This is a genomic window from Amycolatopsis sp. FDAARGOS 1241, assembly GCF_016889705.1.
Lineage (GTDB): Bacteria > Actinomycetota > Actinomycetes > Mycobacteriales > Pseudonocardiaceae > Amycolatopsis.
Map to the genome: position 1 here is coordinate 9,318,314 of NZ_CP069526.1, position 461,373 is coordinate 9,779,686.

A 461,373-nucleotide genomic window follows, 5' to 3' on the forward strand; every position below is an offset into this window, starting at 1 on the left:
GCAGGATTCGGCGCTGTTCGGCGAAGCCGACCTCGAGGCGGCGCGCGACGCGGGGCTGACCGAGGACGAGATCTGGGACGTCGGCGCGATCACGGCGCTCTTCGCGATGTCCAACCGGCTCGCGCACCTCACGGCGCTGAAGCCGAACCCGGAGTTCTTCCTGATGGGTCGTCAGAAGCGGTAGAACGGGCTGGGCAGGTCGCGGCTCAGTTCGAAGTGCCTGCGCAGCCACGCGCGCAGCTTGGTGATCGGCTTCGTCCACACCCGCGGCGCCGGGCCGAAGTAACGCGGATCCTCGTGCGGGGTGAACGCGTCGCCGGTAAGGATCACCACGTCGTGGCCGTGCGGGCAGTGGCCGGACACGGAGATCACGCCGCGCGTGAGGTTTTCGACCCACTCGACCTCGTCGACCCCCAGCAGCGTGCGGCGGTCGCAGACGGCGCAGTAGACGGCGAACACCTACAACTCCATCCGCCAGGTCTCGCCGGTCACGAGCGGGCCGAACGCGTCGGTCGGTTCGGTGCTGACGAGCTCGAAGCCGGCGCGCCGGTAGATGCCGCGCGCCGCGTCGAGCATCGCGAGTGTCCACAGCTCCATCTGCCGGTACCCGCGGTGGCGGGCGAACTCGACGCATTCGTGCACCAGCCGCTTGCCGACGCCGTGGCCACGTGCGGCGGGTTCGAGCAGCAGGAGCCGCAGCTTGGCCGTGTGCTCGTCGTGGCCGGGGGTGCAGAAGATGCTGCCGACGCGTTCGCCGCCGAGTTCGGCGATCCAGGCGGCCTGGCGCGGGTCGTCGCGGTGGTCGGCGAAGTCGGCGACCACGCGGGCGACCAGCGCTTCAAAGCGTTCGTCGAGGCCGTACTCGCGGGCGTACAGCGTGCCGTGCCGGTGCACCACCCAGCCGAGGTCCCCCGGCCGCGGGGCGCGCAAGACGAGCGTGCGGTCCGGCTCCCGTTCACCGACGAGCGCCGTGATGGTCCCCATCGCGCCGAGCAGCCGGCGCTGGTCCTCGTCGGGGAACCGTTCGAGCAGGCCGCCGATCTGGCGGACCGAACGGCTGTCGAGATCGGCGAACGCGACGCGGCCGGCGTCGGTCAGGCGCACGATCTGGCGACGGGCATCCTCGCCGCTGCGTTCCCGCAGGAGCAGGCCCCGGCTTTCGAGCCGGCTGAGCAGCCTACTGGCGTAGCCGGCGTCGAGATCAAGCCGTTTCCGCAGGTCACCCACGTGAAGCTCGGGTTGTTGGGCGACTTCGAACAGCACCCGCGCTTCGCTCAGCGAGTACTCCGCGTCGGCCGGTCCTTCGTCGAGGACGCCGATCACCCCGGTGTACAGGCGGTTGAAGGCGCGGACGGTCGCGACGCGTTCGGCCAAGTGCAAGTCGTTCATTGACCACCTCAACAAACTCATTGACGCAGTCAAGCATCGCGCGACAAGCCGCTCGAAGCAAGGGTTTTGTGGAAACAGACAAAAGGTCCAGACATATGGAAACCCCGTGATGCTGCCAGGTCGGGGGTCCGCCAGCATCACGGGGTCGTAGTGGGTATCGATGCCGCGTCGAGCGGCGTTACACCCACGCCTTGGTGTGTTCTAGATCACCTTGGTGAGTGACACACTAACCAGTTGCGGCTGAGTCAGCGCATGAACGGCTGACGCGCCTGCGCGAGGGCGATGAGCTCCTGGCGGACCGTCGAGGTGGCCGCGGTGTCGATCGCCCGGTTCAGTGCCCGGCGAGTGCGAGCCTCGGCGCGACGAGCACGGAGCTTTGCGGCGATGTTGCTCATGGTGTTCTGCATCCCCTTTGAGATCTTCGGTGGCTGTGTCTCTAGTATGCGCCTTTTTCGCGGAGGTCGCCAACGATTCTCCGGTGATGTGGCTTACTGGCCGATGAATCATCGGCGTAGGCCGGGGCCATGCCGGACGGATTGCGTGTTGCCGGTCACTAACCAGTAACGCCCTAGCGTCGTCTACTGATCTCTAGTTCTGGTGCTAGACAGTGCTAGGCAGCCGCATAGAGCCGTAGCGATCGGAAGAAGCCGGCTCAGTCGCGGCCGAGCAGGTAGTGCCCGAAGTGGGGCACCGTGAAGGCGATCAGCCCGCGTTCGGCGGAGTAGACCAGGCCCTTCTTCATCAGGCTGTCGCGCGCCGGCGACAGCGACGAGGGTTTGCGCCCCAGGTAGACGGCCACGTCGGCGGTGCCGGCGGCTTCGTCGCGGCCCTGGGTCAGCTCGGCCATCGCGAGCAGGTACTCGCGCTCGGCGGGCGTCGCGCGCTCGTAGCGCGAGCCGAAGAACCCCACGGCCAGCTCCGACTCCGCCTCGGGCGCCGCAACCTGCACGTCCTTGACCGTGATCGGGTCCGCGGGCGCGGCGTCCCACGCGGCTTTGCCGTAGGCCTGGATGAAGTAGGGGTAACCGCCGGACGCGTCGAACAGCGCGTCGAGCGCCTCGGGTTCGATGCCGGCTTCTTCGCGTTCGATCGGCGCCATCACGGCGAAGTCGGCGTCCTCGCGGCTGAGCCGGTCGATGCGCGCGTAGCGGAACAGCCGTTCCGAGTACGACTTCGACGCGGACAAGACAGCCGGCACGTGCGGCAGGCCCGCCCCGACCACCACGAGCGGCGCCCCGGACTGCGACAGCTCATGACACGCGGCGCACAACGCGGACACGTCGTCGGCCTGCAGATCCTGGATCTCGTCGATGAACAGCGCCACCCCGGTCCCCACGTCCGCCGCCAGCTCCGCGACGTCCGTCAACAGTTCCACCAGGTCGATCTCGATGTCCCCGGAATCGGCCCGCCCCTGCGCGGCGGGCGCGTCGATCCCCGGCTGCCACCGGTCTCGCATCTTGGCGTCCGCCTTGTTCGCCTTCAACGCGAACGCCTTGAGCACCCCCAGCACCTCTTCGACCCGGTCCGGCGCCCTGTGCCGCACCGCCAGGTCCCGGATCGCCCGGTGCAACGCCGCGGACAGCGGGCGCCGCAGCTCGGCATCCGGCCGCGCCTCGATCTTTCCCGCGCCCCACCCGTGCCGCACCGCCATGGACCGCAGTTCGCCGAGCAGCACGGTCTTCCCCACGCCCCGCAGCCCGGTCAACACCAGACTCCGCTCCGGCCGCCCCCTCGCGACGCGCTCCAAGACCACCTCGAACGCCCTCAGCTCACGCTCCCGCCCCGCCAACTCGGGCGGCCGCTGCCCAGCCCCGGGCGCGAACGGGTTGCGGATGGGGTCCACTCTGCCACCGTATCGGGCTGTCTAGCGCGTGGCCGATATTCCGCCATACGCCGCTAGCGCGTGTCGCCCCCCACCCGGCGCGACTGATCCCTCCGCCCCACCCCGGCGCTCGCCCGCGACGGGACCATTCGCACCGATTGGCTGTCACGAAAATCCCCCGCGCACCGCGCGGGTCGCGCGAGGGGACGTTCGCTCCGGCTGGCGCAACTGGCCCACTCGCGCAGCGACTCCACGACGGGACCGTTCGCGCCGGTCAGCCGGGACGACTGGCCCGCTCACTCGCAACCGGTCGCGCGAAGGGACCGTTCGCGCCGGCGGGGCGGCACGACCGGACCGCTCGCGCGCGGCCGGGCGCACGATGGGACCGTTGGCGCCGGCGGGCCGACGACGACTGGACCGCTCGCGCATGACGGGTCGTGCGATGGGACCGTTCGCTCCGGCTGGCCGGCCATGACTAGACCGCTCGCGCATGCCGGGCCGTGCGATGGGACCGTTCGCTCCGGCTGGCCGGCCATGACTAGACCGCTCGCGCATGCCGGGCCGTGCGATGGGACCCGTTCGCTCCGGCCGGCCGGTCACGACTGGCCCGCTCACTCGCAACCGGTCGCGCGAAGGGACCATTCGCTCCGGTGGGGCGGCACGATCGGACTGGTCGCGCATGGTTGGGCGCGCGATGGGACCCGTTCGCGCCGGCGGGCCGACGACGACCGGGCTGGTCGCGCATGGCGGGTTGCGCGATGGGACCATTCGCTCCGGTGGGGCGGCACGATCGGACTGGTCGCGCATGGTTGGGCGCGCGATGGGACCGTTCGCTCCGGCCGCGCGACTGCGCTGCTCGCGCGGCGATTTCCACGGCGGGACCGTTCGGGCCGGGCAGCATTGATGACTGGCCCGTTCGCGCACGGCGGATCGCATGAAGGGAACGGTCGCAGCGGTCACCCGGCGCTACTGGCCACTCGCACACAGCCAGCCGCACGAAAGGACCGTTCGCTGAGCGACAGGACCGTTCGCTCCGGCCGGCAGTCGCGATCGGGCCGCAGCAAGGGACCGTTCACAACGCGCACTGGCACGACTGGCGGCACGACTGGCCCGCTCACGCCCGACCATCCGGTACGACTGGCCCGCTCACGCTCGACCATCCGGCACGACTGGCCCGCTCACGCTCGACCATCCTGCACGAAAGGACCACTCACGCACGGCCGCGTAACCGGACCACTCACCAAACCTGCCGAGGGATGGGCGGGTCTGCAGCCCCGACCATCCCACTCCCAGTGTTCACTCCGACGAAGCACTACACCGCGAGATTCCCCTCCGCGTAGCTCTTCATCGCGTCCCGGATGAACTCCGCGGTGCCGTCGCCATGGGCCGAGTCGTAACCCCCATACCGGGGATCGTCGACGTACAACCGCCCCAGCCCCACGAAGTACCCCCGCGACACCGTTTTCACGGCCGGCCGCAGCCAGGCGTGCAGCCGGGCCACGATGGCCTGCACCAGGGCCGAATCCGCGGCCAGCCCGGCAGCCCGCGCAGCACCGAAAGCCGCCGCGATCGAGGCTTGCTCAGACTGGTGCGCCTGCTTCTCCGAAGCCGACAACGAACGCCACCACCGGTCCCCGTGCTGGTACGCCGACGCGCCCCAGCGCGAAGTGACCTCCTCCGCATACGCGGTGTGGTCGAAGCCGTCGAACACTTCTTCCGCCACGAGTGGTTCACCTCCTTCCAGTTTCTTCAGCGTGGTCCGGACGGAGTCGATCTGCCGTCCGATGCGGTCGCGCTCCTGTTCCAGCAGCGCGAGGTGCTCGGACAACGCGGCGACGTTGTCGCGCGAGCCGTCGAGCACCGAGGCGATCGCGGGCAGCGCGAGGCCCAGCGAGCGCAGCAGCAGGATCAGCTGCAGCCGGACGAGGGCGTCCGAGTCGTAGTAGCGGTAGCCGTTGCTGCCGACGCGGCTGGGCGGGAGCAGCCCGATCGCGTCGTAGTGGCGCAGCGTCCGGCTGGTCGTGCCCGCCGCCCGGGCGATGTCCTGGATCGACCACACCCGGAAACGCTAAAGGTTGACGCAGCGTCAAGGTCAAGCTAGAGCCGACTACCTGAATCTAGGAAAAACACAAGATTGCGCTAGCGGCTCCTAGCGCGGTTCGGCGCCGCGTTGAGGGGGAATCCCGGTTGTAGGTTTGACCAGCACCTAAGACTCGCAAGAAAGGCGATGACCGTGATACTGCGCCGGGTGGCCCGTCCACTGCTCGCGTCGATCTTCATCTACGGCGGCATCGGCATGCTCCGCGACACCCCGGGGCACGCGAAGGCGGTCGAGCCGTTCCTCACCGAGACGTTCGGCAAGCTCGAGGGCGTCGTCCCCAAGCAGGTGCCGCGCGATCCCGCCACGCTCGTGCGCCTCGACGCCGCCGTGAAGATCGGCGCCGGCCTCGCGCTCGCGTCGGGCAAGGCGCCGCGGCTCGCGTCGCTGGCGCTGCTCGGCACGCTCTTGCCGACGACCGCCGCCGCGCACCGGTACTGGGACATCAAGGACCCCGCCGAACGGCAGGCCCAGCAGGTGAACTTCCTGAAGAACGCCAGCGTCGCCGGCGGCCTGCTGCTCGCCGCAAGCGACACGGCGGGCAAGCCGTCACTGGGCTGGCGCGCGCGCCGCGCCGCGAACAAGGCCGGCAAGCGCGCGGAGAAGCTGAGCAAGAAGGCCGAAAAGCAGCTGAGCTGAAATGCGGAGGGCCCGAACCGAAGGCCCTCCGCCCCAGCTCACTTCTCCAGGATCGCGGTCACGCCCTGGCCACCGGCCGCGCAGATCGAGATCAGCCCGCGCCCGGAACCCTTCTCGTGCAACAGCTTCGCCAGCGTCGCCACGATCCGCCCGCCCGTCGCGGCGAACGGGTGCCCTGCGGCGAGCGACGAGCCGTTCACGTTCAGCTTCGCCCGGTCGATCGAGCCCAGCGGCGCGTCGAGCCCCAGCTTCTCTTTGGCGAACACGGGGTCCTCCCACGCCTTCAACGTCGCCAGCACCTGCGACGCGAACGCCTCGTGGATCTCGTAGAAGTCGAAGTCCTGCAGGGAAAGTCCGGCGCGCTCGAGCATCCTCGGCACCGCGTACGCGGGCGCCATAAGCAGGCCTTCGGCACCGTGCACGTAGTCGACGGCCGCCGTCTGCGAGAACGTCAGGTACGCCTGCACCGGCAGTCTGTGCGCCTTGGCCCACTCGTCCGTCGCGAGCAGCACGGTCGACGCGCCATCGGTGAGCGGTGTCGAGTTACCGGCGGTCATGGTGCCGTCCGGGCCGCCGTACACGGGCTTGAGCTTCGCCAGCTTCTCCACGCTGGAGTCGGGCCGCAGGTTCTGGTCCTTCGTCAGCTTGAGGAACGGCGTCACCAGGTCGTCGAAGAAGCCGCTCTCGTACGCGGCGGCGAGGCGCTGATGGCTGGTCGCGGCGAGTTCGTCCTGAGCTTCACGCGTGACGTCCCAGACCTTCGCCGTCAACGCCGCGTGCTCGCCCATCGACAGGCCCGTGCGCGGCTCGGCATTGCGCGGGATCTCCGGCACGATGTGGCCAGGCCGAAGTTTCGCGACGAGTTTCAGCCGGTCGCCCAGCGTCTTCGCCGCGTTGAGCCGCACGAGGATCTGCCGCAGGTCGGCGTTCACGGCCAGCGGCGCGTCGCTCGTCGTGTCGACGCCGCCGGCGATGGCGGAGTCGATCTCGCCGAGCGCGATCTTGTGGGCGACGGTGATCACGGCTTGCACGCCCGTGCCGCACGCCATTTGCACGTCGGACGCGGGCGTCGCCGGCGAGAGTCGGCTGCCGAGCACGCTCTCCCGCGCGAGGTTGAAGTCCTTGGAGTGTTTGAGCACGGCACCCGCGGCGACCTCGCCGATCAGCTCGTCCTGCAGCGAGAACCGGCTGACGAGCCCGTCGAGTGCGGCGGTGAACATGTCTTGGTTCGACGCCTTCGCGTAGGGGCCGTTCGACCGCGCGAAGGGGATGCGGTTGCCGCCGATGATCGCGACCTTGCGCACCGCGGGTTTCCTGGTCGCCATGACGTCCACCTCTCTGAGTCGTCCCTTCCACACTGTAACCTACTAGCGAGTAGGTTAGACTGCGACGTGACGCGAACGGCACGGGAGGCGCTCGATGGCTGACAGGTACCAGCAGTTCACGAAGACCCCGGTCGGGAAGTTCGTGGTGCCCAAGCTCGGCCTGCCCAACCCCGCCACCTTGCGCCGGTACCGCCCCGGACAGCCTGCACTCGAGGGTCCCGCACTCGTCGGCGCGGCGCCCGGTGGACGACTCGAGAAGACCCTCAAGAGTCAGCTCGACAGCGCCGGCATCGAAGTCCTCACGGCGCCGGCGGAACGCCACGCGGCACTCGTCTTCGACGCCACCGGCATCAAGGACCCGGCCGGCCTGCGCGAGGTCTACCGCTTCTTCCACCCGGTGATCCGCAAGGTCGGGTCGTCGGGCCGCGTCGTCGTGTTCGGCACGCCGCCGGAGCTCGCCGACGGCCGCGAACGGATCGCGCAGCGCGCGCTCGAAGGCTTCGTCCGTTCGGTCGGCAAGGAGCTCAAGCACGGCGCGACGGCGCAGCTCGTCTACGTGGCCGAAGGCGCCGAAGACGCGGCGGAATCCACGGCGCGGTTCCTGCTGTCGGCGAAGTCGGCGTTCGTCGACGCGCAGGTGATCCGCGTCGGCACGCACGGCACGACGGCCGAGGCGCCGGCGAACTGGGAGAAGCCGTTGGCGGGCAAGGTCGCGCTGGTCACGGGCGCGTCGCGCGGCATCGGCGAGGCCATCGCGGAGACGCTGGCGCGCGACGGCGCCCACGTCGTCGCCCTGGACATCCCGGCGCAGGGCGCGGATCTGTCCACAGTGGCCAACCGCGTCGGCGGATCGGCGCTGCAGCTGGACATCACGGCGGCCGACGCGCCCGCGAAGCTCGCCGAGTACCTGACGACGCGCCACGGCGGCGTCGACGTCGTCGTGCACAACGCCGGCATCACTCGCGACAAGACGCTCGGCAACCTCACCGAGAGCGGCTGGGACGCCGTGCTGACGGTGAACCTCGCCGCGCAGCTCGCGGTGAACGACAAGCTGCTCGCCGACAAGGTGCTGCGCGAAAACGGCCGCATCATCGGCGTTTCCTCCATCGCGGGCATCGCCGGCAACGTGGGTCAGACGAACTACGCGACGTCGAAGGCCGGCGTGATCGGCATGGTCAACGTCGGCGCGGCGCAGCTCGCGGAGTACGGCGGCACGATCAACGCCGTCGCGCCGGGCTTCATCGAGACCAAGATGACGGCCGCCGTGCCGCTGTTCATCCGCGAGGCCGGGCGGCGCCTGTCGAGCCTCGGCCAGGGTGGGCTGCCGGTCGACGTCGCCGAGACGATCGCCTGGTACGCCAGCCCCGCGTCGGCCGCGGTGAACGGCAACGTGGTCCGCGTGTGCGGCCAGGCTCTGTTGGGGGCGTGACATGTCCGTTCGCGAACTCTCCAGCCCGCCCAGTCTGGCCGCGCTCTACCCGAAAGCGCTGCTCCGCCGCGGCGGCGGTTCGACGTTGCCGGACACGGAACTGGTGCGTCCGTCCGTTGTGGTCGATCCGGCGCACGTCGCCGCGTATGCACAGGTCTGCGGCTTCCGGTTCGGCGACGTCCTGCCGGCCACCTACCCGCACCTGCTCGTGTTCGGGCTGCAGATGACGCTGATGACCGAGCCCGGCTTCCCGTTCCCGCTGCTCGGCCTGGTGCACGTCGCGAACTCGATCACGCAACGGCGTCCGCTGTCGCTGGCCGAGACGTACACCGCGCGCGTGCGGGCGGAAAACCTGCGCCCGCACGAGAAAGGCCACCAGTTCGACATGGTGAGCGAGCTGTGGGCCGGCACGGAGCTGGTGTGGTCGGAAGTGTCGAGCTACCTGCGCCGCGGTGGTTCTTCTTCGTCCGCGCGGCCTCGTGCGGCCTTGGTCCCCCCGACACCCACCGCCGTGTGGCGCGTCCCGGGCGACATCGGCCGCCGCTACGCCGAGGTGTCGGGTGACCGCAACCCCATCCACCTGCACCCGCTGACGGCCCGCCTGTTCGGCTTCCCGCGCGCGATCGCCCACGGCATGTGGACCAAGGCGCACGCTCTGGCGTCGTTCGAAGGCCGGCTGCCTGACGCGTTCACCATCGAGGTGCGCTTCAAGCAACCCGTTCTGCTGCCGGCGAAGGCCGCCTTCACGACGTGGCGCACCGACGACGGCTGGGCGTTCGAGCTCTGGCACGCCCACAAGCCGAAACCCCACCTGGACGGCGTCGTCTCAGCTCTCTGAAGGTCGCCAGACCTCACCTTCGACGAGGTCGTTGAACCCGAGCCACACGAGGTTCATCAGCCACGACGCGAGCACGCCGTCGGAGATCTCGGGGTGGTCCAGGGCCCAGTCGGCGAGGGATTCGGCGGCGCCGACCAGGGCGGCGGACAGGCCGGCGCCCGAGAACTCGGCTTGTTCGCCAAGGCCCTTGCGCGAGCCCGCCGACACCACGAGCGCGGCGACGAGTTCGATCGCGCGCCCGCGCATGGCGGTGATCTCGGCGGCAAACGCGCCGCCGACCGTCAGCGCTTGGCGGTGCAGCACCGTCCACGACTCGCGGTACTCGGCGACGAAGCGGTAGAACGACCGCAACCCGTGCCAGAGCTGCATGTCCGGCGGCAGGTCGGGCTGCACGCCGGCCTGGATGGCCTCGAGCAGGCGCGTCGCCTCGCGCTGGATGCTCTTGCCGAACAGGTCTTCTTTGGAGCCGAGGTAGGTGTAGATCATCGGCTTGGAGACGCCGGCGACGTCGGAGATCTCGTCCATCGACGCCGAGTGGTAGCCGTGGCGGGAGAACACCTGCACCGCGGCGTCCAGGATCTGCCGCTCGCGAACCGCGCGCGGCAACCGCCGGGCCCGTTCGGGCGGGCGCTGATCTTCGTCGGGCACTCCGACCTCCCTCTCGCCAGCAGGAAACGGTACCTGTCGCCGTGGTCGGCGCGTGCTTGCCCGCTTACCTACTCATGGGTAGCCTTTGCTGGAAGATCACGGAAGGGGCTCGAGAATGGCCGACGGTTCCGCTCTGGACGGCTTGCGCGGCACCGCGTTGCTCGACGCCCTCGAGCGAGTCGAGGGGGCCGGTCTCGACGTCAACGCGGTCGCCGACGCCGTCGACCCCCGCGACCTCGGCCGCGACGACTTCCGCCGCCTGCTCGAAACCCTGATCCGGCTGTCGTCAGAAGACTTCTCCCTGGGCAACGTCGACCCGACGCGCTTTGCCACGCTGGTCTCGCGAGCGTCCCGGGCGCAGCTGGAGGCAGTGGTCGCTTCGGTGCCGCTGCGCGAACGGGTCCTCGACGAGATCTTCTCCCGTATGGGCTCGCACCTGCGCGTCGACCGGGCCCAATCCTTGCACGCGGTCGTGCACTGGCGCCTCACCGGCGGCACCGGCGAGGGCGGCTACGACCGCTACTCGACGGAGATCTCCGGCGGCTCGTGCACGGTGTCTCGCGTTGTCGGCGGCGCCCACCCGCGCGTCACGATCACCCTGTCCCCGGTCGACTTCTTCCGCCTCATCACCCACCAGGCCACCCCGGCCGTGCTGTTCGTGACCGGCAAGATCAAGGTCAGCGGAGACCTCGCGTTCGCGGCACGGTTGATCGGCTACTTCGACCTCCCGAAGCCCGGTTAGGCTCCGGTCCCGTGTCGCACGACTCCGACGGGCACGTCGTCAACGGCTTCGCCCGAGAACTGCGCGTCGGCAAGCTGTCGCCCGCGCAGTTCGTGCAGGTGCTCGAAACCCTCCACATGCTGGGCACCGCCGGCGCCGGCATCGACCTGACCTCCCTCACGACGCAAGCCCTGGTCGACGTCGTCCACCGCGCGTCCCGCGACCAGCTCAAAGCCCTCGCCGACCACCCCGACCTGCGCGCGGTGTTCCTGGACGAGATCTTCCGCCGCATGTCCGAGCACTTCCGCCCGGACCGCGCCCGCCACCTCGACTTCGTCGTCGCCTGGCGCTTCCCCGGCGGCTCCGGCCACGACGGCTACGACCGCTTCCAAACCGTCATCGAAGACGGCGTCTGCGTCTCCAGCACCACCCTGTCCCGCACCCCGGACACCACCCTCACCCTCTCCGTCGACGACTTCATCCGCCTCGCCACGGGCGCCTCGGCCCCCGCAGCGCTGTTCGTGACGGGCCGGGTGAAGGTGAAGGGCGAATACGCGCCGGTGGTGAGGTTCTCGAGCTACTTCGACATCCCGAAACCCCGGGACGATTAAAAGGGCAACTCCTTTCCCCGGGGCTGGCAACGTTCAAGACGGGATAACCCATATTTCACCTCGAGTTCATCTTCCTGCCGTTCGTCGCACCTCCTCAAGCAAGTGATCAAACAGGCCGGGCACGGTCCCGCCGCCGAGCACCAATTGTCGATCCAGGAGGCGATTTCCCGTCTCGCAGGAGGTCTCGCTGACCAGTGCGCAGCCGTGACAGGCGGACAGGTTGAGGTTGGACGAGCCTTGGCGATCGCTCTCGATGCACACCGGGTCGTTCGAGCAGACGTCCGCGTCACCCAGGGCGGCGAGCAGTAGCGGGACGAGCTTGTCCGGGTGGCCGAGGCGGACGAGCCCGCCGAGTGTTCCCTGTGCATCCCCCCTGCCGTGTAAATCAGGATCCCTGCAGTGCGGTCGGGACGGTCGGAGTGGGCGTAGATGCGTTCCCGCAAGGACGCCGACGAGTAGCCGCTCGCGAAGGCCAGCCGCCGGATGAGTAGGTGAGCGATGGTGTGCAACGCGACGAAGCGTGGCTCCGGTACGACCCAGCGATGAGCCCAGGGTGCCGTGGACCGGCGCCCCATCAAGATCTCTGCCCGAGCGCGGACTTCGGGTACGCTTTCCCACTCGGACATGTGGTTCTCGTCGAAGCGGAGGAAAATCCCTTCGCCGAACATTTCGATGGCCGGGTAGACCGGCTTCCGCTTGCGATCGGGACCGAGGTCGGCTTCGATGAGCTCTGCATCGCCGTCGTGGCGCCGGAAACCCTTGAGCGCTCGGACTTCACGGACGCGACGTACTTGGCCGATATTGGTGAGTTTGGTCTTCAGCGCCGAGGGCCAAGCGGACTCGGCTGGCACCCGCCAACCGTCGACGACGAAGTCGCTCTCGCTGTGGTCTCGGCCGCTGTCGAGCTTCTTGAGGAAGGCTGCCCACTCCCCGTCTTTCAAGTCGAGAAGCGGAGTTTCCTCGGCTTCTTCGCCAGCTGCCGCGAGAGCGAGCACCCTTGCCGCCGTCGTGCCGAGTTCGTCCGCGATCCACCCGGCCACCATTTCGGCCTGGGGGCCGCCATTGTCGGCGACCACCTTCTCGAAGTAGACATGGTTGCGGATCTTGTCTGCTTTCTCGGCGGATGGAGGGGCTTCTTCGGGGATGTCGAGGGCAGTGAGGTGCTCGGAGATGTAGTTGCCGGTGGCGCCTCGTTGGACCGCGGTGAGCTTGTATTCGCATACGGTTCCGCTCCGCGGGTCCTGCCATGGCTGAGTGCCCCCGCAGTGGATGCCGTCGCGGTGGAGTGATTCCTTGCTCACCAGCTCGGTAAGCGGCCGCGACCGGTTGCACCCCGTGCAGTGGACGCTGAGCGCGGCCAGGCCCTCACCACGTCGAGAAGATCGGACGAACTTCAGTTCCTTGTGGGCCCGGCAGAAACGTATGGAATCGGTGGCATCGGCGCTGTTCCCCCGATGGGCCCACTTGAACCAGGGAATGTCCTGTATGTGGCTGCCCTTCTCGCATACGGCGACGTATCGCATCGGAACCAGCTTGCCGCCGCACTCGCACTTGTTGGTCCAGCGCCCCTTGTTCCTGCCCGAGAGCTTCGAGAGTTTCGAGCATCGTTCACAGAACCGCCAGGTTGGAAAGCGCCAATAGAGGAGGTGGGCGGTCTCTTTGGCTGCGTGGCCGGCATGCGTGGGCGGCTGTCGGAGAACGCCGGGGCCGAGCCGCGCGAGAAGCCGATCACAGCTGATTTCGGGGGCATGCTTGCGGTCCCACCAAGAGGTGTCGGCCGCGATAAGTGACTCGCCCAGAACGTCAACGATGGCGCCAACTCCGAAGGGCGTGATCGTCTCCGAGAGACGGAGATCATGAACAATCGGTTCCACCGGCGCTCCCTTCCTGCGGTTCACGCACATGGACAGCGACGTTCGGTTCGACCGTCCTCATCGAGTCGGCGACGAGCCAACCCTCCCCACCCTGACCGAACCGTTTGAGCAACGCTTCGTCGTCCTTCTTTCGGCGGTCGTACACCAGCGCTGTTCCTTCTTCGCGGGCGATCTTCGCGCGGTAGTCCCAATTGCGGAGGAGCCACCACACCTCATCCTTGGTTTCCTCGGCTTCGACGTCGTCCGAACGGTACACCAGATTCAGAAAACGTGAGACCAGTTCCTCGATCGCGTTTCGCAATCGCTGGTCATCGAGGTCCATGCGCACTGCCGCGTCGTTCGCCGCCAGCGTTGGCAACGAGTGGCGCAGCAATGCGACGAGCGCGCCAGCCAAGGAGCGTTTGCGGGACGACAGTGACCATGGAGTCACACTCGTCGGCTCGACATTGCGGTAGAGGGTCTCGTGGTACGAACGAAAGCTTTCGAAGTGCGAGCGATCGCGTGCCCGATTGGACCGGAACAAGGTGATCACGATTCCGTTGTTCCGACCGCGGCCGACGCGGCTGGTGGCCTGGATGTACTCGGCGGTCGTCTTCGGCTGACCCACCATCAGCATCAGGGCAAGACGAGGGATGTCGATCCCGAAAGACAGCATGTTCGAGGACAGGACCACATCTATGGCCTCGTTCGAATTGTCGACGCTGCGTCCCAGCTCGCGGAGGTCGTTGGGTAGCTCGTCCGGACCACGGCGACTGGTGAGTTCCAGGATCCGATCGGCGCGGACTCGCCGCAACGGCAGTTCCAGCCGATCCGAGCGCGGTTCGAGACGCCCGTTGACGTCGTCGACCACAAGTGTGCCCGTGCGGCCGAGTTCGCGGAGGCTGTTGTGGTACATCACCAGAGTCCAGTACGAATCTTTGGTCGTGTCCGGGACTGAGTGTTCGGCGAGTACCTCGGGTACCTCGACTAGAGGCGCAGTTGCTGCGACCACCGCGGATACCTGTGATACGGACTGCGGCATCAGGCCGACGTAGAGCCGGCCTTCGCCGTTCTCTACCGGACGTGAGAAGAAGGTCCGATCGCCGTCGAGACCCGCCGGCGGGTAAAGCGCTACGCTACGTCCGTACAAGCCCTGGACTTGTTCGTGCGAGGCGCGGATCGTGGCGGTCGATGCGACGATTTTGGGAGGGCTTCCGCCGCGACCCAGGAGCAGCTGGATGACCGCGTCGAAGACGGCGACCGTCGTGCCGAGAGGCCCGGACAGTAGGTGCAGCTCATCCTGGATGACTAGGGACGGTTGACGGAACGGAGTGCCGAGCCCAAGGAGCTTGCCTGCATCAGGCAGGAACTGCAACCGGGCGAACTTGTCGACGGTTGCCAACACGATCGACGGTGGCTCTTCGTACAGAATGTCGTCGACTACCGCGACCGGGAGCTCCTGATGGAATGCGCAGTTCTCCCGGGTGCAGTGGATGACGACGTCGTTGCCGACATCGCGGAACCCGTAGCGTTCCGGATCGATGGACTTGGCCTCCGGCAGTAGCGCCGCACCACACCACGGACAGCTTTCGATCTGGAACTGGTTCGCTTCCTCCGGGCGTGCGGCCCGGTGCAGGCGCTCGAGCGCCGCCTTCGCATCGGCCCGCTTACCGGGAGTGACTTCGTTGCCGACCCACATGCCCACGGAGAACGGCGCCATGTCCTTCGCCCGCGGATCTTCGTTCCGGAGCAGCTCCATCGCACAGATGAGCGAGGCTGCTCGCTGGAACTGCTGCGAGGTCAGCAGGCGGAGCGTGTATCGCGTGATCACCGCGGTCCCTGCGCCCGAGATGCCGTGGACGATGCGGCGGCGGAAGATCTCCACCGCGGACAAACCGAGGTACGCCTCAGTCTTCCCGCCGCCGGTCGGGAACCAGATCAGGTCGACCAGTTCCCGGTCGGCATGCCCTTCGACGACCGTTGACGCTAGAGCCACCAGCAGGAAGCCGAGCTGGAACGGACGCCATCGGGGTTCCTCGATGTCGTCCGGATTCTTGCCGTGCTTGATCGCAGTCTGGCGGATCTGAAGCCGCATCGCGGTCATGCCCAGAGCGAAGGCGGTCCTGAGCGCGGCTTGTTCGGGGTCGCGGAGCAGCCCGACGCCGGCTTCCATCCGACGCAGAGCCTGCTCTGCCCGCGTCGTGATGGATCGTGCGATCTCTGCATCGACGCCAAATCCGTTGACGCTCTCGACCTGTTCCGAAACCCAACGGCCGAAGGCGGCGACGAAGGCGTCCAACATCGACGTCACTTCGACCGGTTCCGTGTCGATTCGAGACAGGTTCTCGAGCACGAGAGCCTGTGCCTCGGTGGTTTCGGACTCGAAGGCCGTCGTCTCGATGGCGGGAACGACAAATGCGGGCACCGGATCGAGAAAGACTCGCGTGCAGGTGCCGTCGGTGAGTTCCCAGTCGGCCGCCATGCCGTGGCCGACCCCGTAGACCCTCTTGTTCCGATAGCGGAGCCGTAGTTCGGCGGCTTCAGGATCGGAGTCGAAGACGTTGCTCCTACTGTAATCCAGGATCCGGCCCGCAGCCGCAGGGCTTACGCTGAGACCCACTTGGAAGAGCATCAGACCAATGTCCCGGCGGTCGTCGCCGGTTGACTCGGCCGAGACACGTGCGTGCACCGTCACGAGACGAGCAGGCCCGTAGGCGCGCCACCTCGATCCGATCTCGATCGGTACCTCGCCCGCGGTGAGTCTCTCCAAAGGATGGTCTTTGGTGAGTTCGACACCCTCGAACCTGAACGGCACACGCTGCCAACGTGGGGGGCCGTCACCTGTGACGGGCCGGTAGGTTGCGCCCGAGAATTCACACGAGACGTTCGGCTTGTCCGTAACGAAGGAGATAGCAACCGACGACGGGCGCCAGTCCTCGGCGAGTGGGACGCCTGCGCCCGCCTCCTCCACCTCACCCTGGAGCACGTCCGAAAAGATTGTGGGATCCCCCTCGACCGCCTCGGTATCCGGCGCCGTAGGCGAGGATGCCGCAGGGAACAACATTCCCACTGCGTACTGCCGGTCCGGCAGGTTGAAAATCAACTCTTCGTTACCGTGATCTGGTCCGACGTAAGCAGCCTTGAGGTGCTCGAGGGCAACCTCCTGGGCCTCTGTTCGAGTCACTTCTTCTCCAGTTGCCTGCGGACGAGGCGTTGCAAGCGTCGTTTGTCGTCACGAGTGACGACAATGTCCAATGAGACACGTGCACGTGTCACGGCGACGTAGAAAGCGGCGATGCCCGCGTCATCGAGGGAATCGGGTAGCTCGCAGACGACCACGTGCTCCGCCTCGAGGCCCTTGGCGTACCGAGGGCTCGTCACGACGAATCCGCGGTCCGTTTTTTCCGGTGGTGAACTGGATCCGGTACGGATGATCCAGATGTCTTCGGCGCGGGCCCGTCGGCCACCAACTCCAGCGCCACGGATTCGGCTCCGGACAGGTCTGAATCGCCCTCCACGGTCCGCCAGCGCACCTTCTCGCCGTGAACGATGCCCGGATCGCCGACGTCCGCTCCGAGGTACTCCTGCACCATGTGCACGATCGCCCGGGTGTTCCGGACGTTGAGGTCCAGGTCGACCGAAAGAGCCTCGGAGGCAACGATCTCCAGTACGTCTCGATCGAAATGGCCGTCCACGTGCGCCTGGTTATTCATGTCGAGGAACATCCGCCAGCGGCCCGCGCCTCTGCCGCCGACGACCACTCCACCGATCTTGTCCATGCCTTCAGCTGTCATCAGGTCCTGTGCCTCGTCGACGAAGGCGACGTCGTAAGTCTTGGCCGCTTCCAATAGGCCGAAGGGCAGGAGGTCGATGTCGCGACCGCCGATGTGAGGAGCGAAGAAGTCCCGCAGCGCCGGTGAACGGAACGTGATCAGGACGGATTTGCCCTGATCCGCCTCCTGCTTGGCCGCCTCCGCCAGAACAAGCGACTTGCCCGTGCCTGCCCCACCGAAGACCAGCACCCGGGGATTCCGCGCCAGCGAAGCGAGAACCCGGGCCTGCCCCGCTGTGGCGCGGTTCTGTTCCTCGATCACCGCACCGCGCTGCGCGTCGATCACCGGCATGCGGGTGAAGTGGCCGAACAACCGAGTCCGGAGGTCTTCGGTTCTCGCGAGCTTCCGGTCTGCAGGTGGCTTCTGCGCGCTACCTGCGATCGTGTCGAGAGCGCGGCTCAACTCCGCGATACTCATGTCGCTCCGCGACAACCAGTGGGTCGGTTGCCACTCGACCGAGTGCGGTGGGGTATCGATGTCCGGTGTGATGACGGCGGCCTCGTGCGCGAACCAACCGACCCCCTCTCCGCGGAGGATCTTCTGCAGCGCGTACATCGCCGACTGCGCCTGTTCCATCGGTGAGGTGGCCAGCTTGTGCCAGTCACCTCGTCGGTCGATGCTGTACCAGACGCCGTCATGTTTCCTGATGCCGCTGCCTTTGGCCTCGATGACGATCACGACCTTCTTCCACAGCAAAACAAAATCGGCCTCGGCTTGCTGTTTGTACGCGTGAGACCGCAGTTTCACCGAGTGGAAAGCGACTGCGTCGGGGTCACCTCCGGCCTCTCGGAGTAGACGGGCGATCCTGCGCTCCGCGTCGCTGGTCGCGTTCTTCTCGATGTCAGTCAGATCCGGTACGAGGATCATGCGCGTTACTCCTGCCAGAGGTCTTCGTATTCGTGATACCCAAGCCAGTCACTGAAGGCCCCGAAATTGTCGGCGACGTCTACGATCAGGCACTCTTCCTTGCCACCGTTCTTCGGACCGCGCAGACCACGCCCGGCCATCTGGATGTAGGCGTTCGGGCTGAAGGTGGGGCGGGCGATGTAGAGCGCGCGGACACCCGGGGCGTCGAACCCTTGGACCAGCAGGTCGCAGTTCGCGAGAACGCGGATCTCGTTTTTCTTGAACTTCTCGATGATGTCGCGACGCTCTTGCCTGCCGGTCTGGCCGCTCACCGCCGCGGCTTCGATGTCGCGGTACCGCAGCGTCGCGGCGAGTACTTGGGCCGATAGGACGTTGGGCGTGAAGACCAGCACCGGCCAGCTATGGTCCAGGGCCATGATGTGGTCGACGAGGATCGACATGCGCGCCTGATCGGCGCCTACGCGGTCCATCACCCGGGCCGGGACCCTGCGTTGCTGCTCGGCCTCGGCTATCTCATCAGGCTCCAGCACCACTTCGACGCCTGGCAGCACCTCGTGCTCGACTCGGGCGAGCACACCCAACTCCGCGAGCGGTCGGTAGGCGTTGGCCGTGTCGAAGACGTCCAGCTTCCGATTACCGAACCGACTTGCCAACGCGGCCGTTGCGGACTCGGAAGTGCCCTTGAAAGGCGTCGCGGTCAAACCGACGAGTGGGCGTTGCCAGCCTCGGCCCGCCACGCCCAGCCAGTTGAGAATCCGCGTGTATCGTTCCGAACCGCCGGCGCGGTGCCCTTCGTCGACGACCACCGCGGAAGACTCCTTGAGCCACGCGTACTCGGGATTGTGGAGGATGACGTCGAGCTTGGCGTCGGTCGCGACGACGACGGAGAACTCCGTGTCCGGTTCGTGGACGATATTGTTCTCCCACAGGCGCCCGATCGTCAGCGGCCGCTCGTCCCCGAGTCCTCGCCACACGGTGCTCCAGGTCTGCACAGCCTGCTCGCAGAGTTCCTGCGACTGTGCGATCCAAAGGACGGGTCCTTGAAGGCTTCCGTCGACGAAGAGCCTGAGAACGGTCTCGGCGGCCACTCGTGTCTTACCCGCGCCAGTCGGTAGCTCCACCATTGCCTTGAGGTGACGACCGTTCGCCTCGCGGAGGGTCAGTACGTCCTTGAGCTGCCTGCTGATCTTCTGCTGGAACGAGTGGAGGGGGTTGAGCTTGACGGCGCCGGGCACGACGAACTCGTCGTCCCGGTGCTGGGTGCGGCGGCCGGCGTACTCACTTCCGAAGCCCATCTTCCGAAGCCACGAGATGGTCGCTGCTCCGCCTGCCCAAGCCTTCGGAATGTCGACAAATCCTTCGTTGCGGAACTGCTCGGCGAGCAACTTGATCGAATCGGAGCCGTAGACTGTGAGGAAGAGCTCGGCGACTGAGGTAGTGTCATCGACGAGGCGCTGCGCTTCGAGTGCTTGCCATAGTCCCTTGGGCAGTGCGTCTCGCAGATCGTCGGGACCGAAATAGACGTCCAGCCGCTCGGCGTCAGTGGACGCGGCTTTCGCCTCTTGCCGAAGTGCCTGGAGACGATGGTCGAGACCTTCCTTGAGCACGTTTTCCAGATCCGCGTTCGTGAAGCCCAGGTCGAACGCATCGTTGACGACGCTGATGAGGCGGCGCTCATCGGCGTCACTGCTCACGATCAGGTCCAGCCCGTCCAGGTACCACTCGAGCGTTTGGTCTTCGACACCGTCCTCCGTGGTTACGCGCTTGACCACCTGGATCGCTCGTGTGACCGTCGCGCGTATCACTTTGTCGGCGACGGGCGTGGTGCGAAGCCCACTGAAGATGTCGATGACGCGCTCGCTGTCCTGTTTCCCTTCGATCACCATGGAGAAGGCGAAGCTGTCTTCGAAGCGGCGGCAGCCGACGGAATGCCTGAGCTCGACTGCCTGGTCTTCGGTGACCTTCAGGTAGGGCCGCTGACGTGACGACAGGTACTCTTCCTGCTCGTCCGTGGTGGCGAGGTACACCGAGTCGGGAGAACGTGCTTCGACCACACGTCCTACTCGAGCGGGAATGGTCGGGGGGCGGCCGTTGGGATAGGCGATGCGGCTTGCGGTGCTGATGAACTCAACGAGCACGGTGTTGCCGAGCGCCGGTGGAAATAGATCCGCGGAGAGTGCCTCTTTTAGTACCGGGGCCGGTACTTCGTGCAGTTCGTCGGGTAGACCCAGCACTTCGGCGACCTGGCGGGACCCGCGGAACAGCGGTAGGAGGTTCTTGTACTTGAGCATGGACGGAGCGACCACTGCACAGGGCGCGCGGTATCCGCGGTCGGATTCCAGCAGGCCAGCGCGCTCCGCTGCCCATCGCACGGGTGACTGCACGCGGTAGGACGCGCCCGTGTCCAGGTCTTCACAAGTCCAATCCGAGTCTCCCGCCTGAAGCAACCCGGCGGTCCAGCTCGCGCGCGTCCGTTCGGTGGCTCCGGCGTCCCTCAACAAAAAGAGCACAGAGAACGGCCCCGGGCCCTCACCGGGGTAGAGTTCCACGCGCTCGATCGGACGGTCACCGGATCCTCGTTGCGAGTTCAGGGTGGTCAAGACCCACGAGCGGTAATGTTCCAGACAGGGCTCGTCTTCAGCGGGGTATTTGCCGACGGGGCCGTTTACGACACCAAGCCGGTGTGCCACCGCGGGCGAGCAACGTCTATGATCCAACATCTTGGCCGACAGTTCCTCACCCAGGAATTCGGTGAGGTCGAAAACTTGCGTGGGCCACGCCCAGCCGCCGTCCTGAGTCGGGACCTGAACCGTGGCGGGGTGGGCGGTCAAGGCTTTCACCGCGAGCTGAACTGGGACGTCGAGGACGGCGTCCCAAACTTTGGACAGTTGCTCGTCGTTCGGTGTTGTCGTCGAGAGCCTCGCCAGGCGGGCGTTGAGAACCGCGACCGGATCCAGGTCGCGGAAGCCAAGGTCCCGAAGACTCTTTTCGACGCCGGACTGGGCGAGGAAGTCAGGGTCGACGAAGATTGCTTGCTCGAACCCAATGTCATCATCCTGATGCAGGAAGATGACGTTTCTCTCTCGCAACGCCCGCATACCGTCGGTGGTCGGGATGACCTTGGCTTGATCGACATCGGGTAGGTTGCGGTGGGTCCGGACGAACTCCAGCGCGCCTGCAGACGACGCGACGTCGATTCCTTCCGCCCACTCGCGTAGCCAGGACAGGAGCCCGCGCTTGGGCACGTTGTCCAAAGCGTGCTTGCTGTCCTTGTCGTTGTCGAGGAGGCCTTTCGAGGCTGCGAACAGCTGGCGAAGTCGTGTCGTTCGTTGCGTCGACGTGTAGCACCGCCAGTGCGGAACGTCGTTGCCGGTGTTCGGAGAGCTGTTCCACGCAAGGTGGTCGTTGGCGTCGACGTTCGCGATGGCGAAGTCCAGTGGACGGAGTTCTGTGGCGCGTGTCAGTCCTTCCTCCCCGCAGGTCGCGATGGTGGACCTCTTCGCCGGTCCGGGCGGCCTTGACGTCGCCGCTCACTGGCTCAAGGTGCCAGTTGCCGGAATCGAATGGGATGCAGACGCCTGCGCCACCCGTAAGGCCGCAGCCCTGCACACAAAGCAAGGTGACGTCCGTCATTCCAAGCCTCTCGACTACCCCGAAGCTCGGATTTTGACCGGTGGACCGCCGTGTCAGACCTACACGGTCGCCGGAAAGGGAGACGGTCGACGGGTGTTGGACCTGGTGGTCTCGTTCGTCGACGACATGGTCAAGATGGTCCGAGGCAGGGTCCCCCTGCCGGACTTGTCAATTCTCGAGGACGAGCGCACCGGTCTGGTCCTTGAGCCTTTGCGCTGGGCGGTCGATGCTGCTGAGCGCGGCGCTCCCTACGATGCGATCGTCCTCGAGCAGGTGCCAGCGGTGTTGCCCGTGTGGAAGGAATTTGCTCGCGTGTTCAAGGAGTACCACTACAGCGTTGATTGCGGGGTCCTTCACACGGAGGACTTCGGAGTACCGCAGACTCGTCGCCGAGCGATTCTGATCGCTCGGCGCAACGGCGAAGCGAAGCTGCCGGAACCGACCCACCGTCGTTACTACAAGGGCAAGCCTCGCGGAGATGGTGACGCGCGCTTGCGGCCCTGGAAGACGATGGGCGAAGCGCTCGGCTGGTCGGAAGAGTTCACTGTCGTATCGAACTATGGCACTGGAGGCGATCCGAAGGCACGGGGACAGCGTCGTTGGAACGAACCCGCCTTCACTGTCACGGGCAAGGTTTCACGCAACCGACTCGTCGATCGGCCGAAGGGGCAGCCCGACCGCTTCACCAATGACGAGGCCGGCAGACTGCAGACTTTCCCACCGGACTATCCCTGGTCCGGGCGGGGCATCGCCCAGCAGATCGGGAACGCGATCCCCCCTCGGTTGGCCGCTCACGTACTTGCGGCGGCGCTGGGCAAGAAGCTCGATGCGAGGGCCCTGGACAGGTGCGTCAAGCAACGCTGGAAGGACACGCGGAATGGGGTTGACGGATTACTGAAAGATACCGACGAAAGGTGAGTGTCAGCGCCGTTCATTAACCGCTTTGATGACTCGGGCCGCGGCGTCTGCCACGGTTTCGTGTTCCCAAATCCGCACGCTGAGCCAGCCTTCGTCGGCCAGGCGGGTGTCGGTGTCGGCGTCGCGGCGGCGGTTGGTTTCGATCTTGGTGCGCCAGAAGTCGGCGTTGTTCTTGGGCCAGGAAGCGTGGTCGGGGCAGCCGTGCCAGAAGCAGCCGTCGACGAAGACGGCAACGCGGGCGGGGCCGAATACGAGGTCGGCTTCGCGGCGTACGCCCTTCACCGGCCGGCGGTGCACGCGGTAGCGGAAGCCGGCCGCGTGCAGGATCTTGCGCAAGGCGATCTCGATCCCGGTGTCGCGGGACTTCTGCCTGCTCATTCGGGCGCGCACAGCGGACGTGGTGTTCAGACGCTCCACGGCGGCCATTGTGGCACTGGTGGCTGCCGAGCCCGTCAGCCCTCGACGATGCGCCCCTCGATCACCTGGTGCTGGGTCGGCCGGGGATCCTCCGCCACGACCTCGCTGTCGACCACCATCACGGGCCCGCGGCGCGCATTCGCGTAGCGGATGGCGCGCTTCTCAGCGCGGTGGAGCCAGAAGCGGCGGGCCAGGGCGCGCGTGGGTGGGAGCAGGACGAACAACCCCAGCAGGTCGCTGACGAAGCCGGGCAGCATGATGAGGATGCCGCCGACGGCGATGAGCATGCCGTCGGTCAGTTCCTTGTCCGCGGGGCGGCCGGATTGGGCCTTGGAGACGAACGCGCGCATCGCCTTGCCGCCCTCGCGGCGGGCGAGCCAGGAGCCCACGAACGCGCCCGCCAGGAGCAGGGCGATTGTGCCGAGGACGCCGACCAGCGAGCCCACGGCCCAGATCGCGGCGAGCTCGGCGATGACGTACAGCAGGAACGCGACAGCCATACCCGGTGAACGAACGAGGTGTCCGAAATTCTCCCGGCAGTGAACGAGCGCACCCCGCGCGTCCGTGAACGCCCTGGTCGGGACACCGAGCGCAAGAAGGCCTCGATCTCGGGACGGGTGCTGAGCAGGTACCGGCGTGCCGTCGGGGCCTCCGCACCCAGGCGGGACGGCAGCGCGGCTCGGTGGGTGCGCGGCCAGTTCCAGATCCAGCCACGACGGGAGGGGAACCACAAGCGACGAGGCGGACGAGGAGCAGGTCCGGGGCGTTCACCAGAGCAGCGGGAGGAAACCGCAGAGAAACAGGCCGACGAGGAGCAGGTCGAACCCGTGGGCGAGTTGGCGCAGCAGGCCCGTGGGGTGAGGAGGCCTTCGTAGAGGACCAGGTTCATGGCGGAGAAGTCGACGGGGCCGCGCGTGACGGTGCGGACCACGGCGTAGCCGGCGACCAGCACGGCGACGACAGAGCCGAACGTCACCGGGACGCCCAGCAGCCACACCACTGACGTCCAGATAGCCGCGAGCACCGTGAGCACCAGCGCCGCGGTCTGACGAAGGCGGGGTTCGGACGCGTCGAGCCAGCGACGCAGGCCCGGGACCCGATGGAGCTGGGCGATGGGCGCGGCGAAGGGCAGCAGCCCCAGGTAGGCACCGAGGCCGAGGAGCCAGACGGATGTGACGGCCGGGAACGTCGCGTGCGCGGCGGTGACGGCGAGGCCCAGGAACACCGGCAATCCCAAGGCGTGGCGGCGGGCCGGAACCCCGGCCAAGACGCACCGCAGCACGACGAACCGCCCGGCGAACGCCCGCCGCCACGGCACGCGACGGCCGGCGGGGAGCAGGGCCCAGACATCGAGGAACGCCGTGGACGTGCGGCGCACCATCCGCTCGCCGAAGTGGTGGACGAGCGTCGCGCGGCCGGCCGTGCCGGCCGGCGGTGGTGCCCACGCCAACACTACGGCGGCGACGAAGGCCGCCACCGCGAAGATCCACAGTGGAGCCTCCGAGAAGACACCGAGGACGGCCGGGATGAGGGGCAGCAGCGATTCGCCGGGGACGGGGCGGCGGCGCGCCATGACCAGCGCCAGCACAGCAACCCCGACATACAGCGCGAGCGGTCCCACCGCACCCGGCGGAAACCCGATGAGTACCCCGGCGACGACGTAGAAGTACCCCGCCACCGCGAACCGCGCGAGCCACCCGAAAACCAGCCGGCGCAACAGCACCGCCGGGCGTCGGCCGTCGAAGTCGGACCAGGTCAGGATGGCGGGGTCGGCCCAGAGGTGTCCGCGCCACGCGAGCGCCAGCCCGGCACACAGGACGGCGACGCTGCCGAGCGGCCCCACCGGCGCGTCGCCGATCAGCTGCGACCGGACCAACTCCGTGTTGTACAGGGGCGAACCCAGCACGCCGGCCACGACGAACAGGCACAGCCACAGATCGGGGTGTTTCACAGGTCGACCACGTAATCGGCGACGGTGGCAGCGAGCGGCCGGCGGTGACTGTCCACCACGACCGAAAGGCTTTGCCCAACCAGCGTCGTCAGCCAGGAGAGGCCCTCGGCGTCCAGCGCGCGTTCCGGTTCGTCCAGCAACAGCACCGAATGCGGGCGGGCGACCGCGGCGTGGAGCAAGAGCCGGCGGCGCCGGCCGGCGGACGGGTCACCAGCCGGAACGTCCGCCCGCGAGGCCAACGCGGCAGGCACCGGACGGGCGACTCCGAACGAGCGCCCCAGCAGGTCCAGGTGCTGCCGCGCGGTGAGCTCCTCGAACAACGCCGAATCGTCCAGCACCACCGAGACCCGTCGCCGGAACGCGGCCGAGCGTTCGTCCGGCGCGGCGCCGCACACCGACACCGTGCCGGACGACGGTCGTTGCAAGAGGTACAGGCACCGCAGCAGCGTCGACTTCCCGGCGCCGTTCGCGCCCGTGACGACGAGACACTCGCCGGTGTCCACGGCCAGGTCCAGACCGGAGAACAACGAAGCAGCACCGACCTCGACGGTGAGGTCCCGGGTGGATACCAGCATCGCGACACAGCCCCCTGACGACAGTGCCCAAGGTAGCGAATCGCCAGGCGGCTGCGAGCGGTGAAGCAGGGCGCACCTCGCCGCCGAGGACGTCAGTCCAAGTACGCCCGAGCCTGCAGCGTGAACAGCTCCGCGTACCCGCCCCCGGCGGCCATGAGCTCCTCGTGCGTGCCGTATTCGGCGACCTTGCCGTGGTCGAGCAGGAGGATGCGCTCGGCCTGGCGGACGGTCGAGAAGCGGTGCGAGATGTACAGCGTGGTGCGCCCGGAAGCGAGCGACCGCAGCCGCGCGAACAGGTCGTGTTCGGCCTGCGCGTCCAACGCCGAGGTCGGCTCGTCGAGGATCAGGATTGGTGCCTCCCGCTGGAACGCGCGCGCGAGTGCGATCTTCTGCCACTCACCACCTGAGAGCGACACGCCCTGGTCGAACCACCGGCCCAGCGGCGAGTCGTACCCCGACGGCAGGCGCTGGATGCGTTCGTCGGCGCCGGCGCGGCGGGCCGAGTCGACGATGTGCGGCCGGTCCTCCAACCGCAGCAGATCACCCAGGCCGATGTTCTCGGCCGCCGTGCCCTGGTAGGTCACGTAGTCCTGGAACATCGCGCTGATCTGCGTCCGCAGCTCGTCCGGGTCGTAGGAGCGGATGTCCACGCCGTCGAGCAGGATCCGCCCGCCGGTCGGGTCGTACAGGCGGCACAGCAGCTTGAAGAGGGTCGACTTGCCGGCCCCGTTGCGCCCGACCACCGCGACCGTCTCACCCGGCCGGATCTCGAAGCTCACGCCGTCCAGCGCCGGTTCGTCGGCGCCCGGGTACGTGAAGCTCACCGACTCGAACCGGATGTGTCCCTCCACAGTGGACGGAAAAGGCCGCGGAGCCGCGGGGGCCACGATCTCCGGCTGCGTGTCGAGGAACCGGTACAGCGTGTCCAGGTACAGGTTGTTCTCGTACATCCCCGAAAACGCCGTGAACAGCCCCGACACCGACGTCTGCACCGACGTCGCCGCAGCCGTGTACAGCGCGAGGTCGCCCAGTGTCAGATGCCCGCCAACGGCCTGCAACGCGATGTACAGCGCGATCGCCGAGCCCGCCAGCGTCGACAGGAGTCCCCACGACGTCGAGCTCACGTTGCGCTTCACCGTCAGCCGCCGCTGCCGTTCGTACGACACCACGCCGAGCTTCCGGAACCGGTCGACGAAGTACGGCCCGAGCCCGAAGAGCTTGGTCTCCTTCGCGTACGTGTCGGTGGTGACCAGCGAAGACAGGTAGTCCATCCGCCGCTTGATCGGCGACATCAGGAACGTCAGCCAGAACGCCCGCGACCCGTACTTCGACTGCGAGATGAACGCCGGGATCGGCGCGAGCAGCGCCACCAGCGCCAGCAGCGGGCTGATCGACACCAGCAGCGCGATCATGCTGCCGAACGTGATCGCCGTGCGCACCAGCCCGAGTGCCGAGTTCATCATCGACAACGGCCGCGTCGGCGCTTCCTGCGCCGCCTGGCGCAGCATGTCGTACGACGTCGAGCCCTCGAAGTAGGCCAGCTGCAGCTTGCTCGCATGGTCCATCACGCGGTGCCGGATGGTCAGCGACATCCGTTCCTGCAGCAGCGTCTGCGCGACCGACGTGATCGCGCTGCTGATCGCCGTCGCCGCCAGCACGCCGAACTGCAACAGCGTGATCCGCACGATGTCGCCCGTCGAGCCGCGGTGCTGGATCGCCGCGACCACGGAGTCGAGCAGGATCTTCGCGAGGTACGCCGTCGCCGTCGGCAGCAAGCCGGACAGCAGCGTGACCAGCGCGAGCAGGATCGTCAGCGTCGGGCTGGCCTCCCACGTCAGCCGTGCCACCTTCGGCAGACCGCGCACGGTGCCGGCCACCGAGGTCTTCATCCGGCCCAACCGCGACTTCAGGTCCTTGGGCTGCTCCGGCTGCGGCGCCTCCGGGATGTCGACGGCACCGGTGAGCCCACTGTCCGGCACGGTCTGCGGCGGGCGGCCCCGCCCCCGTCTGCCGAACATCCGCACGGCACCGTCCACACCGCCTGGAATCACCGGCGCACCGCGCCGTGCAGGAAGACGTCGATCATTTCGGCGGGCTCCGGTGAACCGGGCATCGCCCGGCTCTGCGCGAACAGCATGGTCAGGAACAACGAAGCGGCCTTGTCCACGGGCAACCGCAGCCGGTCGGCGTCCGGGACGAACAGCTCCCGGATGGCGCGCTGCATCGCGTCGAACGACTCGCGCCGGCTGTCGCCGCTCGGCGCCTTGCGATTGCGCGCCTCCTCCGCGCGCAGCCGTCCTTTCAGCGTCGCGGCCATCACCGCACCCATCCGCTGCAGGTGTGCGGTCAACGCTTCGACGGCTTCGAGCAGGCGCTTCTCCAACGGCAGTTCAGCCGGGATCTCCCCGATCATCTCCAACGCCTCCCCCGGGTCGAGTGCGGCTTCCACGCACGCGTCGAACAGCTCGTCCTTGTCCTGGAACACGCGGAAGATGGTGCCCTCGCCGATGCCGGCCGCGCGGGCGATCTGCGCGGTGGTGACTCCCCGGCCGTGTTCGACGACCAGCGGGAGCACCGCGCGCACGATCATCCGGCGCCGGTCGTCGGGCGCCATCCCCGGCGCTCGTTTCCTCGTCTCCACGCGCGCCACGCTACGGAGTGAGCACTCACTCCGTCAACTCGGTAACGCAATGCGATCCGGCGTCGACTCAGGGAACGCACGTCCGCCGACCCGAGGAGCGCTGGTGCGCGGCTTCACGTTCGACGAGCGCACGACGCGATTGCTGCGCGAGGCGCGCGAAAGCCTGACCGCGCAGGCCGGCAAGGGGCACCACGCGCTGTACGACCGGCTGCGCGAGGTCGTCGCCAGCGTGTTGCGGCTCGACGCGTTCTTCGTCGCCCTGTTCCGCGACGCCGGCCACGTGCTCTACGCCCACCAGTACGACGGTGTCGAGTACGCGCTGCCGGGCATCCGGCCTTTCAACCCCGACGGCCCGACGGGCTGGGTCTTCGCGCACAACCGCTCCTACGCCTACCGCGAAGACGGCGGCGCCGTGCTCAACCGCGGAATCCCCTGGGGCGACCGGGATCGCCGCTTCGCCGACGCCCTCGTGGTCCCGATGCGCCGCACCCACACCGCCGAGGTGATCGGCGTCGTCTCGGCCCAGACCTACACTCCCGAGAGCTACGGCGACACCGAACTCGCCGCGCTCGAGTGGCTCGCCGAGGTCGTCGCCCGGGTGCTTTCGGCCGAAGAAGCGGATCGCGAGTTCCTGTCCAGGCTCGACGACGGCCACCGCCCGGCCGCCGAACGCGTGCTGTCGCGTTCGGTGTCGGCGTTCGTCGTGGAGCGCGTGGCCGTCGTGCGCGAGTCCGCCGCCGAGCTCGCCGCGGCGCTCGAAGCGGAGGGGCACCAGCTCGGTGCGCGGGCCCGTGACCTGGTGCGCGAGTGCGAACGGCTGCAGATCGAGTCGGCGGAGATCGAGTTCGCAGGCTACCGCGAAGCCGCCGCGCGCTTCGCCTCGCTCAGCCCGCGCGAGCGCGACGTCGCCGACCTCGTGGGCCAGGGCCTGCGCAACGACGAGATCGCCGCGCGGCTGCACATCGGGCTGTCGACGGTGAAGACACACGTGGGCAACATCCTGCGCAAGTACGGCGCCGAGCAGCGCTCGACCGTCGCCGAGGAGATTTCCGCGTACCTGCGCAACACGCGCGTGCGCAGCGACTCATACCGAGGATGAATCGGGGCTCAGCCTTTTTTCGTCCTCGAGCCGAAAGAATCGGCGGGTTCGCGCGAATAAACTGGTGCCCGTGTTGGCCGTGGTGGGTGAGTGCCTGCTCGCGCTCTGGTGGTTGTTGGTCGGGTTGGGAATCGCGAAGTTCCTCGTCGTCCCTCTGCTGAAATGGTTGCTCGTCGGTGCGTTCGATTCGCTGAAGGGTGCGTCCGGCGCAGGTCGGACGGTGCGCCGACTGCTCGCCGTGCCGATCACGGGTTTGCTGAGCAGGCAACGCAAAGCTCGTCGCGGTGACTTCGACAGCAAGATGGATCTGTTCCTCGTCGACGTGGTCTTCGGATTCGTGGTGAGCGGTTTTCTCCAGGGCTTCGCGATCACGTTGGTTGCGCTGGGTTCGACGTTCGTGCTCCTGGCGATCGGTTACGCGCTCTTCTGAAACGGACGGGTGAGTTGTGGCGGATTACGAGTTGGTGCCGGGCGGCCGGAAAGTGCCGTTCGAGATTCAGAGCGCGCACGGCGATCTTCCGTCGGGCAGCGCGGACCTGGCCGAGGTGGTGGTCACCGCGGTGAGCCACGCCCTCGGCTTCCCGACGCTCACCTTGGTGCGCTCCGTCGTGCTCGTGCTGGGCCGGGCCTGGTCCGAGCTGCGGGTGCAACTGCAGGGCGAGCGGACGGAGACGCGCATTCGGCTGTTCGAGGTCACGGCCACGCGGTTCAGCGCCCACCTCACGCGGCTGCAGGCGGACCCGCACTGGGATCCGCAGGTGAAGGCGCTCCTCGACGCGACGTTGCGCGCGGAGCTGGAGCGCGAGCTGGCCCGGATCTTCCGGAACTAGGGAGGGAACCGATGTCGGAGCTCGTCAGACGGTCCGAGTCAGCGGCCGAGGGGCCGCTCGGGAAAGCGGTGGAGCTCGCCGCCGCCGCGCACCGGAAGGCCGTGGCTGCGCGGCAGGACCTGCGCGTGGCGCTCAGCGTCGCCGAATTGCGCGCGGAGGCGGAGATCGAGCAGGACCGACGCGATCGGCGGCGGTGACGTGGCGCAGGACTTGGAGGCACTCGTGCAGACGATGATCGAACGGCCGGCGGCGCTGCGCCTGCGGCAACTGCTCGCCGAAGGACTCATCACGCCCTCGGACCGGGACCTGTTCTTCGTCTCGGCGCAGCGGTACAAGGAAGCCGCGTTCACGCAGTACGCGGACTTCGACCCCGCCGTGCGCGACGAGCTCGTGAAGGCCCTGCTGTCGGACTACCAGCGGGAACTCGACCGGCTCCTCGGCGAGATCACCGCCCGCCGCCGCACCCCGCCGCCTCTCGAAGGCCCACGGCGGCCCGGAATCCTCAGGCGCCTGTTCCGCCGCTGGATCCAAACCTGACTGAGGTTGTCGACAGTCTTGGGCTCCTGATCTTGGGAGGCCTATGGCTGAGCGAGTGCGGAGTGAGAAGGACCTGGTCAGGCGCGCGAACCGGCGTCTGGCCGTTCTTCGTCACGTCGAGGAGGTCAGCGGGAACGCGGCGGCGACGTGCCGGTACTTCTGGATCCGCGGCAACATCTTCTACCGGTGGAAACGCCGCTGAGACCGGTTGCGGCCCGAACGAATCGGGCCGCAACCGGGGCGGCTCAGTAGGTGATGGCGACCGCCGGGTCGCCGAGCAGCGCGCCGACGTCGGCGAGGAACTCCGAACCCTGCTGGCCGTCGATGACGCGGTGGTCGAAGCTCAGCGACAGCTGCATGACCTTGCGCACCTTGATCTCGCCGTCCACGACCCAGGGCGTGTCGCGGATGGCGCCGACCGCCAGGATCGCCGACTCGCCCGGGTTGATGATGGGCGTGCCGGTGTCGACGCCGAAGACGCCGACGTTCGTGATCGTGAACGTGCCGTTCAGCATCGCCGCGGGGCTGGTCTTGCCCTCGCGCGCGGTGTCGGTCAGCTCGGTCAGCGCGAGCGCCAGCTCCTTGAGCGACTTGGCATCGGCGTCGAAGATCTTCGGGACCACGAGCCCGCGCGGTGTCGCGGCGGCGATGCCCAGGTGCACGTAGTCCTTGTAGACGATCTCCTGCGCCGCCTCGTCCCACACGGCGTTGACGTCCGGCGTGCGCTTCGCCGCGAGGCACACGGCCTTGGCGGCGAACGCGAGCGGCGTCAGCTTCACGCCGCTGAACTCCCGCGAGGCCTTGAGCTTCTCGCGCAGCTCCATCATCGGCGTGACGTCGACGGTGAGGAACTCCGTGACGTGTGGAGCCGCGTACGCGCTCTGCACCATCGCGGCCGCGGTGGCCTTGCGGACGCCCTTGATCGGCACGCGGCGCTCACGCGTCGCGGGGTCGTAGCCGGTGTCCGGAGTGGACACAGCCGCGGCCGGTGCCGAGCCGTTGGCCGCGCGCTCGACGTCCTCGCGCGTGATGACGCCGCCGCCGGCCGTGCCGGTGAGCGCGCGCAGGTCGACGCCGAGGTCCTTGGCGAGCTTGCGCACCGGCGGTTTGGCCAGCGGCACGTACCCACCGCGCGGCTCTTCGACAACGGGCGCCGGAGCGGCGGCAACGGGAGCCACCGCCGGCTCCGGAGTGGACGGTGCCGAACCCCTGCGCGCCCGCCGTTTCGCCACCACGGACTTCGAGCCGTACCCGACGAGCGGCTTCATCTCCTCCTCGGCCGGCGCTTCCGCAGCCGGCGCGGCGGCAGGTGCAGGCGCCGCTTTCCCGTCCGGATCCACGTCCACCGTCAGCAACGGCGCCCCGACCTCGACGGTCTGCCCCGGCTCCGCGTGCAGCTCGGTGATCATCCCGGCCCACGGAATCGGCAGCTCGACGGCGGCCTTGGCCGTCTCGACCTCGACGACGATCTGGTTGACCGTGACCTGGTCACCCGGCTTCACGTGCCAGGCGATGATGTCGGCCTCGGTCAGCCCCTCCGCCGTGTCCGACAGGGGGAACTGCTTGTACTCGGGCATGTCTGCGTGCTTCCCCCTTACCAGGCGAGTGAACGGTCGACGGCGTGCAGCACCCGGTCCAGGTCGGGGAGGTAGTGCTCCTCGAGCTTGGCGGGCGGGTACGGCGTGTCGAACCCGGTCACGCGCAGGACGGGGGCCTCCAGCGAGTAGAAGCACTCCTGCTGGACCCGGGCCGCGATCTCCGACGTCAGCGACGATTCGGACGGCGCCTCGCTCACGGCGATCAGCCGGCCCGTCTTGCGCACCGACTCGAAAACAGGCCCGAGGTCGAGCGGCGAGAGCGTGCGCAGGTCGATGACCTCGAGCGAGCGGCCCTCGTCCGCGGCCGCCGCGGCGGCGTCGAGCGCCACCTTCACCGACGGACCGTAGGCGACGACGGTCGCGGTGGTCCCTTCGCGCACCACGCGCGAGCCGAACACGGGTCCCGGCGACGTGTCGGTGTCGACCTCCATCTTCAGCGCGCCCGAGTGGTACAGCTTCTTGGGCTCGAAGAAGAGGATCGGGTCGTCGGAACGGATGGCCTCCTGGATGCCCCAGTACGCGTCGGCCGCGTTGGACACCGAAACGACCTTCAGGCCGGCGATGTGCGAAAACAGCGACTCGGGCGACTCCGAGTGGTGCTCCACGGCGCCGATCCCGCCGCCGAACGGCACGCGGATCACCACGGGCATCTTGACCTTGCCCTGCGTGCGGTAGTGCAGCTTCGCCAGCTGCGACGAGATCTGGTCGAACCCGGGGAAGATGAAGCCCTCGAACTGGATCTCGCACACGGGCCGGAACCCGCGCACGGCCAGGCCCACCGCGGTGCCGATGATGCCCGACTCGGCCAGCGGCGTGTCGAGCACGCGCTGCTCACCGAAGTCCTTCTGCAGGCCGTCGGTGATGCGGAAGACGCCGCCGAGCTTGCCGACGTCCTCACCCATGATCAGGACCTTCGGGTCCTCTTCCATCGCGCGGCGCAGGCCGAGGTTGAGCGCCTTGCCGATCGTGAGCTTCTGCAAGTCGGTCATCAGTGCTCACCTGCCGTCGCGAAACCGTCCAAGTAGGACAGGAACTCTTCCCGCTCCGCGTCGAGCGCGGGAGAAGGCTCTGCATACACGTTCGCGAAGATCCGCTCGGGCGGCGGCTCCGGCATGTTGAACGTGTACTCGCGCAGCTGAGCCGCGAACTCGTCGGCTTCGGCCTGCACCCCGTCGAAGAACTGCTGGTTCGCCCCGCCGCCGCGCGCGAGGTAGGCGCGCACGCGCTCGATCGGGTCTTTGAGCTTCCACTCCTCCAGCTCGTCGGACAGCCGGTAGCGGGTGGGGTCGTCGGTGGTGGTGTGGGCGTCCATCCGGTAGGTGAACGCCTCGATCAGCACGGGACCGTTGCCGTGGCGGCACTCCTCGAGCGCCCAGCGCGTGACCGCGAGGCAGGCGAGCACGTCGTTGCCGTCGACGCGGATGCCGGGGAAGCCGTAGCCGCGGGCGCGCTGGTACAGCGGCAGGCGCGACTGGCGTTCGGTCGGCTCGGAGATGGCCCACTGGTTGTTCTGGCAGAAGAAGACGAGCGGGGCGTCGTAGACCGCCGACCACACGAAACCCTCGTGCACGTCGCCCTGCGAGGTGGCGCCGTCACCGAAGTAGACAATCGTGGCTTCGCCGTCGTCGTCACCGACCCTGCCCTCGAACTTCTGCCCCATGGCGTAGCCCGTGGCGTTGAGGACCTGGTTGCCGATGACGATCGTGTACGGGTGGAAGCGGGTTTCCTTGAAGTCCCAGCCGCCGTGGTCCGTGCACCGGAAGATGCCGAGCAGCTCACGCAGGTCCACGCCACGGGTGTACGCGACACCGTGCTCGCGGTAGCTCGGGAACGCCATGTCGGTGGGCTTCAGCGCGCGGCCGGAGCCGATCTGCGCGGCCTCCTGGCCCAGCAGCGGCACCCAGATGCCCAGCTGGCCCTGGCGCTGCATCGCGTTGGCCTCGCGGTCGGCGCGGCGCACCAGCACCATGTCGCGGTAGAGGTTGCGCAGGGCTTCGTCGTCGACGTCCTCGACGTACTTGTCGAACTGCGGCGATGGAACCCGCTGCCCTTCGGGGGTGAGCAGCTGAGTCAGCTCGGCGCCACCTTCGCTCGTTGCTCGCAAACCCGCGATCACCTGCTCGGGTGAGGGCTTGGCCGCTACGGCGGCGGGCCCGTCTCCAGGTTCGGGGTGCGTCCACTGTTCGGACGGCATGCGCTGTCTCTCCTCGGTGTCGGCGCCGCGGTGGCCGCTTGTGGCGGCCACAGCGACTGCACCGGCGGGGACTGTTGCCCCGGATGCGGGGCACCAAGCCACCGTCGGCGTTGACGGTTCTCGCCGCCATCCTGGCACGAAGGCTCGGCCGATGGTGAGCCGCGGATGCTGATTTGTTGCTGAGAAAGACCCGCCTGAACAGGCAAAACGCTTGGAAACCCGAGTATGGGACGGACGATGATCGGCATTCCGCACCGGTGCCCACCAGGCGTCACCGCGGGGCCACCGGCTGCGGCCGGGTGTCGGGTTTCACGAGCTCGACGACGGTCGTGACATCGGTCACCGTGGCAGGATGGCCTGCGTGGAACAGAAATCCGTACGTGAAACCGTGGTCTCGACGTGGATCAACGACGTCGTGCCGAGCCTGTCCGGTCTCGTCGCGATCCCGGCGTTGTCCCCGGCGTTCGACGCGGACTGGGCCGCGAGCGGCCACCTCGACGCCGCCGTCGAGCACGTGAAGACGTGGATCGCTGGGCGGGACCTGCCGGGCGTGACACTGGAGGTCGTGCGGCTCGAGGGCCGTTCGCCGCTGCTGTTCGTCGACGTGCCCGCGACCGCGGGCGCCGCGGACAAGCCGACCGTGCTGATGTACGGCCACCTCGACAAGCAGCCGCCGGTCGGCGGCTGGTCCGAGGGGCTGGGCCCCTGGACGCCCGTGATCCGCGACGGCCGCCTCTACGGCCGCGGCTCCGTCGACGACGGCTACTCCGGCTACGCGGCCGTCGCCGCGCTCGAAGCCGTGCGGGCGGGGGGCGGTGAGCACGCGCGCTCCGTGGTGCTCCTGGAGACGGGTGAGGAGTCGGGCAGCCCCGACCTGCCCGCGTACGTCGAGCACCTCAGCGAACGCCTCGGCGAGGTCGGCCTCGTCGTCTGCCTCGACGCGGGCGGCATGGACTACGAGCGCCTGTGGCTCACCACGAGCCTGCGCGGCATGCTGCACCTGACCGTCACGGTGCAGCTGCTCGCGACGGCGCAGCACTCCGGCCTGGCCAGCGGCGTGGTCGCGAGCTCGTTCCGCGTGCTGCGGCAGCTGCTGGAGCGCATCGAAAGCGGCGAGACGGGCGAGATCAAGCTCGCGGAGCTCAACGTCGGGGTGCCCGAGAGCCGGCTGGCGGAGATCAAGGCCGTCGCCGAAGTGGCGCCCGACGGTCTGCGCACAGCGTTCCCGCTGGTCAGCGGCGGTCGGACGATGTCGGAAGACGCGTTGGAGCTGCTGCTCAACAACTACTGGCGGCCCACGTTGTCGATCATCGGCGCGGACGGTTTCCCGCTGCCGGCCGACGCCGGCAACGTGCTGCGCCAGAGCACCACGCTCACGCTGAGCTTCCGCCTGCCGCCGACGGCCGAGGCCGCACCGGCGCTCGAAGCGGTCAAGCGGGCGCTGACGACCGACGTCCCGTACGGCGCCTCGGTGACCATCCACGACGACGCGCAGGCCGAGAACGGCTGGAACGCGCCGGAGGAAGCCCCGTGGCTCACCGCCGCGCTGCGCCGCGTCAGCGACGAGGTCTTCGGCCGGCCCCACCGTGCCGCCGGCATGGGCGGGTCGATCCCGTTCATGGGCCTGTTGGGCGAGAAGTACCCGCGGGCGCAGTTCCTCGTGACGGGAGCGTGCGGCGCGGACTCGAACATCCACGTGCCCGACGAGTGGCTGAACCTGGACTACGCGCAGCAGGTGACCGAAGCCGTCGCGCACGTGCTGGACGCGCACGCGCGCAGTTGACGTGAAGGGCCCCGGGGCAGTTCGGCGCCGGGGCCCTTCTCTTGAGCAAATCGGCTGAACGGCGTCGGCCCGCTGCCCGTGGCCAGTGGTGCCCGCGCGTGTATCTCCCGAGCTGGGTGGTGACGCTGCGGCGGTGCGTCGCGGCTACCTGCTGTGGCTGTTGGTGGTTTCCCGCGCCCGCCGCACGGTGTGATCTTTCCTCGTCCACTGTAGACGTGGTGTGGTATGAACCACACACTCGTAGCTTACTGGACGATACCGGGAGTCACGGCTGCTCAGTGTGAAACGGCGCCGTAACGTATGGGTGCTGTGCATACACGCTGACGAGTGGCAATATGCGTGCTCTCGACAGTTGAGAACTACGAGGAGTGACGAAGTGGCCCGAGGACACCAGATGAAGGCACTCGCCCTTCTCCCGGCTTTCGCGCTGGTCGGCCTGACCGTGGCCTGTGGCGCGGGCGGAAGTGGCGCCGGTGACGCGGGGAGCGGCAACAGCCCTTCCGCGGCGGCACCCGGAGGCTCGTCGGACATCCCGGCGGCCGCCAAGGACGACAAGCTCGCGGCGATGGTGCCGGCGTCGATCACGGCGGACGGCAAGATCCTGGTCGGTCAGGACCAGAGCTACCCGCCGAATGAGTTCCAGGACGAGGGCGGCAAGGTCACCGGGTTCGACGTCGACCTCGGCACCGCGATCGGCCAGAAGCTCGGCCTGAAGATGGAGTTCCAGAACTCCGCGTTCGACGGCATCATCCCCGGCATCCAGGCCGGCAAGTACGAGCTCGCGATGTCCTCGTTCAGCATCAACCCCGAGCGGCTCCAGACCGTCGACATGGTCAGCTACTACAAGGCCGGCACCTCGCTGGCCGTCCTCAAGGGCAACCCGGACGGGCTGAACCTCGACGACCTCTGCGGCAAGAAGATGGGCGTGCAGAAGGGCACCACGCAGGTCGACGACCTGCAGAAACGTTCCGAGGACTGCACCAAGGCCGGCAAGCCCGCCATCGACGTCACCCAGCTGCAGGCCCAGACCGACGTGAACCTGGCGCTCACCGCCAAGCGCGTGCAGGGCGAGCTGGCCGACTCCCCGGTGATCGACTACGCCGTGAAGCAGACCGGCGGGCAGCTCGAGGTCCTCGGCGCGCCCTACGACACGGCTCCCTACGGCATCGTGCTCAAGAAGGACAGCGGCGACTACACGAAGGCCGTGCAGCAGGCCGTGCAGGCGCTGATCGACGACGGCACCTACAAGAAGATCCTCGACAAGTGGGGCCTGTCCGGTGCGGGCGCGGTGACCACGTCGGAGATCAACCCGGCGTCCTGAGGCAGCAGATAGGACGTAGTTCTCGTGTCCAGTGACTTCGACGCGCCTCCGAAGGTGGAGGCGCCGGTCGACACCACGCCCATCAAGGCCGTCCCGGTGCGCCACTACGGGCGCTGGGTGGCCGGGGTGATCATCCTGTTCCTGGCGTTCCTGGTCGTTCGCAGCCTGATCACCAACCCGAACTTCCAGTGGCCCGTCGTCTGGGACTACCTGTTCAACGACCGGATCCTGCGAGGTCTGACCAACACGTTGATCCTCACCGGGATCTCGATGGTCATCGGCATCATCGGCGGCATCCTGCTCGCTGTGATGCGGCTGTCGCCGAACCCGTTGATGAAGAGCGCGGCCGGGATCTACATCTGGCTGTTCCGCGGCACGCCGCTGATCACCCAGCTGCTGGTGTGGAACTTCCTGGCGTTCGCGTACCCGCGGATCGGGCTCGGGGTGCCGTTCGGCCCCGAGTTCGTCTCGTGGGACACGAACACCCTCATCAGCCAGTTCACCGCGTCGCTGCTGGGCCTCGGGCTCAACGAGGCCGCGTACATGGCCGAAATCGTGCGCGGCGGCATCCAGTCCGTTGACAGTGGACAGTTGGAGGCCGCGTCGGCACTGGGCATGAGCCGAGGCAAGACGTTGCGCCGGATCATCCTCCCGCAGGCGATGCGCGTGATCATCCCGCCGACCGGCAACGAGACGATTTCCATGCTGAAGACCACGTCCCTGGTCGTGGCGATCGGCTACACGGAACTGACGGTGGCGGCGCAGACGATTTACGCGCAGAACTTCAAGACCGTGCCGCTGTTGCTCGTCGCCGTGATCTGGTACTTGATCATGACGTCGATCCTCACGATCATCCAGTTCTTCATCGAGCGCTACTTCTCCCGCGGCACAGGACGAACCGGCGCCCCGGCGCAGACGTGGCGAAATCGCTTGTTCAGCAGGGGCGGAGGCAACGTCACATGACCGCGGTCGTTTCCGCGCAGAAGATCTGCAAGAGCTTCGGTTCGCTGGACGTGCTCAAAGGCATCGACCTCGAGGTCCACGAACGTGAGGTGCTGTGCCTCATCGGCCCGTCCGGCTCCGGCAAGTCGACCCTGCTCCGCTGCATCAACCACCTGGAAAAGATCGACGCCGGGCGGTTGTACGTGGACGGCGTCCTCGTCGGTTACAAGCAACGGGGCGACAAACTCCACGAGCTGCGGGAGAAAGAGGTCGCGTTCCAGCGCAAGGACATCGGCATGGTGTTCCAGCGCTTCAACCTCTTCCCCCACATGACCGCGCTCGAGAACGTCATGGAAGCCCCGATCCAGGTCCGCGGCGAACGCAAATCCGACGTCCGCACGCGCGCCCTGGATCTTCTGGACCGCGTTGGCCTGGCTGACAAAGCGGCCTCCTACCCGGCGCAACTCTCCGGCGGCCAGCAACAACGCGTCGCCATCGCCCGGGCGCTGGCCATGCAGCCCAAGCTGATGCTCTTCGACGAACCCACGTCCGCCCTGGACCCCGAACTCGTCGGCGACGTCCTGGGCGTCATGCGCCAACTGGCGAAAGACGGCATGACCATGGTCGTGGTCACCCATGAAATGCAATTCGCCCGCGAGGTCGCCGACAAGGTCCTCTTCATGGACGGCGGCGTCGTCGTGGAGGCCGGCCCGCCCGACCAGGTCATCGGCAACCCACACCACGAGCGGACGAAGGCGTTCCTGGCCCGCGTCCTGAGCCCGAACGCTTGACGGTGTGGCCGCTTCCCCCGGGAAGCGGCCACACTGCTGTTCAGCTCATCTTCAACGGGCTGATCTCTGCGGCGGCGAGTTGCCCGGCCATCTTGCAGGCATCGTTCAGCACGCGGTTTCCGGTTCGCAGCCGCGTGTAGACGATGTAGGTCGGCTCATCCGTGACGCCAACTGCGTCGCCAGTCGGCTTACCACGAACCGGATGCGGCAGCTACTCTCAGCGCCCGCTGCGCAGTTCCTTCTCGATCTGCTGAACCTTGTTCACGATGTCCTGCGGCCCCGCCCCGGACAGGCTGATCCACCCCGACTTGTCCACCCCGAACAGGATCCGGCCCTGCTCGGTGTCGATCCACCCGGGCGGATTTTCGTTGCGCAAGCGCTTTCCCCGCCCGTCCCGCACCGCGACGTACAGGCGGCCGAAGTACGTCTTCGGCGCCCTGATCCACTGCAGGACCTGCTTCGCGTCGCGGATGCTCGGGCTCGTGGCACTCGGGATTTCGCCGCTCTTGATGGCGTTCAAGTCCGCGTCAGAGCAGTTCAACGACGCGATCCGCGCGGGTGGCGCCTCGGGCAGCAGCAACGCGAACTCCCGCGCCAGCGCCTCCGCGGACACCGGCGCGACGTAGAGCACCTGGTTGACCGCCACCACGCTCACCGCATCTCGCCCACTCGCCGCGGTGCGGACGGTGCGTTCGCCCTTGTCGGACTTCACCCACGAGTAGTACTCGACGCCGGGGCGTTGCAGCAGCTGCAGGACCTCGACGAAGTCGTCGTCGAGCCGCCCGCTGCGCAGCAGCCCCCGCTGGTTCAGCTCCGCGTCCGTCTCGGCCGCCAGCTGCTTCCGCTCGTCCGGCGAGTACCACAACGCGCCCCGCACGAGCGTCGGGTGGATGTCCCCGAGGTTGAGCCGCTCGAGCAACACCTCGTAGGTCTGCAGGCTCAGCTCCACCGGCTTGCGCAGCACTTACTTCTCCCCCTCTAGAGAACCTTTCGGCGCGCAGTCGGAAGCCCTTCGCGAACGCCGACTCGGCGCCGCTGTTCCGTGAGATGTCGCCACCGTGCCTCCCCGCACGGGCCGCTCCATTGCCGAGCGCGGCCTACCCTCAGTTCAGATTCCGCTTCGCCTGGTGACTTTAACAGGGTTCAAACGCGCCAAACGGCGCTTCCCACAAGATCACCCAGCTCGGTATACGGCCGTGACTGTCACTGATCCGGCCCAGTGGCGAGACGGCGCGGACCCGGTGCCGACCCACGCCGTACCGCCGCCTCGCTACGCCCCGATCACCGGCGGTGTCGGCTTGTTGCCGTCGTATCCGCCGAAGATGGAGTCCGGGTCTTCTTCTGAAAGGAGGATCTTGCGCTGGTGTTCCTCGTCCTCGGGCCCTTTGCCGCCCTTTCCACCGGCGGCACCCATGCCACCCATACCGGGCTGACCCTTGGCACCCGCCGCCCCCATCCCGCCGGGACGCGCGGCTCCCGCACCTTCTCCCATCGCACCAGCGCCGCTCCCGGCGCCCGCGCCGCGTCCAAGCCCGGCCGCACCGCCGCTCGACGCACCGCCTCCACCGGGCCCGAAGCGGCCGCTACTGCCGCTCCCGCCCGGTCCGAAGCCGCCACCGAACCTGCCGCCGCCCGACCCGAAGCCGCCACCCCCGCCGGGCCCGAACCCGCCGACGGGTCCGAACCCCGGCGTGAAGCCGCTGCCGCCCCCGCCGGGCCCGTTGACCCCGCCGCCCCCCTGCCACGACGGCGACCCCGGCCCACCGGGCGTCTGCGCCGGGCCCGCAAACGCGGCACTCGTCGTGTCATTCGCCGCCGGCACCACCGGCGCGTTCACGGCCGGCGTGTGTCCAGGCGGGGGAGGTGCTTGGTAGCCGGCTGCGCCGGGAGGTGCGGAGTATGTGGAGGGTCCAGGCGTGTATCCACCGGAGTGCCCGGACGAGTGACCACTGCTGCCGGAAACGTGGTTCCCACCAGAAGTCCCGGTAGCAGTCGAGTCGGGGGTGATGCCACCGGATGACACATTGGGGTCGTGCGCAGCAGGGTAGTCCATCGGCAGGTTCCGGGACCGCACCTGGCTGCCGCCGGAATACTGGTTGTACGCGGCGACGTTCTTCTGCGTATCGCTGTCGAACTGTGCCGCTGCTTTTTCGTCGTCGCTGGCGCCGATTGATAGCCAGTCTTCAAGTGTGCTGTCGTCTGGCCTCGAGTCGGCGACGGGCACGACGGCGTTCTTTACCGTGTTGAAAGCCGACGACTGCTGCTCGATGGACTGCCGCATCGTGTCCATCTTTTCCGCAGCTGTGCGCGAGGTTGTGATCAATGGCGCAAGGCCAGCCTTCCCCGATTCTGCCGCCTGGCCTTTCCAAAAATTGTTCAAAGCTTTCTGACTGTCAGTCAGCTTGTTGGCGACGTCTTCGTGGATGGCTTTGAGGTCTCCGCAACCGCGGCCAACGGCATCCATGCTGGAGGTATCGCCTGGGTCGTGAAGTTGCTTGTAGATATCCGAACCCGAAAGCGGCATGGTCAGCTCGCCTTCAATCGATTGATGACGAGTGCGCTCATCTGGGTGGCCATTTTGCAGGGATCAGACATTCCGGGGTTGCCGTCGAAAAGGTGAGTGATCACCGTGTAAGTCAGGTCGTCCCGCACACCCACGGCTATGGCGCAAGTGCCCGGTGCCTCGTCGCCTTGGCTGTAGATGACAGCTGGATAGCCCGCAACGGGAGGGGCGGGTTTGAATGTTGTCAGGTGTCCTGCTTTGTTCTCGAGGTAGAGGTTGTTCAGACCCTTCTTGTTGCCAGTTACAAACGTCCCGGCGATATTTCCTGTGGCGCCGGCAAAGTTCCACTGGCAGGTCTTACCGGGTACAGAGTCGTAGACATTCGTGCCCTGGACCGCTCCGCCCAGCTGCTCGATTTCAGCGGTAGTGGCGGCCGCGCAAGGATCTGTCTCGTACCGAGCGGTGTTCGTGATGGGCTGCGAAACCTTGGGCGCCAGCATCGGTTCCGTAGGCGATGGTGACTGCGAAGCTTGGGCGGCCTGCCCGCCGGTCGATCCACCGCACGCCGAGGCGGCCAGCACCGAAAGTCCGACGACTAGCAGCGCAAAAACGCTTCGGGTTCGCATTCAGTCGACCTTCCTGGTTCCGCGAAGCGCATCGATCGCGGTTTGATCATGGTTCGCGTACGCGGTCCGGACTTCTTTGAGGGCTTCGACATACGCTTTGATGTATTGGACTGTGCCTGCGAGGTATTGGTTGTAAACGGTGGTCGCGCGAACCGCAGCATCGATGTAATCCTGGCTCACTTGATCGCTGCCAGGTGGACCCACCTGGGCGAACAGGGTTCCGATGTTCTGTGCCCTGGTGTAATCGCTGTTGATGCTGTCCTCGAGCTGCTGGATCACCTTGTCCATCGCCGCGGCATCGAACTCCCATCCGCGGTTGTTGGCCGCAGCTGCGAAGTCCGCCTTGGCTTGTCCGGAGCCAAGCGCCTTGTAATCCGGCGGAGGCCCCGACGTCGTGACCGGTCCGGTGGCCGGCAGGGGCACTGGTGGTGCACCCGGAGGCGGTGGCGGCGCTTGCCCCGGTGTTGTCAGCTCGTTCTGGACCCCTTGAAGTCCACCCGTCTGTCCGTCTGGCATGTCGTGCCTCCCCGCACGGGCCGCCGGCGGCGGCCTACCCTCTGTTCAGCTCCAGTTCCAGCAAGTGACCTTAACAGGGACGACATGCCGGCAGGGCCGGTTCCCACAAGATCACCCGGCGAGGCTCGATGCTCGGCGGGCGTTGAAAAACCCCGAACGACGCACGAAGGCGCACGCCGCAACCAATACACGTTGTAATCACCAGGAAGCAATCGGTAAACCACCTGACCACAGCCATCCGGGCTACTCCGTTAGGACGATTGCGCCCCGGCCCTCCTTCCGATTCGCTGGGGGCCGAACGCAGCGGCGAATGAGGGGGCACGTGCCGACCGACACGACGTGGCCGCCGCTGGATCCGTTCGCCGGGGTGCCCGACAAGAGGTACGAAGTCAAGGCCGCGGATCTGCTCAAGCCCGGCTCGGCCGGGATCCTGCGGTGGCGCCGGCAGGCCACGAACGCGCCGATCGTGCAGGTGGAGGACGCCTACATCACCGGGACGTTCGACCTCAGGGCCGCGGACATCGGGTACCTGTTCCGGTTCGAACGCTGTCGGTTCGAGAGCCCGCCGGACGTGCGGGAGGCGAACGTCCTCGGCCTGGTCTTCCGGAAGTGCTGGCTGCCCGGGCTGAAGGCGCGCAACCTCAGGAGCCGCAACGACGTGCGGCTGATCCGCAGCGTCGTGGAGGTCGGGCCGGAGGACAGCGAGATCCCCGAGACGACCATCATGCGCGGCGACGACCGCGAGCGCGGCATGCCCAACGCCGCCGTCAACCTGACCGACGCCGTGGTGGAAGGGTCGGTCGTGCTGACGCGCACGACGATCAAGCACCCCCACGGCAAGGCGATCCAGGCCGACCGCCTCGTGATCACCGGCGCGCTGCTCGCGTACCGCATGGTGGCGCGCGGCGAGGTGCGCGTGCCGGGCATGCGCACGGGCGGCAACGTGAACTTCTCCGGCGCCACGTTCGACAACCCGGACGGCTTCGCGCTCAACGGCAACGGCCTCCACATCGGCGGGAGCCTGCTGTGCGAAGTGGACAACTACGGCCCGGCCGCCGAGCGGAAGCGGTTCTCCGCCAAGGGGATCGTGTACCTGCCGAGCGCCACTGTGGACAGTGACATCGTGCTGCGCGAGGCCCACCTGGCCGTGAACCAGAACGGTCCGGTGGCCGTGGACGCGTGGAAGTCCAACGATCCGTACCTCGACCCGCGGCCGGCGCTCGTCGCCGATCGGCTGAAGGTGGACGGCAACCTGGAGCTGTCCGACGGGCTGCGGGCGTTCGGCACGCTGCGCATGGTCAACGCTCGCATCGGCGGCTCGCTGCGCCTCGCCGGCGCGGAGATCAAGATGGTGCGCGGCCGCGCGGCGCCGTACTACGACCGCGCGCTGCACCTGGACGGGTCGACGATCGGCGGGGACGTCGAGGCCACCAGCCTGCGCGTGCCCGTGGGCCAGCTGCGCATGGCGGACGTGCAGATCGGTGGCAACTTCCTCGCGTGGAACTCGATGTTCCTGCATCCCGGCCGAGACGTCTTCTCCGCGCGGCGCGCCAAGATCGCCGGCAACTTCCAGCTCACCGACGCGACGCTGGAGGGCACGCTGCGCCTGCAGGGCGTCGAGGTGGGCGGCAGCGTGAACCTGTTCGGCACGAAGCTGACGGAGCCGGGGCAGCGCAGCACGTCCAGCTTCTCGCTCGACGTCCGGACCGCGCGCATCGGCCGCGACCTGGTGCTGACGGAGAACAAGGACCGCGCGTTCGTCGCCGAGGGCGGCGTCAACCTGGACGGCGCGCAGATCGCGCGGCGGCTCGAGTTCGGCGGCGCCCAGCTCGGTTCGCTTCCGGCGCACGGGATCGCGCTCGACGCGAGCGACGTGACCGCCGACGAGTTCCTGCTCGGCCTGCGCACGCCGCCCGCCGGGCGCGTCGTCCTGCGCCGCGCGCACTGCGGGACGCTCGGCGACACCGAGGAGTTCTGGGCGGCGCGCGACGGCATCGAGCTCGACGACTTCCGCTACGACGCACTGAAACGCGGCATCGCCCTCGACGACGACGCCGCGCTCGACCACCGCATCGCCCTGCTGCGCAAGGCGATGCGCGGCTACCGACCCGGCCCGTACGACCAGCTCGCGGCGACACTGCGCGCGGCCGGCAACGAGGAACACGCGTCGACAGTCGGGTTGCGCAAGCAGGAGTTCCGCTACGACGCGCTGGCCAAGGGCTTCAAGATCTTCGGCCCGGGCGTGCGGTTGTGGAGCTTCCTGCAACGTTCGATGGTCGGCTACGGCTACCGCCCGGTGCGCGCGCTGGGCTGGCTGCTGACGCTGCTGGTGCTCGGCAGCCTGTGGTTCGGCCTCGGCAGCGACGACTGCGTGCAGAACCCCGGCCGCTACGCCGTCAGCGGGCCGCGCTGCCTGGTGAACCAGCAGGACACGGGCCTGCAGTGGAACCCGGTGATCTACACGGCCGACCTGCTGGTGCCGATCGTGGACTTCGGCAACAAGTCCCGCTGGTACATGCACGGCGTCGACAACTGGGTCGCCGCCGGCTTCACCGTCTCCGGCTGGATCCTCGCCACGACCGTCGCGGCGGGCTTCGGCCGCATGGTCCGCCGCGACGGTTGATCGCTTGGCGTCGATTTCGTGGACGCGTGGGTTGCTGCGACGGCTGACTGGGTTGGCGTCGATTTCGTGGGCACGTTCCTCGGCCGCAGCACGGGCCGGCGCGGATTCCCGTGCGTGACCGCGAGGCCTGGTTCGGCGTCGGGCTGGCAGCTGGGCGGGTTGGAGTTCGACTTTGTGCGCCTGCCGGGAAGCCCGGGTTCGGATTCATGGCCGGAATTCGCGGCTGGCTCGCCGTTTGTGATCGGTACCAGCCCGAACACACAGCCGCTGTGGCCTGCGCTGTCGATCGAGGGCCGGTGCGCCTGTTGCCGCACCTGGACACGTCACACCCGCAACGCGCCCACAACGCTCGCCGTCCGCGGTGCCTGCCGTCCGCAACGCCAGCCGTTCACGTTCAGCCGTGCCGATGAGCGCGCTGTCCGAATGGCAGCGGCACGTGACCACCCGAAACGGCGTGTCCGCAACGCCGCCGTGCCGGGGTCCGGCAACGCTCGCAGCCCGCAACGTGAGTCGTCTTCCACTCCGCCGCGGCCGCGCAACGCCCGCCCTCCCTCAGGGGGCTCCCCCAAGATCCATTTTATCGGGGAGGGGCGACGGCAAGCAGGAAAACGGCGGGGCATGGCCGAGTTGTCCACAACTCGCGGACGGTGTGGATAACTGGTGAATCGGCGACGTCCGGACGAGGGTCTTCTGGCGCCCTGGCGTCACAGGAGGGGCGCCGACGCCACGGCGGCCGAGAACGTCGAAGGACGTGAGGTCAGCTCATTCGACCAGGTCCGACCAGAACTCCACCGCGCGGGCCTCCCCCGGCTCCTCCTCCAACGGTGACGCCCCGAACTCGTGCCGCAGGTAGCCGCGCAGGTCCCACCCGCAGACCGCCACGTCGGACCGGTACACCGACAGCACCGGGTATCCCGACGTGCCCGCGATGCCCGGCAGGTAGCGATGTCCGCAGACGGGCACCAGTTGCGGTACCGAAGCCAACGCGCGGCGAGCGCACGCCAGAGCGTTGGACAGCACCCGCGGCCGGACGCCCCACGACGGGCGCCACAGGCCGTTGTGCTCGACCTCGTACAGGAGCCCGTCCACGGGCCAGTCCAGGCGCTTGCGCAGGTGGTCCGGGTTGCCGTGGAGCCAGTCGGGCCAGCGGTCGCCCACGGGGACGCCCGCGGTGAGGAACGTGCGGTGGTCGAGGGAAAACCGGAAGCCGAACTGGGCTTCGACGTCGTCGAGGTCGGTGTCGGACAAGCCGGGGCGCAGGGGCTCCCCGAGGCTTTCCTGCAGGGTGCGGGCCTCCTCCACCGTGAGGACTTGCTGGACGTGCGACATGCGAAGGAGCGTACGTACCGCCAACCCGCCGCCGCGCGCCCTTTTCCGCCGCTTTGACGGTTGCCCGGCGCCTGACCCCTGGGCTCCCTCGCCGGGGTGAGGTTCTTCTCTCAGAGCGTGGATAACGGAACACGTCACGGCAACGTGTAGTTCACTCTTCGCGTGACTTCCCGACAAGCACGCCCACAAGCACGCGTGCGCGCCCCGGAACTCAACGGCGACATCTGGCTGAACACGGGCGGCCGCCGGCTTTCGCTGGCGGAGCTGCGCGGGCGCATCGTGCTGCTCGACTTCTGGACCAGCGGCTGCGTCAACTGCCTGCACGTGCTCGACGAACTGCGCCCGCTCGAGGAGGAGTTCGGCGACGTCCTCGTGACGATCGGCGTGCACTCGCCGAAGTTCCAGCACGAGGGCACGCGCGAGTCGGTCGAGGCGGCCGTGCGGCGCTACGAGGTGCATCACCCGGTGGTCAGCGACCCGAAGATGGAGCTGTGGTCGCAGTACGCCGTGCGCGCGTGGCCGACGCTGGCGGTCGTGGACCCCGAGGGCTACGTCGTGCACGTCGCCGCGGGTGAGGGCCACCGGGAGGCGCTGCGGCGCGTCGTCGCGGACCTCGTGGAGAAGCACGCGGCCAAGGGCACGCTGCGCCGCGGCGGCAGCCCGTACGTGGCCGTCGAGGAGCAGCAGACCGAGCTGCGCTTCCCGAGCAAGGCGGTCGCCACCGCCGAGGGCCGCATCCTGGTCGCCGACACCGGCCACCACTCCGTGGTCGAGTTCGCGTCCGACGGCGAGACCGTGATCCGCCGCTTCGGCAGCGGCGAGCGCGGCGCGCACGACGGGCCGTTCGACGTGGCGACCTTCACCGAACCGGCCGGGATCGCGCTGCTGCCCAACGCGGTCGCGCAGCGCGCCGGCTACCACGCCGTCGTCGCGGACACCTCGGGGCACCGCCTGCGCGGCCTCGACCTCAACACCGGCGAGGTCACCACGGTCGCGGGCACGGGCAACCAGTGGCGCAACGGTAACGACACCGGCAACGCCCTGGACGTCGACCTCACGAGCCCGTGGGACGTCGCGTGGTGGGACCCGGCCGGCGGCGTCGTGGTCGCCATGGCAGGCAACCACACGCTCAGCGTCTTCGACCCCGTCTCCGGCGACATCCGCCGCTTCGCGGGCACTACCGTCGAAGGCCTGAGAGACGGCGACGTGCGCGAAGCGTTCTTCGCGCAAACCTCCGGCCTCGCCCCCGACGGCGACAAGCTGTGGCTCGCCGACGCCGAAACCTCGGCGCTGCGCTGGATCGAGCCCGACGGCGAGACGTTCGCGGTGCACACCGCCATCGGCACCGACCTGTTCTCCTTCGGGCACGCCGACGGCCCGGCCGACCAGGCGCTGCTGCAGCACCCACTGGGCGTGGCCGTGCTGCCCGGCGACCGCATCGCGATCGCCGACACCTACAACGGCGCCGTGCGCCGCTACGACCCGTTCACCCGCGAAGTCACCACGCTCGCGACCGGCCTCGCCGAGCCGCAGGGCCTGCTGCTGCACGACGGTGAGCTCTTCGTCGTCGAGTCCGCGGGCAACCGCCTCGCTCCGCTGGCCACCGAGGTCACGAACGTGGCGGGCGAGAAGAACGCCGTCCGCCGCCCGCCGACGGTGCTCGCGCCCGGCGACGTCGACTTCGCCGTGGTCTTCACGCCGCCGCCGGGGGAGAAGCTCGACGAGCGCTACGGCCCGTCCACGCGGCTGGAGATCAGCGCGTCGCCCCCGGAGCTGCTCGCGGACGGCTCGGGCGTCGGCACGGACCTGACGCGCCGGATCCGGTTCGCCGAAGGCGTCACCGAGGGCGTGCTCCTGGTCGTCGCCCAAGCGGCCAGCTGCGACGACGGCGGCGAGCACCCCGCGTGCCGCATCACGAGGCAGGACTGGGGTGTTCCGGTGCGCTTCCAAAGCGGTGGTGAGCGGTTGCTCAACCTGGTCATGGCGGGTGAACCGAAGGCGGCGTCACCCGGTCAGTAGCATTGTGGGCGTGTCGCAGAAGCCCAAGCTCGAAATCCAGATGCTGCAGGACCGCGTGCTCGTGCGCCTGGCGCCCGAGGAGGGTGAGCGCCGCAGCAGCGGCGGCATCGTGATTCCGGCGACCGCGCAAGTGGCGCGCAGGCTCGCCTGGGGTGATGTACTGGGCGTCGGCAACAGTGTGCGCAACATCAAGCAGGGCGATCGCGTGCTCTTCAACCCGGAGGACCAGCTCGAGGTCGAAATCCAGGGCGAGGGGCACTTCGTGATGCGCGAGCGGGACATCCACGCCGTGGCCACCGAGCGGACCGAACACGGCACGGGGCTCTACCTGTAATTCCCCGGCCAGGGGAGGCAGCGTGCGCGAAGAGGACGACGCCTACTTCGTCGACGAGCTGCTGCCCCAACGGGCCCCGCTCCCCGAAGACGACGACCTCGCCACGGAGATCTTCTCCGTCGTCGACGGCCCGGCGCCGCGGGAACGACCGCACAAGAAGCTGCGAACGGGCGTCGCGCGCACGTTCATGATCGTCGGCTGCGCGCTCGGCCTCTTCGTGCTGCTGTACGCGATCGACCTCGTCACCAGTGCCGGGGACGTGCCGCGCGGTGTGCTCGTGGCGGGCGTCGACGTCGGCGGCCTTTCGCACGCCGACGCCGAGGCGAAGCTGCGCACGCAACTGCAGCCGCGGCTCACACGACCGGTTCCGGTACACGCGGGTGACGTCACGGCGTCGCTGGTGCCCGCGGAATCCGGCCTCGGCCTCGACTGGCCGGCCACGCTCGCGCAGGCCGGCCACCAGCCGCTCAGCCCCATCACCCGCATCCTGTCGTTCTTCACCACGCGCGAAGTGGGGGTGGTGAGGAAGACGGACCACGAGCAGGTCGAGCAGGCTGTGCGCGGGCTCGCGGCCGCCAAGCTCAACCACCCGCTGGTCGAGGGCAGCATCGGCTTCCGGCCCACGGCGGCGTCACGCCGTATGCGGTGGAACCGCGCCAAGGCCAGGAGCTCACCGACGTTCCGGGCGCTGTGCAGAACGTCGTCGACGAGTGGCTGGTCCCGAGCGGCGTCGCGCTGCGAATGGCCGTCACGCCCGCGAAGTCGACGTCGGCCGGCGTCCACGCGCTGCTGGACCGGGTCGTGACGCCCGCCGTGGCGACGCCGGTGACGTTGCACGGCCGAGGCAAAGACGTCGCGGTGAAGCCGGCCGCCCTAGCGGCCGCCTTCCAGTTTGCCCCGCGCGACGGTGGCACGCTCGAACTGCGCATCGACCAGAGCAAACTGCGGCGGGCCGTGCAGAAGGACCTGGCGACGACGGAAACCGATGGGAAGAACGCCGAAATCGTGTTCACCACGGGCGCTCCCACCGTCCAGCCGTCCGAGGACGCGCGGAAGATCAACTGGGCGAACACCTTCAAGCCGCTCACGGCCGTGCTCGCGAAGGCGGCCGGGCGCGACCTCACCGTGGCCTACGACACCACGAAACCCAGCCTGTCCACCGATGACGCCAACGCGCTGGGCCTCCAGGAGGTCATCGGCGAGTTCACCACGAGCGGCCTCACCGGCCCGGCGGTCACGAACGTGCAGACGCTGGCGGAGCATGTGTCCGGCGCGATCGTGAAGCCCGGCGAGACGTTCAGCCTCGGCGCCCGCTCGGGCGCGCGGACCGCGGCCAACGGCTACGTCAGCGCACCCGCGGACGAGGACGGCGCGGGTCCTTCCGTGGTGGGCGGCGGGGTTTCGCAGCTCGCGTCCACTTTGTACAACGCGGCGTACCTGGCGGGCCTCGGCGACGGCGGCCACCTCGCGCACGACCACTACCTCGACCGCTACCCCGCCGGCCGCGACGCGAAGGCCGTGGACGACAGCGGAAACCCGGTGGAGCTCAAGATCACCGACGAGGACGACACCGGTTTCGCCATCCAGGCCGGCGTCAACGGGGATTCCGTGACGGTGCGGATCTGGGGCACGAAGCACTACCGCGTCGAGAGTCGCACCGGCGGCCCGTCGGACGAAGTCGAGCCGATCATCCAATTCGGACCCGGCTCCGACGGCGAGTGCCACCCGTCGGCGGGTGCACCGGGGTTCAGCGTCTCCGACACGCGCGTGCTCTACGACTTGGCCACGGGCAACGAAGTCCGCGAGGAAACTCGCAACACCACCTACTCGCCGGAACCGATCGTCGTCTGCTGACCGTCCACAAAGAACGGCCCGGCCCCTCTCGCGAAGGACCGGGCCGAGCCGGGAGCACAGCTACCTCTTGATGCTTCGCCTGCCCCACAGGTTCGCCGCGAGCGTGACCCCGAGTGCGGCGAGCACGACCTGGGTGATGATCTCGAGCCAGTCGATGCCGTTCGTGTTGGCGTACCCGATGCCGCGCGCGATGGCGGTGCCGACGAACGCGGCGACGATGCCCACGATGATGGTGAGCCAGATCGGGATCGACTGCTTGCCGGGCGCGACCAGTCGGCCCAGCAGGCCGAGGATCAAGCCGATCACGATGGCGGAGATGATGCCGGAGACAGTCATCGTCACTCCTCTGCCTGATGGGATCCGCGGCCCTGCCGCGGATTCGGTCCCGGAATGCCCGCCGAACCGGCCGCCGAAACCTGCGAACACCGTGATTACACCCCTTACTCGCCCGTTCGCGGCCATTCGCAGCAGGTGAAGTCACTCGATAGAAACGCGAACGCCCCCGGCCCGAAATCGGCCGGAGGCGTCCGCAGCGGAAGGGGGAGACTCAGAAAGCCGCCTCGGCCACGTCCATCAGCGCGTTGTCGGCGTTCTCGACGATCGTGCGCCGCGAGGACAGCTCCGGCAGCACCGACTTGGCGAAGAACGACGCCACGGCCACCTTGCCCTCGTAGAACGGCACGTCCTTGGCCGGCGCGCCGGCGTCCAGCTTCGCGGTGGCGACCTCGGCCTGCTTGAGCAGCTGCCAGCCGACCAGCAGGTCGCCCATCGACATCAGCAGCCGCACCGTGTGCTGGCCGACCTTGTTGATGTTCAGCGGGTCTTCCTGCGAAGCCGTGAGATGGCCGATCATCGCGCCGAGCATGCCCTGCGCGTCCTCGAGGGCCTGCTTGAGCAGCGCGCGCTCGTTCTTGAGCCGGCCGTTGCCCGCCTCGGACTCGATGAACTTCGTGATCTCGCCGGCGAGGTACGCGAGCGCTTGGCCCTTGTCGCGGACGATCTTGCGGAAGAAGAAGTCCAGCGACTGGATGGCCGTGGTGCCTTCGTACAGCGAGTCGATCTTCGCGTCGCGGATGTACTGCTCGAGCGGGTAGTCCTGCAGGAAGCCGGAGCCGCCGAGGGTCTGCAGCGACTGCACGAGCTGCTCGGTCGCGCGCTCGGAGCCGACGCCCTTGACGACGGGCAGCAGCAGGTCGTTGACGCTGTGCGCCAGCTTGAGCGCGGCCTCGTCACCCTCCTTCGTCCACAGCTGGTCCTGGAACGACGCCGTGTACAGGTACACCGCGCGCAGGCCTTCGGCGTACGCCTTCTGCAGCATCAGCGACCGGCGCACGTCGGGGTGGTGCGTGATGGTGACGCGCGGCGCGGTCTTGTCGAGCATGTTCGGCAGGTCGGCGCCCTGCACGCGCTCCTTGGCGTAGTCCAGGGCGTTGAGGTACCCGGTGGACAGCGTCGCAATGGCCTTGGTGCCGACCATCATGCGGGCGTACTCGATGACCTGGAACATCTGCGCGATGCCGTCGTGCACCTCGCCGAGCAGCCAGCCCTTGGCCGGGGTGCCGTGCTGGCCGAACGTCAGCTCGCACGTGGTGGACACCTTGATGCCCATCTTGTGCTCGACGTTGGTCACGAAGGCGCCGTTGCGCTCGCCGAGCTCACCGGTCTCGGAGTCGAAGTGGTACTTCGGCACGAGGAACAGCGACAGGCCCTTGGTGCCCGGCCTGGTCTCGATGCCGGGACCCTCGGGGCGCGCCAGCACGAGGTGCATGATGTTCTCGGCCATGTCGTGCTCGGCCGAGGTGATGAACCGCTTCACGCCGTCGAGGTGCCAGGAGCCGTCCTCCTGCAGCACGGCCTTGGTGCGGCCGGCGCCGACGTCGGAACCCGCGTCCGGCTCGGTCAGCACCATCGTGGCGCCCCACTGGCGGTCGATCATGAACTGCGCCCAGCGCTTCTGCTCTTCGGTGCCGTTGTTGTTCACGATCATGGCGAAGTTCGGGCCGGCCATGTACATGAACAGCGGCGCGTTGGCGCCCAGGATGAGCTCCGAGGCGGCCCACTGCACCGTCGGGGGCAGGCCGAAGCCGCCGAGGTCGTTGGTGAGGCCGAGGCGCCACCATTCGCCGTCGAGGAGCTGCTTGTAGCTCTTCTTGAACGACTCGGGGATCTTCACGCTGAAGGTCTTGGGGTCGTACACCGGCGGGTTGCGGTCCGCGTCGGCGTAGGACTCGGCGAGCGGACCGGTGGCGAGCTTGTTCAGCTCCGCGAGCACGCCGCGCGCGGTTTCCTCGTCCGACTCGGCCAGCGCGCCCTTGCCAAGGCGATCCTGCACGCCGAGTACCTCGAAGAGGTTGAACTCCAGGTCTCGGACGTTGCTCTTGTAGTGGCCCATGTCGTCACTCCGTGTCGTCTTCGGCTTTCCGGCCGGGCACATGTTCCCTTACTCGCCGGTAACTTCAGGATATTACCTACGAGTAACTGGAGCAAGCGAATCCGCTCTTCCAGGGGGCGAATTCCACCGAAAAACCGACATCGACCAGGAAGCCGACGTCAACGCGTGCCGCGCGCCACGGCGCGGTCGACGGGCATCGGGGTGTGGCCGTCGTCCGCGTGGGGCACGAGGATGCCGCTGCGGAACGCGATGGTCACCGCGTGTGTGCGGTCTCGCGCCGTGAGCTTGCGCAGGATGCTCTTCACGTGGGTGCGCACCGTTTCGACGGAGAGGAACAGCAGCTTCGCGATCGCCGAGTTCTCCAGGCCCTCGGCCACGAGCTGCAGCACCTGGTACTCACGGCGCGACAGGGGCATGGCCCCCTTGGGCTGCGTCAGGTGTTCCTCCGCCGGCGCCGCGCGCGGGGCCGGCTGGCGTTTGGGTCGCGCCGTGAGCGCGGCGAGCCCCGGGTCGATGTAGCGCCGGTCGGTGTGCGCGCGCCGGACGGCCTCGGCCAGCCGCCGCGGGTCCACGGCCCGGGGCACGATGGCGTGCGCACCCGCCGCGATGGCCGTGGCCAGGAACTGCTGGGTGCGGTTCACGTCGCGGACCAGCGTCACGAGCACCACGGCCGGATCGCCCGAGTTGAGCATCTTCATGAGGTGGCAGTGCGGATCGAGTGCCGAATCGAGGATCACGACATCGGGGCGCACCTGCTCGCACAGCTGCATCGCCGCGTGGTGGCTCGCCGCCTGGCCCGCCCAGTGCAGCCCCGGCGTCCGGTGGACCATCGCCGCGAGTCCCTCGCGGAAGATCGGGAGCGGGTCGACCACAGCGACTCCCAAGCTGCGGTTCGCGGTCGGTTGTCCGGGCACAGCCGGCGTTCGGTAGGGCTCGATGCCGCGCATCTCGGGCCTCCGTCCTCTGGTCGTTCCCGGGTCGCCAGACCGCCCACGCACGCCCCCCGGCGTGCCGTCCCGGCACCACCCGATCCCCCCTGCTGGGACCGGACAGGAATGACACCTTGTCCTTGATTCGACTCCTTCGGAAGGCGCTTGTGACGCGGTTTCCCCCTCATGGCCGTATCGGCAGGTTGCAGCAAACTCTCCGTAGAAAAATAAGCTTGATCAGCGGGTTTTTGGCCCTATGCAGTCAAGGCGGTTCGGCCATCCGCTACTGAGGGTGTACCCGAAAGTTGGCCGCTAAGTGACAAGTTGTGCACGGAGCGCTGCGAACTCCGCTGCCAGGCCGGCGGGGGTCCAGTGGGCGTTGAGACCGCTCGGGTTGGGCAGGACCCAAACGCCGGTCTCGCCGATCTTGCGGGATTGGCGCCCGACCCCGGCGTGCTTTTCCCCGAACGCCGTCCGGTAGGCGGTGATGCCGAGGATCGCGAGCCAGCGGGGGTTGAATTCCAGCACCGTCTCGACGAGACGCTTGCCGCCTGCGCGCAGTTCGTCGCCGGTGAGTTCGTCGGCCCGTGCGGTGGTGCGGGCCACGACGTTGGTGATGCCGAGGCCGAGGTCGAGCAGCTCGCGCTGTTCACTCGGGTCCAGGAGCCGTGGGGTGAAGCCCCCGGCGTGCAGCGCGGGCCAGAACCGGTTGCCCGGGCGCGCGAAGTGCAGGCCCAGCGCGCCGGAGTAGAGGCCGGGATTGATGCCGCAGAACAGCACGTCCAGGCCGGGCTTGAGCACGTCGGGGATGGTCTTGTCCTGCGCGGCCGCGAGCTGGTCCTTGGTGGGTCGGATGGGCATGCGTCCAGTTTCCGGCACGCTGTCGGTCATGAGCACCACGCCCGACGGTTGTCCGGTGGACCTCTACGCGCTCCTGCCGGCCGCCGGTGAACCCGAGACCGTCCACGCCGCTGTGCCGCCCGGAGCTTCGATCCTGGAGCTCGGAAGTGGCTGCGGACGCGTCACGCACCCGTTGCTGGCTCTCGGGCACCCCGTGGTCGCCGTGGACGAGTCGGCGGAGATGCTCGCGCTCGTCCGCGGCGCCGAGACGCGCTGCGAGCGGATCGGCGACCTCTCGCTCGGGCGCGAGTTCGACGTGGTCCTGCTCGGCAGCCACCTGGTCAACGCCGCCGAGCCCACGGAGCGGCAGGCGCTGCTCGCCGCGAGCCGGCGGCACCTCGCGCCCGGCGGCCGGCTGCTCGTCGAGTGGCACCCGCCGGAGTGGTTCGACCACGTCGCCGCCGGGCCCGGTGGCCGGCTCGGCGAGGTGGCCGTGTCGCTGCACGACGTCGTCCGGGACGGCCCGCTGCTGTCCGCGCGGGTGCGCTACCGGCTCGGCGAGCGGGTGTGGCACCAGGAATTCACCTGCCGCCGCCTGACTGTTCCAGACCTGTGCGAGGCGCTGACCTCGGCCGATCTGGCGTTCGACGAGTGGGTGACCGCTGACCGGGATTGGTTCTCCGCACGCGGGGTAGCGGAGCGGGTACCGATCTAGGTAGCCTGTGTGATCTCTCGCACAACGTCGTAGGGAGGAGCCCGCGTGCAGCTTTGGGTTGTCCTCGCACTGGTGGCCCTCATCCTGGCCGCCGCAACGCTGATCGTGGTCCTGGAGGACCGGCGCGCCGCCAGGCGGGCGGCGCAGCAGCGGAGTGCTCGGCTAGCGCGTCTGGGCGAAGTCGATCCGCTCGCGCCGGGCCGGATGCGTGTGGATCGCTGAAGGGACGGCGAGCAGCGCGAGCAGCAGCGCCCCGAAGATCCAGCCGACACCGGCACCGACGGTGTTGTTGATGAGGTCGTCGACGTCGAAGATGCGGTAGGCGAACGGCGCGGTCCCGAAGTTCGCGGTGAGCTGCGTGATCTCAATGGCCAGTGACACGGTCGCGCCGACGGCCAGCGAGCCGACCAGCCCGCGGCGCCACAGGATCCGCGCGAACACACCCAGTGGCACGAACAGCAGCACGTTCATCGCGGCCTGCTGGAACGTCTGCGTGGTGAACCAGTGCGCCGCCGAGAGGCCGTGCTTCACGAGCTCCGTGTGGATGTCGGCGATCCACTGGAACGGCCGCAGCTGCACCGTCTGCTCGAGCCGCCGCCCGTCCGCGTCCGGCAGCGGCAGGAGGACGACCGCGAGGGCCAGGCACGCGTAGAACACGACGGCCGCGGTGGTCACGAGGCCGCGCAGCCGCGGGCGGCCGTAGCGCGCCAGCTGCAGCACGAGCTGCGGGACGAGGATCGTTCCCCACACCGCGAGGAACCCGATGAGGCCGTAGTGCAGGGCCGTGACCTGTGCGTTCGTCATGGCCAGAACGTTATGGATCTTGCGGGTCTCCGTGCTTCGGTCGAAGAGCCGGACGGGCCGGGGCTGGATCGGTCATCTGGCCGAGTCCGCTCAAGCCGATCGGTCGGGCTCCTCGTCGCGCTGCTCGTCCTCGGCCCGCTCCGCCCGCCACGCCGCGAACACGGTGCCCCCCACCAGCACGGCCACGACCGCCAACACGATCACGACGATCTGCACTTCCATCACGGCCCTCCGGGGTTCGCGCTGGTGATCGCTGCGCGGGCGCCCCGCGTTACGCCGGGCAACAGTAGCGCCCGAACCGGACACCGAGCAGAAAACGCCGGGTGACATTTGCTCATCACCATCCTTTTTCCTCTGGTGAGGACCCTCCTCTTTGGGCAGACTGCACCGCCGTGCGCTCGTTCCAGGGGACAACGAGTGCGAAACCGGAGGAAAAATGAGGCTCTTCACCCGGCTCGCGGTCACCGCCGCGGCCGTTTTGGCCACGGCAGCCGCCACGGGCGTGCCGGCACAGGCGGTGCACAAGGCCCAGACCACCGCCGTCCGGATCATCACGATCAACGACCTGCACGGCAACCTCGAGCCGCCGGCCGGGTCGAGCGGGCGCGTGACGCTGTCCGACGGGACCACCGTGGACGCGGGCGGCGCGGCGTACCTCGCGACGCACGTGAAGCAACTCGAGTCGCAGGTGCGCAACTCGATGGTGCTGTCGGCAGGCGACAACATCGGCGCGTCGCCGGTGATCTCGGCGCTGTTCCACGACGAGCCGACCATGGACTTCCTCAACGAGCTGGGCGTGAAGGCCTCCGTCGTCGGCAACCACGAGCTCGACGAGGGTTACCAGGAACTGCTGCGCATGCAGCTCGGCGGCTGCAACAAGACCGACGGCTGCCAGTTCCGTCCGTCCTACGGCGGCGCGGACTTCCCGATCCTCGGGTCCAATGTGTACTTCACGAACGGCCTGTCCGCGCTGCTGCCGTTCTCGATCCAGTTCTCCGGCGGCGTGCCGATCGGGGTCATCGGCGCCACGCTCAAGGACCTGCCCACCGTCGTGACGCCCGAGGCGATCAAGGGCCTCAAGTTCGGGGACGAGGTCCAGGCCATCAACCGCACCGCGAACATCCTCGACCTGCTCGGCATCAAGGCCCAGGTCGTGTTGCTGCACCAAGGCGACGAGACGCAGCCCGGCGCCGGCCCGAACGACTGCAAGGTCCAGCCGGACGGCGCCGCCGCGACGATCGCGAAGAACGTGAGCCCGAAGGTTGACGCGATCTTCACCGGCCACAGCCACCAGCAGTACAACTGCGTGATCAACGACCCGGCCGGCCAGCCGCGCCCGGTGATCCAGGGTGCGTCGTTCGGCCGGCTGCTGTCCGTCGTGGACCTGAAGGTCGACCTGCGCACGCACGACGTCGTCCGCTCGCAGACCCAGGCGCACAACGAGGTCGTGACCCGCGACGTCACGCCGGACCCGGCAGTGGCCAAGCTCGTCGACGAGGCCAGGACCAAGGCCGGTCCGATCGCCAACCGCCAGGTCGGCACCATCACCGCCGACCTCAAGGCCGCCGGCGCCGCGTCGGGCGAGTCGACGCTCGGCGACGTGATCGCCGATGCCCAGCTCGAGGCCACGAAGTCGGACAACGCGGTCGTCGCCATCACCAACCCCGGCGGCATCCGCGCGGACCTCACGTACGCGTCGTCGCCCAACGGCGAAGGCGACGGCGTGGTCACGTACGGCGAGGCGTTCAGCGTGCAGCCGTTCGCGAACATCATGCAGACGATCACGCTCACCGGCGCGAACCTGAAGAACGTGCTGGAGCAGCAGTGGGGCCAGCCGGGCGGCACCAAGATCCTGCAGATCTCGAGCAGCCTGCACTACACGTACTCGGCGTCGGCGCCGATCGGTTCGCGCGTTTCGAACATCACCGTGAACGGCGCGCCGGTCGACCCCGCGGCGACGTTCCGCGTGTCGGTGAACAACTTCCTCGCCGCGGGCGGCGACGGGTTCACCGAGTTCACGAAGGGCACCGACCTCGCGGGCGGCCCCGTGGACCTCGACGCGTTCACCGCGTACCTCGGCGCGCACCCGGGCATCGCGCCGCCGCCGGCGGACCGGATCACGGTCACCGCTTGATCGCCGGGGAGCCCCTTTGTTCGGGAGGGGCTCCCCTTTTTCCAAGCTTTCGCGGTCCTCGTGACGCACGATGGGACCCATGACTACGTGGGACGACGTGGTGGCGCTCGCCGCGGAGCTGCCCGAGACCGAAGAGTCCACCTGGTACCGCACGCCGGCACTGAAGGTCGCGGGCAAGGGCTTCGCCCGCCTCCGCACCGAAGCCGAAGGCGGCCTGGTCCTTTTCTGCGCGCTGGATGAAAAGCAGGCGCTCCTCGCTTCCGGCGATCCGGCCTTCTTCACCACCCCCCACTACGACGGCTACGGCTCCATCCTCGTCGACCTGGACCGCGTGGACCCGCTGCAGCTGAAGGAAATGCGCACGGAATCGTGGCGGCGGAAGGCGCCGAAGAAGCTGCTGTGACGCGGCCGTGCGGATTCGTTGTCCACAGCCGCCGCGAGTTGTGGACAACTCGGCGCTCCCGCGCTTGCGCCCCCTTTTTTCGTCGGACCTCGCCGGTAGACTGGGCATGGGACGCTCCCCCAAGGGAGGGTGGGGGTTTCTCGGTCGCCGCACTGCGCTGATCATCAGTATCTTGTGGCCCCTCCGGGACGGCGCTGATCCGCGCGAGCGCGGGGCAGATTGGCATGCGGCCGGTCTGTGCACCGGCGCGACCTCAGGCCATAGGCCGTCGGGGCCTGCGTGCGGAGGCTTTGGTCGATCTCACGCCGCAGGCCGTCGGGGCCTGCCTGCAGAGGGTTTGGTCAATCGGTTCGCACGTCGCGCGCCAGTGCGGGCGGAGCGATGGGTGGTCTGCTGTCGAATGCACCGGTGGTCCAGGCTCGAGCGGCAGCTGGCCGGGTTCTTGGTGCGGTGTTGATGGCGGCGCGGCCGGTCGCTCCTCTGGGGCCCTGACCCGCTTTCCGCCAGCGCACGGGGTCGAGCCGGCAGCTGCTCTGCCGTTCCGGTCATGGCTCCACCCAACGCTTTCGAAGCTCGGCTACGACCTCGGCCGGGACATGGCCATCTCGTTGGCACTGAGGAATTGCAACTACCCCGAAAACCTCCGAAAGGTGGGGCCGTCCACAGGGGAAGCGAGTTGTGGACAACTCGGCGCTCCCGCGCTTGCGCCCCCTTTTTTCGTCGGACCTCGCCGGTAGACTGGGCATGGGACACCCCCCCCAAGGGAGGGCGGGGGCTGTCCGGCCGGTGGGGAGGGCGCAGGGCCAGCCACCACAGGGCCGTGGTCGACTCACCGACTCAGCCACTCAGTCGACGAATTCGTGTTCCAGCAAGCTCATCAAGTACATGTCGTGGTACTTCCCGTCGCTGCCGCGGAAGCACTCGCGGTGGCGGCCGTCCTCGGTGAAGCCGGCTTTGCGGTAGACGTGGCGCGCGCGTTCGTTCTCGGCGACGACCCAGAGCGCGATCAGGTGCAGGCGCATCACGTTGAAGCCGTAGCGGCACATCAGCCGCAGCGCTTCGGTGCCGTAGCCGCCGTTCCAGTGATCCTTCTCGCCGATGTAGATGTCCAGCTCGGCGCGCCCCACCTCGGGTTGGGCGTCGCGCAGGTCGATGACGCCGATGAGCCGGCCCGACGACACGGATTCGATGCCGAGCACCACGTGCGAGTACGTGTTGACCTCGCGGTTCTCACACCGCTTGCGCACCTGGTCGAGCGACCGCGGGTGCGCGTTGTCCATCCACTGCCCCACCTCCGGGTCGTGGATCCAGCGGTACAGCGATTCGGCGTCCGACGGCTCCAGCGCGCGCAGCCTGACCAGCTTCCCCGTGAGCAACGGTTCACCCCCGCTTGAGCAGCAGAAAGTCCTCCACGCCGACGAGCCCGAGGAACTGGCGCACCCCGGGCGGCATCCGACGGCGCGACCCATCATGCACCAGCTGTGGATCAACGACGTCGTATTTTCGGCACCCCGTCAGGAGTTCCGCGCGGCCGGCGGCGAGCACGTTCTTGACCCAGTCGGTGTCCGGGCCGTACGTCAGAGCCACGACGAAGCCGTCGCCGGAGCGGAAGACGTTCAGCGGCGTGCGGAACTCCCGGCCGGACCGGCGGCCGCGGTGGATGATCATCCCGAATCCGGGCAGCCAGCCGACGAACGGCCGGGTGACGCGGTTCGTGACGACGCGGTTGAAGCGGGCGAGGCGTTCAGGCAGCACCATGCGGCCCAGCTTAATCCAACGGCTGTGGAATTACGCGTCGAGCGGGGCCGCGACTGCGGAAACGACCCCGTCTGGTGGGATGTCCGCGGACACCGGCACGACGCGGGGAGAAGATCATGGCGAACGACTGGCCGCTGCGACAGGACCCGGAGTCCCCGGTGATCTTCGCGCGCACGCTGCTCGACGACCCGGCGCAGCTCGCGTTCGTGGTCCTCGACGATGACGACGACTGGTTCGTCAGCGACGGCGCCGAGTTCGACGAGGACATGAACGTCAACCGCGAGCAGTTCGGCGCGGTGTCGCTGCGGGAAGCCCTCGAGCTGGTGCCGCAGCTGACGGCGCTGGCCGGGCTGCCCACCGGCATGGCCGCCGACTGGGATCCGGACCGCTCGACGTGGCTGCTGAGCTCCGTCGCGGACTCCGACGACGCCGACGAGGACCGCCGCATCCGCGAGAACCGCATCGCCGCGTGGCAGCACCCGGGCTCGCCCGTCGACGAGGTGCAGCTGTCGACCGGGCTGACCGAGATCGCGACCGGGGCTGACGCGCCCGTCCGCGCGGTCCGCCAGGTCGTGCGCGAGGGTGACGGCACATGGCTGTTCGTGGGATTCGAGGTGCCGGAAGCCGAGGACTTCGAGGTCGAGAGCCTGGAGCTGGAGCACGTCGTGCGCCTGTACCCGGACGTCGCGGGCGCGCTGCTGGCCGAGCCCGGCCAGGTCTTCGACCGCGCCGAGCCGGGCGCCGAGTGGGAACTCGTGGAGGGCTGAGAAATTTTCTCGGGCGATTGTCCTGGCGTCCGCGGGTCCGTTCGTCCTTAGAGTGTTAACCGGCGAACGGCGCCGGTTCGGACACCCTTCAGGAGCAGCCATGCCCACCTATGCCGCGCTCATCTACTCCGCCGACGTGGACCCGACGCAGCCCGAGGCCGCCGGATTGATGAAGGACTACAACGAGTTCGGCCAGGCCGCGGCCGCCGTGATCCGCGGCGGAAAGGCCCTCTACCCGACGGCGACCGCCACCACCGTCCGCGTGACCGGCGGCAAGGGCGGCGACATCGTGACCAGCGACGGCCCGTACGCCGAGACGAAGGAAGCCCTCACCGGTTTCTACCTCATCGAGTGCCCCGACCTCGACGAAGCCGTGAAGGTCGCCGCACAGATCCCGGCCGCGTGGGACGGCGCCGTCGAGGTGCGCCCGGTCGTCGAGTTCTCGTGAGCCTCGCCGGCGACGCGCTGGCGCGACTGGTCCGGGACGAGGGGACCCGGGTGCTGGCCACGCTCGTGCGCGTCACCGGGAGTGTCGACCTGGCCGAGGACGCGGTGCAGGACGCCGTCGTGCGGGCGCTCGAGACGTGGCCGCGCGACGGCGTTCCGGACCACCCGCGGGCCTGGCTACTCGTGACCGCGCGCCGGCGGGCCGTCGACGTCGTGCGCCGCGAGGCGAAGCGCGCCGGGAAGGAGGCGGACGCGATGCCGCTCTCCGAAGACGACCCGCCGCCGTCGGTGATCCGCGACGACCTACTGCGGCTCGTGTTCACCTGCTGCCACCCGTGCCTGTCCGTGGAGGCGCAGGTCGCGTTGTCGCTGCGGACGCTCGGCGGGTTGTCGACCGCGGAGGTCGCACGCGGGTTGCGCCTGCCTGAAGCAACGACCGCGAAGCGGCTGACGCGCGCGAAGCAGAAGATCGCGACGGCCGGGATCCCGTACCGCGTGCCGGCGGCGGAGGAACTGCCGCGGCGGCTCGAGGGCGTCGCCGCGACGGTGTACCTGATCTTCAACGAGGGGTACGCGGGCGTACGCGCTCCGCTCGTCGACGAGGCCGTGCGGCTGGCGCGGCTGCTGGCGTCGCTGATGCCCGACGAGCCGACGGTGCTGGGCCTGCTGGCGTTGCTGCTGCTGCACGACGCCCGCCGGTGCACGCGCCTCGCGGACGACGGCCTCCCGGTCCTGCTGGCCGACCAAGACCGTGCACGGTGGGACGCCGCGTTGATCCGCGAAGGCGTCGAACTGGTGGGACGTGCGTTGCGGCGAACGCCTTCGAAGCCCGACCCGTACGTGGTGCAGGCGGCGATCGCGGCGTGCCACACGCTGGCGCCGACGTACGCCGAAACCAACTGGGACGCCGTGATCTCTTGGTACGACGTGCTTTTCACCGTGCGGCCGAGTCCGGTGGTGTTACTGAACCGCGCAGCCGCGATCGCCGAACGTGACGGCGCTGCCGTCGCGCTGTCGCTCGTCGACGCGCTCGATGGTCTGGCCGACTACCCGTGGTGGCACGCGACGCGCGCGGAGTTGTTGCACCGCTTGGGAAACCGCGCGGACGCCGTGTCGGCATGCGCGGCGGCCGAAGCGGCAGGGCTCGGTGCGGGCCACGCGGCGCTGCTGCGGCGGCGGGTGGGTGAATAGGGAGAGCTTGACACGTCAGCGAGCGCGCGCGTTCGATGGGAGAACGCCCTGTGGCCCGGTGTCTGTGCCCGGCGCGCAGGGCGCCCACGTTTGTTCACGCAGAGGGGGCCAGAATGGCCGAACATCCCAACGCGAAACTCGTCAGGCGCGGTTACGAGGCGTTCTCCGCCGGTGACGTCGCGACGCTTTCCGAACTCCTCGCCGAGGACGCCGTGCAGCACATGCCCGGACACAACGTGTTCTCGGGCGACCACAAGGGCCGCGCCGCGATCCTCGCGCTGTACGGCGAACTCGGCTCGCGGTCGAACGGCACGCTCCGCGTGTCGCTGGAGGAGATCTACGCGAACGACGACCGGGTCATCACCGTCTACCGCTCCACGGGCAAGCGCGGCGACAATCACCTCGACACCCGGCACGCCCTCGTCTTCCGCATCCGCGACGGCAAGGCGACCGACCTCCTGGACGTCGCCGCCGACGAATCCACCGACGATGCCTTCTGGGCGTGATCCCGTGCCGACCTTGATGATCCTTCGCGTCGCCGGCAACGGTGCCCAGCTGGAGAAAACCGCAGCCGCCGACCCGCAGAAGACCCAGTCCATCATCGCCACCGCGAAGGCCCACGGCCTCATCACCCACCAGTTCTGGGCGACCGACACGGAACTCCTCGTCGTCGACACCTGGCCGGACGAACAGTCCTTCAAGGACTTCTTCGCGGAAGCCCGGGAACGCATCGGCGCCGTCATGTCGGCCGCGGGCGTCGCCACCGAACCCGAAGTGACCTTCTACCGCAAACTCGACGTGGGCGACGAGGTCTGAGTGTCTACTGTGGACTCAAGGTGTCCCGGTACTTCCCGTTGACGAGCTCCAGCCACCGCCCGCTCCAGCCACTCGAAACGGCGATCTCTTCGATCGCCCCGGTGGGGAGGCACAGGAACCTGAAACGCTCGACCGCCTCCCGCTCGCCCGCCTCGACCCGTGGTTGGAGGCGTTCGAGCTCCTCGATGGCATCGGCGGTGGAGTCGTAGCTGCTCCAGCTCGTGTCGTGCTCGCCGGCACGCAGGATGGCCAGGACGTCGGTGATCAGGTCAGAGAGCCGCGTCATGGTTGAGGATTGTCCCGTAGTCGGGGCGGGACAAGAAGAGAGTGAGGGCGTTTTCCCGATTCGGAGAACGCCCTCACTCCTTGTTCGGAGCGGATGACGGGCTACGCCGTGTGCGTTGTGACGCGCGCGCCGCCGCCGACGATGCACGGAAACGGCAGTCATGATGTGTGGTCTACGACAATCCAGGCGCTGTCGGCGCACGCATTCGTGGCGCAGTCCCTCAAGTGACGCGCGCCTGGATAGGCTTGAGCAGTCAGGGTCGGGCCACAGATGGCTGGGGCCGCCGCACTTGTCTCCGGACTGCTTCAGCGGTGCCCGGTGTCGATGACGCAGAAGCGGTTACCGTCGGTATCGGCGAGCACGACGAAGTAGGCGTCGTCCGGGTTGAGGTCCCAGCCGACGACCCGGGCGCCCAGGGATACCAGCCGCTCGACCTCGGCGGCCTGGTCGGCCGCGTCTCCGGCGTACAGGTCCAGATGGATCCGCGGATGCCGATGGAGGCCCTGGAGGGTACGTCCTGCGAAAAGAGCTGGAGGACGACTGGGCGGTGCCGGTCCCGGCGGAGGGGCCGGGGGCCAGCTGTCGCTCGGCCGCACTGAGACACCGCTCCAGGTAGAACGCCGCCGCCCGTGGCACATCCGGGACACCCAGCACAACAGAACCGACTCTCAGCATCCGTCGATTCTGTGCCACCACGGCTGAGTGATGTTGTCGGAAAGGGCCGTGAATAGCGAGTGGGGGTGCTTCCCGAACTCGGGAAGCGCCCCTACTGAGCTGAAAAACAATATGTGAGAGCGGATGACGGGAATCGAACCCGCGTATTCAGCTTGGGAAGCTGATGTTCTACCATTGAACTACATCCGCAGTGCTCCGCCAGCATACACGGCCGCGTGATCGGTGTGTCCAGTGGGCGCGGGTTGACGGCGCCGGGGGCAAGTGACAACACTTGTTGTCCGACGGTCGGTGGTGCCGGAGGTGTGTGGTGGACGACCCTGTGTTGTTCAGACGGGGCGGGTTTCGACTGGTGGCCCGGCTGCGGGGCGTCGAGGACCTGCGGGCGGACGATGGCCAGGTCACCCGGCTCCGGGAGTTCGCGCAGCGGCAGGACGGGCCGGCCGATCGGCTCGCGGAGTGGCTGGCGCGGGAGCCCGGGAACCGGGAGCGGTTCGAGCGGGCGTTGAGCGGCGAAGCCACCGAAGCCACCGAAGCCGGCAAAGCCCCCGACGCGGCGCCTGAGCTGCGGGAATTCATGGCCGTCGTCGAAGCCACGCCGTACTGGGTGGATCGGCGGAGGCTGGAGAAGGGGGCGCGGGCGATCACGCGCGCGGGGTTGCTCGGGTTGTTCCCGCTCGGCGACATGTCGTTGATGGGCGGCTACCTGGCGTCGCGGGCGACGAAGGCGTTGGTCGGGACCGGGGAGATCGAGCGCAGGGCCACGAAGCGGCTCGTGGAGACCGCGGCGTGGTGGATCGACGTGACCACGCCGGGGGCGATGGACCGCCACAACACCGGCTTCCGCGCGGCGGTGAACATCCGCGTCGTCCACGCGCACGTCCGGCGAGCGATGAACAGCCGCGAGGACTGGGACTACGAGCGGTGGGACCGGCCGATCAACCAGGTCCAGACCGCCGGCACGCTGCTGCTCTTCTCGCTGGTCTACGTGTTCGGCACGCAGCTGCTCGGCCTGCGCTACAGCGAGCAGGAACGCGCCGACATCCTCCACCTCTGGCGCTACATCGGCTGGCTCATGGGCGTCGACGAGGAGCTCCTGCCCGCGGACGAGGACGACGCGTGGCGGCTGCTCTGGCTGCTCGCCGCCACCGAGTTCATCCCCGACGACGACTCGAAGCGGCTCGCCAAAGCGCTGGTCGAGAGCCACGCGGCCATCGGCGAGGGCCGCGGTGCGGCCGGCAAGGTGCTCGCGCACGTGAACGTCCAGGTGCACTCCGCGATCAGCCGCCTGGTGCTGGGCAAGGAGAACGCCGACTTCCTGGAGCTGCCGGACGACCCCGTCGCCCAGGCGGCCGTCGTCGCGGCGGCCGGGGTGAACTTCGCCGCCGAGACGGCGCGGCGGCTCATCCCCGGTGCGACCGCGGTGCAGGAGCTGCTCGGCGGAATCGGCCGGCGCCGCTACCTCAAGCGGCTGCACGAGGTGTTCAAGCTCGACACGACGTTGCGGCAGCACGTACGCGCCGCCTGACGACATATCGCTTGAACCACGACGGTTATCGTCTGAGCCAGCCTGATCCACCCTGATCCAAAGTTGCCGTTAGGCTTCGTCCGTGCTGCTCAGTGACCGTGACCTCCGCAAAGAGCTCGACGCCGCCCGGCTCGGCATCGACCCCTTCGACCCCGCGATGGTCCAGCCGTCGAGCATCGACGTGCGCCTCGACCGGTTCTTCCGGGTGTTCGACAACAGCAAGTACACGCACATCGACCCGCAACTGCAGCAGGACGAGCTCACCTCCCTCGTCGAGAAGGAGGGTGAGGAACCGTTCGTGCTGCACCCCGGCGAGTTCGTGCTCGGCTCCACGTTCGAGCTGGTCACGCTCGCCGACGACCTCGCCGGCCGCCTCGAGGGCAAGTCCTCGCTCGGCCGGCTGGGGCTGCTCACGCACTCCACGGCGGGCTTCATCGACCCCGGCTTCTCCGGCCACATCACGCTCGAGCTGTCCAACGTCGCGAACCTGCCGATCACGCTCTGGCCGGGCATGAAGATCGGCCAGCTGTGCATCTTCCGCCTGTCCAGCTCGGCGGAGTTCCCGTACGGCTCGAAGGAGGCCGGCTCCCGCTACCAGGGCCAGCGCGGCCCGACGCCGAGCCGCGCGTACAAGAACTTCCACCGCGTCGACACCTGGCGCTGATCGTCACCCACAGGCCCCGCCGGTCGCTCTCTGGAGTGAAGCCCGGCCACGGCCGGGTGCGAAAAGGCGTTTCGTTCACCAGTTCGTGGAAAGCTCGCGGACATGGGCTCGGCCGGGAAAAGACTGCTCGCGATATTCGGCCTCCTGGCCACATTCCTGACACCGGCGGCGCACGCGGACGTCGTCAAGGGATTCCAGCAGAATTACCACAAAGTGGTGTACGGCGATTTTTTGTACGCCGGAAACAGTGTGGTGCAGTGCGCGACCGGAGACGCCGAGTGCGCGAAGGCCGCGAACCGCGAAACGAAAGAGCGCGCGAGTGACTTCGCGTTGCGCTGGTCCGATGTGGACGGCGACGCCGAAACGTTCGACTCGGCCACGGCGTCCGTCACCATCCCGCCGGGGGCGAAGGTCGCGTTCGCGCGCCTGAGCTGGGGTGGGTCGCTGGCGACGACGTGCCCGCGCCCACCCGGCGAGGCGAACACGCAAGCGGTGCGGTTCTGGGTGGGCAGCGGCGAACCGGCCGACGTCTCGCCCGGTTCCTTCGAGCAGGACGCGCAGTTCTACTCCGCCCACGCCGACGTGACGGGGCAGTTCGCGAACGCGCCGACGGGCACGCCGGTGACGCTGACCGCCGGCAACGTCTGGACCGCCGCCGGGCGCGGGTGCGGCGGGGGCTGGTCGGTGGCGGTCGTGTTCGCTTACCCGGGCAGCGATCCGCAGTACGCGCCGGCCAAGCGCGCGGTGTACGTCTACGACGGGCACGAGGCGGTCAGTGCGAACGGTCCCGCCGCGACCACGACCGTCACCGGGTTCCGCGCGGCGTCGGCCGACGCACACGTCGGAGTGACCGCCGAAGGCGGCGACTGGGGCACGACCGGTGACCGCTTCCTGATCAACGGCAAGCCCATCGCGGAACCCGGCACCGGCGCGCCCGACAACTTCTTCATCGCCAGCACGGACAACGCCGTGAAACCCGGCGCGAAGAACAGCTTCGGCGTGGACGCGAAAGCGTTGAGCAGCGACGCCGTGCCGAGCGGCGCGACGAGCGCGAAGCTCGCGTTCAGCACGACCGGCGACGACTTCGCCGCGCAGAACCTCGTGTTCTCCGTGCCGGTGCCCGACCTGCAGCTCGTGACGCACGTCGACCCGCCACGCGCGCACGCGGGTGACCAAGTGACCGTGACGGTCGGCGTCACGAACCCGAACGACACCGCGGCGCACGACGTCGAGGTGACCGACGACCGCTTTCCCGCTTGCGCCAAAAAGATCGGCACGCTCGCCGCGGGCGCGACCACCGGTTATCAATGCCCGGTGACCGCGCCCGGCGACGACGTCACGAGCGCCGCGAAGGTAACCGGCACCAGCACGCTCGGTGACGCGCTCGACGGCACCGCCGCCACTCGCGTCGACGTCGTCCACCCCGCGATTTCCCTGGCGCAGCAAGTCGACAAACCGGCTTACCGCGCCGGCGACCCGGTGACGTTCACGGTCACCGCCACCAACACCGGTGACGTGCCGCTGCACGACGTCGCCGTCACCGACGTGAAGGTCGGCGCGTGCGCGCGCACGATCGGGACGCTCGCGCCGCGGCAGCAGACCACGGCGACGTGCCAGGCGAAGGCGCCGGTGCCCGAGACCAGCGCTTCCGCGGCCGGCACCGATCCGCTGGGCAAGGTCGTGACGGCCGTGGCCGACGTGAAGGTCCCCGTCATCGCGCCGGCCATTGACATCACCAAGACGGTCGATCCCGCCGTGGTGCACGCCGGGGACCCGGTGACGTGGACGATCACCGTGCGCAACACCGGCGACAGTCCCCTGAACAGCATCGACGTGACCGACGCGAGCGAACCCGCGTGCTCCCGGACGTTCGGCGCGCTCGCGCCCGGCGCGCAGCAGAGCTGGCCGTGCGCCGAAAAGCCCGCGCTGACCACGACGAACACCGTGACGGCGACCGGCACCGACCTGTCCGGGCAACCGGTGACCGACACGGCGTCGGCGACCGCGAAGGTGATCCACCCGGCCTTGTCGCTCACGAAGACCTCCGCGCCGGCCCAGGTGCGCGAAGGGGACCGCGTGACCTTCACCGTCACGCTGAAGAACACCGGTGACGCGCCGCTCGACGACGTCGCGGTGGCCGACGACCGCACGCCCGGCTGCGTGCGGAAGTTCGGCACCCTCGCACCGCGGGCCGAGCAGACCTACCGGTGCGACCTGCTTGCACCCCAAGACGACCTCACCGATCCCGCGGTCGCGACCGGCAAGGACGAGCTGGGCCGGGAACTGAGCGGCACCGCCGACTCGACGATCGACGTCATCCACCCCGCGCTCGCCGTCACGCAGTCCGCCGCACCCGCGCAGGTGCGCGAAGGGGATCACGTGACCTTCTCCGTCACGGTCAGCAACACCGGCGACACCCCGCTTCACGACGTCGGCCTCGCCGCCACCCGGGTCCCCGGCTGCGCGAAGCCGGTCGGAAGCCTTCCTCCGCGGGGAAAGCAGACCCTCACGTGCACGACGGTCGCCGGCAAGGACGGCTTCACCAACTCCGCCACGGCCACCGGCACCGACCCGACCAACCGCCCGGTCACGGCGTCGGCCGACGCCTCGTTCGCGGTGCAGCACCCGGCCGTCACGCTCGCCGCGACTGTCCAAGGTGGACCCTTCCGCGAGCACGACAACGTGCCGGTGCGGGTCACCGTGAAGAACACCGGTGACGTGCCGCTCACGGAGGTGCACGTCACCGCCGACGCCTGCACACAGGACCACGACCCGCTGCCGGCCAGCGCCATCTGGACGTTCACCTGCACCACCAACGCGCCCGCCGATGACGTCACCGAATCGCTCACCGTCACCGCGACGCCCCCGATGGGACCGGTCGTGACGGCGAACGCCGAAGCGGTCGTCGACGTCATCCACCCGGCCGTCGCGATCACGCAGACCGTCGCGCCCGCAGTCGTGCGCCCGGGCGAGCCGGCGACGTTCACGGTCACCGCCACCAACACCGGTGACGTCGAACTGCACGACGTCAGCGTCGCCGACACCGCCGCCCCCGAATGCGCCAAGCGGCTCGGCACTCTTTCCCCGCAGGCGAAACAGACCTACACCTGCACCCACGCCACCGGCGACGACCTCGCCAGCGCCTCCGTCGTCACCAGCACCGACCCGGCGAACCGGCCGGTCACCGCGACGGCCGACGCCCACGTCGACGTCATCCACCCGGCGATCGCGATCAGCCAGACGGTCGCGCCGCAGCAGGTGCGCGAAGGGGACCCCGTGACCTTCACGATCACCGTCCGCAACAGCGGTGACGTCCCGCTGACGCGCGTGTCCGTTGCGGACGATCGAACGAACAGCTGCGCCCGTCCGGCCACCACGCTCGTTGCCGGCGCCACCGAGAACTACACCTGCAGCACCAAAGCCGGCCGCGACGGCTACACCAATTCCGTGAGGGTCACCGGTACCGACCCGCTCGGCGGCACGGTCACGGCCGCAGCCGAAGCGAGCTTCACCGTCCTGCACCCCGGGTTGTCGCTCACCCGCGCCGTGCACGGCGGTCCCTTCCGCGCCGGCGACGCCGTGACCACGACACTCACCGTCACCAACACCGGCGACACTCCCGTCACCAAGATGCGCGTCACCGACGACCAGGTGCCCGTGTGCGCGAAGACGTTCGACACCCTCGCCCCCAGTGCGAAGCAGTCGTACGACTGCACCTCACCCGCGCCCGCCGACGACGCCGTGTTCACCGCCCGCGTCACCGGCGCGCCCACGACCGGCGCGGCCCTGACCGCGACGGCCGACGCCACGATCGACGTCATCCACCCCGCGCTCACCGTGAAACCCGCAGCCGCGCCACCGCAAGCGCGGGCCGGCGACGACGTCACCGTCACCGTGGTCGTCACCAACACCGGCGACGTCCCGCTCACGAAGATCACGCTCACCGGTTGCCCGAAGGACTACGACCGGCTCGGCCCCGGCGCCGCCGAGACCTACGCCTGCCGCGTGAAGGCCGCGTCCGACGACTTCACGGCCACGGTGAACGCCACCGCGAACGACCCCACCACCCGGCCCGTCACCGCGTCCGGTGTCACGAAGGTCGACGTCATCCACCCCGAGCTCGCGATCATGACCGACGCCGAGCCGTACCAGGTCCGCCAGGGCGACACCGTCACGTTCTCCGTACTGGTCAAGAATGTCGGCGACACCCCGCTCACCGACGTGTCCGTTGTGGACGATCACACCCCTGCCTGCGGACGCCACGCCGGCCGCCTGATCCCCGACGCCGAGGAGACCTACAGCTGCACCACCACGGCGGGCGCGACCGGCTTCACCAGCACCACGAGCGTCACCGGCACCGACCCGGCCCAACGCGCGGTGACGGCGTCCGCGCAGGCGTCGTTCGCCGTGCTGAAACCGAAGCTGACGCTGGCCAAGCACGTCGACGGTGGCCCGTTCCGCCCCGGCGACTCGGTGCGGTTCGACGTTGTGCTCACCAACACCGGCGACACCGAACTGCACGACGTCCACGTCACCGATCCAGGCGCGCCCGAGTGCGCCCGCACGTTCGCGACGCTGCCGGTCAACGGCATCCGGCGCTACCCGTGCACGACGACCGCGGCCGGCACCGCCATCGACAGCACGCAGGTCACCGCCACACCGCTCCGCGGCACGCCGGTAATGACCACAGCCGACGCGAAGATCGACGTCATCCACCCGAACCTGGAGATCACGAACGACCACCTCCGCCAGCCCATCCGCCCGGGCGACCCGGTCACCTACCTGACCACCGTCCGCAACACCGGCGACGCGACCCTGACCGACGTGATCGTTCGCGCCGCCGACCCAACCTGCGCGTTCACCGTCAGCGAGCTTCCACCCGGCGAGACGACCGTTCGCGCCTGCACCCGCACCGTCCGCGTCGACCTCGTCGAAGACACCACGGCCACCGCCCACGACCCCGCAGGCCACACGCTCACGGCGACGACCACCGCCACCACCGAGGTCATCGGCTCCGAGCCCGCCGTCGTCCCCAGGAAAACACCGGCGAAGCCCGCCCTCGCTCTCACCGAAGAGGCCGACCCGACCGCGAATCCCGGCGACACCGTGACCTTCCTGGTCACCGCCACCAACACCGGCACCGCACCGCTCACGGTGCAGGGTCTCCGCCTCGACCCGGGCGACCACCGCGAATGGACTCGGACGGCCATCGCACCCCGAGCCGGCACACTCGCCGACAAGATCGCGGTCACGGCCCACCCGGACACACTGAGCGGTCAAGAATTCACCGAACACGCGCAGACCGTGGTGAAAATCGTCTCACCCGAGGCCCTCGCGAAGGCCCCGGCGGACCCCCTCCCCGGCCCCGATCCCGACCCCTGGATCTACGCCCTGAACAGCCTGTCCTTGCTCGCGGCCGGCGGCCTGTTCCTCCGCATCACCCGGCAGCCGCGGCCGGCATCGGGTGCGGCACGTCACCGGCGCCACTGACACGATCGAGCTCCGAACAGGAGTTCCCTCGAAGAGGTAAGCGATCTTCGAGAGGAGTTGGTGGGGTCGTTGGCCGACGTCGTTTCCGGCGAACGAGCGGGCCGGCAGCACCTCGCCCACGTCGTGTTCATCGCGGGCGCGGCGGCCGTGGGCGGGTTCCTGTTCGGGTATGACAGCTCCAACATCAACGGTGCCGTGCTCGGCATCCAGAAGCACTTCGACGTCGGCGCGGCCGCCACGGGCCTCACCGTCTCGAGCGCCTTGATCGGCTCGGCCGTCGGCGCATGGTTCGGTGGGCTGCTGTCCGACCGCGTCGGCCGGATCCGCACGATGCAGATCGCCGCGATTCTGTTCCTGGTGAGCGCGCTGGGTGCGATGTTCCCGTTCGGCATCTGGGACCTCGCCCTGTGGCGGGTGGTCGGCGGGATCGCGATCGGTGTCGCGTCCGTGATCGGCCCGGCCTACATCGCGGAGGTCGCGCCACCCGCGTACCGCGGTCGGCTCGCGAGCCTGCAACAGCTGGCGATCGTGCTCGGCATCGGCGTTTCGGCACTGGTCAACTGGGTCGTCAAGGACGTCGCGCCCGCGCTGGCCGACGGCTCCCACGACCTCAACGGCTCGCTCGGCGGCCTCGAAGCGTGGCAGTGGATGCTCGGCGCGGCGGCCGTGCCAGCGGTGCTCTACTTCGTGCTCGCCTCGATCATCCCCGAGTCGCCGCACTACCTGCTCTCGATCGGCAAGGACGCCAAGGCGCGCAAGGTCCTCGCCGACGTCGAAGGCGCGGCAGGCGAAGCCGATATCGATGCCAAACTCGCCGACATCCGCCGCGGCCTGCGCACCGAGCGGCGCTCGAAGGTGCGTGACGTCGTCGGCGGGAAGTTCGGCCTGCTGCCGGTGGTCTGGATCGGCATCGCGCTCGCCGCGTTCCAGCAGTTCGTGGGTATCAACGTGATCTTCTACTACTCCGACACGTTGTGGCACTCGGTCGGCCAGAACACCGATTCGCTGCTGATCTCCATGGTCAGCCCGGTCATCAACATCATCGGCACGTTCATCGCGATCGCGTTCATCGACCGCGTCGGCCGGAAACCGCTGCTGCTCATCGGCTCGGTCGGCATGGCGATCGGGCTCGGCGTCGCGGCGATCGCGTTCGGCAACGCGCAGACCGTGAACGGTGAGTTGAGTCTCCCCGGCGCTTGGGGACCGGTGGCGCTCGCGTTCGCGAACGTCTTCGTGATCTCGTTCGCGCTGTCGTGGGGCGTGATCTTGTGGGTGCTGCTCGGCGAGATGTTCCCGCTGCGCATCCGCGGTGCCGCGCTGGCCATCGGCACGGCCGCGAACTGGGTGGCGAACTGGCTGGTCACGGTGAGTTTCCCCAGCATGGCCGGCTGGAACCTGAGCACCACGTACTGGATCTACGCGGCCTTCGCCGTGCTGTCGATCCCGTTCGCGCTGAAGTTCATCCGCGAGACCAAGGGCACCGCGATCGAGGACGTTTCTTGATCATTTCCGGAGCTTGATCGAGCACCGTGCTGCGCCTTTCGGGGGTAACGGTCGTAATCGGTTCGTGATACGTTCCACGCCCGTGTCCCCCATTGGTGCGCGCGGTCGTGTGGTTTTGGTGTCCCTGAGTGTCCTTCTCGGCGGGTTCTCCGCCGCTGGGGGGACCCTCTGGCTCCACGACAGACCCAGCGCGGCCACGCTCAGTAGCGTTGCCGCAGACCGGCCCGACCCGTTGGGTGGCGTGCCGCCGGTGGATCCCTACGCAAAGCAGCCGGCGTCTTCCACTCCCGGCGCAACCCCGGCCCCTCGGCCGAGCGGCGCTCCGTCACCCGGCACCCCTGACGGCTCCACGGCGCCGGCCACCCCGCCGCCCGCCGCCCCGGATCCGGCGTCCACGACCGCACCGGACCCCGCAAGCCCCGCGCAGAACCCGCCGGCGCCACCCGCTCCCCCGAAGCCGCCCGGGCAAGGTCGCGGCAACAACCCGTCGATGACCGGGCAGGTCGTCGACCTCGTCAACAAGGAGCGCGCGAAGGCCGGCTGCGCCCCGGTCGACGAGGAGTCCCACCTTGACACGGCCGCGCAGGACCACAGCGACGACATGTCCGCGCGCAACTACTTCTCCCACGACACACCCGAAGGCAAACACTTCGACGAGCGCATCCGCGACGCCGGCTACGACAAACCGGGCGCCGAGAACATCGCGAAGGGCGCCACGAGCGCCAAGCAGGTGATGCAGCTGTGGATGAACTCCAGCGGCCACCGCGCGAACATCCTCAACTGCCAGCTGACGAAACTCGGTGTCGGGGTGAACACCAGCGGCTGGTACTGGACGCAGGACTTCGGCTACTGATGTTCCTCGATCGGGCGGGTGCTCAAATCGCCGTAGCGCGCGAGCACGGTCGCCCGCAGCTTCGGGTCGCTGCGTGGCACGGGCTCGATGAACACCTCGGTGACGTCGTGGAACTTCGCCGTCAGCTCGTCGGCCAGGCGCACGCAGGCGGACTCGACGTCGGCCGCGCCGAGTGAATCGTCGAAGTCGACGCGGCCGCACACCAGGACGTGGTCGGTGCCCATGAGCATCGTCTGCAGGTCCACCACGTCCTCGATCTCGGGCGCCGCCTTGAGGTGGTCACGCACCCCGCGCACGATCCGCGGGTCGGCCTGGCGACCGATGAGCAGGCCGCGGTTGGTCCGGCCCAGCAGATACGCCACGAAGGCGAGCAACACGCCGATGAGGATCGACGCGAGCCCGTCCCACAGCGACGAACCCGTGAGCTGATGCAACCCAAGGCCGGCGAACGCGAGCAGCAGACCGGTCAGCGCCGCGGAGTCCTCGAACAGCACGGTCTTCGGCGCGGGATCGTCGATCATGCGCAGGTAGGTGAAGAACGAGCGGCGCTCGGCCCTCGACTCCTTGCGCACCTGGCGAATCGCCTGCAGCCACGAGATTCCCTCGAGCACGAACGCCACGGCGAGCACGCCGTAACCGACGATCGGGCTGGTCTGCTCCTTCGGCTCACCGAAGACCGTCGTGAAGCCCTCGTACAGCGCGAACATCGCGCCGGAGGCGAAGATCGAGACGGCCGCGAGCAGCGACCAGAAGTAGCGCTCCTTGCCGTACCCGAACGGGTGCATCCTGTCCGCCGGGCGCTCCGATCGCTTCAGCGCCGTGAGGAGCAGGACTTCGGTGATCGTGTCGGCCACCGAGTGCGCGGCTTCCGACAACATCGCGCCCGACCCGGTGATGATGCCGGCGATCAGCTTCAGGACCGCGATCGCCAGGTTCACACCGCCGGCCAGCAGCACGGTCAGAGTGCTCTCGCCGCCCGCTCCTTCTTGCTCGCTCACGGGCAGAAGGGTAGCCCGCGAGCAGGGTTCACAACCGCTGGAGACCCGAGAGCACCCGCTCCATCAACGCGACCGCCGGCCGCCCGTCTTCCTTGGGCCGCGGCGCGTGGATCGTCACGAGGCCGAGTTCGGCCAGATCGTCGAGCAGGACCCGGGCCACGCCCAGCGGCACGCTCAGCGTCGCGGCCACCTCGGCGACCGACCGCGGGTAGAGGCACAGCGACCGCACGATCCGGAACTCGCCCTTCACGTGCGGCGCGTTCCAGCGCGGGTCCTCCGCGTTTGCCTTCACGAGCGCTTCGATCGCGAGATTGCGCCGCGCCTGCGTGCGCCCGCGCGTGAGCACGTACGGCCGCACCAGCGTCCGCGGCCCCGGAACGGGCGAGGGGTCAGCGACCCAGCCGTCCCCCGCCACGGGCTCGCCCGCGAACTCCTCCGGCGCCTCCGTGGGCCACGCCGGCTCCGCCTGGCGGCCTGGGACCACGGTGACCCGCGCGGCCTGCGGAAAGGGCGTCCCCCGGTGGCCGGTCGTGCTCGGTGCGCGATACCCGTTCACCACTGCGCGTCCCCTTTTCCGGTCGCCGAATTCCGTCCCCGCGAGCGGCGCTGGTCACGAGCATGCGAAGAGTACGCTCGTTCTCCCGCTTGTCGCCGTCAATGTGACGTACTCCAAATAGCCGGTTCGGAAAATGTCGTGGAAAACGTTTTCGGCGCGGTTCCGGCACGTGCGTACGCTTTCTGTCAAACGGTTACCGCAATTCGAGGGCAGTTACCCGCGAGTATGGCAAGAGGGTGCCCGCCTGGCGTTTTCGGTGAGTGGGCGGCGGTGTCGGGGCTCTCTTTCCGCGCATGAACGAGCACGCGCGGTGAGAGCTCTGGTCACGGCCCGAGACTGAAAGAAAACGCCTCTCCCCCGACCGGTCAAGATCGCGGAAGAGGCGTTCACCTCAGTTCGAAATGCTTATTTGTCCTCATCCGGCAGCGGCGTCCCGGTCGGCGTCTCGTCGGTCCGCACGTCGGGCTCGGCCGTCAGGTCGGTGTCCGACTCGCCCTCCAGAGAAGGGGCACCCACGGCCACCAGCGCCGGCTCCGGCTTGCGCTTCACGGCCGTCAGCAGCAGCTGGGCAACGTCGACGACCTCCACCCGCTCGCCGGCCAGCCCGTCGCTCTGGCGGGCCGTGACGCCGTCCGTGAGCATCACGCGGCAGAACGGGCAGCCCGTGGCGATCTTGGACGGGGCGGTGCCCAGCGCTTCGTCCACGCGGTCCACGTTGATGCGCTTGCCGATCTTCTCCTCCATCCACATGCGCGCGCCGCCGGCGCCGCAGCACATGGAGCGATCGCCGTGGCGGGGCATCTCGCGCAGGGTGGCACCCGAGGCGCCGACGAGCTCGCGGGGCGCGTCGTACACCTTGTTGTGGCGGCCGAGGTAGCACGGGTCGTGGTAGGTGACGTCCTCGGCGATCGGCGCGACGGGCGTCAGGTACTTCTCGCGCACCAGGCGGTTGAGCAGCTGCGTGTGGTGCACGACGTCGAACTGGCCGCCCAGCTCCGGGTACTCGTTGGCGAGCGTGTTGAAGCAGTGCGCGCACGTCACGACGACCTTGCGCGCCTTGCGCTCGCGACCCTCGAACACCGAGTTCAGGACCTCGACGTTCTGCTGCGCCAGCATCTGGAACAGGAACTCGTTGCCCGCGCGGCGCGCCGGGTCACCGGTGCAGGACTCCTCCGAGCCCAGCACGGTGTACTTCACTCCCGCGATGTGCAGCAGCTCGGCGACGGCGCGCGTGGTCTTCTTCGCGCGGTCCTCGAACGCGCCGGCGCAGCCGACCCAGAACAGGTACTCCGCGTCGCCGAGGTCGCCGTCGAACACCGGGACCTCGAAGTCGAGGTCTTCCGTCCACTGGAGACGGTCCTTGGCGTTCTGCCCCCACGGGTTGCCCTTGTTCTCCAGGTTCTTGAACATGCCGTTCAGCTCGGTGGGGAACGACGACTCGATCATCACCTGGTAGCGGCGCATGTCCACGATGTGGTCCACGTGCTCGATGTCCACCGGGCACTGCTCCACGCACGCACCGCAGCTGGTGCAGGACCAGAGCACGTCGGGGTCGATCACACCGCCGTCGTCGCCGATCAGCGGGCGCTCCGACTCGGCGATGGCGAGCACGTCGATGCCCGCGTACATGTTGTCGCCGGACAGACCCACTTCATCGCCGGCCATGTCGCGCTTGCCGCCGGCCAGCAGGTACGGAGCCTTGGCGTAGGCGTGGTCACGCAGTTGCGTGATCAGCAGCTTCGGCGACAGCGGCTTGCCCGTGTTCCACGCGGGGCACTGCGACTGGCAGCGGCCGCACTCCGTGCACGTGGAGAAGTCGAGCCAGCCCTTCCAGCTGAAGTCCTCGACCTTGCCGACACCGAACGTGTCCTCGTCGGGGTCGGCCTCCTCGAGGTCGAGCACCTTGCCGCCCGACATCATCGGCTTCAGCGCGCCGAGGGCGACGCCGCCGTCGTCCTCGCGCTTGAAGTAGATGTTGAAGAACGCGCTGAAGCGGTGCCAGGCGATGCCCATGGTCATCGTCCGGGCCACGACGATCAGCCACACCGTGGCGCTCATCAGCTTGATGAACGCGAACACCGACACCAGCGCGGGGCTCGCGGGCAGGACCCAGCTCAGCGGGTCGGACACGAAGGCAGCCCAGACCGGGGTCTCGTGCACGTTCATCGCTGCCTTCGCGGCGCGCACGCCGATGATGCCGACGCCCTCGATGATCACCACGGCCTCGACGAAGTAGGCCCACGCGAAGTTCGAGCCCGCGAAGCGCGACATGCGGTCGGCGCGGCGCGGGTGGTTGGCCTGGCGGATGAACACGAGCCCGAAGCCGCCCACGATCGTGGCGACGCCGAGCAGCTCCATGAGCAGGCTCCACACCGACCAGTCCTCGAGCACCGGCCAGCCCCACGTCGGCACGAAGACCTCGCCGTAGGCCTCGAACAGCGCGAGCGACCCGATGAGGAAGCCCCACATCACCATCCAGTGCCACGGGGCGACCTGGCGGAACTTCGCCATGCGCGTGTGCGCGGCGAACTCCTTGATCAACGTGCCGAGCCGCGGGAGGAACGGTCCGTTGCGGGTCGGGTCGGGCTGGCCGAGCCGGATCACCCGCACGAAGCGGGCGATGGTGGCGATGAACATTCCCCAGGCGACGATGCCCAGGAGGACGGAGATCCCCCCGAGCGTCAGCTGTACAGCGCCCATCGTCGGGTGCCTTTCGTCCGGTGTGGTGGTGCCGGAGTCTGTGCGCGGGTCACAGCCCCGGTGCCGAGCAGGGTAACGCTTCTTACTGATGGGTAACTGGTCGGCGAGGCCCAAGTCCCACCGATGTGGTGCACGCCTCGCTGGCTAGTGGGACGATCGTTCAGGTAGTAGTTTCGTGTCCATGGGTGCTTACTTGTACCTCGCTTTGGCGATCGCCGCAGAAGTGACCGCCACTGTCTCGCTCAAGCTCTCCGACGGGTTCTCCGAAGTGCTCCCGTCGGTGCTGGTCGCGGTGGGATACGGGGTGGCGTTCTTCGCGCTGTCGCGCGTGCTGAAGCTGGGGTTGCCGATCGGCGTCGCATACGCGGTGTGGGCGGCCGCCGGCGTCGCGCTCGTCGCGATCATCGGGGTGCTGTTCCTCAAGGAACCGATCAACCTCGTGATGGTCGGCGGTTTGGTACTCGTGATCGGCGGGGTGGTGCTCATCGAAGTCGGGAGCAGCCAGTGAAGATCCAGGTCGACGGACGCAAGGCGCGTGGCGAGAAGCGGCGCGCGGAGATCATCGAGGCCACCCTGCGGGTGATCGAGCGCGACGGCGTCGCCGGCGTCACGCACCGCACGGTGGCGGCCGAGGCCGACGTGCCCACCGCGTCGACCACCTACCACTTCGCCTCGCTCGACGACCTGCTCGTGGCCACGCTCATCTCGTGCGCGCGCGACATGGCCACCGAGGTGTACTGGATGATCGACCGCGCCCGCTCACGCGGCAGCCGCGGCGCCGAGGAGGTGGCCGGTCTGCTCGCGGAGGCGCTCGGGCCGCGCCGCGGGCGCACCATGGCGGAGTACGAGCTGTACCTGCTTGCCGCGCGCAAACCAGAGCTGCGCCCGGCCGCGCGGCGCTGGCTCGACGTGCTGACGTCCATGGTCCGCCACGACGACGAGATCGCGTTCCGCGTTTTCCTCGCCGGCATCGACGGCCTGCTGATCCAGGGGCTGATCGACGACGAACCGCCGTCGGCCGACGAGCTGCGGCCCGTGGTGGACTACCTGCTCAAGCCGCGCTGACTGTGTTGCCGGTTACCAATCCGACCACAGTCACGGCGGGCACGGCCAGCCAACCGCGGTTACGTCCGGTTGCGGGCCCGCCTGCTTTTGGCCGGATTGGTAACTCCGGTGCGGCGGTTTCGTGGGTTCGGCTAGCTTGCGGGACATGCGGATCGCAGGCGACTACGAACTCGACGACGACCCCGGCCGGCTGGACCTCGACGTGCTGTGGAAGTTCCTGTCCACCGAGGCCTACTGGGGCCGTTGGCGCACGCGCGAACAGGTCGAGGCGGCGGTCGCCGGGTCGTGGCGCGTGGTCGGTGCGTACGAACGCGTGACCGGTCGTCAGGTCGGCTTCGCCCGTGCCTTCTCCGACGGCGTGACCTCGGCCTACCTCGGTGACGTCTTCGTCGTCGAGGACGCCCGCGGCGCCGGGCTGGGCAAGGAGATCGTGCGCGAGATGATCGACAACGGCCCCGGCAAGGACTTCCGCTGGATGCTCCACACGGCGGACGCCCACGAGCTGTACCGGCAGTTCGGGTTCGAAGAGCACACGAAGGGCCGCTACCTCGAACGCGACGGCGTGGGCCGGGAAGCCCTGCGGTAGGGCGTCCACAACAGACACTCGTCCGAAAAGGCCGCGGGGCCACCGCGGGCGGACCCGCGATGGCCCCGCTCCGGTGAGAACTCAGCCCTTGTTCTCGTAGGTCGCCATGATGGTGGCGCGGGCCAGCGTGTGGCCGAACATGGTGAAGCCGAGGAACGCGGGCGTCGCGTCGCCGCTGACGTCGAGGGAGTCGACGTCCAGGGCGTGGACCACGAAGTAGTAGCGGTGCGGGCCGTGTCCGGGCGGCGGGGCCGCGCCGAGGAACTGCTTCACGCCACCGTCGCCCTTGAGGGTCACGGCGCCTTCGGGCAGGCCGGATCCGCTCGCGTCGCCGGCGTTCGCGGCGAGCTCGGTGACCGACGCGGGGATGTTGAACACGGCCCAGTGCCAGAACCCGGACGCGGTCGGGGCGTCGGGGTCGTACACCGTCACCGCGAAGCTGCGGGTGCCCTCGGGGAAGCCCTCCCACGAGAGCTGCGGCGAACGGTCCTCGCCGCCGGCGCCGAAGATGCCGGACAGGTGCGGGGTCGCCAGCGTCTCGCCTTCGGCGATGTCGTTGCTGCGAAGCGTGAACGACGGGACGGACGGCAGGAAATCGTACGGATTGGGCGCTTGGGGCATCGATCCTCCTGATCAAGCTGATCTTGGAAGTCCACTCGACGACAGGTTATGACCCTGACCCGGGGCCCGGCACCTCAGGGATGTTTCGGGGGGTTTACCGGATGCCGCCGCGGCGGGGCCGCTCATACCTTTTGGCGAGACGGATGAGCAGCACTGAGGGGACGGACACCGTGGCACGCCCGCTTCTGGCACTGGGTGGCGTAGTTCTGATCGGAGTGGGGGTCGCGGTCGCCTTCGGGTGGGGGCTGGGCTCCTCCGTGGAGCGGGACGCGACGGTCGCCCAGCAGATCCGCGGCGTGAGGCTCGACGCGGACTCCGGCGACGTCCGGATCCGCACCGGGTCCGGGCCGATCTCCGTGCACCAGAAGCTGCACTACAACTTCCGCTCCGAGCCCGGCGACGCGTGGCGCGTGGACGGTGACCAGCTCGTGCTGGGCGACTGCGGCCGCAGCTGCACGGCGGACTTCGAGGTCGTCGTGCCGGCCGGGCTGCCCGTCACGGGCAGGGCCGACTCCGGCTCACTGGACATCGCGGGCGTCGGCAGCGTCGACGTCACCGCCGACTCCGGCCCCGCGCAGGTCGCGAACGTCGCGGGCTCGGTGAACCTCCGGCTCGACAGCGGCTCGATCGACCTGCACGACGTCGGCCCGGTGCAGCTGCACACCGACTCCGGGCACGTCTCGGCCGACGGGGTGCGCGGGCCGGTCGACATCTCCGCCGACAGCGGCCGGGTGGAACTGGCGCTGGCGAGTCCCAACGACGTGCAGGTGAAAGCCGATTCCGGCAGCGTCGACGTGCGGGTGCCCGCCGGGTCGTACCGCGTGATCGGCGACAGCGACAGCGGGCACCGGTCGGTGCTCATCCCGCAGTACACGCAGGACACCGGCGGAGCCGGCACGAAGACGCTCGACCTGACCACCGAGAGCGGCAGCGTCACCGTCAAGGCAGCTTGAACCACATTCGGGAGATTCTTCTGATGCGCAAGATCGAGACGCGGGTGCTGGCGGCCGTCCTGGCCGGCGCGGTGGGAGCTTTCGTGCTGACCGCGAGTTTCGGCGGCCGCACCGACACGCCGCCGGCGACGCAGCCCGTGGCCGTGGTGCGGGTGGCGGTGCCGCCGGGTGCCGGGTGGCTGGCCGAGCCGGCGGCCGTCGGCAGCGAGGTCGACCACCGTGCCGCGCGGCCCGTCGCGCCGGCCCGTCCGGCGTGAGGCTGATCGTCGCTGTCACTCGGACCCTTACTCGAGGCGCGCCCCGGACCTCACCGGCTCCGTGGTCCTCACGTGCCTCGACAACGGCCGCACGGGGCTGCTGAACTCGGCGTGCGCACGCGCCGAGCTGACAAAACCCCTGGTGAGCGGCCTCACACCACCTCACGGGACTGTCTGCGGGTGACCGCGGGAACAAGAACCGGAACGTGGTCGTTAGGCTGATACGAAGGTTGAGTGCGAGCGACTCAAGTCTGGCTTGACGAGGCGCACGAGAGGCCGATAGAACTTGCCAGGGCTCCCCTCAAGGCGGAGCTCGAACGTGCAGGTCACGAACATAGCAGTAGAGCTGCCAACACAGGAGGAAGCACCATGGCGCGAGCGGTCGGCATCGACCTCGGCACGACCAACTCGGTCGTAGCCGTCCTTGAGGGCGGCGAGCCGACGGTCATCGCCAACTCGGAAGGCTCCCGGACGACCCCGTCCATCGTCGCGTTCGCCAAGAACGGTGAAGTGCTCACCGGTCAGTCGGCGAAGAACCAGGCCGTGACCAACGTCGACCGCACGATCCGGTCCGTGAAGCGGCACATCGGTACCGACTGGAACTCCGAGATCGACGGCAAGAAGTACACGCCGCAGGAGATCAGCGCGCGCGTGCTGATGAAGCTGAAGCGCGACGCCGAGGCGTACCTGGGTGAGGACATCACCGACGCGGTGATCACCGTGCCGGCGTACTTCGAGGACGCCCAGCGGCAGGCCACCAAGGAGGCCGGGCAGATCGCCGGCCTGAACGTGCTCCGCATCGTCAACGAGCCGACCGCCGCCGCTCTGGCGTACGGCCTGGACAAGGGCGAGAAGGAGCAGACCATCCTGGTCTTCGACCTCGGTGGCGGCACGTTCGATGTGTCGCTGCTCGAGATCGGCGAGGGTGTCGTCGAGGTGCGTGCGACGTCCGGTGACAACCACCTCGGTGGTGACGACTGGGACGAGCGCATCGTCAAGTGGCTGGTCGACAAGTTCAAGGCCGCCAACGGCATCGACCTCACCAAGGACAAGATGGCGCTCCAGCGCATCCGTGAGGCCGCCGAGAAGGCGAAGATCGAGCTGTCGAGCTCCAACTCCGCGAGCATCAACCTGCCCTACATCACCGTCGACGCGGACAAGAACCCGCTGTTCCTCGACGAGACGCTGTCGCGCGCCGAGTTCCAGAAGATCACCTCGGACCTGCTCGACCGCACCAAGGCGCCGTTCAACAACGTGATCCGCGACGCCGGCATCTCCGTCGGCGACATCGACCACGTCGTGCTCGTGGGTGGTTCCACCCGCATGCCGGCCGTGGCCGAGCTGGTCAAGGAGCTGACCGGTGGCCGCGAGCCGAACAAGGGCGTGAACCCGGACGAGGTCGTCGCGGTCGGCGCGGCGCTGCAGGCCGGTGTCCTGAAGGGCGAGGTCAAGGACGTCCTGCTGCTGGATGTCACGCCGCTGTCGCTCGGCATCGAGACCAAGGGTGGCGTGTTCACCAAGCTCATCGAGCGCAACACCACGATCCCGACCAAGCGCTCGGAGATCTTCTCCACCGCGGATGACAACCAGCCGTCGGTGCAGATCCAGGTGTTCCAGGGTGAGCGCGAGATCGCGGCCCACAACAAGAAGCTCGGCATGTTCGAGCTGACCGGTCTCCCGCCGGCCCCGCGCGGCGTGCCGCAGATCGAGGTCACCTTCGACATCGACGCCAACGGCATCGTGCACGTGACCGCGAAGGACCTGGGCACGAACAAGGAGCAGTCGATGACGATCACCGGTGGCTCCGCGCTGCCGAAGGACGACATCGACCGCATGGTCAAGGACGCCGAGGCCCACGCCGAGGAGGACAAGAAGCGCCGCGAGGAGGCGGAGACCCGCAACCAGGCGGAGACGCTGGTCTACCAGACGGAGAAGTTCGTCAAGGACAACGACGACAAGCTCCCCGAGGACCTCAAGGGCAAGGTGAAGACCGCGATCGAGGAGGCCAACGAGGCGCTCAAGGGCACCGACTCGGCCAAGATCCGCGAGTCCATCGAGAAGCTGAACACGGCTTCGCAGGAGCTGGGCAGCGCGCTGTACGCCAACCAGGGCGGCGCGGCCGCCGGTGACGGTGCTCAGGGTGCCGACGCCGGTTCCGCGGGTGCGGGCCAGGCCAAGGCCGATGACGTGGTCGACGCCGAGATCGTGGAAGAGGACGAGAAGAAGTGACCCCACGACACCAGGAAGCCGAGGGCCGGGGCCCCGAGGAACCGGTGGTCGTGCGTGACCGGCGGCGGCTCGACCCGCAGACCGGTGAGGTCCGTCCCCCTGCCCCGGAAAGCGAACTGCCCGCCGACGAGGCGCCCGCGCACCACGCGGGCCCCTCGCTCGGCGACTCGGTGGACGACTCGGTCTCGGTCGCGTCGGACGTCGAGAAGCAGCTGGCCGAGCGCACGGCCGACCTGCAGCGGCTGCAGGCGGAGTACGCCAACTACCGCAAGCGCGTGGACCGCGACCGCGAGGCCGTGGTCCTGAGCGCGAAGGCGTCGGTGGTCGGCGATCTGCTCCCCCTGCTCGACGACCTCGAGCGGGCGGAGCAGCACGGTGATCTCACCGGTGCGTTCAAGTCGGTCGGCGACAAGCTGGTGAGCGGCTTGCAGCGAGCCGGGCTCGAGTCGTTCGGCGTCGAGGGCGAGTCCTTCGACCCGAGCGTGCACGAGGCTGTGCAGCACAACACCTCGCCGGACGTGACGGGCCCGACGGTCACCGTGGTCATGCGCCGCGGTTACCGCTTCGGGGATCGGGTCCTGCGGGCGGCGCTGGTCGGGGTCACCGACCACGAGCCGGCCGCGGCGCCGGTCGACCCGCCCGTCGGCGGCGAGCTGCCGCTGGACGGGTCGATCGATGAGCCGAACCAGCAGTAACAACCGTTTCGAAGCGAAAGGAGGAGGCACCCGATGAGTGCTCGGGAGTGGATGGGCAAGGACTTCTACAAAGAGCTGGGTGTCTCCTCCGACGCCACCGCGGACGAGATCAAGAAGGCCTACCGAAAGCTCGCCAAGGAGAACCACCCGGACGCCAACGCGGGCAACGTCACGGCCGAGAACAAGTTCAAGGCCGTGTCCGAGGCCTACGGCGTGTTGTCCGACCCGGCGAAGCGCAAGGAGTACGACGAGGCCCAGCGCCTGTTCGGCGCGGGCGCGGGTGGGTTCGGCGGCTTCCCCGGCGGCGCCGGCGCGGGCGGCTTCGACATGGGCGACATCTTCGGTCAGGCCGGCGCCCAGCAGGGCGGTTTCGGCGGGCTCGGCGACATCCTGGGTGGCATCTTCGGCCGTTCGGGCCGCGGCGGCACCGCGACGGCCAACCGGCCGCAGCGCGGCGCCGACGTCGAGACCGACGTGCGGATCGACTTCGTCGAGGCGGTCAAGGGCGCGACCCTGCCGCTGCGGCTGTCGAGCCCCGCGACGTGCCAGACCTGTGGCGGCAACGGTGCGAAGCCGGGCACGTCGCCCCGCACGTGTCCCACGTGTGGCGGCTCCGGTCTGGTGAGCCGCAGCCAGGGTGCGTTCGCGTTCTCCGAGCCGTGCCGCGACTGCCGCGGCCGCGGCCAGATCATCGACGACCCGTGCCCGGAGTGCGGTGGCGAGGGCATCAGCACCCGCACCCGCACGCTGACGGTGCGCATCCCGCCGGGCGTCGACGACGACCAGCGGATCCGCCTCGCCGGCCAGGGCGAACCGGGCCGGGGTGGCGCGCAGGCCGGTGACCTGTACGTCCGCGTGCACGTGGCGCCGCACAAGCTGTTCGGCCGCAAGGGCCTGGACCTGACCCTGACGGTGCCGGTGGACTTCACCGAGCTGGCGCTCGGCACCACGATCACGGTGCCGACGCTCGAGGGCAAGGTCTCGCTCAAGGTCCCGGCGGGTACCGCGAGTGGCCGAGTGTTGCGCGTGCGCGGAAAGGGCATTCAGAAGCGGGACGGTTCGCGGGGCGATCTGTTGGTGACCCTGCAGGCCGCGGTGCCCGCGAAACTGGACGACAAGGCGCGGACGGCCCTGGAGGCCTACGCGGAGGCGATGAAGGGCAACGACCCGCGGCCCGACATCACCGAGTTGCTCGAAGGCAGGTGAGGGTGATGTTCGGCGGAATCCCGGGACTCCCGCACGGCGCGGACGAGGACACCCCCGTGTTCGTGATCTCCGTGGCGGCCCAGCTGTCCGGCCTGCACGCCCAGACCCTGCGCTCCTACGACCGCCAGGGCCTGGTCTCCCCGGGCCGCACCTCCGGCGGCGGGCGCCGCTATTCGATGCGCGACATCGCGCTCCTGCGAGAGGTCCAGCGCCTCTCGCAGGAAGCCGGCGTCAACCTGGCGGGCGTCAAGCGCATCATCGAACTGGAAAACCAGGTCGACGCGCTGCGCTCCCGGGTGCACGAACTGACCGAAGAGCTCGCGGCCGCCTACGCCGCCGCCGAACAGGCCGCCGCAGCGGTCCACGCGTCCTACCGCAAGGACCTCGTCCCGACGCGGCAGCAGACGTCTTTGGTGGTGTGGAAGCCCAAGCGCCACTGAGGTTTGGGCTTTTGGCTTTGGTTTCAAGCTTGGGTGGGCAGCCCCTTCGCTGCTGGGTCTCCGGTGGTGGAGGGGCTGTTTCGCGTTCGAGGGATGCTTCGGCCGGCAGGCTGGCAAGTCGCCTGACGACCTGCCTCGCTTGACGACCTGCCGGCCCTGACGGCCTGCCGCTTCCGCACGACTGGACCGGTGGCGCCCTTCTCCGAACGACTGGACCTTTCGTGCCCCTTTACGAGTGGGCCGTTCGTTCTCGCGGGGGTGCGCGGGCGGACCTTTCGCGCCTGTGGGTGTGTGCGCCTGGCCTTTCCTGCCCTTGCACGTGTAGGCGAGTGGACCATTGTTGCCTGTCGGTGCGCGCGACTGGACCTTTTGCGCCCCGCGCGAGTGGACGGTTCGTGCTTGGGGGTGTGCGCGAGTGGTCTTGTCGCGCCCTGCGCGACTGGACCGTTCATGCTCGCGGGTATGCGCGACTGGTTTTTTCGTGCCTCGTGCGAGCGGGCCGCTCGTGCCCGCGGATGAGCTCTACCTGTCCCTTCGTGCGCCGCACCGCATGCGATCGGGTCCTCTCGCGCCGACCGGCGGGTGGGCGTGACTGGGCTGGCCGCGCCCGTCTCTCCGCGAACGGACCGGTGGTGTCCCCGCGCGAGTCGCACTTTCGCGCTGGCCGGTGGTGCGCGGGTGGTCCGTTCGAGTTCTGCAACGAGGATGATCGGTCCCCTCGCGCCGCGCGCCGATGGTGTGCGAGGGGACCTTTCGCACACCGCGCCGCGGGTGAATGGTCTTCTCGCGCCGGCGGGTGGGCGTGACTGGGCTGGCGGCGCCCGACTTTCCGCGAACGGACCGGTGGTGTCCCCGCGCGAGTGGCACTTTCGCGCCGGCCGGTGGTGCGCGGATGGTCCGTTCGCGTTCTGCAACGTTCCGCACCGCGGCTGATCGGTCCCTTCGCGCCGCTGGGTGGGTGCGACTGGGCTGGCGGCGCCCGACTTCCCCGAACGCACCGGTGGTGCCGTCGCGCAAGTGGACCTTTCGTGCCCACGGATGAGCTTGACCTGTCCCTTCGCACGCCACGCCGCGGGTGAATGGTCCTCTCGCGCCGACCGGCGGGTGGGCGTGACTGGGCTGGCGGCAACCGACTTTCCGCGAACGGACCGGTGGTGTCCCCGCGCGAGTGGACCTTTCGTGCCGGCCGGTGGTGCGCGGATGGCCCGTTCGCGCTGGGCAACGTGGGTAACGGTCCCCGCGCGCGGCACCGTGTGTGCGATCGGTCCAGTGATGCCGGCGCGTGGCGGGTGGAGGGACCGTTCGTTCCTGCGGTCCCGCGGCGACTGGACCCCCGGTGCCGTCGGGCGGGTGCGAGTGGACCTGTCGTGCTGTGTGTAGTGCGACTGGACCGGTCGTGCCGGCGGAGTAGCGCGAGTGGCCAACTCGCGCCCGCTCCCGTTCGGCGGTTAGCTGAGGTGCTCGCCGAAGAAGGACATCACGCGCTGCCAAGCGTCCAGGTCGGAGTCTTCGTGGTAGCTGACGCCCAGGACGCGCAGGAGGGTGTTGACCGGGGCCGGGGCGATTTTGTTGGCGAAGCTGTGGCCGGCGTGGGGGTATTCCTTGACGTCGTGGGGGATGTTGCGTTCGGTGAGGGCCGCGTCGAGTTTGGTGGCGGCGCCGCGGAGGGAGGGGTCGCGGCGGCCGAAGCTGGCGACGATCGGACAGGCGTCGTCGAGGACGGAGAGGTCGCGGGGCAGCTGGCCGTAGTACGGGGCGGACGCGTCGAACGAACGGGAGGCCGCGACGAGCGCGAAGCCCCCGCCGAGGCAGTAGCCGGCGACGCCGATCTTGCCGGTGCAATCGTCGCGGGCGGCCAGGAAGGCACGCGCGGTTTCGATGTCGTCGAAGGCGCGGCCACGGCGGGCGAACATGTCCTTGAAAACCTGGCGCACGCAGCGGAAGAAGCCGCCGCGCGAATGCAGGTCCGGGCTGAGCGCGACGTAACCCGAATCAGCGAAGCGGTCCGTGATGCGCCGCGCGTCGGCGGACAGGCCGAGCGCGTCGTGGATGATCACGACGGCCGGGAACGGGCCGGGGCCCGAGGGAACCGCCAGGTAGCCGGTGATGTCGCCGTCCGGGGCGGGGATCGTGACCTCCATGCCCCGGAACTCTAGCCCGGCACTGGCCCAGACCCCAGCCGGAAATTACCCCGGAGGCGTGACGAACAGCGGTGCCGACCGCGGTCGCGACGCCGCTCGGCTGCGACCGGCCCGTCTGTCCCGGCCCAAACCTCCGCCGCACGGCGGCCTCGGTGGGGCGGGTCCGAGTGGTAGCGGCGTTCTCGGGCGGGTGTCGGCGTCGGCCGCCATCCGTGCGGCAGTCTTGGTCGGGCGAGGCCGAGGGGTAGCCGCGGTCGGGCCGGGTGTCGGCGCCGGGTGCGGATTTCCATCCGTGCGACAGTCTCGGTCGGGCGAGGGGAGCGGTTGCCGTGATCGGGCCGGGTGTCGGGGCCCAGGGGGCGTGGATTTCCGCCCGCGCGACAGTCTCGGTCGGGCGAGGCGGAGGGGTAAGCCGTGATCGGGCCGGGCGCCGGCACCAGCCGCGGCGCCGGATTTCCGCCCGCGCGACAGCCGCAGTCGGGCGAGGCGGAGGGGGTAGCCGTGATCGGGCCGGGTGTCGGCGCCCAGGGGGCGTGGATTTCCATCCGTGCGGCGGCCTCGGTCGGGCGAGGCGGAGGGGTAAGCCGTGATCGGACCGGGTGTCGGCGCCGGCCGCGGCGCGGATTTGCACTCGCGCGGCACTCTCGGTTGGGCGAGGCGGAGGGTTGCCGTGATCGGACCGGGCGTCGGCACCAGCTCAGGCGCAGACTCAACCCGCGTGGCAGCCTCAGTCGAGCGTGAACGGGTCGTACTTGATCCGCTCCAGCTCCACCCCCGTGGCCAGCAGCCTGGCGACCGTCGCGCGGATCATGTTCGGCGAGCCCGACACGAGGACGTCGTGGCCGGCCCACTTGCCGCGTTGGGTCACGGCGGTGGCCAGGGTTCCGCGGTCGCCGCCGGAGATCGCGCCTTCTTCGGTCACCGGGGTGACCGTCAGCCATCGCGAGGTGACCGCCAAGTGGCGCAGTTCGTCCAGGGCGTAGAGGTCACCGGGCTTGCGGCCGCCGAAGAACAGGTGCACCGGCGGGTTCCGCTTCCACCGCGCCAGCTCGTCGAGGATCGCCAGCAGCGGCGCGACGCCCGTCCCGCCGGCGATCATCAGCAGCGGGCGCTGGTCGGTGGTCGGCACCACCGAAAGTGCGCCCAGCGAAGGGCCCAGGCGCCAGACGTCGCCCGGGTTGGTGTGGTTCACGATCGCGCGCGAGACCCAGCCGCCGGTGACGGCGCGGACGTGGAAGGTCAGCAGACCGTCGTCGCGCGGGGACGTCGCCATCGACAGGTACCGCCACAACCGAGGCCGCTGCGGCACCTCGACGCTCACGTACGCGCCCGGCCGGTACGGCAGCAGTCCCTCGGTCCGCACGCGCACCAGCGCCACATCGGTCGAGACCTTCCGGTGCTCCACCACCGTGCCGCTCCACCACGCCGGCCCCGCTTCCTCGGCGGCCGCCTTGCGCATCATCTCCGAGATCACGCGGTAGGCCGACGTCCACGCCGTTTCCACTTCGGGCGTCCACGCCCTGCCGAGAAATCGTTTCATCGCGCTGAGCAACGCCGTTCCGACGGCGTCGTAGTGGCGCTCGAGCACATCGAACTTCCGGTGGTCACGGCCCAGCTGTGAGAGGAACGTGCTGAGTTCGTCGGGCCGATCCACCATCTGCACGACGTACACGAGTGCGCGCAACAATCTGCTGCGCTGTGTGGCCATCGTCACGGGGAACAGATCACGGGTGTCCGGCGCGATCACGAACAGCGCCCCGTAGAAGTACTGTGCGAGTTCTTCTGATTTCGCCTCAACCTGCGCAAAGCTCTCGCGGATCACCCGTGCACTCTCGGAACCGGACATCGTTCTGCGCAGGGCGGGGTTCGGAGCGAGTTCGATCTTCGCTGATTCAACACACATCGGGAACGGTTTTCTCCACTCTGGCCAAACGTATTCGTCTTCACGCGGCGATGCGTACGCGTGCCGCCCCCGAGGAATCACGACTGTAGGCGCACCCGGAGAAAAACGGGTGCAGTTAACGGCGTTCCCGCTCGAACGGAGCAATTTCAACCACTAATAGTCAACCTGTTCTGGCACACAGTCAAAGTGATCTTTCGCCGGTGGGAAAGATTCTTTGTGAGCCGATGACCTCGTCAGTCGATGGTGAACGGGTCGTACTGGATCTGGCTGAGCGCGCTGCCGGCCACCAGCATGCGCGACACCGTCGCGCGGATCATCGACGGCGAACCCGACACGAGAATGTCGTGTTCGGGCCAAGCGCCGTAGCGCGTAACCGCTTCCGCCAGCGTCCCCTGCTCGCAGCCGGGCAAGTGGTCGCCACGTTCGACGACGGGCGTGACCGTGAGCCACGGGTTCGTCGACGACAGCGCGCGCAGCTCTTCGAGGTCGTAGAGGTCGTCGCGGGTCGGGCCGCCGTAGAACAGGCGTGTTTTCGGGTTCTCGCCCCACATCGCCAGGTGGTCGAGGATCGCACGCAGCGGTGCGACGCCGGTTCCGCCCGCCACCATCACGACGCCGCGGGACCGGTCACGGTCCACCGCCATGCGCCCGAGCGGCGGGCCGAGCCGCCAGATGTCACCGGGCTGCGTGTGGCTCACGATGGCGCGCGACACCCAGCCGCCGTCCACCGCGCGCACGTGGAACTCGATCCCGCCGTCCTCCCGCGGCGCGTTGGCCGGCGAGAGGTAGCGCCACAACCGAGGGCGCTGCGGCACCTCCACGCTCATGTACTGCCCCGGCAGGTACGGCACGGGCTGCTCGGGCAGCAGCCGCACGAGGGCCAGGTCCCACGTCAGCCGCCGGTGCTCGACGACGGTGGCCGGCCACGAAGCCGGGTTCATGTCGGCGGCCGCCGCCTCCTGCATCGCGCGCGCGACGATCGTGAAGGCCTCCGCCCACGCCCGCTCCACAGGGACGGTCCACTCGGGGCCCAGGTGGTTCTTCAGCGAAGCCAGCAGCGCCGTGCCCACGGCCTCGTAGTGCTTCGGGATCACGCCGAACTTGCGGTGGTCGCGCCCCAGCTGGCGCAGGAACGGCACGAGGTCGTCGGGCCGGTCCACCATCTGCACGATGTGCACGAGCGCGCGCACGAGCCGGCCGCGCTGCACCTCCATGTTGATGGGGAAGAAGTCCCGCGTCGCCGGCGCGAGGGTGAACAGCATCCCGTAGAAGAACTGCGAGATCTCCGGGATGAAGGGCTCGGACCGCGCCCAGGTGTCACGGATCAACCGCACCATCGCGGCCACGGCGGCGGGCGCCTCGCGCGGCGCCGCCGAGCGGGGGATCGGGCTGATCGAATCGGCAGTCATCGGGGTGTCGTTCGCAGGTCGGGGGCGGTTCGGGGGAAGGGAAAGAGCGCTCACGGGCGGGTGGCGGCTGCGTCGGGTGGCTCCGGATCACGCCGGTCGCGCAGGCCCGCGTCACGGGAATTCACCACTGCCCCACCTCGTTCCCCTCGATGTTCCTCAGGACGTTGTCGCCGCGTCCCCCGACCGCGGTTCGTCCGCAGAGTAGCCGCCCCGCGGCCCTTTGCCCGCATCGTTGCTCCGGTCGGGTTACCGCTGCGTTTCGGCGCGTGGGGCACGTCACCGGATAGATAGTTGCCCTACGCAACCATCCGGAGATAAACTTGTATGGCACAACCAATTGGACGACGAGCAGCGTCCGGCCCGGGAGGAAACCGATGAGCTCTGCCGACGACGTCAGGGTCGAACTGATGCGGGAGCTCAAGACCGCCTCGCAGCTCCAGCACCTGTGGATCATGCAGGCGTGGGAGGACGAACCGGGGCTGCACCCGGCAGCCGGGATGCTGCTGTCCGACCTCGCGAAGCACGGCGAGGCGCGGCCGTCGGAGCTGGCCAAGCGCAAGCTCGTGGACCTCTCCGTGGTCAGCCGCCAGATCGCGCAGTTGCAGGCCGCCGGCCTGATCGACCGCCGCCCCGCGCCGGAGGACGGGCGCGCGTCGCTGATCAGCGTCTCCGAGAAGGGCCTCGCCGAGCTCGAGAAGTGGCGGGACCGCTACATCGCGTTCTTCGAGAAGGCGCTCGGTGGTTGGGACCAGGAGCGGATCGCCGACCTGACGACCCGGCTCGCGGAAATGAACAACGGTCTCCGCGCCGTGCTCGGGCCTCCCGGGTGCGCGGTGGGGCAAGCGGAAGTCGGGAAGTGACGAACGAAAGTGAGTACCGAAGTCGCCGGTGAGCCGATGAGCCACCGGCAGATCATGAAGGCCTTCTCGGGCCTGCTGCTCGCCCTGCTGGTGGCGATGCTGTCGTCGACGATCGTGTCCAACGCGCTGCCGACCATCCTCGCCGACCTGCACGGTTCGCAGAGCGAGTACACGTGGGTGGTCACCGCAACGCTGCTGACGTCGACCGCGACCACCCCGATCTGGGGCAAACTCTCCGACCTGTTCAGCAAGAAGCTGCTCTACCAGCTGGCCATCGTGATCTTCACGATCGGCTCGGCGCTGGGCGGCATCTCCCAGTCGATGCCCGAGCTGATCGCGTTCCGCGCGCTGCAGGGGATCGGCCTCGGTGGGCTGCAGGCGCTGATCCAGGTCGTGATCGCCGCGATGATCGCGCCGCGCGACCGCGGCCGCTACTCGGGTTACACGGGCGCGGTGTTCGCCGTCGCGACCGTCTCGGGGCCGTTGATCGGTGGCCTGATCGTCGACTCGCCGCTCGGCTGGCGCTGGTGCTTCTGGGTGTGCGTGCCGATCGCGGTGATCGCGTTCATCGTGCTCGGCCGCACACTGAAGCTGCCGGTGCTCAAGCGCAAGGTGCGCATCGACTGGCTGGGCGCGACCCTGCTCGTCGGTGGCGTGGCGCTGCTGCTGATCTGGGTTTCGCTGGCCGGCGCGAGCTTCGCGTGGGCTTCGTGGACGAGCGTCGCCTACGTGGCGGGCGCGGTCGTCGCGTTGGCGCTGGCGGTGCTCGTGGAGTCGCGGGCCGCCGAGCCGGTGGTGCCGCTGCGGCTGTTCCGCAACCGCACCTTCACGCTGGCGGTGCTGGGCTCGCTGGCCGTCGGCACCGCGATGTTCGGCGGCTCGGTTTTCCTCGGGCAGTACTACCAGATCTCGCGCGGCTTCTCGCCGACCCACGCGGGCCTGATGACGCTGCCGCTGGTGCTGGGCCTGGCGCTCGCGTCGACGAGCGCCGGGCAGGTCATCTCGCGCACGGGCCGCACGAAGCCGTTCATGGTCGCCGGCGGCACGTCACTGCTCGCGGGGCTGTTCCTGCTCAGCACCGTGGACCACGCGACGAACCTGACGCTGATGGGCTGCTACCTCGCGCTGGTCGGCATCGGGCTCGGGTTCCTGATGCAGAACCTGGTGCTGGTCGTGCAGAACACGGTGGCGATGCGGGACATGGGCTCGTCGTCGTCGGTGGTCACGTTCTTCCGGTCGCTCGGCGGCGCCGCGGGTGTCTCGGCGCTCGGCGCGGTGCTCTCGGCCCACGTGGCCACGAACATCACGTCGTCGCTGACCCGCCTCGGGCTCCCGGCCGGCGACGCGGTGCACGGCGGTGGGGGGACGTTCGACATCGACGGCCTGCCCGCCGCGCTGCAGCCGGTCGTGCGCGCCGCGTTCGGCGACGCGACCGGCACGGTGTTCCTGTTCGCCGGCTTCATCGCCGTGGTGACGCTGCTGGCGGTGCTCTTCATGAAGGAGGTCCCCTTGCGCCGGACTCTCGACGCCGACACCACCCCCGCCGTCGCGCCCGTGCTCGCGGCCGAGGTCACGACCGCCCTGCGCGGCCGGGTCCTCGACGCCGACGGCCGGCCCGTGCCGGGTGTGACCCTCACGCTGACCGACGTGTCGGGCCGCCAGGTCGACGTCGGCCGCAGCGCCCGCACCGGCGAGTTCGCGCTGTCCGCGGGCGCGGCGGGTGAGCACGTGCTGCTGGCGACGTCGGGCGCCCTGCCGCCGGCCGTGTCGACCGTGCGCCTCACCGGCATGCCCGTCTGGCACGACCTGCTCCTCGGCGGGACCGGTGGTGTCCGGGGCCGCGTTCGCACCTCCGGCCGCCACGCCGCGGTCGCCGGCGCCGCGCTGACCCTCACCGACCCGGCCGGCACGGTCGTCGCGTCCCACCTCACCGGCGGCGACGGTGCGTACGATCTGGCTGGCGTCCCGGCGGGCTCGTACACGCTGACGGTCACCGCGTACGGTCACGAGCCGCACGCCGAGGCCGTGGTGGTGAGCACCGGTTCCCCGGCTCACCTCGACGTGGTGCTGGAAGAGGAGCCGGAGTTCGCCCGGCACTCGGGCACGCTGAACCTGAGCTGAGTTTTCCCGCGGATCGCTGAGCCCCGGCCCTCGCGGCCGGGGCTCAACGGTGTCGTCAGCCGACTGCGAGCAGGACAGCGTGCGGTCGCCGGACGGCTCCGGCCGGATCGTCCCGGCTTCCCGGAATCCCTCCCCCGTCAACCGGTCGGACGCGGCCACCACACGGCCGGGCAACGGCGCTCTACCGCCAGTGGCATTCGGGCGCCCCGGAAGTCTCCGTCCGGCCCTGACCTCGGACGGGGCCGCGGCGGTAGCGTCGGGCGCGTGGCGCGGGGCCGGGTCGTTCTGCTGTGTGCGCTGGGGATCGACAACTTCGGCTCCGGGCTGTTCCTGCCGCTCGCGCTGGTGTACGTCACGCGCGTCGTCGGCATCCCGCTGGCGCTCGCGGGCACGGCGGTCACCATCGGGACGCTCGCGGGGCTCGTCGTGCCGCCGCTGGCGGGCCGGCTGGTCGACCGCACGGGGCCGCGCGCGGTCGTCGTCGGGGCGCAGCTGCTGCAGGCCGCTGGGACGGTTGCGTACCTCGTGGCCGACGGGGTCGGCGCCGTGGTCGTCGCGGCGATCCTGCTGGCGGCGGGCCAGCAGCTCTTCCACAGCTCGCTGTACGCGCTGATCGCGGAGGTCGCGGGCGACGTGCCGAAGGACCGGCCGTTCGCCGAGGTCGGCATGGTGCGCGCGGGCGGTTTCGGGCTCGGCGGGCTGACGTCGTCGGGGTTCCTCACGTGGTTCGGCGCCAGCGGCTACAGCGTGGCGCTGGCGGTGGACGTCGTGACGTTCGTGGTCGCCGCGGCCCTGATCACGAGCGTGGTGAAGCCGGTGCACCGCGCGGCACCTCGCGCGCGGAGCAGCGGCGTGCTGCACGACCGTCCCTACCTGGCGCTCATCCTGCTCAGCGGAATGTTCGGGCTGTCCCTGGACTTCTTCCTGATCGGCACCCCGGTTTTCGTCCTCGACCTGCTCCACGGGCCGACGTGGCTGCCCGGCGCGATCCTGTTCCTGCTCACGGTCGTCACGAGCGCCGGCGGCACGGCGGCGCTGCGGCTCACGCGCCGGCTCAACCGGGTCGCCGCGATGCGCGGCGGCTCGGCGCTGTTCGCCGCGTGGTGCGTCGTCAGCCTGGGTGTGCTGCTGGTGCCGCCCAGCTGGCAAGCCGGCTACCTGCTGGTCGCGACGCTCGTGTACGCGGCGGGCGATCTGGTCTTCGGGCCGCGCTCCGGCGCGCTGGCCGAGGCCGCGGCGCCGCCGGAGGCGAAGGGCCGGTACCTGGCCGCGTTCCAGTACGCGTTCACGTTCGCGCAGGTGGTGGCACCGGTGGTGGTGTCGCTGTTCTCCGTGTCGTCGTGGTTACCCTGGGTACTGGTCGGAGGCTGCGCTTGCCTCGCCGTGGTCGGCCTGGGCAGGCTGGGACCGAGGTTGCCGAGGGACGCTGTCACGCCCGTTCAGAGTTGAGCGGAACAGACTCAAGTTTTCTGACGTTGTATGTGTCGATGGTCCTTGGTCAGGGCCGTCACCTGGACTTTTCACAGAGCGCATGAGGTGAGGGATGGACGCTTTCAACCCGACCACGAAGACCCAGCAGGCGATCTCGTCGGCGGCGCAGGCGGCCACGATGGCCGGCAACCCGCACGTTTCGGCCGCCCACCTGCTGGGCGCCCTGCTGGCGCAGGGTGAGGGGCTCACCGCGCCGCTGCTGACCGCGGTCGGGGCCGACCCGGAGGTGGTGCACAAGGAGCTCGACCCGATCATCCACGCACTGCCGTCCGCGACGGGCGCCACCGTGTCGAGCCCGCAGTTCGACACGAACGCCGTGAAGTCGCTGACGCAGGCGCAGAAGCTCGCCACCGAACTCGGTGACGAGTACGTGTCGACCGAGCACCTGCTCGTCGGCCTCGCCACCGAGGGTGGCCAGGTGGCCGACCTGCTGAAGCGCCACGGCGCGACGCCCGACGCCTTGCGTGAGGCGTTCGCGAAGGTGCGCGGCTCCGCCCGCATCACGAGCCCCGACCCGGAGAGCACGTTCAAGGCGCTGGAGAAGTACGGCGTCGACCTGACCGGGCGCGCCCGTGCGGGTGAGCTCGACCCGGTGATCGGCCGCGACACGGAGATCCGCCGCGTCGTGCAGGTGCTTTCCCGCCGCACCAAGAACAACCCGGTGCTGATCGGTGAGCCGGGCGTCGGCAAGACGGCGATCGTCGAGGGCCTGGCCCAGCGCATCGTCGCCGGAGACGTGCCCGAGTCGTTGCGCGGCAAGCGCGTGGTGGCCCTGGACCTCGGTTCCATGGTGGCCGGTGCGAAGTACCGCGGTGAGTTCGAGGAGCGGCTGAAGGCCGTCCTCAAGGAGATCACCGACTCGGCCGGTGAGGTCATCACGTTCATCGACGAGCTGCACACCATCGTGGGCGCCGGCGCGACCGGCGAGGGCGCGATGGACGCGGGCAACATGATCAAGCCGATGCTCGCGCGCGGTGAGCTGCGGATGGTCGGCGCGACGACGCTCGACGAGTACCGCCAGCACATCGAGAAGGACGCGGCTCTGGAGCGGCGTTTCCAGCAGGTGCTGGTGGGCGAGCCGTCGCCGGAGGACACGATCGCGATCCTGCGCGGGCTGAAGGAGCGCTACGAGGTGCACCACGGTGTCCGCATCACGGACGCCGCGCTGGTGGCCGCCGCGACGCTGTCCGACCGCTACATCACCGCCCGGTTCCTGCCGGACAAGGCGATCGACCTGGTCGACGAGGCCGCCTCGAAGCTGCGCATGGAGATCGACTCGCGGCCGGTGGAGATCGACGAGGTCGAGCGCGCGGTGCGGCGCATGGAGATCGAGGAGATGGCACTGTCCAAGGAGGACGATCCCGCCTCGCTCGAGCGCCTGTCCGCGTTGCGGGCCGAGCTGGCCGAGAAGCGTGAGGAGCTCACGGCTCTGACCGCCCGCTGGCAGAACGAGAAGGGTTCGATCGAGCGCGTCCGCGAGCTCAAGGAACAGCTGGAGCAGCTGCGCGGCGAGTCGGAGCGCGCCGAGCGCGACGGCGACCTGGGCAAGGCCGCCGAGCTGCGGTACGGCCGGATCCCGGCGCTGGAGAAGGAGTTCGAGGCCGCGACCGCAGCCAACGAGGCGAGCCAGCAGAACGTGATGCTGAAGGAAGAGGTGAGCGCGGACGACGTCGCCGACGTGGTCAGCGCGTGGACCGGCATCCCCGCCGGCCGGCTGCTCGAGGGCGAGACGGGCAAGCTGCTCCGCATGGAGGAGGAGCTCACCCGCCGCGTGATCGGGCAGGACCAGGCCGTGCAGGTGGTGGCGGACGCCGTGCGGCGGGCGCGGGCCGGCGTGGCCGACCCCGATCGGCCGACGGGTTCGTTCCTGTTCCTCGGCCCCACCGGTGTCGGCAAGACGGAGCTGGCGAAGGCGCTGGCGGAGTTCCTGTTCGACGACGAGCGCGCGATGCAGCGCATCGACATGAGCGAGTACTCCGAGAAGCACTCGGTGGCGCGCCTGGTCGGTGCCCCTCCGGGCTACGTCGGCTACGACCAGGGTGGCCAGCTCACGGAGGCCGTGCGGCGCCGCCCGTACACGGTCGTGCTGCTCGACGAGGTCGAAAAGGCGCACCCGGACGTGTTCGACGTGCTCCTGCAGGTCCTCGACGACGGCCGCCTGACCGACGGCCAGGGCCGGACGGTGGACTTCCGCAACACCATCCTGATCCTGACCTCGAACCTCGGTTCACAGGCGATCGCCGACCCGTCGCTGGACGAGAACCAGCGCCGCGACGCGGTGCTCGAGACGGTGCAGCGGCAGTTCAAGCCGGAGTTCCTGAACCGGCTCGACGACATCGTCGTGTTCCACGCCCTCGGCACCGAGCAGCTGACGTCCATTGTGGACATCCAGATCGCCCGGCTGACCGCGCGGCTCGCCCAGCGCCGCCTCCACCTGGACGTCACCGACGGCGCCCGCGAATGGCTCGCCCTGAACGGCTTCGACCCGATCTACGGCGCCCGCCCCTTGCGGCGGCTCGTGCAGTCCGCGATCGGCGACCAGCTCGCTCGCAAGCTGCTCGCCGGCGACATCCGCGACGGCGACACCGTGCGGGTCGACATCCCGGCTCTGGAGGCCGGGGACACGCTGACGGTCGAGCGAGTCTGACGGTTGCTGCCGGTGCCGGCGGGAGTGCTGTCGGCATTGTTGGCGCTGTCGGCTTCGGTGGTGCTGTGATCGCGAACGGCCCTTCCACTTCGGTGGGAGGGCCGTTTCGCGTGTCCGGGCCTTTTCGCTCTCGCTGCCCTCACCGCGCGCGGCGAACGGTCCCTTCGCGCCGATTCGCCGGCGCGAGTGGTCGGCTGGTGCCGGGCCGGGGTAGCGAGTGGCCTTTTCGCGTCTTACCGGTGGCGCGAGTGGTCGGTTGGTGCCGGGCCATCAGCGTGAATGCTTCGCCGGTACGGAACGGCGCGCGGTCCGCCGATGCTGGGACTTGCAGGTGCGAGCGGTCCCTCGGAACGGACTTGCGCGAGCGGACCACTGTTGCCCTGGGCGAGCGAGTGGTCCCGGCGCGAGCCTTGCTCGCGCGTGTGGACCGTTGCTGATCTTGCTGGGCGATTGGGGCGCTGATGCCGGTCCTGCTGTCGCAAGTGGTTCCTCGGCGCGGGCTTGTGCGAGTGGGCCACCTTTGACCCGCTCGGGCGAGTGGTCCCGGTGCGCGCCTTGCTTGCGCGCGTGAACTGTAGGCGCCGCCGATCTCGCGGTGCGAGTGGTCCGTTGATGCCGGACTGCCGCGTGAGTGGACCGTTGGCATCGAGCCCTGCTGCTGCGAGCGGTTCCTCGGCGCGGCCTTGCGCGCGTGGACCGCTGCTGACCCGGGCGGGCGAGCGGTCCCACCGCGAATCCCGCCAGCGCGAGTGGACCGTTGGTGCCGGATCTTGCTGCGCGAGTGGAGCGTTGGTGCCGTAGCGGTGGTGCGAGTGGACCGGTCGCGGCGAGTTTGAGCGGTGTGCTGGGTGCGACGGGCGTGCGCGGCATTGAGCGGGCACGGCGCCTCCTTGAGTGCGGGCGATCGGTCGCGTTGGGCCGGCTGCCTGCGCGAATGGTCAGTCGGCGTCGGAATAGCGGTGCGAATGGACCTTCGGTGCTGAAGGGCCGGTGCGAGTGGACCGTTCGTGCAGCAGGCGCCCGCGCGAGTGGACCGCTCACGCCGAATGCGGCCCCCGTGCCGGGCGCGCGACGGCCTGTGCTGCCATCGCGTGGGCGCGGTTGGTCCGGTGATGAAGGTGTGAGTGGACCGTTGGCGTCGCGCCGGCGAGTGGACCGTTCGTGTCGGCTCTGGGTGCGAGGGGACCGTTGGTGCCGCAGATGGAGCGTGAGTGGTCCGTTCGCGCCGAGTCTCGGAGCCGGGGAAGGCGCGAGGGCCGGCGGCGCCCGGCGTGGGAGTGAGGTGGCCTGCGGTGCCGCCCGGTCGCCGCGGGCCCTGCGGAAGACGCCGGGAGGAGGGTGGAGCCGCAACCGGTCCCGGTCGCGGAAATATCCGGCGGATATGCCGATTTGTCGACTCGGGAGGGCTGGGTCGCCTCGAAAGGGGCGCGCCGACACGGTGCGGGCACTCGGGTGTGGAGGCCCGGCAGCGATACCCTGACCGCCGTGGGTATCTCGGCGTGGATCTGGTTCGTCGTCGCCGCCGTGGCGCTGGTGGCGGGGCTCGGGCTGCTCGCGGCGGACCGGGCGAAGGAAGGCTCGCGCAACCGCGAGCGCGTGCGCTGGGCCCAGCTGCGCGGCTGGCAGTTCGTGGAGGAGGACGAGCGCCTCCCCCGGCAGTGGTCGGGCGGGGCGATCGGCTACTTCGGCGCCGACGCGGCCGTGAACGTCGTCGCGGGGTCCACCTTCACGTCCGACGGCCGGCGGCCCGTGTTCATCTTCGACATCGAGTCGGAGGGGCAGATCCCGGCGACCGTCGTGGCCGTGCGCTGCAACAAGACGCACCGCGTGCCCGTCGAGATGTGGCTCTCGAGCGTGCCGTTCCAGCGCGAGAACATGCCGGAGATGCTCGGCCCGATCGGCCAGCGCTACGCGTTCGCCGACGACTCCGACGGCGCGCGCCAGGTCATCACGCAAGAGCTCGTCGACGCGGCCGACCAGCTGGGCGGCGACGTCGGCGTCGCCTGGCTCGAGAACGAGTGGGTGCTGGCGAGCGTCGCCCCGAACGCCGGGCCGTCGCGGCTCGAGCGGCTGCTGCGCGACCTCGGCGAGATCGCCGACATCGTCGACCCGTTCGACGAGGACTACGACACCGGCCGCACCTACACCCCCGCCGCCGGCACGCCGGCCCCGGCAGGCACGCGCGCGCCGTCCCCCGCGGACACCCGCGCGACGACCCCGGTCGACACCCGCGCGACCAGCCCCGCGGACACCCGCGCGACCACTCCTGTCGACTCCCGCACGGCCGGCGCCGCCGCGAACCCCGAGCGCGCCGAGAACAAGCCGCCCGAGCCGCGCACGCCGTCGAACGGCCCGAGCACCTACGGCTCCGTCCCGGCAGCGCCGAGCAAACCGGACGACCCGGAACCCAAAGAAGAGTCCTGACACGAAACGGCCGCCGCCACCGGGCGGCCGTTTTCGTCTCAGCGGATTCACGCGCAGCCCGCACTCAGCGGCGGCGTCCACGCCGACGACTGCAGCAGCCTGGGCCGCGGCGACACCGCCATGGTCACGAAAGCCTGCGCCGACACGACGTTGGCCAGGCGGCGGCCTTACACTACCGCCGGTGGTGCCAGCTCCCCTGGCGTCTCCGCCACCGTGGTGACACCGCCATGGTCACGAAAGCCTGCGCCGACACGACGTCGGTCCGGCGGCGGCCTTACACCAAGCGGCGGCGTCGCCTGCTCCACCAGTGTCCGCATCACTGGTGACCCCCTGGGCCGTAGCGACCCGACCGTGGCCGTGGAAGCCTGTGCCAACGCGAGACAGCGGTGGCCTAAACCATCGCCGGTGGCGCCAGGTCCACCGGCGTATCCCCACCGATACCCCCCGACGGCGGCCTCCTGGGCCGCGGCGACACTGCCGTGATCGTGGAATCACGCGCCGCGCGACTTCGGCACGATGGCGGCCTCAGAGCAACGGTGGCAGTCCAGCTCCGGCGGCGTTCCGACCGCCGACTGCGGCTGCCTGGGCCGCAGCGGGACCGCGGTGGTCGCGGAAGCCTGCGCCGGGCGACGTTGTCCACGCAGCCGGCCTTGCACCAACGGCGGAGCCAGCTCCGCGAGAGTCCCCGTCGCCGGTAGCCCCACCGGAGCTGAGACCGCCGTGGTCGCGGAAGCCTGTGCCGACGCATTCGAGACGGTGGCGGTTTCTCACCGGCGGCGGCGTCGCCGGCTCTGCAAGAGTTCGCATCACCGGTGGCTTTGCCGGAGCCGTGACACCGCCGTGGTTGCGAGAGCCTGAGCGGGGGCGACGTTGTCCATGCAACCGGCCTTGCGCCAACAGTGGTTGTGCCACCTCCACCGGCGCCCCCGCCGCTAGTGGCCCTGCTGGAGCCGTGGCGGGACCGTCGTCGTCGTGGAAGCCTGGGCCGACGTGACGTCGGCGCGGCGGCGGTTTCTCACCGGCGGCGGCGTCGCCGGCTTCGCGAGAGCCCCGATTACCGGTGGCTTTGCCGGAGCCGTGACATCGCCGTGGTCGCGGAGGTCTGAGCTGGGGCGACGTTGTCCACGCAGCCGGCCTTACACCAACCGTGGTGGTGCCAGCTCCACCGGCGACGCCGCCGTCGCTGGTTCTGCCTGGGCCGTGCGGGGACCGTCGTGGTTGTGGAAGCCTGTGCCGACGCGACGTCGGCGCGGCGGCGGTTTCTCACCGGCGGTGTTGCCGGCTTCGCGGGAGTTCCCACCACTGGTGGCCCTGCCCGGAGCCGGGGCCAGACCGCGGTGGTTGTGGAAGCCTGTGCCGACGCGACGTCGGGCGGCGGCGGTTTCTCACCGGCGGTGTCGCCAGCTCCGCGGGAGTTCCCATCACCGGCGGCCCTGCCGGAGCCGAGGTGACACCGCCGCAGTCGTGGCAGCCTGCGTGGAGGCGTCGGTCCGGCGCGGCGTCACACCAACGGCGGCAGTGCCAGCTCCGCCAGCGAAGCTCCCGCCGACTGCGTCGGTCCGAGCCATGGCGACAAAGCCGTGGTGGCGTGCGCCGACGCGGCGTCGTCCACGGGCAGCTCCCCGCGGAATCCGTTGCCAGGCAACGACTGCGTCGCCAGCAGGAACCCCGACACCGGCCCCACGTCCGCCGGAGCCGGGTGGCGGCGGTCGGAGTCGGGAGTCGGGGCGTCGAGGTCCGATATGTCGAGCGAGCCGACGAAGTGTCCTATCCCGCGCTGCTCGGAATTCACCACTGCGGCCGCCGAGTTGCCGGCATCCACGGCGGGGCTCGACGACTGCTGCAGCCCCGCGCCGTCGCGCAGGTCGCCGGTGAAGCGGCCGGAATCCGGAGTCTTGGCGACATCCGGGTGGGTGTCGGCGTCGTAGGGCCGCCACGTGCCCTGCTGCACAGAACCGTGGAGGTCCGAGGCGTGCCCGGTCATCGCCGACGAGCCGAAGCGCACATCGTCGTGCTGCGACGGGGAAAGACCGTTCGGCGACTTCACCGCAGTGAGTGAATGGGACAGACCGCAACCGGCGGTGTCGGACATGAGCGGAGACGTCGCTGAAACCGGAAAGTCGGCCACCCCCGCGGCGGCCGCCGCCGAGTGGTCGTGCCGCAGGTCCAGCGGCAGGCCGCCGAGGGGAAGAGTGGGGTCGGCCGGGGCCGGAGCCGGGCCGGTGGGCAGCAGTGCGACGGGTGCCGCACCGGCGGCCGCCTTCGGGAGGTGGCCGGGCTTTCGCTGGGTGTGCTTGCCCATGCGCCGGACCATACTTCGCGACTTGGACAAACGCACGTGCAGGTAGGTTCGGCACATGAGCCCCACCGCCGTGATCACCGGAGCCACCGCGGGCATCGGAGCGCAGTTCGCGCGCACGCTCGCCGCCGAGAAGTACGACCTCGTGCTCGTCGCCCGCGACCGGGAGCGCCTCGACGCGTTCGCCGGGCAGCTGCGCGAGCGCCACGGTGTGGCCGTCGAGGTCCTGCCCGCCGATCTGTCCGAAGTAGACGGACGCGCCGCCGTCGAAGAACGCCTCACCGCCGGTCCCGTCGACCTGTTGGTCAACAACGCCGGCTTCGGCCTCTCCGGCGACTTCTGGCAGATCTCACCCGACGCGTTGCAGCGCCAGCTCGACGTGAACGTCACCGCCGTCCTGCGCCTCACCCGCGCCGCCCTGCCCGGCATGGTCGAGCGCGGCCGCGGCGACATCATCAACGTCTCCAGCGTCGCCGGCTTCTTCTCCGGCCGTGGCTCCACCTACACCGCCAGCAAGAACTGGGTCACGTCCTTCACCGAGGGCATCGCGACGTCGCTCCCACCGGGCCTGCGCATGATGGCCCTGTGCCCCGGCTTCACCACCACCGAGTTCCACGACCGCGCGGGCCTCGAGAAGGAAGGCCCGAAGGCCTTCTGGCTCGGCGTGGAGCAGGTCGTGGATGAAGCGCTGACGGACTTGCGCCGCGGCAAGGTGATCTCCGTGCCGAGCCTGCAGTACAAGGCTTTGGTGGCCGTCGGCGGCCTCCTGCCGCGCGGGGTGCTGCGGCGGCTGTCGGCGGGGGTCGGGAACCGCAAGCGCACGTGAGGTAGGGCTGGCCCCACCGCGTCCCGGCGAGCTGGCACCAGGGTGCGAACCACTGTCGCTGCCTAGCGTTTTCCCCATGACGACGGATGAGGCGGTGCGGCTGCGGGCCGTGCGCAAGGTCTACGGGCGCGTGGCCGCGCTCGACGACGTCGACCTGTCGTTCCCCCGCGGCGGTTTCACCGCCGTGATGGGACAGTCCGGGTCGGGCAAGACGACGTTCCTGCACTGCGCGGCGGGCCTCGACCGGCCGACGGCGGGCACCGTGCACCTCGACGGCCAGGACCTCGCCGCCCTGTCGGAGACGCAGCTGACGAAGCTGCGCCGCGACAGGGTCGGGTTCGTGTTCCAGGCGTTCAACCTGCTGCCCGCGCTCACCGTCGAGCAGAACGTGGCTCTGCCCCTGCGGCTGGCCGGCCGCCGCGTCGACAAGTTGCTCGTGGCGCGGATGCTGGCGCACGTCGGGCTCGCCGAGCGGCGCCGGCACCGGCCCGGCGAGCTGTCCGGCGGCCAGCAGCAGCGCGTCGCGATCGCGCGGGCGCTCCTCACGCGCCCAGCCGTGCTCTTCGCCGACGAACCCACCGGCGCCCTCGACACCCGTACCGCGGCCGAAGTGCTGGCGCTGCTGGGTGCTTCCGTCCGCAGCGGGCTCACCGTGGTGATGGTGACGCACGATCCGGTCGCCGCGGCGCACGCCGATCGCGTGGTCTTCCTCGCCGACGGCCGCGTCGCCGGCGAGCTCGCGCGCCCGACCGCCGAAGCCGTGGCCGAGCGCATGACGCACCTGGGCGCGTGGGGTCGCTCCGCGGTGGGGGGTGCGTGATGTTCCGGCTCGCGCTGCGCACGCTCCGGCCGCGCAAGGGTGGTTTCCTCGCGACGTTCGTGGCCGCGTTCCTCGGCGCCGTCATCGTGTCCGCCTGCGGCGGCCTGATGGAGACGGGCATCCGGGCCGACGCGCCGCCGCAGCGGCTCGCGGCCGCGCCCATCGTCGTCGCCGGGCAGCAGGAAATCGAGCTGCCCAAACGGGATCCGGCCGACGACGACCCCAAGACGGAAAGCGTCCTGTTGCCCGAACGCGTGCGGCTCGACCCGGCGCTGGCCGATCGGATCCGCGCGACGCCCGGCGTGGCCGCGGTGGTCGGCGACGTGACCGTGCCGGTCGTGACACCCGGTGGCCCGGCGGCCGGGCACGGGTGGAACTCCGCTGTGCTGACGCCGTACTCGCTGATCGCGGGCCACGCACCGGGGCCCGGCGAGGTCGTGGTCGCCGGGCTGCCCGCCCAGCCGGGCGAGATGATCCGGCTCGCCGCTCACGGCACCACGGGCTGGTATCGCGTCGCCGGAATCGCCGGCGCAACCCAGCCCGAGGTGTTCTTCACCGAAGCCGACGCCGGCCGCCTCGCCGGTGGTCAGGTCGACGACTTCGGCGTCTTCACGACGGAAAGCCCCGAAACGGTGGTCGCCCGCCTGAACCTCGGGCCCGGCGTCGTCGCGCTCACCGGCGACGACCGCGGCCGCGCCGAGTTCCCGCAAGCCGAGGCGGCCGGTGAAGACCTCGTGGTCCTCGCCGCCGTCTCCGGTGGGCTGTCGGTGCTGGTCGCGCTCTTCGTCGTCGCGAGCACGCTCGCCCTGGCCACGCAGCAACGCCGGCGCGAACTGGCTCTGCTGCGCGCCATCGGCACGACGCCCCGCCAGCTGCGGCGGATGGTGCTCGGCGAGGCAGTGACGATCGGGTTGCTCGCGATGGCCGCGGCGGTCGCGCTCGGGCCAATGCTCGGCCGCCGGCTGTTCGGCCGGCTCACGAACGCCGGTGTGGTGCCCGAAGTCGTCCGGTTCCACCAGGGCTGGCTGCCGATGACCGTCGCGGCCGGGGTCACGGTGCTGGCCGTCCTGGTCGCCGCGCTCGTCGCGGCCCGGCGCGTGAGCCGCATCCGGCCGACGGAGGCGCTGGCCGAGGCGAGCGTCGAACGCCGATGGCTCACGCCGGTGCGGTTCGTGCTCGCAGCGCTTTGCTTCGGCGGCGGGACGGCGCTCGGGATCGTCACGCTCGCGGTGATGACCGGTCCCGTCGCGGCGAGCACGGCGGGACCGGCGGTGCTGCTGTGGGCGATCGGTGTCGCGGCGATCAGCCCCGGCGTCACGAAGCTGGTGGCGGCGCTGCTGCACGGTCCGGTGCGGGTGTTCGGGGGTGTCACCGGGTGGCTGGCGGTCGCGAACACGCGAGCCACGGCCACGCGGGTGTCGGGCGCGGTCACGCCGATCGTGCTCGCGGTGGGCATCGCGACGGGCAACATCTACCTCCAGACCACGCAGCAAGCCGTGTCGCAGCATTCGTTCACCGAAGACCTGCGCGCCGACGCAGTGGTCGCCGCTCCCGCGGGGGCCAGCCCCGAACTGCTCCGTCGCGTGCAGCAGGCACCCGGCGTGGCGGCCGCTTCGGAGTACACGACCAGCACGGTCTTCGTCACCGTGCCCTTCGACGACAGCCAGGACGACGACGGTCATCCCGCTCTCGGCCTCACCACCGAAAGCGCCGCCCGGACGACGTCCGCCACCGTCACCACGGGCAGCCTCGGCGCCCTCACCGGCGACACCGTCGCGCTGCCGGACACCGTGGCGGCCGAGCTGCGCCGCGGCGTCGGGGATCCCGTCACACTCCGGCTCGGCGACGGGCACGAGGTGACCGTTCGCGTCGTCGCACTGGTGGCTCAGCGCGCCGGCTTCGAGGCGCTGCTGTTTCCCGCCGGTCTGCTCGCCGCCCACACCACCGCCCGCCTCGCGCCGCAGGTGCTCGTGCGGGCCGCGCCCGGCGTGGACCGGGCCCGGCTCGCGGCGAGCCTCACCGCGGCCACCGCGGGCGAGCCCGTGACGGTCGGCGACCGCGAGGCGCTGCTCGCCGCGCACGCCGCGGGTGACGAGATCGGCGCGTGGGTGAACTACCTGATGCTCGGCATGATCATCGGCTACACCGTGATCTCTGTGGTGAACACGCTCGTCATGGCCACCGCTCGCCGCCGGCGCGAGTTCGGGCTCCAGCGCCTCGGCGGCTTCACGCGCACGCAGGTGCTGCGCATGGCCGGCGTCGAAGGCGGCGTGATCGCGACGATCGGCATCCTGCTCGGCACAGTCGTCTCGGCGGGCGCGATCGTGCCCTTCTGCCTGGTGGCGACGGGCTCGCCACTCCCGATCGGCCCGGCGGCGGTCTACCTCACCGTGATCGCCATCGCGGCCGTGCTCGCGCTGGGCGCGTCGGTGGTCCCCGCCTGGGTGGCGACGCGGGCGCGGCCCGTGACGGCTGTCGCGCTCGACGAGTGACGCGCTGGTGCGCGCGGGGGCGTGTGTAAGACTCTCGGCCGTGGCGTACCCCGGGTTGGATCAAACTGCGAAGCTCGAACTGGCCAGGCTGGTCACCGAACTGGCCGTGGTGCACGGCAAGGTGACCCTCGCGTCCGGCAAGGAAGCCGACTACTACGTCGACCTCCGCCGGGCGACCCTGCACCACGCGGCGGCACCGCTGATCGGCAAGCTGCTGCGGCAGCTCACCGCCGACTGGGACTACGTGGCCGCCGGCGGGCTGACGCTCGGCGCCGACCCGGTCGCGCTGGCGATGCTGCACTCCGCGGCCACCGACGGGGTCGTGCTCGACGCGTTCGTCGTCCGCAAGGCGGTCAAGGAACACGGCATGCAGCGCCGCATCGAGGGCGTCGAGGTGCGCGGGCAGCGTGTGCTGGCCGTCGAGGACACGTCGACGACCGGCGGCAGTGTGCTCACGGCCGTCGAGGCGCTGCGCGAGGCCGGGGCGATCGTCGCGGGCGTCGCGACCGTCGTCGATCGCGACACGGGCGCGCGCGAGGCCATCGAGAAGGAAGGCCTCGAGTACCGCTACCTCCTGAACAAGGACGACCTCGGGCTGGACTGAGCGCGTTCGCGCGCACGACCTGAGATTGCGTACGTCCGCGCCTGCGAGCAGCTCGTGCTGCGCTACCCGATGTTCCGGTTCGCCGCGAAGATGCTCGACCACCGCGGCGCCGCCGAGGACGTCGTGCAGGAGGTCTTCGTCGGCCCCTGGCGCAAGCTCGCGCAGCTCAACGACGCCACGCTCGTCGGCTGGCTCTACCGCGGCACTGCCGACCGCTGCGTCAACGTCATCCGCGCGCCCCAGGCCGACGTCGATCTCGACCTGCCAAGGTCACCCCGCACCGACGCGCAACCCGAGCACGCCGCGCTGATCAGCGGTCGGCTGGCGGTGCTCACCGAAGCGTTGCGGCAGCTCACGTCGCAGCAGCGCGCGTGCTGGCTCCTGCATGAGGTTCACGGCCGCTCCTACGAGGAGATCGCCGAGGTCGTCGGTGCGCACCCCGTGGCCTTCCGGGGCCGCATCGCCCGCGCACGCGTGCAGCCGGCGGAGGTGATGAAGCCGTGGCGGTGAACGAGAGCACGACCTACGAGCTGCCGTGCGGCTGCGACCTGGACGACGTCTGGGCCCGGCTCGACCGGACGACACCGGCCACTCCGGGACCTGCCCCCACTGCCGCGGCGCGCGCGAGAGGCTGCCAGCGCTGCGCGAGGCGACGCGGGAGCTCATTCGGCGAACCGATCCGACGCCGCCGGACCTCGTCGGGCGCATCATGTCGGCCGTGCGCGCGGAGGCGCGCCGCGGCCGGATGGTCGACCTGCCGACGCCGGAGCCGGGCGGCACGGCGGGCAGCGAGGCGGCCGTTGCGGTGGTGCTGCGGTACGCCGCCGACGTGCGGGCCCGCCGCTGTCGCGTCCGGATGGTCGGCGTGACGCCGGAGGGCGGCGGCGGCGTCGAAGGCGAGCTCACCCTCGCCGAGCGGCTCTGGGACGGCGCGGCCGCCGAGGCGTTGGCCCGGGTGCGGGAGCTCGTCACGGCCGCCGCCGCGGCGCGCGGCGCTCGACACGCCCGGGGTCGTGCGGCTCGAGCCGGGGGTGCGGGGCCTCGTCACGGTGTGGACGCGCGCGGCGCGCGGTCGCCGGCAGGGTCTCAACCCGGCGCCGGCCGACGGCGTGCGCGTGCGGCCGGCGGGCTTTCGGTGGAGGCCGACGTGATGACGTCGGCGGCCGACCAGGCGGCGGCGGTGGGGCGGACCGTGCAGCGTGCGGTGCCGCGCGAAGTCACCGCGCAGACGGGGCCCCGCGGTCGACGGCGTCCTGGTGTCCATTGCGGACACCCAGCTGGAGCGCCGGTGAGCCGGGCTGTCGCCGACGGGATCGTCGCGGCGCTGGGGAGGTGACGGTGTTGCGTCCGGCGGCGGCCCGGGGCGTGGCCGTGACCGTGGAGCTGAGCCCGGACACGGTGCAGGTGCGGCTGATCGCCACGCGGGTGCCGTTGCCACCGTTGCTCGCGCAGGCCGAAGCCGTGGGCCGGCCCGTGCTCGCGGACACGGAGTGGGCGGGCGCGAAGCCGCGGCTCGTCGTCACGGACCTCGACGGCGGCGCGTTCGGCTGAGCTTCATCCGATCGGGCCGTGACGATCACCCGGCAACCGGGTCGATGGGGTGCCGGGAATGGTTGGCCGATCTGAGAGAGAACTCGACGACCACTGCCGAAAAGCCCGCTGCGCTCGTCGTCGCGCCGCGGTTCGTGACGGAGCAGGGCACCACGACGATCGCCGACGCGGTAGTGCGGAAGATCGCCGGGGCGACGCGCCCGGTGTGCACGCGCTCGGCGGCGCGCTGGCGCGGGCGCTCGGCGCGCTGCGCGACCCATCCCCGGCACGTCGGCGAGCGCGGGACAGGGCGTGGCTGTGGAGGTCGGCAAAAACAGGCGGCGGTGGCCTTGGAGATCGTCGTGGAGTATGGCGTCGCCCTCGCGGAACTCGTGCGCCGGGTGCGCCGCGACGTCACCGACGCGATCGAGCGCATGACGGACCTGGAGGTCGTCGAGGTCAACGTCGCCGTCTCGGACGTACACCTCGCGGACGAAGAGCCCACCGCGAGCGATCGAGTGTGGTAGGGGACGTTCCCGGCGCGATCTTCATACCCGGAGTGATCGCTCCGCTACACCTCGGGTGAACCGGTTGCTCCCGTGGGTTGAACATCACAAAGGGTGCACGTTTTTCGCTCTCACGTGCTGGTCATCCGGAGTAACGTCGCTGGTAGGGGCACGGAAAGGGGGCGGCGGTGAATCCTTCGGTGGCGCACTTCCTCGCTGACGTGACGGTGGCGGTGCACATCATCGCGCTGTTGTTCATCGGACTCGGTGGCTTCCTCGCGTGGCGCTGGCCGAAGGTCGCGTTCGTCCACATCTTCTTCGCGCTCTGGGGCGTGCTGGTCAACATCGCGCCGATCCAGTGCCCGCTCACCGCCGCGGAGAACTACTTCCGCCACCAGCAGAACCTGGGTGATCTGCCGGGCGGCTTCAACGCGTACTACCTGTACGACACGGTCGTGCCGCGTTCGCTCTTGCCGGCCGTGGCGGTGATCGCGCTGGCGCTGATGATCTTCTCGTACATCGGCGCGTACCTGCGCTGGCGCCACCGCCACGACACACCGACTCACCGCGTCCGCCTGGGCTGAGCCAGAATCGTTTCCCGTGAGCGAAGACCCCGAAGCCGGCCCGACCGAGTGGGCCGGCCGTGAACCGGTCGGCGTGGGGCCCTGGGAGGGCCCCTGGCCTGCCGACGCCCGCTACGACCCCGAGTTGCTCGAGAACGGCGATCGCCGGAACGTCGTCGACGCCTACCGCTACTGGCGCCGCGAGGCCATCGTGTCCGATGTGGACTCCCGGCGGCACCCGTTCCACGTCGCGATCGAGAACTTCCAGCACGACCACAACATCGGCACCGTGGTCCGCACGGCCAACGCCTTCGCCGCCGCCGAGGTCCACATCGTCGGCCGCCGCCGCTGGAACCGCCGCGGCGCGATGGTCACGGACCGCTACCAGCACCTCCGCCACCACGACGACGTCTCAGGCCTGGTTTCCTTCGCCACCTCGGCGGGCCTGACCGTGGTCGCGGTGGACAACACACCGGGCTCCTCGCCGGTCGAAGTCGCCGAGCTGCCGCGAGACTGCGTGCTGCTGTTCGGCCAGGAAGGCCCGGGCCTGTCGGAGGAAGCGCAGGCTGCCGCGTCGATGGTCGTGTCGATAGCGCAGTTCGGCACCACGCGCTCCATCAACGCGGGCGTTGCGGCGGGGATCGTGATGCACAGCTGGGTCAGGCAGCATGCGGATCTGTCGAAGGCTTGGTAGGGCGAGCAGCGGAGAGTGCGGGTCGCGCGGGTGGGTTGAGGCGGGTAGCTCCGGCATGCGAAACCGGTGTCTTCGCCTGGAGACTGCTGTGTTTCGTACGGGAATCGCCCCGTGCCTACGAAACCTTCACGGACCTACGCAGCTCTCACTGCACCCAGACTCCGCCCTGCGCCTCGATCCGAAGCCTTCACGCGGTCTGGATCATCTTGTTACGGCACGGTTTCCCGCCGTGACAAGATGACCCAGACCGTCGTTACCGTCATCGGCTTCGGGGTGCAGGGCGAGTCCCCGGCGCAATGTCGCGCGCCAGCGCGATGAGGCGTCCGTTCGCCTCCGCGACTTCAAGGGGACGCCCACGGCTCGTCGCGCTGGCACGCAAGATCGCCGGGCGTAGGTCGGGTGAGCACCCCGACCCTTGATGGTCACCGCGGAGAAGGCGGGGATCGAGGTGCTGGGCGGGGGCTGGGTCCCCGGTTTGGTTTTCGTAGTGGCGTTACGGGTGTGGCCTGGGTGTGGGTTGGGGTGTCAGCGCGCGGGGGTCGGGGCGTTGTGCTGGTGGGCTGCTGCGGCGCGGCGGGCGGTGACTGTCTGGGCGATGGTGGAGTGCTTCGCTGCGCTCGGCGCGACGCGCGTGCGGAGGGTGGGCGACGCAGCTGCGTGGTGGTCGGCGGGGGAAGCGGGTGCGGCCTGCCGCGCGTGAGCCGCGGCTCGTCGTGCTGGGGCCGGAGTGGCAGTGCGGTCGGCGGGTGCGGGGGCCGCGGCTCGTCGTGCTGGGGCCGGAGTGGCAGTGCGGTCGGCGGGTGCCGGTGCAGCAGCTCGTCGCGCTGGAGCCGGAGCAGTACGCCGACTGGCAGGTGCGGGGGCCGCGGCTCGTCGTGAGGGGGCCGGAGCAGTACGCCGGCCGGCAGGCGTGGGCGCCGCAGCTTGTCGTGCGGGAGTCGGGGCGGCGGTCGGACCGGCGGGTGCCGGTGCAGCAGCTCGTCGCGCCGCAACCGGAGCAGTACACCGACCGGTAGGCGCGGGAGCTGCGGCTCGTCGCGCCGGGGCCGCAGCTGCAGTCCGGTCAGTCCGGCCGGCAGGTGCCGCAGCTGTGCCGTGCTGCCCTACACCAGGTGCCGGCGTCGGGGTCGTCGCGTCGGCGGTGGAGGTGAGCAGGGCGAACGAGCCGGCCGCGGCGGTGAGGGTCAGGAAGGCGGCGGTGGTGAGGCGCTTCAGGTTCACGAGGGGAGCTCCCTGTCAGTCGATCTTGGTCGCGGATGACCGGAGGCACGGCTTGTCAGGAACTCGTGTCGATCGGATCAGGGCGCGATGTGGTGCGCGAACAGGCACAATCCAAGGATGGATGGGGCGGAGCGGGCCGCGGTGGCCGAACGTGCGGTGCGGGTGCGGCACCTGCGGCCGGTGTGGGGTGTGCCGGGCACCGTGCTCGGGCGTAGTGGCTGGCCGCCGAGTTTCGACCAGCGGTTGCACTGGCACTGGAACTACTGGTGGCAGGCTCATCTCCTCGACTGCCTCGTCGACGCGCAGGTCCGGGATCCGCGCAAGGACCGCGCGAAGGTCATCGCCCGGTTCGTCAAGTCCGTGCGGTTCCGCAACTTCGGCAAGTGGACCAACATCTACTACGACGACGTCGCCTGGCTCGGCCTCGCGCTGCAGCGGGTCCGCGCGCTCGAACTGGCCGATGTGGACGAAGCCATCGCGGCGATCGACGAGCAGCTCCACGAAGGCTGGACCGACGACGCGGGCGGCGGCATCTGGTGGCGCCGCGGAGACCAGTTCAAGAACGCTCCCGCCAACGGACCGGCCGCGATCTTCCACGCGCGTGAAGGCGACGCAACGCGGGCCGCGGAGATGACCAACTGGCTCACCCGCACCCTGAAGGACCCGGAAACGGGCCTCGTGTGGGACGGCCTCCGCGTCGACACCGGTGAGTTGGTCAAGAACATCTTCACCTACTGCCAAGGTGTCTACCTCGGTGCCTGTCTCGAACAATCCGATGTGGACAACGCGGCGAGCACCATCGACGCCGTCGCCGAGCACCTCGCGCCCGGCGGCATCATCCGGGGTCAGAACGGCGGCGACGGTGGGCTCTTCGGAGCCATTCTCGCCCGCTACCTCGCCCTCGCCGCCAAGCAGCTCACCGGGCCGGCGGCGGAAAGGGCGAAACACCTCGTCCTCACCTCGGCCGACGCCTGCTGGGGCGGCGCGACCACCACCCTCACCGGCCCCCTGTTCAGCGCCGAATGGGCCGCCCCCGCACCGGAGGACCCGCCGGAGAGCGGAGCGCCCGAACGAGATCTTTCCGTCCAAACAGGAGCGTGGTTGCTGCTCGAAGCGGCGGCGACCCTGGGCTGAGCTCAGCAGCCGCACGAAGCGCCGTGCATGAAGCGCGGCGCCAGCCGGACCGCTTCGGGCCGGCGATCCGGCTCCTGCACCCGCGCCATCAGCAGCTGCACCGCGCGCCGGCCGATCTCCGCGATCGGCTGCGCCATCGTCGTCGCGGCGGGTGACACCGTCCGTGCCCACGCCATGTCGCCGAACCCGACCAGCGCCAGCTCGGACCCGATGCGGATGCCGCGGCGGTGGGCTTCCCACTGGACGCCGATCAGCATCGCCTCGCCGCCCACCACGATGGCCGACGGCGAAGGCCAGCCGTCGAGCAGTTTGGCGGCGGCACGCGCGGCGCCGCCCGGTGAGGACATGCCGCCGGCGACGAGTTCGGAGTTGTAGCGCAGGCCGGCGCGGTCCAGCCCGAGCCGGTAGCCGAGGGTGCGCTCCTCGCTCACCGCGGAGTCCGGCGCGCCCGTGATCATGGCGATGCGGCGGTGGCGGCGCGCCGCGAGGTGTTCGACCAGCGACGACACCGCCTGGATGTTCTCGGAACCCACCTGGTCGACGTCGTTGCGCCCGGCGATGCGGTCGACCAGCACCGTGGGCACGCCCATGCGCACCAGGCCGTTGATCACCGCGTCGTCGCCCGGAGCGGGCACGAGCAGTACGCCGTCGACGCGGTCGGCTCGCAACGCACGCACCACGGCCGCTTCTTCGCTCACGGAATCACGGGTGTCGGCGAGCATCAAGTCGCAGCCGGCGCGAGCGGCGGCGCCGCGGATCGCGCGCAGGAGGTCGCCCGTGTACGGGTTCGCGTGCATGCCCAGGGCAACACCGAACCGGTGGGTGACCGGCGTGTCCCAAACCGGGATCTCCGGCGCCAGAGCGGTCATGTCCCGTGCCCTCGTCGTCGTGCTTACCCAACGGTAACCGCTGGGTGGGTCTCGCCGAGGTGCGCGAGCGCTGATCAGCTCCAAGAATCACGCGTGTGAGTGAACGTCAGGCCGCGCCGGAGCAGCCGCACGACTCTCGGTGGCACAACGTGGGCGGCAGCCGCACGGTCTCGGCCGCGCGCGACGGGTCGGCGATCCGCGCCAGCAGCAGCCGCACGGCCTGGCGGCCGATCTCCTCGATCGGCTGCGCCATCGTCGTCAGCGGCGGGTCCACGAGATCGGCCCACTCCACTTCGTCGTACACCACCACCGGCAGGTCGCGCCCGATGCGCAACCCGCGCCGGCGCGCTTCGTGCAGGACGCCGACCATCATGCTGTCGTTGGCCACTACCAGTGCCGTCGGCGGTTCGGGCAGCGCCAGCAGCGTGCTCAACGCCAGCGCCCCACCGTCGCGCCGGGAGTTCCCGCAAGCCACGAGGTCGGGCGACCACGCGAGCCCCGAGCGGCCCAGCCCCAGCCGGTAGCCGAGCACGCGCTCCTCACTGGTCGTGAGCCCCGGCGCGCCGGAGATCATGCCGATCCGCCGGTGCCCCAGCGCCGCGAGGTGCGCGGTGAGCGCCGACGTCGCCTGGATGTTCTCCGCACCCACCTGGTCGACGTCGCCGCGGGTCGCGAGGCGGTCGATCAGCACCGTCGGCACGTCGAGCGACACCAGCTCCCCGATCACGGCCCCGTCGCCCGGGGAAGGAGTCACCAACAGACCGTCGACGCGACGGGACCGCAGGGCCCGCACCACGTCACGTTCGGACGCCACGGTGTCGTGCGTGTCGGCGAGCAGCACGGTGTACCCGTTGGCCGACGCCTCCCGTTCGATCGCCTGCATCAGCGCCGCGAAGTAGGGGTTCGCCACGAGCGAGATCGCCATGCCGATCGACCGCGTTCCGCCCGTCACCAGCGAGCGGGCGATCGCGTCGCCCGTGTAGCCGGTCTTCTCGATCGCCCGCAGCACGGCGGTCTTCGTGTCTTCCGCGACCGCGCGCGTGCCGTTGACGACGTGCGAAACCGTCGTGATCGACACCCCGGCGAGGTCGGCGATGTCGCGCTGGGTCGGGCGGGTGGAGCGGGGCCTTGGCATGTCAGTCCTTCACGGGAGCTCATTCGCAAGCGTTTGCGCAAACGCTTGCGACGTGCCGACAGTCTGTCTACCTTGCCGTCCATCGGCAACCTCGCAGGAGGAGATTCATGAGACAGCGCAGCCTCACCGCACTGGCTCTGGCGGCCGCCGTCTCGGTCGCCACCGCCGGCTGCACGGTCGAGCGCCACTGGGGCGGGAACACGAACACCGGTGGCAGCGGGAAGGCCAAGGTCGGCCTGGTCACCAAGACCGACACGAACCCGTACTTCGTCGAGCTGCGCAACGCGGCCCGCGCGGCCGCGGCCGCCAACGGCGCCGACTTCAGCGCGCTCGCCGGCCAGTTCGACGGTGACAACGACGGCCAGGTCCGCGCCATCGAGAACCTCACGCAGCAGGGCGTGAACACCATCCTGATCACCCCGAGCTCGTCCACCGGCGTGCTCAAGGCGATCAAGGACGCCCGCGACGCCGGGATCCTTGTGATCGCGCTCGACACCGCCACCGAGCCCGCCGACGCCGTCGACGCCACCTTCGCCACCGACAACTTCGCCGCCGGTCAGCAGCAGGGCGCCTACGTCAAAGCCGCGTTGCACGGCGCCGACCCCAAGTTGCTGATGGTCGACGGGACCGCCGGTTCGTCGGTCGACACGCAGCGCCACGGCGGGTTCCTCAAGGGCATCGGCCTCACGGACTCCTCGCCCGAGATCAAGGGCCACACCAACGCCAACGGCGACCAGAGCCAAGCCCAGCAGGGCATGGAGAACCTCCTGCAGCGCACTACGGACATCAACGCCGTGTACTCCATGAACGAACCCATGGGCCGGGGCGCGTACGCCGCGCTGAAGGCCCGCGGCCTCACCGGACAAATCGTGATGGGCTCGATCGACGGCGGCTGCGAAGGCGTGCAGAACGTCAAGGACGGCCTGTACGCGGCCACCGTCATGCAGTTCCCGAAGAAGATGGCCGAACAGGGCGTGCTCGCCGCCGTGCAATACGCGAAGACCGGCAAGAAGCCCACCGGTTTCGTCAACACCGGCTCCACCGTGATCACCGACAAGCCCCTGCCCGGCCTCCCGAGCCAGAACACCACGTGGGGCCTGCAGAACTGCTGGGGAGGCACCAAATGACGACGGCGACGGTGAACGGGACGCGTGAGCGCGAGTCGCTCGGCGAGTTCCTCCTGCGCGCGCCCGCGGTCGGCCCCGCGCTCGCGCTGGTCGTGGCCATCGTGGTCTTCTCGCTGGCCACGGACACCTTCTTCGACCTCGACAACCTGTCCACGGTCGTGCAGCAGTCGCTCGTCGTCGGCACGCTCGCGCTCGGCCAGACGCTGATCATCCTCATCGCCGGCATCGACCTGTCCAACGCGTCGTCGATGGTCGTGGCCACGCTGGTCATGGCGAAGCTCGCCGCGGCCGGCACCAACGGCTTCGTCGCGCTGCTGGCGGGCATCGTGCTGACCATGATCGTCGGCCTGTTCATCGGCGGGCTGGTCACGCGGGTCAAGCTGCCCGCCTTCATCATCACGCTCGGCACGTTCACCGGCCTCACGGCCGTGGCGAAGCTGATCGCCGGCGGTCAGGCCGTGCCGGTCACCGACCCGCTGCTGCAGTGGCTCGGCACCAAGCGCTACCTCTTCGGCGGCATCCCGATCACCTACGGCATGACGCTCGCGCTGATCATGTTCCTGATCGTCTGGTACTCGCTCACGAAAACCGCGTGGGGCAAGCACGTCTACGCCGTGGGCAACGCGCCGGAGTCCGCGCGCCTGTCCGGTATCAAGGTCAACCGCACGGTGATCTCCGTGTACCTGGTCGCGGGCTTCTGCTTCGGCATCGCCGCGTGGCAGGCGCTCGGCCGAACGCCCAACGCCGACCCGAACCAGTTCCAGCTCGGCAACCTCGACTCGATCACCGCCGTGGTGCTGGGCGGCACCAGCCTCTTCGGCGGCCGCGGCTCGGTGCTGGGCACGCTCTTCGGCGCGCTGGTCGTGGCGGTGCTGCGCTCGGGGCTGACGCAGATGGGCGTGGACGGCAACTACCAGGACCTCGCCACCGGCGCGCTGCTCATCGCGGCCGTGGTCGTCGACCGGATCGCACGGAGGCAGCAGCAGTCATGACTTCCGAAAACGGCAAGCAGACCACGCTCTCGGCCCGCGGCCTGGTGAAGCGCTACGGCCGCGTGACCGCGATCGACGGCGCCGACTTCGACCTCTACCCCGGTGAGGTGCTCGCCGTGGTCGGCGACAACGGCGCCGGGAAGTCGAGCCTCATCAAGGCGTTGTCCGGCGCGCTCGTGCCCGACGCGGGCGAGATCCGCGTGGACGGGCAGCTCGTGCACTTCAAGTCCCCTTTGGACGCTCGCCACCACGGGATCGAGACGGTGTACCAGGACCTGGCCGTCGCGCCCGCGCTGGACATCGCGTCGAACATGTTCCTGGGCCGGGAAAAGCGGCTGCGCGGACCGTTCGGGGGACTGGCGCGAAAGCTCGACACGGGTGAGATGCGCAAGGAGGCGCAACGGATCCTCGATGAGCTGGGCATCAAGGTCAAGTCGATCACGCAGCCCGTCGAAACGCTCTCGGGTGGGCAGCGCCAGGGCGTCGCGGTGGCGCGCGCCGCGGCGTTCGGCACCAAGGCCGTGATCATGGACGAACCGACGGCCGCCCTCGGTGTCGCGGAGTCCGCGAAGGTGCTGGAGCTGATCGGCCGCATCCGCGACCGCGGGTTGCCGGTGGTGCTGATCAGCCACAACATGCCGCACGTGTTCGACATCGCCGACCGGATCCACGTGCACCGGCTCGGCAAGCGCGTGGCCGTGGTGTCGCCGAAGACGCACACGATGAACCAGGTCGTCGGCCTGCTCACGGGCGCTCTGCGGCTCGGCGACGACGGCGAGGTCGTGGAAGTCGCGGCCACCACGCACGCCGGGCTGACCTGACGTGCGCGTGCTGCTGGCGGGGCTGTGCACGGTCGACGTCGTGCAGCGCGTGTCGGAGTTCCCGGCGCCGGGCGAAAAGGTGCAGTCGTTGCGGGTCGACGTCGCGGCCGGTGGGCCCGCGACCAACGCCGCGGTGACCGTGGCCGCGCTCGGCGCCGGCGCGACGCTCGTGACGGTCGTCGGCGCCCACCCGCTGGCAGCACTCGCGCACGGGGACCTCATCGCATGCGGGGTCGACGTCGTGGATCTCGACCCCGACCGCACCGACCCGCCGCCGGTCAGCGCCGTGGTCGTGCGCGACTCCGACGGCGAGCGCACGGTCGTTTCGCGCAACGCGGCGGCCGACGCGCCGCTCACCGTCGGCGACGTCGAGCCGCTCGTGCGGGACGCGGGTGCGGTGCTCGTCGACGGCCACCACCCGGAGCTCGCGCTCGCGGTCGCGCGTGCGGCTCGATCACTCGGGGTGCCCGTCGTGCTCGACGCCGGCAGCTGGAAACCCGTGCTGGAACGACTGTTGCCGCTGGTCGACGTCGCCGCGTGCTCCGCGCACTTCCGCGCGCCCGGCGCGAGCCTGAGGGAACGGGGAGTACCCGTCGTGATCGTGACCGCGGGGCCGGATCCCGTTCGCTGGAGCAGTGCGGAAGACTCGGGCCAGGTGCCTGTCAACGTTGTCGGAGCCCGGGACACACTGGGCGCCGGCGACGTGTGGCACGGTGCGCTGGCGCACGCGGTCGCGAGCGGCCGCGCGTCGGTGCCCGGGTGGATCCGGCACGCGAACGCGGTGGCCGCGGTTCGCGTCCGCCACGTCGGGCCGCGGTCGTGGACGGCGGCGATCTCGGAGTTGGGAGAAGGAGTGCGATGACTGCGTTCGAAGACCTCCTGGCGCGGGCCGAAGGGCTCGCCAAGCCGCGGCAGCGCAGCGTGCTGGGCATCGTCGGCGCGCCTGCTTCCGGCAAGACCACGCTGGCCTGGGCGATCGCCGACGCGCTCGGTTCCCGCGCGGCCGTCGTCGGCATGGACGGCTTCCACCTCGCCCAGGTGGAGCTGCGACGGCTCGGGCGGACCGAGCGCAAGGGCGCGCCCGACACGTTCGACGCGGCCGGCTACGTCCACCTGATCCGCCGGCTGGCCGACGGCCGGGAAACCGTTTACGCGCCGGAGTTCCGCCGCGAGATCGAGGAGCCCATCGCCGGCGCGGTGCCGGTGGCGCCGGAGGTGCAGCTCGTGATCACCGAGGGCAACTACCTCCTGCTGCCCGACGACCCGTGGAGCGGCGTGCGCCGGTACCTCACCGAAGCGTGGTACCTCGCGCCCGACGAGCCGGAGCGGATCGAACGGCTGGTTTCGCGCCACCGCCGCTACGGCCGGTCGCTGGTCGAGGCGCGCACGCGTGCGCTCGGCTCCGACCAGCGCAACGCCGACCTCATCGCGAACACCCGCGACCGAGCGGACCTCGTGCTGGAGAACCTTCCGCTCGTGAACTTCGCCCTGTGACCGGAGTTCTGGTCGTCACCGGGGGCAGCCGCGGGATCGGCGCGGCGATCTGCGAGCTCGCCGCCTTGCGGGGGTACGACGTGGTGGTCAACTACTCCGGCGACTCCGAGCCGGCGCAGCAAGTCGTCGAGCAGGTGCGCGCGCACGGGCCCAAGGCGCTCGCCGTGCGGGCCGATGTCGCTGACGAACGCCAGGTGCGCAAGCTGTTCGGCACCGCCGGCGAGATGGGTTCGCTGGCGGGCGTGGTGAACAACGCGGCGATCGTGGGCCCCACGCCGGGCCGGCTCGACGAGCAGAGCGCGGCCACCGTGCGGCGCGTGCTCGAGGTCAACGTCGGCGGCGTGTTCCTGTGCTGCCGCGAGGCCGTGCGGCGGCTGTCGACGAAATACGGCGGGACCGGTGGCGCCATCGTCAACGTCTCCTCGACGGCGGCGCGCACGGGCTCCGCAGGCGAGTGGGTGCACTACGCGGCAACGAAGGCGGCCGTGAACACGCTCACCTACGGGCTCGCACAGGAGGTGGCCGCCGAAGGCATCCGGGTGAACGCCGTGGCGCCGGGCCTGATCGCCACGGGCTTGCACGAAGCCGCGGGGCTGCCGGACCGGCTCGAGCGGCTGGCGCCGGCCATCCCGCTGGGGCGCCCGGGTCAGCCGGCGGAAATCGCGGAAGCGGTGCTGTGGCTGCTGTCCCCGGCGTCGTCGTTCACGGCCGGTGCCGTGCTGGAGGTCGGCGGCGGACGCTGACCGCTCGTCCCACACTGTGGGTGCCGGACCGGGATTGCCTGGCGGTGACGGACCGGTCTCGTCTCGGCGTCATCCCGTCACCTGGGACGCCCGGCGACGACGAGATCACGATTCGTGGCGGAAGTCGGTGAATCCGTCCGCCCGATCGGAGCTGCTGTGTCACCCTGGTGGAGCTCTCGGGGCCGTGGAATCGCCCCGCGGGCGCGGCGGCGCCGGTTCACAGGGTTGGGTGGCGAGCGCCCCGCTGCGCAACCGGGGGTCGGAAAGGACGGCCGCTCACACCATGCCCAAGCTCACGTCTGTGCACCATCTGGCGCTCACCGTGACCGATGTGGAACGAAGCGTCCCGTGGTACGCGCGGGTGCTCGACCTCGAGGAGAGTCACCGCCGCGAAGACCCCGAGACGGGAGTCCACAAGGTGGTGCTCAAATCCGCCGGCGACGGCTTCTCCGTCGTCCTGGTCCAGCACCCGGACACCGAGCGCCGCGCGTTCGACGAACGCCGCACGGGCCTCGACCACGTCGCGTTCTCCGTGTCGTCCAAGGCCGAACTCTGCGAGTGGGAAGCACGCCTGGCCGAGTACGGCGTCTCCTACCGCCCGCCGCGGACGTCGCGCACCTTCGAAGGCTCCTCGGTCATCGTCTTCCGCGACCCGGACGGCATCCAGCTCGAGATCTGGTCCGACCCGGAGCTCTGACCTCAGCTCGTGCGCGGCACGGCGAACATGTGCGTCATCGCCGCCGGGTGGGTGTCGGCGCTGCCGGTGCTGTCGGTGAGGTCCACGCCGCCGCCGACCAGGCCGACGTTGCCGGCCAAGTAGGTGCCGGTCACCTGCGCGTGCAGGTGCGTGCACCCCGGCTTCACGGCGACCCTGGTGTAGAGCGGGATCGCGGCGTGGTTGACACCCTGCTGGACGGTCTCGTCGGTCTGCACGACGGGCGCGCTCGCGCAGGTCGCGCCGCCGGACGTGGTCGCGGTCAGTGCGAAGCGGGCCTTCGAGTAGTTGTCCGGCGACTTGGCGCACACCGTGGTGCTGGCGCACCAGTGGAACTCGGTGTCCGCGATCACGTCGACGAAACTGAAGCCGAGCGGAATGTCGCGGTCGATCACCGGCGCCACCACCGTGGAGCTGAGTGTCGTGTTGCCGCTCGGCAGCGACTTCTGGATCGCCGCCCCGGTCACGTCGCCGGGAACCGGGTCCGGGGTGAACCGCACGGTACCGCTCACGGTCTCCTTCGCCACGTGGTCACCGGTCGACGACGTCCGCAGGTAGAGCGTGCAGGTGATCGTGCCCGCCTGCTTCGCGGTGACCAGGAAACGGTTGACGATCGTGATCTTCTGGTGCGCTGGGTCGCCGGTCGGTGGAAGCACATTCTCGCCCAGCACCACGTCGGATCCGCCGGCGCCCGAGCAGCGGATCTCGTTGTCGATCAGGTTCACGCCGTCGGCGTCCTGGGCCTTGAGTTCCGAGTAGACGTACGCGTTGGCCCCGGCGGGTAGCTGCTTCGACTCGATCGTCGCCATCGGGATGACGAGCTGGGTCGCGGAGTTCGGAATGCCAGTGACGATCCGCGGCCCGAAGTCCTGCGACGTCGCCGCTTGCGCCGGCCCGGGCGCCGCCATCACGGCAGCGAGCACCAACCCGGCCATGACCATGCTGCGCAACCCCAGTTTCACGACGTTCCCCCTCGGTCCCAGGTCGTGTGCCGGGTCATTGTTGGGTCGTGAGGTCTGTGCCGTCAACGGCCGAGAAGTCCGGTTGACCCGAACAGGCGGTCCATCCTGGCCGACCGGCTCACGCCCGGACGTCGTCGGGTTCCTCGACCGGGCGGCGCATCTCCTGGCGGTAGCGCAGGACGCCGTAGCCGGTGCCCAGCACGAAGAACGCCACGCTCACCCACAGCGCAGCCGTCTTCAGCCACGGCAGCACGTCGAGCAGGCCGGCGCCGTAGTAGCCAAGCAGCACGAGCGTGGGCACCCACAGCAGACCGCCCAGGCTGGTCGCGAGCAGGAAGCGGCGCGGGTCCATGCGCGCGGCCCCGGCGATGAGCGGTGCCAGCGTGCGGATCCACGGGATCCAGCGCGCGGCGACGATCGCGAAGAATCCCTTGCGGTCCAGGAACCGTTGCGCGCGATCGAGGTTGTGCCGGTTGAGCACCTTGCCGCCGCGGCGCGCGATGAAGCGCGTGCCCGTGCTGCGGCCGATGTAGTAGCCCACCTGGTTGCCGCCGACGGCGACGACGAGCGCGGCGCCCGAGAGCAGCCACGCGTTCGCGTCGGAACCGTGCTGCGCCAGCACCACACCCGCGCCGAAGAGCAGCGAATCGCCGGGCAGGAAGAGCCCGACGATGAGCGCGCATTCGACGAACACGAAGGAAAGCACGATCACCCACACGAGCAGCGGGCCGGCGGTGTCCAGCCAGCTCTCGCCCACGCCGGCGGCCTCGATGCTTGCGACGTTCACGCGGAGAGCCTACGTGGCCGTAATCGGCGTGGAATACGGAACCATCGAATCCTGCCTTCCGGTCACTTTCGGTATTCCTGCGATGAACGGCGCGTTCACCTCTCGCGGAAAACACACGCCACGTTGGAAGAAACGAACGGACCGCCCGGGACAGTTCCCGGGCGGTCCGCTGGAAAACGCGTCAGAACTTGCTCAGAACTGGGGCAGGGACTCGCCTTGCACCGCTTCGATGTCCAGCTCCACCTTCACCGTGGTGCCGATCGCGGCGACACCCGCTCGGACCATCGCGCTGTAGTTGATCGCGAAGTCGTTGCGGTGCAGCTGCGTTTCGGCGTGGAACGCGGCGCGCACGCCGCCCCACGGGTCGGGGCCGTGGCCCTGGTAGCGCAGGTCGAGCTCCACCTGGCGGCGTTCGCCGTGCAGCGTCAGCTCACCCAGCAGCACCCACGTGTCCGTGCCGCGCTGCGACAGGCCCGTGCTCTCGAACGTGATGAGCGGGTAGGCCTCCACGTCCAGGAACTCGGCCGAGCGCAGGTGGTCGTCGCGCATCTTGATGCCGGTCTCGATGCTGCCCGCCTTGATCTCGGCGCGCACCGTCGAACGCTCCACCGGGCGCGCGATCTCGATGCGCCCGCCGACGTCGGGGAACCGCACCTTGATGCTCGCGATGCCCATGTGCCGCGCGGTGGCGACCACCGACGTGTGCACCGGGTCGATCGTCCACGGCCCGGCCGGCGGCAGCTCGACGGCTTCGGCCACCGGGGCCAGGGCGATGTCGCCCAGGAGCCCGGCGCCGTCGGAGCCGATCTGCACCGTGCGCGCGGTCGGGGTGTACCCCGGCGCCGTGATCACGGCGGTGTAGACGCCCGGGGGCAGCGGGTCGGTGGCCACTGCCCCCTTCGCGTCGGTGATCTGACGGGCGACCTGGCGGCCGTTGAGGTCGGTCACCGTGAGCACGGCGTTCTCCACCGGCCAGCCGCCATTGGCTCGCAGCTGTCCTCGCAGGCCCGCGCTCATGAGCGGTCGACCAGCTCGTCGAGTGCCTGGTCGTAGCTCAGGCGCACGTCGTGCTCGGCCTCGCCGTCCGACAGCGTCACCTGGCTGGTGGCCGGCGGGTAACCGCTCGCCACCACGGTGTACGCGCCGACCGGCAGGTCGCTCACCACGTACCGGCCCTCGCTGTCGGTGCGGGCGACCGCCGCGACGTTGCCGTTCGCGTCGAGCACGGTGATCCGCGCGTCCGGCACGATCCGCTCGCCCTCGGTGCGTGCGACGCCTTGCAACAGCACGGCACCGGCCAGCTCGACGTCGTGGCGCAGCACGCCGCTGTCGGGCACGGTCAGGGTGACCGCCACCGGGCGGTAGTGCGGACCGCTGGCGACCAGCGTGTACTGGCCCGCGCCGACCCCGCTGAAGGTGTAGACACCGTCGTCGGCCGTGATGAAGGCGCCGTTGACCTCACCGCGCGAGTCGGTGAGCGTCACGGTCGCGTTGGCCAGCGGGGAACCGATCCCCACCGACCGCACGACACCGGTCAGCTCGCCCGAGCCGGTGAGCGTCACGTCGAGCTTCGCCGGCCCGCCGCCGACGACCACGCTGGAGGCCTGCGGCTGGTGGCCGGGTGCGGCCACGATCAGCACGTACGTGCCCGGGCCCTGCGTCGGCACCGAGTAGCTGCCGTCGCCGTTGCCGGTCGCTCGCGCGACCTGGCGGCCCTGCTGGTCGATCAGGGTCAGCGCGGCGGCGCTGACGTGGCTGCCGTCCTGCCGGCGCACGTGGCCGGTCACCGGGGGACCGCCCGCGCCCAGCGGCACATCGACACCCGCACCCGCGACCGAGTTCGTGATCGGCATGGGCAGCGAGCCCGAAACCGCCTCCGGGTCGCCGTGACCGTTGTTGCTCATCGCGTGCCTTCCACCCACGCCGGCGAGAACGGGTTCCCGCGGCTTTTGTTCCTCGAACAGCGAGCCCGTGGTGGCCGCGTCGTCGATGGTGGTCGCCATCGGCTCGTCGTTCGCTTCGAGCAGCGCCTCGCCGCCCTCCATCGCCGCGGCCGCCGGGGAGGTGCCCGCGAGCGGGATCTCCTTCATGAACAGCAGCACGATCGTCGCGAGCAGCGACACCGCGGCGGCGACGTAGAACACCGTGGTGATCGACTCGGTGAACCCGACGAGGATCGGCGTCCGGACCGCCGGCGGCAGCGTCTGGATGACGCTGGTGTTGCTCGAGAGACCGGCCAGCTGCCCACCGGCTCCGGCCGGCGCGTGCCCGCCGAAGGCCTTGGTGATGTTGCCCGGCAGCACGTTGAACAGGATGGTCAGGAAGACCGCGACACCCGCCGTACCACCGATCTGGCGGAAGAACGTCGCCGACGCGGTCGAGACACCGATGTCCTTGCGTGGCCCGGCGTTCTGCACCGCGATGACGAGCGTCTGCATGCACTGGCCGAGGCCGAGACCGATCACGGCGGCGGCGACCATCGGCAGCCACAGCTTCGAGTCGTACTTCACCTGGGCGAAGATGACCGCGCCACCGGCGATCAGCAGCGTGCCGATGATCGGGAAAGCCTTGTAGCGCCCGGTCTTCGACGTGATCCGGCCCGACAGGATCGAACCGGTCATGATGCCGGCCATCAGCGGCAGCATCAGCAGCCCCGACGCGGTCGGCGAGTAACCCAGCACCACCTGGTAGTACTGCGGGATCATCGTGATCGCGCCGAACATCGCGACACCGACGATGACACCACCGACGATCGCGACGGTGAACGTCGAGTTCTTGAACAGCCGCAGCGGAATCAGCGCCGCGTCCTTCATCAGCTTCTCGACGACGATGAAGAGGATCACGCCGAAGCCGCCGATGGCGTAGCAGATGATGGACTTGGTGTCGCCCCAGCCCCACTTCTGGCCCTGCTCGGCCACGATGAGGAACGGCACCACCGCGATGACCATGGCCAGCGCGCCCCACCAGTCGATCCGGTGGTTCTGGCGGCTGTGCGGCACGTTGAGGACCCGGCCCACCACGAGGAACGCGATGACCCCGATGGGCACGTTGATCAGGAAGACCCAGCGCCAGCCGGCGATGCCGGCGAGGCTGTCGAAGCCCGCGAAGAACCCGCCCAGAACCGGGCCGATCACCGTGGACAGGCCGAACACGGCCAGGAAGTAACCCTGGTACCGGGCCCGCTGGCGGGGCGGCACGATGTCGCCGATGATCGTCAGGGCCAGCGACATCAGACCGCCGGCGCCGATGCCTTGCACGGCGCGGAAAGCGGCCAGTTCGTACATCGACTGCGAGAAGGTCGAAGCCAGTGAACCGGCGACGAAGATGGCGATCGCCGCGAGGTAGAACGGCTTGCGGCCGTAGATGTCGGAGAGCTTGCCGTAGATCGGCGTCGCGATGGTCGACGTGATCAGGTACGCGGTGGTCACCCACGCCTGCAGGTCGAAGCCCTGCAGGTCGTTCGCGATCCGGACGATCGACGTGCTCACGATCGTCTGGTCGAGCGCGGCGAGGAACATGCCGCACATCAGGCCGCTGATGATCGTGAGGATCTGGCGGTGACTCAGCCCCAGTGCGTCAGCGCCGGCAGCGGGTTGTCCCACCCGCTGCTGAGGTTCTTTCTGGACGGTGGACGTCATCTTCTTCCTAGGCCCCCTTGGACTGCTGCGGCACGGTGGTGTCGCTCATGTCTGGAAAGTTGTTCTCGATATCGGTGTTGAGCCGTCCGAACAGCTCGTTGAGCGTTTCCCGGTCCTGTTCGGTCCAGTCACCGAGCACTTCGGCGAGCCAGAGGTTGCGCTGTTTGCGGTTCTCCTCGAAAACCCGCAAACCTTCGGTGGTCGGCGCGAGCAGGCACGCGCGGCCGTCCTCGGGGTCGGCCTGGCGCTCCACGAGACCGTGCTGGACGAGGGCGCTCGACTGCCTGCTGATCGTGGAGATCTCGGAGTGCAGGAACTCGGCGAGCTTGCTGGTGCGCTGCGGGCCCTCGTGGATGAGGCAGAAGAGGATCGCGTAGGCGGCCCTCTCGATGCCGTCCGGACCCTGCGCGGCGACCTGCGTCTTCGCCTTGGTGATCAAGCGCACGAACCGGACGAGCTCGTGGCCGAGCTGGTCGGCCAGGTCGAGCTCGCCCTTGGGCCTGGTGGCGGAGCTGTTCGGTGCCATTCGGTGGATCTTTCTCGCGGTGAACGAACCGGTTGGTTGGCGGCTGCAACTAGTTGCCTAAAGCAAGAGTGTTCCTGATCCGTGCTTCGCGCAAGCTCGCGGACCCCGGTTGTGTCGCATCACACTTTAGTTGTTGCATGCAAGCAGATTTTCACCGGAGGGTGTTCGTCCGTTTTCTCCCGACTTCATTCTCCCTGGTCAGACGACGGGGGAACAAAGCGGAGTGTGACGGGTTGGATGGAGGTATGACCGACGACACAGCCCTGTACTCCCTCATCGGCTCCCGCAAGACGGGGGTCCTGGCCACGCTCAAACGTGACGGACGGCCGCAGCTGTCCACCGTCAGCCACCACTTCGACCCCGAGAACCGAACGATCCAGGTGTCGATCACCGAGACGCGCGCCAAGACGAAGAACATGCGCCGTGACCCCCGCGTGAGCTTCCACGTCGGCAGCGAGAACGGCTGGTCGTACGCCGTGGCGGAGGGCGAGGCCTCGCTCACGCCGGTCGCCGCGGCCAAGGACGACGCGACCGTCGAGGCGCTGATCGAGCTGTACCGGAAGGTCGCCGGCGAGCACCCGGACTGGGACGAGTACCGCGAGGCGATGGTCGCGGACCAGCGGCTGGTGCTGACGATCAAGGTCGACCGGGTGTACGGGTTGGCGCGCTGAGCCGTTCTGGCGAAATCGGAATTTTTGTTCCGCAGTGCGGACATCTGGCTTTACGATGACCCCATGAGCAACGATGCCCTCATCCAGCGACTTCGCGACGAGCTCGGCAAGGAGGCCGTTCTCACCGACTCCGACGTGACCGGAAGCTACGCGCGTGACATGATGCCGCTCGCGCCCTCGGGAAAGCCGCTGGCAGTGGTGCTGCCCGTCGACACCGCGGGGGTGCAGGCGGTCGTCAAGGCCTGTGCCGAGGCGCGGGTGCCGGTGGTGCCGCGCGGGGCGGGCAGCGGCCTGTCCGGGGCGGCCAATGCCATCGACGGCTGCGTGGTCCTGGTGCTCACCAAGCTCGACGAGATCGTCGAGATCGACCCGGGCAACCGGCTCGCCGTGGTGCAGCCGGGTGTCGTCAACCTCGAATTCCGCAACGCCGTGGAGAAGCACGGCCTCTTCTACCCGCCCGACCCGTCGAGCTACGACTGGTGCACGATCGGTGGCAACCTCTCCACCAACGCCGGTGGCCTCTGCTGCGTGAAGTACGGCGTGACCACCGACTCCGTGCTCGGCCTCCAGGTCGTGCTCGCCGACGGATCGCTGCTCGAGACCGGCCGCCGCACCGTGAAGGGCGTGGCGGGCTACGACTTGACGAAGCTGTTCATCGGCAGCGAGGGCACGCTCGGCGTGATCACGCAGGCGACGCTGGCGCTGCGGCCGCTGCCGCAGGCGCCCGCGACGCTCGTCGCCGGCTTCTCCACGACGGAAGCCGCTGGTGAAGCTGTCGCGCGCGTCGTGCGCGAGGGGCTCGTGCCGTCGCTGCTGGAGATCATGGACGCGGCGTCGATCAAGGCGTCGGAGTCGTACCTGAACACCGATCTCGGTGCGGGCTCCGACTGCCAGGCGCTGCTGCTGGCCCAGTCGGACGTCGGCGGCGACGCCGCGCTGCGCGAACTGGCGGTGCTGGAGCAGATCTGCGCCGACTGCGGCGCCGACCTCGTCTACGCCACCGATGACCTCGAAGAGGGCAAGATGCTGCTGCAGGCCCGCCGCGTGGTCCTGACCGCGCTGGAGACCTACGGCGTCTGGCTAACCGACGACGTCTGCGTGCCGCGCACCCGCATCGCCGAGCTCATCCGCGGCTGCGAGCAGGTGAGTGAAAAGGTCGGTCTCAAGATCGCCGTGGTCGGCCACGCCGGCGACGGCAACATGCACCCGACGATCGTCTACGCACCCGATGACGAGGACCAGTTCGCCCGCGCGCAGCAGGCGTTCGACGAGATCCTCGAAGTGGGCCTCGCGCTCGGCGGCACGGTCACCGGCGAGCACGGCGTCGGCAAGATCAAGCGCGACTGGCTCGCCCGCGAGATCGGCCCGGTCGGCCTGCGCGTGCACCGGCAGCTCAAGCAGGCGCTGGACCCGGACAACCTGTTCAACCCGGGCTCGATGTTCTCGATGACCGACTGAGGTCCTGCTGAGGTCCTGCTGAGGTCCTGAAAAACGTTCCTGGCACGACGAACGGCGCCGGACCGGTCCGGGCGGCGCCGTTCGTTCGTGTCTCGGGAATCAGTCGCGCACGCGCGGGATCCGCTGCGTGACCTCGGGGTCGGTCTCGGGTGCGGTGGCGGCGTGCGCCTTCTTCTCGCGGCGGCCCTTGAGGTACTCGAACAGGATCGGGAGGACCGACACGAGCACGATCACCACGAAGATGGCGTCGACGTTGTTGCGGATGAAGCCGATGTTGCCCAGCAGCGCGCCCAGCACGGTGATGCCCGCGGCCCACAGGATCCCGCCCAGGATCGTGTAGGTGAAGTACCGCTTGGGATCCATGCGCCCGATGCCGGCGATCCACGTGATGAACGTCCGCACGAACGGCACGAACCGCGCCAGCACCACGGCCTTGGGCCCGTGGTGGTCGAGGAAGGCGTGCGTCTTGTCGACGTACTCCCTCTTGAAGAACTTCGAATCCGGCCGGTTGAACAGCTTCGGCCCCACGAAGTAGCCGATGTAGTAACCGCAGACGTTGCCCAGCAGCGCGGCCACCGTGACCAGCACGCACACCACCCACAGCGGCGCGTCGAGCGTGCCGTTGGCGATGAACAGGCCCGCGGTGAACAGCAGCGAGTCGCCCGGCAGGACCGGGAAGATGCTGCTCTCGATGAAGATGATCAGGCACAGCACCGCGATGACCGGCACGGTCAGGCCGCTCAGCAGCTGCTCCGGGTCCAGCCAGGACGGCAGGATGGACATGGTCGTCACTGTGCTCTGGGCGAGAATCACACCGAAAACGGTACAGGGGTGACGCTGAGTACCGGCACAGGGAGAACAACCGCAGGTCGTGGGGATTTCAGGAGTCCGGAAAACCCCCGGGTCAGACCAGCGTGAGCAACCCGATCACCGAACCCGCCGCCAGCCCCAGCAGGAGCGCCAGCAGCAGCACCCACAACGCCGGCAACGGCGCGGGTGCCGGAGCCGCCTGGCGGACCGTCGGCGGATCGGGCGCGGCGGGCGTGGTGCGCCGCCCGGCGGCGTCGTCGAGGGCGGCGCGTTCGCGGGCCAGCGAGTCGGCTCCGGCGCCGGAAAGAAGGCCGTAGCGGGGTGGCAGCTCGTCGGTGGTGCCCGTCGAGTCGCCAGGGGTGGACGCGGGCTGCGAGCTCGTGTGCGGCGCGAACACGGCCTGGGCGCGCAGGGCGTCGGCCAGCAGTCGCTCCGGGTCCTTCGGCTCGGTCATCCCTGTCCGTCTTCCCCCGTGTCGGTGCGGTTACGTGCTCAAGGTAGCCCGGCCGACCTCCGCGACCCACTCGCCCCGGCGCAGCACCCGGACCGGGCGCAGGTCGTCGTCGAGCACGACGAGGTCGGCGGCCAGGCCGGGCCGCAGCGACCCGGTGCGGTCCGCGATGCCCAGCAGCTCGGCGGGGCGCCCGGAGGTCGCCCGGACGGCGTCGAGGACACCGAGTTTGGCACCCTTCACCAAGTTGCGGAAGGCGTTGTCCATCGTCAACGTGCTGCCGGCCAGCGAACCGTTGTCGAGGGTGGCGACGCCGTCGTGCACGTCGACCTCCAGGCGGCCCAGCGTGTAGCGGCCGTCGGCGGCGTCGGTGGCCGACATGGCGTCGGTGATCAGCACGGTCCGGCCGCGGCCGACGTGTGACGCGGCCAGCCGCACCACGGTCGGGTGCAGGTGCACGAGGTCGACGATCAGCTCGATCGTCACCCGCGGGTCGTCCAGCAGCACGCCCACGGGCCCGGGCTCGCGGTGGTGCAGCGGGCGCATGCCGTTGAACAGGTGCGTCGCGACCGTCGCGCCCGCGTCGATGGCCGGCGTGAGCTGCTCGGCGACGCCGTCGGTGTGCCCGACCGCCGCGATCACCCCCGATTCGGCGAGCTGTCGCACGGCCTTCACCCCGCCGTTCAGCTCGGGCGCGAGCGTGACCATCCGGATCGCGCCGGCGCCCGCGCGCAGCAGCTTCTCGACCGTGCCCGTGTCCGGTTCACGCAGCGTGCCCGGATCGTGTGCGCCGCAGCGGGCGCGGGAGATGAACGGACCCTCCAGGTGGATGCCGGCCAGCTCGCCGTCCTGCACGAGCTCGCGCAGCGCGGCGATCTGCTCGGTCAGCACGTCGATCGGGTCCGAGACCAGGCTCGCAAGCGTGGTCGTGGTGCCGTGGCGCCGGTGCGCGCGCACGGCCGTGAGCATCTCGTCCGGGTCCAGCGTGGAGAACGAGCCGCCGCCCCCGCCGTGGCAGTGGCTGTCGACGAACCCGGGCACCACGAGCGCCCCGCCCACGTCGACGACCTCGGCGTCCGGGCGGCCCGGGGGCGTGCCCGTGCCCACCGCGGCGATCCGCCCGTCGGACACGGCCAGCCAGCCGTCGTCGAGTACGCGGTCCGGGGCGGCGACGCGGCCGCCCGTGATGACGAAGTCTCCGGCGTGCTTCACGCCTCCCAGCATATATTGGTCTGGACCAGACATGGCTACGCAACTCAGTGATCGAGGTTGGTCCACCCGGGTCACTGCGGTGTCTGCATCGCCTTCTGCAGGGCCTCCAGTGCCCGGCTGGCGGTTGATTTAACGGTACCCTTCGAGATCCCGGCGGCCTCGGAGATCTCGGCCTCGCTCAGGCCACCGTAGTACCGCAGGACCAGCACTTCCCGTTGCCTCGGCGGCAGCTTCGACAAGGCATTCACCACAGCCTGGTGTTCACTCGACAGCATGGCGAGGCTTTCGGCGGAGCGCGCGTTCACCGCGTGCGGCGGCACGTACTCGCGCGCGGTCTTGCGCCGGCGCAGCACGCTGCGTGATCCGTTGACCACGGCGGTGCGCAGGTAACCCACGGCGGCGGCCGCGTCGCGCAGGCGGCCCCAGTTGCGGTGCAGACCGGTGAAGGCCTCCTGCACCACGTCCTCCGCGGTCGCCGGCTCGTCGACGAGCAGGATCGCGAGCCGCACCAGCCGCATCCGGTGCTGGCGGTAGAGGTCCTCGAGGGTCAGCGGCGTGCTCTGCTGCTGCGCCGGAACTGGTCCGTCCATGGTCCGCAGGTGCCCGAGCGTCGCTTCGACACTGCGTTCGACCTCGTGCTCCGCGTTGCCCTCCAGCATGTACCCCTGCCTGTTCTCGCCTGTTCTCGACCCCGGTGGTGCCCTGCGCCGAGCGGTCTCACGCGAGCCCTAGCGTATCGGGTCGGCCTGCTCACGCCACTGCTCGGATGCTGGGACTGCCCGTTGTTGCCCGGTAGCGTTCGCGGCGTCACCGCAGCACTCACCCGGGAGATCCACATGGCCTGGTACCTCGTCGAAATCCGTTACGTGCAGGACAAGCTGGCCGAGGTGCGGCCGCGTCACCGTGAGTGGCTGAGCGGGCACTCCGAAGCGGGCCGCGTGGCCGTCGCGGGCCCGCTCGCCGACAACTCCGGTGGACTGGTCCTGTGGCAGGCCGCCGACGAAGGGGCGCTCAAGGAGCTCCTCGACGACGACCCCTACCAGCGTGAAGGTGTGGTCGCAGAACGAATCGTGCGCGAGTACCAGCCGGTGCTCGGCGCCTGGGTGCCGCAGGCCTGATCACAGGTCCGCCGAGTGCGGGGCCCGCGCCCGAGGCGGCGAGCCCGTACTCGGTGTCGGGCCGGCCCCACGCGGCCGTCCGGCAAATGCGAAAGTTCTCCCAGAAACGGCATGGACTCGCGTGAGCGTCCCGTGTAGACGGGCCGCCACCGCCGTGGACCACGGGCAGGATCGGCGTGTTCCCGATTTCGCCCGCGACGAACGGGTACGAGCCCGCCGCACGGCCGTGGTAGTGCGAGCGGTCACCCGGGTCGCCGCACAGCGAGTACTGCCGCACCCGGCTCGAAGGCAGCGCGAGACGTTGATGCTGTGCGGGGCCTGCGGTTCGCGGGTGACCCCGTGCATCGGCAGCGCGGCTCAGTCGAACCGGACGTCGCGGACGTGCCGGACGATCTGCTCGCGGTCGGTGCTCAGGACGGGCGGCCGGTGAGCTCGTAGTCGCTGGGCTCGACACGGCGCGTCTGCAGCCAGTACGTCCACGTGAAAGGCGGGCCAGATCGTGCGGTTCACGCCCCTGGCGTCGAGGTACCAGCTCGTGCAGCCGCCCTGGGTCCACCCGCCCTTGACGAGCTTGGCCTGGATCTCGCGCTGGAACTCGTCCTGCACGGCCGGGCGCACGTCGAGCGCGGCGGCACCGTGGGACTCGGCGAGCTTGATCGCGTCGACGACGTAGCGCGACTGTGCTTCGATCATGAACACCACGGAGTTGTGGCCAGTGCGGTGTTCGGGCCGAGGAGGAAGAACAGGTTCGGGAAGCCGGCCACCGTGATGCCCTTGTGCGTCCGGATCCCGTCCGTGGCCCAGGCTTTCGCCAGGCTGCGGCCTTCGACGCCGGTGATGTCCAGGTACTCCAGCGCGTCCGTGACGTGGAAGCCGGTGCCGTAGATGATCGCGTCCACCTCGTGCTCCACGCCGGCGGTGTCGACCACGCTGCGTTCGCGCACCGCGGCGACGGTGTCGGTGACCACTTCGACATCGGGTCGGTTCAGTGCCGCGTAGTAGTCGTTGGACAGCAGCACGCGCTTGCAGCCCATGGTGTAGTCCGGCGTCACCTTGGCGCGCAGCCGCGGGTCGGCAATGCCCTTGGCGATGTGCCGGCGCGCCAGCGTTTCGGCGGCGTGCAGGAGCTTCGGGTGGCCGTTGAAGCCGATCGCGCGGGATTCCAGCAGCCAGTACAGCGCGTTGCGGTAGGCGCGCTGCGCACCCGGGACGGACCGGAACGCCCGCTTCGCCCACCCCGGCATCGCGTGGTCCGGCTTCGGCATCACCCACGGTGGCGTGCGCTGGAACAGCGTCAGCTCGGCCACTTCGGGGGCGATCCGCGGCACGAACTGGACGGCGCTCGCGCCCGTGCCCACCACGGCGACGCGCTTGCCGCGCACGTCGAACTCGTGGTTCCACCGCGCCGAGTGCCAGGCCTGGCCCTCGAACTTCTCGCTGCCCGGCAGCTGCGGGATCTGCGGGATGTGCAGACCACCGATGCCCGACACGAGGAACTGCGCCGAGAACTCCGTGCCGCCCTTGGCCGTCATGGTCCACCGGCGTTCGCGCTCGTCCCAGTGCGCGCCCGTGATCTCCACACCGAACCGGATCCGCTCGCGCAGCCGGTATTTGGCCGCGACGCCCTTGAGGTACCCGAAGATCTCCGGCTGCGGCGAGAACGACCGGGACCAATCCGGGTTCTGCTCGTAGGAGAACGAGTACAGGTGGGACTGCACGTCGCAGGCGCACCCGGGGTACGAGTTGTCCCGCCAGGTGCCGCCCACTTCGCGGGCCTTCTCCAGGATCACGTAGTCCCGGATGCCGGCCTTCTCGAGCTGGATCGCCTGTCCGAGCCCGGAAAACCCGGTGCCCACGATCACGACCTCGAACCGCTCGGTCATCTGTCGGCCTCCGCTGCGCTGGGGGTCTGCCGAAGAGGGCGTTACCCCAGGTAACAGTTTGAAAGTAACAGCTACCCATCAGTACGTTCCGCCGAGCTTCGTGTGGTCCCAGGAGACGACCTTCGTCGGGTGGAAGATCAAGCCGATGCGCTTCGGGGCCTGGCGGCCGATGAACTCGCGCAGCTCGTCGGGCACCGGGTCGCCCGGCTTGGCGCCGGCGTAGCGCTGCATGAGGGTGATGCCCATGCGCGTGACCTCGTCGGTGTCCTCGATGATCTGCACGTCCGCCTCAAGGGAGACGCCGCGCAGCTTCTCGTAGGAGTCGCCGCTTTCGATCAGCACCGTGGCCTCCGCCAGGCGGCGGAGGTTCTTCGCTTTCTGGGAGCTGCCGTACGTCCACGTCGCGACGCCGTCCTCGTGCGGGAAGTACCACAGCGGCGCCAGGTGGGGCCGGCCGTTGGGGCCGATGCTGGCGACGTTGATCACCTTCTGCTCGGCGAGGTAGGCGCGGACTTCCTCCGGTGCCATGCGGATCTGGTCGCGACGGGACATGCGCGGCTCCTCTACTCCTGTTTGGTCGCAGCCCGTCCGCCGTGGCCGGTCACCGCCGACTCGTATGCGCCGCGCTGCTCGATGTCGTCCAGCGCGGCCTGGTCCGCCGCCGGCACGCGGGTCCGGCTGCCGAGTTCGACGATCGGCGGCAGGAACGCGCGCAGCAGCTTCAGGCCGCCGACCCAGCGTGGCACGTGGATCGTCCGCGCGCGCTTGAGGATGCCCGCTTCGAGGTCGTCGAGGGCCACGTCGAGCGGGTACGTCTTGCCGATCAGCCCCGGCATCGACGCGCGGAGCTTGCCGAACACCGGGTGCGCGTCGGCGCTCTCGACCAGGTTCGTCCGGATCCACGTGGGGTGCGCGACGCCCACCTTCACGCCCAGGTGCGCCACCTCGGCGCGCAGGCTGTTCGAGAACGCCTCGACGCCCGCCTTCGCCGCCGCGTAGTTCGCCATGCCGGGCGCATGCGTGATCGCGGCCAGCGACGAGATCGCCAGCAGGTACCCGCGCCGCTCGACCACGTGCGGCAGCGTCACGCGGAACGTCCGCCACACCCCGAGCAGGTCGACCTCGATCACCTTCTCGAAGGCCTTCGGGTCGACGGACCGCACGAAACCGGCCGTCGCGATGCCCGCGTTGGCGATCACGACGTCGATTCCGCCGAAGTGCTCGACCACGCCCTTCGTCGCGGTTTCGAGGTCGTCCCAGCTGGTCACGTCGGCTTCCCACGCCCGCGCGTCGGGCCCGATCCGCCCCGCGACCGCCGCTAGCTCCTCGGCCTCCAGCCCGACCAGCGCCACCTTCGCCCCGCGCGCGGCCAGCCGCTCCACCAGCCCGGCCCCGATCCCCCGGGCAGCCCCGGTGATCAACACGACCTTCCCGTCGACGTTCATGGCCACGGTGCCCTCCTGAACTCGGTTGTGGGAGGGGACGGTACCTCAACCTACCCCGAGTAAGCTACTTCTCGGTAGGTTCGGGTGGTGCCACGATTGCGGGCATGGATCATTCGCCTGTGGGGAACCTCGACCAGCCGTTTCTCGACGCCGCCGCTGTCTGCTCGACGCTGCTGCGCGCCGACGCCCTGCGCAAGCGCTGGGCCGAACCCAGCGCGTTGCCGGAGCTGTCCGTGGGCGCCCTCGCCTGCCACCTCGCCCGCCAGGTGACCCGTGCCGCCGAGTTGCTGGCGGCGCCGCCGACCCTGCCGACGCTGGCCGTCGTCGACGAGCACTACGCCCGCGCCGCGTGGGTCACCGCCGAATCCGTGCACGACCCGGCCAACGACCGCACCGCCGACGACGCCGAAGCGGCCGAGGGGGTCGACTGGATGCTGGCGCGCTTCGACGCGGACCTCGCCTCCGTCGCCGACCGCCTGCCCGAAGCTGCGGACACCGTCGACATCCCGTGGCAGGGCTGGTCGCTGCGCCGCGACGACTTCCTGCACACCCGCTTGCTGGAACTCATCGTCCACTCCGCCGACCTCGCGGCGAGCCTCGGCGTCCCGGCGCCCGAATTCCCCGACGCGGCCTTCGTGCCGGTGCTGGCGCTGCTCGCCCGGCTCGCGGTCCGCCGGCACGGTCAGGGTGCCGTCGTCAGCACTCTGACCCGCCGGGAGCGCGCGCAGAACATCAGCGCGTTCTGACGCGCGGGTGCCCTCCCCGGCCCGGGGAGGGCACCCTGGAGCGTCAAGCCGAGGCCGTGCTCAGCTCCGTGAGCTCCGCGTCGGTCAGGTTCAGCGACACCGACGCGATGAGGTCCGTCAGCTGCTCCGTCGTCCGCGCGCTCGCGATCGGCGCCCCCACCGTCGGCTGCACGCGCAGCCACGCCAGCGCCACGGCGGCAACCGACGTGCCGTGCGCGGCGGCCACGGAGTCGAGCGCCGCGAGCACCCGGGAACCGCGCTCGTCCAGGTACTTCACGGCGCGCGGGGCCCGCAGGGAGTCGCCGAGTTCGTCGTGGGAGCGGTACTTGCCGGTCAGGAAGCCCATCGCCAGCGAGAAGTACGGCAGCGTCGACAGGCCCTCGCGCGCGACGAGCGGCGCGAGGTCCTTCTCGTAGTCCCGCTCGACGAGGTTGTAGTGCGGCTGCAGCGCGACGTACCGGGCGAGGCCCTCACGGTCCGAAATGGACAGTGCCTCGGTGAGCCGTTCGGCGGAGTAGTTCGACGCGGCGATGTAGCGCACCTTGCCCGCGCGTACGAGGGAGTCGAACGCCGCGAGGGTTTCCTCGAGCGGCGTGTCCTGGTCGTCCCGGTGCGCGTAGTACAGGTCGATGTGGTCGGTTTGCAGGCGGCGCAACGAATCTTCCGCCGCCGCCGTGATGTTCGCGGCCGAGAGGCCCTTGCGCTGCTCCCACGCGCCGACCTTCGTGGCGATCACGATGTCGTCGCGGCGGCCGCGGCGGGTGAGCCAGGTGCCGATGATCGTTTCGGAACCGCCTCCGCCGCCGTACACGTCGGCAGTGTCCAGGAAGTTGCCGCCGGCTGAAGCGTAGGCGTCGAGCACCGCGTGGGAAGTCTCTTCGTCCGCGGTGAAGTTGAAGACGTTGCAGCCCAGGTTGAGGCCGTACACGTCGAGGTCCGAGTTGCCGAGCTTCGTCATGCCACGAAACTACCTTGGGAACACGGAAGAATCCGCAATCCGACGTGCGTTGGGAAGGTTCATGGCTATCGAACTGGGCAAGATCGGCATCTGGCGTGGTGCCACGCAGACGAACGGCGAGTTCGCCGCGGAGGTGGAGAAGCTCGGCTACGGCGCGGTGTGGCTCGGCGGCTCGCCCGGCGGCGACCTCGCGATCGTGGAAGAGCTGCTCGACGCGACCGAGCGCCTCGCCGTCGCGACCGGCATCGTCAACATCTGGGCCGACGCCCCGGCCGCGATCGCGAAGGCGTTCCACCGGATCGAGAAGAAGCACCCCGGCCGGTTCCTCCTCGGCATCGGCGCCGGTCACCCGGAGGCGACGCAGCAGTACACCAAGCCGTACACCGCGCTCGTCGAGTACCTCGACGCGCTCGACGCGGCGGGCGTCCCGAAGGAGTCCCGTGCGCTGGCGGCGCTGGGCCCGAAGGTCCTGAAGCTGGCGGGCGACCGCACCGCGGGCGCGCACCCGTACCTCGTCACGCCGGAGCACACCCGGACCGCGCGCGAGGTCCTGGGCGAAGGCCCCCTGCTCGCGCCGGAGCACAAGGTCGTGTTCGACACCGACGACGATAAGGCCCGTGCGCTCGGCCGCAAAACCGTGCAGTTCTACCTGCGGCTGTCCAACTACACCGCCAACCTGCGCAAGCTCGGGTTCACCGACGAGGACCTCGCCGGCGAGGGCAGCGACCGCCTCGTCGACGCGCTGGCGCTGCACGGCGATGCCCCGGCCATCGCGGCCGGTGTCCGCGCCCACCTCGAGGCCGGCGCCGACCACGTGAACCTCCAGGTCCTGGACGAGGACCCGTTCCCCGCTTACCGGGCGCTCGCGGCCGAGTTGTTCTGAATCGTTCAACTTGAGATGGGGCACATAGAAAGCCCACATGAGGTGGACCGGCCCACGAGGCCGGTCCACCTCGTACGATGCGCCTGAGAAGACAGTCAGTTCCGAGGAGGAAACGATGCCCATCGCCACCCCCGAGGTCTACGCGGAGATGCTGGACCGGGCCAAGGCGAACGAGTTCGCCTATCCGGCCATCAACGTGACCTCGTCGGAGACCGTGAACGCCGCGATCCGCGGGTTCGCCGAGGCGGAGAGCGACGGGATCATCCAGTTCTCCACCGGCGGTGCGGAGTTCGCCTCCGGGCAGAAGGTGAAGGACATGGTCACCGGCGCGACCGCGCTGGCCGAATTCGCCCACGTCGTGGCGGCGAAGTACGACGTCAACGTCGCGTTGCACACCGACCACTGCCCGAAGGACAAGCTCGACGGCTTCGTGCGCCCGCTCATCGAGATCTCGGCCGAGCGCGTGAAGAACGGGCAGCACCCGCTGTTCCAGTCGCACATGTGGGACGGCTCCGCGATCGACCTCGACGAGAACCTGGAGATCGCGCAGGAGCTGCTCGCCAAGACGTCCGCGGCGAACATCATCCTCGAGGTCGAGATCGGCGTCGTCGGCGGCGAAGAGGACGGTGTCGCCCACGACATCAACGAGAAGCTCTACACCGCCGAGGGCGACTTCCTGAAGACCATCGACGCGCTCGGCTCGGGCGACAAGGGCCGCTACCTGTTGGCGGCGACCTTCGGCAACGTGCACGGCGTCTACAAGCCGGGCAACGTCAAGCTCCGCCCCGACGTCCTCAAGGGCGGCCAGGAGGCGGCAGCCAAGAAGCTCGGCCTCGACGCCGGCGCCAAGCCCTTCGAGCTCGTCTTCCACGGCGGCTCCGGCTCGCTGGCCGAGGAGATCCGCGAGGCGGTGTCCTACGGCGTGGTGAAGATGAACGTCGACACCGACACCCAGTACGCCTTCACCCGGCCCATCGCGGACCACTTCTTCAAGAACTACGACGGCGTCCTGAAGATCGACGGCGAGGTCGGCAACAAGAAGGTCTACGACCCACGCAGCTACCTCAAGGCCGCCGAGGGTGGCATGGCCGCTCGCGTGGTCGAGGCTTGCCAGGCTCTCGGCTCGGCGGGCAACCGGGCCAAGTAGGGCCTTTCCGAATAGGGGCTGCCACTCGCGGGTGGCAGCCCCTCGTCGTCCTCAGACCTCGACGATTTCGACCAGGCTCTCCAGGCCGCGGAAGTCCCGCACGTTGCTGGTGTACAGCGGCAGACCCCGTGACGACGCGATCGCCGCAATCATCAGGTCCGTCTTGCGGGGGCGCGGATCGCGTTTCGCTGCCACGACGAGCGCTGCCAGTGAGCCGAACCGGGTCGAGGCGTCGGTGTCGAACGGGAGGGGCCGGTAGTCGACGAGTGCCGCACCGACGTCTTCAGTGCGCGCGGCTCGCGTGGCCGCGTCCTTCGCCACCGCGACGCCCTGGTGGAGCTCGGCCATCGTGATCGTCGTGATCTCGGAAACAACCGGTAGCTTCTGCGGGTCGAGGGCGACGAGCCTGAGGTACACGCAAGTGTCGAGCACACCCACTGCGTGCCGTTCAGTCACGCGCGTTCCCACGGGTTGTCGTCAGTCAGGCGTTCCTCGCCGAAGAACTCGTCGATGTCGCGACGCAGCTGGGCGTAGTCCACCCTGGGCAGTCGCCGGCGCCGGGCGATCAGCTCCTCGGTGGTGAGTGAGCGATGGGTGGAGAGTGGTCGCAGCTCGGCGATTTCCACGCCGTTGCGAGTCACGTGGAATGTCTCGCCGGCCTCGACCGCGTCCATGACCGCCGCGGAGTTGTTGCGGAACTCCCGCTGGGTGATCACCCGCATGGCGCAAGTGTAGCCCGTGGTAGCCCGCTGTGCTACGCGGTTGCCCTCGAAGTCACTTTCCGGGTGAGGGGCCCGGCACTCGTCCACAGCACGAAGACGCCGACGAGCGCCACCGCCACTGTCCAGTACGCCACCGGTGGCGCCGACTCCGTGTGCGAGTCACCGAGCAGCCACGGCCGCAGCTGCGACTGCAGCCACAGCGCGCCGTACCCGAAGGCCGACACCAGCAGGGACCCGATCGCGGCGCTCGCGACCCGGTGGCCGGCGCCGATCGTCACGGCGAGGTCCACGGCCAGGCCGACGGCCAGCAGGTAGAACGGCACCGTCGACACCGGGAAACCCAGCCCCAGCAGCAGCGGCCACATCACGCAGCGGTACGCGACGTACGCGCCCGCCACCGAAAGCGCCGCCCAGCGGAAGCCCAGCGTGCGGCGGGCCGGCACGAGGATCAGGGCCGTCACGCCGATGCCCCACAACGGGTAGACCCACTCCGGGATCGGCATCGTGAAGTGCAGGATCGCGGTGCGGTCCACCGGGTGCCCGATCTGGTTGGCCGCGAACGTCAGCAGCGAAGGCTCCGCCTCCGGCGCCCCGCGTTCCCACGCGCGCAGGCCGAGCACGCCGTACTCCTGCTGGCCGTTGGGGAAGAACGTGTTCTCCAGGAAGAACGCCCACAACGCCAGCAGCACGCCCGTCCGGAACCGGCCCGGCGGCGCGAGCCGCAGCCAGCCGAGGAGTACGCCGGCCTGCATGATGCCCGTGCCGAGGTAGAGCAGCATGTGCGACGGGCTCCACGCGGTGAGGTCGAGGCCGTTCACGCGGTGGTTGATCACGTCGAGCGGCGCCGCGACGAGGAACACCACGAGCCCCGTCTGCATCAGCCGCAGCGACGGCTTGTCGCAGCCCAGTCCCGTGTAGCTGTGGATCGCGACGAGCACGACGATGATCACCGTGCCTACGGTGTTGATCAGGTGCGGTGGCGCGAGGTCGTCGCGCAGCCACTTGAAGTGCCACGACATGTCCCACGACGAGCCCAGCAGCTTGAACGCGAACGCGGCGAGCCACATCCCGTAGCAGAACCGCAGCACCCACTCCGGCGTCGGCTGCCCCGGCGCGCCGCGGTGCCAGTGCCGCTCGAAGAAGAGCCGCGTCTTGCCCACCGGGCTCCGCGGGATCACGTCAACCTGCGTCATGGCTCGACATCATTCCCGGCACGCACGTTGCGGTGGTGCGGAACGTGGCAAAGCGCTCGAAAACCAGGGTTCACCCCTACGGGTGGCGGATTTGCCTTGGCGGCTCCGCGCGCGGCAGAGTGTCGCGCCTGAGATCCGAATGTCGCCCCTGAGGTGTCGCGCCTGAGGTCGAAAGGAGCCGCGCCATGATGCCGAAACGCGTTGTCGCCGCAGTCGTGATCGCCGCCCTCGTGCTGGCCGGCGGAGGCGTGCTGACGAGCCTGTTCCTCTGAGCTCCCGGGGACGTGGGCAGAATGTCGGCATGACGCACAACCTGCTTGGCCCCGAGCCGATGTTGCTGCCCGAGAACACCGCCGCCCAGGCCGCGCTCGACGCGGGCAGCAGCCCGACGTCCGTCGCCGCCGAACACCCCGACTTCAGCGCCGCGTGGGCCGCGCTGGCCGAACAAGCCCTCGAAGCCGGCGAAACGGTGGCCGCCTACGCCTACGCCCGCACCGGCTACCACCGCGGCCTCGACCAGCTGCGCCGCGCCGGCTGGAAGGGCTTCGGCCCGGTGCCGTGGTCGCACCGGCCCAACCAGGGCTTCCTGCGCGCGCTGGCCGCGCTCGGCACCGCCGCCGGCCGCATTGGCGAGACGGAGGAGTACGAGCGCGTGAAGACCTTCCTCGCCGAATCCGACCCGGCCGCGGCCGAGGCCACCGGCCTGAAGTGAGGTCTTCGCCGCGTTCCTTCGGGTGATCCCGGGTGCGGGTCCGCGTGTTGACAGGTGTGGACACTTACGTTCGGTGCATGAAAGGCACCGCCATGCTCACGCCGCGGATCCGCACCTTGGGCGCCTCCCTCCACGAAGCCCGCCTCGGCGCGCACTTCAGCCTGCGCGAACTGGCGCGGCGGATCGGGGTGAACCCGTCGCTGGTCTCGCACTGGGAGCGAGGTTCCCGGGTGCCGTCGGTCGAGGATGTGGCCGGGGTGCTCGGTGCACTGGGTGTGGTGGGGGAAGAGAAGCGGCGGATTCTCAACCTTGCCCGCGGCTCCGCCGAGCAGGGCTGGATCGCTTACGGCCGCCCAGGCACGCCGAACCAGCTCACCTGCGTGGTTGCGTGCGAGAAGGCGGCGAGCTCGCTGGTGGAGTGGTCACCTCTCGGCATCCCCGGGCTGCTTCAGACCTCCGACTACGCGCGAGCCCTGCTGGAGTCGACCGGGCTTGCGGCCGACGAAGTCGAGCGGCGAGTCGGGATCCGCATGGAGCGGCGGCGCGTCATCGTCGGTGCCGGGGCCCTGCCCTTCGAAGCGCTGATCGGCGAAGCCGCGCTGCGAGACACGCTCGGCACACCGAGCACCATGGCGGGTCAGCTGCGCGCCCTCGCCGCCCTGTCCGCCCGCCCGACGATCACCATTCGCGTGGTGCCCTCGGCCATCGGCTGGCACCAGGGGCTCGCCGGGCGGTTCATCCTGTACGACATCCGTGATTCGCAGCCGGTGGTCTACTTCGAGCATTTGAGCTCGGGCGCGTTCGTCGCCGATGACTACGATGTCCGGCAGTACCGTGCGGCCATCGAGGGTCTTCACCGGGTCGCCCTCAGTGCGGCCGATTCCGCCGCGCTGGTCGCCGAGCTCGCGGAGGAGATCGAAGCACGTGACCGACATCAGGTGGCGCAAGAGTAGTTACAGCGACAAAGAAGGCGCCTGCGTCGAGGTCGCGCTCGATCGCTCCGGTGTCCTCGTGCGCGACTCGAAGGTCCCGTCCCAGCCCGGCCACAGCTATCCCGCCACTGCCTGGCGAGCGTTCCTGCGCCACCTCCGCTAGCGGCCGCGACGCGGATTTCTGGTTCGGCGACGCCGGTCTCCGCTGGCGTTCGGGTCGCTGCAGAGGAACGTGGCGCTGTCGTACTGCTTGCTCCCCGGGTACACCGCCATGACCATGGGCCGGCACCCGGTGAACACGGGCGCGCTGGTGTTGTAGACGTAGAGTTTCGGCGAAAGCCGAGTTTTCCGAGTCCACATAGGACCTCACCCCGATGCTCGACGCCGGCCCGGGCGGTGCCTTCCGGCTCACGGCCAGAGCCGCACGCGGCCGCCAGGACCACCGGTGCGACCACCGGGCCGAGAAGCTCTCGTCGTACGAAGCCATCGTCACCCCCGCACGAGCCGCGAGGTGGAAGCTAGCGACGGACCCCGGGACCGGTCCCGGCGCCGAGTGGTTGGTTGTGACCCAGGCGTTGGGTCGGCTGTCCTGAAGGGGTGATCTCGGCCGGGCGCGGCGAGGAGGAGCCGCGCACGAGCCGGAGGTGGGCGCGGGACCGGTCGGCGAGGGGGAGGAAGCCGGCCGGTCCCGCTGACCGCGGCGTCAAGCGACCGCGGCGAGCGCCGCCACCGAGTCCACCGAAGGGACCGAGTCCACGGAGTCCACGGACGAGACCGCGCCGACCACGCGGTTGCGGCCGCCGTGCTTGGCCGCGTACACCGCGGCGTCCGCCGATGCCATCACTTCCTCGATGCTGGACCCGTCGAGGGGGAAGGACGCGACGCCGATCGATGCCGTGCGCTGCACGATCTCGACGGCCTCGCCTTCGTTGGTGTGCGTCGCGATCACGAGTTCGCTGATGCGCCGGCGGATGCGTTCCGCCGTGGTGATCGCATCTTCCTTCGACGTCGACGGCAGCAGGGCCACGAACTCCTCACCGCCGAAGCGACCGACGAGGTCGTGGGCCCGGGTCTCCTGCTTGACGACGGCGGCGACCGCCTTGAGCACGTCGTCGCCGGCGAGGTGGCCGTAGGTGTCGTTGATGGACTTGAAGTGGTCGAGGTCGATCATCAGCGCGCCGAAGCTGCCCCCTTCGCGCTCGGCACGGGAGATCTCACGCTGGGCGCCGTCCTGCCAGGTGGTGGCGTTGAGCAGCTGCGTCTTCTGGTCCGTGGTCGCGAGTTCTTCGAGGCGCTTGATCAGCACGGAGCGCTGCAGCACGTACAGCGGCAGGATCACGAGCACCGACAGCAGCGGCTCGTCGGTCAGCACCATCGTCAGCAGCCCGCCGACGCAGAGGATCGCGGCTTCGAGGACGTTGTCGTCCATGGTGCCGAGGCAGGAGGCGAGGGTGGCGGACTTCGGGTCGGCCAGGTACAGACCCAGGCCGGTCAGCGCGGTGTTCACGAGGAAGTAGCCGAGCGCGGCGGCGGCGATCGTGGTGACGCCCTGCTCGCCGGTGAGGTATGCGGCCAGGCCGGCGCCGAAGCCGGACAGGATCATCGTCGTCGCGTTGGCGGCCACGCGGTGCGCTTCACCCGGCCGGGTGCCGTTCCAGCTGCGCAGCGCGAGGTACACGTAGATCACCACACCCAGCGCGGCGACCAGCTGCGGCGGCACGAGCAGCCCCGCGGGCAGCAGCCACACCGAGGTCACGGTGATGTGGGGGCCGTGGCTCAGCATCCGGCGCTGGCGCTCGATGCGCCGTGTCACCTCGGTCTGTGCGACGGCCAGGCCCGCGAGCAGCGCGAACAGGCCCACCTGGCCCAGCGAGACCGCGATCAGCAGCGTGCTCGCGATGGTCAGCGCGACCGCGACGGCCATCCCCGAGAGCGTCGCGACGATCCACGGGAGTGGTCGAGACCAAAGGGCCCACCCCTTGACCGCCGTTACGGCATCTCGTCCAGACCATTCCCCCGATGTGACCATTTTTCCCCCAAGCCCTTGCGCGAATGCCCGGTGACAATCTCCTCACGCACAGTTTCGGACCGTTTGCCGCCTGTCCACAAGGGCCTTAGGTGTGTACATTTTTCCCGAACACGCCGGATGAAGGGTGACCAGCGATGCGCAGCAAGGAACAGTGACCGCGTAGCAGCACCGCAAGGTCGCGCAGGTCAGAGCCCACGCGCGGAACATGTGGAGCATGTTCGGCGCGTGTGGCTTCCTTCGCCGTACCCTCTCGCGGTCAGGCTGCTGAAGCCCGTCGTCACATGATCGTTAGATTAATCTTACTCGAGAAGCGGTCAAATCGGGCGATTTGCCCCGCTGTCTCGCACCCGCCGATCGGGTGGAATATCCCCTGATCGTGCTCACCGAGCCCGCGGAACGCGTCAGGCGTGTTCCGCGCGGGTGGCTTCCGGCGCTGTGCCCTCATCCGATCCGACGGCCAGCGTCCGCTGCCACATGATCGTCAGCGGGATCGTGATCAGGAGCCCGGCCAGCCCGAAGATCCCGACCGTGGTCTGGGCCGTCAGGTGGTCGGCCAGGACGCCGCCGATCAGGGGGACCACACCCATCGTGGTGGTCAGGCCCGTGTTGGACAGCCCCATCGTCTGAGCCCGGCTCACGTCCGGCACCGCGACGGTGAGCGAAGCCGTCGCCTGCAGCAGCGCGATCGTGCCGAACCCACCGGAGATCACGAACAGGACGATCGACACGACGGGCCCCGGCTGGAGGAAGCACAGCAGCAGCGGGATCGCCGCGAGCGCCGTCATCGGGCCGATCAGCTTCGGTCGGGCGTCGGCGGGTACCCAGCGCGTGTAGATGAACGTGAAGATCACGCTGCCCACCGGGTCGGCCGCGAGCAGCAGGCCGATCATCTCGGGACCGCCGCCCGCCGAGGCCGCGTACGGCGCCGCGATGCCCTCGTACACGGGCATCAGGCCGGCCAGCCAGGTGAACAGCATCAGGGAGCGCAGCGCGGCCGTCGCGAAGCCGACCTTGCCGCCCGCGCTCAGCGACGCGAAGAACGGCTTGCGCTTCTCGGTGCTCGCGGCCGGCGGGCGCGCCTTCACGCCGAAGCGGACGAAGAGCGCGGACAGGATGAACGTGCCGGCGTCGAGCACCAGCGCGAGCCGGGGGTCGAGCGCCAGCAGCAGCGCGCCACCGCCCGCGAAGCCGAGCAGCTGAGCCGACTGCACCGTCATGCTGCGGATGCCCATGCCGACCACGAACCGGTCGCCTTCGAGCACCTGCGGCAGCAGGGCCAGCTGCGACGCCTTGAACGGCGGGTTCAGCAGGGACACGCACCCCACGAACACACACAGCGCCCAGAACGGTAGCCCGGGGATCGCCACCAGCAGGATCAGCGCCGCGCGGATCACGTCGACGGTCACCATCACCGTCCGGCGCGCGAAGCGGTCGGCGAAGCCGGTGAGGAAGATACCGCCCAGCAGTGACGGGAAGAACGTCAACGCGTAGGTGAGGCCCGTCAGCGTGGCCGACTGGGTATTGGCGTAGACCAGCACGGAGAGGGCGACGCGGGCCAGCTGGTCACCCGCTATCGACAGCAGCTCGCCGAACCACATGGCGCGGAACTCGGCGACCCCGAACACCTCGCGGAACGTGACCCGTCCCGGTGCTGCCGTCATGCGTACTTCTCCCCGATGTTCGTGTGCAGATCGTGCCGCACGGTGATCAGGCGGTGACCTTAGGACCTGGTGGTCACGGGTCAATCACAAAACGTGAGTTGCCGAGGTCAGTGTCTCGTGACTGTTGGTGAATCTCTAGGTTCTTTCGCCGGTATCCAAGGGGTCACGGACAGTTCTCCGGGTGTCCTGACGATAGCGCCGAGCACTGGCAAGATCACGAGGATCCGGAGATGTGGTGTGCGCCACATTCTTGCGGTCGTTCGGGGACCGTAGTGCATCTGCGCCCACGTCGGGAGTGCGTCGGTACCGGGCCGCCCCGGTATCCGCACCGGCCCCGTCCGGCGTCCGCAGTGTGGGAGGGCAACCTCGTGGCCCCTTGCCCGGCGTAGCTTCGAGTTCGTGGCCGATCACGCGACGTTCACACTCGCCGTCGTGGGCGCCGGGCCTCGTGGGGTCGGGGTCCTGGAACGGCTGTCCGCCAACGCCGCCGAACTGCTGGGCGGACGGCGGTTCGTGGTGCACCTCATCGACCCGTTCCCGGCCGGGCCGGGGCGGGTGTGGCGGTACGAGCAGTCGCCGCTGCTGCGGATGAACTCGATGCCCGAGGACGTCACGGTGTACACCGACGAAACGGTGCGCATGGAGGGACCGGTCACGCCCGGACCGTCGCTCATCGAGTGGGCGCGGCAGGTGCGCTCCGGCGAGATCGGCTACCCCGTGCCGCCCGACCTGCGCGCCGAGTTCGACGCGCTGGCCAGTACCGACTTCCCGAGCCGACGGCTGCAGAGCCTGTACCTGCGGTGGTTCTACGAGAAGCTGCTCGCCGAACTGCCGGCCGGCCTGGAGGTCGTGGAGCACCGCAGCGCGGCTGTCGCGATCGAGGACGGCCCACCGCAGCGCGTGCGGCTCGGCAACGGTGAGGTGCTGACGGCCGACGCCGTGCTGCTGACCGTCGGGCACCTCGACGCGCAGCCCGACCCCGCGGAGAGCCTGCTGGAGTCCTTCGCCGCGCGCCACGACCTGCAGTACCACCCGGCGGGCTACACCGCCGACGTCGACTACTCCGCCGTGCCGGCCGGCGAGCCCGTGCTGGTGCGCGGCTTCGGCCTCGCGTTCGTCGACCTGATGCTGCTGCTCACCGAAGGCCGCGGCGGCCGCTTCGAGGACCTGCCGGGCGGTGGTCTGCGCTACCACCCGAGCGGCGCCGAGCCCGTGCTGCACGTGGGGTCCCGTCGCGGCGTGCCGTACCACGCGAAGACGGGCTACCGGCTGCGCGGGAAACCGTTGCAGCTGCCCAGGTTCTTCGATTCGTACGCGATCGAGAAGCTGTGCGGGAAGCCCGCGCCGCTGGATTTCCGCGCGGATGTCTGGCCCCTGATCGCCAAAGAACTCGCGTGGGCGTACTACACCGAGCTGTTCACCGGTCACCCCGACCGCGTGCGCACGGACTTCGCGGTGTTCGCCGACGCGTTCGCGGACCTGGCCTGGGGAACGTCCGAACTGGACAGTCTGATCGCGGCCGCCGTGCCCGCCGAGGAGGACCGGCTGGACCTCGCGAGACTGGACCGGCCGTTCGGGGGTGAGTGGTTCGAGTCCGCGGAGCAGTTCGGCAAGGCCGTGCGCGAGTACGTCGAAGCCGACCTCGCGCGGCGGGCGGACCAGCGCTTCAGCGCGGACCTCGGGGCGTTCATGGCTCTGCTGTCGGTGGTCGGCCAGCTGCCCGCGCTGCTCATGACGGGCAGGCTCTCGGCCGCGTCGCAGGTCGCGGACCTGGACGGCTGGTTCAAGGGCTTCTTCTCCTACTACGCGAGCGGCCCGCCGCCGCGCCGGCTGGAGGAGCTGCTCGCGCTCGCGGACGCCGGACTCGTGTCGTTCCTGGGCGCGGACTTGCTGGTGACGGCCGAAGAAGACGCGGGCGTCTTCGTCGCCTCGAGCTCCAGCTTCCCCGACGTCGTCACGGCTCGGACGCTGATCGAGGCCCGCCTGCCGGAGGCGAGCGTGCCGCGGGTGTCCGACGCGCTGCTGCAGCAGATGCGCGACGCGGGCACGCTCGCCGAGGAGCAGGTGCCGGACACCGCCGGCGCGGACCTGCCGTCCGGCCGCATCGCGACCCGCATCACCGACTCCCGCCTGCTCGACGCCGCCGGCACGCCTCACCCGCGCCGCTTCGCCATGGGCGTGCACACGACCATCCGCTCACCGGGTGCCTTCACCCGCCCGCGGACCAACGCGATCATGTTCCGCCAGAACGACGCGCTGGCCCGCGAGCTGCTGCGGATGGAGCCCGAGGGCTAGCTCCGGACCCGACGGCGAGTTCGAGCTCAAACCCGCCCTCGGAAGCGTTGAAGACGCAGAGTTGCGGTCGGGATGGTCTGGCAGCCCGTCGCCGGCGCCGCGCAGGCGAAGGTACGGCGAGCAGTCCGACGGCCAGTACCAGGCCGCCGGCGAGGGGCCACGCGGTGAGGTGGTGGCAAATCTTCATGGAGTCGATCTTGGTCGTGAGAACCGCCCGGCGCAAACGTCTACCACCCCATATCCGGGTGCCCCGCTCACATGGGAAAGCACGGTCTTCGCGGGGATGTGCGCGCCGGTAGCGTGGTGCGAGGCGAGGGCCGGTATCTCGAAGTCGCGTGAGGTCGTGGGGGGAATACCGATAGGTGATCCCCTCGACCACCGCCCGCGCAGCCGAGAGCGGCCGACCACGCTTACCCGTCCGGACCGGCAGCAAGTCCTCGATCAACGCCCACTGACCATCCGACAACAGCCGAAACCGTGACACGCCCACACAAACTCAGCGTCCAACCACAACTTGTGCCGGACACGCCCTGGATCCGGCGATGGCGTTCAGCGCCGGCTCAGTTTTTGACCGGGTACGCCTGCGGTGTGCCGTTCTTGTCGGCGGTGATGCCGGCATACCTGCTGACCACGACCGGCGCCGCGCCGACGTCCTCAGTGGACCGGTCCTTGCCCGTTTTGGCGTCCAGCACGATCGGTTGTCCCCCTGGGGTTTTGCCGTAGAGCGCACCGTGCCAGGCGGCGGTGACGTCGGGGGCTACGCGGTTGGCGGCCTCGTCGGGCAGGGTCCAGAGTTTCGCGGCGGTTTTCGCGTCGTAGGCGGTGAGCACGCCTTCTTCGTTGCACACCAGCACCGACTGCTGGTCGTAGAAGCACTCGCCGTAGGCGCGGGAGCCGAAGCCGCCCTCGCCTTCGACCTTCGCCTTCTCCGCGCCGGTGGCGGGGTCGAGGAACAGCAGGAAGGGGTGGCCGGAGCCGTAGTCGGTGCGATTGACCACGACCAGCGCCGGATCGGCGGGCACCATGGTGAGCTGGGAGGACTCGCGCGCACCGACCCACTTCTGCTGCCCGGTAACCAAGCCGAGAGCGGTGGCCTGGGTCATCGAGGAGTTCTCGGCCACGTTGTAGTCGGTGCCGACGAGGATGTCGCCGTGGAGGCTGCCGGCGTCGTAGTCCTTGCGCTGCCACAGGGTTTTGCCGCTGGCGGGATCGAGCGCGACCGTGACGTGCTCCTCGTCCTGGCGGCTGTAGCGGGCGATCACGGCCTTGTCGGTGACGGCGACGACCTCGGTGACGGCGTTGCCGGCGTCGGCGTACTGGTCGTCGGACACCTTGAGGTCGGCCTGCCACGCCTTGGTGCCCTTCTCGGCGTCCGCGGCGACGACCGACAGCGCGAGGTAAGCCGGGGTGGTGCCCTTCTCCGGCATCACAACCGGGACGGCGGCGACGGCGAGCTTGTCGGTGACCGCCGGTGGGCGCGGCCCGGTGGGGTTGACGAACGGCCCGCTCTGGTTGTTCGGGTCGCCGGGGACACCCTTGATCGGGACGCTCCACTTCTGCTTGCCGGTCAGCACGTCCACCGCGTTCATCGCGGTCGGCGTGATGACGTAACCCGTGCGCTCGCGCAAGGTGACGAACGTCGACACGACGTTGCCGGCCACGTTGGCGCGCAGTGCTTCAGCGGGCAGGCCGACGGCGGCGCCGGCGTCGAACGCGGTGGGTGGATCGGCGGTCTTGGCCGCGGGTTCGGCGGACGTCGGTGGATGTGCGCCGGGCACCGGACCGATCGGCCCCGAGGCGCTGCCGCCGCCAGTCCCGTCGCCACAGCCGGCGACAGCGACCGCTGTCCCCAGGCACGCCATGATGACCAGTGTTCGTCGCATGTGCATCGACCTTCCCCACAAAGACCATTGCTCCGACGGAGCCATCGCGGACGATAGCCGACAAACGGCCGCCGGTGTGGCAGTTCACGCAAATGTGTAACAGTCCCCTGCTTGAGGCGCTAGATTCAGCCTCGTCACCCGGCCTCTGTCGCTATCCTCCAAACGATCACCGCAGCCTGAAAGGTGCCTCATGTCCGCTCGCGCACTCTCTGTCCTGACCGTGGGCACTGCCCTGCTGATCGCCGGATGCTCGAGCTCGGAAGGCGGCACGGCGCTGCCGGCTTCGTCGAGCGCCGCGACGGGCTCGACCACGGCGTCGATCACCGCCTCGGCCCCGACGACCACGTCGAACCCGCCGTCCACGTCGACACAGCCGGCCACCTCGGCTGTGTCGAGCTCGGTCGACGGCGCCATCCAGCGCTACGAGGCGTTCCTCGGCGCCATCGGCCGGGAAGACGTGACGACGGTCTGCGAAATCGCCGGCCCGGCCGCCAAGAAGGCGGAGGACGAGGGCTTCGGGCCGTGCGAGCAGACGATCCCGATCACCTTCCAGATGATCTCCCCCACACAGAAGCGCGCCTTGCGCAGCGCCACCGTCGACGAGTCACGCATCACCGAGGACAGCGCGACGAAGGTCGAAATCCCGGCCAGCGCCGTCAAGGCCAGTGTCAAGTTCACCGACAGCGACCTCGGCGACGCGACCATGGAGTACCGCGGCGGCAAGTGGTACGTCGTCGACAACTGAGGCGCTGGAGAAAGCCACAACCGCTCCGGCCGGCTCCGCTGGTCGCCGCGCCTCCGCCGTTTCTAGCGTGGAGGCGTAGGCGGACCGGAAGGGCGGCACATGACCTGGGACTTCTCCACGGAACCGGAGTTCGCGGCGAAGCTGGACTGGGCGCGGGAGTTCGTGCGCAGCGAGATCTACCCGCTGGAGGTGCTCGACCTCGACCACCAGGGGTTCCGGCGCATCGCGAAACCGTTGCAGCAGCAGGTGAAGGACCACGGGTTGTGGGCCGCGCACCTGGGGCCCGAGCTGGGCGGCCAGGGCTACGGGCAGCTGAAGCTCGGGCTGCTGCACGAGATCCTCGGCACCAGCGAGTTCGCGCCGTACGTCTTCGGGTGCCAGGCGCCGGACTCCGGCAACGCCGAGCTGCTGGCCATCGCGGGGACCGAGGCGCAGAAAGTCCGGTGGATGCGGCCGTTGCTCGACGGCACGCTGCTGTCGGCCTTCTCCATGACCGAGCAGGGCACCGGCTCCGACCCGCGCCAGTTCACCACGAACGCCCTGCTCGAGGGCGACGAGTGGGTGCTCAACGGCGCGAAGTGGTTCGTGGGCAACGCTTCCCGCGCCGACTTCCACATCGTGATGGCCGTGACGGAGCCCGGCGCCGATCCGCACCACCGCATGTCGATGCTGATCGTCCCGACCACCGCGGCGGGGATCACCACGCGCGAGATCGGGCTGATGAACGACCCGGAGCACCGCAACCCCATCTGGTCGCACTGCGAGGTCGGGTACGACAACGTGCGGATCCCGCGGGAGAACCTGCTCGGCGAGCGCGGTGAAGCGTTCGCGCTCGCGCAGAAACGCCTGGGGCCCGGGCGCATCCACCACTGCATGCGCTGGATCGGCGTGTGCCGGCGCGCGTTCGACATGCTGTGCGAGCGCGCGGTGAGCATCGACGTGCACGGCGGGCCGCTCGCGGACAAGCAGACGATCCAGAACTGGGTCGCCGACAGCGCCGCGCAGATCGAGTCCGCGCGCCTGCTCACGCTGCACACCGCGTGGCAGATCGACCAGGTCGGGGCGCAGGCCGCGCGGACCGGGATCGCGATGATCAAGTACCACGGCGCCACCGTGCTGCACGACGTGATCGACCGCGCGATCCAGGTCCACGGCTCGCTCGGGTTCTCCACCGACATGCCGCTGGAGCAGATGTACCGCTGGGCGCGCGCGGCCCGCATCTACGACGGGCCGGACGAGGTGCACCGCGTGACCGTCGCGCGGCGGCTGCTCAAGCCGTACCAGCCGGCGAAGGTGCCGACGGAGCACATCCCGACGCGGCGGGCCGCGGCGCTGGAGCGCTTCCGCGAGCAGCTGGACCTGGCGTTATGACGGCGCAGCTGCTGCAACGGCCACTCTCCGACTGGCTCACCGGGCGCACGGGCGACCCCGGGCCGTGGGAGCTCAAGCGGCTGACTGGAGGGAACTCCAACGAGACGTGCCTGGTCTCCGGCGCCGACGCGCGGTTCGTGCTGCGGCGGCCGCCGAGCCACGCGTTGTCGGCGTCGGCGCACAGCGTCGCTCGCGAGCACCGGCTGCTGAGCGCGCTCGCGCCGACGCCGGTGCGGGCGCCTCGGCCCATCGCGTTGTGCGAGGACCCCGAGGTGCCGCTGGCGCCGTTCCTGGTGATGGAGCACGTGCGCGATTCCGTGTCGATCACGGACACGCTGCCGTACCCGGAGGCGGCTGTCACGAAAGTCGCCGACGAGGTCGTCGACGCCCTCGCCGCCGTGCACACGCTCGACTGGCGGGCGGCCGGCCTCACCGGCTTCGGCCGGCCCGAACGGTTCCTCGACCGGCAGGTAACGCGCTGGTACCGCCAGTGGGAGGGTATCGCGCGGCGGCCGCTGCCGGCCATGCCGAAGATCGCCACCTGGCTCGACGAACACCAGCCGGAAGGCAGTCCGCCGGCCTTGTTGCACGGCGACTTCCACCTCGACAACTGCCTGTTCGCCACGCACGAGCCCCGGCTGACCGCCGTGATCGACTGGGAGATGGCGACGATCGGCGACCCATTGCTCGACCTCGGCCTGCTGCTCGCGCTGTGGGGCGAGCGCGGCACGGCGATGCCCGCCATCCAGGCCGTGTCCCGCGTTCCCGGCGCGCCCGGCCGCGGCCACCTGCTCGCGCGTTACGAGGACGCCGTGGGCCGCACGATCCCGGACATCCGCTACTACCGCTGCCTCGCGCTGTTCAAGCTCGCCGCGATCGTCGAAGCGGCGTGGTCGCAGTTTCTGACCGGAGAACTCACCACCGACTACGCCGCCGCGCTGGAGCACGACGTGCCGGCGCTGCTGGACGACGCGCTGGCGACGGCGGGGGCGACGCCGTGACGTTGGAGCAGCCCACAACGCCACCCGCGATCGGGGCTGGCCCGCCGCCGGGCGGCTGAGCACGGTGTGAGGAGCAGGCGAACGTCGACAAAGGAGACGGCGTGACCGATCAAGAAGTCAACTTCGGGCTCTGGTACGACTTCCGCAACCCCGAGCAGTGGTTCCGGCCGTTCTCCACCCTCTACCGCGAGGCGCTGGACCAGCTCGCGTGGGCGGAGAGCATCGGCATCGGCTCGGTGTGGCTGACGGAGCACCACTTCTGCGAGGACGGCTACACGCCCTCGCCCTACACGCTCGCGGCCGCCATCGGCGAGCGCACGAAGAGAATGCGCATCGGCACGAACCTGGTGATCGCGCCGCTGCACAACCCGGTGCGCCTCGCCGAGGACGCCGCCACGCTGTCGCTGCTCACCGGCGGCCGCTTCGACCTCGGGCTCGGTCAGGGCTACTGGGCTCCCGAATTCGCCGCGTTCGACCGCAACCTCAAGCACCGGCCGAGCCTGCTCGAAGAGAGCGTCGCGGTGATCCGCCAGGCGTGGTCGGGTGAGGAGAAACCGTTCGAGGGCAAGCGGTTCCAGCTGCCTTCGGTGAAGATCACGCCGAAGCCCGAGACGACGCCGAAGCTGCTCGTCGGCGCGATGGCCGAGCCGGCCATCGAACGCGCGGCGCGCATCTCCGACGGGTTCCTCAGCACCCAGAACGCGCACCAGCAGTCCTATGTGGACGCCCTGGATCGCGTGGGCAAGTCCTCGGCCGACGGCGAGATCTACGCCGGTCAGTGGGCCGTGATCGCGGAGGACCCGGAACGCGAGTGGGCGCGCATCGGGCAGCACGCGCTGTACCAGCTGAACAACTACATCCAGTGGGGTGCGTTCGGCCCGCCGGACGTCGTGCCGAAGTTCGAGACCGCGGACCAGATCGTCGAAGGCGGCGCGTTCCAGCTGTGGGACCCGGCCACGGCCGTCGACGAGCTGACGGCGCTGCTGCGCGGCCGGCCGCAGATCAAGGACGTGCACTTCTGGGCCCAGCTGCCCGGCGAACCGGTGGACAGCGGTTCGGCGCGCATCGAACTGCTCGCGACGAAGATCGTGCCGCAGGTCCGTTCGCGGCTGGCCGATAACACCGAGACGGCGGAGGTGGCGGGGTGAACCAGCCACTCGTGCTCACCGACCTCCTGCGCCGCGCGCGGGAGTTCTTCCTCGCCAAGGAGATCGTCGAGTACGGGGCCGGTGCGCAGCCGCACCGCTACACCAACCGGGACTTCCACGACCGTGTCGTCGCGCTCGCGGGCGCCCTGGTCCGGCTGGGGGTGCGGCCCGGTGACCGGGTCGCCACCCTCGCCTGGAACCACCGCAGGCACCTCGAGCTGTACCACGCCGTGCCGCTCGCGGGTGCCGTGCTGCACACGGTGAACCTGCGGCTGGAACCGACGGAGATCGCGTATGTGATCGGACACGCCGGCGACGTCGTCGTGGTCGCCGACACTTCGTTGCTGCCGAAGCTGGAAGCGGCGCGGGCTGAGCGGCCGGGCCTTCTCGTCGTCACGACGGACGGGCCGGCGCCCGGCACACTGGACTACGAGGCAATCGTGGCCGACGGGCCGCCGCTGCTCGACCCGCCGCACGTCGACGAGAACGCGCTCGCGGCACTCTGCTACACGTCGGGCACCACGGGCTCGCCGAAGGGCGTGGGCTACTCGCACCGTTCGCTGTACCTGCACACGTTCGCGGCTTGTCTCGCCGACGGCCACGCGATCAGCGAACGCGACACCGTGCTGCACGTCGTGCCGATGTTCCACGCCAACGCATGGGGCATCCCGTTCGCCGCGCTCATGACGGGCGCGAAACAGGTGCTGCCCGGTCCCCACCCGGCGCCCGCCCAGATCGCGAAGATCATCGAAACCGAGCGTGTCACCTACACCGGTATGGTGCCGACGGTCGCGGCCGACCTGGTGCGGCACGTCACCACGACCGGCGCCGACGTGAGCAGCCTGCGCGCGCTCGTGCTCGGCGGTTCGCCGCCGGACGACGAACTGCTGCGGGCCCTCGACGAGCTCGGCATCCCGGTGTTCCAGGGCTGGGGGATGACCGAGATCTCGCCCATGGGCACGTTCTCGAAGCCGCTCCCGGCCGTGGTTGATCCCGCGGAACGGCGGCGGTCCGTGCGCAAGCAGGGCCGCTTGCTTCCCGGGTTGCAGTGGCGGCTCGTCGGCGACGACGGCAGGGACCAGCCGCACGACGGCGTTTCCCGGGGCGAATTGCTGATCCGCGGACCGTGGGTCGCCACGCGCTACTTCGGCGGCGAGCACCCGGCGAGCTTCCCGGACGGCTGGCTGCGCACGGGCGACATCGCGACCATCGACACCGACGGGTACCTGGAGATCGTCGACCGCGCCAAGGACCTGATCAAGAGCGGCGGCGAGTGGATCAGCTCCGTCGCGCTGGAACAGGCGCTCACCGCGAACCCCGCGGTGGCCGAGGCGGCCGTCGTCGCCGTGCCGCACGAGCGGTGGCAGGAACGGCCGTTCGCGCTCGTCGTGCTCGAACCCGGCCGTGCGGACACGCCGGACGAACTGCTCGCCGACCTGGCCGGACGCGTGCCGCGCTGGTGGCTGCCCGAGGGGGTGCTGGTCGTCGGCGAGCTGCCGCGCACGAGCGTCGGCAAGATCGACAAGAAGGTGCTGCGGGCCAAGGTGGCCGCGGGCGGACCCTGGCAGGGGGCCGGATGAAGTTCGGCGTCTTCTACGTGCTCGAGTGCCGCGACCACGACTTCCGCCGCGCGTACCGCGAGATGCTGACGCAGATCGCGTACGCCGAGCAGCTCGGGTTCGACGAGGTCTGGCTCGCCGAGCACCACGGCAGCGACTACGGCTCGATGCCGTCGCCGCAGGTCGCGGCGGCCGCCGTGGCCGAGCGGACGAGCCGCATGCGCATCGGCATCGCGGTCAGCAACCTCACCTTCGACTGGCCCGTGCGCGTCGCCGAGGACTACGCGATGGTGGACGTGCTCTCCAACGGCCGGCTCGACTTCGGTGCCGGCCGCGGCTACCAGCCGGGCGAGTTCCGCAACATGGGCGTCGGCGACCGCCAGGACGTGAGCCGCGAAGTGTTCGACGAGGCGCTGGAGATCGTGCGCGGGCTGTGGCGAAAGCGCGCGGGTGAGCCATTTTCCTTCCACGGCAAGCATTTCGACCTCACCGACGTCGACTGCCGGCCCACCCCCGTGCAGCGGCCGACCCCGCCGATGTACGTCGCGTCGATCAGTCCCGAGACCTTCCACCTGGCGGCGGCGCAGGGGTACAACCTGCTGGTCACGCCGACGTTGATGACGTTGCCGGAGCTGAACCAGCTTGTCGTGGACATCAAGCGCTCGCTCATCTCGAACGGCCGCGACCCGCTGTCGCTCGACTTCCCGATGAACTGGCAGGTCCATCTCGCCGACACCACGGCCGAGGCCGTCGAGAACGTCGCCGAACCGCTGTCCTGGTACTACCGCCACGTGCTCGACCTCGTGCCGAGCGGGCCGCACCCACCGCACACGTACGAGCGCTACGCCGAACTGGTGGCCGCGTCGGAGGAAGCCGGCGGGCCGAAGCTCGACGCGCTGCGCGAGAGCGGTGTCGTCTACGCGGGCGACCCGGCCGGCCTCGTCGCCGAGATCGAGACGCTGTACGAGGAAACCGGGCTGCAGCACCTCATCTGCTGGATGCGCTTCGGTGGCCTCGCGCACGAAAAGGTGCTGCACTCGCTCGAACTGTTCGCCGAGCACGTCCTGCCCCGCTTTCGCGACCGCCCGCCGGTCGTGCCGCGGGCGTTGCGGGCCGAAGTCGCTGCCACCCACTGAAACCCTGAGGAGAGAGGCGAAACCCATGGGCTACTTAGAGGTCGAAGACGGCAGGCGCGTCTACTTCGAGCACTTCCGCGGTTCGGGCCGCCCGATCGTGCTGATCCACGGCTGGGGCGCCACCGCGCGCTGCTGGGACACGACCACGCCCGCCTTGCGCACTGGAGGAAACGAGGTCGTGCTGCTCGACCTGCGCGCGTGCGGCCGGTCCGACAACGACTTCGCCGACGTCTCGATCTCGGCGCTCGGCTCCGACGTGGTGAAGCTCGTGGAGCACCTCGGCCTGCGCGAGCCCGTCGTCAACGGGTGGTCGCTCGGCGGCGCGGTCGCCGTGGACGCGGCGGTGAAGCTCGGGTCCAACTGCTCCGGCGTGGTCTCCACCGGGGGCGCGACCCCGCGGTACACGTCCACTTCGGACTGGCCGCACGGGGGTGGCGTCGACGACGTGAAGGCCGTGCTCGGGGCGGCCGCGGCGGACCGGGCGAACACGTTCAAGGGCGTGGCCGAAGCCGTGTGCGCCGAGCCGCCGACGCCCGACGCGATCGCGTGGCTGTGGGGCATGTTCATGGAGATGGGCCCGCTCGGCGACGAATCGCTGCTGGACCTGGCCGAGCTCGACCAACGCAAGATCCTCGGCGGGCTGAGTGTGCCCGTGCTGTTCCTGCACGGGCGCAAGGACGCGTTCGTGCCGTTCTCGGGCGCCGAAGCCGCGCGTGACCTGTGCACCGACGCGAAGCTCGTCGAGTTCCCGGACGCCGGCCACGCGCCGTTCCTGGAGGACCGCGACACCTACCTCGCCGAGCTCAGCGGCTTCCTCAAGCGATGACCACCTGGCTCGTCACCGGCGGTTCCCGCGGGATCGGCCGCGCCGTCGTCGACCACGTCGCCGGTGCGGGCGACAACGTGGCGTCGCTGGCGCGCTCGGTCGGCGCCGAACCGCCGGCCGTGCCGAACCGCGTGCTCGAGGTGAAGGGCGACGTCACCGACGAGAACTCGATCCGCCGCTGCGTCGAGGCCGTCACCGAGCGGTTCGGCTCGATCGACGTGGTGGTCAACAGCGCCGGTGTGCACCGCGGCCGCCGCATCGACGCGCTGGCGCGGTCGGCGTGGGACGAAGTGCTCGCGACGAACCTGACCGGCGCGTTCGAGGTCTGCCGCGCGATCGTGCCGCTGCTGAGCCGGGGTTCGGCGATCGTGAACGTCGGCGCGGTCGTCGGCTTGCGCGGATTCCCGGGCGACGCCGCGTACGGCTCGGCGAAGGCGGGGCTGTCGGGGCTCACGCAGGTGCTCGCCGTGGAGCTCGCGCAGCGGGGCATCCGCGTGAACCTCGTGATCCCGGGTTTTGTGGACACCGACATGACCGCCGGGCTCACCGATCGGGCCCGGGCGCGCATCGTCGACAAGATCCCGGCCGGGCGCATCGGCACGGCGGCCGAGATCGCCGAGGTCATCGTGGCCGTCGCCCGCGCCACGTACATGACGGGTGCGACCGTGCCCGTCGACGGCGGCCTGCTCGCCACGTTCGGGGGCGGCTGAGCGCCGCGTTTTGTGCGGATCTCCAACGGGCGCGCGCGACGACCGTGCTGTCTGCGCCTTTCCGTGGTTAGCGTCGGAGGACGAACCAGGGCATCACCCCGCAGGACCCGCGAGAACACCCAACCGAGAAGGAGAACCACCCATGGACGTCGGAATGCTGCTGGTCTTCCAGAACTGGTTCGAAGACGTCAGCGACCACGAGGTCTTCACCCGCGAGCTCGAGATGGGCGTGCAAGCGGAGAAGTACGGCTTCGACTCCGTCTGGTCGGCCGAGCACCACTTCGACGACTACTCGATGTGCCCGGACAACCTGCAGATCATGGCCTACCTCGCGGGGCGCACCTCGAAGATCAAGCTCGGCACGGGCGCGGTCATCCTGCCGTGGAACGACCCGCTGCGCGTGGTCGAGAAGGCCGTCATGCTCGACCACATGTCGAACGGCAGGCTGCTGCTCGGCATGGGCCGCGGCCTGGCGAAGATGGAGTACGAGGGCTTCCGCGTCGACATGAACGAATCGCGCGAGCGCTTCGACGAAGCCGCCGCGATGATCATCCGCGGCCTGCAGAACGGCTACGTCGAGAACGACGGCAAGTTCTACAAGCAGCCGCGCGTGACCGTGCGCCCCGGTCTGGCCGGGCACTCGTGGGACGGGCGGATCTTCGGCGTCGCGATGTCGCCGGACTCGATCCCGGCCGTCGCCGAGCTGGGCGCGCAGATGATGACGTTCATGCAGTACGACTTCGCGCAGCACCTCGAAGCCATCGACCGCTGGCGCGGGCTGCACCGCGAGAAACACGGCACCGAGCCGGGCGCGCCGCTGATCCAGGACTTCGTGTACTGCCACGAAGATCCCGAAGAGGCCAAGCGCATCGCGCACGAGCACATCTCGCGCTACTTCCTCTCGGTGATCAAGCACTACGACTTCGCCGGCTCGCACTGGCGCGAGACCAAGGGTTACGAGGCCTACCAGGCGGGCGCCGACATGATCCGCGAAGCGGGCATGGAAACCGCGGCGAGCGCGTACGTCGACGCGAACGTGTGGGGCACGCCCGAGGAGATCGTTGAGAAGTACGCGGCCCGGCGCGAGCAAGGTGGTGAGCTGATGGCCAACGCCGCGTTCTGCTTCGGCGGCCTGCCGCTCGACAAAGCCGAGGCGAGCATGAAGCTGTTCGGCGAGAAGGTGGTTCCGCAGCTGCACAAGATGTCCTCGCGCGCTCCCGCGGCGGTGTGAGGCCGTGCCGTGGCCCGAGCCGGCTCGGGCCACGGCACCTACCTGGTGGAGTGGAGCTGGATGGAGACCGTGACGGGATCGGCACTGGGCGAACAGTTCCGCGAAGTCATGTCGGGTGTGTGCACGCCGGTTTCGGTGGTGACGGCGCTCGACGGCCGCCGGCCGCACGGCACGACGGTGAGCGCGTTCGCGTCGTTGTCGCTCGCCCCGCCGATGGTGCTCGTGTCGCTCGACCGCACGTCGGACCTGCTGGCTGTGGTGCGCCGCGGCGGGCGGTTCGGGCTGAACGTGCTCGAGAGCGGACAGGCGGAGCTCGCGAAGCGGTTCGCGCGCAAGGGAATGGCGAAGTTCGACGGCGTCAGCTGGGAGCTCGACGACGATCTGCCGCGGTTGGCAGGGGCGTCCGGCTGGGTGGCGTGCCGCGTCGAGAAGCTGATCGAAGGTGGTGACCACGTGGTCGCACTCGGCCTCGTGCTGGCGGCGGATTCGGTGCCGCTCGCGCCGTTGACATACCACGCGCGGACGTTCGGGACGCACACCCGCACGGACGGTGCGCCGTGACGATCGCCGGGGAGCAGGTGCAGCACGCCGTCGCGGCGCTGGCGCAGGGCCGGCTGGTCGTGGTCGTCGACGACGCTGATCGCGAAAACGAGGGTGACCTCGTCGGCGCGGCGCGCACGATGACCCAGGAGCAGATGGCCTTCCTCGTGCGGCACACCACGGGGATCGTGTGCGCGCCGATGCCCGGCGAACGCGCCGACGCGTTGCGGCTGCGGCAGATGGTCACGGAGAACACCGACGCGCACGGCACCGCGTTCACCGTGAGCGCCGACCACGTCGGCAGTGGCACGGGGGTTTCGGCGGCGGACCGGACCACGACCGTGCGGGCGCTGGCCGACCCGGCGACGAAACCCGCTGAACTGCGCCGGCCCGGGCACATCTTCCCCCTGCGCGCCCGGGAAGGCGGCGTGCTGGTGCGGGCCGGGCACACGGAGGCGGCCGTCGACCTGCTGGCGATGGCCGGTGCGGGTGACGTCGGGGTGATCAGCGAGCTCGTCGCCGACGACGGGTCCATGCTGCGCGGCCCGGAGCTCGAGGAATTCGCGGCCCGCCACGACCTGCCGCTGCTGCGCATCGCCGACCTCGTGCGCTACCGCGGGGCGACCGAACGGCTGGTGGAGCCCGTCGCGAGCGCGGCGATGCCCACGGCGTTCGGCGACTTCCGCGCGGTCGCGTACCGGTCCGTGCTCGACGGCACCGAGCACCTCGCGCTGGTGCGCGGCGACGTCGCCGCGGCCGGGCGGACGCCTTCGGGGGCGCTGGTCCGGGTGCACAGCGAATGCCTCACCGGCGACATCCTGGGTTCGCTGCGCTGCGACTGCGGCGCGCAGCTGGAGTACGCGCTGCGGGAGATCGCCGCCGAGGGGGCCGGGGCCGTCATCTACCTGCGCGGGCACGAGGGCCGCGGCATCGGGCTGGCGCACAAGATCCACGCGTACGCGCTGCAGGAGCAGGGTCTGGACACCGTCGAGGCGAACCTGGCGCAGGGCCTGCCGGTCGATTCGCGCAGCTACGGCATCGGCGCCCGGATCCTGGCCGACCTCGGCGTGCGGCGGCTGCGGCTCATCACGAACAACCCGGCCAAGTACGGCGGGCTGGAGGGCTACGCGCTCGACATCGTCGGGCGAGTCCGGCTGCCCGTGGCCCAGACCCCGCACAACGTGCGCTACCTGCGGACCAAGCAGGAACGCATGGGCCACGACCTGGGAGTGCTCGCATCGGGCATGGACGGGAGCGGGTGACGTAAGGCACCCTCAGACGGAGTCCGGGTTTCATCGGTGAAGGCGGATCCCATGCGTGATGCGACGGCTTCGGTGCGCCCACTGCCGCGCCGGGTGGATCCGTCGCACCGTGAGCGCGAGGTCATCGCCGCGTTCAGCGAGATCACCACCGAGGCCATCACGACCACCCGCCTCGAGGACCTGCTGGGGCTGCTCGGCAAGCAGCTGTGCCACCTGCTCGGCGTCACGCGGTGTTCGGTGTACCTGCGCGACAACGACGGCCGCTTCCGCGGCGCCGCCGGCTACTGCGAGAGCGAGGGCGACATCTCGGCCGCCGTGCAGGCGCAGGAGGCCGGCATCCAGGGCGACCGGTTCAGCCGGGAGGTCATCGAGTCGGCCGCGCCCGTGCTCATCAGCGACGTCCCGCGCGACCCGCGCCCGCACCGGCGGACGATGGAGCACTGGCACGTGCGCGCGATGCTCGGCGTGCCGCTGGTCTTCGACGGCAAGGTGATCGGCCTGATCTTCGTCGACAACGTGCAGAAAGACCACGTGTACACCGACGAAGACGTGGCGCTGGCGGAGCTGTTCGCCCGGCTGGGCGCGCTGTTCCTGCGGCAGGCGATGCTGAACGCGCACCTGAAGAACAAGGCCGCCGAGGTCGTGCGGCAGAAGAACACGCTGGCGTACCTGGCCGACGTCCACCAGAAGCTCACGAACGCCGTGCTCGACGGCGCGAGCATCCAGACCGTGGTGACGCTGCTGGGCGAGCTGTCGGCCAAACCCGTGGTGCTCTACAACGAGGACTTCCACGTGCTCGCGTGGTCCGCGCCGCCGGGGTTGAAGATGGCGCAGCCGCCGGTGCTGGCTTCGCGAATCCGCGAGCTGCCGTCGGTGAAGCAAGCGCTGGCGTCGCTGAGCGCGAGCTGCCCGTCGACGGTCGTGCCGCCCACCCCGGCCGTCTGGGTCGGGCGCCGGCACCTGATGTGCCGCCTCATCATCGAGGGCCAGCCGAGCGGCTACCTCGGCATCGTCGAGGTCGGCCGCGGCCTCGAGGAACTCGACACGAAGCTGGCCGAGCACGGCGCCACGGTGCTGTCGCTGCAGGTCCTCTCCGAGCGCCGCCAGGCGGAGGCCGAGGGCCAGGCCCGCGAAGACTTCCTGTCCGACTTGCTGCACCGCACCCGCGACGCCGAGCAGCTGTCGCGCCGGGCCCCGCAGTTCGGCGTGAACCTGGCCCAGCCGCACGTGCTGGTGCGGTTCTCGCTCGACAACGCCAGCCAGAACGTCAGCGGCTCCGTCGGCCGCAAGCTGGTGATCCGGCAGCTCGCTTCGGTGCTGTCCGTGCCGGAACCCCCGGCCGTCAGCCTGCCGGGCGCCGTGGTGGCCCTGCTGACTCTCCCGCCGGGCCTCGAGCCGCGCGACCTGCGTGACTCCGTGGCGACGGTGCGCACCGGCCTGTCGCCCCGGCTGAACGTCCGCACCGCCGTGATCTCCGGCGTCTGCCACTCCCCCGAGGACTTCCCGCTGGCTCACCGGGAACTGCGCGAGATCGACGAGCTGGCTTGCTCCTTCGGCTGGTCCGGCGGCGTCCTGGCCGCCGGTGAGCTGGGCCTGTTCCGTCTGGTGGCCGCCAGCGGCCGGGTCAAGGAGGCGGTGCACTTCGCCCACGAGACGATCCGGCCGCTGCGGGACGCGGACCCCTCGCTGCTGGAAACCTGGCGCGCCTTCGTGGCCGCCGAGGGCCGCGTCCAGGCGACGGCGAGCGAGCTGGGCGTGCACGAAAACACGATCCGCTACCGGCTGGGCAAGATCGGGAAGCTGATCGGTCAGGATCCGGGTGGGCTGGACTGCCTGCTGGAGGCCCGGATCGCCTTCCAGGTCCTGGACCTCGCCGGTTGGTGAGGTTTCGGCCGTCCTTCGCTGAACCGCAGTCAGTGGAAAACGGGATCGGGGTGACAGTCGACGAACCCCAGACCCCAGCACCGATCCCGTCCCCGCACCAGCGTCACCAGTGTCAGCAGTGACCCAGCATGTCCGTCAGCGCGGACTTCTCGGCCGAGTTGATCGTGAGCTTGAACTTCGACTTCACGGCGACCCACATCTTCGCGTACGTGCACCAGTAACCGGTCGACGGCGGCTTCCACTGGTCGGGCGAGCGGTCGCCCTTCTCCTGGTTCACGTTGTCCGTCACGGCGATCAGCTGCGGGTCGGACAGGTCGTTGGCGTAGGCCTGGCGCTGCGCCGTGGTCCACGACGACGCGCCGGTGCGCCACGCATCGGCCAGCGGCACGACGTGGTCGATGTCCACGTCGGAGCCCTGGGTCCAGGTCGCGCCGTCGTAGGGCGAGACCCACTTGCCCGACGTCGGGTAGCAGTCGGAGCCGGTCACGACATTCGTGCCGTCGCGCTTGAGCACGACCTCACGCGTGTCGCAGTTGTTCCCCTGCTGGATCCAGTGCGGGAACTTGTCGCGGCTGTAGCCGGTGAGGGAACCGTCGGCCTTCACGGTGAGGCCCGCGAGCTCGCTCTCGGCCGTCGCGGCCGACGGGATGCCGGGCGGGGTGGCGTCGGCGACGCCGACCGCGCTCGCGCCGATCAGCGTGACGCCGACCAGCACGGTCAAGGAGTTACGAACAGTACGCACTGTGGGCATATTGCTGCCTCCGGGTCCAGGTGCGGGACTAGATCACCTTCGACCACGGAAGTGGCGTAAGCAACACTTATGGGTGACATGTAACAGACCCTTAGTGAACAAACGGTGCCGTTACGTCACCCGGCTCAGAACTATCGGATGAAACCGGTCACCAGCCGCAGGTCCTCGGTGTGGCGGTACCAGGTCCGTTTCGTCAGCTCCCGTGGCTGCGCGAGGCCGTCGCTGACCAACGACGTCGTCGGGACGCAGCCGAGCTGGAACGCGCGGCCGTGGAACTCGGCGGTGCGCTTCACGAGCTTCCCGCGCGTCACGCGCGCGACCAGGCCGGCCGCGTCCGACGAGACCTCGACGGCGGCCGCCGGCCCGGCGAAGGCCTGGTGCTCGTCGCAGTACGCCTCCCCGCGCAGGTCATGCAGGGTGGCGCGGCCGGCGAGGACGCCGCCGGTGTCGTCGCGCACCAGCGGTACCTCGGTCGCTGTTCCGTCCAGTGCGAGCTTGAGCGCCTTGTCAGTGCCGGCCGGCAGCCCCCACCGCGCCGCGACGGCCGAATCCCGCTCGGTGGGCACGAACCCCACCGACACGCCCGTTACCCGATCGGTGCGCAACAGCCGCACAAGCACCGCGGCGAGGTCCGCGTCGGTCCCGGCGACCACCACGCGGTCGTGTTTCCGCAGCAAGAGGTCCATTTCCGCCTTGCCGGGCCGCGCCGGGACGCGGACGAGCGACTCGCCATCGAGGCCGGGGAAGGAGTGCTGGTCCTCACCGCAGGCCACCACGATTCCGCGCACTGCCGCGTCCTCCGTTACAGTCATGCACCGGCATTTCCCAGCGCCACCCGTGTCCCACTGGGACACTTTCCCTGTTGCCGAACACCTGGAGTGTCACATGCCGGCGATCGTGCTGATCGGTGCCCAGTGGGGGGACGAAGGCAAGGGCAAGGCGACCGACCTGCTCGGTGACCGCGTGCAGTGGGTCGTCCGCTACCAGGGCGGCAACAACGCCGGCCACACCGTCGTCCTCCCCAACGGCGAGAACTTCGCCCTCCACCTCATCCCGTCCGGGATCCTGACGCCGGGCGTGACCAACGTCATCGGCAACGGGGTGGTCGTCGACCCGGGCGTGCTGCTCGACGAGCTGGCCGGTCTGGAGGAACGCGGCGTGGACACCAGCCGCCTGCTGCTCTCGGCCGACGCCCACTTGATCATGCCCTACCACGTGGCGATCGATAAGGTCACCGAGCGTTACCTCGGCAGCCGCAAGATCGGCACCACCGGCCGCGGTATCGGGCCGTGTTACCAGGACAAGATCGCCCGCGTCGGCGTCCGGGTGCAGGACCTGCTCGACGAGAAGATCTTCCGCCAGAAGGTCGAGGCGGCCCTCGAGTTCAAGAACCAGGTTCTGGTCAAGGTCTACAACCGCAAGGCGCTCGACGTGACCCAGGTCGCCGACGAGGTGCTCGCCGCGGGCGAGAAGTTCGCGCACCGCATCGCCGACACGCGGCTGGAGCTCAACCAGGCCCTCGAGCGCGGCGAGACCGTGCTGCTGGAGGGCTCGCAGGGCACGCTGCTGGACGTGGACCACGGCACGTACCCGTTCGTCACGTCGTCGAACCCGACGTCGGGCGGAGCGAGCGCCGGGTCGGGCATCGGCCCGGGGCGCATCACGACCGTGCTCGGCATCCTCAAGGCCTACACGACGCGCGTCGGCTCCGGCCCGTTCCCGACGGAGCTCGACGACGAGTCCGGTGAGTACCTGCGCAAGCAGGGCGGCGAGTTCGGCGTGACCACGGGCCGGTCGCGGCGCACCGGCTGGTTCGACGCCGTGATCGCCCGCTACGCCGTGCGCGTCAACGGCATCACCGACTACTTCCTCACCAAGCTCGACGTGCTCTCCGGCCTGGAGAAGGTGCCGGTGTGCGTCGGATATGAAGTGGACGGTCGCCGCACCAGCGACATGCCCATGACGCAGACGGACGTGCACCACGCCGTGCCGGTCTACGAAGAGCTGCCGGGCTGGTTCGAGGACATCTCGACGTGCCGGACGTTCGACGAGCTGCCCGCCAACGCGCGCGCGTACGTCGAGCGGCTCGAAGAGCTCTCGGGCGCCCGCGTTTCGGCGATCGGCGTGGGGCCGGGCCGCGAGCAGACGATCGTGCGGCACGAGTTCGTGTGACGGCTGCGGGACGCCCGCTCGCGCGCGCCCCGCTACGCCGTGCCCATGCGGTTCTGCAGGGCGTTGGTCGTCGAGAGTTCCTCCAGGTCCAGTTCGAGCAGGACCTTGCGCAGCACCTCGTCGTCGAGGCGGCCGGCGCGGTTCTCCGCGATCATCGCCGCGCGTTGCGTGATGAGCAATTCACGCCGCGCCCGGGCGAAGCGGGCCTGCGGGCTGGCCGTGCGTTCCTCGCCGGAGAGCGTGATCGCGGCCTTCGCGAAGCGGTAACGGGTGTCGACGACGCGTTCCAGCCGTTCCTCCAGCCGCCGCGCGCGCTCCGGTGAGATGGCCGATGTGGACAGTGCGGTGCGCGTGATCTCCCGGAGCCGCGTGTGCGCGGCCTTCTGCGCGACCTCGCGCGCGGCCAGCTCCTCGGCCTGGTCGCGGGCGGCGTCGTCCGGGTCCTGGACGTTGAGCTTGCGGATCAGCGGCGGCAGCGTGAGGCCCTGGACCAGCACCGTGCCGATGGCGACGGTGAACGCGAACAGCTGGATCTCCGCGCGCCCGGGCGTCCCGATCGGCACGGCCGACGCGGCGGCGAGCGTGACGACGCCCCGCATCCCCGTCCACGACACCACGGTCAGCGCCTGCCACGACGTGCCCTCCTTCGCGCGGCCGAACAGGCGCAGCGTTCTCGGCAGGTAGCTCGACAGGAACACGGCCGGGATGCGCACGGCCATCGTCACGACGAGCACCGCCAGGGCGACGAGCGCGAGCGTGCCGTTGTCCCGGGCCGCGCGGTCGGCGCCGTCGAGCACGACCGGCAGCTGCAGGCCCATGAGCGCGAACACCAGGGCTTCGAGCAGTACGTCGACCGACGTCCACACGGACCGGTCCTGCACGCGCGTCGCCGGTGACGCCCGCAGCGAGCGCTGACCGAGGTACAGCCCCGCCGTGACGACGGCGAGCACACCCGAACCGCTGAACTCGGCGCCGAACGGGTGCAGGTGCTCGGCCGTCACGTACGCCGCGAAGGGCACGATGATCCCGAACGCCGACTCCAGCAACGGGTCGTCGAGCCGGGAGCGGATGAACACGACGACGAACCCGGCGACCAGTCCCACCGCGATGCCGAGCGCCGTCGCCACCGCGAACACGCCGAGGCCCGTGGCCGACCGACCCGGCCACGCCGGCGACGGCCGCGAGTGCCGCCTTGTACAACGTCAGGGCGGCCGCGTCGTTCACGAGACTCTCGCCGGTCAGCACGGTCATGATCCCGCGCGGCAGCCCGAGCTTGCGTCCGATCGCCACGGCCGTCACGGCGTCGGGCGGTGCGACCACGGCACCGAGCACGAGCGCCGAGGGCAGTGGCAGGTCGGGCAGCAGGAGGTGCACGACGAGCGCGACCACCACCGCCGTGATCACGACCAGCAGCACCCCGAGCCCGATGATCGGCCGCAGGTTCGCGCGGAAGTGCGTCAGCGAACTCTCCAGCGACGTCGAATACAGCAGCGGCGGCAGCACGACGGTCAGGATCAGCTCGGGCTCCAGCTCGATCCGCGGCACCCCAGGGATCAGCGCGACCCCCAGCGCCACCACGACGATCACCAGCGGTGCGGAGAGGTTGTACCGCCGGGCGAGCGCGGTCAGGCCGAGCGAGCCGGCGAGGACTCCGACCAGCGTGAGGATCTCCATGCCCGCATCTTCGCCCAGACTGATCGACACTCGCCTGCCGATGGCGGGTTGCCGCGGGGCACAGTCGAGGTGGTGGCGGCTTCGCCCCGGCCGCGGGCCGGGCCGGTCGCGTCAGCCCAGTTCCTTCAGCTCTCGTTCCACCGCGGCGAGTTCTTCGGCCAAGCCCTGGACCTTCGGGCCCGTGAACCACTTCCGGGCCGAGACCACCCACCACAGTGCGGCGCCGCCGAGGACGACGAGGAACGCGATGGGCGTGTAGTTGAACGTGTCGACCGTGATGGGCGACGCCTGGGGCAGCATGAAGAGCACGAAGATGACCACGACCCACGCCGTCGCGACGATGCCGATCGGTTTGCCCCAGCGGCCGAGGTTCCAGGGGCCCTTCTCGAAGCTGTCGCCGCGGCGCACGCGGAGGAACACGGGGATCACGTAGGCCACGTAGAGCCCGACGGTCGCGATCGACGTGACGGCCGCGTACGCCGTCGCGCTCCAGAGGTAGGGCAGGGCCAGGATCAGCGCGCCACCGGCGGCGAGCCACACGGCGTTGGTCGGCGTCTGCGTGTGCTTGTTGATGCTGTGCCACACCTTCGAGCCGGGGATCGCACCGTCGCGGGCGAACGCGTAGATCATCCGCGAATTAGCGGTCACCGACGCCATGCCGCAGAACAGCTGCGCGCCGATGCAGATCAGCAGCAGGAACTTGCCGGTGACCGCGCCCGTCGCGTCGATGAAGATCTGCGCCGGCGGCACCCCGGTCGCCGAACCGGCCGCGCCGTCGTAGTCCTGGATGGCGAACGTCAGGCCGATCAGCAGGATCCAGCCCGCCACCAGCGACACGAGGATCGAGTTGATGATCCCGCGCGGGCCCGCCTTCGCGGCGTTTTTCGTCTCCTCCGTCATGTGCGCCGATGCGTCGTAACCGGTCAACGTGTACTGCGCGAGCAGCAACCCGAGCGCGAACACATACACCGACGAGCCCCAGCCCGTCTCGTTCGCGAAGTGCCCGAACACGAACGACGCGTCCTGGTGCTTGGCCGGCACGAACACCAGCACCCCGACGATCACGAGCACCCCGGCGAGGTGCCACCACACGCTGACGCTGTTCAGGATCGCCACCACCCGCACGCCGAACGTGTTCAGCGCCCCGTGCACCACCAGGATGATCGCCAGCAGCAGGATCGTGTGCCCCGGCGTCGCGCTGAAGCCCCACTGCAGGTCGAGGAACGCGTTCAGGAACAGCGCAGCGCCGAAGTCGATGCCCGCCGTCACGGCGATCTGGCCGATCAGGTTGAACCAGCCCGTGAACCACGACCACGCCGGCCCGTTGCGCGTGGCCAGCTTCGCGGCCCAGTAGTACAGCCCGCCCGCCGTCGGGTAGCTCGAGCACACCTCCGCCATGCCGAGCCCCACGAGCACCACGAACAGGCCGACGAGCGGCCATCCCCAGATCATCGCGACGGGCCCGCCCGTCTTCATGCCGAACCCGTACAGCGTCAAGCACCCGGACAGGATCGAGATGATCGTGAACGACACCGCGAAGTTCGAGAACGACGACATGGTGCGCTTGAGCTCTTGCGCGTAACCGAGCGCGTGGAGCCGGGCGCTGTCCTCGTCGGGGTGGCCGGGTTCGGCGGTCTGCTGGTCGGAGACGTCCATCGGGCACCCACCTGAAAGGTATGTGTACAGACCTTTGAAGTTCCGCAGAAGCTAGCCCGGTGCCGCGAGGGGGGTCAAGGTTCCGGAAATTTCCCGGTGGGTCGACCACCTCCGGTGGACTGATCCACTACCGCAGCAACTCCCCGCCCAGCCACCGGACCACCGGCCACGCACCTTCCGCCGTATTGCCGACGACCGTGAACACCAACCCGTCCGCCGGCTGCGACACACTCCGGAAGGACACGCCGTGGTCGTAGCCCTCCAGCAGCACCGTCGAGCCGTCCGAGGGCAGCCAGAACCCGAGGCCGTAGCGATGCTCCTCACGGGTACCGGTCTCGGGGCTGTGGACCGCGGTCATCCGCGCGACCCACTCCCGCGGCACGATCCGCCCGGCGTGCAGCGCAGCCCGGAACCGCCGGAAATCGACTGCGGTCGCGAAGATCCAGCCGTCGCCGCCGCCCACCACCGGCAGGCTGAAGACGTTGGTGCGCCCGTCTGCCAGGTGCCCGGTCGCGGCGTCGCCCGGCAACGCGTCGGACCGCAGGAACTCCGTCCCCGCCATCCCCGCGGGCTCGGTGACCCGCGAGCGCACCAGGTTCGCGAATGGAACACCCGTGGCCCGTTCGGCCAAGATCGCCAGCAGCGCGTACGCGCCGTTGTTGTACTCGGAGCGCGAACCTGGTCGAAACCGTTGCGGAAACCCTTCCAGTGCGGGTAAGTACGCCGCCGCGGACGACAACAACTGGGGCCGTGGCGGTGGCTCGGCGTCCTCGTCGCAGTAGTCGCCGATGCCCGAGCGGTGCGCGAGCAGGCGCTCCACCGTCACCGCATCGTCGACCAGCGGCAGGTCCGCGCCCAGCAGGGACCGCACGCGCGTGCCCAGGGCCAGCAGGCCCTCGACGATCAGGCTGACGACCACCAGCGCCGCGAACCCCTTGGTAACACTGGCGATCCCGAACCGGGTGTCCACTGTGTTCGGTACGCCGTACCCGCGGTGCGCCATTCCGTACGCACGCGCGAACACCCCCTCACCACCCCGGCTGACCGACACGACTCCGGAAAACCCGGACCGTTCGGCCAGACGGTCGATCTCCTCCCCAACCATGCCGAAAACGATAGGGACGGCCACCGACAAAAACGACGGGCCCGCCCACTGAAGGGGTGAACGGGCCCGCGCGGAACCGTTGTGTCACAGGGAAAAGCTCAACGCCCCAGGAAGTCGTGCAGCGAGATCAGCGCGGTGTCGGCCTGATCGGCGAAGAAGCCGTCCACGCCCGCCTGGAAGAAGGCCGCCTCCTCGGCGAACACGTTGCCGAACGCCGTCGGGTTGCTCGACGAGCGCAGGTTCGCCGGCAGGAACGGGTTCTCGTTGCGGAAGGTGTAGGGCTGCACCTTCAGCCCGGCGCGGTGCGCGTCGGCGACCAGCGAGGTCGGCTTGCCGAGGTTGTCCGCGGCATCGCGCGGGATGACCTGCGACTTGTCCGGCCCGAGGTACTGGGCGTACTTCGCGATCTCACGCAGCCCGGCCGGCGTGACGAGGTCGGCGTACGTGCGCTTGTCACCCGCGGCCACGAAGTCGGCAGGCGCACCGGTCGCCTCGGTCAGCTGCAGCAGCGGCACCCGCACCTGCTCGTGCAGCTCCTTGAGGTTCGCCACCTCGAACGACTGGATGATCACCGGCGCGTCGGCCCGGTTGAGGCCGTTGCGGTTGAGGAACGCGACGAGCTTCGGCTCGGTCGGGTTGCCGATCGAGGCGAAGTACGTCGAGTGCTTGACCTCGGGGTAGGTGCCGAGCGTGCGGTGCAGCTCCTTGCCGAGCCGCCGGGTGAGGTCGATGACCTCCTGGTAGGTCGCGATCTGGAAGCGGCCGTTGTAGAGCGTGTTGTTCGGGCGGTTCTCCGGGATCCGCTCCTTCGTGCGCAGCGTCTTGAGCTCGGCGAGCGTGAAGTCCTCGGTGAACCAGCCGGTCATCGTCGTGCCGTCGATCACCTTGGTGGTCTTGCGGGACTTGAACTCGGGGTGCTCCGCCACATCGGTGGTGCCGCCGATCTCCGGCTCGTGCCGGGCGACGAGCCGGCCGTCCTTGGTCGGGACGAGGTCGACGTCGACGAAGTCCACGCCCATGCGGAACGCGAGCTCGTACGACGCCAGTGTGTGCTCCGGGCGGTAGCCGGGCGCGCCCCGGTGGCCGACGATCACGGGGTCATCGTGCCCGGGCCCGTGCGCCGCCGCACCCTGCGCCACGTGCTCCGTGGCCGAGGCGGGACCGATCGCCAGGCTCGCGACCCCGAGCAGGGCGAGACCGGACAGGGCGAGCACACCCACGCGTTTGCGCTTCATTCAGGACCTCTCTCTACCGGGTCACCCGTCCTTTTCGACGGGTTTGCCACGACTACCGCGCCACCCTCACGGCCGCAAGCGTCGGGCGGGCGGCACAGGACGGACAAAAGGCTGACAAACCGGTAAACGGTGCGTGGAATCCGGTTTCGGACAGCCGAGGTGGACGGCGAGATACCCCCGCGGACCAGGGCCCGTTAGGCTGTTCGGCGTGCGCGTACTGGTAATCGGGTCCGGCGCCCGGGAGCATGCACTCGTCCTCGCGGTGTCCGGCGATCCCGCCGTCACCGCGCTCGCCTGCGCCCCCGGCAACGCCGGGACGGCCGCGGTCGCCGAGCAGCTGGGCGTCGAATCGGCTGATCCCGACGCGGTGGCCGCGCTGGCGCGGGAGTGGAAGGCCGACCTCGTGGTGGTCGGCCCCGAGGTCCCGCTGGTGGCGGGCGTCGCCGACGCCGTGCGCAAGTCGGGCATCGCGTGCTTCGGCCCCTCGGCCGCCGCCGCGCGGATCGAGGGTTCGAAGGCGTTCGCCAAGGACGTGATGGCGGCCGCGAACGTCCCCACCGCACGCAGTGAAGTGGTGGACACGCCCGCGCGCCTCGACGCCGCGCTCCAGCGCTTCGGACCCACGTGGGTCGTGAAGGACGACGGCCTCGCCGCCGGCAAGGGCGTGGTGGTGACGCAGGACGTCGAGGTCGCGCGCAAGCACGCGCTGATGCTCCTCGACGGCGGTCACCCCGTGCTCCTGGAGTCCTTTTTGGATGGACCAGAGGCGTCGCTGTTCTGCTTCGTCGACGGCCGCACGGTCGTCCCGTTGCTGCCCGCGCAGGACTTCAAGCGCGTCGGCAACGACGACACGGGCCCGAACACCGGCGGCATGGGCGCGTACGCCCCGCTGCCGTGGGCGCCGGAGAACTTCGTGGACGACGTCGTCGCCCGGGTCGTGCAGCCGGTCGTCGACGAGCTCGACGCGCGCGGCGCCACCTTCTCCGGCCTGCTCTACGCGGGTCTCGCGCTGACGTCCGAGGGCCCGCAGGTCATCGAGTTCAACTGCCGCTTCGGTGACCCGGAAACCCAGGTCGTGCTGGCGTTGCTGCGCACTCCGCTCGCCGGCCTGCTGCACGCGACGGCCACCGGCAAGCTCGCCGAGCAGCCGCCGCTCGAGTGGTCGGGCGGCGCCGCGGTGACGGTCGTGATCGCGGCCGACGGCTACCCCGGCAAACCGCGCACCGGCGACGTCATCACCGGTGGTGAGCTCGAAGGCGTGCTGCACGCGGGCACGCGGCGGCGCGAAGACGGCGCCGTGGTGTCGGCGGGCGGGCGCGTGCTGTCCGTGGTCGGCGCAGGCAAGTCGCTCAAGTCGGCGCGCAAGCACGCGTACGAAACGGTGGAACGCGTGCACCTCGCGGGCTCGCACCACCGCACGGACATCGCGCTCAAGGCCGCCAACGGTGAGATCACCGCGCCGGTGAACGCCTGAGTTCGCACCTCCTGATCGCCCGGCGGTTGGTAGCCTCGTAGCGGGGCCGAACGGTCACTGTCCGTATCAACCGAGGGGGAGCGCATGCCGGGGAGCACTCCGCTGTCCGACCTGGCGTCGTCGGTGCCGTCCGCGCCCGGCGTCGCGGACCTGATCGTGGCGCCGGAGAAGGTGCTCGACGTGGCGCGGGTCGTCGAAGAGCAGGCCGACGCGCTGGAGGACAAGCTGCTCACACGGCTCGGCGAGCTGCGCATCGACACCCCGTCGGCCGACACGGTGAGCGTGAACTCGGTGGCGGCGTGGAACATGATCGTCGCGGAGGGCGAGGGCTCGTATGCCGGTGAGGCGCGTGCGTACGTCGCCAACCTGCGCCGGCTCGTCGCCCAGCTGCGCGACGCCGCTCAGAAGTACCACGTGAACGACCAGGAGCAGGCGGCGGCGTTCGGGGATCGCGGTGCGCACGGCACCCACTAGCGCGCTGGTCGCGGTGCTCGCGCTCGGGGTGGCCGGGTGCTCGTCCGGCGACCCCGGTACGGCGTACCCCGTCGAGACGGCCGTCAGCTCGGCGTCGCAGGCTGCGAAGGCTTCGCAGCTGCCGCCGCGGCCCGCCGACCTGTCGCTCACCGGCGTCGACCCGTGCGAGCTGCTCGGCCAAGCGCAGCTCGACGCGCTGCAGGTGAACTCCGTGCCGCGCAAGGTCGCCGACCCGCAGGACGGGCCGACGTGCGTGTTTGACGCGGACAAGACCGAGCCGTTCCACGCCTACCACCTGCGCACGGTGAACGCCGACCTGCAGGAGTGGCTCACCGGCGCGCGGCGGAAGAACAGCATGACCACGGCGCCGTTCGCCGTCGAGGGCTATCCGGCGCTCACGAATTACCGCGCGGCGGGCACCCCCTCGGATTGCGAGGTGCTCGTCGGCGTCGCGAAGGGACAGACGCTGGCCGCGCAAGCGTTTGCGGTCACGCAGGGCGCGGACAGCCGGCAGCAGCTGTGCGATCTGGCCGGCCGCACGGCCGACCTGGCCGTGCAGTACCTGAAAACACGGAGCTAGGAGGGCGCGTGGAGATCTCCGACCTCGCGGGCAGGATCCGCGACCACCGCTTCGACGGCTGGACCGACACCGCCATCGCCGACGAGATCCGGAAGTTCGACGACGGCGACGGCATCGGCAGCATCGGCACGGCCGTCGACGCGCTCAAGGCCGTCGCGACCGCGCTCGCCGAGACCGACCAGACGCTGCGGACGCAGCTGACCAAGCTCGGCGTCGAATGGCAGAGCCAGGCCGGTGGCGCGGCCGGGCAGGTCTTCACCGAGCAGGCCGGCTTCTCGCAGGACGCCACGCGGAAGGTCGCGCACGCGGCGGAACTGTTGTTCACCCAAGGCGAAGCCTTCAACCGCACCAAGTTCAAGCTGCCCGATCCCGACACGCTCCTGAAGGGCGCGGGCGGCTACACGCTCGGCGACAACCTGCTCAGCCTGATCGGCTTCGAGACCGACCACGCCGAGGCCGTCGACGCGGCGCAGAACTCGCGCAGCCAGGCGCTCGAGGCGCTGAACGCGTACGCGCAGCAAAGCGGGGAAAACCTGCTGCAGTCCGAGCCGCTGAACCAGCCGCAGTCGCTGTCGATGACACAGCCGGACGACCGGCAGAGCGCGCTGGGCCTGGCTGGGTCGGCGGTGGACTTGACGCCGGACGGCCGCGTGCGCCCGGCCTCGGCGTCGGTGCGGTCGCGCCACGTGGAACCGCCGGTGGTGCAGCCGGTGGCGCAGCACGTCGATCCGCCGACGCCCGCGTACGGCATTCAAGCACCGGCGCGGCCGGGCGGGTCCGCCGGTCCGGGTGGGTACACGGCGCCGGCCGCGGCTGGGCGGCCCGCGGTTGCGCCGCCTCCGCCGGTGCCGGGGCGGCCACCGATGGCGCCGGGGACACCGATGCCGCCGGCCGGGTGGGAGCTGTCGCCCGGGCGGGGTGGTCAGGCGCCGCAGCCCGGATTCGGTTCGCCGGGTGTGCCCGGTGGCCCGACGTGGGGTGGCTCGGGCGGCGGGCCCGGTGGTTCCGGTGCTTCCGGTCGTGGGTTCGTGCCCGGTGCTCCTGGTGGCGCAGCTCCGGGAGGTTCGTCGACAGGCATCGACGGGGTCCTCGGCCGCGCACCGGCCGGGGGGACCGGTGGTGGCGACCCGGCGCTGGGCCGCGGCCGGCTGGTCGGCAGCGGGCCGGCCTCGCCCGCCGTGCCCGAGGGCAGCCCAGGTTCGCCTGCCGCGCCGAAGCCGGGAGTGTCACCGGGTGAGCTCGGCGCGGGAGCCGCGGCGCTGGGCGCGGGGGCCGGCGCCAGCGCGCTGGCCGGCGACCGCGAACGGCAGGGCCGCGGATTCGGCGGCCCCGCGAAGGGACCGGTGAGCCCGCTGCCGGTGGAGCTGCCCGAAGAAGAGGCGACCGCGCTGCGCAAGGCCGAGCAGATCACGCCGAAGCAGCCTTCGGGCGATCCGAAGTTCCTGGGCCCCGCGGCGACGCAGAGCGAAGACGACGGCGAGCGCGTCCGCCGCTTCGGCGTCGACGACAAGGACCTGTTCACCGACCGCCGCCTGGTCTCCGACGACGTGATCGGCGACGACGCGTGAACCTGGTGCTCTCGACGCTCGAGTTCGACGTGCTGTGGGAGTCGCTCGAGCTGGGCCGTCGCCCGCCCGCGCTCGGTGTGCCGTCGCCCGGCACCACCCACTCCGCCCGGGCCGCACTGGTCGACGAGGCGTGGGAGGCACTCGGCCGCCGTCGCCTCGCGCGCGGGCGCCGTCCGTCGGGCGAGCTGTTCGACCGGCTGCACCTGCTGGCGAGCCCGCAGCTGGCCGTCGACGTGTGGGTGTGGGCCGACCGCGAGATCCACGGCCGCGCCGTGAGCCGCGGCAGCCAGGCCGTGCTGGGCGTCGTCGACCGCGACGAGGTCTGGCTCATCCCCGCCGACGAAGGTTCCCTGGCCGAAGCCGCCGTCCCCGTCGCCGGTGACCTCGCCTCTGGCGTCGGCCAGAGCGTCTCGGTGCCCCACACCGCACTCGTCGCCGCCGACACCGAAGCCGGCGGCGACGCGAAAGCACTGGTCACCGCGTTGGAAGACCGCGGTCTGGCGTTGTGGGAAGCGCAGGAGCTCGCGGGCATGCTGCTCGGCCAGGAAGCTCGTGGCCAGTTCACCGCCGAGCGCACCCTCCGCGACGGCACGATCCGCCGCTCGCCCCACCCCACTGCCTTCTTCGACACCGACGCCGGCCGCTACCTCTTCCACCTCACCCCGGACTCCGACGGAGCCATCTGGGCCACGATCACCCCGGCCGACAACGCGGTGCTGATCGAGCGGGTACGCGAATTGCAAGCCGCTTTGTGAACCCTTTCCGGCACGCCGGGGTGGATTCCGCGAAGATCCGTACCGGCGGTGCGCGGGAGGTCTTAAAGTGGGCCGGGAACCGACCTGGTCACCGTCACGTCTGATCGGGCGGACACCAGTTTTTTCGCGAAGGGGGAGCCGGACCGTGCCTGTCTACGACGTCGACTCGATGGCGATCGCGGCGCGTCAGGTGGAGAAGCTGAAGGACGAGTACCAGAAGTCCAAGGCGAAACTCACCGGGATGGACCACGAGAAGGAAAGCCCGTTCGGCGGGATGCCCGGGTCCGCCGACGCGCACAGCGCGGTCGGCGAGTTCAAGAACGGTGTGCACAGCCAGTTCGACGCCGCCGGGGAACACATGGACGCGCTCTCGGCCGCCATGCGCAAGGCCGCCGGCCTCATGGCCGAAATGGACGAGGTCGCGAAGAGCGACATCACCGTCCACCGGGACGAATAAGACACAACGGCACCATTCGCGGGCCGAGGGAAAACAGGGGGAGTTACGCAGTGGCTTTGGATGCGACCGGTGCCGGGACCCCGGACAACTGGAAGGCGTTCACCGACAAGGTCGACCAGGTCGCCAAGCTGAACGTCGAAGCGATCAACAAGGCCGCCGACCAGTTCCGCGGCGCCGCCACCGACGCGGGTGACCACTCGCAGGCGCTGGACAACACGACGAAGGCGCTCGACAGCAGCGTCTGGTCCGGCCAGGCGGCGGACAACTTCTTCGACTACGTGCGTTCGGTCCGCACCGCGGGCGCCAAGGTCGAAGCGCACCTCACCGATGTCGCGAACGACTTGTCGACGCTGGCGAAGAACCTCGGGGACATCAAGTCCAAGGTCACCAACGACAAGCTCAAGGGCGCCGAAGACGCGGTCAACAAGCGCAACCAGCAGGCGCAGAAGGACATGGACGCCGCCACGGCCGCGGCCAAGACTGCCGCGGATCAGAAGAAGCCCGCTCCCAGCCCCAGCGCCGATCAGATCAAGGCCACGGCGAAGCAGGACATCAACAACCTGACCACGCAGTACGACGGCGAGGTCCAGGCCCTGCTGACCCAGGCCAACGGCATGATCTCCCAGTCGCAGACCCTCATGAAGACCCAGATCGAGGGGGGCTACGACAAGGTCCCGCTCCCGGGCAAGGGCGGCACCCACCCCCAGAGCAGCGGCGGCATCCACACCCACGGCGGCGGTGGCGGTGGCGGCGCCGGAGGTGGCGGCGGCCTCGGCCCCAGCGGCGGCCCGCCCTCGTCACCCCCGCCGGGGAACGTGCAGCAGTGGATCGAAGAGGCCATCAAGATCCTGCAGGCCAACGGCGTCAACGTCACCGACGCCGACATCAAGAACATCTGGGCGATCATCCAGCACGAATCGGGCGGCAATCCCAACGCGATCAACAACTGGGATTGCGTGCCGCTCGACACGGCGATCCTCACGAAGCGCGGCTTGCTCAAGCACCGCGATGTCGAGGTCGGTGACGAGACCATCGGCTACAACCCGCAGACGGGGCGCAGTGAGTGGACCCGGGTGACACGCGTGGTGCACCACGAAAACGCGCCTTTGGTGACGCTCGCCAACTCGCGGTGGCAGGCGACCACCACACCGAACCACCGCTGGCTGAACTTCCCTCGGATCCCGGTCGCCCAAGGCGGTCCGGTGACCTGCCCCGAGTGTGGTTACGAGCCGCGGACGACGGCTGCTCCGGCGAACGGCGTGGCCGTCCACCGGACCAAGGTGCACGGTGTCCGCGCGCAGGCGCAGCAGAACACGTACGCCACCGAGGCGACGTTCATGACGAGCGACGAGGTGGGCAGCCGCGACCGGATCCTGCTGGCCGCGCCGGCCGACACCGAATCGACGCTCGACGTGACCGTGCGCGAAGCGGGGATCCTCGGCTGGATCGCCGGCGACGGCCACGTCGAGCACCGACGGCACCGGCCGACGGTCTCGATCGCCCAGTCGGAGCCGGCCATGGTGGCGAAGCTGCGGGCGCTGCTCGACGGCGTGCCGCACGCGGTGTACGTCGACGACCGCGGCGGCTGCGGTCCCCGGCACCAGTTCCGTCTCGGCCCCGACTACGCGCAGGACCTCTTGCGGCGCGCGGGCCACCCGAAGTCCGAAGCGGTGCACCAGGTTCTCGCCATGTCGACCGAGCAGCGCGAAGCCTGGCTCGAAGCGGTGACCGACGCCGAAGGCACGCGGCACCTCCGGTCCGGCTACACCAAACCGAAGGTCACGATCTACCAGGCGCCGGGTGAGGTGCTCGAGGCAATCACGCTGGCCGTGTACCTCTCCGGTGCGCGCCCCCGCGTTTCCGTGGTCGACCGGACCGGTGAGCACGAGTCGTGGCGGCAGGAGGCGGCCGTCCGGGCGAACAACCCCGTCATCACCGGAGCGTTCCTGCATCGCGAACACGCGGGCCGCGGTGACGTCTGGTGCGTGACGACGGAGCTCGGCACCTGGACCGCCCGCGAGGGCGACCACGTGTTCCTCACGGGCAACTCGAACGCGGCCGCCGGGCACCCGTCCAAGGGCCTCATGCAGTGCATCGACTCCACGTTCCAGGCGCACAAGCTCCCCGGCCACGACAACATCTACAACCCGGTCGACAACATCATCGCCGGGGTGCGGTACTCGATCGACCGGTACGGGTCGATCGGGAACGTGCCGGGCATCCAGGCCATGGCGCACGGCGGGGCGTACCGCGGGTACTGACGGCGGCGTCCCGGCCGGGCCGGAGCATGACTGAGCCAACGAAAAGCAGGCGGACCCCCGGCACTACGTAACCGTTGCCACGCAAGCCGGACAGCCGTGACTGCGGTCGGATTGGTCACGAACGGCACAGTAGCCTGGCCGCATGGTCGACATCGGTGCTTTCGGTGGGCCCGCGCTGCGGGCCGGTGTGCCTCCGTTCCACGTGATGGACGTGCTGTCCGCGGCGGGGGCGCGGCAGCGCAGTCACGGGGACCTCGTGTCGCTGGCGGCGGGGCAGCCGTCCGCGCAGGCGCCGGAGGCCGTGCGGCGCAAAGCGCAGAAGGCGTTGCACCAGCACACCCTCGGGTACACCGAGCAGCTGGGCATCCCGGAGCTGCGCGAAGCCGTCGCCGGGCACTACCGCAAGACGTACGACGTGGACGTGACCGCGCAGGACGTCGTGCTGACCACGGGGTCCTCGGGCGGGTTCCTGCTGAGCTTCCTGAGCGCGTTCGATCCCGGCGCGCGGGTGGCGATGGCGCGGCCCGGCTACCCGGCGTACCGGAACCTGCTCAAGGTGCTCGGCTGCGAGGTCGTCGAATTCGCGACGACCGCCGAGACCAACTTCCAGCCGACCGTCGACCTGCTCGACGCCCTCGGGCCGCTCGACGGGCTGATCGTGGCGAGCCCCAGCAATCCCACCGGCACGGTGCTGCCGCCGGGGGAGCTTGCAGCCATCTCCGGCTGGTGCGCGAGCCACGGGGTGCAGCTGGTCAGCGACGAGATCTACCACGGCATCTCCTACGAAAAGCAGCTCGACTGCGCCTGGCAGTACGGCCAGGAAGCCCTCGTCCTCGGGTCCTTCTCGAAGTACTTCGCCATGACCGGCTGGCGGCTCGGCTGGATGCTGGTGCCGCAGCGCCTGCACCGGGCCGTGGACGTGCTCACCGGCAACTTCACGATCTGCCCGCCCGCGCTCGCACAGTACGCGGCTGTCGCGGCGTTCACGCCGGAGTCCTACGCGGAGGCGGACGCGCACGTCGAGCACTACCGGAAGAACCGCGACCGGCTCTTCGCCGGACTCGAACGGATCGGCCTCGACAAGCTCGCCCCCGCCGAGGGCGCGTTCTACGCGTACGCCGACGTCTCCGAGTTCACCACCGACAGCCTCAGCTGGTGCCAGCGCCTGCTCGCCGACACCGGCGTCGCGATCGCGCCGGGCGTGGACTTCGATCCGGTGGACGGCGGGAAGTTCGTTCGGTTCTCGTTCGCGGGCGCCGCCGAGGACATCGACGAAGCCGTTCGCCGCCTGGGGGAATGGCTGCGGTGAACCGGTCAGGGGGAACCCGGAGATCCCCCTGAACGTTGGCCTGGACGAGAGAGTTTTCACGCCGCGGGTGACAGGCTTGGGGGACCGGGCCGAGGTGGTGCGGGAACGTCATGGAGGAACCATGTTCTGGAAGATCGTCGGAGGGCTCATCGTCGCCTGGATCGCGTTCATGGTCCTCGGCGCGGTGATCGGCTTCGTGTTCAAGGCCGTGCTGTGGATCGCGATCATCGGTGGCGTGGCGTTCCTGGCCACCGCGGGCTACCGGGCGATCAGCGGCAAGAAGGACCCCAGGCGCATCAACCGCTAGGGGATGCGCGCCACCCCGGCGAGCGACGTGGAGTGCACGGCCGTCAGCGGGGCGAGGCGTGGGCCGTCCGGCCACCACAAGTGGGGGTGGGTCAGGCCGGGAGGCAGCAGCTCGAGTCCGGTGAACAGCGACGCGATCTCGGCACGCGTGCGGTAGCGCGTGTCGAGGCCGGTGCCCGCGAACCGGGTCTCCAGTGAGGTCGCCAGTTCGGCGGCCTCACTGCCGTCTGCGGGGTTGTGGTGGTGCAGCAGCACGAGGTAGGAGCCGGGCACCAGTGCGCCGACGTACGACTTCACTGCCGCCTGCGCCTCGGCCAGGTCGGGGACGTGGTGCAGGACGGCGCACAGGATGAGGCCCACCGGGCGGTCGAAGTCCAGGTGGGCCACCACGTCCGGGTGTGCCAGCGTGCGGTCGGGGGCGAGCAGGTCGGCGCCGGCCACGTGCGTGTAGTCGTTCTCCGCCAGCACGGCTCGGCCGTGGGCTTGCACCACCGGGTCGTTGTCCACGTACACCACGTGCGCCTCGCGATTCACGCGCTGCGCGACCTGGTGCGTGTTCTCGACGGCCGGGAACCCCGAGCCGAGGTCTAGGAACTGGTCGATGCCCAGCCGGGCCGTCAGCAGTCGTACCGCCCGGACGAGCCAGTGGCGCACTTCCTGCGCCATCTTCTGCGCGTGGGGCGACAGCTCGAGGATCTGGCGCAGCACGGCGCGATCAGCGGCGTAGTGGTCTCGTCCGCCCAGCAGGGCGTCGAACACCCGGGCGTAACTCGGGCGGTCGAAGTCGACCGGCTCGAGGTGTTCTTCCACAGGCGGCACCTACCGGGGAAGACGATCAGGACGCGCTCAGCTTAGGGGATCGTCCGCACCCCGCGTAGGCGGCCGTGCCACGAGAGTGAGGGCTCAGCCGAGGGCCGCGCGGGCGGCTGCGGCTCCGTTCCACCGCCAGGCCCGGATCCCGACGGCGCGCGCTCCCTCCACATTGGACTCACGGTCGTCGAAGAACAGGCACTCCTCGGGCCGTGCCCCGAGCTTTGCCAGCAGGAGCCGGAAGATCTCCTCGTCCGGCTTCGCGCACTTCACGTCGCCGGAGAAGAGCGTGAGGCGGAAGAGCTTCGCCCACTCCTGCTCGCGCACCCAGCGGCCGAAGGACGCCGGTGCGTTGGACAGCAGTGCCAGCGCTGCCCCGGCTTCCGCCAGGCCTTCGAGCAGTTCGAGCGAAGACGGCGCGAGGTTGGACCACCCGGCGACGTCGATGGCCGTGAGCTCCTCGGACATCGCGCCGGTCACGTGCGCGCCCACGCGGTCGCCGATCGACGTCCAGTACGCCAGATCGCTCGACCCGCGGTCGTACGCGTCGCGCACGCCCCAGTACACGGGCTCGAACTCTTCGGACGCGACGCCCATCGTGGCCGCGAGCTTCGGCAGCGCGGTGGTGCGCGTGCAGAGCACCTCGCCGTAGTCGAACACGGTCCAGTGGGTCACCGGGTACCGGCCTTGATGCGGTGCAGGGCCTCGTCGACAGCGGTCGGCGCGAGGTCGCGGTGCAGCACGAACCGCACCTTGCCGGCCATCGGCAGCGCCTGGATGCCGAGTGAGCCCAGCCAGTCGAGCGCCGTGCGCAGGTCCGGGACTTCGGCCAGCACGATGTTGGTGTCGGGCGTGTCGACGCCCCAGCCGTGCCCGGCGAGCCCGGCGGCGAGGCGGCGCGCGTGCTCGTGCGTTTCGGCCAGCTCGTCGACGTTCTCCAGCGCGACCAGGCACGCCGCGGCGAGGACGCCGCCCTGGCGCACGCCGCCGCCGAGCATCTGGCGCATGCGCCGCGCCCGTTCCACGAACTCGGCGCTGCCCGTGACGACCGAGCCGACCGGCGCGCCGAGGCCCTTGCTGAAACACGCCGACACGCTGTCGACACCCACCGTCAGCGCGGCCGGCGGCACACCGAGCGCGACGGACGCGTGCCAGATGCGGGCGCCGTCGAGGTGGACCTTGAGCCCGGCTTCCTTCGCGACGGCCACGAGCTGGGCGTGCTCGTCGGGCGGGGTGACGGCGCCACCGGCCGCGTTGTGCGTGTTCTCCAGGCACAGCAGCGTGGTGCGCAGCGTGAAATACGGGCCGGGCGTGCCGATGGCGGCTCGGAGCAGTTCGGGCGTGCAGCGGCCCGGGCCGGCGTCGTGCTCCAGGATGTCGGGCATCCCGCCGGCGAGCCACGCGGCGGAGCCGAGCTCGTTGGTGAGCACGTGGGCACCGCGCGTCGCGAGGAACCGGTCGCCGCGCTCGAGGTGCACGGACAGGGCGATCAGGTTCGCCATGGTCCCGCTCGGGGTCCACAGCGCGGCGGGCATGCCGAGCAGCTCGGCGACGCGCTCCTCGAGCTTCGCGATGGTGGGGTCGGTGCCGATCACGTTGTCGTCGACTTCGGCCTCGGCCATGGCGGCGCGCATGCGCTGATCCGGGCGGGTGACGGTGTCGGAGCGAAAATCGAGGAGGGTGGAGGTCACGCGGCGATCACATCACACCGCCACCCGCGCGATCAACGGCGCCGGGGGTGGAGGGAATCACCGGTCTCGTGCAACCGTGGACGCCCCCGGTTCCGTCATCCAGGGCGGACAGTAGAAGAGCGGAGCAGCAGACCGCGTGGACCAGCGCGACGAACAGGAGTTCGCGGAGTACTTCTCCGCGAAGCGTGACGCCGTGCGCCGGACCGCGTACCTGCTCTGTGGCGATTGGCACAAGGCTGACGACCTCGCCCAGACGGCGTTCGTCGCCCTGCACCGGAGGTGGAAGAAGATCAGGGACCGCGCGGCGACCGACGCGTACGTGCGCAAGACGCTCGTACGTGCCGTCATCGACGAGTCGCGGCGGCCGTGGCGGCGGGAGTGGCAGACCGAGGTGCTGCCCGAGCCGGCGTCGGACGACCCGGGGCTCGCCGAGCGCATCGCCACGCGGGAAGACCTGCTCGCCGCGCTGAAGGAGGTGCCGCCAAAGCAGCGCGCGGTGCTCGTGCTGCGTTTCTTCGAAGGTTTGGACGTGACGGCGGCGGCGAAGGTGCTGGGCTGCAGCGAGGGCAACGTGAAGAGCCAGACCGCGCGCGGGCTGGCGAACCTGCGACAGGTACTGGACCGGGAGGTGGAGACGAATGGATGAGCGCGACCTCGAGTCGATGTTCTCCGGCGCTCCCGGTGACGTGCCGCCCCCGACGTTCGACGTCGACGACGTCGTGCGCGAATCCAAGCGCCGGACACTGCGGCGGCGCAACCGCATCGCTGCTGGTGGGGCCGCGGTCGCGCTGGCCGCGGTGGGCTTCGGGACGTTCGGCCTCGTGGCCGGGAAGCCCGATTCGGGTGCGGTGATGAATTCGGCCGCCGGGCCCGTGCAACCCAGCGCGTCGGCTCTGCGTCCTTTGGGTACTGGGGAGGGGAATGACTTCCCGGCTCCGCCGTCTCGGCAGGGAGACAGCGAAGACGGGAGGACCGGCCCTCGGGTCGAAGGCGCCTCCGGGTGCACGGTGGACTGGGAGCTCGCCACAGCCCTCGCTGGCGAGCTCCCAGGCCACTTCTCCGCCGCCAACGCCTCTCCGGGCAGCGCCTGTACGACGGGCGCGCTGGGCGCCGGGTTCCCGGTTCCCGACGGGATGATCTCGGCCGCCGTCTTCCCGCGCGGCGCTTCGGTCACGGTGCCCGCCCAGCCGGCGGGTGCGGTCACGGCGCGTGCCGCCACCGGTACGGGTGGGACCCTTGTGCTGGTGAGCGTTCCGGGTACTTCCGGGCAACCCGCTCCGTACGCAGGTGACTTGGGGCGGTTCCTGGCGTCACTGGCCCCCCGGTTCTGACGGGCCCCCGACGCCGCGGCTGGCAGAATGACCGGCCATGACGGCAGCAGCCACCACCCCCAAGGGCGAGCGCCGGCGAGCGACGCTCGTCGAAGCCGCAGCGGAGCTGCTCGCCGAAGGCGGGTTCGACGCCGTGCGCCACCGCGCCGTCGCCGAACGGGCCGGCCTGCCACTCGCGTCGACGACGTACTACTTCGATTCGCTCGAAGACCTGGTGACCGCCGCGGTCGAACACCACTCGCAGGTGGAGCTCGCCAACGGGCGCCAGCAGCTGGAGGAACTGGCCACCCGCAACCGCGGCGTGCAGGCCACGGTGGAGCTCGTGCTGGACCTCCTGCTCGGCCCGCCCAGCGGCGACCCGGAGGCCGACGCCGAAGCCGTGCTGCTGCGCTACGAACGCCTGGTGGCCACCGGGCGGCGGCCGTACCTGCGCCCGTTGATGCGGACGTTGTCCGACCAGCTCAACGAGCTGCTCCTGGCGATCTTCGCCCGCTCCGGCACCCCCGTGACCCCGGCGGAGCTCGAAAAGCTGGTCGCCCTGGTCGACGGGGCGGTCGTGAACGCGCTCATCGCCATCGACCCGGCCCCCCGCGCCGCCGCGGCGCGGATGCTGCAGGCGGCGCTGGCGGAACCCCGCTCGGAGTGAGCCATGCGGCGACGGCGGTGTACGCGCACTGTCAGACCCGACGCACAGCTGAGCTTCGACGAGGCGCGAATCCGCTGGCCGTCCGGCGCGGACACCCTCCGCCCGGCGCGGACACCCTATGCCCGGCGTGGCCGCGGCCCGTCTGGCGTGGATGCGGCCCGTCTAGCGTGGATGCGGCCCGTCTGGCGTGGATGCGGCCCGTCTGGCGTGGATGCGGCCCGTCTGGCGTGGCCGCCGCCGGTCCGGTGTGGCCGCCGCCCGTCCGCCTCGGATATAGCTCGTCTGGCGTGGATGCAGCCCGTCCGGCTCGGATACAGCGCGCCCCACGGACGCCCCGTCTGGCGTGGATGCAGCCCGCCCGGCTCGGATACAGCGCGCCCCACGGACGCCCCGTCTGGCGTGGATGCAGCCCGCCCGGCTCGGGCACAGCCCCCGGCACGGAAACACCCCCGCCCTCCCCGAGGGGGGCGTCCCCACGTCCATTCTATCGGCCGACCCCGACAAACCTCGGTGACTGCGACCAAAAGCCGGCGTTCCTGTGGATAGCCGCGGAGGCTGTGGACAACCGCGGTTCGTGGCAACGAAATCGTGCTTGGTGTGGTACGAGTCGTCGCGATCGGTCGCGAATCCGTTGTCCCCGTCGAGGGACCGCGGCAGCCGGGGTGCCGACCGGCAGTGCCAGAGAACTCCGACCGGTTCGGCTGATCCGGTCGCTCGCAGCCGGCGCGCCGATGCTCAGTGCCGCGACTTCTTCGCCCGGTCCAAGTCGTCGCGGGACTTCGTCACGAGGGCGAACATGGCGCTCTCCGCGGCCGCCGGGTCGCGGGCGGTGATGGCGTCCAGGACCTTGCGGTGGCTGGGGACCGGGTTGTCGGACGGGCCCGAGCCGTGGACGAGTTTGTCGCGTTCGGCGAGGCCGATGGCGATGACGCGTTCGACCTGGAGGAGGAAGTTGTTGTGCGTGGCGGCCATCAGGGCGCGGTGGAAGGTCAGGTCGGCGCGGACGCTGGCCTCCGGGTCGTCGCCGGCGGTGGTCATCTCCTCCAGCGCGGTGCGCAGGGCGGCCAGGTCTTCGTCCCCGGCGCGTTCGGCGGCGATGCGCGCGGCGGCGGGTTCCACGACGGCGCGGACTTCCGTCAGCTCGTCGAGCAGGCCCGGGTTGTCGCTGGCCGCGGTCTGCCAGCGCATGACGTCGGCGTCGAGCACGTTCCACTGGTCGCGGGGCTGCACGAAGGTCCCGCGCTTCTGCCGCGCGTCGATCATGCCCTTGGCGGCCAGCACTTTCAGCGCCTCGCGCAGCGCGGTGAGGCTGATGTCCAGCTCTTCGCGCAGCGCGGGCAAGTCCAGCACTGTGCCCTCGCCCCATTCGTCCGAAAGGATCCGGGCGGCGAGCGTTTCCACGGTCTGGCCGTGCAGACCGCGGGGCCGGTGTTCGGTCAATGTGGATCCCCTCAGTCGGTACTGCGTAGTCATCCTACCTCGGACCCGATTACGTCATAAATTATGAATACATCTTGACAGCTGCCACCACGGTTGCAAGTCTGTGCCAGCAGTCACTCCCCCGAAGGGGAGCGACGCTCCATTCAGACAAAGGGGTCACCGCGATGACGACTGCAGAAGGCCTGTCCCGCCGTCATTTCTTGCGCAACGCCGGCCTCGTCGGCCTGGGCGCGCTCGGTTCGAGCAGCTTCCTCGCCGCGTGCGCCACCTCGGCCTCCAACGGCCCGGTGAAACAGGCCGCCGGTGCGGTCACCGTCCAGTCCAACCTCTCGTCGCCGCAGGCGAAGGTCGCCATCGAGGCGCTCGCCAAGGCGTTCAGCGACAAGGGCGGGGCGAAGGCGACGGTCAACACGGTCGCGTCGGAGACGTTCCGCACGCAGCTGCCGAGCTACCTGACCTCGGCGAACCCACCCGACAGCTTCACCTGGTACCCGGGTTCGCTGCTGTCCGGCTACGCCCAGAAGGGCCTGCTGCTCGACGTCGGCGACGTGTGGCAGACGATGGGCAACTACTCCCAGGCCATGCGCACGCTCTCGGGCGACGGCGCCGGCCACCAGGTGTTCGTGCCCACGAGCTACTACTGGTGGGGCTTCTTCTATCGCAAGTCCAACTTCGCCAAGTGGGGCGTGAAGCCGCCGACGAACTGGAGCGAGTTCCTCGCGCTGTGCGAAACGCTGAAGGGCAAGGGCATTTCGCCGATCGGCATGGGCGCGGGCGGCAACACGCAGTGGACCGCCTCGGCGTGGTTCGACTACCTCAACATCCGCATCAACGGCGCCCAGTTCCACCGCCAGCTGCTCGCCGGCAAGCAGCGCTTCGACGACCCGAAGGTCAAGAAGATCTTCGACCCGTGGCGCCAGGCGCTGCCCTACACCGACCCGAACGGCACGGCCATCGCGTTCCAGGACGCCACCACCGTGCTGTTGCAGGGCAAGACCGGCATGGTGCTCACCGGCACCTTCTTCGCCGACGCAGCCCCGAAGGACGCCCTCGGCGACCTCGACTTCTTCCAGTTCCCCATCCTCGACCCGAGCGTGCCGGTCGCGGAGGAGGGGCCGACCGACGGCTTCTTCGCCAGCTCCCGCTCGCCCCACGTGGCCGAGGTCAAGGAGTGGTTCAAGTACGTGGCCACGGCCGAGGCGCAGGAGCTCTACATCAAGAACTCCTCCGGCACGGTGCTGCCCGCGAACCCGTCGGCCAAGGACGCCGGCACGCCGCTGGTCCAAAAGGGACGGAAGCTGCTCAACGACGCCAAGGAGCTCACGCAGTTCTTCAACCGCGACTCCTCCGACGCGCTGCAGCCCACGGCCGACGCCGCGCTGATCCGCTTCATCCAGAAGCCCAACGAGCTCGACTCGATCCTGAGCGACTGGCAGACGGCCGCGCAGAAGGTCTGGCAGGGGCAGTCCTGACATGGCAGTGCTCGCAGCCCCGGCTGCCCCGGTGAAGCGCCGACGGCGCGCGGTCCGCCGCGTGCCGCCGGTGCTGCTCCTGTTCGTGCTCGTCCCGGTCGCCGTCGAGGGCTTCTGGGTGTTCTGGCCCGCGTTGCAGGGGTTCTACCTGTCGCTGACCAAGTGGGACGGCGTGTCCGCGCCGGAGTTCGTGGGGCTCGGCAACTACGCCGAGATGTTCACCGACGACATCTTCGGCACGGCCGCGCTCGACACCGTGATCTGGCTCGTGCTGTTCGGTGGCCTCTCGGCGGTGGGCGGGCTCGGCCTGGCCATGCTGCTGAACCGCGACCGCAAGGGTGTCGGGTTCTACCGGGCCGCGCTGTTCACGCCCGTGGTGTTCTCGCTGGTCGCGACCGCCCTGATCTGGCAGGTGATCTACCAGCCCGACGGTGTGTTCAACAAGATCCTCGGCGGCCTCGGCCTGAGCAGCTGGGAACACCCCTGGCTCGCCGACCCCAAGACGGCGCTGTACGCGGTGCTGGTGCCGGCGCTGTGGCGCCAGCTCGGCTACGTGATGGTGCTGTACCTGGCCGGACTGAAGGGCATCGACCCGGCGCTGTACGAGGCGGCCCGGCTCGACGGGGCCACGGCGTGGCAGCAGTTCCGGCACGTGACGTGGCCGCAGCTGCGCAGCGTCAACTCGGTGGTCCTGTCGGTGATCATCATCGATTCGCTGCGGTCGTTCGACGTGGTGTGGTCGATGACGAAGGGCGGGCCCTACCACTCATCTGAGCTGCTGAGCACCTACATGTACTCCACCGCGTTCCAGTCACTTCGGCTCGGGTACGCGTCCGCGCTGGCCGTGGTGATCTTCGTCCTCGCGTTCGGCGTGATCGTGACCTACCTCGTGCGGGCGTTCCGGGAGGACCAGTGAGCGTGACCACGACCCGCCCGGCGCCCGCGCCCGGCGAGCAGGTGCCGGCGCAGCGGGTGCCGGCGAAGCGCAACCACAAGAGCCAGCGCCGCACGTTCGGCTTCCACTTCGTGGCGGCCGGCCTGTCGATCCTGTGGCTGCTGCCCATCGTGCTCGTGATCACCACGAGCGTGCGGTCCTTTTCGGACATCGCGGGCAACGGGCTGGGCTCGCTGCCGCACTCGTTCGACCTCGGCTCGTTCGGTGAGGCCTGGGGCGTCGGCGGCGGTGGCCACGCGATGCTCAACAGCCTCATCGTCACGATCCCGACCGTGCTGCTGTCGCTGCTGCTCGCGTCGGCCGCGGCCTTCGCGCTGAGCCGGTTCCAGATCCCGTTCCGGCGCACGATCATCCTCGTGATGCTCTCAGGCAACCTGCTGCCGCCGCAGATCCTGCTCGTACCGGTGTCGAAGCTGTCGGAGCTGCTCGGCATCTACGACACACTCACCGCGCTCATCATCGTGCAGGTGGGCTTCGGCCTGGGCTTCTACACGTTCGTGCTGCAGGGGTTCATGCGGTCCATCCCGGACGAGATCCAGCAGGCGGCGCTCATCGACGGCGCCGGTGCGATCGCCATCTTCTGGCGGATCATCCTGCCGATGACCCGTCCGGCGCTGGCGGCGCTCGGCGCGCTGGCGTTCACCTGGACGTTCAACGACCTGCTGTGGTCGATCACCGTGCTGCGCACCGAGTCCGTGATGCCGGTGACGCCGGCGCTGCTCGGGCTGCAGGGCCAGTACGTGTCCAACTGGAACGTGATCGCGGCGGGCTCGGTGATCGCCGCCGTGCCGACCGTGGCCGTGTTCCTGCGGTTCCAGAAGCACTTCATCTCCGGACTCGCGATCGGGGCGATCAAGTGACCAACCGGTGGACGCTCGAACTCGAGTCCACTTCGTACACCGTCGCGCTGGAGCCGCAACGGCGGTGGCTGGAGCTCGTCGCGTGGGGCCCGCGCGGTGTCGAGCACGGGCCCTCGCCGCTGGCCAATCGGGGCTCCGTGCACTTCATCACCGACGCGGACGCGGCGCCGGTCGAGTACGCGCCGCGCGGGCTTCGGCCGTTCTCGGCCGCGGATCTGGGCGTGGCCGGGGAATCCTGGTGGCGGTTCGCCGCCGACGAGTCCACGGACACCCAGCTGCGGCTGGCCTTCGTCGACGAGCTGACAGGGCTTCGCGCGGTCCAGTGCTACCGCGCCGAACCGGGCACGGACGTGCTGTGCCGCTGGGTCGAGCTCACCAACACCGGCACCGCGGCGATCAGCATCGACCGCCTCGGCTCGGCGGGTGTGTGCGTGCCGACCGGCGAACGGGGCGCACGGCTGACCTACCTGACCGGCCAGTGGTCGCAGGAGTTCACGCGCCGCTCGACCGTGCTCGAAGCCGGTTCGTTCCGCATGGAGAGCCGCTTCGGCGTGCCGGGCCACCAGTACGTGCCGTGGCTCACCGTGCAGGATGCGGCGGAGACCGACGGCCCCGCGTACGGCGTTTCGCTGGCGTGGTCGGGTTCGTGGGAGCTCGACGCGGAGATCGAGCCCAGCGGCCTCACCCGCGTGCGCGCCGGGCGGCTGGCCAACCCGGGCCCGGTGGTCCTCGAGCCGGGTGCGTCGCTGACCACCCCCGAGTTGGCGCTCGCGTCCAGTGTGGACGGTCTCGGCGGGCTGGCCGGTGTGTGGCACGCGTACTCCCGCAAGCTCGCGGGGCCGCGCCTGCGGAACCGGCGGCCGGTGCTCTACAACTCGTGGGAGGCCACGGGTTTCGAGGTCCTCGGCTCGCGCCAGCTCGACCTCGCCCGGCAGGCCGCGGACCTGGGCGTGGAGCTGTTCGTGGTCGACGACGGCTGGTTCGTCGGCCGGGACGACGACACCGGTGGCCTCGGCGACTGGACGCCCGAGCAGTCGTCGTTCGAAGGCGGTTTCGGCGCGTTCGTCGAGTCCGTGCGTGCGCTGGGTCTCGACTTCGGCCTGTGGGTCGAGCCCGAGGCGATCAGCCCGAAGTCCAAGCTCTACGCCGAACACCCCGACTGGGTCTACCGCATCGACGGCCGGCCGGCGACGCTGATCCGCAACCAGCTGCTGCTCGACCTCGGCAAGACCGAGGTGTTCGAGTACGTGCGCGGGTTCCTCGACGAACTGCTCACCGCGTACCCGATCAGCTACCTCAAGTGGGACATGAACCGCCCGCCGACCGAACGTGGCCGCCCGGGTGAGCCGACGGCGGATCTCGACGCCGAGCACGTCGCGAACTACCACCGGCTGCTCGACCACCTGCGCGACACCTACCCCGGCCTGATCGTCGAGTCGTGCGCGGGCGGCGGGGGCCGCACGGACCTGGCGACGGTGTCGCGCAGCGACGTCGTGTGGCCCAGCGACAACACCGCTGCGCTCGACCGCCTGCGCATCCAGGACGGTTTCCTGCTGATGCACGCTCCGCACCTGATGAGCTCGTGGGTCACCGACGCCCCCGGCGTGTTCGACCCGCGCCCGCGCTCGCTGCGGTTCCGGTTCGTGCTCGCCATGGCGGGAGTGCTCGGCATCGGCGCGGACCTGAGCCGGTGGAGCGCCGAGCAGCGCAAGGAAGCCGCGGAGCTGATCGCGCGGTACAAATCGCTGCGCATCACCATCCACACGGGACGGTGCCGGGTCCTTTCCGGACCCACTGAGCCCACCGCGGCGACGCAGTACACACTGGGCGAGCAGACCGTCGTGCTCGCGTGGAGCACCGGCGAGCTCGTCGGCACACCGCTCGTACCCGGCCGCTCCTCGCGGATCCGGCTGCACGGGCTCGACGCGGCCGCCACCTACCGCGACGAAGACGGCCAGGAGTACTCCGGCGCCCACCTCACGCACGTCGGCCTGCCGGTCGAGTGGACCGCCGAGCGCGACGCGGACGTGTTCGTCCTGACCCGGGTCTGAACACAGCAGAACGCCCTGCCGGCTTGACCGAAGCCGGCAGGGCGTTTTCGTGGTGCAGGAAGCTCGAGAAGACTCAGAGGTCGAGCGGCAGCACGTAGCTCGGCGACCCCGTCGGGTACTTCACGACCTCGGCTTCGCCCAGCCGGTCGAGGGGGAAGGCTGTGATCGCGTCGTCGGACTGCGCGGCGACGTAGCAGATCCCGTCGGCGATGGCGAAGTGCCGCGGGTGCTTGCCGCTGGGCTGGTCGGCCGTGGCCGCGAGCGGCGAGCCCGCGAACGCGGTGACGACGTCGGCGCCGCGGTTGGACAGGTACGCACCCGAGCCGTGCACTTCGAGGTGCGCCACGATGTTCTCGCCCTCGAACGGCGCGTGCGTGGCCGGCGTGGCCGCGATGACCTCGAACGCCCCGGGCGCCGTTTCCCGCACCGTCAGCAGCTCGCTGGAGAGCTCACACGCCACGTACGCCCGATCAGTCCCCGCGATGCGCACGAGCTGGCGAGGGCCGCTGCCCGGCGGTAGTGCCGACACGGCCAGCGGCGACAGCTTCCCGTCGGCCGAGAGCGTGTAGCTGCGGATCTCGTCGGTGCCGAGATCCACGGCGCTGACCACGGACCCGTCGGCGTTCGGCACCGCCATGTGGACGTGCGCGGACTCCTGGCGGTCTTCGTTCGGGCCGGTGCCGCTGTGCTGCACGAGGTCCGTGCGGCCCGTGATGCGCCCCTCGGCCGAGAGCCCGAACACCGCGAGGCTGCCGCCGGTGTAGTTGGCGCACAGGAGGAACCGGCCGTCGGGTGTCACGGCGAGGTGGCACGGGTGCGCGCCGCCGCTGGGCACCTCCTCGTCGAGCGCGGCCGGTTCACCGTCCACAAGAGACACCGAGGAGACGGCGCCCTCGTCGTGCTCGTTCGTGGTGTACAACACCGGCAACGTGGGGTGCTTGACCAGCCAGGACGGCGACTTGAGGGCGAGGGTCGACTCCCACGTCAGCGCGCCGGCCGAGTCGCGGCGGAACGTGGCCAGGCCGGTCCCCTTCCCGCCCATCTCGGCGGTGTAGCAGCCGACCAGCACGACGTCCGTCATGAGCCCTCCCTCACCAGCGCGGCCACGCGGGCCCGGATGTCGTCGGCCGTTCCGCGCGTCAGCGCCGAACCTATGCCGCACGCGACCGCGCCCGCCGCGAGCCACTCTGGCACGTCCTCGGGGGCGATTCCACCCGTCGGCACGAGCGGCGCCTGCGGCAGCGCGGCCCGCACGTCCTTGACCCAGCGCGGCCCGAGCGCCGTGGCGGGGAAGACCTTCACCGCGTCGGCGCCTTCTTCCAGCGCCTTCACGATTTCCGTGACGGAACCCGCGCCGGGGAACGCGGCCGCGCCGTAGCGGTGCGCGGTGCGGATCACGGCGGCCTCGACGTTCGGCGACACGAGGAACTTCGCGCCCGCGCGGATCGCGAGCACGGCCGAGGCCTCGTCGAGCACCGTGCCGGCGCCGATCACCGCCTCGGGGAAGGCGGCCGTGAGCTCTTCGATCGCGGCCGTGGCCCCGGGGTTGGTGAACGGGATCTCCACCGAGCGCAGGCCCGCGTCCAGCGCCGCGCGTGCCGCGACGACGGCCGACGCCGCGTCCGGCGTCCGCACGATGCCCACCACCCCCTGCCGAAGGGCCGCGTGCGTGATCTCCCACCGGTAGCTCATCGATGCACCTCCTCGCCGCCCGAGAGGGCGGCGCTCGTGCGGGCCAGTTCGGCCCGGTTCGGCAGTCCTTCGAGATCCGTGCGCGTGCCGACGACCAAGGCCGCCGACACCGCTCCGGCCAGCAGCGCCTCGGCGGGCGCACCGCCGCGCAGCCAGGCCGACAGGTAGCCGGACGTGAGCGCGTCACCCGCGCCCACGGGGTCCACGACGTGGGTGACCAGGGTGTCCTGGGTCCACTCGTACTCGGCCGTCACCGCTCGCGCCACCTTGTCGCGCTGCTTCACCACCACTGTGCCGACCCCCGCGTGCACGAGGTCGCGCGCCGAAGCGTCGAGCAGGTCCAGCTCGTCCTCACCGGCGAACACCAGGTCTGCCCGGTGCAGCAGCGGGCCCACGGTCTCCCGCCACTGCGCCGGCGAAGCCAGCTTGAGCCGCACGTTGGGGTCGAACGCGATCGTCGCACCCTCGGTGCGCGCCAGGTCGAACAGCGCCAGCACGGCTTCGCGTGCGGACAGCGACAGCATCGCCGTGATTCCCGAGACGAGCACGAGCCGCGCGCCGGCGAGCCCTGCTTCGCGGACGTAGGCCGGGCTGATTGCAGACGCCGCCGAGCCCGTGCGGTGGTACTGCACGTCGATGCCCCGGCCCGGGGTGTCGTCACGCATCAGCAGGCCGGTGAACCCGGCCGGGTCGACCTCGACGCCCGAGACGTCCACCCCTTCCGCCCGGAGCGCGCTGAGCACCGCGGCGCCGGACGCGTCGTCGCCGACGCGGCTGAGCCAGCGCACGCGGTGGCCGAGGCGCGCGAGGCCGACCGACACGTTGGCTTCGGCCCCGGCCACGGATGCGGTGAAGTGGTGGGCGCGCCGAAGGGCGACGCCGGGTTCGGCGAGCAGCAAGCGCATCGCCTCGCCCAGGGTGAGGACTTCGGTGTCGTTCATCGCGGGAAGCATACCGCGTCAAATCTTAATTTAGGATTTATTCTTGACGCGGCCTTCGCGGCCCCGGCATGCTGCTCGCGGGCCGGAGACGATCACGGCCCCCTTCGGCGCTGTTTCGACGACGAAAGGTGTCGCCACATGCTCCCGCGCTCCCCGCACAGATCCCGCAGAGCACTTTCAGCCGCTGCGGCCGCCGTCATGGTGGCCGGCGCGGTCGGGCTCGCGGTCCCGGCCGAGGCGGCCCCGGCTTCGGGCCTGGACTTCCAGCCGCAGACCACCGCGGCCGACCAGGGTGCTCCCGACTACTACGACTCCGGCCTGGCGCAGACGCCGTACATGGGCTGGAACAACTACTTCGGCATGCCGACCGTGACCGAGGCCGGCGTGAAGGGCGTCGCCGACTACCTCGTGTCGAGCGGCCTGGCCAAGGCCGGCTACAAGTACGTGTGGATCGACGGCGGCTGGAACGCCAAGGTCCCGCGCGACGCGCAGGGCAACCTCGTGCCCGACCCCGAGCGGTTCCCGTCCGGGATGGACGCGCTGGTCACCTACATCCACGACCGCGGCCTGCTCGCCGGCATCTACACCGACGCCGGCCCGTCCGACGGCAAGAACTGCGCCGCGGGCAGCCAGGGCTACTACGAGCAGGACACGAAGCGCTTCGCCAGCTGGAAGTTCGACGCCGTCAAGGTCGACTTCCTGTGCGGCATCGCGAACAACCTCGACCCCAAGACGGCGTACACCGAGTTCAGCGCGGCCCTGCAGAAGGCGGGCCGCAAGATGATCCTGAACATCTGCAACCCGGTGACCGACGACTGGGGCGTGCCGCACACGCCGAGCCAGACCGCCGGCGTCTCTTACACCTTCGGCCCGCTCGTGGCCGATTCCTGGCGCACCAACACCGACGTGGCCTTCGGCACCCCGTACGAGGGGATCTACAAGGACATGCTGCGCAACGCGGACGTCAACGCCGCGCACCCCGAGGCCAACGGCCCCGGGCACTGGAACGACCCCGACTTCCTGATCCCGATGCGCAAGACCGAGCAGGGCACCCTCGAGATGAACGAGGAGGAGTCGACCACCCAGTTCGTGCTGTGGGCGGAAATGGCTTCGCCGCTCGTCATCGGCTCGGACCCGCGCACGCTGCCGCAGTCGATGATCGACACGCTCAAGAACCCCGAGATCATCGCCGTCGACCAGGACAAGCTCGGGATCCAGGGTGTCCGCGTGGCCACCACCGGTTCCACGGACACCTACAGCAAGCGCCTGGCGCAGGACGGTGACCGCGCCGTCGTGCTGCTGAACCGCGGTGACGCGGCGACGCCGATGACGCTGAACTTCGCCGACGCCGGCCTCACCGGCAAGGTTTCGATCCGCGACCTGCGCGCTCGCGCCGACCGCGGCACGGCGACCGGTTCCTACACCGTCACGGTTCCCGCGCACGGCACGGCGATGCTGCGCCTGCACGGCACGGACCTGGTACCCGGCACCAGCGTCGCGAACGGCGCGACGGCCAGCCCGGCCGTCGTGCGCACGGGCGGCAAGACGGTCACGTTCACGCGCGGTCCGCTCGGCGTGCTGCAGGTGCAGGGCCTCGATGGTGGCCCCGTCATCGGCGGTCCGTTCCTGGGCCAGCCGGCCGCGAACGCCGGGGCGGACGGCCGCGTCGACGTCTACGTCCGTGGTCTGGACAACGCCGTGTGGCAGCGCACCTACGACGGCAAGCACTGGGGTGGCTGGCGCCGGCTCGGCGGGAACCTCACGGACTCGCCGTCGGTGACCGCGGACGGCACGCTCTACACCCGGGGCGCCGACGGAAAGGTCTGGATCCGCACCACCGACGGCCGCTGGTCCTCGCTCGGTTCGCCGAACGACACGCAGATCTACGGCCGCCCCGGCGCCGCGACCTCGACGGCCGGCACCACGGTCGCCGTCCGCACCCCGGACGACGGCGTGTGGGTGCGCACCCAGGGCACTGACGGCACCTGGTCGGACTGGACGGCGATCGGCGGCACGATCTCGAGCAGCCCGACGCTCGTCGCCCAAGGCGACAAGGTTTCGGTGTTCGCGCTGGCCAGCGACTACACGCTGTGGCAGAACGACCGCACCGGCACCGCGTTCTCCGGCTGGTTCAAGCAGCCGAAGTACCCGTCCGGCAGCGTGGTCGGCACCCTCGGCGGGGCGGCTGACGCGAATGGCGTCTGGCTCGGGGTGCGTGGTCCGGACGACCATGTCCGCGTAGACAAGCTCTGACAGGAGGAATCAGCGATGTCCACACCAGACAACCCGACGGCCGTGGTGACCGGTGCCGCGTCCGGCATCGGCGCCGCGACGGCCCGGCGGCTGCGGGCCGACGGCTACCGCGTCGTGGGTGTGGACGTCGCTCCCCTCCCCGACGACCTCGTCGGCGTGCGCGGCGACGTGACGGCCGACGAGACCTGGCGCCAGGTCATCGAGGCAGCCGGCGAGGTCGGGGAGATCACCGCACTGGTCAGCAACGCGTACGTGCCGACCACCGGACCGCTCCACGAAATGGCGCGGGAGCAGTGGCAGCACCAGGTCGACGTGAACCTCACCGGTTCCTACCTCGCGGTGAAGGCGTGCCTGCCGTCGCTGCGGGCGCGCCGCGGGGCCGTCGTCCTGGTGTCCTCGGTGCACGCGCGGTTCGGGTTGCCGGGCCACCCGGCGTATGCGGCGAGCAAGGGCGCGCTGGTTTCGCTGGCGCGCCAGCTCGCCGTGGAGTACGCGCCCGAGGTGCGCGTGAACTCCGTGCTGCCCGGGCCCGTCCGCACGCAGGCGTGGGACCGGATCAGCGAAGAGGACATCGAACGCAGTGCGCGGGCGACGCCCGCCGGACGCCTCGGCGACCCGGCCGAGGTGGCCGCCGTGATCGCGTTCCTGCTCTCGCCCGGGGCCTCGTTCGTCACGGGCGCCGACCTGACCGTCGACGGCGGCTGGTCGGCCGCCAAGGATTCCGCTTAGGAAATGGGGGCCAGGTGAAGATCACCGGTATCGAGACGTTCCTCGTCGCGCCACGCTGGCTGTTCCTCAAGGTCAGCACCGACGAGGGCATCTCCGGCTGGGGCGAGCCCGTGGTCGAGGGCCGCGCCGAAACGGTGCGCGCGGCCGTGCACGAGATGGCCGAGCTCGTCGTCGGCCAGGACCCGCTGCGCATCGAGGACCACTGGCAGACGTTGCGCCGCGGCGGGTTCTACCGCGGCGGGCCCGTGCTCTCGAGCGCGCTGGCCGGATTCGACCACGCGCTCTGGGACATCGCCGGCAAGGTGCGCGGGGTGCCCGTGCACGAGCTGCTCGGCGGGCCGGTCCGCGACCGCGTCCGCGTGTACTCGTGGGTCGGTGGCGACCGGCCCTCGGGCATCTTCGACGCGGTGTCAGCGCAAGTCGAAGCGGGCTTCACGGCGGTGAAGATGAACGTGGCGGGCCCGCTGGCGCCCATCGCGTCACCCGCTGAAGCCACCGCTGCGCTCGCCCGTGCGCGGGAGGCTCGCGAAGCGCTCGGCCCGGACCGCGACCTCGCCATCGATTTCCACGGCCGCGTCTCGCCCGCGATGGCGCGCCGGCTGGTGAAGATGCTCGAAGAGGTCCAGCCGATGTTCGTCGAGGAACCGGTGCTGCCGGAGACCCAGGGCGGGGCGCTCGCGTCCATCGTCTCGGCGTCGACGGTGCCCGTCGCTCTCGGCGAACGGCTCTACTCGCGCTGGGAGTTCAAACCCGTGCTCGACGCGGGCGTCGCGGTGGTGCAGCCCGACCCCTCGCACGCCGGCGGCATCTCGGAGCTGCGGCGCATCGCGGCGCTGGCCGAGGTCTACGGTGCGAGCCTCGCGCCGCACTGCCCGCTGGGCCCGATCTCGCTCGCGGCCTCGATGCAGGTCGCGTTCGCGACGCCGAACTTCCTCATCCAGGAACAGAGCCTCGGCATGCACTACCACCAGGGCACCGAGGCCCTGAGCTACCTGGCGGACTCGGCGCTGTTCCGGTTCACCGGGGGGTATGCCGCGCGCCCGACCGGCCCCGGCCTGGGCGTCGAGATCGACGAAGCCGCCGTGCGCCGCGCCGACGAGGTCGGGCACCAGTGGCGGTCGCCCGTGTGGCGCCTCGACGACGGGAGCCTCGCCGAATGGTGACCGACGTGCACTGGCTCGACAACGGCGTCCTGCGGCTGGGCATCGTCCCGGCGCTGGGCGGGCGGCTGCTGTCGCTGGTGCACGGTGGGGTCGAGGCCGGCGTCGAGCTCCTCTGGCGCAACCCCGCCGTGCTCGGGGACGACCTGCGGCCGCTCGACGGGCGCGACCCGGTGCCGAACTCCGGGCGCATGGGCGACTGGGTGAACTACGGCGGGGACAAGACCTGGCCCGCGCCACAGGGCTGGGACGGGCCCGAGCAGTGGGCGGGGCCGCCGGACCCCGTGCTCGACTCGGGCCCGTTCTCCGTCTCCGGGCTCTCCGGCAGCGCGATCACCCTGACCAGCGCCGTCGACCCGCGCACGGGCCTGCGGCTCACGCGCGAGTTCGCGCTCGGCTCCGGTGCTTCGTACACGCTGCGCCTCACGGCGGAGAACTGCGCCGAGCGGCGGGTGCGCTGGGCGCTGTGGAACGTCACGCAGCTGCCCGGCGGCGGCGCGGTCACGGCCGGGCTCGCCGGTGTGCGCACGCCCGCCGTGGTGGAGCTCGTGGCGGGCACGGGCAATCCGAAGTACACAGTGGACGGTGAGACGGTCGTGGTGCCGCCGCAGGACGTCGTCGGCAAGCTCGGCGTGCCGGACGCGGCGGGCTGGGTGTCGTACGGGGTCTCCGGGGTGACGCTGACGTTGTCGTTCGACGTCGACGCGGACGCCGAGTACCCCGACGCCGGGTCGCCGCTGGAGATCTGGCTGGAGCACCCGCTGCCCGAGCCGATCGCTTCCCTGGGGGACCTCGACCCACCCGCTCGCATCGTCGAGCTGGAGGTGCTGGGACCGTTGACCACGCTCGCTCCGGGTGAGAAGGCGTCGCTGACCGTGACCGGAACCGTTTCCGAGAGGTAATTCCCTCGCCTTCCGCGCCTGTCGTGTGCCACGCTCTTCGCCGGCTCGGTGCACGGGGTGCCGAGGCTTCGTCAGGCCGAACCGGTGGGACCCCCGCGGGTCCCACCGGCCCCGCCCACCGCTGACCTGCACAGGTATCGTGGGCGCGTGACGGACAAGCCCCGGATTCCCAACGTCCTCGCCGCTCGCTACGCCTCGCCCGAGCTGGTGCAGCTGTGGTCGCCCGAGCAGAAGGTGGTGCTGGAGCGGCAGCTGTGGCTCGCCGTGCTCCGCGCGCAGAACGAGCTGGGCGTCGAGGTCGAAGACGGCGTGCTCGCCGACTACGAGCGCGTGGTCGAGGACGTGAACCTCGAGTCCATCGCCGAGCGCGAGCGCGTGACGCGCCACGACGTGAAGGCCCGGATCGAGGAGTTCAACGCCCTCGCCGGCCACGAGCACGTGCACAAGGGCATGACCTCGCGCGACCTCACCGAGAACGTCGAGCAGCTGCAGCAGCTGCGGTCGCTGGAGCTGATGCGCAGCCGGGTCGCCGCCGTGCTCGCCCGGCTGGCCGCGCTGGCCGTGGAGCACTCGGACCTGGTGATGGCCGGGCGCTCGCACAACGTCGCTGCGCAGGCCACCACGCTCGGCAAGCGCTTCGCGACCGCTGCCGACGAGCTGCTGGTCGCGTTCGCGCGCCTGGACGACCTCATCGAGCGCTACCCGCTGCGCGGCATCAAGGGGCCGGTCGGCACGGCGCAGGACATGCTCGACCTGCTGGGTGACGAGTCCACTTTGGACCAGCTCGAGGCTCGGATCGCCGAGCACCTCGGCTTCCGCAACCACTTCGTCAGCGTCGGGCAGGTCTACCCGCGCTCGCTGGACTTCGACGTGCTGTCCACGCTCGTGCAGCTCGCCGCGGCGCCGTCGAGCCTCGCCAAGACGATCCGGCTCATGGCCGGCCACGAGCTCGTGACGGAGGGCTTCAAGCCGGGGCAGGTCGGATCGTCGGCCATGCCGCACAAGATGAACACCCGCTCGTGCGAGCGCGTGAACGGCCTCGCCGTGGTCCTGCGCGGCCACCTGTCGATGATCGGCGAGCTCGCGGGCGACCAGTGGAACGAAGGCGACGTCTCCGACTCCGTCGTGCGCCGCGTCGCCCTGCCGGACGCCTTCTTCGCCCTCGACGGCCTCTTGGAGACCTTCCTCACGGTGCTGTCCGAGTTCGGTGCGTTTCCGGCCGTGGTCGAGCGCGAGCTCGACCGCTACCTCCCCTTCCTCGCGACGACGAAGGTCCTCATGGCAGCGGTCCGCGGCGGTGTCGGCCGCGAAACCGCCCACGAGGCGATCAAGGAGAACGCCGTCTCGGTGGCGCTGGCCATGCGCGAACGCGGTGCCGAAAACGACCTCCTCGACCGCCTCGCCGCCGACGACCGGTTGCCCCTGGACCGCGGTGACCTGGACAAACTCCTCGCCGACCGCATCTCGTTCACCGGCGTGGCGCCGCAGCAGGTCGAGGAGGTCGCGCAGCGGGTGGGGGCCGTGCTGGAACGCTTCCCGGACGCGGCGGGCTACTCCCCGCGGCCGATCCTGTGAGCAGCCTGGTCCTGTGAGCATCCCGTCCTGCAAGCAGCACTGACGGGACCCGACGGAAATTCCGGCTACTGCGGAGGGAGGCGGCTTCCTAGCCTCGGGGCACTGGCGACAGAAGAGAGTCGACGATGCCCCCCGCCCGCCGTGCCCTGCTCCTCCTGCTGATCGGTGATCTGTGCACCCGGTGAACGGCAACGGGATCGTGCTGCTCCTGGTCGGCGGCGGTGGGGAGAACGCCGGCTACTGGAACCTGCCCGAGCTGCCGTCGGACAGCCTCGTCCGCGCGGCGCTCGCCAAGGGCTACGCGACCTACGCGGTCGACCGGCTCGGCACCGGCCGCTCGACCGTGCCCGCGTCGAGCAAGTCCGTCACGTACGACGCGCAAGTGTCCACTGTGGACCAGGTGGTGACGGCCCTGCGAGGCGAGGCCAAGGTGTTCGGCACCACGTGGCACACGTCGTCGGGGTCGGGCATTCGCTGAGCTCCGGCACGCTGGCCGGCGTTGCGGCGCGCCACGCTGCTCGACGCACTGGTCCTGACCGGGTACGGCGCCGCCGTGACGCCGGAGACCCTCCAGCTCGACAAGCTCTACCAGGTGCCGGCCCGGACCGTCGGGACCCGGTGGCGGGGGCTGGACGACGGGTGTCACCGTGCTGCCCGACAAGGTCGAGCAGATCGGGCTCGTCCACGGCCCGGGCACCGACCCGCACGCGCTCGCGGCGATCGGCGCCCACCAGGGCACGCTCTCCGACACCGAACTGTCGTCGCGGCCCCAAGGTGCGGCCGCGGCAGCGCAGGCGGCGCGGATCACGCTGCCGGCGCTGGTGGCCGTCGGTCAGTTCGACCGGCACTTCTGCGAAGGAATCCCGTGGGTGCACCGCCGTCGCCAACGCCCCAGTGCGGGAGCGCGCAGGCGTTCCAGCCCTACGAGAAGAAGCTGCTGCCCCATGCCTGCGTCGCCACGAACCTCATTGCCCGCAGCGGGCACGCGATCCAGGAGGAGCTCGCCGCTCCGATGGCGAACGCCCTGTACCTGTCCTGGCTGCAGGCCACCTTGAGTGGCGGCGCGGCGCGGTGTGCCGAGACCGGGCCGGTGCCGTGACGTTCCTCATCCCGCCGGACCGCGGTACGGCGGCAAACCCGGCCAGGTTGCGGCCCCCGCCCGGCTCGAGCGGCACCACCACGGTCCGGCTGTGACCACGGGCACCGCGTCCACTCCTTGAGACGGAGTTACTCGATCGGGCGAAATCCCTAATTTGGACGGCGAACCCGGAAGCGCCAGGCCGCCCCCCGCGGCCTGGCGTTTTTCCTGCCCGCCCGCACTGGGAAGAAGAATGAGAAAGCTCCTCAGCACCTTCGCCGTCGTGGTCAGCTCCGCCGTCGCGCTCACCGCGTGCGGCTCCTCGTCGGGCGCGCAGACCCTGCGCGTCGGCACGCTCACCGACGCGCCGCCGAGCATCTACCTCGAGAACGGCCAGTTCACGGGGTACGACAACGAGCTGTTGCGCGACATCGCGAAGCGCGAGGGCTTCCAGGTCGAGTTCGTCGGCACCGAGTTTTCGGGGCTGCTGGCGAAGGTCGCGAGCGGGCAGCTCGACATCGGCAGCTCGACGATCTCCGCCACGGCCGCGCGCAAGAAGACCGTGGCGTTCTCCAACGGCTACGACACCAGCTACACCACCGTCGTGACCAAGAAGGGCGCCGGCCTGGCGCAGGCCGGCGCGTTCGCGGGCAAGCGGCTCGGCGTGGTCCAGGGCAGTGTGCAGGACGAGTTCGCGGGCAAGCTCGCCGGCGCGCAGGTGGTGCGCTTCCCCGACTACAACGCCGGTTTCGCACAGCTGCGCAGCGGCGCACTCGACGGCTGGGTCGTGCCGAAGGACATCGGGCAGAAGTACCTCGACCAGAACCCGGGTGTCCCGCTCGAGTTCGGGTACACGGTGCTGGACAAGGACACGCCGTCGGCGTACGCCGTCGCGAAATCCGATCCGGACTTGCTGAACAAGCTCAACGACGGCCTCGCGAAGGCCATCGCGGACGGCACCGTCGCGCGGCTGCACGCGCAGTTCTTCAAGCAGGCGCCGGTGGCGAAGGAGCTGGCCAAGGGCGGTCCCGGGCTGCCGGTGAAGAACGCGTGACTGCCCTAAGCTGCATCGACGGTTCCGGCCGGAAAGCTGAGGAGTGACATGAAGAGGATCTTTGTCACCGCCGTCTTGGCGGCGGCACTCACCGCCACGCTCACCGCGTGCGGCGGCAGCGGCAGCGGCGGGGACACCCTGCGCGTCGGCACGCTGAGTGACTCGCGGCCCAACGCGTACCAGGCGAACGGCCAGTTCACCGGGTTCGACAACGAGCTGCTGAAGGACATCGCGGCCAAGGAGGGCCTGAAGGTCGAGTTCGTCTCGGTCGACTTCTCCGCGCTGCTCGGCCAGGTCGCCAACGGCACGTTCGACATCGGCAGCGCGGGCATCGCGCAGACCGACGCGCGCAAGCAGACCGTCGCCTTCTCCGACCCGTACAACTACCAGTCCCTCGGCATCGAGGCGAAGGAGACGGCGGGCATCACCGACGAGAATTCCTTGGCCGGCAAGCGAATCGGCGTGGTGCAGGGCACCGTGTCCGACAGCTGGCTCGCGGCCAACGCGCCCAAGGCGCAGGCGGTGCGCTTCCCGAACGACGCGGCGGCGCTGAGCGCCCTGAAGTCGGCGGCGATCGACGGCGCGGTGTTCGACCAGGCCTCCGCCCAGGACTACGCGGCGAAGAACCCGGGCCTGAAGGTCACCAAGTCCATCACCACCACGATCCCGCACGGGTACGCGGTGAAGAAGGGCAACAACGACCTGCTGGCCAAGCTCAACGACGGCATCAAGAAGGCCGTCGCCGACGGCACCTGGAAGAAGGTGCACCAGCAGTTCGAGCGCGACGCGCCGGTGCCGGCGGACTTCTCCGCGGGGCAGTAATCCGCGATGGGTCAATTCCTCGACACGTTCCTGAACTGGCAATACATCTGGCAGGTCTTCCCCGACCTGCTCAAGACGGGCCTGGTGAACACACTGATCCTCGCCGGCGCGTCGGCGGTCATCGGCACGGTGCTCGGCATGGTGCTCGCCGTGATGGGGTTGTCCACGAAGGTCTGGCTGCGCTGGCCGGCGCGCGTGTACACCGACATCTTCCGCGGCCTGCCGGCGATCCTGACGATCCTCGTGATCGGCCAGGGGCTCGGCACGCTGGCGCGGCCGCTCGTCGGCACGAACCCGTACCCGCTGGGCATCACCGCGCTGAGCCTGATCGCAGCGGCCTACATCGGTGAAATCTTCCGCGCCGGCATCCAGAGCGTCGACAAAGGACAGATGGAGGCCAGCCGCGCGCTCGGCATGACCTACACCAAGGCGATGCTGCTGGTCGTGATCCCGCAGGGCGTGCGCCGGGTGCTGCCCGCGCTGGTGAACCAGTTCATCGCACTGGTGAAGGATTCGACGCTGGTGTACTTCCTCGGGTTCATCACCTCGCAGCGGGAGCTGTTCCGCATCGGCCAGGATCTCGCCGCCAACACGGGCAACCTGTCGCCGCTGGTGGCGGCCGGCTTCGTGTACCTGGTGATCACCGTGCCGCTCACGCACCTGGTGAACTACATCGACAAGCGGCTGCAGACGGGCCGCAAGGTCCGCGCCGGCGACAAGGGCGACGGTGGCGATCTCCAGCTCGTGACCAGTGGATCGGGGATGAGCCTGTGACCGCCGCGGTGCGATCGTCCAGTGTGGAGCTGCGCGACATCCACGTCAGCTTCGGCACGCTGGAGGTGCTGCGCGGCGTGGACCTGCGCGTGCCCTCGGGCGGGACGACGTGTGTCATCGGCCCGTCGGGCTCCGGCAAGTCCACGCTGCTGCGCTGCGTGAACCGCCTGCAGGAGCCCGACTCCGGCGACCTGCTGCTCGACGGTGAGAGCGTGATCCACGCGAACGCCGATGAGCTGCGCCAGCGCGTGGGCATGGTGTTCCAGCACTTCAACCTCTTCGGGCACCGCAGCGTGCTGGACAACATCGTGCTGCCGCTGCGCAGTGTGAAGGGGCTGGCGAAGGAGGAGGCCGTGGAGATCGCGCGGGCCCGGCTCGCGGAAGTCGGCCTGGCGGACAAGGCGCCCTACCGGCCGTCGGCGCTCTCGGGCGGGCAGCAGCAGCGCGTGGCGATCGCGCGGGCGCTCGCGATGGACCCCGAGGTGATGCTGTTCGACGAGGCGACGTCGGCGCTGGACCCGGAGCTGGTGAAGGGCGTGCTGAACCTGATGGCCGGCCTGGCCGAACGGGGCCTGACCCTGATCGTGGTCACGCACGAGATGGGCTTCGCCCGCAGCGTCGCCGACGAGGTGGCGTTCATGGACGCCGGCCGCATCGTCGAGCAGGGCACGCCGGATCAGGTCTTCGACGGCCCGCGCAGCCCGCGGCTGCGGCAGTTCCTGTCCGAGGTGCTCTAGGTTGATCTTGGGTTGTGGTGGGTCGGGGTGAGGTGACGGATCGGGCGTGGGCGCGGATCGAGCCGCTGTTGCCGGTGTCGGGTCGGGGTCGGCGATGGCGGGATCACCGGCAGGTGCTCAGCGCGATTCTGTGGAAGTTGCGTACCGGTGCGCCATGGCGTGGCCTGCCCGGACGGTACGGGCCGTGGAAATCTGGGCACGAGCGGTTGCGGTTGTGGACCGCCGATGGCACCTGGCAGAAGATCCTGGACGAGGTGATCGTCAAAGACGACTCGATCGGCGAGGTCGAGTGGTCATCAGCGTGGACTCCAGCGTGGTCCGGGCACACCAGCACGCTGCCGGTGCCCGAAAAAAAGGGGGGCTGCACGCCCGCCGTCGAAGCCTTCGCGGTCGAGGGGGAAGAACTCGGACGCTCCCGAGGCGGACTGAGCAGCAAAATCCACCTCGCCGTCGACGGACGCGGCTTGCCCATGCGGGTGCTGCTCACCGGCGGGTACGCCGGCGACAACCCGCAACTGGTAGCGCTGCTCGACGGGCTCGCGGTCGCTCGGATCGGATCGGGCCGGGCCGGCCACGTTGCCGCCCCGACAGCGTGGTCGCGGATCAGGCGTGCTCGCACCCCTCAACCCGGCGAGCGATGCGGGACCGCGGGATCCGGTTCGTCAGCCCCGCGTGTGAGGACCAGATCGCCCTCCGTGCCGGCAAAGGCTCCCGCGGCGGCCGCCCACCCGTCCTCGACGCCGAGACCTACAGGCGGCGCAACGCGGTCGAACGCTGCTTCAACCGGCTCAAACAGTTTCGCGACCTAGCCACTCGCTATGCCAAACGCGCCGCCTGCGACCACGCCGAACTCACCATCGCCGCCATCATCCTCTGGCTCCGATGACTTACAGGCCACGACCTAACCCGGCAGGTGCTCGTCGAGCCAGTCGAACATCCGGTTCTCCGTGAGCAGCCGGCCCAGCGGTTGCACGTGCTCGTTGGCGCCCTCCTCGACGGTGAACCGAAGCAGGTCGGCCCGGCCGCCGCTCGCGCGCACGCCTTCGGCGAGCCGGCTTGACTGCCCGGGCCAGAACTGCTCGTCGTCGGGATCGGTGATCAGCAGCGGCGTCGTGATCCCGGCGATGAGCTCGTCGTCGAGCCGGTAGCGGCCGACCTCGGTGAACAGGTCGAACCAGTCCTCGTGCTGGTAGGGCCGCGCCCGGAACGTCAGCGTGCGGCGGAGCCCGGGCATCCGCACGGCCAGGCCCATGTTCCGGTTGAACGCCTCGCGGTCACCCTCCTCGAGAGCGGCCCGCATGCTCTTGCCCAGCGTGCGGGTCCACGAAGCCGACACGTCGACGACGCCGGGATCGAGCACGGCGGCCGCCAGCCGGTGCTCGTACGCGAGCGCCCGGGGCAGCCAGAAGCCGGCCTGGCTGATGCCGTAGCCGGTGAGGCGGACCGGGTTGACGTCCACCCGCGCCATCAGGGTGTCGACCACGGGCGTCAGCACCGCTTCCCAGTCGGGCCGGAAGAAGGTGCCCTGCTCGAACAGCATCGCCTGCTGGCCGGGGCCGTCGTAGAGGAACGCGTTCCAGCCGCGCGCCAGCGCTCCGGCCGCGGCCGACGTCCACAGGTCGCTGATCGCGCCGTCGCTGCCGTTGGTGACGACGAGCGTCGGCCGCGGCGCGCCGGAAGTGTCCGGCCGGAGGAGGTAACCAGGCAGCTCCGTCGATTCGTACGGCACCGGTACGCGCACGAAGGCGCCTCGAGAGCAGTCGACCACGGCGTCCCAGCACTCGCGGTGGGCCACGAAGGCCTCTTTCAGCGCCGCCGTGTCCGGCTCCGTCGAGAGCCCGTCGACGACACACGCCCAGTACGTGGCCGCCCGCAGGAAACCCGACTGCGCGCTGACGGCGTGGCCCCGGTCGCGCGCCCGTTCGGCTTCCGTCTGCACTTCCCTTGCGGTGCGTTCCCACTGCGTCGCCCAGTCCGAGGCGCGGCGCACTCGCGCGACGGTCGCCAGCACTTCCCCGACTTCACTGGCCCCGCGCACGGCGCGCCCGAGGACTCCGCGCGTTTGGAAATCGAGGCCGTCGTCGCGGAAGAACCCGTCGGAAATCACCTTGTTCCCGTGTGAAAGCAACACCGCCATTTGTGCCCTCCCGCCGTTCACATTCGCCGCCGCGCGCGGGTTTTGGCAAGGGGGCGGACGCCGTCAGCCGGCCGGGGAAGCGGTGATCGTGCATTCCTCCGCGGCGCCCAAATCCAGTACCGCAGCAGCGGATCCACCGTTGACGGCAATGGCCAGGTGGCCTGCGGAATCGGTGAAAACCAGATTCGCTCCCGGTGGCACGTCACCGAAGGTGCGGCCGATCATCGCGGTCAGCGCGACGCGGTTGCTGTGCACCGTGACGGAGCCGGTGAGCCCGGACAGCTCCAGGTCGGCCGGCGTCGCGGCGAGCTGGACGTTGCCGAAGTGGTCGACGGTCAGCACGTCGGAGACGAGCTTGCCGGGGAAGGCCGCCACGAGCGGTTCCGGCAGGCGCACCAGGTCGGTGGCCGCGGGCCCGAACGACGCGGGTTCGGCGCCCAGCGCGAGCCGGGCGGCGGCCGGGGCGAAGACGTCGCGGCCGTGGAAGGTCGCCGACGCCGGGTCCGCGACCTCGATCTCGTACGCGGCGCGCACGCCGCCGAGCGCCGCCGCGGCGGGCAGCAGCAGCCCGTTGTCCGGCCCCACCAGCACCCCGCGGGCCGCCACCACGACGACGCCACGCCGTGCGGTGCCCACGCCCGGGTCCACCACGGCCAGGTGCACTGCGTCGGGCAACGAGGGGACGGTCTGCGCCAGCACCGCGGCGCCCGGCCGCACCTGCTGGGGCGGTACGAGGTGCGTCACGTCGAGCACGCGCACGTCGGGCGCCAGCCGCGCGATCACCCCGTGGCAGGCGGCCACGAAGCCGTCGCGCAGTCCGTAGTCGGTGGTGAACGAGATCCAGCGGTAGCGCATGACCTGCATCATCCTCGATTCGCACAGCGTCCCGTTGCCGATCCGACCAAAAGTAGGCGGACACCCAACCGGACGTTCCAGCGTGTGGTGACGGTTTCCGCCGTGGCTGTGGTTGGGTTGGCCACGAATGGCGCAGTAGGGTGCAGCCGTGACGACGCTCGCCGAATACCCGAAGATCGCCGCCGGCAAGGTGCGAGAGCTCTACGCCGTGGGGGACGACCACCTGCTGCTCGTGACGTCCGACCGCATCTCGGCCTACGACTTCGTGCTGGACACGCCCATCCCCGACAAGGGCAGGGTCCTCACCGCGATGAGCGTGTTCTGGTTCGGCCGGCTCGCCGACCTCATCCCGAACCACCTCGAGGCCCACGACGACCCGCGCATCCCGGACGAGGTCCGCGGTCGCGCCCTGCTCGTGCGGCGCCTGGACATGCTGCCGGTCGAGGCTGTCGCCCGCGGCTACCTCACGGGGTCCGGGTTCTCCGACTACCAGCGCACGGGCGCCGTGTGCGGGGTCGAGTTGCCGGCCGGGCTGGTGGAAGCGGCGAAGCTGCCGTCGCCGATCTTCACGCCCGCGACCAAGGCCGAGCTGGGTGAGCACGACGAGAACGTGACGTTCGAGGTCGTCGCCGCGGAGATCGGGCTCGAGCGCGCCACGGAGGTGCGCGACGCGACGCTCGCCGTGTACCAGCGCGGCGCGGAGCTCGCCGCCGAGCGCGGGATCCTGCTGGCGGACACGAAGTTCGAATTCGGCCTCGACGCTCAGGGTCGCCTCGTCCTCGCCGACGAGGTGCTGACACCGGACTCCTCGCGCTACTGGCCCGCCGAGGGGTACGAGCCCGGCCGCACGCAGCCGTCGTTCGACAAGCAGTACGTGCGCGACTGGCTCACGGGCCCCGACTCCGGCTGGGACCGCGCGTCGAACACGCAGCCGCCGCCGCTGCCGGACGACGTCGTGATGGCGACGCGCGCCCGGTACGTCGAGGCGTACGAACGGATCACCGGGCTCTCGCTGGCCGACTGGCCGTCCGCCTGAAACTGTCGGACCCCGCTGGCAGACTGGGGCCCATGACCGAGGCGTTGGTACTGGGTGGCGGAGGAGTCGCGGGCATCGCGTGGATCACGGGGCTGCTGGCCGGCCTCGCGGACGCCGGGCGGGATGTGAGCGGGGCGGACCTGATCGTCGGCACGTCGGCGGGGTCGGCCGTCGCGGCGCAGATCGGGAGCGGCCTGAGCCTGGGCGAACTGTACGTGCGCCAGACCGACCCGGCTCGGCAGGCCACGGAGATCTCGGCGGACCTGGACCTGGAGAAGTTCGGCGCGGAGTTCGCGTCGGTACTGTCCGGCGGCGGCACGGTTGCCCAGCTGCGGCAGGCCGTGGGCGCGTTCGCGCTGGCCGCCACGACCGTGCCGGAGGAGAAGCGTCGCGAGGTGATCGAGTCGCGGCTGCCGTCCCACGAGTGGCCCACGCGGGCGCTGTCGATCGTCGCCGTCGACGCTTCGACGGGCGAGCCGCGCGTGTTCGGCAACGACTCGGGCGTGCCGCTGGTCGACGCCGTCGCGGCGAGCTGCGCGGTGCCCGGTGTGTGGCCGGCCGTGACGATCGAGGGGCATCGGTACGTCGACGGCGGGGTGCGGTCGGCGGCCAACGCCGACTACGCCGCCGGGTACGACCGGGTGCTGATCGTGGTGCCGCTCGGCGAAGCCGAGCTGTTCCCGGTGGAGAAGCCGCTGCCGGAGGTGCTGGCTTCGCTGCGCGCGGCCGGCGCCGAGGTCGCGGTGGTGGCGCCCGACGAGGCTTCGCTCGCGGCGATCGGCGCCAACCCGCTCGACCCGGCGACGCGCGGCCCGGCCGCGGAGGCGGGCCGGGCGCAGGGCCGGGGGTTGAAGCTCGCCTGGGCGTGACCGTTGGCTCGCCTGGGGGTAGCCGCTTGCCTACTCGCTGCGCATGAGGGAGAAAACAAGCCTCCGGCGGCGGTTTCGCTGGCAGACTGGCGCCCGTGATCCTGCTCATCTGCGGCAGTCTGCGGGGCGGCTCGGTGAACGCGGCGGTCATCAACACTGCCGCGCACTTCACCGACGCGAAGGTCTACGCGGGGCTCGCCGACCTCCCGCACTTCAACCCGGACGACGACCACGAGCCACTGCCCCCGGCCGTCGCCGCGCTGCGTTCGGAGATCGCCGCGGCCGACGGCGTGCTGATCTGCACGCCCGAATATGCGGGCGGCCTCCCGGGCTCCTTCAAGAACCTCCTCGACTGGACCGTCGGCGGCGGCGAGATCTACGGCAAGCCCGTGTCGTGGATCAACGCCTCCTCCGTCGCCGCCCCCACCGGCGGCGCGGACGCCCACGACTCCCTCCGCAAAGTCCTCACCTACGCCGGCGCCCGCATCGTCGACGACGCGTGCGCCCGCATCCCCATCCCCCGCCACGCGGTCACCGACGCCGCCATCACGGACCCCGACCTGCGCGGCCGCATCGCCGTCGCACTCCGCCGGCTGGTCGAGGCCGCGAAGGCCTAGCCGGGACGCGCTGACTTCTGCGGGTGACTTCTGCGGGTTTGCTGGCGCTCGGCTGCCGGCTGCGTGCCTGCGCGTGCTGGTTACCTCGCGGAGGACCGCCGCGCCCTTCTGGCGCGCACCGCTGGCGTGCCTGCACGGGCTCGCCACCGCGCGGCGAGAACCTTTTCGCTGCCATTGCCCGGCGAGCACCGCCCACGGCCACATCGCCGCCCGCCTTCCGAGCGCTCGGCCGCGGCGACGAAGGCTTGGCCGGACGCGCTGGTGTCCGCGCGTAGTCGAAGCGCAGGTGCCGGCTGCGTGCCGGCGCCGTTGGCTCGGATAGCGTGCGGCGAGAACGCGCCGCCGGTCTTGACCGGCGAGCATTGCCCCGCCCGTATCGCCATCGGCGGGGGCGACCAAGCCCTTGCCCGGCGCGCGCGGCGAGCGCTGCGGCTCATCCAGGCCAATCCGCGCCGGCCCGTTCGGCGATGACACCTCACGTGTCCTTTCTGTGCAGTTCACGGTGTTGTCAGACCTTCGCCACTGGAGTGGGGCGCAATGGGTACGTGGCTAGCCGTCTGCTGGTATCGCTGTCCGGGGCCGCCCCGCGTACGCTGCACCGCTGCGCCGACCTCGCCGCGGAGCTGGAGCGGCGCAAGGTGCCGCTGTCGATCCTGCACGTGGCGCGGACCGAGGACGGGCCGGTGACCGCGTGGGTGCGCACGCGAGCCGAGGCGGGGGACTCCGTGCTGTTGCACGGTTACGACCACCGCATCACGCCGACGCACCGGGCCATGCACCTGGGCAAGCGCGCGGAGTTCGCGGACCTGCCCGCGCACGAGGCGCGGCTGCGCCTGATCGCCGCGAAGGCAGCGCTCGACACGACCGGCGTGACCGTCGACGGGTTCGCGCCGCCGCGGTGGCTGGCGTCGGCGGGGACGCTGCTGGCATTGCGGGAGCACGGGTTCACGTTGTGCGCGAACGCGAACACCGTCCGCGACCTGGTGAGCGGCGAGGCGCACCGGGCGCGCGTGCAGGAGTTCACGAGCCAGTCGCAGCGCACGGAGACCGTCCGCTGCTTCGCGCTCGTGCTCGCCTCCGCCCGCGCGGCCCGGCGTGGTGGCCTCGTTCGGTTGGGGATCGACGCCGCCGATCTCGCGCGCCCCGGCTTGCGCCAGGCGCTGCTCGACGCCGTCGACGTCGCCCTTGAGCACCGCGCGTTCGGCAGCACGTACGGCTCCCTGCGCAGCGCGGTCGCGGCCTGACCTACTCGGCGCCGAGGGCTGTCGCCGCCCGCACGCGCAGCTCGGTGAACTTCGCGTCGTCCTCGCGTGCCCGGCTCAGCTTCGACCCGACGACGCAGCCGAGGAAACCCAGCGGGATCGACACGAGCGTCGGGTAGTCCAGCGGGAACGGCGCGTGCGCCGCCCCGCCCGGCCACACGGCCGGGCTCAGCACGATCAGCACGATCAGCACCACCGAACTCACCAGCCCGCTCGCGATGCCCGTGAGTGCGCCCGCCGTGCCGCGCCACGACAATGCGAGCACCAGCGCCGGGAAGTTCGCGCTCGCCGCGACGGACAGCGCGAGCCCGACGAGGAACGCGACGTTGATGTTCGGTCCCGCCAGCAGCGTCACCGCCACCGCGATCGCCCCGATCACGGCCGACGACAGCCGCGCCACGAGCTTCTGCTCGCGTTCGGTCGCACCACCGCGGCGGATCACGTTGGACCACAGGTCGTGCGACGCCGAGCCGGACGCCGAAAGCACCAGCCCCGCCACCACCGCGAGGATCGTCGCGAACGCGACCGCCCCGACGAACGCCGTGAACACCTGGCCGCCGAACGCGTCCGGCCCGCCGCCGAGGTGCTGCGCGAGCGGCGGCGCCGCGAGGTTCGCACCCGGCCCGGCGGGCTTCTCACCCGCGGACCCGAGCAGCGCGCGGGCGCCGTAGCCGATGATCGACGTCAGCACGAAGAACGTGCCGATCAGCCCGATCGCCCAGCCCACCGACGCGCGCGCCGTCTTCGCGTCCGGCACCGTGAAGAACCGGATCAGGATGTGCGGCAGGGCGGCAGTGCCGATCACGAACGCGACCGCCGCCGCGACCGTGTTCAGCGGGGTGCGGTGCGAGCCGCCGGGTGCGAGGTACGCGTCGCCGAGCGGGTGGGCCGCGGCGGCGCGGTCGAACAGGCTGATCGGGTTCCAGCCAACCTGGCTCAGCACCCCGATCGCCAGCGCGAGCCCGGCCGCCATCAGCAGCGCGGCCTTCATGATCTGCACCCACGTGGTCGCGAGCATGCCGCCGAACACCACATACAGGAGCATCGCCGCGCCCGTGAGGATCACCGCCGGTGTGACGTGAGCCCGCTCAGCGTCCGGATCAGCACACCGGAGCCGACCAGCTGCGCGATCAGGTAGATGGTGACGATGAACAGGTTCGCCGACGCCGTCATCGCCCGCACCGGCCGCGCGCGCAACCGGTAGGACAGCACGTCGGCGACGGTGAGCTGGCCCGCGTTGCGCATGCGTTCGGCGAACAGCAGCAGCACGAGCAGGAACGCGACGGCCGCGGCGATCGCGAGCACCCAGCCGTCGAAGCCGCTGAGGAAGATCAGCGCGGTGAAGCCGAGGACCGTCGCCGCGGACATCAGGTCGCCCGCCACCGCGAAACCGTTCTGCGCCGCGGAGATCCCGCGGCCGGCGGCGAGGTATTCGGTGGTCGTGTTCGTCTTGCGGGCCGCGAAGAACGTGACCACCAGCGTCACCGCGATCAGCACCGCGAACGCGGTGAGCCGCACGGCGTTCACCGGGCCACCACCGCGGGTCGGCCGCGAGCGGCGGGCTCAAGCGGGTCGAACACCCGCGCCGTGCGGCGCAGGTACGCCCACGTGATGACCCCGACCAGCACGAACTGGCTCAGGCCCAGCCCGTACGCGAGCGTCAGGCCGCGGAACACCGACGAGCCCAGTGAGCCCGGCAGCCACGCGACGAGCACGAGGAACAGCGTGAAGCAGCCGAGGCCGGCCGTGAGCGCGACGGCCGCGAACCGGCGCCGCGACCGCACGAGCGTCTGGACGCCGGCGAGACTTCCACCAGCGCAAACTCAGTGTCCACAGAGGAGGGGGAGGGAGTCGTCGTGGACTGCTCCTTTCAAAGTGGACAGAGGCTAGCTAACGCTCGTAATTAAGACAAGTGTCCGGTTCGCGAAGTCTGCGCGACTCACCCGGGGGACGCGGCGCTCGCGCCCGACGGGGGCTGGAATCATGGACCCATGGCTCCAGGGGCGGTCGGCAAGTCCGAAGCGAAGACGACGGTGAGCCCGGCTGCGGTCCGGGAAGCCGCACTCACGCTGTTCGCCGAGCGCGGCTACCACGGCACGGCGCTCAGCCAGATCGCGGCCGAGCTCAAGATCCGCACGCCCAGCCTGTACAACCACATGCGCGCCAAGCAGGACCTCCTGCGCGACATCGTCGCCGACACGACCGAACAGGTCTGGGCCGACTACGAGCAGGCGGTCGAGGGCGTCGACGACGTCGCCGAACGGCTGCGCAACGCGACCCGGGTGTACGCGCTGCGCCACGCCACCCACCGGCGCGAAGCCCTCATCGTCAACCGGGACATCGCCAGCATCGAAGAGCCTGCCCGCAGCGAGGTCCTGGAGCTGCGCCGGCGCCACGCGCGGGCCATCAAGGACCTCATCGAGGAAGGCGTGAAGGCCGGCCGGTTCCACGAGGAGTCCTCGACGCTCGCGGCGTTCGGGATTCTCGAGATGTGCGTGAGCATCGCCCGGTGGTTCCGCGAAGACGGGCCACTTTCGCCTGAAGACGTGGCCGAGAAGTACAGCGAGTACGCCCTGCGCGTCGCCGGCTTGGGCTGACCCGCGCGCTCGAACGTGCTTGGCGCGTTCCCCTGTCTGGCGTAGTGCGAACACCTTGCCCCGCCCCCTCGTGCTCTCTACACTCCAGCAACTAACTATCATTAGTTAACCTCGTGATGGAGATGTCGATGCTCAGAGTCGAGTTGATCCGTCCCATCCCCCAGCTGCTGGTCGGGCACGCGGCGCGCTTCGGCGGCAAGGTCGCGTTCTACGACGACCGCCGATCGGTCACGTACGCGGACCTGGCGGAACGAACGCGGCGGCTCGCGGGGAACCTCGTGGACGAGGGCGTGGCACACGGCGACCGCGTGCTGATCTACCTGGACAACAGCGTGGAAACGGCCGAGGCGTACCTGCTGACCACCCGCCTGGGCGCCGTCGGGGTGTGCGCGAACCCGAACGCCGCGCCCGCGGAGGTGGCTTACCAGCTGGGCGACAGTGATGCTCGCGTGGTGATCACCGACGACGCCCACCTCGACCACGTCCGCACGATGGTCGCGGCGCGGGGCGTCGACACGCTGGTCCTGCTGGTCACCGACGGTGCCGTCCCGCCGGACGCGCGGTCGTACGAGACGTTCGCGACCGCGGAACCGAAGAACGCGCCCCGCGACGACCTCGGCCTGGACGACGTCGCGTGGATGCTCTACACGTCCGGCACCACCGGCCGGCCCAAGGGCGTGCTGCTGACGCAACGCAGCTGCCTGTGGGTCGTCGCCGCGTGCTGGGCGCCGATCGTGGGGCTGACGCCGGCCGACCGGGTGCTGTGCCCGCTGCCGCTGTTCCACTCGTACGCGCTGGACCTGTGCGTGCTCGGCGTCTTCGCGGTCGGCGCCACGGAACGGATCCTGCCGCGGTTCACGACGTCGCGGGTGCTGGAACTGCTCACCAGTGAGCCGTTCACCTTCATGCCCGGCGTGCCCACGATGTTCCAGTACCTGCTCCACGGCACCCGCGGAAAAGGCTTCCACAGCACCACGTTGCGCATGTGCGTCTCGGCCGGCGCGATCATGCCCGCCGCGCTCAACGCCGAGTTCGAGCAGGAGTTCGGCGTGCAGCTGCTGGAGGGCTACGGCATCACGGAAACGTCCACAATGGTCACCATGAACACGCCCGGCGGCGGGCGTGTGCTGGGCTCGTGCGGCCTGCCGCTGCCCGGCGTCGGCGTGCGGCTGGTGGACCCGGTGACCGGCGAGGACGTCGGCGTCGGTGAGGAGGGCGAGCTGTGGGTGAGCGGCCCGAACATCATGCAGGGCTACCACAACCGAGCCGAGGCGAGCGCTGAGGCGCTGCACCTCGGCTGGTACCACACGGGTGACCTCGGCCGGCGCGACGCCAACGGGTTCCTCACGATTTCCGGGCGCACCAAGGAACTCATCATCCGCGGCGGCGAGAACATCTACCCGGCCGAAGTGGAGGCCGTGCTGCTGAAGGTCGCCGGCGTGGCCGACGCGGCCGTGGTCGCGCGCAAGCACGCCGACCTGGGTGAGGTTCCCGTCGCGTTCGTCGTGCCCGACGAGGCCGGCAAGGTCGACGAGCCGGCGCTGCTGGCCGCGTGCCGGCAGGAGCTGTCGCACTTCAAGGTGCCCGAGCAGATCCTCGAGATCGACGCGATCCCGCGCACCGGCTCGGGCAAGATCATGCGCTTCCGCCTGCAGGAACGCCTGATCGACGCATGACGCGCGACGCCCCGGCTTGACCCGGGGACGATGTCGGCCCTACTCTACAAACTAACGTTAATTAGTAAGGTGGTGTGTGTGGACCTCTCCAACACCTTCACCGTCGACCTGCCGGTCGAGGACGCCTGGCGCGTGCTGACGGACCTCGAGCGCGTCGCTCCGTGCCTGCCCGGTGCCGCGCTGCTCGGCGTCGAGAACGGCGTGTACCAGGGCGCGGTGAAGATCAAGGTGGGCCCAGTTTCGGCGAAGTACCAGGGCACGGCGCGTTTCGTCGAGAAGGACGAGACCGCTCACCGCGCGGTGTTGCGGGCCGAGGGCAAGGACGCCGGCGGCCAGGGCAACGCGGCCGCCACCGTCACCGCGACGCTCACCGCGCAGGGCAGCGGGACCACAGTGGACGTGCGCACCGACCTCGCCTTGTCGGGGCGGGTGGCGCAGTTCGGCCGCGGGGTGATCGCCGACGTCACCGGCAAGCTCCTCGGCCAGTTCGTGCAGCGCCTCGAAGCGGAGGTCGCCGGCACCGTCCAGCGCATCAACGGCAAGCCGGTGAACCTCGACGAGGTCGAACCGCTCGACGTGATGGCGAGCGTCGGCGGCACCGTCGCGAAGCGCGCGCTGCCTGTCGCGGCCGTGGCCCTGCTGCTGGCCGTGCTGGCGATCCTGGTGGCGCGCAAGGGAAAGGGGACACGATGAGCGACCTGGTGCGGGAACCCCACCTCTATGTCGGCGGCCGGTGGATCGCCGGCGGTGGCAGCGACTGCGAGGTCGAGAACCCGGCCACCGAGGAGCCCGCCGGTGTCGTCACGCAGGCCTCGCCGGCCGTCGTGAACCTCGCGGTGGCCTCAGCGAACGCGGCGTTCGACGGCTGGTCCACCACGCCCGTCGCCGAGCGGGCCGCGGCCCTGCGGCGCCTGCACGACGTGATCTTGGAGCGTGCCGAGCGGTTCGCCGAGCTCATCACGCTCGAACAGGGCTCGCCGCCGCCGGTGGCGCGGAAGTTGCACGTGGACACTCCACTGGCGGTGCTGGCCCGCACGGCCGACGCGCTGGAGCAGTTCGAGTTCCGCCGCGAACTCGGCAACTCCGTGATCCTGCGCGAGCCCGTCGGGGTCGTCGCCGCGATCACGCCGTGGAACCTGCCGCTGCACCAGATCATCGTCAAGGTCGTGCCTGCACTCGCCGCCGGCTGCACCGTGGTGCTCAAGCCGGCCGCGCTGACGCCGCTCACCGCGTTCGAGCTCATGCGCGCCTTCGAGGCCGCCGGTTTCCCGGCCGGCACGATCAACCTCGCCACCGGCAGCGGTGGTGACGTCGGCGACCAGCTGACGCGCAGCGTGGGCGTCGACCACGTGTCGTTCACCGGGTCCACGCCGGTCGGCGCGCAGGTCGCGGCCGCCGCAGCGGAGACGATCAAGGGTGTCACGTTGGAGCTGGGCGGCAAGTCCGCCAGCGTCGTGCTGTCCGATGTGGACGATGCGCTGCTCGCCAAGGCCGTGAAGGTCACCGTGGCGAACTGCTACCTCAACGGCGGCCAGACGTGCACCGCGCTCTCGCGGCTGATCGTCCCGGCCGACCGGCTCGCGCAGGTGGAAGAACTGGCGGCCGCCGCCTCGGCGAAGTACGTCCCGGGCGAGCGGCTCGGTCCGCTCATCTCGGCCGGGCAGCGCAAGGAGGTCGAGAGCTTCCTCGCACCGGGTGAGGCGCGGGCCATCACCGGCCCGGTCGAGCTGCCGGACCGCGGCTACTACGTGCAGCCCACCGTCTACAGCGGAGTCGATCCCGACTCCCGGCTCGCGCAGGAGGAGGTTTTCGGGCCCGTCCTGGCGATTCTCGCCGCGAAGTCGGACGACGAAGCCATCGCCATCGCCAACAACTCGCGGTACGGGCTCGGCGGTGCACTGTGGACCGGCGACCCGGACCACGCGCTGGAGTACGCCGCGCGCATCCGCACCGGCCAGGTCGACGTGAACGGCGCGCCGTTCAACCCGCGCGCGCCGTTCGGCGGGTACAAGGCCTCAGGCGTCGGGCGCGAGATCGGCGACTACGGCATCGAAGACGTGCTCGAGATCAAGGCGGTGCAGCTGTGACCGAGATCAACGCGCTGGTCCTGCGGGAAACCGGCGCCCCGATGACCGTCGAGCGCATCCGGTTGCGCGACGTCGGGTCCAGTGACGTGCGGGTGCGCATCGACGCCACCGGTGTCTGCCACTCGGACCTGTCGCTGGCCCGCGGTGTGCTCGCGCAGGAGCTGCCGGCCGTGCTCGGCCACGAAGCGTGCGGCACGGTGCTGGAGGCGGGTGCGGACGTCGCGGACCTGGCCGTCGGCGACCGCGTGATCCTGCTGTGGATCACGCCGTGCGGCGACTGCGTCCACTGTGGACGTGGAGAGGCGCACTTGTGCGTCAACGGGTCGTCGCGCGGCGCCGAACCGTATGCGGTGGACGCCGAAGGCAACCCCGTTTACGCGGGGCTGACGGTCGGCTCGTTCGCCGAGCAGACCGTCGTTCCGGCGGCGGCCGCGGTCAAGGTGCCTGATGACATCAGCTCGGCCGACGCCGCGCTGCTCGGCTGCGCGGTGACCACCGGCGTCGGCGCGGTCACGAAGACCGCGCGGGTCACGCCCGGGTCGTCCGTGCTGGTCGTCGGCCTCGGCGGCGTCGGACTGGCCGCGATCCAGGGCGCGAAGCTGGCCGGTGCGGGCACGGTGATCGCCGTGGACCGCAACGTCGCCAAGGCGGCTTACGCGACGAAACTCGGCGCCGATCACTTCGTCCCGGCCGACGACACCACGAAGAAGGCCGTGCGCGCGCTGACTGGCGGTGAGGGCGTGGACTACGCGTTCGACTGCGTCGGCTCGGGCCGCACGATCCGCGACGCGTGGGGGATGACGCGGCGCGGCGGCACCGCGTGCGTGGTCGGTGTCGGCGGCAAGGACGACCAGGTGTCCTTCAGCGCGCTGGAGCTGTTCCACTTCGCGCGCACGCTCGTCGGCTGCGTCGCGGGATCCCTCGACGCGGCCCACGACCTACCGCGCTACTTCGACGACGTCCGCGCCGGCCGGCTCGACCTGGCCGCGATGGTGACCGGCCACGGTGGACTGCCGGACATCGAAGACGCCTTGACCGCCATGGCCGCGGGACAGGGTGTGCGGACGCTGGTGGTGCCGGCGTGAAGGTCGGAGCGCTCAGCATCGAACCGGTCTACGACGGCTACGGCCGCGAGCCCGGCCGCGAGGTCCTGACCCGCCCGGGCGAGGCCGACGCGTGGGCCTGCCACGAGCACCTGCTCGACGACCGCGGCGACCTCGACCTCACGCTCGGCGGGTTCCTTCTGCGCACGGGCGATCGCGTGGTGCTCATCGACGCCGGTGTCGGCACGATCGACAACGACAAGTACCACGGCGGCCGCTTCCTCGAAAGCCTGCGTGAGCACGGCGTCGCTCCCGAAGACGTGACCGACGTCGTGTTCACGCACCTGCACTTCGACCACGTCGGCTGGGCCACGAAGAAGGGCCAGGTCGTGTTCCCGAACGCGACCTACCGCGTGCACGCGGCCGACTGGGCGCACTTCGTCGACAGCCCGGACGCCGAAGCCGGCGCCGTGCGGAAGCTGTCGCCCCTGGCCGATCGGCTGCAACCGTTCACCGAGGACACGACGCTCGCACCCGGCCTGGACACCCGCCACGTGCCCGGCCACACGCCCGGCTCGACGATCTTCATCGTGTCCAGTGAAGGCGAACGCGCGTTGCTCCTCGGCGACGTCGCACACTCCACAGTGGAGCTGACCGACCCGACGTGGGAAGCGGTCTTCGACGTCGACCGCACGGCCGCCCGGCACGTGCGAGCGCGGTTGATCGGCGAGCTCACCGACAGCCCGGACGCGGTCGCCGCCGCGCACTTCCCCGGCCTGCGCTTCGGCCGGGTGGTGACCGTCGCCGGCGAGCGCCGGTTCGAGTTCATCTGAAAGGGGACCCCGTGGACCTCAAGCTCAACGGCAAGAACGTGCTGGTCACCGGCGCGGGCCAAGGACTCGGCCGCGCGATCGGGATGGCGTTCGCGCAGGAGGGTGCCAACGTCGCCTTCCACTACAACACCTCGGCCGACGGTGCCGAAGCCGGGGCGAAGGAAGCGGCTGCGCTCGGCGTGAAGGCCATCGCGGTGGGCGCGAACCTGCGCGACGGTGACTCCGTGCGCACCGCGGTCGACGACGTCACGGCGCAGCTCGGCTCGATCGACGTGCTGGTCAACAACGCGGCGGCCACGCAGAGCAAGCCGTTCCTCGAGACGACCGAGGAGGACTGGGACCCGCAGATCGGCGTCACCGTGGCCGGCACGCTGCGGATCACGCAGGCCGTGGCCAAGAAGATGGTCGAGAGCGGCGGCGGCGCCATCGTGAACCTCATGGGCGATTCCGGCCGTGTCGGCGAATCGCGGCTGCTGGTCACCGCCACCACACGCTCGACCACGGTCGGCCTGACCAAGTCGCTCGCGAAGGAGCTGGCGCGCCACGGGATCCGGGCCAACGCCGTGTCCATCGCGCTGGTCCAGACGTCCAGTTTGGACGACCACACCGGACACGCCGACGACGCCAAGATGAAGAAGATCCTGTCCGCCTACCCGTTGCGCCGCCTCGGCCGTCCCGAGGACGTGGTGCCGACCGTGCTGCTGCTGGCCTCCCCGCTCTCGTCCTGGACCACCGGGCAGATCGTGTCGGTCAACGGCGGCTACACGATGCCGTGACGGCGGTGGAGGAGCCGGCCGCGGGCGCCATCGGCAAGGTGGTGCGGCGCAAGGAGGACGCCCGGCTGATCACCGGCCGCGGCCGGTACGTGTCCGACCTGCAGCTGCCGCGGATGCGGCACGTCGCGTTCCTGCGCAGCCCGTTCGGCCACGCGCGGATCACCCGGCTCGACGCGGCTGCCGCGCGGGAACGGGCGGACGTGTTCACCGGGGACCAGCCCGAGTTCGCGAACGTGCCGCTGCGGGCGCTCTCGGCGCTGCCGTCCTACGTGGAGACCGAACAGCCGTTGCTCGCACGGGACAAGGTGCGGTTCGCGGGCGAACCCGTGGCCGCCGTCGTCGCCGCCGACCGCTACCGCGCCGAAGACGCGCTGGAGCTGATCGACGTCGACTACGAGCCGCTGCCCGTGAACGTCACGGCGTGGCTGCCGGTGACCGAACCGCTGCACGCCGAGGCGCCGGACAACGTGCTGCTCGAGCGCACCTTCGACACGGGTGAGGTGCCCGCCGCGCTGGCCTGTGCCGACCTCGTCGTCGAACGCGAGCTGATCACCAACCGGCACGCCGGCAACCCGATGGAGTGCCGGGCGGGGGTCGCGCTGTGGGACCCGGTCGACGACAAGCTGACGCTGTGGTCGGGCACGCAGGTCCCGCACATCGCGCGCAACATGATCGCCGAGCTGCTCGGTATCCCCGAAGGCAACGTGCGCGTGATCGCGCCCGACGTCGGCGGCGGATTCGGCGTGAAAGCCGTGGTGTACCCGGAGGACGTCGCGCTGTGCGTCATCGCGCGGCAGCTGCGCGGCACGCCCGTGAAGTGGGTCGAGGACCGCGCCGAGCACCTGCTCGCGGCCACGCACGCGCGTGATCACCGCTACGTCGTCAAGGCCGGTTTCACCGCCGACGGCGAACTGATGGCGCTCGACGCGGACGTGACCTGCAACGTCGGCGCATACTCCGTCTACCCCTGGACGGCCGGGATCGAACCGCTGATGGCCGGCGGTCTGCTGTCCGGGCCGTACCGGCTGCAGCACTACCGCTGCACCGTGCGCGGGGTCGCGACGAACACCGCGCCGTCCGGCCCGTACCGCGGGGTCGCCCGACCGGCGAGCGTGTTCGCGATGGAGTCGGTGCTCGACGCGGCGGCCGCCGAGCTGGGGATGTCCGGTGTGGACATCCGGCGGCGCAACCTGATCCGGCCGGAGGAAATCCCGTACCGCATGCCGTCGCGGCTGGTCGACGATTCGGGCTGGTACGGCGAATGCCTCGAGAAGGCCGTCGAATCGATCGGGTACGACGAGTTCCGCGCCGAACAGCAGCGCCGGCGCACCCAGGGCGAGAATCCGATCGGCCTGGGGCTGGCCTGTTACAACGAGCTCACCGGCCTGGGCCGGGCGGCCGCGGCCGGCCCGCGGATGCCGTTCCGCACCGGCCACGACGCGTGCACCGTGCGCGTCAACCCCGACGGCCGGGTCACCGTGCTGTCCGGCGTGACGTCGCAGGGGCAAGGCCTGGAAACGACCGTGGCGCAGATCGTCGCGGACGCCGTCGGGGTGCCGTATTCGGACGTCGAGGTGCGCATCGGCGACACCAACGAATCGTTGTGGGGCTTCGGCGCGTTCTCCTCGCGCCAGGCCGTGATCGGCGGCGGCGCGGCGCACCGTTCCGCGATCGCCGTGCGGGAGAAGATCATTCGGCTCGCCTCGGAGCTGTACGAAGCGAACCCGGACGACCTCAGGCTCGTGAACGGCGAGGTGTTCGTCGTCGGCGAGGCCAAGCCGCTCGGCACGCTGGGCGAGCTCGCCCGCGTGGCGTACCTGGAGTCGAACCGGCTGCCGGACGGCATCGAGCCCGGCCTGGAGTCGACGCAGTTCTACGACCCGATCCGCGGCGCGTTCGCGGCCGGCGCGCAGGCGGCGGTCGTCGAGGTCGACCGGGCGACGGGCGAGCTGAAGATCCTCAAGTACGTGTGCGTCGAGGACGCCGGCACGGTGATCAACCCGCAGGTCGTCGAGGGGCAGATCGCCGGGTCGATCGCGCAGGGCATCGGCGGCGCGCTGTACGAGCACCTCATCTACGACGAGGGCGGCAACCTCTCCACGGGCACGCTCATGGACTACCTCATGCCGACGAGCGCCGAGGTGCCCGAGCTCGTGATCGGCCACCTGTCGCACCCGGCGGACAACCCGCTGGGCGTGCGCGGCGTCGGCGAGGGCGGCACGCTCGGCCCGAACGCCGTGCTCGCGGGCGCGGTCGCCGACGCGCTCGGTGTGCAGATCACGCACCTGCCGCTGACCCCGGCCGCGATCTGGGAGGCGGTTCGATGATCACGTCCGAGATCCGCGACGACGTGGGCGTCATCGCCCTCGACCGGCACGAACGGCGCAACGCGCTGGACGTCGAGCACCTCGACGACCTGCGCAAGGCGGTCGAAGACGTCGGCCCGCGGGTGCGTGCGCTCGTCATCACCGGGCGGGGCACGAGCTTCTGCGCCGGGGCCGACCTGCGCGGTGTCCACGGCGCCGGCTTCCGGAGCGCGCTCTACGCCGCCCTGCACAGCATCACCGCGCTGCCCGTGCCGGTGCTCGCGGCCGTCAACGGGCCGGCGATCGGCGCCGGGACGCAGCTGGCGATCGCGTGTGACCTGCGGGTGGCCTCGCCGTCCGCCGTGTTCGCGGTGCCGACCGCGCGCAACGGCCTGGTCGTGGACCCGTGGACGGTGCGCCGGCTCGCCTTGCTCGCCGGCGGGGGCGCCGCGCGGGCGATGCTCCTGGGCTGTGACCGGCTCGACGCTTCGCTGGCCCACACCCGCGGGCTCGTCGACCGGCTCGGCGACTTCGACGACGCTTTCGCGTGGGCGAGCGAGATCGCCGAGTTCTCGCCATCGTCGTTGCGGTACTCGAAACAAGCGCTCGACACGCTGTTCGAAGGTGCCTGGACTGCCACCCTGGACGATCTTTTCGAAGCGAGCTGGCCGAAGGAGGTGCCGACGTGAAACCCGCCCCGTTCGACTACGTCCGTGCGCACAGCGTCGACGAGGCCGTGCGGACGCTCGCCGACGCCGACGGGGACGGCAAGGTCCTCGCCGGCGGGCAGAGCCTGATGCCGGTGCTCGCGTTGCGCATGGCCCGGCCGCGTGTGCTCGTGGACGTCAACCGCATCCCCGGCCTGGCCACGATCACGCCCACCGACGGCGGCGTCCGGCTGGGCGCACTGGTGCGGCACGCGCGGCTGCTCGAACAGCAGCACCACCCGTTGCTGGCCGAGGCCGCGCGCTGGATCGGGCACACGGCGATCCGCACGCGCGGCACGAGCGGCGGCAGCATCGCGCACGCCGACCCGTCGGCCGAACTGCCGGTGGTCGCGGCGGCGCTGGAGGCGACCGTCCACATCGCCGGACCGACCGGTCGACGGTCCGAAGTGGCTACGGACTTCTTCGCCGGGCCACTGGAAACCACGCTCGCCGACGACGAGCTGATCACCGCCGTGGACCTGCCGGTGCCGCAGCGCTGGGGGTTCGCGGAGTTTTCCCGGCGCCACGGCGACTTCGGGCTCGTGCTCGTGGCCGCGGCGGAGGTCGCGGGCCGGTGGCGGCTGGCGATCGGCGGCGTCGGCGGGGTCCCGCTGCGGCCCGCGGAAGCCGAACAGCTGCTGAACGACGGCGCGGGCGTCGACGCGGTCGCGGCCGCCGCGGCGGCGGAAACCCGGCCGCAGAGCGATATCCACGCGTCGGCCGACTACCGGCGGGCGATGACGGCGGAGTTCGTCCGCCGCGCCCTGGCGCCCCACGGAAAGCGAGCCGCCGCATGAGAGCCGAGTTCACCGTCAACGGCACCCGCCACGACGTCGACGTCGAACCGCGCCGCACGCTCGCCGACGCGCTGCGCGAGGACCTCGGCCTGACGGGCACGCACCTGGGCTGCGAGCACGGCGTCTGCGGCGCGTGCACCGTGCTGGTCGACGGTGAGCCCGTGCGCGCGTGCCTGATGCTCGCCGTGCAGGCCGACGGGTGCTCCGTCAGCACCGTCGAAGGGCTGGCGGCCGACGACGGCACGCTGCACCCGTTGCAGGAAGCGTTTTGCGCGAAGCACGGGCTCCAATGCGGCTTCTGCACGCCCGGCATGCTGATGACGGCGCTCGACCTGCTGGACCGCGAACCGGCGCCGGACCGCGAACGCATCCGCGAGGAGCTGTCCGGCAACATCTGCCGCTGCACGGGTTACGTCGGCATCGTCGACGCGGTGGAAGCCGCCGCGCGCGAGCTGAACCCGTGAGGACCGCCGCGTGGCTGCGGCTCACCGGCGTGCCGGCCGACGCCGCGCGCAAGACCTGGCGCGAGCTGGACCGGCACGGCTGCGCCACGCTCTACGTCGACGGTGACCTCAGCCTGTGCGCGGCGCTCGCGGTCGAGACCACCACCGCCCGCATCTGCTGCTTCGTGCCGCTGGGCCGGCCGGAACACGTGCTGGCCGGGGCGCGCACCGTGCAGTACCTCAGCGCCGGCCGGTTCACCCTCGGGCTGCGCCCGGCGGATGACGACGACGGGCCGTTCGGGTCTGTCACCGGGTGCGCGCGCCTGGCCGAGGAGGTGCGGGCGGTGCTGGGCCCGTTGCCGATCACCGTCGCCGGGACGGGCCGGGGTAGCGTGCGGTTGGCGGCCGAATTCGCGACCTGCTGGCAGACCACGGACGTTCCGGGTGAACCGGACGCACTCGCCGCGCACTGCGCGGAGTTCGGCCGGCCGGTGCCGGAGAGATCCGTGGTCACGACCGGCGCGCGGCGGTGCGAGGTCGCCGCCGACGAGGTGGTGCTGCCGGTCGACCGGCCGCTGACGGGTGCCGAGTTCCTCGGCACCGCCGGGCTCGTGACGGGGAGGAACTGGTGACGGCAGCGCGCAGCGCGGTCAGCGAAGAGGCCGTGCTCGACACGGCGCTCACGCTGTTCGCCGAGCGGGGGTACCACGGCACCGCGCTCAGCCAGATCGCAGAGGTGCTGCAGATCCGCACGCCCAGCCTGTACAACCACATGCGGTCCAAAGAGGACTTGCTGCGGGCCATCGTGGACCGGACCACCGCGGCGGTGCTCGAGGACTTCGAGCGCGTGACCGGCGAGGACGACGACTGGACGGGGCAGCTGGCGCGCGCCACACGCGTGTACGCCTTCCGCCACGCCACGCACCGGCGCGAAGCCCTGGTGGTCAACCGGGACACCGACTGCCTCGGCGAACCGCATCGCACGCAGTTCCAGGCCCGCCGCCGGCGCCACGAGCACGCGTTCCGCGCGATCATCGCGTGCGGCGCCGACGCGGGGGTGTTCCACGTGGACTCGCCGGCGCTCGCGTCGTTCGCCATCCGCGAGATGTGCGTGAGCATCGCGCGCTGGTTCCGGGACCACGGTGCCATGACAGCCGACTCCGTGGCCGACGAGTACAGCCGCTACGCGTTGCAGATCGTGGGTTCGCAAACCGGGCATCGGTAAATATTTCACCCTAACGGGTAGAACGGGTTGACTCTTCCCGTTCCCGTTGCTTTGATATATGCCACTAACGAACGATAGTTAGTGAATTTCAGTGTTCCTGCGCCGACGCAGACTCCGCGCGGCGCGGAAACCATTTCCGGAAATCAGAACCGGTGTGCCCTCCCGGGTTTGTGGAACCGGGCGGTGAATGTTGTTCATCCGATCAACGGTGACGGTTGATCGACATCTGGAAAAAGAGTCTCCCCCTGTTGCGGAAAAGCCCATGGCCGGATCCGTGGTGGCTGTGGTGGCCGCGCTCATCGCCGGAACCACCACGTCCGTGGCCGCCGCGGAACGGCTGGCACCCCCCTTCTTCCAAGGCACCGCGGATGGCGGTGTGACCACGGCGAAGAGTGATCCGGCGAAGGTCAAGAACTGCGCCGACCCGAAAAGGGTGAGCCGTTCGGCACGGCGACCCCGCAGGAAGCCGGGCTCGACCCGGCGGTGCTGGAGCAATTGGCGATCACGCACCTGCTTTCGCTGCAGCGCACGCTTTACGTGCTGCGGTTCGGCTGCCTGGTGAAGACCGGCGCGCTGAACGCGGTGTTCGAGAACACGCCGCAGCACGTGTGGAGCATGACGAAGGGCTTCTCCACGGCGGTGATCGGCCGGGCCGTGACCATGGGTATCTGCGACGTGCACGACACCGTCGGCAAGTACTTCCCCGACCTCGGCGACGCGGTGCACCGGTCCGTGACCGCGCAGCAGCTTCTGCAGCACACGTCGGGCGTGAAGATGAACTGGGCCAACGAAATCCCGGGCATCGAGTTCGACCGCGTGAAGGTGTGGGGTTCCGCGCCGATGCAGCGCGCGCCCGGCACGTACTTCGAGTACAGCCAGAACGGCCCGGCGACCGTGAACGCGATGGCCGAGAAGAGCATGCAGCAGCACGGGTACAAGGACTTCCAGGACTTCGCGCAGCGCGAGCTGTTCGACGAGATCGGCATCGACCGCGACAACTACTTCTGGATGCGCGACCAGGCCGGGCACACCGAGGGCTACGCCGGCCTTCACATGCGACCGATCGACATCGCGCGATTCTCCTTGCTGGAGCAGAACAACGGCGTCTACGGCGGGCGGCGGCTGATCTCGCCGGAGTTCATGCGCGAAGCCGGCGCGGGTTCGGAGGCGAACCCCGGCTTCGGTTACCAGAGGCCGACCTGGTGCGCGTGATGGCGCACACGGGACCGTTCGTGCTGTACAACTGACCGGCTCCCGGGGTGGCCGCGGGGGCGGCCACCCCGGGGTTCGTCACAGCTGCGTGGCGACGCCGCGCTCCACGACCTGCACCTCGGTGCCCTGCGGCGCCAGGCTTTCGAACAGCCCGTAGTGCAGGGCCGGGCTCGAGAGCACTGCTTCGTGGATCGGCACGGACTTGCGCGGCGCGACGGCGCGCAGGAAGTCCACGGCCTCGCCGGCCTTGAGCCACGGCGCACCCGTCGGCAGGCCGAGCACGTCGATCTTCTGCTCCGGCACGAAGAACGAGTCGCCCGGGTGGTAGAAGGCGCCGTGGTCGAGGATGTAACCGATGTTCGGGATCACCGGGATGTCGCTGTGGATCACGGCGTGCTCGCCGCCGACGACGTTGACCGCAGTGCCCCCGATCTCGAAGGCGTCACCGGGGTTCGCGACTTCGTACTGAAAGTTCAGCTTCTGCACGGTCTCGACCGACCCCGGGTCGACGATCAGCTTGGCGTCCGGGTTCGCCGCCAGCAGCTTCGGCAGGCGTTCGCCGTCGATGTGGTCGAAGTGCTGGTGGGTGATGAGGACGGCGGACAGCTCGCGTTCGCCCTCGAAATCGGTGGAGAACGCGCCCGGGTCGATCAGGATCCGTTCGGCATCGGTCTCCAGCAGCACGCAGGCATGTCCGAAATGGACGATCCGCATCAGGATTCTCCTTCACACGTGGTCACATTCACCCTATGCCCGCCCACAGCGCGTCGCCAAGCTCGGTCCGCCGGTAGAGCACCCGGTGCCCGCGGCGCGTCGCCGTCGCCAATCCCGCTGCTCGCAGCGCCGTGAGGTGCGCGGAAACGGTCGCCTTGGCCAGCCCGAGCCGCTGTGCGAGCTCCGTCGTGGCCGCCGGCCGGTCCAGGGCGGTGAGCAAGATCGCCTTCGTCCGGCCCACCACGGCGGCCAGCGCTTCGGGCGCCAGCGCGGGCTCCGTCCACAGCGCGGCCACGCCTCGCGCGGGGTACAACACCGTCGGCTGCCACGGCGGCACCGCCACGACTCCCACCGACGGCCAGGCGAACACGCTCGGCACGAGCAGCAACCCCCGGTCGTCCAGCGTCAACCGCTCCCGCGCCGCTACGTCGACCAGCACCGTGTCCCCGGCGACGCGGATCTGCGGGTGCAGTGTCTCGAACACCCGCCGGACGCCGTGCTCGCCCAGCACCTGCGTGCGGTACGCGATGTCGCCCGCGATGACCTCGTGCAGCCGCGCCCAGTGCGGTTCGACGCTCGCGCGCCAGACGGCCTCCAACTGGTCGGCCAGCAGGTCCCGCGCCCGTTCGGGATCCCGCGGCAGCACCCCGAGGTCGGCGTCCACCATCCCCAGCTCCAGCGCCACCTGCTCCGGCGGCGTCCGGCGGACCACCCCGAGCTGCTCCTCCACCGTGGTCTCGGCCGACTCGGGCGGCGGGCTGAGGAACTCGGTGAGGTAGTGACGCGCCCCGAGCACCGCCTCGAGCTCCGGCACGGCCGGCCTCGGGCCGTGCAGCCACTCGGCCGCCCCGGGCAACCGCCGCCTGCCCAGCGCCACCCGCACCACGCCCACCGCCTCCTCCAGCGGCGACCCGGCGAACCACAACCCGGCGGGACTGAGCACGAGCTCGAGCATGGATTCGGGTTTAGCCGAATGACCGGGCGCCGGCCATCGCGGCGGCTTCGCCCTCGCGCGCTGCCCGTCGGGCCGCATCCGCACCGACGGCGTGCACCCGCGCCGAGCGGCCCTGATGGGGGAATAGCCCTGGGACCGGAGAACTGCTCTTGCGGGAAACGGTCCCGGTGGGAGACCGGCCCCCAGCCTCCGAGACGCAGGGTGCGGGCAAAGCCGGGTGGTGTTCCGAGCAGGGCGAGGGCTTTTGGCGTCGCGGGCGGTGCGGCACCTGGCGTTGCCCGAGAAACGGGCCCGCTCGTGACGGCGACGAGCAGGTGACGCGCTGTGGAGCAATGGCAGCCCCTCTCGGGTCAAACTCCACTGGGTCCGCGACGTCACCTACATCGAGGACCCCAGAGCCCGCGCCGGGATGTGCCAGTGGCGGCGGACGTGGTGTGCGATGCGGGCGGGATGCGCCCAGGCACCGGTGACGCTGGTGCGGCCGAGTGCCGCGTGGGTGGTGTGTTTCCGCTGGTGGCCTGGATGGCTGGCACTGGATGCACGACGCCTGGGGTTGCCTGGGGGAAACGATCGGGTGGCCGCGGAACCCACCCGAGGCGCGAGCTGGGTGGTGTTTTGTTCGCGGCGGCCGTGGCCACGGTTGTGGCTGGTGTGGTGGGAATCTCGTGTCTGGGCAGGGTCTCGAGCAGCCGGTGGAGCGGTGCTGGTTTTGCACGGCGAACACGTAGTAGACGCTGCGGGCGTGCCGGTTGTGGGCGGTGGTGTGCACGGCGTCGGCGGTGACGACCACAGGTGTCCGGCAGCCGCGGGAACCACACGACGCTGCCGGAACCCTGCCCTCCAAAAGGGCGCCCTCGTTCCGTTCCACCGGCGTGTCCGACCAAACCGGCGAAATGGGCCGCTGAGAGCCGAGTAGTCCACACCTTGGCCGGCCTGTGGGCCACTTCGGGCGAGCGCTCAAAAGTCCTGTTCAACGCACTCAGGACGCTGGCGACCCCTACGACAGCCGCCGGCGAGATGTCGAAGACCGCCGGAGCATCAGCCGCTGGCGGGTACGAAAGTGCCGGCAAGACCTCACAGCGGACACCAAGCCTTCAGCCGCCGAACATTCGGGCACAACCGAATCACTATCCGAACACCCCCGCCCGGCGAAGGTCGAACGCATGCTCACCACCACGTATTGGCGCTGGTCAGCCGGGGTGCAGCTCGCGCGGCTGCCGACCGCGATGGCGCCGCTGGCGTTCACGTCGCTGACCACAGCGGTGACCGGGTCGTACCGGCTCGGCGGGGTCCTGATGGCGGTCTACGCCGTCGCGGAGATGGCGGGTGCCGTGCCGGTCGGGCGGGTGCTGGATCGCGTCGGTGCGGCGCGCGGGCTGCGGGTGTTGCTCGTGCTGGTCGCCGCGGGAACGGCCGGCCTGGCCCTCGCGGCGGCGAGTGGCGCGAGCGGACCGGTGCTGCTCGCCCTCGTGGTCCTGCCGGGGCTCGCGGGCGGCGGGCTCTCGGGTGGCTTCCGCTCCCTGCTGGCCACGGTCGTGCGCCCCGACCAGCTCACCCGGGCCATCGCGGTGGACGCGATGCTCCTCGACGGCGTGCTGGTGGCCGGGCCGCTCCTCGTGGGGGCGCTCGTCCTCACCGGTCCCCTCGCGCCGTTGTTCGCGATGGCCGCCGCGGGCGCCGGGGCGGCCGTGCTCGTGCCGAAGCGGACAGCGGACCGCGCCACCACCAGAGTGAAAGTGCCCCTCGTCGCCTGCCTGCCCTGGCTGGCCTGCCAGTTCACCGTCGGCCTGCTGCTGTCCACGATCGAGGTCGCGCCCCTGCCCCTGGTCCAGTGCCTCGGCGCGCCCGCGGCCGCGGCGCCCGTGGTCGTGGCCGTGCTCTGCGGCGCAAGCATCGCCGGCAGCGCGGTCTACGCGTGGCGTGGCCGCGGCGGTCCCCGGCTCTTCCTCACCGCGTTCGTCGCCGGCGGCGCGCTCGTCGCGGCGAACCTCGGCTGGGCGGGCTTGATCACCGGCGTCGTGCTTGTCGGCGCCGCGACGGGACCGCTCGTGACGATCGCGTCCGTCCGCATCCAGCGTCTCCTTCCCGAGAACCGCCGGTCGGAGGGGTTTTCGGTGTCGTTCACGGTCCAGTCGTGCGGGTACGGGCTGGGATCGCTGGCCATCGGGGTCCTGCCGCTGTGGCTGGCACCGCTGCCCGGCGTTGCGGCTGCCGCGATCACGATCGGGTGGCTCCGGAACCCCTTTCGCCCAGGTGGCCGCCGGTGCGATGCTGACGCGGAGTCTCGGGCGACTATTGGCACTGCGTCAGCAACCTCGTAGCCTGAAGAACAACGCCGAAGAGCAGGGGAGACGCCGATGACCGCCGTCCAGCCGAACCCGACCTCGGTCGGGGAGACCTTCGATTCGCTGAGCCCGGCGACCGACGAGGTCGTGGGCACGTACCCGGTGCACACCGCCGCGGACGTGCGCGCGGCGGTCGACCGCGCACGCGTGGCGGCCGGGTGGTGGGACGGGCTGGGCTTCGCGGGGCGCGCCGACCGGTTGCGGCAGTGGAAGGGCGTGCTCACGCGGCGGCTCCCGCAGCTGTGCCAGGTGGTGCGCGACGAGACGGGCAAACCGATCGCCGACGCACAGCTCGAAAGCGTCCTCGCCATCGAGCACATCGCGTGGGCCGCGAAGCACGCGCGCAAGTACCTCGGCCGGCAGCGCCGCTCGGCCGGGCTGCTGATGTCGAACCAGGCCGCGACGGTCGAGTACCGCCCACTCGGCGTGGTCGGCGTGATCGGCCCGTGGAACTACCCCGTGTACACACCGCTCGGCTCGATCACGTACGCGCTGGCCGCCGGCAACGCCGTGGTCTTCAAGCCCAGCGAGTACACGCCGGGCGTCGGGAAGTGGCTGGTCGATGCGTTCGCCGAGATCGTGCCGGAGCAGCCGGTGCTGCAACTGGTCACCGGCTTCGGCGAGACGGGCGGCGCGCTGGTCACGTCGGGCGTCGACAAGATCGCCTTCACCGGGTCGACCGCGACGGGCAAGAAGATCATGGCCGCCGCCGCGAACACGCTCACCCCGGTCGTGATCGAGGCCGGCGGCAAGGACCCGGTGCTCGTCGACGCGGACGCCAACCTCGACGCCGCCGCCGACGCCACCGTCTGGGGTGCCTTCTCCAACTCCGGCCAGACGTGCATCGGCGTCGAGCGCGTGTACGTCCACGAGCGCGTGCACGACGCGTTCGTCGCGAAGGTGCTGGAGAAGAGCAAGGACGTGCGCGCCGGCTCCGACGAGGACGCGCAGTACGGCCCGGTCACCATGCCGTCGCAGCTCGCGGTGATCCGGCGGCACATCGCCGACGCCATCGAACGCGGCGGACGCGCGGTGCTCGGCGGGGTGGACAGCGTCGGTGATCGTTATGCCCAGCCCACCGTGCTGGTCGACGTGCCGGAGGACTCCGAGGCCGTGCGCGAGGAGACGTTCGGCCCAACGGTGACCATCGCCAAGGTCCGCGACATGGACGAAGCCGTCGAAAAGGCCAACGCCACCACCTACGGCCTCGGCTCCACCGTGTTCTCCAAGTCGCGCGGTGTCGAACTCGCCTCGAAGCTGCGCACCGGGATGACGTCGATCAACGCGCCGCTCTCGTTCGCCGGCATCGCTTCGCTGCCGTTCGGGGGCGTCGGCGACTCCGGGTTCGGCCGCATCCACGGCCCGGAGGGGCTGCGCGAGTTCGCGCGCACCAAGGCCGTCGCGCGGCAGCGCTTCACCGCGCCGGTGACCCTTACTTCGTTCAGCCGCAAGGAATCCACCGACGCACTGGTCGCCAAGCTCATCACGATCATGCACGGCAAGCGCTAGGGTCGAGGCCGCGACCCGGGGTTCCGGGGCGCGTCCCGCACCCAGAAAGAGCCCGCATGACGCGCTACGGCGACTTCCAGAACGAGATCTACTTCGCCGGGCTCACCGGCCGCGTCCCGACCATGCCGATGGTCTACGCCGACCTCGAAGCCCGTGCGGCGCAGGCACTTCCGCCGTCCGTGCTGTCCTATGTGGCCGGTGGGGCCGGTGACGAGCGCACCCAGCGCGGCAACGTCGAAGCGTTCTCGCGCTGGGGCCTGGTGCCGCGGATGTTCGTCGGGGCGAAGGACCGTGACCTGTCGGTGGAGCTGTTCGGGCTCAAGCTGCCGTCGCCGCTGTTCCTGGCACCGGTGGGCGTGATCGGCCTCTGCGCGCAGGACGGCCACGGCGATCTGGCGACCGCTCAAGCCGCCGCGCGCACGGGGGTGCCGATGGTCGCGTCCACGCTGTCCGTCGACGCGATGGAGCGGATCGTGCCGGAATTCGGGGACACGCCGGGCTTTTTCCAGCTCTACACGCCGACGAACCGCGACCTGGCGGCGTCTCTGGTGCAGCGCGCGGAGGCGGCGGGGTTCAAGGGCATCGTGGTCACGCTCGACACGTGGGTCACCGGGTGGCGGCCGCGGGATCTGTCCACCGCCAACTTCCCGCAGCTGCGCGGCCACTGCCTCGCGAACTACTTCACCGACCCGGTGTTCCGTTCGCTGCTGGGGAAGGCGCCCGAGGACGACCCCATGGCGGCGGTCGGGCTGTGGGCGCAGCTGTTCGGCAACCCGCTGACCTGGGACGACCTGCCGTGGTTGCGGTCGCTGACGAAGCTGCCCCTGATCGTGAAGGGCATCCAGCACCCGGACGACGCCCGCCGCGCCATCGACGGCGGCGTCGACGGCATCTACTGCTCAAACCACGGCGGCCGCCAGGCCAACGGCGGCCTCCCGGCCCTCGACTGCCTTGCCTCGGTCGTCGACGTATCCGGCGACACCCCGGTCCTGTTCGACTCGGGCATCCGCTCCGGGGCCGACGTGGTCAAGGCGCTGGCCCTCGGCGCCCGCGCCGTCGGTGTCGGGCGACCCTACGCGTGGGGCCTCGCCCTCGGTGGCGCGGACGGCGCCGTCCACGTCCTGCGCACCCTCCTGGCCGAAACCGACCTGATCATGGCCGTCGACGGCTACCCCACCCTCGCCGACCTCACGCGGGACAGCTTGCGGAAAGTCGGTTAGGTCCGACCCAAGCCGGTGCTCGCCTGGGTCCGACCCCAGGCTGGGGACAACTTGCTGGGTCGGACCCATGTTGGGGGCGACTTGCTGGGTCGGACCCAGGCTGCGGGCGACTCGCTGGGTCCGACCCAAGCGGGGGTAACTGACTGGCTCGGACCCAAGCGGGGACGACTCGCTGGGTCCGACCCAAGCTGGGGGTAACTGACTGGGTCGGACCCACGCTGCGGACACCGGCTTGGGCTCGACCTGACGGCCTATGCGGACCGGCCGCGGATCAGGTCGGCGGCCTTTTCGGCGACCATGATCGTCGGGGCGTTGGTGTTGCCGCGCGGGACGACGGGCATGACCGAGGCGTCCACGACGCGCAGGCCGTCGATCCCGCGCACCTTCAGCGCCGGGTCGACGACCGCGCGCTCGTCCGTGCCCATCGCGCACGTGCCGACCGGGTGGTAGAGCGTCTGGGTGTTCTCCCGCAGGTGCTCCGTCAACGCGTCGTCGGACAGGTCGTGGGTTTCCGGCAGGAAGGGCTTGTCCAGGAAGCGCGCGAGCGCGCCCGACTTGCCGATCTCGATGAGTGAGCGCAACGCGGCCTTCATGGTCTCGAGATCGATCGGCTCGGCGTAGTAGGCCGGGTCGATCTCGGGTTTCCACAAGGGATTCGCGGACTTGAGGCGGAGCCGGCCGCGGCTGGCGACGTCGACGAGGGTCGCCGCGGAGGTGAAGCCCGGGACGGTCGGTTCGCGCAGGCCGTTGTCGTAGAAGAGCGTGGGGGCGACGTGGATCTGCATGTCAGGAGCCGAAATCCCGTCGCGCGTCTCGTAGAACGCGCCCGCCTCGCCGATGTTCGACGCCAGCGGCCCGCGGCGCGTCAGCTGCCAGCGCACGAGGCCGGCGGGCGTCGCCGCGTCGACGAGGTCGGTGGTGCCGTTGGTCGACCAGATGATCCCGGCGGCCGGGTGGTCGTGCAGGTTCTCGCCGACGCCCGGCAGGCCCGCGACGACATCGATGCCCCGCTCCCGCAGGTGCTCCGCCGGACCGACGCCCGAGAGCATCAGCAGCTGCGGCGAGTTGATCGCGCCACCCGAGAGCAGCACCTCGGCGTTCGCGCGGGCCGTTACCTCGACGCCCTTGTGCAGGTAGGCGACGCCGACGGCGCGCGTCCCCTCGAACAGGATCCGCGTCGCCTGCGCGTGGGTGTGGACGGTCAGGTTGGGCCGGTCCAACGCGGGCCGCAGGTACGCGTCGGCGGTCGACCAGCGGCGGCCGCGCTTGCACGTCACCTGGTAGAGGCCCGCGCCCTCCTGGGACTCGCCGTTGAAGTCGTCCGTGTGCTTCAAGCCCCAGGCCACGGCGCTGTCGACCCACGCGCTCGACAGCTCGTGGGTGAAACGGCGGTCTTCGACGTGCAGCGGCCCGTCGGTGCCGTGCAGCGGGCCGCCGAGGCGCTGGTTGCCCTCGGCTCGCTTGAAGTACGGCAGCACGTCGTCCCAGCCCCAGCCGGTGGCGCCGTGGGCATCGCGCCAGCCGTCGTAGTCGGCGCGGTTGCCGCGGATGTAGATCATGGCGTTGATCGACGAGCAGCCGCCGAGCATCTTGCCGCGCGGCCAGTACGCGGGCTTGCCGGTGTGCTTCTGCTCGACGGTCTCGTAGTTCCAGTCCCACTTGGTCTTGAACAGCGACGCGAACGCGGCGGGGATGTGGATCTCGTCGGCGGTGTCCTCGCCGCCCGCCTCGAGCAGCAGCACCTGGGCGGCCGGGTCCTCGCTCAGCCGCGCCGCGAGCACGCACCCCGCGCTCCCCGCGCCGACGATGACGTAGTCGAAGGACTCCTGACCGGCCACAATGCCTCCAGCTGCTCATGTTGGCGTGCTGTCAACGACTCATCATGGCGCAGCACGCGGGCCGGGGAAAGGCCCCGCGAGCAGCATCCTCCAGCCGCGCGGTGCGGGCCAGTTGTGACCTGCGCTGCTGTCCCCGGCACCGGACGGGCGCCGGCCGCCGCCGGTCAAGTACGCTGCGGACGTACCCACGACCTGCGTGAATAAGGAGCAGCCTGCCGTGGCCCGAGTCGTCGTCGACGTCATGCCGAAACCCGAGATCCTCGACCCGCAGGGCCAGGCGGTGGCCCGCGCGCTGCCGCGGCTGGGGTTCACCGGCGTCACGGAAGTGCGCCAGGGCAAGCACTTCGAGCTCGAGGTCGACGACACCGTCGACGACGAGACGCTCGCCAAGATCGCCGAGGGTTTTCTCGCGAACCCCGTGATCGAGCAGTGGACGATCCGGCGGGTGGACGCGTGAGCGCGCGCATCGGGGTCATCACCTTCCCGGGCACCCTCGACGACGGCGACGCCACCCGTGCGATCCGCTACGCCGACGCCGAGGCCGTGCCCCTCTGGCACGCGGACGCCGACCTGCGCGGCGTCGACGCCGTCGTCGTCCCCGGCGGCTTCTCCTACGGCGATTACCTGCGCGCCGGCGTGATCGCGCGCTTCGCGCCGGTGATGGAGTCGGTCATCGACGCGGCCCGCAAGGGCATGCCGGTGCTCGGCATCTGCAACGGCTTCCAGATCCTCTGCGAAGCCGGCCTGCTACCCGGCGCGATGATCCGCAACGTCGGCCTGCACTTCGTGTGCCGCGACCAGTGGCTCCGGGTCGACGACAACACCACGGCCTGGACCAGCCGCTACGACAAGGGCGCGGAGATCCTCATCCCGCTCAAGAACAACGACGGCTGCTACGTGGCGGACCAGTCCACTTTGGACATGCTGGAGGCCGAGGGCCGTGTCGCGTTCCGCTACGTGGACGGCAACCCCAACGGCTCGCGCAACGACATCGCCGGCATCCGCAGCGAGAACGGCCGCGTCGTCGGCCTCATGCCCCACCCGGAACACGCGATCGACGCCCTGACCGGCCCGTCCGACGACGGCCTCGGCCTGTTCCTCAGCGCCGTCGACGCACTGGTTAAGGCCTGATTCTTTCCGGCCTTTTGAAGGGGCGGCGCCGGCTCCGGCACCGCCCCTTCGCGTGCGCAGGACGCGGCTCAGCCCGCAGCGAGGTGCGGGCGTCAGCGGGCGGGGACCACAGTCGAGACGGTGGCGGTCACGGGTGGCACCGGGTGCAGGTCGCTGTCGCGCTTGCACGAGGCGCTGCTGAGCGCGGCGGCAGCTACCAGGGCGGCTGCTGACACGTGCCGTGCGCGCGTTCTGGAGTGCCGAGTGCGGGTGTGCATCGTGCGGTCAGCTGAATTCACGGGCGAACGCGGTGTAGGTCGGTTCGCCGGCCCGCTTGTCCAGCACGGCGAAGACGACGCGCTCGAAGTGCGGGTGGTCCGCGAGGGCCTGGCGGAAGGCGGCGGCCACCACCGTCGGGTCGTTTTCGAAGACGCCGCAGCCCCAGGCGCCGAGGACGAGCGCGCGGTGGCCGTGGTGCGCGGCGAGGGCCACAACGCGCGCGGCGCGCCGTGTCAGCACGGCTGGGACCGAGGCCTCGTGCTGTGGCTGGTTGCGGCGGATCGCCCCCAGGTTCGGAGCGGCCGCCGTCAGGAACGAGACGGGGGAGGGCGTGGGCAGGAGGGCGCCGCGGTCGTCGCGGAAGACGGGGACGGCCGGTGAGTGGATGACGCGGTCGGTGTAGCGCAGGTCGGGGTCGGCGCGGTGGTGGGCGTAGAAGCCGGGGACCTCGAGCAGACAGGCGTGCAGCGCCGAGCAGCGGGCGATCGCCTCCTCCTGCGCCTGGGCACCGTTGAGGAAACCGCCGCCGGGGTTGCGGGCCGAGGCGAAGACCAGGCACGCGACGTCGTCGCCCACCCGGCGCGCGGCGTCGAGGCTCGACTCATTGGTGATCTCGATCCGCGGGGTCACCGTGGTCGCGGAACGGCGTGCGGGCTCGTCGGGCAGGTGCAGCCGGGTGCCCTTGCGCGCGTGCTCCACTTGCTCCCGGATCACGACCTCGGCGTCGCCCACGCGGTACGACCCGCGCTCGACGATCGCGACGGTCTCCGCGGCAATGGCTCTCAACCTGCTGCTCACGGGAAGCATGGTCCCGGCAGAACCTGCTTGCCCACAACGGAATTGTTCAGCCGACGCGGGAGCCGCGAGTGCGGACCCGCCTTACGACGCCGCCGCCACCAACCGCGCGTACGGGCCCGAAGCGGCCATCAGCTCGGCGTGCGAACCCAGCTCCGTGATCCGTCCGCCCTCGACGACCGCGACCCGGTCCGCCGCCGCGGCTGTGTGCAGCCGGTGCGCGATCGCGATGACGGTGCGCCCCGCCAGCACCGCGTTCAACGACCGCTCCAGCTCACGGGCGGATCCCGTGTCCAGCAACGAAGTCGCCTCGTCGAGCACCAGTGTGTGCGGGTCCGCGAGCACCACGCGCGCCAGCGCCAGCTGCTGCGCCAGCGCCGCCGGAACCGCGTACGCGCCCGAACCCAGCTTGGTGTCCAGCCCGTCCGGCAGCGTCGAAAACCACGTCGAAGCACCGGCCGACGACAACGCGGCCAGCAGTTCGCCGTCGGTCCACTCGCCGCCGTCCTGCCGCGCCGGCAGTGACAGGTTTTCCCGCAGGGAACCGGAGAACGTGTGGTGCTCCTGCGTCAGCAGCAGCACCTCACCGCGCAGCACGTCCTCCGCCAGGGACGACACCTCCGTGCCACCCACCAGGATCGATCCCGACGACGGCGCCGAGATCCCGGCCAGCAAACGTCCCAGGGTCGACTTCCCGGCACCCGACGGACCGACGATCGCCAGCCGCTCCCCGCGTGGCACGACCAGGTCGATGCCGTGCAGCACCTCGCGGTCGGCCGTGTACCCGAAGCGCACGTCGCGCACCTCGATGTCGCGGCCCGCCGGGGCGGCCGAAACCGAAGCCCGCGAAGGCGCCGGCTGTACGCCGAGAATCCGGCGCGCGGCGGCCAGCGCCACCTGCAGGTCCTCCATCCAGAACAGCGCCTCGTTCAACGGCGCCGTCATGGCCTGCGCGTACGCGAGCATCGTCGTGATCGTGCCCAGGTCCGCCCAGCCGTGCGAGTACGCGAACACGCCGATCAGCAGCAGCGCCGCGATCGGCAGCACGTAGCTGATCTCCAGCGACGGCAGCCACCGCAGCTGCAGTGCCCGCATCCGCCGCTCGCCCAGGATCGCCTGGTCCAGCGCGTCCCGGCCGACGCGCACCCGGCGTTCGGTCAGGCTCAGCGCCTCGGTGGTGCGCGCGCCCTCCACGGTCTCGTGCGTGGCCGACTGCAGGTCGCCCCAGCGGTCGAGCATCCAGGCCATCAGCGTCGGGATCCGCCGCTGGTACCAGACGTTCACCGGTACCAGCAGCGGCAGCGCCACGAGCAGCGCCAACGCCAGCAGCGGCGACGTGATGATCATCGCGGCCGTGGTCAGCAGCACCGTGACCACGGCGATCAGGATCTCCGGCGCCGCGAAGCGCACGGCGTGGTCGAGCCGGCTGATGTCGCTCGTCGCGCGGCTGAGCAGGTCGCCGGTGCCGGCGGCCTCGACCGTGCCCAGCGGCAGGCTCAGCGAGTTGGCGACGAACCGTTCACGCGTCTGCGCGAGCACGCGCTCGCCGAACATCCGCCCGCGAAACCGGGCCGCCTTCTTGGCCCACGCCTGCAGCACCAGCGCCACGACGAACCCGGCCGCCAGCAGGTCGACGCGGGTCCCGCTGCCGCCGTCGACCACGCCCTGCACGAGCAGGCCGAGCAGCTGCGGCCCGGCCAGCCCGATCAGCGTCGCCAGGCAGAACAGCCCGAGCATCACCGAGAACTCCCGCCGGTGCTCGGCGGCCGTGCGCACTGCCCAGCGCCGCACGTCGCGCCTCGACGCGAGGGGGAGCCGCTTCACACCGTCACCGCATTCTCACTCACGACCTCGTCGGCCACATGCGTCCACAGTGGACTCTGACTGAACACCACCGTCGTGCGGCCCCGCCGCAGCTCGGCCACGCGCTGCGTGATCCGCGCCTCCGTGTGCGCGTCGACGGCCGAGGTCGGTTCGTCGAGCAGCAGCACTTCAGCGTCGGTCGCCAGCGCCCGCGCCAGGCTCAGCCGCTGCCGCTGCCCACCCGACACCTCGCGCCCGCGCTCCCCGATCAGCTCGTCGACTCCCCGGGGCAGCGCCTCGATGATGTCGTCGGCATCGGCCGCGGACAGGGCTTCTTCGACGCTCACCTCACCGGGCTTCGCGGGCGCCAGCTGGTCGCGCAGCACGCCGGAGAACCACAGGTCCTGGTTGTGCGCGTACACGACCCGCTCCCGCAGCTCGGCCAGCGCGACCCGGTCCGCCGGCACACCGCCGACGAGCACGCGCTCACCTTCGGCCGCGTCGGCGAACCGCGCCATCCGCTGGGCGATCGCCTCCGCCTCGGCGCCCAGGTCGACGACCGTGAGCTTGCCCGGCTCGACGCGGATGCCGCTCTCGGTGTCCACCAGCTCCAACGGCCCGGCGGGCAGCGGTACCGGGGACTCCGGTTCGGCCAGCTTCGGCTGCAGCGACAGCAGGCCGCACACCTTGCGCGCCGCGACGAGCCCGGAACTCACCGCGCCCACGGCCTCCGTCGCCGAGTCCACCGGCACGACCAGGAACGCCGAGACGCCGTAGAACGCCACCAGCTCGCCCACACCGATCGTGCCGTCGAGCGCGAGCCGCGCACCCAGCCACGTGATCGCCACGGTGACCAGGCCCGGCAGCACGATCGCCGCCGCGGCCAGCCACGCCTCCGCGCGCCCGACCTCGACACCCGAGCGGCGCACGAGCTGGCTCGCGGCGCGGAACCGCTTCAGGAACCGTCGCTCACCGCCGACCCCGCGCAGGATCCGCAGGCCGGACACGATGTCGGCGCCCAGGGCGTTGACGTCGCTCAGGTTCTCGCGCTGCACCGTCTTGCGCTTCTGCAGCGGCCGCAGCAGCGGCCCGATGCCCACCACCGCCAGCGGCACACCGACGAGCGCCACCACGCCGAGCAGCGGCGACGAACTCAGCATCGCCAGGCCGATCACCACGAACGCCACGACCGAGCCGACCGTCCGGCCGATCACCTCGTAGGCGTTGCCGATCCAGTTGATGTCCGACGACGTGACGGCCACGACGTTGCCGGTGCTCGTCGCCTCGCGCAGGGTGGCGCCAAGCCGCGTCGTGTGCGCCGTGACCAGGCGCTGCGTGGTGCCCGCGCCGTGCAGCCACATGCCGTAGGAGTTGAAGTGCAGCCACGTGCCGAAGCCGGCCTGCAACACCCCCAGACCCGCGGCGATGAACGCCCATTGCCACAACACGCCCGTGTCCTCGGCCGCGATCGCGTCGATGCCGCGGCCGATCACCAGCGGCAGCAGCGCGCTCGGCAACGACCAGCAGGCACCCGTGAGCGCGGCCGTCACGACCATCCACGGGCGCGAGCGCAGCACCGCGAGCAGGTAGCGGCCGGCCGTCGGCCGGGCAGGCAGCCGGGGCGTGGCGAAGGGATATGTGGCGGAGAGCACGATAGTCGACGGTAAGCGCGCCGACGCAGCTCGCGCGACTGATTTATCCCTCCCGAACGATACGGGCACCTGCGGGTGTGACCTGGCCGACACGTAGTCTTGACGGTGTGGCGAACCCTGACACGGACACCGTGACCAGCACCGTTGACACCACCGAACGCGCGACCGCGACCCCGGACCTCTCGCAGCCCTACGTCGAGCTCGGCCTCGCCGAAGACGAGTACGCCCGGATCCGCGAGATCCTCGGCCGCCGGCCCACCGAGGCCGAACTGGCGATGTACTCCGTCATGTGGAGCGAGCACTGCTCGTACAAGTCGTCGAAGAAGCACCTGCGCTACTTCGGCGAGACGGCCACCGACGAGATGAAGGCCAAGATGCTCGCGGGCATCGGCGAGAACGCCGGCGTGGTCGACATCGGCGACGGCTGGGCGGTCACCTTCAAGGTCGAGAGCCACAACCACCCGTCCTATGTGGAGCCCTACCAGGGTGCGGCCACGGGCGTCGGCGGCATCGTCCGCGACATCATGGCCATGGGTGCGCGTCCGCTCGCGGTGGCCGACGCGCTGCGTTTCGGGCCGGCCGACGCGCCCGACACCAAGCGCGTGCTACCCGGCGTGGTCGCCGGCGTCGGCGGCTACGGCAACTGCCTCGGCCTGCCGAACATCGGCGGCGAGCTCGTGTTCGACCCCTCCTACAGTGGAAACCCGCTGGTCAACGCCCTGTGCGTGGGCGCCATGCGCACCGAGGACCTGCACCTGGCGTTCGCGTCCGGCACGGGCAACAAGATCATCCTGTTCGGCGCGCGCACCGGCCTCGACGGCATCGGCGGCGTGTCCGTGCTGGCGAGCGACACGTTCTCCGGCGACGAGACGGCGGCCGGCCGGCGGAAGCTGCCGAGCGTGCAGGTGGGCGACCCGTTCACCGAGAAGGTGCTCATCGAGTGCTGCCTCGACCTGTTCAAGGAGAAGCTCGTCGTCGGCATCCAGGACCTCGGCGGTGCCGGGCTGTCCTGCGCGACGTCGGAGCTCGCGGCCGCCGGTGACGGCGGGATGCACGTCTACCTCGACCGCGTGCCGCTGCGCGCCACCGGCATGACGCCCGCCGAGGTGCTCTCGAGCGAGTCGCAGGAGCGCATGTGCGCGGTCGTCGCGCCGGAGAACGTCGAGGCGTTCATGGCCGTGTGCGCGAAGTGGGACGTGATCGCCACCGACATCGGCGAGGTCACCGACGGCGACAACCTCGTGATCACCTGGCACGACGAGGTCGTGGTCGACGTCCCCGCCCACACCGTCGCCCACCAGGGCCCGGTCTACGACCGGCCGATCCAGCGCCCGGCGAGCCAGGACGCGCTGATCGCGGACACCTCGGCTTCGTTGCCGCGGCCGTCGACGCCGGATGAGCTGCGGGCCGACGTGCTGAAGCTCATCGCGGCGCCGAACCAGGCGTCGAAGGAGTGGGTGACGGCGCAGTACGACCGCTACGTGCGCGGCAACTCCGTGCTCGCGCAGCCGTCGGACTCGGGCATGATCCGCATCGACGAGTCGAGCGGGCGCGGCGTGTCGGTGGCCACCGACTGCAACGCGAAGTTCGTGTACCTCGACCCGTACCGCGGCGCGCAGCTCGCGCTGGCCGAGGCGTACCGCAACGTCGCCACGGGCGGCGCGACGCCGGTCGCGGTGTCCGACTGCCTGAACTTCGGCGCCCCGACCGACCCGGCCGTGATGTGGCAGTTCGAGCAGGCCGTGCACGGGCTGGCCGACGCGTGCGTCGAGCTCGGCATCCCGGTGACGGGCGGCAACGTGAGCTTCTTCAACCAGACCGGCGACACGGCGATCTTGCCGACGCCGGTGATCGCCGTGCTCGGAGTGATCGACGACGTCACCCGCCGCATCCCCACCGGCATCGGCGCGGAGGCCGGCGAGACGCTCCTGCTGCTCGGCGACACCCACGACGAGCTCGACGGCTCCGCCTGGGCCCGCGAGCTCCACGGCCACCTCGGCGGCGTGCCGCCTCGCGTGGATCTGGCCCGCGAGAAGCTCCTGGGCGAGATCCTCGTCGCCGGCTCGCGCGACGGCATGATCTCCGCGGCCCACGACCTCGCCGACGGCGGCCTCGCCCAGGCGCTGGTCGAGACCGTCCTCATCGGACAGTGCGGCGCGCGGGTCTTCCTCGACCGCGACCAGGACCCGTTCGTGCAGCTGTTCTCGGAGTCCTCGGGCCGCGTGCTCGTCGCGGTGCCGCGCACGGAGGAGCTGCGCTTCACGGAGATGTGCACGGCCCGCGGCCTGCCGTGGCGCAAGACCGGTGTGGTCGACCCGGAGTCCGGTGCGCTCGAACTCCAGGGCATCACGGAGTTCTCGCTCGACGAGCTGCGCGAAGCGTGGGAAGGCACCTTGCCGGCACTGTTCGACTGAGCCGCTCCTGATGAGGGCCGCTTCCCGAAGGGGGAGCGGCCCTCTGTCGTTCCGTCGGTCACCGACAGACCAGCTGCACTGTCCTGTTCGGACGTCGCAGGACTCGAGTGGACGCGCGGGGAGAAGCCGTTGGGCGAGCTGCTGGACCGGGCGACCGCGGCGGTCAGTTCCCGGCCACGGTGATCCGGGCGGTGCCGTTCTCGAGCGGTTCCAGCTGCCAGCCCTCGGGCAGCTGGTTGTCCTTCGCCGCCTGCACCTTGGTGTTGTACAACGAAAGGTGCTCCGGTACTCGCGCGAACCGCAGGTCCGTCTGGCCGCCGAACGACGCGCGGCGCAGGTCGAGTGAGTCCTCGAACACCACGTCGGTGAACACGGCGTCCTTGGCGAACACCGCGTCCTTGAACGCGGTGCGCCCGGCGAACGTCGTCTCGGTGAAGTCGGCGTTCTCGGCGAAGGCGGTGCCGCTGAACCACGCGTAGTCCAGGAATTTCGTCCCGCGGCAACGGAAGTTGCCGATGAGCCGCCCGTTGCCCGTGCCGGCGGCGGTGAAGTAGGCGCGGCCGGTGATCACGCAGCCACTGAGGTTGGTGCTGCTGTGCAGCGACGCGTAGCGCAGCAAGAGGCGGCCCACTTTGCGGCGCGACAAGTCGAGGTACTCCAGCACGGCCCCGGTCAGGTCGAGGTCGTGGCTGGGCGCGTCCACTTCGGACGCCCACGGCAGCAGCTCGGCGACGAGCCGTTGCGCGGTCAGCCGCACCTGCAGCTCACGCTCGACTTCGGGTTCGGCACGGTCCGGCCCGTGGTAGCGGGAGTGGTCGAACGGCCGCCGCAGGTAGGAACACAGCACGTCGAGCACCGTCTGCGTGTACTCCGGCCGGCTGCGCGCCAAGCCGGCCAGCGCGTGCAGCGCTCCGACGCGCACCTGGTCGGCCTCGTGCCCCAACAGCTCCACGGACTTGGCGAAGCGTTCGTCGGACACGCGCTCGCGGTCCTGGTCGGCGCGGCGCATTTCCAGGTCGTGGCGCTGCCGCTCGATCTCCTGCCGAGCCTCCTCGACGCGGCGGCGCCGGTCGTTGAGCCACAGCGCGTACAGCGCGACGACGGCACCCCCGGCGAGACCACCGGTCTTCAGGGCGTCGCTGCGGCTCGTGGCGGGGTCGGCGAGCAGCCAGCCGCCGACCCCGACGAGCAGCAGCACGGACGTGACGAACGTCCAGAGCAGTGGGGACCGCACGCGTCAGATGGCCAGCACGAAGAAGAACCCGATGCACCACTTGCCGCCGACGCTGGTGGCGATCACCGAGCCGTTGGCGTCCTTTCCGGACAGGGAACCGCCGACGCTCGCCGTGACGGTCGAGGTGCCGTCGTAGCCCTCGACCTTCAGCTGCGGCTCGCCGCCCGTGGCCTCGTCGATGCTGTCCCTCGAGAAGCCCTCGCTGCCCTGGCACGTCATCGCAGTGGCGCCGGCGGCGTCCTTGGCGTTGATCTTGGCCACGAAGTCGTCGACCGCCTGCTTGCCCTCGGCAGGCGAACCGCTGCCGTCGCCGGTGCCGGGGATGTCCGTCTCGTCGGTGGGCAGGCCCGGCAGCGACGGCTCACCCGTGGGGAGCTGCGGGCGCGACGTGGGCGCCGGCGGCGGCACGGGGTTCGGCGACTGCGCCGTGGTGCCCGAAGAGTCCTTGCTCAGGAAGAAGCCGGGCGCGACAAACCCCGTGATCCCGAGCGCGACCACGACCACCACGGCCACCGCGATGCCGATCCACAGTCCCGTCTTGTTGTTCTTCGGCGGCTGCGGCCCGCCGCCGTAACCTCCACCGTAGGGCTGGTTCGGGTCCCAGCCCTGCTGCGGGTACTGCTGGGCGCCGGGGTAGGGCTGACCGTACGGCTGGGTGCCGGGATAGGGTTGCTGGCCGTACTGCTGCGTGTTCGGGTCCCACCCGGGCTGCTGGCCGTACTGCTGCTGCGCGTTCGGATCCCACCCCGGTTGCTGACCCGGTTGCTGGGGCACCCCGCCCGGCCCGGGTTGCTGCCGGCCCTGGCCGTAGGGGTCGGGCTGGCCGCCCTGCCCGGGCTGCGGTGGGTAGGTCATCTCCGGTTCCGCCTTCCTGCTGCACCGTCTCGCGCCGTGGTCTGACGACCGGCGAGCGCCGGCGGTTCCTCCCCCGCCCCACGTGATCAGCATTCTGCAAGGTCGGAGCCCGGCACAAAATACGCTCCCGGCCGCACGCGGTGGCCGGGAGCGTCATTTCGCCCTCACGAGTGGATCAGCCGTTCGCCAGCGCCTGCACCCGGTCGTAGGCACCGTTGAAGGTGTCCTGGTCGAGCGGACTCGAGGTGTACTGCCAGACGGTGTAGTAGCCCCAGCCGTTCGGCAGCGTGCCTGCCGACGAGGCGTACCGCGCGACCCACAGCGGCACCGTGCTCGAGAAGTTCTGCGACGTGCCCACGCACTGGTTCCACCAGCTCGTCGAGGTGTAGATGACGGGCCAGCGGCCGGTCTTGGCGTGGTAGGTGTCGTGGAAGTCGCGGATCCACGCGCCCATCGCGGCCTGGCTCAGGCCGTAACACGTCGCGCCGTACGGGTTGTACTCCATGTCCAGCGCGCCCGGCAGCGTCTTGCCGTCCCCGGACCAGCCGCCGCCGTGGGCGACGAAGTAAGTGGCCTGCGCCGCGCCGCTCGAGGTGTTCGGGGTGGCGAAGTGGTACGCGCCGCGGATGAAGCCCTGGTTGTACGAACCGTTGTACTGCTGGGTGAAATAGGGGTTGGTGTACGACGTGCTTTCGGTCGCCTTCGTCCACACGAACCGCTTGCCCTGGCTCCACCAGCTCGCCCAGTTGACGTTGCCCTGGTAGCTGGCGACGTCCATGCCCGCCACGGTGGCCAGGACCTGGTTCGGGATGGCGGCCGCGGCCTGCGGCTGCTGGGCGGCGGCCTTCGACCCGGGTGTCGAGTCGTCACCCTCGACGCGCCGGATCTGGGACCCCAGTGGGTGGTTGTGCGCCTGGATGTCGGCGTTGATCACGTTGACCTGGCTCGTCGTGAGGACCGAGCTGGGTGGTGCGGCCATTGCCTGAGCCGTGGAGCCGAGCAGGAGCGCCACGGTGGGGATGGCCAGGACGGAGAACAGGGTTGCCCCCCGTCCTCTTCGGGAAGTGGACATCGTTGAATCCCTTCACAGATACCCTCGCTGTGAGCGGCTATGTGCAGGTAGCCGCCCGGGGGAGATTCTTGATGACGGTCTTCGGTTTGTCATCAAGTTCCGTGAATTCACATGGACGCGTGGGTGATTTTCATCGGTTCCTGATGACTATTCCGTGGTCTGGCAACAAATGTTCACCCGATTGCCAGATCGCGGAGGGTTGCCAGGGGACCGTTGAGCCAGTTCTGGTCCCCCGGCAGCGTGCCCTTGTCCGCGAACTGCCAGATCGCCTGGCTGCGCCAGCCGGCCGGCAGTTCGCCGATCTGCGTGTTGTAGCGCGCGAGCCACAGTGGATTCGCGCCGAACGCCGCGCTGTTGCCGGTGCAGCGTTTCCACCAGCTCGTGGACGTGTAGATCGCCGGCGACCGTCCGGTCCGGGCGCGATAGGTGTCCGAGAAGGACCGGACCCACGCGACCATGCCGGCGGCATCCTTGCCGTAGCAGGTTTCGCCGTAGGGGTTGTACTCCAGGTCCACCGCGCCCGGCAGCGTCTTGCCGTCCTTCGACCAGCCGCCGCCGTGCGCGAGGAAGTAGTTCGCCTGCGCCGCGCCGTCCGACACGTCGGGCCGCGCGAAGTGGTACGAACCGCGGATGATCCCGGCCTGGTATGAACCGTTGTACTGCTGGGCGAACTGCGGGCTGACGAACCCGGTGCCCTCCGTGGCCTTCACGTAGACGAACTTCGCACCCGCGTTCGCGGCCGCGGTCCAGTCCACCGCGCCCTGGTGCCCGCTCACGTCGTGGCCGAGGACCTGGTCGCTCGCGGTGTACTCCACGTGCGGGGCGCCATCGACGCCCTCGTACTTCTCGATCTGCGAACCGGCGTAGTGGTCTTCCGCGCCTTCGTAGCGCGGCGCGGCGGTGGCCGGAGCGCACAGGGCGAGCAGCCCGGTGCAGACCACAGCGCCCCACGCGGTGGCACCCCTCAGGACGGTTCGCGCGAAGGAAGCACGTTCGAAGGCAACCCGGCGCAGCAGCGGACGACGCTTCACCCTGGACTCCCCACCGGACGCGTGTACTCCTTCGCCGTGCACGATGCCCGGAAGCCGTCGTTCCTGCGACTCGGTGATCACCCGACCGGGTCAGTTGTGCTGGTCGAGACCTATCGGTTTTCGCGTGGGTGACGTGCTGCGCGTGCGAAAAAGCCCGCCGTCCGGAGTGGACAGCGGGCTTTTCGTCGACAGCCGAAGTGAAAAATCCGGCGCGGAACCTCAGCGCCGTTCTTCGGCGATGGCCTTGAGGAGGTGCTCGGCCGGGACGACGGCGGTGATGAGGTCGTGCGGGTTGATCGCCAGCGGGTGACCGGCGAGCAGGCTCACGATGTCGCGGCCCAGCACGGCGCGGGCGTGCGGCCACTCGCGCGGCACGAGCGACTTGGTCGTGTACGCGGGCACCATCACGCGGCCGTCGGCGTTGTGGAAGCCGATCACCGTGCGCTGCACGGGGGACAGCGCGTAGACGAACAGCGTCGAGTCGAGGATGACCTTCGGCAGGTCCTCGGCGGGGCGGTGCTCGGTGCGCACGAGCTGCAGCAGCCGCTCGAGCTCCGTCTTGGGCTCCGGGAAGCCGAGCGCCTTCGGCGAAGGGCGGTAGCGGTCGTTGGGGTGGAAGTCCTCGACGACGTCACCCGCGGCGTTGACCGGGTACGCGCCCACCACGGCCCACGAGGGCACCGGGCCGGCCGGGTCGAAGGCCTCGTCGATCACGTAGAGCCAGCTGTTCGGGTTGGCGCGCGCGTTCGCCCGCATCTCGGGGGTGATCTCCGGTTTGCCCTGCGGCCCGCGCCGGCCGTGCCGGCCCGCTGTCGCCGGCTTGCCGGCCGCCTTGCCGCGGGGCCCCGCGGGGGAAACCATCCGATCTGCCTCGTCCCGTTGCGCCATCGCCGTCCCTCGGTGCCGGGTGCCTGAATGTCGGTCCGACGTCACTCTACTGTTGAGCCATGGCCTCTTCGCGTTCGGTCGATCCCGCTGAGTTACGCGCGGCGATCTCGGCCGTTTCGAGCTGGTTGCGAGGTGAGGGCCCGGATCCGGCCCGCTCCGAGCTGGCCGCCGCGGTTCGGCTGAGTCTGCGGACGCTGGCCGCCGACGCGCCGGGGCGCAGCGTCGAGGTGCGGGTGCCGCCGTTCGCCGCCGTGCAGTGCGTCGAGGGGCCCCGCCACACCCGCGGCACGCCGCCGAACGTGGTCGAGACCGATGCTCGGACGTGGCTCGAACTGGCGACCGGTCTGCTCGACTGGACCACCGCCGTGGAGTCCGCGCGCGTGTCCGCGTCCGGCTCGCGGGCCGATCTCGCGTACTGGCTGCCGGTGGTTCGACTCTGACCGTCCGTGGTCTTGACCAGCGAACGCTCACCTGACCGTGTGGTTCGGGGCGGACTCTCCGTAGAATCGGGAGGACAAACACGACGCGAGCCACGCCGTGCTATACGGGTTGGCCCTGTACGTGTACTTTGGGTAGCCGGGCTGGAATCCCACAGGTCAACGAGCGGCGCACGGAAGGTCCCGGTCAATGAACGCGGTGAACGCGTCCGGTGGCGAGCAGAGTCTCGGCCCGACTGCGCGCCGGATGATCCTCGGCTCGCAGCTGCGCAAGCTGCGTGAGGAAGCCGGGATCACGCGCCAGCAGGCCGGCTACAACATCCGCGGATCCGAATCCAAGATCTCCCGCCTCGAGCTGGGCCGCGTCGGCTTCAAGGAGCGCGACGTCGCCGACCTGCTCACCATGTACGGCGTCTCCGACGACGAGGAGCGCCGCGCGTTCCTCGACATGGTCAAGCAGTCGAACGAGGCCGGCTGGTGGCGCAAGTTCGGCGACACCGTGCCCGGCTGGTTCACCGACCTCGTCGGACTGGAGGAAGCCGCGTCCCGGATCCAGATCTGGGAGCCGCTGTTCGTGTCCGGCCTGCTGCAGATCGAGCCGTACGCCCGCGCGATCTTCAGCCACGGCCGTCCGGACATGGCCGACGAGAAGGTGGACCAGCTCGTGGCCCTGCGCATGCGGCGGCAGAAGATGCTGGCCCGCCCCGACGCGCCCCGCATCTGGGCGGTGCTCGACGAGTCGGTGCTCTACCGGCCGATCGGCGGGCCGAAGGTGTTCAAGCAGCAGCTGGAGTACCTGCTCGAGGTCACCACGCTGCCGCACGTGTCGGTGCAGATCCTCCCGTACTGCCGCAGCGGTCTGTCCGCCGAGCACGGCTTCGCGCTGCTGCGGTTCGCCGAGGCGGAGTTGCCGAACATCACGTACGTCGAGTACCTGACCGGCGCGCACTACCTCGACAAGCGCGACGAGATCGAGAAGTACAGCCGCGCGCTCGACCTGCTGGCGGTCGACGCGGAGACGCCGGAGCGCAGCCGCGCCCGCCTGGCGAAGCGGCGCGCCGAGATCTGACCGGGGTTTCGGCGGTTCCGGTCAAAACGCTGAAATCACTGAAAACTTCGTCCGGTCACAGTCCGTGCTGAGCCTTCACGCGCTGCCACCGGTCGGTGGCGACTTCTTGGCGCAGGGCGACGAACCCGCAATCAACAGCGACCCTGTGTGATACTTCACCCCTTCAGGTGGTGCTCGATACGCCCGACTGGGACTTTCTACTGAACCTTGTCGTCACGCAGTGAGAAACTTGCAGAAACTTCTGCACGTGCATTTACCGCTGCATGCGCGCGTGCTAGCGTCCCAGTCACAGGTAGATGCACGTGCAGATTCCTGAGCTTTTCACCGTCCCGGAAGGTGGGGATCATGGCTGAGCGGTTCGAGAACGGCATTGCGGCCGATCGTTTGACCGGCGCCCAGTGGCGCAAGGCGAGCTACAGCGGCGCCGTGGGCAACTGTGTGGAGGTCGCTCCGCTGGCCTCAGGAGAGATCGCGATGCGCAACTCCCGCTTCCCGACCGGCCCCGCGCTCGTCTACACCCACGCCGAGATGGCCGCCTTCCTCGCCGGGGCGAAGGACGGCGAATTCGACGATGTCCTCGGCTGAGGCCCTCGGGTCCCGCTACGACGTCGAGACCGGCCTGCAGGAGCTCATGAGCCGCGGGTACCAGTTCGTGCACCAGACGGACGCGAGCGGCGAGGTCGAGGCCGTGGTCGGCGTGCGGGTGCACGACAACGTGGTGGACGTCGTCCGGCTCAACGCCGAGGACGACGTGGTCGCGACGCGGCTGCCGGGGACCGAGGACAACGTCTTCGCCCCCGAGAAGTGGTTGTGGCGTCGCAGCGGCGACGCGGCCGGTGTGCTGACCGAGGTGCTCGCCCTGCCTGATGAGGCCGGCACCGACGACACCGACGACACCGCCACTGCCCCCGCGAAGGGCTGCTGGGTGCCCGGGCGTGGCGGCACGTCCAAGTGGCTCGCCGCTCGCTGAACACCCCGAACTCCAGGCCCCGGTCGACGTGGACGAGACACGCCGGCCGGGGCCTGGCTCATGTCCGGGGGTCGGGCGCAAGATCAACACCGGTCCGAAACGCGAGCACCGATCTCCCAGGAAGTGGGCAGCACCACGTCCTGTCCGGTGAACACGTCCTTAACAGCCCTTACACTTGGACTTGGCCCCGCCCACGTCTTCCTGGGAGCACCTCGGTGGTTTCCGACCAGTCCGCCAGCCCTGATCAGCCCGAACCGGAACCCCGTGAGGAGTGCGGCGTCTTCGGCGTCTGGGCTCCGGGGGAAGAAGTCGCCAAGCTGACCTACTACGGCCTGTACGCGCTGCAGCACCGTGGGCAGGAGGCAGCCGGCATCTCCGTCTCCGACGGTTCGCAGATCGTCGTCTTCAAGGACCTCGGCCTGGTGAGCCAGGTGTTCGACGAGCAGGTGCTGCAGTCGCTGCAGGGCCACATCGCAGTCGGGCACTGTCGTTACTCCACGACCGGCTCGACGATCTGGGAGAACGCGCAGCCGATCTTCCGCACGACCGCCACCGGCAGCGGGATTTCGTTCGCGCACAACGGCAACCTCGTCAACACCGCCGAGCTGCGCGACCGCACCGCGGCCGCCGGCCTCAAGCCGCACGCCGGTCTGACGGGTTCGTCCAGCGACTCCGACCTCGTCTGCGGCCTGCTCGCCGCGAACGCCGCCGACAAGGGCATCGAGGCCGCGGCCATGGAGCTGCTGCCGACGCTGCGCGGCGCGTTCTGCCTGGTGTTCGCCGACGAGAACACCCTCTACGCCGCACGCGACCCCCACGGCGTGCACCCGCTCGTGCTCGGCCGCCTCGAGCGCGGCTGGGTCGTGGCGAGCGAGACGGCCGCGCTCGACATCTGCGGCGCGTCGTTCGTCCGCGAGGTCGAGCCCGGTGAGCTCATCGCCATCGACGCGGAGGGCCTGCGCTCGTCGCGCTTCGCGAACCCGGAGCCGAAGGGCTGCGTGTTCGAGTACGTCTACCTCGCCCGCCCCGACACCACGATCGCCGGCCGCAGCGTGCACGCCACGCGGGTGGAGATCGGCCGTCGCCTGGCGGTCGAGCACCCGGCCGACGCCGACCTGGTGATGCCCGTGCCGGAGTCCGGCACACCGGCCGCGATCGGGTACGCGCAGGGATCGGGCATCCCGTACGGCACCGGCCTGGTGAAGAACGCCTACGTCGGGCGCACGTTCATCCAGCCGTCGCAGACCATCCGCCAGCTGGGCATCCGCCTGAAGCTGAACCCGCTGCGCGACGTGATCCGCGGCAAGCGGCTCGTGGTGGTGGACGACTCGATCGTGCGTGGCAACACGCAGCGCGCGCTCGTGCGCATGCTGCGGGAGGCCGGCGCGCTCGAGGTCCACGTGCGGATCGCGTCGCCGCCGGTGCGCTGGCCGTGCTTCTACGGCATCGACTTCGCCTCGCGCGCCGAACTGGTGGCCAACGGCGTCGACCTCGACGGCATCCGCCGCTCCATCGGGGCCGACTCCCTGGGCTACATCTCGCTCGACGGCCTGGTCGCGGCGTCGGAACAGCCCAAGTCGCGGCTGTGCACGGCCTGCTTCTCCGGCGAGTACCCCATCGACCTGCCCGACGACGCCCTCATCGGCAAGCACCTGCTGGAAAGCATGGAGTCGGTCAATGGGGCGGCGACTCCCGTCAGCCCCGCCGGGTACGGTGCCGAAGACGCCGTCCGGCGTCCCTAGTCAGAGTTGTCCAGTAGGGAGTCCGCTTCCGTGAGCGAGTCCACGAGCGCCACGTACGCCGCCGCCGGCGTCAGCATCGAAGCCGGTGACCAGGCCGTCGAGCTGCTCAAGCCCCACGCCGAGCGTGCCACGCGGCCGGAGGTGCGCGGCGGCGTCGGCGGCTTCGCCGGGCTGTTCTCGCTGAAGCTGGACAAGTGGAAGGAGCCCGTGCTCGCGTCGTCCACCGACGGCGTCGGCACCAAGATCGCGGTCGCGCAGGCGCTGGACAAGCACGACACCGTGGGCATCGACCTGGTGGCCATGGTCGTCGACGACCTCGTGGTCACCGGCGCCGAGCCGCTGTTCCTGCAGGACTACATCGCCGTCGGCAAGGTCGTGCCGGAGAAGATCGCGGCCCTGGTCGGCGGCATCGCCGAGGGCTGCGTTCAGGCCGGCTGCGCGCTGCTCGGCGGCGAGACGGCCGAGCACCCGGGCCTGATGGGCGAGCACGATTACGACGTGTCGGCCACCGGCGTCGGCGTGGTGGAGGCTTCGGCGCTGCTGACGCCCGAAAAGGTGCGCCCGGGCGACGTCGTGCTGGCCATGGGCTCGTCCGGCCTGCACTCCAACGGCTACTCGTTGGCTCGGCACGTGCTGCTGGACATCGCGCGCATGCCGCTCGACGGGCACGTCGAGGAGTTCAGCCGCACGCTCGGCGAGGAGCTGCTGGAGCCGACGAAAATCTACGCGAAGGACTGCCTGGCGCTCGCCGCCGAAACCGAGGTGCGCACGTTCGCGCACATCACCGGCGGTGGCCTGGAGGCGAACCTCGCGCGCGTGATGCCGCGGGGCCTCGTCGCGCGGCTGGAACGCGGCACGTGGACCCCGGCGCCGGTCTTCGCCCTGATCGGCCAGCGCGGCAAGGTCGAGCGCGCCGAGCTGGAGAAGACGTTCAACATGGGTGTCGGCATGGTCGCCATCGTGGCGGCCGAGGACGTCGACCGCGCCCTCGCGGTGCTGACCGCCCGCCACGTGCCCGCCTGGATCCTCGGCGACGTCCAGCCGGCGGAAGACCCGGACGGCCCGCGCGCGGTGCTGTCGGGGGACCACCCGCGGTTCTGACTTTTCGGTTGCCCCGGCTGCGAGACTGGTCCCGTGACTGAGGACGTGCCCGTCGGCTCCCGCTTCGTGATCCCGGCGGCTGAGCTGCGCGAGCGCTTCTCGCGCTCATCGGGCCCCGGCGGTCAGGGCGTGAACACGACGGACTCGCGGGTTGAGCTGTCGTTCGACGTGGCCCGGTCGGCGGTCGTCCCGCCTTCGCTGCGCGCCCGAATCCTGGACCGCCTGTCCGGCCGGCTCGTCGACGGCGTTCTGACCATCGCCGCGAGCGAACACCGCTCCCAACTCCACAACCGCGACGCAGCCCGCGAGCGGCTCGCGGAGGTTCTGCTGAAGGCCTCTGTACCACCACCCGCCCAACGCCGCCCCACCAAACCCTCCCGCGGCTCGAAGGAACGGCGCCTCGCGGCGAAAAAACGCCGCAGCGCCGTGAAACGCAGCCGGGGCGGCCGCTTCGACGATTAGGGCCGGGGCGGCGGGGGTGGTGATGCCGGGTGCGTTGGCTCGGCGCGACCGGTTCACGCGCGCGCTCAGGTGGGCGCGACCGGCCCGGCCGGGTCACCACGGTGGCGTGAGCGGTCCACTCATGCGGTCCGGTTGGCGCGAGCGGACCGTTCGCGCGATCGACGTGGCGCGGCTGTCCGCTCGACGACCGAGTTGGTCGGAGCGGTCTGGTTGCGCGATGGGCTCGGCGCGACTGGCCCAGCCGCGCCAGCGCGATGACGTGAGCGGTACATCCGTGCGCTCAGGTCGGCATGACCGGTCCACTCGTGCGGCGATCGCGGCGCGACCGGACCATTCGCGCGGGTGCCTCAGTGGAGTTGATCCGCACGCGCCGGTGAGCCGGCGCGTGCGGACCGTTCGCGCATCGATTCGGCACGATCGGGCCGTTCACGGGGGGGGGGGGGGGGGGGGAGTGTCCCGGAGAGACCGCTCACTTGTCCGCCGGAACGGTGCGAGTGGACCGTTCGTGCAGCGAAGGGGTGGGGTCGAGCGCGAGGGCTACCGCGGCGTCAGCGACAGGTGCACACACTCACCCGCCGGCTGGTAGCCCACGCGGCGGTACACCGTGGCGATGCCGAGGTCGCCCGGGGTGAGGAAGGCCGTGGGGGCACCGCGGGTGTGGACGAGGTGCGTGAGGTGCGCGGTGATCGCCGCGGCGATGCCGCGGTGGCGGTGCGGCTCGGCGACCGCGATGCCCGCGATCTCGGACGTGCCGTGGACGATCTCCAGAGCGAAGCCGCCGCCGATGATCGAGCCGGTGGTGGTGTCTTCGGCGAGGACTGCGCGGTCGCCGAACGCGCGGGTGCCGGCGAGTTCGGTGTCGGAGACTTCGGGGGAGGCGCCGAAGGCCACGTTCTGCGTCGAGCGCAGGCCGAGGAGATCAGCGTCCGACGAAGGGGTGCGAAGGGTGACGCCGGTGGGAGCCGGGCGCGGGACGAAGGTCGAGACGCCGCAGACCAGCAGCGGGATCCGGCGTTCCAGCGCGTAACCCTGGGTGACGAGCAGGACTTCGAGCGCGGGCGCCGCTTCGGTGAAGAACTCCAGTCGAGGCAACAGTCCGCGACTGGAGTACGCCGCAGTCAGCCCCGCGATCTCCGCGGGCGACGGCGCGGCGCCGTCGTCGGGGATGGCGTAGTTGAGCATCGGGTGGTCGGAGTCGTGGGCGAAGGTGGCGAGGAACGGGCCGATCCGCTCGACGTCACGGTTGCGAGGTGCGGTAGTGCGGACATACGCCTGAAGGGCGGACATGCTGGATGACCCTTTCGGGTTGAAGGAACCGCGCGAGGCGGGGCATCGGGACCCACGCCGCCGAGCCACGGGCACGCGCGAAACGCGCGCGCGTCCCCAGGCACGACGCGATGCAGGGGAACCGAGCGCGAAACCGCGCCGACGAAGCGCGTGGAAACCCGGTCAGCACGGAGCGCAGGCCCCACGCCAGACTCGGCGCGGGAAGATGACGTTGACGAAGCTCGCGTCAGGCCTGACGGCCGTCGCGAGCAGCGGCGGCAAACATAGGCGTTCCTTCATCCGGGGATCGGCAAGATCCGCTCAGTGAGTTCAGTATCCCGGCGACCGCAACCGAATATTTCAGCGCCGTCGCGGCCCAACCGCGGCGCTGGCATCGTCGGCGGCAGCGGTGTCTTGCACCTATCACCGGTCGCTGCCGAACCAGCGCGCTCGGCGTCGCATCGGACCGACTGCACCACTGACCGCGGCACTTGCCATGATGTCGGCGGTGCTCCGCGAATCGCCCCGGTTGCCGCCGGGTTCGCGTGTTCGGTGCTCGTCTGGTCTGGCCGGGGCACTTGCCGCGACGTCGGCATTGTCGGCGGTGGCTCGGCACGAATCGCCCCGGTCGTCGCCGGGTCCGCCTGCTCGGTGGCGCTCCGGTCCGACTGCGGCACTCACTGCGACGTCGGCATTGTCAGCGGTGCCCGCACCTATCGTGACGGTCGCTGCCGAACCCGCTCGCTCGGCGTCGCATCGGACCGACTGCACCATTGACCGCAGCGCAGGCGTCGTCACGGTGCTCCGCACCCATCACCCCGCTAGCCGCCAGACCCGCCGGCTCAGCGCCGCTCCGAACCCGCGCCGGCGGCGTCAGCCCCCGACAGCCGCATCTGCCGGCACGTCGAAAACCTCAGCGCCGCTCGGGATGGCCGACGCCCGCGTACCCCGTGTCCCACACCGAGCGCGGGACGCGCAGGCGCACGGGGGCGTGGCAGACCGTCCGCCGGACCTGGCGGGGGATCGGCGGCACGGGCGCGACGTCGAACACCCGCCACCCGCGCCGCGTCAGGGCTGCGCCCAAGGTCGCGCCCAGGGTGTTCAGCAGGACGTCGTCCGTGGAGGTCACGCGACCGATGTGGATGAGGAACTGCGTGGCCTCCACCAGCACGGACGCGGCGAACGCCGTCATCGCGATCCGGGCCAGCGAACGCATGCCGCGCAGGCGCAAGGGAACAAGGGCGCCGAGCGGTGACAGCAGCAGCACGTTGCCGATCACCTGCCACAGCGAGCCGTCGTCGGAGAACGCGGCGGAGAGGTCGGCGCCGGGGACCAGGTCGAGGGTGCTGACGGGCGCGGAGCCGACGGGCATGGTCACCAGCCACAGCACCAGCGCGCCCACCGTGACCGCCGAAACGTCGACGGCGGCGGTCGCCGACGCGTGGGCGAGACTCACGTCGCCACCTCTTCGGCGCCTGCGGACCGTGAGCAAGGGCCAGCAGAGCAGCGCGTACGGCAGCGCGATGGCCGTCACCGGAATGATCCCCCAGAAAGCGCGCAGCAGGGCTCCCATGCGCTTCCCTTCTCGAACCCCTCTGAACTGCTTCTTCCCGCCCTCCCAAGATCACCTTCGCATTGGGAGATCAACTCGGCACGTCCAGCCGGGCGCACTATTCGGTGATCTTTCCGGTGGCGCGAAACGGCTTCCCGTGGTTCGGTCGAGGCGCGGACCGTCCATAGTGGATGCTGTGGACAACTCTGTGGAAGAACCTTGGATGCGCGGCGAAAAGCCTTCGTCCACAAGGGAAAACAGGGGTTCGAACCCTGTGTACTACCCGGCCAGTTCGCGGGCGCGCTCGATGAGCGTGGACAGGTGTACGCCGCGGTGGACGTCGCACGGGTGCTTGGTCGTGCCGCTCGCGACCATCGCCGCGAAGTCGTCCAGCAGGGCGGTGTAGGACTCCCCGGCCGTGCCTGGTTTGCGGCCGATCGTCCGGTACCCGTGTTCGCCGTAAACGGCGATTTCGACCACGGTCGGCTGAACCGGCAGGCGCAACGACAGCGTCGCGGTGCTCGTGGCGCCGCCATCGTGGGCGAACATCAACTGCCACAGGTCGTCGGGCCCGCGGTGGGCCGCGAGCACGTCGGTGATCCGCCCGAGGGCGGCGTCGAGCAGGTCGAACGCGTGCGGGCCGACGTCCGCGAGCGCGCCGCCCGCCGCGTCGAGCCGCCAGGCCGACGTCGCGTACCGGCCGCCCAGCAGGGCGCCCGACAGCCACCGCGCGCCGCCGCCGCGCCAGCCGCCCGATCGGGCGAGGTCCTCGAGCCAGTCGCGTGTCTGCTGGGCGAACCGCAGGGTCAGCATCACCAGCGACGCGACACCGGCCCGCGACACCGCGTCGGCGAGCCGCTGCGCCCTCGCCAGGTCAGGCGCGATCGGCTTCTCCAGGATCAGGTGCTTGCCGGCCGCGGCCGCGCGCGTCGCGATCTCCGCCTGCGCGGCCGGCGGGACGGCGAACGCGAGTGCGTCGACCTGGGAGAACAGTTCGTCGAGGTCATTGGTCCCGACCGCGCCGTGGGCTTCGGCGAGCGCGCGGGCGTTCTCGGCGCGGCGGCCCCAGACGGCGGTGAGGTCCGTGCCCGGGTGCTCGGCCAGCCCCGGCGCGTGCACCGTGCTCGCCCACGGCCCGGTTCCGACGAGGCCGACACGCAGCTGTCCCAGGTCCACGCCCGGAAGTGTAGGTGTGGCCGGCACCGCTTTCGGCGGGTACCTCGGGTGGGTTCACGTCGGTCAGCTGTACACCACGAACGGGGGAAGCTGCGTACGGGGTTGTCGCGGCGTACTTCTACGGCCTGGCGATGAGCATGTTCACCTGGCCGTTCCTCGCGGGCACGTCGGCCCTCGACTTCGTGCCGGGCGCGCCACTGGGCGTGAACCTGCACCGGTTCCTGGTGTTCACCGTGCTGACGTCCACCCTGGGCTGGGACACCGGCCGCGCCTTGACGAACCTGATCGCGATCCTGGCCCTGGGCCCGGCGATCCTGACGATTCTCCGCCGCGCCGCCCGCCGAGCGGCGTTCGTCCGCCGAGCTGTCGTCCCCTCGAGGTGACGGGTCCGCGCACAACTTGCCGACAGGCTCGAGGGCACCGCGGCTCCCCGCCGGAGGACCGCTTGCGTCGCGCTCGCTGGTCGAAGGGACGGTTCGCGCGGCGCCGACGGGCCGACGGGACCACTCGTGCCGCCGCGCGAAGGGACCGTTCGCGTCGATGCGGTGGTGGACCACTCGCACAGCGCGAGCGAACACGCGGGACCATTCGCATGCGACCGAAGGCACGGTGGGACCGGTTGTGCCGATCCCCGCGACCGAGGGGGACTGTTCGCGCGGTTCTACCTGGTCGAGGGGACCGTTCGCGCGGGCGCCGGCGTACCTGAGGGACCGTTCGCGCATGCGCCACAGCGCCAAGCGCAGCCGGTCGTCAGTACGAGTAAAAACCCCGACCGGACTTCTTGCCCAGTAACCCCGCGTCGACCATGCGCAGCAGCAGCGGCGGGGCCGCGTACAGGGGCTCCTTGAACTCGTCGTACATCGAGTCGGCGATGGCCTTGACGGTGTCGAGGCCGATGAGGTCCGAAAGGCGCAGCGGGCCCATGGGGTGCGCGGTCCCCAGTTCCATGCCGCGGTCGATGTCTTCGGCGGTGGCGAAGCCGGATTCCACCATGCGGATCGCGGACAGCAGGTAGGGCACCAGCAGGGAGTTCACGATGAAGCCCGCGCGGTCCTGGGCCCGGATCACCGTTTTGCCCAGCGCCGCGGCGTGCTCCTCCGCGCGCCGCGCGGTTTCGTCGCTCGTGAGCAGCGACGGGACGAGCTCCACGAGCGGCAGCACGGGCACGGGGTTGAAGAAGTGGATCCCCACGACCTGGGCCGGCCGCTGGGTGGCCATCCCGATCTTCACGATCGGGATGGATGAGGTGTTGGAGGCGAAGATCGCATCGTCCCGGGAGACGATCTTGTCGAGCTGGCCGAAGACGTCGACCTTGGCCTGTTCCTGCTCGAGGATGGCCTCGATCACGAGATCGCGGTCGGCGAGGTCCGCCAGGTCGGTGGTGAAGCGCAGGCGCCCGAGCGCCGCGTCGGCGTCGTCCGCGGCGAGCTTGCCGTTCTTCACGGCCCGTTGGAGGGACTTCTCGATGCGCGCCTTGCCGGCGTCCAGTGCGGATTGGCTGACTTCGGTGATCACCACGTCCAAACCGGACTTGGCGTGCACCTCGGCGATCCCGGAGCCCATCTGACCCGCTCCGACCACTCCGACTTTCCGGACGTCCGACACTGGCGCATCTCCTTCGCGACTAGCGAGAACCGAAAATGGGCAGCACGCGACGCGCGAGGGTGGCGTCGGGCGCGTGCCCAGACCCCACCCTCGCGTAAGTCGCCCTGCTCAACGACGGTAGTCGTCGTACCCGTCGTCGTACGGGTCTTCGTACCGGTCGTCGTCCTCGTGCGTGTTGTTGTCCGAGGAATTACTCGACAGCTCGCGCTGCAAAGCATCGAAATCGGTGTCGTGGGAGCTGTACTTGAGCTCGCGCGCCACCTTCGTCTGCTTGGCCTTAGCCCGGCCGCGCCCCATGGCTCGACCCCCTCGCACAGGGGCGGGGCGGCCGGGGGAATCGGCGGCCCCGCATCGTCTCGACAGTTCTTTCCTGGTCACACCGTACCGTGTCCCGGGGGTTCGATGCGACGTGGCACGGTGTGCCGGTGGCGACAGTGTTCGCCCGACGCCGGTTACCGGCCTGTCGGTGGGGATCGGCGCAGGTGGGCGTGCCACGATGCTCTCGTGCTCCGTCCCTTCGTGGCCTATCTGCGGGTGTACGAACCCCTGCTCGCGCTGGGTGACCCGCCGGACGAGCGGCTGCGGGACGCCGTGGCCGCGGCGAAGCTGCGCCGTGCCGCGATCGGCGAGCGCGAGCAGTTCATGTGGCTCAAGTCACAGGCGGTCGTGCCGGCGCGGTTGCTGCCGGCCGAGCTCGCCGACGGGCGGCCGGCGCCGAGCCTCACGAACGACGTCCTCGTGCTCGACCCGTCGGAGGTGCCGGCCGGGCACCCCGGCGCCGGCCCGTTCGTGTGCCCGCTCGAGCTGCGCGCCCGCTCGGCCGCCGCGCTGGTCACCTTCCTCGGCGACGCGCACCCGGCGTTGAAGAACGCGGTGCTCGACGCCGGCGGCGTCACCGCCGACCGCGCCCGCTCGCGCACGAAGGCCGCGATGTCCGACCTCACCGCCGCCGCGGCCCACACCCTGACCACGACCTGGACGGTGCCGCTGCCGTGGTTCGTCCTCGTCGACCCCGACGAGCGCAAGCTCGTGCTCGGCAAGGGCCAGAGCGACCCCGCGCGCGAGCTGTCGTGGCGCACGTCGATGTCCGCCGCACTGACCCGCGCGGCCGAGGCGAGCGAGCTGATCGAGGGCGTGTTCGGCGACTCCGGCCCGGGCCGCGTGCTCGCACAGACGCGCCAGTGGCTCGAGAGCTTCGACCCGGAGTCCGTGGTGGAGCTCGACTACGGCGGCCTCGTGCAGCTGTTCGCCGACTCGATCCTAGAATCCGACACCACGGCCGAGGAGGTTCACGACATCCTCGACGCGCTGCGCACCGGCAACGTCGAGGAGCTGGCCGAACTGTTCTCCGAGTTGCGCGAGTTCTGGGGCGACCTCGCGGCTAGGGAGCACTCCAACTGACCCGCAGGTGACCGACGGGCCGGCCGCCACCGAGTACGGGCGGCCGCGCCAGCTCGTCGAGGTCCGCGACGTCGGCACCCAGGTGCGCGAGCACGGCCACGGCCAGCGGGGCGCACCCGCGCTTGGCTCCATCGGACATCTTCAACGCCACCGCGGTGCCGTCGGCCAGTGCGAACGCCAGCACGCCCTCGGCGCCGATCTTCGACAGCAGCCCCGGAACCGCACCCATCAGCACCGTGTCCTCCCGGTCGGTGCCGGCGACCAGCCACGGGTGCGCGCGCATCGCGTCGGCCACGCGCAGCTCCGCGGAACCGGTTTCGGCCTGCACCAGCCGGCCGAACGCGCGGGCCAGGCCGGTGAGCGAGTACGCGAACAGCGGCGCCCCGCAGCCGTCGACGCCGGTGGTGGCGATCGGCTCACCGGTCAGGTCCACCACGGTTTCGGCGATGGCCTTCTGCAGCGGGTGGTCCGGCTGCTCGTAACCCTCGGTCGGCCAGCCCGCGGCGACGCAGGTGGCGAGCATCGCGGCGTGCTTGCCCGAACAGTTCATGGTGACGCGCAGCGGCTCGGCCGCCGCGTGCAGGCTCGTCTCGTTCAGCGGGTACGCGGCCGGGCAGGTCAGCGCCGACTCGTCGAGGCCGGCGGCCGCGAGCATCGCAGCCACGCGCTCGACGTGGCCGGGCTCGCCGGAGTGGGATCCGCAGGCCAGGGCCAGGTCCGCGCCGTCGTAGCCGAGACCCGCGCGCAGCATGCCGGCGCCCTGCAGCGGTTTGGTGGACGAGCGAGGGAACACCGGGCTCGACGCGTCGCCCACCGCGTGCGTGACGCTCCCGTCCGGCGCCGTGATCACGAGCGAACCGCGGTGCACGCTTTCCACGAGGCCCGAGCGTTCGACCTCGACCAGAACCGGTTCCGTCACTCTTCGTTCCGGCCCAGCTCGGAGTCCAGCAGCTCGTCGACGCTCGCGGCACCGCGCTGGTAGCGGGCGGCGATTTCGGCGTTGAGCGTGTCCATCACGCCCTGCACCTGCCGCCGGAACGTGGACACGGACACCTCCTCGGTCGCGTACGTGTCGAGGGCCGTGGCGAGCTTCGAGTCGGTCAGCGAGCCGACGTCGGTGAGGTCGGTGTCGCCGATCAGCGCCTCGGCGTGGCGGCGGTGCTCACCCGCGCGCGACGGTTCGAGCTGCTGGTGGCGCCCGGAACCGGTGGCGGGGCCGAGCGCGTTGTCGGCGAGGATCGAGGCGAGCTGGTCGACGATGCTGGTGTCGCCGCCGGAGGACCGGCGCTGCTGTTCGGCGCGCACGATGTCGATCCGCGCGTGCAGCAGCCGGCGCAGGTACGAGAGGTCGGTCTCCTCCTGCGCGGCCTCGTCACGGCGTTCGCGCAGCACCGGCAGCGGCAGGTCGCCGAGTCCGGTGAGGTATCCCGGGGCGAGGACGCGGTCGATCCGCCGTCGCCCACCGGGACGCACTTCGATCACGGGCACATCCTGCTCTAGATTCCCCCACAATGCTACCGCCGGGTTCACTTCACCCCCGGAGGCGCTGCGCGGCCTCCCGGCCGGGCGCGGCGTGCTCGCCCGGCACCGAGTCGGGGTCCACCACGGCCTGCACGACCCGGTCGGTCTCCTCGTCCTTCAGGCCGGCCAGCAGCTCCGCGGCCGCAGGTACGGACCGCTTGACCAGGGCGAGCGCGATCGGACCGAGTTCGTGGTGCTGCACCACGCTCCCGACGCGTCCCACCACGCGCTCGCCCAGTCGCACGGGATCACCCGTCTCGGGTGTGATCTCGGGTGATCCGTCGAGGTGCAGCAGCGCCAGGTAGCGCGGTGGCCGGCCGACGTTGTGCACCTTCGCGACCGTCTCCTGGCCGCGGTAGCAGCCCTTCGCCACGTGGGCGGCGCTGCCGATCCAGCCGACCTCGTGCGGGATGGTCCGCTCGTCGGTGTCCACCCCGACGCGCGGGTGCCGCGATTCCACGCGCAGCGCGTCGAACGTCCAGCTGCCGGCGGGGCGCGCGCCCGCGTCGGTGAGCTTCTGCCACCAGGTGGCGAGCTCTTCGCGCGGCACGAGAAGGTCCACACTGGACCGCGACGGCCACGGCACCCGGCGCGTGAAACCGCCGCCCGGCAAAGCGGTCACGGCGTAGGGCGCGCTGCCCACCTCGACGCCGACCGCGCCCAGCAGCCGTTCGGCCTCGGGGCCGAGCAGGGTGAGGACCGCGAGTTCCGTTGTGGCGTCGCGGATCTCGACCTTGGACCAGAACTTCATCGCTTCGAGGTACTCGTGAAGCGTCTGCTCACCGCCCTTGGGCAGCGCGCTCGTCGCCGTCGCGCCCGGGTCGCTGTCGAGCCAGACGGTGCCGTCGACGTGCGCCAGCAGGAAGTGCGTGTCGACGTGGCCCTGGCTGTCGAGCACGAGCGCCTCGGTGCCTTCGCCCTCGGGCAGCTGCGTCACGTGCTGCGAGATCACGAGGTGCAGCCACGAAAGGCGTTCTTCCCCCGTGACGGCCAGGACTTCGCGGTGCGAGCGGTCGATGACGACCACACCGCGGGCGGCGGTGCGCTGCTCGGCGAACGGATCGCCCCAGTGCCACGGCACTCCCGACTCGGGGTGCCCTTCGGGTGGAGCGATCGCGCGAGGCGTTTCCAGCAGCGGCGAGCGGTAGGCCATGACACCAGACTAGCTCTGCCGGCTTCCGCGCCACCGAACAGAAACCCGGTGTCCGCGCGAAAGCTTGTGAGTACGGTGTGGAGCATGCGCGTGCTCGCCTTCCTCGACGGGTCACTGGCCGACCCCGACGCCGCCCACTTGCGCGTGGACGATCTCGGGCTGCTGCGCGGAGACGGGGTGTTCGAGACCATCCTGGTAGCAGGCGGAAAACCGCGCGAACTGCGACCGCACCTCGACCGCCTCGCCCGCTCCGCGGCGATGCTGGATCTCCCCGCTCCGGACCTCACCGCGTTCGAGCGGGCCGCTCGCGCGGTGATCGACAACTGGGCCGGCGGCCACGAGATCGCGTTGAAACTTGTGTACACGCGCGGGTTAGACGGCGACCCGGCCGGCACGCCGACGGCGTTCGCGCTGGGCATGGAAATCGAGGAGAAGGTGCGCCGTGCCCGCGCCGAAGGTGTTGCCGTGGTGGCACTCGAGCGCGGGTTCGGCCCGGACGTCGCCGAGCGCGCGCCGTGGCTGCTGCTGGGCGCGAAGACCGTGTCGTACGCGGTGAACATGGCCGCGCTGCGCGAAGCCGCCCGGCGCGGTGCCCAAGACGTGATTTTCACAGCCGCCGATGGTTCGGTCCTGGAGGGCCCGACGTCGACGGTCGTGCTGGCGCGCGAGCGCACGCTGTACACGCCGCCTTCGACCGTCGGGATCCTGCCGGGCACCACGCAGGCAGCCCTCTTCCGCGGCGCGGAGAAGGCGGGCTGGACCGTGAAGGTGGAGCCGTTCTCGGCCGCCGACCTGCCCGGCGCCGACGGGGTGTTCCTCGCGTCCTCGGTGCGGCTCGTGACGCGCGTGCACACCCTCGACGGCACGGCGCTGCCGGATTCGGCGGAGCTGCACCGCGAGCTGGTCACGGTCTACGAGGGCGAGTACTAGGCCGGCGCTTCGCTGATCACCACCGCCGACGCGCACACGCCTTCGGCTTCGTACGCGGCGATCTTGTGGTGGCCGTCGAGGATGAGCGGCTGCACGCCGGACAGCACGACGGCCACCGGGCGGTGGCCCGTGCGGATCGCGGTGCGGTAGTAGGCCACGCGGGCCTCGTCGCAGGGCGGCCACTCCGAGGTGGGCACGAGGTGGTGCTCGGCGGGCAGGCGTTCGGGCCCGGCGAGCTGGTACCGGCCGTCGACCAGCAGCACGAGCACGTCGCGCAGGGTTTCGGCCAGCGGGCGGCGCACCTGGCCCGTGGCCAGGGCGATGCGCAGCGACTGCGGCAGCTCGACGCTGCCCCCGCCGGGCAGCTCGAAGACGCCGTTCAGTTCCAGGACACCCGTCCCACCCGTGACCGTTACCTCTTCTTCCACACCCATCAGGACGGCTGGAACCGCACGGAGGTTCCGGGGCGTGCCTGCGCGAGTGCACCGAGTGACGATCGTCTCACCACGGCGGCCACGGGGTAGCCGCCGGTCGTCGGGTGATCGGCGAGGAACACCACGGGCCGGCCGTTGGGCGGCACCTGGATCGCGCCGGTCAGCATGCCTTCGCTGGGCAGCTCGGCGGGGTTCGCGCGGCGCAGCGGGTCGCCCTCGAGCCGCAGGCCGACCCGGTTGGACTCCGGCGTCACCGTCCACCACTGGCCCAGACCGCGCGCGAGGTCGGTGAACCAGTCGTCGCGCGGGCCGAGGAGGACGGGCACGACGAGCCGCTCGGCCGCGCTCGGCGCGACCACGACGTCGGCGCCCGCCGGCACGCCCGTGACCGGGCCGAGCGGAACGGTCTTCCCCTCTTCGAGGGGTTCGGGTCCAATGCCGGACAGCACGTCGCGCGAGCGGCTGCCGAGCACGGGCTCGACGGCGATCCCGCCGGAAACCGCCAGGTAGCAGCGCAGCCCGGTGGCGGGAGTGCCGACCGCAAGCGTTTGCGCCGCCTTCAGGGACACGGCCGCGTGCGACCCGACGTCGCGCCCGTCCACCTGTACCCGCACGACCGGTCCCGTCACGGCGACGGTGCACGGCGCGGTGACCTCGACGGTCAGCCCACCGAGCAGCGCCTCGATCCCGGCGGCGCCCTCGGGGTTGCCGACCAGGCGGTTGCCGAGCTTCAGCGCGTCGACGTCCAGCGCGCCCGACGGCGGCACGCCCAGGCGCGCGTAACCGGGCCGGCCGAGGTCCTGGACCAGCGCGAGCGCGCCGGTCCGGACGATCTGAAGCGCGCGCATCAGACGCTCCGGAACCGCACGCGGTCCCCGGGTGCGAACAGCGCGGGCCGCTCGGCGGACGGGTCGAACAGCGTCGCGCCGGTGTGGCCCAGCAGCCGCCAGCCGCCGGGCGACTCGCGGGGGTAGACGCCGGTGAACTCGCCGCCGATGCCGACGGACCCGGTGGGGACCTTCGTGCGCGGCGATTCGAGGCGCGGCTGCCGCAGTGGTTCGGGCAGCCCGGTCAGGTAGCCGAAGCCGGGGGCGAACCCGGTGAACGCCACGGTGTACTCGGCACCCGTGTGCAGCCCGATCACTTCGTCCTCCGAGATCCCGGCGTCCCGGGCGACGAGTGCGAGGTCTTCGCCGTCGTAGCGGACGTCGAGCGTGACCTCCCGCGGCGAGCCGGCGGGCGGGTGCGTGAGGTCCGCGTCGTCGAGCAGCGCGCGGACCGCGTCGAGCGCCGTCGACCCAGGTTCCGCGACCACGAGCAGGCTGCGGGCCCCGGGCACGAGCTCGGCGATCCCGTCGACGCCCGCGGCCTCCACAGTGGCGCGGGCGGCCGTCATCTGCGCGAGCGAGTCGCAGTCGAGCAGTGCGGCGTGCTCGCCGCAGGGCCGCCAGAACATGGTGTCGAGCTTAAGAGCGGTTGGCGCGGTTTCAGCCGACGACGCGGCGGAGCAGTGCCGACGCGTGGGGCTGCATCTCCTGACCCACCATCGCGCGCTCCTCCACGTAACCGAGGTCGCCGTTGATGAGGCCGTAGAGCCGCTGCGCCGCCGTGACGTCCTTGGCCGTCGCGGTGCGGATGACCGCGTCGGTGCCGAGCTCCCAGGACGTCTGGTTGCGCGGCTTGCCGTAGTAGAGCTCCACGATGCCCGAGCTGTGCGTGAGCAGCAGCTCGATCGTGTCGTCCTCCTGGGGGCGCCAGAACCCGGTCTCGCGAGCCGCCGGCCGGATGACGTTCCCGTCGTCGTCGAGCAGCCACGCGCGCGCCTCGTGCGTGAGGAACGGCCGGCCGTCGTGCGCGATGGTGAGCTGCTGGGCGAACTTGATCGGCCCGTCGATCGTCGGGTAGTCGACCTCGCCCTCACCCCGCCACACGCCGACGAGCGGCAGCAGCGCGAGGCACGCGTCGTTCAGGTTCGGGCCCTCGCGCAGGTTGGCGGTGTCGTTGGGGATCGGCAGGTCGTCCCACAACGGCAGATTGCGCGCACGGGTGCTCGCCGCCCGCTCTTCCGCGGCCGCGATGGCTTCGTCGCCACTGGCGGTCATGGAGCTCAGCGCTGGTCGGCGTACAGCCGGTACACGACGTAGCAGGCGAACCACACGACAGCGACGGCCGCCAGGGCCAGCAGGATCGTAAACAGGGTCTCCACAGCGAGGACAATAGTCCGCCGCCGCCGGTCTGGCCCCGCGCAGGGCCGCAGCGGTGAGGACAGTCACGGCCGCGAGCACCGGTCCAGCCGCTCGCAGGCCGAGCCGTGCCGGAAACCGGCGATCGCGGAGACGTTCCCCGGTCACGTCGCGCGGTGCCCGCGGGACCACCCGGTCCAGACCCGTCCGTCGCCGCAACGGCTGCTGATCGAAGACGCGTGAAGGGCCCCTCGGCGTACACCGCGTACACCGAGGGGCCCCTCAGCGGGAAAACCGCGTCAGCCGACCGAAATCGCCAGCTGGTGCAGGCCGGGGCCCTCCGCCGTGACGGAGGCTTCGCCGTTGCCGGTGCGGTGCAGGGCGCGCACCGTCCACGCGCCGGGCGCGGCGTAGAAGCGGAAGTCGCCCTCGGGGGACGAGACCACCTCGCCGGTGAAGTCGCCGCCGCCGTCGAGGAGGCGCACGAAGGCGCCGCCCACGGGCCCGTCGGTGCCCGTCACCTTGCCGGCCAGCACGACCTGGCCGTTGGTGTCGAAGTCAGCGGGCGTGGCCACCTGCACGGGCGCGCCGCAACCGTCGTCAGCCATTCACTTGGCTCCCAACTCGACCGGCACGCCGACCAGCGAGCCGTATTCGGTCCACGAACCGTCGTAGTTCTTCACATCGGCGTAGCCCAGCAGCTCGCGCAGCGCGAACCACGCGATGGACGAACGCTCACCGATGCGGCAGTACGCGATGGTGGCCTTCGACTCGTCGAGGCCGGCTTCCTTGTACAGCTCGCGGATCTCGTCTTCGGACTTGAAGGTGCCGTCTTCGTTGGCGACCTTGGCCCACGGCACGTTCAGCGCGCCCGGGATGTGGCCCGGCACCTGCGACTGCTCCTGCGGCAGGTGCGCGGGCGCGAGCAGCTTGCCCGAGAACTCGTCCGGCGAGCGCACGTCGACGTAGTTCTTCGCGCCGATGGAATCGATGACCTCGGTGCGGAACGCGCGCAGCGACAGGTCCTGTTCCTTCGCCACGTACGTGGTCGGCTCGCGCTTGACCTCGTCGGCGGTCAGCTCGCGGCCGTCGAGTTCCCACTTCTTGCGGCCGCCGTCGAGCAGCTGCACCTTCTCGTGGCCGTACAGGGTGAAGTACCAGTACGCGTAGGCGGCGAACCAGTTGTTGTTGCCGCCGTAGAGGATCACGCGGTCGTCGTTCGAGATGCCCTTCTCCGAGAGGAGCTTCTCGAAGCCTTCCTTGTTGACGAAGTCGCGGCGGACCTTGTCCTGCAGGTCGTTGCGCCAGTCGAGCTTCACCGCGCCGCGGATGTGCCCGGTGTCGTAAGCGCTGGTGTCTTCATCAACCTCGACGAACACCACGCCCGGGGTGTCCAGGTTGTCTTCCGCCCACTGGGTGGTGACGAGGGCGTCTTCACGGCTCATGGGAGTGAACTCTCCTTCTGGTGTCGGTACTGCTTAGGAAGCCCGGGCCGGGCTGAAGCGCTTGATGAGCAGGTACATCTCGCACCCGAGGCAGAAGTTGAACGCGGCGTTGAGGAAGGCGGCGAACAGCGCGAACGCCGTCGCGATGATGCCGAGCGGGGTCACGCCGGCGATGAAGCCGATCGTCCCCACCAGGGCGAACACGAAGCCCACGGCCTGCGCGAACCGCAGCGGCGCCGCGTCCTCGCGTTCGCTCGGCGGGCCGAGCCGCGGCGCGACCAGCGCGCGGTACAGCACCGAGTACGGCGCCGGCTTGAGCCCGACGAACGCGCCGATCGCGAACACCACGGTCTGCAGCGCCAGCAGTGGCCACCACTGCGTCACGAGCACCAAGGCGAGCACCACGGTGGTGACGATCGCGGCAAAGCGCGGGCCACGCGGGTCGACGGCCGGTCCGGCGGGCATGGTTCCTCCTGCTTCGTGAACTGGGGCGTGCGCGCGCACGCGGACACAGGACGGTCGAACGGGCCCGGCGCGGGACGTGCCTCAGCGCCGGCCGGCGGAAAGCGGACACAAGCTGCTGCGCACGCGGCACAGGTCGACTGCGCGGCGCTGCGTCAGGAGGGTGATCGGCAGCTCGTCCACGCCTGGGAGGGTACCGAGAGCTCCCTGAGGGTGGGAACCACGTTCATACCTTGGGACGAGTCTCAAGCACTGGGAACCGTTCACGAACGTGCTGGTCAGCGGCTCGTCCGGCGGTCTCAGTGTGTGTCGGCTTCGGTGAGGTGGGGCTGGAGGGCGGCCAGCAGCTGCGGCCCCTTCGGCACCCCGCCCACGCGCAGCAGTTCGCGGCCGTCCGCGGCCAGCGCCAGCGTGGTCGGCGTGCGCAGCACCGAGAGGGCCTGCGCGACCTCCGGCTGGTCGGTCACGTCGAGGTCCACGTGGTGCAGGCCCGGGGTCTTCTCGGCGAGCGACGAGAGGATGGCGCGCGTGTGGCGGCACGGCGCGCAGAACGTCGTGGAGATCTGGACGAGCGTCACGGCCGACTCGGGATCCAGGGCGTCGGCGACCGGAGCGGGCAGGGCCCGGGAAGCGGCGGCGGGCTTGGCCGCGCGCACGCGGCCGTTGCGCGCGCGAAGCAGCAGCCCGACGGCAGCCGCCACGACCAGCGTGGCCAGCAGCACCCAGACTCCGGTCACCCGGCACTCACCCCTTCGACGTCGACAGATCGGCGAAAGTCACGCCGGTCGCTTCGCCCTTGATGGTCACGGAGCCGCTGTCGACGCGCACCGCGGTCGGGGTGACCGAGAGCGGCAGCGTGCTCGTGTCGATCGAGGCACGGAAGTTCGGCAGGAGCGACTTCTGCACGGACTCGGGAACGACGGTCGTCTCCTGATCATTCCCGAACTGCAGCCGGTGGGGCGTGATCGTGATGGTCTTACCCTTGAGCTCGATCAGCGCGAAGCAGAAGATCTCCACCTTCTGCCCGGCGATCTGGACGTCGCCCGACAGGCGCACGCCGGCGGTGTTGGTGTCCTGCTCCTCGCCGTCGGCGTTGGTGGTGGTCGGGTCCGGCTGCTGGCCCTGCTCGGTGTCGCCGTACTTCACGTACGCCTGGGTGCTCTGGTCGATGCGCAGGTTCTGGATCTTGTCCAGCGGTGAGATGCGCGCGATGTCCGACGCCTTGATCGTCACGGCGCCGGTGAGCTTGCCGATCTTCACGTTCTTCGTGTTGCCCGCGGTGAGGTCGGACAACGGAGCGGTTACATCTTCGAGTTCGGCGCTCACGCCGAGGTCGCGCAGCTCACCCCCGACGGGGACGCCGTCGGCCGAGACGCTGATGTGACTGTAGTCACCCGAGAGGGCCTGCGTGAGGAACGGGAAACCGTGGATGTCGACCGACGGGTCGTCGCTGAGACCGAGCTGCTCGCGGGCCTTCTGGGAGATCGTGTGCTCGGCGAACGCGGCGGCCCCGAAATCGGCTCCGACCAGCAGGATCACGAGGACCCCGAGCACGATCACCCACCGGCGGACCCGCCGTCCGCGACGCCGGCCGTCCGGTCGCGGAGAGGGTCGGTCGTTCCGCGTCACGGGCCTGCTCACCATCGCGTCGGTTCTCCTGTTCGTCGGGGGCCGGGGCGCTCCTGGCCGTCCGGCCAGGTGTGATCGATCCAGCACGAGCTAGGTGACGTGTTGTTCACCCGGTATTCTCACTCAGCACCGACCGAGGCCACGTCCGCGCCCGTGTGCGAGGCCATGACTTTGTGAAGGCGGTGTGGCTCCATGAGCCTGGACCTTCTGGTACTGACCGCAGAACCCGACGCCACCTCGGTGCTTCCCGCCCTGGATCTGCTGCCCCACACCGTACGCGTCCGCGAGCCCGAGGTGACGGCCCTGCTCGACGCCGGTCACCGCGACGTCATCCTGCTCGACGCACGCAGCGACCTGGCGTCGGCGAAGAGCCTCTGCCGGCTGCTCAAGGGCGCCGCCGAGGACGAGGGCAGCACCCCCGTGATCGCCGTGGTCGGCGAAGGTGGCCTCGTGGCCGTCAGCTCCGAGTGGCGCATGGACGACATCCTGCTGCCCACCGCCGGCCCCGCCGAGGTCGACGCGCGCCTGCGCCTGGTCACGACCCGCGACGGCGCCGTCGGCCAGGTCGACGCCGAGCTGCGCGTCGGCGACCTCGTGATCGACGAGGCCACCTACACCGCGCGCCTGCGCCGCCGCACGCTCGAGCTCACGTACAAGGAGTTCGAGCTGCTGAAGTACCTCGCGCAGCACGCCGGCCGCGTCTTCACGCGCGCCCAGCTCCTGCAGGAGGTCTGGGGCTACGACTTCTTCGGCGGCACCCGCACCGTCGACGTCCACGTCCGGCGCCTGCGCGCCAAGCTCGGTCCGGAGCACGAGCAGATGATCGGCACGGTCCGCAACGTCGGCTACAAGTTCGAGCGCCCCGCCAAGTCCGCGCCGAAGACCGCCGCGCCGGCCGAGCCGGCGGTGGTGCCGCAGCAACTGTCCACCCACTGACCGCCCCCGCGTGGGTAATGTCGGCTTCGTGGCGGAAACAGAGCTGACGGCGTGGACGGCCGAACCCGATGCGGAAGCGGTGCGCGAGGTGCTGCTCGCCGCGAAGGGCGCTGACGGGCGGCCCGAGGTCGAGGCGACGGGACCGTTGCCGCGGGAGTTCGCCGGTGGGCTGCACCTGCTGGCCCGGGTCGGCGGACGCCCCGTCGGCTACGCGCACCTCGACACCGAAGGCGATTCCTACGGCCGCCAGGTCGCGGAGCTCGTGGTGCACCCGGAGTTCCGCCGTCGCGGGGTCGGCACCGCGCTGGCGAAGGAGCTCGAGGCGAAGGCCGCCGACGGTGCGCGCGTCTGGGCGCACGGCGACCACCCCGGCGCGGCCGCACTGGCGAACGAGTTCCACCTGGGCCGGCAGCGGGAGCTGCTGATCCTGCACGCCGCCGTCGAGGGCGCCGACTGGCCCGCACCCGTGGTGCGCGAAGGGCTCAAGCTGCGCACGTTCGTCGTCGGCCAGGACGAAGAAGCCGTGATCGCCGTCAACGCGCGGGCGTTCGACTGGCACCCGGAACAGGGCGCGTTCACCGTCGACGAGCTGCGGGCCGAAGAAGCGCAATCCTGGTTCGACCCCGCGGGGTTCTTCCTCGCCGAGGACGCGCAGGGCGAGGTCGTCGGGTTCCACTGGACGAAGGTCCACGAACCGGTGCCCGGCCGCTTCGGCGGTGAGCCGGTCGGAGAGGTGTACGTCGTCGGGGTCGATCCGGCCACGCAGGGTGGCGGCCTCGGCAAGGCGCTGACGCTGGCGGGCCTTCGCTACCTGCGCGAGCGCGGACTACGCCAAGTGATCCTCTACGTCGAAGGTGACAACGCTCCGGCGCTGGCCGTGTACAAAAAACTGGGGTTCACGCGTTTCGAAACCGACGTCCAGTACGGTCGGTAATCACAATCGACGCGAACCGCGTCTCGTGTTACTTTCTGCGTACGCACAGGTCACGGCAGGGACACGGCACCCTTTCGGGCTAGTCGCCCCGGTCACATACTGTGTCTTGTTCACTTTGCGTTCATCTCGCCAAGGGAGGCCGTCCACCGAGGCTGCCTAATGTCCGGATCCGGCGTCGCTGAAACGCGCGCCGTTCCGGCGAAGTCTCCGAGTGGAGGAAATGCAGTGAAGATCATGCGGCCTCTTGGTGCCGTGGGCATCCTGGCGAGCGCCGCTCTGGTGCTTTCCGCCTGTGGCAGCGACCCCGCGGCGAGCAACAGCAGCAGCGGCGCCTCGTCCGGTGCCCCCGCCGCCACCGGCACCGCACAGGTCGACTGCGGTGGCAAGAGCCCGCTGTCGGGCGAAGGCTCGACGGCGCAGAACAACGCCATCGAGGTCTTCAAGCTCGCTTACGGCAAGCAGTGCTCCGGCCAGCAGGTCAACTACACGGCCAGCGGCTCGGGCGCGGGTGTCAAGCAGTTCAACGGCAACCAGGTCGACTTCGGTGGCTCGGACTCCCCGATCACCGGCGCCGACCTCGAAGCCGCCGGCAAGCGCTGCGCCTCCCCGGCGTGGAACATCCCGATGGTCGTCGGCCCCGTCGCCGTCGCCTACAAGCTCCAGGGCGTCGACAAGCTCACGCTCACCCCCACCGTGATCGCCAAGATCTTCAACGGCCAGATCAAGAACTGGAACGACCCGCAGATCAAGGCCGTCAAGGGCAACGAGAGCGTCACGTTCCCGGACAAGCCGATCCAGGTCATCTCCCGCTCGGACGAGTCCGGCACCACCGACAACTTCCAGAAGTACCTCGGCGCGGCCGCCAAGGGTGTCTGGACGCAGGGCGCCGGCAAGAAGTTCAACGGCGGCGTGGGCTCCGGTGCGCAGGGCTCGAACGGTGTGGCCACCGCGGTCAAGGGTGCCGACGGCGCCATCACCTACGTCGAGGGCGCGTTCGCCAAGGACGGCATCACGCCGGCCCTGATCGACAGCGGCTCCGGTGGCGTCGAGCTGACCTCGGACAACGTCGCGAAGTCGCTGGACTCCGCGAAGTTCCTCCACGACGGTTCGAACGACCTGGCGATGGACCTCAACGCCATCTACGCGAGCAACGTCCCGGGTGCCTACCCGCTGCTGCTCACGACCTACGAGATCGTCTGCTCGAAGTACTCGAACGCCGACGTCTCCAAGGCCCTGAAGGCGTTCCTGACCGTCTCGGCCACCACCGGCCAGCAGCAGCTGTCGAGCAAGGGTTACGTGCCGATCCCGCAGAGCCTGCAGGACAAGGTGCTGACCGCCGTCAAGGCGATTTCCTGATTTATCCTGACCTGACTAGCGAACACAGTCTGGACAAGCCCAGTCGATGAGCGAGTCATCCTCGACGCGAACGCCCACCGGCGGCCCCGGTGGGCGTTCGTCGTCCGCCCGAGAGTTCCCGGAGGATCCGATTTCGGAGACAACGTCCGCGCCGGCGCCCGATCGGCCGCCCGCGCGGGAGAAGCCGAAGAAGGTGCGGGCCGGTGACCGCATCTTCAAGAATCTGACCACCGGAGCCGGCCTCTTCGTCGTCGTGCTGATCGGCCTGATCGGACTCTTCCTGATCATCCAGGCGATTCCGGCGCTGCGGGCGGACAAGGTGAACTTCCTGACCAACCACGGTTGGTCGACGAACGACGCGACGAACATGTCGTTCGGCATCCTCGACCTGCTCGAGGTCACCATCGCCACGTCCGTGGTGGCCCTGATCATCGCGATGCCGGTTTCGCTGGGCATCGCGCTGTTCCTCACGCAGTACGCGCCGAAGCGGCTGGCCCGTGCGTTCGCCTACGTCGTGGACCTGCTCGCCGCGGTGCCCTCGATCATCTTCGGCCTGTGGGGCATCCTCGTCTTCGCGCCGACGATCGAACCGTTCTCGCAGTGGGTGAACTCGACCTTCTCGTGGTTCCCGCTGCTGGCGCCCGGCAACGTGCAGCCGAGCGTGCGCGGCACGATCTTCACCGCCGGCATCGTGCTGGCCGTGATGATCCTGCCGATCGTCACGTCGCTGTCGCGCGAGGTCTTCGAGCGCACACCGACGACGCACATCGAAGGCGCCCTCGCCCTCGGCGCCACGCGCTGGGAGGTCATCCGCACCACGGTGCTGCCCTTCGGCAAGGCCGGTTACGTCGGGGCCTCCATGCTCGGCCTCGGCCGCGCGCTCGGGGAGACCATCGCGCTCGCCGTCATCCTCCTCATCCCGCAGGGCCGGAACTTCGACTGGAGCCTTTTCGACGGTGGGTCGACGTTCGCGTCGAAGATCGCCGCCAACTACAGCGAGTTCAACAACCCGACCTCGGCCGGTGCGTACATCGCCGCCGGCCTGGTGCTCTTCGTGCTCACCTTCCTGGTGAACTTCGCCGCCCGGTCCATCATCGGCCAGAAGGGGGACTGAGCATGACCAGCACGCTCGAACGTCCCGCCACCACTCCGGCTTTCCAGCAGGTCAGCGCCGCCCGCAAGGTGAAGAACGCGCTCGCCACGGTGCTGGTGTGGCTGTCGTTCCTCATCGCCGTGATCCCGCTGGTGTGGGTGCTGTACACGGTGATCGTCGACGGCATCAGGCGCATCCCGTACTCGAACTGGTGGTCCGAGGACTTCGGTTCGGTGCTGCCCGACGAGGTCGGCGGCGGTGTGCTGCACGCGATCATCGGCACCCTGCTGCAGGGTCTCGTGTGTGCCATCATCGCGGTGCCGATCGGCCTCCTGGTGGCGATCTACCTGGTGGAGTACGGCCGCGGCAAGCTGGCCCGCACCACCACGTTCATGGTCGACATCCTCTCGGGTGTCCCGTCGATCGTCGCCGCGCTGTTCATCTACGCGCTGTGGATCACCACGCTCGGCCTGCCGCGCAGCGGTTTCGCCGTGTCGCTGGCCCTGGTGCTGCTGATGATCCCGGTCGTCGTGCGCTCGGCCGAGGAGATGCTGCGGATCGTGCCGGACGACCTGCGCGAGGCTTCCTACGCGCTGGGCGTGCCGAAGTGGAAGACGATCATGAAGATCGTGCTGCCCACGGCGCTGTCCGGCATCATCGGCGGCGTCATGATGGCCCTGGCCCGCGTGATGGGTGAAACGGCGCCGCTGCTGGTGCTCGTGGGCTATTCGTCCTACGTGCACTGGAACATCTTCGAGGGCGAGCAGGCCGCCCTGCCGCTGTTGATGAACAACGAGCGCGCGACCAACTCGATCGACCCCGGCAGCGTCGGCTTCGACCGCATCTGGGGCGCTGCGCTCACGCTGGTGCTGATCATCGCGATCATCAACCTGCTCGCCACAGTGTTCTCCCGCATCGTCGCCCCGAAGAAGAAGTGAGTCATGGCCAAGCGAATCGACGTCAAGGACCTGGACATCTACTACGGCAAGTTCCACGCCGTGGACAACGTCACCCTGGCCGTGCCGCCGCGGAACGTCACCGCGTTCATCGGGCCGTCGGGGTGCGGCAAGTCGACCGTGCTGCGCACGCTCAACCGGATGCACGAAGTCATCCCGGGTGCACGCGTCGACGGCGAGGTGCTGCTCGACGGTGAGGACATCTACGCGTCCGCGGTGGACCCGGTGCAGGTCCGCCGCACGATCGGCATGGTGTTCCAGCGGCCCAACCCGTTCCCCACGATGTCCATCAAGGACAACGTCGTGGCCGGCCTGCGCCTGGGCGGAACCAAGAACCGCAAGCAGCTCGACGAGATCTCCGAGCGCGCGCTGCGGGGCGCCAACCTGTGGAACGAGGTCAAGGACCGCCTCAACAAGCCGGGTGGCGGTCTCTCCGGTGGTCAGCAGCAGCGGTTGTGCATCGCGCGCGCCATCGCGGTGCAGCCCGACGTGCTCCTGATGGACGAACCGTGCTCGGCGCTCGACCCGATCTCGACGCTCGCGATCGAGGACCTGATCGGCGAGCTGAAGAAGGACTACACGATCGTCATCGTCACGCACAACATGCAGCAGGCGGCTCGCGTGTCGGACCAGACGGCGTTCTTCAACCTGGCGGGCGTCGGCCAGCCGGGCCGGCTGGTCGAGCTCAACGACACGGAGAAGATCTTCTCCAACCCGGACGAGAAGGCCACCGAGGACTACATCTCGGGCCGCTTCGGCTGATCCACCAGCGGTGAACGGCCCCTTCGTCCGGTGTGGACGGAGGGGCCGTTTCCGTTGCCAGGTAACGAAAAGGGCCGCCTCCTGGGGGGCCCTTCGGCGGAACGTGCCTGAGTGGACGGTCAGACGTTCAGGTCCTCGTCGGAGTCGTAGCCAGGCATGCGGCCCGTTACCACGAAGATCATGCGCTTGGCCACCGACACCGCGTGGTCGGCGTAGCGCTCGTAGAAGCGGCCGAGCAGGGTGACGTCGACGGCCGCGGCGACGCCGTAGGGCCACTCACGGTCCATCAGGACCGTGAAGAGGTGGCGGTGGATGTCGTCGACCTGGTCGTCCTCGGCCTCGAGGTCCTTGGCGGCGCCGACGTCCTTGGACTTGATGACCTGCTCCGCCTGGTGCGCGAGCTTCACGGCCGCGCGGCCCATCTCGGCGAAGTACGGCTTGACCGACTCCGGCAGCACGGGGTCGGGGTGGCGGCGCCGCGCGGCCTTGGCGACGTGCAGGGCGAGGTCGCCCATGCGCTCAAGGCTTTCGGCGGCGTGGATCGCGGCGAGCACGGTCCGCAAGTCGGTCGCGACGGGCGCCTGGAGTGCGAGCAGCGCGTACGCCTGCTCCTCGCATTCGGCGCGCGCGTCGTCGACCTTCGCGTCGTCGCTGATCACCTGCTCCGCGAGGGCGAGGTCGACCTCGAGCAGCGACTTGGTCGCGCGCTCCATGGCATCCGCGACCTGAGCCGACATGGCGGCGAGGTTCTCGGCGAGCGAGTCGAGTTCGACATGGTAGGCCTCACGCATGGACACACCCTACGACGTGCCTTGTCCGAATGCCGCATTGCCGGGTGAACCGTGCGTGAACCCGGTCTAACGAATCCCGCAGCTCAGCCCGAGGTGCTGGTCCCGGCTCGGCCGGAGCCGGTTTTGGTCGTGTTGCCGGCATCGGCGGCGGTGGTCGACGGGCCCACGGCCTTCTCGCCGGGCAGCGGGGTGTTGTCGCGCAGGGCGTCGAAGAGCGAGTCGGTCTTCGACTCGACGAGGACCTCGTTGCCGCGTTTGTTCGCCGTGCCGGTGGTGGGGACGGTCATGAAGTTGATCTTGGACGGGTCGACCCCGCGCATCGACTGGGCGAGCGTCATCATCTGCTGCACGCCCAGGTTGTCGCCGAACGTGGCCTTGGCGAACGCCGTGATGAAATCCGACAGCTTCGCCGGGTCGAGCACCACGTCGGACGACATGACCTTCTTGAGCAGCGCGCCGATGAACGACTGCTGGCGCTTGATCCGCCCGTAGTCCGACGTCGGGTCGCCCTTCACGTGGCGGGCGCGGACGTAGTTGAGGGCCTGGTCGCCGGAGATCGTGACGTTTCCGGTCTGCAGCAGGACCTTGCCCAGCACCTCGTCGTCGATCGGCTGCTCGTTGCTGATGGTCACGCCGTGCACCGCGTCGACCATGTCCTTGAAGCCGTTGAAGTCGATGCCGACGAAGTGGTTGATCCGCAGGCCGGTGATCTTCTGGATCACCTTCGTCACGCACTGCGGGCCGCCCACGGCGTACGCGGTGTTGAGCTTCGCGATCTTCTCGCCGGACACGACCTCGTCGGTCGTGACGGACTTCGCGGGGTCCCAGCGGTTGCAGTCGGGCCGGTCGATCTCCAGGTCGCGCGGGAACGAGACGACGACCACGCGTTTCCGGTCGGCCGGCACGTGCGCGACCATCACGGTGTCCGACCGCGCGCCGGGGTTGCTGTCCGCGGTGCCGACGCCTTCCTCGGCCGTCGCGCCGTCGCGGCTGTCGGAGCCGACCATGAGGAAATTCTCGTCGTTGGCCTGCGCCTCGGCGTTCTGGATGTCGGCCGAGTTCTCGTCCAGCGCGGACACCTGCGTGAACTTCGCGTCGAACCAGTTCACCGCGCCCCACGCGACGCCTGTGCCGATGAACACGAGGATCGCCAGCACGATGATCGTGATGCGGCCGATGCGCATGGCGCGCTCGTTGTGGCGCTGCTTCTTCTCCTGCAGGCGGGTCTGCGGCGCGCTTTCTTCGGAGGTTTCCTCTTCTTCGAGTTCTTCGGCCTTGATGGCGCGCTGAATCCCCGTAGGCGCCACGACGCGCTGCAACGCGGTGCGCGTCTGCTCGAACAGGGCGGCAGGACGCGCGGTCAGCCGCGCCATCCGCTCGCGGCGCTTGTCCTCCTCCGCCAGCATCTCGTCGTGGGCGGCCGAGAAGCGGGCCAGGGAGTGGTCGATCTTCCGACGGTACTGGGTGGCCTCGTCGATGGCCTCCATCTCGTCCGTCATGGTCAACGGATCGAGCTCCGACCGCGCGGGCACCCCGGCGGGCCGCACGGGCGTCCGCCGCTGCCTCGGGGGGCGGTTGCCGTTGGTGCCGGTGCCGTTCTTTCCGCTGGTGGTGCCGGTGGTGGCGTTGGTGCCGTTCAGGGGTGGGGTGAGCTGCGTGCGCTCGCCACCCTCTTCACCCGCTTCGGCGCCCTCCGCTGCCAGCACACTGCCGATCGACTTGCCATTCGGCCCAAGCATGCCGTTCGAAGCTTGGTTGCCGTTCGCCCCTGGCTCGGGCTCGGCGTTCGAGGTTTGGGTGCGGTTCGGCCCGGGCTTGCCGTTCAAGGTCTGGTTGCCGTTCGGGCCGGCCGGGCTATTGGGCGCCGGCACAGCGTTGGGCCCGGTCTTGCCGTTCCGCCCTGGCTTGCCATTCGGCCCGGCAAGGGCGTCGGGCCCCGGCACGCCGTTCGGCCCCGTCTTGGGGCCCGGCTTGCCGTTCGGGCCCGCGGTGTGGTTCGGCCCTGGCGCGCCGTTGGTACCGGGCAGGCTGTTCACCCCAGTCTGGCCGCCGGCTTTGCCGGCGGGCCCAGCCTCGCCATCCGGCCCAGCATCGTCCTCGGGCAACGACATGCCGTTGCGCGGTGGCACGCCGTGGGACCCGGTCTTGCCGCTCAGCCCCGGCTTGCCATTCGGCCCGGCAAGCGCGTCCAGCCCCGGCACGCCATTCAGCCCGGTCGTCGGGCCGCGCTTGCCATTGGGACCGGGGTTGCCACGGCGGCCGGCAACGCCTTCGGCGTCGGGCATGCCACTATGCGACGGCATGCCGTTGGGCCCTGGGGTGCCATTCGGGCCGGAGTTGCCATTCGGCCCGGCGATGCCCTCGGGTCCGGGCATGCCGTTGCGCGCTGGCAGGCCGTTGGGGCCGGTTTTGGGGCTGCGCTTGCCGTTCAAGCCCAAGTTGCCGTCCGGTCCGGCGATGTCGGGTCCGGGTATGCCGTTGCGTGGTGGCAGGCCGTTGCGGCCGGTTGTGAGACCCGGCTTGCCATCCGGGCCGACCTTGCCATTCGGCCCGGCGATGTCGTCGGGTCCGGGTATGCCGTTGCGTGGTGGCAGGCCGTTGCGGCCGGTTGTGAGACCCGGCTTGCCATCCGGGCCGACCTTGCCATTCGGCCCGGCGATGTCGTCGGGTCCGGGTATGCCGTTGCGTGGTGGCAGGCCGTTGCGGCCGGTTGTGAGACCCGGCTTGCCATCCGGGCCGACCTTGCCGTTGGGCCCGGCGATGTCGTCGGGGCCGGGCATGCCGTTGCGGCTCGGCATGCCGTTGGGGTCCGGCCTGCCGTTTGAGCCGGAGTTGCCGTTCGGGCCGGCACCGTCCTGAGGTGCGGGCATGCCGTTGCGCCTCGGCACGCCATTGGGGCCGGGGTTGCCATTCGGTCCGGCGATGTCGTCGGGGCCAGGCATGCCGGTCGGGCCGCCGTTGCTCGGGTGGTCAGCGGGGTCGTCGCTCAGGCGGTCGTTGATCGCGCCGGGCGGGGGGCCTCCGTGCGGGCCGGGGGCCGGGCGGTGACCGTTCGGGCGTGGGCCGTTGCCGTTGCGGGGCTGGGGGCCGGCCCCGCCGTTCTGCGGCTCGTCGGCCGGCACGTTGTGTGGCCCCGTGGCGCGGCGGCGGCCGTTCGGCGCCGGTTCGGCCGGAGCCGGGGCCGGGTCGGGGGTGCCGTGGCGGCCGGTGTCGGTGGCCGGGAGGTCGGAGAAGTCCGGGCTTTCGTCGGGGGCCCGGCGGCGGCCTGTGCGAAGCGGCTGTGACGACGGGTCACGCTGCGGCGGCGGCTCCGGAGCCGCGCGGCGGGGGCCGCGGGGCCGTGGTGGCTCGGGCGGCGCGTCGGCCGCGTGAGAGGCGCGTGGCAAGGGGCCGCCCGCCGGAGGTGCGGCGGGCGGGTCATCGTCGTCGGGGCGGGCGCGGCGGTTGCGCGGCGGCGGTTGCTGGTCGAGCTGCCGCTGCACCTGCGGCGACAAGCCACCGGGGATCGAGGGACCGGATCCCCCGCGCCGTGATCCGGAGTCGGCCGCCTCGGAAGCCGCCCGGCGGCCCCCACCCGACTCGAAATCGGCCCCGTCCCCAGCGGCCCGACGGGACCCGCGCGCAGCGGGGCCGTCGGCGCGACGGGAGCCGGGTGCCGGAGCGTGGCGGGATCCGTTGTCGGTCGAGAGGTGGGTGCTTGGTTCGGTGTCGAAGTCGGGTGCGTCGCCCTTGGCGCGGCGCGAGCCCGGCGCGGGGGCGTGGCGGTATCCGTTGTCGGTCGAGAGGTGGGAGCTCGCTCCGAAGTCGGGTGCGTCGCTGTTGGCTCGACGGGAGCCGGGTGCCGGAGCGTGGCGGGATCCGTTGTCGGTCGAGAGGTGGGTGCTTGGTTCGGTGTCGAAGTCGGGTGCGTCGCCCTTGGCGCGGCGCGAGCCCGGCGCGGGGGCGTGGCGGTATCCGTTGTCGGTCGAGAGGTGGGAGCTCGCTCCGAAGTCGGGTGCGTCGCTGTTGGCACGACGCGAGCCGGGTGCGGCAGCACGACGGGACCCGTTGTCCGCTGACAGGTGGGAGCCCGGTTCGGCGCGCCGTGAGCCCGGGTCGGAGTCCTCGGTGCCGAAGACGGGGCGTTCGCCGGTGTGGCGGGCGACGACGTCGGAGACGCTGATGCCGCCCTGGGTGTCGAGGGAGCGTCGGCGGCGCGGGGTACCGCTGTCGGAGTGGCGACCGGTGCCGGGGGTGTAACGCTCGTCGGGCACTCGGTCTCCCTTCGCACTTCAGCCAACGTGTGAACCGGCGGGCGGCGCCTTTCGCTCCGGCTCTCCCAGGGCACGTCGTTCCCCGGGACGATTTCGTTATCGTACGGATACCCGCCGTTCGTGACGACACCCTCCCGCGAATTTCTTCACCTTGAGTCGACCTGAAAGGGCCTGAAGAGGACGAACAGGTGAAGCTCGGGTTCGGCAATGAGAAGAGTGACGGCCTATGTGTTACTCAGAGTGGGTAATGACGCGCGTCGTTTCGCGGTCGTGATAGGCGACTTTGTTGCGTCCCGCGCGCTTCGCCGCGTACAGCAAGTTGTCGGCGCGCAGCAGTTGCCGCTGGGCGGAAACGCGGCCCGCCGGGCTGTCGCAGGCGTGCGCGAGCCCGGCGCTGATGGTGACCCTCAGTCCGGGCTGCAGTTCCGACCAGGGGTGACGAGCGACGCGCGTACGCGCAGCGTCAACGATCCGCACCGCCTTCGTCGAGTCGACGCCCGGCAGCACCAGCGCGAACTCCTCGCCGCCGTAGCGCGCGCAGAACCCGTCCGGCGGCAGCTCTTCCTGCAGGAGATCGGCGACGCGGCACAGCACGCGGTCGCCGAGCAGGTGACCGTACGTGTCGTTCACGTGCTTGAAGCGGTCGAGGTCGATGAGCGCGACGGCGAGGCCGCCCCCGGCCGGCAGCCCGGGCAGCCGCTGGTCGAGGTAGCGGCGGTTGTAACTGGAGGTGAGCGGGTCCCGCAGGCTGCCGGCCCGCGCGATGTCGAGGGCCGACCGCAGGTGCTCGTACGCGCGGCGCCAGTCACCCTGTTCGGCGAACATGTGCGCGATGGCCTCGTGGAGGCTCAGCAGATCCGGTCCCGAGGCAGCGGAGATGCTCGCCGTGAACTCGTCCTCGGCCGCCACACCCACCTCCGCCACCTCTTGGTTGTCGTCGTAAAGGAGCGGCGTCTTGAGTCATCGGTACGCGCGAAAGCGAATATCGCTCAAGTGGACGACGTGCCCGTGGCGTTGTCACGCACCGAAGTCCCACTACCCCAAGGCGGAAAACGGCTTTTTGTCCTTGAGCTGCTCGAACTGGTCCTTGGCCCAGTAACTCACGTCCGCCTCATCGTCGGCCAGCAACTGTGCGTAGCCGGGCCACGAGAGCCACCGCCAACCGCCGACCTCTTCGGGGTTCGGCGCGGGGTCTTCCTCGACCCACGCGACGAACACCGGGCAGAACTCGTTCTCCACGATCCCGTTGAACGGCGGCGTCCGGTACCGGTACTTCGGCAGTACGCACTCCAGGTCATCGAGCTCCGGCAGCCCGATCTCGTACCGTGCGCGCCGGCGTACGGCGTCGGGCAGGGACTCGTCCGGTGCGGGGTGCCCGCACACGCTGTTGGTCCAGACGCCCGGCCACACCTTCTTGTCCAGTGCGCGTTGCGTGATCAGCAGCGCCTGGTCCGATCGGCGCAGCACGTAGCACGAGAACGCGAGGTGCAGCCTCGTGTCCGCGTGGTGGCTCGCGAGTTTCGGTCCGGTCTCGCCCGTCGGCACGCCGTCCTCGGTGACGAAGACGACGCGCTCGGACTCGGGTTCGGTGATGGTGTCCACGCCACCACTGAACACCAGCGGGCCCCGGAAGGGGTACCGCGAGGCGGGTGGCTCGGCCGTTCCTCCCGTTCCGGGTGGTGGAACGATACGGTCCGTGACGGCCGGCGCGCAGCGCTTCCCCCCTCAGGTGAACTGATCTGTCCACAGTAGACAGCGAACCTGGTGGCACGGTCCGTCACGGACCCGCGGCTGGAAGCCGAGCATGACCGGCTCGGTGAACCGGCTACTGAACCGAACCGGACGACCGCACACCCCGGCGGCACCGTCCGTGATCGGCAACGCCCGCCTCGGCCAACCCCCGGTGAACGATCCCGTTCACCGGTCCGAAATAGACAGACCTCGCCAGAACCCCTCGTGCCACCGAAAGCGCCTCCGTCAGCGGCTGCCGAGGTGAGCCACGAGCAGAGCGGTGAGGGCCTCGGGGGCTTCTTCGGCCACCCAGTGCGACACGTCTTCGAGCATCTCGAACCGGTACGGCCCGCTCACCCAGTTGCCGGTGTCGAGCGCCGCGGTGGAGCCGAAGGCGACGTCCTCGGTGGACCAGACGTACAGCGTCGGCACGCTGATCTTGCCGATCTGCCCGCCCGGACGGCCGGCGCGGTACCAGTTCAGCGCGGCGGTGAGGGCACCCGGTTCCGTCAGACGCTGCACGTATTCGTCGATCCGGCTCGGCGGGATGCGGCGGTCGAAGATGTCGCGCAGCGCGCGGGCACCTTCGGCGAGCATCTTCCGCTCGGTGGCCGGAGTCGACCGCCACTCCGTCATGTACGCCGACCGCAGGTGCTGGTCCTCGTCGGTCTTCAGCGCCGCCGAGAGCGCGGCGGGGTGCGGGGTCGACACCACGGAGAGGCTGCGCAGCCGGTCCGGGTGGGCGTCCGCGGTCCACCACGCGACGGCTCCGCCCCAGTCGTGCCCGACGAGGTCGAACTTCTGCCACCCCAACGCGTCTGCCATTGCCACGGCGTCGTCCACCAGGGTAGAAATACCGTACTCCGCCGGTTGTTCCGGTCGAACGTCCGGCGAGTACCCGCGTTGGTCGGGCGCCACCGCGCGATAACCGAGCACGCCGAGGGTCGCCACCTGGTGTTCCCACTCCACGGCGGCCTCGGGGAAGCCGTGGAGCAGCAGCACGGGGCGGCCGTCCTCCGGCCCGGAGGCGATCGCGTCGAAGGTGCCTGCTTCGGTCGGGATGCTCAGCTGCTCGATCACGGCTGGCACTCTACGGGGGCCCACCGACAGTTCCCGGCGATGGCCTCCCATGCAGACCTCGTGGAAAAAGAGGCAACGGGCGGGCCGATCCGGCCGGCCGAAGGCCCGTCTTGCTCCGCGACGTCGCGTTTGTCCGGTCGCTTGTCCGATTGCCCCGGCGTCCGCGACCTCGTGTCCATAAGGGAACAATGCGGCGCGCGCGGTCGAAGGCTCACTTACCGTTACCTCGCCGGCTCCGAATCAGCCTTCTCGAGCTCGGAAGTGTGAAGCGGCGTCACGGCATTCGCGATGTTCTGTCCTCGCGGACGAGTCCGGGTGGACGAAACGCAGCCTCGACTACATGTCGACAAATCGAAACACAACCAACCAGAGGAGAAGAGCATGGCTTCGCGTGACGGTGCCCATGTCGACACAACCGTGATGCGCTCCGGCGCCCAGACCATCACCAGCACCGGCGACGGCATCACGGGCGTCGACGGTCAGGTCAACTCCACCATGGAAAGCCTTTTCGGCACGTGGAGCGCCGACAGCCAGGTCAAGTTCGCCGGTGCCATGCAGGAGTTCCACGGCACGGTGAAGAAGATCGTCGACAAGCTCACGGAGCTGGCCGGGAACGTCAACACCTCGGCGAACGAGTACGACCACCGCGACTCGGACAACACGGCCACGGTCAACGCGGCGGCGGGCGCCATCGGCGGCGGCTTGCCCGGTATGTGATCTTCCCCCTCAATCTTTCGCCCGCAGGAAAGGAAAAATCCTCATGGCTCTCGGCCAGTTCACGATCAACTTCACCGAGATGGGCACCACCACGGCGTCCGCGAAGCAGCAGTCGCAGCAGATCACCGAGCTGCTCGAGCAGATGAAGAAGACCATCGACTCCCAGCGGGAGAGCTGGACCGGTGTCGCGGCCGACGAGTTCCAGGCCGCCTACACCTACTGCCACCAGCTGGCGCTGTCGCTGCCGCAGGCGCTCGACCACGCCGCCGCGACGCTGCAGAACATCAACGACGGCACCCACACCACCGAGCAGGGCAACGCACAGCGCTTCGCCGTGCAGTGACGCCGGTGTCGCGGGCTCCCGGGGCACGGTGGACCGTTCGCCGCGCCCCGGGTGTCCCCACCGGGTCCGCAGACCTGAAAGGACAGTGAGCACATGGCATTCGACCCCGTCGTCTTCGAATCCGCGAAGACGGTGACCGACTCCTTGCCGAACGGCACGGGGGACCACGGCCCGGCGACGACGAGCGGCGCGTTCAAGAGCCCGGGTGACCAGACACCGCCCGACGGGCACGACCAGTGGATCCCGCAGGGCACCGTCACGACTCCGCCCCCCGTGCCCGGTGGTTCGGACCACCCTGGCAAGGGCGTGACCACGGTCAACACCGAGGCGATGAAGGTGTGGGCGAAGAACATGCAGACCCTCGCCGACGGCCCGATCAAGGACCTGCCCAACCAGCTCGACGGCATCACGGTGAAGCCGGGCATCTTCGCCACCGCTCAGAACAAGATCATCAACCCGATCGTCGGTTCGGGTGGTGTGCGCGACAAGGTGCGCAGCGCCATCCAGGACCTCATCCCGGCGATGCACGACGCCGCCGAAGCCGCCAACAAGGCCGCGAAGGACTACGAGGACCGGGACGAGTTCAACAACATGGAAGCCGACAAGTACAAGACGTACTTCGGCACCGTGGACAACGAGATCAACAACGCGGGCAATTCGAAGAGCTGACCGGGCCCACGGGGGCGGCGGTCCCAGGTTCTAGGCGGACGAGGGAAGATGGGCGATTCGACCAACCCGAACAACAGCCACGGGTTCCAGGAAGACGACAACGGCATCTGGCCGGACTCCGGCAGCGGTCCGTCGGCGAACACGACCGGCGACCCCGGCAAGGACTTCGACGGGCTGACGTGGAAGCAGATCGAGGCCGCCATCCTCGGCGGTGGTGCCATGACCGGCGGCCAGGACAACCTGGACCGGGCCTACGGCAACGTCAACTGGCAGTCGCTGCAGGCGGCGGCCGGTGTTTTCCAGACCACGCAGCTGAACCTCGCCGCCATCTCCCAGGCCATCAAGGACCAGTCCGCCGCCCTCGTCGGTGACGACGGGCCGTGGAAGGGTACCGCGGCCGACAACTTCAAGGTCATGACCGACAACCTGGCCGCGAAGTTCGACGCCCTCGTGCACATGATCAGCGACGGCGGAGGCGGCGCGCGCGACATCCCGACGCAGCTGGTCAACTCGGCCGCGTATCTCCAGTGGGCGCAGAACACCTTGCGCTACATCGACAGCTACTACGCCGCGCAGGTCAACGCCCGCGGCCACACGCTCGACGACGGGCGCGCGCACATCGCGGACTTCCCCGACGCCGTCGAGATGATGACCAACGACATGCGCGAGGTCGGCAACACGTTGGCGGGCAAGTACAACACGTTCGCTACCGCGAGCTACGCCCCGCCGCCGCCGGGCCAGCCGCCGACGCCCGACCCGAGCAAGATCCCGCCGCCGCCCGGTGGGGACGGTGGAGGCGGCGACGGCAACGTTCCGCCGCCGAACATCCCGCCACCTCCAGGCGGCAGCGGCGGTGGCGACGGTGGTGGTGCCGGCGGCAACGTTCCGCCGCCCAACATCCCCCGCCCCCCGGCGGGACCGGCGGCGGTGGTGGCGCCGGCAACGTCCCGCCCCCGAACATCCCGCCGCCGCCCGGCGACTCGGGTGGTTCCGGCGGTGGAGGCACCCCGCCGCCGTTCAAGAACCTCGCCGTGTCCGATCCGAACCTCGATTCGGCCGGCGGCAACGGCCCCGGTGGCGCGGGCCTCGACAACCTGAACTCCCCGAACTTGCCACCGCCCCCGGGCGGGGACAACGGCGCCACGGGCGGCAACGGCCCGGGCGGGCAGAACCTCACCCCGCCGCCGTTGAGCTCGCCCAACCTGCCGCCGCCGCCCGGCTCGAGTGGAGGCAGCACCAATGACCCGAAGGGCGGCGGCACCGGCGCCATCAAACCGCCGGCGTTGACGCCGCCGCCCGGCGACACCGGTGGCAACCTCGGCACCATCAAACCGCCTGCCCTCACGCCGCCGCCCGGTGACGTCAAGGGCGGCGGTGGTCCCGGCCTGGGTGACACCGGCGGGTCCGGTGGCGACGGCGCCGGTGGCGGGCTCGGGAACATCAAGCCGCCCGCGATCTCGCCGCCGCCCGGCAGCACCGGGCTCGGAGGCAACAACCTGACCAACAACGCGCTGAACCCGGCCGACCTGCCGCCGGCCCTGCAGAACACGGGCGGCGACGCCAAGGGCGGCGGGATCACCCCGCCGCCGATGGTGCCGCCCGGTGGGCTGAGTGGCAGCGGTGGCCTGGGCAACCAGGGCACGGACCGGCCCGACTCGTCGGGTCTGCTCGGTGGCGTGGACAAGCCGTGGCTCTCGGACATCCCGAAGGGCCTCGGCGACCCGAACTCACTCGGCCAGACGCCGCCGCTGAGCCATGCTTCGTGGGCGCCGCCGCCCACCGACGCCGGTGGTGGCCCGGGCGGCACGGGTGGCGGCGGTCTCGGCGACACCGGGCTCGGTGGCGCCGGCGGTGACGGTCCCGGCTCGATCAAGGGGCTCGACTCGGGCGCCCTCGTGCCGCCGCCCGACCTGCCGGACGCGCTGACCGATCCCACCGCCAACGCGAACCACGGGCCGGCGACGGCCGGTGGCGGACCGGCGGGCACGCCGATGACGCCGCCGGGCGGCATGGGCAGCGGCCTGGGTGGCCTGGGCGCCGGCCAGGGCAACGACCGGCCGGACTCAGCTGGTCTGCTCGGTGGCGTGGACGAGCCGTGGCTCGCGGACGTCCCGAAGGGCATCGGCGACCCGAACGCGTTCGGGGACACCCCGCCGCTGAAGTCGGCGCCGTGGGCGCCTCCGCCCGGTGCGGGTGACTACTTCGGTGACGCCGGTGACGCCGGCGATGTGAAGGGTCTGGATTCGAGCAACCTCGTGCCGCCGCCGGACCTGCCGGACGCGCTGGCGGACCCGAACACCGTGAGCCCGCCGGTGATGACCGGCGGCGCGACACCGGGCATGCCGATGATGCCTCCGGGCGGGATGGGCGCCGCGAACGCAGCGGCCGCCGACCGGCCCGATTCGTCGGGCTTGCTCGGTGGGGTGAACAACGCGTGGCACGCCAGCCCGTCCGCCGGTGTCGGCGACCCGAACTCGGCAGGGGACACCCCGCCGTCGAGGTCGACCGACTGGGCGCCACCGCCACTGTCCGCTGTGGACACGTCGACCGCGCCCGGCGCCGTCGACGCCCCGGCCCCTCAGGTGGTCGCGTCGCCGCAGAACGGTGCCGGCCCGGTGGCCCCGGCGCCGCCCGCCGGCCGGCCGGGCTCCGCGAACCTCCTCGACGGCAGCGCGCAGCCGTGGACTGGTGATCAGGCGCCGGCGAGCGAACCGGCCGTGGTCACCGACACCCCGGTTGCGCCCGCGGCGTCGTGGTCCGAGCAGCCCGCCGAAACCGTGCCCGACCCGGTGGCGCCCGCCGGTGACAACCCGGCGCCGGTTTCCGGCTGGGCGACGAGCGCAGTCCCGGTCGTGGTGCCGCCCGTGCAGGCGGGCTGGGGCGTCTCCAGCTCACCCGGGCCGCAGGGCGGCACCCCCGCGCAGGCTCCGGCCCCGCACACCGAGCAGGACAAGGACGTGACCCAGGACGGCCTCGGCGGCGGCGAGCCGGACGACGAGGTGCGCGTCGCCGTGGTGCAGGCCGCGGAGGTCGAGGACACCTCGGCTTGGGACACCGGCACGGCCGAGTTCCTGCCGGGCCTGTTGCCCTCGTCGCTGTTCGCGCAGCAGGAGGAGCGCGAAGACGACTTCGTGACCGACGTGGTCGAACGCTCGGACAAGCCGTGGCGCCCGGCCGGTGCGGAGGAAGACGCGCAACAGCTCGGGACCTACCAGCGCGTGAAGGGTGGCGACGGCGTGCCGTTCTTCGGCGACGAGCTGCCCACCTGCGCACCGGGTCCCGCCACCGTGGCCGAAGAGTCCGAAGAGGACGCTGCCGAAGCCGGTGCCGGCGAAGAGGACGAGGAAGCCGAGCGCACGATGGCGGACCTGCTGAGCCAGGACGAATCCGCGTGGGGCCGTCCGGCGAGCAAGCCCACGGGGGTGCTCGAGTGACGGGGCGAGCGGGGAAGGAGGTGCACCGGTGAGTACGGAAACGGTCAAGCGCGGTCCGCGGGTCGCGGGTCCGGAGCTGCCTGAGGGGCAGGAGGGCCTGCAGGAACCGCCGGTGCTCGCCGAGCCGGCGGCCCGGGACTTCAACTCGCTGCTGATGATGCTGCCGATGGGCATCGGGTCGATGGTGATGATCCTGGCCTTCTCGGGCGTCGGCGGCAGCTCGCCCATGACGTACGTGCTCGGTGGCGGCATGGGTGTGTCCATGATGGCCATGAGCCTCGGACAGCTGACGCGTTCGGCGGGTGAGCGCAAGCGCAAGATGAAGGCCGAGCGCCGCGACTACCTGCGCTACATCGCGCAGGTGCGGGAGCGGGCGCGGTCGACGGCGGAGCAGCAGCGGCGGGCGGTGGCGTGGAACAACCCGTCGCCGGATTCGCTGTGGTCGCTGGCGATGGGGCCGCGCCTGTGGGAGCGGCGCGTGAGCCACGACGACTTCGGCCGCGTGCGCATCGGGCTGGGCTCGCAGCAGTCGGCGCTCGAGCTCGTGCCGCCGGTGACGAAGCCGATCGAGGACCTCGACCCGCTGTCGGCGATCTCGTTGCGGCGCTTCACCGAGACGTACCGGACGCTGTCGGGCATCCCGACCGCGGTGGGGCTGCGCAGCTTCACCAGCGTCGAGTTCGACGGCGACCCCGAGGGGGCGGCCGGCCTGGTGCGGGCGATGCTCGCACAGCTGATCACGTTCCACTCCCCCGACGAGCTGCGGGTCGCCGTGCTCACGACCGAGTCCGCGCAGTCGCAGTGGGACTGGGTGAAGTGGCTGCCGCACAACAACCACCCGACCCTGCGCGACGCGGCCGGCCCGCTGCGGCTGCTGGCGACCGACCACGACGAGCTGATGGACATCCTCGGCCCGGACGTCGCCGACCGCGACGACCACGACAAGTCGGTGGGCCCGACCACGACCGAACCGCTCGTGGTGATCGTCGCGCACCTGGCGCCGATCCCGGAGTCTTCGCGGCTCGTCGGGGCGGGCCTGCGCAACGTGGTGCTCCTCGACATCACGGGCGCGCTGCCCGGTGGCCCGAAGGTGCTTCGGTTGTCCACGAAGGACGATCTGGTCGAGTTTCCCGCCGGCACCGGAATGGGTTCGGCGCTGCGCGACGAGCTGTCGGTGACGCAGGCCGAAGGCCTCGCGCGGCTGCTCGCGCCGAAGCGCACGAGCGGCACGCTGGAGATCGCGGAACAGCCGCTGGAGAGCGACTTCGGTCTCACGGCGCTGCTCAACATCAAGGACGTGCACTCGTTCGACATCCCGGCGCAGTGGCGGCCCCGCGCCGTGCAGCGCGCGCGGATGTCCGTGCCGATCGGCGTGACCGAAGAGGGCGAGATCGTCGAGCTGGACCTGAAGGAGTCGGCGCAGGGCGGTATGGGCCCGCACGGCATGCTGATCGGCGCGACGGGTTCGGGCAAGTCCGAGCTGCTGCGCACGCTCGTGCTCGGGCTCGCGGCCACGCACTCGTCGGAGATCCTCAACTTCGTGCTCGTGGACTTCAAGGGTGGCGCGACGTTCCTCGGCATGGATCGCCTGCCCCACACGTCGGCGATGATCACCAACCTCGCCGACGAGCTGCCCCTGGTCGACCGCATGCAGGATTCCCTCAACGGTGAGCTGGTGCGCCGTCAGGAACAGTTGCGCGCCAGCGGTTACCCGTCGCTGTATGAGTACGAGAAGGCGCGCGCGGCCGGCGAGCAGCTGGCGCCGATGCCGACGCTGTTCCTCGTAGTGGACGAGTTCTCCGAGTTGCTGAGCGCGAAGCCGGAGTTCATGGAGTTGTTCGTGTCCGTCGGCCGGCTGGGCCGAAGCCTCGGTGTGCACCTGCTGCTGGCGTCGCAGCGCCTGGACGGGGGCCGCATCCACCGCGTGGAGGGCCACCTGTCGTACCGGATCGCGCTGCGCACGTTCTCCTCGATGGAGTCGCGCAGCGTGATCGGTGTCGGCAGTGCCTACGAGCTGCCCTCGGAGCCGGGCAACGGCTACCTGAAGATCGACACGACGAACCTGGTGCGGTTCAAAGCCGCGTACGTCTCCGGCCCGGTGCCGGCGGGCGGCGGTGAGGCGCACGCGGACGCCGCGCGTGTGAGCCGCGAGGTGGTGCCCTTCTTCACCCAGTCCCGGCCCAGCCGGCTCATCGTCCGCGACGACGAGCCGGACGCGGGCGAGAAGAAGAAGTCCGATGTGGAGCTTCTCGAGGCGGCGGCACCGAACGGCCCGACGCTGGCGGACGTGTTCGTCGAGCGCCTCACCGGTGCGGGCCCGGCCGCGCGCCAGGTGTGGCTGCCGCCGCTGGCGGAGTCGCCGAGCCTCGATTCGCTGCTGCCCAGCGTGCTGCCCGACCCGGTCCGCGGCATGTCGGTGCAGGACCCGGCCCACTGGGGCCGCCTGCGCGTGCCGATGGGCATGATCGACCGGCCGTTCGAGCAGGTGCGCGAGCTGCTGCTGGCAGATCTGTCCGGCGCGGCCGGGCACGTCGGCGTGGTCGGCGGCCCGAAGACCGGCAAGTCGACCGTGGTGCGCACGCTCGTGCTGGCGCTGGCGATGACGCACACCCCCGAGGAGGTCCAGTTCTACGGACTGGACTTCGGCGGTGGGGGCATCATGTCGATCAGCGGCCTGCCGCACGTCGGGTCCGTGGCCACGCGCCTCGAACGCGACCGCGTCGTGCGGACCATCGAGGAGATCTCGCAGGTCATGGAGTACCGAGAGAACCTGTTCGCCGATCGTGGGGTCGAGTCGATGGAGGCCTACCGGCAGCTGCGCCGCCGCGGCCAGGTCGACGACCGGTTCGGCGACGTGTTCCTCGTGATCGACGGTTGGTACAGCCTCAAGAACGACTACGGCGAGCTGGAGCAGAAGATCGGCGAGCTGGCCTCGCGCGGCCTGTCGTTCGGCATCCACGTGGTGATCGCGTCCACGCGCTGGTCGGAGATCCGCCCGTACCTGCGCGACCTGCTGCAGACGCGGTTCGAGCTTCGGCTCGGTGACCCGATGGAGTCGGAGATCGGCTCGCGCAAGGCGAAGACCGTGCCGAACCAGCCGGGGCGCGGCCTCACACCCGACGGGCTGCACTTCCTGGCGTCGCTGCCGCGCATGGACGGCAGCGCCGCGACCGACGACCTCGCCGCCGCGACCAAGGCGGTGGCCGAAGAGGTGCACACGTTCTGGCCGGGCCGCAAGGCGCCGGCGGTGCGGATGCTGCCGAACACGCTGCCGATCGGCGAGCTGCCCCGGCCCGATGGCGACCTGCGGATCGCGCTCGGCCAGGACGAGCAGCGGCTGCTGCCGGTGTGGCACAACTTCGAGGCCACCCCGCACCTGCTGGCGTTCGGCGACACCGAAACGGGCAAGACCAACCTGCTGCGGCTGATCCTGCGCTCGGTGGTGGCGCGCTACCAGCCGAGCGAGGCGAAGATCGTGCTCGCCGACCCCAGCCGAACCCTCGACACGGAGGTCCCGGAGGCCTACCGCGTCGGCTACGCCACCACCACGGAAGCGTTGCAGCAGCTGGCGAACCAGGCGAGCGTGTCGATGACCCCGCGGGTGCCCGACCAGTCCATCACCGCCGAGCGGCTCAAGCGCCGCGACTGGTGGACCGGCCCGCGGCTGTTCTTCGTGGTCGACGACTACCAGCTGCTCACCACCGGCCTCGGCTCGCCGCTCGACCCGCTGCTGTCGCTGCTGGCCCAGGGGTCCTACATCAGCTTCCACCTCGTCGTGGCGCGCAGCACCTCCGGTGCGATGCGGGCGATGGCCGACCCGGTCATCCGCCGCCTGTGGGAGCTCGGCAGTCCGGGCGTCGTCTTCTCCTACCCCAAGGAGGAGGGCAAGTTCCTGGGCGAGGCCGCGCCGCGCACCCTGCCCGCCGGCCGGGCGCAGCTGGTCACCCGCCGCGGCGTGAAGCTCATGCAGACCGGTTACGTGCCGCAGGGCGCGGAAGCCGAGCAACAGCAACTGGTGGGCGGGCTCCGGTGAGGACAGTTATCGAGACGTTTACCGACGCTGCTGGAAGGAGCGGCCGTTGACGACCATGCAGGGCGAGCTCTGCCGCATCACGGTGTACGGGCCGCAGGGCCGCGCCGATCTGGCCGTGCCGCTGTCGGTGCCGCTCACGAGCCTGCTCCCGGTGCTGCTGCGCCACACCGGCGGCCGCGAGGACCTCGCCGACACGTGGGTGCTGCAGCGCCTCGGCGAAGCGCCGCTCGACGCGGCGGGCACGCCGGAGTCGCTGGACTGGAAGGAGGGCGAGGAGTTCCACCTGCGACCCCGCCAGGATCCGTTGCCGGAGCTGGACTTCGACGACATCGCCGACGGCATGGCCACGGCCGTGAGCCGGCAGCCGGGCCGGTGGAAGCCCGAGTTCAACCGCTGGCTGTTTCTCGGCTTCGCGATCTTCGCGCAGCTCGTGCTGGCGTGGGTGCTGCTCATGCCCGGCTCGCCTGGTCTTTCGTCGATCGGGTCAGCGGTCGTCGCGCTCGGGCTGCTCGTGGCCGCGGTGGCGTGCGGCGTCCGATCGGACGACCAGGCGCTGCTCCTGCTGCTCGGGCTCGGCGGCTGCGGTTTCACGGGCGTCGCCGGAGCCATCGGCGTGGCGGGGCTCGACGCGGCGTTCGACTTGCAGGGCGCGCCGGTCCTCGTCGGCTCGCTGACCTTCGCCCTCGCGGGCGGCCTGCTGATCGGCGGGCGCGCCGCCTGGTCCCCCGGCCTGCCGTTCGTGCCGTTCGGCACGGTCGTGGCCATCGGCGTCGCCGGTGCGATCGCGATGTGGCTGCACCTCGGCGCCGGGTTCACCACGGTGCAGACGGCCGGGCTCACCTCGACCGTCCTCATCGGATTCATGGTGTTCGCGCCGCGCGTCGGCATCCGGTTCGCGCGCATCCGCGGGCCGCAGCTGCCGCGCACGGCCGCCGAGCTGCAGTACGACATCGAGCCCGCGCCCGCCGAGCAGATGGTGAAGCAGACCGGCTACGCCGACGGGTACCTCACGATCTTCTCGATCGCGTCGGCGGTGGTGTTCACCTGCGCGTTCGCGTTCCTGGCCGAGCAGGACCTGTTCCCGAAGCTGCTGGCGTTCCTGGTGTCCGCGGCCGTGTTGATGCGCTCGCGCGCGCTGCTCGGCGCGTGGCAGCGGGTGCCGCTGGCGGCTGCCGGTTCGATCGGACTGGTGCTGCTCGCATTGTCGCTGATCGCACCGCTCGAGCCCAGCTGGCGCGGGAGCGCGGCCGCCGGGCTGATCCTGGTGTTCTTCCTGCTGGTGCTGGCGATGCTGCGGCCGCCGCCGCGCCGCCTGCTGCCGATCTGGGGCCACCTCGCCAACTGGACCGAGACGTTGAGCGCGGTGGCGGTGATCCCGATCCTGTTGCAGCTCTACGGGGTCTACGGCTGGGCCGTCGGGCTCACGGCGTGAACGGGGTGAGCTGAAGTGGTGCAGACGCAGAAAGACCACGTCGAGGCGTACTCATTCCTCATCGGACGGATGACGTCGGCGCTCGTGCTCGGTGACGCGAGTCATCTCGACGTCCCGGCGAAGCGGGCCTGGACGGGCCTGCTGGTCGGGGTCGTGCTGGCACTGCTGATCGCGGTCGGGTTCTTCGTCTACGGCCTGATCGCCCACCACACCGGCGGCGGTGCGCCGTCCGCGCCGGCAGGGGTGCCCGGTGGGCCCCAGCACACCGTGCGCCAGGTGACCTGAACCGACCACAGTGGACATGACCGTCAGGGCCGGCGCGGGCCGCCAGGAAGGACGAAGGTGAACATGGACCTCTCGCTCGTGCGTCGCGGGACCGGTGCTTCAGGCACCACCCTCGACAAGCAGACCGTCGGGAACGCGCTCGTCGTCCACCCCGCGTCCGGGATGACCGACGAGGCCCAGGCGCTGGCGCTCGGCGTGGCGGCCGACACCGAGCACGACCTGGTGGTCGTCGACCTGCCGGTCGACTCGCCGATCGCGCTGTGGGAGTCGGTGGCGAAGGTCCTGCCGCGCCGCCGCCGCGGCGTGCGGCTCGTGATCGGCGGGCGTTCGCGCGAGACGTCGGCGCTCGCCGGGCAATGGCTGTCGGAGCGCATCAACCGCACGGTCGTCGCGCCCGACGGTTCCGTGATCCCGAGCGCCGGCGGCGCCCTGTTCGTCCACTCCGGACGCGGCAGCGGCTGGGTGAAGTTCCAGCCGGGCCGCCCGCCCAAGTGGGAGGCCAAGCGCTTCCCGCGCCCGGCGTGGGATTCCGGCCTCACGGCGGAACTCACGTCCACCAGCTCGCGCGGTGTCGCCGAACCGCTACCCGGCGGGCTGTGGGTGCGTCCGGTCGGCTTCGACCAGCAGCAGCGCGCGCACCGCGGCGCGCTGGTCAAGGGCCTGCCCGCGCAGCACGACACGATGACCATCGTGCTCGGCTGCCCCGGCTGCCCGCCCCTGACGCTCGACGACGCGGCCCGCCTGTGGGTGCGCCTGCCCGAGAACGTCCGCGCGAACGCCCGCTTCGTCCAGTACGGCCCCATGTCCGTGCCCGCCGGGACGACGCTGGGCCAGGCACTGGCCGACCTGCTGGGCAAGGAGGTCGCGTTCTACAACGGCCTGCCCGTCGGCTCGGCCCAGCTGCTCGACGTGCGCACCGTGCTCTTCGACGGCCGCCTCGGCTGGACCACCTTCGCTCGCGAGATCGGCTACCAGCCGCGCGTGGCACAGGGCGCACCCGCCCCGCTGCCGCGGCTGATCAGCCACCGGGCGCCGATCCACGGGCTCAAGGAGATCGCGCCCGCCGTCTACTGGTACTCGCCGGACGCCGTGATCGAGGTCGTGCAGTCGGGCCTGCTGGTGCGTTCGCCGCACGAGGGCCGCGTCCTTCCCGCCGTGCGCGCGACGACGCTGGACAATTCCATCAACAACCTCACGTTCGACGCCGAGGGTGAAGAGTCCGTCGTCCGCATGCGGACGCTGGCCGAAGACCTGCTGGGCCGGCTCGACGAGCACACGCGCCGCATGAGCCGGGTCCTGCCGGCGACCGCGCTGCTCGCCGAACGCTCGCGCAGCCAGGTCTCCAGCAAGGCCCTCGCCGAGATCGGCCAGGGCGACCCGGCCCTCGCAGTGGCCGCCCCGCTTCCGACGGAGGTCGTCGTCCCGCGTGGCTACCGGCCGGCCACAGAGCTCGAGGTCGAGGCCACGCCGGAGCCGGCCATGTTGCGCTCCGAGCCCACGATCACGCAGCGCCTCGACCCGGGCCTCGGCCTGCCGAAGGCGCTCGCCACCGTCAACGCGCCGATCACGATCACGTCGGCGCGGCCGCCGCTGGTCCCGCCCTCCGCGGACCTCGCGGGGGCGCCTGGCACCCCCGGCGGCCGCCACGCCGGGCCGGTGAACGCGGCGGGTCCGGAGGCGCCTCAGGCACCGGTCGACGTGGAGCCCGAGACGCCGGAGGCGCTCGCGGGCTCGGAGGAGGAGAAGCCTCAGCAGCAGAACGGCCCAAGTGCCGTTGACCGCGAGCAGCCGGGTGCTGCGGTCGGCCACCGCGGCCTCGGCGTCGGGCCGGTTTCGGCCGGCTTCGCCGGTCCGGCCGCGCCGGTTCCACCGGGTTTGCCTCCGGCTGGTGTGGAAGGTCCCGTGGCGGAGAAGTCCCCGCTGCAGAACGGTCCGGCCACGCGTTCGGTCGGGTTCGGCGGCGCTGGAGCCGGGGGGTTCGTCGGTCCGGTTGCGCCGGATCCACCGGGTTTGCCTCCGGCTGGTGTGGATGCCCCCGTGGCGGAGAAGTCCCCGCTGCAGAACGGTCCGGCCACGCGTTCGGTCGGGTTCGGCGGCGCTGGAGCCGGGGGGTTCGTCGGTCCGGTCGCGCCGGTTCCGCCGGGCATGCCTCCGTCTGGTGTGGAAGGTCCCGCGGCGGAGAAGTCCCCGCAGCAGAACATCGCGACCACGCCGTCGGTCGGATTCGGCGGGGCCGAACCCGCAGCGCCGGGCGGATTCGCCGATCCGGGTGCTTCGGTGCCGCCTGCTGTTCCGTCGGCCGGGTTCGGTCGTTCCGCCGCGCCGATCCCGCCCGCCGCGCCGCCGGCCGGGATGCCGCCGCTGCCCGGTGGTGGGCCCGTGACCCCGCCGGCCCCTGTGGGCATGCCGCCCGCCGCGACGCCGCCGGCCGGAGTATCGCCGGTCGCGTCCACTGTGGATGCGCCGAGCGTGGCGGGCCCGGATGCTCCCACGGCGCCCGAAAAGCCAGCGCAACCGGAGTTCACCGAGCCGACCGCGGAGCCGCTGCCGGTCGGGAAGGGCGAAGCGCGCCTCCAGCCCACCCCCGGTCCCGAAGCGACGGCCCTGCTCCCGAAGCGCGGCGTCGAGAAGGAACGCGAGTGGCTGCGCAAGTCCCTCGGCTCCGAATACGGCCTGATGTCCAACGCTGCCGCGCGGATCCTGTCCGAGCACCCCGGCTTCCAGGGCGCGCTGTCGACCTCGACGGCCGAGGTGCTGACCGACGCGGTGGCCGTGCAGCTGTACCTGTCGGTGCAGGGCGCGGCCATCGACGGCGGCCTGCGCACCGGCGCCAACGGCCCGCACGTGCCGATCGCGCGCTGCGTGGTGGCGGGCCTGAGCCGGCTGCCGTCGCACCGGGGGCCGGCGACGTTCGCGGCGAACCTGGCCCACGGCGAGTGGGAGCTGTACCGGTCGAAGAAGGTCGTGACCGAGTGGGGTTTCCTCAACACGCTCACGCGACCGACATCCACTCTGGAGGGTGACACCGACGTGCTGGTCTGGTCGATCACGGCGCGGCGCACGAAGCTGCTGGAACCCGCCCAGGGCGGGGTGGAGAACCGTGCGCTGTTCGTGCCCGGCACGAGTTTCAAGGTGCTGGAGCTGCGCGAACCCGCCGAGGGCGCGCGCGGGCTGGTGCTGCTGCGGGAACTGACGTCGAGCGAGGTGGACGAGACGGGCAAGGTCGCGTCCGACCGGATCTCGCTCGACGAACTGGGGCTGGTGTCGCTGCGCCGGGAGCTCGAGGTGTGGGCCGAGGCCGACGGCCGGGCGCCGATCGACGAGGTGGCCGCGCCGCGGTTCGGGGCGCTCCCGGGACTGGTCTGAGGGTGGAGAGGCGGATTCGATGAACCGACAGTTGCTCGTGGTCGGCGGTGATCGGGCGGGAGCGTACCCGACGATCGGCGCCGCGCTGGCGCAGGCGCAGCCGGGGGCGACGATCAGCGTGCACCCGGGCCGCTACGAGGAGAGCCTCGTGGTGGACCGCATGGTGTCGCTGGTCGCCGAGCAGGGTGCGGGCACCGTCGAGGTCGTGGCGAGCGAGGGCAGTGTGCTCGTCGCCAACGCCGAAGCGGTGCAGCTGCGCGGGTTCACGCTCACCAGCACCGACGCGAACCTTGTGACCGTCGACGTCGTGCGCGGTGAGGCGGCGCTCGACGACTGCCGGATCGCCGGCGCTTCGTGGGCGACGCTGCTCGCGCGGCTGCAGGGCCGGCTCGCGCTGCGCGGCTGCACCGTCACGAGCTCGGCGGGGGCCGGTGTGGTCGTCGCGTCGCCCGCGCAGAGCACGATCGAGGACACGGAGATCACCGACGCCGCGTCGTCGGGGATCGTGGTGGCCGAGGTCGGGTCCGTGGTGCTGCGCCGCTGCGCGGTGCGCCGCCCGCAGGGCAACGGGATCTGCGTGAACGGCGAGGCTGTCGCGGTCGTCGAGAACTGCGAGGTCACCGGCGCGCAGAAGCCCGCGATGGTCGTGGAGCAGCAGGGCCGCGCGACGATCACCGGACTGACCGTGCACGAGAGCGCCAACGTCGACCTCTACCTCACCAGCCAGGGCCGTGTCTCCGTGGCAGGCTCGCAGTTCCTGTCCGCGCCCATGCAGGCCGCGCACGTGGCCGGCTCGGCGGCGCCGCTGCTGCGCGAATGCGTGTTCTCCGGCGCGGAGCGCAACGCCGTGCAGGCGACGGCGAACGCGGCGCCGCAGTTCGTGGACTGCACGTTCGAGGGCTCACCCGTCGCGATCCTCGTGGACGGCGAGGCGACGCCGAAGTTCGAACGGGCGACCGTGCGCGGCTCCACGCAGACCGCCGTCGTGGTCAGCGCCGACTCGGCCGTGACGATCAACGGCCTTCGGCTCAATGCCGACAGCGGACCTGGGATCGTCCTTTCCGGACAGTCGCGACTGGAGCTGGCCGACGCGTCGGTCGAGACCGGCCGCGAACCCGGCCTGGACGTGACGGAGTCGGCGCGCCTGACCGTGTCCGACATCCGCGTGGGCTCCAGCGCCGAGCACGCCGTGGTGCTGGCGGCGAGCGCGCCGTCGTCGCTCACCTCCGTACTCGTGCGCGGCGGCGGCCTGAAGGTCGCGGGCTCGGCCGAGAACTCGTTGCAGGACTGCGAAATCGCCGAGCCCGACACCGACGGGATCACCGTCGCACCCGGCGCCGTGCTCACCGCTTCGCGCTGCCGGGTGCGCAGTGCCCGGCGCAACGGTGTGGTGCTCCAGGACGGTTCCCGCGCGTCGCTCGTCGAGTGCGAGGTGCTCGGCGCGGGTGAGGACGGGTTCCGCGTGGACACGCGCGAGCCGGTGACGATCCGCGACTGCGTGGTCAACGACGCGGGCGGCGAGCCCGTGCGCCGGCTCGAGGGCGACCAGGCGAGCGTCGAGAACGTGAGCACCGACCAGGTGCGCGCCGAACCGGCGGCTGCCCTCTCCGCGTTACCCGCGATCCCGGACCAGCCGGCCGAGCAGACAGTGAGCGACGCCGCGGGCGAGGTGCTCGACGGGTCGCTGGGCGAACTCGAGTCGCTGGTGGGGCTCACGGGGGTGAAGAAGGAGGTCACGGGCCTCATCAACCTCATCAAGATGTCCCAGATGCGCGAGCGCATGGGTCTGCCGATGCCACCGATGAGCCGCCACCTCGTGTTCGCGGGCCCGCCGGGTACCGGTAAGACGACGGTCGCGCGGCTCTACGGCACGGTGCTCGCGGAACTGGGCATCCTGTCGAAGGGCCACATGATCGAGGTCGCGCGCCAGGACTTGGTGGGCCAGTACATCGGTTCTACGGCGATCAAGACCACCGAGGTGGTCGAGAAGGCCATCGGCGGCGTGCTGTTCATCGACGAGGCGTACACGCTGGCCGCGGGCACGGGCGGGTCCGGTCCGGACTTCGGCCAGGAAGCCATCGACGCGCTGATGAAGATCATGGAAGACCAGCGCGACTCGCTGGTCGTGATCGTCGCGGGCTACTCCGAGCAGATGGAGCAGTTCCTGCAGTCGAACCCCGGTCTGGCGTCGCGGTTCACGCGCACGATCGAGTTCCCGAACTACAGCGTCGACGAACTCGTCACCATCACCACGGGCCTCACGCGCAAGCACTACTACGAGCTGACCGACGACGCGATCGGCGCGCTGCGCGCGTACTTCGAGCGGGTGCCGAAGGATTCGACGTTCGGCAACGGCCGCGTGGCCCGCAAACTGTTCGAGGCCATGGTGAACAACCAGGCGTCGCGGCTGGCCCTGCACCCACCGTCGAAGGATTCGGAACTCAACCGGCTCACGGCCGACGACCTGCGCGCGGAGCTTTCGCAGCTGCCGGCGGCGGCTGCCTCGGCCGTCTCGGTGGGGTCGGACCCCCAGGCAGCGGTCGGCGCGAGCACCGGCTGGAACCGGCTGCGCAACCTCGTCGGCCAGCTGTCTGTCCGGGAGAGCGCGCGGGCCCAGCTCGTACGGCTCGGCGCGCTCAAGCAGGAGCGCCAGCCGTTGGGACACCTGGCGAACCTCGTGATCAGCGGCGAACGCGGCTCCGGGCGGGCCGAGTTCGCGAAGCTCTACGCGCTGAGCCTGGCCGAGCTGGGGCTCGTGAGCGTCGGGCAGCTCGTGCGCTGCTCCGTGGCCACGGACCTGTACCCGCGCTGGCCGGGGCAGGCCGAGCACCTCGTGCGCACAGCGCTGGACGACGCGAGCGGTGGGGTGCTGGTGCTCGATGTGGACGGTGCCTGGGAGATCGCGCCGCACAGCTCGGGTGCCGAGGTCGTGGAGGCCGTCGCGGAGGCGGTGACGCGGCGCCCGGCCGACCCGGTCGTGGTGCTGACCGGTGAGACGCGGCGCGTGGCGGACTTGCTGGGGCTGGTGCCTTCACTGCGGAACTCGTTCACCGTCGGCTGGGAACTCGGCGAGTACACAGTGGACGAAATGGCCGAGGTCGCCGTGCGGCTGCTGGTGCGCCGGGGCCACGACGTGCCCGGCGACGTCCGCGATGCGCTGGCCCACGAGCTGGCAACGGCGTCGGAGCACACCGTGCACGCGGCTCACGAACTCGCGCGGACGCTGTCGATCGCGGCGGCGTCGCGCACGCTCGCGGCGGCCGATCTGCGTGGCATCCGTCCGCCCGAGACCGGAGCGCTGGCGCTGGGCCCCGGCCTGGCGACGGTCGGCTGAGGTAGGAGGTAATCGATGAACGCGCCGTACCAGAAGATGTTGGAAGAAGCACTCGGGGCGTACCAGCGGCAACGTCAGCGCTATGACGACACCCGCAAGCAGGTCGAGGCGCTCACCACCACGGTCACGTCGGCGCGGCGCGAGGTGACCGCGACGGTGTCGCGCACCGGCGAGCTGACGGACCTCTCGTTCCCCACCCCCGCGTACAAGCGGATGGCGCCGGCCGAGCTGGCGTCGGTGATCGTGAAGACCGTGGAGGAGGCGCGGCAGAAGTCGATCGCCGCGTCGGCCGAGGCGCTGGCGCCGATGCTGCCGCCGGGGCTGAACGCGCTGGACCTGATGAACGGCCGCGTGGACGTGCGGTCGCTGTTCTCGGGACGGGTGCCCGGAATGGAGGAGTCGTGAGCGACGAGTTCTTCGTGGACGCCGACGGGCTCACCAGCAGCTCGAGCGGATTCACCCAGAAGGCGGGTGAGCTGCACAACCTCGCGCAGCGCATCCACGACCTGGCGCAGCCGGGCCGGGTCCTGGCCGCGACGGGGGACGACAAGAACGGGAAGAACTTCGCCAACGTGCACCTCGAGGCCGTGGGCAAGATCTTCACCGGCGTCGACGCGTGGGCCAAGGCGGTGGACGGCACGGCGGGCGCGGTGCGGGACACGGCCGACTCGTTCCGCGACGTCGACGAGGCCGCGACGAGGGCGGCTTCGCAGCTGTGGACGGCTTTTTCGCAGCTCAACGTGGACGCCGGTGGTGGTGCTGGCACGCCGTTGCAGCCGGAGACGTTCCACCCGTTGGAAAGGCAGACGCCGCAGAAGCCGGCGAAGTGAGTCTCTAGCGTTTCGGTGCCCGTGGAGGAGGTGAACCCGCGATGAGCCTGATGGTGGATCCGAGCCTGAACTGGATCTTCTACATCATCGCGGGCGACGCCTGGCCGCAGGGCGACGAGGACGCGATGCGCGCGCTGGCCGACGAGTGGGACGACGTCGCCCAGCGCATCGCCGACGCCGGCACCGGCTTCAACCAGCTGGCGGAGCGCGTGGCGGCGAACGTCGGCGGCGACGTGCAGAAGAACTTCCTCGATTTCGCTGCGAAGCTGGGCACGATGGGCGAGCAGTTCATCGCGAGCGCGCAGGCTCAGGCGCAGGCGTTGCGGCAGCAGGCGCTGGACGTCGAGAAGTCCAAGTACAGCATGCTGATCGCGATCGCGGTCACGGCGGCCGACATCCTCTGGGCGCTGTCGAACCCGTTCACGATGCCGCTCGTGCCGGAGATCTTCGCGATGGGGCGCACGGCGATCGTCGAGATCGAGCGGACGCTCATGCAGCGCCTGATGAACCTCGCCGCGCACCTCGCGATGGCCACCGCGGAGGAAGCGGCGGAGGAGATCGCGGAGGAGATGCTCGCGCAGATCATCCAGATCGCGCAGGGCAACCGCCACGGCCTCGACGGCAAGGACATCTGGCAGTCCGGCGTGCTGGGTGGCATCGGCGGCGCGTTCGCCCACAATTTCCACGGCGCGCTGAACAAGTTCGACGGCAAGCTCGACACGAAGTTCGGCAAGAACGTCTTCGGCGCCGCCGCCAACGAAGCGACCACCGAGGTCGTCGTCGGCGGCGCCGGCGCCGCCCTCTTCGGCGGCGACACCGACAGCCTCGGCTGGGGCGCCGTCAACGGCGGCCTGTCCGGCGCCGCCACCCACGGCGCCCACCACGCCGGCCAGCACCTCCACGACAAGCTCACCGGCGGGGACGGCCCCACGGCGAAGGCGCCGAATGGCGCGGGTGAGCTGGGGGATGTCAACGGGTTGGGGAATTCGAACGTCAAGCTGTCGGTGCCTCCGCCGCCTGCTGCCGGGGCGAGTGGTGGCACCGGCGCTGAGGGCGGAACCGGCGCTGCCGGCGCTGCCGGTGCTGCCGGCGGCTCAGGTGGCGGCGCCAACAATGGTGACGGCGCGAACAACAGCAGTGGCGCCAACAACACCGGCGGCCTGAACAATGGCAGTGGCGTGAACAACGGCGCCGCCGCCAACAACAGCGCCGCCGGCAACAACGGCAGCGACAACAGCGCCGCCAACAACGGCAGCAACAGTGCTGGCGGCGTCGCGAACACTGGCGGCGGCGTGAACACCGGCGGCGCCAACAACGGCAGCAACAGTGCTGGCGGCGTCGCGAACACTGGCGGCGGCGTGAACACCGGCGGCGCCAACAACGGCAGCAACAGTGCTGGCGGCGTCGCGAACACTGGCGGCGGCGTGAACACCGGCGGCGGCGTGAACACGGGCGGCGACACAGGAGCAAACACCGGCGGCGGAGTGAACTCTGGTGCAGGCGCAGACACGAGCGGAGCGAACTCCAGCGGCGGTGCGAACTCGGGTATCGGCGCGAACACAGACGGCGCCACGAACTTCGGCGGCCACGCCGGAGCCCCCAACTCCAACGGCGACAACTCCACCAACACCGGCGCTGACAACTCCAATGCCAACGCCGGCCTCACCGGCACCACCACGCCCGGCAATTCAGGTTCGGCCAGCAACTCGACCTCCGGCGCAGGCAACACCGGCCCGACCGGCGGCTCGACCAGCGCCGACACGAACACCAACCCCGGCACTGACAACACCGGCACGACAGCAAACCCGAACACGGCGAATGACGACTCGGGCGCGAACACCACCGGCGGTGGCAATCCACACACGGGCTCCAACAACAACAGTTCGACCGGCAACACCAACACCGGCAACACCAACACCGGCAACACCAACACCGGCAACATCAACACCGGCAACATCGGAACCGGCAACTCGAACACGAACACCACCAGCTCCGGCCCGAACACCGCGACCAACGCCATCGGCGCCCACAACACCGGCGCGAACAGCATCAGCACCAGCACTAACGCTGGCAACACCGGAACCCATGACTCGAACACGAACACCACCACCGGCCCCGCCTCGAACACCGCGACCAACGCCATCGGCGCCAACAACACCGGCGCGGACGACACCGGTCCCGGTAACATCGGCACCAACAACGGTGCGAATAACACCATGTTTGGTGGCGCTGGGGCCAAAAATTCTGGCGTTAACCATGCTGGCGCCGACAGTATCGGCGCGAATAACATCGGTTCTGGGAGTACCGTCACCAACGTCGGTGCGAATAACGCCGGTGCCGGCAATAACGACACTAACAACATCAGCGTGAAAAGCGCCGGGGCTGGTAACACCGGCACCAACGTTAGTTCGAATAGCACCAGTACTGGCAACATTGGTGCCAACGCTGGTGCGAATAGCACCGGTTTGAACAACACTGGCATGAACGACAACGGTGCGAACACCGGGAACACTTCAGCTCCGCCGCCGGCGGCGAGCTCGGTGAACACGGGTGGACCCGTTCCGTCGCCGATCGGCAATAGCAGCGACGTGACGCCTGCGCCGGCCGCTGGGGGCGACTACTCTGCCACGCCGCCGCCCGTGTCGGCTGAGGATCATTCGGCCACGCCCCCACGCGCCTCGAGCTCCCAGGACGACCCCGGCCTGCCAGGTTTCGGTGGCAACCAGAACACCAACACCACCATCTCGAATACCAGCGCGAACCCCAACACCAGCATCGGTCCCACCGGCCGTTTGAACACCACCGCAGGTTCGAATACGAACAGCATGGGTGCTCCGAACACCTCCGCCGGTCCGAGCTCGAACACCGCGAGGACCGACACCGGCGAATCAAAAACCAACACCGGTACCACCGCCGGTCCGAACACCACTGCAAGTTCGAATACGAACACCTCCGCCGGACTGAATGCCGCCGCCGGGTCCAACGGTACGGCGAACTCGAACACCGCTGAGGGTTCGAAAGCGAACACCCTCGGCGGGCCGAACATCACCGCCGGTCGGAACGTCACTGCTGGGTCCAACGGCCCGGCGAACTCGAGCACCAATCCCACAGCAAGTTCGAATACGAACACCAGTCCGAACGGCACCGCAAGTTCGAACATCAACACCACCACCGCCAACACCGGCTCGAACCCGAAGTTGGGCGGAAATCAGAACGCCAACTCATCCTTGAACACTGATACGGGCGCCAACAACGTCCCTGCTGCCACCGCCGGCCCGACGCCCGCCAAGTCGGTGCCCCCGCCGGTGGCGGGGAGCGTGGGTGGGGTCAAGGCGACGTCGGGGCCTGGGGCGAACATCTCGGCGAGCCCGAGCACCAGTGGCGACGGTCCGACCGTGACTCCCCGCAACACTCCTGCCGCGATACCGCCCGCGCCGAACACCATCGTCTCGCCCACAGCCGCGTCGGCAACCCACACCGCTTCGCCGAATCCGGCACCGAAGACCGCCAGCGGGACGAAGGCCGACACCTCTGCGAAGTCAGACCCGGCGACGACCTCCGACGCCAAGCCGACCTCCACCCCGACACCAGCACCGAAGATCGACACCACACCGACGCCCGCGCCCAGCACGGAGCCGATGCCCGCCCCCAACCCGAAGGCAACCTCCACTCCGGCGACGAACGTCGACACTAAGGTCACCCCTCAACCGGCGCGCAACACGGACGCCAGCAGCGACCCGAAGACCGGCACGAACGTCGACCCGAAGCTCACCATCGACCCCGCGACCGCCTCGAAGGCCGATCCGAAGACCAGCAGCGAGTCCGACCCGGTTCCAGCTCCGCCTCGCACGGTCAAGACCGGTATTCCCACCGAGGTGGCCAGCGACACGAGGACTGGCACGAACCCCGACACCAACGCCACCACGAATCCCGGCCCGAATCCCAGCCCCAAGACCAGCACCAAAACCGGCCCCGCCCCGGCGTTTTCACGCACGGTCAAGACCGGCCGCGGGCAGCCGGCTGAATTCCCCGGCCGCAAGCTCAAGACCACCACGAACCTCGACCCCGAGACCAGCATCAACACCGAGCCCACCCCGGCTCCCAAACCCCCGGTCGACACACGCCGCGGGCGCCCGACCGAGCACCTCGACAAGCACACGACCGGCACCGACCCGATCCCCACCGGCCCGCCGCCGGGGCGGTTCTCGGCCTCCCACGCGCCGCCGAAGCCGGACGGGTGGCGCGACGCCCGGGCGAACCCGGGCCGGTCGCCGAAGCGGTTGCCCGGGCCGCAGGAGTGGGGCAACCGGCGCGAGACGGCGCCGTCGGCGCGGTTGGTGCTTGAGCGGTTCGACCCGAAGAAGACGATCGCGCGGCAGTTCGACGGCGATGGGCTCAAGGGGGGCCGGCTCGAGGGCGCCGCGACGCACATCCGGTACGACGTGCGCCGCTTCGAGGTGGCGCCGGGGGTGTGGGTGCGGGAGTTCACCGTGCTGCTCGAGCTCACGTCGTCGACGCGTTCCGTGTCGGTAAGCGCGCGCAACAAGCTCGCGCAGGACCTGCAGAACCACCTCGACAACACCGTCAACCAGCACTACACCCTGCCCGGCGGCGACCAGCTCCACGTGCGGATCGACGCCAACGCCACCAACGATCCGGCCGACGACAGCTGGACGTCCGACCCGTCGCGCGGCGTCCCGGTCAACATCCACGACTCCACCAAGGACAAGGGCACGCCGCGGACCGACCAGACCAACTGGGACGTCAACGACAACGCCACGGGTCTCACCCACGAGATCATGCACTTCATCGGCCTCGGCGAGGGCTACCGGAACACCACGCTGCTGTTCAACCGCACCGACCAGATCGGCGTCATGGGCCGCGACGCCTGGACCGACTCGTCGCTGACCGACGACAACCTGGCGAATATCGAGGACCTCTCCCGCCAGGCCGTCATCCACGACCATCACCTCGGCGACCCCGACGCCAAACCGAACCGCCCGTACCGGCCACCACCGTCCACTCAGGATCCTTCGCCACGGACGAACCTGCACACCCCGGAGGAGGCGCCGAACCAGTCGGTCGTGATCAACGGCAAGGACGTCCCCGCCGAGCCGGGATCCACCGTCGCGCGCGACGTCTTCGGCCCGGCGCAGCACGAGCTGCTCGGTACCCACGGCCTGGAGGGTGTGTACGTCGGCTCCCACGGGCCCGGCAACTTCCACCTCGCGGTGCGCGCCAGCATCTCGGAGGACGCGCCCCGCGAGCATGCGCGCATCACCGCCGACCTCGACAAAGCCCGCACGCAAACCGACCCCGACGCCCTCGCCGCCGCCGGCGGCGTTCGCGTGCACGTGCTCAACCCCGACGGCTCCTGGACGAGCCACGGGCCCGAGACCGGCCGCCCGGTGCACGTCGTCAAGACCACTGTGGACGGACATGACACCTACCTCGGCACGAAGGAAAACGTCCACATCGGACGCGCCAAGGTCAGCTACCCGGGGCCCACCGCGCTGCTGGACAAGAAGGACGTGAAGCGGGGACAACAGTTCGACAAGGAGAAGCGCAAGGTTCTGCACCGCGGCGAGTTCGAGGTCGAGACGATCCGCGGCGAGCACTACGTGCGGATGTACACTGCCGTGCTCAACCCGGCACAGTCGGACTCGGAGCACAAGGACGTCCATCAGGACCCCGACGGTAAAGTCACGCCGTTCTCGGGTAGCAAGGGCGGCATCTTCTGGGTCGGCGGTGGCCGCCCGATGCGCGCGGTGCAGTGGACGTCGAAGTACGAAACGGACCCGAACCTCAAGCCGGGGATGCAGCCGGTCCTGCGGTCGTTCCTCGTGCCGATCGACACGTTCACCAAGGTCAGCAAAGAAGCGACGGTCGAGGCGCTGTCGCAGGACAACACGCTCGCGATGAACGTGGACCAGACCGGTGACGTGAACCAGTTCGGCCTGCGCGGCCGGCACTTCGAGGAAATGCAGAAGAACGCGCTCAAGGGCTCGCTCGTCACGTACTCCGCGAACCAGAACTACGAACTGCCGCACCTGGCCGGGCGCCGCGAGGACATCGCCGACCTGCACACGCGGCTCGGGCTGCCGCCGAACTTCCGATCCGACGAGCTCGGCAAGGACAACGACCCGTGGTTCGAGTGGACAAAGGACAAGGGCGAGGACCGCAAGTACTTCCGCAACGACCCCGAGAACCTGCGCGCGCTCGCGAAGAAGCTTTCCGAGCTGTACCACACGCACCTCGAGCTGAAGGGCGGGCCGAAGCAGGACGCCTACTCCGCCCCGGCGGCTTACTCGATCCCGGCCGACAAGGGCGGCAAGAGCAAACACGCCGAACCGAGTACGCGTGAGCAGCGCGAGCAGGACCTGAACGTCTTCCTCAACACGCGCGGCCCGTCCGGTTCGGTGATCAAACAGCTCACCGACGGGATCGCGGACACGCTCGGTGCGGACCTCGACCGCGGGCCGGACACGGTGGCGCTGGACGGGAACACCGTGCGCACCGCGGTCGTGACCGCGGCGAAGAACATCGGCGGCACGCTCAAGGACGTCGTCAACAAAGAGTTCCGGGCGCTGCACACGCACCCGGTGACGAAGTACGTGTCCCCCGAAGCCAAGATCGAATCACTCGAGAAGATGCGTCAGGTGATGGCCGACCGGAAGCTGGTCGACGCCATCGCGAAGAACACCGCCGAGCAGGTCACCAAGTCCACTCTGGACTCGATCGGTGCGAACCGCGGTGTCGAGGGCCCCGGCGGCTTCAGGGAACGGCTGACCACCGCCGTCGAGAAGGCGGTGAAGGACCAGTTCACCATCACCGACGCGAAGTTCTCTCCCGCGATCGAGGACGGTTTCAAGAACAACGCCGGAGCGAGGAAGAACTACTTCGCCGGCAACCGCGCCGACGCGGTCGCGGCCGAGGTGGCCAGCGCGCTCAAGAACGCCGATCTCGAGAAGCACGCCCAGGAGTCGGGGCTCGGCTTCGACCGGGAGACGGTGAAGCGCCGGCTCTCCGAGGGCGTCTTGCCGGAAGCCGTCTGCGACGTGACGACGAAGAACCTGGTCGGCCTCCACCGGGATCAGCTCCAGCACGAGTTCGAGAACGGCCTGGCGAACGCGGCGGCCAAGGTGCGGGCGAGTCTCGACACGGACCCCGTGCTGAAGTTCACGACCGAGGCCCAGCGCCGGCACCTCGCCGACCAGGCGGGCCAGGTGCTCAACCCCGACACCGTCAAGGGGATCACCTTCACCCCGGTCTCCCAGCACGAAGTCGACGAATTCATGGCGAAGGTTCCCCACCACGCCACCCAGGCGGAGATCGGCGCGGCCATCGCCACGGACGAGAAGCGCGTGAAGGCCGACTTCAACACACGTGAGAACACCTACGACCCCACCACCAAGGCGGTCGGCTCGAAGACGTTCGACAACGAGTACAGCGAATTCACCGAGAAGGGCCACCTGCAACTGCACCCGCGGGGCGAGTTCGAGCGCCACCAGCGCATCGGCGCCGGGCTCGACACTGTGATCGGCGACGAGCTCGGCAAACCCGACGACCACCGGGGCGCCGAGCGGATCCTCGACCACCTCGTGCGGGAACTCGACGGGCCGAACCCCGATTACCACGAGTCGCTCCGGCGCAAGTTCGACGAGGTCGTGGCGGTGGCAGGCAAGCACAACCGCTACCGCATCGACGACAAGGCGACCAAGCCGAACACCTTCGGCGAGCACGCGCAGATGGTGCTCAACCAGTACCTGCGCCTGACCCGCGGCGAACAGGACGCCGGCCGGTTCGTCTCGCGCGACGCGCTCGCCAAGGCGATCCTGTTCCACGACATGGAGAAGCAGAACTCCAAGAACCAGTTCGGTGACGGACAGCAGCAGCACCACAACGAACCGGAGCACCGCGGCGCGGTCGAGCAGCTGAACCGACACGAGGGCCTGTGGAAGTCCGAACGCGACTTCCGTATCGCGCGAGCGATGGTCGACGCCGACCCGTTCGGCTTCTACTTCCGCGGCATGGGCGGTATCGACGCGAAGGCCGCGTACGACTTCGTCACCAAGCTCGCGCACGACGTCGGCGGGCCCGGCGGCAAACCGGTGCGAGCGGAGGACGTGCGCAACCTCTTCACCGAGTTCCACCAGTACTACCAGGCGGACTTCTCCTCGTACTACGCCGACAGCCACTTCGTCCGGGACGGCAACGTCGTCAAGTTCGGCGACAAGTCGGGCCTGTCGGGGCTCAAGGAGTCACATCAGCACGGCCCGCTCGTCACGACCGACAACGGCCACCGGTTCGAGTACGGCACCGAGTACGAGGCCAAATACCAGGAGCTGAAGAAGCTCTTCGACGACGCCGTGGACGAGGAAGCGGAGCAGGACCGCACCGTCCTGACCGAAGACACGGACGGCGATCCGAAGGACGGCGGCTCGAAAGACGACGAGGAAAAGGGCTCCGGCGACAAGGACTCCGGCAACAAGGACTCCGGCGAGAAAGACCCGGACAAAAAAGCCGAGCCCGACACCCGCCCCCTCACCCAGCGCCTCCCCGAATACGCCCGCGACGGCCAGGCCCTCGGTGCCCTCGTCGTCACCGGTCATCAGGGCGTCCAGGACGTCGGCACCACCATCACCCGGCTGGTCCACGGCATGGACCGGCGCGCGAACCCGCCGGCGATCGCGGGCCTGGACGCGATCACCGGGACGCTGGAGGGCCCCGGGTTCGAGTCGTTCCTCGGTCCGGGACGCCGGTCGATGGTGCGGGTCGGCGAGAAGTGGTACGAGGTGCACGTCAAGGCGAACCTCGATTTGGGCGCGGTGACCGCCGATGGCATCACGACGCAGCCACACCCGACGATCGGCGACGTCAACGACCAGAACCAGGCCACACACGCCCAGGCGAGCAACGACACCGTCGCCAAGACGATCGGCACTTCGTACTTCGCTTTGATCCCGCCGGGCGCCTACGTGTCCGTGGCACCGACGGTGCAGCTCGCGACCGCCGCGCAGGTGCACACGTCCACGGTGACCGGGACCGAGCAGCGCGTGATCCGGTCGGCCGGCGACGTGGACGAGGCCGACGTCAAGGTCACCTACTCGATCACGGTGACCAACCAGGACGGCAGCCTCGCCGGCTCCACTGTGGACGGGCAGATGTCGCTGTTGCTGTCGCAGGACCTGGGCAACCTCGAGCCCCACGAGGTGAAGACACCCGCGAACCCGAAGGCCGAGTGGGCGGAGAACATCGAGCTCCTCACGCCCGAGGCGGTGCTGCTCGACGAGCAGGGGCTGTTCGACAAGGTCAGCAAGCTGCTGCACCCGTCGGTCACGAAGTTCGGTGCGCCGGGGCGCACGGCGCTGCGGGAGTTCGTCAGCGGCGGCGGCATCCGAGGCGTGCTGGGCACCGCGCTGCAGGGCGGCCCGGTCGTGTCGAACGACCTGCTCAGCCCCCACGGCAGCCACCGCGACGCCGTGCAGCTGCGGGCGCGGCCGAAGGACGTCGAGCTCGTCGGCGTGGTGCCGGGCGATTCCGAGCTGCGGTTCAACGATTCGGCGGTCAATGGCGGCAGCACAGCAGCGTCGTCCAAGTCCGGAGTGGACCTCGCGGTCACGGTCGGTGGCGGTGCCTACCTGCCGCGCAAGGTCGGCGGGCTCGTCGGTGTCACCGGGTCCGTGTCGTCGAAGGTGACGGAGACCGCGACGGCCGGGACGAGCGTCACCACGAAGAACACGGTCGAGGCGAAGGGCGACATCGGGCTCTACAAGGTGAAGGTCGACGTCGACGTCGTCACCTCCAGCGGAGAGAAGGAAACCGTGGCGGCCACCGCGTACGTCCGCCTGGGCCTGCCCGAAGCGAAGGCCCAGGGCCTGCCGGTGCCGGACGGCACCCGCCCGAAGCTCAGCGACGCGGGCAGCACGCGGCACGAGCCGCCGTACCTGGCCGCGGCCGCCGCGGCGGGGCACGTGCGCGCGGGCTCGTTCAGCCCGGCCGCGAAGGTGCAGGCGCAGATCGAAACCGCGCTGCGTGACCGGCCCGGCATGGCGAGGTTCCTGCCCGCCTGGGCCAGCGGCCGCGACGCGCGCACGGACTCGAGCCGCGACGTCGGCGAACGGCTGGCGAACCTGCGCAAGCTCACAGCGGCGTTGTCGCCCGCCGCGCTGAAGTCCAAGATGGACAGTCTGCTCGGTCCGGGCGTCTCGGTGCAGCTCAAGCGCCGCGGGTTGTTCACCGACGAGTACCTCAGCGTGACGGTGAAGGCGAAGCTCTCGCCGGGCCGCCACCTCGGTCAAGCCACGGGGCGCTCGGTGAAGGGCTCCGTCGCCACCAGCCCGTCGATGTCCAGCGCCACGGCGGTGGACAGGAGCTGGTCGCTCGGGCTCGAAGGCCGCATGGTCATCCCGACAGCGTCGCCGCTCACACAGGTGAGCGTGAGCCCCGCGGTCGTGCCGGTGCAGTACAGCAACGCGACCACCTGGAAGAACTCCGGTGGTCCCACCGTCACGACGACCTTCGGCACGAGCGGCAGTCCCGATGCGCAGGTCTTCGAGCACGACGTCGAGTTCGAGGTCGAGATCACCAGCTACACCCGCAACCGCCCGTGGGTGAAGCGCCTCACGCCGGGGTCGCCGTTCCGCGTGACGCCCAAGGTGTCCACTGTGGCCAAGACGGGTGACCCGGCGCTGCCGAAGATCTCCGGCAAGGTCGACCTGTGGGTCAACGACGGCTCGGCGCTCAAGAAGGACCCGAAGGACTTCCTTCCGGGCAACCCTGAAGTGAAGAACTTGACCGGCACTGTCCCGGCCATCGACGACCTGCTGACCACCAAGCCGGCGGCACCGCCGAACTTCCTGCACGTCGAGGCCTTTACCGGCACTGAATCGCTGCGCGACGCGGCCCTGCGCCAGCTCGAACGCGCGGCCGGCGGCGACGGCGTGCTCGGCCTGCCCGGCGGCGAAGCCCGCAAGCGCGTGGACAGCATGTTCTCGCCCGAGACGTTCCGCGGTGGCCTGCCGAAGTTCCTGCGCCAGGGCGCGCGCTCCGGCGGCTTCCGCTACGAGCGCCGCGTGGCCGACCGCGTCGGCGGGCTCGGCATGGACGTGTCGCTCAGCAACCCGAAGGTCGTCGCCGCGACGGACGCGGGCGGCAGCGAGACGACGTTCGCCGGCGGCGCGAAGGCCGGGTTCGAGCAGTCGAACAAGAAGTCGCTCGAGGGCAATGTGCAGCTCGGCGTGACCATCCGTCCCGACGGCAGCAACGCGCACGGCCAGGGGCAGCTCTTCACCACGGCCAAGTGGAGCCCGTGGACGCGGACGTCGGGCGGCTCGAAGGAACTCGGCGCGAGCGTCGACCACGTCAGCCGAGCGAACGCGAAGGGCCGCACCGTGCTGGTGCAGTATGACGCCGACGTGCGGCTGGTCGCCGAGAGCCGCCAGGAGAGCGTGGTCAACGGCTCGACCTCACGCGCCGGCGCCGACGTGAAGCTGCCGGGCGCGGTGTACGTGCGGATGACCGAGGACCAGGCCCGTGAGCAGGGCCTGCTGCCGAAGGTCGACGCGCGGACCGACCCGCCGGCCACGATTGCGCCGCCCGCGCTCGTCGACGGTCGCTCCAGCGCACTCGGTGCCGCGGTCGTCGAAGACGCGCCGGACCTGTCGCAGCTCATCCGAGACGCCCGCGCCAACCTCGGCCGCACCGGCGGCAAGCTCTTGCCGAAGTCGGTGCTCGACGACTCCATGACCAACCTGCAGCGCACGCTCGACCTTGCCGCGCCCGACAGCGTCACCTCCCTGGTGGACAGTGCGCTCGACGGCGGCGCACCCCTGCTGTTGCACGACGCAGGCGTGCTGTCCACCGACACCTACCAGGTGCTGCTCAAGGCGACGATCACCAAGACCGGCTTCGCCGGTCTCGTCAACGACGGCGGCGAAGTCGACCACGTCGTGAACGCGACCACGACGGACAAGCAGAACTCCGGCCGCGGTTCGTCCTACGGCGGCCAGTTCCGGGGCGCGGGCCGCGGCCTGTTCCGCGACAACGACCCGGACGTCAGCGGGTACGAGGGCCTGCGGCTCGGCCTTTCGGGCTCGAAGGCCAAAACGGACCAGACGGTGTCGTCGGTCGCCACGACCACGGCGATCAAGTCCTCGCAGAGCGGCCCGGCCGTGCGCTTCCGCCACGAGGTGAAGTTCGCGCTCGTGGTGCAGCGCGGCGGGAAGAGCTACCCGGTCACCGAACAGATCGCGAACGTGACCGTGCGCGCCGCGGCCGACGACCACAAGCTCGAGACCGAAGGCCGGACCGCCCCCCAGGAATTCCGCGCGGAGACCCGTGAACTCACGGCCGCCGACCGCACGCCCGAGAAGCTCGCCGAGTGGCAGGCGCGGGGCGCGGGCGCGTTGCCACCGTCGTCGCTCACCGAGGGGCTGCGCGGCTCGTCGGCCGTGCGCGACGGCGCCGTCCGCGCGCTGCGGCTCGCGGGCGCGGGCACCGGGCTCACCGACCCGGGCACCGGTGCCGGCAACACGCTCGGCACGGCGCTGACCAACGAGGTGCTGCAGGCGCACCTGCCCCGCATGCTCGACGGCCCACTCACCGTGCCGGACCTGCACGAAGGGTCGTTGGTCAAGAACGGCCACGGGTCGGTGAAGGTGTACGCGCGGCTGACCGGCCCGGACCTCACGGGCCTGAGTGACAGCGTGAAGCTGGAGCGCTCGGACCAGAACACCGCGACGTTCACGGGTGAGGCCAAGGAGACGCTTAGCGGCGAGAACCAGTACCAGCCGGGCGTCGGCGGCGTGACCGACCCAAAGGACTTCTCGCACTCCTGGACGGGTGCCGACGTGCGCAACCCGGCTCCGCTGAGCGATCCGGCGGCGAGCGTCGCGGGCGGGCAGCGCTCCACCGTGGCGAAGCCGAAGGGCCGCAGTGGGCTCGTCGGTTTCGACGTCGAGTACCGCGTGGTCGCCGACGTCGGCGGGGGCCGCACGGCGGCGGTCGAGGTCAAGGTGCCGGTGTCGGCCGTGGTCCGCCTGTCCGCCGCCGACCTGGAAAAGCTGCTCGGCGAGGCGTTGCCGGATGCCATCACCCAGGCGCAGGACGCGGTCAAAGAGGCGGCGGCGAAGTGGCGCGAGGCCGAGGAAGCCGTCGAGCAGGCGCAGCGCGACGCCGACGACCGCTGGCTCGACGAGCGCGACAGCGTGAAGACGTTGACCTCGAGCGCGGCCCGGCTCCGCGTGCCGACCAGCGCCGATCCGGTCGGCGAGCTGCGTCAGGCGCTCGCGGACGTGGAGAACGAGGCGAAGAACGCGGGCCGCGAGCTGCGTGAGGGCAACGCCGAGATCACCCGGCTGCAGGACGTCGCCGAGCAGTCGCTGATCCTGGCCACGGTCACGGAGGCAGGCTCGCCGGAGCGGCAGCACCTGCTTGACCAGGCGGCGCGAGCCCGGCAGAGCGCGCAGGCCATCCGCGACAACCAGCCGGCGCTCGCGCAGCGCCGGCAGCGAGCGCAGGACCGCGCGGCGCGGATCGCCAACGTGCTCGACGAACACCGCCGCGACCACGCCGACTTCGCCTCGCTGCGCGACGACTCGCTGCGGCAGGTCCGTGAAGCCCGCGAGAAGGCCGACGAAGCCAGGCAGAAGTGGTGGCGGGCCAAGGAGGAGATCGACTGGCGCCTCGCCACGCACCGGTGGCCGACGCCGAAGATCGAGTCCCGCTTCGACCCGCGGTTCGACCGCGGCCAGGCGACCTCCACCTTGGAGTCCACTGTGGATCCCGCTAGCAAGGCGGGCACGTCGACCCGGCGGGACGTCGTCGAGGCACCGGACACCGAAACCCCGACCATCTCCGGCTGGGACACCACTGCCGACCGCCCGTACGACTTCGACGTCGCCGAGATCGAGCTGCGCCAGGTCACCGACGCGTCGGGCAAGGTCGTCGCCGTGTCGTTCCTGCCCGCGGCGGAGAACACGTCCGCTGTGGAACACGACTGGCTCGCCCGCAACTCCGGCGAGGTCACCAGCCTCGACGAGGGCGTCACTACGAAGACGCTCGACCCGGCCGTGGCCGAGGCCCGAGAACAGGGCATCCGGCCGGACCTCGGCCGCCGCCGCTTCGGCGAGTGGGCCGGCAAGTCCCCCGCGCCGTGGGACGGCGATTCGTTCTTCGTCTTCGCCCACGGCAAGCCGCAGTCGGTGAAGCTGACGCTGCTCGGCGGCCGCACCGTTCGCGTCGACGGGGACACCTTCGCACGGATCGTGGCGCGGTCGGCGCCGTTCGCGCAGGCCGGGCCGAAATCGTCGGTCACGCTCATCGCGTGCAGCACCGGCCAGGTCGACGGATCCGGCGGCGTCGCCCAAGACTTCCAGCGCGCCCTCGCCGGGCTCGGCGGTCCGGTGCGGGTGCACGCACCGACGAAACCGACGCTGTTCGGCCGCGGCACCGCGACACTCGGCCAGGGACTCGGCTCGACCGGCGCGTTCACCGCGATCACCGACGGCGGGCACTTCCGCACGTTTGGCGGCCGCCCGGAGGACAACGCGCTCGTCGGCCTCGTGCGCGCCTTGGCCGACACCCACGTCAGCGAGTCGCCGGCCGGGCCGATCCCGCTGACCGACCCGGAAGCGACGCGGGCACTTGCGTCCACTGTGGAGCGACAGCTCGCGGACATCGCCGCCAGTACGGGGGAGCTGCGGCTCATCGACGTGCAAGACCTGGTGGCCCGCCACGAGCGGCCCGACGTGATCTACTCCGCCGTGCTGACCCGGCTGGCCGAGCGAGGCGTGGCGGTGCACACCGTGGTCGACACCCGCCGCGATCCGGGCACCGGGGTCTGGACGCGGGTGCCGGTGGCCCGCGGCGTGATCACCGTGACGGGCAAAGGCACCTGGCACGACGGCGAACTCTCCCGGCCCGCGCGGCTCAACCCCGCGAGGAGCGCCGGCCCGGCGCGCGAGCCCCTCCGCCCGCGGGCCGACGCCGCGCACTACGCCGAGACGGTCGCCGAGCACCACCTCGACGGTGAGCCGGCGCCGCGCGTCACCGTGCCCGGCGACCACGTGGACCGCTTCACCGCAGACGTCACGCGGCACCTGGCGCACCTCGGCTTCGGCGACCTGCCGTTCGACGTGCACGCCGATCACACGCGCCTGACCGGCGAGCTCGTCGGGGAACCCGGTGTCACGGTCGACTTCGCGACGAGCGCGGTGACCACCACCGTGCTGACCGACCACACCGGCGCCGCGCGGGGCCTGACGTTCCTCGCGCCCGCCGAGGCGGCCAAGGTCCGGACCTGGCTGCGGCAGACCGCCGGTGAGAACCTCCTCGTCGAGGCCGATCCGGACGAGCTGCGCGCGTTCGCCACCGGGCACAGCGCCGACCTGCGCGGCCGCGGCCCCGGCGAGGGCGGGATCCGCGTGCTCACCCCGTGGGCGAACGAACTGGCCCAGGGCCGCACGTTCCTCGTCACCGGGCACGGTGGGGACGGTCGCGCCCAGGTCCTCGTGCCCGGTCCCGATGGCACACCGCGCGCGGTCCACGTCGATGGCGAGACGCTGGCGAAGATCGTCACGGCCTCGCCCGAATTCGCCGACGCGGACGCGGACTCGGTCACGCTGTTCCAGTGCGGCGCCGCTCGCCGGCTCGCCGCGGGTGGGCTCGCGCACGACTTCCACGCCGCCCTCGAAGCGAACGGCGGCCCGGCCATCGTCCACGCCGCCACCGACTCCGTGCTGGCCAACCACCGCGGCAACAACCCCGGCGACCCCGCGGACGAGCCGTCGGCCCCGCTCTTCGGCGCCACCGACGACGCCTTCACCGCCGTCGTCCGCGGCGGCCACTGGGAGACGCTCGGCCGCCCGCTCGACGCGCACGCCGTGGTCGCCGAGCTCACCGACGCGCTGCTCAAGGGCTGGCGGTACGCCCCGGCCGTCCCCGGCCCCGGCCCGATCCCGCTCAGCGACCGCGCCGCCACGCTCGCGCTGGCCGCCGAGGTCGTCAACGCGGCCATCGACGGGCGGCCGCAGGAAGAACTCGCCGCGTTGGCCGGCGGGCACCAGGAGCCCGACCTCGTCACCGCGGTGGTCAACGCGTACTTCGTGGCGACTGCCCTGCCCGAGCTGGTCATGCCGGAGCAGGGCCCGCCGTACGAGTCGGCCGGCCGGCTCGTGCAGGACCTGCACACGGCGGCCGCGGACCGCACGCCGCCGTCCCATGCGGCGCCGCTGCTGGGTCCGGACCTGTTCGGCCTGCTCCGCGCGCCGCAGCCGCCGGATTTCCTGCGCGGACACGACTACCGGAACCTCACCGTGGCGCAGGGCGTCCTGCTGCTCAACACGCTCGACCTGACCGCCGACGAGCGCCCGACCGCCGAGACCACGGCGCCGGCGAACCTGCCGCACGAGGCCGGGTACGCGCTCGAGCAGGAACGCCCCGATCACCAGCTCACCACGTGGGCGCCGGGCGAGGTCGACCCGCTGCCGAAGGTCACCGAGACACCGCTGCTCATGCACGCCATCTGGCTCGGCGGCCCGCTGCGCGACGCCGGCACGATGCACACCTTCCGCGCCAACTTCGGCTCGGCGGCGCAGCGCTTCTCGGGCAACGTGCTGTCGGTGCTGTGGACCGACGTCCCGCGCCGGCAGACCGAACTCGCGCGAACGACGGCGCCCCCCGCCGAGGGTCCGGACCCGCTCGCGGACGTGCGCGACTTCGTCGCCTGGGCACAGGAGCACAACGTGCACCTGGTGAACGTCGACGAGGTCTTCACCAGCGAGCACCCGATGCTGCTGCAGGGGTTCTACAACTCCGAGGCCGCCCGTCGCGCCGGCCCGGGCTACGCGGCGGCGAGCGACATCCTGCGCATGGAGCTCATGCACCGCTTCGGCGGGCTCTACACCGATGGCGACAACGTGGTGCAGGGCCTCGACGACCTCGTCACCGCGGCGCGCTCGCCCGAGGGTTACGTGACGCACCGGCAAGGCCCGAGGATCACCAACTCCGCGTTCGCGATGCCGAAGGGGCACCCGTTCGCGCGCGCCTACCTCGACCAGCAGCGCGAGAACTACGGCAAGACCCAGCGGAACCTGCTGCCCGAGGGCACCCGGCTGCTGCCGCAAGCATTTTTCGCCACTCCCCACGGGCGCGTGCACCGCAACTCGATCATGTACCGCACCGGGCCCGAGGCGCTGAGCCAGACCGCGCGGCGGATCGGCCTGGCGAACGCACACCAGCTGCCGGGCATGGCGGCGGTCCTCATGAACAGCGACGCCAGCTGGTTCGAGCCGCCGCCCACCGGCGAGGCGACGCAGCCGCAACTGGGCCGCGACGACACGCTGGCGCTCACCCAGCGCGTGGTGCAGACGCTCGTGCGCGGACTGTACAGCCGCAACGGCGACTTGCACCTGACCGCGGTCGAGCCGGCCGTGCGCCGCCACCCGGACCCGGACCTCGTGTGGCACGCGGCGTTGTCGTTCCTGGCCGCGGACGCGGACCTCGCACCGCTCGTGCGCACGGTGACCGACCGGCACACCTACACCGGCGACCCGCACGACGTTCAGCTGCCGCCGGCCGCGCGCGCCCTGCTGCACGTCGACGCGGACCGCGTGCACCACACGCTCGGCGAGGTCCACCACGCGGCGACTCTGCGCAGCCCGGACTCCGTCCTGGTGTCCGATGTGGACACGCCGGTTGAGTACGGCGCCCGTGACCTGGCGCGGTCGCTGGCCGCGCAGAACGGGTCCCCGTTGCCGCCGATCCACGTCACGGGGAGGGGCCCGGACGGACGGGCGCACGCCCGCGAAGCCGCGCGGAAGCTGGCGGCGCACCTGCGCCGGATGCTGGGGGACCGCGACCTGCTGGCGCGCGTGCCGGTGAAGATCCGCGCGGCCGGCGGGCCGGCGGTCGGGGTCACCGTGTCGTTCCGCCCGGAGCACGGCGACGCCGTGGAGTTCCGCGTCGCTCCGCGCTCCGAACCACCGCGACCCGTGGTGTTCCCGGGCCTGGATGGAAAGCCGTACACGGATTCGCTGCCGCCGTTCGACGGCTACCGCGGCGGCGAGTCCACTGTGGTCGTCACGGCCGCGGTCGACGGGAGCGGCGAGCCGACGAAGGCCGCCGAACGGCCGCCGACGCTCGTGTTCGCGCGGGGCGCCTTGGCCGGCGACTTCACGCGGCAGCTGCGTTCGCGCGGCGCCGACCTGCCCGTGTCCGCCGAGCCGGTCGACCTGCCGGACGCGGTCGCCGACACCCATCCCGCCGTCTCGTACCTGGTTGCGGGCGACCTCGCGGTGACCGCCGACGACCGCCGCACGATCGAGGAGCTCGTCCGCACGGCCGAGCTCGACTGGTGGTACCGGCCGGACCCGCCGGCCGGCCCGGTTCGCCTCGACGACCGCGCCGGCACGTTGGCCCTGCTCGGCAACGCCGTGAGCGCGCTGCGCCGGCCGTTCCGCTCCGGCACGCCGGCGCTGGACCTCACGGCCGCGGCCAGGAGCGTGCACCGGCACGAGCGGCCGGATCTGCTGTGGACGGCGGTGCTGGAGCTGGCGCCGCGCGACGCGCGGTTCGTGCTCGACCGCCGGCTCGTGGCCGGCCGCTGGCAGCACGTCGAGCTGCCGGAGTCCGCCCGCGAGAGGTTCACCGTGACGGGCAAGGGCGTCTGGCGCGACGGCGTCGTGCGGCGGCCGGTTCGCTTCAACGCGCAACCCGGCCCGGCGGCCGACTACACCGTCGAGCCAGCCACCCTGCCGCTCGACGACACCGTCGCGCGATGGGTCGCGGAGTCCACTGTGGAACGGATGGCTGACGGCCTGCCCGCGCCGCGCGTCGAGGTGAGCGGACCGGACGAAGGGCGGGCGCGGTTCGTCGCCCGCATCCAGGCCGCGTTGACCGAGCTGACACCCGTCGGCGTCACCCCACACGCGGCGGCCGACCTGGTCGCCGCCGGACCGGGCGAGACCGCCGGGGTGACGATCTCGCTGCCGGCCACGCCGGCGCCGCCGACGCTGTCGCCCGCCGGGAAGGCCGTGGCCGTGGGACTCGAAGAGGAGTTCACGCTGCTGCAGCTGCACGGCGTCTCCGACACGCTGCTCGCCAAGCCCGGCCCGGCGGCCGACGTGCTGCTGGACCTCGCCAGGGAGGTCGCGCACGGTACGGGTGCCGGCAAGGCCGCCGACGCCGTCGAGGTCCTCGACCGCCACGGCGCGCTCGACGCGGCGCTGTCCGCGAAGGGCGGCCGGGCGCTGCTGCGTGAGCAGTTCCGCCGCCTGTTCGGCACAGCGGACCTCGAGACCTACGCCCGCGACCTCGCCACGGCGCTGCGGGCGTTCGCCGAGGAGCAGCTGCCGCTCGACGTGCTGCGCGAGGCTGTGCGCGGCGCGCTCGAAGGCTGGTGCGGCGCGCCGGGTACGTTCGAAGGGCGGGTCGCACGGACCCGCGAGACGCTGTGGGTGCTGCGCCGGTTCGGTGTCGTCAACCTGGCGTGGCTGCAGCGGTGGCGCACCGCCGAGCACATCCGGCAGTACGCCGAGCACATGAAGGAACAGGCAGAGCGGCAGGACGAGCTGCGCACCGAGGTGACGGAGGCCGAGGACGCCTTCCTCGCGTCGGTCGCCGAAGCGGGAGCCGGACCCCGGAGCAGAGGAGACCACGGCGATGGCGGATGACCAGTGGGTGCTGCTCGTCGACCCGGCTTGGCGGCCCGCGGCCACCGAGGACGGTGCCGAGGTGCCGGCGCCACCCCTGCCCGCGGTCGTCGGCGGCTGGCCGGCGCGCGACGACGGGTCCGTCGGCCGGTTCGAGGCGAACCCCGCGTACGAACCGTCGGGCCCGGGTTCGCCGACCGACCCGCTCGACGCCGTGTTGCGCCTGGTCGCCCGCGGCGAGGCCGGCACCGATCAGCTCGCGGCCATCCTTCGTGAGTCGACCGTGGCGCTCGCGCTGGACGTGGACGACGAGCCGCTCGTGGCGCCCTCGCCGGACAACATCCCGTGTGTGCTGGCCACGACCGCGCCGGCCCACCGCACACGGGTGCGTGCGGCCGGGTGGCTGCCCGTGGCCGTCGCCGATCTGCCCGTGCTGCTCGAGTCGCGCGCCGGCGTCGACGTGCTGGTCAACCCCGGTGCGCCCGGCTGCACCCGCTTGCCGGGCGACACGATCCGCGAAGCCGTGGCTGGCTGAGTGCCTGATCGGGTGTCACACTCGGGCACGTGTCCGATTTGCGCGATCGCGTTGCCGTGGTGGCCGGGTCGACGCGCGGCGCGGGCCGGGGCATCGCGGCCGCTCTCGGCGAGGCCGGCGCCACGGTGATCTGCACCGGCCGCAGCAGCTGGGAACGCGACGGCCACTCCGACTACGACCGCCCCGAGACGATCGAGGAGACGGCCGCGCTCGTCAGCAGGCTCGGCGGCGTCGGTGTCCCGCTGCAGGTCGACCACCTCGACCACGAACAGGTGCGGGTGCTCGCCGAACGCGTCCGCCGCGACCACGGCCGGCTCGACGTGCTCGTCAACGACATCTGGGGCGCCGAACACCTCAAGGGCGGGCCCGCCGACTGGAACACGCCGATCTGGGACCACGACCTCGACACCGGCCTGCGCATCCTGCGCCTCGGCGTCGAAACGCACCTGGTGACGTCGCACTACCTGCTGCCGCTGCTCGTCGACCGGCCCGGCGGCCTGCTCGTGGAGGTCACCGACGGCACCGCCGCCCACAACGCGGACCAGTACCGGATCTCGGTGTTCTACGACCTCGCGAAGGCCTCGGTGAACCGGCTGGCGTTCTCGCAGGGCCACGAGCTCGCGCCGTTCGGCGGCACCGCCGTCGCGGTGACGCCGGGCTGGCTGCGTTCGGAGATGATGCTGGAGAACTACGGCGTCACCGAGGAAACCTGGCGCACGGCGCTGGATTCGGACCGGCCGGACGACCTGCCGACGGCCCCGCCGCCGTTCGCGGAATCCGAGTCGCCGCGTTATGTGGGCCGCGCGGTGGCGGCGCTGGCCGCGGATCCGCAGCGGGCGCGGTGGAACCAGCACTCGGTGACGTCGGCGCAGCTCGCGCGCGAATACGGCTTCACCGACGTCGACGGCCGGCAGCCGGACAGCTGGGCCTGACCGTCCACTGAAGACTGTTCGCGTTGCCAGCGCGAAAGACTCCGCAATTGCGGAAAAATCGGGCAGCCCCGGCGATTTCCGGGCGGCCCAGCTCAAATCAACCCTAAGTTATCGCCGGTTCCGTTGCGTCGCAGTCGCGTCCGCCGACATCATGATCTCTGCGCGACACAGCGGTCGGCCGGCCCCTGCGTCACGACCCGCACTGCTTCTTGTCAGAACAGGGGAATCCCATGTCGCACCCGTCGGGGCAGGCCGTCGCGGAGCCGCCGAACACGGCTTTCGCCCACGAGGAAACCGGGTACCACAAAGGGCTGAAGAGCCGTCAGGTCCAGATGATCGCCATCGGCGGCGCCATCGGGACCGGCCTGTTCCTCGGCGCCGGCTCCCGGTTGCACAGCACCGGTCCGGCGCTCGCCGTCGTGTACGCGGTCGCCGGGATCATCGCGTTCTTCGTGGTCCGCGCGATGGGTGAACTGGTCATGCACCGCCCGTCTTCGGGCTCCTTCGTCTCGTACTCACGCGAATTCCTGGGCGAGAAAGCGGCGTTCTTCGCCGGCTGGATGTACTTCCTGAACTGGGCCACGGCGGGCGTCGCCGACGTGACCGCGGTCGCGAAGTACACGCAGTTCTTCTGGCCCGACCTGCAGCAGTGGATTCCCGCGCTCATCGCGCTGTTCGCGATCCTCGCGGTGAACATGGTGTCGGTGAAGCTGTTCGGGGAACTGGAGTTCTGGTTCGCCGCGATCAAGGTGCTCGCGCTCGTCGTGTTCATGGTCGTCGCGATCGTGGTGCTCGTGACGCGCCACCCGGTCGACGGCGTGGTGACCGGCCCGAGCCTCATCAGCGACAACGGTGGCCTGTTCCCGACCGGCATCCTGCCCGCGCTGCTGATCCTGCAGGGGGTCGTTTTCGCCTACTCCGGCGTCGAAATGGTCGGCGTCACCGCCGGCGAGACCGCCAACCCGCGCAAGGTGATCCCGAAGGCCGTGAACTCCGTCGCGTGGCGAATCGGCATCTTCTACGTGGGTTCCGTGCTGCTGCTCGTGATGGTGCTGCCGTGGACGGCCTACAAGAGCGGCGAAAGCCCGTTCGTCACGTTCTTCTCGAAGCTCGGGATCCCCGCCGCCGGCGGCATCATGGACCTGATCGTGCTGACGGCGGCGCTGTCGAGCGTGAACTCGGGGCTGTACTCGACCGGGCGCATCCTGCGCTCGCTCTCGGTCGCCGGTTCGGCGCCCAAGTTCACCGCGAGGATGAGCAAGAGCGGCGTGCCCTATGGCGGCGTGCTGCTGACCGCCGCGGTGTACGCGCTCGGCGTGGTGCTCAACCTCGTGGTGCCGGGTGAGGCGTTCGAGGTCGCGCTGGAGTTCTCGGCGCTGGGCATCATCGGGATGTGGTCGATGATCGTCATCTGCCACCTCGCGATGACACGCAAGGCCGCGCGCGGCGAGCTGGCCCGGCCGAGCTACCGGCTCCCCGGCGCGCCCTACACCAACTACGTGACGCTCGCCTTCTTGCTGCTGGTGCTCACGATGAGCTGGTTCGGCGGCACCACCGGGCAGATCCTCATCTACAGCCTGCCCGTGCTGGCGCTCGTGCTCGTCACCGGCTGGCTGGGCGTCCGCGGCCGCGTGCGGCGCCTGGCGGCCGCGCGGGTCGAGGAGAACTGATCCTGCTGGGCCTCCGGCTCCGTCCCCGCCGGAGGCCCAGCCGCTACCGGTCGAGCACCTCGGCGATGACGTCCACAGTGGACGCAGCCGGAAACCGAGCTCGCCGAAGATGTTCTGCAGGGTTGCAACCCGACCACAGCGCGAGATCGCGCCGGTTTCTGGATTCAGCGGTGCGATCGGCCCCGGCCGATCAGACCGCTGAATCCAGAAACCGGCTCACAGGCGATCTCGCCGCCTCGGCGAAGCCGAGGCAGAAAACACGAAGCCGAGCACGAGCGCCACGAGCACACCGAGGTTCGCGAACGCCCACGAGCCTTCGCGCCCGCCGAGGCCGAACGGCGCCAGCAGGTAGCCCTGCCAGTGCAACCAGCTCGCCGACGCGTTGGTGACCAGCCCCCAGCCGAGGGCCGTCGCGACGAGCACGAGCGTGATCGGGCCCCAGCGAACGTCACCGTACCGGCCGCGCCGGTCGTAGAGATCGGCTTCGGCGTAGTCGCGGCGGCGCAGCAGCACGTCGGCGAGCATCACGCCGCACCAGGCGGCGACGGGCACGCCCAGCGTCGTCAGGAACCCCTGGAACTGCCCGAGGAACGTGCCGCCGAAGAAGACGAGGTACACGGTGCCGGCGATCATGATCACGCCGTCGACGAGTGCGGCGGCGTAACGCGGGATGCGCAGCCCCGCGGACAGCAGCGACAGCCCGGACGAGTAGATGTCCAGCACCGCGCCCCCGACCAGGCCGAGCACCGCGACGAGGGCGAACGGCACCAGGAACCAGATCGGCAGGATCGTCGTCAGCGCGCCGATCGGGTCGGCCGCCACGGCCTGGTTCAGCTCGGGCGAAGAACCGGCCAGCAGCAGCCCGAACACCAGCAGCACGAGCGGCGCGACGGATGCCCCGAACGTCGTCCACCCGATCACGCCGCGGCTCGACGCCGAGCGCGGCAGGTACCGCGAGTAGTCGGCCGCCGCGTTGACCCAGCCGAGGCCGAAGCCCGTCATCAGGAACACGAGGGCGCCGATGAACTCCTGCGCCGAGCCGGCGGGCACCGCGCTCACCGCCGCCCAGTGCACGTGGCCGGCGACCAGCACCACGTAGACCACGGTGAGGATCCCGGTGATCCAGGTGATCCACGTCTGCACGCGCATGATGACCTCGAAGCCCATCACGCCGCTGAGCACGGTGAGCCCGGCGACCACGATCAGCGCGACGATCTTCGTCGTCGTGCCGCCGCCCCAGCCGAGGCGTTCGAACACGGTCGCGGTGGCCATCGTCGCCAGCGCGGTCAGCACCGTTTCCCAGCCGACGGTGAGGATCCACGAGATCGCCGACGGCAGGTGGTTGCCCCGCACGCCGAACGCGGCGCGCGAGAGCGCCATCGTCGGCGCGGAGCCGTGTTAGCCCGCCACGGCGATGAAACCGCACAGCAGGAACGAGAACACGATCCCGAACACGCCGGCGATCGTGGCCTGCCAGAACGAGATGCCGAACCCGAGCGCGAACGAGCCGTAGCTGAGCCCGAGGATCGACACGTTCGCACCGAACCACGGCCAGAACAGGTCCCGCGGCTTGCCGTGCCGGTCGGCGTCGCCGATCACGTTGATGCCGTGCGTTTCGACCTTCAGCTTGCCGCTTTCGGGTGCCCGCGCTTCGGTCCTGGCCATGGCGACCGCCTATCTGGCCTTGTTCAGACCTATTCACCTCGACCGTAGGAGGCACCGGAGCCGTCGTCAACGTCTGCTGGAACCGCGCCAGGTGCTCGCGCGTCGGGGCCGTGGCGGGTCCGTGTTTGGTCACGGAGAACGCGGCGGCGGCGTTGGCGGTGCGCGCCGCCGTCGGCAGGTCCCGGCCCCGCAGGAGCTCGGCGGCCAGGACACCGCAGTGGGTGTCGCCCGCACCGTTGGTGTCGACGGCGGTGACGGGGAAGCCGGGGATCCGCGTGATCTCGCCGCCGTGGTGGAGCACACAGCCGGCTGAGCCGTCCCGGACGATCACGGTCCGGCGTCCGGCGAGCGTGGCGACGTCGAGCGCTTCGGCTTCGCGGGAGTTGCAGCTGACGATGTCCACTGTGGACATGAGCTGGGCGAGGTCGTCCGGATCCAGGCTCGCCACCAGCGGGCCGGGGTCGAAGAGCACGCGCGAACCCGGCAGGTGCGGCAGCCAGCGTAGGAGGGCGTCGCGGTTGGCGGCGTGCAGGAGGCTGTAGCCGGTGACGTAAACGAGGTCGCCGGGCTGCGCGACGACGCGGGCGAGCTGGTCGGCGCGCAACGGGCCTTCCGCGCCGGTGCCGGTGGCGAACGTCCGCTCGCCGTCCGGGTTGACGAGCGCCACGACGACACCGGTGTCGCCGCTGGCCGTCGGTTCCTGGGCGATCGTGATGCCCTCGGCGTCGAGCGCGGCCCGCACGAGGTCGCCGAAGCTGCCCGTGCCGTGCGTGCCCGCGTAGACGACGTCGGTGCCGGCGCGGGCGGCTGCGGCCATGACGTTGAACCCGCCGCCGGGCAGGAGGTTCGTCGACGTGGCCAGCACGTCGCCGCCCCGCACGGGCAGGTGCGGCACGCCCAGCACGAGGTCGACCACGACCTGTCCGGTGTGGATCAGGCGGTTCACGGGATGGTCCGGCGCAATGTCACGAGACCCTCGGCGAGCGGGCCGAGGTCGAGCCGGTTGAACCGGACGACGGTTTCGCCCAGCTCGGCGGGGATCTCCTCGCCGCACGCGCCGAGCAGCGCACCGCAGATCGCGGCCACCGTGTCGGTGTCACCACCGAGCGCCGCGGCGGTGGGCAGCGCCTCGGCGGGGTCGAGCACTTCGGCGAGCGCGAAGGCGGCGACCACGGATTCCTGCGCGGCCACGGACGTCCCGATCACGTCGGCCACGGCGTCGTCCAGCTCGGCGCGGCGCAGGCCGCGCACCCAGTCGCGGGCCCAGCGGAGCCGGGCGGCGATGGCACCGCCCGCGCTCCAGTGTCCTTCCGCCGCGCCGAGGGCCGCCGCCCGTTCGGCGAAGTCGAAGGCCTCCATGCGGTTCGCGCCATCGACGCCCGCCGACACCGCGGCGGCGACGGCGGCCGCGGCGGCGAGACCGAGGGACGTGTTGTGGGTGATGCGCGCGGTCTCGGCCACGGCGTCGACGAGCGTGGCCAGGTCGTCCGGCGGAGTCGCGATGCCGACGGGGGTCACGCGCATGGCGGCGCCGTTGGTGGTGCCCGCGCGGCCGGTTTCCCCGGGTGGGACGCCGGTTTCCAGGAGCTGGAGTGCTCGTTTCGTCGACGGGCCGAGGAGATCGGCCGAACCGCGCGCGATCATGTCGGCTTCCCACGCGAGCAACGCGTCGGCGAACACCCGCGGTTGGACGTGGCCACCGCCGTCGACGAGCAGACGCGCGAGCAGCAAGACCTGTTCGGTGTCGTCGGTGATGGAACCCGCGGGCAGGCCGGGTGCGACGGGCTGGTTGGCCACGGCCTGGCGGAAGCCGGTGATCTTCCCGTAAGCCGTGCGGATCTCGGCGCGCGACATCGACTGCGTCGGCATGCCGAGCGCGTCGCCGACCGCGAGACCGGTCAGCGCGGCGAGCGCGCGGTCGCGGGTGCTCATCGGTGGCCGAAGGTGAGGTGGAAGCTGAATCGCGCGGGATCGAGCAGGCTCACGACGTGCTCGACCAGGGCGCCGTCGGCGTCGACGGACGTGCGCGTGGCCTTGAGGAAGAGTTCGCCGGCGGGCCGGCCCAGCAGCGCGGCGGCGCCGGCGTCGAGTGGCTGAGCGGTGATCCACTGTTCGCCGCCGGCGGGATGGCGGCCGGCTTCCCGCAAGGTCGTCGTGAGGGAGTCGTCGACCAGGCCGCGGGCGGGCAGGTCCGCGAGGTTGCCGACGGCGGGGACGGTGGCCTCTTCCAGCGAGATGCCGCGGACGTGTTCGTCGCGGCGCAGGCGTTTCACCAGGATGAACTTCGGGACGCCGAAGCGGCGCGTGAGTTCGGCGTCCTCGACCTCGGTCAGGCCCAGGACCTCGGTGGTGACGGGTGACCCGGTGTCGGTGAGTGCCCTCGCCCAGCCGGCGCGCTGGTCGAGCGGCACCCCGTCGAACGTCACGAACGACCCGACGCCCGCCTGCGTCGCGATGAGCTCCTGCTGCTGCAGATCGGACAGGGCGCTGCGCACCGTCCCGCGGCTGACCTGGTACTGCTCGGCGAGCTCGTGCTCGCCCGGCAGCTGGTCGCCGTGAGCGAGCCGGCCGGAGCGGATCCGGTCGGCGAGGTCGCCGACCAGCCTCTGCTTCTTGCCACCGACGTACATGTACGTACCTGTACACCCCGGGCTCGCGCTGGACAAGGCCGTCTGTGATTTGAGTCATTCGGGAACAACTAAGTTGAGTCGCTCGTTAGCAACTTCGTAAGGCCCGGTCAGCCGCCGAGGAGCCGATCGAGGCCAGCTGAAGGAGGAACCACGATGTTGATCCGCACCGACCCGTTCGCCGAGTTCGACCGCCTGACCCAGCAGTTCTTCCGCGGACAGCCGACCAGTTCGCCGCGGACCATGCCGATGGACGCCTACCGTTCCGGTGACGAGTACGTCGTGCAGTTCGACCTCCCGGGTGTCGCCCGCGAGTCGATCGACGTGAGCGTCGAGCGCAACGTGCTGACCGTGAAGGCCGAGCGCGCCGCCGCTTTCAACGAGGACGCCCGCGTGCAGGTTTCCGAACGCTCCCGCGGCGCCGTGTCGCGTCGCCTGGTGCTCGCGGACACCCTCGACACCGACCGTGTCGCCGCCGAGTACGTGGACGGTGTCCTGACCCTGCGCATCCCGGTCGCCGAGAAGGCCCAGCCGCGCAAGATCACCGTGGGTGGCGAGCCGCAGCAGCTCGAGAACTGACGCTCTTCAGGCTCACCGCGGCCCCGCCGGCCCGATCGGACGGCGGGGCCGAACCATGTCCACAGTGGATTCTCCGAGTGTGACCGGCGCCATAGTGCGGCCGTGAACCGGTTCCGGCGTGAGCGCCGTGTCGAGGGTGTCCGGCACCGAGGTGCGGAGCCGGGAACCCCCAGCCGAACCTTGGAGAATCCCATGCTGCGCAAGACTGTGCTGTCCCTCGCCGCCTTCGGCGCCATCGCCGGCGCGATCTTCGGCGGCGCCGGTACCGCTCTCGCTTCCACTGGCGCCAGCGGGATCCTCGACTCCGGCGTCAACTTCTCCGAACCGGACGGTTCCCAGGGCATCGGCGGCGACGAAGGCCAGTGCATCGTCGTCACCCTGCCCGAAACCGGCTCCCTCCAGCAGTTCGACGGCACCATGACCCTCTGGACCGGCGCCGACTGCAAGACCGGCGACGCCGCCGTCCTCACCGACAGCGTGGCCGACATCCCGGCCACCTTCGGCGCCCAGTTCGCCCACGTGCAATCCATCTACATCGGCGACAACGCCCCGGCGAAGCCCCCGGTGGCGGGCGCGAGCGCCATCCTCGACTCGGGCATCAACTTCTCGGAACCGGACGGCTCCCAGGGCATCGGCGGCAACGTCGGCGACATCGTCGACGTCAACATCCCCGCCTCGGGCTCCATCCAGTTCGTGAGCGGCACCCTGACGCTGTACACGGGCCCCGGCGCCACGGGCGACCACCTGGTCGTGACCAACGACGTCAAGGACCTGGCGGCGCTGGGCTTCGGTCACGTCCAGTCGATCGTGATCGGTGCGGCCGCCTGATCTTTGCCCACGCCGAAAGGCCAGCCCGAGTTTCTCGGGATGGCCTTTCGCGCTGTTGGGGACCAAGAACGCAACGGTTTCGACGCCGTCGCCTCAACGGGTGTGGATGTGCGCGACCCGGCACCGCGCCTGGGAGAGCGCCCCCCTTGAATACTTATCCACAACGCCCTGTGGACAATCTGGGGATGACTTGTGGAAGCTCGACAAACCTGCAGGTCAGAGCTCCATCCGCTGCCGTCCGGGGTGAGGGCACCGGACGTAGCCGCCCCGGCAACTCGCGGATCAGCCGCCCGAATGCATGTCCTCGGCTTCGGGGACGCAGTCGTCGTCGGGGTCGTCGAGCCAGCCGTGGGGCAGCGTGACCTTGCCCGGTGAGCCCTGCCGGCCGCGCGGGCCGGTGGCCGCCTCGGGGAACGGCGCGTCGTGGTCGAGCTGGGCGATGAGGTCGTCCAGCTGCGCCATCGACGACAGCATCGCGAAGCCGCGGCGCAGTTCGGAGCCGACGGGGAAGCCCATCAGGTACCACGCCATGTGCTTGCGGATGTCGCGCATGGCCTTGTCGTGGCCGTCGTGCTCGACGAGCAGCTCCGTGTGGCGCCGCAGCACGCGCGCGACCTCGCCGAGGTTCGGACCAGCCGGGATCTCGCGCCCCTGGAACGCCGCCTCGAGCTCCCCGAACAGCCACGGCCGCCCGAGGCAGCCACGGCCGACGACCACCCCGTCGCAGCCGGTTTCGGCGACCATGCGCAGGGCGTCGTCAGCGGAGAAGATGTCGCCGTTGCCCAGCACCGGGATGCTGGTCACGGCCTCCTTCAGCTCGGCGACCTTCGACCAGTCGGCCTGGCCGGAGTAGCGCTGCGCCGCCGTGCGCGCGTGGAGGCTGACCGCCGCCGCGCCCTCGGCCTCGGCGATCCGCCCGGCGTCGAGGAACGTGCGGTGGTCGTCGTCGATGCCCACGCGGAACTTCACGGTGAACGGCACACCCGCTTCGGCGGCCGCCTTCGCGGATTCGCGCACGATGTCCGCGAAGAGCCGCCGCTTGAACGGCAGCGCCGCCCCGCCGCCCTTGCGCGTCACCTTCGCCACGGGACAGCCGAAGTTCGAATCGATGTGGTCCGCGAGCCCCTCGCCGACGATGATGCGCACAGCCTCGGCCATCGTCTTCGGGTCCACGCCGTACAGCTGCATCGACCTGGGCTTTTCGTTTTCGCCGAAGGTCATCATGTGCATCGTCCCGGGGTGCCGTTCGACGACGGCGCGGGCGGTGATCATCTCGCACACGTAGATGCCCGCGCCGTACTCCTGGCACAGCTGCCGGAAGGCGACGTTCGTGATTCCGGCCATCGGCGCGAGCACGACCGGTGGATCGACCTGGTAGGGGCCGATCTGCAACGCGGGCTTGCTCAAGGTGGCGGTCACGTCCTCCATTGTCGCTTGTGGTGTCGATCACGTCGACTGGGGTCAGCGCGCGGCCGCGTCTTCCCCGGCCGGCTGCTCCAGCGCCGACGTCTCCGCCGGCGGTTACGGGGACACCACCACCTTGATCGACGTCGCCGGGTCGCGCTGGGCTTCGAAGGCCTCCCTGACGTCGGCCAGGGCGAAGCGGTGCGAGATCAGGGGCCGGACGTCCACGCGCCGGGAGACGAGCAGGTCGAAGGCCTCCTGGCAGTCGCGGGCGGTGTAGGCGAAGCTGCCGAGCAGGCGGAGTTCTTTCTGCACCAGGTCGTCGACCGGCAGGGACAACGGGTGGGCCGCGAGGGCGATCGCGGAGATCGGAGCGGCGGCGCGGGCCAGCGAGAACGCCAGGGGCAGCACGGGCGACGCGCCGGAGCACTCGAAGACGGAGCCCACCGCACCTGAGGAGGGTTGGTAGGGCGACGCCGTGGTGCCCCGCGAGGCGAAGAGCGAAGCGCGGACGTCGCAGTCGGCCGGGTTCAGACCTTCGTGCGCGCCGGCCGCGAGCGCCGCGGCCAGGCGGCGCGGTGAGGTGTCCACCACGATCACGTCCCGCGCGCCCCGCGCGAGCAGCACCTGGACCACGCACTGGCCGATCGTCCCGAGCCCGAACACCACGATCGGCTCGTCCAGCGGCGGCTCCGCGTGCTCGACGGCCCGCACGGCCACCGACAGCGGCTCCAGAAAAGCAGCCTCTTCCAGGGGAAAATCGGCCGGCAGCACGAACAGGTGCTGTCCGGCGACGGCGTCGCGAACCACTACCTGGTCACCGAAACCACCCGAATGGCCGGACCCGGCCGAACACAGGTTGTGCCGGCCTTCGGTGCACCGCGGGCACGAACCGCACGGCGCCGCCGGATTCACCGCGACGCGGTCGCCGACGGACACCCCGGACACCCGCGAACCCGCCGCGATCACCGTTCCGGCGTACTCGTGACCCATCGGCACGCTGGGCGCGATCCACGCGCCTTCGGTGTAGGAGTGCACATCCGAACCACAGATGCCGCAGGCCCCGACGGACACGACCACATCGGACGGTCCGCACTCCGGTGCCGCCACTTCGTCGATGGAAAGGGTTTCGATCGCCTGCCACGTGACCACCCGCACGACGTTCCTCCTCTGTCCTAAGTAGAACTCCTGATCCCCCTGAGGACCATGTCCCAGAACTGGTACGCGATCTGCCGCGGCTCGAGCGAGGCATCGCTGCGGTACCACTGGTAGGCCCAGTTGCACATGCCGAACACGGCCAGTGCGCCGAGCCGCGGGTCCACCGCGCGGAACGAGCCGTCCGCGGCTCCCTGCTCGATCAGCTCGGCCACCTGCGCCTCGTATTCGTCGCGCTTGCGCCGGATGCTGTCGCGCTCGGCGGCGGGCAGTTCGCGGTGGTGCTCGAAGAACACGCGCACGTGCCCGCGGTGCGTTTGCATGAGCTCGAGGACGTCGATCATCACCTCGAGCAGCTGCTGCTCCGGCGGCAGCTGCGCCTGCCGGCGCCGCCGGTGCCGGCCCAGCAGCAGGTCGATGAACTCCTCGTGGATCGACGCGAGGATCTCCTCCTTGCTGCCGAAGTAGTGATACAGCGTGGGTTTCGCGATCCCGACCGCCTGGGCGAGGTCGTCCATCGTGGCGTTGGCGTAGCCGCTGCGGTCGAACAGCTCGGCCGCGGTCGTCACGATCTCGTGGCGGCGCTCGGTGAGCGTCAGGTGGCGCCGGCGAGGGTCCTTTGTGGGCACGGCGAAAACGGTAGCACCACGAAACCGACCCCTCAGTTGCGAGCGTTGGGCCGCTCGGGTGACAGCCGCGGGTACCGCGATAACCCTTGGAAATCAACGACTTCCACCCGATAACGGTCCCTTCGAGAAGTTTGCCAGTGGCGCTTGACACACCACGAAGCCGAGCGCAAGCTGTCTCGAACCGACTAGTCGGTCGGGATCTTTTCGGCTGAGGCACCTCTTCCGCCTCCCTAACCACCACCTGCATCCGCACCCCTGTGTCCGGAGGGTCTGTCATGTCGTTCCCCGCACCGGTTCCCCGCGCGAAACTGTTCACCGGAAGGCGCGGGCTCATGCTCGCGAGCATCCTGATCGTCAACTTCGTGGTCTGGCTGGACAGCGCGAAGTTCAGCCTGCTCAACCCGTTCTGGTCCACCGACCTGCACCTGTCCCCGAGCCAGATCTCGAGCGTGACGGCGAGCTACCTGCTGGGGTACTTCCCCCTGCTCCTGCTGGCCGGGATCCTCGCCGACCGCCTCGGCGCCAAGCAGATGCTGATCATCTGCATTTCCGGTGTCACGGTGCTCTCGGCGACGATGGCGTTCGTCCACACCTACAACGAGATGTGGTGGCGGAACCTGATCTTCGGCGTGTTCTTCGGGTTCTCCTGGGCTCCGTCACAACGGCTCCTCTCCGTGTGGTTCCCCGGTGCGCTCGGCGCGAGGGCGACGTCGACGTGGATGAGCTCCACGCTCATCGCGGGCGTGCTCGCGCCGGCGATCGCGCTGCCGCTGGCGAACCACCTGTCCTGGCGGGACGCGTTCATCGTCGTGGCGGCGCTGGGTGTGCCGGCGCTGGTGATGCTCGTGCTGTTCACGGCCAACAAACCCGAGAAGCTGCGCGGGATCACAGCCGGCGAGATCGCGCGCATCCAGGCCGAGCACCGCGGGGTGGAGGTCCGCGAGAAGCTGAGCTTCCGCGAACTGCTGCGGGCGCTGAAGAACCGCAGCATCCTCACGATGATCATCGCGACCGCACTGGCGACCACCCCGACGTGGCTCTCGGGGCCGTGGCTTCCTTACGGGCTCATCACCCTCGACAAGGTCAACCCCGACACCGTGGCCTGGGTCAGCCCGCTCATCGCGGTGATCCCGGTCCTCTTCGGACTCGTGAACGGCACACTCGTGTCCCGGTTCTTCGGCGGCCGCACGCGGCCGTGGCTGATCCTCGGGCCGGCGTGTGGCGCTGTGGGGTTCCTGATGGGCGTGCTGCTGCACGACTCGACGTGGGTGCTGTGGGGCTTCTTCATCGGCGCCTTCGCCTTCCTCTGCGATCCGATGTTCTGGGGCACGGTCAACAGCTACTGGGCCGGCATCTCCCGCCCCGAGGTCACCGGCACGCTCAACGGCGCGTCGGCGGCCATGCAGGTCGCGGTCGGCTGGGTGATCACCGACCAGAGCGGAAAGTGGATCGACACGTCGGTGGCCGGCCGCGGCCAGCTGGACACGATCTGGCTCGTCGGCGCGATCCTGTTCGCCGTGGCGATCATCCCGGTGCTGCTGTCGAAGGAGGTGCGGGTGCACCAGGCGGTGGCGGGCAAGCTCGAACCGACGCTGCCGGCCCGGACCACCGATCCGGTGTCCTGAACGGAGTCCACCGAGGAGGGGCGTCCCCGTGAAGGGACGCCCCTCCTTCGTGTTCAGGCCGTGCGCACCGCGGCGGGGAAGCGTTCCGCGATCCGCTGCTGGGTGACCTTCGGCGTCCAGTGGTCCTCGAGGTCGGCCCAGATGTCGCGCAGCTTCGGGATCACCTGCGTGCCGAACAGGTCGTTGTTCATCGCCGCGACTTCCTCGGAGAGGTTGCCGACGTGCATGCACGTGATGAGCTGGCCGATCCGCAGGTCCGTCACCAGCTCGCGCACGCGCTGCTCGACGCGTTCGGGCGTACCCGCGATGATGTAGCCGAGTTCGTCGTACTCCCAGAAGGACAACTGGCCGGTCTGCGCCTTCATCCGCTCTTCGTTGGACATCGTGCGCGCCCGTGTGAGGTTGGCCTTGAGCGAGGGCAGGGAGTTGTAACCCGGCGGCGTCGCGAACTCCAGCGCCGTCGGGTTCTGCCGGTAGAAGTACTTCACGGCATCGCCGTAGAGCCGTTCCGCCTCCGCGTCCGAGTCGGCGCAGCAGATGATCTGCGTGAACGCCATGCGGTTCGGGTTCGTGTCGGCGCCCTGCTGCTCGGTGTAGTCCCAGAACCCCTTCACGATCGGTTCGGCGCTCTGCTTGCCGGAGAAGGACAGGTAGCCGTAGCAGTAGTTGAAGGCGTTGACCACGTCCCACGTCTCGACGCTGCCGCTGCCCGGGATCCACACGGGAATGTCGTCCTGCACCGGCCGCGGCCACGTGTTGACGTAACGCAGCTTCGTGTACTTCCCGTTGAAGGTGAACGGTTTCTCGGCGCGCCACGCCCGCGTGATGAGGTCGCGGGCCTCGTGGAAGCGGTCGCGCAGTTCGATGGGCGGTACACCGTAGGAGAAGCCGGTGTCCATCGGCGTGCCGAAGACCATGCCCGCGATGATGCGCCCGCCCGAAAGGCAGTCGAGCATCGCGATCTCCTCGGCCACGCGCACCGGTGGGTTGTACAGCGCCAGCGAGTTGCCGCACAGCGCGATCGCCGAGTTCTCCGTGGTGCCCGCCAGGATGGCGGCGATGAGGTTGGGCGAGGGGGTCATCGCGAGTGAGGTCTGGTGGTGCTCGTTGAGGAGCAGCGAATCCCAGCCCAGCCGGTCGGCCTGCTGCATGAGCCGCAGGTAGAGGTGGTAGTCGTCGTGGACCTGGCCGGGCTCGGCCACCGACGCCGGCGGCGTGACCCACGAGCTGTGCACGGTGGAGCCGTAGTCCTCGGGGAGCTTCGTGTAGTACTGCTGGGCGAACCAGTGGAACTTCACGGGGTTCCTGCCTTTCGAAGTCGGGGTTTCAGCCGGCCGCCATGGCGCCACCGTCGACGCGGTACGTCTCGCCGTTGACGAACGCCGACTCGTCGGAAGCCAGGAACAGCACCATGTTGGCGATGTCCGACGGCAGCCCGGCGCGCGGCGAAGCCGTGGTCTCGAGCGATTTGGCCGGGAGGTCGGGCACGGCGTCGAGCAGCTGCTGCGTCTGGATCACGCCGGGCGCGATCGCGTTGCAGCGGATGCCCTGCCGGCCGTGCTGCGCGGCGAGGTAGCGCGTCAGCCCGATCACGGCGGCCTTCGTGCTGCCGTACGCGGTGAGCCCGGCGCTGCCGCGCAAGCCGCCGATCGAGGCCATGTTGACGATCGAGCCGCCGCGGCCGGCCTCGACCATGTGCGGCAGCGCGTACTTGCACGTCAGGAAGATGCTGCGCACGTTGGTGGCGAACGCCCGGTCCCACAGCGCGATGTCGGTGTCGACCACGGTGGTGTCGCCGAACCACGCGTCGGGCCCGACGAGCGCGGCGTTGTTGTGGATGACGTCCACGCGCCCGTAGCGGTCGATCACCGCAGCCACCAGGTCCTGAATGGACTGCTGGTCCGTCGCGTCGTAGCGCACGGCGCTCGCGTCGCCGCCGAGCTCGCTCGCCACCTGCTTCGCGCCGTCTTCGTTGATGTCGGCGACCACCACGGTCGCGCCCTCGCGCGCCAGCGTGTACGCGGTTTCGCGGCCGATGCCCGCCGCGCTCCCGGTGACCAGCGCGATCTTGCCGTCTACCCTGCCCATCTGCGGTGTCCTTTCAGGAGACTCAGGAATCCAGGAACGCGGTGACCACGGACACGAACTCGTCCTCCTGCTCGACCATCGGGTAGTGGCCGGCCTCGTCGATCACGGTGACCTTCGCGTCGGGCACGAGGCGCGCGAACTCCTCGGCGTACGCGGTGGGCACGAGCCCGTCGGACGCGCCGTTGACGACCAGCGTCGGCGCGGAGACCAGCGGCAGCCGGCGCCGCAGGCCGCGATCGGCGATCGGCCACATGAACTTCGTGGCGGAGCCGAGGTTGCGGGCGGAGAACAGGATGGCCGCGTGCGGGTCTTCGGGGTTCGCCACGAAGTTCGTCGGTTCCCGCTCCGGCGGCCCGGCGTGCCACTTCGCCGCCTTGACGTCGGCGGCGGCGCCGAACGGGTCGAGCGCCGGCTGATCGTCGAGCCACAGCCCGAACGGGTCCACGAGCACGAGCCGCCGCACGAGCTGCGGCGCGACCGCGGCCAGCTCCGCGGCGAACATCCCGCCCAGCGAGTGCCCGACGACGTCGAGCTGGTCCAGACCCCACGACCGGACCAGCTCGCGGTGGAACAACGTCACGTCGAGCACGTCGCTGAAGTGCTCGAACCCGGTCGAGGACCCCCAGCCCGGCAGCTCGGGCGCGAGTACGCGGCGGCCTTCGGCAAGGCGCTTCAGGAACCCGGCGCCGCCGGGGTGGCGCTCATAACCGTGCAGGTACAGCAGAGGCGATCCGGTGCCGTCCTCCCAGAGGTCGACCTCGAACCGCCCGATGTTGGCGATGTCCAGCGTTGTCATGCGGGTACCTCCTCCATCCTTCAGTCGGTGAACTGGCCGCCCGCCGGGTGCAGCATCTGGCCGGTGACGAACGAGGACTCGTCGGACGCGAGCCACAGCACCGCGTTCGCCTGCTCTTCGGGGGTGCCAAGGCGCTTCATGGGCGTGATGCTCATGGCCGAGCTGTAAGCCGCCTCGTTGTCTTCGATGCCGGCGATCATCGGCGTCGCCGTGTAGCCGGGGCCGACGGCATTCACGCGCACGCCGGTGGTGGCCAGCTCGAGGCCGAGGACCTTGGTGAGCATCCAGACGCCGGCCTTCGACGTGCAGTACGGCGCCGCGCCGGCCAGCGGGATCTTCGCCGCGCTGGAGGCGATGTTGACGATCGAACCGCCGTCGCCCTGCGCCAGCATCTGCCGCGCGAGCGCGCGGTCGGTCATCATCACGCCGAGCACGTTGACGTCCAGCACGCGCCGGAACGCCTCCGTCGGCAGGTTCACCAGGTGCGTCGCGTCGCCGCCGTCCGCGCGCACCTCGGCGTTGCTCATGCCCGCCGCCGTGGCGATGCCGGCAGCCGCGACACCGACGTCGACCCGCCCGAACTCGCTCACCGCGGCGGCGACCAGTGCGTCGCAGTCGGCCTCGCTCGTGGTGTCGGTGCGCACGAACGTCGCCTTGCGACCCGTTTCCTCGACCAGACGGACGGTTTCGCCCGCGTCCTGCACGTCGCCGAGCACCACGTGGGCGCCCTCTCGCGCGAAGCGCACCGCGGTGGCCCGCCCGATGCCGCTCGCGCCGCCGGTGACGACGGCGATCTTGTTCTCCAGTGCCAAAACCATGCGCTTGACTGTGACCGCCGACACGCGCGCGCGACAACGGAAGATCGTGCGCCTTGCCGCTCCTCGGCATGTGCGGATTCCCATTGCCGGTGGCCGGGGCTCGCACTGACGATGGGCAGGGCCAAGACAGCGGATGACGGGTGGTGGGTCGTGAAACAGCTGCACGTCGTGGGGCTCGGGGGAACCGTGCGTCCCGGGTCGTCGAGTGAACAGGCGCTGCGGGTCGCGCTGCGGCACGCGCAGGAGCTGGGGGCGAGCACGCGGGCGTTCGCCGGCGCGGAACTGGCCCGGCTGCCGATGTACGCGCCGGGCGGCGACGGGGGTGTGGTCGCGCACGAGCTCCTCGAGCACCTGCGCCGGGCCGACGGCGTGATCATCGCGTCGCCCGGGTACCACGGATCGATGTCGGGCCTGGTGAAGAACGCCCTGGACTACGTGGAGGACATGCGCGAGGACGCGTTGTCCTACCTCGCCGACCGCGCGGTCGGGCTCGTCGTGGCGGCCCACGGCTGGCAGGCGGGGGTGACGACGCTGGGCGCGTTGCGGTCGGTCGTCCACGCGCTGCGCGGCTGGGTCACGCCCTACGGCGCGGTGGTGAACTCCCTGGAAGCCCGCTTCGCCGACGGGACGTGCGACCAGCCGCGGGTCACGCAGCAGCTGCACCTGGTGGCCGACGAGGTGGTGCGGTTCGGGAGCCTCGTCGCCGGGGCCCGGGTGGCGTGACCGGTGTTCGAGCGCTGACGCCACTGTCCTTTGTGGTCATCGCCGGCCACCCGGCGGTGCCTGGAGGTGGCCGTGGTCGCGGCGCCGCACGAACATCGGGTGCGGTGCCCGCGGCGTACGTGACCCGGCACGCGGGCGCGTCCGCGACAGAGGAGGCGATCGTCGCGTACGTGGGTTCGCGGCTGGCGCAGTGACCAATCCGGCCAACGGAGGCGGACACCCACTGGCGGCTACCACGTGAGTTAGCGGTTTCCGTCGTTGCTGTGGCCGGATTGGTGACGATCAGCACCGCAAGGCGCCGAAGCCGGTGGAGTTCGGTGGGCTGCCGAAGACGTCGACGGGGAAGGTGCCGGAGTTCGTGCTGCGCGAGCGGGCGCGGGAGAAGCCGGCATCAGCCGGTAGAGCTGCAGGGCGACTTGGAGGTCGAGCGTGTGCTCGGGCTCGCGCCAGCCCGCCCCGTTGAGCACGCGGTCGATGCGGTCGAGGCGCTGGTACAGCGTATTGACGTGGATGCCGAGCGCGCGGGCGGCGGCGGGTGGGCTCTGACCTCGGTCGAAGTAGCACTCGACGGTGGCCAGCAGGGCTGAGCGGTGCTCGGCGTCGTAGTCGAGCAGCGGCCCGAGCGCGCGGCGGACCACGCGGTGCAGCTGCTCGGGCCCGGCGTGCTCCAGCACCACGCCGACCACTCCCAGCTCGTCGAGGCCCATGCCGTCGCCGGCGCGCCCGAGGGCGAGCAGGAGTCGGTGGCAGCGGACGGCTTCGCGGTGGGTGGCGCGCAGGCGCTCCAGATCGTGCGCGGGCCCGGCCGCGCCGGCGGTGACCGCGGTGTTCGTCGTCGCGGTGAGGTCCGCCGCGAGCGCGCGCGCGGTGGCGCCGGCGTCGCAGCCGGGCAGGAGTAGCACGACCTGACCGTCGACTTCGCTCGCGAGACCGCCGCGTTTGATGGCGGTGCACTCGGCTGTCGCCGCGAGCTCGGCTGTGTCGCCGGAGACGACCACGACGACGTGGGCTTCGCCGGGCGTCAGGGTGGTGAAGCGGTCCGCGCGCCGCCGCAGTGCGGTCCAGTCGGGTTCGCGCTCGCCGAGCAGGTCTTCGACGAGCTCGTGGCGCAGGTCCTGCTCGACGGTCGCCGTCTGGCGTTCGAGCAGCACCAGGAGCGTCGCGGTCTGCGCGGCACGTTCGAGCGTGCCGAGTTCCGTTTCGGTGAGCGGTTCGGCGCGGCCGAAATACAACCGCCCGTGCGTCTCGCCGCCGGCGCGCAGCGGGACGACGGTGCCGTCGCGGAACACGGCCTCGACCGGGATGCCGCCGGGCGCGGTGGCCGCGACGCGGTCGGTGCCGGTCTCGAGGGCGACGGTGCCGTCGAGCAGCCGCGCCATCGTGTCGGCCACCTCGCCGAGGTCCGCGCCCGCGAGAGCGAGCGGCATGAGCAGTTCGTGGGCGGTGGCGGCGAGTTCGAGCGCGTGGCGCTGCGCGGACAGCTGGGCGTGGGCTTCGCGCAGCTCTTCGGTCGTACTGCCGACCTGGCCGAACAGGCGCGCGTTGTCGATCACCACGGACGCGTGGTGCGCGAGCGAGGTCAGCAGCGCGATGTCGTGCTGGTCGAAAGTGCGCTCGTGGCGGTCGGCGGCGAACAGCGCGCCGATCACGCGTGAGCCGAGTTTCATCGGCACGCCCGCGATGCTGACCACACCGTCCTCCCCGACGGCGCTCGCGACCTGCGTCTCGCGGTGGATGCGCGGGTCGGCGAGGTAGTTGGTGGTGGCGAACGGACGGCCGGTCGCGATCACGCGGCCGCCGACGCCGGAGCCGGGCCGCTGGCGCACCGAGCGGATGGGTTCGGTCACCGTGCCGGCGGTGACGCGCATGTACGCGTCGCCGGTGTCGTCGTCGATCAGGGCGATGTAGGTGGAGTCGGTGGCCAGCAGGCGGCGGACGCGGTCGACGATGGCGCTGAGCACGTCGTCGACGTCTCTCAGCGAGGTCAGATCACGCGCGGTTTCGTACAGGGCTTGGGTTTCGCGTTCGCGCTGCGCGCGGCGGGCGAGGATGCCGCGCACGGTGCGGGCGTCTCGGACGGCGCGGCGCAGGAGGGTCTTCCGGTCGCCTTCAGGGAGTGTCCGCAGGCCCGTCTCGACGGCGTCGAAGTCGGTTTCCGGGGCTTCTTCGGCGAGCAGGAAAGTCAAGTAGGCGAGGACTTCGGCGGGTGTGTCCACTGTGGAGGGGCGCAGGATCTCGGCCGTCACGACGCCACCGGGATCTGGTCGAGCACGCGACGCAGCTGCAGCGCGATGCGCAGCGTCAGCGCCCCGGCCGGCTCGCGCCAGCGGCGGTGGCCGAGTACCTGGTCGACGCGGTCGAGACGCTGGTAGACGGTGTTGGCGTGCACCTGCAGCAGGCGCGCAGCCGCGCGGGGGTTCTCGCCGGCGGCGAAGTAGCCGTCGAGGGTTTCGGCGAGCGGGGAACCGTGTTCGCGGTCGTAGTCGAGGATCGGGCCGGCGGCGGTCTCGACGAGCGTCTTCACGTGGTCGCGGGAGGCGCCGTCGAGCACGAGGCCCAGCACCCCGAGATCCTCGAGGCTGGCGGCCGTGCCGGCGCGGCCCAGCGCGACGAGCAGGCGGTGGCAGCGTTCGGCTTCGCGGTGGAGCTTTCGCACCACGGGGGCGGTCGCGGCGGGACCCGCGACGCCCGCGGTGACGGTGCCGCCGGTGGCGCGTTCGAGGTGGCGGCGAGCCTCGCGGACGGCGGCGGTCGCGTCGGCGCAGGGGAGCAGGAGCACCACGTGGCCGCCGTGTTCGGTCGCGACGCCGGCGTGGGCGCGCACGTAGTCGGCCGCCGCGCGCAGCAGCCGCCGGCGGGTCGTTCCCGTGGCAGAGACGACGAGCACGGTCTGACGCGCGGTGAAGTCGATGACCCCGGAGACCTTCGCGCGGCGGCGCAGGGCGGCCCAGTCCGGTTCGCGTTCGGCGAGCAACTCGTCCACGAGCTGGCCGCGCACTTGTTGTTCGGCCGCGGACGTCTGGCGTTCGACGAGCACCACGAGCGCGGCGGTTTGGGCGGCGCGTTCGAGGATGCGCTTGTCGGTGTCGAGCGGTTCGGCGCGTCCGGCGAAGAGCAGGTGGCCAAAGGTTTCGGCGCCGGCGCGGACGGGGACGGTCCACGCGGGGCCGAGGTCGCGGGCGCGGCCGGGTCCGGGTTCGTCCGGCGGGTTCGCGGGGAGCCGGTCGCGCAGCTCCGGTGGCCCGGCTTGGGCGAGGGGAGTGCCGTCGGGTTCGACGGCGAGCACAGCGCCGTCGAGGGTCTCCGCGACGGCCTCGACGAGCTCTGCCAGGTCGGCGCGGCGCAGGACCATCGCCATGAGCTGTTCGTGGGCCGTCGCGGCTTGTTCGAGGGCTTTGTTGTGGCGGGCGAGCTGGTCGTTGGCGGCGGAGAGCTCCTCGGCCGTCGCCTTCGTGGCGGCGAACAGCCGTGCGTTTTCCAACACGACCGCCGCGTGATCGGCCAGCGAGCCCAGCAGGTCGATCTCGGACTGTGCGAATGTTCGCTCGTCGCGGTTGGCTCCGAACAACACGCCGATGACCTCGTCGCCGACCCGCATGGGCACGCCGAGGATGCTCACGATCCCGTCCTCCGCCACGGCGGAGGCGACGGAGTGCTTGCGCCGGATCCGCTCGTCGCGCAGGTAGTTGGCGGTCGCGAACGGCAGGCCGGTCTGCGCCACCCAGCCACCGACGCCGTAGCCGGGCGGCTGGCGCAGCGACTCGATGGGCCGGGTGATCGTGCCCAGTGTGACGCGCATGTACGCGTCGCCGGTGTCGGCGTCGACGAGCGCCATGTACGCCGCGTCGGTGCCGAGCAGCCGCCGCGCGCGGGCCACGATCGCGTCGAGCGCCGCGTCGACCTCGCGGACCGAAGCGAGGTCACTGGCCGTGTCCAGGAGCGCCTGCATCTCGCGCTCGCGGCGCTTGCGGTCGGCCAGCAGGCCGCGGATGCGCGCGGCTCTGGTCAGCGTGAGGGCGACGAGTTCGCCGTCACCCTCGCCCGCCAGGTCTTCGCCGAGCCGGTCGAACTCGCCCGTCGCACCCGTCTCGTCGGCGAGCAGGTGCAGCAGCCTGGCCAGGTCCCGTTCCGTGGTGGTCACACCGCCGTTGGTGTCCATCTCGTCTCCTCGGTGCCTGTTGACATCTTGACCACAGATGTCCGGCCGAGTCGACCAAAAGCCGCTGGATGGCGCAGTGCGTGTGGATCCGTCCATGGTTTTCGCGCCCGCGGTGTGCGGCTTCCCGTTGTCGGTACGCGGTCGTTTCGCTGAGAGTGTTCCTGCGTTTCGCCGGAAGGAGCCCGTGTTGGCCACAGCAACCGTGAACGGCGTGTCCCTGCACTACGAGACCGCCGGCGAGGGCCCGCCGCTGCTGCTCATCGCCGGTTTGGGCGCGAACTCGGCGGCCTGGGCCGCAGCCGTGCCCGTGCTGAGCCGCCGCTTCACCGTGATCACCTTCGACAACCGCGGCGTCGGGCGCAGCTCGGTGCCGCCGGGCCCGTACCCGGTGGATCTGCTGGGCGACGACGCGGCTGCCCTTGTGACGTCGCTGGGCCTGGGCCCGGTCGCCGCCGTCGGCTGGTCGCTGGGCGCCTCGGTGCTCCAGTCCATGCTCGTCCGGCACGGTCCGCTGTTGTCAAAAGCCGTGCTGCTCAACGGTTTCCCTTCGTACACGCCCATCCAGGACGCCTGGCTGGACGCTGGTCTGGCCCTGCGCCGCGCGGACGCGGACCCGCTGGCCGTCGGTGTGAGTGGCATGGCGTGGGTCTTCACGCCCCGAGTGCTGACCGACCACGAAACCCTGGTGGAACAAGCGAAACTCGCCGCCTCGGACCCCTACCCCACGTCCCTGGCCGGCTTCGAGGCGCAGGCCGCGGGCCTGCGCGTCTACGATTCCCGCGCACTTTTGCCCATAGCCACCACCCCGACCCTCGTCCTCGCCGGCGCCGAAGACGTCCTGACCCCCGTGTCGCAATCCGCGGAGATGGCTGCGTTGCTCCCCCACGGCTCCCTGCGGGTCCTGCCGCGCGGCGGCCACGCCATGCTGCTGGAATACCCGGACGACACGCTCGCGGCGATCACCGCGTTCCTCTCATGACGCTCACCGCCCACCACCCCACCCCGCTGGGCCACGACGCACCGGTCCTGATCGACGACCACCTGGTCCTGCCCGCCGCGTCGGTCACCACGGCCTCGATGGCGTTCCTGATCCGCCACAGCAGCGGCTTCGCCTGCGTGGCCTTGCTGCGCGAGCGCCTCCGGTCGCTCCGCGTCCCCTTGCTCCTGGCCGACGACCCGGACCGCCCCGCGTACGCCGTCTCCGTCGACGCCGCCGCGGGCGTCACCACCGGCATCTCGGCCCACGACCGGGCCCTGACCGCGCGCGTTCTCGCCGACCCGGGTGCCGACTGGACGGACCTCGTCCGGCCCGGGCACGTCGTCCCCGTCGTGGCCCGCCCCGGCTCCACCGGCGTCCCCGAGGCGGCAGTGGAACTGTGCCGCCGCACGGGCTTGCCGCCGGCCGCCGTGCTGGCCGCCGTCGCCGACTGCGCGGACCCCGCCCTGGCCCACCTCCCGCGGCTCTCGGCCACCGACCTCTGCTGACGTGCTGTCCTGGCCGTGGCCGTCGGCCGGCCACCGTGTCGAGGTACGTCCCTGGCCCTGTTTCCCGGCTTTGGGCTCAGGTGATGTGCTGCTCGGGTCTTGGCTGTCGGCCATCGACCTTGGCTGACGTCGAGTCCTGGTCGGGGACGTCGGCCGGGCCCCTTTTCCGGCGTGCTGCCCGGTTGTTGGTCGTCGCTGGCCCCTCCGCTGTCGTACTGCCCTGGCCGTGGTCGTGGGCTGGCCTGGTTCTTCCGCTGCCGGCCGGCCGCAGTCGCCGACTTGTGTTGCCAGGTCGGTTCGGGTCTGCTTGGCGTGGAGGTCTGTTGTCTCGAGCGCCGGCTCCAGCGGTCGGCCTGGTTTTTCGCTGGCGGCCACGTCGCTGTCTTGTGTTGCCGGGGTCGGTTCGGTTCTGGTTGCCGCGTAGGTCTGCTCCACTGTGCGCCGGTTCTAGCGGTTGGCCCGGTTTTTCGCTGGCGGTCGCGGTTGCCGGCTTGTGTTGCCGGGGTTGGTTCGGTTCGGGGTTGCCGCGCGGGTCCGCTCAACTGTGCCCGGGCTCCAGTAGGTGGCTTTGGTTCCTCGGCTGCTGGCCACGGTCGCTGGCTTGTGTTGCCACATTCGGTTCGGGTCTTGGTTTGAAGCGCAGGTGTGTCGACTGTACGCGGGCTCCAGCGGCTGGCCTGGTTCTTCGGCTGGCGGTCGCGGTCGCGGGGTTTGTGTTGCCGCGGCCGGTTCGGGGTTGGTTGCCGCGTAGGTCAGCTTGACCGTGCGCTGGTTCTAGTAGGTGGTTTGGTCCCTTGGCTGCTGGACACAAGCGCTGGGTTGTGTTGTCGGGCACGTTCGGGTCTCCGTGGCGCACAGGTCTGCTCCATTGTGCGCCGGTTCCAGCGACTGGCCTGGTTCTTCCGCCGGCGGTCGCGGGCTCGTGTTGCCAGGTCCGGCGCGGTTCTTGGTTGCCGCGCGGGTCTGCTCCGTGCCGGCATCGGCGGCTGGGCTCCTGCGGTCCAGTGGCTCGGCACGCGTGTCTGTCGCTGAGCCGGTTCGTCCTCGCCTTTGGCCCAACCGCCGCCGACGTGGTCTTCACCGGTCGGTTGTCTGAACCCCGGCGGGTGGCCGCTCGCCCAGCCCCGAGCTGCGGCCTCAGACGGTGAAGTCGACTTCTTCCGTCTTCACCGTTCCGGCCGTGCGTCCGGGGGCGCGGTGGTAGTTCCAGTACAGGTTCGTGTGCGCGATGACCTTGTCGGGCGTCGGTGCGCCGTATGCGGACAGGTCTTCCGTCGTGTGGGCGTCGCCGACCAGGGTGGCGTCGTAGCCGCGCGCGATGGCGCCGTGGAGGGTGGAGCGGATGCACTCGTCGGTCTGCGCGCCGGTGACGAACAGGCGGCCGATGCCGCGCGCCAACAGCACGGACTCGAGGTCGGTGCCCTCGAACGAGTCGCCGTACTCCTTCTGCACCAGCGCTTCTGAATCGCGCCGCTCGAGCTCCGGCACGTACTGCCACTGCGGGCTGTCGCGGGGCATTTCGTCGTTGTTGTGCTGGATCCACACCACGTCGACGTCGGCGGCGCGCGCCTTGTCCACGAGCGCGCTGATGTTGGCGACGACCTTGTCGCGCTCGTGGGCGTGGTCGACCACGCCGTTCTGCACGTCGATCACGAGCAGCCCGGCCTTCGGGCGGTTGACGAGCGTGGTCATGGCGCCTCCTGCACTCGGGTCGCTCGATGGTATGTCTTCGCACCGACAGTTTCGGGCTATTTCAGGGGAGGACGCATGGCACCGCTGCGCTGGGGGATCATGGGCACGGGCGGCATCGCGCGCTCGTTCGCCGAAGACCTGCGACTCACCGACTCGGGCGTGGTCGCCGCCGTCGGCTCCCGCTCACGCGCCACCGCCGACGTCTTCGCCGATCGCCTCGGCATCCCCGGCCGCCACGGCAGCTACGAGGCGCTGGCCGGGGACCCGGACGTCGACGTCGTCTACGTCGCCACGCCCCACCCCATGCACCACGACAACGCGATGCTCGCGCTGTCCGCAGGCAAGCCGGTGCTGGTGGAGAAGCCGTTCACCATGACGGCCGACGAAGCGCGCTCACTGGTGAAGTTCGCCCGCGATCGCGGCCTGTTCCTCATGGAAGCCATGTGGACGCGTTTCCTTCCGCACATCCACCACGTCCGCTCCCTGCTCCCGCAACTCGGCGACATCGTCACCGTCACCGCCGACCACGGCCAGTGGTTCCCCCAGGACGCGACCTCGCGCCTCTTCGCCCCCTCCCTCGGCGGCGGCGCCCTCCTCGACCTGGGCATCTACCCGGTCTCCTTCGCCTCGATGATCCTCGGCACCCCCGCGCGCGTGGTGTCCATGGTGTCGCCCGCCTTCACCGGCGTCGACGCCCAAACCTCCATGCTCTTCGGCTACGACACCGGCGCCCACGCCGTCCTCACCTGCACCCTCCGCGCCGCCACCGCCACCACGGCCTCCATCGTGGGCACCGACGCCCGCCTCGACCTCGCCGGCGCCTTCTACGCCCCCACCACGGTCACCCTCACCCCGCGCGGTGGCGCCCCCACAGCCCACCCCCACCCCGACGCGGGCCGCGGCCTCCGCCACCAAGCCGACGAAGTGGCCCGCCTCCTCGCCGTCGGCGAAACCGAAAGCCCCCTCATGCCCCTGGACGAAACCATCTCGATCATGGCGACGATGGACGAGGTCCTGGCCCAGGCAGGCTGACCGCTGGGCTTCGGGTCCCGTTCACTCCGGCTCAGGCGGTGAGGCGCTCAGGCCGCGTTGGCGTTCAGGTGCTGAGGCCGCGTGGTTTCGGCGTCCAACCGACTGCACGTAATCTGCGCCAACGCCACCACCTGCGCGGACCGCTCACACCGCTCCCGCCGGCGAGCCCCGCCCGCCCGGCAGCGCTGCGGAACCGAATCGGGGGCCCACCCCCACCCCTCCCAGCCTGCCGAGATCGAAACCGACCCGTGTCCGGGGGTGAGTAGTGCTACGGATCCGATCTTGACCACTCATCCCCGACCCTGTCGGCATGACCACGGACGCCGCGCTCCAGCGCCTCGCCGATGAGCTCAACCACCTCGGCCGGCACCTCGCCGACGTCGGCGCAGAGCTCCGCACCGTCGGGTCCACGCTCGCCTCAACAGGCTCGCCACCGCCGGCCAAGCCGGTGAACCCGCTGGCCCAGCCCACTGCACAGCAGCTCCCGCGACCCGGCAACGTCACCTGGCAGCCGTCCGCGCCGACCGTTCAGCCCGACACCGTCAAGCCGTCCGACGCCGCTCCGCACCGGACACCGGTAGCGCAGCCAGAGAGGTCAGCCGATGCCACGCCGCGCCCGACTTCGACAGCGCAGCCGGAGCCGTCAGCCCATGCCGCAGCGTGCCCGACAGCGCAGCCGGAGCCGTCGGTCGACGCCGCGTCGCGACGGACACCGACACCACTGGCGGAGCCGCTAGCAGACGCCACGCCGCGCCCGGCAGTGCAGCCGGAGTCGTCGGCCGACGCCACTCGGCACCGGACACCGGTAGCGCAGCCGGAGCCGTCAGCCGCCGCCACGCCGGGTCCGACATCGGCAGCGCAGCCGGGGACGTCGAGCCAGGCCGGTTCCCAGCCAGGACCGTGGGTCAGCGAGCAGGCGGCGCCACCGCAAGCCACCCAGGCGGGCCCCCAGCCGTCACGGCCCGGAGCAGGGCCGTCCAGGCAGCAGACACTGTCACCGCCGGTGCTGCAGCCGTCCCGGCCGGAGGCAGACGCCGGCGTCGCACAAGCATCACCACCTCAGCCGACTCAGCCAGCTCAGACCCAGCCACAACCCCAGCTCAGTCACCCGACAACGCAGCCACCGCCACCGCAGCCGTTCCCCGGCTACCAGCCCAGCTGGCCCTACGACGCGGCCCGCCGGCCCTACCCGGCCCAGTACGCCTACCCGTACCCGGCCCCGCAGCCGTACCTCCCGCCGCCGACCTTGGGCGAGCGCCTCGGCAAGGAAGGCGCCGGCTCGCGGTGGCTGGCGTGGATCGGCGGCGCGGTGACGTTGCTCGGCATCGTGCTGCTGCTGGTGCTCGCCGTGCAGCGTGGGTGGCTCGGTCCGTTGCCGCGGGTGCTCGTGGCGGCCGCGTTCGGCGCCGTGCTCGTCGCGGGCGGCGCGTGGCTGCACCGCAAACCGGCCGGACGCACCGGTGCGTTCGCCCTCGCCGCCACGGGGATCGCAACGCTCTACCTCGACGCGATAGCCGCCACCTCCCTGTATGAATTCCTGCCCGTTCCCGCGGGCCTGGCCACCGGCCTCGTGATCGCGGTGGGCGGGCTGCTGCTCGCCGTCAAGTGGGACTCCCCTCTGCTCGCCAGTTCCGTCGTCATCGCCTGCGGCGTCTGCGCACCCGTGATCACCCGGGGCTTCACGGCCGAGCTCGTGACGTTCCTCCTCATCCTCCAGATCGCCACGACCCCCGTCCAGTTGCGACGGTCGTGGTGGTCCCTTTCGCTCGCTGCCGCAATCCCACCCTTGACAACGTCGATGATCGCCACCGCGCTGCACACGCAGCACACCGTCGTCGCCATCGCCGTCAGCGTCGTGAGCGCCGGGCTCTCGCTGATCTTCCTGCGGCGTAACGAAAACGATCCCTATCTCCTCTCCGTTCTCGCGGCCGCGCCGCTGCCGGTTCTGGTCGCCGCGCTGACGCTGCCGAAGCACCAAGCGGCCCTCCTGGCGGGTGGGGCGGCGGTCGTCCTTGTCGCGACGTGGCCGTTCGTGCGTAACCCATCGGGTGCTGTTGCAGGCGTCGCCGGGCTTGTTGCCGCGCTGCAGGCCACCGTCACCGAGTTCGACGGCGGCTCCGTGCTCCTCGGTGAAGCTGTCGCGCTCGCGTTCGCCGCCCGCTACACGAGAAACCGTTACGTCCTAGGTGGTTCGCTCTTCTTCGGCGTGCTCGGCGGCGTCCTCGCGATGAGCTCCGACGTCACGCCCGCACTCCTCGTCATCCCGCGCCCGCACACCACAACCGACCTCCTGGCCGCGTTGGCCGCCGCCACGGTGCTGCTCGGCGCCGCGGTCGCGTGGCCGTGGGCGGCCGCGCGCCTCGAAATCCTCAAGCCCGCCAAGCTCTTGCCGTGGATTCCCGCGGGCCTGGCCGCGCTCTACGGTGCCTCCGGCCTGGTCCTCAGCGCTTCGCTGCTCGCCGTCCCCGGACGGTCGGGTTTCCTGCTGGGCCACGCCCTGATCACCGTCTCCTGGACGATCGCCGCCCTCGCCCTGCTGCTGCGCGGCATCGCGATCGTCGCGTTGCGCGTGATCGGGCTCGTGCTCGTCGCCGCGGCCCTCGCGAAGCTCGTGCTGTTCGACCTCGCGGCGCTCGACGGGCTCGCCAGAGTGGGTGCCTTTCTCGGCGCCGGTGTGGTTCTTTTGGTTGCCGGGTCACGATATGCGCGGCTGGTCGCGTCGCGATAGCGGAAACTGTCGGTGCCTTGTGGTTGTCTTGTTCTCACCACAACCGAGGGGAGATCGACCATGGCCTACACACCCGACCCGAAGCTGATCGAACGCGCCGCCGAGCCGGTGGCGTGGCTGACCACCGTCACGCCGAGGGGACGGCCCGCACCGCGCCCGGTGTGGTTCGTCCTCGACGGCGACGACATCATCGTGTTCAGTCAGCCCGAAACCGCGAAGCTCCGCCACATCGCCGCCAACCCGGAGGTGAGCTTCCACCTCAACAGCGACGAAGGCGGCGGCAGCATCCTCGTCGTCAACGGCCGCGCCCACGTCGAGGAAGGCAAGGCCTCCGACGCACCGGGCTACCTGGACAAGTACGAGTCCTCGTTCGCCGGCATCGGGTTCGCCGACGCGGCCGCGTTCGATGCGTCGTACTCCGTCCGCCTGCGGATCGTCCCGGAGCGCTCCTGGGGGTTCTGATCAGAAGCCGACGTCCAGGCAAGCCAGCCGGGCGCCCGCGGTGCCGGCGTGCCCGGGATCGGAGTGCGTGTGCATCTCGTGGATCACCACGGAGTGCGCGCGTCGAGGGCCGAACTTCCAGTCCACAGTGGACGTCGTACGAGCAGTTCCGACGCGGTCGGTGGTGAAGTCGAGCCAGAGCTCGTTGCGCGGGTTGGCGTAGGCGGGGTCCACCGAGGGCTTGACCGGGTCCGGCGTGTGCTGGAAGTGCGGGCCCGCATCGTCGCCGGTGGGGCCGGTTGACGTGAGCGTGGGCACCGTATTCGTGGTCGGGGAGCACGCCGGTGACGACGAGCGTGGTCGTGGTGCCGGTGGCGCGTGCGGAGGTGCCGAACACGTGCGCCTCGGCGCCGCCGGGCACGAGGTCGGTGCGGTAGGTGACGGCGTGCGCACCCGGCGCGTACCCGGTGAAGGTGCCGTGCGCCGAGATGAAGTGAACAGGCGCCGCCTGGGCGGTGGCGGCGGTGAAGCCGGCGAGACCGGCGACGAGAGCAGCGGAAAGGAGCGTGGGAGCGATTCGCATGGTCATTCTCTGGCCAGAGCGCTCTAGCCAGAGCGCGGGCAGGCCGCCACGGGCACCACCTGAAGGTGCGAGCAGGTGTGCCGGGTCGGGCGTCTTTCGGCAGGGTCGGTACGGGGTACCCAGCGGCGATCAGTGTTTTCCGACGTAACCGACCCGGTGCTGGAGACCTTCCGATGACCGATCGCGACGAGCACACCAGAACCACCCGGCTGCCAGGTTCGTCCGCGGACCGCGCACCCGTGGTGGACGCCGGCGAGGTCATCGACAACACCGACCGTGAGCACACCGGGGAGACGCGCAACCAGAAGCTGCAGCGCAACATCGGCGAGCTCCTGCAGGAGCTGCGTGTTGCGCAGGCCGGGGTGCAGATCCTGTTCGGGTTCCTGTTGACGGTGGTGTTCACGCAACGCTTCGAAGCGGCCAGCGGCTTCGAGAAGGCGCTGCACATGACCGCCGTGCTTCTGGCCGTCGGGGCGACGGTGCTGCTCACGGCCCCCGCCGCGTGGCACCGGCTGCTCTTCCGCACGGGCCGCCGCGACGAGATCCTGCGCGTCGGCAACCGCGTCGTCCTCGCCGGCTTCGGCTGCCTGGCCGGCTCGGTCACGCTGACCGTCGCGCTCATCGCGAAGGTCGTCTTCGGCACCGCGGCCCTCATCGCGACGGGCGGCTTCGTCGTGCTGCTCTTCGGCCTGCTCTGGTTCGTCCTGCCCCTCCACCTTCCCCACGACGACCCGAACCGCGGCCGCCCGACTGGCCCGGCCTCACCGCGACGGCGCACCGACCGGAAAACCTGACCCCAGCCGGCGCCGCAAGTAATCCTTCGCGCCAGGCTTCGGGGATGCGAAGGGTCCGCTCGCGCGAAGGCCGTTGTGCGAGGGAACCGCTCGGTCGCGGCCGGCCGTGCGAGTCGGCCGCTCGCGCGGCGCTTGGTGTGCGAGGGCACCGCTCGGCCGTGGCTGGCCGGGCGATTCCGTCGCTCGCAGCATCGCCAGCTGCGCGAATGGGACGCTCGCGCCATGGCTCGGCGTGCCGCGGGACCGCAGGGACTGCGAACCGGTGCGCCGAGGGACCGTTCGCGCCGGGCCGTCGCCGTGAGGGGACCATTCGCGCCGCGGCAGCTGTGGGAAACCTCTGCGCTGAACCCCGGCGCGAAGGGTCCGCTCGTCCCGCGCTCCGCGGCGGCAACGGTCCGTTCGCGCCGCTCCGATACCGCGCTTGCCTGAAGATTTCGCTTTCCCACTTTTCGAGGGTCCTGGCGCGATAGAATGAGGCCGGGACGCCCGTTGTCTGGTGAGTTCCGGGGGAGCGAAACAAGCCGGGAGAACCTCGTGACATGCGCCGAGAGCTGAGAAATGCCAGCGAAAGCCCCCTCGAAAGAACCGGCACAGCGGCACTGTGAGGCGGGGACCCGGCCTCACGAAGCCGACTCAAACCGTCAGATTGCCCCACGCGTAATTCTGCTTGGCCAGCTTCAGATAAACGAACAACTCGGTCGAAGTGACTCCGGGAATGGGCCGCACCTGGTCACCCAGGACGGCGAGCAGGTGCTCGTCATCCCGGCAGATCAGGGCAGCCAGCAGGTCGAACCGCCCCGCGCACAGCACCACTTGGTGCACGTCCGGGAGATCGGTCAGGCGGTTCGCGACCTCCCGCGGGTCGCCGTTGACGGTGATGCCGATCATGGCCTGGCGGGTCAGGTCGACGTGTTCAGGGGCTGTCACGGCGACGATCTGCATCATGTCGTCGCGCAGGAGGCGTTGCACGCGCTGGCGTACGGCGCCTTCGGAAAGCCCCACGGCCTTGGCCAACGCGGTGAACGAGGCTCGGCCGTCGTGCTGCAGCAGGGCGATCAAGGTTCTGTCAGTGCCATCCAGCGCCTTCGGCGAGCGGTGGTCATCTAGCTTCGTACGGTTTCCATCACCCATGCCGTCCCTCCCTGTGTTTCGGCATGTGATTCCTTAGGCGCGCAGCGTATCTGCGATTGCCCCGAAACAGGAGTCTCTTTCAGGATTCACGCGTTTCTCGGACTGTAGTGCTGTACACGGCGAAATCAGTGGTCTAGACGCCGTTGGGGTGAGGTTTCCGGGGTATCGGCGTGCTACGGCGCACACGGAGTGCCACTCTCGCCACGCCACCAGGTACGTTCTGGTGGCGCAAAACCCCCGAATGCCCTAAAGAAGGCTCGATTCGTGACCAAAGCCGTCGCTGTGGAGGTTCCCGCTGTGCGGGCCAAGGGGCTCCGGCCGGGGGCCCTCGGCATGGTGTCGGCGATGGTGCTCGGCATGGCGTCGACGGCGCCGGCCTACCCGATCGCCGCGACGCTCGGTTTCCTCGTGCGCGCGGGCGCCGGTTTCAAGGCCGCCGCGTTCAACCAGCTGTCGTTCTTCCCGGTGCTGTTCGTGGCCGTCGCCTTCCGCGAGCTCAACACCGCCGAACCTGACTGCGGAACCAGCGCGTTCGGCAGCCGCGCCGGCTGGTTGACGGCTGGATCGTCACGGTCGCCCAGCTGTTGGTGACGAGCAGCAATCGGCCCTCACCGGTCGTTACACGCTGCTTCTGCTGGGTGCACGGCCTCGCCGAGAACCACGCCGTGACTGCCCCAATCGGCTGCGTGTGGCGGCGGGCGCTGTACTACCTGTGCCACCGCGGCATCGAGGTTTCCGCACGTGCCCCCCGTGGATCCTGCTCGGCATCGAGCTTGCCGTGCTCCGTCGCCGCCCTCGCGCTCGCCGGCATCGGCGAGCGCGGCATCGGCCTGGGCAACGAGGCCAACGCCGACGACGTGCTGGCCGGTCTCGACAGCGCCGTCTTCGGCGACGCCTGCCTCGGCAAGGTGCTGGCGCTGCTGCTGGTCGTCTCCGTCCTCACCAGCATCGGCGGCGTCGCGGTGATCGGCGTCGTGTCGATCGTGGTCGGATCCCGCTGATGTTCGCCGCGGGTCGCGCGTGCCGCGACTTCTTCGCCGGCCGCCGGCTGCCGCGCGGGTCGGTTGCGCGGGGCGGCCAGGCGATCGAGAGCCGACGCCAGGCGTCCCGGCGCCGGTCCCGGATCTCGGCCATCGCCTCGAAACCGGCCGACGCGTACGTGGCCACGGCGGCGACGTTGCGGCTCGGAGTGTTGACCAGCGCGCTCGACGAACCCAGCTCCCGCAGCGCGGCCGCGGCGGCGACGGTGATCGCCCGGCCGTGGCCGCGGTGGTCGCGGTGCACGCCCATCGGCTCGAGCAACCGGGGCCGGCCCGCACCTGCCGACCACACCGTCACGCCCGCCACCGCGTGGTCCAGCTCGTCGTACGCGACCAGGCACCGGGCGTCGGCGTAGGGCAGTCCGGCGGCCATCGCGTGCCAGGCCTCGACGGACAGGGTCGACCGGCCGAAGGACGCCCCGTGCACCTCCGTGCGCACGGCCGCCCGCTCCGGCCCGATCACCTCGATCCGCAGGCCTGGGGCCTCGACCGGCTCCGCCAGATCGCGGCACAGGGGCGTCCACGGCTCGTCGGTGTCCCAGCCGGCTTCGGCCAGCAGGTCCTACACCAGCGCGGTCTTCGGTGCCTCGACGTACACCTTCCCCGCCGGCAGCACGCCGCGCTCCGGTTCCGCCAGGTCGTAGACCAGCTGCCGCGCCAGTTCCCTCGTCCCGCAGCGAACCGGGCGCGATCGTCATCCGCGGCAGGTCGGCCTCGTCCAGCATCCCGACCGCGAGGAGCTGCCCGTCGCGGCTCCAGGTGCGCACGGCGGCGGCCGTCGCCGCCACCGACGAACCGCCAGAACTAGCCCAGGTCCCCCGGATGCAGTTGCATCGGGGCACCGTCGTGTTGCCATTTCCGCAGCGCGCTGACCGCTTCGCCCAGCTCGTCGACGCCCGGTTTGCCCAGCACGATCGCCATCGGCCGATCACACACCACGGAGGCGCCGGGCCACACCTCAGTTTTCGGCTAGCAGCGGCGCAGCAGGTCTTCTTCGGTTTCACGCGGTACCAGCAGCTTCGCGAACCCGGCGCGCACGCCGACGAGCGGCGGCCGGCCCACCAGGTTCTAGTTCGACGCCAGCGAATGGTGGTACGCGCCGGTGCACGGCACGGCCAGCAGGTCACCGGCGTGGACGTCGCCGGGCAGGCAGACGTCGTCGGCCAGCACGTCACCCGACTCGCAGTGGCGCCCGACCACGGTCACGGGCGTGCGCGCGGCCTTCGAGTGCCGCCCGACGAGCCGGGCCGTGTAGCGCGCGCCGTAGAGCGCGGGCCGCGCATTGTCGCTCATGCCGCCGTCGACGGCGACGAACGTGCGGCTCCCGCGTTTGACCGCGCACACGCGGTACACGGTGATCCCCGCGGGGCCGACGATCGCGCGACCCGGCTCGATCGTCAAGCGGGGCAAGGGAAAACCGTGCAACGAGCACTCGTAGGCCAGCGCCACCCGCAGCCGCCGCGCGTAGCCGTCGAGGTCGAAGCTCGGTTCGCGGTCCAAGTACGGCACGGCGTGGCCGCCGCCGAGGTCGAGCTCGCGCAGCGTCACGCCGTGCTGGTCGCGCACGCGCACCAGCACCTCCACCATGCGCCGCGCGGCCTCCTCGTAGCGGTCGACGCGCGAGACCTGCGAACCGATGTGGCAGTGCAGCCCGACGAGCCGCAGCCCGGGCTGTGCGAGCACGGCGGCGACGGCGTGGTCCACGTTGTCGCAGACGTCGGCGCGCAGCGAGAAGCCGAACTTCTGGCCTTCCGTGCCGGTGGTGATCGCCGCGTGTGTGTCGCCGGAGACGCCGGGTGTCACGCGGATCATCGCTTGCTGCCCGCCGTGCGCGAGCGCGCCGAGCTGCTCGATCTCGTCGAGCGAGTCGAGCACGATGCGGCGCACGCCGTACTCCAGCGCCGCCTTGAGGTCTTCGGGGGTTTTCGCGTTGCCGTGCAACAGGATCCGCTCGCCCGGGAAGCCGACGGACCGCGCGACGGCGATCTCGCCGGCCGAGCACGTGTCGAGCGACAAGCCTTCTTCCGCGATCCAGCGCAGCACCGCGCGGGTGCACAGCGCCTTGCTCGCGAAGGCGACTTCGGCCTCCGGCAGGGCGTGGCGGTAGGCGCGGGCGGTATCGCGAACCTGCGCCTCGTCGAGGAGGTACGCCGGGGTCCCGAACCGGGCAGCCAGGTGGCTCACCGGAGCACCCGCGAAGATCAGGTCACCGCCTTCGAAGCGGGTGCTCCGCGGCCAGAGCTCCGGCTCGAGATGGTCGGCGGCCTCGCAGCCGAGGCTGGGGAGGAGCTCGCTGAGCGTCACGGTTACCTCCGTGCGGTGCTTCGTAAATCGGACACCGCCAGCACACTGCGGTGGGGCACTTCGTGCGCGCGCCGCCAACACCACCCTGACACTCGGCCCGGCCCCGCTGACGCCTTCTTGACGCGCGGGTAACTTCGACCACACCCCGGTTGACCTGCGAAGTGCCGAGTTTCCCGGCCGGGGGGAGTCTCATGGGACATGGTTGAAGAGCTGACAGACTTCGCGACCTCGGCCGAAGCGCACCGGCGTGAGCTGCGGGTGCACTGCTACCGGCTGCTCGGCTCGTACGACGAGGCCGAGGACCTGGTGCAGGAGACGCTGCTGCGCGCGTGGCGCGGGCGGGAGACCTTCGACGGCCGGGCTTCGCTGCGCGCCTGGCTCTACCGCATCGCGACGAACGCGTGCCTCGACCACCTCGCGGCCCACCCGCGTGAGGTGCCGGTGCTGGACCTGCCCGCGTCGGCTTCGCCGGACCTGGCGCCGCGGCCCGACGTCGCCGTCCCGTGGGTGCAGCCGGTGCCCGACGAAGTGCTGGGGCGCGAGACGGTGGAGCTCGCCTTCCTCGCGGCGATCCAGCACTTGTCGCCGCGCCGCCGCGCCGCGCTGGTGCTTCGGGACGTGCTGGGCTGGTCGGCAAGGGAGACGGCGGCGGCGCTGGAAACCACGCCGGCGTCGGTGAACAGCGCCGTGCTGCGCGGGCGCGCCGAGCTGAAGGAGCACCTGCCCGCGCGGCGCGGCGACTGGGCGGCGGCGGGCAGCGACGAGGAACGCGCGGTCGTCGCGCGCTACATGGCAGCTCTCGCCGCCCACGACGAAGCGGAATTGGCGGCGCTGCTGCGCGCCGACGTCCGCTGCAGCCACGCGCCCGGCGCCGGCGGCCACACGGGCACGGAACCGACCTGGTACGCCGGTCGCGACCTCGTCCGGGAAGCCTGGGCCCCAGCCCTGCGCGGCGACGACGCGGTGACGTTCCACCTCGTCCCGACCCGCGCGAACGGCCTGCCGGCGTTCGCCACGTCCATCCGCGTGGATGGCGCGCTCCACCCGTTCGGCCTCAACACCCTGCGCATCGCCGGCGGCCGGGTCGCCGAGGTGACGACGTTCTCGGCGGAGGTGTTCCCACTGTTCGGGCTCGGGTGAAAGCGACCGCTTCGAGCCGGCCGCGGGCAGCCGGGTCCTAGACTTGCCGTCGCGAGGGGTGACGGGAGGGAGCCGGATGGACGTCGCGATCGCCGGTTCGAGTCCCGTGTCCGCGGCTGACGCGCGTTTGGCCCAGCTGCGTCAGGTGCGGCTGGCCAAGGACATGATGGACCGCCACTGGGCCGAGCCGATCGACGTCGCTGCGGTGGCCGCTCGCGCCGGGTATTCGCGGTACCACTTCATCCGGGCGTTCCGGGCGGTGTACGGCCAGACTCTGGGGCAGTACCTGAGCCGTCGCCGGATCGAGCGTGCCGAGGACCTGCTGCGCACCGCGGACCTGTCGGTGACCGAGATCTGTGTGCTGGTGGGGTTCAGCAGCCTGGGGACCTTCTCGTCGAGCTTCAAGAAGTACTCCGGCTTCACCCCGACCGAGTACCGCGCCCGGCACGTCGGAGCCGGCGCGGCGCTGGTGCCCGGGTGCTACGCGCTGCTCTGGCACGGCGGGTTCAAGGCGTTCGGGAGCGGTGCCGGGCGCCGTGCGGGGGACAACCGCAATTCTTGAGAAGCGGCTCGACCCGAGGCGCGGTTACGGTCCGTGCGGTGCGGGCGAGTGGTGCCCGAACGAACGCGGGAGGCAACGTGATCAACGGATTGTCCATCGCCAACGTCTGGGTGCTCGACCAGGACCGGGCGAAGGAGTTCTACACGCAGAAGCTGGGCCTCGAGGTCCGGACCGACATGACCATGGGCGAGGGCGGGTTCCGGTGGCTCACCGTCGGAGCCAAGAACCAGCCCGGCCTCGAACTCACCCTCATGGTCCCGGGCCCGCCGGCGCTGGACCCCGAGTCCGCCGACGCGCTGAAGAAACTGATCGCGAAGGGCGTGCTCGGCGCCGGTGTGTTCGTCACCGACGACATCCACGCCGACTACCAGACGCTGACGGCGCGCGGCGTGGAGTTCTTGCAGGAACCCCAGGAACGCCCGTACGGCACCGAAGCCATCTTCCGCGACGACTCCGGCAACTGGTTCTCCTTCACACAACGCCTGATCGACCTCGACTTCAGCAAGGACTGGGCCTGAGGTTCTCGGTCACCAGGGCGTGGCCCCGGCCGTGCTCTACGAAAGCCCCCACGAAGACAGCAGCCCGGAGAGCCGTTCCCGTTCCGGGGCCGTCAGCAGGCGGCTCGGCGGGCGCACGTCGGGGCGGCAGAGGCCGAGCTGGGAGAGCGCGTCCTTGACGACGCTGACGTTGTTGGCGTTGCCTTCGGCCGCGCGCATCTGCTCAAAGGGGCGGATGCGCTCCCAGATCTCCATGGCGCCGCCGAAGTCGTGGGCGCGCAGGCGGGCGAACAGGTCCACGGAGATCCGCGGGGCGACGTTCACCAGCCCCGAAGTGAACCCTTGCGCGCCCACGGCGAAGTAGCCCGGTGCCGACAGCTCGGCCAAGCCCGCGATCCACACGAAGCGCTCGAAGCCCGCGTCGCGCGCGACGGTGGCGAACCGCACGGGGTCCGGTACCGCGTACTTCACCCCGATGACGTTCGGCGCGGCGTCGGCGAGGCGGGCGAGATCCTCGCCGCCGATGCCGGGGTTGCGCACGTACAGCACCACTCCCAGCTCTGGCACAGCGGTGGCGATCGCACGGTGGTACTCGACCCAGCCCTCGCGCGAGACGTACGGGTGCACGGGCTGGTGGATCATCACCAGATCGGCGCCGGTGTCGCGGGCGTGGCGCGCGGCCTTCACGGCCGTGCGCACGTCGTGCCCGACGCCCGCCAGCACGCTCGCCTCGTGCGCCGCCTTCACGGTGACCTCGAGGCACAGCCGGGTCTCGTGGTCGTCGAGCGCGTAGAACTCGCCCGTGTTGCCGTTGGGGGTGACGACCTCGACGCCGCTCGTCACCAGCCGCTCCACGAGCCGCCCGTACGTCTCCGCCTCGACGCCGCCGCTGCCGTTGAACGGCGTCACCGGGATCGCGACGACGCCGGCCAGCCGCCGTTTCTGCACTTCGAACGCCACTAGTGTGTCCGATCTGATATATGATGTGTCACGTCGGAGGTTAGCACGAGGCGCGCGGGTCGGTTGTCCTGATCTTCGGGTCAGGTGGTCCGGTACACCTGGACGGAGACGCCCTTGCCCGTCTCGCGGTGCTCGGTCAGCCGGAGCCTGCGCGACGGCGCGCCCGGCGGGAAGAGCCGCCGGCCGCGGCCCAGCACCACGGGGAACACCCACAGCCGGTATTCGTCGACCAGGTCGGCGGCCATCAGCGTCCGCAGCAGGTCGCCACTGCCGTGCACCTGCAGTTCGCGGCCCGGTTCCGCCTTCAGTTCGGCAACCGCCGCCACGACGTCGTCGCGCAGGAACGCCGTGCCCTGCCACGACGAACGCGTGAGCGTCCGGGAAGCGACGTACTTCGGCAGCGTGTTGAGCGGTCCCGCGATCGGATCCGACCCGCCGACCGAGGGCCAGTAGCCCGCGAAGATCTCGTACGTGCGACGGCCGAGCAGGAACGCGTCGGCGCGCGAGAACCAGTCGGCGGCGTACTCGGCCATCACCGCGTCGTAGTGCGGGTACAGCCAGCCGCCCAGGTCGAACCCGTCGCGCGGGTCTTCGGTCGGCGTGCCGGGAGCCTGGACCACGCCGTCGAGGGACACGTACGCGGTGACGGTGAGCGTGGTCATGCCATCGCCCCGAACGCCGGCGCGCCCGCGGCCGCGTACTCGTGGATGACGACGCCGGTGCTCGTCGCGGTCGTCGACCACGGGCTCAACGCGAGCGGCAGGACGCCGGCGGGGAAGAGCCGGTGACCCTCGCCGAGAACGACGGGGAAGACGAGCAGTCGGTACTCGTCGACGAGGTCCTCCAGCGCGGCGACCAGGCTGCCGGTGGAGTGCAGTTGCAGCTCACCGTCGTAGCGGGCCTTCAGCTCTCGGACCTCGGTGGCGAGGTCGCCCGCGACGACGTGCCGCGGCAGGCCGGCGGCGCCGGGACAGTCGTCCGCGATGCCCTTGACCTGCAGGAACGCCGACGCGCGGCGGCGCCAGCGGCTCAGCGCCGCGTGCATTTCTTCATCGATGAGACCCGGTCCGCGCACCACGCCGTCCAGGGTCAGGAATGCCGTGACGGTCAGCTTGCCCATGGGAGACCTCCCTCGTTCGTCGGCCTTCGCAGAACCGTCGAACGAGGGGGCCGCCGAATCGACAAGCCGGCCGGGCGGTTTTTTCAGCCGGCCAGGAACGCGGCGAGCTGCTCGGCCACGAACGCGTGGTCGTCGGCCTGTGGCAGGCCCGAAACGCCGACGGTGCCGACCGGCCCGACGCCCGCGACCAGCACCGGGAACACGCCGCCGTGGGCCGCGTACAGGTCAGGATCGAGGCGCGAGTCTGCTTCGAAGCTCCCGCCCTTCGCGCGGAACTGCGTGCCGACGAGGAACGAGCTGTGCCCGTAGCGGTCGACGACGCGGCTCTTGCGGTCGATCCACGCGTCGTTGTCGGCGGACGTGCCGGGCAGGGCTGCGTGGAAGAGGCGCTGCCCGCCCCGGCGCACCGAGATCGTCACGGGCAGGGCGCGTTCGCGGGCCGCCGCCAGCAGGTTCTGACCCAGGGCGAGGGCGGTGTCGTTGTCGAACCGGGTGAACACGAGCCGGCTCTCCTGCTCGAGGAGCTCTTGGACGAGTTCGGTTTCGGTCATCATGCCGATATTAAAACAACACCGTTGTTTAATTGCTACCTTATTCAGCCGCGGTTCACATCCGCCTGCTTGAAGTGGTCCCTGACCTGCGGAAGCCTGCTTCGGTGCGCGTTGATCAACCCAGCACGCTGCACATTCCGGACGAGGAGGCACGGATGGGTCAGGCGGAAGGGCGGCTCAGCCGTGGCTCGGTGCTCGGCGGCGCGGCGGCCGCCGGGGTGGCCGGCGCGGCGGCGGGTCTGGGCGGGGCGTTCGCCGAAGCGGCGGGCCCGCGGCGGCGCGGCGGACTCGACGACGTCGAGCACGTCGTAGTGCTCATGCAGGAGAACCGGTCGTTCACCACTACTACGGCACAATGGCGGGCGTCCGCGGCTACGGCGACCCCGTCGCCAAGCGGGACGTGTTCCGCCAGCCGGACCCCAAGCGCACCGACGGGGGCGACCTGCTGCCGTTCCACGTCGACACCGCGCTCGTCGACGGCCAGGACCTCGGCGATCTCGCGCCCGACTGGGGCACGACGCACCAGGCGTGGGCCAACGGCGCCTACGACGCGTGGATCCCGGCCAAGACCGAGATGACGATGAGCTACTTCAACCGCGACGACCTGCCGTTCCACCGGGCGCTGGCGAGCGCGTTCACCTTGTGCGACAACTACTTTTGCTCGCTGCAGGGGCCGACGACGCCCAACCGCTTGTACCACTGGACGGGCACGATCAACCCCGACGGCGACCTCGGCGGGCCGGCCACGTGGAACCCGGCGGACTACACCCCCGTGTACCGCTGGACGACCTACCCCGAGCGCCTGCAGGCCGCCGGCATCTCCTGGCAGGTCTACGCCAACGACGAGGTCGGCGACGGCTTCGTCGGCGACTACAGCGACAACCCGTTGTGGCTGTTCCAGCAGTACCACGACGCGCTGGCCTCGGCCGACCCGAAGAAGCAGCAGCTGGCGGAGCGGGCGAGCCTGCAGGCGCGGTGGAAGCCGGATTCGGGGCAGGGCAAGGACGTCGACCACGTGCTGACGCAGTTCATCGCCGACTGCAAGGCGGGCACGTTGCCGGCCGTGTCGCGGGTCGTCGCGCCCTACGCGTACTGCGAACACCCGGCCGCGCGGCCCGTCGACGGGGCCGCGTACACGCAGCGGGTGCTGAAAGCGTTGTGGGACAACCCGAAACTGTGGGAATCCACCGTCGTGCTCATCAACTACGACGAGAACGACGGGTTCTTCGACCACATCGGGCCGCCGTGCGCCCCGGCCGGGACGCCGGGTGAGCTGCTGCCGGTGAACCAGCCGTCCGGTCCCGGCGGGGTGGGCGCGGGTGCGCCGGCGCCCATCGGGCTGGGCCCGCGCGTGCCGATGACGGTGATCTCGCCGTGGACCCGCGGCGGTGGGTGAACTCGCAGGTGTTCGACCACACGTCGGTGCTGCGGTTCCTGGAAGTCTGGACCGGGGTTCGCGAACCGAACATCTCCGCGTGGCGCCGGATGATCTGCGGTGACCTGACGAGTTGTTTCGACTTCGGGCAGCCCGACCGGTCGATCCCCCGGCTGCCGGACGCTTCCGCGTTGCGGGCGGAGGCGGACCGGACGCAGTCGAAGCTGCCGAAGCCGGCGCCGCCGTTGCCCGGCCAGCAGTCGATGCCGGAACAGGAGCGGGGGACGGCTCCGGCGCGGGCGTTGCCCTACCAGCCGGTGGCTTCGCTTTCGGTGGGTGCCCGGCGCGTTGGGGTTGACGGCCGCGAACCACGGGACGGCGGGGTTGCAGCTGTCTTCGTACGCCTACCACGCCGGTGGAATTTCGCAACGGTTCGACGTTCCCGGCGGGGGTTCGTGCTCGGGGAAGATCGCTTTCGCCGCTTCGTACGACGTGGCCGTGCACGGGCCGAACGGCTTCCTGATGGAGGCCGCGGGCGACAAGTCGACTTCGGGCGTGGATGTTGCGGCCGCCGTGTCGGGGCCCGCGGCGCACCCGGTCTTCACCGTGACGGTGAGGAACTCAGGCTCCTCCCCGGCGACCCTGACGGTGAAGGGACGGCCCGGCTTCGTGGTCGCCGCGCACGGCTCGCACACGCTGACGCTGGACGCACTGGCCGGCGCCCACGGCTGGTACGACGTTCAGCTGTCTTTGGTGGGGCACCCTGAGTGGCGTCGGCGGTTTGCCGGCCACCTCGAAAACGGAAAGCCCAGCCGGACGGCTTGAGGTGTGGGTGAGGGGTCCGTTCGCACAGAGGTGGTTTTTGCGGAGGGACTTCTCATGCCGCGGTTATGCGAGGGGATCTTTCGCGCTCGTTTGGTGGGCGAACGGTTTGGTGGTTCCTGCTTGTTGGCGCGAACGGTCCCTTCGTTCTTGTTGGCTGGTGCGAATGGTCCCGTCGTTCCCGGGGCTGGTGTGTACGGTCCCATTGCTCTCGACGGCCGGTCCGATCGGTCCCTTCACGCCGGCTGGCTGGCGAGCGGACCGTTCGTGCCATGCGGCGGCGCGAGTGGACCGCTCGTGCCCGCACCGGTGCGTAAGTCGACCTCTAGCACCGCGGCTTGTGCGTGGAGGGACCGTTCGTGCTGTTTGCGGTGCGCGAGTGGGCCTTCGGTGCCGGTGCGGTGTCGCTGCCGGAGCTGTCATGCGGCCTGCAAGTGGACCTCGGGCGCGGTTGTCGCGGTGCGACTGGGCCGTTCGGCCCGCTGCGACTGCGGGAATGGACCGTTCGTGCCGCCGCGGTGGCGCGGCGGGACCGGTCGTGCCCGCACCGGTGTGCGAGTGGACCTTTGGTGCCGCGGCGTGTGTGCGAGTGGACCGTTCGTGCCGCCGCGGCGGCGCGGCGGGGCCAGTCGTGCCCGCAGGCGTCAACGGACCCCTCGCGCCAAAGCGCCGCGAGCGGACCGTTCGCACCCAGGCGCGACCGGTCCCTCACCGCCCCAAAGCGTCCAGCGCGAACGCGGCGTGCATGGCCACCCCGGCCGGCATCGCGGCTTCGTCGAAGATCACCCGGTTCGAGTGGTTCGCGGGGGCCTCCGAGGGCACCAGGCCCGGCGGGCAGGCCCCCAGGAACGCGAACGCCCCCGGAACCCGCTGCAGCACATACGAAAAGTCCTCCGCCCCCATGATCGGGTGGGGGATGGCCTCGACGTTCGCGGCACCGAGGACCGTCTGGCCCAGGGCCAGGACGTCCTGGGCCACCGCGTGGTCGTTCACGGTCGGGGGGTAGCCCGGTTCGATGTCCGCCAGGACGCGGCACCCGTGGGCGGCGCCGACGGACTCACAGACGCGCGGCAGCTCCTCGCGGACCACCGTGCGCGCCGATTCCGAGAGGGTGCGAATGGTCCCTTCGAGCACAGCCGTCTCGGGGATGATGTTGGTCGTCGTCCCCGCGGCGATCCGGGTCACCGAGATCACCGCTGGGTCGAAGACGCCGATGCGGCGCGTGACCATCGTCTGCAGGGCGCCCACCATCGCGGCCGCCGCCGGGACGGGGTCGATGGCGTCCTGCGGCGCGGAGCCGTGGCCGCCGCGGCCGATGACGTCGACGTGGAAGGTGTCGGCGGACGCCATCATCGGGCCGCCGCGGATCTGGAGGCGGCCGCTGGGCGTGTTGGGCATGACGTGGAGGCCGAAGGCGCGGGAGACGCGCGTGCCGGCGGCGTCCAGCACGCCCTCGTGGATCATGAACCGCGCGCCGTGGTGGCCTTCCTCGCCGGGCTGGAACATGAAGACGACCGAACCGGCCAGCGAGTCCACGCGTGAGGCGAGCAGGCGCGCGGCGGACGCGAGCATCGCGACGTGCAGGTCGTGGCCGCAGGCGTGCATGGAGTCGTCGACGTCCGACGAGAACTCCAAGCCTGTGTCCTCGTGCAGCGGCAACGCGTCCATGTCGCCGCGCAGCAGGACCGCCCGCCCCGGGCGCGCGCCGCGCAGCACCGCGGTGAGTGACGTCGTGGTGCGGCCCGCCGTGAACTCCAGCGGCAGGTCGGACAGCGCCGCGCGGATGGTCTGCTGCGTCTCGGGCAGCTGCAGCCCCTGCTCCGGCCGACGGTGCAGCGCGCGGCGGAGCTCGACGGTGCGGTCCTGCAGCTCCCGCGCGGCGCCGAGCAGCCCGCCGTAACGCGCATCGGGGAGAGTCGGCAGGTCGGTGGGTCCGGTCATGGCCTCGATAGTGGCACTCGGGACGCTTCGGGTGCACCGTGCGTGCGTTCGCCTCCGCGGCGGAATACGGTGTGCGCATGGCGGTGCAAGAGCCGGTCACGGGCTTCGCGATGGCAGTGGTCCGAGAAGACGGTCGCTGGCGGTGCAGTGCGTTGGATCCCGCGGCGCTCACGGAGCTCGACGCGGCGATCACCGAGCTGGGGAAACTCCGGTCGACGGGTGCGGCGTTCGGGCTGCTGGCCGTGGACGACGAGTTCTTCGTGATCGTCCGGCCGAGCCCGCGCGGGCCGTCGCTGCTGCTGTCGGACGCGGCGGCGGCGCTGGACTACGACATCGCCGCCGACGTGCTCGACGTCCTGCGCGTCGACCCGCCCGACGAGGACGACGACGCCGTCTGGCCCGAGGGCGACCTCGACATCCTCGCCGATCTCGGGCTGCCGGGCGGCGAGCTTGAAGTTATCGTCGGTGAGGTGGATCTCTACCCCGACGAGCAGCTCCAGATGATCGCCCAGCGCTGCGGCTTCGCGACCGAGTTCTCGAAACTGCTGGACGAGCTCTGAGACGCCCGGCCGACACCGAAGCCGTGCAGGCGGCACTGGAAGCCGCGCGCGGTCCAGGCGCCGATGTGCCCATCGGCGCCGTGGTGTTCGGCCCGGACGGACGGCTTCTCGCCGCGGCGCGCAACGCCCGCGTCGAACTCGGTGACCCCACGGCCCACGCGGAGATCCTCGCGCTGCGCGCGGCGGCCCGCGTCCACGGCGACGGGTGGCGGCTGGAGGGCTGCACGCTCGCCGTCACGGTGGAACCCTGCACGATGTGCGCGGGTGCCCTCGTGCTCGCCCGCGTGGCCCGCCTGGTGTTCGGTGCGTGGGAACCCAAGACCGGCGCCGTGTGCTCCCTCTGGGACGTGGTGCGCGATCGCCGCCTGAACCACCGCCCGGAAGTCCACGGCGGCGTGCTGGCCGACGAGTGCGCTGCGCTGCTCGAGACGTACTTCGCCGCCCGCCGCATCCCCGTCGACAGCCCCAGCGACGTCCGCCCCGAGGGCTCCGGTATTGTTCTCGGCGGTGGCGTGTCCGAGCGGCCGAAGGAGCACGACTCGAAATCGTGTGACGGTTAATCCCGTCCGTGGGTTCAAATCCCACCGCCACCGCTCAGGCAGAACGCCGGGTGACCCGCGAGGGTCACCCGGCGTTCTGCTTTGTGGGGTCAACGGTATTCGACGACTCACGCCACGGGCTGGACGGCGTCGACCGCGCTCGCGATGAGGTGCAGCACGTTCTCGGGGTGGGAGACCATCGCCACGTGGTTCGTCGGGAACTCGACCGTCGTGGCGTTCATGCGAGCGGCGAACCGGCGCTGGGCCGCGGGCGGGATCGCCTGGTCTCCGTCGGCGATGAGGAACCACGACGGGTGTGACCTCCACGCCGGCGCGCCCATCACCTCCTCGAGAGCCGAGGCCGCCAGCGGTTGCTGGACGGCGTGCATGACCCGCGCCTTGTGCGGCTCGACGTCGGCCGCGAAGTGGTTCACGAAGTCTTCCTCGGGCAGCCACGCGAACCCCTGCGCGTCGATGTCGAGGTGCGCCAGGGCTGGACTCGGCGGTCCCTGCGCCAGGAGCGCGCCGATCGATTCGCCCTCGTCCAGGCCGAACGCGGCGATGTAGACCAAGGCGACGACGTTCGGTGTGTCCGTGCCGAGAGCGGTCACGATCTGCCCACCGTACGAGTGCCCGACGACGACGGTCGGGCCGTCCTGGCGGTTCAGCACCTGGCGCAGCCGGGCGACGTCAGCGGCCAGCGAAGTTTCGGGGAACTGGGGCGCGGTGACGGTGAAGCCGTCGGCTTGCAGCCGTTCGATCACGGCGCTCCAGCACGAGCCGTCGGCCCAAGCGCCGTGGACGAGGACGATGTTCGGTCGGTGAGCCATCGGTGGTTCCTTCCCGGACAGTCGGTTCTGGACAGCCGAGCGTTCACTGGGGCGACCGGCGCCCGCTTCACCCGCCGGGGACGAACTCCGGCTCTCGCGGCCCGAGAATCTCTACGCTGCGCTCATGGCTTCCGCACCCCAAGATCTCCCTCCGGTCGGCAAAACCGCCGTGGGGGTCGCGGCGCTGCGAGCTCTGGAATCGCGGCGGCCGGACCGGTTGTTCGACGACCCGTACGCCGGGGCGTTCTACGTGGCGGGGCGGGCGGTGCTCGGGAGTGCGGACCGGCCCGACGGCGGGCTCAGGGAGGTGTTCGCGCAGCAGGTGGCGGTGCGGACGCGCTTCTTCGACGACTTCGTGCGCGGCGCGCACCAGGTGGTGCTGCTCGCGGCCGGGTTGGACGCGCGGGCGTTCCGGCTCGACTGGGCGCCCGGCACTCGGCTGTCCGAGCTCGATCTGCCGGATGTGTTGCGGTTCAAGGACGACGTGCTGGGTGGCGCCCAGCCCAGGTGCGCGCGGATCGAGGTGCCGGCCGATCTGAGGGACGAGTGGGGCGCGAAGCTCATCGCGGCCGGGTTCGACGCCGGCGTGCCCACGGCGTGGCTCGCCGAGGGGCTGCTGGTCTACCTCGAGCACGCCGAGGCGGCGCAGCTGCTCGAAGAGGTCACGCGGCTGTCGGCGCCGGGGAGCCGCGTGTCGTTCGAGCACCGGCCTGAGGGCGACCGCGACGGGTTGCTGCAGCGGGCGCGCAAGGTCGGCGGCCGGGTGACCGAGCTGTGGCGCGGCGGGCTCGGCGGCGAAGCACCGGAGTGGCTGGCCCGGCACGGCTGGCGGCCGGAGACGTTTACGGTCAAGGCCCTCGCCGCCGAGTACGGTCGCCGGCCGCTGGACACCACGAACGGCGGCTTCGTCATCGGGACGCGGTAGCCCAGCCGGCGCCCTCGGACGACGGCGCCGGCCACGAACGCCGAGCAGGACGTCGGGCGCCGGCCCGGACGAACGCCCGGACGCACGAGGCCGCGGCCCGGCTCAGGCTGGGCGGCACTGGCCAAGCCCGCGGGCGAGCGCCAGCCGGCGACTCAGTCGAACGGCTGCGGCCACGCACGGTCGGCGGGCAGGCGGGAACACGGCGCAAGTGTCACGGAGCTGAGTCGTAAGGCGTAGTGGCGTGGTCCGCCGGTCTCGGCGTGGGCCGACCGCGGTGGTCGGGCCGCAAGGCTTGGTCGTGTGGCGGTGCGGGCGCGGCGGCTGAGGTGTCGCATTGTCCGAGGGCCGCGCTGCCCGAGCGGCCGCCCGGTGGTCCAGGTGATCTCGTGGCGTCCTGGTTGATCAGTCGGCAGTATCGGAAACATGCCTGCCAAGCCCGAGAGCCCTGCCGGGGCTGCCGACGTGGCCGTGGAAAACGACTACGACAGCTTCGCCGAAGCGTATACGGCCGAGAATGAGACCAGCCTCATCAACGCCTACTACGCCCGGCCCGCGATCGTGGACCTGGCCGGGGCGGTGGCCGGTCGGCGGATTCTCGACGCCGGCTGCGGCTCCGGCCCGGTGTCCGCGGCGCTGCGCGACCGGGGCGCCATCGTGTCCGGCTTCGACCGCAGCGCCAAGATGGTGGAGCTGGCCCGGCGGCGGCTCGGCGACGCGGCGGACCTGCGGGTCGCCGACATCACCAGTCCGCTGCCGTATCCCGACGGCGCGTTCGACGATGTCATCGCGGCCCTGGTGCTGCACTACCTGGAGGACTGGACCGCACCGCTGGCCGAGCTGCGGCGCCTGCTGAAGCCAGGCGGCCGGCTGATCGTGGTCGTCAACCACCCCATCCTCTTCAAAGTCGAGCATCCCGAAGCCAGCTACTTCACCACCGCCCAGTGGTCCGAGGAGTACACCTTCAACGGCCAGAAGGCCGTGCTCACCTACTGGCACCGGCCACTGCACGCGATGACCGACGCCTTCACCGCGGCCGGCTTCCGCACAGCCGTCATCAGCGAACCGCCCCCGGCACCGGAAGCCCGCGAACTCTTCCCCGACGAGCTTGCGAACTTTCCCTCCGGAACCTTTCTGAGCTTCCTGTTCTTCGTCCTGGAGGCCGTCGAGGGGTGAGACCGGCCGAGGTGCGGGCCGAACGCGGCGGTAGTGCCGCAGAGCCTGGTCGCACCGCGGGCGCGGCGAGGTTCAGCCGACCGGAGCATCGCCGGTAGCGCCACGAGGCTCAGTCGAACGGGAGGACCGGCGTGCCGAACGGCTCGAGGAACGAGATCGTCTCCGCGATCGTCGTCACCCCGGCCTCCACGGCGCGCCCCACGGCCGCACAGGCCGCCAGCACCGGCTCCACCACCTCCGCGGACCGGTCCCCGGCCTCGACAGCCACTGCGGCGGCGACGGCAGTGCCGGCGATGCGAATGACCTCGGCGGCCGTCTCGGAGGCCAGGCGGTCGAGTAAATCGGCCAGGTCCAGGCCGACGGCGGCGGTCCGGGCAGCGGCTTCGGCGGCCTGGCGGTAGTGCACGTCGAGCTCGTCGGCTCGCGCCCGGAACAACGCGGCCGGCTCGCCGCCCCAGCGGCGTTCCGCGCGGTGGGCGCCGCTTTCGAAGGCCAGGCGCGCGGTGACGAGAACGTCGCGGCCGCTGGAGAGGGTGCGGGCGGACTCGCGGATGGCCGGGGGTGAGCAGTCGATCTGCCGGAGCGCGGCGACGGGGTCCGGGCCGCCCAAGCGCGCGCCGGCCTTGCGCAGCGGCTCGAGCGTCGCTGCGGCGTTTTCGAGGGCGGGGTGGAGGAAGGGCATCAAGTGAACAGCGCCGTCGCCACCGAGGGGCGGATCTTCCCCGCGTGGCCACCTGCCGCCATGCGCAGGCGGCCGGCGAGGTCGGAGGTCGCGTCGCCGAGGACGCGGGCGTCGACGTCGCGCGCGGCGAGCGCGGCTTCCCAGCGCGCGGCCAGTTCGCGCGCCGGCGCGGAGATCCCGAACGGCGTGGACTCCAGCCGCGCCTCCGCGAACCGGCCGGCCGCCTGGTCGGCGTCGGCCGCGGCCTTGTCCAGCGACTCGGCCGCGGCGCGCAGCCGCTCACTCGTCGAGCTCGCCAAAGGGAACCTCCCCGTTTCCGTGAGTGGCCAGGCCCCCACCTCGTCACCCTGTAGGGGGAGATCTAACCTCATCACGTCCGGTGTGGTCATTCGGCCGGGCGTAGGACGGTCCCACATCGTGAAGCGAGTTGCCTTCACCCCCCGCTCATGATCATCGGGCCTGTGCCAGCGCACCTTCCGCTCCCGTCCGCCGCGAAGCCGGCCGGCGAAGGCGTCGTCGCGCTCCTGCTGCGCCGCGGCCGGCTCGGCTCCCCTCCCGCGTAGGCCGGATTCCGCTCAACCAAGCCGAAGCACCGACCACGGGAGCCGCTCGTGACCCTCGACCTGCCTGCCCGCCCGCGCACCGCCACGACCCCCGCCGACGGTCTCCTCGAAGGCCCGCGTGTGCTGCGCCGTCTGCCCGAGGGCGTCGAAGAACGCCCCTACGAGCTGTTCACGCTCCGTCCCCTCACCCGGGTGATCGGGGCCGAGGTTCAGGGCGTCGACCTCGGAGCGTCATCGACCCCCCGGCTGCGCGCCGAGCTAGCCCGGAGAAACAGCGCGCGTTCGCCCGCCAGTGGGGTGAGCTGGAGACCAACCCGTTCATCGCGCAGGGCGACAGCGATGAGGTCGTCCGCTTCACGCGCGGCGCCGCCACGCCCGGCTTCGAGAACATCTGGCACACCGACGTCACCTGGCGTCCGGAACCCGCGCTCGGCTCCGTGCTGCGCTTGGTCGAGGTCCCGCCCGCCGGCGGCGACACGATGCGGGCCGACATGGCCGCCGCCTACGACAACCTGCCCGCTGACGTCCGCGAACGCATCGACAGCCTGACCGCCGTCCACGACTTCGTGCCCGGGTTCGCCCGCTTCACCGACCCGGAGCTGCTGGCCGCGCACCAGGACCGCTTCCCGCCGGTCGAGCACCCCGTGGTGCGTGTCCACCCGGAGACGGGCCGCCGGACGCTCTTCGGTGAACCAGGCCTTCACAACCCACATCGCCGGGCTGGAGAAGCCCGAGAGCGACCGGCTCGTGCGCTACCTTTTCCTGCAGGTCCACACACCCGAGTACCAGGTGCGGTTCCACTGGACCCCCGGCGCCGTAGCGTTCTGGGACAACCGCGCCACCCAGCACTACGCCGTGAACGACTACCACCCCCACGCCCGGGTGGCCGAACGCGTCGCCATCATCGGAGACCGGCCCTACGGGCTTAACCTGGAGCCATGACCGAACCCAAGGCCGTGGTCACCGCTTTCCTGCAGGCCCTCGAGGATCTCGACATCGACCGGGCGCTGAACCTCGTCGCCGTCGACATCACCTACCAGAACGTGCCGCTGCCGGCCGCGCGCGGGCTCGCGGCCGTGGAGAAGCAGCTGCGGCTGCTGACCCGGTTCGGCACCGGGTTCGAAGCGCGCACGCACCACATCGCCGCCGACGGCAACGTCGTGCTCACGGAGCGCACCGACGTGCTGCGCCGCGGTTCGTTCGAGGCGGAGTTCTGGGTGTGCGGCACGTTCGAGGTCGAGAACGGCCGGATCGTGCTGTGGCGCGACTACTTCGACTGGACCACGCTCTTCGCCGCGAGTGCGAAGGGCGCCGGCCGCGCGGCAGTCACCGGGGCGAAGACGCTGATCGGCAAGTACCGCTCGTGAGTGGTGCGGCCGGGATCACCACGGCCGCACCACTCCCGAGACCCCCGGGGCGAAGCTCCGGACGCCGCGGTCGCGGGAGAAGCGGGATGATCCCGCGTCCGCGGCGTTCCCCAGCGAGGCGCGGCACCGCGCAAGCCGAGCACGATCAACCCCCATGTGATCGTGTCGCCTCCCCCACGCGGTGGCACCCCGTGAGCTGGCGGGGAAGTGGCCTGGGTCACTTTCTCGTCGGCTCGCGACCAAAGGTACTCCCGGTGCAAACCACCCGTGCCAAAGCTTGAGCTGCATTTAAGGCAGATGGGCCGTCCGGGTGACGACCAGCGCGGATGCCGTCACCGCTTCGGCGAGACAAGCCCTTCGACGGTCCCCATCCCGGCGCCCACCACCACGCGCGTCGAGCGCCGAGCCGACAGCTCGGCGACGTGCCGCAGCGCCGTCGCGGCGGCTTCGCCCGCGAGTGGCAGGCACTCGTTGTCCTCACCGCGGCGCACCGGGATCAGCTCGAGCCGCGGCTGCTCGCCGAGCAGGCAGCCGGCGAGCAGGCCGTCGACGTGGCGGCCGTGCATCGCGGGCCAGTCGAACACGAGGTTGCCGAGGCTGTAGAGGATCGGGCGGCCGCGGTAGACCTCCACCGCTTGGACGCTGTGCGGGCCGTGGCCCACGACGAGGTCGGCGCCGGCGTCGATGATCGCGTGGGCGTAGGTCACCTGGTACTCGGTCAGCTCGTCGCCGGGCAGCCCCCAGTGCATGGACACGACCACGTGCTCGGCGCTCGCGCGGGCGCGGTGCACGTCGGCGACCAGGCGCTCCAGGTCCGCGGCGACCGGAGTGGTGTGGACGACCGGCGGACGGCCCGGGACGTCGAGCACCCGTGGGTCCGGCTGGTACGACGTGTACGCGCCGGCCGCCGCGACGCCCGGCGAGTCGGCCTTCGCCTCCTGCCCGATCGGCCAGCACAGCGACGTGTACGCGAGGAACGCGACGCGGCGACCGGCCCGTTCGAGCACGGACGGCGTGTGCGCGGCGGAGAGGTTGGCGCCCGCGCCGCAGTACGCGATCCCGGCCTGCTCGAGCACCGACAGGCTCGCGAGCGCGGCTCCCGGCGGGTACGTCACGTCGTTCGCCACCGACACCACGTCGATCCCGGCCCCGGTGAGCGCGCCGACCATTTCCGGGGCGGAATGGCGCCAATTCGGCTTGTGCGGGATGTCCAGACCGCCGTGGTCGCTCATCGATCCGGACAGCGGTCCTTCGAGGTTGACGAACCGCAGGTCGGCGCCGTTCAGCAACGGGATCAGCGCTCGGAATGCCGTTTTCGGTTCCGTTCTGCCTTGAACGTTGACGTCGCCGCCGAGTACGAGAGAGATCATTTTGTCAACCCGTCCCTCGGAGGTAATTCCGCGAACTCGTTACGAATCGTTGCCTCTTAGTCTTCCTTGCCTTCGCTTGTTCGGGGGACGATGCGTCGACCGTTCATGCAAAGGGGACTCAGGGTGACCATATCCGGTCGAAGAAAGGGCGTGCTGACCGCCGCCGCCGTTGCTGGTCTAGTCGTCGGCGGCGCTCCCGCCGCATTGGCCGCACCCAGCGCGGACGCGGTCATCACCGAGGTGTACGGCGGTGGCGGCAACGCCGGCGCGACGATCACGAACGACTTCATCGAGCTCGCGAACCGCGGCACCGCGCCGCTCGCGCTCGACGGCTACAGCGTCCAGTACCTGCCGGCTTCGCCCAGCGCGTCGAGCACCTGGCAGGTCACGAAGCTCGCCGGTTCGGTGGCCGCCGGGGGCCGCTACCTCGTCGGCGAAGGCAAGGGCAGCGGCGGCACGGTCGCGCTGCCGACGCCCGACGCGAGCGGGAACATCGCGATGTCCGCGACCGCCGGCACCGTCGCGCTCGTCACCGGCACGACCGCGCTCACCTGCAAGACCGCCGCCGATTGCGCCGCCGATCCCCAGGTCAAGGACCTCGTGGGCTTCGGCTCGGCCGTCGTACGCGAAGGCTCGGACGCCCCGGCGCTGACGAACACCACGTCGGCTTCGCGCGCCGCTTCGCTCGCCGACACCGACGACAACAGCGCGGACTTCAGCGCCGGCGACCCGACGCCGACCAACGCCAAGGGCGAGACCGCCGGTGGCGACACCGGCCCCGTCGACCCGGGCACGCCTGCGAAGATCCACGAGATCCAGGGCACCACCCGGGTCTCGCCGTTCAAGGACAAGAAGGTCAGCGACGTCACGGGCATCGTCACGGCGGTGCGCACCTTCGGCTCGTCGCGCGGGTTCTGGCTCACCGACCCGAACCCCGACAGCGATCCGCGCACCAGCGAGGGCCTGTTCGTGTTCACCGGTTCGACCTCGCCCGCCGTCGCCGTCGGCGACGCGGTGACCGCGGCCGGCACGGTGAAGGAGTTCTACCCGGACGCGCCGGCCACGTCGAACTACCAGTCGCTCACCGAGCTCTCCAGTGCACAGTGGACGGCCGGCTCGCACGAGAACCCCCTGCCGGCGCCCACGAAGATCACGCCGGACATGGTGCCGGACGTGCTCGCGCCCAACGCCGGCGGCAACATCGAGCCGCTGCCGCTGGAGCCGGCGAAGTACGCGCTGGACTTCTGGGAGTCGCACGAGAGCGAGATCATCAGCATTTCCGACGCCCGCGTGGTCGGCCCGAGCAACGACTTCGACGAGCTGTACGTGACCACGAAGCCGCAGCAGAACCCGACGCCGCGCGGCGGCACGGTCTACCTCGGTTACGACAAGATCAACACCGGGGTGCTGAAGGTCCAGTCGATCATCCCGTTCGACCAGCAGCCGTTCCCGAAGGTCAACACCGGTGACGTGCTCACCGGCGTCACCGCCGGCCCGGTGGAGTACAGCAGCTTCGGCGGCTACACGCTCTTCGCGTCGCAGCTGGGTCCGGCTAAGGACAACCACCTGCAGAAGGAAGTGACGGCGCGGCAGCGCCCGGGCCAGCTCGCGGTGGCGACGTACAACGTCGAGAACCTCGCACCGTCCGACCCGGACACGAAGTTCGCGCAGCTCGCCCACGGTGTCGTCGACAACCTGGCGGCCCCGGACATCGTGAACCTGGAAGAGATCCAGGACAACGACGGCGCCACCGACGACGGTGTCGTCACGGCCGACGTGACGCTCGAGAAGTTCACCGACGCGATCGTCGCGGCGGGCGGTCCGCACTACCAGTGGCGCGAAATCGACCCGGCCAATGACCAGGACGGCGGCGAACCGGGCGGCAACATCCGCGTCGGTTTCCTGTTCAACCCGGCGCGAGTGTCCTTCGTGGACCGTCCGGGCGGCAGCTCGACGCCTTCGGCCGGCGTCGTGAAGGACCACGGCAAGGTGCACCTGACGCAGTCCCCGGGCCGCGTCGACCCCACCAACGACGCGTGGACCGACAGCCGCAAGCCGCTGGCGGGCGAGTTCGTCTTCCGGGGCCGCACGGTTTTCGTGATCGCCAACCACTTCAACTCGAAGGGCGGCGACCAGCCGACGCACGGGCGGTTCCAGCCGCCGGTGCGCAGCTCGGAGGTGCAGCGCCAGAAGCAGGCGACGGTGCTGCAGGGGTTCGTCTCGCAGCTGCTTTCGGCCGACCGCAACGCGAACGTCGTGGTCGCCGGTGACCTGAACGACTACCAGTTCTCGCCGGCGCTGGCCCAGTTGACGTCCGGCGGGCTGACGGACCTCATCACGACGCTGCCGGCCGCCGAGCGCTACAGCTACGTCTTCGAGGGCCAGTCGCAGGTCCTGGACCACATCCTGGCCTCGCCGGCGCTGCGCGGCGTGGACTACGACGTCGTCCACATCAACGCGGAGTTCGCCGACCAGGCGAGCGACCACGACCCGCAGATCGTGCGCTTCCGGCCCTCGGCGGGAAACAAGCCGGAAGACCTGGCGAACGACTTGCTGGACTACCTGGACCAGCTGCTGGGGCGGACCGCTCCACGCAAGTAGGTTCCCGGGCGGCCGAAGGCCACCGTTTCACGACGGTGGCCTTCGGTGTGTCCGCCGGCTGGCTACAATCCGGCGGCTGGTTACGGACGGGGCGTGGTGGCGGACGAGGCCAAGGCCAAGAAGACCCGGCTGGGGCACGCTCGGGCACCAGTGGATCACCGCGATCGCCGCGCTGATCACGGCGTTGACCGGGGCCGGGTTCTTCGTCGGCCGGGCCAGCGCCCCCGGCAGCAGCCCAGCGCCGCCGACCGCGACGGTCACCGTCACGGCAGGCGGTGAGAACCACCCGGCTGCACGGGCTGCGACCACCGAATCCCAGCCACCCGCGGACCCGGCCGTCGGCTCCTCGGGCCAGGTCACGTTCGGCACCGTCAACCTCGACCGGAATCCACCCGCGACCGCGGACCAGAGCGACCTCAGATCGATCGACGTCGGCGACCTGCACACCGCGGGCGGCACCCGGCTGCGCAACTGGGTCGACCACGGCCTCCCCGGCCGCGATGACTGCCAGACCCTGGCCGGGGCCGATGGCAGCACCGAATTGCCCTTTCTCCACGAGGGCAGCATCGTCTGCGGCAACACGGCCAAGGGCCGTCCGTTCCGGTTGACCGTGAAGGTCGCGAGTGCCGACTGCCTGGTCACCGACGCGGTGGCCTGGAACAACTAGCCGAGCCAGGCGGACAGCGTCGGGTTATCGATGACGAACTGCCCCTCGATGTCGCACACCGATTCGAGCTCGAGGCTGCCGGTGCAGGTGATTGCCAGTTCGTGTGCTGCGCCGAGTTGAAGGCTTGCCGTGACTGGTTGTCCGGGCCGAACGTCGTGGCGTAGCTGAGGTGGATCATCCAGCTTGAATGTCACCTGCACTGCCTTCTCCGCCGTGGCAGTCGAGGCTGGGGGGCTCGACGGCGCGTTTTGCGGTGGGTTGGTGCTGCACCGAACTGGTGATGCTGGATGACACAGCTGCGATCAACGCTGTCCCCAGCGTGCCGACGAGACTGATCACGGTGACACGGATGCTCTTGTCCTTCGGCTGCATCGGTGGAGTCGATGTTGGCTGCTGGGCCTCGTACATCTGGTAGGTCCTCCACCTCGAATTCAGCGTGGGCCAGGCAGAGGAACCGGGCCATCTCGTACTGGCGATTCTTGTGCGCGGGTCACCGACGCAGTGGCCTGGAACAACTGGCCGATCGGCGCGCAACCATCCGCTGAAAGGCGTACGGCGTGATCACCCCGGCGAGCGTTGTCCGCGGTGGGCCGGGATTCGTACGTTCGGACCAACGACGAAGGAGGTCCGATGCGGAGGATTCTGACCGTGTGCGCCGCTGTCCTGGCGGCCGGCACGGCGGTGGCGGCCCCGGCGCTGGCGGTGTCCGGCGGGGAACCCGCCCAGGCCGGGGCGGCGCCGTGGATGGCGACGATCACGTTCAAGGGCGACCAGCCGCTGGTGCAGCGAGAGAGCTGCGGCGGCGCACTGATCGCCCCCGACCGGGTGGCGACGGCGGCGCACTGCCTCGACCACGGGGACCCCACCCACCTCGAGGTGCACCTCGGCGGCGGGACGCTGTCGCAGGAGCCAGGGCGGGTCGTGCCGATCGCCGGGTGGTCGGTGGATCCGGCGTTCCGGCTGATCCCGTCGCCGCTCGACCCGCAGAGCTTCGAGAAGTCGAGCGCGGCCGAAGACGCCGCGGTCATCAAGCTGGCGCACCCCGTGTTCGGCGTGCCGACGCTGCCGGTGGCGCGCACCGCGCCGAAGCCGGGGTCCACTGTGGACGTCTACGGCCACGGCCTCACCAAGGCACCGGACCCGAAGGACCCGACGGCCGCGCTGGGCGACCAGCTCAAGCACGCCCGGCTGAGCGTGATCGACGACCGGACGTGCGCCGCGGGCCTGGCCGACCCGGCGATGCTGGACGGCCCCTCGGTGCTGTGCACGCAGGGCACCGCGACCGTCTGCCCCGGCGACAGCGGAGGGCCGCTGGTCGAGAAGACGCCGTTGGGCGACCGGCTCGCCGGCATCGTCAGCTTCGCGGGCGAGACCGCGGGTAAACAGTGCGGTGAGCCGACCGTCGACGGGTTCGGCGACGCGGCCGCGATGCGCTCGTTCCTGACGCAACCCCGGCCCCCGCTCGCGCCGATGGCGGACACGGAGCCGGCCATCACGGGCACCAAGGCCGCCGGCGCTACGCTCACCTGCGAAGCTCCGAAGTGGAGCACGCCGCCGGCGAAGGCGGACTACGCCTGGTACTACAACAAAGTCGACCCGTCGAACGGCTTCGAGTTCTACGTCCCGGTCGAGGGCGCGACGAGCCCCACGCTCACCGTCACCCCGGATCTGTCCGGCCACAAACTGAACTGCGGGATCACCGCCAGTACGGCGGGCGGCACCGTCCTGCTGTACAGCGACGTCGTCTGACCGGGCAAGGCGGCCGGGGCGCCACCCGCCCGCCTCGGCCGCTTCGGTCAGCGCTTGGCCCGCCAGCCCAGTGCCAGCACGGCCTGCACCAGCTCCTGGTAGGAGGGCTTCACTTCCTCCAGGTACCGGTCCAGGTACTGCGGCCGCGCGGTCGGCACCGGCTGCGGGTCGTCGAGGGCCTCGACGAAGTTCAGGCGCGCGACGTTGTGCAGCGCCATCTTCCACCAGCGCGTCGCGCGTTCGGCGGCCTTCTCCTCGCGTTCCTTCGCGGCGGCGACGGCCGCGTGGGCGTCGGCCAGCTGGTGCTCGATCTCCTCGGCCCGGGCGAGCTCCCAAGCCCGCAGGTTGTCGGCCGAACCGCGGGCCAGGCCGACGATCTCCTTGTAGCGCATGGCCGCGCTGCCGCCGTCCGTCATGTCGCCTCTCCGGAGGTTTCGGGCCGCTGGAACGGGATGATCACCTCGGGCGCACCGTGTGTGGTGCGGTCGAAGAACAACGCGCGCCCCGGCCGCGGCGACCAGTGCACGACTTGCCCGGCGGCGAACGGCGAGAGCTCGTTGCCCTGCACGTCGAGCGCCGCCCACGTACCGATGTCGTCGGTGCCGCCGAAGCCGAGGGTGTCCTTGAGCCGCGCGATGCTGCGCCACCAGCCGATGGTGTGCAGGCCGTGGCCCGGGCCCGTCTTCAGCACCGTGCGCAGGTGGTCGAGCCCGCTCTTGAGCTGGCCCGGCTCCTTGGCCTCCAGCGCCGGCAAGGCCGCGTCCACGCCGTACAGCAACAGGATCCGCGACGGACCGTCCGAACCGGACTCGACGATCGGGCCGAGGGAAGCCGGCAGGTCCTCCACCAGCTCGGCCACGTGCCCCTCGGCTCGCAGCCGCTCCGTCAGCTCCAGCACGGCCGGCGCGCACGCCTCGATGGGGCAGTGCAGCACGAATTCGACCTCGCCGATCTCGAACTGGCGGGAAAGCGACCGCGCCGCCGAGTCCATGATGGACAGTGCTTCGGCCGACGCACCACCCAGCACGGCGACGTTGCGGCCCGGCGCCCGCGGGAGCTCCACTCCCTGCGCCGACTCCGTGACGTCGATCGACTGGCCCAGCAGCGCGCGCGGCCGCGAGTTCGGCTTGAGCTCGGTGTAGGCCGGGAACTGCTCCAGCACCGGCGAGTGCGCGCCGTCGAACAGCCGGGGCCGCGGGAACCGGCCCGAGTAGAGCTCCCACAGCTTGTGCTGGAGCTCCACGAACACGTTGCGGCTGCTTGCGTCGGGGATGTGCGCCAGCAGGTTGCCGTGCGCGACACCGGAGTCGTGGTTGATCACGGCGTGCCACTTCGGCGCCGACACCGCCGCGTTGTTGGTCTCCGCCAGCACGCGCCGCGCCTTCGGCATCGCGATGCGCAGCGTGCACTGCTCGAACACGGCCGGTTTGCCCCAGAACGCCTCGATGCCGGCGACGTCCTGGCTCGCCAGCACGAGGTGGATACCCTGCGACCGCCCGCGCCGCGCGATGTCCTCCAGCAGCTGCGTCGCCGTCGCCGTGACCTGATCCCGACCGGCGAACAGGTACTGGAACTCGTCGATCACGGCGACGATCCGCGGCCAGTGCCCGCCCGGGTCCTGCTCGCGCAGGTCGGCCAGGTTAGTGACCTCGTGCTCCTTCGCCGCCGCCGAGCGACGGCGCAGCTCGTCGGCCAGGAACCGCAGCAGCGCCAGGCCGAACTCGCGGTCGGTGTTCACGTTGACGCCCACCAGCCGCGCGTGCGGCAGCCAGCTCGCGTCCTTGCGCCCGGGCGCCAGGCCCGCGAACGACACGCCCTCCTTGAAGTCCAGGAGGTACAGCGACAGCTCGTCGGGCGAGTAGCGCGCGGCGAGGCTGCCCAGCAGCGCGTACAGGAAGTTTGTCTTGCCCGAACCGCTGGGGCCGCCGATCAGCGCGTGGGGGCTCGCGTCGCCGATCACGACCTCGACGGCTTCGCCCTCGTAGAACCCGACGGGTGCACGCAGTTCCCGGGCCGAGCTCTCCTGGCCGAACTCCGTCGGCAGCAGGTCGGCGAACGACCGCGGCCCGCCCTGTTTGGCGATCAGCGCCTCCGCGATCCGGCCCGCGGCGCGGATCACCTGGCCCGAGGGCAGCGGCGGGTCGAGGTCCACGACGAGGTCGGTGCCCGTCATGCTGCTCACCGCGCGGCGCTCGTCGACGAGGCTGAGCGATTCGACCGACGCGCTCACAGCCGTCGGCACGTCGATCAGGATCAGGCAGATCCCGGCGGCGAGCGCGCCGCTGGCCACGCGCTTGAGGTCGCGCGCCAGCTCGGGTTCCAGCGTCTCGCCGTTGCCGTAGAGCACCGCGATCCGGTACGGCTCCACGCGCTGGCCGCTGGCCCGGCGCAGCTCACGCAGCGACGTGTGGCCGGCCTGCATGCCCGTGGCGTGGATGCGGCGGATGTGCCCGGCGAGCTCGTCGAGCAGGTCCTCCAGCCGCGTCGGGTCGTACAGCGACAGCGCGCTGGTCCGGCTGAGCGGGTAGAGGTCGGGCAGGATCGCGGTGAGCTGCCCGATGTCCCACAGGTGGATCTTCACCGCACCCGGTTCGAACGTCGAGAGCACGCGCATCAGCAGGTTCTGCACGATGCCGTCGATCACCGGCCGGGTCTTCGGCGCCGACGTGATCTGCAGGTGCGATTCGTCGAGCAAGGGCACGGCAACGTCGAACGTCCGCGAGATGTCGCGGCCGGCCGCCGTCGCCGAGCCCACGCGCCACAGCTCGGGCGCCGTGATGCCGGGGTTGGTCCCCACCCGGCCGAGCCACTCGCTCGGCGGCCGCCCCGCGGGCCCCGTGGCAGCGGCCGCCACCAGGTCCCGCAGGGCGCCCGGGCCCGAGCTCCAGTCGGTGTAGAACGCGTTGCGCACCGCGCCGAGCGACGCGAACACCTCGTGCGCGGCGGGGTGGCGCGCCCACTCGGTCTGCTGTTCGGTGTCGGCCTGGTTCATGCCGACCTTGACGATTTCCTGCTCGAGCGCGAGCCGCGCCACCTCGGCCTCGGCCGCTTCACGGGCGCCGGCGGCAGCACCGAGCACGAGCCCGATCTGGTGCCGGACCCGGTCCAGGGCCGTCTGCACGCGGTTGCGCTGCTCGGCGGACTTACTGGCCATCGGTGTCGCTCATGACGCGGTCGTCCCTACAGGCGTGACTGGTATCCGCTCACCAGGTCGTCGGCGGCGGCTAGGCGGGTGAGGAGGTGGTCGAGTCCCTCGTCGGCCTGGTCCAGTTGCGTCGGCAGCCACGGATCGGCCTTCGCCTGCGCGTCGACGAGCGCCCGGCGGGCGTCTCCGAGCAGGGACTTGGCCCGCTCGGCGTGGGCGCGCCCGTCGGTGAGCCCGGTCTGCGCGGCGGTGAGCAACTGGTGGATCTCGGCGAGTCCCGACATGGAGCTACAGCCGGCTCGAGTAGGAGTCGGCCGACGAGATCGAGGCCTGGATGGTGCTCTGCATCCCGGTGATCCCGTTCAGCGCTTCGGCCAGCAGGCCGTGGGCCTGGTTGACCTCGTGCTGGCTGCTGCCCTGCGTCGCCTGCGACAGCGACAGCTGGGCCTCTTCGAGAGATTGCGCTGCCTGCTGCAAGGCGGCGATGCTCGCGGACGCTTTCTCGTTCGCGAGTGCGATGCCAGCGCGGATCTCTTCCACTCCGGGCATGGGGGCGGACTCCTCGGTGCGTCGGGGCTGGAACGACCACATACAAACTTAGCGTGATCAGGTGTCTTCGGTAAGTGAGGAACGCGGGGAGAATCGACAAGGCCCCGGACGCGGGTGACGTCCGGGGCCTAGGGGGCGGGCCTCGCGTGCGTGAGCCTCGAGCCGTGTTCCAGCCTTGGTGACCTGCGGGTTTCGAGGTTCGCGCGCGAGTGGCCGCGCCCAGGTCAGGCCGGTATTCGTGACACCGATGAACCTCTCCGAACTTCTACGATCAAGTCTGCGAAGGAGCGTAGCGGGTCCCTTCGCGACGGCTTCCGCCAGTCCTCGGCTACCCCGTCGCTAGTCCTTCGAAGCGACCAGCAACGCTTCGGCAACGCCCTCGGGATGCGTCAGGAGCGCCTCGTGGGGGCCCGCGCACTCCACGCGCCGCGGGTCGCCGAGCCGGGCCGTCAAGGCCTCGAACGCGGCGCGCGGTGCGGAGCGGTCGTCGGTGAAAAACACGTAACTGGAAGGTAATTCGACTTTCCAGAACCGCGGGAGGGCGACGCGGTCGGTCACCCAGCGCGCGGGGATCGGCACGAGCGGCGCTGCCGTCGCGGCGCCGTAGGTGAACAGCTCCGACCACGTCTCGGGGTGCACCGGGATGGTGCCGTCGGCGTTCTTCGCCGCCTCGCCTTCGGCCACGTTTTCCCGGGGCGCCAGGTCGTTCACGCATTCGCCGTCGCGCAGTACGAACGCGTCGGCGAACACCACTCGCTTGACCTTCTCCGCGAGCCGGTCCGCCGCGAACTGCGCGACGGGACCGCCCGCGCTGTGCGCCACGAGCACGAACCGGCCGGGGCTCCGCCGCCTGGATGTCCTCGACGAGCCCTTCGCCCATCGTGGTGAGCGTGACAGCGGCACGCTCGGGGTTGCCGGCTTCCGCGTCACGGAGCGTCGGTGCGAGCACGCGGTGCCCCGCCTCCCTCAGCCGGGCGGCGACACCGGCCCAGGCCCATTCGCTTTGCCACGCACCGTGGACGAGGACGAACTCCATCACGCACTCCCGGGTGAGACCGTTGACCCACTACCCACAACGGAGTGCGGGCGCTTGCGGTTGCCGGTGCCCGGTGGGCCGCGACGATCGGCCAAGCGGGACGGGCAATCGCGGGCTGCGACGACGAACCGCGAGACAGCGGCCGGTCGAAACAGTGGCAGTCCGATCCGGGGGAAGTTCGCCCGCCGGGGCGTGGCTCACTCGTCCGGCTGTTCGATCATCAGGGGACGAATTCCGCTCGGCTCGGTCCGCGAACCGGTTCGGCAGAACAGTGGCCCGCGGTCCACCTGAACCGGAGTTGTGCCGTGACAACCGTCATGAGTGCTTTTCAGGTACTCGCTTCGGCCATTATCGACCGGCGTATCACTCGTTTCGGGTGGGGGAACGCCGGTGCTCCGATGGCATAGTCGCGGGCTTCGCAAGGGCGCGGGCTGAGTTCCCGCTCCGCTTTCCGGTCGCTCGGCTTCTCCGTCGCTTCCGCCGGCCACTCACCGACCTTGTGCCGACCAAACACATTCAACCGAGAAGACGCATGTCTGTCACGACGGAAAGGACGGTACACGCCCAAGCCATCCGGCCATTCAAGATCGAGACCCCGAAGCGGATCTCGCTGACCTGCGTGCGCGCATCCTGGCAGATCGCAGGCCTGAAAAGGAGCCCGTCGCGGATATTTCGCAAGGCGTGCAGCTCGCGACGATGCACGCGCTCGCGCGTTATTGGGCGAACGAGTACGACTGGCGCAGGTGCGAAGAGAAACTGAAGACACTGCCACATTTCATCACCGAGATCGACGGTCTCGACATTCATTTCATCCACGTTCGCTCGAAACACGAGTACGCGTTGCCGCTGCTCGTCGCGCACGGCTGGCCCAGCTCCGTCATCGAGCAGCTGAAGATCATCGGTGCGCTCGCGACCCGACGGCGCACGGCGCGAGCGAAGCGGACGCTGTCCACCTGGTGATCCCGTCGCTGCCCGGCTACGGGTACTCGGGCAAGCCGGACCCCACCGGCTGGGGCCCCGAGCACATCGCGCGCCTGGGCCGAGCTGAGGGAGCGCTTGGGGTACGACCGCTACGTCGCCACTGGCGATTGGGCGGGCAGATCGTCGATCTGATGGGTGCACAAGCGCCTGCGGGGCTGATCGCCATCCACACCAACTTCCCCGGAGCCGTCCGGCGCGACGTCGCACAAGCCGTCCAGTCCGGCGGCCCGGCGCCGTCCGATCTGCCCGGCGAGGGAACGCGCCTCTACGAGAAGCTGAAGGAGTTCTTCACCACCGACGTGGCCTACGCCCTCGAGATGGGCACACACCCGAAGACGCTGTACGGGATCGCGGATTCACCCATCGGCCTCGCCGCCTGGATGCTGGACCACGACTCGGCCGGCCTGGCGCTGATCGCCCGCGCCTTCGACGGACAGGCCGAGGGCCTGACCCGAGACGATGTGCTCGACAACATCACCCACTACTGGCAGACGAACACGGGGTTTCTTCGGGACGGCTGTACGGGGAGAACAAGCTCGGCTTCTTCGACCCGAAGGGCGTCTCCCTCCCGGTAGCGGTGAGCGTCTTCCCGGACGAGCTGTACCAGGTACCGCGGAGCTGGGCCGAGGAGGCTTATTCCCACCTTATCCACACAACCGCCTCGACAAGGGCGGCCACTTCGCCGCCTGGGAGCAGCCGGAGCTGTTCGCCGCCGAGGTGCGTGCCGGGTTGCGGTCGGTTCATTGGACACTTCGAGATGTGGCACACCAGCCTGGAGGGCCGGCCCGTTCAGTCCAGCAAGCCCACCACTCCCTTGACGGAAAGGTAAATCCCCACCACCCCGAACACGCCGGTGACCACCGGCCGGCTGTGGCGGAGGGCCCAGTCGTGGATCGCATCGATCACCGTGCGGGTGGTGTCGGGCCGCAGGGCGAGCAAGGCGAGCGCGGTGACCGGGACGGCGAATCGCAACAGGTTGAAGACGACGACCTGCACGACGCTGTTCAGCAGGCTGGGTGCGGTTTCCAGGATCGCGGCCAGCCCAGCGATGTAGAACAGTCCGGGCAGGTTCGTCAGCGCGCCGGACGCCAGCGCGCCGGCGACCGTGGGTTTGCGCAGCCACCGGGCGACGGCGCCGTCGGGGTTCGTCAGCCCCCGGCTCGGGCGGTCCGCGGAGCCGTTGCCGATCCGGCCGCTCCAGAAACCGCCCGCGTAGGACAGCGCGCCGACCCCGATCACGACGTAGACCACCTCGCGCGCGGTCGACGACCCGGCCGACGCGGCGCGCGCGTCGAGCCAGCCCACGACCGCGATACCCACCGCGAGGCTGACGATCGCTCCGGCCGTGATGTAGGCCGCAAGCAACCGCCGTGGGTTGCGCGCCCTCAGCAGTGCATAGACCACCGCGAGCGGTATCGCCCGTACCGCGCAGAGCAGCCCCAGCACCACCGCTTCAGCACTCACAGCCCTCCCTGCGGACCGCGTGTCGGGATCGTCCCCGCGGTCGCCCATCCCCGGCCGGGTGACGCGAGCGGACTCGAATCACTGTGCCCCGGGCCCCCACGGGGCGCAATCCTCCCCGCGGCGTCAGTCCTGCCCGCTGAACGCGCCCGGCTGGTGCCGAAGGGCCATCCGCACTGCGCTGAAAGAGGCGGAGAGCGCAAATCGCCGGGGAAGGCGAGGCACCGGAGGTCACTGCAGACCGAGCCGACGGAGGCGAGGAAGCGCCGAAGGTGGCCAAGGCTGCCTTGCCGATCACGAAGGCCGCCGGTGGGTGGCCATGGCTATTGTCGCGCGGTGCTTGTGGTCAACATGGTGGAGAAGTTCGGTGCGGGCGAGTTCCTCGAACGGTCGTGGGACCTGCCACCAGAGGTCATCGAGCCGTTGCGCGGGCAGGTCGAGATGACGCCCGAGGGCTGGATCATGAACGTGTGGCCGATGACCGCCGAGATCGCAGCCATCGTGCAGCCTTGGGTTGACGAACCGGTTGACGTCGAGTCGGGCTCCTGGTTCATCAGCTCTGCGCAGGTCGCCGCTTGAGGCCAGTCGTCTGTCACTCAAACCGGATGACGGCGGTGATGGGAACGCCCTGGGCGGACGTGTTGAGACCGGCGGTGAGGCTGAAACGGAAAACGCCGGGTGATCCGAAGTGGCCACCCGGCGTTTCGCCTGATACTGCGGCGGAGGATACAGGATTCGAACCTGCGAGGGCGTGAACCCAACACGCTTTCCAAGCGTGCGCCTTAGGCCGCTCGGCCAATCCTCCGTAGGGAAGAATACCGGATGGGGTGGGGCGGCTTCGCAGGTGGTCCGTCAGGTGGGGAGGACGTCGGCGACCACGATGGTGATGTTGTCGGGCCCGCCGCCGTCGTTGGCGAGGGTGATCAGGGCCGGGACGGTTTCCTCGGGGGTGCCGGTGGCGAGCACCTCGGCGATGGCGGGTTCAGCGGCGCCGGCGGTGAGGCCGTCGGAGCAGAGCAAGATGCGGTCGCCGGCGGCGGGGGTGAACTCCCAGACGTCGGGCTCGCCCGAGCCGGTGCTCTGCAGTGCCTTCATGAGCAGTGAGCGGCGCGGGTGGTCGACGGCGTCGGCCTGCGAGATGCGGCCGTCTTCGACGAGGGCCTGCACGAGGGTGTGGTCACGCGTGATGCGGTGGAGCTCACCGGCGCGCAGGAGGTAGCCGCGGGAGTCGCCGATGTGGGCGGCGGCGAAGCGGACGCCGTCGAAGAGCAGGGTGGTGAGCGTGGTCCCCATGCCGTGCGTGGCCGGGTCCTGCTCGGCGACCTCGGCGAGGCGCTCGCCGATGCGGCGGACGCCGTCGGCGAGGGTGGCCTGCAGGTCGAGCGACGCGAGGTCGAGCGAGCGCAGTTCCGAGTCGAGGCTTGCGAGCACGCCGACCGCCGTGGCACTGGCCACTTCCCCGTGGGGCTGACCACCGATACCGTCGGCGACGGCGAGCAGCCGCCCGCTGGCGTAGACGGAATCCTCGTTGATCGAGCGTCGTCGCCCGGTGTCGGAGCCCGCGGCGTACCGCAGGGTGAACCGGGTCTGGTTGGTGACCATGTCACCATGAAACCATTGGTTGACTGAGTTAACAAGCAAAACGATGGAAACCCCAGGCATCAGCTATCGTGCTGACCATGGACGACTCCGCGACGGTCAACGCCGCCGACATCGCCCGGCTCGCGGGGGTGCGCCGCGCCGCGGTGAGCAACTGGCGCCGCCGCCACGGCGACTTCCCACGGCCCGTCGGCGGCACGGCGTCCAGCCCGCTGTTCTCCCTGCCTGAGGTACAGGAGTGGCTCAGCAGCCGCGGCCGGCCCGTCGAGCTCGCTCCGGTCGACCGCGCGTGGCAGCGCCTGCGCGCCCTCGGCGACGACCTGGAACTGGGCGAACGCGTCGCCGCCGCCGGCGAGTACCTGGAACGCCTCGCCGCGGCCGGCGATGGCCGTGGCCCGGATGTCAACGCGGGTCGCAGCGTAGCCGGCGAGGTGTGCTTCGGCGACGGCGTCGCCGCCGGCGGCCATGGCCCGGACGGCGACAACGCACGCCGCGGTGTGGCGGGCAGCGCTGCCGGTGGTGCGGATCTCGCCGGTGGGCGTGCTGGTGATGGCCGTACGGGTGCCGCTGCTGGTGGCCGCGGCGCGGACGGCGACAACGCCGGCGGTGGCACCGTCAGCGGTGGCCGCGGTTCGGGTGGCGGTCGTGCCGGTGGTGCAGACCTCGCTGACGGCGGCGCTGTCGACGGTCGCGGCGAGCGTGGCAGCGCTGCCGGTGGTGTGGACTTCGCCGGTGGGCGTGCTGGTGATGGCCGTGCGGGCGCCGCCGCTGGTGGCCGCGGCGCGGGTGGCGACAAGGCAGGCCGCGGCGCTGCTGTCGACGGTCGCGGCGAGCGTGGCCGTCCTGACAGTGGTGTGGACCTCGCCGGTGGGCGCGTTGGTGATGGCCGTGCGGGCGCCGCCGCTGGTGGCCGCGGCGCGGGTGGCAACACGGCCGGCGGTGGCGCCGTCAGCGGCGGCCGCGGGGTGGAGGGCCGCGGCGTCGACGGTGACCACCCAGGAGACTACGGCGACGGCCGCACGCCGGTGGGCGGTGCCGCCGGGGTGTTCGTGCGGGCCACCGCGGCGCTGGCCGACGACGCCGAGCTGCGGACGTTTCTGGCCGAAGCGGCCGCACTCGACGGCGCCGCCACCGTGTTCGAGCAGCTCTGCGAGCGCTACTTCGAAGCCCACTCCCGCCGGGTCTCGCCCACGGCCCCCGCGTACGCCCGCCTGATGGTCAGCCTCACCGGTGCGAAGGGGACCACCGTGCTCGACCCCGCGTGTGGCTTCGGTTCGCTCCTGCTCGCCAGCGGAGCGGTCCGCGCGCAGGGCCAGGACAGCGACCTCACCACGGCCCGCATCGCCGCGCTGCGGCTGCGGCTGACCGGCGCGGACACCGAAGTCCACGCCGGTGATTCCCTGCGCGAAGACGCGTTCGCCGGTCAGCAGGCCGACGTCGTCCTCTGCGACCCGCCGTTCAACGCGCGCGCCTGGGGCCACGAAGAGCTCGTCGGGGACGCGCGCTGGGTGTACGGCCTGCCGCCGCGCGGTGAATCGGAGCTCGCGTGGGTGCAGCACTGCCTGGCGCACGCCAAACCCGGCGGTACCGTCGCGATCCTCATGCCCGGCGCGGCCGCCGGGCGCCGCAGCGGCAAGCGCATCCGCGCGAACCTCCTGCGCGCCGGCGCCCTGCGCGCCGTCCTCACCCTCGCCCCCGGCGCCGACCTGTGGCTGCTCACCAGACCCGGGCCGGGCGCCCGGCCACCCGCCACCGTCCTGCTCGCCGAGTCCACGGTGGACGCCGTGGAAGAGCTCTGGCGCGAGCACGTCGAAACCGGCGCCGGCGAGCGGATCATCGACCTCCTCGACGACGACGTCGACCTCACCCCCGCCCAGCGCCGCACCGCGCGCGAGGACCCCGGCCAGGCTTTCCTGGCCGCACAACGGCTTTTCGGCAGCGTGAGCCTCGACCTCCCGCCGCTCGAACCCACCGGGGAGGAACCCGCGCACACCACCGTCGGCGAGCTCGTGAAGGCCGGTGCGCTCGAGATCCACCACGCGCCCGCGCGCACCGCCGGGGGCGACGAACCCGTCCTCACCCCCGACGATGTCCTCGCCGGTGGTCCACCCACGGGGCGCGCCGCGCCCGACGACGCGGCGGTGATCGCCGAAGCAGGCGACGTCATCGCCTCCGTCACCGGCGCCGTCATGGTCCACAGTGGACCACCAGTCCGCCTCGGTCCCGCACTTTCGCTCTACCGCGTGGATCCCGCCCGCCTCGACGCCGAGTTCTTCGCCGGCTGCCTGCGCGCCGCCGACTTCCCGGTGCACTCGGCGTCGACCCGCATCGACGCGCGCCGGCTGAAGGTGCCGCGCTACCCGCTGGCCGAACAACGTGCCTACGGCGCCGCTTTCACCGCTCTCGCGGAGTTCGACCGGGCCCTGCGGCAGACGGCCGAAATCGGCCGTGACCTGGTCCGGCTAGGCTTTGCCGCGCTCGCCGAAGGACGGCTCCGGCCCGGCGCCTGAAGGGAACCCATGCTCATCGCCGATCGCTACGAGGTCGACGAGCTGCCGCTGGGCCGCGGCGGCATGGGCGCGGTGCACCGTGGGCACGACCGGCACCTCGGCCGCCGCGTCGCGCTCAAGCTGCTGCGGCTGCCCGGCCGTGACGAAGAGCTCGAAGAGCGCTTCGCCCGCGAAGCCCGCATCCTCGCGACACTCGACCACGCCGGTGTGCCGACGCTGTACGACTTCGGCACCCACGACGACCGGTTGTTCCAGGTCATGCAGTTCGTCGAGGGGGTCACCGTCGCCGACCTGCTCGCCGAGCACGGGCCGCTGCCCGTGCCGTGGGCGGCGGCGATCGCGGCCCAGACGGCGGCCGTGCTCGCCGCGGCCCACGCCCGCGCCATCTGTCACCGCGACCTCAAACCCGCCAATCTCATGCTGTGCCCCGACGGCAGCGTCAAGGTGATGGACTTCGGCCTCGCCGTGCTGCGCGAAGCCGACGTCGCGCGCTTCACCCGCGCCGGTCAGCTGCTCGGCACCCCGTCGTACATGGCGCCGGAGCAGATCCAACGCGGCCAGTCGGAGCCGCGAAGCGATCTGTACGCCCTGGGGTGCGCGCTGCACGAGATGCTCACCGGCCGTCAGCTGTTCACCGGTCCCACCGCGTACGCCGTGTTCGACAAGCAGGTGAAGGAGGCGCCACCCGCCGTGTTCGGGGTGCCGGCCGCGCTGAACGCCGTGCTCGCCGCCACGCTCGCGAAGGACCCGGCGGCCCGCCCGGCCGGCGCCGACGTGCTCTACGATCGGCTGTGCCCCTTCGTCCGCGACCTGCCCCCGTTGCCCGGGTTCCTCCACCCGTCGCCGGTCCCGAGTCCGGCGCGGATGTACGCCCGCGTCGTCGGACAGGTCCCGGGATGACGAAATCCTCCCGGTCCGTGCGGACCGGGAGGACGAGCGGGGAAACCGGTCAGGCGCGCACCGGCCGGCTCTGCTCGGCGAGCGGCAGGCCGCGCTGCTCGATCCGGTAGTAGGTGAGCGCGTTCTGGATGCCGATGCTCAGGCCGAGCGTCAGCATGATCGACGCCGAGGTCAGGCTGTCGTCGATGCCCAGATAGCCGCCGAGGAAGCCGAAGCCGACGCGGGCGCCGATCGTCGCGAGCCACAGCACGAGGGTGAGTGCCGAGCCCTTCTGGAACGTGGTGTTGCCCTGCCGCGTGAGGGTGGTGCTCGCGCTGCGGCCCAGGCCCAGCACGACCAGCACCGCGATGTCGGCGCCGAGCAGTGCCAGCTCGCCGGTGCTCGCCTTCGGCAGCGCGTCGACGATGGTCACCACGCCGATCGCGGTCAGCACGAGCGGCAGCGTCACGAGCGACTTGCGGCTCAGCATTGTGCCGCGCAGCTGCTTGTAGACGACCCGGTACAGGACCAGGGCGGCGAGAGCGACGTAGACGACGATGGTCAGCGGGCCGAAGTTCATCGGGACTCCTCGTTCGGTGGTTTCTCCAGACTCGCCGGTTTCGCCCGCGATCTCGTCGGCTCCCGGACGGGTTCCGGGTGGATCCCGTCCTCCACCCGGGGGTGGAGGAACACGCTCCACCCGAATCGTGACCTTCGGCTCGCAACCACCCCCGGGGGCCGCTCGTCTATGCCGGTGACCGTTCGACCCGACCGAATTCGCTGGGGGTACCTGATCGTGAAGAGGCTTCTCGTGAGCCGGCTCTCGGTGGCCGCGGTGGCGGCCTCCGGCGCGTTCCTGCTGGCCGCGTGCTCCGGCGGTTCGCCCGCCCCCGGATCGGTGACCGGCGGTGGCGCCGTGGCCGCGGGGGCCGAGGTCCCGGCGACGGCCACGTCGAGCAGTGCCCCCGCCACGACCGCGGCGGCTCCGACGACCACGTCGTCGCCGGCCACCTCGACGTCGACGCCCAAGCCGACGAGCACGAAGCCGACGACCACCAGCAAGCCCAAGGCGAAGACCACGTCGGCCACCGTGCCGTGCGCGAAGGCCGTCGCCGCGTCCGGCACCGCCGCCTGCGTGGACATCTCCGCGCACAAGGCGTGGCTGCTGCGGGACGGCAAGGTGATCTACGGCCCCGTCTCGATGCTGCCGGGGCGCAAGGGCAACCCGACGCCGACGGGCACCTTCAGCGTCACCAGCAAGGAGAAGATGCACTACAGCCACGAGTTCGACAACGCCGAGATGCCGAACTCCGTCTTCTTCTACCCAGGTGACGCCTTCCACACCGGCAGCCTGAAGACGTACTCGCACGGCTGCGTGCACCTGTCGGCGACGTCGTCGCTGAAGTTCTTCAACACCCTCCACGTCGGCGACGTCGTGCAGGTCGTGCCCTGACGCGAGGGTGATCGCGAAGCGGGGGTGCCGGAGAACCGGTGCCCCCGCTTCCTTTTCGCGCCCGCGCTGGTGACTGCCGCTTGATCACGGTTTGGGCCGAACTTCTCCCACAGCACCCGGATGAGGTAACGGCGCCGCTTTTCCGCGCGATATCCGGTCGCTCACGAGAGGGGGCCTTGATGGCCTGGAAGAAGTTCCGTTCACTGGTCACGGCCGCGATCTTGGCCGTGGCGCTGGCCCCCGTCTCCGCGGTTCCCGCGGTGGCCGACGACGCGGCGCCGGTGTTGCCCGCCGGGTTCGTGCTGCGCGAAACGCCCACCGGGCTCGCGCCGTACGACTTCACCGACTTCGCCTGGCTCCCCGACGACAGCGTGCTCGCGCTGGGCAAGAGCGGTGTCGTCAACTGGGTGCCGGCCGACGGGTCGGGCGCGCCGGTGAAGATCGCGACCTTCGCGGTCGAGACGCAGGGTGACATGGGGCTCACGAGCATCGCTCTCGCAGCGGACTACGCGACGTCGCACCAGGTCTACCTCAACCGGTCCGTGAGCACGGGCGACGGCAAGTACGTGCTGCGCGCCGCCCGCTTCACCGTGACCTTCGACGGCGCTGGCCACCCCGACGGCCTCACCGGCGAGAAGGTGCTGTTCGACCTGCCGGGCAGCGCGTACTACATCCACGGCCTCGACACGGTGATCCCCGCGCCCGACGGCACGCTGTGGTACTCCGTCGGCGACAACGGCGACGCGGGCAAGACCAACGAGGTCGCCTTCGCGGCGCAGGACCTCGACTCGCCGCACGGCAAGATCCTGCACATCACGCAGGAGGGCAAGGGCGTGGCGAGCAACCCGTACTACGACGCCTCGGCGCCGGATTCGACGCGAAGCAAGGTGTTCGCGAGCGGCTTCCGCAACCCGTTCCGCTTTTCGCTCGACCCGAAGAGCGGCCTGCCTGTGGTCGGCGACGTCGGCTGGTACCTCTGGGAAGAGGTCGACGTCGTGCAGCCCGGCGCGAACCTGGCGTGGCCGTGTTTCGAGGGCAACCACCCGACGCCCGGTTACTCGGCCGACGCGCGTTGCGCCACCGTCGTGAACACGCCGCCGCTGTGGGAGCACGAGCACGGCACGGGACCGGCGAACGGCAACAGCATCACCGGCGGGGTTGTCTACAGTGGAACGTCGTACCCGGCGGCCTACCAGGGCGCGTACTTCTTCGGTGACTACGCGGGTGAGAAGCTGTGGACGCTCGAGTACGACGCGCAGGGCAAGCTCACGCAGCCGCCGGTGAACCCGCCGCCGTTCTCGAACATCGGTGGAGTCACCCGGATCTCGGCGGCGCCGAACGGGGACATCGTCTTCGCCGACCTCAACGGCAGCCGCCTGCGCCGCCTGAGCTATTCCACCAGCAACTCCGCTCCGGTCGCGAAGGCGACGTCGTCGACGAACCCCGAGACGCGCACGGTTTCCTTCGACGGCGGCGACTCCTACGACTTCGACGGCGACGCCCTCACCTACACGTGGGACTTCGGCGACGGCACCACGGCGACCGGTGCGACCGCCGCCCACCAGTACGGTACCGGTGAGTCGTTCACCGCAACCCTGACCGTGCAGGACCCGTTGGGCGCCAAGGGAACCACGACCATCGCGGTCGCGCCCGGCAACCATACGCCGGAGCTGACGCTGTCCACTCCGGACACGACGTTCGCCGTCGGCGAGCCGGTGTCGCTCACGGCCACGGCGACCGACGCCGAGGACGGCACGCTGCCCGTCACGTGGACCTCGCTCATCCGGCATTGCCCGGACCTCGGCACGTGCCACGTGCACCCGGACGACGGCGCGACCGGCCCCTCGATCTCCGTGCCGTTCACCGACCACACCGACTCGCGAATGGAGTTCACCGCGACGGTCACCGACAGCGCGGGCGTGCAAGCGAGCAAGACGTACGTCGCGTTGCCGCGCCGGCACCGGCTCACGCTCGTGAGCACGCAGCCGGCCGCGCTGAGCATCCCGAGCGAGGGCGGCGTCAGCAGCGCGCTGGTCACCGAGGGCGCGACGTTCGACGTCACCGCGGCACCGGTGGGCAGCGACGGCGCGTCGAAGTTCACCGGCTGGCAGGACGGGCCGGCCGCTTCGTCGCGGTCGATCACCGTGCCGGCGGACGACCTGACGCTGACCGCGAACTACGCGAGCGCCATCGACCAGCGCTACGCCGCGGAACCCGCGCTGCGGACGCTGGTGGGCGCGTCGACCGGGCCCGAGGTCGTCGACGGCCCGGTGCACTACCGCGGCTACGCCGACGGCCGGCTGTACTGGTCGGCGGCGACCGGCGTGCACGAGATCGGCGGGCAGATCCTGGCCGAGTACCTGGCGATCGGCGGCCACGCGGCCTACGGGCCGCCGGTGACCGACGAGACGCGCACCCCCGACGGCGTCGGCCGGTTCAACCACCTGCAGGGCACGCCCGGCACGATGGCGGCGTCGATCTACTGGACGCCGGCCACGGGCGCGCACGAGATCCAGGGCCTGATCCGGGCGAAGTGGGCGGCGCTGGGGTGGGAGCGCGCGATCGGCTACCCGACCACGGACGAAACCGGCACCCCCGACGGGACGGGGCGCTACAACCACTTCACCGGCGGCGCTTCGATCTACTACACCGTGGCCACGGGCGCGCACGAAATCGGCGGCGCCATCCGGCAGAAGTGGGCGGCGTACGGCTGGGAACGCGGCCTCGGGTACCCGGCCACGGACGAGACGAGCACGCCCGACGGCGTCGGCCGCTACAACCACTTCACCGGCGGCAGCTCGATCTACTGGACGCCGGGCACGGGTGCGCACGAGATCGGCGGCGCGATCAAGCAGAAGTGGGCGGCGTACGGCTGGGAACGCGGGTTCGGCTACCCGACCACCGACGAGTCCGTGACGCCGAACGGGATCGGGCGCTACAACCACTTCACCGGCGGCGCCTCGATCTACTGGAGCGCTGCGACGGGCGCGCACGACGTGAAGGGCGAGATCCGCAAGCGCTGGGCCGCGCTGGGGTGGGAGAAGTCCTACCTGGGGCTGCCGACGTCGGACGAGTACCGGTACGGCAGTGGTTACCGCAGCGACTTCCAGGGCGGGTACATCATCTGGACGCCGGCCGGCGCGGTCGACCGGCGGTGGTGACGTGAGCCGAGGGAGCGGGGCGCGGGGGTACCCCGCTCCCTCGGTGTCCACTGTGGCCGAATTGGGCCTTCCCGCGTAATGAGAACTGCCCCGATGATCATGAACTCGGGAACTTTCGTACAGCAGCTGGTGCGGTAGCTTCGCGGAAGATCAAGAGAGGGGTCTTCCGTGCGCAAGCTCGCTCTGGCCGCAGTCGCCGGTGCCGCCACGCTCACCACGTTGCTCACCCCCGCCGTCGCGTCGGGCACGCCCGCGCGCGGAGTCAGCGCGACCGTGCTGGCCCAGTGGACGGCCGGCGGCACCGACTACGTGCTCCGCGAGATCACCATCGCCGCCGGTGGGTCCACCGGCTGGCACTTCCACGAGGGCACGCTCCACGGCTGGGTCCGCTCCGGCACGCTGACGCACTACCGGTCCGACTGCTCTGTCGACGGCGTCTACCACCGCGGTGACAGCATCACCGAACCACCCGGCGACGACCACGTCCACGTCGGCCGCAACGAAGGCACGACACCGATGATCCTCGACGTGCTCTACGTGCTGCCCCACGGCGCGCCGCTGGCGGACGACGCGCCGAACCCGGGCTGCAGCTTCGACTGACCGAGCCGGCGTGTGTCCGCGGACGGGCGACGCCGATGCCCCGCCGTCCGCGCGGCTCCCCCTCGACCCGGTTGCATCCCGCGCCACCGCCGATCAGCCGGGTGGGGACGCGGGGCGTCGTGCCGCTGCTCGGCCGTCCGTCAGAGCAGGTCGCCCGGGTGCGTGTCCGGCGCCGCGAGCGGCAGGCCGGCGCGACGTGTTCGGTCAGCCCGCCGCTCGGCCGGGCCGGGTCATAGCCCGAAGTGCCCAACGGCGCCGACGGAAGCGTTTTCGAGCGGCGCAGTGCTGGTGGCTGGGCTCGGAACGGCGCGCCAATCTGCGTGGGATCGCAACGCGTGTGCCACTGTGCGCGTTGGGGGCGGCAGCTTCCGACGCCCGTGAGATCACCGCGCGGCGTGCCTTCCTGCGGGCGCCCAGCTCGCGGGGCGACGCCGCAGGCTGGACGGGCGACGCCGATGCGCCGCCGTCCGAGCGGCGCCCGTCCGGCTCGCCCCCGACTCGGCTGTGTCCGGCGCCGCCGGCGGTCGGCCGAGCGCGACGCCGCTGCTCGGCTGAGCCGGCCGCCCGCCGGCTGCCGGTCAGAGCAGGTCGGCGGGGCACGTGCCCGGTGCCGTGAGCGGCAGGCCGAGCGTCACGCGCTCCGTCAGCCAGCTGCTCGGCCGGTACCGCGGATCGCCCGTGGTGGCGGCGAGGCCGGTGAGGACGCGGAGGATCTTCTCGGGCCCGACGAAGTCGCCCCACTCCAGGGGGCCGCGGGGGTAGCCGAGCCCGAGCCGGACGGCCGTGTCGATGTCGGCGGGGCCGGCGAGGCCCTGGGCGGCGATGGAGCAGGCCGTGTTGACAATGGAGGCCAGGAGGCGCTGCGCGATGGGCGCGGGGCCGTCTTTGACGATCGTCACCGGGCGGCCCGTGGCGGCCAGCGCGCCCCACGCGGCGCGGCCCGCGGCGGGGTCCAGTCCAGGGTGGACGGACAGCGTCAGCCGTCCTTCGTAGCCGCCGAGGGCGTCGACGCCGGCCACACGGGCGGCGGGCAGGCCCTGGCGCGCCGCAACCTCCACTGTGGACTCCCCCCGGAGTGACACCAGGAGCAGCGCGTCCGGGTACGCGTCGGGGACAATCTGGACGCGGGCGGCCGTCAGGAGGCGGGCGAGGCGTTCGTCGGCGGTGTACACGGGGGTGTCGGGCACGGGCGGCGCAGCGGGTTCCGGCGCGACCTCCTGCTTGCCGTCGACGTAGCGGTAGAAGCCTTCGCCGTTCTTTCGGCCGAACAGCCCGGCCGCCACGCGCGGGCGCGTGAGCCACGACGGACGCAGCCGCGGCTCGGAGTGGAAGCCGCTCCAGATGCTTTCCAGCACGGCGTGCGACACATCCAGTCCGGTGAGGTCCAGCAGCTCGAACGGCCCGAGCTTGAGCCCCAGCACGTCGCGCGCGATGCGGTCGACGTCGGCCGGCTCGGCGAGCGATTCGGACAGGATCTGCAGCGCCTCGGTGTTCAGGCCGCGCCCGGCGTGGTTGACGAGGAAGCCCGGGGCGTCCTTGGCCAGCACCGGCACGTGCCCCCACCGCCGCACCAGCGCGGCGGCCTCGTCGGGCAGCCACGCGGCCGTGCGGGCACCCGGCACCACCTCGACCAGGCGCATCAGCGGCACGGGGTTGAAGAAGTGCAGCCCGATCACGCGTGTCGGGTCGCTCAGGCCCGCGGCGATCTCCGTGACCGACAGCGAGCTCGTGTTCGTCGCGAACACCGTGCCCGGCCGGCAGTGCTGCTCCAGCTTGCCGAACAGCACACGCTTGGCCTCGAGGTCCTCGCGCACGGCCTCGACCACCAGGTCGACGTCGTCCGCCGGCGCGATCGGTGAGTCGACCATCACGAGCCGCTCCTTGGCGGCGCGGCCGGCGTCGCCGGTGAGCTTGCCCTTGGTCACGAGCTTGTCGAGCATGCCGTGGACGTGTTCGAGCGCAGAGCGCACGGCCTCGGCGTCGAGGTCCGCCAGCTCCACCGTGACACCCCCGGTCGCCGCCAGCTGCGCGATCCCGCGCCCCATCACGCCGGTCCCGACCACCCGGATCCTGCTGACCCGCTCGGCCCATCCCGCCACGTCGAACCACCTTCCCCGCGAAGTCGTCACCGGCGAACGTACCGTCTCACCGTCCGGACCGGCCCTGTCCGGACGACTGGTTCACAGCCCCACGAAGTCGGCCATCTGCCCGGTCAGGTGCTCGAAGTACGCGTCGGTGGGGTCGACGCTGCCCACGTACTGCCCGAACAGCTCGAAGCTGATCGCACCGAACAGCTGCGTCCACGCGCCGATCAGGCGCGTCACGATCTCCGGAGGTGTGGTGGCGCCCAGCGCCACCGCGAGTTCTTCGGCCTGCGTGCGAAGCTCGGCCGACATCGGCGCGGTCACCGCCGGCTGGTGGGGATCGGCTTCGAGCAGCACCTTCACCAGCGCCTGCGCGACGCGCGCGGCCGGCACGACGGTGTCCCGCGGCGCTTCGTAGCCGGGGATCGGCGAGCCGTAGATCAGCGCGTACTCGTGCGGGTGCGCCTTCGCCCACGCGCGGGTCGCGTGCCAGACCTCGCTCCAGCGCACGCGCGGGTCGCCGTTGCCCGGGTCGGCCTTTTCGGCGGCTTCGCCGACGGCGTCGTACGCGTCGATGACGAGCTCGGTGAGCAGGCGGTCGCGGCTGGGGAAGTAGCGGTAGAGCGCCGAGGACACCATGCCCAGCTCACGGGCCACCGCGCGCAGGGAGAGCCCGTGCGCGCCGACCTCGGCCAGCTGGCGGCGGGCTTCGTCCTTGATCTCCTGGGTCAGCTCGGCCCGGGCTCGTTCGCGGGCGGTCCTCGTGGCGGTCATGGGGTCATTGTGCCACTTCTGAGAACGCTGCACAAAATGGAGAGCACCGCTCTTGACTCTGCGGGCAAAGAGGTGTTCACTGATCTCAACAGAGAGCATCGCTCTCGGAGCCTGGGAGGCAGCCGATGAACACCGAACAGCCCCGCTACATCAAGCCCGCCAAGGCCACCAACGCGTTCAACAACCTGGTTCAGCGGCTCACGAAGCTGGGCGTCAGCGTGCTGGGCAGCCGCGTGCTGCGGGTCCGCGGCCGCAAGACCGGCGAGATCCGCGAGGTGCCGGTGAACCTGCTGCCGTTCCAAGGCCGGCAGTACCTGGTCGCGCCGCGCGGGGAGACGCAGTGGGTGCGCAACCTGCGCGCCGCCGGCCAGGGTGAGCTGCGCGTCGGCAAGCGCGTGGCGGGCTTCACCTACCGCGAGCTGACCGACGACGAGAAGCCGGCGCTGCTGCGCGCGTACCTCAAGCGCTGGAAGTTCGAGGTGGGGGTGTTCTTCGACGGGGTGGACGCGAAGGCGCCGGAGGCGAAGCTGCGCGAGATCGCGCCGGGCTACCCCGTCTTCGAGGTCTTGGCGGCCTGAGTCACTTCCGCCGGGGCGTGCGCCGGGCCGTGCGCCGGGTCGTCGCCGCCACGAGCACGACGCCGACGAGGAACGCGACCAGCCCGATCAGGAACCACAGCTTCTGGCCCGTCATGAAACTGCCGGTGATCACCCCGGCGCCCTGCAGCACCCAGACGGCGCCGACCAGCACGAGCACCGCCCCGACGGCGAGCGTGATCCAGCGTTTCACCGGCGTTCCTCCTCGGCTGCCACCAGTCCGTTGCGATAGGCGTAGGCGACGGCGTGCACGCAGTCGGGCAGGCCGACCTTCGCCAGCACGCGCGAAACGTGCGTCTTCACTGTCTCCTCGCCGACGTGAAAGTGGCGTGCGATCTCGGCGTTGCTGCGCGCGTCGGCGATCAGCAGCACCTCGCGTTCGCGGGAGGTGAGCCGGGCCAGCTCCGGGGGCTCGGCGGCGCGGGGTTCGAGGCTCGTCGCGAAGCTGGCGACCAGCCGGCGGGTGACCGACGGGTCGATCAGCGCGTCGCCCCTCGCCGCGACGCGCATCGCGGCCACGAGCTCCTCGGGCGCGAGGCTCTTGAGCAGGAAGCCGCTGGCTTTGTGGTGCCGGGGTTGCCTGTGAGCGGGCCGTTCGCGCGCGGCTGGTGACGCGGCTGGACCGGTGGCGCCGGTCTTAGCGGCGCGGGAGGGTTGCTGGCGCGTGGTTGGCAGCGCGAATCGACCGGGGCGCCGCGAGTGGTGATACGAGTGGTCCTTTCGCGCCGGACCAGTGGCGTGAATGGTCCAGGCGGCGCAGGTCTTGTGGCGTGGGTGGCTTCTCGCCTGGAGCGGCGTGCGAGTGGCCTGGTTGCGTTGCGGGCGGCGTGAGTGGTCCATTCGTGCCGAGCGTGCTGCTCGAGTGGACCGATAGTGCCGGCTCGCCGGCGCGAGTGAACCGGCCGCATCGCGGTTCGGTGTGCGAGTGGACCGTTCGTGCCGGATTGTGCGGGTGCGAGAGGTCCCCTCGGCGGTGGCGCGAGTGGTGCGGTGGTGCCGATCCCGCGGCGCGAGTGGACCACTCGCACCGACCCGCACGCCGACGGGACCACTCGCGCCCCAAGAGTCGCCCCCCGGAGGCGACGTCGCCGGCTCCCGATCGCGGGTGGGAGCCGGCGACGTCGACGCCGGCGTCGTCGGCAGTGTCGGAGGCGAGCCGGGTCAGTTGCCGTAGCGGCGGTGGCCCTGGCCGGGCTGGCCGGTCCCGAACTGGCCGCCGCGGGGGGTGGTGGCGGCGGATTCGAGGGAGGTGGCGGTGGCGGTGGTGCCGTTGACCTTCGCGATGACCGTGACGTTGTCGCCGGTCTTCGGGGTGGTGGCGGACTTCTGGGTGGATGCGTCGAGCGTGTAGGTCTGCTTGTAGCCGTCCTTGCTGGTGAGCGTGACGGATGTGGCGCTGATCTCCGTGATGGCGCCGGTCTGCAGTCGCTCGGTGACGTAGCCGCCGTTGGGGTCGCTCACGACGAAGTCCCCGTGCAGGGCGTCGCGCAGGGCGGCCGCGCCGCCGAAGCCGCCGAAGCCGCCGCGGCCGCCCGGGCCGCCCTGGCCGGGCCCGCCGAAACCGCCCGGGCCCGGCTGCTGCGCCGACGCGTTGTTGGAACTCGTCCCCGCCCAGATCGCGAGCCCGCCACCCACGGCGATCACCACGGCGACGCCCGCGGCGATCGCCGTCTTGCGGCCCGACCACCCCTTCTTGGGAGCCGGGGCGCCCGGCGCCCCGGGCGCGGGAGCAGGAGCACCCGGCGTCGGCTCGCCCCACGTGGCGCCCTGTGCTGGATCGGTCGTCATGGTTTCCTCCGGGTCTTGACGGACGACCCGAGCGTCGCCGCCGCCGCTGTGCGCGAGCTGTGTCCGTGGTGGGATCCCGCTGTGCACCCGCCCCGATCGGCTGACCGCCGGCGCACAGGAAACCCACAGGAGCCGCACAGCTCGGGCTGAAAGGCGGGCCGCAGGATGGCACCATGAGCAGTATGAACGCGACGTCGCCCGGTCGGGGCAAGGACGAGCTGCGCCGCGCCGACGGCAGTGCCGTCCGGGTGCTCGTGGTCGACGACGAGGCGACGCTGGCCGAACTCGTCGCCATGGCGCTGCGCATGGAGGGCTGGGAGGTGCGCAGCGCGGGCAACGGCACGGAGGCCGTCCGCGTCGCGCGCGACTTCCGGCCCGACGCGGTGGTGCTCGACGTGATGCTGCCCGACTTCGACGGCCTCGAGGTGTTGCGCCGCATGCGGTCGGAGGCGCCGTACCTGCCCGTGCTGTTCCTGACGGCCAAGGACGCGGTCGAGGACCGCATCGCCGGGCTCACCGCAGGCGGCGATGACTACGTCACCAAACCCTTCAGCCTCGAAGAGGTCGCGCTCCGGCTGCGCGCGCTGCTGCGGCGCGCCAACGGCGTCACGGGCGCGAGCGGCTCACAGCTCGTCGTCGGCGACCTGACGCTCGACGAGGACAGCCGCGAGGTCCACCGCGCGGGCGAGCTCGTCTCCCTCACGGCCACGGAGTTCGAGCTGCTGCGCTACCTCATGCGCAACCCGAAGCGCGTGCTGTCGAAGGCCCAGATCCTCGATCGCGTGTGGAGCTACGACTTCGGCGGCCAGGCCAACATCGTCGAGCTCTACATCTCCTACTTGCGCAAGAAGATCGACGCGGACCGCGAGCCGATGATCCACACGATGCGCGGCGCGGGGTATGTCCTCAAGCCCGCCGGCTGACCCGACCCGCCGGCCGGCGCGACGGCCGTGGTCGCTGCGCCGCCGGCTGATCGTGCAGCTGGCGGCGCTGCTCGCGCTCGTCTGCCTGGTGGTCGGCGTGGTCACGGAGTTCGCGCTCAACGACTTCCTCGTCGGCCAGCTCGACAAGCGCCTCGCCGCGACGACCGACCGCGGGTTCCGCTCCGGCGACCGGCCCCCGTGGATCTACGGCGACAAACCGCCGCCCGACCCGCTGCGCGTGCTCGGCCAGGGCGACGGCACGCTTGCCATCCAGGTCCACAACGGCACGGTCCGCGCGGCGGTGCTGAACTTCGGCTCGGTGCCGCCGTCGAAGGCGAAGCCGCCGCTGGAACAGATCAGCACGGCGCAGCAGAAGCTCCTGCTGGGCCTGCCGCCCGACGGGCACCGCCGCACGATCGACCTCGGCGGTGAGCTCGGCGAGTACCGGGTGATCGCGTCGTTCGCGCCGAGCGGCGACTTCTCCGTGGTCGGACTGCCGCTCTCGGACGTCACGGACACGTTGTGGCGCTTGGGATTCATCTTCGGCGGCGTCGCGCTCGGCGGCATCCTCGTGGCCGGGGTCGCGGGCGCCGTCACGATCCGCCGCACGATGGCGCCGCTCGACCGGCTGGCCGCCACCGCGTCGCGGGTGTCGGAGCTGCAGCTCGACCGCGGCGAGGTCGCGCTGTCGGAGCGCGTGCCCGAAGTGGACACCGATCCGCGCACGGAGGTCGGCAAGGTCGGGTTCGCGCTCAATCGCATGCTGGGCCACATCGCCAACGCACTGAAGGCCCGGCATGCCAGCGAGAGCCGCGTGCGCCAGTTCGTCGCCGACGCGAGCCACGAGCTGCGCACGCCCCTGGCCGCCATCCGTGGTTACGCCGAGCTCACGCGGCGCAGCGGCGCGCAGGTGCCACCCGACGTCGCGTTCGCCATGAGCCGCGTCGAGTCCGAGTCGGCGCGCATGACGACGCTGGTGGAGGACCTGCTGCTGCTCGCACGGCTCGACGCCGGCCGGCCGATCGTGCCGGAGCCGGTGGACCTCTCGCGGCTGGTGGCCGATGCCGTCGCCGACTCCCACGTCGCCGGCCCCGGACACAAGTGGCGCCTCGAGCTGCCCGGCGAGCCGATCAGCGTGCTCGGCGACGCCGGCCAGCTGCACCAGGTGGTGCTGAACCTGCTCGGCAACGCCCGCACCCACACCCCGGCGGGCACCACCGTGACCACCGCACTGTCCATCCAGGACGGCTGGGCACGCCTGTCGGTGCTCGACGACGGGCCCGGTATCCCGCCGGAGATCCTCCCGGATGTCTTCGAACGCTTCGCCCGCGGCGACAACTCGCGCTCCCGCGCCGCCGGCAGCACGGGCCTGGGCCTGGCGATCGTCGCCGCGGTCGTGGCCGCGCACCGCGGCCGCGTGTCGGTGCTCAGCGAGCCCGGCCGCACGGAGTTCGTCGCGGTGTTCCCGGAGTACCGGGACCCGGTCCTCACCCGGTCGTGAATTCCTCACAGGCCGCGCACAGCGAGCGCACACCGCGACCACAAACGGCGTCGTGAGCATAGCGGCATGACGAGTGCCACCACCGCGCCCGGACCGACCACTGTGGACCCCGTGAAGGAGGCGCCACCGGTCCCGGGACCGAGGTGGGTACGGCCCGCGGTCGCTTTGCTCCTCCTCGCGAGCGCCGCGTTGTACATGACGGATGTCGCGATTTCAGGCTGGGGCAACGACTTCTATGCGATGGCCGTGCAAGCCGGCACGGAGAGCTGGAAGGCGTGGTTCTTCGGTTCACTGGATCCGGGCAACATCGTCACGGTCGACAAACCGCCGTTTTCGCTGTGGGTCATGGGCCTTTCCGGCCGGCTCTTCGGGTTCTCCAGCTGGAGCCTGCTCGTGCCGGACGCGCTGGCCGGCGTCGCGTCCGTGGGTCTGGTGTACCTCGCGGTGCGGTGGCTGTCCGGCCCCGGCGCCGGCCTGCTCGCGGGCGCGGTGCTCGCGCTGACGCCCGTCGCCGCGCTGATGTTCCGGTTCGACAACCCCGACGCGTTCCTCGTGCTGCTGCTGGTCGCCGGCGGCTACTGCGTGGTGCGCGCGCTCGAAGCGGCGAGCACGAAGTGGCTGGTGCTCGCGGGCGTCGCGATCGGGTTCGGGTTCCTCGACAAGATGCTGCAGGCGTTCCTGGTGCTGCCGGCGTTCGTGCTCGCGTACGCCGTGGCGGCGCCGACGTCGCTCGGCCGCCGCGTGTGGCAGCTGCTCGCCGCCGCGGGCGCGGTGGTCGTGTCGGCGGGCTGGTGGGTGCTCGCCGTCGCGCTCTGGCCCGCCGCGGACCGGCCGTACATCAGCGGCTCGACGGACAACAGCGTGCTGCAGCTGGCCTTCGGCTACAACGGACTCGGCCGGATCTTCGGGCAGGGCCGTGGCGGCCCTGGCGGCGGTGGCGGCGGACGTCCGGACCTCCCGGCGGGCCTCGACCTGTCCGCGCGCGCCGGTGGCGGCGGCGGTTTCCGCGGCTTCGGCGGCGGCACGGGCCTGACGCGGCTGTTCACCGAGCAGTTCGGTGACGAGGCATCGTGGCTACTGCCCGCCGCGCTGATCGGGCTCATCGCCGGGCTGTGGTTCACCCGCCGCGCGCCGCGCACCGACCGCACGCGCGCGGCCCTGCTGCTGTGGGGCGGGTGGACCGTGGTGACGGTGGTGGTCTTCAGCTACATGAGCGGGATCATCCACCCGTACTACACGGTGGCGCTGGCACCCGGCATCGCCGCGACGCTCGGCATCGCGACCCGCGAGCTCTGGCGCGGCCGGGCGCACTTCGGCCCGCGCGCGGTACTCTCGCTGATGCTCGCGGCCACGGCCGTCTGGGCGTTCATCCTGCTCTCCCGCACACCCGAGTGGCAGCCGTGGCTGCGCTACCTCGTGCTCGCGCTGGGGGCGATCGGCACGGCGGCGCTGCTCTTCAGCGCCGACGCGCTGCGGGGCGCGGCCCCGGTCGTGGCCGTCTTCGCGCTGGTCGCGGCTCTGCTGGGCACGGCGTCGTTCACGATCGTCACGGCCGCGTCGGCGCACGCGGGCGGCCAGCCGTCATCGGGTCCGGCCAGTCAGCGCGGCGGGTTCGGCGGGTTCGGAGGCAACGCAGCATCCACAATGGATCTGGACGGCCTGCTCCAGGCGACCACCACGAAGTGGGCCGCCGCGCAGACCGGCGCCATGCAGTCCGCCGGGCTCGCGCTCGGAAGCGGCAAGCCGGTCATGGCCATCGGCGGGTTCAGCGGCAGCGACCCGGCGCCGACGCTCGCGCAGTTCCAGCAGTACGTGAGCGCCGGCGAGATCCACTACTTCGTCGCGGGCGGCCGCGGCGGCTTCGCCGAGCTCCGCGGCACGGCCGGGCAGATCACCACCTGGGTCGAGCAGCACTTCCCGGCGACCACCGTCGGCGGGACGACCGTCTACGACCTCACGCGAAAGTGACTGTGGTGTTCGCTCCACAGAGGACGAAACAGGGCCGCGCGGCCGGCACGCGCCCGGCGAGCCACGCCGCGAGCGGGACGGCCGCGGCCGGCTCCACGGCCAGCCGGAACTCGGCCCACAGCCGGTCGCGCGCGGCGAGCAGCTCGGCGTCGCTGACCAGCACGGACGTGACGTTCGGGGCGGACAGGATCCGGAAGGGCACCTCGCCGACGCGGGTCGCGCCGAGCGCCGACGCGGCGACCGAGTCGAGGTCGACGTCCACCGGTTGCCCGGCCTCGAGCGCGGCGTGGAAGGCCTGGCAGTTCTCGGGCTCGACGGCGAACACGCGCCGCCCGCCGGCCGCGAGCGTGGCGCCCGCGGCGAGCCCGCCGCCGCCGACGGCGACCACCACGGCGTCGACGTCCGGGTCGTCCTGGACGATCTCCGCGGTGACCGTGCCCTGGCCGGCCACGACGTCGGGGTCGTCATACGCGGAGAGGTAACGCGTGCCCGGTTCGTCGCCGACGGCCAGTGCCGCGGCCGCCGCTTCCGCGTAGGTCGCGCCGTGGCGGATCAGCTTCGCGCCCGCAGCCTCGATGCCCGCCGCCTTCGCCTCCGGCACGGACTCGGGCACGTACACGACCGCGGGCAGGCCGAGCGCGTGCGCGGCCGTGGCGACGCCGAGCCCGTGGTTGCCGCCGGACGCCGTGACGACCCGCCGCGGGGCCGGGCCGGCGAGCAGCGCGTTGACCGCGCCGCGGAGCTTGAACGAGCCGCTGCGCTGGAGGTGCTCGAGTTTGAGCACCACGGGGCGACCGTCGATTTCGGTCCGTAGCTGCGGCGTCCTCCGAACGTGTGGCCGGATGCGGTTCGCGGCCGCGGCCACGTCGGCGGGCTTCGGGGTGCGCGGTGGTGTGCTCATGCCGTCCATCTTCGTCCGGGGACACGCGGTCTTGGAGCGTTGTCGGGATCTTGTGCCAGTCGCTAAGCTCTCGCGCGGAAGAGCCAGGGGCCGGCCAACCTCGTGCACAACGGTACGGGTCTCACTGTTCGTGTTGGGTTCCGTGCACTGTCCTCCTTCCTGATGTCCACCGTTCGGTGAGCTCCTTTGTGTACAGAGCGCGCCCGCGGTGCCGTGAGCGGACTGGAACGGAAGGTGACGCTGATGCGGCACGGCAGGACCCGGCCCTTGTGGGCCGGTGCGCGGGTGCTGGCCAAGCTGGGCATCCGGGGCAAGCTGAACCTGCTGCTCGTGCCGCCCCTCGCCGCCGTGCTGCTCGTGTCCGTGCCGTTCGTGCTCAAGCAGGCCGAGAGCGCCTCGGGCGCGGGCGACACCGCGCAGGCCGCGCGCAACACGCAGGCCGTCGGCGGGCTGATCTCCCAGGTGCAGCGCGAAGGCCTGCTCGCCGCGGCCTTCGTCGCGGCACCGGCCTCGTCCGACGCCGATCTGATCCGCCAGCAGCACGCGGTCGACGCGACCGCCGACCAGGTGCGCGCCCAGCTCGGCCCGGCCGCGCCCGACGAGCTGACGACGGTGCTCGCGCGCGTCGCCTCGCTGCGCGACGAGCGGCAGAACACCTTGCACCGCAGCATTTCCGCCGAACGCGTCGCGCGCACGTACGACACGGTGGTGAGCTCCGTGATCGACGCGCTGCGGCTCGTGCCGCGCAGCACCGACGACGCCGAGGGCGTCCGCCAGCTCACCGCGCTCGAAGCCCTGCTGCGCGCCGACGAGGAGGAGTCACTGCGGGTCACGGCGCTGGTCGTGGCTGCCCAGTCGCAACCGGCCGGACAGAGCCTCCTGGACGAAACCACCCAGCGCGCCCAGGTCCACACGGACCGCTTCACGCGGCTGGCCGAGGACGACCAGGCCGCGCTCGTCGTCAACGTCGACTCCGGCGCCGCCGCGCACCGCGTCGACCAGCTCGCCACGCAGCTGCCCGGGCCGGACCAGGCCGACGCGTACGTGTGGGACGTGCTGGCGGCCGGGCAGCAGCAGGCCGACGAACGCCGCGCCGTCCAGGACCGGGTGACCGGCGAGATCACCGACGCCGCCGGCGCCCGGGCGGCCGCGGGAGCCCGGCTGGCCTGGCTGGTGGGTGCCGGCGCGGCCGTCCTCTTCGGACTCGTCGCGTTCCTCGCCATCGCCGTCAGCCGCTCGATCGCCGACCCGCTGCGCCGCCTGACGTCCGCGGCCACGTCGGTCGCCGACCTCGCCGACGCCGAGCTCGTGCGCGTCGGCGACACCGAAGCCGTCGACGACCACACGCCGCGCCTCGCGACCATCGACGTCGCGTCCGACGACGAGCTCGGCGCGCTCGCCACCGCGTTCAACCGGGTCCAGACCACTGCGGCCGCGTTGGTCGAACGCCAGACGCTGACGCGGCGCAACACGAGCCTGATGTTCGCGAACGTCGCGAAGCGCACGCAGAACCTCGTCGGCCGCCAGCTCGCGCTCGTCGACGAACTCGAGCGCCACGAGCGGGACGAGCGCGCGCTCGCCGGCCTGTTCCGGCTGGACCACCTGTCCGCGCGGCTGCGCCGCACGGCCGACAACCTCCTCGTCGTCTCCGGCATCCGCGACGACAACCCGATCGGTGGCCCGATCCACCTGACCACGGCGGTGCGCGCGGCGCTGGCGGAGATCGAGGACTTCCCGCGCGTGCAGCTGGGCGAGATCCCCGACGTGCAGCTCGCTTCGTCGCTGGGCGCCGACCTCGTGCGGCTGTTCGCCGAGCTGCTGGAGAACGCGACGTCGTTTTCCCCGCCGACCACGACCGTCGAGGTCGAGACGAGCTTCCTCGACGACGGCGACCTCGTGGTGAGCATCGTCGACCACGGCATCGGCATGGCCGCGGAAACCCTCGAGCACGAGAACCGGCGCCTGGTCGAGCGCGAACGCCTGGAGCTGGCGCCGACGAGCGTGCTCGGCCTGTTCGTCGCCGGCCGGCTCGCCCGGCGGCACTCGCTGAGCGTCGAGCTGATCACGACGGAGGACACCGGCGGTGTCACCGCGCGGGTCACGGTGCCGCGGGAGTTCTTCAGCCGCACGGCCGCGCCGGCGGCGCCGGCGCCGGTCGAGACCGCGCCCGCCGCGGAGGCCGCGGGCCTGTTCGACGCCGCGCCGCAGCCGGAGCCCCTCCCGGCGCCCGCGATCGCCGCTCTGGCCGTGCCGGCGGCGGGCGAGTTCACGTGGTTCCGCGACCCGAAGCCCGAACCGGAGTGGCCGGCCGCGGAACCGGCGGAGCAGGCGGAACCGGCGGAACGGACCAAGCCGGCCAAGCCGGGGGAGTCGTTCAGCGGCAGCCTCGACGGTGACGACCTGGCCACCGAGCTGTTCGCCGATCCGCCGCAGGCCGTGCCGGAGCAGCAGACGGTGGAGTCGGTCGTCGCCCGCGCCAAGGCGCTGGCCGAGCGGCTGGTCCGGGACAATCCGGGCACCGCGACGCAGCAGTTCGCGCCCGTCCGCCGCGTTCCCGGCGCCCAGCTGGCGCCCGGACTGCGCGCCCAGCAGACGATCCGCATGCCGGTTCGCGCACTCACCCGGCGCGGTTTGCGTGATCCGGCCGCGGAACGGGCAGTCTTCGATTCGTACTCCGACGGCGTGGCCAAAGCGGACGCGATCGCCGGTGCCGGTGTCGCCTGTGTCGACCAAGGAGGAGAGAACTCAGCATGACGGTTCCCGCAGTCAGCGCCGAGGCGCAGAACTTCAACTGGCTGGTCAACCGCTTCGCGCTCCACACCGCCGGCGCGATCGCCGCGCTCGCGGTGTCGTCCGACGGGCTGCTGATCGCCATGTCGCAGGAGCTCGAGCGCGCCAACGCCGACCGCCTCGCCGCCATCTCCTCCGCGATGCTCGGCCTCGCCCAGGGAGTCGCCGACAGCCATCCGCTGGGCGCCCCGGACAAGGTCGTCGTCGAACTCGAGCGCGGGTACCTGCTGGTCTGCACCATCAGCATCGGCTGCTCGCTGGGCGTGCTGGCGAACAAGCAGGCCAGCCTGGGCACGATCGCGTACGAGATGGCCATGTTCGCCAACCGCGCGACCGAGGTGCTGACCCCGGGCCTCATCGAGGAACTCAAGAACGTGGTCGGCAGCTAGCGGCCGGACCCCCTCCGGTACACTCGACGACGGACCCCGCGCGGCGTCCACCCTGTGAACCTCCCCAGGGCCGGAAGGCAGCAAGGATAAGCAGGCTCTGACGGGTGCGCGGGGTCCCCTTCTTTTTTCGGGGCTTTTTCAGAAGAGTCCGAGCAGGTCTTCCGGCGGCTGCGGCACGGCGATTTCCTCGCCGTCGCGGATCGGCGCTGCCTTGCCGCGGAGCTTCTCGACGTCGGTGCCGGCCACGCAGCGGGCCGGGTAAGCCGACGAAGCCGCCCTGCGCGTCAGCACGTCCACCGGCAGCTCGACCTTCGCCGCGGCCACCACGAGGTTCCCGAACCGCCGCCCCCGCAGCACGCCCGGTTCGGCCAGCAGCACGACCTGGGGGAAGACCTCCGCCACCGTCGCCAGGAACCGCCGGACGAACGGCAGCCCCGGCCCGTCCGTCACGTTCGCCAGCAGCACGCCGGCGCCCCGCAGTACGCGGCCCACGTCGGCGATGAACTCGAGCGAAGCCAGCCCGCCCGCGAACGACGCCCGCTCGAAGGCGTCGAGCACGACCAGGTCCGCCGACGCGTCGCGTCGCGACCGCACGCCCTCGCGGCCGCCCTCGATCCGGACCTTCAGCCGCGGCACGCTGCGCAGCTCGAGCTGTTCGCGCACGAGGTCGATCAGCGGCCCGTCCGCGTCGAACACCAGCTGCCGCGAGCCGGGCCGCGTCGCGGCGACGTACCGCGCGAGCGTGCAGCCGGCACCGCCCACGTGCAGCGCGTCGAGCGGACCGGTCGGCAGGCAGTCGACGACGTCGCCGAGCCGCCGGACGTAGTCGAACTCCAAGTTGGTCGGGTCGTCGAGGTCGACGTACGACTGCGCGACCCCGTCGACGGAGATGAGCCACGCGTTCGGCCGGTCGGCGTCGGCGAGCAGCTCGGCGGTCCCGAAGCGCACGGGATACTGCCCGGGCTTCGGCCCGCCCTTGTCGCGGCCTCGGGCAGAACGGCTCACGGGGGTCCTTTCGTCAGGAGTCCGTTCGAGCGTACTTGCGGGCCATCGGGAACGACGCGAAACGGTTGTGCCCCCCGATCGATACCTCTTCGGAAGATCCTTTACCGAATTGGGGGAACCCTTTGAACGGGACAAGACTGCTCGTCGCCGGGGCCGTGCTCGCGCTCGGCCTGGGCGTCGCGGTGCCGGCGAGCGCCGACGTGCTGAGCGACCGCGCCCAGGCCGTCTCGCTGTACGAAACCGGCGGCCCGGTCGTGTCGGCCGCGGCGGGCAAGGCGCTGCTCGGCACCGCCGACGAGCTGCGCGAGTTTCTGGTCACCGGCCGGCAGAATGCGCAGGACACCGACGAGCGGCTGCTGGTCGACCAGGCCGTGGCCGCGGGAGGACCGGCCGTGAAGGCGAACGGGCAGAAGGCGCTCGATGGCACGCCCGACGACATCCGTGCGTTCCTCGCCACCGGCCTGCAGAAGGCCCGCGAGATCGACGAGAACCTCCTGGTGAACCAGGCCATGTCGGCCGGCGGCCCCAGCGTGAAGCGGGCCGCGCAGATCGCGCTCGACGGCACCCCGGCCGACGTCCACGAGTTCCTGCAGACCGGTCTCGCCCAGGCACAGGCCGACGACGACCGCGTGCGCGCCACGCAGCTCATGTCGGCCGGCGGACCCGAAGCGCACGCCGCGGGGCAGCAGGCACTGGACGGCACGATCGAGGACGTCCGCTACTACCTGTCGATCTGGAACGGCGTCGCGGCCGCCGGCGACACCGAGCTCACGGCTGTCACGCACCAGCGTGACCTCGCGCTCCAGGCCTGGGTCCACCGGGGTAGGGCCGAGGCGCTGGCGGCGGCGGATGCGGCGGCGAAGCTCGCCCGCGACGCCCGGCAGGCGAACGCCGCTCGGCTCGACGCCCAGCTGGCGGCGGGCCAGGCCGCCGGGCAGGCGGCGTCGGCGGCCGACGCCAAGGCCAAGGCGGACGCGCAGGCCAAGGCCGACGAAGCCGCCCGGCTGCTGGCCGAGAAGGACCGGCAGCTGGCCGAGGCCGTGGCGCCGGGCACGGATCCCGCCCTCGCGCTGACCGACGGCCGCTCGGCCGCGCTGTACCTGCTGCGCAACGGCGGGACGGCGGTCCGCACCGCTTCGCGTGCGGCGCTGAGCGGCACCGACGAGGACGTCACCGCGTTCGTCCGCGCCGGGCTGGACACCGCGCAGGAAGCCGACGACCGCGCCGCCGTCGCGGCCATCGCGAACGGTGACGGCAAGGCCGCGCTGAAGCAGGCCGCGGCCGACGCGCTGGCCGGGACCTGGGCCGACGTCAAGGAGTTCCTGCGCACCAAGCAGTACCCCGGCAAGGACACCGACGACCGCGTCACGGTCGACCAGATCTTGGCCGCCGGTGGCCCGGCCACACGCGAGGCGGCGCAGCGCGCGCTCGACGGCACGGCCGAGGACATCCGTGAGTTCCTGGCGACCGGTCAGTATGTCGTGAAGCTGATCGACCAGCGCATCGCGGTCAACCAGGCCATCTCGGCGGGCGGGCCCGAGGTCAATGCCGTCGCACAAGGCGTGCTCGACGGGCCCGACTCCGGCCTCGCGCCGTTCCTGGCCGGCCAGCTGCCGCGAGCGAAGCAGCGGGACGCGTTCACCGCCGATCACGTGGCGAAGGTGAACGCGCTGGTCGCGGACGCGGCGAGGATCGCGGCCGCGGTGCGCTGACCTGGCCAGGCGAAGGTTGTCGGCCGGTGCCGGTAGTCTCGCGGGGTGGCTCTCGCGCTGTACCGCAAGTACCGTCCGGCGACCTTCGCCGAGGTCGTCGGCCAAGAGCATGTGACCGAACCGCTGCGGACCGCGCTCAAGGCGGGCCGCATCAATCACGCGTACCTCTTCTCCGGTCCGCGCGGCTGCGGCAAGACGTCGAGCGCGCGCATCATGGCGCGGTCGCTCAACTGCGTCGAAGGGCCCACACCGGACCCGTGCGGCAAGTGCAACTCGTGCCGCGCGCTGGCGCCCGAGGGCCCCGGCAGCGTCGACGTCACCGAACTCGACGCCGCCAGCCACGGTGGTGTCGACGACGCCCGCGAGCTGCGGGACAAGGCGTTCTACGCGCCCGCCGAATCGCGCTACCGCGTGTTCATCATCGACGAGGCGCACATGGTCACCACGCAGGGCTTCAACGCTCTGCTGAAGATCGTGGAGGAGCCGCCCGAACACCTGATCTTCATCTTCGCGACGACCGAGCCGGACAAGGTGCTCACCACCATCCGCTCGCGCACGCACCACTACCCGTTCCGCCTCATCCCGCCGAGTTCGATGCGGGAGCTGCTGGAGCGCAACGTCGCGGCCGAGGGCGCCCAGGTCGAACCCGCCGTGTACCCGCTGGTGATCCGTGCGGGCGGGGGGTCCGCCCGCGACACGCAGTCGGTGCTCGACCAGCTGCTGGCGGGCGCGGGGCCGGAGGGCGTCACGTACCAGCGGGCGGTGTCGCTGCTGGGCGTCACCGACGTCGCGCTGATCGACGACATGGTCGACGCGCTGTCGGCCGAGGACTCCGCCACGGTGTTCAGCACGGTCGAAAAGCTCGCCGAAGCGGGCCACGACCCGCGCCGGTTCGCGACGGACCTGCTCGACCGGCTGCGCGACCTGGTCCTGATGCGGTCGGTGCCCGAAGCCGGCGAACGCGGCCTGGTGTCCGCGCCCGCCGAGGAACTGGCGCGCATGGCGGCGCAGGCCGAGCGCATCGGGCTGGCCACGCTGTCCCGCTACGCGGATATCGTCCACAACGGACTCCTGGAGATGCGCGGCGCCACCTCGCCCCGGCTCGTGCTCGAGCTGCTGTGCGCGCGGATGCTGCTGCCGTCGGTCACCGAGGCCGAAAAGGCTTTGCTGGCGAGGATCGAACGCCTCGAACGCCGCTCCGTGGTCGCCGGCGGCGGGGGTGAGGCGGGGGTCGAGCCGCCGGTGCGCCCCACCGGGGAGCGGGAGTTCCAGCGTCCTTCACAGCGGGCTGCCGCTGCGGAACCGGCAGCTGCCGCTTCGCCGGCCCAGGCGCCGGCTGCCGCGCCGCCGCAGGCTCCGGCTGGTCGAGCTCAGGCGAGTGCCGCCGCGCCGCCGGCGAGCGAGGCTGCTGCCCCGGCTGCCGGCCAGGCTCCGGCTGCGGGTCAGTCCGCGCCGGCTGGCGGCCAGGGTCCGACTCCGGCTGCGGGCTGGTCCGCCCCGGCTGCCGGTAGGGCTCCGGCTTCGGGCCAGTCCGCACCAGCGGCCCAGACTTCGGCCCCGCCCGCTGCCGCACCCGCACGACCGGCCGACGATGGCTGGGGCACTGCGCGAACCCCGGGCGGTGGCGAGCCTTCCGGTGGTGCGGCCCAGCCCACGCCGTCCGCGGAACCGGCCGCCGCGTCGGGTCCGGCCGGTGGCCTCGACGCGGCCGCGATCCGCAACGTCTGGCCCCAGCTGCTCACCGCGTTGCGCAAGTTCACCGGCGGCCGCAGCCTCGAAGCCATGCTCACACAGGCGACGGTCGCCGAGGTCGACGGCTCGCACGTGACGCTCACGCACAAGTCCGAGCCACTCGCCCGGCGCCTGTCCGATCAGGACAACGCCCGCAAGATCGCCGGTGCCCTCACCGACGTCCTCGGTGGCGAGTGGCAGGTCCGCTGCGTCCACGGCACTGCGCCGGCCGCGTCCCCGGCCCGCTCGGCTCCGCAGCGCCAGCAGGCCGCGCCCGCGCCGGAACGCTCCTTCACCCGCCCGTCGGCGGCCCCGGCCCAGCAGCCTCCCCCCGCGGCCCCGCAGCCGGCCGCCCCGGAGCCCCCGCGCGCCCCGGAGCCGCCTGCGCGCCCCAAGGTCACCACCACCGAGCCGGACATCCCGCTCCCGCCGGAACCCACCGACGAGGACGACGACATCTACTCGGAGGACTCGAGCCCGGTCCCGCCGCCCCCGCCACCCGCCCCGGAGGACGACCCGGACGAGATCGCCCGCAAGCTCATCGCCGACCACCTGGGCGCCCGCCCGCTGGACTGAGCCCGCGCCGCCGCTCGCCCCTGAGAGCCCGGCCGCGCGCCGGTCCCACACACGAGCGGACCTTTCGCGTGGCGAACGGCCCCTGGTCCCGCCTGCGCTGTGTCGCCGCGGCCCCAGGCGCCGAGCGACGCCCGGTGGTGCCGGCGCTCTTCACCGGGCCGTGGACACGGGGCTCCAGCTCGCCGCACGGGCAGGCGGCGTTCCTTCCCGGTCCCGTGAAGGACTTCCCGGCCGTGCGGTGCTTGTGCTTGAGTGGGCCTTTCGCTCGGCGAATGGTCCGGTCCCGCGTGGGTCGCGCCGTCGAGGCTTCGGGTGCCGATCGACGCCGACAGCACCTGGCGCTCGTCACGGGTCGTGCGACGCCTGCCTCCTGGACGAGGCCCCGTCGGCCGCGTGGGCTGGCGGCATGCCGTCCCCCTCCGCGAAGGGATTTCCCGGCCGTGCGGGGCTTGTGCTTGAGTGGGTCTTTCGCTCGGCGAATGGTCCGGTTCGGCGTGGGTCGCGACGTCGAGGCTTCGGGTGCCGATCGACCCTGCCAGCACCCGGCGCTCGTCTCGGGTCGTGCGATACCTGTCTGCTGGACGGGCTCCTGCTCGCCGCACGGGCAGGCGGCGTTCCTTCCCAGTCCCGTGAAGGAGTTACCGGCGGTGCGGGGCTTGTGTACGAGCGGACCTTTCGCTCGGCGAACGGCCCGGTCGCGCCGTCGAGGCGTCGGGTGCCGATCGACCCTGCCAGCACTTGGCGCTCGTCTCGGGTCGTGCGATGCCTGCCTGCTGGACGAGGCCCCGTCGTCGGCCGCGTGGGCTGGCGGCATGCCGTCCCCGTCCGCGAAGGGAGTTACCGGCCGTGCGGGGCTTGTGCACTAGGGGACCTTTCGCTCGGCGAATGGTCCGGTCGCGCCGTCGAGGCTTCGGGTGTCGATCGACCCTGTCAGCGCCCGGCGCTCGTTTTGGGGCGTGCGATGCCTGCCTGCTGGACGGGCCCTTGTCCGCCGCGTGGGCAGGCGGCATGCTTTTTCCGTCCGGGGAGGGAGTTACCGGCGGTGCGGGGCTTGTGCACGAGCGGACCTTTCGCTCGGCGAACGGCCCGGTCGCGCCGTCGAGGCGTCGGGTGCCGATCGACCCTGCCAGCACTTGGCGCTCGTCTCGGGTCGTGCGATGCCTGCCTGCTGGACGGGCCCTTGTCCGCCGCGTGGGCAGGCGGCATGCCATCCCCGTCTGGGGAGGGAGTTACCGGCCGTGCAGGGCTTGTGCACGAGCGGACCTTTCGCCCCGCGAACGGGCCACCGTCACGCCGGAACTCTGTCGTCGCGGTTTCGGGTGTCGATCTACGTCCGGTGGTGTCGGCGGTCTTCACCGGGCCGCGGATGCGCGCCTGTCGGATGGGGCCCCCGCCTGCCGCACGGTGGCTGCGTGGGTCGGCGGCGTGCTTCCCCCCGTCCTGGGACGAGTTACTACCGGGCCCGCGAACGAGTGGACCTTTCGCGCAACGAACGAGATTCGGTGGCACCGGCGCTTGGCTCGGGTCGTTGGCTCCCTGCCCGCTGGACGAGGGTTTGCCCGCCGCAGCCTGACTGCGTGGGCGACGACGTCATTTTCAGGCCTGGGAAACAGTTACCGATCGGGCTCGCGCACGAGTGGACCGTTCGCGCGGCGAACGGAAAGAGTGGCTCGTCGCGTGCCCGGGTACCGACCGATGCTCGGCGGCACGTTCTCCAGCCACCCCGGCCGGGCCGACCCCTCAGCCGAGGTAGGTCTCGATCGCCTCCGCGATGGCGGCCGCGTACTTCGCGCGGCCTGCAGGGGACATCATCAGCGCGGCTTCGGCGGAGTTGCGCATGTTGCCGCACTCCACGAGGGCCGTGGGGCGGGTCGAGAGGTTCAGGCCGGCCAGGTCGGAGCGCGGCGAGAGGCCCGCGCTGCCGATGTAGGTCGACGTGGTGAAGCCGGCGGAGCGGAGGCCGTCGCGGAGGGTGTGGGCGAGCTGGGTGGACGGGGCGCCCTGGGCGGCGTTCAGGGGCGGCGACGAGTAGGCGACGTGGAAGCCGTGCGCGCCCGCGGACGTGGCGCCGTCGGCGTGGATGGAGACGACCGCGTCGGCGCGGGCGTCGTTGCCGATTTCGGCGCGGCGGTCGACGCAGGGGCCCACGCCGGTGTCGTTCGTGCGCGTGTAGACGACCTTGATCCCCTTGGCGGCCAACGCGGTCCCGACCTCCTCGGCCACCGCGAAGGTGAACGCGTGCTCGGCGTAACCGGCGTTGGTGGCCGTGCCGGTGGTGTTGCACGGCTTCGTCTCGCCGCGGCCGGCCGGGACCTTGCGGTTGATCTCGGCCGGGTGTGACGCGTTGCCGCCGTTGTGGCCCGGGTCCAGGACCACGACCTTGCCGGTCACGGCCGGAGCGACGGACGACGCGGACGACGCGGACGACGCGGACGTCGAGGGCACCGGCGGGACCGGCACCGGCGGCGACGTGGCCGACGGGGCAGCGGACGACGCCGGGACGGGGGCGGCCGCCGGGACAGCCGGTGTCCGGCTCGAGCACGCCGTGAGCAGCAGGACGCCGGCGAGCAGCGGGAGGGGGTTCGCGCGCACGGCGACCACCGTGCCACAGCGAAGCGCGTGGCGCCTGAGCAGGCAACCGGACAACGCGGCTACGCTGGGGAGGAACACCCAGTGGCGGAAGGATCGAGAGCGATCATGGTGCAACCCGGCGGCGGCTTCGACCTGTCGCAGATCATGCAGCAGGCGCAGCAGATGCAGGAGAAGCTCGTCCAAGCGCAGGAAGAGCTCGCGAGCACCGAGGTCACGGGCACCGCGGGCGGCGGGATGGTCACGGCGACCGTGTCCGGTGACAGCCAGCTGAAGAGCCTCGTCATCGACCCGAAGGTCGTCGACCCCGACGACGTCGAGACGCTGGCCGACCTCGTGGTCGCGGCGGTGCGCGACGCGAGCGCCAACGCGCAGAAGCTCACCGAGCAGAAGCTCGGCCCCCTGGCCGGCGGCCTCGGCGGCGGGATGCCGGACCTCGGCAGCCTCGGGTTCGGCGGCTGACCCTTGTACGAGGGTGTGGTCCAGGACCTGATCGACGAGCTCGGGCGGCTGCCCGGGGTCGGGCCGAAGAGTGCGCAGCGCATCGCTTTCCACCTGCTGGCAACGGATCCCGCTGACATCGGGCGCCTGCAGGACGTGCTCGGCAAGGTCAAGGAAGGCGTGCAGTTCTGCGAGATCTGCGGCAACGTCTCCGAGCAGCAGACCTGCCGCATCTGCCGTGACGAGCGGCGCGACCTCACGGTGATCTGCGTGGTCGAGGAGCCGAAGGACGTCCTGGCCGTCGAGCGCACCCGCGAGTTCAAGGGCCGCTACCACGTCCTGGGCGGCGCGCTCGACCCGCTGTCGGGTATCGGGCCGGAGCAGCTGCGCATGCGTGAGCTGCTCAAGCGCATCGGCGAAGCCGACGTGCGCGAGATCATCATCGCCACCGACCCCAACACCGAGGGCGAAGCCACGGCCACCTACCTGGTCCGCATGCTGCGCGACTTCCCCGGCCTCACCGTCACCCGCCTCGCCTCGGGCCTGCCCATGGGCGGCGACCTGGAGTTCGCGGACGAGCTGACGCTGGGCCGCGCCCTCTCCGGCCGCCGCGCACTCTGACCCACGACGGCCCCGCCACCGGACGACGGAAGCGGGGCCGCTGTGTGTCGTTTTCCCGATTCCGCGCCGGCGCCACGCCGAGACGGCCGGTCACGTTCACCTCGCGCGGCTCACCGGGCGCTGGCCGCATACCCACCTCGCGGTGACAGCGGTGTCTGTCCGGTGCCCGGGATTTCCCGGTGGGGATTCGCAAGACGGCTCGCCGCGCCGCTGCTACGTGCCGGCGCGTCCCGGGCTCCGACCCGCCTCAACGGTCTGTGGAAAGGCGAAGCCGGGGGCGCGTCGGCGGGCTGCTGGCTACGTTCGCCGCATTCGGCTTGCCGGGCAAGGCGTCCACCGCGCCCTCTGACCCACGACGGCTCCGCCCCCGGGCCGCCGGCAACCCGCCCTGAACGACAACGGCCCCGCCACCGATACCGAGGTGGCAGGGCCGTTTCAGTGCGCGATCAGCAATAACCCAGCTGTGCCAACGTGTCCACGATGATGTCCGACGGGTGGTATTTGTCCATCCAGGACTCGCCGCGGCGGTTCTGGTACGTGTCCAGGAAGTTCTGCAGCTTGTCGCCGCGCATTTCGGTGAGGACGACGGTTTCGCCGAGGTGCTGGGGCGTCTCGGTGCGCTCGCGGTGGACCGCGCAGGGCAGGCCGAGGTAGTAGCACTCGGCCGACAGGCCGCCCGAGTCGGTGACGACGTACTCGGCGCGCGCGACCAGCGGCAGGAACTTCAGGTAACGCATCTTCGGCTGGGCGATGAACTTGTCGTCGAACAGGTTGTCCAGACCCAGCGACCGGATCTTCTCGCGTTCGGGCGCGCCGGCCATGTACAGGATCGGCATTGCGCGGCTCTGCTCGCGCAGGATCTCCAGCGCCTCGCGGTACTTGTCCGCGCGCGACACGAGTTCGAAGCGGTGCAGCGTGGCGAGCCCGAAGCGCTCCGGCAGGTTCGGCACGTCCAGCGGCTGGCCGATCGCCAGGCGCATCGCGTCGATCGCCGTGTTCGCCTCGGTGTCGACGACGACGCCGCGCGCGTTGCGCAGGTTGTTCACCTCGCGGGCGCTCGGCGCGAAGTGGATGTCGACGATCTTCGCCGCGATCTTGCGGTTCAGCTCCTCCGGCAGCGGAGACAGGATGCTGCCCGAGCGCGCGCCCGCCTCCACGTGCCCGACGCGCGACTTCAGGATGCGCTTGCCGATCAGCGAGCCGTACGGCGTGGTGAACGTGTCGCCGTGCACCAGCACGAGCGGGGGACGGCCGTCCTCGGTCAGCGCGGCGCGCAGTTCGGCGCGGCGGCTCCACGCGGTGCGCAGCACCTGCGCGGCCCAGCCCGGCACCTGCGCCGGCGACTCCAGGTTGTGGGCCTTGTCCTCCGGCACGAGCCACACGTCGGGCTCGGGCAGCTTCAGGTCCGCGAGCACGTCGGCGACCTCGTCCACGTGCTGGGCGGTGAACCAGATCTTCGGCCTCATGCCGCGCTCGGCGATCCCGTGGTAGACCGGCGCGATCTTGATCAGTTCCGCGGTGGTGCCGAGAATAAAGGAAATCACCGTGAGGCCCATTTCTGGTCGGATTGCGGTGTCCGAAGGATACTGGGCACGTCCGGCCGCGCGGCACAGGGTAGCCTCGCCCCGTGAGTGCGAACCCGCTCCTCCCCTCGCTCAGCGTCGTGATTCCGGTCTACAACGAGCAGGACTGGATCGAACGCAGCATCGGCGCACTGGTCACGGCCGCCGGCGTCGCGGGCTGGCCGGTGGAGATCGTCGTGGTCGACGACGGCAGCACCGACGGGACGCCCGAGAAGCTGGCCGCACTCCAGCGGCGCCACGGCATCACCGTGCTGACCCAGCCCAACAGCGGCCGGTTCGAAGCCCGGCGCGCAGGCCTGGCCAAGGCGTCCGGGCAGCAGATCCTGCTGGTCGACAGCCGCGTGATCGTCGACGAGACCGCACTGGCCTTCTTGCGCGACCAGCTCGTGGCGCACCCCGAGCGCACGGTCTGGAACGGGCACATCAACGTCGAGTCCGCCCGCAATCCGTACGCGGGCTTCCTCGCCGGCATGGTGAAGATTCCGTGGCGGCGCTACTGTGCGAATCCGAGCCTGATGTCCTTCGGCATCGAGGAATTCGACGTGTTCCCCAAGGGCACCGGATTCTTTTCCGCGCCGCGGGAAGTTCTGGAGAACGCGAGCGCCGCATTCGAATCGTTGTTCGACGATTCCCGTCTCGCGAGCGACGACACCGGTGTGCTGCGCTGGATCGCCGAGCGTCACCGCATCTTCCTGGCCCCGGAGCTGTCCGCGACCTACCACGGCCGTGACTCCTTCAAGAAGTTCGCCGCCCAGTCGTACTTCCGCGGTACCACTTTCGTGGACTCCTACCTCGCCTCCCCCGGCCCGGCCCGCAACGGCCTGTTCGCCGCGCTCGCCGTCGGCGTCCTCGGCCTGGGACTGGCCGCGCGCCGCCCCAAGACGGCCGTCGCGCTGGCCGCCGCCGGTTCCGCCGCAGCCGGCGCAGCGGTGACCCGCTTCGGTGCCACGAAGTCCGAGGCGCGCGCCGTTGCGCTGCTCGCCCCCGTCTTCGGGGCCGGCTTCGGCGCGGGTGCCGTGCGCGGCCTGGTCCTCGCGCTGCGCGCCCGCCTCGGCCGGTCCGCCCGATGAGCACGCCGGTGACCGACGAGGACCAGCGTGAGCTCGCCAAGGAGACCGGCAAGTCGGCGGGGAAGATCGGCGTCTCGCTGCTGGTCGCCATCGCCCTCGGCTACGTCTTTTCGTTCCTGACGCCGCGGCTGCTCGGCCCGGCCGACAACGCGGTGTTCGCCGCGTTCTGGGGCATCCTCATGGGCCTCGGCGGGGCGCTGTCGCCGCTCGAACAGGAGCTTTCGCGCCAGTCCGCGGTCGCCGCGATGGACGGCGGCCGCGTGGGCAAGCCCGCTTTGCGCGCGCTCGCGGTCGGCGCGGCGACGATCGCCGTGGTGGCGGCGGTGACCATCGCGGTTCCGGTGCTCAACCAGCGGCTCTACTCCGGACACCTCGAACTCGGAGTCATCGCGCTGTGCGGGGGCATCGCCTTCGCCTGCCAGTTCGCCATGCGCGGCCTGTTGGTCGGCCACAGCCGCATCAAGCCGTACTCCTGGCTGGTCATCGCCGAGGCAGCAGTCCGCGCGGTGCTCTTGGGACTCGTGGTGGTCGCAGGCCTCACAGGCGTCGCGTCCTTCGCGATCGCGGCGGCGGTCGGGTCCTTTGCCTGGCTGCTCTTCGTGCGCTCGGCGCGCGGGGTGGTGGATACCCGGATCGAGGGCGACGGCTGGCGGCCGGTCACCTCGCGCATCCTGCTGCTCCTGCTGAGCGCGGGGCTCACGGCCAGCGTGATCACCGGCTACCCGGCACTGGTCAACGTGCTCGCCCCCGGCGGCGACGCCGCGAAGGTGGGTGTGCTGTTCGCCGCCCTGCAGGTTTCGCGTGTCCCGCTGTTGCTGCTGTCACCGCTGCAGGCACTCGCGGTGCCCACTGTGGTGCGCCTCTCGGGGTCCGTCGAAGGCATGCACCGCCTCCGCCGCCTCCTCGGTGTCGGCACGCTCGGCACCCTTGTCGTCGGGGCGATCGGTGCGCTGGTCGGCCTGCTCATCGGGCCGTGGCTGGTCCGGCTGCTGTTCGGCGCGAACTACGCCTCGGCCGAAGGCTGGTGGGTGGCCGGCATGGTCTGGGGTGCGGTCCTCCTGACCGCGCTGCAGCTCATGACCGCGGTGCTCGTCGCCCGCACGCAGGCGAACAAGGTGCTCGTCACCTGGGCCGTGGTCGCTGTTTCGACGGCGTTGGTGCTCCTGTTGCTGCCGGGTGACACGATCTTGCGCGCGGTGGCCGGGCTGGCCGCCGGGCCGACGGTCGGGCTCGTGGTCGCCGCCGCGTTCGTTCTCCGTCGTCCAGGCAACGTGCAGGCCCGGTCGGACGTCTGAGTATCGTGCAGGCGTCCCGGGCCGATGACGAAGTCGGTGTGAAGAGCCGGTGAGGGTTGGACAGCGAATCCGATGAACGTAGTACTGATCTTGCTCGCCTTCTGGGTGCCCGGACTGGTCTTCGGCGCCGCGATCGGGCTGCGCGGCTGGACGCTCGCCGCGGCGGGTCCGCTGCTGACGTTCGGCGTCGTCGCGCTCGGCGTGCCGGTCCTCGGTGACCTCGGGATCCGCTGGAACCTGCTCGACGTGGCACTGTGGACGGTGCTGCTCGCGGTCGTCGGCTTCGCGCTCGGGTTCGCCGTGCGCCGGTGGACCGCCCGCCGGCACCCCGGCAGGGAGCCCCAGGGCCTGGAACGGGTCTACTCGGTCCGCGACCACGTGCTGATGGGCCTCGGCGTCGCTGTGGGCATGGCGGTCGGCACCGCGGTGTTCTTTCGGGGCACCAACGGCATCGACCGGGTGCAGCAGGGCTGGGACGCACCGTTCCACGGGAACCTGGTGCGCTGGATCGCCGAACACGGCGACGCGCGGCCGTCCACTGTGGGCACCATCGCGAACCTGCCGAACCAGGCGAACTACTTCTACCCCGACACCTACCACGCGCTGCTCGCCCTCGTGTTCGGCAAGGGCGGCCTCACGATGATGCCGACGCTGAACCTCGCGGTGCTCGCGGTGATCCTCAGCGTTCCGCTCGGCGTCGCCGCGATGTGCCGGGCCTGGCACATGCCCGCACTGGGTGTCGCCGCCGCGGCGGCCGTCACCACGTGGTTCACCGCTTTCCCGTACGACTCGCTGTGGCGGGGTCCGCTGTGGCCGTACGTTGCGGGCGTCGCGATGATCCCCGCGATGCTCGCGATCGCGAAGCTGCTGCTGCGTCCGCGCGGCATCGCAGGCCCCGTCGCGATCAGCCTCGGTGTGGCGGGGCTGACTGGCCTGCACACGAGCATCGTGTTCGTGATCGCCGTCTACTTCATCCTCATCCTGATCGCGGTGCTGCTGCGCTGGGAGAAAATCGAGTGGCGGCGCTCGGCGCCCTCGCTCATCGCGACCGTCGTGCTCGCCGCCGTGCTGGGTGTGCCGCTCGTGCTGCCGTCGCTGTACAACGCGGGCGGCGTGACGAGCGCGACCTGGGCCTCGGAGGCGACGGTCTCCGGTGGCCTCGGCGAGACCATCACCTTCTCGCCGATGGCCGACTTCCCGCAGTGGTGGATCGGCATCCCGGCCATCATCGGTATCTTCTTCATGGTGCGCCACCGCCGGATGATGTGGATGGTCGGCGCGTACGTCGTCTTCGGTGGACTGTTCGCGGCCACTGTCTCCCTCGAGACGCCGCTGATCCACACGCTCACCGGCATCTTCTACAACGACCACTGGCGCATCGCGGCGCTCGTGCCGCTGGTCGGCAGCGTCGCGGTCGGCGAATTCGTCCACACCTTCGGGAGCTGGTTCGCCCGCAAGGCCGGCTCCCGCGTGAAGCTGCAGCCGGCCACGCTCGCCCTGCTCGGCGCCGTCCTCGTGGCGATCGTGGTGGGTGGTCTGAGCCGCGGTGGCTACATCGGGCGCAACACCGCGCGTCTGGAGATCAACTACGGCGACGGGCCGACCGTGTCGAAGGCCGAGGAAGCCGCCTACCAGTGGCTCGCCCAGCACACCGCGCCCGGTGAACGCGTGATGAACGACAAGGCCGACGGTTCCGTGTGGATGTACGCCCTGGCCGGGGTCACGCCGGTGGAGTGGACCTTCTACGGCGCCGAACCCGATACCGAAGCCGGCTACCTGTCCGTGTGGCTGGACGACATCGACAAGTACCCGCAGGTGCGCAAGGACCTCACCGACCTGCACGTGCGCTACGTCATCGTCGGCAAGGGCAAGGCGACGCCCACCGCCGAGGAGTCGGTCGGCGTCGCCGACATCGTCGCCGGTCCGGACTTCCACGAGGTGTTCCACAACGACGGCGCCACCATCTACCAGATCGAAGGCCAGCAGGGCGTCATCGCCGCCGGCGCGTCACCCGGGTCCGCCGACCCTCACGGTCAGTGAGAAGTTAAGGTGATCTCCGTGTCCACCACCCCCGTGAGCACCCGACGTGTTCTGATCGTGATGCCCGCCCTCAACGAGCAGGCCAGCGTCGGCGCCGTCATCAGCCAGGTCAGGTCCTCGCTCCCGGGCATGGACGTGCTGGTCGTCGACGACGGATCGGTGGATGCCACGGCCCAGCTCGCCCGCGCCGCGGGCGCCGAAGTGGCCCGTCTGGCCGTGAACCTCGGCGTCGGCGGGGCGATGCGCACCGGCTTCCGCTACGCCGCCGCGCGCCGCTACGACGTCGTGGTGCAAGTGGACGCCGACGGCCAGCACGACCCCGAGGAGGTCGGCGCGCTGCTCGCGGCCCTCGACGCGGGCGCCGACATCGCGATCGGCTCCCGGTTCGCCGGCAAGGGCGCCTACCGCGCCGTCGGCCCGCGCAAGTACGCCATGGTCGTGCTCTCCTTCGTCTTCTCGCGCCTGGCCGGGCGCAAGCTCACCGACGTCACGTCGGGCTTCAAGGCCATGGGGCCGCGCGCGATCGCGATGTTCGCGAACTACTACCCGGCCGAGTACCTCGGCGACACCGTCGAATCGCTCGTGATGGCGATCCGGGCGAAGCTCACGATCGCCGAGGTGCCGGTCGTGATGCGCGAACGCGCCGGCGGCACACCCAGCCACTCGCCGGTGAAGTCGGCCGTCTACCTCTCCCGGGCCGGGCTCGCGCTGCTGCTGGCGCTCGTCCGGCGCCGTCCGTCCCTCGACTCGTCCGACGCAGCGTAAGGGGATTTCATGGCCGGCTGGCGCGTACTCAGCATCGTCGTCGCATGCCTGGTGCTGTTCGTCGTCGTCGAGATGATGCGGCGGCGGAAGCTGCGCGAGAAGTACGCGGGCGTGTGGCTCGTCGTCGCTGTCGGTGTCGTGGTGCTCGCGGTGATCCCCGAGGCCGCGGAGTTCCTGGCGAAGATCACGGGCGTGCAGACGCCGTCCAACTTCGTGTTCCTCCTGGCCGGTGTCGTGCTGGCACTGGTCGCGCTGCACCTGTCCACCGAGGTCGGGCACCTGGAGGAAGAGGTCCGGACCTCCGTGGAGGAGACGGCGCTGCTGCGTTGCGAGCTCGAGGACACCAAGAAGGAACTCGAAGCCCGGATCGCGTCGCTCGAGGCCAAGATCGGTGCGCCGGACGACGTGGAGGGCCTGCCCGAAGTGAGTCCCGCACGCGTTCGCTGATCTCCGCGCTGCGCGCCGCCCCGCCTCGGCTGGGTGGTGTGCGCGTTCTCGCGGTCGACGGGCCTTCCGGGGCCGGTAAGTCGACCTTCGCCGCGAAGGTGGTCGCCGCGCTCGGCGCGCGAACGGCGCTGGTGAGCACGGACGCGTTCGCCACGTGGGAGTGTCCCGTCGCGTGGTGGCCGCAGCTGGAGCGCGGGGTGCTGGCACCGCTTGCACACGGACGGCCCGGGGAGTACCGGAAGGTGGACTGGACCTCCGGGGAACCACGGCCCGGCGAGCTCGTGCGGCTGCCCGTGCCGGACGTCCTGGTGCTGGAAGGCGTCTCCAGCGGCCGCCGCTCGATCCGACCGCGCCTGTCGCACCTGTGCTGGCTCGAAGGCGGCACGGAAGCCGAACGCCTCGACCGCGCCGTCGCGCGCGACGGTGAAGCGTCGCGCGAAGAGCTCCGCCGCTGGCAGGCCTTCGAACGAGGCTGGTTCGCAGTCGACGAGACCCGCGAAGCAGCGCAAACGCGCTTGCCATAAGGGAAAGACCCACGTTCCGGTTCCGTCTCCCACATTGGTGGAACCACTGCTCGAAAGGCGGTTTCAAGGCGGGCGCGGGAATGGATTGGACCGCCCGTCCGGCACCGTCATCCGCCTTGCGAACCCGCCTAAATCGGGCTGTCGTGATCGTCACCGGCCGTCCGGTACGACCCGAAAACCACCTTCAGGACTAGGCCATTGGAGTGGCGATAGTGCCACTCTCCGTACCAAAGCGACAAAATCCATTACGGTACGTACACAATTCTGGACACATTGCGGTGAGTTTCGTCCTTACGTAGCGCGATCGTAACCTCACGTGCTTAAGTGCGGGCCGAGTTCCCGCTAGTGTCGGCGAGCACACCGATCGTCCGAGTTGTTCCTGACCGACCGGACGGTTTAGACCGAACATCTCCCAAGGGGTGCCAGATGCAGCAATTGCGCCTGACCCGAACACGTCGAGCGGCCCTGATCGGGTTCGCCGGTGTGCTCGCGGTCTCGCTCACCGCGTGCGCGGAGTCGAAGCGCGACGAGGCCGGAGGTGGTGGCACCGGCGGCACGATGGTCTTCGGTGACACCGGCAACCCGAAGATGTTCGACCCCGCCTTCAATGACGACGGCGAGACGTTCCGGATCACCCGGCAGATGCTCGACACGCTGATCCAGAACAAGGCCGGCACCGCCGAGCTGGAGCCGTCGCTCGCCACGAAGTGGGAGCCGAGCAACGACGGCAAGACCTGGACCTTCACCCTCAAGCAGGGCGTGAAGTTCAGCGACGGCACGGCCTTCGACGCCAGCGCGGTCTGCTTCAACTTCGACCGCTGGTACAACATGAAGGGCGCCGCGGCCCAGAGTCAGATGATCTACTACGGCGACGTCTTCGAGGGCTTCGCCCACAACGAGGGCGACGCGGGCGGTGACCCTGTCTACAAGAGCTGCGAGGCGAAGGACCCGTCGACCGCGGTCATCAACCTGAACAAGGCCAAGGGTGCGTTCCCCGCCGCGTTCACGCTGCCGTCGTTCGCGATCCAGAGCCCGACCGCGCTGAAGCAGTACGACGCGGACAAGGTCACGCAGTCCGGTGATTCCTTCACCTACAGCGACTACGCGTACAAGCACGTGACCGGCACCGGCCCGTTCAAGTTCTCCAGCTGGGACCAGGGCAAGGGCGAGATCACGCTGGTGCGCAACGACACCAGCTACGCGCCGGCGAAGCTCGACAAGCTCGTCTTCAAGGTCATCCCCGACGAGAACGCCCGCAAGCAGGCGCTGAAGGCCGGCGACATCCAGGGGTACGACTTCCCGGCCCCGGCCGACTACGGGCTGCTGCGCAACGAGGGTGAGCAGGTCCTCATCCGCCCGTCGTTCAACGTGCTGTACCTGGGCATCAACCAGTCCGGCAACCCGAAGCTCAAGGACCCGCGCGTGCGCCAGGCCCTGGCCTACGGCATCAACCGCGAGCAGTTCGTGAAGTCGAAGCTGGCCGAGGGTTCCGAGGTCGCCACCGAGTTCGTGCCGAAGGCCATCTCGGGTTACACCGACGACGTCACCAAGTACCCGTACGACCCGAACAAGGCCAAGCAGCTCCTGCAGCAGGCCGGCGCTACGGGTCTGACGCTGAAGTTCTACTACCCGACCGAGGTCACCCGGCCCTACATGCCGAACCCGGCCGACACGTTCACCTCGATCTCCGAGGACCTGAAGAACATCGGCATCACCATCCAGCCGGTGGCCGAGCCGTGGAACGGTGGCTACAAGGACGACGTGCAGAAGTTCGGCAAGCAGGACCTGCACCTGCTCGGCTGGACCGGTGACTACAACGATGCCGGCAACTTCGTCGGCACGTTCTTCGGCCGGGAGAAGAAGGAGTTCGGCTTCACCAACCCCGACCTGTTCAACGCTCTCGCGCAGGCGGACGCTTCGCCGGCCGGTGACGCGCACGCCAAGGCGTACCAGAACGTGAACAAGATGATCATGGACTACCTGCCCGCCATCCCGATCGCCTACCCGACGCCGGCGATCGTGGTCGGTCCGAAGATCAAGGGTGTGGTGGCCAGCCCGCTCACCGACGAACGCTTCAACAACGTCACGATCGGCTGACGTGGACTTCTGAGCAGCCGGGCTGGGGGGCAGGTGCTACCGCGCCTGCCCCCTTTGCCCACGTGCCCGGGCTGTACACAAAGGACTACAAGTGCTCCGTTTCCTCGTGCGTCGGGTGCTACAAGCGATTCCGACGCTTCTCATCCTGTCCATCCTGGTCTTCGCGTGGTTGCGCTCGCTCCCCGGTGGCCCGGCCGCCGCGCTGCTGGGTGACAAGGCGACCCCGGAGAAGATCGCCAGCCTCAACCACGTGCTCGGGCTGGACCAGCCGATCATCTTGCAGTACTTCAAGTTCCTCGGCCGAGCCGTCACCGGGGACTTCGGCAACTCGCTGGTGTCCGCGCAGCCGGTGATGTCGGAGATCGGCACCTTCCTGCCGGCCACCATCGAGCTCGGCCTGTCGGCGATGATCATCGCGGTCGTCCTCGGCGTGCCCTTCGGCTACCTCGCCGCCCGCTTCCGCGGCGGCATCCCCGACAACATCATCATCGTGCTGACGCTGATTGGCGTTGCGGTACCGGTGTTCTTCCTCGGCTACATGATGCAGGACCTGCTCGCCGCCCCGCTCGGGCTGCCGTCGCAGGGCCGCCAGGCGCCCGGCATCGACGCCACCAGCATCACCAACTTCGCCATCCTCGACGGCATCATGACGAGCGAGTGGGACGCCGTCTGGGACGCGATCAAGCACCTGATCCTGCCGGCGTTCGCGCTGGCGACCATCCCGCTCGCGGTGATCACGCGCATCACGCGCGCCTCGGTGCTCGACGTGTTCAACGAAGACTTCCTCCGCACGGCCAACTCCAAAGGCCTCACGCAGCCGGTGATCCGGCGGCGGCACGTGCTGCGCAACGCGTTGCTCCCGGTGGTCACGACCATCGGCCTGCAGACGGGTGCGCTGCTCGGTGGCGCGGTGCTGACCGAGCGGGTCTTCAACTTCCGCGGCCTCGGCTTCCTGCTGGCCGAAGGTATCGAACGGCGTGACTACCCCCGGCTGCAGGCGCTGCTGCTGTTCGGGGCTCTGGTGTACGTGCTGGTGAACATGCTGGTCGACATCTCGTACGGGATCATCGACCCGAGGGTGCGTGTGCGATGAACACTTTGCTTGCCAAGAAGAAAGAGCCGATCGACAAGCTCGCGAAGTCGTCGGCGAGCGGCCGGAGCCTCGGGGCCGAAGCGCTGCGGCGCATGCTCCGCAGCCCGGTCGCGATCACCGGTGGCGTGATCACGTTGCTGTTCCTGCTGCTGGCGATCTTCGCGCCGCTGATCGCGCCGAAGGACCCGCAGGTGCGTTACCTGCAGAGCCAGGTGGAGCTGGGCCGCGGCATCATCCCGGGCCCGCAGCCGGGGTTCCCGCTGGGCGTCGACGACTTCGGCCGCGACTTCCTGTCGCGGCTCATCGTCGGGGCGCAGCAGACGCTGATCGTCGGGGTGCTCGCCACCCTGATCGGCGTGCTCCTGGGTGTGCTCATCGGTGGTCTCGCGGGTGCGTTCGGCGGCTGGGTCGACACCGTCCTCATGCGACTGGTCGACGTGCTGCTGTCGTTCCCGTCGCTGCTGCTGGCGATCTCCATCGCGGCGCTGTTCGCGAAGCCGAGCCAGTGGACGGTGATCCTCGCCGTGTCGATCATCGGCGTGCCGATCTTCGCCCGGCTGCTGCGCGGATCCATGCTGGCGCAACGGGAAGCGGACCACGTGCTGGCCGCGACGTCGCTGGGCGTGAAGCGCACGACGATCGTGTTCCGCCACATGCTGCCGAACTCGGTCGGCCCGGTAATCGTGCAGGCCACGCTGACGCTGGCCACCGCGATCCTGGAAGCCGCCGCCCTGTCGTTCCTCGGCCTGGGCGACCCGGACCCGACGCGGGCTGAGTGGGGACTGATGCTGGGCAACGCTTCGCGCCAGTTCCTCGACATCCGCCCGGAGCTCGCGTACTACCCGGCCATCGCGATCATCGTGGTGGCACTCGGGTTCACGCTGCTCGGCGAGTCCCTGCGCGAAGCCCTCGACCCGAAGAACCGGCGGTAAACCATGGCACTCCTCGAAGTCCGCGACCTCTCGGTCGTGTTCCAGCGCCGCGGTGAGAAGCCGTTCACCGCGGTCGACGGCGTCAGCTTCGACGTCGAACCCGGCCAGACGGTCGGGCTCGTCGGCGAGTCCGGCTGCGGCAAGTCCGTGACGTCGCTGGCGATCATGCGGCTGCTCGCCAAGCGCGGCAACAAAGTCAGCGGCGCGGTGTCGTTCGAGGGCACCGACCTGCTGAAGATCTCCGACCGCGAGATGCGCGACCGGCGCGGCCGCGACCTGGGCATGGTCTTCCAGGACCCGCTGTCCTCGCTCAACCCCGTGATCTCGATCGGCCTGCAGATCACCGAGGTGCTCGAACGCCACCGCGGGCTGTCGCGCAGCAAAGCTCGGCTCGAGGCCGTGGACCTGCTCGACAAGGTCGGCATCCCGGACCCGAACCGGCGGCTGTCGGAGTACCCGCACCAGCTCTCGGGCGGGATGCGCCAGCGCGCGCTGATCGCGATCGCGCTCGCCTGCCGGCCGCGGCTGCTCATCGCCGACGAGCCGACCACCGCGCTCGACGTGACCATCCAGGCGCAGATCCTCGCGCTGCTGCGGGAACTCGTGCAGGACACGGGCACCGCGCTGATCATGATCACGCACGACCTCGGCGTCGTTGCGGGGCTGTGCGACGAGGTCAACGTGCTCTACGGCGGCAAGATCGTGGAGCGCAACGAGCGGCACGCGCTGTTCGCCGAGCCCCGGCACCCGTACACCCACGGACTGCTGGCCTCGATCCCGCGCCTCGACGAGGGCCGCGGCGAGAAGCTCGTGCCGATCCGCGGTTCCGTGGCCGACAACATCCCGTGGGAGGGCGGGTGCGCGTTCGCGCCCCGCTGCCCCAACGCGCTGCAGGTTTGCCTGGAGAGCGCGCCGCAGCTGGTTCCCGATCGGAGCGGGCTGTTGCGCTGCCACAACCCGGTGCAGCCCGCCGTGGCCACCGCAGGAGGGACGCGATGACCGAGGTGACCACCGAGGACACCCCCGACGTGCTGCTCGAGGTCACCGGCCTCAAGGTGCACTTCCCGATCAAGCGCGGCATCGTCGTCGACCGCACGATCGGGCACGTGTACGCCGTCGACGGAGTCGACCTGTCGATCCGCCGCGGCGAGACCTACGGCCTGGTCGGCGAGTCGGGCTGCGGCAAGTCGACGCTGGGTCGTGCGATCCTGCGGCTCAACGAGCCGACGGCGGGCAAAGTCGTGTTCGACGGCACCGACGTGGCCCACCTCAAGGGCGAGAAGCTGCGCAAGGCCCGCCGCCGGATGCAGATGATCTTCCAGGACCCGATGTCGAGCCTGGACCCGCGCCAGTCCGTGGAGTCGATCCTGCTCGAGGGCATGCGCGCGCACGGCCTCGACAAGGACAAGGCGGCCACCGACCAGCGGCTGCGTGAGCTGCTGGGCGCCGTCGGCCTGCCGGAGACGGCGCTGCGCAAGTACCCGCACGAGTTCTCGGGCGGACAGCGCCAGCGCATCGGCATCGCGCGGGCGCTGACGGTGGAGCCGGACCTGATCGTGGCCGACGAGCCGGTGTCGGCGCTCGACGTGTCGGTGCAGGCGCAGGTCGTGAACCTGCTGGAGGACCTGCAGAACGAACTGGGCCTCACGTACGTGGTGATCGCCCACGACCTCGCCGTCGTCCGGCACATCTCCGACCGCATCGGCGTGATGTACCTGGGCGCGCTGGTCGAGGAGACCACGTCGGCCGAGCTGTATGAGAACCCGCTGCACCCGTACACGCGGGCGCTGCTCTCGGCGATCCCGGTGCCGGACCCGGTCGTGGAGGACACCCGCGAGCAGATCCTGCTGGCGGGCGACCTGCCCTCGCCGGCCAACCCGCCGACGGGCTGCCGGTTCCACACGCGCTGCCCGTGGCGGCAGGCGAGCCTGTGCGACACCGACCGCCCGCAGCTGCGGGAGATCGGTGCCGGGCATCGCGTGGCCTGCCACTACGCCGAGGACATCCGCGACGGCCGCATCCAGCCGCACGACGTGGAGCCCGCGCTCGTGGAGCTCACCGGCGCGCTGAGCGGGGACGCGGGTGCCCCGGACGTCGGTTCGGTGACGGAGATCCTGTAACCCCCGAGCGGCGGCGAGTCCACTTCGGACTCGCCGCCGCTCGGTTTTTCAGGGCTGCAGGTCGATCGCGGCGCGGAAGCTGCCGTCCATGGCGAACGGCGTCGAGTTGTGCTCGTGCACGATCCGCCACGTGCCGTCGACGCGGCGCAAGCACAGCGTCGAGCGGAACCACAGCGTGAACGGCTCGCTCATCCCGGCGGGCACGGCCGACATCCTGGTGAGGCTCGTGACGAACGCCAGGTCGCCGGACACCGTCACCTCGGGGTCGCGGTACTCGTACATCACCGGGCTGTCGAAGGTGCCGAACCACTTCGTGAGGAACTCCGCCGACGCGCCGGTGGTGCGCAGCGGCGGCGCGAGGTCGAACTTCACGGCGCCGGCGGCGTAGCCCGCGACCAGCCGCTCGGGATCCTTGGCGTGCATCGCGCAGGTGCGCTCGGCCAGCAGGTTCCGGATCTCGGTTTCGGACATTTTGTGCTCTCCTTGTGTTCGCCGTCGTTGCGTTCACCGGGGACGTCGAAGCCCGGCCGGCGGCTTCGACGTCCCGGGAGAAGACGATTACGAGGAGGCACCCGATGAAGTACCTGGTCCTGATCTACGGCAACCCGGCGTCGCGTTCGGTGTGGGCGAGCATGAGCGACGAGCAGAAAGCCGCGGGCCTGCGTGCGTACGTCGAGTTCAACGAGGAGCTCGACAGCTCCGGCGAACGCATCGTGTCCGAGCGGCTGGCCGCGCCCGAGCTCACGAAACAGGTCATCGTGCGCGACGAACAGGTCAGCACCACCGACGGGCCGTTCGCGGAGATCAAGGAGCAGCTCGCCGGCATCTACCTGCTGGAGTGCGAGACGGAGGAACGCGCGCTGGCGATCGCGGCGCGCATCCCGGAGGCGCCGTACGCGACGATCGAGGTCCGGCCCGTGATGGGCCTGACCGGCGACGTGGACTTCGAGCTGTGATCGAGGGTCTCCTGCGCGAGCTGGCGCCGCAGGTCCTCACCGCGCTCGTGCGCCGCTACGGCGGGTTCGACACGTGTGAGGACGCCGTGCAGGAGGCCCTGCTCGCCGCCGCGCTGCAGTGGCCGCGCGATGGCGTGCCGGACAAGCCCAAAGCGTGGCTCATCACTACGGCCTCGCGTCGGCGGATCGAGCTGTTCCGCCGTGAAACCGCACGCCAGCGGCGTGAGGAGACCGTGGCGGCGCTGGCGCCACCCGACCCGGACCCGGCTCCGGCCGTGGACGACACGCTCACGTTGCTGCTGCTGTGCTGCCACCCGGCGCTGACGCGCCCGTCGCAGGTCGCGTTGACGCTGCGAGCCGTGGGCGGCCTGACGACGGCTGAGATCGCGCGGGCGTTCCTCGTGCCGGAGGCGACGATCGGCCAGCGCATCAGCCGCGCGAAGCAGAAGGTGAAGGGCACGTCGTTCAGCCTGCCGCCGGCGGACGAGCGGCCCGCTCGCGTCGCGGCCGTGCTGCAGGTGCTGTACCTGATCTTCACCGAGGGCCACACGGCGAGCGCGGGCACGGCCGTCGACCGCGTGGAGCTCACGGCGGAGGCGATCCGGCTCACACGGCAGCTGCACGCCGAGCTGCCCGAAGACGGCGAGGTCACGGGGCTGCTGGCCCTGATGCTGCTCACCGGCGCTCGGCGGGCCGCCCGGCTCGGCCCGGACGGCACGATGGTCCCGCTCGCGGAGCAGGACCGGTCGCGGTGGGACGCGGCCGCCATCGCCGAGGGCACCGCGCTCATCAGCCACGCGCTCGCGACCGCGCCCGTCGGCCCCTACCAGCTGCAGGCCGCGATCGCCGCCGTCCACGACGAGGCGCCGGCCGCCGAGGACACCGACTGGCCGCAAATCCTGCTGCTCTACGACCTGCTGCGCCAGGTCGCGCCCGGACCGATGGTGACGCTCAACCGGCTCGTCGCGCTGGCGAAGGTCGAGGGCCCGGCCGCCGCCCTCGCCGAACTCGACGCGACGGAACAGCCGGACCACTACCGCGTGGACGTCGTCCGCGCGCACCTGCTCGAGCTGGCCGGTGACGCCGAGGCCGCCCGCGGGCACTACGCTGCGGCCGCGCGCCGGACGTTGAGCCTGCCCGAACGCCGGCACCTCGAGTCACGTGCTTTGCGTGGTATGTCCGGAAAACCCTGACCGAAGTCGGACCCCACCCCCGACCGAAGGCTGACGACCGCGCCCGTCGGCCCCGGTACGCTGCGGGGAAGACGTACGAATCCGGCAAGCCGCAGGGGGTAGGGGTAGTGAACATCGACCACGTGCTGGAGGCGATCCCTCCGCTGTCGGTCTACCTGCTCGTGGGGCTCGTCGTGATGGTCGAAAGCCTCGGCATCCCGCTGCCGGGGGAGATCGTGCTCGTCAGCGCGGCCCTGCTCGCCTCGTCGCACGGCGGTCTCAACCCCCTGTGGATCGGCATCCTCGCCAGCGCGGGCGCCATCATCGGCGACAGCATCGGCTACCTCATCGGCCGCAAGGGTGGCAAACGGCTCTTCGACTGGGCGGGCCGGAAGTTCCCCAAGCACTTCGGGCCCCAGCACGTCGCGAACGCCGAACGGATCTTCCACAAACGCGGCATGTGGGCCGTGTTCTTCGGCCGGTTCGTCGCGGTGCTGCGCATCCTGGCCGGCCCGCTCGCGGGCTCGCTCAACATGCACTACCCGCGCTTCCTGCTGGCCAACGCCCTCGGCGGCATCATCTGGGCCGGCGGTACGACCGCGCTCATCTACTACCTGGGCGTCGTCGCGGACAAGTGGCTCAAGGGCTTCCAGTGGGCGGGCCTGGGCGCCGCGCTGGTGATCGGTGTGGTCGTGACGCTGGTACTGAAGAAGCGCATGTCCCGCAACCACGAAGCCCACGCGGTGGAGCAGAAGGACGACGCCGTCGCCTGAGCGCCGGGTGCAGTGGCCTTGGACGGTGTCGACGTGTGAGCGGTGCGCCGGGTTGATCATGACGCCGGCCTCCGCGTGTGGTGCTGGCGCCTGAGGCCGGCACCGATCACAACGGAGGTCTTCGTTCTCCACCCGAAATGTCCGTTTGGTCTCGCACGACCGACCTTTGTTGATCGAGCGTGTCCACGCGGGACGCCCCGTCGCCCGTGTCACCGCCGAGCTGGAGATCTCACGCGCGAACGGGCACAAGTGGGTCCGCTGCTACGACGACCGCCGGTCTGCTCGATCGTTGCAGCAGGCCACACCACCGCCCGGGCTCGTGTCCCGGGCCGGATTGAGCCGCAGATTTATCCAGCTGCGGCGGACCGGCGCCTGGGCCCGGCCCGCATCGGCGCGATCCTCGACCTGCACGCCTCGACGGTGCACCGGGTCCTGACCCGCCACCACATGCCGAGACTGGTCTGGCTGGACCGCCCGGCCGGACAACCGATCCCACTGCAACCACCAGCGCACCCACACCGCCCTGAACCGGCGCCCACCCATCACCCGCGGCAACAACTCCACAGGGCGCACAGCTAGGCCCCGGCGGGCAGCATGTCCTCGTCCGGTAGCTCGGCGGGCTTGCGGCGCAGCGAACCGAGCAGCACCCCACCGATGACGACGGCCGCGGCGACGATCTCGAGTACCGAGGGCACCTCGTCGAGCACGAAGTACGAGGCGGTCAGCCCGACCACCGGCACGAGCAGCGAGAACGGCGCGACGACACCCGCGGGGTGGTGCTTCATCAGCGTCGTCCAGATGCCGGAGCCGACGACCGTGCCGAAGACGATCACGTAAGCCATGCCGGCGACGCCGATGAGGCCCGTGGTGGTGCCCAGCGTCGTGAGTGAACTCCAGTCGGCCGCGGGGCCTTCGAAGACGAACGACAGTGCGAGCATCGGCAGCGGCGGCACCACCGACATCCACAGCATGAGGTGCATCGGCGTATCCGGCGTCGCGCGGCGCACCGCGAGGTTGCCGAACGCCCAGCTCAACGCGGCCAGCAGCGTCAGGACCACCGGGAGCAGTGCGGCGTGGCCCGACTGCTGCCAAGCGATGGCCGTCATGCCCGCCACTGCGAGCAGGATGCCGGCCAGCTGGCGCCCGGACACGCGTTCACGCAGGAGGAACGCGCCGAGCAGCACGGTGAACGGCGCGGACGACTGCAGCACCAGCGACGCCAGGCCTGTCGGCATGCCCAGGTCCATCGCCACGAACAGGAAGGCGAACTGGCCCGTGCCGAAGCCCAGGCCGTAGCCGATCAGGTAGCGCAGCTTCACCTTCGGCCACGGCACGAACAGGATCGTCGGGAGCGCGATCAGCCCGAAACGCAGCGCGCCGGCGAACATCGGCGGGAACTGGCCCAGGGCTGCGTGGATGGCGAGGAAGTTGCAGCCCCACAGGACGGCGACGAGCACGGCGAGCAGACGGTCACGTGCGGGCATGACCTCCACTCTGCATTCGGCGACCGTGAAGGACCAGCGAGAAAAACTGCACCGACCCTGTAGCCGCGCTTCACATAAGGTGGACATCGTGGACCTCGGCAGACTTCGGACATTGCGGGAGTTCGCGGATCGCGGCAGCGTCACGGCCGCGGCGACGGCGCTGCACTGCACCCCTTCGGCGGTGTCGCAGCAGCTGCGCGCGCTGCAGGCGGAGGTCGGTTTGCCGCTGACGGAACCCGACGGCCGCGGGCTGCGCCTCACGGACGCGGGCCGGGCGCTCGTCGCGCGCGCCGACGAGGTGCTCGCGGCGCTCGACCGCGCCGAGTCCGAGCTCGACACGTACCGCAGCGCGCCGCGCGGGCGGGTGCGGATCGCGATCTTCCAGTCGGCGGGCCTGATGCTGCTGCCGGGGCTGCTGACCCGCGTCGCGCAGTACGAAGGGCTCGAGGTGGACGTGCGCGACGTCGACATGACGCCGTCGGACGTGCCGTCGCTCGTCGCGGACTACGACGTGGTCGTGACCCACCGCGACGAGCACGCGCCGGAGTTCTCGTCCGACCGGCTCGAGGTCGTGCCGCTGCTGCGTGAGCCGCTCGACGTCGCGCTGCCCGCCGGCCACGCCCTCGCGCGCCGCCGCCGCGTGGACCTCGCCGACCTCGCGGACGAGCGCTGGATCTCCGTCGACCACGGCTTCCCCGTCGACGACGTGCTGCGCTCGCTCACCGTCCGCACGGGTGTGCGCCCGCAGATCGTCCAGCGCATCAACGACTTCCGCATCACCGAACGGCTCGTCGCCGCCGGTCACGGCATCGCCCTGCTGCCCCGCTACACGATGGACACGCGCCGGGGCAGTGGTCTGGTCGGCCGTCCGCTGGCCGGCATCCGCGCCGCGCGGCTGGTCGAGGTCGTGTGCCGGCGTGGCGCGTTGTCTCGTCCGGCGGTGTCGACGGTGATCGCGGAGCTGCGCGCGGAAGTGGCCGCGCTCACCGGCTAGCCGTGGACGCCCGGCGGATGCCGAACGTGATCGCCGCGCCCAGCAGCGTCGCGACGCCGAACGAGAGCAGCATGCTCACGCCGGGATCCGTGATGAGCTCGCCGCCCGCGTAGCCGAGGAAGGCGACATACGACGTCCAGAGCGTGACGCCGATCGCCGAGGCCGTGAAGAACTCGCCCATGGGCCAGCGCAGGGAGCCGGCGAGCAGCGCGCCGACAGTGCCGCCGGAGGGGAGCCAGCGCGCGACGACGAGGATCGGCCGTGGGTGGCGCTGCAGGCGGCCGTCGAGCCAGGCCAGTCCGGCGGCCATCTTGCCCCGGCGGCCGAGCCGTTCGAGTACGCGCGCGCCGCCGAAGCGACCGAGCGCGTAGAGGGCCTGGTCCGAGACCAGGCAGCCGACGGTGGCGACCGAGATCACCAGCGCGAGCGGCGTCCCGCCCTGCGCCGCGGCGATGCCCATGCCGAGGATCGTCACCTCGGTGGGCAGCAGCGGCACCAGCGAGACGACGAACAGCACGAGGAGTCCGACCGTCGTAGTGTCCACCCCTCCATTAACCGTCTCGCGGGCGCGGATGAAGCCCCTTCACCGGGTACTCACAGCAAGGCACAGGCGGTGCACAGCCGGCCCGAACCTTCCTCTAACCTCAGCCGAACGGTGACAGGTGTTGTCATGGTTTCGCGTGACCGTGGTCCGCATGAACCTTTCGGGAAAGATCGCCCTGGTCGCGGGCGGGACGCGCGGCGCGAGCCGGGCCATCGCGGTGGAGCTGGGGCGCGCGGGTGCGTTCGTTTACGTGACGGGGCGCAGCAGCCAGGCCGGCCGGTCCGAAGTGGACCGACCGGAGACGATCGAGGAAACCGTGTCGCTCATCGAGCGGGCGGGCGGCCAGGGCGAGGCGGTCCGCGTCGACCACCTGGAACCCGGCGAGGTGGCGGCGCTGGCCGAGCGGATCGACCGGCTCGACATCCTCGTCGACGGCCTCTGGGGCGGTGACCGCCACCTCGAGTGGGGCAAACCGGTGTGGGAGCACTCGCTGGAGGCGAGCCTGCGCATGATTCGCCTGGCGATCGACGCGCACCTGATCACGAGCCACCACCTGCTGCCGCTGCTGATCCGGCGGCCGGGTGGCCTGCTCGTCGAGCTCACCGACGGCACGGCCGAGTACAACGCGAAGTACCGCGCGGGCACGTCGTTGCCGTTCTACGTCGCGAAGGCTTCGGCGCACCTGCTGGCGATCGGTGAAGCCGCCGAGTTGACGCCGTACGGCTGCACGGCCGTCGCGTTCACCCCCGGCTACCTGCGGTCGGAGGCGATGCTGGAGATCTACGGCGTCACCGAGGAGAACTGGCGTGACGCGTGCGAACGCGTGCCGCACTTCGAGATCTCCGAGACGCCGACGTTCTGCGGCCGCACGATCGCCGCGTTGGCCGCGGACCCGGACCGCCACCGCTGGTCGGGGCAGACGGTGAGCAGCGGGCAGCTCGCGCGGGCCTACGAGGTCGACGACGTGGACGGCAGCCGGCCCGACGCGTGGCGCTACCTCGTGGAAGTGGCGGACGCCGGCAAGCCCGCGGACACCACCGGCTACCGCTGACCGTTGCGGGCGGCGAGCTCGGCGCCGATCTTCGCCAGCTCCGCGCGCAGCTCCGGCGGGTCGAGCACCTCGACGCCCGGGCTGAGCGCGACGAGCTGACCGAGGCCGATCTCGCCGCCCTCCAGCGCCAGCTCGGCCTCGGCCCAGCCGTCGGCGCCGGGTTCGCCCAGGGTCACCACGGTGTCCGCCAGGTGCTCGCCGCCGAACACCCGGCGCAGTTCTCGCACGGCGAGCCGGCTCAGCCGCGCCGTGACCCGCAGCGGCCGGTCGACCTGCTCGAACGTCGCCGACGACGCGCGCCACCACGCCGGCAGGTCGAAGTCGGCGGGGCGCTCGAAGCGCTCGGCCGGCTCGCCGGCGCGCAGGATCCGGGACACGCGGTACGTGCGGAAGCCGCCGTCGACGCGGGCCACGACGTACCAGACACCGGCCTTGAGCACGAGCCCCAGCGGCTCCAGCTCACGCTCCAGCTCCTTGTCCCGCCGCCGGTACGTGATCGCGAGCCGCCGTTGCGCCCACACCGCGCGCGAGACGGCGCTCAACGCCGGCGGCTCGTCGGCCGTACCCCACCAGCCCGGCGCGTCGAGGTGGAACCGGCCGGCGACGAGCGCGGCGTGCTCCCGCAGCTGCGCCGGCATCGCGGCGGACACCTTCGCGCGCGCCGCGCTGCCGGCGGTGCCGAGCCCGAGCCCGGCGAGCGCGTCGGGCACCCCGAGCGCGAACAACGCCACGGCCTCCCGCGCGGTGAGGCCTTCGAGCCCCGCCCGCCAGCCGTCGACGAGCCGGAAGCCACCGTACCGGCCCTGCTCCGTCCACAGTGGAACGCCGGCGTCGCGCAACGCCGCCAGGTCGCGGTGCATCGTGCGCTCGGACACACCCAGCTCCCCGGCCAGCTCGGCCGCGGTCGCGCTGCGGCGCCGCTGCAACGTGAACAGCAGCGCCACGAGCCTCTCCGCCTTCATGCCCCCAGAATGCCGTGAAGGCCACCTCCCGGGCGGGAGGTGGCCTTCACGAATCCAGTCAGCTCAGCGCTGGGCCCGGTTCACCGCGCTCACCACGGCGCGCAGCGACGACGTCACGATCGACGGGTCGATGCCCACGCCCCAGTAGACGCGGTCGGAGATCGCGCACTCGATGTACGACGCGGCGCGCGAGTCGTCGCCCGGGGTCAGGGTGTGCTCGCTGTAGTCCAGGAGCCGCAGGTCGAAGCCGACGGTGGACAGCGCGTCGAAGAACGCCGCGATGGGACCGTTGCCCCGGCCGGTGATGTCGTGCTCGTCGCCCTCGACGGTCACGGTGGCCTCGATGTCGTACTCGCCGCCACCGTTGTCGGTCACGCGCTGACGCACCAGCTCCAGCGGCGTGCGCGGCTCCAGGTACTCCTTGGCGAAGGCGTTCCACATCGTGGCCGGGTCGACCTCGCCGCCCTCGGTGTCGGTATAGGCCTGGACCACCTTCGAGAACTCGATCTGCAGGCGCCGCGGCAGGTCGAGCTGGTGCTCGGCCTTCATGATGTAGGCGACGCCGCCCTTGCCGGACTGCGAGTTCACGCGGATCACGGCCTCGTACGTGCGGCCGACGTCCTTCGGGTCGATCGGCAGGTACGGGACCTCCCACGGGTAGTCCTCGACCGGCACGCCCGCCTTGTCGGCGGCGTCCTTCAGCGCGTCGAGGCCCTTGTTGATCGCGTCCTGGTGGCTGCCGGAGAACGCGGTGAAAACCAGGTCGCCGCCCCACGGGGTGCGCTCGGCCACGGGCAGCTGGTTGCAGTACTCGACGGTGCGCTTGATCTCGTCGATGTCGGAGAAGTCGATCTGCGGGTCGATGCCCTGGCTGAACAGGTTCATGCCCAGCGCGACGAGGTCGACGTTGCCGGTGCGCTCGCCGTTGCCGAACAGGCAGCCCTCGATGCGGTCGGCGCCCGCCTGGTAGCCCAGCTCGGCGGCCGCGATGCCCGTACCGCGGTCGTTGTGCGGGTGCAGCGACAGGATCACCGAGTCGCGCCGCTCCAGGTTGCGGCTCATCCACTCGATCGAGTCGGCGTAGACGTTCGGGGTCGCCATCTCGACGGTCGCCGGCAGGTTCAGGATCACCGGCCGTTGAGGCGTCGGCTGCCAGATCTCGGTGACGGCGTTGCACACCTCGAGCGCGTACGACAGCTCGGTGCCGGTGTAGGACTCGGGCGAGTACTGGAAGCGGAACTCCGTGTCGGGCTGCTTGGCGGCGAGGTCGAGGACCATCTCCGCGCCCTGCGTCGCGATCTTCTTGATGCCTTCGCGTTCCTCGCGGAACACCACGCGCCGCTGCAGGATCGATGTCGAGTTGTAGATGTGCACGATCGCGCGCGGCGCGCCCTCCAGCGCCTTGAACGTGCGCTCGATGAGCTCGGGCCGGCACTGCGTCAGCACCTGGATGTGCACGTCGTCGGGGATCGCGCCCTCTTCGATGATCTCGCGCACGAAGTCGAAGTCGGTCTGCGACGCCGCCGGGAAGCCGACCTCGATCTCCTTGTAGCCCATGCGTACGAGCAGGTCGAAGAACTTGCGCTTGCGCGCGGGCGACATCGGGTCGATCAGGGCCTGGTTGCCGTCACGCAGGTCCACGGCGCACCACAGCGGCGCGCGCTCGATGCGCTTGTCCGGCCAGGTGCGGTCGGGCAGGTCGATGTTCTCGACGAGCTGGTACCACGGCTTGTAGCGGTGGACGGGCATCGACGTACCGCGCTGGGGGTTCCAGGCGGGCTGTCCCTGAGGCGCCGGACGAGACGGCGTGCGGACGCGGGACGAGGCCGTGCGGGGGTCGGTCGTGCTCATGGGTGAAGACGTCTCCTGACGAGGTGGGTGCGAACGACCGGCACCACGAAGCCCCGCGACGAGGAGCCGGTCTGGTCAGGCCCCGTCGCGGCAGCGAAGCAGGAGAGCACGCGCCACGCAGCCACCTTAACCGCGGACCGCGGCGGTTGTGAAGTCACCTCCGCGATCGAACTGTTACGTGCGGTGCGCACTACGTGTTACCAGCGGGTAGCGGCCAGGGGTGCGACGTGTCAGACTGCCGAACATGGCCGAGCACGCCGAACAAGCCCCCGAGAAGGACACCGAGCCACGGCCGAAGCGCGCCGAGATCGATTGGCGGCGTACCCGTGAGCAGGGGTTTTCCTTCTTGGCCACGCTCGTGCGGTGGGTCGGGCTGATCTTCGCCGCGATCCTCGTGCTGCACGTGATCTTCGTCGTCGGCGAGGCCAATCCGGCCAACGGGATCGTCTCGTTCGTCCGGAACTGGGCCGACTGGCTGTCAGTTGGCTTCAAGGACCTGTTCACCCCGAGTGACGCAAAACTCAGGGTCCTCGTGAACTACGGCATCGCGGCGATCTTCTGGCTCGTGGTGTCCGGGATCGTCGCGAAGATCCTCCGCCGCATCGGCGGTGCGGTCTCCTGACCCGGTGGCGGCCTGCCTCGCGGACGGCCCGCCCACGCGTCGGACGGTGGCTCAGGACTGCCAGGTGATCGGCTTGTCGCCGTAGTCGGTGTCCGGCGCCTGGTCCTGGTACGAGCTCTCGTCGTACTCCGCGCCGGTGACCGACGTGCCCGGGCCGGCCAGCGCGAGCACGCAACTCTCGAACGTCGCGCCCTTCGTGGTGAAGTCCTTGCCCGCGTCGCCGCTGTCGCACTTGTCGAACGTGCCGATCACGGACACACCCTGCGCCTGGGAACCGTCGGGCAGCAGCGCGTTCATCAGGCCGAGCGACGTGTACGAAAAGTCCGCGCCGCTCTCGTTCGACACGGTGACGCGCACGTAGTACGGCGTCATGCCCTTGGCCTTGACGCCGAGGTCGAGCGGCGCGAGGTCGGCCTCGGTGCCCTTGTCGATCGACTTGACCGTGACGCCGATCGAGCCCGTGTGCCCCTCGGACTTGAACGGCACGACGGCTTTCTGGCCCAGCTTGAGCTTGGTGCCCTGCTGCGTGAACCCGCCGGCCGACGTGGTGTCCGCCGTCCCGGCGGTGCTGCTGTCGGGCGCGCTGCCGGTGGTGTTGCTGCTGCTCGGGCTCGGCGCCGGGGTGCCGGCCGCAGCCGACGGCGTGCCGCTCGTCTCTCCCGAGCAGCCGGCCAGAGCCGGCGCTGCCGCGGAGACCCCCAGGGCCGCCAGCACACGACTACGCATTTCGTTCTCTCCTCGTGTCCACCCAGTGTGTGCCGGCTTCGATGCGGCCTCTCGACCAGCGGTTCCGTAGTCCGCCGACGTTACTGGGCGACGCGAAGTGAATGCGGTCAGTCGTCCAGCGCGGGGGTGCCCCATTCGCCGCTGAAGGCGAACTCGTTCAACGGGATGCGCTGGCGCGGTTTGAGCTCGCGTTCGACACGCCTTTCGTCGTCGAGCACGCTCGCGTCGGCCGGGTGCCCGACGGCGATGGCCACGCGGGGCACCGCGTTGTCGGGCAACCCGAACGACGAGCGCACGGCGTCGGGGGAGAAGCCCGCCATCTGGTGCGCGATGAGGCCGAGTTCGACCGCCTGCAGCACGAGGTTTTCACTCGCCAAGCCGAGGCCGTACTCGGCGTACGGGACGTCGCCCTTCTCGTTCGCGGTGACCATCACGCCGATCAGCAGCGCGCCCGCGCGGAACGCCCACGCCTGGTTGCCGGTGTTGAGCGTCGCGAGGATGCGGGCGAACGTCGGGTCGCCGCGCCGCCCGACGAGGTAGCGGGCCGGCTGCGTGTTGCCGAACGACGGCGCCCAGCGCGCGGCTTCGAGGAGGGTTACCAGTTGGTGGGACGTGACTTCCGCTGCGGCGTCGTAGGCGCGGGGGCTCCAGCGCTCGGCGATGGCCGGCAGGACGGGTACACGGGTCTCGGCGGGTTTGCGCACGTTCCGCACCGTAGTACGGGAGAAGTGCTCTCCGTCACTCCGGCGGAAGGGCTTCGAACATTTCCGTGGTGTTAAGGAAAATTTACTTCGACCACACCCCTGATCGGTGTGCGCCGCCACTCGATTGAGTGGCGAGCGCTGCCCGCCCCGGTAGAGTTTCGCCCAAGTGAAGGGACGCGGGGGCTCCTCGGTGCCCACCAGGAGCAGACCCGGCCCGTCAAGGAGGTTCGGGCTGTGGCCCTCGTGGTCCAGAAGTACGGCGGTTCGTCGCTGGAAAGTGCCGACCGGATCAAGCGCGTCGCCGAGCGGATCGTCGCCACCAAGAAGGCCGGCAACGACGTCGTGGTGGTGTGCTCGGCGATGGGTGACACCACCGACGAGCTGCTCGACCTGGCGCAGCAGGTGAACCCGGCGCCGCCGGAGCGCGAGATGGACATGCTGCTCACGGCCGGTGAGCGCATTTCGAACGCGCTCGTGGCCATGGCGATCTCGGCGCACGGCGCGGAGGCGTGGTCGTTCACCGGGTCGCAGGCCGGTCTCGTCACGACGTCGGTCCACGGCAACGCGCGCATCATCGACGTGACGCCGAGCCGCGTCACGGAAGCGCTGGAGCAGGGCTACGTCGCGCTGGTCGCCGGTTTCCAGGGCGTGTCGCAGGACACCAAGGACATCACGACGCTCGGCCGCGGTGGTTCGGACACCACCGCCGTGGCGCTCGCCGCGGCGCTGGGCGCCGACGTGTGCGAGATCTACTCCGATGTGGACGGTGTGTACTCCGCCGACCCGCGGATCGTGCCGGACGCCAGGAAACTCGACACCATCCCGTACGAGGAGATGCTGGAGCTCGCCGCGAGCGGCTCGAAGATCCTGCACCTGCGTTCGGTCGAGTACGCGCGCCGCTACGGCGTGCCGATCCGAGTCCGTTCTTCCTACAGTGACAAACCGGGCACCACCGTGACCGGGTCAATCGAGGAGATCCCCGTGGAACAAGCGCTGATCACCGGTGTGGCACACGACCGTTCGGAGGCCAAGATCACGGTCACCGGCGTGCCGGACCACGCCGGCGCGGCCGCCCGGATCTTCCGCGTGATCGCCGACGCGGAGATCGACATCGACATGGTGCTGCAGAACGTGTCCAGCACCGTCTCGGGTCGCACCGACATCACGTTCACGCTGTCGAAGGCCAACGGCGCCAAGGCCGTGCAGGAGCTCGAGAAGGTCAAGACCGAGATCGGGTTCGAGACCGTGCTCTACGACGACCACGTCGGCAAGGTCTCGCTCGTCGGCGCGGGGATGCGCTCGCACCCCGGTGTCACGGCGACGTTCTGCGAGGCGCTCGCGCAGTCGGGCGTCAACATCGAAATCATCAACACCTCGGAGATCCGCATTTCGGTGCTGATCCGCGACGCGCAGCTCGACGACGCCGTGCGCGCGATCCACGAGGCGTTCGAACTCGGCGGCGACGAAGAAGCCGTCGTCTACGCGGGGAGTGGTCGCTGATGGGCAACGGTCTGCGCGTCGGAGTGGTCGGGGCGACCGGCCAGGTCGGCGGTGTGATGCGGAAGCTACTGGAGGAGCGCAACTTCCCGGTGGACGAGATCCGCTACTTCGCGTCCTCCCGGTCGGCCGGCTCCAAGTTGCCCTGGCGCGGCGAGGAGATCACGGTCGAGGACACCGCGACGGCGGATCCGTCCGGTTTGGACGTCGCGCTGTTTTCCGCGGGTGCTTCGACTTCGCGTGAGCAGTCGCCGCGGTTCTCCGCCGCGGGTGTGACGGTGATCGACAACTCGTCGGCGTTCCGCCGTGACCCGGACGTGCCGCTGGTCGTCAGCGAGGTCAACCCGGAAGCGATCAAGGAAGCGCGCAAGGGGATCATCGCGAACCCCAACTGCACCACCATGGCCGCCATGCCGGTCCTCAAGCCGCTGCACGACGAGGCGGGCCTCACGCGTCTGCTCGTGAGCACCTACCAGGCGGTGTCCGGCAGTGGGCTCGCCGGCGTGGACGAACTGGCGGCCCAGGTGAACGCCGTCGCGTCCCGCGCCGCCGCGTTGACGCACGACGGGTCCGCTGTGGACTTCCCGGCGCCGGCGAAGTACGTCGCGCCGATCGCGTTCAACGTACTTCCGATGGCCGGGTCCGTTGTGGACGACGGCTCGTTCGAGACGGACGAAGAACAGAAGCTGCGCAACGAAAGCCGCAAGATCCTCGGGCTGCCTTCGCTCTTGGTGGCCGGGACGTGCGTCCGGGTGCCGGTGTTCTCGGGCCACGCGTTGTCGATCAACGCGGAGTTCTCGTCGCCGATCTCGGTTTCCCGCGCGACGGAGCTGCTTTCGGGCGCGCCCGGCGTGCAGCTGTCGGAGGTGCCGACGCCGCTGCAGGCCGCGGGCAAGGACCCGAGCTTCGTGGGCCGCATCCGCGCCGACCAGAGCGCTCCGGAAGGTCGCGGGCTCGCGTTGTTCGTGGCGACGGACAACCTGCGCAAGGGCGCCGCGCTGAACGCGGTGCAGATCGCGGAGCTGGTGGCCGCGAACCGCTGAGTTTCCCTGTGTGACCGCCCGGCCCCGCTTTCCCGTGGGCCGGGCGGTTTTCACTTCTTCCTCCGCGGGGTGATCACGGGCAGCCCGAACGCCACCCTCAGCTCGGGCTTCTGCAGCGGCCGCAGCACCGCCTGGATCAGGAACCCCCACACGAACACGGCCGGCGCACCCGCCGATCCACCGGAACTCGACGTGAACGCGACGAGCAAGCCGATCAAGAGCACCAGCGCGAACGCGCACTCGAGGCCCAAGATCGTCTTCACGACCACACCCCGCCGCCGTCCGAGGAGCGCAGCGCACACGACGAGCGCCACGGTCAGCGCCGCGTTGACCGACACCAGCACCAGCGGCCAGACGACGTCACCGGCGCCCCCGTGGCCCGCGACGAGGAACCACAGGAAGCCCGCGAGCAGCAGGTAGAGCGCCGCCTGACCGGCGATCGCCCACCGCGCCGCGCGGATCCCCTTGCGCACCTCCTCCTCTGCGCCCGGCCCCGTCATCGGCACGGGCCGGTACGGCCCGGGGTTCGGGTTGAACACGGCATGCACCACCTCTCGTCCACTCACTCGCTCCCTGCCGCGGCCGGCCAAGCCCACCACAGGCGGGCCGGGACCGGTCCCCGCGTGGCTTCGGCCGTGGTCGGCGGTGCGGTGGACTGCGCCCGGGGCCACGGTCCACCGCATCGCGCTGAGGGAGCCCGCCCCGAGGGCCGGCACTACGGTTGCCGCGGCTGTGCAACCAATTGGTCCAGGGGGTCGTCCACTCGCTCTTTATCCGCCGTGGCCGCCAAGACGATCACAGGCGGGCCGGCATTGGTCCCCGCGTGGCTGCGGCAGTGGTCGGCGGTGCGTGGACCAGCCGCCTGGACCGCCGCTCCACTTTGCGGGTTCCACAGCACTGAGGGCGCCCTCTCGAGAAGTGGCACTGCAGCGGTCGGCCAAGCCCACCACGGGCGGGTCGGGACCGGCCCGGTCCGGCTTCGGCCGTCATCGGCGGTGCGTTGGACAACGACCGGCGCCACCGTCCGCCGGCGGCGCCGCAGCAATGAGCGCCCATCCGCCCCGGCCGCCACGATCGCCGCGACGACTGCGCACCCGATTGGTCCAGGGCAACCGTGTCGTCCAGTTGCTCGTTCCCTGCCGCGGCCGGTCGAGAGCAGCATCGGCGGGTCGTGGCCGACCCTCGTGCGGCTTGGGCCGTCATCGGCGGTGCGTTGAGCAGCCTCCTGGACCACCGCGCCGCTGCAGGTTCCGCCGCTCTGAAGACACCTTTCCCGAGGACCGGCACCACGATCGTGGCGCCGACTGCGCACCGATTGGTCCAGGGCAACCCGGCCGAACCAGCGGGATTTTCGGCGGCGGCCCGGCATTCCGGAGATCTTCCAAACCCGCCTCCGAACCGCCTCCGTTCGCGTCCCCTACGCGGACGAATCTCTTACGCCACAGGAGAATCCTGACTTGTCCACAACTCACTCACGCTGTGGACAACCCGCCGCGTCTCCGAGTTTTGTCGGTGCCGGCCGGTAGAATGGAGCGGGGCCGCCCCCCTAAGGGGAGCGGTGGGGGCATGTCTGGCGGCCGGGTGTTTGCCGCAACAGCGAGCCGGCCGAACCTTGCCGGCACCGGCTGGAGGAGCGGCAACCACCAGCTCAGTGCGGCCCCGCTGACGCACCAGCGAAACCTCCGCCACCACGCCAAACCAAGCGCACCAGTTGCAATCAGGCGCAGCCGGGCAGCGCCCCGGCATCTGGGCGCCAAGAAGCCCTCAACCACTCACCGCGGCGCGAGGCACCGGCCGGTACTCCGGTGACACCCCCGCGACCACCAGCACCATCCGCAGCGGCAGCACGTCCGGCGACACCGCCGCAGCGGCGTCGAGGGCGGCGGTGATCTCCTCGGCGCCCGGGTCGCCCACCACCATCTCCGGGGGGCCCGGCCACGCCATGCGCCAGTGCACCACCCGTGCGTCCGCGAGTGCCGCCGTGACCACGAGCGACAGGCGCTGGCGCACGGAGGCCACGACGTCCGCCGCGCCGGGTTTGGCGAGGGAGGCGAGGTCGCCGGAGGTGAGGCGGTCCAGGGCGTCGCCCAGGGAGAGGCCGCCGAGGACCTCCAGGGCGGACCGCGTGACGGCGTGGCGCTGTGAGAGGTCGGCCAGGGTGTCCCAGTCGGCGCGGGGCATGGCGCGCTGCTCGTCGGTGAGGAGTTCCGAGAAGGCCTGGTCGAGCGTCGATTCGGCGGCCAGCAGGGCGCTCGCCCGGGGTTCGTCGCCCAGGGGCAGCTCGGCGTCGAGCAGCCGGCGGAAACCGGCCATGGGCCGTGAAGGCAGGTAGCCCGCCCGCAGACCGAGCGCGGCGTAGCGGCGGAGGAACCGTTCCCACAGCTCCTCGAGCACCTCACGCTCCCACTGGACGTCCACGGGATCCCGCGAAGCCCATACGCGCTCCGCGACCCGCACGTAGTACGCGGTGAACGCCCGCACCACCGGCCGCGTCCACGCGCCGAGGCCGCGCGCGTGCGCCAGCGCGTCCCGCGCTCGCGAGAGCACGCGCACACCCCACGCGATCACGCGCCCGAAGCGGATGTCCTGCTGGAACGCGGTACGCAGGAGCGCCCGCAGCTGATCCGGGTTCACCGCGGCCAGCAGCGGGACGCCGATCACGAGCCGCCGTCGCGACAGCAGCCGCACGGCGACGCCCGCGTCGAGGTGCACCGACGTCGGCTCGCGGGCCCCGGCGTCGGCGGCCACCGAGCGCACGAGTGCCCACACCTTCGCCGACGACGCGTCGAGGCTGACCTTCGGCGCGCGGTCGTCACCCGAGCACAGCGCCTTGACCAGCACCGCGAGCCCCGGCGCGACGAGCAGCGGAAGCAACGAGAACGGGGACATCGCGGCGAGCAGCAGCACCTCCACCGCCACGAACCCGCCGATGGCGACGGCCACCGCCAGCGCGAACGCACCGAGTAGCCCCACCGCGAGCAGCGCCACCCGGACCTCCCTCGTGCGCAGCGATCATCGTGCCGGATATCGCTGGAGGGACCGATCACGTTTCTGCGAAACCAGCCACCAGTGTGGCGGAGCGGACCACCCGGCACACCGGTACTCACCACGGGCCCGCGCGGACCGGGGTCAGCCCTTGGCCGCCTGGTAACAGGCGAGGTAGCGGATCTTGCGGAACTCCACGATCGGTCCCTTCCCGCTGTACGCCCACATCGTGGCGTCCGCGTGCACGCCGAGGTGGCGGAACTGCTCCACGGCCTCGCGGCCGCGCCCGAGCTCGACGAGCGCCCGCGCGGCGTACGCCCGGCTGGTCGCCGTCCCTGGCGCGTCACGGCCTTCGCCTTCGAGCCAGGGCAGCAGCCGATCGACGGCCGACGCGACGCGCGGGTCCTGCCACGCCCCGTCGACCCCGCCGAAGTGCGCCTCGTGCGCCGCCTCCAGCGGCAGCCACGCCAGCTTCGGGTGCTTCGCCGCGCCTTCCTCGGCGAACGCCCACATCAGCTCGTGCGAGCCACCCCACTTCGCGCACCAGTACTGCAGCGCCGAGCCGTGCGCGGCGAGGTTCACCGGGTCGCGGGCGACCAGCTGGGCCCACACTTCGCGGAACGCGTTGTTGTCGTACTGCCGGCCGCGCGCGATCGTCAGCATCGTCACCCACGGCGTGGGGTCCGCGGGCGCCAGCGCGGCCGCCTCGCGGGCGGCGGGCTCGGCGGATTCGAGGATCGCGAAGAACTTCGCCCACTGCTCCCGGCTCACGTGCTGGGCTTGCAGCCCGCTGCGAACCTGCCAGGCCAGCCGCAGCAGACCGTCGGCGTTGACGGCGGCGACGCTCGGGTCGCCCGGCCGCTCGGCCCGCCAGCGCTCGAGCCCCGTCTCGTCGTTCGCGACGACGTCGCCGAGCCGGCCCACGAGGGAAGCACGTCGGTCCCAGTTTGTCCCGATCGTGGTGAGCAGCTGCGCCGCCGCCCGCCAGTCACCGCTCGCGAGCGCCTGCCGGGCCGAGTCGATCTCGGCGTCGGGGATGAACTCGGCGGCCGTGACCTCGGCGTCCGGCGGCAGGCCGAACTGCGCCACCTCCGGCATCTCGACCTTGGGCTCGTTTTCGGCCTTCGGCTTGTTCTTGGCCGGCGGCACGTACCGGGCGAGGTCCTCGCGGCTGAGCGACGAAGCGAACTGCTCGACGGTCATCCCGCGTTCCCGGGCGGCCTTGGCCAGTGCGATCGCCGTCTTCCGGCGTCTCGAATCGAACAGCACGCTGAGAATTCCCACGGTGGAACGGTTCCTTTCAGGACAGCACAGGATCGGTTGCGGACAACAACGCTCGCAGCGCGCGGGTGTCCCCGGCGACGGCGGCGTCGAGTGCCGGGGTGAGCGATTCGCCGTACGGTTCGGCGAGCACCAGCTCGGCGGGCCCGGACCACGACAGCCGCCAGCGCGCGGCACCCGAGGCGGCGAGTGCCGAAGTGACCACAATGGACAGCCTTGTGCGCGCGGAGGCCCCGAGCAGCTCCCGGCGGGCGCGCGGGCCGGCGTTGGCCGGAACCTTGACGTCCGGGTCGGCCAGCTCGTCGAGCTTCCCGTTGTCGAGTGCGTCGAGCAACGAGGACATCGAACGGCCACGCGCGATCTTTCCGGCGTTTTCGAAGAATTCATTTCGCATGCCGACGTCGACGACCGTCTGCCAGTCCGTGCGCTTCTTCTTCCGGGCTTCGTCGGACAGGCCCGTGAGCATCCCGGCGTCGAGCACGGCCTCGGCGTTGCGGAGGATCGCGGCAGCCGGCCGGGCGCCGCCCGGCAGCACCGGCACCCGTGGTGCGGCTTCGAGGACCGCGATGCGCTCGAGTGTGGCGGGGTGGCTGTCGTACGGGGAAACGTCGTGCTGGGGCGGGTTGCGTCGCACCTCGGCCAGCTCCTCGGCCCGGTGTTCGTCGGCCAGGAGCTGCCGGTAGCCCTCGGCCAGCCGGGCGGGCAGGTAGCCGGCTCGCCACCCGATGGTCGCGTAGGTGTTGATGAAGAACCGCCACAGGACCTCGAGCGCTTCGATCTCGCGCAACGCGCTGGTCGCCGCGGCGGTGCCCGCGACGCGCGCGGCCGCGGCGTCCGCGGCGAGCTCCTGGTCGCGGCTCACGCGCATGGACACCGTGAAGTACAGCTTGGCGTAGCCCTTGAACAGCGGTCGCAGGTACCGCCCGAGGCCACCGGTGTCGATCAGTCCACCCACGACCCGGCCGATCGCCTGCCGGCCGCGGTAGGTCGCGCCGCCGAAGCGGGTGTCGCGGTTGCTGTAGTGCCCGAGCTCGTGGCCGAGTACGGAGCGGAGCTGGTCCGTGCGCAGTCCTGCGAACAGTTGCGCGCCGATGAACATCCGGCGACGTTTCACCCGCAACCCGAGCCAGCGCGTCTGCTCCTGGACGGCCGCGTTGACCTCCGGCACCAGGTAGATCTCGTCAGGCGGCCGGGTGCCGACGGCGTCGGCGAGTTCGCGCACCACCGCCCACAACTCGGGCTGCGCTTCGGGGGTGAGCGGCAGGCCGGAGACGTCGTCGTCGCGGGCGCGCTCGATGGTGAACAGCGCCTGCAGCAGCACGTAGACCGCCGGCACGGCGAAAATGGCGAGGCGCACCCCGGTGGCCGGCCGGTCCTGGAACGCGTAGATCTCCAGCGCCACGATCGCCGCGACGATCAGCAGCACCAGCACCGGGAATCCGGCCAGCAGCACGACAGCGAGCAAGGCTCGCGAAGAGTTCTTCATGGAAACGCGAAATCCTCCCAAGCGGCGCATCGAGCGCCGGGCTCGATCATCCTGCCGGATATCGACGGGACCGTCGATTTCGTTTCGCTCACGAAACAACTTCCGGCCAGTGCAATCAGGCAAAGCGCCACAATTCGGACAGTCAGTTTGCCGTCGGCTACTGTGGACCCCTGACTGTCCTGTTCGGCCAGTTCGCGGGCCTGGTGTCGGCTGGTGGGAAACTCTCTGCTCAGCAAGTCGCCGCAACGTGCCCATGCCGGCGCGTCCGCCCGCACGCCGCAGGCCGGAACTGCTGCACGTCCTCGATGCCCGGCCCGAGTTTCCCGAGCTGAGTCCCTATCCAGCGCCGAACAACCCTCGCCGTCGAGCCAACGAACGCGTGCTGGGTCTCGTCGATCTCCGCGGCCGCGATGAAGGTCGGGGCCGTGACCTCGTCGTCCGGCGGGAGGCTCACCGCGGGCGGTACGACCTCAGGCCAATGGACGACGCCGGACTTCCGGCGGCGCGAATCAGGCAGGATCTCCACGAACGACTTCCGTCTCAAGCTGGAACGCGGCTGGTTCCGGGGAGCACGGCGCGCAGCGGTGCGGTGTTCCCGGCCGCGGCGGCTTCGAGCGCCGGGAAGAGCGCTCCGGCGTATCGCGGGCTGAGCAGCAGCTCGGACGAGCCCGACCACGAGATCGTCCACTTCGCGCCGCCCTCGGAGGCGAGGTGTGACAGGGCCACAATGGATAGTCGGTGTGGCTGGCCTCGCGCAGCAGCTCCCGGCGCGCCGCCACGTCGGCGCCCGGCGGAATCTGCAGGCGGGGTCGGCCGGGTCCTCGATCCGGCCCGCGTCCAGTGCGTCGAGAAAGTCGGCGATCGAACGGCCGTTGGCGATCGTCGCCGCGAGCCGCCGGAAATCATGCCGGGACGAGACGTCTGTCTCCCAGTCGGTGCGCTGCTTCGCGAGTGCTTCGGCCGGAAGATCGGCGACCCACACGGCGTCGAGGACCGCACCGGCGTCGCGGGGCAGTTCGGTCGCCGGTCGCTCGCCGCCCTCGGCCACAGGGACGACCGGAGCCGCTTCGAGGACCGCGATGCGGTCGGGCATCGCCGGGTGGCTGTCGAACGACGACGTCGTGCGCTCGCTCGGGTTCCGCCGGAGCTTTGCCAGCTCCCGAGCACGGCTTTCGTCGGAGCCGGCCGCCCAGCCCCGCATCAGGTCGTCGAAGACGAACGACTGCCACCCGGGCGACAGTGCAGCGATCCGGCGCAGGGCACCGACCGCCGCGCCGGTGGCCGCGACCTCAGCGGACGCGACGTCGGCGGCGAGCTCCTGGGCACGGCCGACGCGCGCCGACACCGAGAAGTAGAGCGAGCCGTACGCCTGGAAGAGCGGACGCACCAGCCGGCCGGACCACGAGGCACCGTCGAGTCCACTCCGGACTCGCATGATCACGACCCGACCGCGATAGGTGGCGACCGCGAAGCGGGTGTCGCGATTGCCGTGGTGCGCCAGTTCGTGGCCGAGCACGGCCCGGAACTCGTCGACGCGCAGCCCGGCGAACAGCGGAGCGCCGATGGCCGGCCTTCGCCGTGTGACCCGCAGCCCGAACCACCGCCCACAACTCGGGTTGTACTTCTGCGGTGATTGGCACGCCCTCGTCGTCGCGCAAGCGGTCGAACGTGAACGGCGGCGAAGACGGCGAACTCGACCTCGTGGGAGAGCTGGGCGTGGAACGCGTTCACCTCCACCACCACGGTCGCGGCCACGAGCGCCAGTACCCGCACCGGGAACCCGGCCAGGCAAGCCGACAGCGAGCAGTGCTCGAGCGGAGTTCTTCATGGACTGACGGATCCTCCCGCCGAGGGCACCGGGTTCGCAC

406 protein-coding genes, 3 tRNA genes, 1 other RNA gene and 15 pseudogenes (1 of these 425 running past the window's edge) are annotated in these 461,373 nt (G+C 70.5%); 245 read left to right on the forward strand and 180 right to left on the reverse strand.

Annotation, left to right across the window (positions count from 1 at the left end):
* A protein-coding gene (locus I6J71_RS45195) for a peroxidase-related enzyme (RefSeq protein ID WP_204092462.1) crosses the window boundary here: on the forward strand, window positions 1–184 show its final stretch. Its footprint begins 392 nt before the window's first position; only the last 184 of its 576 coding nucleotides appear in the window; its start codon lies off the left edge, out of view; its stop codon occupies window positions 182–184.
* Here I6J71_RS45195 and I6J71_RS45200 read toward each other — a convergent pair.
* The 5 genes from I6J71_RS45200 to I6J71_RS45220 all read right to left on the reverse strand — a co-directional run bounded on the left by I6J71_RS45200 (window position 172) and on the right by I6J71_RS45220 (window position 5,270).
* The gene (locus I6J71_RS45200) at window positions 172–459 is read right to left on the reverse strand and encodes a hypothetical protein (RefSeq protein ID WP_204092463.1); all 288 of its coding nucleotides are present in this window, start codon (window positions 457–459) and stop codon (window positions 172–174) included. The two genes, I6J71_RS45195 and I6J71_RS45200, sit on opposite strands and share 13 nt — an antisense overlap.
* The gene (locus I6J71_RS45205; RefSeq protein ID WP_204092464.1) at window positions 460–1,389 is read right to left on the reverse strand and encodes a helix-turn-helix domain-containing GNAT family N-acetyltransferase; all 930 of its coding nucleotides are present in this window, start codon (window positions 1,387–1,389) and stop codon (window positions 460–462) included.
* A 245-nt stretch (window positions 1,390–1,634) separates the two neighbouring features.
* Window positions 1,635–1,784 (reverse strand): hypothetical protein, encoded by a 150-nt coding sequence (locus I6J71_RS45210; protein WP_162836041.1) that lies wholly within the window; start codon window positions 1,782–1,784, stop codon window positions 1,635–1,637.
* 257 nt (window positions 1,785–2,041) lie between these two features.
* Window positions 2,042–3,232 (reverse strand): ATP-binding protein, encoded by a 1,191-nt coding sequence (locus I6J71_RS45215; protein ID WP_204092465.1) that lies wholly within the window; start codon window positions 3,230–3,232, stop codon window positions 2,042–2,044.
* 1,291 nt (window positions 3,233–4,523) lie between these two features.
* Entirely contained in the window at window positions 4,524–5,270 is a 747-nt protein-coding gene (locus I6J71_RS45220) for a MerR family transcriptional regulator (protein ID WP_204092466.1), read from the reverse strand.
* A gap of 174 nt (window positions 5,271–5,444) precedes the next feature.
* Here I6J71_RS45220 and I6J71_RS45225 point away from each other — a divergent pair, with 174 nt between their 5' ends.
* Window positions 5,445–5,948 (forward strand): DoxX family protein, encoded by a 504-nt coding sequence (locus tag I6J71_RS45225; protein WP_204097580.1) that lies wholly within the window; start codon window positions 5,445–5,447, stop codon window positions 5,946–5,948.
* Window positions 5,949–5,986: 38 nt separating this feature from the next.
* On the opposite strand, the gene I6J71_RS45230 is transcribed toward I6J71_RS45225, so the two are convergent.
* On the reverse strand, window positions 5,987–7,273 hold the full coding sequence (locus I6J71_RS45230) for an acetyl-CoA C-acetyltransferase (RefSeq protein ID WP_204092467.1): 1,287 nt from the start codon (window positions 7,271–7,273) through the stop codon (window positions 5,987–5,989).
* A gap of 94 nt (window positions 7,274–7,367) precedes the next feature.
* Here I6J71_RS45230 and I6J71_RS45235 point away from each other — a divergent pair, with 94 nt between their 5' ends.
* Both I6J71_RS45235 and I6J71_RS45240 read left to right on the forward strand, forming a co-directional pair.
* Window positions 7,368–8,702, forward strand: coding sequence for a 3-oxoacyl-ACP reductase (locus tag I6J71_RS45235; RefSeq protein ID WP_204092468.1), 1,335 nt, complete (start codon window positions 7,368–7,370; stop codon window positions 8,700–8,702).
* Between the two features lies 1 nt (window position 8,703).
* Complete coding sequence (locus tag I6J71_RS45240) at window positions 8,704–9,540, forward strand: MaoC family dehydratase (protein ID WP_204092469.1); 837 nt, start codon at window positions 8,704–8,706, stop codon at window positions 9,538–9,540.
* Here the strand turns inward: I6J71_RS45240 and I6J71_RS45245 are convergent.
* On the reverse strand, window positions 9,529–10,188 hold the full coding sequence (locus I6J71_RS45245) for a TetR/AcrR family transcriptional regulator (protein ID WP_204092470.1): 660 nt from the start codon (window positions 10,186–10,188) through the stop codon (window positions 9,529–9,531). The two genes, I6J71_RS45240 and I6J71_RS45245, sit on opposite strands and share 12 nt — an antisense overlap.
* A gap of 115 nt (window positions 10,189–10,303) precedes the next feature.
* Between I6J71_RS45245 and I6J71_RS45250 the strand changes: the two genes are divergently transcribed.
* The gene (locus tag I6J71_RS45250; protein WP_204092471.1) at window positions 10,304–10,930 is read left to right on the forward strand and encodes an SCP2 sterol-binding domain-containing protein; all 627 of its coding nucleotides are present in this window, start codon (window positions 10,304–10,306) and stop codon (window positions 10,928–10,930) included.
* An 11-nt stretch (window positions 10,931–10,941) separates the two neighbouring features.
* Entirely contained in the window at window positions 10,942–11,520 is a 579-nt protein-coding gene (locus I6J71_RS45255; RefSeq protein ID WP_204092472.1) for an SCP2 sterol-binding domain-containing protein, read from the forward strand.
* Here the strand turns inward: I6J71_RS45255 and drmB are convergent.
* From drmB to I6J71_RS45275, 4 genes are all read right to left on the reverse strand, one after another.
* Window positions 11,517–13,394, reverse strand: a complete 1,878-nt coding sequence (drmB, locus tag I6J71_RS45260; RefSeq protein ID WP_204092473.1) for a DUF1998 domain-containing protein — start codon at window positions 13,392–13,394, stop codon at window positions 11,517–11,519. The genes I6J71_RS45255 and drmB overlap by 4 nt on opposite strands.
* Entirely contained in the window at window positions 13,375–16,557 is a 3,183-nt protein-coding gene (locus tag I6J71_RS45265; RefSeq protein ID WP_204092474.1) for a helicase-related protein, read from the reverse strand. The genes drmB and I6J71_RS45265 overlap by 20 nt, the downstream gene beginning before the upstream one ends.
* A gap of 193 nt (window positions 16,558–16,750) precedes the next feature.
* A complete protein-coding gene (locus tag I6J71_RS45270; protein ID WP_204092475.1) occupies window positions 16,751–18,073 on the reverse strand; it encodes a nuclease-related domain-containing protein in 1,323 nt (440 codons plus the stop codon).
* 5 nt (window positions 18,074–18,078) lie between these two features.
* A complete protein-coding gene (locus I6J71_RS45275; RefSeq protein ID WP_239155597.1) occupies window positions 18,079–21,318 on the reverse strand; it encodes a DEAD/DEAH box helicase in 3,240 nt (1,079 codons plus the stop codon).
* A 160-nt stretch (window positions 21,319–21,478) separates the two neighbouring features.
* Between I6J71_RS45275 and I6J71_RS45280 the strand changes: the two genes are divergently transcribed.
* Window positions 21,479–22,624 (forward strand): DNA cytosine methyltransferase, encoded by a 1,146-nt coding sequence (locus I6J71_RS45280; RefSeq protein WP_239154277.1) that lies wholly within the window; start codon window positions 21,479–21,481, stop codon window positions 22,622–22,624.
* A 3-nt stretch (window positions 22,625–22,627) separates the two neighbouring features.
* On the opposite strand, the gene I6J71_RS45285 is transcribed toward I6J71_RS45280, so the two are convergent.
* The 5 genes from I6J71_RS45285 to I6J71_RS45305 all read right to left on the reverse strand — a co-directional run bounded on the left by I6J71_RS45285 (window position 22,628) and on the right by I6J71_RS45305 (window position 28,181).
* Window positions 22,628–23,050 (reverse strand): very short patch repair endonuclease, encoded by a 423-nt coding sequence (locus tag I6J71_RS45285; RefSeq protein WP_239154278.1) that lies wholly within the window; start codon window positions 23,048–23,050, stop codon window positions 22,628–22,630.
* A 26-nt stretch (window positions 23,051–23,076) separates the two neighbouring features.
* Window positions 23,077–23,541, reverse strand: a complete 465-nt coding sequence (locus I6J71_RS45290) for an FxsA family protein (RefSeq protein ID WP_204092477.1) — start codon at window positions 23,539–23,541, stop codon at window positions 23,077–23,079.
* A gap of 1,447 nt (window positions 23,542–24,988) precedes the next feature.
* Complete coding sequence (locus I6J71_RS45295) at window positions 24,989–25,567, reverse strand: ATP-binding cassette domain-containing protein (protein WP_204092478.1); 579 nt, start codon at window positions 25,565–25,567, stop codon at window positions 24,989–24,991.
* A gap of 92 nt (window positions 25,568–25,659) precedes the next feature.
* A complete protein-coding gene (locus I6J71_RS45300; protein WP_204092479.1) occupies window positions 25,660–27,585 on the reverse strand; it encodes an ABC transporter ATP-binding protein in 1,926 nt (641 codons plus the stop codon).
* Window positions 27,586–27,614: 29 nt separating this feature from the next.
* Window positions 27,615–28,181 carry a TetR/AcrR family transcriptional regulator gene (locus tag I6J71_RS45305; protein ID WP_204097583.1) on the reverse strand — a complete coding sequence of 189 codons (567 nt, stop codon included), beginning with the start codon at window positions 28,179–28,181 and terminating at the stop codon, window positions 27,615–27,617.
* A 130-nt stretch (window positions 28,182–28,311) separates the two neighbouring features.
* Here I6J71_RS45305 and I6J71_RS49560 point away from each other — a divergent pair, with 130 nt between their 5' ends.
* The 6 genes from I6J71_RS49560 to I6J71_RS45335 all read left to right on the forward strand — a co-directional run bounded on the left by I6J71_RS49560 (window position 28,312) and on the right by I6J71_RS45335 (window position 30,876).
* The gene (locus I6J71_RS49560; protein ID WP_239154279.1) at window positions 28,312–29,307 is read left to right on the forward strand and encodes a LuxR C-terminal-related transcriptional regulator; all 996 of its coding nucleotides are present in this window, start codon (window positions 28,312–28,314) and stop codon (window positions 29,305–29,307) included.
* A gap of 70 nt (window positions 29,308–29,377) precedes the next feature.
* Complete coding sequence (locus I6J71_RS45315; protein ID WP_204092480.1) at window positions 29,378–29,737, forward strand: hypothetical protein; 360 nt, start codon at window positions 29,378–29,380, stop codon at window positions 29,735–29,737.
* A gap of 52 nt (window positions 29,738–29,789) precedes the next feature.
* On the forward strand, window positions 29,790–30,137 hold the full coding sequence (locus tag I6J71_RS45320) for a hypothetical protein (RefSeq protein WP_204092481.1): 348 nt from the start codon (window positions 29,790–29,792) through the stop codon (window positions 30,135–30,137).
* 11 nt (window positions 30,138–30,148) lie between these two features.
* Window positions 30,149–30,334 (forward strand): hypothetical protein, encoded by a 186-nt coding sequence (locus I6J71_RS45325; RefSeq protein WP_204092482.1) that lies wholly within the window; start codon window positions 30,149–30,151, stop codon window positions 30,332–30,334.
* A gap of 1 nt (window position 30,335) precedes the next feature.
* A complete protein-coding gene (locus I6J71_RS45330) occupies window positions 30,336–30,674 on the forward strand; it encodes a hypothetical protein (protein ID WP_204092483.1) in 339 nt (112 codons plus the stop codon).
* Between the two features lie 55 nt (window positions 30,675–30,729).
* A complete protein-coding gene (locus I6J71_RS45335) occupies window positions 30,730–30,876 on the forward strand; it encodes a hypothetical protein (RefSeq protein ID WP_204092484.1) in 147 nt (48 codons plus the stop codon).
* A 43-nt stretch (window positions 30,877–30,919) separates the two neighbouring features.
* Here the strand turns inward: I6J71_RS45335 and I6J71_RS45340 are convergent, their stop codons facing one another.
* The 3 genes from I6J71_RS45340 to pdhA are packed head-to-tail and all read right to left on the reverse strand — an operon-like array spanning window position 30,920 to window position 34,466.
* Complete coding sequence (locus I6J71_RS45340; RefSeq protein WP_204092485.1) at window positions 30,920–32,251, reverse strand: dihydrolipoamide acetyltransferase family protein; 1,332 nt, start codon at window positions 32,249–32,251, stop codon at window positions 30,920–30,922.
* 17 nt (window positions 32,252–32,268) lie between these two features.
* Window positions 32,269–33,261, reverse strand: coding sequence for an alpha-ketoacid dehydrogenase subunit beta (locus I6J71_RS45345; RefSeq protein ID WP_204092486.1), 993 nt, complete (start codon window positions 33,259–33,261; stop codon window positions 32,269–32,271).
* Window positions 33,261–34,466, reverse strand: a complete 1,206-nt coding sequence (pdhA, locus tag I6J71_RS45350; protein ID WP_204092487.1) for a pyruvate dehydrogenase (acetyl-transferring) E1 component subunit alpha — start codon at window positions 34,464–34,466, stop codon at window positions 33,261–33,263. The genes I6J71_RS45345 and pdhA overlap by 1 nt, the downstream gene beginning before the upstream one ends.
* Before the next feature lie 352 nt (window positions 34,467–34,818).
* Between pdhA and I6J71_RS45355 the strand changes: the two genes are divergently transcribed.
* The 4 genes from I6J71_RS45355 to I6J71_RS45370 all read left to right on the forward strand — a co-directional run bounded on the left by I6J71_RS45355 (window position 34,819) and on the right by I6J71_RS45370 (window position 39,303).
* Window positions 34,819–36,249, forward strand: coding sequence for a M20/M25/M40 family metallo-hydrolase (locus I6J71_RS45355; protein WP_204092488.1), 1,431 nt, complete (start codon window positions 34,819–34,821; stop codon window positions 36,247–36,249).
* A 394-nt stretch (window positions 36,250–36,643) separates the two neighbouring features.
* Window positions 36,644–37,570: an ABC transporter substrate-binding protein gene (locus I6J71_RS45360; protein WP_204092489.1), complete on the forward strand. Its 927-nt coding sequence runs from the start codon at window positions 36,644–36,646 to the stop codon at window positions 37,568–37,570.
* A 24-nt stretch (window positions 37,571–37,594) separates the two neighbouring features.
* Window positions 37,595–38,533, forward strand: a complete 939-nt coding sequence (locus I6J71_RS45365) for an amino acid ABC transporter permease (protein ID WP_204092490.1) — start codon at window positions 37,595–37,597, stop codon at window positions 38,531–38,533.
* Window positions 38,530–39,303, forward strand: a complete 774-nt coding sequence (locus tag I6J71_RS45370) for an amino acid ABC transporter ATP-binding protein (protein WP_204092491.1) — start codon at window positions 38,530–38,532, stop codon at window positions 39,301–39,303. Before I6J71_RS45365 ends, I6J71_RS45370 begins: the two co-directional genes overlap by 4 nt.
* A gap of 217 nt (window positions 39,304–39,520) precedes the next feature.
* On the opposite strand, the gene I6J71_RS45375 is transcribed toward I6J71_RS45370, so the two are convergent.
* From I6J71_RS45375 to I6J71_RS45390, 4 genes are all read right to left on the reverse strand, one after another.
* On the reverse strand, window positions 39,521–40,267 hold the full coding sequence (locus tag I6J71_RS45375) for an ESX secretion-associated protein EspG (protein ID WP_204092492.1): 747 nt from the start codon (window positions 40,265–40,267) through the stop codon (window positions 39,521–39,523).
* Between the two features lie 306 nt (window positions 40,268–40,573).
* Window positions 40,574–41,827, reverse strand: coding sequence for a hypothetical protein (locus tag I6J71_RS45380; protein ID WP_204092493.1), 1,254 nt, complete (start codon window positions 41,825–41,827; stop codon window positions 40,574–40,576).
* Window positions 41,828–41,829: 2 nt separating this feature from the next.
* Complete coding sequence (locus I6J71_RS45385; protein WP_204092494.1) at window positions 41,830–42,432, reverse strand: DUF3558 domain-containing protein; 603 nt, start codon at window positions 42,430–42,432, stop codon at window positions 41,830–41,832.
* A complete protein-coding gene (locus I6J71_RS45390) occupies window positions 42,433–42,855 on the reverse strand; it encodes a hypothetical protein (RefSeq protein WP_239154280.1) in 423 nt (140 codons plus the stop codon). It abuts the gene before it with no gap.
* 403 nt (window positions 42,856–43,258) lie between these two features.
* Here I6J71_RS45390 and I6J71_RS45395 point away from each other — a divergent pair, with 403 nt between their 5' ends.
* Entirely contained in the window at window positions 43,259–45,571 is a 2,313-nt protein-coding gene (locus I6J71_RS45395) for an oxidoreductase (RefSeq protein ID WP_239154281.1), read from the forward strand.
* A gap of 762 nt (window positions 45,572–46,333) precedes the next feature.
* Here I6J71_RS45395 and I6J71_RS45400 read toward each other — a convergent pair.
* Window positions 46,334–46,900: a hypothetical protein gene (locus I6J71_RS45400; RefSeq protein WP_204092497.1), complete on the reverse strand. Its 567-nt coding sequence runs from the start codon at window positions 46,898–46,900 to the stop codon at window positions 46,334–46,336.
* A 195-nt stretch (window positions 46,901–47,095) separates the two neighbouring features.
* Between I6J71_RS45400 and I6J71_RS45405 the strand changes: the two genes are divergently transcribed.
* Genes I6J71_RS45405 through I6J71_RS51565 form a run of 4 tightly spaced genes read left to right on the forward strand, consistent with a single transcriptional unit; the run spans window position 47,096 to window position 51,107 of the window.
* The gene (locus I6J71_RS45405; RefSeq protein ID WP_204092498.1) at window positions 47,096–48,919 is read left to right on the forward strand and encodes an NHL domain-containing thioredoxin family protein; all 1,824 of its coding nucleotides are present in this window, start codon (window positions 47,096–47,098) and stop codon (window positions 48,917–48,919) included.
* A gap of 40 nt (window positions 48,920–48,959) precedes the next feature.
* Window positions 48,960–49,253: a co-chaperone GroES gene (locus I6J71_RS45410; RefSeq protein WP_204097585.1), complete on the forward strand. Its 294-nt coding sequence runs from the start codon at window positions 48,960–48,962 to the stop codon at window positions 49,251–49,253.
* Between the two features lie 22 nt (window positions 49,254–49,275).
* Entirely contained in the window at window positions 49,276–50,058 is a 783-nt protein-coding gene (locus I6J71_RS51560) for a hypothetical protein (RefSeq protein WP_370542060.1), read from the forward strand.
* The gene (locus tag I6J71_RS51565) at window positions 49,944–51,107 is read left to right on the forward strand and encodes a VanW family protein (protein WP_370542061.1); all 1,164 of its coding nucleotides are present in this window, start codon (window positions 49,944–49,946) and stop codon (window positions 51,105–51,107) included. The genes I6J71_RS51560 and I6J71_RS51565 overlap by 115 nt, the downstream gene beginning before the upstream one ends.
* Window positions 51,108–51,167: 60 nt before the next feature.
* Here I6J71_RS51565 and I6J71_RS45420 read toward each other — a convergent pair whose 3' ends face one another.
* The 4 genes from I6J71_RS45420 to mug form a co-directional block, all read right to left on the reverse strand.
* The gene (locus I6J71_RS45420; protein ID WP_204092499.1) at window positions 51,168–51,443 is read right to left on the reverse strand and encodes a GlsB/YeaQ/YmgE family stress response membrane protein; all 276 of its coding nucleotides are present in this window, start codon (window positions 51,441–51,443) and stop codon (window positions 51,168–51,170) included.
* 211 nt (window positions 51,444–51,654) lie between these two features.
* Window positions 51,655–53,499, reverse strand: a complete 1,845-nt coding sequence (locus tag I6J71_RS45425; RefSeq protein ID WP_204092500.1) for an acyl-CoA dehydrogenase — start codon at window positions 53,497–53,499, stop codon at window positions 51,655–51,657.
* A 158-nt stretch (window positions 53,500–53,657) separates the two neighbouring features.
* A complete protein-coding gene (locus I6J71_RS45430) occupies window positions 53,658–54,446 on the reverse strand; it encodes a response regulator transcription factor (RefSeq protein WP_204092501.1) in 789 nt (262 codons plus the stop codon).
* Between the two features lie 294 nt (window positions 54,447–54,740).
* Window positions 54,741–55,289 (reverse strand): G/U mismatch-specific DNA glycosylase, encoded by a 549-nt coding sequence (gene mug / locus I6J71_RS45435; RefSeq protein WP_204092502.1) that lies wholly within the window; start codon window positions 55,287–55,289, stop codon window positions 54,741–54,743.
* 28 nt (window positions 55,290–55,317) lie between these two features.
* Between mug and I6J71_RS45440 the strand changes: the two genes are divergently transcribed.
* Window positions 55,318–55,983, forward strand: coding sequence for a class I SAM-dependent methyltransferase (locus I6J71_RS45440; protein WP_239154282.1), 666 nt, complete (start codon window positions 55,318–55,320; stop codon window positions 55,981–55,983).
* Between the two features lie 162 nt (window positions 55,984–56,145).
* Here I6J71_RS45440 and I6J71_RS45445 read toward each other — a convergent pair whose 3' ends face one another.
* A complete protein-coding gene (locus tag I6J71_RS45445; RefSeq protein ID WP_204092503.1) occupies window positions 56,146–56,787 on the reverse strand; it encodes a VanZ family protein in 642 nt (213 codons plus the stop codon).
* Window positions 56,788–56,877: 90 nt separating this feature from the next.
* The gene (locus I6J71_RS50105; RefSeq protein WP_255570698.1) at window positions 56,878–57,009 is read right to left on the reverse strand and encodes a hypothetical protein; all 132 of its coding nucleotides are present in this window, start codon (window positions 57,007–57,009) and stop codon (window positions 56,878–56,880) included.
* 214 nt (window positions 57,010–57,223) lie between these two features.
* Between I6J71_RS50105 and I6J71_RS45450 the strand changes: the two genes are divergently transcribed.
* Both I6J71_RS45450 and I6J71_RS45455 read left to right on the forward strand, forming a co-directional pair.
* Window positions 57,224–58,921: a bifunctional UDP-sugar hydrolase/5'-nucleotidase gene (locus I6J71_RS45450; RefSeq protein ID WP_204092504.1), complete on the forward strand. Its 1,698-nt coding sequence runs from the start codon at window positions 57,224–57,226 to the stop codon at window positions 58,919–58,921.
* A 79-nt stretch (window positions 58,922–59,000) separates the two neighbouring features.
* A complete protein-coding gene (locus I6J71_RS45455) occupies window positions 59,001–59,324 on the forward strand; it encodes an MmcQ/YjbR family DNA-binding protein (RefSeq protein WP_204092505.1) in 324 nt (107 codons plus the stop codon).
* A gap of 845 nt (window positions 59,325–60,169) precedes the next feature.
* Here the strand turns inward: I6J71_RS45455 and I6J71_RS45460 are convergent.
* Window positions 60,170–60,700, reverse strand: a complete 531-nt coding sequence (locus I6J71_RS45460) for a GNAT family N-acetyltransferase (protein WP_204092506.1) — start codon at window positions 60,698–60,700, stop codon at window positions 60,170–60,172.
* 4 nt (window positions 60,701–60,704) lie between these two features.
* On the reverse strand, window positions 60,705–61,082 hold the full coding sequence (locus I6J71_RS45465) for a nitroreductase family deazaflavin-dependent oxidoreductase (RefSeq protein ID WP_204092507.1): 378 nt from the start codon (window positions 61,080–61,082) through the stop codon (window positions 60,705–60,707).
* 116 nt (window positions 61,083–61,198) lie between these two features.
* Between I6J71_RS45465 and I6J71_RS45470 the strand changes: the two genes are divergently transcribed.
* The 5 genes from I6J71_RS45470 (at window position 61,199) to I6J71_RS45490 (ending at window position 64,303) form a co-directional block, all read left to right on the forward strand.
* Window positions 61,199–61,849 carry a hypothetical protein gene (locus tag I6J71_RS45470; RefSeq protein WP_204092508.1) on the forward strand — a complete coding sequence of 217 codons (651 nt, stop codon included), beginning with the start codon at window positions 61,199–61,201 and terminating at the stop codon, window positions 61,847–61,849.
* Window positions 61,850–61,949: 100 nt separating this feature from the next.
* The gene (locus tag I6J71_RS45475) at window positions 61,950–62,297 is read left to right on the forward strand and encodes a YciI family protein (RefSeq protein WP_204092509.1); all 348 of its coding nucleotides are present in this window, start codon (window positions 61,950–61,952) and stop codon (window positions 62,295–62,297) included.
* On the forward strand, window positions 62,294–63,487 hold the full coding sequence (locus I6J71_RS45480) for an RNA polymerase sigma factor (RefSeq protein ID WP_204092510.1): 1,194 nt from the start codon (window positions 62,294–62,296) through the stop codon (window positions 63,485–63,487). Before I6J71_RS45475 ends, I6J71_RS45480 begins: the two co-directional genes overlap by 4 nt.
* Before the next feature lie 113 nt (window positions 63,488–63,600).
* Window positions 63,601–63,993 carry a nuclear transport factor 2 family protein gene (locus I6J71_RS45485; protein WP_204092511.1) on the forward strand — a complete coding sequence of 131 codons (393 nt, stop codon included), beginning with the start codon at window positions 63,601–63,603 and terminating at the stop codon, window positions 63,991–63,993.
* A gap of 4 nt (window positions 63,994–63,997) precedes the next feature.
* Window positions 63,998–64,303 (forward strand): hypothetical protein, encoded by a 306-nt coding sequence (locus I6J71_RS45490; protein WP_204092512.1) that lies wholly within the window; start codon window positions 63,998–64,000, stop codon window positions 64,301–64,303.
* Window positions 64,304–64,307: 4 nt separating this feature from the next.
* Here I6J71_RS45490 and I6J71_RS45495 read toward each other — a convergent pair whose 3' ends face one another.
* From I6J71_RS45495 to I6J71_RS45505, 3 genes are all read right to left on the reverse strand, one after another.
* Window positions 64,308–64,589 carry a hypothetical protein gene (locus tag I6J71_RS45495; RefSeq protein WP_204092513.1) on the reverse strand — a complete coding sequence of 94 codons (282 nt, stop codon included), beginning with the start codon at window positions 64,587–64,589 and terminating at the stop codon, window positions 64,308–64,310.
* A 305-nt stretch (window positions 64,590–64,894) separates the two neighbouring features.
* On the reverse strand, window positions 64,895–65,185 hold the full coding sequence (locus I6J71_RS45500) for a VOC family protein (protein WP_239154283.1): 291 nt from the start codon (window positions 65,183–65,185) through the stop codon (window positions 64,895–64,897).
* A gap of 197 nt (window positions 65,186–65,382) precedes the next feature.
* A tRNA-Gly gene (locus tag I6J71_RS45505) sits at window positions 65,383–65,453 on the reverse strand.
* Window positions 65,454–65,568: 115 nt separating this feature from the next.
* Here I6J71_RS45505 and I6J71_RS45510 point away from each other — a divergent pair.
* The 5 genes from I6J71_RS45510 to I6J71_RS51570 all read left to right on the forward strand — a co-directional run bounded on the left by I6J71_RS45510 (window position 65,569) and on the right by I6J71_RS51570 (window position 75,299).
* A complete protein-coding gene (locus tag I6J71_RS45510; RefSeq protein WP_239154284.1) occupies window positions 65,569–66,789 on the forward strand; it encodes an oxygenase MpaB family protein in 1,221 nt (406 codons plus the stop codon).
* A gap of 82 nt (window positions 66,790–66,871) precedes the next feature.
* Window positions 66,872–67,453, forward strand: a complete 582-nt coding sequence (dcd, locus tag I6J71_RS45515) for a dCTP deaminase (protein ID WP_204092515.1) — start codon at window positions 66,872–66,874, stop codon at window positions 67,451–67,453.
* 102 nt (window positions 67,454–67,555) lie between these two features.
* The gene (locus I6J71_RS45520; protein WP_204092516.1) at window positions 67,556–72,943 is read left to right on the forward strand and encodes a DUF11 domain-containing protein; all 5,388 of its coding nucleotides are present in this window, start codon (window positions 67,556–67,558) and stop codon (window positions 72,941–72,943) included.
* Between the two features lie 60 nt (window positions 72,944–73,003).
* A complete protein-coding gene (locus tag I6J71_RS45525) occupies window positions 73,004–74,446 on the forward strand; it encodes a sugar porter family MFS transporter (RefSeq protein WP_239154285.1) in 1,443 nt (480 codons plus the stop codon).
* 490 nt (window positions 74,447–74,936) lie between these two features.
* Complete coding sequence (locus tag I6J71_RS51570) at window positions 74,937–75,299, forward strand: CAP domain-containing protein (RefSeq protein WP_370542062.1); 363 nt, start codon at window positions 74,937–74,939, stop codon at window positions 75,297–75,299.
* Here I6J71_RS51570 and I6J71_RS45535 read toward each other — a convergent pair.
* The 3 genes from I6J71_RS45535 to I6J71_RS45545 form a co-directional block, all read right to left on the reverse strand.
* A complete protein-coding gene (locus tag I6J71_RS45535; protein ID WP_204092517.1) occupies window positions 75,293–76,297 on the reverse strand; it encodes a cation diffusion facilitator family transporter in 1,005 nt (334 codons plus the stop codon). The two genes, I6J71_RS51570 and I6J71_RS45535, sit on opposite strands and share 7 nt — an antisense overlap.
* A gap of 28 nt (window positions 76,298–76,325) precedes the next feature.
* Window positions 76,326–76,856, reverse strand: coding sequence for a DUF742 domain-containing protein (locus tag I6J71_RS45540; protein ID WP_239154286.1), 531 nt, complete (start codon window positions 76,854–76,856; stop codon window positions 76,326–76,328).
* 402 nt (window positions 76,857–77,258) lie between these two features.
* Window positions 77,259–79,553: a (Fe-S)-binding protein gene (locus I6J71_RS45545; RefSeq protein WP_204092518.1), complete on the reverse strand. Its 2,295-nt coding sequence runs from the start codon at window positions 79,551–79,553 to the stop codon at window positions 77,259–77,261.
* Between the two features lie 181 nt (window positions 79,554–79,734).
* Here I6J71_RS45545 and I6J71_RS45550 point away from each other — a divergent pair, with 181 nt between their 5' ends.
* The 3 genes from I6J71_RS45550 (at window position 79,735) to I6J71_RS45560 (ending at window position 81,204) form a co-directional block, all read left to right on the forward strand.
* The gene (locus tag I6J71_RS45550) at window positions 79,735–80,061 is read left to right on the forward strand and encodes a multidrug efflux SMR transporter (protein WP_204092519.1); all 327 of its coding nucleotides are present in this window, start codon (window positions 79,735–79,737) and stop codon (window positions 80,059–80,061) included.
* Window positions 80,058–80,618: a TetR/AcrR family transcriptional regulator gene (locus I6J71_RS45555; protein WP_204092520.1), complete on the forward strand. Its 561-nt coding sequence runs from the start codon at window positions 80,058–80,060 to the stop codon at window positions 80,616–80,618. Before I6J71_RS45550 ends, I6J71_RS45555 begins: the two co-directional genes overlap by 4 nt.
* Window positions 80,619–80,763: 145 nt before the next feature.
* Window positions 80,764–81,204, forward strand: coding sequence for a GNAT family N-acetyltransferase (locus I6J71_RS45560; RefSeq protein ID WP_204092521.1), 441 nt, complete (start codon window positions 80,764–80,766; stop codon window positions 81,202–81,204).
* 81 nt (window positions 81,205–81,285) lie between these two features.
* On the opposite strand, the gene I6J71_RS45565 is transcribed toward I6J71_RS45560, so the two are convergent.
* Window positions 81,286–81,825, reverse strand: coding sequence for a YbhB/YbcL family Raf kinase inhibitor-like protein (locus I6J71_RS45565; protein ID WP_204092522.1), 540 nt, complete (start codon window positions 81,823–81,825; stop codon window positions 81,286–81,288).
* Between the two features lie 143 nt (window positions 81,826–81,968).
* Here I6J71_RS45565 and I6J71_RS45570 point away from each other — a divergent pair, with 143 nt between their 5' ends.
* From I6J71_RS45570 to I6J71_RS45595, 6 genes are all read left to right on the forward strand, one after another.
* Window positions 81,969–82,778, forward strand: a complete 810-nt coding sequence (locus I6J71_RS45570) for a DUF4097 family beta strand repeat-containing protein (RefSeq protein ID WP_239154287.1) — start codon at window positions 81,969–81,971, stop codon at window positions 82,776–82,778.
* A gap of 23 nt (window positions 82,779–82,801) precedes the next feature.
* Window positions 82,802–83,035 (forward strand): hypothetical protein, encoded by a 234-nt coding sequence (locus tag I6J71_RS45575; RefSeq protein WP_204092523.1) that lies wholly within the window; start codon window positions 82,802–82,804, stop codon window positions 83,033–83,035.
* 369 nt (window positions 83,036–83,404) lie between these two features.
* Window positions 83,405–85,264, forward strand: coding sequence for a molecular chaperone DnaK (dnaK, locus tag I6J71_RS45580; RefSeq protein WP_204092524.1), 1,860 nt, complete (start codon window positions 83,405–83,407; stop codon window positions 85,262–85,264).
* Window positions 85,261–85,959, forward strand: coding sequence for a nucleotide exchange factor GrpE (gene grpE / locus I6J71_RS45585; protein WP_204092525.1), 699 nt, complete (start codon window positions 85,261–85,263; stop codon window positions 85,957–85,959). The genes dnaK and grpE overlap by 4 nt, the downstream gene beginning before the upstream one ends.
* Before the next feature lie 33 nt (window positions 85,960–85,992).
* Window positions 85,993–87,165 carry a molecular chaperone DnaJ gene (dnaJ, locus tag I6J71_RS45590; protein WP_204092526.1) on the forward strand — a complete coding sequence of 391 codons (1,173 nt, stop codon included), beginning with the start codon at window positions 85,993–85,995 and terminating at the stop codon, window positions 87,163–87,165.
* Window positions 87,166–87,170: 5 nt separating this feature from the next.
* On the forward strand, window positions 87,171–87,605 hold the full coding sequence (locus I6J71_RS45595; protein WP_204092527.1) for a heat shock protein transcriptional repressor HspR: 435 nt from the start codon (window positions 87,171–87,173) through the stop codon (window positions 87,603–87,605).
* A 1,448-nt stretch (window positions 87,606–89,053) separates the two neighbouring features.
* Here the strand turns inward: I6J71_RS45595 and I6J71_RS45600 are convergent.
* From I6J71_RS45600 to I6J71_RS45610, 3 genes are all read right to left on the reverse strand, one after another.
* A complete protein-coding gene (locus I6J71_RS45600) occupies window positions 89,054–89,746 on the reverse strand; it encodes a dienelactone hydrolase family protein (RefSeq protein ID WP_204092528.1) in 693 nt (230 codons plus the stop codon).
* A 727-nt stretch (window positions 89,747–90,473) separates the two neighbouring features.
* The gene (locus I6J71_RS45605; protein WP_204092529.1) at window positions 90,474–91,592 is read right to left on the reverse strand and encodes a globin domain-containing protein; all 1,119 of its coding nucleotides are present in this window, start codon (window positions 91,590–91,592) and stop codon (window positions 90,474–90,476) included.
* A 290-nt stretch (window positions 91,593–91,882) separates the two neighbouring features.
* A complete protein-coding gene (locus I6J71_RS45610) occupies window positions 91,883–93,058 on the reverse strand; it encodes a globin domain-containing protein (protein WP_204092530.1) in 1,176 nt (391 codons plus the stop codon).
* A 374-nt stretch (window positions 93,059–93,432) separates the two neighbouring features.
* Between I6J71_RS45610 and I6J71_RS45615 the strand changes: the two genes are divergently transcribed.
* From I6J71_RS45615 to I6J71_RS45635, 5 genes and pseudogenes are all read left to right on the forward strand, one after another.
* A complete protein-coding gene (locus I6J71_RS45615) occupies window positions 93,433–93,918 on the forward strand; it encodes a MarR family winged helix-turn-helix transcriptional regulator (RefSeq protein WP_204092531.1) in 486 nt (161 codons plus the stop codon).
* Between the two features lie 36 nt (window positions 93,919–93,954).
* The gene (locus tag I6J71_RS45620; RefSeq protein ID WP_204097592.1) at window positions 93,955–96,039 is read left to right on the forward strand and encodes an MFS transporter; all 2,085 of its coding nucleotides are present in this window, start codon (window positions 93,955–93,957) and stop codon (window positions 96,037–96,039) included.
* Between the two features lie 264 nt (window positions 96,040–96,303).
* Window positions 96,304–97,488 carry an MFS transporter gene (locus I6J71_RS45625; RefSeq protein WP_204092532.1) on the forward strand — a complete coding sequence of 395 codons (1,185 nt, stop codon included), beginning with the start codon at window positions 96,304–96,306 and terminating at the stop codon, window positions 97,486–97,488.
* A gap of 94 nt (window positions 97,489–97,582) precedes the next feature.
* Window positions 97,583–100,177: an ATP-dependent chaperone ClpB gene (gene clpB, locus I6J71_RS45630; protein WP_204092533.1), complete on the forward strand. Its 2,595-nt coding sequence runs from the start codon at window positions 97,583–97,585 to the stop codon at window positions 100,175–100,177.
* Window positions 100,178–101,662: 1,485 nt separating this feature from the next.
* Window positions 101,663–102,316 (forward strand): annotated as a pseudogene (locus I6J71_RS45635) (hypothetical protein); the annotation flags it as partial.
* A gap of 1,786 nt (window positions 102,317–104,102) precedes the next feature.
* On the opposite strand, the gene I6J71_RS45640 reads toward I6J71_RS45635, so the two are convergent.
* Complete coding sequence (locus I6J71_RS45640) at window positions 104,103–104,903, reverse strand: hypothetical protein (RefSeq protein ID WP_204097628.1); 801 nt, start codon at window positions 104,901–104,903, stop codon at window positions 104,103–104,105.
* 55 nt (window positions 104,904–104,958) lie between these two features.
* Here I6J71_RS45640 and I6J71_RS45645 point away from each other — a divergent pair, with 55 nt between their 5' ends.
* The 12 genes from I6J71_RS45645 (at window position 104,959) to I6J71_RS45700 (ending at window position 115,290) form a co-directional block, all read left to right on the forward strand.
* Window positions 104,959–105,726 (forward strand): SDR family oxidoreductase, encoded by a 768-nt coding sequence (locus I6J71_RS45645; protein ID WP_204092534.1) that lies wholly within the window; start codon window positions 104,959–104,961, stop codon window positions 105,724–105,726.
* A gap of 76 nt (window positions 105,727–105,802) precedes the next feature.
* Entirely contained in the window at window positions 105,803–106,546 is a 744-nt protein-coding gene (locus I6J71_RS45650) for an ABC transporter ATP-binding protein (RefSeq protein ID WP_204092535.1), read from the forward strand.
* Entirely contained in the window at window positions 106,546–109,038 is a 2,493-nt protein-coding gene (locus tag I6J71_RS45655) for an ABC transporter permease (RefSeq protein ID WP_204092536.1), read from the forward strand. The genes I6J71_RS45650 and I6J71_RS45655 overlap by 1 nt, the downstream gene beginning before the upstream one ends.
* 40 nt (window positions 109,039–109,078) lie before the next feature.
* Complete coding sequence (gene pyrE, locus I6J71_RS45660; protein WP_204092537.1) at window positions 109,079–109,642, forward strand: orotate phosphoribosyltransferase; 564 nt, start codon at window positions 109,079–109,081, stop codon at window positions 109,640–109,642.
* Between the two features lie 24 nt (window positions 109,643–109,666).
* Window positions 109,667–110,152, forward strand: a complete 486-nt coding sequence (locus I6J71_RS45665) for an RNA polymerase sigma factor (RefSeq protein ID WP_239155599.1) — start codon at window positions 109,667–109,669, stop codon at window positions 110,150–110,152.
* A 208-nt stretch (window positions 110,153–110,360) separates the two neighbouring features.
* Complete coding sequence (locus I6J71_RS51575) at window positions 110,361–110,978, forward strand: hypothetical protein (RefSeq protein ID WP_370542063.1); 618 nt, start codon at window positions 110,361–110,363, stop codon at window positions 110,976–110,978.
* Window positions 110,979–110,980: 2 nt separating this feature from the next.
* Window positions 110,981–111,193: a hypothetical protein gene (locus tag I6J71_RS45675; RefSeq protein WP_204092538.1), complete on the forward strand. Its 213-nt coding sequence runs from the start codon at window positions 110,981–110,983 to the stop codon at window positions 111,191–111,193.
* A gap of 62 nt (window positions 111,194–111,255) precedes the next feature.
* A complete protein-coding gene (locus I6J71_RS45680; protein WP_204092539.1) occupies window positions 111,256–111,699 on the forward strand; it encodes an Asp23/Gls24 family envelope stress response protein in 444 nt (147 codons plus the stop codon).
* Between the two features lie 179 nt (window positions 111,700–111,878).
* Window positions 111,879–112,262 (forward strand): DUF2784 domain-containing protein, encoded by a 384-nt coding sequence (locus tag I6J71_RS45685; RefSeq protein ID WP_204097594.1) that lies wholly within the window; start codon window positions 111,879–111,881, stop codon window positions 112,260–112,262.
* Window positions 112,263–112,278: 16 nt separating this feature from the next.
* Complete coding sequence (locus I6J71_RS45690) at window positions 112,279–112,935, forward strand: RNA methyltransferase (RefSeq protein ID WP_204092540.1); 657 nt, start codon at window positions 112,279–112,281, stop codon at window positions 112,933–112,935.
* A 680-nt stretch (window positions 112,936–113,615) separates the two neighbouring features.
* A complete protein-coding gene (locus tag I6J71_RS45695) occupies window positions 113,616–113,951 on the forward strand; it encodes a hypothetical protein (protein ID WP_204092541.1) in 336 nt (111 codons plus the stop codon).
* Between the two features lie 322 nt (window positions 113,952–114,273).
* Entirely contained in the window at window positions 114,274–115,290 is a 1,017-nt protein-coding gene (locus tag I6J71_RS45700; RefSeq protein ID WP_204092542.1) for a glycoside hydrolase family 76 protein, read from the forward strand.
* A gap of 2 nt (window positions 115,291–115,292) precedes the next feature.
* Here the strand turns inward: I6J71_RS45700 and I6J71_RS45705 are convergent, their stop codons facing one another.
* The gene (locus I6J71_RS45705; protein ID WP_204092543.1) at window positions 115,293–116,159 is read right to left on the reverse strand and encodes a LacI family DNA-binding transcriptional regulator; all 867 of its coding nucleotides are present in this window, start codon (window positions 116,157–116,159) and stop codon (window positions 115,293–115,295) included.
* 106 nt (window positions 116,160–116,265) lie between these two features.
* Entirely contained in the window at window positions 116,266–117,294 is a 1,029-nt protein-coding gene (locus I6J71_RS45710; RefSeq protein ID WP_204092544.1) for a LacI family DNA-binding transcriptional regulator, read from the reverse strand.
* 107 nt (window positions 117,295–117,401) lie between these two features.
* Between I6J71_RS45710 and I6J71_RS45715 the strand changes: the two genes are divergently transcribed.
* The 7 genes from I6J71_RS45715 to I6J71_RS45745 all read left to right on the forward strand — a co-directional run bounded on the left by I6J71_RS45715 (window position 117,402) and on the right by I6J71_RS45745 (window position 123,168).
* Window positions 117,402–118,421, forward strand: a complete 1,020-nt coding sequence (locus I6J71_RS45715) for a substrate-binding domain-containing protein (RefSeq protein WP_204092545.1) — start codon at window positions 117,402–117,404, stop codon at window positions 118,419–118,421.
* Window positions 118,418–119,413 (forward strand): ABC transporter permease, encoded by a 996-nt coding sequence (locus tag I6J71_RS45720; protein WP_204092546.1) that lies wholly within the window; start codon window positions 118,418–118,420, stop codon window positions 119,411–119,413. Before I6J71_RS45715 ends, I6J71_RS45720 begins: the two co-directional genes overlap by 4 nt.
* A complete protein-coding gene (locus I6J71_RS45725) occupies window positions 119,410–120,234 on the forward strand; it encodes an ATP-binding cassette domain-containing protein (protein WP_204092547.1) in 825 nt (274 codons plus the stop codon). The genes I6J71_RS45720 and I6J71_RS45725 overlap by 4 nt, the downstream gene beginning before the upstream one ends.
* A gap of 1 nt (window position 120,235) precedes the next feature.
* Window positions 120,236–121,096 (forward strand): PfkB family carbohydrate kinase, encoded by an 861-nt coding sequence (locus I6J71_RS45730; RefSeq protein WP_239154288.1) that lies wholly within the window; start codon window positions 120,236–120,238, stop codon window positions 121,094–121,096.
* On the forward strand, window positions 121,093–121,728 hold the full coding sequence (locus tag I6J71_RS45735) for a nucleoside/nucleotide kinase family protein (protein ID WP_204092548.1): 636 nt from the start codon (window positions 121,093–121,095) through the stop codon (window positions 121,726–121,728). Before I6J71_RS45730 ends, I6J71_RS45735 begins: the two co-directional genes overlap by 4 nt.
* The gene (locus I6J71_RS45740) at window positions 121,725–122,471 is read left to right on the forward strand and encodes an SDR family oxidoreductase (RefSeq protein ID WP_204092549.1); all 747 of its coding nucleotides are present in this window, start codon (window positions 121,725–121,727) and stop codon (window positions 122,469–122,471) included. The genes I6J71_RS45735 and I6J71_RS45740 overlap by 4 nt, the downstream gene beginning before the upstream one ends.
* 283 nt (window positions 122,472–122,754) lie before the next feature.
* Entirely contained in the window at window positions 122,755–123,168 is a 414-nt protein-coding gene (locus I6J71_RS45745) for a VOC family protein (protein WP_204092550.1), read from the forward strand.
* A 2-nt stretch (window positions 123,169–123,170) separates the two neighbouring features.
* On the opposite strand, the gene I6J71_RS45750 is transcribed toward I6J71_RS45745, so the two are convergent.
* The 5 genes from I6J71_RS45750 to I6J71_RS45770 form a co-directional block, all read right to left on the reverse strand.
* On the reverse strand, window positions 123,171–124,148 hold the full coding sequence (locus tag I6J71_RS45750) for a hypothetical protein (RefSeq protein WP_204092551.1): 978 nt from the start codon (window positions 124,146–124,148) through the stop codon (window positions 123,171–123,173).
* Between the two features lie 118 nt (window positions 124,149–124,266).
* Window positions 124,267–124,935 carry a DedA family protein gene (locus tag I6J71_RS45755; protein ID WP_204092552.1) on the reverse strand — a complete coding sequence of 223 codons (669 nt, stop codon included), beginning with the start codon at window positions 124,933–124,935 and terminating at the stop codon, window positions 124,267–124,269.
* A 192-nt stretch (window positions 124,936–125,127) separates the two neighbouring features.
* Window positions 125,128–125,952, reverse strand: a complete 825-nt coding sequence (locus I6J71_RS45760) for a YceI family protein (RefSeq protein WP_204092553.1) — start codon at window positions 125,950–125,952, stop codon at window positions 125,128–125,130.
* The gene (locus I6J71_RS45765) at window positions 125,949–128,573 is read right to left on the reverse strand and encodes an MFS transporter (RefSeq protein ID WP_204092554.1); all 2,625 of its coding nucleotides are present in this window, start codon (window positions 128,571–128,573) and stop codon (window positions 125,949–125,951) included. The genes I6J71_RS45760 and I6J71_RS45765 overlap by 4 nt, the downstream gene beginning before the upstream one ends.
* 7 nt (window positions 128,574–128,580) lie before the next feature.
* Window positions 128,581–129,099, reverse strand: a complete 519-nt coding sequence (locus tag I6J71_RS45770; RefSeq protein ID WP_204092555.1) for a MarR family winged helix-turn-helix transcriptional regulator — start codon at window positions 129,097–129,099, stop codon at window positions 128,581–128,583.
* A gap of 245 nt (window positions 129,100–129,344) precedes the next feature.
* Between I6J71_RS45770 and I6J71_RS45775 the strand changes: the two genes are divergently transcribed.
* Entirely contained in the window at window positions 129,345–129,770 is a 426-nt protein-coding gene (locus I6J71_RS45775) for a PPOX class F420-dependent oxidoreductase (RefSeq protein WP_204092556.1), read from the forward strand.
* Window positions 129,771–129,833: 63 nt separating this feature from the next.
* Window positions 129,834–131,228, forward strand: a complete 1,395-nt coding sequence (locus tag I6J71_RS45780; RefSeq protein ID WP_204092557.1) for an FAD-binding oxidoreductase — start codon at window positions 129,834–129,836, stop codon at window positions 131,226–131,228.
* 99 nt (window positions 131,229–131,327) lie between these two features.
* On the opposite strand, the gene I6J71_RS45785 is transcribed toward I6J71_RS45780, so the two are convergent.
* The 4 genes from I6J71_RS45785 to I6J71_RS45800 all read right to left on the reverse strand — a co-directional run bounded on the left by I6J71_RS45785 (window position 131,328) and on the right by I6J71_RS45800 (window position 134,360).
* Complete coding sequence (locus I6J71_RS45785) at window positions 131,328–132,041, reverse strand: DedA family protein (protein WP_204092558.1); 714 nt, start codon at window positions 132,039–132,041, stop codon at window positions 131,328–131,330.
* Between the two features lie 91 nt (window positions 132,042–132,132).
* Entirely contained in the window at window positions 132,133–132,492 is a 360-nt protein-coding gene (locus tag I6J71_RS45790) for a hypothetical protein (RefSeq protein WP_204092559.1), read from the reverse strand.
* 30 nt (window positions 132,493–132,522) lie between these two features.
* Window positions 132,523–133,713, reverse strand: coding sequence for an N-acetylglucosamine-6-phosphate deacetylase (nagA, locus tag I6J71_RS45795; RefSeq protein ID WP_204092560.1), 1,191 nt, complete (start codon window positions 133,711–133,713; stop codon window positions 132,523–132,525).
* Between the two features lie 59 nt (window positions 133,714–133,772).
* Window positions 133,773–134,360 (reverse strand): SigE family RNA polymerase sigma factor, encoded by a 588-nt coding sequence (locus I6J71_RS45800; protein WP_204092561.1) that lies wholly within the window; start codon window positions 134,358–134,360, stop codon window positions 133,773–133,775.
* Between the two features lie 177 nt (window positions 134,361–134,537).
* Between I6J71_RS45800 and I6J71_RS45805 the strand changes: the two genes are divergently transcribed.
* The gene (locus I6J71_RS45805) at window positions 134,538–134,819 is read left to right on the forward strand and encodes a YciI family protein (protein ID WP_204092562.1); all 282 of its coding nucleotides are present in this window, start codon (window positions 134,538–134,540) and stop codon (window positions 134,817–134,819) included.
* Between the two features lie 410 nt (window positions 134,820–135,229).
* On the opposite strand, the pseudogene I6J71_RS45810 reads toward I6J71_RS45805, so the two are convergent.
* From I6J71_RS45810 to I6J71_RS45820, 3 genes and pseudogenes are all read right to left on the reverse strand, one after another.
* Window positions 135,230–136,702, reverse strand: a pseudogene (locus I6J71_RS45810) (flavin-containing monooxygenase).
* A 78-nt stretch (window positions 136,703–136,780) separates the two neighbouring features.
* A complete protein-coding gene (locus I6J71_RS45815) occupies window positions 136,781–137,254 on the reverse strand; it encodes a pyridoxamine 5'-phosphate oxidase family protein (RefSeq protein ID WP_204092563.1) in 474 nt (157 codons plus the stop codon).
* Between the two features lie 11 nt (window positions 137,255–137,265).
* The gene (locus I6J71_RS45820; protein ID WP_204097596.1) at window positions 137,266–138,147 is read right to left on the reverse strand and encodes an SDR family oxidoreductase; all 882 of its coding nucleotides are present in this window, start codon (window positions 138,145–138,147) and stop codon (window positions 137,266–137,268) included.
* Between the two features lie 104 nt (window positions 138,148–138,251).
* Here I6J71_RS45820 and I6J71_RS45825 point away from each other — a divergent pair, with 104 nt between their 5' ends.
* Window positions 138,252–138,893 carry a maleylpyruvate isomerase N-terminal domain-containing protein gene (locus I6J71_RS45825; RefSeq protein WP_204092564.1) on the forward strand — a complete coding sequence of 214 codons (642 nt, stop codon included), beginning with the start codon at window positions 138,252–138,254 and terminating at the stop codon, window positions 138,891–138,893.
* Between the two features lie 43 nt (window positions 138,894–138,936).
* Here I6J71_RS45825 and I6J71_RS45830 read toward each other — a convergent pair whose 3' ends face one another.
* Entirely contained in the window at window positions 138,937–139,851 is a 915-nt protein-coding gene (locus I6J71_RS45830; RefSeq protein ID WP_204092565.1) for an aldo/keto reductase, read from the reverse strand.
* Window positions 139,852–139,912: 61 nt separating this feature from the next.
* Between I6J71_RS45830 and I6J71_RS45835 the strand changes: the two genes are divergently transcribed.
* Both I6J71_RS45835 and fbaA read left to right on the forward strand, forming a co-directional pair.
* Window positions 139,913–140,734, forward strand: coding sequence for an LLM class F420-dependent oxidoreductase (locus tag I6J71_RS45835; protein WP_204092566.1), 822 nt, complete (start codon window positions 139,913–139,915; stop codon window positions 140,732–140,734).
* Between the two features lie 115 nt (window positions 140,735–140,849).
* Complete coding sequence (gene fbaA, locus I6J71_RS45840) at window positions 140,850–141,881, forward strand: class II fructose-bisphosphate aldolase (protein WP_204092567.1); 1,032 nt, start codon at window positions 140,850–140,852, stop codon at window positions 141,879–141,881.
* Between the two features lie 51 nt (window positions 141,882–141,932).
* Here the strand turns inward: fbaA and I6J71_RS45845 are convergent, their stop codons facing one another.
* Genes I6J71_RS45845 through I6J71_RS45855 form a run of 3 tightly spaced genes read right to left on the reverse strand, consistent with a single transcriptional unit; the run spans window position 141,933 to window position 143,796 of the window.
* Entirely contained in the window at window positions 141,933–142,337 is a 405-nt protein-coding gene (locus I6J71_RS45845; protein ID WP_239154289.1) for a type II toxin-antitoxin system VapC family toxin, read from the reverse strand.
* Complete coding sequence (locus I6J71_RS45850) at window positions 142,334–142,603, reverse strand: type II toxin-antitoxin system Phd/YefM family antitoxin (RefSeq protein WP_204092568.1); 270 nt, start codon at window positions 142,601–142,603, stop codon at window positions 142,334–142,336. Before I6J71_RS45850 ends, I6J71_RS45845 begins: the two co-directional genes overlap by 4 nt.
* A gap of 32 nt (window positions 142,604–142,635) precedes the next feature.
* Entirely contained in the window at window positions 142,636–143,796 is a 1,161-nt protein-coding gene (locus tag I6J71_RS45855) for a hypothetical protein (protein ID WP_204092569.1), read from the reverse strand.
* 301 nt (window positions 143,797–144,097) lie between these two features.
* On the opposite strand from I6J71_RS45855, the gene I6J71_RS45860 reads away from it, so the two are divergent.
* The 3 genes from I6J71_RS45860 to I6J71_RS49570 all read left to right on the forward strand — a co-directional run bounded on the left by I6J71_RS45860 (window position 144,098) and on the right by I6J71_RS49570 (window position 145,603).
* Entirely contained in the window at window positions 144,098–144,508 is a 411-nt protein-coding gene (locus tag I6J71_RS45860; RefSeq protein ID WP_204092570.1) for a DUF3151 domain-containing protein, read from the forward strand.
* Window positions 144,509–144,585: 77 nt separating this feature from the next.
* Complete coding sequence (locus I6J71_RS45865) at window positions 144,586–145,461, forward strand: helix-turn-helix transcriptional regulator (RefSeq protein ID WP_204092571.1); 876 nt, start codon at window positions 144,586–144,588, stop codon at window positions 145,459–145,461.
* Window positions 145,433–145,603 (forward strand): DUF397 domain-containing protein, encoded by a 171-nt coding sequence (locus I6J71_RS49570; protein ID WP_239154290.1) that lies wholly within the window; start codon window positions 145,433–145,435, stop codon window positions 145,601–145,603. Before I6J71_RS45865 ends, I6J71_RS49570 begins: the two co-directional genes overlap by 29 nt.
* A 540-nt stretch (window positions 145,604–146,143) precedes the next feature.
* Here I6J71_RS49570 and I6J71_RS45870 read toward each other — a convergent pair.
* Window positions 146,144–147,469, reverse strand: a complete 1,326-nt coding sequence (locus I6J71_RS45870; protein ID WP_204092572.1) for a GGDEF domain-containing protein — start codon at window positions 147,467–147,469, stop codon at window positions 146,144–146,146.
* Between the two features lie 401 nt (window positions 147,470–147,870).
* Window positions 147,871–149,130 (reverse strand): MFS transporter, encoded by a 1,260-nt coding sequence (locus I6J71_RS45875; protein WP_204092573.1) that lies wholly within the window; start codon window positions 149,128–149,130, stop codon window positions 147,871–147,873.
* 399 nt (window positions 149,131–149,529) lie between these two features.
* Here I6J71_RS45875 and I6J71_RS45880 point away from each other — a divergent pair, with 399 nt between their 5' ends.
* Window positions 149,530–151,425 carry an FAD/NAD(P)-binding domain-containing protein gene (locus I6J71_RS45880; RefSeq protein ID WP_204092574.1) on the forward strand — a complete coding sequence of 632 codons (1,896 nt, stop codon included), beginning with the start codon at window positions 149,530–149,532 and terminating at the stop codon, window positions 151,423–151,425.
* A gap of 560 nt (window positions 151,426–151,985) precedes the next feature.
* On the opposite strand, the gene I6J71_RS45885 is transcribed toward I6J71_RS45880, so the two are convergent.
* Complete coding sequence (locus I6J71_RS45885) at window positions 151,986–153,308, reverse strand: PQQ-binding-like beta-propeller repeat protein (protein WP_204092575.1); 1,323 nt, start codon at window positions 153,306–153,308, stop codon at window positions 151,986–151,988.
* Between the two features lie 190 nt (window positions 153,309–153,498).
* Here I6J71_RS45885 and I6J71_RS45890 point away from each other — a divergent pair, with 190 nt between their 5' ends.
* From I6J71_RS45890 to I6J71_RS45945, 12 genes are all read left to right on the forward strand, one after another.
* Window positions 153,499–154,053: a hypothetical protein gene (locus I6J71_RS45890; protein WP_204092576.1), complete on the forward strand. Its 555-nt coding sequence runs from the start codon at window positions 153,499–153,501 to the stop codon at window positions 154,051–154,053.
* 99 nt (window positions 154,054–154,152) lie between these two features.
* Window positions 154,153–155,424: an acyl-CoA dehydrogenase family protein gene (locus I6J71_RS45895; RefSeq protein ID WP_204092577.1), complete on the forward strand. Its 1,272-nt coding sequence runs from the start codon at window positions 154,153–154,155 to the stop codon at window positions 155,422–155,424.
* Complete coding sequence (locus I6J71_RS45900; protein ID WP_204092578.1) at window positions 155,421–156,425, forward strand: phosphotransferase family protein; 1,005 nt, start codon at window positions 155,421–155,423, stop codon at window positions 156,423–156,425. Before I6J71_RS45895 ends, I6J71_RS45900 begins: the two co-directional genes overlap by 4 nt.
* 101 nt (window positions 156,426–156,526) lie before the next feature.
* Window positions 156,527–157,573 (forward strand): LLM class flavin-dependent oxidoreductase, encoded by a 1,047-nt coding sequence (locus tag I6J71_RS45905; RefSeq protein ID WP_204092579.1) that lies wholly within the window; start codon window positions 156,527–156,529, stop codon window positions 157,571–157,573.
* Window positions 157,570–159,153: a long-chain fatty acid--CoA ligase gene (locus tag I6J71_RS45910; RefSeq protein ID WP_204092580.1), complete on the forward strand. Its 1,584-nt coding sequence runs from the start codon at window positions 157,570–157,572 to the stop codon at window positions 159,151–159,153. The genes I6J71_RS45905 and I6J71_RS45910 overlap by 4 nt, the downstream gene beginning before the upstream one ends.
* Window positions 159,150–160,268 (forward strand): LLM class flavin-dependent oxidoreductase, encoded by a 1,119-nt coding sequence (locus I6J71_RS45915; protein ID WP_204092581.1) that lies wholly within the window; start codon window positions 159,150–159,152, stop codon window positions 160,266–160,268. The genes I6J71_RS45910 and I6J71_RS45915 overlap by 4 nt, the downstream gene beginning before the upstream one ends.
* 25 nt (window positions 160,269–160,293) lie before the next feature.
* On the forward strand, window positions 160,294–161,094 hold the full coding sequence (locus I6J71_RS45920; protein WP_204092582.1) for an alpha/beta fold hydrolase: 801 nt from the start codon (window positions 160,294–160,296) through the stop codon (window positions 161,092–161,094).
* On the forward strand, window positions 161,091–161,804 hold the full coding sequence (locus I6J71_RS45925; protein WP_204092583.1) for an SDR family NAD(P)-dependent oxidoreductase: 714 nt from the start codon (window positions 161,091–161,093) through the stop codon (window positions 161,802–161,804). Before I6J71_RS45920 ends, I6J71_RS45925 begins: the two co-directional genes overlap by 4 nt.
* A 142-nt stretch (window positions 161,805–161,946) precedes the next feature.
* Window positions 161,947–163,035, forward strand: a complete 1,089-nt coding sequence (locus I6J71_RS45930; protein WP_204092584.1) for an LLM class flavin-dependent oxidoreductase — start codon at window positions 161,947–161,949, stop codon at window positions 163,033–163,035.
* A gap of 9 nt (window positions 163,036–163,044) precedes the next feature.
* Complete coding sequence (locus tag I6J71_RS45935) at window positions 163,045–163,596, forward strand: flavin reductase family protein (RefSeq protein WP_239154292.1); 552 nt, start codon at window positions 163,045–163,047, stop codon at window positions 163,594–163,596.
* A complete protein-coding gene (locus I6J71_RS45940; RefSeq protein WP_239154293.1) occupies window positions 163,593–164,837 on the forward strand; it encodes a bifunctional 3,4-dihydroxy-2-butanone-4-phosphate synthase/GTP cyclohydrolase II in 1,245 nt (414 codons plus the stop codon). The genes I6J71_RS45935 and I6J71_RS45940 overlap by 4 nt, the downstream gene beginning before the upstream one ends.
* Window positions 164,838–164,888: 51 nt before the next feature.
* Window positions 164,889–166,721 (forward strand): GAF domain-containing protein, encoded by a 1,833-nt coding sequence (locus tag I6J71_RS45945; protein ID WP_204092585.1) that lies wholly within the window; start codon window positions 164,889–164,891, stop codon window positions 166,719–166,721.
* Between the two features lie 112 nt (window positions 166,722–166,833).
* Here the strand turns inward: I6J71_RS45945 and I6J71_RS45950 are convergent, their stop codons facing one another.
* Complete coding sequence (locus I6J71_RS45950) at window positions 166,834–167,472, reverse strand: HNH endonuclease family protein (protein WP_204092586.1); 639 nt, start codon at window positions 167,470–167,472, stop codon at window positions 166,834–166,836.
* A gap of 131 nt (window positions 167,473–167,603) precedes the next feature.
* Window positions 167,604–168,284: a hypothetical protein gene (locus tag I6J71_RS45955; RefSeq protein WP_239154294.1), complete on the reverse strand. Its 681-nt coding sequence runs from the start codon at window positions 168,282–168,284 to the stop codon at window positions 167,604–167,606.
* A gap of 73 nt (window positions 168,285–168,357) precedes the next feature.
* On the opposite strand from I6J71_RS45955, the gene I6J71_RS45960 reads away from it, so the two are divergent.
* Window positions 168,358–169,644, forward strand: coding sequence for an adenylosuccinate synthase (locus I6J71_RS45960; protein WP_204092587.1), 1,287 nt, complete (start codon window positions 168,358–168,360; stop codon window positions 169,642–169,644).
* Between the two features lie 32 nt (window positions 169,645–169,676).
* Here I6J71_RS45960 and I6J71_RS45965 read toward each other — a convergent pair.
* The 4 genes and pseudogenes from I6J71_RS45965 to I6J71_RS45980 all read right to left on the reverse strand — a co-directional run bounded on the left by I6J71_RS45965 (window position 169,677) and on the right by I6J71_RS45980 (window position 175,314).
* Window positions 169,677–171,318, reverse strand: a pseudogene (locus I6J71_RS45965) (Na+/H+ antiporter).
* A 111-nt stretch (window positions 171,319–171,429) separates the two neighbouring features.
* Window positions 171,430–172,974, reverse strand: coding sequence for an amino acid permease (locus tag I6J71_RS45970; protein WP_204092588.1), 1,545 nt, complete (start codon window positions 172,972–172,974; stop codon window positions 171,430–171,432).
* Window positions 172,975–173,101: 127 nt separating this feature from the next.
* Window positions 173,102–174,079 carry a serine hydrolase gene (locus I6J71_RS45975; protein WP_204092589.1) on the reverse strand — a complete coding sequence of 326 codons (978 nt, stop codon included), beginning with the start codon at window positions 174,077–174,079 and terminating at the stop codon, window positions 173,102–173,104.
* 98 nt (window positions 174,080–174,177) lie between these two features.
* The gene (locus I6J71_RS45980) at window positions 174,178–175,314 is read right to left on the reverse strand and encodes a glycerophosphodiester phosphodiesterase (protein WP_204092590.1); all 1,137 of its coding nucleotides are present in this window, start codon (window positions 175,312–175,314) and stop codon (window positions 174,178–174,180) included.
* A gap of 208 nt (window positions 175,315–175,522) precedes the next feature.
* Between I6J71_RS45980 and purD the strand changes: the two genes are divergently transcribed.
* The 10 genes and pseudogenes from purD (at window position 175,523) to I6J71_RS46030 (ending at window position 184,499) form a co-directional block, all read left to right on the forward strand.
* Entirely contained in the window at window positions 175,523–176,788 is a 1,266-nt protein-coding gene (purD, locus tag I6J71_RS45985) for a phosphoribosylamine--glycine ligase (RefSeq protein WP_204092591.1), read from the forward strand.
* Between the two features lie 84 nt (window positions 176,789–176,872).
* Complete coding sequence (locus I6J71_RS45990; protein ID WP_204092592.1) at window positions 176,873–177,262, forward strand: hypothetical protein; 390 nt, start codon at window positions 176,873–176,875, stop codon at window positions 177,260–177,262.
* The gene (locus I6J71_RS45995; RefSeq protein ID WP_239154295.1) at window positions 177,243–177,842 is read left to right on the forward strand and encodes a DUF3558 domain-containing protein; all 600 of its coding nucleotides are present in this window, start codon (window positions 177,243–177,245) and stop codon (window positions 177,840–177,842) included. The genes I6J71_RS45990 and I6J71_RS45995 overlap by 20 nt, the downstream gene beginning before the upstream one ends.
* An 8-nt stretch (window positions 177,843–177,850) precedes the next feature.
* Entirely contained in the window at window positions 177,851–179,410 is a 1,560-nt protein-coding gene (locus I6J71_RS46000) for a hypothetical protein (protein WP_204092593.1), read from the forward strand.
* Entirely contained in the window at window positions 179,407–180,165 is a 759-nt protein-coding gene (locus I6J71_RS46005) for an ESX secretion-associated protein EspG (protein ID WP_204092594.1), read from the forward strand. The genes I6J71_RS46000 and I6J71_RS46005 overlap by 4 nt, the downstream gene beginning before the upstream one ends.
* A gap of 145 nt (window positions 180,166–180,310) precedes the next feature.
* Window positions 180,311–180,622 (forward strand): hypothetical protein, encoded by a 312-nt coding sequence (locus I6J71_RS46010; RefSeq protein ID WP_204092595.1) that lies wholly within the window; start codon window positions 180,311–180,313, stop codon window positions 180,620–180,622.
* A gap of 50 nt (window positions 180,623–180,672) precedes the next feature.
* A pseudogene (locus I6J71_RS51580) lies at window positions 180,673–180,927 on the forward strand (WXG100 family type VII secretion target); the annotation flags it as partial.
* 1,740 nt (window positions 180,928–182,667) lie between these two features.
* Window positions 182,668–182,883, forward strand: a pseudogene (locus tag I6J71_RS46020) (transglycosylase SLT domain-containing protein); the annotation flags it as partial.
* Window positions 182,884–183,025: 142 nt separating this feature from the next.
* Window positions 183,026–184,192 (forward strand): aminotransferase class I/II-fold pyridoxal phosphate-dependent enzyme, encoded by a 1,167-nt coding sequence (locus I6J71_RS46025; protein WP_204092596.1) that lies wholly within the window; start codon window positions 183,026–183,028, stop codon window positions 184,190–184,192.
* A 121-nt stretch (window positions 184,193–184,313) separates the two neighbouring features.
* Window positions 184,314–184,499 (forward strand): hypothetical protein, encoded by a 186-nt coding sequence (locus I6J71_RS46030; protein WP_204092597.1) that lies wholly within the window; start codon window positions 184,314–184,316, stop codon window positions 184,497–184,499.
* Here the strand turns inward: I6J71_RS46030 and I6J71_RS46035 are convergent.
* The 3 genes from I6J71_RS46035 to I6J71_RS46045 form a co-directional block, all read right to left on the reverse strand.
* A complete protein-coding gene (locus tag I6J71_RS46035) occupies window positions 184,496–185,317 on the reverse strand; it encodes an SAM-dependent methyltransferase (RefSeq protein WP_204092598.1) in 822 nt (273 codons plus the stop codon). The genes I6J71_RS46030 and I6J71_RS46035 overlap by 4 nt on opposite strands.
* 84 nt (window positions 185,318–185,401) lie before the next feature.
* The gene (locus I6J71_RS46040; protein ID WP_204092599.1) at window positions 185,402–185,983 is read right to left on the reverse strand and encodes an HAD-IA family hydrolase; all 582 of its coding nucleotides are present in this window, start codon (window positions 185,981–185,983) and stop codon (window positions 185,402–185,404) included.
* Window positions 185,980–186,942: a low specificity L-threonine aldolase gene (locus tag I6J71_RS46045; RefSeq protein ID WP_370542262.1), complete on the reverse strand. Its 963-nt coding sequence runs from the start codon at window positions 186,940–186,942 to the stop codon at window positions 185,980–185,982. The genes I6J71_RS46040 and I6J71_RS46045 overlap by 4 nt, the downstream gene beginning before the upstream one ends.
* Before the next feature lie 193 nt (window positions 186,943–187,135).
* On the opposite strand from I6J71_RS46045, the gene I6J71_RS46050 reads away from it, so the two are divergent.
* Genes I6J71_RS46050 through I6J71_RS46060 form a run of 3 tightly spaced genes read left to right on the forward strand, consistent with a single transcriptional unit; the run spans window position 187,136 to window position 188,976 of the window.
* The gene (locus tag I6J71_RS46050; RefSeq protein ID WP_204092601.1) at window positions 187,136–187,645 is read left to right on the forward strand and encodes a SigE family RNA polymerase sigma factor; all 510 of its coding nucleotides are present in this window, start codon (window positions 187,136–187,138) and stop codon (window positions 187,643–187,645) included.
* On the forward strand, window positions 187,638–188,330 hold the full coding sequence (locus I6J71_RS46055) for a hypothetical protein (RefSeq protein ID WP_204092602.1): 693 nt from the start codon (window positions 187,638–187,640) through the stop codon (window positions 188,328–188,330). The genes I6J71_RS46050 and I6J71_RS46055 overlap by 8 nt, the downstream gene beginning before the upstream one ends.
* A gap of 37 nt (window positions 188,331–188,367) precedes the next feature.
* On the forward strand, window positions 188,368–188,976 hold the full coding sequence (locus I6J71_RS46060) for a TetR/AcrR family transcriptional regulator (RefSeq protein WP_204092603.1): 609 nt from the start codon (window positions 188,368–188,370) through the stop codon (window positions 188,974–188,976).
* A gap of 735 nt (window positions 188,977–189,711) precedes the next feature.
* On the opposite strand, the gene I6J71_RS46065 is transcribed toward I6J71_RS46060, so the two are convergent.
* Entirely contained in the window at window positions 189,712–190,416 is a 705-nt protein-coding gene (locus I6J71_RS46065; RefSeq protein ID WP_204092604.1) for a FadR/GntR family transcriptional regulator, read from the reverse strand.
* 164 nt (window positions 190,417–190,580) lie between these two features.
* Here I6J71_RS46065 and I6J71_RS46070 point away from each other — a divergent pair, with 164 nt between their 5' ends.
* The 4 genes from I6J71_RS46070 to I6J71_RS46085 are packed head-to-tail and all read left to right on the forward strand — an operon-like array spanning window position 190,581 to window position 195,754.
* Entirely contained in the window at window positions 190,581–191,888 is a 1,308-nt protein-coding gene (locus I6J71_RS46070) for an ABC transporter substrate-binding protein (RefSeq protein ID WP_204092605.1), read from the forward strand.
* 1 nt (window position 191,889) lies between these two features.
* Window positions 191,890–192,804, forward strand: a complete 915-nt coding sequence (locus tag I6J71_RS46075; protein ID WP_204092606.1) for a carbohydrate ABC transporter permease — start codon at window positions 191,890–191,892, stop codon at window positions 192,802–192,804.
* Window positions 192,805–192,806: 2 nt separating this feature from the next.
* A complete protein-coding gene (locus I6J71_RS46080) occupies window positions 192,807–193,703 on the forward strand; it encodes a carbohydrate ABC transporter permease (RefSeq protein WP_204092607.1) in 897 nt (298 codons plus the stop codon).
* On the forward strand, window positions 193,700–195,754 hold the full coding sequence (locus I6J71_RS46085) for an alpha-galactosidase (protein ID WP_204092608.1): 2,055 nt from the start codon (window positions 193,700–193,702) through the stop codon (window positions 195,752–195,754). Before I6J71_RS46080 ends, I6J71_RS46085 begins: the two co-directional genes overlap by 4 nt.
* A gap of 73 nt (window positions 195,755–195,827) precedes the next feature.
* On the opposite strand, the gene I6J71_RS46090 is transcribed toward I6J71_RS46085, so the two are convergent.
* Genes I6J71_RS46090 through I6J71_RS46100 form a run of 3 tightly spaced genes read right to left on the reverse strand, consistent with a single transcriptional unit; the run spans window position 195,828 to window position 198,387 of the window.
* Complete coding sequence (locus I6J71_RS46090; RefSeq protein WP_204092609.1) at window positions 195,828–196,835, reverse strand: lactonase family protein; 1,008 nt, start codon at window positions 196,833–196,835, stop codon at window positions 195,828–195,830.
* Window positions 196,832–197,446: a bifunctional 4-hydroxy-2-oxoglutarate aldolase/2-dehydro-3-deoxy-phosphogluconate aldolase gene (locus I6J71_RS46095; protein ID WP_204092610.1), complete on the reverse strand. Its 615-nt coding sequence runs from the start codon at window positions 197,444–197,446 to the stop codon at window positions 196,832–196,834. The genes I6J71_RS46090 and I6J71_RS46095 overlap by 4 nt, the downstream gene beginning before the upstream one ends.
* Entirely contained in the window at window positions 197,443–198,387 is a 945-nt protein-coding gene (locus I6J71_RS46100; RefSeq protein ID WP_204092611.1) for a sugar kinase, read from the reverse strand. The genes I6J71_RS46095 and I6J71_RS46100 overlap by 4 nt, the downstream gene beginning before the upstream one ends.
* A gap of 198 nt (window positions 198,388–198,585) precedes the next feature.
* Here I6J71_RS46100 and I6J71_RS46105 point away from each other — a divergent pair, with 198 nt between their 5' ends.
* The 13 genes and pseudogenes from I6J71_RS46105 to I6J71_RS51590 all read left to right on the forward strand — a co-directional run bounded on the left by I6J71_RS46105 (window position 198,586) and on the right by I6J71_RS51590 (window position 210,357).
* Window positions 198,586–200,640, forward strand: coding sequence for a glycoside hydrolase family 27 protein (locus I6J71_RS46105; RefSeq protein ID WP_204092612.1), 2,055 nt, complete (start codon window positions 198,586–198,588; stop codon window positions 200,638–200,640).
* A gap of 15 nt (window positions 200,641–200,655) precedes the next feature.
* Window positions 200,656–201,369 carry an SDR family NAD(P)-dependent oxidoreductase gene (locus tag I6J71_RS46110; RefSeq protein ID WP_204092613.1) on the forward strand — a complete coding sequence of 238 codons (714 nt, stop codon included), beginning with the start codon at window positions 200,656–200,658 and terminating at the stop codon, window positions 201,367–201,369.
* 14 nt (window positions 201,370–201,383) lie between these two features.
* The gene (gene dgoD / locus I6J71_RS46115; protein ID WP_204092614.1) at window positions 201,384–202,532 is read left to right on the forward strand and encodes a galactonate dehydratase; all 1,149 of its coding nucleotides are present in this window, start codon (window positions 201,384–201,386) and stop codon (window positions 202,530–202,532) included.
* On the forward strand, window positions 202,526–203,431 hold the full coding sequence (locus I6J71_RS46120) for a DUF4380 domain-containing protein (RefSeq protein WP_204092615.1): 906 nt from the start codon (window positions 202,526–202,528) through the stop codon (window positions 203,429–203,431). The genes dgoD and I6J71_RS46120 overlap by 7 nt, the downstream gene beginning before the upstream one ends.
* A gap of 147 nt (window positions 203,432–203,578) precedes the next feature.
* Window positions 203,579–205,006, forward strand: coding sequence for an adenylosuccinate lyase (purB, locus tag I6J71_RS46125; protein ID WP_204092616.1), 1,428 nt, complete (start codon window positions 203,579–203,581; stop codon window positions 205,004–205,006).
* Between the two features lie 181 nt (window positions 205,007–205,187).
* Complete coding sequence (locus I6J71_RS46130; protein WP_204092617.1) at window positions 205,188–205,484, forward strand: alpha/beta fold hydrolase; 297 nt, start codon at window positions 205,188–205,190, stop codon at window positions 205,482–205,484.
* A 387-nt stretch (window positions 205,485–205,871) separates the two neighbouring features.
* Entirely contained in the window at window positions 205,872–206,105 is a 234-nt protein-coding gene (locus I6J71_RS46135; protein ID WP_204092618.1) for a hypothetical protein, read from the forward strand.
* 232 nt (window positions 206,106–206,337) lie between these two features.
* Window positions 206,338–207,138 (forward strand): ABC transporter substrate-binding protein, encoded by an 801-nt coding sequence (locus tag I6J71_RS46140; protein ID WP_204092619.1) that lies wholly within the window; start codon window positions 206,338–206,340, stop codon window positions 207,136–207,138.
* 48 nt (window positions 207,139–207,186) lie between these two features.
* Complete coding sequence (locus tag I6J71_RS46145; protein ID WP_204092620.1) at window positions 207,187–207,960, forward strand: ABC transporter substrate-binding protein; 774 nt, start codon at window positions 207,187–207,189, stop codon at window positions 207,958–207,960.
* 6 nt (window positions 207,961–207,966) lie between these two features.
* A complete protein-coding gene (locus tag I6J71_RS46150; RefSeq protein ID WP_204092621.1) occupies window positions 207,967–208,734 on the forward strand; it encodes an amino acid ABC transporter permease in 768 nt (255 codons plus the stop codon).
* A complete protein-coding gene (locus tag I6J71_RS46155) occupies window positions 208,731–209,471 on the forward strand; it encodes an amino acid ABC transporter ATP-binding protein (RefSeq protein WP_239154297.1) in 741 nt (246 codons plus the stop codon). Before I6J71_RS46150 ends, I6J71_RS46155 begins: the two co-directional genes overlap by 4 nt.
* A gap of 74 nt (window positions 209,472–209,545) precedes the next feature.
* Window positions 209,546–210,010, forward strand: a pseudogene (locus tag I6J71_RS51585) (IS5 family transposase); the annotation flags it as partial.
* Window positions 210,011–210,108: 98 nt separating this feature from the next.
* Window positions 210,109–210,357: a transposase gene (locus I6J71_RS51590; protein WP_370542064.1), complete on the forward strand. Its 249-nt coding sequence runs from the start codon at window positions 210,109–210,111 to the stop codon at window positions 210,355–210,357.
* Between the two features lie 15 nt (window positions 210,358–210,372).
* Here I6J71_RS51590 and I6J71_RS46165 read toward each other — a convergent pair whose 3' ends face one another.
* A complete protein-coding gene (locus I6J71_RS46165) occupies window positions 210,373–211,608 on the reverse strand; it encodes a S9 family peptidase (RefSeq protein WP_204092622.1) in 1,236 nt (411 codons plus the stop codon).
* Window positions 211,609–211,671: 63 nt separating this feature from the next.
* A complete protein-coding gene (locus tag I6J71_RS46170; protein ID WP_204092623.1) occupies window positions 211,672–212,463 on the reverse strand; it encodes an S-adenosyl-l-methionine hydroxide adenosyltransferase family protein in 792 nt (263 codons plus the stop codon).
* A gap of 148 nt (window positions 212,464–212,611) precedes the next feature.
* On the opposite strand from I6J71_RS46170, the gene I6J71_RS46175 reads away from it, so the two are divergent.
* The 4 genes from I6J71_RS46175 to I6J71_RS46190 all read left to right on the forward strand — a co-directional run bounded on the left by I6J71_RS46175 (window position 212,612) and on the right by I6J71_RS46190 (window position 216,229).
* A complete protein-coding gene (locus I6J71_RS46175) occupies window positions 212,612–213,499 on the forward strand; it encodes a phosphoribosylaminoimidazolesuccinocarboxamide synthase (protein WP_204092624.1) in 888 nt (295 codons plus the stop codon).
* A gap of 32 nt (window positions 213,500–213,531) precedes the next feature.
* Entirely contained in the window at window positions 213,532–214,368 is an 837-nt protein-coding gene (locus I6J71_RS46180) for a patatin-like phospholipase family protein (protein ID WP_204092625.1), read from the forward strand.
* Between the two features lie 95 nt (window positions 214,369–214,463).
* Complete coding sequence (locus tag I6J71_RS46185; protein WP_239154298.1) at window positions 214,464–214,985, forward strand: NADPH-dependent FMN reductase; 522 nt, start codon at window positions 214,464–214,466, stop codon at window positions 214,983–214,985.
* Between the two features lie 545 nt (window positions 214,986–215,530).
* A complete protein-coding gene (locus I6J71_RS46190; RefSeq protein WP_239154299.1) occupies window positions 215,531–216,229 on the forward strand; it encodes a DUF2334 domain-containing protein in 699 nt (232 codons plus the stop codon).
* Window position 216,230: 1 nt separating this feature from the next.
* Here the strand turns inward: I6J71_RS46190 and I6J71_RS46195 are convergent, their stop codons facing one another.
* Genes I6J71_RS46195 through I6J71_RS46205 form a run of 3 tightly spaced genes read right to left on the reverse strand, consistent with a single transcriptional unit; the run spans window position 216,231 to window position 218,031 of the window.
* On the reverse strand, window positions 216,231–217,313 hold the full coding sequence (locus tag I6J71_RS46195) for a cation acetate symporter (protein WP_204092627.1): 1,083 nt from the start codon (window positions 217,311–217,313) through the stop codon (window positions 216,231–216,233).
* Window positions 217,310–217,774, reverse strand: a complete 465-nt coding sequence (locus I6J71_RS50110; RefSeq protein ID WP_204092628.1) for a hypothetical protein — start codon at window positions 217,772–217,774, stop codon at window positions 217,310–217,312. The genes I6J71_RS46195 and I6J71_RS50110 overlap by 4 nt, the downstream gene beginning before the upstream one ends.
* The gene (locus I6J71_RS46205; RefSeq protein ID WP_204092629.1) at window positions 217,771–218,031 is read right to left on the reverse strand and encodes a DUF485 domain-containing protein; all 261 of its coding nucleotides are present in this window, start codon (window positions 218,029–218,031) and stop codon (window positions 217,771–217,773) included. Before I6J71_RS46205 ends, I6J71_RS50110 begins: the two co-directional genes overlap by 4 nt.
* 207 nt (window positions 218,032–218,238) lie before the next feature.
* On the opposite strand from I6J71_RS46205, the gene I6J71_RS46210 reads away from it, so the two are divergent.
* From I6J71_RS46210 to I6J71_RS46275, 14 genes are all read left to right on the forward strand, one after another.
* Entirely contained in the window at window positions 218,239–218,844 is a 606-nt protein-coding gene (locus I6J71_RS46210) for a TetR/AcrR family transcriptional regulator (RefSeq protein ID WP_204092630.1), read from the forward strand.
* Window positions 218,845–218,972: 128 nt separating this feature from the next.
* Complete coding sequence (locus I6J71_RS46215; protein WP_204092631.1) at window positions 218,973–220,520, forward strand: class I adenylate-forming enzyme family protein; 1,548 nt, start codon at window positions 218,973–218,975, stop codon at window positions 220,518–220,520.
* Window positions 220,521–220,598: 78 nt separating this feature from the next.
* Window positions 220,599–221,213 carry an SRPBCC family protein gene (locus I6J71_RS46220; RefSeq protein WP_204092632.1) on the forward strand — a complete coding sequence of 205 codons (615 nt, stop codon included), beginning with the start codon at window positions 220,599–220,601 and terminating at the stop codon, window positions 221,211–221,213.
* Entirely contained in the window at window positions 221,210–222,607 is a 1,398-nt protein-coding gene (locus I6J71_RS46225) for an aldehyde dehydrogenase family protein (protein WP_204092633.1), read from the forward strand. Before I6J71_RS46220 ends, I6J71_RS46225 begins: the two co-directional genes overlap by 4 nt.
* Window positions 222,604–223,692: a zinc-binding dehydrogenase gene (locus I6J71_RS46230; protein ID WP_239154300.1), complete on the forward strand. Its 1,089-nt coding sequence runs from the start codon at window positions 222,604–222,606 to the stop codon at window positions 223,690–223,692. Before I6J71_RS46225 ends, I6J71_RS46230 begins: the two co-directional genes overlap by 4 nt.
* On the forward strand, window positions 223,689–224,483 hold the full coding sequence (locus I6J71_RS46235; RefSeq protein WP_204092634.1) for an MBL fold metallo-hydrolase: 795 nt from the start codon (window positions 223,689–223,691) through the stop codon (window positions 224,481–224,483). Before I6J71_RS46230 ends, I6J71_RS46235 begins: the two co-directional genes overlap by 4 nt.
* 11 nt (window positions 224,484–224,494) lie before the next feature.
* The gene (locus I6J71_RS46240) at window positions 224,495–225,259 is read left to right on the forward strand and encodes an SDR family NAD(P)-dependent oxidoreductase (protein WP_204092635.1); all 765 of its coding nucleotides are present in this window, start codon (window positions 224,495–224,497) and stop codon (window positions 225,257–225,259) included.
* Entirely contained in the window at window positions 225,256–227,586 is a 2,331-nt protein-coding gene (locus tag I6J71_RS46245; RefSeq protein ID WP_204092636.1) for a xanthine dehydrogenase family protein molybdopterin-binding subunit, read from the forward strand. Before I6J71_RS46240 ends, I6J71_RS46245 begins: the two co-directional genes overlap by 4 nt.
* Window positions 227,583–228,254: an enoyl-CoA hydratase gene (locus tag I6J71_RS46250; protein WP_204092637.1), complete on the forward strand. Its 672-nt coding sequence runs from the start codon at window positions 227,583–227,585 to the stop codon at window positions 228,252–228,254. Before I6J71_RS46245 ends, I6J71_RS46250 begins: the two co-directional genes overlap by 4 nt.
* Window positions 228,251–229,069 carry a xanthine dehydrogenase family protein subunit M gene (locus tag I6J71_RS46255; protein WP_204092638.1) on the forward strand — a complete coding sequence of 273 codons (819 nt, stop codon included), beginning with the start codon at window positions 228,251–228,253 and terminating at the stop codon, window positions 229,067–229,069. The genes I6J71_RS46250 and I6J71_RS46255 overlap by 4 nt, the downstream gene beginning before the upstream one ends.
* Window positions 229,066–229,533, forward strand: coding sequence for a (2Fe-2S)-binding protein (locus tag I6J71_RS46260; protein ID WP_204092639.1), 468 nt, complete (start codon window positions 229,066–229,068; stop codon window positions 229,531–229,533). Before I6J71_RS46255 ends, I6J71_RS46260 begins: the two co-directional genes overlap by 4 nt.
* Window positions 229,530–230,144 carry a hypothetical protein gene (locus tag I6J71_RS46265; protein ID WP_204092640.1) on the forward strand — a complete coding sequence of 205 codons (615 nt, stop codon included), beginning with the start codon at window positions 229,530–229,532 and terminating at the stop codon, window positions 230,142–230,144. Before I6J71_RS46260 ends, I6J71_RS46265 begins: the two co-directional genes overlap by 4 nt.
* A complete protein-coding gene (locus tag I6J71_RS46270; RefSeq protein ID WP_204092641.1) occupies window positions 230,141–230,737 on the forward strand; it encodes a TetR/AcrR family transcriptional regulator in 597 nt (198 codons plus the stop codon). The genes I6J71_RS46265 and I6J71_RS46270 overlap by 4 nt, the downstream gene beginning before the upstream one ends.
* Window positions 230,738–231,220: 483 nt before the next feature.
* Window positions 231,221–231,949 (forward strand): serine hydrolase, encoded by a 729-nt coding sequence (locus I6J71_RS46275; protein ID WP_204092642.1) that lies wholly within the window; start codon window positions 231,221–231,223, stop codon window positions 231,947–231,949.
* A gap of 78 nt (window positions 231,950–232,027) precedes the next feature.
* Here the strand turns inward: I6J71_RS46275 and I6J71_RS46280 are convergent, their stop codons facing one another.
* Window positions 232,028–232,663, reverse strand: coding sequence for an MBL fold metallo-hydrolase (locus I6J71_RS46280; RefSeq protein WP_204092643.1), 636 nt, complete (start codon window positions 232,661–232,663; stop codon window positions 232,028–232,030).
* Window positions 232,664–232,691: 28 nt separating this feature from the next.
* On the reverse strand, window positions 232,692–233,618 hold the full coding sequence (locus I6J71_RS46285; protein WP_204092644.1) for a DUF5937 family protein: 927 nt from the start codon (window positions 233,616–233,618) through the stop codon (window positions 232,692–232,694).
* A gap of 1,163 nt (window positions 233,619–234,781) precedes the next feature.
* Here I6J71_RS46285 and I6J71_RS46290 point away from each other — a divergent pair.
* From I6J71_RS46290 to I6J71_RS46300, 3 genes are read left to right on the forward strand one after another with little or no spacing between them, the layout of a single operon-like run.
* Window positions 234,782–235,939, forward strand: a complete 1,158-nt coding sequence (locus I6J71_RS46290; protein WP_239154301.1) for an MFS transporter — start codon at window positions 234,782–234,784, stop codon at window positions 235,937–235,939.
* Between the two features lie 36 nt (window positions 235,940–235,975).
* Window positions 235,976–237,472: an aldehyde dehydrogenase family protein gene (locus I6J71_RS46295; protein ID WP_204092645.1), complete on the forward strand. Its 1,497-nt coding sequence runs from the start codon at window positions 235,976–235,978 to the stop codon at window positions 237,470–237,472.
* A gap of 56 nt (window positions 237,473–237,528) precedes the next feature.
* Window positions 237,529–238,692 carry a lactate 2-monooxygenase gene (locus tag I6J71_RS46300; protein ID WP_204092646.1) on the forward strand — a complete coding sequence of 388 codons (1,164 nt, stop codon included), beginning with the start codon at window positions 237,529–237,531 and terminating at the stop codon, window positions 238,690–238,692.
* A 251-nt stretch (window positions 238,693–238,943) separates the two neighbouring features.
* Here I6J71_RS46300 and I6J71_RS46305 read toward each other — a convergent pair whose 3' ends face one another.
* Window positions 238,944–240,530: a GMC family oxidoreductase gene (locus I6J71_RS46305; RefSeq protein WP_204092647.1), complete on the reverse strand. Its 1,587-nt coding sequence runs from the start codon at window positions 240,528–240,530 to the stop codon at window positions 238,944–238,946.
* A 217-nt stretch (window positions 240,531–240,747) separates the two neighbouring features.
* Here I6J71_RS46305 and purS point away from each other — a divergent pair, with 217 nt between their 5' ends.
* Entirely contained in the window at window positions 240,748–240,987 is a 240-nt protein-coding gene (purS, locus tag I6J71_RS46310) for a phosphoribosylformylglycinamidine synthase subunit PurS (RefSeq protein ID WP_204092648.1), read from the forward strand.
* Window positions 240,984–241,661: a phosphoribosylformylglycinamidine synthase subunit PurQ gene (gene purQ, locus I6J71_RS46315; protein WP_204092649.1), complete on the forward strand. Its 678-nt coding sequence runs from the start codon at window positions 240,984–240,986 to the stop codon at window positions 241,659–241,661. The genes purS and purQ overlap by 4 nt, the downstream gene beginning before the upstream one ends.
* A gap of 264 nt (window positions 241,662–241,925) precedes the next feature.
* On the opposite strand, the gene I6J71_RS46320 is transcribed toward purQ, so the two are convergent.
* From I6J71_RS46320 to I6J71_RS46330, 3 genes are all read right to left on the reverse strand, one after another.
* Entirely contained in the window at window positions 241,926–242,717 is a 792-nt protein-coding gene (locus I6J71_RS46320; RefSeq protein WP_204092650.1) for a TIGR02452 family protein, read from the reverse strand.
* A gap of 81 nt (window positions 242,718–242,798) precedes the next feature.
* Entirely contained in the window at window positions 242,799–244,538 is a 1,740-nt protein-coding gene (locus I6J71_RS46325) for an ABC transporter ATP-binding protein (protein ID WP_204092651.1), read from the reverse strand.
* Window positions 244,535–246,169 (reverse strand): ABC transporter ATP-binding protein, encoded by a 1,635-nt coding sequence (locus I6J71_RS46330; protein WP_204092652.1) that lies wholly within the window; start codon window positions 246,167–246,169, stop codon window positions 244,535–244,537. The genes I6J71_RS46325 and I6J71_RS46330 overlap by 4 nt, the downstream gene beginning before the upstream one ends.
* Window positions 246,170–246,300: 131 nt before the next feature.
* Here I6J71_RS46330 and purL point away from each other — a divergent pair, with 131 nt between their 5' ends.
* Window positions 246,301–248,583, forward strand: a complete 2,283-nt coding sequence (gene purL, locus I6J71_RS46335) for a phosphoribosylformylglycinamidine synthase subunit PurL (RefSeq protein ID WP_204092653.1) — start codon at window positions 246,301–246,303, stop codon at window positions 248,581–248,583.
* Window positions 248,584–248,746: 163 nt separating this feature from the next.
* Here purL and I6J71_RS46340 read toward each other — a convergent pair whose 3' ends face one another.
* The 5 genes from I6J71_RS46340 to I6J71_RS46360 all read right to left on the reverse strand — a co-directional run bounded on the left by I6J71_RS46340 (window position 248,747) and on the right by I6J71_RS46360 (window position 253,663).
* Window positions 248,747–249,817 carry a pentapeptide repeat-containing protein gene (locus I6J71_RS46340; RefSeq protein ID WP_204092654.1) on the reverse strand — a complete coding sequence of 357 codons (1,071 nt, stop codon included), beginning with the start codon at window positions 249,815–249,817 and terminating at the stop codon, window positions 248,747–248,749.
* A 3-nt stretch (window positions 249,818–249,820) separates the two neighbouring features.
* Complete coding sequence (locus I6J71_RS46345; RefSeq protein ID WP_204092655.1) at window positions 249,821–250,672, reverse strand: hypothetical protein; 852 nt, start codon at window positions 250,670–250,672, stop codon at window positions 249,821–249,823.
* Window positions 250,673–250,847: 175 nt separating this feature from the next.
* Window positions 250,848–251,744, reverse strand: a complete 897-nt coding sequence (locus I6J71_RS46350) for a lysozyme (protein WP_204092656.1) — start codon at window positions 251,742–251,744, stop codon at window positions 250,848–250,850.
* Between the two features lie 173 nt (window positions 251,745–251,917).
* Complete coding sequence (locus tag I6J71_RS46355; RefSeq protein ID WP_204097606.1) at window positions 251,918–252,712, reverse strand: lysozyme; 795 nt, start codon at window positions 252,710–252,712, stop codon at window positions 251,918–251,920.
* A gap of 282 nt (window positions 252,713–252,994) precedes the next feature.
* Window positions 252,995–253,663 (reverse strand): type VII secretion system-associated protein, encoded by a 669-nt coding sequence (locus I6J71_RS46360; protein WP_204092657.1) that lies wholly within the window; start codon window positions 253,661–253,663, stop codon window positions 252,995–252,997.
* A 59-nt stretch (window positions 253,664–253,722) separates the two neighbouring features.
* Here I6J71_RS46360 and I6J71_RS46365 point away from each other — a divergent pair, with 59 nt between their 5' ends.
* The 7 genes from I6J71_RS46365 (at window position 253,723) to arfB (ending at window position 259,444) form a co-directional block, all read left to right on the forward strand.
* The gene (locus I6J71_RS46365) at window positions 253,723–254,103 is read left to right on the forward strand and encodes a sterol carrier family protein (RefSeq protein ID WP_204092658.1); all 381 of its coding nucleotides are present in this window, start codon (window positions 253,723–253,725) and stop codon (window positions 254,101–254,103) included.
* A gap of 187 nt (window positions 254,104–254,290) precedes the next feature.
* The gene (locus tag I6J71_RS46370) at window positions 254,291–255,169 is read left to right on the forward strand and encodes a helix-turn-helix transcriptional regulator (protein WP_204092659.1); all 879 of its coding nucleotides are present in this window, start codon (window positions 254,291–254,293) and stop codon (window positions 255,167–255,169) included.
* Window positions 255,170–255,514: 345 nt separating this feature from the next.
* Window positions 255,515–255,754, forward strand: coding sequence for a DUF397 domain-containing protein (locus I6J71_RS46375; RefSeq protein ID WP_204092660.1), 240 nt, complete (start codon window positions 255,515–255,517; stop codon window positions 255,752–255,754).
* Entirely contained in the window at window positions 255,741–256,139 is a 399-nt protein-coding gene (locus I6J71_RS46380; RefSeq protein ID WP_204092661.1) for a hypothetical protein, read from the forward strand. Before I6J71_RS46375 ends, I6J71_RS46380 begins: the two co-directional genes overlap by 14 nt.
* Window positions 256,140–256,354: 215 nt before the next feature.
* Window positions 256,355–257,881 (forward strand): amidophosphoribosyltransferase, encoded by a 1,527-nt coding sequence (gene purF / locus I6J71_RS46385; RefSeq protein WP_204092662.1) that lies wholly within the window; start codon window positions 256,355–256,357, stop codon window positions 257,879–257,881.
* A 30-nt stretch (window positions 257,882–257,911) separates the two neighbouring features.
* On the forward strand, window positions 257,912–258,982 hold the full coding sequence (purM, locus tag I6J71_RS46390) for a phosphoribosylformylglycinamidine cyclo-ligase (RefSeq protein WP_204092663.1): 1,071 nt from the start codon (window positions 257,912–257,914) through the stop codon (window positions 258,980–258,982).
* A 33-nt stretch (window positions 258,983–259,015) separates the two neighbouring features.
* Window positions 259,016–259,444, forward strand: a complete 429-nt coding sequence (gene arfB, locus I6J71_RS46395) for an alternative ribosome rescue aminoacyl-tRNA hydrolase ArfB (RefSeq protein WP_239154302.1) — start codon at window positions 259,016–259,018, stop codon at window positions 259,442–259,444.
* Between the two features lie 537 nt (window positions 259,445–259,981).
* Here the strand turns inward: arfB and I6J71_RS46400 are convergent.
* The 3 genes from I6J71_RS46400 to I6J71_RS46410 form a co-directional block, all read right to left on the reverse strand.
* The gene (locus I6J71_RS46400; RefSeq protein WP_204092664.1) at window positions 259,982–260,731 is read right to left on the reverse strand and encodes a GNAT family N-acetyltransferase; all 750 of its coding nucleotides are present in this window, start codon (window positions 260,729–260,731) and stop codon (window positions 259,982–259,984) included.
* Between the two features lie 892 nt (window positions 260,732–261,623).
* Window positions 261,624–262,283, reverse strand: a complete 660-nt coding sequence (locus tag I6J71_RS46405) for a VanZ family protein (protein WP_204092665.1) — start codon at window positions 262,281–262,283, stop codon at window positions 261,624–261,626.
* 258 nt (window positions 262,284–262,541) lie between these two features.
* Window positions 262,542–263,438: a Gfo/Idh/MocA family protein gene (locus tag I6J71_RS46410; protein WP_204092666.1), complete on the reverse strand. Its 897-nt coding sequence runs from the start codon at window positions 263,436–263,438 to the stop codon at window positions 262,542–262,544.
* Between the two features lie 131 nt (window positions 263,439–263,569).
* Between I6J71_RS46410 and I6J71_RS46415 the strand changes: the two genes are divergently transcribed.
* Window positions 263,570–263,821, forward strand: a complete 252-nt coding sequence (locus I6J71_RS46415) for a hypothetical protein (RefSeq protein ID WP_239154303.1) — start codon at window positions 263,570–263,572, stop codon at window positions 263,819–263,821.
* A 367-nt stretch (window positions 263,822–264,188) separates the two neighbouring features.
* On the opposite strand, the gene I6J71_RS46420 is transcribed toward I6J71_RS46415, so the two are convergent.
* Together I6J71_RS46420 and I6J71_RS46425 are read right to left on the reverse strand one after the other, a co-directional pair.
* A complete protein-coding gene (locus I6J71_RS46420) occupies window positions 264,189–265,043 on the reverse strand; it encodes a 3-hydroxybutyryl-CoA dehydrogenase (protein WP_204092667.1) in 855 nt (284 codons plus the stop codon).
* A 108-nt stretch (window positions 265,044–265,151) separates the two neighbouring features.
* Window positions 265,152–265,340: a DUF3073 domain-containing protein gene (locus I6J71_RS46425; protein WP_204092668.1), complete on the reverse strand. Its 189-nt coding sequence runs from the start codon at window positions 265,338–265,340 to the stop codon at window positions 265,152–265,154.
* Window positions 265,341–265,547: 207 nt separating this feature from the next.
* Between I6J71_RS46425 and I6J71_RS46430 the strand changes: the two genes are divergently transcribed.
* Window positions 265,548–266,444: a hypothetical protein gene (locus tag I6J71_RS46430; RefSeq protein ID WP_204092669.1), complete on the forward strand. Its 897-nt coding sequence runs from the start codon at window positions 265,548–265,550 to the stop codon at window positions 266,442–266,444.
* Here the strand turns inward: I6J71_RS46430 and I6J71_RS46435 are convergent.
* The 3 genes from I6J71_RS46435 to I6J71_RS46445 are packed head-to-tail and all read right to left on the reverse strand — an operon-like array spanning window position 266,425 to window position 269,118.
* A complete protein-coding gene (locus tag I6J71_RS46435; RefSeq protein ID WP_204092670.1) occupies window positions 266,425–267,363 on the reverse strand; it encodes an asparaginase in 939 nt (312 codons plus the stop codon). The genes I6J71_RS46430 and I6J71_RS46435 overlap by 20 nt on opposite strands.
* Window positions 267,360–267,926: an aerial mycelium formation protein gene (locus tag I6J71_RS46440; RefSeq protein WP_204092671.1), complete on the reverse strand. Its 567-nt coding sequence runs from the start codon at window positions 267,924–267,926 to the stop codon at window positions 267,360–267,362. The genes I6J71_RS46435 and I6J71_RS46440 overlap by 4 nt, the downstream gene beginning before the upstream one ends.
* A gap of 49 nt (window positions 267,927–267,975) precedes the next feature.
* A complete protein-coding gene (locus I6J71_RS46445; protein ID WP_204092672.1) occupies window positions 267,976–269,118 on the reverse strand; it encodes a folate-binding protein YgfZ in 1,143 nt (380 codons plus the stop codon).
* An 84-nt stretch (window positions 269,119–269,202) separates the two neighbouring features.
* On the opposite strand from I6J71_RS46445, the gene I6J71_RS46450 reads away from it, so the two are divergent.
* Window positions 269,203–270,048 carry an aminodeoxychorismate lyase gene (locus tag I6J71_RS46450; RefSeq protein ID WP_204092673.1) on the forward strand — a complete coding sequence of 282 codons (846 nt, stop codon included), beginning with the start codon at window positions 269,203–269,205 and terminating at the stop codon, window positions 270,046–270,048.
* Here I6J71_RS46450 and I6J71_RS46455 read toward each other — a convergent pair.
* From I6J71_RS46455 to I6J71_RS46495, 10 genes are all read right to left on the reverse strand, one after another.
* Window positions 270,045–270,482: a hypothetical protein gene (locus I6J71_RS46455; RefSeq protein ID WP_204092674.1), complete on the reverse strand. Its 438-nt coding sequence runs from the start codon at window positions 270,480–270,482 to the stop codon at window positions 270,045–270,047. The two genes, I6J71_RS46450 and I6J71_RS46455, sit on opposite strands and share 4 nt — an antisense overlap.
* A complete protein-coding gene (locus I6J71_RS46460) occupies window positions 270,482–271,330 on the reverse strand; it encodes a biotin-dependent carboxyltransferase family protein (protein ID WP_204092675.1) in 849 nt (282 codons plus the stop codon). Before I6J71_RS46460 ends, I6J71_RS46455 begins: the two co-directional genes overlap by 1 nt.
* A complete protein-coding gene (pxpB, locus tag I6J71_RS46465; RefSeq protein ID WP_204092676.1) occupies window positions 271,330–271,938 on the reverse strand; it encodes a 5-oxoprolinase subunit PxpB in 609 nt (202 codons plus the stop codon). Before pxpB ends, I6J71_RS46460 begins: the two co-directional genes overlap by 1 nt.
* 31 nt (window positions 271,939–271,969) lie before the next feature.
* Window positions 271,970–272,584 carry an FABP family protein gene (locus I6J71_RS46470; protein WP_204092677.1) on the reverse strand — a complete coding sequence of 205 codons (615 nt, stop codon included), beginning with the start codon at window positions 272,582–272,584 and terminating at the stop codon, window positions 271,970–271,972.
* A 380-nt stretch (window positions 272,585–272,964) separates the two neighbouring features.
* Window positions 272,965–273,273, reverse strand: a complete 309-nt coding sequence (locus I6J71_RS46475; RefSeq protein WP_204092678.1) for a DUF1416 domain-containing protein — start codon at window positions 273,271–273,273, stop codon at window positions 272,965–272,967.
* Window positions 273,274–274,110 (reverse strand): sulfurtransferase, encoded by an 837-nt coding sequence (locus I6J71_RS46480; protein ID WP_204092679.1) that lies wholly within the window; start codon window positions 274,108–274,110, stop codon window positions 273,274–273,276.
* A gap of 33 nt (window positions 274,111–274,143) precedes the next feature.
* Window positions 274,144–274,575, reverse strand: a complete 432-nt coding sequence (locus I6J71_RS46485; protein WP_204092680.1) for a DUF4395 domain-containing protein — start codon at window positions 274,573–274,575, stop codon at window positions 274,144–274,146.
* Window positions 274,576–274,656: 81 nt separating this feature from the next.
* Window positions 274,657–274,755, reverse strand: coding sequence for a putative leader peptide (locus tag I6J71_RS51595; protein WP_370542065.1), 99 nt, complete (start codon window positions 274,753–274,755; stop codon window positions 274,657–274,659).
* Window positions 274,756–274,871: 116 nt separating this feature from the next.
* Complete coding sequence (locus I6J71_RS46490; RefSeq protein ID WP_204092681.1) at window positions 274,872–275,309, reverse strand: thioredoxin family protein; 438 nt, start codon at window positions 275,307–275,309, stop codon at window positions 274,872–274,874.
* A gap of 7 nt (window positions 275,310–275,316) precedes the next feature.
* The gene (locus I6J71_RS46495) at window positions 275,317–276,216 is read right to left on the reverse strand and encodes a DUF2993 domain-containing protein (protein ID WP_204092682.1); all 900 of its coding nucleotides are present in this window, start codon (window positions 276,214–276,216) and stop codon (window positions 275,317–275,319) included.
* Between the two features lie 177 nt (window positions 276,217–276,393).
* Between I6J71_RS46495 and I6J71_RS46500 the strand changes: the two genes are divergently transcribed.
* The 6 genes from I6J71_RS46500 (at window position 276,394) to pstB (ending at window position 282,238) form a co-directional block, all read left to right on the forward strand.
* Window positions 276,394–277,137, forward strand: coding sequence for a response regulator transcription factor (locus tag I6J71_RS46500; RefSeq protein WP_204092683.1), 744 nt, complete (start codon window positions 276,394–276,396; stop codon window positions 277,135–277,137).
* 28 nt (window positions 277,138–277,165) lie between these two features.
* Window positions 277,166–278,071, forward strand: coding sequence for a mycothiol synthase (gene mshD / locus I6J71_RS46505; RefSeq protein WP_204092684.1), 906 nt, complete (start codon window positions 277,166–277,168; stop codon window positions 278,069–278,071).
* Between the two features lie 225 nt (window positions 278,072–278,296).
* Window positions 278,297–279,427: a phosphate ABC transporter substrate-binding protein PstS gene (pstS, locus tag I6J71_RS46510; RefSeq protein ID WP_204092685.1), complete on the forward strand. Its 1,131-nt coding sequence runs from the start codon at window positions 278,297–278,299 to the stop codon at window positions 279,425–279,427.
* A gap of 193 nt (window positions 279,428–279,620) precedes the next feature.
* Complete coding sequence (pstC, locus tag I6J71_RS46515) at window positions 279,621–280,541, forward strand: phosphate ABC transporter permease subunit PstC (protein ID WP_204097608.1); 921 nt, start codon at window positions 279,621–279,623, stop codon at window positions 280,539–280,541.
* Window positions 280,542–280,543: 2 nt separating this feature from the next.
* Complete coding sequence (gene pstA / locus I6J71_RS46520; protein ID WP_204092686.1) at window positions 280,544–281,458, forward strand: phosphate ABC transporter permease PstA; 915 nt, start codon at window positions 280,544–280,546, stop codon at window positions 281,456–281,458.
* Window positions 281,459–281,461: 3 nt separating this feature from the next.
* Complete coding sequence (gene pstB, locus I6J71_RS46525) at window positions 281,462–282,238, forward strand: phosphate ABC transporter ATP-binding protein PstB (protein ID WP_204092687.1); 777 nt, start codon at window positions 281,462–281,464, stop codon at window positions 282,236–282,238.
* Between the two features lie 119 nt (window positions 282,239–282,357).
* On the opposite strand, the gene phoU is transcribed toward pstB, so the two are convergent.
* The 5 genes from phoU to I6J71_RS46550 form a co-directional block, all read right to left on the reverse strand.
* Window positions 282,358–283,029 carry a phosphate signaling complex protein PhoU gene (gene phoU, locus I6J71_RS46530; RefSeq protein WP_204092688.1) on the reverse strand — a complete coding sequence of 224 codons (672 nt, stop codon included), beginning with the start codon at window positions 283,027–283,029 and terminating at the stop codon, window positions 282,358–282,360.
* Between the two features lie 83 nt (window positions 283,030–283,112).
* Window positions 283,113–284,561, reverse strand: a complete 1,449-nt coding sequence (locus tag I6J71_RS51600) for an LCP family protein (protein ID WP_204097609.1) — start codon at window positions 284,559–284,561, stop codon at window positions 283,113–283,115.
* A gap of 2,952 nt (window positions 284,562–287,513) precedes the next feature.
* Window positions 287,514–288,191 (reverse strand): GGDEF domain-containing protein, encoded by a 678-nt coding sequence (locus I6J71_RS46540; protein WP_370542263.1) that lies wholly within the window; start codon window positions 288,189–288,191, stop codon window positions 287,514–287,516.
* Window positions 288,192–288,317: 126 nt separating this feature from the next.
* Complete coding sequence (idi, locus tag I6J71_RS46545; protein WP_204092690.1) at window positions 288,318–288,884, reverse strand: isopentenyl-diphosphate Delta-isomerase; 567 nt, start codon at window positions 288,882–288,884, stop codon at window positions 288,318–288,320.
* Between the two features lie 375 nt (window positions 288,885–289,259).
* The gene (locus I6J71_RS46550; protein WP_204092691.1) at window positions 289,260–290,093 is read right to left on the reverse strand and encodes an alpha/beta fold hydrolase; all 834 of its coding nucleotides are present in this window, start codon (window positions 290,091–290,093) and stop codon (window positions 289,260–289,262) included.
* A 381-nt stretch (window positions 290,094–290,474) separates the two neighbouring features.
* Here I6J71_RS46550 and I6J71_RS46555 point away from each other — a divergent pair, with 381 nt between their 5' ends.
* The 12 genes from I6J71_RS46555 to I6J71_RS46610 all read left to right on the forward strand — a co-directional run bounded on the left by I6J71_RS46555 (window position 290,475) and on the right by I6J71_RS46610 (window position 308,536).
* Complete coding sequence (locus tag I6J71_RS46555; RefSeq protein WP_204092692.1) at window positions 290,475–290,810, forward strand: WXG100 family type VII secretion target; 336 nt, start codon at window positions 290,475–290,477, stop codon at window positions 290,808–290,810.
* 43 nt (window positions 290,811–290,853) lie between these two features.
* Window positions 290,854–291,153 (forward strand): WXG100 family type VII secretion target, encoded by a 300-nt coding sequence (locus I6J71_RS46560; protein WP_204092693.1) that lies wholly within the window; start codon window positions 290,854–290,856, stop codon window positions 291,151–291,153.
* 93 nt (window positions 291,154–291,246) lie between these two features.
* Entirely contained in the window at window positions 291,247–291,822 is a 576-nt protein-coding gene (locus I6J71_RS46565) for a hypothetical protein (protein WP_239154305.1), read from the forward strand.
* A 48-nt stretch (window positions 291,823–291,870) separates the two neighbouring features.
* The gene (locus tag I6J71_RS50225) at window positions 291,871–292,920 is read left to right on the forward strand and encodes a hypothetical protein (protein WP_204092694.1); all 1,050 of its coding nucleotides are present in this window, start codon (window positions 291,871–291,873) and stop codon (window positions 292,918–292,920) included.
* Window positions 292,854–295,256, forward strand: a complete 2,403-nt coding sequence (locus tag I6J71_RS46575) for a hypothetical protein (protein WP_204092695.1) — start codon at window positions 292,854–292,856, stop codon at window positions 295,254–295,256. Before I6J71_RS50225 ends, I6J71_RS46575 begins: the two co-directional genes overlap by 67 nt.
* Before the next feature lie 28 nt (window positions 295,257–295,284).
* Window positions 295,285–299,289 carry a type VII secretion protein EccCa gene (gene eccCa, locus I6J71_RS46580; protein WP_204092696.1) on the forward strand — a complete coding sequence of 1,335 codons (4,005 nt, stop codon included), beginning with the start codon at window positions 295,285–295,287 and terminating at the stop codon, window positions 299,287–299,289.
* Window positions 299,290–299,344: 55 nt separating this feature from the next.
* A complete protein-coding gene (eccD, locus tag I6J71_RS46585; RefSeq protein WP_239155605.1) occupies window positions 299,345–300,721 on the forward strand; it encodes a type VII secretion integral membrane protein EccD in 1,377 nt (458 codons plus the stop codon).
* An 18-nt stretch (window positions 300,722–300,739) separates the two neighbouring features.
* The gene (locus I6J71_RS46590; RefSeq protein WP_239154306.1) at window positions 300,740–301,006 is read left to right on the forward strand and encodes a type VII secretion protein EccB; all 267 of its coding nucleotides are present in this window, start codon (window positions 300,740–300,742) and stop codon (window positions 301,004–301,006) included.
* A 63-nt stretch (window positions 301,007–301,069) separates the two neighbouring features.
* On the forward strand, window positions 301,070–304,372 hold the full coding sequence (locus I6J71_RS46595; protein ID WP_204092699.1) for a hypothetical protein: 3,303 nt from the start codon (window positions 301,070–301,072) through the stop codon (window positions 304,370–304,372).
* Between the two features lie 19 nt (window positions 304,373–304,391).
* Window positions 304,392–307,706 carry a right-handed parallel beta-helix repeat-containing protein gene (locus I6J71_RS46600; RefSeq protein WP_204092700.1) on the forward strand — a complete coding sequence of 1,105 codons (3,315 nt, stop codon included), beginning with the start codon at window positions 304,392–304,394 and terminating at the stop codon, window positions 307,704–307,706.
* Between the two features lie 15 nt (window positions 307,707–307,721).
* The gene (locus tag I6J71_RS46605; protein ID WP_204092701.1) at window positions 307,722–308,111 is read left to right on the forward strand and encodes a YbaB/EbfC family nucleoid-associated protein; all 390 of its coding nucleotides are present in this window, start codon (window positions 307,722–307,724) and stop codon (window positions 308,109–308,111) included.
* A complete protein-coding gene (locus I6J71_RS46610) occupies window positions 308,108–308,536 on the forward strand; it encodes a hypothetical protein (protein WP_204092702.1) in 429 nt (142 codons plus the stop codon). Before I6J71_RS46605 ends, I6J71_RS46610 begins: the two co-directional genes overlap by 4 nt.
* Window positions 308,537–308,615: 79 nt before the next feature.
* Here I6J71_RS46610 and I6J71_RS46615 read toward each other — a convergent pair whose 3' ends face one another.
* From I6J71_RS46615 to I6J71_RS46630, 4 genes are all read right to left on the reverse strand, one after another.
* On the reverse strand, window positions 308,616–308,810 hold the full coding sequence (locus tag I6J71_RS46615) for a hypothetical protein (protein ID WP_204092703.1): 195 nt from the start codon (window positions 308,808–308,810) through the stop codon (window positions 308,616–308,618).
* A gap of 33 nt (window positions 308,811–308,843) precedes the next feature.
* Window positions 308,844–311,084 (reverse strand): hypothetical protein, encoded by a 2,241-nt coding sequence (locus I6J71_RS46620; RefSeq protein WP_204092704.1) that lies wholly within the window; start codon window positions 311,082–311,084, stop codon window positions 308,844–308,846.
* Window positions 311,085–311,189: 105 nt separating this feature from the next.
* Window positions 311,190–311,717, reverse strand: a complete 528-nt coding sequence (locus tag I6J71_RS46625) for a hypothetical protein (RefSeq protein ID WP_204092705.1) — start codon at window positions 311,715–311,717, stop codon at window positions 311,190–311,192.
* Between the two features lie 27 nt (window positions 311,718–311,744).
* On the reverse strand, window positions 311,745–312,227 hold the full coding sequence (locus I6J71_RS46630; RefSeq protein ID WP_204092706.1) for a hypothetical protein: 483 nt from the start codon (window positions 312,225–312,227) through the stop codon (window positions 311,745–311,747).
* Here I6J71_RS46630 and I6J71_RS46635 point away from each other — a divergent pair.
* The 4 genes from I6J71_RS46635 to I6J71_RS46650 all read left to right on the forward strand — a co-directional run bounded on the left by I6J71_RS46635 (window position 312,175) and on the right by I6J71_RS46650 (window position 331,325).
* Window positions 312,175–328,209, forward strand: coding sequence for a hypothetical protein (locus tag I6J71_RS46635; protein WP_204092707.1), 16,035 nt, complete (start codon window positions 312,175–312,177; stop codon window positions 328,207–328,209). The genes I6J71_RS46630 and I6J71_RS46635 overlap by 53 nt on opposite strands.
* Complete coding sequence (locus I6J71_RS46640; protein WP_204092708.1) at window positions 328,199–328,723, forward strand: type VII secretion system-associated protein; 525 nt, start codon at window positions 328,199–328,201, stop codon at window positions 328,721–328,723. Before I6J71_RS46635 ends, I6J71_RS46640 begins: the two co-directional genes overlap by 11 nt.
* Window positions 328,724–328,761: 38 nt before the next feature.
* Complete coding sequence (locus I6J71_RS46645) at window positions 328,762–329,655, forward strand: SDR family oxidoreductase (protein ID WP_204097611.1); 894 nt, start codon at window positions 328,762–328,764, stop codon at window positions 329,653–329,655.
* Between the two features lie 230 nt (window positions 329,656–329,885).
* Window positions 329,886–331,325 carry an amino acid permease gene (locus tag I6J71_RS46650; RefSeq protein ID WP_204092709.1) on the forward strand — a complete coding sequence of 480 codons (1,440 nt, stop codon included), beginning with the start codon at window positions 329,886–329,888 and terminating at the stop codon, window positions 331,323–331,325.
* 216 nt (window positions 331,326–331,541) lie between these two features.
* Here I6J71_RS46650 and I6J71_RS46655 read toward each other — a convergent pair.
* The 4 genes and pseudogenes from I6J71_RS46655 to I6J71_RS46670 form a co-directional block, all read right to left on the reverse strand.
* Window positions 331,542–332,990: pseudogene (locus tag I6J71_RS46655) on the reverse strand (cytosine permease).
* 88 nt (window positions 332,991–333,078) lie between these two features.
* A pseudogene (locus I6J71_RS46660) lies at window positions 333,079–333,936 on the reverse strand (PfkB family carbohydrate kinase); the annotation flags it as partial.
* A complete protein-coding gene (locus I6J71_RS46665) occupies window positions 333,933–334,922 on the reverse strand; it encodes an ADP-ribosylglycohydrolase family protein (protein ID WP_204092710.1) in 990 nt (329 codons plus the stop codon). The gene I6J71_RS46665 and the pseudogene I6J71_RS46660, both read right to left, overlap by 4 nt.
* Window positions 334,919–335,620 carry a GntR family transcriptional regulator gene (locus tag I6J71_RS46670; RefSeq protein ID WP_204092711.1) on the reverse strand — a complete coding sequence of 234 codons (702 nt, stop codon included), beginning with the start codon at window positions 335,618–335,620 and terminating at the stop codon, window positions 334,919–334,921. Before I6J71_RS46670 ends, I6J71_RS46665 begins: the two co-directional genes overlap by 4 nt.
* Window positions 335,621–335,773: 153 nt before the next feature.
* On the opposite strand from I6J71_RS46670, the gene I6J71_RS46675 reads away from it, so the two are divergent.
* On the forward strand, window positions 335,774–336,196 hold the full coding sequence (locus tag I6J71_RS46675) for an Hsp20/alpha crystallin family protein (protein WP_204092712.1): 423 nt from the start codon (window positions 335,774–335,776) through the stop codon (window positions 336,194–336,196).
* A gap of 192 nt (window positions 336,197–336,388) precedes the next feature.
* The gene (locus I6J71_RS46680; RefSeq protein ID WP_204092713.1) at window positions 336,389–337,024 is read left to right on the forward strand and encodes a hypothetical protein; all 636 of its coding nucleotides are present in this window, start codon (window positions 336,389–336,391) and stop codon (window positions 337,022–337,024) included.
* A gap of 282 nt (window positions 337,025–337,306) precedes the next feature.
* Here I6J71_RS46680 and dusB read toward each other — a convergent pair whose 3' ends face one another.
* The 3 genes from dusB to I6J71_RS46695 form a co-directional block, all read right to left on the reverse strand.
* A complete protein-coding gene (gene dusB, locus I6J71_RS46685) occupies window positions 337,307–338,452 on the reverse strand; it encodes a tRNA dihydrouridine synthase DusB (protein WP_204092714.1) in 1,146 nt (381 codons plus the stop codon).
* 93 nt (window positions 338,453–338,545) lie between these two features.
* Entirely contained in the window at window positions 338,546–339,586 is a 1,041-nt protein-coding gene (locus tag I6J71_RS46690) for a zinc-binding dehydrogenase (protein WP_204092715.1), read from the reverse strand.
* Between the two features lie 17 nt (window positions 339,587–339,603).
* Entirely contained in the window at window positions 339,604–340,212 is a 609-nt protein-coding gene (locus I6J71_RS46695) for a TetR/AcrR family transcriptional regulator (protein ID WP_239154307.1), read from the reverse strand.
* A gap of 275 nt (window positions 340,213–340,487) precedes the next feature.
* On the opposite strand from I6J71_RS46695, the gene I6J71_RS46700 reads away from it, so the two are divergent.
* Window positions 340,488–341,837, forward strand: a complete 1,350-nt coding sequence (locus I6J71_RS46700; RefSeq protein ID WP_204092716.1) for an MFS transporter — start codon at window positions 340,488–340,490, stop codon at window positions 341,835–341,837.
* A gap of 53 nt (window positions 341,838–341,890) precedes the next feature.
* Here I6J71_RS46700 and I6J71_RS46705 read toward each other — a convergent pair whose 3' ends face one another.
* The 4 genes from I6J71_RS46705 to I6J71_RS46720 are packed head-to-tail and all read right to left on the reverse strand — an operon-like array spanning window position 341,891 to window position 345,539.
* Window positions 341,891–343,135, reverse strand: coding sequence for an LLM class flavin-dependent oxidoreductase (locus tag I6J71_RS46705; protein ID WP_204092717.1), 1,245 nt, complete (start codon window positions 343,133–343,135; stop codon window positions 341,891–341,893).
* A gap of 28 nt (window positions 343,136–343,163) precedes the next feature.
* Window positions 343,164–343,925, reverse strand: a complete 762-nt coding sequence (locus I6J71_RS46710) for an SDR family NAD(P)-dependent oxidoreductase (RefSeq protein ID WP_204092718.1) — start codon at window positions 343,923–343,925, stop codon at window positions 343,164–343,166.
* Between the two features lie 22 nt (window positions 343,926–343,947).
* Window positions 343,948–344,721 carry an alpha/beta fold hydrolase gene (locus tag I6J71_RS46715; protein ID WP_204092719.1) on the reverse strand — a complete coding sequence of 258 codons (774 nt, stop codon included), beginning with the start codon at window positions 344,719–344,721 and terminating at the stop codon, window positions 343,948–343,950.
* A 20-nt stretch (window positions 344,722–344,741) separates the two neighbouring features.
* Window positions 344,742–345,539 (reverse strand): SDR family NAD(P)-dependent oxidoreductase, encoded by a 798-nt coding sequence (locus I6J71_RS46720; protein ID WP_204092720.1) that lies wholly within the window; start codon window positions 345,537–345,539, stop codon window positions 344,742–344,744.
* 150 nt (window positions 345,540–345,689) lie between these two features.
* Here I6J71_RS46720 and I6J71_RS46725 point away from each other — a divergent pair, with 150 nt between their 5' ends.
* The gene (locus tag I6J71_RS46725) at window positions 345,690–346,262 is read left to right on the forward strand and encodes an NADPH-dependent FMN reductase (protein WP_239154308.1); all 573 of its coding nucleotides are present in this window, start codon (window positions 345,690–345,692) and stop codon (window positions 346,260–346,262) included.
* Entirely contained in the window at window positions 346,259–346,456 is a 198-nt protein-coding gene (locus I6J71_RS46730; RefSeq protein ID WP_204092722.1) for a hypothetical protein, read from the forward strand. The genes I6J71_RS46725 and I6J71_RS46730 overlap by 4 nt, the downstream gene beginning before the upstream one ends.
* A 48-nt stretch (window positions 346,457–346,504) precedes the next feature.
* Here I6J71_RS46730 and I6J71_RS46735 read toward each other — a convergent pair whose 3' ends face one another.
* Window positions 346,505–348,508 (reverse strand): GAF domain-containing protein, encoded by a 2,004-nt coding sequence (locus I6J71_RS46735; RefSeq protein WP_204092723.1) that lies wholly within the window; start codon window positions 348,506–348,508, stop codon window positions 346,505–346,507.
* Window positions 348,505–350,421, reverse strand: coding sequence for a GAF domain-containing protein (locus I6J71_RS46740; protein WP_204092724.1), 1,917 nt, complete (start codon window positions 350,419–350,421; stop codon window positions 348,505–348,507). Before I6J71_RS46740 ends, I6J71_RS46735 begins: the two co-directional genes overlap by 4 nt.
* A gap of 187 nt (window positions 350,422–350,608) precedes the next feature.
* Here I6J71_RS46740 and I6J71_RS46745 point away from each other — a divergent pair, with 187 nt between their 5' ends.
* Window positions 350,609–351,400 carry an alpha/beta fold hydrolase gene (locus I6J71_RS46745; protein ID WP_204092725.1) on the forward strand — a complete coding sequence of 264 codons (792 nt, stop codon included), beginning with the start codon at window positions 350,609–350,611 and terminating at the stop codon, window positions 351,398–351,400.
* Window positions 351,397–351,906 carry a 3,4-dihydroxy-2-butanone-4-phosphate synthase gene (locus I6J71_RS46750; RefSeq protein ID WP_204092726.1) on the forward strand — a complete coding sequence of 170 codons (510 nt, stop codon included), beginning with the start codon at window positions 351,397–351,399 and terminating at the stop codon, window positions 351,904–351,906. The genes I6J71_RS46745 and I6J71_RS46750 overlap by 4 nt, the downstream gene beginning before the upstream one ends.
* A gap of 1,137 nt (window positions 351,907–353,043) precedes the next feature.
* Here the strand turns inward: I6J71_RS46750 and I6J71_RS46755 are convergent.
* Complete coding sequence (locus I6J71_RS46755; protein WP_204092727.1) at window positions 353,044–353,598, reverse strand: isochorismatase family protein; 555 nt, start codon at window positions 353,596–353,598, stop codon at window positions 353,044–353,046.
* 75 nt (window positions 353,599–353,673) lie between these two features.
* Between I6J71_RS46755 and I6J71_RS46760 the strand changes: the two genes are divergently transcribed.
* From I6J71_RS46760 to I6J71_RS46770, 3 genes are all read left to right on the forward strand, one after another.
* Complete coding sequence (locus I6J71_RS46760; protein WP_239154309.1) at window positions 353,674–354,630, forward strand: Gfo/Idh/MocA family protein; 957 nt, start codon at window positions 353,674–353,676, stop codon at window positions 354,628–354,630.
* Between the two features lie 1,003 nt (window positions 354,631–355,633).
* Window positions 355,634–357,358: a DUF2339 domain-containing protein gene (locus I6J71_RS46765; RefSeq protein WP_239154310.1), complete on the forward strand. Its 1,725-nt coding sequence runs from the start codon at window positions 355,634–355,636 to the stop codon at window positions 357,356–357,358.
* 60 nt (window positions 357,359–357,418) lie between these two features.
* Window positions 357,419–357,820 carry a TIGR03667 family PPOX class F420-dependent oxidoreductase gene (locus I6J71_RS46770; protein ID WP_204092729.1) on the forward strand — a complete coding sequence of 134 codons (402 nt, stop codon included), beginning with the start codon at window positions 357,419–357,421 and terminating at the stop codon, window positions 357,818–357,820.
* On the opposite strand, the pseudogene I6J71_RS46775 reads toward I6J71_RS46770, so the two are convergent.
* Window positions 357,821–358,382 (reverse strand): annotated as a pseudogene (locus I6J71_RS46775) (superoxide dismutase). It lies immediately after the preceding gene.
* A gap of 260 nt (window positions 358,383–358,642) precedes the next feature.
* On the opposite strand from I6J71_RS46775, the gene I6J71_RS46780 reads away from it, so the two are divergent.
* A complete protein-coding gene (locus I6J71_RS46780) occupies window positions 358,643–359,176 on the forward strand; it encodes a DUF6328 family protein (RefSeq protein ID WP_204097613.1) in 534 nt (177 codons plus the stop codon).
* Window positions 359,177–359,809: 633 nt separating this feature from the next.
* Here I6J71_RS46780 and I6J71_RS46785 read toward each other — a convergent pair.
* Window positions 359,810–360,307 (reverse strand): Lrp/AsnC family transcriptional regulator, encoded by a 498-nt coding sequence (locus tag I6J71_RS46785; RefSeq protein ID WP_204092730.1) that lies wholly within the window; start codon window positions 360,305–360,307, stop codon window positions 359,810–359,812.
* Between the two features lie 264 nt (window positions 360,308–360,571).
* On the opposite strand from I6J71_RS46785, the gene I6J71_RS49590 reads away from it, so the two are divergent.
* Together I6J71_RS49590 and I6J71_RS49595 are read left to right on the forward strand one after the other, a co-directional pair.
* A complete protein-coding gene (locus I6J71_RS49590; protein ID WP_239154311.1) occupies window positions 360,572–360,898 on the forward strand; it encodes a hypothetical protein in 327 nt (108 codons plus the stop codon).
* 74 nt (window positions 360,899–360,972) lie between these two features.
* Entirely contained in the window at window positions 360,973–361,308 is a 336-nt protein-coding gene (locus I6J71_RS49595) for a hypothetical protein (protein WP_239154312.1), read from the forward strand.
* A 100-nt stretch (window positions 361,309–361,408) separates the two neighbouring features.
* Here the strand turns inward: I6J71_RS49595 and I6J71_RS46795 are convergent.
* Together I6J71_RS46795 and lysA are read right to left on the reverse strand one after the other, a co-directional pair.
* Window positions 361,409–362,268, reverse strand: a pseudogene (locus I6J71_RS46795) (GNAT family N-acetyltransferase); the annotation flags it as partial.
* 48 nt (window positions 362,269–362,316) lie between these two features.
* Window positions 362,317–363,651, reverse strand: a pseudogene (gene lysA / locus I6J71_RS46800) (diaminopimelate decarboxylase).
* Window positions 363,652–363,849: 198 nt separating this feature from the next.
* On the opposite strand from lysA, the gene I6J71_RS46805 reads away from it, so the two are divergent.
* From I6J71_RS46805 to I6J71_RS46815, 3 genes are all read left to right on the forward strand, one after another.
* The gene (locus I6J71_RS46805) at window positions 363,850–364,791 is read left to right on the forward strand and encodes an RNA polymerase subunit sigma-70 (RefSeq protein WP_204092731.1); all 942 of its coding nucleotides are present in this window, start codon (window positions 363,850–363,852) and stop codon (window positions 364,789–364,791) included.
* A gap of 76 nt (window positions 364,792–364,867) precedes the next feature.
* A complete protein-coding gene (locus I6J71_RS46810; RefSeq protein WP_204092732.1) occupies window positions 364,868–365,353 on the forward strand; it encodes a helix-turn-helix transcriptional regulator in 486 nt (161 codons plus the stop codon).
* 77 nt (window positions 365,354–365,430) lie between these two features.
* Window positions 365,431–365,871: a VOC family protein gene (locus tag I6J71_RS46815; protein WP_204092733.1), complete on the forward strand. Its 441-nt coding sequence runs from the start codon at window positions 365,431–365,433 to the stop codon at window positions 365,869–365,871.
* Window positions 365,872–365,907: 36 nt separating this feature from the next.
* On the opposite strand, the gene I6J71_RS46820 is transcribed toward I6J71_RS46815, so the two are convergent.
* The 5 genes from I6J71_RS46820 to I6J71_RS49600 all read right to left on the reverse strand — a co-directional run bounded on the left by I6J71_RS46820 (window position 365,908) and on the right by I6J71_RS49600 (window position 368,786).
* On the reverse strand, window positions 365,908–366,810 hold the full coding sequence (locus I6J71_RS46820) for a dihydrodipicolinate synthase family protein (protein WP_204092734.1): 903 nt from the start codon (window positions 366,808–366,810) through the stop codon (window positions 365,908–365,910).
* Between the two features lie 80 nt (window positions 366,811–366,890).
* Window positions 366,891–367,472 (reverse strand): dihydrofolate reductase family protein, encoded by a 582-nt coding sequence (locus I6J71_RS46825; protein WP_204092735.1) that lies wholly within the window; start codon window positions 367,470–367,472, stop codon window positions 366,891–366,893.
* The gene (locus I6J71_RS46830) at window positions 367,469–367,930 is read right to left on the reverse strand and encodes a dihydrofolate reductase family protein (protein WP_204092736.1); all 462 of its coding nucleotides are present in this window, start codon (window positions 367,928–367,930) and stop codon (window positions 367,469–367,471) included. Before I6J71_RS46830 ends, I6J71_RS46825 begins: the two co-directional genes overlap by 4 nt.
* A gap of 83 nt (window positions 367,931–368,013) precedes the next feature.
* Window positions 368,014–368,481: a heme-degrading domain-containing protein gene (locus I6J71_RS46835; RefSeq protein WP_204092737.1), complete on the reverse strand. Its 468-nt coding sequence runs from the start codon at window positions 368,479–368,481 to the stop codon at window positions 368,014–368,016.
* A 44-nt stretch (window positions 368,482–368,525) separates the two neighbouring features.
* Window positions 368,526–368,786 (reverse strand): hypothetical protein, encoded by a 261-nt coding sequence (locus tag I6J71_RS49600; RefSeq protein WP_239154313.1) that lies wholly within the window; start codon window positions 368,784–368,786, stop codon window positions 368,526–368,528.
* Window positions 368,787–368,836: 50 nt separating this feature from the next.
* Between I6J71_RS49600 and I6J71_RS49605 the strand changes: the two genes are divergently transcribed.
* Window positions 368,837–369,877, forward strand: coding sequence for a phospholipase C (locus I6J71_RS49605; protein WP_239154314.1), 1,041 nt, complete (start codon window positions 368,837–368,839; stop codon window positions 369,875–369,877).
* A gap of 315 nt (window positions 369,878–370,192) precedes the next feature.
* Entirely contained in the window at window positions 370,193–370,681 is a 489-nt protein-coding gene (locus I6J71_RS49610) for a phospholipase domain-containing protein (RefSeq protein WP_239154315.1), read from the forward strand.
* 705 nt (window positions 370,682–371,386) lie between these two features.
* On the opposite strand, the gene I6J71_RS46845 is transcribed toward I6J71_RS49610, so the two are convergent.
* Window positions 371,387–372,619, reverse strand: a complete 1,233-nt coding sequence (locus tag I6J71_RS46845; protein ID WP_204092738.1) for a M20 family metallopeptidase — start codon at window positions 372,617–372,619, stop codon at window positions 371,387–371,389.
* 77 nt (window positions 372,620–372,696) lie between these two features.
* On the opposite strand from I6J71_RS46845, the gene I6J71_RS46850 reads away from it, so the two are divergent.
* The 3 genes and pseudogenes from I6J71_RS46850 (at window position 372,697) to I6J71_RS46860 (ending at window position 373,772) form a co-directional block, all read left to right on the forward strand.
* Window positions 372,697–373,179 carry a tRNA adenosine deaminase-associated protein gene (locus tag I6J71_RS46850; protein ID WP_204092739.1) on the forward strand — a complete coding sequence of 161 codons (483 nt, stop codon included), beginning with the start codon at window positions 372,697–372,699 and terminating at the stop codon, window positions 373,177–373,179.
* 23 nt (window positions 373,180–373,202) lie between these two features.
* Window positions 373,203–373,628 (forward strand): annotated as a pseudogene (locus tag I6J71_RS46855) (nucleoside deaminase); the annotation flags it as partial.
* Window positions 373,629–373,685: 57 nt separating this feature from the next.
* A tRNA-Ser gene (locus tag I6J71_RS46860) sits at window positions 373,686–373,772 on the forward strand.
* Between the two features lie 74 nt (window positions 373,773–373,846).
* Here the strand turns inward: I6J71_RS46860 and I6J71_RS46865 are convergent.
* Window positions 373,847–374,548, reverse strand: coding sequence for an alpha/beta fold hydrolase (locus I6J71_RS46865; RefSeq protein ID WP_204092740.1), 702 nt, complete (start codon window positions 374,546–374,548; stop codon window positions 373,847–373,849).
* 124 nt (window positions 374,549–374,672) lie between these two features.
* Here I6J71_RS46865 and I6J71_RS46870 point away from each other — a divergent pair, with 124 nt between their 5' ends.
* Window positions 374,673–375,473, forward strand: a complete 801-nt coding sequence (locus tag I6J71_RS46870; RefSeq protein ID WP_204092741.1) for an SAM-dependent methyltransferase — start codon at window positions 374,673–374,675, stop codon at window positions 375,471–375,473.
* A gap of 423 nt (window positions 375,474–375,896) precedes the next feature.
* A complete protein-coding gene (locus I6J71_RS46875) occupies window positions 375,897–376,646 on the forward strand; it encodes a class I SAM-dependent methyltransferase (RefSeq protein WP_204092742.1) in 750 nt (249 codons plus the stop codon).
* Between the two features lie 109 nt (window positions 376,647–376,755).
* Here I6J71_RS46875 and I6J71_RS46880 read toward each other — a convergent pair whose 3' ends face one another.
* Entirely contained in the window at window positions 376,756–377,328 is a 573-nt protein-coding gene (locus I6J71_RS46880; protein ID WP_204092743.1) for a hypothetical protein, read from the reverse strand.
* Window positions 377,328–377,627, reverse strand: coding sequence for a hypothetical protein (locus I6J71_RS46885; RefSeq protein ID WP_204092744.1), 300 nt, complete (start codon window positions 377,625–377,627; stop codon window positions 377,328–377,330). Before I6J71_RS46885 ends, I6J71_RS46880 begins: the two co-directional genes overlap by 1 nt.
* Window positions 377,628–378,211: 584 nt before the next feature.
* Between I6J71_RS46885 and I6J71_RS46890 the strand changes: the two are divergent.
* A pseudogene (locus tag I6J71_RS46890) lies at window positions 378,212–378,833 on the forward strand (TauD/TfdA dioxygenase family protein).
* Window positions 378,830–379,258, forward strand: coding sequence for a limonene-1,2-epoxide hydrolase family protein (locus tag I6J71_RS46895; protein ID WP_204092745.1), 429 nt, complete (start codon window positions 378,830–378,832; stop codon window positions 379,256–379,258). Before I6J71_RS46890 ends, I6J71_RS46895 begins: the two are co-directional and overlap by 4 nt.
* A 332-nt stretch (window positions 379,259–379,590) precedes the next feature.
* Here I6J71_RS46895 and I6J71_RS46900 read toward each other — a convergent pair whose 3' ends face one another.
* On the reverse strand, window positions 379,591–380,628 hold the full coding sequence (locus I6J71_RS46900; protein ID WP_204092746.1) for a CapA family protein: 1,038 nt from the start codon (window positions 380,626–380,628) through the stop codon (window positions 379,591–379,593).
* Between the two features lie 105 nt (window positions 380,629–380,733).
* On the opposite strand from I6J71_RS46900, the gene I6J71_RS46905 reads away from it, so the two are divergent.
* Window positions 380,734–383,229: an endonuclease/exonuclease/phosphatase family protein gene (locus I6J71_RS46905; RefSeq protein WP_204092747.1), complete on the forward strand. Its 2,496-nt coding sequence runs from the start codon at window positions 380,734–380,736 to the stop codon at window positions 383,227–383,229.
* Window positions 383,230–383,413: 184 nt separating this feature from the next.
* Complete coding sequence (locus I6J71_RS46910) at window positions 383,414–383,896, forward strand: hypothetical protein (RefSeq protein WP_204092748.1); 483 nt, start codon at window positions 383,414–383,416, stop codon at window positions 383,894–383,896.
* On the opposite strand, the gene I6J71_RS46915 is transcribed toward I6J71_RS46910, so the two are convergent.
* Both I6J71_RS46915 and I6J71_RS46920 read right to left on the reverse strand, forming a co-directional pair.
* Window positions 383,893–384,090 (reverse strand): hypothetical protein, encoded by a 198-nt coding sequence (locus I6J71_RS46915; protein ID WP_204092749.1) that lies wholly within the window; start codon window positions 384,088–384,090, stop codon window positions 383,893–383,895. The two genes, I6J71_RS46910 and I6J71_RS46915, sit on opposite strands and share 4 nt — an antisense overlap.
* Window positions 384,071–384,304 carry a hypothetical protein gene (locus I6J71_RS46920; RefSeq protein WP_204092750.1) on the reverse strand — a complete coding sequence of 78 codons (234 nt, stop codon included), beginning with the start codon at window positions 384,302–384,304 and terminating at the stop codon, window positions 384,071–384,073. The genes I6J71_RS46915 and I6J71_RS46920 overlap by 20 nt, the downstream gene beginning before the upstream one ends.
* Window positions 384,305–384,526: 222 nt before the next feature.
* Here I6J71_RS46920 and I6J71_RS46925 point away from each other — a divergent pair, with 222 nt between their 5' ends.
* A complete protein-coding gene (locus I6J71_RS46925) occupies window positions 384,527–385,645 on the forward strand; it encodes a trypsin-like serine protease (RefSeq protein WP_204092751.1) in 1,119 nt (372 codons plus the stop codon).
* Between the two features lie 47 nt (window positions 385,646–385,692).
* Here I6J71_RS46925 and I6J71_RS46930 read toward each other — a convergent pair whose 3' ends face one another.
* From I6J71_RS46930 to I6J71_RS46950, 5 genes are all read right to left on the reverse strand, one after another.
* Window positions 385,693–386,061: a hypothetical protein gene (locus I6J71_RS46930; protein WP_204092752.1), complete on the reverse strand. Its 369-nt coding sequence runs from the start codon at window positions 386,059–386,061 to the stop codon at window positions 385,693–385,695.
* Window positions 386,058–388,799 carry an FtsK/SpoIIIE domain-containing protein gene (locus I6J71_RS46935; protein WP_204092753.1) on the reverse strand — a complete coding sequence of 914 codons (2,742 nt, stop codon included), beginning with the start codon at window positions 388,797–388,799 and terminating at the stop codon, window positions 386,058–386,060. The genes I6J71_RS46930 and I6J71_RS46935 overlap by 4 nt, the downstream gene beginning before the upstream one ends.
* A 26-nt stretch (window positions 388,800–388,825) precedes the next feature.
* A complete protein-coding gene (locus tag I6J71_RS46940) occupies window positions 388,826–389,074 on the reverse strand; it encodes a hypothetical protein (RefSeq protein ID WP_204092754.1) in 249 nt (82 codons plus the stop codon).
* A 4-nt stretch (window positions 389,075–389,078) separates the two neighbouring features.
* Window positions 389,079–389,339, reverse strand: coding sequence for a hypothetical protein (locus tag I6J71_RS46945; RefSeq protein WP_204092755.1), 261 nt, complete (start codon window positions 389,337–389,339; stop codon window positions 389,079–389,081).
* 339 nt (window positions 389,340–389,678) lie between these two features.
* Window positions 389,679–390,167, reverse strand: coding sequence for an alpha/beta fold hydrolase (locus I6J71_RS46950; protein ID WP_204092756.1), 489 nt, complete (start codon window positions 390,165–390,167; stop codon window positions 389,679–389,681).
* Between the two features lie 838 nt (window positions 390,168–391,005).
* Between I6J71_RS46950 and I6J71_RS46955 the strand changes: the two genes are divergently transcribed.
* Window positions 391,006–391,335 (forward strand): epoxide hydrolase N-terminal domain-containing protein, encoded by a 330-nt coding sequence (locus tag I6J71_RS46955; RefSeq protein ID WP_239155607.1) that lies wholly within the window; start codon window positions 391,006–391,008, stop codon window positions 391,333–391,335.
* A gap of 152 nt (window positions 391,336–391,487) precedes the next feature.
* On the forward strand, window positions 391,488–391,931 hold the full coding sequence (locus tag I6J71_RS46960; protein WP_204092757.1) for a hypothetical protein: 444 nt from the start codon (window positions 391,488–391,490) through the stop codon (window positions 391,929–391,931).
* 214 nt (window positions 391,932–392,145) lie between these two features.
* Here the strand turns inward: I6J71_RS46960 and I6J71_RS46965 are convergent, their stop codons facing one another.
* Window positions 392,146–392,820 (reverse strand): GAP family protein, encoded by a 675-nt coding sequence (locus tag I6J71_RS46965; protein WP_204092758.1) that lies wholly within the window; start codon window positions 392,818–392,820, stop codon window positions 392,146–392,148.
* A 333-nt stretch (window positions 392,821–393,153) separates the two neighbouring features.
* On the opposite strand from I6J71_RS46965, the gene I6J71_RS46970 reads away from it, so the two are divergent.
* Window positions 393,154–393,396 carry a hypothetical protein gene (locus I6J71_RS46970; protein WP_204092759.1) on the forward strand — a complete coding sequence of 81 codons (243 nt, stop codon included), beginning with the start codon at window positions 393,154–393,156 and terminating at the stop codon, window positions 393,394–393,396.
* Window positions 393,397–393,537: 141 nt separating this feature from the next.
* Here I6J71_RS46970 and I6J71_RS46975 read toward each other — a convergent pair.
* A tRNA-Ser gene (locus I6J71_RS46975) sits at window positions 393,538–393,622 on the reverse strand.
* A gap of 47 nt (window positions 393,623–393,669) precedes the next feature.
* On the reverse strand, window positions 393,670–394,419 hold the full coding sequence (locus tag I6J71_RS46980; protein ID WP_204092760.1) for a PP2C family serine/threonine-protein phosphatase: 750 nt from the start codon (window positions 394,417–394,419) through the stop codon (window positions 393,670–393,672).
* Between the two features lie 77 nt (window positions 394,420–394,496).
* On the opposite strand from I6J71_RS46980, the pseudogene I6J71_RS49615 reads away from it, so the two are divergent.
* The 3 genes and pseudogenes from I6J71_RS49615 to I6J71_RS46990 form a co-directional block, all read left to right on the forward strand.
* Window positions 394,497–394,800 (forward strand): annotated as a pseudogene (locus tag I6J71_RS49615) (helix-turn-helix transcriptional regulator); the annotation flags it as partial.
* A 581-nt stretch (window positions 394,801–395,381) separates the two neighbouring features.
* On the forward strand, window positions 395,382–396,926 hold the full coding sequence (locus tag I6J71_RS46985; RefSeq protein ID WP_239155609.1) for a class I SAM-dependent DNA methyltransferase: 1,545 nt from the start codon (window positions 395,382–395,384) through the stop codon (window positions 396,924–396,926).
* 9 nt (window positions 396,927–396,935) lie between these two features.
* Complete coding sequence (locus I6J71_RS46990) at window positions 396,936–397,826, forward strand: serine/threonine-protein kinase (RefSeq protein WP_204092761.1); 891 nt, start codon at window positions 396,936–396,938, stop codon at window positions 397,824–397,826.
* Between the two features lie 49 nt (window positions 397,827–397,875).
* Here the strand turns inward: I6J71_RS46990 and I6J71_RS46995 are convergent, their stop codons facing one another.
* Window positions 397,876–398,385: a hypothetical protein gene (locus tag I6J71_RS46995; protein WP_204092762.1), complete on the reverse strand. Its 510-nt coding sequence runs from the start codon at window positions 398,383–398,385 to the stop codon at window positions 397,876–397,878.
* A gap of 216 nt (window positions 398,386–398,601) precedes the next feature.
* Here I6J71_RS46995 and I6J71_RS47000 point away from each other — a divergent pair, with 216 nt between their 5' ends.
* The 3 genes from I6J71_RS47000 (at window position 398,602) to I6J71_RS47010 (ending at window position 403,019) form a co-directional block, all read left to right on the forward strand.
* Window positions 398,602–399,258 carry a L,D-transpeptidase gene (locus I6J71_RS47000; protein ID WP_239154316.1) on the forward strand — a complete coding sequence of 219 codons (657 nt, stop codon included), beginning with the start codon at window positions 398,602–398,604 and terminating at the stop codon, window positions 399,256–399,258.
* A 179-nt stretch (window positions 399,259–399,437) separates the two neighbouring features.
* Window positions 399,438–402,419: a PQQ-dependent sugar dehydrogenase gene (locus I6J71_RS47005; RefSeq protein ID WP_204092764.1), complete on the forward strand. Its 2,982-nt coding sequence runs from the start codon at window positions 399,438–399,440 to the stop codon at window positions 402,417–402,419.
* 168 nt (window positions 402,420–402,587) lie between these two features.
* Complete coding sequence (locus I6J71_RS47010; RefSeq protein WP_239154317.1) at window positions 402,588–403,019, forward strand: cupin domain-containing protein; 432 nt, start codon at window positions 402,588–402,590, stop codon at window positions 403,017–403,019.
* Between the two features lie 578 nt (window positions 403,020–403,597).
* On the opposite strand, the gene I6J71_RS47015 is transcribed toward I6J71_RS47010, so the two are convergent.
* On the reverse strand, window positions 403,598–405,118 hold the full coding sequence (locus I6J71_RS47015; protein ID WP_204092765.1) for a 3-hydroxyacyl-CoA dehydrogenase: 1,521 nt from the start codon (window positions 405,116–405,118) through the stop codon (window positions 403,598–403,600).
* A gap of 81 nt (window positions 405,119–405,199) precedes the next feature.
* Complete coding sequence (locus I6J71_RS47020; RefSeq protein WP_204092766.1) at window positions 405,200–405,877, reverse strand: TetR/AcrR family transcriptional regulator; 678 nt, start codon at window positions 405,875–405,877, stop codon at window positions 405,200–405,202.
* Between the two features lie 125 nt (window positions 405,878–406,002).
* Between I6J71_RS47020 and I6J71_RS47025 the strand changes: the two genes are divergently transcribed.
* Entirely contained in the window at window positions 406,003–406,455 is a 453-nt protein-coding gene (locus I6J71_RS47025) for a nitroreductase family deazaflavin-dependent oxidoreductase (protein ID WP_204092767.1), read from the forward strand.
* A 1-nt stretch (window position 406,456) separates the two neighbouring features.
* On the opposite strand, the gene I6J71_RS47030 is transcribed toward I6J71_RS47025, so the two are convergent.
* The 3 genes and pseudogenes from I6J71_RS47030 to I6J71_RS47040 all read right to left on the reverse strand — a co-directional run bounded on the left by I6J71_RS47030 (window position 406,457) and on the right by I6J71_RS47040 (window position 408,261).
* Complete coding sequence (locus I6J71_RS47030; protein WP_204092768.1) at window positions 406,457–406,666, reverse strand: hypothetical protein; 210 nt, start codon at window positions 406,664–406,666, stop codon at window positions 406,457–406,459.
* Window positions 406,663–407,034 (reverse strand): annotated as a pseudogene (locus I6J71_RS47035) (LuxR C-terminal-related transcriptional regulator); the annotation flags it as partial. The pseudogene I6J71_RS47035 and the gene I6J71_RS47030, both read right to left, overlap by 4 nt.
* A 600-nt stretch (window positions 407,035–407,634) precedes the next feature.
* Window positions 407,635–408,261 (reverse strand): hypothetical protein, encoded by a 627-nt coding sequence (locus I6J71_RS47040; RefSeq protein ID WP_204092769.1) that lies wholly within the window; start codon window positions 408,259–408,261, stop codon window positions 407,635–407,637.
* A gap of 173 nt (window positions 408,262–408,434) precedes the next feature.
* Here I6J71_RS47040 and I6J71_RS47045 point away from each other — a divergent pair, with 173 nt between their 5' ends.
* The 3 genes from I6J71_RS47045 (at window position 408,435) to I6J71_RS47055 (ending at window position 412,653) form a co-directional block, all read left to right on the forward strand.
* Window positions 408,435–409,184: a response regulator transcription factor gene (locus I6J71_RS47045; RefSeq protein WP_304503260.1), complete on the forward strand. Its 750-nt coding sequence runs from the start codon at window positions 408,435–408,437 to the stop codon at window positions 409,182–409,184.
* On the forward strand, window positions 409,162–410,685 hold the full coding sequence (locus tag I6J71_RS47050; protein WP_204092770.1) for a cell wall metabolism sensor histidine kinase WalK: 1,524 nt from the start codon (window positions 409,162–409,164) through the stop codon (window positions 410,683–410,685). Before I6J71_RS47045 ends, I6J71_RS47050 begins: the two co-directional genes overlap by 23 nt.
* 66 nt (window positions 410,686–410,751) lie before the next feature.
* Window positions 410,752–412,653, forward strand: a complete 1,902-nt coding sequence (locus tag I6J71_RS47055; RefSeq protein WP_204092771.1) for a glycosyltransferase family 39 protein — start codon at window positions 410,752–410,754, stop codon at window positions 412,651–412,653.
* Here the strand turns inward: I6J71_RS47055 and I6J71_RS47060 are convergent.
* Window positions 412,640–413,563: a serine/threonine dehydratase gene (locus I6J71_RS47060; protein ID WP_204092772.1), complete on the reverse strand. Its 924-nt coding sequence runs from the start codon at window positions 413,561–413,563 to the stop codon at window positions 412,640–412,642. The genes I6J71_RS47055 and I6J71_RS47060 overlap by 14 nt on opposite strands.
* Before the next feature lie 234 nt (window positions 413,564–413,797).
* Here I6J71_RS47060 and I6J71_RS47065 point away from each other — a divergent pair, with 234 nt between their 5' ends.
* From I6J71_RS47065 to ffs, 3 genes are all read left to right on the forward strand, one after another.
* Complete coding sequence (locus I6J71_RS47065) at window positions 413,798–416,308, forward strand: nitrate- and nitrite sensing domain-containing protein (RefSeq protein WP_204092773.1); 2,511 nt, start codon at window positions 413,798–413,800, stop codon at window positions 416,306–416,308.
* Complete coding sequence (locus tag I6J71_RS47070; protein WP_204092774.1) at window positions 416,305–416,733, forward strand: roadblock/LC7 domain-containing protein; 429 nt, start codon at window positions 416,305–416,307, stop codon at window positions 416,731–416,733. Before I6J71_RS47065 ends, I6J71_RS47070 begins: the two co-directional genes overlap by 4 nt.
* A 28-nt stretch (window positions 416,734–416,761) precedes the next feature.
* Window positions 416,762–416,856: signal recognition particle sRNA small type (ffs, locus tag I6J71_RS47075), an RNA gene on the forward strand.
* A 15-nt stretch (window positions 416,857–416,871) separates the two neighbouring features.
* Here the strand turns inward: ffs and I6J71_RS47080 are convergent.
* Window positions 416,872–417,738: a spermidine synthase gene (locus I6J71_RS47080; protein ID WP_239154318.1), complete on the reverse strand. Its 867-nt coding sequence runs from the start codon at window positions 417,736–417,738 to the stop codon at window positions 416,872–416,874.
* A 122-nt stretch (window positions 417,739–417,860) separates the two neighbouring features.
* Here I6J71_RS47080 and I6J71_RS47085 point away from each other — a divergent pair, with 122 nt between their 5' ends.
* Window positions 417,861–419,450 (forward strand): ALF repeat-containing protein, encoded by a 1,590-nt coding sequence (locus tag I6J71_RS47085; protein WP_204092775.1) that lies wholly within the window; start codon window positions 417,861–417,863, stop codon window positions 419,448–419,450.
* A 45-nt stretch (window positions 419,451–419,495) separates the two neighbouring features.
* Entirely contained in the window at window positions 419,496–421,757 is a 2,262-nt protein-coding gene (locus tag I6J71_RS47090; protein WP_204092776.1) for a DNA polymerase III subunit gamma and tau, read from the forward strand.
* Window positions 421,758–423,497: 1,740 nt separating this feature from the next.
* Here the strand turns inward: I6J71_RS47090 and I6J71_RS47095 are convergent.
* Window positions 423,498–424,358, reverse strand: coding sequence for an N-acetylmuramoyl-L-alanine amidase (locus I6J71_RS47095; RefSeq protein WP_204092777.1), 861 nt, complete (start codon window positions 424,356–424,358; stop codon window positions 423,498–423,500).
* A gap of 96 nt (window positions 424,359–424,454) precedes the next feature.
* Here I6J71_RS47095 and I6J71_RS47100 point away from each other — a divergent pair, with 96 nt between their 5' ends.
* Complete coding sequence (locus I6J71_RS47100; RefSeq protein ID WP_204092778.1) at window positions 424,455–424,808, forward strand: YbaB/EbfC family nucleoid-associated protein; 354 nt, start codon at window positions 424,455–424,457, stop codon at window positions 424,806–424,808.
* A gap of 3 nt (window positions 424,809–424,811) precedes the next feature.
* The gene (gene recR, locus I6J71_RS47105; RefSeq protein ID WP_204092779.1) at window positions 424,812–425,408 is read left to right on the forward strand and encodes a recombination mediator RecR; all 597 of its coding nucleotides are present in this window, start codon (window positions 424,812–424,814) and stop codon (window positions 425,406–425,408) included.
* 446 nt (window positions 425,409–425,854) lie between these two features.
* Here the strand turns inward: recR and I6J71_RS47110 are convergent, their stop codons facing one another.
* A complete protein-coding gene (locus I6J71_RS47110) occupies window positions 425,855–426,964 on the reverse strand; it encodes a UDP-N-acetylglucosamine 2-epimerase (RefSeq protein WP_204092780.1) in 1,110 nt (369 codons plus the stop codon).
* A 71-nt stretch (window positions 426,965–427,035) separates the two neighbouring features.
* Here I6J71_RS47110 and I6J71_RS47115 point away from each other — a divergent pair, with 71 nt between their 5' ends.
* The 11 genes from I6J71_RS47115 to I6J71_RS47165 all read left to right on the forward strand — a co-directional run bounded on the left by I6J71_RS47115 (window position 427,036) and on the right by I6J71_RS47165 (window position 439,374).
* The gene (locus I6J71_RS47115; RefSeq protein ID WP_204092781.1) at window positions 427,036–428,061 is read left to right on the forward strand and encodes a glycosyltransferase family 2 protein; all 1,026 of its coding nucleotides are present in this window, start codon (window positions 427,036–427,038) and stop codon (window positions 428,059–428,061) included.
* Window positions 428,058–429,356, forward strand: a complete 1,299-nt coding sequence (locus I6J71_RS47120) for a lipopolysaccharide biosynthesis protein (RefSeq protein WP_204092782.1) — start codon at window positions 428,058–428,060, stop codon at window positions 429,354–429,356. Before I6J71_RS47115 ends, I6J71_RS47120 begins: the two co-directional genes overlap by 4 nt.
* A gap of 72 nt (window positions 429,357–429,428) precedes the next feature.
* Entirely contained in the window at window positions 429,429–431,396 is a 1,968-nt protein-coding gene (locus I6J71_RS47125) for a DUF6541 family protein (RefSeq protein ID WP_204092783.1), read from the forward strand.
* A gap of 18 nt (window positions 431,397–431,414) precedes the next feature.
* Complete coding sequence (locus I6J71_RS47130; RefSeq protein ID WP_255570708.1) at window positions 431,415–432,161, forward strand: glycosyltransferase family 2 protein; 747 nt, start codon at window positions 431,415–431,417, stop codon at window positions 432,159–432,161.
* A gap of 9 nt (window positions 432,162–432,170) precedes the next feature.
* Window positions 432,171–432,608 (forward strand): DUF2304 domain-containing protein, encoded by a 438-nt coding sequence (locus I6J71_RS47135; protein WP_204092784.1) that lies wholly within the window; start codon window positions 432,171–432,173, stop codon window positions 432,606–432,608.
* Between the two features lie 29 nt (window positions 432,609–432,637).
* Window positions 432,638–433,132: a uridine kinase gene (locus I6J71_RS47140; RefSeq protein ID WP_370542264.1), complete on the forward strand. Its 495-nt coding sequence runs from the start codon at window positions 432,638–432,640 to the stop codon at window positions 433,130–433,132.
* Between the two features lie 426 nt (window positions 433,133–433,558).
* Window positions 433,559–435,229 carry an ABC transporter substrate-binding protein gene (locus I6J71_RS47145; protein WP_204092785.1) on the forward strand — a complete coding sequence of 557 codons (1,671 nt, stop codon included), beginning with the start codon at window positions 433,559–433,561 and terminating at the stop codon, window positions 435,227–435,229.
* 91 nt (window positions 435,230–435,320) lie between these two features.
* Window positions 435,321–436,322: an ABC transporter permease gene (locus I6J71_RS47150; protein ID WP_204092786.1), complete on the forward strand. Its 1,002-nt coding sequence runs from the start codon at window positions 435,321–435,323 to the stop codon at window positions 436,320–436,322.
* Window positions 436,319–437,254 carry an ABC transporter permease gene (locus I6J71_RS47155; RefSeq protein ID WP_204092787.1) on the forward strand — a complete coding sequence of 312 codons (936 nt, stop codon included), beginning with the start codon at window positions 436,319–436,321 and terminating at the stop codon, window positions 437,252–437,254. Before I6J71_RS47150 ends, I6J71_RS47155 begins: the two co-directional genes overlap by 4 nt.
* Window positions 437,255–437,257: 3 nt before the next feature.
* Window positions 437,258–438,253 carry an ABC transporter ATP-binding protein gene (locus tag I6J71_RS47160; RefSeq protein WP_204092788.1) on the forward strand — a complete coding sequence of 332 codons (996 nt, stop codon included), beginning with the start codon at window positions 437,258–437,260 and terminating at the stop codon, window positions 438,251–438,253.
* Complete coding sequence (locus I6J71_RS47165; RefSeq protein ID WP_204092789.1) at window positions 438,250–439,374, forward strand: ABC transporter ATP-binding protein; 1,125 nt, start codon at window positions 438,250–438,252, stop codon at window positions 439,372–439,374. The genes I6J71_RS47160 and I6J71_RS47165 overlap by 4 nt, the downstream gene beginning before the upstream one ends.
* A 48-nt stretch (window positions 439,375–439,422) precedes the next feature.
* Here I6J71_RS47165 and I6J71_RS47170 read toward each other — a convergent pair whose 3' ends face one another.
* Window positions 439,423–439,845 carry a nuclear transport factor 2 family protein gene (locus I6J71_RS47170; RefSeq protein ID WP_204092790.1) on the reverse strand — a complete coding sequence of 141 codons (423 nt, stop codon included), beginning with the start codon at window positions 439,843–439,845 and terminating at the stop codon, window positions 439,423–439,425.
* Window positions 439,846–439,949: 104 nt separating this feature from the next.
* Between I6J71_RS47170 and I6J71_RS47175 the strand changes: the two genes are divergently transcribed.
* The 4 genes from I6J71_RS47175 (at window position 439,950) to I6J71_RS51605 (ending at window position 442,711) form a co-directional block, all read left to right on the forward strand.
* A complete protein-coding gene (locus I6J71_RS47175) occupies window positions 439,950–440,330 on the forward strand; it encodes a YciI family protein (RefSeq protein ID WP_204092791.1) in 381 nt (126 codons plus the stop codon).
* The gene (locus I6J71_RS47180) at window positions 440,327–441,523 is read left to right on the forward strand and encodes an RNA polymerase sigma factor (protein ID WP_204092792.1); all 1,197 of its coding nucleotides are present in this window, start codon (window positions 440,327–440,329) and stop codon (window positions 441,521–441,523) included. The genes I6J71_RS47175 and I6J71_RS47180 overlap by 4 nt, the downstream gene beginning before the upstream one ends.
* Window positions 441,524–441,630: 107 nt before the next feature.
* Window positions 441,631–442,275: a DedA family protein gene (locus I6J71_RS47185; protein WP_204092793.1), complete on the forward strand. Its 645-nt coding sequence runs from the start codon at window positions 441,631–441,633 to the stop codon at window positions 442,273–442,275.
* 169 nt (window positions 442,276–442,444) lie between these two features.
* A complete protein-coding gene (locus I6J71_RS51605; RefSeq protein WP_204092794.1) occupies window positions 442,445–442,711 on the forward strand; it encodes a hypothetical protein in 267 nt (88 codons plus the stop codon).
* Window positions 442,712–442,850: 139 nt separating this feature from the next.
* Here the strand turns inward: I6J71_RS51605 and I6J71_RS47195 are convergent, their stop codons facing one another.
* Window positions 442,851–443,759: an EamA family transporter gene (locus tag I6J71_RS47195; RefSeq protein ID WP_204092795.1), complete on the reverse strand. Its 909-nt coding sequence runs from the start codon at window positions 443,757–443,759 to the stop codon at window positions 442,851–442,853.
* A gap of 88 nt (window positions 443,760–443,847) precedes the next feature.
* Here I6J71_RS47195 and I6J71_RS47200 point away from each other — a divergent pair, with 88 nt between their 5' ends.
* The gene (locus I6J71_RS47200) at window positions 443,848–444,753 is read left to right on the forward strand and encodes a LysR family transcriptional regulator (RefSeq protein WP_204092796.1); all 906 of its coding nucleotides are present in this window, start codon (window positions 443,848–443,850) and stop codon (window positions 444,751–444,753) included.
* Here I6J71_RS47200 and I6J71_RS47205 read toward each other — a convergent pair.
* A complete protein-coding gene (locus I6J71_RS47205) occupies window positions 444,743–445,297 on the reverse strand; it encodes a DedA family protein (protein ID WP_204092797.1) in 555 nt (184 codons plus the stop codon). The two genes, I6J71_RS47200 and I6J71_RS47205, sit on opposite strands and share 11 nt — an antisense overlap.
* A gap of 151 nt (window positions 445,298–445,448) precedes the next feature.
* Between I6J71_RS47205 and I6J71_RS47210 the strand changes: the two genes are divergently transcribed.
* Window positions 445,449–446,348, forward strand: a complete 900-nt coding sequence (locus I6J71_RS47210; protein WP_204092798.1) for an SDR family oxidoreductase — start codon at window positions 445,449–445,451, stop codon at window positions 446,346–446,348.
* Here the strand turns inward: I6J71_RS47210 and I6J71_RS47215 are convergent.
* Together I6J71_RS47215 and leuA are read right to left on the reverse strand one after the other, a co-directional pair.
* A complete protein-coding gene (locus I6J71_RS47215) occupies window positions 446,339–447,310 on the reverse strand; it encodes a YafY family protein (protein WP_204092799.1) in 972 nt (323 codons plus the stop codon). The genes I6J71_RS47210 and I6J71_RS47215 overlap by 10 nt on opposite strands.
* 63 nt (window positions 447,311–447,373) lie before the next feature.
* Window positions 447,374–449,161, reverse strand: coding sequence for a 2-isopropylmalate synthase (gene leuA, locus I6J71_RS47220; RefSeq protein ID WP_204092800.1), 1,788 nt, complete (start codon window positions 449,159–449,161; stop codon window positions 447,374–447,376).
* A gap of 244 nt (window positions 449,162–449,405) precedes the next feature.
* Here leuA and I6J71_RS47225 point away from each other — a divergent pair, with 244 nt between their 5' ends.
* Window positions 449,406–449,783 (forward strand): hypothetical protein, encoded by a 378-nt coding sequence (locus tag I6J71_RS47225; protein WP_204092801.1) that lies wholly within the window; start codon window positions 449,406–449,408, stop codon window positions 449,781–449,783.
* 51 nt (window positions 449,784–449,834) lie between these two features.
* Here the strand turns inward: I6J71_RS47225 and I6J71_RS47230 are convergent, their stop codons facing one another.
* Together I6J71_RS47230 and I6J71_RS47235 are read right to left on the reverse strand one after the other, a co-directional pair.
* Window positions 449,835–450,509 (reverse strand): hypothetical protein, encoded by a 675-nt coding sequence (locus I6J71_RS47230; RefSeq protein WP_204092802.1) that lies wholly within the window; start codon window positions 450,507–450,509, stop codon window positions 449,835–449,837.
* Window positions 450,510–450,616: 107 nt separating this feature from the next.
* Window positions 450,617–451,213 (reverse strand): nitroreductase family protein, encoded by a 597-nt coding sequence (locus I6J71_RS47235; RefSeq protein WP_204092803.1) that lies wholly within the window; start codon window positions 451,211–451,213, stop codon window positions 450,617–450,619.
* Window positions 451,214–451,447: 234 nt separating this feature from the next.
* On the opposite strand from I6J71_RS47235, the gene I6J71_RS47240 reads away from it, so the two are divergent.
* Complete coding sequence (locus I6J71_RS47240; RefSeq protein WP_204092804.1) at window positions 451,448–452,713, forward strand: aspartate kinase; 1,266 nt, start codon at window positions 451,448–451,450, stop codon at window positions 452,711–452,713.
* Complete coding sequence (locus tag I6J71_RS47245; protein WP_204092805.1) at window positions 452,713–453,753, forward strand: aspartate-semialdehyde dehydrogenase; 1,041 nt, start codon at window positions 452,713–452,715, stop codon at window positions 453,751–453,753. Before I6J71_RS47240 ends, I6J71_RS47245 begins: the two co-directional genes overlap by 1 nt.
* Before the next feature lie 50 nt (window positions 453,754–453,803).
* Here I6J71_RS47245 and I6J71_RS47250 read toward each other — a convergent pair whose 3' ends face one another.
* The 5 genes from I6J71_RS47250 to I6J71_RS47270 form a co-directional block, all read right to left on the reverse strand.
* A complete protein-coding gene (locus I6J71_RS47250; protein WP_204092806.1) occupies window positions 453,804–454,319 on the reverse strand; it encodes a hypothetical protein in 516 nt (171 codons plus the stop codon).
* A gap of 1,198 nt (window positions 454,320–455,517) precedes the next feature.
* Window positions 455,518–456,741: a hypothetical protein gene (locus I6J71_RS47255; protein WP_204092807.1), complete on the reverse strand. Its 1,224-nt coding sequence runs from the start codon at window positions 456,739–456,741 to the stop codon at window positions 455,518–455,520.
* 141 nt (window positions 456,742–456,882) lie between these two features.
* Window positions 456,883–458,022, reverse strand: a complete 1,140-nt coding sequence (locus I6J71_RS47260) for a DUF4034 domain-containing protein (RefSeq protein ID WP_239154320.1) — start codon at window positions 458,020–458,022, stop codon at window positions 456,883–456,885.
* Window positions 458,023–458,038: 16 nt separating this feature from the next.
* Window positions 458,039–459,505 carry a M48 family metalloprotease gene (locus I6J71_RS47265; RefSeq protein ID WP_204092808.1) on the reverse strand — a complete coding sequence of 489 codons (1,467 nt, stop codon included), beginning with the start codon at window positions 459,503–459,505 and terminating at the stop codon, window positions 458,039–458,041.
* A gap of 229 nt (window positions 459,506–459,734) precedes the next feature.
* A complete protein-coding gene (locus I6J71_RS47270) occupies window positions 459,735–461,021 on the reverse strand; it encodes a M48 family metalloprotease (protein WP_239154321.1) in 1,287 nt (428 codons plus the stop codon).
* Between the last annotated feature and the right edge of the window lie 352 nt (window positions 461,022–461,373).

Coding starts and splice junctions, on each gene's coding strand:
- I6J71_RS45205 (WP_204092464.1), bottom strand. CDS start 1,389: ATGAACGACTTGCACTTGGCCGAACGCGTCGCGACCGTCCGCGCCTTC.
- I6J71_RS45210 (WP_162836041.1), bottom strand. CDS start 1,784: ATGAGCAACATCGCCGCAAAGCTCCGTGCTCGTCGCGCCGAGGCTCGC.
- I6J71_RS45230 (WP_204092467.1), bottom strand. CDS start 7,273: ATGGCGACCAGGAAACCCGCGGTGCGCAAGGTCGCGATCATCGGCGGC.
- I6J71_RS45235 (WP_204092468.1), top strand. CDS start 7,368: ATGGCTGACAGGTACCAGCAGTTCACGAAGACCCCGGTCGGGAAGTTC.
- I6J71_RS45240 (WP_204092469.1), top strand. CDS start 8,704: ATGTCCGTTCGCGAACTCTCCAGCCCGCCCAGTCTGGCCGCGCTCTAC.
- I6J71_RS45250 (WP_204092471.1), top strand. CDS start 10,304: ATGGCCGACGGTTCCGCTCTGGACGGCTTGCGCGGCACCGCGTTGCTC.
- I6J71_RS45270 (WP_204092475.1), bottom strand. CDS start 18,073: ATGATCCTCGTACCGGATCTGACTGACATCGAGAAGAACGCGACCAGC.
- I6J71_RS45285 (WP_239154278.1), bottom strand. CDS start 23,050: ATGGCCGCCGTGGAGCGTCTGAACACCACGTCCGCTGTGCGCGCCCGA.
- I6J71_RS45290 (WP_204092477.1), bottom strand. CDS start 23,541: ATGGCTGTCGCGTTCCTGCTGTACGTCATCGCCGAGCTCGCCGCGATC.
- I6J71_RS45295 (WP_204092478.1), bottom strand. CDS start 25,567: ATGCTGGTATCCACCCGGGACCTCACCGTCGAGGTCGGTGCTGCTTCG.
- I6J71_RS45300 (WP_204092479.1), bottom strand. CDS start 27,585: ATGTTCGGCAGACGGGGGCGGGGCCGCCCGCCGCAGACCGTGCCGGAC.
- I6J71_RS45305 (WP_204097583.1), bottom strand. CDS start 28,181: ATGGCGCCCGACGACCGGCGCCGGATGATCGTGCGCGCGGTGCTCCCG.
- I6J71_RS45325 (WP_204092482.1), top strand. CDS start 30,149: ATGTCGGAGCTCGTCAGACGGTCCGAGTCAGCGGCCGAGGGGCCGCTC.
- I6J71_RS45340 (WP_204092485.1), bottom strand. CDS start 32,251: ATGCCCGAGTACAAGCAGTTCCCCCTGTCGGACACGGCGGAGGGGCTG.
- I6J71_RS45345 (WP_204092486.1), bottom strand. CDS start 33,261: ATGACCGACTTGCAGAAGCTCACGATCGGCAAGGCGCTCAACCTCGGC.
- pdhA (WP_204092487.1), bottom strand. CDS start 34,466: ATGCCGTCCGAACAGTGGACGCACCCCGAACCTGGAGACGGGCCCGCC.
- I6J71_RS45355 (WP_204092488.1), top strand. CDS start 34,819: ATGGCCTGCGTGGAACAGAAATCCGTACGTGAAACCGTGGTCTCGACG.
- I6J71_RS45360 (WP_204092489.1), top strand. CDS start 36,644: ATGAAGGCACTCGCCCTTCTCCCGGCTTTCGCGCTGGTCGGCCTGACC.
- I6J71_RS45370 (WP_204092491.1), top strand. CDS start 38,530: ATGACCGCGGTCGTTTCCGCGCAGAAGATCTGCAAGAGCTTCGGTTCG.
- I6J71_RS45380 (WP_204092493.1), bottom strand. CDS start 41,827: ATGCCGCTTTCGGGTTCGGATATCTACAAGCAACTTCACGACCCAGGC.
- I6J71_RS45385 (WP_204092494.1), bottom strand. CDS start 42,432: ATGCGAACCCGAAGCGTTTTTGCGCTGCTAGTCGTCGGACTTTCGGTG.
- I6J71_RS45395 (WP_239154281.1), top strand. CDS start 43,259: ATGAGGGGGCACGTGCCGACCGACACGACGTGGCCGCCGCTGGATCCG.
- I6J71_RS45400 (WP_204092497.1), bottom strand. CDS start 46,900: ATGTCGCACGTCCAGCAAGTCCTCACGGTGGAGGAGGCCCGCACCCTG.
- I6J71_RS45410 (WP_204097585.1), top strand. CDS start 48,960: ATGCTGCAGGACCGCGTGCTCGTGCGCCTGGCGCCCGAGGAGGGTGAG.
- I6J71_RS45420 (WP_204092499.1), bottom strand. CDS start 51,443: ATGACTGTCTCCGGCATCATCTCCGCCATCGTGATCGGCTTGATCCTC.
- I6J71_RS45425 (WP_204092500.1), bottom strand. CDS start 53,499: ATGGGCCACTACAAGAGCAACGTCCGAGACCTGGAGTTCAACCTCTTC.
- I6J71_RS45430 (WP_204092501.1), bottom strand. CDS start 54,446: ATGCGCGGCATCGAGCCCTACCGAACGCCGGCTGTGCCCGGACAACCG.
- mug (WP_204092502.1), bottom strand. CDS start 55,289: ATGCCCATCCGACCCACCAAGGACCAGCTCGCGGCCGCGCAGGACAAG.
- I6J71_RS45440 (WP_239154282.1), top strand. CDS start 55,318: ATGAGCACCACGCCCGACGGTTGTCCGGTGGACCTCTACGCGCTCCTG.
- I6J71_RS45445 (WP_204092503.1), bottom strand. CDS start 56,787: ATGACGAACGCACAGGTCACGGCCCTGCACTACGGCCTCATCGGGTTC.
- I6J71_RS50105 (WP_255570698.1), bottom strand. CDS start 57,009: ATGGAAGTGCAGATCGTCGTGATCGTGTTGGCGGTCGTGGCCGTGCTG.
- I6J71_RS45450 (WP_204092504.1), top strand. CDS start 57,224: ATGAGGCTCTTCACCCGGCTCGCGGTCACCGCCGCGGCCGTTTTGGCC.
- I6J71_RS45455 (WP_204092505.1), top strand. CDS start 59,001: ATGACTACGTGGGACGACGTGGTGGCGCTCGCCGCGGAGCTGCCCGAG.
- I6J71_RS45465 (WP_204092507.1), bottom strand. CDS start 61,082: ATGGTGCTGCCTGAACGCCTCGCCCGCTTCAACCGCGTCGTCACGAAC.
- I6J71_RS45470 (WP_204092508.1), top strand. CDS start 61,199: ATGGCGAACGACTGGCCGCTGCGACAGGACCCGGAGTCCCCGGTGATC.
- I6J71_RS45475 (WP_204092509.1), top strand. CDS start 61,950: ATGCCCACCTATGCCGCGCTCATCTACTCCGCCGACGTGGACCCGACG.
- I6J71_RS45485 (WP_204092511.1), top strand. CDS start 63,601: ATGGCCGAACATCCCAACGCGAAACTCGTCAGGCGCGGTTACGAGGCG.
- I6J71_RS45495 (WP_204092513.1), bottom strand. CDS start 64,589: ATGACGCGGCTCTCTGACCTGATCACCGACGTCCTGGCCATCCTGCGT.
- I6J71_RS45520 (WP_204092516.1), top strand. CDS start 67,556: ATGGGCTCGGCCGGGAAAAGACTGCTCGCGATATTCGGCCTCCTGGCC.
- I6J71_RS51570 (WP_370542062.1), top strand. CDS start 74,937: ATGACCGGGCAGGTCGTCGACCTCGTCAACAAGGAGCGCGCGAAGGCC.
- I6J71_RS45545 (WP_204092518.1), bottom strand. CDS start 79,553: ATGGGCGCTGTACAGCTGACGCTCGGGGGGATCTCCGTCCTCCTGGGC.
- I6J71_RS45550 (WP_204092519.1), top strand. CDS start 79,735: ATGGGTGCTTACTTGTACCTCGCTTTGGCGATCGCCGCAGAAGTGACC.
- I6J71_RS45560 (WP_204092521.1), top strand. CDS start 80,764: ATGCGGATCGCAGGCGACTACGAACTCGACGACGACCCCGGCCGGCTG.
- I6J71_RS45565 (WP_204092522.1), bottom strand. CDS start 81,825: ATGCCCCAAGCGCCCAATCCGTACGATTTCCTGCCGTCCGTCCCGTCG.
- I6J71_RS45570 (WP_239154287.1), top strand. CDS start 81,969: ATGAGCAGCACTGAGGGGACGGACACCGTGGCACGCCCGCTTCTGGCA.
- I6J71_RS45575 (WP_204092523.1), top strand. CDS start 82,802: ATGCGCAAGATCGAGACGCGGGTGCTGGCGGCCGTCCTGGCCGGCGCG.
- dnaK (WP_204092524.1), top strand. CDS start 83,405: ATGGCGCGAGCGGTCGGCATCGACCTCGGCACGACCAACTCGGTCGTA.
- dnaJ (WP_204092526.1), top strand. CDS start 85,993: ATGAGTGCTCGGGAGTGGATGGGCAAGGACTTCTACAAAGAGCTGGGT.
- I6J71_RS45595 (WP_204092527.1), top strand. CDS start 87,171: ATGTTCGGCGGAATCCCGGGACTCCCGCACGGCGCGGACGAGGACACC.
- I6J71_RS45600 (WP_204092528.1), bottom strand. CDS start 89,746: ATGGAGGTCACGATCCCCGCCCCGGACGGCGACATCACCGGCTACCTG.
- I6J71_RS45605 (WP_204092529.1), bottom strand. CDS start 91,592: ATGTCCGGTTCCGAGAGTGCACGGGTGATCCGCGAGAGCTTTGCGCAG.
- I6J71_RS45610 (WP_204092530.1), bottom strand. CDS start 93,058: ATGACTGCCGATTCGATCAGCCCGATCCCCCGCTCGGCGGCGCCGCGC.
- I6J71_RS45615 (WP_204092531.1), top strand. CDS start 93,433: ATGAGCTCTGCCGACGACGTCAGGGTCGAACTGATGCGGGAGCTCAAG.
- I6J71_RS45620 (WP_204097592.1), top strand. CDS start 93,955: ATGAGCCACCGGCAGATCATGAAGGCCTTCTCGGGCCTGCTGCTCGCC.
- clpB (WP_204092533.1), top strand. CDS start 97,583: ATGGACGCTTTCAACCCGACCACGAAGACCCAGCAGGCGATCTCGTCG.
- I6J71_RS45640 (WP_204097628.1), bottom strand. CDS start 104,903: ATGGGCAAGCACACCCAGCGAAAGCCCGGCCACCTCCCGAAGGCGGCC.
- I6J71_RS45645 (WP_204092534.1), top strand. CDS start 104,959: ATGAGCCCCACCGCCGTGATCACCGGAGCCACCGCGGGCATCGGAGCG.
- I6J71_RS45650 (WP_204092535.1), top strand. CDS start 105,803: ATGACGACGGATGAGGCGGTGCGGCTGCGGGCCGTGCGCAAGGTCTAC.
- I6J71_RS45655 (WP_204092536.1), top strand. CDS start 106,546: ATGTTCCGGCTCGCGCTGCGCACGCTCCGGCCGCGCAAGGGTGGTTTC.
- I6J71_RS45700 (WP_204092542.1), top strand. CDS start 114,274: ATGGATGGGGCGGAGCGGGCCGCGGTGGCCGAACGTGCGGTGCGGGTG.
- I6J71_RS45705 (WP_204092543.1), bottom strand. CDS start 116,159: ATGACCGCTCTGGCGCCGGAGATCCCGGTTTGGGACACGCCGGTCACC.
- I6J71_RS45710 (WP_204092544.1), bottom strand. CDS start 117,294: ATGCCAAGGCCCCGCTCCACCCGCCCGACCCAGCGCGACATCGCCGAC.
- I6J71_RS45715 (WP_204092545.1), top strand. CDS start 117,402: ATGAGACAGCGCAGCCTCACCGCACTGGCTCTGGCGGCCGCCGTCTCG.
- I6J71_RS45720 (WP_204092546.1), top strand. CDS start 118,418: ATGACGACGGCGACGGTGAACGGGACGCGTGAGCGCGAGTCGCTCGGC.
- I6J71_RS45725 (WP_204092547.1), top strand. CDS start 119,410: ATGACTTCCGAAAACGGCAAGCAGACCACGCTCTCGGCCCGCGGCCTG.
- I6J71_RS45735 (WP_204092548.1), top strand. CDS start 121,093: ATGACTGCGTTCGAAGACCTCCTGGCGCGGGCCGAAGGGCTCGCCAAG.
- I6J71_RS45745 (WP_204092550.1), top strand. CDS start 122,755: ATGCCCAAGCTCACGTCTGTGCACCATCTGGCGCTCACCGTGACCGAT.
- I6J71_RS45760 (WP_204092553.1), bottom strand. CDS start 125,952: ATGAGCGCGGGCCTGCGAGGACAGCTGCGAGCCAATGGCGGCTGGCCG.
- I6J71_RS45765 (WP_204092554.1), bottom strand. CDS start 128,573: ATGACGTCCACCGTCCAGAAAGAACCTCAGCAGCGGGTGGGACAACCC.
- I6J71_RS45770 (WP_204092555.1), bottom strand. CDS start 129,099: ATGGCACCGAACAGCTCCGCCACCAGGCCCAAGGGCGAGCTCGACCTG.
- I6J71_RS45775 (WP_204092556.1), top strand. CDS start 129,345: ATGACCGACGACACAGCCCTGTACTCCCTCATCGGCTCCCGCAAGACG.
- I6J71_RS45780 (WP_204092557.1), top strand. CDS start 129,834: ATGAGCAACGATGCCCTCATCCAGCGACTTCGCGACGAGCTCGGCAAG.
- I6J71_RS45790 (WP_204092559.1), bottom strand. CDS start 132,492: ATGACCGAGCCGAAGGACCCGGAGCGACTGCTGGCCGACGCCCTGCGC.
- nagA (WP_204092560.1), bottom strand. CDS start 133,713: ATGCTGGGAGGCGTGAAGCACGCCGGAGACTTCGTCATCACGGGCGGC.
- I6J71_RS45800 (WP_204092561.1), bottom strand. CDS start 134,360: ATGCTGGAGGGCAACGCGGAGCACGAGGTCGAACGCAGTGTCGAAGCG.
- I6J71_RS45805 (WP_204092562.1), top strand. CDS start 134,538: ATGGCCTGGTACCTCGTCGAAATCCGTTACGTGCAGGACAAGCTGGCC.
- I6J71_RS45815 (WP_204092563.1), bottom strand. CDS start 137,254: ATGTCCCGTCGCGACCAGATCCGCATGGCACCGGAGGAAGTCCGCGCC.
- I6J71_RS45820 (WP_204097596.1), bottom strand. CDS start 138,147: ATGAACGTCGACGGGAAGGTCGTGTTGATCACCGGGGCTGCCCGGGGG.
- I6J71_RS45825 (WP_204092564.1), top strand. CDS start 138,252: ATGGATCATTCGCCTGTGGGGAACCTCGACCAGCCGTTTCTCGACGCC.
- I6J71_RS45830 (WP_204092565.1), bottom strand. CDS start 139,851: ATGACGAAGCTCGGCAACTCGGACCTCGACGTGTACGGCCTCAACCTG.
- I6J71_RS45835 (WP_204092566.1), top strand. CDS start 139,913: ATGGCTATCGAACTGGGCAAGATCGGCATCTGGCGTGGTGCCACGCAG.
- fbaA (WP_204092567.1), top strand. CDS start 140,850: ATGCCCATCGCCACCCCCGAGGTCTACGCGGAGATGCTGGACCGGGCC.
- I6J71_RS45850 (WP_204092568.1), bottom strand. CDS start 142,603: ATGCGGGTGATCACCCAGCGGGAGTTCCGCAACAACTCCGCGGCGGTC.
- I6J71_RS45855 (WP_204092569.1), bottom strand. CDS start 143,796: ATGACGCAGGTTGACGTGATCCCGCGGAGCCCGGTGGGCAAGACGCGG.
- I6J71_RS45860 (WP_204092570.1), top strand. CDS start 144,098: ATGACGCACAACCTGCTTGGCCCCGAGCCGATGTTGCTGCCCGAGAAC.
- I6J71_RS45865 (WP_204092571.1), top strand. CDS start 144,586: ATGAAAGGCACCGCCATGCTCACGCCGCGGATCCGCACCTTGGGCGCC.
- I6J71_RS45870 (WP_204092572.1), bottom strand. CDS start 147,469: ATGGTCACATCGGGGGAATGGTCTGGACGAGATGCCGTAACGGCGGTC.
- I6J71_RS45875 (WP_204092573.1), bottom strand. CDS start 149,130: ATGACGGCAGCACCGGGACGGGTCACGTTCCGCGAGGTGTTCGGGGTC.
- I6J71_RS45885 (WP_204092575.1), bottom strand. CDS start 153,308: ATGCGACGAACACTGGTCATCATGGCGTGCCTGGGGACAGCGGTCGCT.
- I6J71_RS45890 (WP_204092576.1), top strand. CDS start 153,499: ATGTCCGCTCGCGCACTCTCTGTCCTGACCGTGGGCACTGCCCTGCTG.
- I6J71_RS45895 (WP_204092577.1), top strand. CDS start 154,153: ATGACCTGGGACTTCTCCACGGAACCGGAGTTCGCGGCGAAGCTGGAC.
- I6J71_RS45900 (WP_204092578.1), top strand. CDS start 155,421: ATGACGGCGCAGCTGCTGCAACGGCCACTCTCCGACTGGCTCACCGGG.
- I6J71_RS45915 (WP_204092581.1), top strand. CDS start 159,150: ATGAAGTTCGGCGTCTTCTACGTGCTCGAGTGCCGCGACCACGACTTC.
- I6J71_RS45920 (WP_204092582.1), top strand. CDS start 160,294: ATGGGCTACTTAGAGGTCGAAGACGGCAGGCGCGTCTACTTCGAGCAC.
- I6J71_RS45925 (WP_204092583.1), top strand. CDS start 161,091: ATGACCACCTGGCTCGTCACCGGCGGTTCCCGCGGGATCGGCCGCGCC.
- I6J71_RS45930 (WP_204092584.1), top strand. CDS start 161,947: ATGGACGTCGGAATGCTGCTGGTCTTCCAGAACTGGTTCGAAGACGTC.
- I6J71_RS45945 (WP_204092585.1), top strand. CDS start 164,889: ATGCGTGATGCGACGGCTTCGGTGCGCCCACTGCCGCGCCGGGTGGAT.
- I6J71_RS45950 (WP_204092586.1), bottom strand. CDS start 167,472: ATGCCCACAGTGCGTACTGTTCGTAACTCCTTGACCGTGCTGGTCGGC.
- I6J71_RS45955 (WP_239154294.1), bottom strand. CDS start 168,284: ATGACTGTAACGGAGGACGCGGCAGTGCGCGGAATCGTGGTGGCCTGC.
- I6J71_RS45960 (WP_204092587.1), top strand. CDS start 168,358: ATGCCGGCGATCGTGCTGATCGGTGCCCAGTGGGGGGACGAAGGCAAG.
- I6J71_RS45970 (WP_204092588.1), bottom strand. CDS start 172,974: ATGGACGTCTCCGACCAGCAGACCGCCGAACCCGGCCACCCCGACGAG.
- I6J71_RS45975 (WP_204092589.1), bottom strand. CDS start 174,079: ATGGTTGGGGAGGAGATCGACCGTCTGGCCGAACGGTCCGGGTTTTCC.
- I6J71_RS45980 (WP_204092590.1), bottom strand. CDS start 175,314: ATGAAGCGCAAACGCGTGGGTGTGCTCGCCCTGTCCGGTCTCGCCCTG.
- I6J71_RS45990 (WP_204092592.1), top strand. CDS start 176,873: ATGCCGGGGAGCACTCCGCTGTCCGACCTGGCGTCGTCGGTGCCGTCC.
- I6J71_RS46025 (WP_204092596.1), top strand. CDS start 183,026: ATGGTCGACATCGGTGCTTTCGGTGGGCCCGCGCTGCGGGCCGGTGTG.
- I6J71_RS46030 (WP_204092597.1), top strand. CDS start 184,314: ATGTTCTGGAAGATCGTCGGAGGGCTCATCGTCGCCTGGATCGCGTTC.
- I6J71_RS46045 (WP_370542262.1), bottom strand. CDS start 186,942: ATGCGCGCCGCCATGGCCGAGGCCGAAGTCGACGACAACGTGATCGGC.
- I6J71_RS46055 (WP_204092602.1), top strand. CDS start 187,638: ATGGATGAGCGCGACCTCGAGTCGATGTTCTCCGGCGCTCCCGGTGAC.
- I6J71_RS46060 (WP_204092603.1), top strand. CDS start 188,368: ATGACGGCAGCAGCCACCACCCCCAAGGGCGAGCGCCGGCGAGCGACG.
- I6J71_RS46070 (WP_204092605.1), top strand. CDS start 190,581: ATGACGACTGCAGAAGGCCTGTCCCGCCGTCATTTCTTGCGCAACGCC.
- I6J71_RS46075 (WP_204092606.1), top strand. CDS start 191,890: ATGGCAGTGCTCGCAGCCCCGGCTGCCCCGGTGAAGCGCCGACGGCGC.
- I6J71_RS46090 (WP_204092609.1), bottom strand. CDS start 196,835: ATGACGGACGTCGTGCTGGTCGGCTGCTACACCGCCGAGATGGGCGGG.
- I6J71_RS46095 (WP_204092610.1), bottom strand. CDS start 197,446: ATGAGCTACCGGTGGGAGATCACGCACGCGGCCCTTCGGCAGGGGGTG.
- I6J71_RS46100 (WP_204092611.1), bottom strand. CDS start 198,387: ATGAACGACACCGAAGTCCTCACCCTGGGCGAGGCGATGCGCTTGCTG.
- I6J71_RS46105 (WP_204092612.1), top strand. CDS start 198,586: ATGGTGGCCGGCGCGGTCGGGCTCGCGGTCCCGGCCGAGGCGGCCCCG.
- I6J71_RS46110 (WP_204092613.1), top strand. CDS start 200,656: ATGTCCACACCAGACAACCCGACGGCCGTGGTGACCGGTGCCGCGTCC.
- I6J71_RS46120 (WP_204092615.1), top strand. CDS start 202,526: ATGGTGACCGACGTGCACTGGCTCGACAACGGCGTCCTGCGGCTGGGC.
- I6J71_RS46140 (WP_204092619.1), top strand. CDS start 206,338: ATGAGAAAGCTCCTCAGCACCTTCGCCGTCGTGGTCAGCTCCGCCGTC.
- I6J71_RS46145 (WP_204092620.1), top strand. CDS start 207,187: ATGAAGAGGATCTTTGTCACCGCCGTCTTGGCGGCGGCACTCACCGCC.
- I6J71_RS46150 (WP_204092621.1), top strand. CDS start 207,967: ATGGGTCAATTCCTCGACACGTTCCTGAACTGGCAATACATCTGGCAG.
- I6J71_RS51590 (WP_370542064.1), top strand. CDS start 210,109: ATGCGGGACCGCGGGATCCGGTTCGTCAGCCCCGCGTGTGAGGACCAG.
- I6J71_RS46165 (WP_204092622.1), bottom strand. CDS start 211,608: ATGGCGGTGTTGCTTTCACACGGGAACAAGGTGATTTCCGACGGGTTC.
- I6J71_RS46170 (WP_204092623.1), bottom strand. CDS start 212,463: ATGCGCTACCGCTGGATCTCGTTCACCACCGACTACGGACTGCGCGAC.
- I6J71_RS46180 (WP_204092625.1), top strand. CDS start 213,532: ATGACCGAGGCGTTGGTACTGGGTGGCGGAGGAGTCGCGGGCATCGCG.
- I6J71_RS46210 (WP_204092630.1), top strand. CDS start 218,239: ATGGCTCCAGGGGCGGTCGGCAAGTCCGAAGCGAAGACGACGGTGAGC.
- I6J71_RS46215 (WP_204092631.1), top strand. CDS start 218,973: ATGCTCAGAGTCGAGTTGATCCGTCCCATCCCCCAGCTGCTGGTCGGG.
- I6J71_RS46225 (WP_204092633.1), top strand. CDS start 221,210: ATGAGCGACCTGGTGCGGGAACCCCACCTCTATGTCGGCGGCCGGTGG.
- I6J71_RS46250 (WP_204092637.1), top strand. CDS start 227,583: ATGATCACGTCCGAGATCCGCGACGACGTGGGCGTCATCGCCCTCGAC.
- I6J71_RS46260 (WP_204092639.1), top strand. CDS start 229,066: ATGAGAGCCGAGTTCACCGTCAACGGCACCCGCCACGACGTCGACGTC.
- I6J71_RS46280 (WP_204092643.1), bottom strand. CDS start 232,663: ATGCGGATCGTCCATTTCGGACATGCCTGCGTGCTGCTGGAGACCGAT.
- I6J71_RS46285 (WP_204092644.1), bottom strand. CDS start 233,618: ATGCTCGAGCTCGTGCTCAGTCCCGCCGGGTTGTGGTTCGCCGGGTCG.
- I6J71_RS46290 (WP_239154301.1), top strand. CDS start 234,782: ATGCTCACCACCACGTATTGGCGCTGGTCAGCCGGGGTGCAGCTCGCG.
- I6J71_RS46295 (WP_204092645.1), top strand. CDS start 235,976: ATGACCGCCGTCCAGCCGAACCCGACCTCGGTCGGGGAGACCTTCGAT.
- I6J71_RS46300 (WP_204092646.1), top strand. CDS start 237,529: ATGACGCGCTACGGCGACTTCCAGAACGAGATCTACTTCGCCGGGCTC.
- I6J71_RS46345 (WP_204092655.1), bottom strand. CDS start 250,672: ATGACCTACCCACCGCAGCCCGGGCAGGGCGGCCAGCCCGACCCCTAC.
- I6J71_RS46350 (WP_204092656.1), bottom strand. CDS start 251,744: ATGTCCACTTCCCGAAGAGGACGGGGGGCAACCCTGTTCTCCGTCCTG.
- I6J71_RS46360 (WP_204092657.1), bottom strand. CDS start 253,663: ATGGCGCAACGGGACGAGGCAGATCGGATGGTTTCCCCCGCGGGGCCC.
- I6J71_RS46365 (WP_204092658.1), top strand. CDS start 253,723: ATGGCCTCTTCGCGTTCGGTCGATCCCGCTGAGTTACGCGCGGCGATC.
- I6J71_RS46370 (WP_204092659.1), top strand. CDS start 254,291: ATGAACGCGGTGAACGCGTCCGGTGGCGAGCAGAGTCTCGGCCCGACT.
- I6J71_RS46375 (WP_204092660.1), top strand. CDS start 255,515: ATGGCTGAGCGGTTCGAGAACGGCATTGCGGCCGATCGTTTGACCGGC.
- I6J71_RS46380 (WP_204092661.1), top strand. CDS start 255,741: ATGTCCTCGGCTGAGGCCCTCGGGTCCCGCTACGACGTCGAGACCGGC.
- I6J71_RS46400 (WP_204092664.1), bottom strand. CDS start 260,731: ATGTCCGCCCTTCAGGCGTATGTCCGCACTACCGCACCTCGCAACCGT.
- I6J71_RS46405 (WP_204092665.1), bottom strand. CDS start 262,283: ATGGGAGCCCTGCTGCGCGCTTTCTGGGGGATCATTCCGGTGACGGCC.
- I6J71_RS46415 (WP_239154303.1), top strand. CDS start 263,570: ATGAGCATGTTCACCTGGCCGTTCCTCGCGGGCACGTCGGCCCTCGAC.
- I6J71_RS46425 (WP_204092668.1), bottom strand. CDS start 265,340: ATGGGGCGCGGCCGGGCTAAGGCCAAGCAGACGAAGGTGGCGCGCGAG.
- I6J71_RS46445 (WP_204092672.1), bottom strand. CDS start 269,118: ATGGCCTACCGCTCGCCGCTGCTGGAAACGCCTCGCGCGATCGCTCCA.
- I6J71_RS46450 (WP_204092673.1), top strand. CDS start 269,203: ATGCGCGTGCTCGCCTTCCTCGACGGGTCACTGGCCGACCCCGACGCC.
- I6J71_RS46455 (WP_204092674.1), bottom strand. CDS start 270,482: ATGGGTGTGGAAGAAGAGGTAACGGTCACGGGTGGGACGGGTGTCCTG.
- I6J71_RS46460 (WP_204092675.1), bottom strand. CDS start 271,330: ATGCGCGCGCTTCAGATCGTCCGGACCGGCGCGCTCGCGCTGGTCCAG.
- pxpB (WP_204092676.1), bottom strand. CDS start 271,938: ATGTTCTGGCGGCCCTGCGGCGAGCACGCCGCACTGCTCGACTGCGAC.
- I6J71_RS46470 (WP_204092677.1), bottom strand. CDS start 272,584: ATGACCGCCAGTGGCGACGAAGCCATCGCGGCCGCGGAAGAGCGGGCG.
- I6J71_RS46475 (WP_204092678.1), bottom strand. CDS start 273,273: ATGGCTGACGACGGTTGCGGCGCGCCCGTGCAGGTGGCCACGCCCGCT.
- I6J71_RS46480 (WP_204092679.1), bottom strand. CDS start 274,110: ATGAGCCGTGAAGACGCCCTCGTCACCACCCAGTGGGCGGAAGACAAC.
- I6J71_RS46485 (WP_204092680.1), bottom strand. CDS start 274,575: ATGCCCGCCGGACCGGCCGTCGACCCGCGTGGCCCGCGCTTTGCCGCG.
- I6J71_RS46495 (WP_204092682.1), bottom strand. CDS start 276,216: ATGGTGAGCAGGCCCGTGACGCGGAACGACCGACCCTCTCCGCGACCG.
- I6J71_RS46500 (WP_204092683.1), top strand. CDS start 276,394: ATGAGCCTGGACCTTCTGGTACTGACCGCAGAACCCGACGCCACCTCG.
- pstA (WP_204092686.1), top strand. CDS start 280,544: ATGACCAGCACGCTCGAACGTCCCGCCACCACTCCGGCTTTCCAGCAG.
- pstB (WP_204092687.1), top strand. CDS start 281,462: ATGGCCAAGCGAATCGACGTCAAGGACCTGGACATCTACTACGGCAAG.
- phoU (WP_204092688.1), bottom strand. CDS start 283,029: ATGCGTGAGGCCTACCATGTCGAACTCGACTCGCTCGCCGAGAACCTC.
- I6J71_RS46555 (WP_204092692.1), top strand. CDS start 290,475: ATGGCTTCGCGTGACGGTGCCCATGTCGACACAACCGTGATGCGCTCC.
- I6J71_RS46560 (WP_204092693.1), top strand. CDS start 290,854: ATGGCTCTCGGCCAGTTCACGATCAACTTCACCGAGATGGGCACCACC.
- I6J71_RS46565 (WP_239154305.1), top strand. CDS start 291,247: ATGGCATTCGACCCCGTCGTCTTCGAATCCGCGAAGACGGTGACCGAC.
- I6J71_RS50225 (WP_204092694.1), top strand. CDS start 291,871: ATGGGCGATTCGACCAACCCGAACAACAGCCACGGGTTCCAGGAAGAC.
- eccD (WP_239155605.1), top strand. CDS start 299,345: ATGCAGGGCGAGCTCTGCCGCATCACGGTGTACGGGCCGCAGGGCCGC.
- I6J71_RS46595 (WP_204092699.1), top strand. CDS start 301,070: ATGGACCTCTCGCTCGTGCGTCGCGGGACCGGTGCTTCAGGCACCACC.
- I6J71_RS46600 (WP_204092700.1), top strand. CDS start 304,392: ATGAACCGACAGTTGCTCGTGGTCGGCGGTGATCGGGCGGGAGCGTAC.
- I6J71_RS46605 (WP_204092701.1), top strand. CDS start 307,722: ATGAACGCGCCGTACCAGAAGATGTTGGAAGAAGCACTCGGGGCGTAC.
- I6J71_RS46635 (WP_204092707.1), top strand. CDS start 312,175: ATGCCCGCCCCCAACCCGAAGGCAACCTCCACTCCGGCGACGAACGTC.
- I6J71_RS46640 (WP_204092708.1), top strand. CDS start 328,199: ATGGCGGATGACCAGTGGGTGCTGCTCGTCGACCCGGCTTGGCGGCCC.
- I6J71_RS46650 (WP_204092709.1), top strand. CDS start 329,886: ATGTCGCACCCGTCGGGGCAGGCCGTCGCGGAGCCGCCGAACACGGCT.
- I6J71_RS46665 (WP_204092710.1), bottom strand. CDS start 334,922: ATGAGCACCCGCGACCGCGCGCTCGCCGCGCTGACCGGTCTCGCGGTC.
- I6J71_RS46670 (WP_204092711.1), bottom strand. CDS start 335,620: ATGTACGTCGGTGGCAAGAAGCAGAGGCTGGTCGGCGACCTCGCCGAC.
- I6J71_RS46675 (WP_204092712.1), top strand. CDS start 335,774: ATGTTGATCCGCACCGACCCGTTCGCCGAGTTCGACCGCCTGACCCAG.
- I6J71_RS46680 (WP_204092713.1), top strand. CDS start 336,389: ATGCTGCGCAAGACTGTGCTGTCCCTCGCCGCCTTCGGCGCCATCGCC.
- dusB (WP_204092714.1), bottom strand. CDS start 338,452: ATGGAGGACGTGACCGCCACCTTGAGCAAGCCCGCGTTGCAGATCGGC.
- I6J71_RS46700 (WP_204092716.1), top strand. CDS start 340,488: ATGTCGTTCCCCGCACCGGTTCCCCGCGCGAAACTGTTCACCGGAAGG.
- I6J71_RS46710 (WP_204092718.1), bottom strand. CDS start 343,925: ATGGGCAGGGTAGACGGCAAGATCGCGCTGGTCACCGGGAGCGCGGCG.
- I6J71_RS46715 (WP_204092719.1), bottom strand. CDS start 344,721: ATGACAACGCTGGACATCGCCAACATCGGGCGGTTCGAGGTCGACCTC.
- I6J71_RS46720 (WP_204092720.1), bottom strand. CDS start 345,539: ATGGTTTTGGCACTGGAGAACAAGATCGCCGTCGTCACCGGCGGCGCG.
- I6J71_RS46740 (WP_204092724.1), bottom strand. CDS start 350,421: ATGGACACCAACGGCGGTGTGACCACCACGGAACGGGACCTGGCCAGG.
- I6J71_RS46750 (WP_204092726.1), top strand. CDS start 351,397: ATGACGCTCACCGCCCACCACCCCACCCCGCTGGGCCACGACGCACCG.
- I6J71_RS46755 (WP_204092727.1), bottom strand. CDS start 353,598: ATGACCACGCTCGTCAACCGCCCGAAGGCCGGGCTGCTCGTGATCGAC.
- I6J71_RS46760 (WP_239154309.1), top strand. CDS start 353,674: ATGGCACCGCTGCGCTGGGGGATCATGGGCACGGGCGGCATCGCGCGC.
- I6J71_RS46770 (WP_204092729.1), top strand. CDS start 357,419: ATGGCCTACACACCCGACCCGAAGCTGATCGAACGCGCCGCCGAGCCG.
- I6J71_RS46785 (WP_204092730.1), bottom strand. CDS start 360,307: ATGGGTGATGGAAACCGTACGAAGCTAGATGACCACCGCTCGCCGAAG.
- I6J71_RS46805 (WP_204092731.1), top strand. CDS start 363,850: ATGGTTGAAGAGCTGACAGACTTCGCGACCTCGGCCGAAGCGCACCGG.
- I6J71_RS46810 (WP_204092732.1), top strand. CDS start 364,868: ATGGACGTCGCGATCGCCGGTTCGAGTCCCGTGTCCGCGGCTGACGCG.
- I6J71_RS46825 (WP_204092735.1), bottom strand. CDS start 367,472: ATGACCACGCTCACCGTCACCGCGTACGTGTCCCTCGACGGCGTGGTC.
- I6J71_RS46830 (WP_204092736.1), bottom strand. CDS start 367,930: ATGGGCAAGCTGACCGTCACGGCATTCCTGACCCTGGACGGCGTGGTG.
- I6J71_RS46835 (WP_204092737.1), bottom strand. CDS start 368,481: ATGACCGAAACCGAACTCGTCCAAGAGCTCCTCGAGCAGGAGAGCCGG.
- I6J71_RS49605 (WP_239154314.1), top strand. CDS start 368,837: ATGGCGGGCGTCCGCGGCTACGGCGACCCCGTCGCCAAGCGGGACGTG.
- I6J71_RS46845 (WP_204092738.1), bottom strand. CDS start 372,619: ATGACCGGACCCACCGACCTGCCGACTCTCCCCGATGCGCGTTACGGC.
- I6J71_RS46850 (WP_204092739.1), top strand. CDS start 372,697: ATGGCGGTGCAAGAGCCGGTCACGGGCTTCGCGATGGCAGTGGTCCGA.
- I6J71_RS46865 (WP_204092740.1), bottom strand. CDS start 374,548: ATGGCTCACCGACCGAACATCGTCCTCGTCCACGGCGCTTGGGCCGAC.
- I6J71_RS46870 (WP_204092741.1), top strand. CDS start 374,673: ATGGCTTCCGCACCCCAAGATCTCCCTCCGGTCGGCAAAACCGCCGTG.
- I6J71_RS46875 (WP_204092742.1), top strand. CDS start 375,897: ATGCCTGCCAAGCCCGAGAGCCCTGCCGGGGCTGCCGACGTGGCCGTG.
- I6J71_RS46880 (WP_204092743.1), bottom strand. CDS start 377,328: ATGCCCTTCCTCCACCCCGCCCTCGAAAACGCCGCAGCGACGCTCGAG.
- I6J71_RS46895 (WP_204092745.1), top strand. CDS start 378,830: ATGACCGAACCCAAGGCCGTGGTCACCGCTTTCCTGCAGGCCCTCGAG.
- I6J71_RS46900 (WP_204092746.1), bottom strand. CDS start 380,628: ATGATCTCTCTCGTACTCGGCGGCGACGTCAACGTTCAAGGCAGAACG.
- I6J71_RS46905 (WP_204092747.1), top strand. CDS start 380,734: ATGCAAAGGGGACTCAGGGTGACCATATCCGGTCGAAGAAAGGGCGTG.
- I6J71_RS46920 (WP_204092750.1), bottom strand. CDS start 384,304: ATGTACGAGGCCCAGCAGCCAACATCGACTCCACCGATGCAGCCGAAG.
- I6J71_RS46925 (WP_204092751.1), top strand. CDS start 384,527: ATGCGGAGGATTCTGACCGTGTGCGCCGCTGTCCTGGCGGCCGGCACG.
- I6J71_RS46930 (WP_204092752.1), bottom strand. CDS start 386,061: ATGACGGACGGCGGCAGCGCGGCCATGCGCTACAAGGAGATCGTCGGC.
- I6J71_RS46935 (WP_204092753.1), bottom strand. CDS start 388,799: ATGGCCAGTAAGTCCGCCGAGCAGCGCAACCGCGTGCAGACGGCCCTG.
- I6J71_RS46940 (WP_204092754.1), bottom strand. CDS start 389,074: ATGTCGGGACTCGCCGAGATCCACCAGTTGCTCACCGCCGCGCAGACC.
- I6J71_RS46945 (WP_204092755.1), bottom strand. CDS start 389,339: ATGCCCGGAGTGGAAGAGATCCGCGCTGGCATCGCACTCGCGAACGAG.
- I6J71_RS46960 (WP_204092757.1), top strand. CDS start 391,488: ATGGGTGCACAAGCGCCTGCGGGGCTGATCGCCATCCACACCAACTTC.
- I6J71_RS46980 (WP_204092760.1), bottom strand. CDS start 394,419: ATGGTCACCAACCAGACCCGGTTCACCCTGCGGTACGCCGCGGGCTCC.
- I6J71_RS46990 (WP_204092761.1), top strand. CDS start 396,936: ATGCTCATCGCCGATCGCTACGAGGTCGACGAGCTGCCGCTGGGCCGC.
- I6J71_RS46995 (WP_204092762.1), bottom strand. CDS start 398,385: ATGAACTTCGGCCCGCTGACCATCGTCGTCTACGTCGCTCTCGCCGCC.
- I6J71_RS47005 (WP_204092764.1), top strand. CDS start 399,438: ATGGCCTGGAAGAAGTTCCGTTCACTGGTCACGGCCGCGATCTTGGCC.
- I6J71_RS47020 (WP_204092766.1), bottom strand. CDS start 405,877: ATGACCGCCACGAGGACCGCCCGCGAACGAGCCCGGGCCGAGCTGACC.
- I6J71_RS47025 (WP_204092767.1), top strand. CDS start 406,003: ATGAACACCGAACAGCCCCGCTACATCAAGCCCGCCAAGGCCACCAAC.
- I6J71_RS47040 (WP_204092769.1), bottom strand. CDS start 408,261: ATGACGACCGATCCAGCACAGGGCGCCACGTGGGGCGAGCCGACGCCG.
- I6J71_RS47045 (WP_304503260.1), top strand. CDS start 408,435: ATGAGCAGTATGAACGCGACGTCGCCCGGTCGGGGCAAGGACGAGCTG.
- I6J71_RS47050 (WP_204092770.1), top strand. CDS start 409,162: ATGTCCTCAAGCCCGCCGGCTGACCCGACCCGCCGGCCGGCGCGACGG.
- I6J71_RS47055 (WP_204092771.1), top strand. CDS start 410,752: ATGACGAGTGCCACCACCGCGCCCGGACCGACCACTGTGGACCCCGTG.
- I6J71_RS47060 (WP_204092772.1), bottom strand. CDS start 413,563: ATGGACGGCATGAGCACACCACCGCGCACCCCGAAGCCCGCCGACGTG.
- I6J71_RS47065 (WP_204092773.1), top strand. CDS start 413,798: ATGCGGCACGGCAGGACCCGGCCCTTGTGGGCCGGTGCGCGGGTGCTG.
- I6J71_RS47070 (WP_204092774.1), top strand. CDS start 416,305: ATGACGGTTCCCGCAGTCAGCGCCGAGGCGCAGAACTTCAACTGGCTG.
- I6J71_RS47100 (WP_204092778.1), top strand. CDS start 424,455: ATGGTGCAACCCGGCGGCGGCTTCGACCTGTCGCAGATCATGCAGCAG.
- I6J71_RS47110 (WP_204092780.1), bottom strand. CDS start 426,964: ATGGGCCTCACGGTGATTTCCTTTATTCTCGGCACCACCGCGGAACTG.
- I6J71_RS47120 (WP_204092782.1), top strand. CDS start 428,058: ATGAGCACGCCGGTGACCGACGAGGACCAGCGTGAGCTCGCCAAGGAG.
- I6J71_RS47125 (WP_204092783.1), top strand. CDS start 429,429: ATGAACGTAGTACTGATCTTGCTCGCCTTCTGGGTGCCCGGACTGGTC.
- I6J71_RS47135 (WP_204092784.1), top strand. CDS start 432,171: ATGGCCGGCTGGCGCGTACTCAGCATCGTCGTCGCATGCCTGGTGCTG.
- I6J71_RS47145 (WP_204092785.1), top strand. CDS start 433,559: ATGCAGCAATTGCGCCTGACCCGAACACGTCGAGCGGCCCTGATCGGG.
- I6J71_RS47155 (WP_204092787.1), top strand. CDS start 436,319: ATGAACACTTTGCTTGCCAAGAAGAAAGAGCCGATCGACAAGCTCGCG.
- I6J71_RS47160 (WP_204092788.1), top strand. CDS start 437,258: ATGGCACTCCTCGAAGTCCGCGACCTCTCGGTCGTGTTCCAGCGCCGC.
- I6J71_RS47165 (WP_204092789.1), top strand. CDS start 438,250: ATGACCGAGGTGACCACCGAGGACACCCCCGACGTGCTGCTCGAGGTC.
- I6J71_RS47170 (WP_204092790.1), bottom strand. CDS start 439,845: ATGTCCGAAACCGAGATCCGGAACCTGCTGGCCGAGCGCACCTGCGCG.
- I6J71_RS47175 (WP_204092791.1), top strand. CDS start 439,950: ATGAAGTACCTGGTCCTGATCTACGGCAACCCGGCGTCGCGTTCGGTG.
- I6J71_RS47195 (WP_204092795.1), bottom strand. CDS start 443,759: ATGCCCGCACGTGACCGTCTGCTCGCCGTGCTCGTCGCCGTCCTGTGG.
- I6J71_RS47210 (WP_204092798.1), top strand. CDS start 445,449: ATGAACCTTTCGGGAAAGATCGCCCTGGTCGCGGGCGGGACGCGCGGC.
- I6J71_RS47215 (WP_204092799.1), bottom strand. CDS start 447,310: ATGAAGGCGGAGAGGCTCGTGGCGCTGCTGTTCACGTTGCAGCGGCGC.
- leuA (WP_204092800.1), bottom strand. CDS start 449,161: ATGAGCACGACCGACCCCCGCACGGCCTCGTCCCGCGTCCGCACGCCG.
- I6J71_RS47225 (WP_204092801.1), top strand. CDS start 449,406: ATGGCCGAGCACGCCGAACAAGCCCCCGAGAAGGACACCGAGCCACGG.
- I6J71_RS47230 (WP_204092802.1), bottom strand. CDS start 450,509: ATGCGTAGTCGTGTGCTGGCGGCCCTGGGGGTCTCCGCGGCAGCGCCG.
- I6J71_RS47245 (WP_204092805.1), top strand. CDS start 452,713: ATGGGCAACGGTCTGCGCGTCGGAGTGGTCGGGGCGACCGGCCAGGTC.
- I6J71_RS47265 (WP_204092808.1), bottom strand. CDS start 459,505: ATGAAGAACTCTTCGCGAGCCTTGCTCGCTGTCGTGCTGCTGGCCGGA.